Raw genomic sequence first — 448,786 nt, forward strand, 5'->3', positions numbered from 1 at the left:
CGGTCCCGACGGAACTCGGCTTCGAACCGCGCCTCGAGCGGGCGTTCCACCCGTATCCCTGACGCGGTCGCCGATCCCGTCCGGTATCGAAGCCGGCATCGTCACACTGCATCCCTGCTCGCAGAACGGCTGTGCGATGGTGTGTGAATCGGTTCAGTTAGTACTATCGCGATCGGACGGCGACTCGCGTTCGGTTGCCGGCGCGTCCCCGTTTCCCGTCTCGTCGTCGCCCGGCTCGGATTCGTTCATCGCGGGTCCGGCCGATCCGGAGCCGTTCGTCACGGACTCGTCCGGTTCGGGCTCGGCGGTCGGCCCCGGGCCGTCCGTTTCCCCGCTCCGTTGGACATCCAGAATGAGATTGTCGTCGGTGAGCCGCACGTTCACGAACTTCGTGTTCGGCGTGATCGTGGCCTCCCTGAACGCCAGTTCCTCGCCGTCCCGGCCGTACTTGACCACGCGGAGGGTCTGCTCGACAGCATCGAGATGCGGGGGCGACGCCGACTGGTTCGCCGTGACCGTGTAACTCTCGTCGTAGGTCTGCCGGTTCGTCCCGGATTCGTAGGCCTCGAGCGTGAGGTCGTAGTGGCGCTCGGCCTCGCTGTGAATCTCGATGGGCACCAGCCCCTGGAAACTGCCCTGATAGTGCTCCTCGAGCGCCTCGAGACAGCCCGAGAGCCCGACGATCGCGGCCATCCCGGCGGTCCGAAGTACCGTACGGCGGTTCACGTGTGCGTCTCCGGGGCGGACGACTGTATGCGTTACTCTTCTCGGAACGCGACCCACAGTGGACGCAGTCCCGTACACCGTCAGACATCACCACCCACGGGACTTTTGTCTCGGGAGACGAACGACCACGCATGGAGAAAGTCGCAATCGACGACGTCGACATCGAAACCAATCCCATGGACGTCCATTCGGTCAGACGGCCGGTCTCGGACGCGCTCGGCTTTTCGGACTTCGCGATGAACTACTTCGAACTCGATCCCGGTGAGTCGTTCTCGGGCGGGATGCACACCCACTACGACCAGGAAGAAGTCTTCTACATCCAGGCCGGGACCGCGACGTTCGACACGGACGATGGGACGGTCACCGTCGACGAGGGCGAGGTCATCCGGTTCGAGCCCGGCGACTTCCAGCACGGCTACAACGACGGCGACGAGCAGATCGTCGGCTTCGCCTTCGGCGCGCCCAAGTCCAAACACGACTGGGACCAACTCGAGTCACTGATCTACTGTCAGGACTGCGAGGCCGAGGTCGGCCACGGCCTCGAACTCACCGACGACGGGAACTTCCGGCTGACCTGTACCGAGTGTGGAAACGCGTTCGTGCCGCAGTAGCGGTCGCGAGGTCACGATCGAACGCGCCTGTGTGACGCGTTCGGCTCCCGATTCCGCGCGGCGACCCGAGCGGTCCGGTCCCGAAAGAGCGGAACGTTGTTGATGCGGGGCCGAGACCACCGAATATGGCTGCACAAGACAGTTCGAGTGCGGAGATCGACACGTCCCTCTTCATCACCGTCTCCGGGCCACCGGGCTGCGGTGCAACGACCCTCTGTGAGCGACTCGCCGATGCGATCGGCTGTCCGTACGTCTCGGGGGGTGACATCTTCCGCGAACTCGCCGACGACCGGGAGCTGAGCCTCAATCAACTGACCGCGAAGGCCGACGAGTCCGACGAGATCGACCGCGCGTTAGACCAGCGACTCCAACAGATCGCCGAGGAGTGGGGCATGGCAAACAAACCGTTCATCCTCGAGTCCCGGCTGGCGGGCTGGCTCGCCGGCGATCGGGCGGACCTGCGCATCTGGCTCGATGCCCCGGAGACCGTCCGCCTCGACCGGATCGACGACCGTACGGAGACCGAGGCCGAGATGCGAGTTCGGGAGGTCAGTGAAGCGGGCCGATACGAGTCGTACTACGAGATCGACATCGGCGACCGCTCGTTCTACGATCTGCACGTCAACACCGCCCGCTGGAGCAAGGCCGGCGTGTTTCGGCTGGTCCGCGCGGCGATCGAGGAGTACGATCCGGAACTCGACGAGGGCGCGTTCACCACCCCCGCGATGGATATCTAGCGACGGTCATCGCGGGCCATCGCGCTGTACACCTGAGGGCTCGAGTGCCGTGTCGGTCAGCGGTTACTCGCTGTCGGGCGAGTAGTTCGGCGCTTCGTCGGTGATCACGACGTCGTGGGCGTGGCTCTCGGCCTGTCCGGCCGAGGAGACGCGGACGAACTCGCTCCGTTGTTTGAATTCGGGGATCGTCGCCGCACCGACGTACCCCATCCCCGACTGCATGCCGCCGGCGAGCTGGTGGAGCTCGGATTTGAGCGTTCCCTTGTAGGGCGTTGCCGCTTCGACGCCTTCGGGGACGTACTCGTCTTCTTCTTCCGGTTCGTCCTTGAGATAGCGGTCGCCGTCGCCGGACTTCATCGCGCCGACCGACCCCATCCCGCGGTACTGTTTGTATTTCTTGCCGTTCATCGTGACGACGCGGCCCGGCGCTTCGTCGGTGCCGGCGAAGTACGAGCCGAGCATGACCGCGTCCGCACCGGCGGCGATCGCCTTGATCGCGTCGCCGGAGTAGCGGATACCGCCGTCCGCGATCACGGGCACGTCGTGTTCGGCGGCCACGTCGGCGACCTGCGCGACGGCCGTGATCTGGGGCATGCCCGAACCCGAGACGACGCGGGTGGTACAGATCGACCCCGGTCCGATGCCGACTTTCAGCCCATCGGCGAAGTCGACGAGAGCCTCGGCCGCCTCTCGCGTCCCGATGTTGCCCACGACGACGTCCGCGTCGACGGCGTCCGTAATCTCGCGGGCCCCTTCGATGACGTTCCGGTTGTGCGCGTGCGCGGTGTCGATAAAGATGACATCCGCGCCGGCCTCGTCGGCGGCCGCCGCACGGTTCTGTTCGAACGGGCTGACGGCGACGCCACAGCGGAGGCGGCCGTCCTCGTCGCGGACGGCCTCCTTGTACTCGCGGCGCTGGAGGATGCCCTGCATCGTGACCAGTCCCACGAGGAGGTTCTCGTCGTCGACGACCGGGACGCGCTCGATCTTGTGGTCGTACATCAACTCGAAGGCGTCGCGTGAGTCGACGTCTTCGGGAGCCGTGATGACCTCGTCGGTCATCGCTTCGGTGACCGGATCGTCCTCGTTGACCTCGAGGTGGGGCCGAATGTCCGTACTCGAGATGATCCCCAGGACTTCGCCGTTGGTGTTGACGACGGGTGCGCCGCCGACGCCGTGGCGGGCCATCAGTTCGTCGACCTCGCGGACGGACATCTCCGGAGCGGCGGTGACGACCGAATCCAGCGGAATGATGAGTTCGTCGGCGCTCTTGACGCGACCGATCTCCTCGACCATCTCGTCGACGTTCATGTTCCGATGGAGCACGCCGAGGCCGCCGTGGCGGGCCATCGCGATGGCCATGTCGCTCTCGGTGACGGTGTCCATCGCCGCCGAGAGGATCGGGACGGAGACCTCGACGTTTTTCGAGACGTTCGACGTGAGGTCAGCGTCGTCGGGTTCGACGCGGCTCTCCTTGGGGCGGAGAAGGACATCGTCGAACGTTAGCGCTTCCGGTACCTGCAGTTTCGAAGAATAGGGCTCGTGCTCGGGAACGTCGTTCGCCATGTAAACCGTCCGGCCCCCCGGGCAAAAAGCGTTGCGAGATATCCGCGGGTGTCAACGGTTGACGACCCCAGCAACGGGTCATGCGGCCCACTGGTGTCGGGACCCGTGGTCGCGGTCGAGACGGCCGTCGTCCTCGAGCGGTCGGCTTCCTTCCTGAACTTTCGTGTGCGAATGGGACACATTGTGTCTGCCTGGACGCGGGGCAATCTCGGTTACGAGTGCCCACATCCGAGTCAGACCTGTCCATTTCCGTTCGGATCTGGCCGCCACTGTCGGAACGCTACCGGATCGTGAAATGGAGTCCCACGCAACGTTTATTGACAATCCACCCATCTGTCGGAGTATGTTCGCTGTGAGTGCAGCCGACGCCCGAACCGCTGGCCGGATGAGTGCCGACTCCGCTGCCACTTTCGGGAATTTTACACAGAAACTCACAGCTCGAGGCCTTATTCCCACCCCGATCGACTGGCACCCGGACCGATCGGAAGGGGAGTGTCCATCATATCACCCGCAGGCCTCGGGTCACGGCCATCGACTCTGATCGATGAGTACGTCACAACACCCAGTTGCGCTCCAGATGGAGCGCATCATCGGGGGTAACGCCAGGCTCCTCGCGCTGGTCATGATGCTGCCGCTAGTCGATGGCGTCTTCCCCGCGTTGATCCTGGCCGGGGCGCTCGACCAACCGCTCGACGCGATTCAGGTCGGGCTGTTGATCTTCGGCGGGAGCGCCACCGTCGCCGTGATCCTCGCGGAGATGGACGGGACGCCCCGGGAGCAGTCGGCGGTCGTCTTGCTCGTCGGCATCCCACTGATACTGCTGTCGGCAGTGCAGGCCGCACTCGCGCCGGCGATCGCGAGCGTGATCGATATCGTCATCTTCGAGCGGTTCGCGGCCCTGGTGATCGCCGCCATCGCGGCCAAAACCGCCAGCGCGACGATCGGCGACTACCTCCCCAACCCCGCGGTCATCATCGGGCTGGGACTGGTCGCGAGTCTCGAGCCCTCCGGGGCGACGTTCTCGCTGATGACCGAGCCCGCGCTCGTGGCCAACGCGACGCTGTCCGCGGCCGTCGGCGTTGCCTTCGCACTGGCCATCGCGCTGACCGGGCCGTACCTGCGGGAGTACATGGACATCGACCGGTTCCGCTTCGGGAGCGCCGTCGCGCTCGGCCTGCTCCCGCCGTCCCTGCTCTGGATGGCCTTCGGGCAGGCCCCGCTGGTCGCCCTGCTCGTCGCTGCCCTGTTCGCCATCGAGTTCCCGTTCCGGGAGTCCGACGACGCCGACTCGAGCCCCGAGCCGGAGGCCGACGCGGACGAGACGGTCGCACGGATGGGCGCGGTGACCGACGGCGGCGGTGCAAGCGCCTCGAGCGAGCCGCCGGCTGCGGAGCGCGACGAGGAGCCGAACGCGTATCCGGGCGACGACGGGACGGACACCGCGGGGCGGGCCCCGTGGCTGTAGGGCGATTCTGAATCGAAACCACTTTAGGTTGGATACCCCAACGGTGACTCGAGGGGTCGTGGCCAAGCCAGGCATGGCGGCTGACTCCAGAGGCAACGCGCCCGGGACGACACTCCAGACTGATATACTGATCGGGCACCTGATCAGTGCTCGTGTGATGACCCTCTGGAGTTCCGAGGCGCACCGGAGATATCAGTAGATCGGGGGTTCAAATCCCTCCGACCCCATACTTCTCTCGCGAGCTAATCCGCGAGCGACAGGTATGCAAGAGACGGGTTCGAACGAAACTACGGTTCTGCACCGGAAAGCGGGTTCGCAGGCGTTGTTTAAATCCCGCCGACCCCAATCTGTTCACGCGTACTCCTCGAGTTCAACACCGATGGCGATTCTCGATGGACGTGGGCGGCTCCCGGCGGTGGGACTGAGACCGGAGTCGTCGGTTCACGCTTCGCGCGAACGCCCTCATTGGTAGGAATTGCCAAGGGGCCAGTGCAAAAATCACAGTGCACCACCCGCTCCGCACGTAGATATTCAGTTGGTGCACACGAAACGATGGTCGGGTAGTTCTGAACCATCGGTGAGCGAGTCACCGTTCAATATAGCAGAATGTCCGCCAGTAGGTTTATCATACTCTCTGCCCGTCTAAACTGATTATAGGTCGGGATACCGGACGAGTGGTTTCCCGCCGGACTCTCCTGATGGGCGTCGGGGCTGGCTTGATCGGCACTGGTCTCATGCCCACAGACGCGTTTGAGTCGGTAACGGGTGGCCGTAGTGTCGATATCACCGTCACGAATGATCCCGTCGCCCTTATCGGACTAACCATCACGGACCAAGTCGAGAAGAACACTCGTCAGACACTCGTCGAAGTCACGAACAATACCACGGCGTCTCTCACAGTTGACGTGGCACTCGACGATTCCACGCAGGGGACGCTGTACAACACGTCGTTTTCGCTGTCGCCGGGTGCGACTGGAACCGTCGACATCGAGGCCGCAGTCAAGAACCAAACGATCCCCTTTACCGTCTCTACCATCGGAGAAGTAGGGCTGACGGCCACGCGATCCACGCAGGCGGTGTCCAACTCGAAGGGACCGACGGCCGACACGGGTGGCCCGTACACTGTCGCTACCGGTGGGACGATCGGTCTCGATGGCTCCAACAGCAGCGGCAAGCAGCTTACGTACTCGTGGACGATCACGAGCGGTCCTGGGACCCTCCAGAACGCCTCGACGCAGACGCCGACCTTCGACGCGAGTGGCGTCACCAGTGACGACACCGCAACCATCGAGTTGACCGTCACCGGGAAAAAAGGCAACACTGACACCGACACAACGACGGTTGACATCACCGACAGCAGTAGCCCGCCGACCGCGGACTTCACGTACTCCCGAAAGAACAAGAAAGTCGATCTCGACGGCTCGGCGTCTTCGGACGAGGGGACGATCCAGAGCTACGAGTGGGATGTCGGGGCCGACGGTACGATCGATTATACTGGTCAGACAGTGTCGAAGAAGAAGATACCGAGCGGAACGCAGGTTAAACTGACCATCACGGACGACGACAACGAGACCGACTCGATCACGAAGACGGTGTGAAGGCTCCCACCGGTCTCGGTCATCGTGCGTACTATACGCTCGTACAGGGTCGCCAGTCCGTACCCGTTTGTTACAGCGGTAGCAATGTGGGTTGAACACTCCTCAGTAAGTGTCAACACCTATCGTAGCTGTCCGGGTAATCAGCATTACACTTACCGAGCCGTTCAAACGAGTCGTAGCCGAATAGAACCGCGCGAAATACCGTGTCGGTGTGACGTCCTGAAGTTGTACGCCGGCAGAATTCAATCTTCAAGTTGTACACGAGAGGTCACGGTTCGTGTGCATCTCTCGAGTCGAGCCAGCGTGTAAGAGGAGGTCCGTCTCGAGGGAGCGGACGAGTTCTCCCGTTCGAAAGCTAGAATAGTTCCGCCAGCGGTCGGGAAAGACGGGCTCTCGAGGGACATGTGTACGAGCATGCAACTCGGAACCGGTGATGCTGTGTATGCCGACGAGATGCCAGTGAGGTGCAGCCGAGATTTGTGACTGTAGCAAGACGATAGCTGTGGTGAGCGCCTGCGGCGTTCCCGACGTGATCCGCGAGTCAGTCAGTTCTTTTCTGCCTCGAGTCGCCTCGAGAACCGATAGTAGCCACTGAACGTCAGTGCACACCTAATCGATGGACGGCGTTGCGATTCGTGTGTAACTCGTTTCGGTGGTACTAGAGTGGGATGTCGTCACGCGTCTCCAGTGATGCAGAATAGTATTTCTAACAGAATTCCCCACCGGTAACTGAGTATACATGTCTTGTCTCGAGGCCAGCCATTGGTAATTGTGGTCCATGACCCGAGGATACTACGTCCGTACCCGTCTCGCACAGCACTTTGTTCTCCGAAAGTGATATGGTAATATTTATGAATGAATTCGATAGTTGTGTGCACGGATATGTCATCAGTTCACAGCAGTACACAGACTGAACAGCACGCCCCGACAGTCAACGTCTCGAAGGTCGCGGGGATCGCAACCGCGCTCGTCGCGGTGAACATCCTGTTGATGCTGGTCGGGAGTTACACGCCGCTTGCGGACCTCGGCCTCGTCCTCTTCTCGAACTACTTCGTCGGTATCGCCACCTTCGCCGCCACGATCGGTGGCGGCTTCTGGATTTCGAATACGGGGATCAAGAAGGGGACCATCCCGATCGCAGGCGCGGGCGTCACGCTGATTCAGTTCGGCTATACGCTTCTCGGCTCCGCGATCCTGACGATGGCACCGGCAGCGCTTCGAGTCCCGGCCCTCGCCATTACGACGGTCGTCACGGGGCTCCTCACGGCCGGCATCGTGGTAGTCGTCTTCCGCACTGAGCGGTCGTTCGCGCGCTGGCAGACCTACTCCAAGGGGCTGTTCATCGCCGGGTTCGCCGCTGGCGGTGTTGGGTTTTTCATCAATCCCATGCTCATGGTTTTCGCTTCCGTCCTGTTCTTCCTCGGGTTCGTCACGGACCTCACCTACGAAATCTGGGCCGTCAAGGAGAACAGATACGGAAGCCCGATCCGGAACGCCATCGGTATCTACGTCGCCGTAATGGGCGTCTTCATCCACATCCTGCGGCTGGTACTGTACGTCCTCTCGATGCTCGATAACTGACTCGCCGAGCCACCACCCCGAATCCGTGAGCCGACGGCTCGGCGGTATGCGTCTCTATCGCGGTCGAATTTCCCCGCCAGTTCCAGCGGTCGCGCTGGCAACTCGGTCGTCACGCTCGCTGCTAAACTCGAGGGGGAGACCGTGACCCAGCCGTGACATATCAGTTCGGACCGGCCGCAATTTATGCTCCTGCTCGAGGTACGGCAGGAGTATGTTCGGGCGTAGAACGCACGCCGGTCGAGAGAGCGGAGGAAGGCCGTAGATGTGTACGCGACTGGTGTATCTCGGACCCGAAAACATCGTGCTCACCGGCCGGTCGATGGACTGGCACAGCGAGATCGGAACCAACGTCTGGGTCTTCCCGCGCGGAATGGAGCGAACGGGCAACGTCGGCCTGACCTCGGTGGCGTGGACCGCCGAGTACGGCAGTGTCATCGCCTCCGCGTACGATCTCGCGACGACCGACGGGATGAACGAGGCGGGGCTGGTTGCGAACGTCCTGTGGCTCACCGAATCCGAGTATCCGGAGTGGGACGGCGACAGGCCCGGTCTCTCGATCTCGCTGTGGGCGCAGTACGTCCTCGACAACTTCGCGACGGTGGCCGAGGCAGTTGCGAACCACCGACAGGAGGACTTCGTCGTCGTGTCCGACGACATCCCGGACGAGGGTCGGCTCGCCACCCTGCATCTGTCCATGTCGGACGCCACGGGTGACAGCGCCGTCCTCGAGTACGTCGACGGCGAGTTAACGATCCATCACGGCCGGGAGTATCAGGTGATGACGAACTCCCCGCCGTTCGATCAGCAACTCGCACTCGACGAGTACTGGTCGGAGATCGGTGGCACCGTCATGTTGCCGGGAACGAACCGCCCGGCCGATCGGTTCGCCCGCGCGAGTTTCTACGTGGATGCGATGCCCCAGACCCGGGACCGTCGGACCGCAACGGCGAGCGTCTTCGGTGCAATCCGCAACGTCTCCGTGCCGTACGGGATCGGCACGCCGGACGAACCGCATATCTCCGCGACGCGCTGGCGGACGGTCGCTGATCACCGGGACCGACGCTACTACTTCGAGTCGGCGCTCTCGCCGAACGTCTTCTGGCTGGACCTCGACGGGATCGACTTCGCCGCCGCTGCCGGGAGCCGATCGCTGTCGCTCGGTGAGAATCAGACGAACGTCTTCGCTGGCGACGTCGCTGCCGAACTCGTCGAGACCGAGCCGTTCGAGTTTCTCGGCGTCCCCGCCCCATCGAGTTGAGCCGAACTGCTTTCGGCGGGCTCCGATACGACCACGACGGCGGTCACGAACGGACGACCCGTACTGCTCTCCCGTTCGGGACGGTATCGGCGTCGTCTCGGAACGACAGCCGCTCGAAAGATGACGTGGCGAGCGAACAACAGCGAGCAGCCGGTTCAGTGTCGGCTCCGGACCGATCCCGCATCTCTCGCGGCCAGTGAAGATACCAGCTAGCGGATACGATCGACGCTCTCAAATAGGTGGCGCTCACTACATCCGACGTATGAGTCGGACACGACCAGCGGACAGTTCGTCGGTGTTAGTCGAACGAACGGCCGGATTATCGGCGGCTCTTGGCGCGTTTGTCATGGTGTCGACGGCCGTCTTCACGGTCACGGGGACGATGGGGATTCACAACGTCCTCGTCGGTGGGTTGACCGCGTTCCTCGCGTCGGTACACGCGTATCGAACCGGTGAGCAGCGGTCACCGAGTATCGTGCTCGCGGCGATCCTCGCGGTGCTCGGCATCTGGATCGCGGTCGCGCCGACGGTCGCGTTCGGCGTCGAACGGGAACTGGTGCTCGGCATCAACGGCGTCGCGGGAGCCCTCATCGCGATTCTCTCACTCGCCGGCATCTACGGCAGCATCAAGACCTCGAGCGCGAACACGACCGCCGCGTAAGGGCGTCCGCTTTTTCGGTTCACCGCCCGATCGCCGCGTAGCGCTCGCGTCGGCTTCCGATGTGGTCATCCGGTTCGTCGCCGAACACGCCTACGCGAGGAAAACGCCGATCGCGACGAGAATGAAGGCGGCTTTCAGACAGACGTTGACGACGATTACTTTCGTCCCGAACTTCGCCCCCCAGATACCGAACTGGAACGGGATCGAGCGCTTGACCGTCCCGATTGTCAGCGAGACGAGGCTGCCGACCAGCAGCGTGATCACCGCCTCGTCCGGCGTCAACACGTCGCCGATCAGGGGCGCGACGGTGATCGCGCCGGTCGTCGGGTCCACCAGCGAGACGAGGATTACCGGCACCGCCGCACCCGGCAGCCCGAGCAGGCCGGCGACCGGTTCGAGGAGCATCCCCGGATCGTCGATCCCGACCGCCGCGATCCCGTCGAGAATCCGTTCCGAGCGCGCGAGCGCCACGAAGACAAGCGAGTAGACGATCGTCAGTCGCGGGACGATCGAACGCAGGCGCTCGAGCGTGCTCTCCCCGGCGGTTCGGATCTTCTCCCGATGCGTCCGTACGTCCGCGTCGGGCGTTTCGGGCTCGACGACGCCGCGGTCGTACTCGGAGCCGCGAAGGAGGACGGAGCCGGCGAGTAGGCCGACGAGCGAGATCGCAAGCGAGATCCCGGCTCGAGCGCCGACGTACCTGAGCCCGACCTGGAGCCCCAGGATCGGCACGAGGACCGGCCCGTAGTAGGTGAAGAGATGCTGGAGGAAGCCGAAGAACGTGTTGATGACCACGGCGATCAGCGTGGCGCGATCGTCGAGGAGGCCGTCCTCGCGGAACTCCGCGAGCATCCCGTACCCCGCCGTCACCGAGACGGTGTTCGTCAGGACGGCGGTCCCGACCTCCGGTGGCAGGTTCGCTGGCTCCGTGAGATAGCGGCCGACCCGGGCGATGACCGTAACGAGTCCGTACTCGACCGCGAGGGTGGCCAGTCCCACGCCCGCGCCGATCAGAAGGCTGATCATCAGCACGCGCGGGAGCGCTTCCTCGAGCAGCACGGAGAGGATCGACTGCACGGGGACCCGTTCGAATTCCTGAGCGAAATGGGCGTCGAATCAGGCGAGCGAGACGACCCACCGCGGCGGATCGTCATCGTCACAGCGACCGGTTTTTCGGGCGTCTTTTCCCGCTGCCAGTCGTCGGGACGGGTATGAGCGACAGCGATATTCACGTGGCTGCACTCTGTGGCAGCCTCCGCGCGGAGAGCCACACGCGGGCCGCACTCGAGGTCGTCCTCGACGCCGCCGCAGGGGCGGGTGCGACCACCGAACTGCTCGATCTTCGGGAGTACGAGTTACCGATCTTCGACGCGGACCGCGACCGCGAAGACGCGGGGGACGCCGAACGCCTGGCGGAGCGCGTCCGTGCGGCGGATACCATTATCCTGGGTTCGCCGATGTACCACGGCTCCTACGCCTCGCCGCTCAAGACGGCGCTCGACTACTGTGGCTTCGACGAGTTCGCGGATACGACCGTCGGCCTGCTCGCGGTCTCGGGCGGGGCCTTCCCCGTCACGGCCTTAGAGCACATGCGATCGGTCTGTCGAGCGCTGAACGCCTGGGTGATCCCCCACGAGGCGGCGGTGCCGAACGCGAGCGCGGCTCTCGATAACGGCGAGTTCGTCGATCCGTCCCTCGAGAAACGGGTCCGAACACTGGGTCTGCGCGCGGTCCAGTACGCGAGGATCGAACCGGACCCGGACTCCTTCGAGAGCGATCAGAACGTTGGCGCACAGGGCAAGTGAGCGCGTCGCCGTCAGGGGTCGAGAGCGCGCTGCAATCGGCGCTGGTGGGCGAGCACGCCCGAGAGCGCGAAGACGAGGAGTCCGATGTGCAGGGCGGCGAGTTCGACGACGACCGTCGTGAACCCCAGTGGGAGCGGCGGTGAGGAGAGCCCCCCATCGAAAAACCAGGCCGTCGCGAGCAGGACCGATGCACCGGCGGCCAGCACCACTCCGGGGACGACCGCCGCCCCGTCGCCCGCCCGCGGTCGAAACACGCGGCGTTCGAGAGCGAACTGTCCGGTGAGGATGCCCGCGAGAACGGGTGTTCCGACGGCGATACCGACGCTCCCTCCGATCAGTTCGGCGACGAGCAGCCAGACGATCCAGCCGGCCGTCAGCACGAGCGCCGCACCGAGCCGGGTGGGTTCCACGAGGGTCTCGAGGTCGGTGACCGTCGCACCGAAGACGCCCGTTCTGAGCAGCGCTCCACAGAAGAGAGCGCCCAGCCCCGCCAGCGCGGTCGCCGTCGTCCGCGAGCCGACCACGAGACCGAACCAGAGCCCGACGCCGACCGTCTCGACGGTGGCAGCCGAGAGTGCGGCGGTGATGCCGACAACGCGCCGCCGCGTCGTTCGGCCGAGCACCTCCGGCTGGCGGATGACGCTCATATCGCGACCGGTTTCAGCCCGCTCCCTTTCGTTATGGGAGGCGTTCTCCCGAGCGACGACGCGTCGCGCCGAGACGCTCTGCGACCGCTGGAAGCACTGCTTTATCTCTCGCGACGGCTGCTTGATCGGGGCGGACAGCCGCCACGAACCGCGCTCGTGATCGGCATTGGAGCCGCGGCGGCCGGCGGTAGAGTGGTGGTGGCCGCCGCGTCGCAGTGAGTAATGTTCGGATACGCCGCACCGAAGCCGGGCGGCGCACGGAAACGGGGAATAGAACTATGTACGGTGGTGTGGTCGTGGCGGATTAATGCCCGAGATGGAACAACAAGACGAAACGTTGTCGGAACTCCTCGTCAAGGAAGCGGTCACTAGGGGGATGGAATCGCCGATGCGCGAGTCGATTCTCGAGGCCGTCGAGGAGGCGGACGGGTCCCGCTCCGGCGGCCGCCTGCCGCTTGCGGGGGCGCTGTTCGGCCTCGGTGCGGCCGTCGGCTTTCTGGTGGGACGCCAGTCGCCCGAACTCGAGGAGTCGCCGGTCGAGGAGCTAGCGGAACCGAAACTCATCGAAGACGTAATGGAAACGCCCGACGAATCGACCGAGACGCCATCCAACATGACCAGTGAATCCGAGGAGACCGAAGGCGGATCCCGTTCGCGACTCCCGAAACTCCTCCTGGCGGTCGGTGCCGTCGTCGGGGCCGTGGTGCTCCGGCGTCGCCTCTCGTCCAGCGAGGAGGAGGAGTGGGAGCCGATCGAGGAGTTCGAACCGGCGACGACCGGGGAGACCGACGACGAAGACGAACCCGAATCGGAGAGCGGCGCGGCCGAGAGCGAGGCGGCCGACGAGGAAACGGAGGAGTAGCGATCACCGCCGGTGGGCGCACCGTGGCAGACCTGTTTTGGCGTGGGCTCGCCGCGTTTTCGGACCGGTGTCCCGGTGTCGCGTCACGTCCGTGCCGTCGTCTCGGGACGGCCGTGTCTCCCGCCGACGGCTCGAGTCGCCGCCTTGACGAAGGAGATAAGGGAGCCACGCCGACAGTGTGTGCCAATGGAGACGACCCATCGCGTGTTCGTCGGCGACTCCCGGGACCTCTCGGCAGTCGACGACGAGTCCGTCGAACTCGTCGTGACCTCCCCGCCGTATCCGATGATCGAAATGTGGGATGACCTGTTTACCGAACTCGATCCCGCGATCGGCGACGCGCTGGCAGCCGGGGACGGCTACGACGCCTTCGAGGCGATGCACGCCCAACTCGAGCGCGTCTGGGACGAACTCGAGCGCGTCCTGGTCGACGGCGGGATCGCCTGCATCAACGTCGGCGACGCGACCCGGTCGGTCGACGGCAGCTTCCGCGTCTATCCGAACCACGCGCGCGTACTCGAGGCCTTCGAGGAGCGAGGGTTCGAGCCGCTGCCGGACGTGCTCTGGCGCAAGCCGGCAAACAGCGCGGCAAAGTTCATGGGCAGCGGGATGATCCCGCCGAACGCCTACGTCACGCTGGAACACGAGTACATTCTGGTCTTCAGGAAGGGAGCCCGGAGCCGCGAGTTCGAACCGCGGGCCGACCGGCGCTACGAGGCCGCCTATTTCTGGGAGGAACGCAACCGCTGGTTTACCGACGTCTGGACCGACGTAACCGGCGAGCTACAGGCGATCGACCGGCCGGCCGACGACGACCTCCGCGAGCGGTCCGCGGCCTATCCGCTCGAAATCCCCTATCGGCTGATCTGTATGTACTCGGCCTACGGCGACACCGTCCTCGATCCGTTCTGGGGCACGGGGACGACGACGCTGGCGGCGATGTGTGCCGGTCGGAACTCCGTCGGCTCCGAACTCGAGGACGCCTTCCTCGCGGTGTTCGACGACGGCATCGACGAGGTCCCGGCGCTGTCGCGGTCGGTCGGTCGCGCGCGCCTCGAGCGCCATCGGGCGTTCGTCGACCGCCGACGAGGTGAGGGGAAGGGATTCGAGTACGAGGCCGACTACTACGATACGCCGGTCGTCACCAAGATGGAACGCGGGATTCGTCTGCGCGAAGTGCGCGCCGTCGACGGAATCGAGGACGGCTACCGAGTCGAACACGCGCCGCTGTCCCTCGAGTGAGCCGTCTCTGAACGGTAGTGTTCAGATAAGCTGATTCCATACGAAGCTGAACGATCTGAGCCAGTCATCGGCAGTTTCTGCTTCGGCATTGCTAAAGCAGTTTGAGAAACAGAGAGTTCGTCGTTTTATCTCTCGAAAGACACGTTCAACAGCATTCCGATTTCCATGTTTCTCGTATCTGAAATCGAAGCCGTGACGTTGACATGCATCTTGTAATGAGTGCGATCCATCGACGAGAAACACGGCGTCGGAGACGTCGTGTTTCTCGGAGAGTTCCGTAAGAAACGAATGAGCGAGAACCTTTGTTGTTGTCGGTTCAAGCTTCGTGTGGAGCAATTCGTTTGTCTCGGGATCAACTGCAGCGTACAGCCAATACTGCTCATTATTCAGTTGGATCACAGTCTCGTCAACCGCAACGTGATCCGGACACCGATCAGATTCGGGCTGTAGATCGGCCTTGTGAACCCAATTGTGAACGGTTGATCGAGCGCGTTCGACACCGAATACCTCAAGAATAGATACAGTATTTGAAAGCGAGAGTCCAGCAAGATGCAGCTGAATACTGAGTTTCATCAGCAATCGCGGTGTCGCTTCTCGTTCAACAAACTCTAAGTTGATCTCTTCTAAACAACCATTGAGGCGGTCGTTTTCGGGCATAGATCACTCAGAAAACGAACCGCCTCATCCTTCATCCTTATCTGAACACCGCCCTCTGAACCGACGCGGGCTTTTTATTCGTTCCCGTGTACGCAACACTATGACCTGCGGTCTCGAGGACGGTGAGACGACCCCGGTCCGAGTCCTCCCCGTCGGTTCTTCCGAGTGGATTCGGGGGGCGACGGCGGGGCTCGCCGACGAATCGGTAACCGTGATGGACTCGGTCCCGGCTCCAGCCGCGCTCGCCGCCGATCGGCTCGACGATGTCGATTGCGTCCTGACTGACGACCGGGACGTTCTCGGTATCGTTGACGAGGCGTCTCCCGTCGTCTATGCCGCTGAGCCGGCCCGCACCGAGTCGATCGACGACCTCCGCGGCGATCCCGAGGTGATCGCCAAGACGACGATTCAGGAGCCGGCGATCCTGGACCGACGGCTCCGGCGGGCGGTCGAGTTCGCCGCGATACAGCGGTCGGCGACGCGGCAGGCGGAGTGGTACCAGACGCTGATCGAACAGTCGTCGGATCTCCTGCTCGTCGTCAACACCGACGGCGAGATCACGTACACCAGTCCGTCGGTCGAGCGCGTCGGCGGGTTCGAGACGGACGAACTCTGTGGTAACGACATCCTCGAGCACGTCCACCCCGACGACAGCCAGTCGGTGGCCGACGAGTTCGAGGCCATCCGCGCGGCCGACTGCGGAACGACACGGACCATCGACTACACGTGCCAACATTCCGACGGGTATTGGTACGTCCACGAAGCCGTGCTGACGAATCGGCTCGATGACGGCATCGTCGACGGCATCGTCGCCTCGATTCGGGATATCACCGAGCACCACCGCATCGAACAGGAGCTAGACGAGTCGTTCAAACGGGTCACCGACGCGTTCTACGCCCTCGACGGGGACTGGCGGTTCACGTACGTCAACGATCGCGCCCTCGAGCACCTCGAGTTCACCAGGTCCGATCTGCTCGGCCGACGGATACTCGACGTGTTCCCGGAACTGGAAGGGACGGTATTCCAGCGCGAGGCGCTCGAGGCGATGGAACACCAGGAACGCCGGACGTTCGAGGGGTATCTCGAGCGCTGTGAGAGCTGGATCGAAGCCCGTCTCTATCCGTCGCCGGCGGGTCTCTCCGTCTACTGGCAGGACGTGACCGAGCGCGTCGAACGCGAGCGGGACTTGACCGAGCGGACGGAACGCCTGCAGACCCTCGTCGAGAACGCCCCGGTCGTGTTGTTCGTCCTCGACGACGAGGGAACGTTCACGCTCTCGGAGGGACGCGGGCTCACGAACCTCGGGTTCGATTCGACCGACATCGTTGGGCAGTCGTTCACCGACCTGCTTGCGGAGTATCCGGACGCCTGTGCCGACATTCGGGCGGCGCTCGAGGGGGAGGCAGTCCACTCGCAGCGACCGCTCGGGGATCGGGTCTTCGAGGCGTGGTATCGGCCGATCACGGACGACGACGGGGCCGTCGATCGGGTTCTCGGCGTCGCGAACGATGTTACCGAACGGGTGCAGTACCAGGAGACGCTCAACGCGTTACACGAGGCGACCAGCCATCTGCTGAGCGTCGATTCGAAGGCGGCTGCCTGCGAGTACATCGTCGACGTCGCGACCGACGTACTGGGCCTCGACAGCGTCGTTTACCGGTACGACGACCAGCACAACGAACTCGCCGCCGAGGCGCGTTCGCCGACCCTCGAGCCCGCGCTCGATCCGCCATCGCGGCTCCGGCCCGACGAAAGCGTCGCCTGGGAGGCGTTTGTCACCGGTGAACCGGCCGTCTACGACGATATCACCGACAAAAACAACGTCTACGACGAGACGACGGCCGCACGGAGCGGGCTCTACGTTCCGCTTGGCGAACACGGGGTACTGGTCGCCCTGTCGACTGCCGCCAGCGAGTATGACGAGGACACCGTCGAACTCGTGCAGTCGTTCGCGGCGACGGCGGAAGCCGCGCTCGATCGAATCGGTCGGACGCGCCGGCTCCACGACCGTGAGCACGAACTCAAGCAGCAAAACCGGCACCTCGAGCGACTCAACGCCGCCAACGAGGCACGCCAGGAGATCGAACAGCACCTCCTGCTGGCCGATTCCCGGGCCGAGATCGAACGCGGCGTTCCCGAGCGTCTCGCGGACCTCGAGTCGTGCTCGCTGGCCTGGATCGGCGAGCCGGACCCCAGCGGCAACGAACTCCGGTCGCGATCTTGTGCCGGGTCCGATCGGGGATATCTCGATGCCGTCGCGGTGACGACGGTCGCCGAGTCGGCCGCCGAACCGACGGGACGGGCGGCTCGGACGCGGGACCCGGTCTACGTCGACAACGTCGCCGAGTCGATCCATGACGGCGAGTGGCGGGGCAAGGCACTGTCGCGAAACTTCCAGTCCGCGTACGCAGTGCCGCTCGTTTACGACGGCTTCCTCTACGGCGTCCTGTCGATCTACGGCGAGGAACGGAACGCGTTCGACGAGACGCTGCGGTCGATGCTGGCCGAACTCGGCGAAACCGTCGCCTACGCGATCGATGCCGTCAAGCGAAAGAACGCGCTCGTGGGCGACGACCACACCGAAGTCGAACTCGAGATCGCGGCCGACGCGACCCTGTGTCGGCTCGCGGATGCACTCGACGATGCGCTCACGTACGAGGGTGCAACGAGGCGGGCGGACGGTTCGCAGATCGTTTTCGTCGCCGTCGAGGACCCGGCGGACGATCCCGCGGCGACCGTCGATCGGTCCGCGATCGACGGGGTCGCCGCGGTGTCGACGATTGCCGAGCACGAGGACGAGATGCTCCTCCAGGTGCGACTAACCGAGCCCTTCCTCGGCTCGATCGTCGATACCCACGGCGCTCGGCTGCGGGAACTCGGTGCGGCCCCCTCCGGCGGGCGCGCGATCATCGACGTTCCGGAGACGGCCGAGGTCCGCGACGTCCTCTCGGGAATCTCCCGGAGCGGTCCGGCGGTGTCACTGATCGCTCGGCGCGAGGAGTCGACCGCCAACCGGTCGACGCTCGGCGGCCCCGCGCGCAGTACCCTGCTCGAGCAACTCACCGATCGACAGCACGAGGTCGTCCAGACGGCCTACCACGGCGGGTTCTTCGAGTGGCCCCGACGGGCCAACGGCGAAGAGATCGCCTCGTCGCTCGACATCTCATCACCCGCCTTCCACAAACACGTTCGGTCCGCCGAACGGAAGCTGTTCGCGGCGCTGTTCGAGGGATCGACCACGACGGGGTTAACTGATTAACCACTTCAATCGGCAGTCATTACACAGTTAACGATCAGGCTCTTTGCGACAACTCGTGAACGGACGGGTAGCTTCCCACGGACGTGCTGGGGATACGTATTACCAATGACTGAGATGAGTTCACGATCACCATCGACGGCGATGGAGGATCACTATTCGGTGCAGTACGATCGACTCGACGACGAACCGCTAAGCGTTGCCGTAGCGGACGCCGTCGCAACGTTCCGCGACGAAGCCGTCACCGAACTCGAGCCGCTCCATTACTCGATCAACGCCGACGCGCTCGAGCGACTGTTCGAACCTCGAGCGGATGGACTTCGATCCGACGGATCGGTCACGTTCGAGTACAGCAACTGTCTGGTCACTGTTACTGCGGACGGCGAGATCAGCGTCGAATCCACGTAACGTTCTTCCGAGTCTCGTTGGAGCGTTCGCAGACGCGATGGCTTCCGCTCGGGACCGCGACGAAACCGACCGCCTACCACACGGTGGCGGAGTCCACGCGCCGTCTCGCTGAGTCGGACCCATCGTACTCCCACCGGTCCGAATCACGAGCACTCTTGCCGAGATAGTCCCAAGTTAACTTTCATTCAAAAACCTGGGTATATTTATATTTTGGGTGGTGCGTTCAGATCCGGAATGTCGCTGACCCTCTTTATTGGACTAGCGACGCCAGAGTGGGATGCAATGGTTCCCGACTCACTCCGTACTGCGCTGATCGTAGTCACCCTCGGCTCGCTGCTCGTCCTCTCGAGCGTTGCCACCGGGGCGGGCGCGATTTCCAGCCAGCCCACAACTGTCGAACGGCCCACGCAAGCGACGCAGTCGACGGCGACGGACGCCGCCGATTCACCGTCCGCCGACGGTGAGGTCGTCGAGACGTTCACGGATCGCATGTCCTCGTTGGACACGGTCGTGATGACCTACGAAATGAACATGACGTTCGATAGCGACCGGACGTCGTCCGCCGAAAATCGACTGTGGTTGGATGCCGAGAACAACCGCGTTCGGACGGAAACCAACTCCGAGCGGATGGAAACGATCACCGTCAGGAACGAAAGCGAGACGGTAACCTACGACGTCGAGAACAACCAGGTCAGCCGGTTCGATCACACCGACGAGATGGGTCAGCAGACGTTGATCGACCGACTCGTCACCGAAAACGAATTCACCTACGACGGGCAAGAGACGATCGACGGCGAGGAGACCTATCGCCTGGCCGTGACCCCGACGGAAACCGACACGATGGCTGACTCCACCGATACGACCCTCTGGCTCGATGCGGACACCTACTTCCCCACCAAACTGGCACACGACGCCAGCGGCGAGAACTACGAGTACGAGATGGTCATGGACATTCGGAACGTCAGCCTGAACGAGCCGATCGCCGACGAGCGGTTCACGATCGACATCCCAGCGGACGCGGAAACGCCGGACGACTCGCCGCTCGATCGGACGACCTACGATTCGCTCTCCGAACTCCGGACGGACACGACGCAGTCAGTGCCCTCGCCTGACGTCCCCGACGGATACCGCTTCGCGGAAGCGAGCATCATCGAGAACACCGACTTCTCGCTGCTCTCGCTCCAGTACGTGACCGACAGCGACGACGTGTTCCACGTCACGAAACGCCAGAACAGCTCGACCGGCTACGACTACGACGAGACCGACCGATACGAAGCGGTCGAGGTCGGCAATCACACCGGCTATTACGCGGAGTTCGAGCACGAAGGGACGACCACGTCCATCCTGAACGTGAACTGTGACTCCACCGACTACGGCATCTCCGGTGACCTTTCGAAGGAGGAGAGCATCGAGGTCGCCGAGTCGCTCACGTGCGAGTGACCGACACCTAACTCATCATCGCACCCAACATCCAGCGACGACGCTCGACCGTTTCACCCGCTGACCGCCGCTTGTTTTTCCACTAAACGTAAGCGGATCGACGTTGAATCCGAACCCGTGATTAGTCGAATACTCGTCCCGACGGACGGAAGCGACCCTGCGAGGGCGGCCCTCGAGCACGCGCTGGCTATCGCCGCCGATCGGGACGCGACGGTCGGGTTGCTCTACGTCGCGGACACGAACGAGCCGAGTTTGACCCGACTCGGCACCGACGTCGTCGATGCCCTCGAGCTAGAGGGAGAAGAAATCCTCGACGATGCCGCCGCGTTGGCGGCGGACCGCGGCGTGTCCGTCGCGACGAACGTCGTGCAGGGAGACCCGCGAACCGTGATCGCCGACTATGCCGCCACGAACGAGTTCGAGCTCGTCGTAATGGGGGCCCACGGGCGACGCGGCATCAGTGAATACGTCCTCGGGAGCACTACGGACGCCGTCGTCAACCAGTGCTCGGTCCCCGTCATGACCGTTCGCGCGGCCGAGGACGCGACGCGGACGTACCCCTACACCGACGTGCTCGTCCCGACGGACGGGAGCGACCACGCGGGGGCGGCACTGGAGTTAGGCTCGGCGCTCGCCGAACGCCACGGCGCGACGTTACACCTGTTGTCGGTCGTCGACGAACTGCCGGAAGTGATCGATGCGGGATCGACGGCGCTCCCCGAGCAACTCGAGGAGAACGTACAGGGGGTACTCGACGAGGCCGAAGCGACCGCTCGACGAGCGGGCGTCGACGAGATCAAGACCACCATTCAAGCCGGGTCGGTCCCGCGAGAAATCTCGTCGTACGCCGACGCGGAGGGGATCGACCTCGTGGTGATGGGGACCCACGGACACACCGGACTCGACCGCTACCTCCTCGGGAGTTTCACCGAGCGCGTGATCCGGACGTCACCGGTTCCAGTCCTCACCACGAGGAAGGCCGAAGTGGACGACTGACTGCGCCGGACGGGCCCGTCAACTGCGCTCGGTCGCCGGCCACGACTGTCAGGAACTGCAAACGACGAACAATGCTACCCCGGACGACGGGGGAGGAAGGAGTGAGATGTTTGCCCGATCGCACGCCGCGCTCGCTCGCGCCGGCTCGCACCTCTCGCGAAATCGGCTCCGAGTCGCGTTCGTCGTCGTGATCCTCCTCTCGGCTGCTGCGGTCGCCGTCGCGTCCACGAACAGTCTCTCGACGGCGTCGGCCGAGGACGTTCCGGACGCGCCGCCGACGGGGAACCACACGGTCGTAACCGAGTCGGGCCGAGCGGGAACGATCACCGCGTACGCGCCCGACGGCGAGGTCCGCTATTACAACAATACGCGGACGAAGTACTTCGACGTCGATCCGGTCGAGGGCGAGCCGCTGACGGTCGAGTACACCGCGACGGACACGATCCACACCGCGGGACCGACCTGTTCCGATCCGCCCTGTGCGCTGAACGTCATCGAGCGTGCGAACCTCTCGACCGGCGAAGTCGACGTGCTCTACGAGCGCTACGACCACAAGGAAACCGCCGGCGAGTGGCACGACGCGGATCGCATCAACGAGACCCACGTCGTCGTCGCCGACATCGTCGCGGACCAGGTGTTCGTCGTGAACACCGAGACGGAGATCGTCGAGTGGCTCTGGGACGCCCAAAGCGACTTCCCCGTCGAGGGCGGCGGCGGGTATCCCGGCGACTGGGCGCATATCAACGACGTCGAATACATCGAACGCGGCGAGATGGCGGGTCGGATCATGGCCAGTCTGCGCAATCAGGATCAGGTCGTCTTCCTCGACCGGGAGGCGGGGCTTCTCGAGGACTGGACGCTCGGTGCCGAAGACGAGTACGACATTCAGTACGAGCAGCACAATCCAGACTACATCCCCGAGAGTCGTGGCGGGCCGGCCGTCGTCGTCGCCGACTCCGAGAACGGCCGCGTACAGGAGTTCCAACGCGAAGACGGCGCGTGGACCCGCACTTGGGAGTGGGCAGACGACCGGATGCAGTGGCCGCGAGACGCCGACCGCTTACCGAACGGAAACACGCTCGTCACCGACACGCACGGCAACCGCGTCATGGAAATCGACGACGCAGGCGAGATCGTCTGGCAGGTCGAATCCACGCTCCCCTACGACGCCGAACGCCTCGAGACCGGTGCGGAGAGCGCGGGCGGGCACAGCGCCCGGGAACTCGGCCTCGAGTCGCGGACGGAAACGGAAGGCGGCGACGGCGGGGATGTCCTCGGGATCGATCCGCTCGGCGTTCTGGGGGAACTCATTCGGTCGATTCTCCCTCACCGGATCTACAACGCCCTCCTCTTTGCGACGCCGGTCTGGATGGGGCCCTCGGAGTTCGCGGCGGTCGCCATCGGACTCCTGACGGGACTGCTCTGGGCGGGGCTCGAGGTCAGGTGGCAACTCCGGGACGCTGGGATCGGGGTTCGGCGGCCGATTTATCGGAAGGGCGACTGAGGCCACAGCGGCGGCGAGTCGGGTTCGTTTCGCGGTCGGTCGAGATGCAACGGTACGGACGGCGAGCGAGTTCTCACCCGGTCAGTGACGTTGTAATACCGAACGGTGCAGGTCTATCGATCGATACGGGGGTGTGGGAACCGGAAGCCTTTCGTTCATCCTGGCTGTCAGGTGGGGCATGCACCGTCGTCAGCTCCTCGCAAGCGGGACGCTCTGTCTCGCAATCCCGATCGCCGGCTGCGGCCATCCCGCCGTCGTCCTCGATATGGACGAGGCGACGGCGGACGAAATCGCGGATGCGGTTTCGATAACGGCCGAACCCGGTTCGGAGGGGGACACGCTCGTGTCGGCCGCCATCGAGAACGGGTCGGCCGTGCGGAGGGGGCGATCCGAACTGTTCGACCGCGCCGACACGGTCCGGATCGACGACTCCTTTTACGACGTCTCGGAGACGCGACTCGGGAGCGAGCCGGTGACGGTCTACGAGGTTCGCATCGATTTCGACCCGGCCGATGCGGCGACGGAACTCGGTGCGATCGACTACGACGACCTGCCCGACGCGGATCGCCAGCGCCTTGCCCCGATCGTCTCGGCAGCCGATCCACCCACCCAGGACGGCGACGACATGGGCGTCGACTACGGAACGGCAGCGGACGTCGGGAACGAGTCGGTGTTCGTTCCGACCCAACGGTACGACATCGTCGTCCACGACGGGAGTCGGTATCGGGTTACGGTCGATTCACGAACCGCCTCCGAAACCGAGTACCGGTACGAGGTGACCGAGGTCGTGTCCGGCGTCGAACCGTTCGCCGATCGCGTTCGAGCACAGTATCTGTTCTCGCTCACGGGCCTCTCCGACGCCGAACGCGCGGTCGTCGAGGAGGCGATCAACGAGGGCTACTTCGAAGACGACGATGCCTTCCGGTCGGTAGTCGACCGGATTCGAGAGCACGAGAGCATTCGCGAGGATGAGTTCTACGGCACGTGGCTCCTCGAGTACGACGGCGTCGAGTACCTCACCTATGCCGAATGGTAGTCATCACCGGTGTTCGAATCCGCCGTCAGACGAGGAGATAGCCGCCGAGCAGGTAGAGGGCCGCGAGGATCGACTGGAACGACAACGAGCCGGCCGCCGACAGCACGAGAAACGAGCGCCGATCCATCTCGGAGAGGCCGGCAGGGATGGTGAGCAACCCCCGGACGAACAACAACGTATTGCTCACCGGCACGGCCAGCGGACCCCAGCGGTCGAACCAGCCGTCGAACCGCTCGAGTCGTGATTCGGTGATCGGGACCCAGCGCGTCCGGAGAGCGTACTCCCGGCCGGCCCGCCGGACGACCCCGAACAGGAGGAGTTGTCCGACCGTCGTCCCGACGACCGCGAGAACGACGATCGCGACGGCCTCGACGATCGACGATCCGATCAGCGCCAGCGCAGCCGGTACGACGAGTTCGCTCGGCATGAACCGCAACAACATCGCGCCCTCGAGGATGCAGATCCCGAACAACACCACGAACCCCAGCTTCGACGTGAACAGTGACTCGAGCCAGTCCGGCGTCTCGGTTAGTTGTAGCGGGACCATGCCAGTCGTCCGTCTCGGATCTGACTCCGCTCGACGACTGAAATCATCGGCTTGCGCTTGCTACCTGCGTAAGTATCGACGCGCTTCGATCGGAGCCGATGACACTGCTATCAACGACACAAACTATACTTGATGGATGGACGTAGGGGGAGACATCGATGGACCTCGGGCGGCTACTGTTTCTCTCCGTGGCGTTCGTTACGCATGCAGTCGTCGGCTACGCGCTCGTTCGCGGCTTCACCGGCGTCGACCAGCGAACGGGGGCGTGGCTGGGACTCGGGTTCGGGTTCGCACCGGACGCGGACTTCCTCTTTCCGGCGGACTGGGGGTGGCCGTTCGTTCACCGCGGCATCACACACGCCCCGCTGTTCGCGCTGGCGGTCGTCGGCGGAGCGTACGCCGTGTCCCGACGGCGATCGGTCGCGCTCGCCGTCGCCCTCGGACTCGGATCACACCTCGTAATCGATTCGCTCTCGACGCTGGGCGTCCCGTGGCTGTTCCCGCTGCGGCTGAGTTGGAACGCTGGTCTCGACGTACACGGTCCGATCGGGACGGTCCTGCTCTGGACGCTCTCGATCGGTATCCTCGCGTCCCGAACTGACGACGTCTCGTGGATCGCATAACCGCAACCGGCGCTCGAGTGGGGCGGTCGCTCAGCCCGCCGGAGCGCGGCCGATCGCCAGCAGCAGTGACGTGAGCAACGCGACCGTGCCGGCGAGCAGGAACGTCCGATTGACCCGCTCGTTTTTCGATTTGAACCAGTCGAGGGTCACGTGGACCCGCCAAACGGGCGCAAACGGGCTGATTCCCATCGGCGTCACGACATCGCCCGCGAGGTGAGCGAGGATACCGCAGGTCCCCACGACGAACCCGAACCCGAATCCGAACTCGCCACCGGAACCGAATCCCCAGCGAGCGACGAGTATCGTTCCGGCACCGGCACCCAGACCGACCAGGAGGGCGAACCAGACGGTGTGCGTCGGCCCGCGGTGGTCGATCCACGGCAGCCCCTGATCGAAGTCGGGAAGGGTCGCCGCGGCGAGCGCCAGCACCGCCCCCCAGAGCGCCACCTCGAGCGAGTAGCCGGCGCTGATCGCGGGGAGGACGGGCGCGTACAGGAGCGCGTTGAATCCGGCGTGGCCGTCCCGGTACATCGCAATCGGTCGTTCGCCCTCGGGGTTCCGGCGGGTTAACTGCTCGGGACCGACCCGTTCAGGTGACGGTCCGAATGCCGAACGCGGACACGGATGCGCCGCCGATGAGGATCGGCAGCCAGTAGAACGCGCCCCTGAAGAGCAGGACGGCCGCCGTGACGACCGACGCCGCGACACCCGTCGTCGGGACCAGCAGCGTGACGAATGCGGCTTCGATCCCACCGAGGCCGCCCGGGAGCGGGGCCGCACCGGCGATGTTCGCGAGCGGAATCGCGAACAGCAGGACGTACACCGGAACGCTGTGCCCCAGGGCGGCAAACGCCGCCAGCAGCGCCACGGCCTGGAAGAGCCACCCACACAGCGAGAGCCCGATGATCGCGCCGAGACGCCATCGGTTCGTCGCGATCCGCTCGATATTCTCGAAGAACCGCCCCATTCGGTCCGTCAGGTCGTCCTCGAGCGTCTCGGAATCGATCCGCTCGAGGCCGAGTCGTCCGATACGGGGCGCGACGATGGCCGGGAGTCGCTCGATGAGCGTCTCCCGGGACCGCCAGACGAGCACCATCACGATCGTGATGACACTGAGCAACACGACGGCCGACCCGACGGCCGTCTCGAGGCGGTCGCCGACGGCGGCGGTGGTCGCGTAGTAGCCGACGCCGACGAAGACCAGCGAGATCGACGGGATGACGTTGAGGACGTCGACGCTGGCGATTCCGACGAGCCCGGTTTCGTATCGCGAGTCGGAGACTCGGGAGATGAGCAGCGCCGCGACCGGTTCACCGCCGGCCTGGCCGAACGGGGTGACGTTGTTGGCGAAGACGGCCCCGGCGTAGACGAAAAACGACTTGCCGAGCGGTATCTCGACGCCGAGCGTGGCGAGGACGGTTCGAAGCATCAGGCTCCAGGCGGCGAGCCAACAGATCGCGAGGCCGAACGTCGCCGCGACGAGGACGGGGTCGGCCGAGAGCAGCGCGTCGAGAATCGGGCGCGCACCAACGACGAAAAACAGAACGGCGAGGATCGCGATCGCTCCGAAGACGCCGATGAGAAACGCGCGCCGGTTTCGCTCGTCCATAGCTGATATGGATCATCGTCCGACTTGAAACGTCTGATCAGTGTCAGCCGTTCGTCGATCGGCTGACGGGCTCTCGGTCGAACTCGCTCCGACGCCCGCGGTCGCTCGGCAAGCGCTGTAATCCGGGATTGTCACTCGAGCACGGGGATCGACGGCGACCGCCGCGGATCAATGTTCCACTACGACGGAGTACAAGCGGTTTGCACGCTGTACGTGCTCTATAACGAATTGCCGACCCGCCGAGTGCCCCAGTGGTCCGATGACTGATTTCGCGCACCCGGGAGCGTCGTCTCCGCTCGCCAGCGACGGAGCCGGCTCGCGGTCGACGGCTCGAGGACGCACAGCGGGCCGCGCGAGGCGAGGCGAGACGCCGCCGTCGAACGTCCTGTTCGTCGTCTTGGACACGGTCCGGAAGGACCACCTCGAGCCGTACGGATACGACCGGGAGACGACGCCGGTCCTTTCCCGGTTCGCCGCGGAGAGCACCGTCTTCGAGTCGGCGGTCGCGCCCGCCCCGTGGACGCTGCCGGTCCACGCCTCGCTGTTCACCGGGCGCTATCCGAGCCAGCACGGGGCCGATCAGGGAAGTCCGTACCTCGACGACGCGGCGACTCTCGCGTCGGTCCTGTCGGCCGCGGGGTACGAAACGGCGTGTTTCTCTTCGAACGCCTGGATCACGCCCTACACCGGTCTGACTGATGGGTTCGACGAACACGATTCGTTTTTCGAAGTCCTCCCTCGAGACGTGCTCTCCGGGCCGCTGGCCGGCGCATGGCGGGTCGTCAACGACACCGACTATCTGCGCGAGTTGGCGTCGACGCTCGTCAGGCTCGGGGCGATGGCCCACGAGCGACTGGCCAGCGGCGACGGGGCCGACACGAAGACGCCGTCGGTCATCGATCGGACGACAGCGTTCATCGACGGCAGCGAGAGCGACCGCGGCTGGTTCGCGTTCATCAACCTGATGGACGCGCATTTGCCCTACTATCCGCCCGCGACGTATCGCGAGACGTTCGCGCCCGGCGTCGATCCGGACGCCGTCTGTCAGCACTCGAAGGAATACAACGCCGGCGTCCGCGAGATCGACGACGAGGAGTGGGCGGCCATTCGCGGGCTGTACGACGCCGAGATCGCCCACATGGACGCCGAACTCGGACGCCTGTTCGACTGGCTGCGTGCGACCGACCGGTGGGCGGAGACGGCGGTCATCGTCTGTTCGGACCACGGCGAACTCCACGGCGAACACGGTCTCTACGGCCACGAGTTCGCCCTCTACGATGAGTTGATCAACGTCCCGCTGCTGGTGAAACACCCTGCCCTCGAGGCCGAGCGGCGCGACGATCTCGTCGAATTGCTCGATCTCTATCACACGACCCTCGATGCGCTGGCCGTCGAGCCCATCGGGGTCGTCGGGTCCGGGACGGAAAACGGCCCCGTCGCCCGCGATCCGACGCGGTCGCTGCTCTCGAGCGAGTACAGGGCCGTCGACGACGTCGCGGACCCGGACCCGGGCCAGCGAGCCGTCATCGACGGGCGCGACGGGGCCGAGTACGCGTTCGTGGAGTACGCCCGGCCGGTTATCGAACGCCACCACTTGGAGCAGAAGGCCAGCGAGGCCGGCATCACGCTCCCGGCGGATCACCGGGCCTACTCGCGATTCCGGGCCGCGCGTAGCACCGACGGCAAATACGTCCGCGCGGATCTCGTCGCGGACGAAGGGTATCGGCTCGAGGACGATCCACGCGAGCAATCGCCGGTCGATCCGGCCGACGACGACATCGTCGCCGCGGCCGAGCAGGCGCTCGCCAGGTTCGAGGACGCCGTCGGCGGCGCGTGGGACGATCCGAGCGACCCGGCCGCCGACGAGTCGGACGCCTTCGCCGAGGCCGACGAGGCGACTCGGGATCGGCTGCGCGAACTCGGCTATCTCGAATGACCCGCCGTATCGATCGTCGGCGAAATACGGTGATTTCCGATAAATCGGCCGATTAGGGCGGTAGCAGTGACTTTCAAGAACCAATAAGAATACAGGGGTCGACTCGAAAGGTAGCCGCAACGAATGGACGACCAGCACTTCCTCGAGTCGGAGTGGGATTACTGTCTGGTGCTGGATGCGTGTCGGTACGACGTGTTCAGCGAGGTGTACGACGAGTATCTCGACGGGGCCTTGGAGAAGCGCTGGAGTACGGGGTCCTCGACGCCGGAGTGGGCGTATCGGACCTTTACCGGCGAGCACGATATCGCGTACTTCTCGGGGAACCCCTTTATCAACGATCTCGGGATTCCGCTGAACGAACTCAAGTGGGGTGCGAGTTGTGACTACGAGTGGTCGGCGTCGGAGCACATCAGCGACGTCTTCGACGTCTGGAAGTCCGGGTGGGACGACGACCTCGGAACGGTCCCGCCCGAGAGCCTCGCGGAGGCGTTCCGAAACAACCGCGAGGCCGTCGCGGAGGCCGACCGGACGGTCTTGCACTACATGCAGCCACACGCCCCCTACCTCTCCCGTGGGAAAGGGCAGAAACTCAAACAGATTCAGAAGGGGATCCGCAAACAGGAGGAAGTAGAGAAGGGAACGGACGGCGGCGACGATAGTGGTGCGCTCTCATCGCTCGGCGACTCGATCCGGCCGAAAGTCGAGAACACGCTCGAGGGGAGCGAATTCGCGCAGAAGGCGGGCCTGTGGCTTGAACTCGATCCGACCGAACTCGTCAAGAACGGCACGCGAGAGGCGGCGCTGGAACTCTACGAGGAGAACCTCCGGATCGCGCTCGAGTCCGTCGCCGACCTGGTCGAGGAACTGGACGGTCGCGTCGTCGTGACCGCCGACCACGGCGAGGCGTTCGGCGAAGAGGGTGTCTGGGAACACCACATCGAAACACACATTCCGCCGCTGATGGAGGTACCGTGGCTCGAAGTCGAGTAAGTCCCGCTCGGTCGGCCGGCGCGGCCGACCGCCGGTTCGGACCGAAACGCTCGCGTATCGGACGGTAATCGCATTCAGACAGGGGATCCGGGATGAAGATCAGCCACTATTTCGAGTTCGAGGACCACGTCACCGGCGGCATTCACGAGTCCGTCGTCCACCAGCGGAAGATGCTGGATCGACTGGATCTCGAGTATACGGTCGAGCCGACGCTCGACGCCGACGTGTTCCACTGTAATCTCATGGGACCGCGCTCGGTCTGGTACGCAAAGCGGGCCCGGTCGCGGGGCGTGCCCGTCGTCGCGAACACACACGTGACCGCGGAGGACTTCGGGGACAGTTTTCGGTTTACCAACGCCCTCGCGAAACCGCTGTCACCCTACCTCCGGTGGGCCTACGGGCTGGCCGACGCACTGGTCTGCCCGTCGGAGTACAATCGGGACCTCATCGAAACCTACACCGACGTGCCGACGACGGTCATCTCGAACGGCGTCGACCGGGAGAAACTCGAGGGGTTCGAGTCGCTCGAGACCGAGTACCGCGAGCGGTACGATCTCAGCCCGCCGACCGTCTTCCTCGTCGGCCACGTCATCAAGCGCAAGGGTCTCGAGACGTTCGTCGAACTGGCGCGTCGGCTGCCGGCCCTCGACTTCGCGTGGTTCGGGCCGCTGGATCTCTCCCTGAAGGGACGCGAAACGACGAGCCTGATCGAGGACGCTCCGGATAACTGTACGTTCACCGGCTTCGTCGACGACATCCGCGGTGCGTACGCGGCGGGCGACATCTTCTGTTTTCCGACCCACGAGGAAAACGAGGGGATCGCGCTGCTGGAGGCGATGACCGCCGGCAAACCCCTTCTCGTCCGGGATATCGAGACGTTCTCGTGGCTCGAGGACGGCGAGGACTGTCTGAAAGTTGCCGACGCGGGAGCGGACGGGTTCGCGGATGCGCTCGAGCGACTCAAGGATCCGGCGCTCCGGAACCGGCTCGGAACGAACGCCGCCCGCCGCAGCGAGGCGTTTTCGCTGTCGACGGTCGCGAACCGATATCAGTCGCTGTACGACGAGGTGTGCTGAATGAAAATCGGCTTCTTTACTGACAGCTATTTTCCCGAGATAGACGGCGTAACGTATACGATCAAACTCTGGCGCGAGGAGTTAGAACGGAAGGGCCACGAGGTGTACGTCGTCTATCCGGACGGCGACTACGAGCCCGGCGATCGCGAGTTCCCCGTCAGATCGCTGCCGAACCCGTTCTACGCCGGCTACCGAATCCCGCTCGCCAGACGGACCTCGACGCTCCCCGACCTCGATGTCGTCCACTGTCACGGCCCCGCACCGATCGGCATTCTCGGCCGGTACTACGCCTGGAAACACGATCTGCCGACGATCTACACGCATCACACGCCCCTCGAGGAGTACTTCCACCAGAGCATCAAACTCGAGTCGGTCGCGGGGCTGCTCTCGAAGCTGTACGTCCCCGGTGAGAACGCCTTCCTCCGGAGTTTCGACGTCGTGACCGCGTCGACGGAGCGGATCGAGCGCGACGTCGAACACGTCCAGCTCCCGGTCGGGATCGATATGGATTTCTTCCAGCCCACCGCGGAGGATTGGTATCCCGACCGGACCGTCATCGGCTACAGCGGCCGGCTCAGCATGGAGAAAAACGTCAACGAGATCCTCCGGGCCGCCGAAAAGCTCCCGGCGTACGACTTCGTCATCGTCGGCGAGGGCCCGTACCGCGACTCCCTCGAGCGGGCAGCACCGGACAACGTCGAACTTCGGGACTTCCTCCCCCGCGAGGAGCTGCCGACGTTTTACTCCTCAATCGATACCTTCGTCACCGCCTCGACCGCCGATACGCTCGGCCTCTCGACGCTCGAGGCGAACGCCTGCGGGACGCCAGTCGCGGCCACCGACGCGCCGCCGTTCGACCGAACGATCGGCACCGACAACGGCGAGCGCTTCGCGTACGGCGATCTCGGTTCGATGGTCGAAGCCATCGAGACCTGTTTGGCGACCGACCGCGAGACCAGGGCGGCCGTCGAACGCTACTCCGTGGGGTACACCATGGACCACCTCGAGCAACTGTATCACAACGTACCGCTCTCGAGGGACGAGGCGGCGACGGACGTCGAGAGTCCGTGGCGGTTCTCCGAGGAAGAGCGGAGCTAAACCCCGTCTCCGACGGTATTCAGGCCCATCCCGACCCGGTCTGCAGTGGAGACCGACCGTCTGCACCGGAGAAGCGACGACGGTATCGCCAGCTCCGGAGGATCGGTCGTAACTGCCCCTCCATCGGAGCGGTCGTTCCCGGAGTCGAATCCGCTTTTTCGGTCGCCGGCCTTTCGGTGCCGACGATCCCTCGTCAGTGAACCTGTCCGCCGAGTCACATTCCCGTCCGAGAATCGAACCAGAACGACATAGATACCGAGGTTCGTCATCTCGCATACGATGAAACGGACGAGATACCTGCTTGCTATCGGAGTGACCGCGCTAGTGCTGCTCAGCGCCGTCGGGCCGGCCGTGGCTCACGAAACCCAAGACGTCGACGGGAACGACGTGACCTTCGGCGGGGCGGACGAGCCGTTGGTCACCGGCGAGCGAATGTGGCTCGAGTTCGAAATCGTCGACGCGGAGACGGGCGACCCGGTCGAGAACGTCTCCGAGAACCTGACCGTCTCGGTCCAGTTGGAGGGTCACGAGAAGACGGCCCTCGAGAGCAGCGAAAAGTACGGCGAGCCGGGCGTCTACGAAGCGCCGGTCGTCTTCACCGAGGCGGGCGACTACGTCGTCCACTTGGAAGGGACCATCGACGGGGAAGCGGTTCACACGCACTTCGAGAAAACGGTCGACGACCGCGCCGCCCTGGAGTATCCGGGTGCCGATGCTCAGTCCAGCGCCACCAGTGACGAATCACAGCCCGACGGGAACGGAACGCAGTCGGCCAGCTTCGCATCGGCGACCACCACTGCCGTCGCCGTCGGCGTCGTCGGGATCGCAGCGGCAGGCGTGGTGCTCCTCCGTCGCCGGCGATAACGCCGGGTCGGTCGGTTCGTCGCCGGGGTGGTGACCTGTTCCGGCTCCGATCGATGTCCCGTCAGTGCCCTGGCGCTGGCGGTGCGTTGCCAGTTAGCACTTATATGGATCGCTGGGCTCTAGTGTCGGTGTGACATCCTCGCCCGCCGTAAACGGCGGGGCTTCCTACAAGGGAAGCCTCGCGTCGAGGGAGGTTTCAGGACTGAAACGCCGCAAGCGTCGTTTGTCGGGATTGCCGACTCGGCGTGCGGTGTCCTGTGGCCGTGTCACAACGGCTCCCATTCCGTGGCGAGTCATCGCCCGCCGATTTCCAAGGCAGGCTCTCTCCCCACGGATCAAAGCGACCGGCGATGTTCGCGGCCGCGTTGATATCTGCTTGGTACTCCGTAACCCAACACTCGCTGTTCGTACACTTGAACTCGGCTTGCGACCCACGAGAACCGATGTGCCCGCACTCGTGGCACGTCTGACTCGTGTAGCGCGGATTCACGAACTCGACCGGGATGCCGGCGTCGAGGGCCTTGTCCTCAATGCGGTCGGTGAGTCGGGCGAACGCCCACGAGTGCAAGCGTCGGTTCATGTACGTGCCGTAATCAAGGTTCTCGCGGATGTACGAGAGGTCCTCGAGTACGATCACCGGATCTTCGAAGGACTCGGCGTACTTGACGGCTTCGCGAGACGCTTTCTCGACGATATCGGTCAAGGCGTTCTGGTAGTGTTCGAAACGTTCGTCCACACGCCACTGCTCGACGTCACGCTCCTGAAGGCGCTTCAGGGTCGTGTACATCTCTTTGCGGAGGTGTCGCGCACGGCCGCCGTCGTAGATGTACGGTTGGGTTGGAGTGTCGTTCTGACAGGCACAGCCCGTCAGAAGCTTGGACTCGCCGATATCGAAGCCGATTCGAGTCGGGTCGTCCGGCGTCTCTGGTTCGGCCACGTCGTACTCGACGGTGACGTGAAGCACCCAGTTCGTTCGGTGCTGTTGCAGTCGGAACTCGCCGACCGACACGTCGCCGTTGAGCAGATCGAACCACAGCGATTCCTGCTCGGGGTTAATTCGAAGTGGAATCCAGAACGCGTTGCCACGTCCAGCCTGTGGAACGCGCCAACAGAACTCGTACGCACGCTCGTCGGAGTGATCGATTCGGAAGCCACGGTTCGTGAATCGAACCGGGTGGTCGTCCCCGAGTTCCGACGCGTTGTACGTCCGGCGGAGTTGTGGGACGTAGCTCTTGAGCGCGTCCTTGGCGTAGGACGTGAGCGTGTACGGCGTGACGATATCGTTGACTGCGTTCTGCGTATCCGCGCCACTCTCGAAGGCATCCTCAAGGGCACGGCGGTAAGTCGCCACAGTGCGCTCGAGACGTTGCTCTTTGCCCGTAGTGGGTGGCGCGAGAGTAGCTTCGAGCGTTTTCGTGGCGGTAGTTTCAGCGACCATTCGACAGTACAGGCTACGATCGCAACCCACATAAACAACACGGATAGTACACGTATGTATGGGTACAGAAATCAGATTCGAGGTAGACGACGAACAGTACGAGCGACTGAAAGCGATCAAAGACAAGCGCGGCTACACTTGGAAGGGGCTGATGCTCGAAGGTGTCGAAGCGTTGAACACCGGGGAGCCATAACAGGGCGAATTGAGACACGAACGAACGCGATTCCTCCCCGCCCCAAGGGGCGGGGTTTCCTCGCTACAGCAAGATGAGCGACCCGTTCGTCGTCGTCGGCGGTGACGCAGCCGGAATGTCCGCGGCGAGCAAGGCGAGACGCGACGATCCCGACCGCGAAATCGTCGTTTTCGAAAAGGGAGAGTGGGTGTCCTACGGCGCGTGCGGGCTCCCCTACTACGTCAAAGGGGAGATCCAGTCGCTGGAGGCGCTCGTCTCGGTGACGCCCGAGGAGTTCCGCGAGGAACGCGACATCGATCTCCGGACCGGCCACGAGGTCGTCGCCATCGACACCGACGAGCGGACGGTCACCGCCGAGAGCGAGTCCGGAACGGTCGTCCAGCCGTACGGCCACCTGCTGCTCGCGACGGGTGCGGCGGCGGTCGTCCCGCCCATCGACGGCATCGACCGCGAGGGCGTGTACACGCTCGGCTCGATGAGCGACGGCAAGGAACTGCGCGACTACGTCGCTCGAGCGCGCGACGGGGAGGGCTTCCAGCAACCCGACCGGGGACCGGCCTGTCGATACCTCGAGGACTGCACCGGTCCGGTCGCGGTCGTCGGCGGCGGCTACATCGGGATCGAGATGGCAGAGGCGCTGGCGGCCAACGACTTCGAAGTGAACCTGTTCCAGCGCGGCGACCGAGTTCTGAAGGGGTTCAGCGACGAAACGAGCGAATACGTCGCCGAGCACCTCCGAGACGAAGACGTCGTGCTCCATCTCGATGCCGAGGTCCGGGCGTTGTCGGGCGATGACCGCGTCGAGGCGGTCGTCACGGCCGACGACCGGATCGAAGTCGAGATGGTGTTGCTCGGCACCGGCGTTCGTCCCCGGACCGACCTCGCCGAGGCCGCCGAGATCGAACTCGGCGAGACCGGGGCGATCGCCACCGATGCCTATCGCGAGACGAACGTCCCCGATGTCTACGCCGCGGGCGACTGCGCCGAGGCGACACACGTCGTTACCGGCGAGCCGGCGTACGTTCCCCTGGCGTTGACCGCGAACCGGCACGGCCGTGCGATCGGCCGGACCGTCACCGGGACGCCGACCGAAGGTGGCGACATCGCCGGCACGGCGGCGGTCAAGGCTTTCGACAGCGAGGCCGCTCGAACTGGCATTCTGGATCCCGAGGAGGCCCGTGCGGCGGGGTTCGATCCGGTAACCGAGACGGTGACGGCGAAATCACGTGCCGGCTATTACCCCGCTGACGGGACCGTTATCGTCACGCTGACCGCCGATCGCGATTCCGGTCGCGTCCTCGGTGCGAGCCTCGTCAGCGAGTACGGCGAGGGCGCGGTCCATCGGAGTCACGCCATCGTCGCGGCACTCGAGGCGAAGGCGACCGTCACCGATGTCGAGAACTACGACCTCGCGTACGCGCCGCCGTTCAATACCACGTGGGACCCGGTTCTAGTTGCCGCGAAGGTACTTGCCGGGACGCTGCGAGACACCGACTCGGAGCCGTGATCGCTACGCCACCGACCGCCGCTGGCGGGGCGGATCGGGAACTACCAAGTGGCTCACCCACGACAGATCGAAATCTCATGGCCGACGACAGCGACTCGCTCGAGGGGGGCGACCGACGATGACCGACGGCGCTCTCTCGCGTCTCCGCACCCGGATACGGGATCGTCTCGAGGGGCTTCGGTGGTGGATCGCCTTACGGGTCGGCGGAGCGCCACGATGTACGGAGTGCGGCGACGAGGCGGCGTGGATCGCCGAATCGGAGGGGGAACCGCGCTGTTTCAAACACATCCCGAGCGAGGGCATGGATGCCATACGGGACGTACGGCCCGCGGACTGCTTCGCTGACTGGGACGAGTCGTCCGCCGACACCTGATCGCCGACGGTGACCGGTCCAGCGGCGGTGGGTCCGACTCGCGGCCGAGGACTGTGCCGATGTCCTCGCAGTGCGTCGTGCTCGTCGACGAAAGCCGACGCCACCGTGATAGACGTTCCACCCATCCGAGCCGGGTGGCAGTTCGGACGGCGAGCCGCCCGAAACACGTATCAGCGCCCCATCCAATTAGGGTGATATGAACCGCCGAACACTGCTCCTGGGAAGCGGCGTCGCAGTATCGACCGTGCTTGCGGGGTGCTCGAGTGACGAAGCTGCCGACGAGGGCAACGGCGGGAACAGGACCGATACCGGTGACGAGCCGGCGGGATCGGACGTCGACACACTGCTTTCGATCGGCGAGACGATCGATCGCGACGAGCCGCTGTTCGATCCCGAGGCGGAGCGCTACGAGGGCAGCGGCCGGGAGAACCTGACCGACCTCTCGCTCGACGACGGACTCACGACCGTCGCCTTCGAGCACGACGGCACCGCGGATTTCGTCGTGATGCTCGGCGGCGACGAGGAGGCCGTCCTCGTCAACGAGACCGGGATGGTGGAGGGCGCGACCGCAATCGCGACATCGGCGGGCGACTACGTGCTCGACATCACTGCTGACGGCGACTGGACCCTCCACGTCGGGCAGCCGCGTGCACCCGACGCGGAGATACATACACCGCCCGTCGAGGCGAGTGGCACGGGTCCGGCCGTCGTCGGACCGGTGGGGATCGAGGACACGGCGACCGTCAGCGGCGGACACGATGGCGAGCGTAACTTCATCGTCATGGCCTATACCGAGGACGATAGCGGTCAGTTCGCCGGCGAGGAAGTGTTCAACGAGATCGGCGCAGTCGAGAGCGACGCGACGGTCGACCATCCGGGTACCGTCTGGATCGACGTCCAGGCCGACGGCGACTGGTCGCTCGAGGTCGAGTAACCGCGAGTCGACTGCGGTTCCGACTCGACGATCGCGGTCCGGAACGCACTGTCCGGCGCGGTTCACTGGCCCCGTCTCCTCGGTCACCGGCGATCGCAGGGCTCACGGTCGAGGTGTCCATCGTCCGGTCGTGTCTCGACGCGGAGCCACCGGACACCCTTTCGGGACAACTACGGGTCTGCTCGGACCGGCGCGTTTCGGAAAAGCGGCGGGTCCGGTGACGGATGGGATGCGCCCGCCGCCGAGTCCAGAAGTGATGCCAAGGGGCTGATTGGATCGACATCTGTCGCGCACAGCAGGTACGCGACAGTTGACACGTTCGGTGGCATCTATATCAACTTCCGGCCGATTCCAACGGATTCGGAATCGTCCTCCCCTTTCGAACGGTCAGTACATCGACCTGCCATCGAGAGCACTCACGGCTGTTCTCGAAATCGCTCCGGAGATCGGTCGAGGACGGCAGTAGCAGCCAGGCCGGCGGGGTCCAGCCGAACGGCCGACTCGAGACCGCCACACCGAAGACCAGCACGAGGACGAAGTGGCCGGAGACGAGTCGGAACAGACCGGTAACACCGCTGTTACCTGTCTATGTGGGCAATGAATTTAATGGGGCCTCGACGCGAGGTATCGATGGCGAGAGACGCGAGACTCCACCGTCGATCCGCTCCGAGACATCGGCATCCTCTCGCCGCATCTGCGGTCGGGTCGGCACACCTGACACCGCCCGATCCCAGGTTCACCCACCACTGGACACACCATGACGGTGCCGTCCCGCTGCCGGCCTCTGGCCGGCAGTTCCGATCGGTGCCCCGCTCGTTCATAGGTCCGCCGTCGTTCGTTCGGGTTCGGGTATGCTCGCCTGACGTAGCAGTTGGCCAACAAGTTTATGTCGCATAGCGACGAAGCCGTAACCGGCGAGGAACGATTCAGTCGTTGCCCTGACGGAATCAGCCAATCCGAGACGTACGGTCCTCGCCTCCCGAGATCGGTCCGGACGTCAATAGCCATGATGTATTCCGATCTCGGTTTCTCCCACCCCTGCCACCCACCTCGGCAGGGGCTGGGACCCTGACGACAACCTCCGCCAGACGTTTCTCGAGCATCTCTGCGAGTGAGTCGGATCGCACCGGATGGATGTCGTATGTCGGTCCCTGCGCTGCCCGTGCTCCTGACGAGTCGATACGAAGCGACGGGCAACGCCGGCGATGCCGACCGGCCGACCTCAAGCCTGAACGCGGATCGAACGCTGCCCCGATTCGGGCGGCGAATATCGCGAGAGGAGACGGAGGTACGACGACCGGCGATGGGACACACGCGATACCACTCATCTCACAGAAGGATCAAGTGAGGTGAACGTAACGGGAGAGTATGGAACGAAGATATTTACTGATGGGGATCGGCGGTGCGACGGCAGCGCTTGCGGGGTGTAACAGCAGCAGTGACGAGTCGGACGGACCGGAGGGGCCGTTCGCCGATCTGCAGGACCTCCCCGAACCCGAGGCGGTACTAACCCAGCATCGGCGCACGCTCGACGACCGATCCTTCGTCTCCGAGGAGGAACGCATCGAAAACGCCTCCACGATCGGGGCCTCTCAGTCGACCGCACAGACGATCCGCAGCGGTGAGGCCGGGACGCTCGTCAAAGCGGACGACATCGCCAGAAATCTCAGTAGCGACGGGAAGCAAGCGGTGTGGTTTACCGGCACTGCGCGTATCAGTCGGATCACTCACACGTACAATCCGGGCGGAATCACGCCGCCGTATATCGATGCAGAGACCGTGTCGCGAATCGTTTCGGTGGCCGAACTCGAGCGGGTCGACGTAACCGGTGACGACAATGAGGTGTACGTGTTCGAGGCAAGTAGCGCCGACGAGGAAACGGTACGGGAACTCGATCTCGATGTCAACGCGATCGACGTTCGGATGGAGATCGCCGCAGCAGGCTATATCCGCTCGATTGAGACGGAACTCACCGCTGCAGAGCCCGCTGACGCTGAGCAAGCGACTACGACCATGTATCAGTACGACGTGACCGAACTGGACGACGTATCCGTTTCCGAGCCCGAATTCGTCAGCGACGCGGTTCGGATCGAGGGTGACCTTTCCGAGGACGGTTCGACGCTCGTCCTCGACCACGCAGGGGGCCCCGCCGTGTCCGCTGATACCGAACTCATACTCCAGGATGCGAACGTCTCGCAGCCCCAGCGAGGGGCTTCCTTCCCGGCGGCATTCGAATCGGGAGACGAAGCGCACGTCTACTGGACCGCAGCCGAGGAACCCGCGATTAGCGTGGATGGACCTCCGTCGGACGTTGCCCGGGATTTCGCCGTCCCCTCCCAGTCCGATGAGCGGGTCGTTTTCCTGTCCGAACTGCCCGAGACGGGACCCGAACGGTTCGTCGTCCGAATCGGACAGGGGGAGTAGTCAGGCCTCGGTTCGCTTGCCGTCCGCCGCGTCCTCCGTTTCGGGGCCGGTCTCTTCACTGTCGATGTACTCCCGCCGGATGTACGCAGCCTGTTGCCCATCGAGACGGGACTCGATCCGGCGGAGTGCCGCTTGGCGCTGGGGCTCGGAGTAGCCCTGCAGATGGTACCGAGCCCACGTTCTCGCCGCGTACAGCTCCCGCTCGTAATGGACGTCACAGGGTATCGATTCGAGTCCCGCGACGTAGCTGGCCCAGACGCGCTTGTGACCGTTGAGGAGTTCGAAGCGGTCTCCACAATCCCGAACGATCGGGGGCGGATCGGGACGACCGCGGTCGCGGATCGCGGCGATGTAATCGCGGTTTTCATCCACGGTGAAGTTCCGCGAATGGTACGGATTCGGATCGATAGCGTCGAGCGTGAGTTGCGTCGGTTCCAATTGGTCGATCCGGCGGAGTCTCGACTTCGGAAACGAGTAGTGGCGGAGCCCGTCCCGGTTTATTTGGGCGAGTGAGAGCGGGAGCCCGCCGGTGTAGCGCGGATACGCGTCCTCGAGGTCGTCCCGAAAGACGACAACGACGACCGGATCGGTGGCTGGGTAGTCCGGATTCGTGTCCGCGACGGTGCCCCCGGGAACACGCCAGTCCGCCGCGATCGCGTTCGGGGTTTTGACCACGACCGCGGGACTGGGCGACGTATCATCGGCGTCGATAACGATGTCGCCGGGCCCGATCGACGGCCACTCCGAGCTCGTGTCAGTCATCGCTACACTCAGTTGAACGAATGTGTTAGGGCGGTATAATTGATGCGTTCTGTCCGATGGTCTCACACCCATCCGTCTCGCCGTGCTCGAGGACGTGTTCCCGGTTCAGGGACTGCTCGAAGACGCCCAGCGCAGCAACCCAGCGGCAGCAACGGCCGGCTATCAGGTCCCGTGGACCGGCTGAGAGCGACTGGCAGACGACGAACTATCGTCGCCATTGAACGTCACCGCGCACCTGCTCGCACGACGGCCGTGCGATCGGGGTGTAACTCGTCTCAGTCGTGACCGGCGGGACCTCTACGAGAACGCCGGTGGTGCGAAAAATGATGAGTGCGGGGACAGTATCTCGCGCCGATGCGTCGTGACGTGCCGCGCGGCGCAAAGCGGCCGGCGTCGAGGGGTCGCGTTTCTATGCCGACCGAATCGTGACTTCGAGACTGCCGGGCACGTCCCGTTCGACGACATCTGCAGGGTCGCCGTCGAAGAGGATGCGGTCCTGGCCGCTGCTCACGTACCCCTTCGCGACCGCAGTATCGTTGTAGTTGTCCCGCTCGAGATGATCCCGCTGGAGGAGTTCCTTGTCCCTGTACTCGGCGCTTGCGTCAGGGACTTCGATATCGAACTGCCCGCTTGCGGACCCGGGTGCCTCCACGACGACTTCGTTCTCGTAGGCTGCCGCCGCCGTTCCGGTGGCAGCCACACTTCCGACAGCCAGTACCGCTGCCGTCCTCTTTACGAACGATCTCCGACTTGGTGCACTTTCATCCGACATGCGAACTAACGTACTACACATCAGTAAATAAAAATCTAGCCTAATCGAATTTGGTCCGGACTACGGAATCAGGCTTCCCTGAACGCGGTTGGCGGCCGGCCGGAAGCCGCTACAGTCGCCACCGAACGTCACTACGAACCTGCTTCGCAGGACGGCTGTCTGATCGATCTGTGGGTCGTTTCAGTGACTCCGATACTCGAGTGCGATCGGTCGACCCTGCCCGGCGGTCGTCCGGCGTCGGTGAGGTACCGACCCGGCCGCGACATTCCTCGGGCAAGTGTCCGAGAACCACTGGTTTTCCGACACCGTCTTTCTCGTCGATGACTATGGCGATCCGACTGTCCTCTTTGGGGGTGACGCGGTTAGCTCGGTTTCGGTACCCGAATCTCTGGGGACATCTCCTCGAGCGTGAACGATATCGGCCGTTCCCTGGCCTGGATCCGTCACGACGACGCCGATCTCGCTGCCGATGACCCGCCCTGCAAGAGGATATCGCTTCGAGCGCCTGCATGTCGGTCCTCGAGAGGCCACCGCTCGACAGCGCCGAGATCGTCGTCCGGAACACCTCCCGTCGGCCCGATGTTATTCGAGAACTAGGTTGTTGCCGTATGCCCTCGGATAGATGCGAGACATCTACCGAGACGGTCTCTGGAGTCGAGTGCCCACTACTAGGGGTGCTTACGTGGGCATGTGATGAATTTGAGTAGTGCCCGGGGAGGGCTCCGAACCCTCGATCTCCGCATGTCCCAGGTTCGAGGCTCGGCAGTCCTCGAGGGACACGGAGGCTTCCAAGGCGAAACCGCACCGAATCTCTGAACCCTATGAGTGCGGCGCTATGTCCAGCTAAGCCACCCGGGCTCGATTACGAGTAGTGGGGTGTGTTTCTTTAAGCTTTGTATTCGGAGTCGCCGTGCAACGTGGACCCACGGATTTATCACATGGTATTACGAACTCCGCTGCATGAGCGTTCCCGGTATCGTCCAGTCTACTCTCGATGGCGAGGAGATCGCGGCGCGTGTCTCTCTTGGAAGCGATGACGAACTCTTCATTACCCCCACGAGGACGATCGTGTATCGCGCCGACGGACTTCTGAGCGACGAATCGGCAGACGAATTCCCCCACGACGCCGACCGACTGACCATCTCAGAGGGCCGGCGCAAGACGAAATTCGTGCTCGAGTATCCCCTCGACGGCGAGCGAACGTTTACCGTGCCCGGCGGGAAGACCGACGACGTGCTACACCCCGTCCTCGCCGGCGTCTTGAACGGGAACGGGATCACTGATCCGGGCGAAACGGTCGTCAAGACCTACCGCTTTAGCGAGTTGACGCTCATCATCACGAGCGATCGACTCGTCAAACACATCGGCAGTGCCGTCTGGGATGGCGATTACGAGGAGTATCACTTCGGCGACGTGACCAACCTCGACTTCGAGGACGGGAGCGTTGCCACCCAGATCGTTCTCACCGCGAACGGTCGGCCACAGCGGATCAAGGCTCCGAACGAACAGGCGAACGACCTCCGGGAGCGACTCAAGCGGGCGCTGTTCGACTACCACGACGTCGGCTCACTGGCGGAACTAAACGAGGCAGTTGGCGACGACGACGAGCCGCCGGCCAGTAGCGAGGGGGCGGTCGATTTCGGCGGTGGCGTGGACCCGCTCGATGCCGACCCGCCAGAACCGGACGACCGCGACGTGCCCGGCGAGCCAGCGGCCGGGACGAGAGGAGCAGGCTCGACCGAGTCGCTGGCCGGCGGTAGCAGAGATGAGACCGCGACCGCCGGTAGCGAGTCGGCGACGACCGGGTCCGATGGGACCGAGAGCCAACCGGCACCGTCGGCATCGCGGGCGGCGACGCCGGCTGCCGATCACGACCACGCGTCCAGCCGCGACGGCACGGCGGATATCGCGGAGGCGGAGACGGGATCGGTTTTCGAGGCCGCCGAAGCGAATCCATCGTCCGCTGACGACGCCGGTGCGGCGACTGCGGAACCCGACCGGGCGGTCGTGACCGAAACCGATCCCGAACTCCTCGAGCGACTCGAGGCGCTCGAGGAGGCAGTCGACCGGCAGGGCGAGATCATCGAGCGACAACAACAGACGATCGAGCAGTTGATCGCGGAACTCCGACAGGGACGTTAGCCGTCCCGGCCGGTCACTTTTCGAATACACGACGAGCCGAAGGGGCCGAGCTCACCGGCCTCGAGATCGATGAAGTAGCCGGTCGAGAGGCCGGAGCCACAGCGTCGACAGGAGAACTCCCCTTCTTTCGTGACGATGTCCTGTCCGAAGCGGACGTACTGGCGACTCTTCGGCCGGACGATCCCGTCGTCGCGGTCGATGATGCCTCGGAGTTCGGCCTCGTCGAGGATCGTCCGCGTTATCGTCGGGTCGCTCGTCACCGTCTCGATTCGGTCGACGGCATCGGCCAGCGAGAGCGAGTCGTGCTCGAGGCGGGCGAGCAACGCCAAGCCGAGGGCAACGCGGTCGTCGTCGGCCTCGAACGGGTCGCCGTCGGCGTCGCCATCGGTGCCGCTCCGGTCGCCGTCGTGATCCATCGATCTGTGCTGTTGGCTCGGTCGGAATAAACGTTGTCGCTCTCGAGTTCAATCGCTACGAGTCTGGGAGCGAAGAGCGCCGGCGGCCGTTCCCACGCTGTGGGAATCCACCGGTCGTTGATACCTCCGCTTCACGCCAGTCCAAGCGACGGCATCACACGGCCGGAGAACGGAGTCCGGCGGAGAGAAACCAATGAGTCAGACGACTGTCGATACGGCTGTCGAGGGATCGACCCGGAACGGAGAGCGCGAGCATCCCCCCGAGCGACAGGGGGCGGAGTGTCCGGAATGTACCGGCTCGATCCGTCACGATGCGGAACACGGCGAGCGGACGTGTGCGGAGTGCGGGCTCGTCCTCGACGCGGACGCGATCGATTACGGCCCGGAGTGGCTGTGTCTCGACGACGAGGAAGACCGACGCCGGGTCGGGCCGCCGGTCTCGTCGGTCAAACACGATAGGGGGCTGAGCACGACGATCGGCTGGCGAAACGAGGACGCGTACGGCAACCGGGTTTCGGAGCGCAAGCGCGATCGACTCCGGCGGTTGCGGACCTGGAACGAGCGGTTCTCCTCGAAGAACGCCCAGGAGCGGAACCTGAAACAGGCCTTCGGCGAGATCGAACGCATGGCGTCGGCGCTCGGCCTGCCGGAGCCGTGTCGCGAAACCGCCGGCGTCCTGTACCGGCGTGCCGTCGACGAGGAACTGCTCCCCGGGCGATCGATCGAGGCGATGGCGACCGCCTGCCTGTACGCGGCCGCGCGCCAACACGGGACCCCCCGGACGCTCGTCGCGTTCGAATCGGTCAGCCGCGTCGAGAAGCTCCCGGTTCAGCGCGCGTATCGGTACCTCTCGAGCGAACTCGGACTACGGATCGAACCCGCCGACCCGATCCACTATCTCCCACAGTACGCCTCGGCGCTCGAGGTCAGCGACGACGCCGAACGGCTGGCCCGCGAGATACTCGAGGCGGCCAAGGCCCGCGACCTCCACAGCGGGCGGAGTCCGGCTGGATTGGCCGCCGCAGCGGTCTACGGCGCGGCCCGGCTGACGAACGAACGGGTCACGCAGGCGACCATCGGCGAGGAAACCGGCGTCAGTTCGGTGACGGTCCGGAACCGATATCGCGAACTCCTCGACGCCTACGAGGAGAGGTGCGACCGCGGATGACCCGACGCGAGCTCGAGCGGGCGGTTCTGCCAGCGCTGGCAACACAGTCTCCCCTGCTACGTCGTCGACCTCGCTGCTGCGATCGACGAACATCCGGTCGCGGTCGAGACGGTCTGTGCCAGCCTCCGCGACCGGGGGACCGCCGGTCGATCGGCTACCGGCGGTACGACATCACCGCGGCGGGCCGGCGACAGCTCACCGATGGAACCGACGACGACCCCGTCTAAGCGGCGGCGACGCGGCTCGTAACCGCTCACCAAACGAATTCGGCGTCGCCGGACTCGGACTCGTCGGCCGCCTCCGCTGCCGTGCGACCGCGCTCCTGGAGGGCGTCGATTCTGGGGACATCCGTGACGGTCGAGAGCAACACCGTCGCCGTGAGCGTCGAGGCATCGGGACGGGGTTCGTCACCGGCGAGGACCTCGACGGTCCCCGTTTCTTGCTCGAGCCAGTAGCGGGCGCTCTCGAACCCCTTTCGGGAGACCGCTGTCGGCGGCCCGGAGAGGACGACCAGCACGCGGTACGTGCTGTCGACCGCACAGGGGAGTGTGAGCTGTGAATCGATCGCCCGGCGAACGAGTCGTTTGACCTCGGCGGCGTCGGCCGGGCCGTCGACGGCGTCCCCCTCGAGCCACGACGGGAGCGGGAGCCACGACGGGAGCCAGGAGCGGCCGTCGTCGGACCGGTCGAGTTCGAGGGTCGCCCGGCCGATCGAGGAGACGCCGCCGGTCTCGAGCGTTCGGGTGATGTCGCTGGCGTCGATCCGGTTCTCGGCGGCCGTCGTCATCGCCGCCGACTCGCTGGCTCCGAACGCCGTCAGGACGTGCGAGACCACGGTGCGGTCGAGTTCGTCGTAGGGCCGGTCCGCCTCGGACTCCGCCGTGTCGGTGTACGAAACCGTCGAGCGCCACGCATCGTTGTCGAAGCAGATCACGTTGTCGGCGATCCCGACGAACGACTGAAGCGCTCGGGACGCGGTGAGCGCGCAGCGATCGGGCTCGTCGGCTTCCGGCAACACGCCGAGCGCGTAGATGGGCTTGTCACAGATCGCCTGCAACTCCTCGAGCAGTACCGCCCCGGCACCGCCGCCGGTGCCGCCGCCGAGTCCCGCGACGAGCAACAGGCCGTCGACGTCGTTGAAGTCGACGGCATCGAACGCGCGGCGAAGTTCCTGTACGTCCTCGCGGGCAACCGTGACACCGAGGTCCGGATCGCCCCCGACGCCGTCGGCGTCGACATCCGGGTGGATGTCCCCGAAGCGTACCTGACAGTCCGACGGGACGTGGGTGATGTCGTCGAAGGCGTCCGCCGCAGTATCGAAGACGAGCACGTTCCCGTTACAGAGGTCCCGGCCGGTCTCTAACTCCCGCTCGAGCGCCCGGTCGACGATCCGTGAGCCGGCGTGACCAACGCCGATGAGAGCGAGCTTCATTGGTAAATGTTCCTTGACATGGTAGCCTCGCCGTGTTACACGACCGGATCGAGTTCGTCGTCCTCGTCGGTGATCAGTTCGTTAATCTCCTCTTCGCGGGCGGCCTCGAGTTCCGCGATCTTGTCCTGTGCGTCGACCGCCTGGCTCTGGATTTCGTCGACACGTGGGGTCTCGGTCACGTTCGAGAGCAAGACCACGGCCGAGAGTTCGGACGCGTTGGGCCGCGGATCGTCGCCGGCGAGGATATCGACGGTGTCGGCCTCGTTCTCGAGCCACTGCCGAGCGCTCTCGATCCCCTTTCGGGAGATCAGCTCCGAGGGCCCCGAGAGGATGATCAGCGCCCGGTCCGCGCTGGTGACTTCACAGGGGATCGTCAGCCGGGAGTTGACGGCGCGCCGAACGAGCCCTTTGATTTTCGCGGCGTCGGTGGCGTCCCCGACCGGCTTCTCGTCCTCGCGGAACCTGTTCAACAGCCCATCGTCGGCATCGCTACTGATGGTCGTCGAGGCGTAGCCGATCGAGGAGACGCCGTCGGTGTCGAGCGTCCGCATGATGTCGCTCGAGTCCATCGCGTTCTCCGCGACATCCGTCTCGTCGATCTCCCCGGCGGCGAGCAGCGTCACGATACGGACGGCGAGTTCCCGGTTCATCTGCTCGTAGCCTTCTTCGATGGTCTGCCCGCGGGAGCGCCAGGCGTCGTTGTCGAAGGCGATGAAGTTATCGACTTTCTGGACGAACGATTGCAGCGATCGCGCGGCGTTCAGCGCGGGGCGTCCACCCTCGTACTCGCCGGGGAGAATCCCGAGCCCGTAGACCGGCTCGTCGTACATCTTCTGAAGTTCCTCGATCACGACCGGGCCCGCACCGCTTCCGGTCCCGCCGCCCAGCCCCGCCGCGACGATGATGGCATCCACTTCGTGGATTTCCACGTCGTCGAACGCCCGTCGAATCTCGTCGATGTCGTGTTTGGCGACCTCCGCGCCGACCTCCACGTCGCCGCCGACGCCGTGTCCTTTCGCCTTCTTGTGGGTGTCGCCGATCAGTATCCGCCTGTCTTCGGGTACGTAGTCCGGTTTGGCGAGGTCGGTCCTGGCGGAGTTGATCACCAGAACGTGCCGACAGAGGGAGCGACCGGTTTTATCTTCGAACTCGAGCATCCGGTCGATAATCTTGCTGCCGGCGTTTCCAACGCCAATTGTCGCGAGCTTCATAAGCCACCTATCTCAACCCATGAATAACTCGTTTTTGATTATGTACTTGCTATCTATTCACAATGTGTCACGGTAGCGGTGCGAACGACCCCGCCCTCGAGCGTGGTCGCCGATACGGTGTCGCCTATCCCTCGTAGCCGGCGTACGACATGAGGTCGGCGAAGACGTCGGTGTCCATCGCGTCGCGGTAGACGATGCCGTTGACCATGCCGCCGGGATAGGACTCGCCGTTCATCGCGTGGTTGACCTTGTGGCAGTGCATGAGGTAGATGCCGGGGTCGGCGTCGGCCTCGAACTCGACGGTGTGACGTTCTGCAGGCGCGATGTTGGTGACGTCCTGTTCGTACTGGGCAGCAGCGGGAATCTGACCGCCGTCTTTCTCGATCAGACGGAAGCGGTGGTTGTGGGTGTGCATCGGGTGGGACATGTAGCCCGCGTTGACCATGTGGAGGCGGACGGTATCGCCGTGGTCGACGATGATCGGCGAGCCATCTTCCGGGTGGAGCGTCCGCGGGAGGCTCTTGCCGTTGATCGTGAACACGTCCGGGTTGCGGTTGCGGGGACTGTAGTCGATGTCCTCGCCGGCCATCCGGCGGTTGACCCGGGAGTCCCAGTCTTTCAGCGTGAAGAAGTACTCCTTGTCGGCGGGCTCGTACCCCTTCGGATCGACGCGGAAGATGCCGTACATCCCCATGTCGATGTGGCGATGGGTCTGGTAGTGGCAGTGATAGAGGTGTGTTCCCGGGACGTTCGCCGGGATCGTGTAGGTGTGTTTCTCACCGGGGTTGACCGTGATCCCCGTCGTCGTCGGCACGCCGTCGTTCTCCCAGGTCTTCCGTGCCCCGTGGAAGTGCAGCGTGTGAGGGTGATCGTTGCCGGTGTTGTCGAGCGTGACCTCGATATCGTTGCCCTCGGTCGTCCGGAGGATCGGGCCGGGAACGCTGGGCTGGCCGTCATCGGCTTTGAACGCCCAGACCCGCGGGAGTTCCACCGGCCCGCCCATCGAGTCCATCGGATGGACGGCGTGCTGGGCAGTCACCGACTGGAGCGTTACGCTCCCGCCCTGCTCGTCGACCTGTACGACCTCCGGTGAACTCGTCCACGGGAGCGTCGGTTCCGACGCGCCTGCCGCCCCCTCTGACGACTGCTCGGGCTGTGTGTCCTGTTGTGCCCCTTGACCCGTACAGCCCGCCAGCCCGGTCAATGCCGCCGCCCCGCCAGTCGCAGCAACGAATTCGCGTCGCGATAGCCCCAGTCCGGGTGCGCCGATTCGATCGCTCATAACAATCATACGTAAGAATAGCCGACGTATAACGGGGTGAACCGGTTCTTACGGACCGAGAAATACCGAGAACATGTTCTCCGATACTACTTAAACGACCTCGTGTATGACCATCGCTAGCGATGGTCATAGCAGTCCGATTTCGAACACCCGTCGACGCCGTCTATCGGTACGGCCCACGACGCAGCGGCCGCGTTCCGAGTTCGAGCGGGACGGTGAGTTCGGAGCCGGATCGGAGGATCGTCAGTTCGACCGTGTCGCCGGGTCGCGTCTCGAGCGCGAGATAGCTCCCCAACTCCTCCTTGGTCGTCAGTTCCGTCCCGTCAACCGCGAGGAGGACATCACCGCCGACCGGGACCCGCTCGCCGTCGCGGTATCGCGCGCGGGTACTCGGCTCGAGGACCTCCCCTGCGGGGGCTCCGTCGGCGACCTCGACCACGAGCAGGCCGCGCGATTCCCCGAGGCCGTTGGCCGCCGCGATGTCCGGCGTCGCGGCAGTGACGGAGACACCCGCGTAGGGGTGATCGTAGTCGCCGGTCTCGATGAGGTGGGGCACCACGCGCTCGGTCAGCGCCGCGGAGATGCCGAAGGCGATGTTGTCCCCGCCGCCGGAGTTGATGACCGCCGCGACGCGTCCCCCTAGTGTCACCAACGGACCGCCGCTGTTGCCCGGATTGACGGCGGCGTCGGTCTGGATCGCGTCGGGGATGCTGTAGCCGGTCGGTGCCGGAATCGATCGATCGGTACCGCTGACGATCCCCGTCGTCACCGTTCCCTCGAGATCGAACGGGTTCCCGATCGCGGCCACTTCCCGTCCGACGCTGGGCTGCTCGTCGACGAACGGGAGCGGCGTCGCGGCCGCCGGGAGGGCGTCGACCGCGACCGCGGCCAGGTCGCTGTGTGGGTCGGTTCCGACGACCGACCCCGCCCGCCACTGTCCGTCGGTGACCCGCATGTCGACCGCGGTCGATCGCCCGACGACGTGGGCGTTCGTGACGACGTATGTGTCGTCGAACACGAATCCGGTCCCCCGTCCCTTCCCCGTCCGAATCATGACGATCGAGTCGATCGCGTCCTCGTAGACCGCTGCGTACGTTTCGCCGGCCGCGGTCGACGGCGCGTCGGACGATGTGTCGTCCGGGGAGTCCGGGTCCGATGGAATCGCAGCACACCCGGCCAGTCCGGCGAGCAGTGCACTGGCGCTGCCCCTGAGCACTCGTCTCCGGGTTGCAGTCATCGCTCCGGTCGAATGTTTCGACTCGATTGACGTATACGTTAGCGACGGCGAGCGTCCCGATCGGGTCCGCGGTCCGATCCGGACGTCGTCGGAGAGTCGAACGTGTTCGTCCGCAGGTACAAGCCCACGACCCGTCTCCGTTTTCGTATGCCCGAGGTCACGTCCATCGACCGGCTCGAGGATGCACCGCACGCCGAGGTATTCGAGGACCACAGCCCGCGAACGGTCCGCTTGCGGCTCTCCGCGGACGAGCGCATCCCGGCACACCGCCATCCGGAGTCGAACGTCGTCCTGTACGTCCGCAGCGGCGCGATCGAACTCACGCTCGACGACGAGGTCTATGACCTCGAGTCTGGCGACGCCGTCCAGTTCGACGGCGATCAGGATATTTCGCCCTCCGCGGTCGACGACAGTACGGCGCTGGTCGTCTTCGCACCGAAAGAACAGTAGCGCAGCCGGGGTCAGCCGACCGTCGTCGCGACGCCTTTCGTCTGGCGGTAATCGCTTGCGAGCAACTCCTCGAGCGTCGAGACGATGGTCTCGCGGTCGCCGTCGGCCCACTCACCGGGTTCCCTGATCGGGACGACCATGAAGCCCCGACCGCGAATGTCCCGGGCGTGAAGCGACGCCATGTCGAGGTCGACCCGGCGACGTTGGGTCGTGTACGTCCGGAGGACGTGATCGGTCGCGCGAGCGCCGACCGGCAGCAGAACGTGAGCGTTGATCGCCCGGAGTTCGGCGTCGAAGAACCGCTCGAGGTCGGCGTACTCCGCGTCGGTCGGTGTCCGTCCCGCGGGGAGCGTACACATGTACATGTAACTCAAGACGCAGTTCTCGAGGTCGGGTGCGTCCCGCGGTCCGCTCGCAAAGTCGAGTTCGCGGACGACGCTCTGGACGGCGCGCCCGGCTTCGATTTCGGTGAAGGGAACGCCGGTGGTTTCGCCGCCGTGGATGCCGGGATAGTCGCCGATAACGTGGAAGTCGGCGTTGGCGTCACCGTAGCCGAAGACGGCCGCCCGGTCGCCGGGATCGGAGCGGTCGAACGGCGGTCGAAGTCCGAACGGATTGCTCGTTCTGTCGGTGACGTTTTGCACGCGCGACCGGAGGGGACCCGCGGTCAAAACCGCCACGGTAGCGGCCGACCGACGACAGGGTCCGCGCGCCCTTCGTTCGGCTGACCGGTCCGCCGGTCCGGCTGGTGACGGTGGATTTATATTTCATCCCTAAAAACGTGTTATGTATGTATCAGGAGGGGCACTACGGTGGTGCACTCCTGGCGTACGCCCCGGTCGGCACCGTCGTTGCACTCGCGAGCCACGCCGAGGTCGCGATCGTCTGCGGCCTCGTCTGTGTCGGCCTGTCGACGCTGCCCGACTGCGATCACCGACTGCCGCTGATCGACCATCGCGGTCCGACCCACACGGTTCCATTCGCGCTGCTCGTCGGTGCCGGCCTCGCCGCATTGGCCGCCGTTCTCATCGACGCCTCGTCCGCGTTTGCCGATCTCGGGTTCGTTTCCCTCGCGTTCCTCGTCGGCTTCGTCTCCATCGGGTCCCACCTCCTCGTCGACGCACTGACGCCGATGGGCGTTCGTCCGTTCTGGCCGCTCTCGCGCCGCCGCTACTCCTTCGAGATCACCACGGCGGCGAACCCGTTTGCTAACTACGGTCTGTTTGGTCTCGGACTCGGTGCCGTCCTCGCCGGGGCCGCTCTCGTCGTCGCTCTCGGTTGAGTTCGGCTGCGCGCCGAGCGGCTACAACGCCCGCGCTACCGCGAGCGCGCGTCCGTCATCCCGCTCGAGGTGTCGGCACCGCGAGTGAGCACGATGCCGGCGACGAACGTGACGAGAAGCGCAGCCGCGGTCGCGAGGTAGGGCCCCTCGAGCGCCGGGTTGACCGCCTGGCGGCCGAAAAAGAGCACGCCGACTACGAGCGGCGGTGCCGCGAGCAGCGGTGCGAGGGCGCGGCCGGTAAACCGTCGGCGACCGACCATGGCCGCGACGATGGCCGCACCCAACAACGTTAGCGTCACACCGTACTGTGTCATCTGCATCGTCGGGGAGTACGTCGATATCTCGGACCCGACGACAGGGCTGAGAACGACGTGTGTGGGTAGGGCCACGGTTCCGAGCGCGAGCGCGCCGACGACATGCGTTCCCGTCAGCCGCGGTGCCCAGACTAGGACGGTGGCGACGAGGAACAGCGTAAAGATCGTTACCGCCGTCCAGAAGTGCAGCGAGAGGATGTCTATCGTGTACTGCTGGACGGTTTCCCGGCCGAGTGCGACCTGCACCGGCGTCAGTACCATCCCGAGGGCGACCAGTCCAGCGATACGCCGGTCGACGTCGGGCAGTCGCCAGGCCGCGACCGCAGAGCCGATGATGGCGAACCCGGCGAACATCGCCACGAAGCGGTGGAACCACTCGTAGAAACTCGGCAGGCTCCCCGGCAACAGGTTGTACGGTCCGGCGTCGCACTGGGGCCAGTTGGCCTCGCAAGCCAACCCTGAACCCGTCGCCTTCGCCGCGATACCGAGCAGGATCGTCGCCGCGACGAGGACGAGCGTCGCGCTCAGCAGGTGTGGAAAACCGAACCGATCGATCAACGACCGAAACCTCGAGTTTGGCGCGTGATTATCGTACGACACGGGCGTTCTGTCGGAGGTTAGAACGGGCCGTACTTAGGTTGACCGAGTTATGCAGTGCCGTGGGAGTTGCGTCTCCGTCGCCGACGAGGGGCCGTGATCGGCGCTCGAGTGACGATGCAAAAAAGACCGCATACCGGGTCCGTCGGCTACTCGACGATGAAATCGCCCGCTAGTTCGAGTACCTCCGAGCGGGAACGGGGCTGGTCGAAAGCCATCGGAAACCCGACCTCGCCGTTCAACTCCCGCAGGTACGAGGCGTGTCGTGCCTCGACGCTGTGGATGCTGAGCGCCGGGGGAACGAGTTCGGCCATTTCGAGAAACGGCGCTGCACCCGCGTACGCCGAGACGCCGACATCCTCGAGCGTGGCCGCGGTGGCGATGAACTCCGCCGGCTCCTGGACGGCCGTGCCGAAGTCGAACGTCGGCTGCTCGATGGGGTCGCCACCCAGCGTCTCGATCGACTGCTCGAGGACGCCCACGTGGGTGATTTCGTGATCCCGAACGACGCGGAGTCGGTCCGCGACCCGCTCCTGAATCGGGCCCCAGCCCTCGAACTGCTGCTCGAGGGCCGCGTCGTCGATGTTCTGAATGCCACGCGTGTAGAACTCCGCTTCCAGGTACTCCAGGGTGAGCGCGTAATTGATGATCTCGAGGTCGCTCTCGAACTCGTTGGAAACTGCATCGGGCGGTCCGCCCCCCGAGTCGTCCTGTCCCGTGTTGTCGGTCGATCCGTCCTGCTGTTGGCTACTGGCCGCCGCGGTTCCGATCGCACCAGTCGCTACTGCTCCGGCGAGGCCACCGAGGACCGGTCGCCGACCGAGGTCGAAGCGGTTCGAATTGTGATCAGTCATCGGATGAGTACTACCCGCCCCGACCTTCCACGAATCGACGCTAAGTATCGGGGTATCGTTTCCGCGTCCAACGTTCACTTTTGCCTACAGCTGTCGTTCCACGGCAACGGGCGAATTTACCTGTTATATCGGCATCGAAACGGGTCGTCCAGGAGCCGCCGACCGTCCCCGTCTCGAGGAAGCCGCGGCCACCCGACCTCGAGAGCCACCCAGCCCACGGCGACAGTGCCGTGCGATCCCGCTAACGAACCGCTAGACGGCCGGTAGACGACCGAGAGCAGCCCCTCACGCTCGGAAACGACTGAAACGATGACGTGCGTGAGAGACGCTGATTCGGCCACCCGGCGGCGGACAGGGTCGAACCGAGCGCGAGTAGGGACAGCGTACGGTCGCGACTCGACCCCGAGCGACTGTCGATATTCGATAGTCACGCCGATCGCCTGCTCGGCGTTCGCCGCTTTCAAGGCCCACCCTCGCCAGCATCTGACATGGACAAACGCGCGCGACTCGAGGCCTACCTCGAGTCCCACGACCTCGATTCGGTCTGGTTCGCCCGGCCGAACTCGTTTGCGTGGCTCACCGGTGGAAACAGCGTTATCGACCGCGAGAGCGAGAGTGGAGTCGCGGCGGTCGGGTACGACGGCGACGGCCTGACCCTGGTGACGGACACCATCGAAGCCGACCGCATCGTCGCGGAGGAACTTCCCGACCTCGAAGCGGACGCGGTTTCCGTGGAGCGGTTCCCGTGGTACGCGTCATCGCTGGCCGACGCCGTCGCCGAGTTCGTCGGGACCGACGAACGAGCCGCGGCCGATATCGACATCCCCGGCTTCGAATCCGTCGATCCGATGCCGTTGCGCCAGCCGTTGACCGAACGCGACCGCGAGCGGTATCGCGAACTCGGCGCGCAGACGGCGGCCGCCGTCGAGTCCGTCTGTCGGGAACTGCAATCCGGCGATACCGAACACGAGGCCGCCTCGGCGCTGCGGATCGCGCTCTCCGCTCGAGGGATCGAGGCTCCGGTCGTGCTCGTCGGCGGGTCGGAACGGGTCCAGCAGTATCGCCACTATACGCCCACCGAGGCCGAACTCGGCGATTACGCGCTCGTCTCCGTGACCGCCGAGCGGGCCGGCCTTCACGCGAGTTGTACCCGGACCGTCGCCTTCGATCCGCCCGCATGGCTGGCATCGCGCCACGAGGCCGCGGCTCGCATCGAGACGACGGCACTGGCCGCGACGCAAGCGGCAGCCGCAAACGGGGGCAGCGGGGCCGAACGCGCCGGCACCGCCGGCGACGTTTTCGCCGCGATTCAGGACGCGTACGACGCGGTCGGCTACGAGGGCGAGTGGGAGCGCCACCATCAGGGCGGTGCCGCCGGGTTCGCGGGCCGGGAGTGGATCGCCACGCCAGGCCACGATGCGCCGGTCGACGCACCGATGGCCTACGCATGGAATCCGACGGTACAGGGCGCGAAAAGCGAGGATACGGCGCTCGTCACCGAGGAGGGCATCGAGGTGCTGACGTCGATGGACCGCTGGCCGACGACGACCGTCGACGCGGTCGGGCACGAACTGGAACTCGAGCGACACGACGTCCTCGAGCTCGAGGAGTGACGAGAGGGGACTGACGGCCGCGGCGTTACTGTTACTCGTCGTCCGTCTGCGCGTCCGAGCCGTCGCTTTCGGCCCTGTCGCCGTCCGCCTCGTCGGCGGACTCGAGCCGCGTGTCGTCATCGAACTCGATGACATCGGCGTCGTCGGCGTTCGAGTCGGCGTCGGTGTCCGCCGTCGGAGCCGTGTCGTCGACGGTGATCGTGACGGGTTCGATGTCGTTCTCGAGTCCGGTTCGTGGCTCGCGCTCGGCCTCGCGGTCGAGGACCCGGTCGAGCGTGAAAATGGTGTTCAGTTCCTGCTGGACCTGATCGACGACGCCGCCGACGAGGTCGCTTGGCTGGATCGCCGTGTACTCGTAGGGGTTGTTCCCGGCCCCCTCGTTGGCCCGCTTCTCTCGGGTGACCCGCTCTTCCTCGTGGAGTTCCGCGAGCGCCTCACGGACGGTGCTCGGATAGAGGCCGGTTCCCTTCGCGACCTCCTCGGAGGTGCTGCCGGGGGTGGCCAACAGGTACACGTAGATCTTCGCGCGGGTCTCCGTGTCCAGGATCCACGAAAGCAGGTCGACGATCCGCTGGTCGAGTTCCTCGACGGGCGGGCTGCGACCGCCAGCGTCCCCGTCGTGGTCGACGAACTCGTCCGGTGCCTCGAGCGATTCGTCTCGATCGTCCGCGCCGTCGATCGGGCCCTCGTCGGTGTCGTCGGAACTCATGTGTCTACTCGTACAGGACGAGGCCTCGAGCGGAGTTAAACCTTTGCGGGGCCAACGCGGCGGTGCTCGGAGACAGCCGAACGAGCCAGGCGTGGCGGTTTCAACGCGTTCTATGCCGGTGGCAGGCGACTCGATCGGGTGATCGATCGGCTCGGATTTTGTACGGCGGGACGTACCACCGCGGCTGTTGCTGATTCCTAACCCGGAAGAATTATCATCCGTTTCCAAAATTTTATATTGAAGGTCAGAATTGGACAACTCATGTCAATTTTGAAACAATACCGATCAGTTCCGATCGTTTACCGAATCGCAGTCGCGTTCGTTCTCGGTGCTCTCGTTGGGCTGGTAGTCGGTCAGCCGGCAACGTCGCTGCAGCCGGTCGGTGATCTATTCGTTCGCTTACTCGAGATGATCATCGTCCCCATCATCATCTTTACGTTGCTGATGGCGACGCGGGAACTCTCCCCGAAGAATCTGGGGAAGGTCGGCGGACAGGTCGTCGTCCTGTATCTCGCCACGACGGCCGTCGCTATCGCGATGGGGCTGGGCGTGAGCAATCTCATCGATCCCGGGACGGGAATAACCGTCAAGCAGACCGATGTCCAGACCGAACAGACGCCGTCGCTCGTGGACCAGATATTCAGTATCGTCCCCGAGAACCCGTTCGCCGCGATAGCCGAGGGGAACATCCTCGCGATCATCTTTTTCACCCTCATCTTCGGCCTCGGGATGACGATGGTACGAGCGGAAGCCGAACCGGATTCGGCGGTCCGGAACGGCATCGAAACCATCTTCGACATCGTCGACGCCGGCGCGGAGGTTATGTTCAAAATCGTCTGGGGGATTATGGAGTTCGGCGTCATCGGTGTGTTCGCACTAATGGCGGCGTTGTTCGGGGATGTCGGCGTGAAAGCGATCCGTGCGTACTTCACCCTCTCGCTGACTCTCGCGGTCGCGATCGCCCTCCAGATCACCCTCGTCTACCTCCTTTTGCTCATCCGCGGGGCGGTCGGCGCGTCGCCGGTGGCCTTCCTGCGCGGTATCAAGGAGGCGCTCATCACGGCGCTCAGCATCCGGTCCTCGACCGCGACGCTTCCCATCACGATGTCGGACGCCGACGAGAACCTCCGCATCGAAGAGCGCGTGTACGGCTTCTCACTGCCGCTGGGTGCGACCATCAATATGGACGGAACATCGATGTACCTCGGCATCGTCGCGGTTTTCGCCGCGAACATGGCCGGTGTCTCCCTTACGCTCGCCGAGCAGTTCGCCATCCTGCTTACCGCACTCCTCGCGAGTATCGGCACCGCGGGCGTTCCCAGCGCAAGCCTCGTCATGATGACCGCGGTGTTGACACAGGTCGGCCTCCCGCTCGAGGTCATCGGGATGATCGCGGGAATCGATCCGCTGCTCGACCGCCTTCGGACGATGAACAACATCGCCGGCGACCTGGCAGTGACGACGGTAGTCGCAAAGTGGAACGACGCGATCGATCTCACGGGCGGCGTCTGGACCGACGGATCGGTTGGCCTCACCCAAGAGTCCGTGAGTACGACGGACGACTAACCGAGACCGCGATAGACGACCCTCCGAAATCCGACTCGAGACGAGTCGATCCCCGATCGCGACCGCATCGTATCCGCGCGTCGCACCGAACGGCGCTGCGGGTATTCTCCGGATTTCTGCGCGACTGCCACGGACTCAGTGAGACTGCAACATGAGCGATTCACAGAGCGCGTCGGGACCGTCCTCCTCGAGCAGGCGGCGCTGTCTGTCCGCACCGCTCTCCCGCTCGTAGACGTCTTTGATGCCGTCGATCCCCAGTCGTTCACACTCCCGATCGACGAGTTCGCCGAGGTCGACGGTGCCGTCGAGATCACGATCGATGAAGGCGGCATCCTGGCCGTAGCGGATGGCTCGCCACTTGTTTTCGTCCAGTAGTTCCCGGCGGTGGCGATGGCCGCTCGTCCCGTCCTCGTACGCCTCGGCGAGGGCTTCGACGAGCGCATGGGTGTACTCGACGAACGCAAGCACGGTTTCGGGGTCGGCCTGCCCGTCCGGCGTGCGCACTTCGACGGTTCCGTGGGCGGTGTGTGGCCGCACGTCGTACCAGAGTTCGCCGCGATCGTTGATCGACTCGGTCTCGAGCATCCGTCGCTCGAACCGGTCGAACGTCTCGAAGTCCTCGAAGTGGGTCGGCATGCCGGTGTTGGGGAGCGCTTCGAAGATCTTGGCGCGGGCGGACTGGAGCCCGGTGTCGAACCCGTTCCAGTACGGCGAGTTCGCGGAAAGGGCGAGCATGATCGGGACGTACCACCGCAGTTCGTTGGCGATCCAGACCGCCTTGTCGGCGTCGTCGACGCCGACATGGACGTGGACGCCCGCGGTCGTGTTCCGGTGTTGTGGGTACTGAATCCGGTCGAGCTGCGATCGGTAGCGGGGTTTCTCCGCGTGCTCGAGTTCGCGCCACTTCGCGAGCGGGTGGAGGCCGGCGGCGGCGATGCGATAGCCGTGGGCCTCGGCGTGTTCGACCAGCGCCCGCCGGATCTCGAGCAGCGAGTCACGGGCGTCGTCCGGGGTTTCGATCAACGGCGTCTGGGTCTCGATGACGAACTTGAACAGTTCGTGATCCAGGCGGTCCGCGAGGATTTCGGGCGGGTCGTGTTCGTAGACGAGTTCGTCGGTCCCGCTGGTGGGGCGGCCGTCGTCGTCGACGACGAAACACTCCTCCTCGATCCCCAGCGTCCCCATGCGCGTAAACGATTCCCGCGACCCGCGTTCCATCGTGCCCTGCTTTCGTCGCCGACAGTAAATACGGTTTGGAGTCGGAGCGTCCGGCCGGGAACCGAACGACGCACCGCCGTCGATCGATCGGGACGCCGACTCGCGTCGCGACGAGCGCTCGAGTTGGGCCGGGCGTCAGCCCTCCTCGAGATGAGGGATCGCTACTCGGCGTCGACGGTGACCACGCCTTCGGTAGCGTTGAAATGGACGCGTCGCTCCGCGCCGACGGTGAGGCTCACGCGGGCGAGTTCGAACGACTCGGGGCGCTCGACGCGAACGACCGAATGCCGCGCGGTGAGGTCGCTCGTCTGCTTGAACGGCGTCGTCTGACAGCCGTGGAGGTGGACGCCGCGGTCGGTCGCCTCCGCGCGCTTCCAGTGATGGGTGACCGAGCCCGAACCGAAGCCGGATTCGACGACGAGCAGGACGGTTTCCTCGAAGTCGATCGCGTCGATGGGCTCTTCAGAGCCCTCATCACTGCCGTCGTCACCGAGTTCGAACACCTCGCGGACCTCCGCCGCGCTCGTGAGGGCGCGAACGGCGTACGCCTCGTCCTCGGTATCGGCCGTCCGGAGCAGCAGGTCGGCCCGGGGAGCCGATACCGTCTGGAACTCGAGGTCGGAGTCCCCCGGCATGTTCGCACAGAGGTACAGCTGGTTCCATTCCTCGGGCTCGGTCGGTTGCGACTCGATTTCGTACGGCGGCTCGTCAACGCGCGGGTCTTCCGGAACCGCGCTTGTCGGTTCCGAATCGGCGTCGCCGTCGTCGTTCCCGTTTCCGTCGCCGGTCTCAGTCTGGTCGTCGGCCTGTAGACAGCCGGCCGATGCGACCGTCGCGAGGGCGGTTCCGGCGAGGAATCGTCGTCTGTTACACGTCATCTCCTTTCCCCTACAGTCGAGGTTTGTAAAACTCTTCTACTGGGTGAAAGACGCACTTGAGCTATCGTCGCCAGTGAACGTCACTGCACACCCGCTCGCACGACGGCTGCGCGATCAGTGTGTCCCTCGATTCAGTCGTTCCTCTCGGATCGCGATTCCACGGGTTCCGTGTGTTCGACCGCCATCCCGCGTCCGGCGGGGCATCCCGACGCCGCGCCCTCGGCTGTCGCGAGGTCAGCCACCGCTCTCGAGGAGACAGGGACGTCACACCTCGGACCGTTTCCAACGCTACTGTGGGGGTGGCTCCCTCGAGACGCACCTCAGCAGAACGCTATTACACCACTGAGTGAGGTCGGAATAGATCTCTTACCCCAGTCGTCCGGTCCATCGAATTCGGATGTTTCTACTCCTGAAACGCTCGAACGAAACCACCGGTTTTTGCCGAACTGTGACGGTATCACCGATGGTCATGCTACCGCGTGCAAGAACCGTCGGCGTCGCAGTCATCGCGACGCTCGTCCTCCTCTCGGGGGCGAGCATCGCGTTTGCCGCGATCGACGCCAGCACGGCCCAGGACAACGAAACGGGGAACCAAACAGCGACAGTGACGTTCGAGAACCAGACGTCGAACGGGTCGGCAGTCGTGGTCAATAACACGACGCTCCCCGAGGGCGGCTTCGCCGTCATCCATGCGGCCGCGCCCGTGGACGAAAACGCGACGGACAACATGACGGCGGACGAGAACGAGACCGTGACGAACGTCTCCGAAGAGTACGAGCCAGGGGCGGTCCTGGGTAACTCCTCTTACTTACCGTCCGGCGACCACGAAAACGTGACCGTCGAACTCAACGACTCCCTCGAGGAGAGCCAGGTCCTGATCGCGATGGCCCATCAGGACACCAACGACAACCGGACGTACGAGTTCCCCGAGGCCGACGGCCCCTACACGAGTGACGGCGAGCCGGTGATCGACGACGCGCTGATCACGCTCGAGGATGGGATGAACGAGACGATGGCCGACGAGATGATGGACAACGAGACGATGGACGACGAGATGAGGGATGACGAGATGATGGACAACGAGATGAGGGATGACGAGATGATGGACAACGAGATGAGGGATGACGAGATGATGGACAACGAGATGAGGGATGACGAGATGATGGACAACGAGATGAGGGATGACGAGATGATGGACAACGAGATGAGGGATGACGAGATGATGGACAACGAGATGAGGGATGACGAGATGATGGACAACGAGATGAGGGATGACGAGATGATGGACAACGAGATGAGGGATGACGAGATGATGGACAACGAGATGAGGGATGACGAGATGATGGACAACGAGTCGGAGCCGTAGCGATCACCGTCCGTTTTTCCCACCGGTTCGTGCGTCTCGAGTGACCGTCTCAGATGATCCGCGTCCCGTCGTCGGCGACCGCGAGCTGGGTGATGCGTCGTGCCAGCAGCGCCCGCCCCGCGTCGGTGGCGGTCACTTGCCCTATCTTTAAACAGCGAGAGAATCACGCCGTTTACGGCGGGCGTGAATCGTATCACTCGACAACGTAAACCACCGTCACCGGTCGGTACGAAACCCCAATACTTAGTACACACCGTACCGTACGTATTTGCAAGGGTTACGTCGGCTTTCGGCACTTGCGCGGAAGTACGAGACGCGCTGAAACCAACGTCCTGGGTTTTCCAGGGCGAAGGTTCCCACGGTCGGATGGACCACGGTTCATCGGATGCGGGGTTCGCGTCGTTCGCGAGCACGGTAAACCGACCTGATAGGTACGGGCGGCTAAGTGTGACCGGACCGTCGATACCGTGAGGCATGACCGCTTGGGTGAGAGACGCTCTGAGAAACCGAGCGTCAATGACACGCTTGCGGATGGGAGCACACGTGGCGGTGCCACAGGACGCTCCCGAGCGAGGAACGAAACCCGTTCCATCGACCTCGGGAGAGAGGGTCCTGAAACCTGCTCGGCAACAGGCCGGGTTTCCTCGTGCTGGGGAAGCCTCGCCGTTTACGGCGAGGAGGACGTCACTCACCGCGGTCGCGCCACGATGCCGAGATGATCCGCGTGGTAGTTCTCGAGCAGTTCCGTCTCCAGAATCTCGTACCCCTCCGATAGCTCTTCGCGAACGTCCGCGAACACAGCAGCAGGCTCCCGCGTCACGTCCTCGCTCCGGGCCTTGACGGCCAACAGGAGCCGGCCGTCGTCGGCCAAGAACCGCCGGTTCTCGAGCGCTACGCGGGCCTGCCCCCGCGTTGCCACGTCCTGCACGATCACGTCCACGTCCGACTCGACGATGTGGGCGTAGGTCTCCGGCTTCCGGGCGTCCTTCAGGAGCGGAAAGAGTCGCTCGCGTGAGTCCGCGGTCTCGAGCAAATCCCGCACCGGCCGCGCGGCGAACTCGACTGCATAGGTCGGGCCCGCGAAATCGGCGACGTGGCTCACCGTCGTCCCGCTCGCGGCTCCCAGATAGAGGACCGTCTCGCCGCCTTCGAGGCCGGTGTCCATGCCCACCTCGAGCATCGCGCCGAGCTTCGACCGGTGTGGGTTCCATGCCCGCCACTCGCCGTCCGTCGGTTCGCCGTAGACCGGCTCCCCTCGCGTCGCGAGGCGGTCGGTCCCGTCGAACGCGTGGCGCTCGACCCCCGCCGGAAGCTGCTCACTCATCGGCGGCACCCCCGTCGCTGCCGGCGTCGTCTCCCGTCGTCCGCGCCTGGATCGTCTCGATTCGCTCGGCGAGTTCCGCCTCGAGTTCGGGCTTCAACTCGCCCGAGTAGTGATCGACACGAGCGGCGATGGAGAGTTTGCCGGCCACTGCGCGCGCCGCCGAGCCGCGATTCTCGGGGTGGGTACCCCGAACCGCGTCGTGCGTGTAGATGATCCCGTGTTTGGGCGAGGGCGCGTGCCCGCGCAGGTGGGCGAACAGGGCGTCCTCCGCACCCAATACCTGTACCGTGCCGCTGGGTTTCTTCGCGAGTTCCTCTAAGCCGCCGGCAAGCGCGATCAACCGAGCCGCGAGGACCGGCTCGGCCAGCGCCGAGAGGTTCGGCGCGACGGCCGGGGTCCGACGGTCGACGAACTCCCGGAGTTCGTCGGCCTCGTCGGCGAGGTTGGCGACGCGCTCGGCGAGCGACCTGATCGCGGGCTCCGCGAGGTCGTCGTCGGCCTCCCCGCGTGCGAGCGTTCTGGCGTACTCGATGCCGGTCCCCGCATCGGGGTCGACGGTTCCGGCCCACTCCGCCAGCCGCTCGGCGAGTTCGTTGGCCGTCCGACTGCAGTCGTCCATGGCCCGGATCGCGTGGACGAGCTGGCGGTCGTCGGCCCGCTCGCGTTCGGTCACCGCGGCCCGCGTCGCGGCCGTCGTCGCCTCGCGGAGGGCGTCGTAGTACTCCTCGGCCTCGCTTGCGAATCCGGCCTCGACCGCGAGGGCGGGCCAATCGCGGGGCTCGTCGGCGCTCCCCTGGCGAATCGCGGTCGTCATCGCGTCGGGATCGTCGCGGTCCCCGGCCGCGAACCAGCCGTTCGTCTCACTCATGCACGCTTGTTCCCGCCGCGGGCGATTAAACTCCCCGTTCGCGGTCGCGCCACTCGCGCGGTCGTCGGGAGCCCGGGCTCGAAAGCAACGTGAGCGACGAGCCGAATACGATGACGCGCAAACCGGAGCCGATCAGACGCCGAACGTCGCCCGCAGCATGTCGCGGGTCCCGGGACCCAGGCCGACGGCGACGACGGTGATCATGAGCAAGACGGCGTAGCGGGGGCTGTCCTCGAAGACCGTCTCGTCGAAGATCCAGATGACGAAGACGGCGGCCGCGATTTTGACGAGCAGGAACGGCCAGGCCGACCCGGTGGCGGCGACGATATTGGCGGGCAACACGTCGGCCGTCGTGTTCGCGATCGCCCGGTTGATCGGGTGTTTCGGGACGAGGTTGGCCGGCAGGCCGAGGGAGGTCGCCCAGTCGAGGCCGACGACGTTCGCGACCCCGTCGACCGCGTGGGCCCAGATGACGACGAGCCCCATAGACCGGGTGCCGCGGTTCAGTTCCGGGGCGACCCGCTCGAGTGCGATCCAGGTGAGCGCCGTCGTGAGCGTCGCGCCGACGAGCACGACGAGCGGAACGAGCGGGTGAAACTCCGCGTAGGGTTCCGTCGCGGCGACGAACGCCAGATACGCGATCGTGATCGTCAGCGCCGCGGTCCCGATTCCGGCCAGCGGGTACTCGTAGCCCGAGACGTAGCCGTTGCGGTCGAGCCACACCGATGTCACGACCGCGAAGAGGGCGATGAAGAAGACGGTAAAGTAGATCAGCGGGCTGATGATGAACCCGGACCACGGGAGCGGGATGGCCATCTCGCCGGTCGCCTCGAAGGCCGTCGCATTGACGTCCTCGACGACCCGCAGCGCGCCGCCGAAGAGCATGAACGGGAACAGGGCGAAAAAGCCCGCGCGGTACCGTTCGATCTCGAGGCGGCGAATGAGAAAGATGACCCCGGTCAGCAACAGGACCAGCGTCGGGATGTAGCCGCCGTAGGAGACGAAGGTGTAGCCCGGCTCGGCGGTCGGACCGGCACCGGCACCGGCCTCGCTGCAGGGGATTTCTTGGCCGCCGGCCCAGGCGACGCAGTTCCAGCTGTGCGCGTCGGCGACTACCGGCCCCCAGAAGTACTGCCAGATGAAATCGACGTACACTCGATCGGGGAACAGGACCGCGCCGAGGACCACGGCGGCGGCGAGACTCGCGACGGTCGCGGCCCAGACGCGCTCGGCCCCGAACCGGTCGATGAAGTCGTCCATACCGGAATCCGATAGTGGTGGCCGCTTACCGTTTCCGGTTTCAATGCGCGGCACTGTCCGATCGGCTGACCGGGATCGGCCCGCGGCTCACGCGACGATTTCGCGGGTCGCAGCGAGCAGTTCGTCGTGAACCGCGCCGTTCGAGGCGACCAGGCCCGTGCTGTCGTGTCGCCAGCGGTTCCCCTCGAGGTCGGTGACGACCCCGCCGGCCGCGCGGATCGACTGTACGCCGGCGACGGTATCCCACGGGTTCGTTTGCAGGTTCGTCATCGTTCCCTCGAGCGTGCCCGATGCGACCAACGCGAGTTCGAGTTGGGTACAGCCGTATCGGCGCATGTCGCCGAACCGATCGACGACCGCGCGGGCGGCCGTGGCGTACTGATCGCGCTGGTCGAAGTCCCACCAAAAGGTCGGGCAGACGGTGGCGGTTTCGGGGTCGGTGCAGTCGCTGACCGACAGCGGCTCGCCGTTGCGGAAGACGCCGTCCGGGCCGACGCGGTACGTGTCCGACAGCGCGGGACAGTCGAAGGCGGCGGCGACCGGCTCGCCGTCGACGACGGCCGCGACGGCGGTGCCGAAGGCGCGCGAGCCCCGCACGTAGTTGTTCGTGCCGTCGATGGGGTCGACGATCCAGGCCGGACCCGTTTCGGGGACCGTCTTCAGCGCGTCCTCCTCTTCGCCGACGACCGGATCGTCCGGGAACGCCGTCCGGATGGTCTCGATGACCGTCTCCTGTGCGTCCCGGTCGACCTGCGTCACGACATCGGTTTTCCCGTCTTTGTGTTCGATGTCGAGGTCGGTTCGAAACGAATTCGCCGCGACGGTGGCACCGTCGGCGGCGGCCTGCATCGCAACGGCCGCCCGTCTGGTGTCCGACTGGGGCTCGTTCATGCCCCATCATCGGGAGTCGTGGGTGAAAAGTGATCCTACCTGTCGTCCCGCGGCCCGACCGGTTCGCGCCGAGCGCGACGCCGCTGTCGGGCCGGTGAAACGGTCCCGGAGAGCGCGCTCGAGGCCCCGTTTACGAGCCGGCCGATCGACGGAGGATGTCGACAGTGGTGGTGGTTCCGATGGCTCCCGCCGCCCGGCCGGCTGGCCGCCGGGGCTCGAGTCGGAGCCCCGGATCAGTCCTCGCGGTGGACGAGCGCGGGCGGCACCGAACAGCCACAGGGGCTGACCGAGCCGGTCATGGGACCGGAGACGGTGAGGAACGCGATCGGGTCGCCACAGCGCGGACAGTCGGGGGGCGACGAGTCGTCGCGGTTGGCGGCGGTGTCGTCGCGGTCGGCGGTGCTGCTGTCGCAGGCGTCGGTGTCGTCACTCTCGTGGTCGTCGCGGCCGCTACGCATGCCGACCACTCCGCGACCGTCGATGCATAGCCGAAGCTGGTTCCGTCGGGCGATTCCGTGGTCGTGCGGGACGTTTATATCCCGGTAGAATGTATGCAAGCATGGCAACCAAAGCGGGGCGCTTTGGAAGCCACGTCTCGGGTGTCTTAGCACCCGGGGCATTTGCGTGCAGCCCCCTATATTCTGGAGCGTGGCTTCCACTTTACCAGTTGACGTATTGGGACTTATATCTACTGCTTACGGCGCGGAACGGATCGTTCTCGAGAGCGAAACGAGCACGAAACGCGCCAGTAACACGCCAAGCACACGCTTGGACCGGGAGCCTCGTCGCTCGAGCGGGCGACCCCGTCGCGGGGCCGAACGGCGACCGGGCCGACGAGCGAACCGCCGAGCCGGCGGCTGGTCGCGTTCGGATCGGCAGCAGAAGTTTGCGAGGGCAAGACGCTCCGTCTTGCCGCGCACTGTGGTCAGTGCGAGGGGAGGGGATCGAACCCACGAACTCCTACGAGAGCGGATCTTGAGTCCGCCGCCGTTGACCGCTTGGCTACCCTCGCACGCATCTCTCCGTAGACCCGTACATGGGTTAAATGGCCCGGTTTAGCTCTCGGTAACTCCCTCGGATGTATACTCTCATCAGCTATGGAGACACGATACATCTTGGATAGTGTTTCTTTATTCCACTAATTCATGTCTAAAAAACTATAACTAAGTATGTTGCGAAAGGTATAGATATAAATCTATTAGCTAGTGGTTGCAAATCTCCCTTGAGAATCTAGTCAGTAAATATCAATATTTATATCCCTGCCGTATCAGTTGGTTTACTATGAGTCGGATTCGACGAGTTGACGACCAACGCGAAATGGAGCGAGTTATTGACGACTACATCACGCAGGGTTACCAGGTGAAAAGCCAAGGGGAACGTAGCGCTCGTGTGAAGGATAAGGATTGGGGAACGGCCCTCGGCCATATCATCGTCGCTGCATTAACTCTTTGGTGGACTCTAGGTGTCGGTAACGTTGCCTATGCTGCGTACAAACGGTATACCGCCGACGAGGTAACGATCAAAGTGGATAATTCCGATAGCGCTTGAAGCGCCCTATCACGTGGTACAGACCGATGAAACGTTCTTCCATTGCAGTCATTTAGCACCCGCAATATCAACTATCTACCGGCCATGTATTTTACGACTTCCATCATAAAGTATCTGGCCGTAATCTTTCCTTCAGATAGCTTTTTGCCCGACTGGTGGTCCCTCGTTCTCCTCGTCCCAGCAGGAATCATACTTTTCATCGGACTGTTGAGGGATTCTGAAAGGCCAACGTATTCCATTCCGAGTGGACTCCACGAGCTGTCTGAATCACCGATTTATTTCGCTCTCACTTGTGCTGTGGTCGGTCTGTGGAGCGTACTTTTTGTTGGGTTGAATATGATCCAGCGGATCGTGATTATCGCCCCGATTTTCGAAGAATTGCTGAAGTTCGGGGTCGCGTTACTCATCGGGACGGCGGTCTTCGGGAAGTCAATTTATCCTCGTATCGCTCTTGCTCTCATAATCGGCTGTACATTCGGCTTAGTCGAACACTCGACCACGTACGCTGGTGAACCGGATATCCTCTACCTGTATCGCGTGTTTTTCCATTCCCTTTTGAGCATGATCTCCGTCGGCGTTTACGCCACGTTCGAGAGTCGAAACATCAACGGATTGCTATGGGTTGCACCGATATATCCGATCGTCCTCCATTATTTGAATAACTCGTTTTCCGTTCTTTCTAGCGTAGTATTGGCGACGGCATCGGAAGCAACACAACTCCTCGCGTCTATCCTTTTTGGCATCCTAATCCTCCTTCTCGGAGTCGCTTTGCTAGTCATCGTTCTCGTGCGTCACGATATCACCGAATCGCTCCACCGTGAGCCATCTCTATTCCTTCGCGGCATACTCTGATTTTGTCGACGCCTCGAGCCGCCGTCTTCGGTTCAGTCACGGTCGTCTCGCCGATGACGAACCACGGGTCCGGCCCCGCCGACACGACCAACCTACCAAGTGTGGTCGGCGAGGACCACTCGCTCCTCGGGTTCGACCACCGGTCTCGAGCGCGGGCGCGACGACGGCGGATCGGTCCCGACGCTCAGGCCGTCCGGGGCTCGAGGTCGGCCGCCGTGTACCGCCGCTCACAGTTCAGACACTGGTACCCGCCCTCGATGTGGGCGTAGAGGCGTTCGCCGCAGTGCTCACACCGACCGTAAGGCTGTGCCATCTAGTCCGTGCGATGGGTCGAACCGGCATAAATTCGGTGCCTACAAGCGATAGGGTGTGCGTAACCGACGGAATTACACGCATACCGACCCTCCAATCGACTATGGCCGAACACACCCGCGCCCCGGACCGCGACTCGCGCGAGTGGACGGCGACGGACCGCTCGAGCGGAGCCGAACCACACCAGCGGCTCAGTACGACCCATGGATGAGCACACCCGGGACTACACCGTCGGCCCGCCGACCGAGGGGAACCCGACCGGATGGCGTCGGGGGCGACCCGAATCGAACGGATGGGAACACGGCACGCTGCGTCGGGCCGTGGTCCACGGCGTGGCCCTCTTTAACGCCCGCGCGTTTCACGAATCGCACGACTGTTTCGAAGCGGAGTGGTACAACTACGGACGCGGAACGACGGAAAGCGCGTTTCTGCACGGACTGGTGCAGGTCGCGGCGGGAGCCTACAAACACTTCGACTTCGAGAACGACGACGGGATGCGGAGCCTCTTCGAGACGGCGGGGCAGTACCTCGATGACGTGCCGAACGACTACTACGGCGTCGATGTCCGCGACGTCCGGACGACGATCGCGAACGCGCTGGACGATCCGACGGCACTGCACGGCTGGCGGATCGAACTCGACGGCGGCCGGCCGGAAGCGACGGAGATCGATTTCGAGTACGCCCGGGGGCTCGACTAACCGCCGGTGGAACGATCCCGCCCGCCGGCCGACCGCCCGGCCCCTCGAGACGGACGGCACCGTCCGATTCGCGGACTCCGCAGCCACGTCGTGACTCCGTGGCCGTGACAGGTCCGCCCCGATCGGGTGGGCGGCGCTGCCCATAGCGGCTGGCAGTGTCGCGGTCCCGGCCGACCGGTCACGATCGCTGACTGGTCGGTCCTGCGAGAGACCGAATCGCCTTTCACGCCGCGGCCCAAGTATCGTACAATGAGAGTTGCACAGCTCGGGTCGGGAACGCCGGAGATCGCAGTCGTCGCGGGCATCCACGGGGATGAACCCTGTGGCGTCCGTGCCGTCGAGCGACTACTCGACGAACGCCCGACCGTCAACCGTCCCGTCAAGCTCGTCGTCGCCAACGAGGCGGCGCTGGAACGACGGGTTCGCTTCATCGACGAGGACCTCAACCGTACGTTCCCCGGCGATCCGGACGCCAAGACACACGAAGGGCGGCTCGCGGCCGCCCTCGTCTCGGAACTCGAGGGCTGTCTGACGTTCTCGATGCATTCCACGCAGAGCCACGCCGACCCCTTCGCGATCGTCAACGGGGTCAGCGAGACGGCGACGGAAATCGTCCCGCAACTGCCCGTGGCGGCGATGGTCGAAACGAGCAACTTCGCGGACGGACGGCTCTTTTCGGCCGTCGACACCGTCGAAGTCGAGTGTGGTCTTCAGGGCTCGGAGACGGCGGCCCAGAACGCCGATCGCCTGACTCGCGCCTTCCTCACCGCTGTCGGCGCGTTGCCCGGCGACACCGTCGACCGCGAACTCCCCGTCTACCGGCTCACCGACGTCATTCGGAAACAGCAGGCCGACACCTACGAGGTCTTCGTCGAGAACTTCACGCCGGTCGAGGCGGGCGCACCCTTCGCCGCCGCCGACGGCGACGAACAGGTCGCCGACGAACGCTTCTATCCCGTCCTCATGTCCTCGAACGGGTATCGGGACGTCTTCGGCTACGCCGCGGAGAAGCTCGACGTCCTCGAGACGACGACCGCGGCCGACTGACCGGTCGCCCCGACGACCTACCGTCCTCCCGACCCGCCCGGTATCCGACCCGGAGCCGACCGGCCGCGGTCGGGCTCGGGAGTATGGATGACACAAGGCATATCCCCGCCACCGCCGTACCGTAGATCATGGAGTTCCCACCGAACCAGGGTCTCGACCAGGACGAAGTCAACCAGCAGGTCGCCGACGCCATCGAGGAAAACGAGGTCGTCCTCTTCATGAAGGGGACCGAACTCATGCCCCAGTGTGGCTACTCCCGGAAGGCGCTCGGCCTCATCGACCAGTACCGCGACGACTACGAGACCGTCGACGTCCTCGAGTCGCTCGACGAGTTCCGGACGGCTCTCAACGAGGAGAGCGGCTGGGAGACCATCCCGCAGACGTTCGTCGACGGCGAGTTCGTCGGCGGCTCCGACATTCTCGAGGAACTCGACGAGCGCGGCGAACTCGAGGCGACGCTTACCGACGCGTGAGCGGCGATCGCCCGGGAGCAATGTCTCCCGACTGATAGTTCACGCATCTAATAGCAGGTCATATAAGTCACGCGCTCGTACTTACAGACCACGACTATCGCCGTACACACCTTCCCACAATGTCAACAGAGGAATCCAGACACGTTTATCGGCTGCATTCGACGCTCGAACTGCCCCTTGAGGACCTTCGTGACCACATCGACGACGCGACCTTCCCCGATGGAATCACCGATGTCGAGATCACGCGGCGAAACAACACGCTGATTCTCAAAGCCGTCGCTGAGGATCAGTCGGTGAGCAAGTACACCCCGACGGCACAGCTCAAAGCCAGCGTCACCGAAAATCGGGTCTACGAAGAGGACCCGGACGAGCGCCGCCAGAAGTCCTTCAGTTGGGACGAGGAAGAAGAGGAGGAGATCGAGTCCGAACTCGTCGAGTTTGCCGCGTTCAAGGGCGACCGCGAGACCGTTCTCCAGAACTCGCTGTTACAGTATCAGATGTTCCTCGTCCTCTGTGGTATCGCCGAAGCCGCCGAGAAAGGCACCCTGACTGCGATCTCGGAGCGGGACGGCGACCTCGAGGCGACCAGGATCGTCGACGGCGAACCCCGACCGGCGGACATCGAAGTCGTCGAAGGCCCGCGCGACCACGGCTCCGGACAGGGCGGCGTCAACTGGCGGGATAACAAGTTCATCACCGACTGAGAGCGGCCAACCCGTCGGCAACGGGCGTGTGACACGACAGCGCGGAACGCCGTCTCGCTGGCATCGAGTCAGCCGTTCGGCTCGCTCGTACGGAGTTCGAGTTCGACCGAATCACCGTCGGCGATCGTCCCGGGAATGCGGTCCGTTCCGTAGCCGGCGTCGAGCGCGAGCCCCAACTCCGTCGTCTCCCCCTGTGAGAGCGGAACGTAATTCTCGGGCTCGTCGAGTCGGGCGATCCGTTCGGGTCCGGAGAAGCCGCCCTCGGGAAAGAGCATGATGCCACCGGTCGGCGGCACCACCACGGATAACTCGAGCGTGTGAGACGATCGGTTTTCCGCTTCAATGAGGTTCGGAAACGCCGTGACCGAACCCTCGTTTACACCCTCTCCCGGGTCAGTCACACCGTTTTCGACAGCGGTCAAGTCGATGCTGATCGCCCCCTCGCTCCCCCCGGTCACGAAATCGGCGGCGTCGCCCGACCCGGACGCGAGCCCCAAGAGGGCAGCGTCGTCGACCGTGGTAGAAACGCTGACTCCGCGATCCGCTTCGGTTCGACTGAACGCGCCGGTACCGAACGCGGTCCCGCCGCCGACGACGATCGCACCGAACCCGATCAAAACCGTTCGACGTTTCATAACCCCCAGTCACCTCTGTCGCGCGTACATCAAAGTTTAAGGTTGTTACTATATAATAATTCGGTGTCAAGCGAATCGCCGTGTGGCCCCGAGCGTCACTCGACGATTTCAGCCCGCTCATGAATCGATCCCTGAAGGCGTTCGGCGTGCTGTTGATCGTGCTGGGTGCGGTTCTCGGTGTCGCACAGCTCGGCTCCGTCGAGCAACTCGTCGCACAACGGGACGCATCCACCTCCGTCGCCGCGGAGACCGATGCATACCTCTCGATACAGGACGAGTACGGATCCAGGGAAATCTCCAATTACGATTGTTTTTGGTTCTACTGTTATACGGATGAGCAACCACGGACGGTTGCCGCGCTCGAAAACAGATACGTCGCCGACTATGCGACCGTCAGTGCCGATGTTACCGCCATTGCGGGCGCGTCCGATGACACGCTCGAGGTCAGCAAATCGCCAGCGTCGCTGACCGAAGGGGAATCCGGCGAGGTCGTCCTGTCGTGTTCGGACACCGTCACGGACGACGGGACGGCCGACGTGACCCTCCGGTTCGCGGTGTCCGATCCGTTCTACATCTATGAGGACACGACGATTCGAGACGTGTCGTACGACTGCGACTCGAACCCTTAGCTTTCGGCGAGTCGGTCCTCCCACTCGTCGGCGGTCATCGACTCGCCGGTGACGCCGTCGGGCCCCTGTGCCGCGAGCAGCGCGGCGGCGTCGTCCATCACGTCCGGTTGTAGGATCTCCTGCCGTTCGGCGTCGGGGAGGTGTTCCCAGATCTGCGTGTTGACCCGGCCGCCGGGATCGATCGCGTTGACGTTGATCCCGTCGGCGTCGACCTCGAGCGCGACCGCCCGTGTAAACCCTTCGAGCCCCCATTTGGAGCTAACGTACGGCGCAGCGTTGGGAACCGCAGCCGTCCCGAGTCCCGAGGAGACGTTGACGACGTTGCCCGACGTCTCGTCGGCCTCGAGCATCGCCTCGAGGACGCGCTTCGTGAACAGGGCGACGCCGGTGAGGTTGTTCTCGATGATTCGGGTCCACTCCGCGTCGTCCGTATTGACGAGAGCACCGCGGTCGTCGCCGAAGTGTCGGCCCGGAACCCCGGCGTTGTTGAACAGCGTGTCGGGGGTTCCGAAGCGCTCGACCGTCGACCGGACGACGTCGTCGATGGCGTCGGGGTCGCGCACGTCCGCCGGGGCGACTAACGTCTCGCCGTCGGCCGCGTCCGCGACGGCCGCGAGCTCGTCCTCGCTTCGGGCCACAAGGACGACGTTCGCGCCGCGCTCCGTGAGGTGTAGCGCCATCGAGCGCCCCAGTCCTTTGCTCGCACCGGTCACGATGATCGTCTCGTCGTGTAGCGTTGGCATGCAAACGGGTGCTTTCGGGGCCATCGAGTAATACGTTCGCCAGGCCGTCACCTTCAGCCGCCCGAAGACGATCCGTGCCCACTGTGAGCACCGAATCGAAGAAAGAAGGCGTTCGACGGCCGACGTTCGCGGCCCGACCGCTGCTTGACGGGAGGATCGCGATCGTGCTCGGACGCTTTGCGGGGTCGTCCAACGACGGCGTTTTCGAACGGGTCACCGGGGCGTGGGCCCGGCGAGTGGGCCGAGGTGAGGAGGCCTACTGCCGACAGGTCTTTCCGCCGACCCAAAAGATTTACACCTCCTAATTATATCTAATTACGATATGGCCGAGACCGCTCCCGACTACGCGGATGTCGATTATACCGACGGCGAAGGTGAAGCCCCCGACGAGTATCCGCACATCCAGGACAAGATCGAGAAGGCGATCGAGGTCACCCGCGAGGGATTGGCGGAGTACGAGAACCCGGCGGTCATGTGGACCGGCGGCAAGGACTCGACGCTCACGCTGTATTTCATCAAAGAGGTCGCCGACCGCTTCGATCTCGAGGTCCCGCCCGCGGTCTTCATCGACCACTACCAGCACTTCGACGAGATCCACGACTTCGTCGACCACTGGGCCGACGAGTGGGATCTCGAGGTCATCTACGCGCGCAACGAGGACGTCGGCGAGTACGTCGACGAACACGGCTTAGAGCCCGGCGACGAGATCGACATCTCGGCGCTCTCGGAGCACAACCAGCACCACGTCGAGGACATCCTCGAGTACGAAGAGGACACGTTCCCGTTCCTGCTCGACACCTACGTCGGTAACCACCTGCTGAAGACGGTCGCGCTCAACGACGCGCTCGAGGAGCACGACATCGACGGCGTCATCTCCGGCGTCCGCTGGGACGAACAGGAGGCCCGCGCCGACGAGACGTTCTTCTCGCCGCGCCACGACCCCGACATCTACCCGCCCCACGACCGCATCCAGCCCATCCTGCAGTTCGACGAGGCCGCCGTCTGGGAGGCCTTCTGGAACTTCGTGGTGCCGGACACGGTCGAGAACTTCCCCGAGGAGGGCTACGTTCCCGAAGCCGACGACGACCTCCCCGAGGGCGTCGAACAGGACGATGTCCCGATCTCGCCGAAGTACTTCGCCGGCTTCCGCTCGCTGGGCAGCGAAGTTAGCACCGAGAAGTCCGACGAGGACCCCGCGTGGCTGCAGGACCTCGAGGGAACGACCGAACGCGCCGGCCGCGCTCAGGACAAGGAGGACCTGATGGAGCGCCTGCGCGACCTCGGATACATGTAACCTCGGCGTAGCTGTCAGTGGACGATTGGGTCGGCTCGGCGGGTCGCCATCGTCGAGCCGTCGAACGCGTTCCACGTTCGCGCGCCTTTATTGCTGCTTCGAGTGAACATGCGCCGTGATGACTATCTACCGAACGCGGGCCGGCCTCCGTCATCGGTTTCGGGACGTATTGAACTTCTACTATCCGGACTGTCTGGATACGGCCGTCGGCGGCTACGTCGCACAGCTCGACGAACGCGACGGCCACGTCTACGACGCCCGGACGAAACACCTCGTTGCGACGGCCCGCGGCGTCCACAACTTCAGCCTGGGCGTCCTCGCCGACGGGCCGAACTGGTGTGAGTACGCCGCCGAACACGGCCTTCGATTCCTCTCGACCGTCCACTGGGACGACGACCGAGCGGGATACGACTGGCTCCTCGACGGGCGGACGCCGACCGACCGGACGCGGTACTGTTACGGACACGCGTTCGTCCTGCTCGCCGCCGCCCGGGCGCTGCAGGCGGGGCTCCCCGGCGCTCGAGCCGAACTCGAGCGGGCGTTCGGCGTTCTCGAGGAGCGGTTCTGGGACCCGTCCCACGGACTCTACGCCGACCGCGCGTCGCCTGACTGGGACCTCGCCTCGTATCGTGGCCAGAACGCCAATATGCACGCCTGCGAGGCCCTGATCGCTGCGTACGAGGCCACGGGCGCGGACCGGTACCTCGAGCGGGCAGTCAGGGTCGCCGACCGGTTCACCCGCGGTGTCACTGCGGCGACCGACGGACTCCTCTGGGAGCACTTCACGGAGGCGTGGGAGCCGGACCGGTCGTACAACGCTGACAGTCCCCGCCACCGGTTCAGACCACCGGGGTACCAGCCCGGCCATCACGCCGAGTGGGCGAAGCTGTTGGCGCTGCTGGCCGCTCACCGGCCCGAGGACTGGCTGCTCGAGCGCGCCCACGACCTCTTCGAGACCGCCGTCGACCTGGGCTGGGACGACGAGTACGGCGGCCTCTACTACACCGTGACGGCCGACGGGGAGCCGATCGTCCCCGACAAGTACGGCTGGGTGCACGCCGAGGCGATCGGCGCGAGCGCGCTGTTGTGCCGGGCCGACCGCGAGACGGACCGGGCATCGCCGGCAGCCCTCGAGTGGTACGACCGGCTCTGGGCGTACGCGGGCGAGCACCTGATCAATCCGCGGTACGGCAACTGGTACGAGCGACTCACGCGCGACCACGACCGCGACGGGCCGAACCACGGACCGGCGGTCGAACCCGGCTACCATCCGCTGACGAACTGCTGGCTCGGGCTGCGAGCGCTCGAGGCCGACGGACGGTCGTCGTTCGGGCCTCGAGCGGACGAGCGGTGAGCAATACCCGGGGTTCGGTTCGACGGTTCGGACCGGCTTCCGTCGACCAGGTCAGCGAGTCGCCCGATACTCGCCGTGTTTGACGCCGAGCACGAGCATGAGCAACCCGAACACGATCATCGACGGTGCGACCATCATCAATACGGTGCTCATCGCCATCATCGGTGCGGCGAGTAATCCGCCAACACCGAGTGCGATTACAACGAGAAACGCCACTGCCGTCTTCGTTCCATCGAACTCCATGAACGGTCGTTAGCAGGGAAGCCCCTAATGGTACCGGGAATCGGCAGTCCGTTCACGGCGGCTGCGGGAAAATTGAGGCTACTCCGAGGGACGAACCAGGTTCGCCAACTCGACGACGCCGCCGAGGAACCAGCCAAGCGGGAACGAGAGGCCGACCCACATCCCGGCGTAGGCGGCTCCTTCGAGGGTGAAATTCCCGCGGAGGTAGTCGTTCAAGCCGCCGACGAACAACACGTTGTCGAGCACCCAGACGGCGAGGTCGTAGCTGGGCTCGAGGACGACCTCCTCGAGCGACGGCGTGACGAGCGCGGCGACGACCGGCGGCAGGAATAACGCGGTCATCGCGAACGGGTACGCGAGACCGACCGTCGTTCCGCGGCCCCCGAACTTCGAACACGTCGCCGCGAGGGCCGTCGAGACCGTCGCGACGATGCTGGCGAGGCCGACCGCGAGGACGGCGTTAATCGGGACGTCGACCTGCTCGAGATAGGACATCGCGCCCCAGATGAGCGTCAGCGCGCCCCAGCCGACCAGCGCCACCGTCGTCACGCCGATGATCCCGAGTCGCGTCTGCGTCGAGTCGAGTTTCGCCGCGTAGTAGCGAGTTGCGAGGCCGAGGACGGTAAGCGGATAGAGGACGAGCAAGCCGATGAGTCCCAGGGTGCTCCAGCCGTGATAGCTGATCTTCTGCGGGAGCGTCTCCGGTTCCCACTTGCCCATGACGGAGTGACCGCGACCGCGCTGCCGAGGAAATACGAGTTCCATCCAGGCTCCGTGCAACCGGCGAACGTCGGTTCTCACCGCGCCGACGAACCCACCACCGCCGCTTCGCGAGCGGGTAGACATACGCGAGCCAAAAAGCCGATGTACCGTAAACTTTCCTGCTTTTTCTTCGCTGTCGATCGGTCAGCCGGCCGTCAGTTCGGGCGGTTCTCGCAGGCCGGCTCGAAAACCGATGTCGTCGCTCAGTTCCAGGGCGCGAAGTCGGGATCGACCTCGCGACTCGTCTCGTCGATCGCGTCGATCGTGTCGATGTCGTCCTGGTCGAGTTCGACCGTCAGCGACGCCAAGTTGTCCTCGATGTGGTCCTCGCCGGTCGCCTTCGGGATCGCGGTAACGCCCTTCTCGCGGGCCCAGGCGAGACTGACCTGCGCCTCGGTGACGCCGTGTTTCTCCGCGACCGCCTGCATCTCGGGCTGGTCGAACACCTGTCCGCGGGCCAGCGGCGAGTAGCCGACGACCTCGATGTCGTGGTTCTCGCAGACTTCCCTGAGCTCGTCCTGGGGAAGCAGCGGGTGAAGTTCGACCTGATTCGCGAAGATCGGCGCGTCACAGATGTCGACGGCCTCCTCGAGGTGCTCGGGCTGGAAGTTACTGACGCCGACGTTCTCGATCAGACCCTCGTCGTAGAGTTCGGAAAATGCCGAGAGGGTCCCCTCGGCGTCGTACTCGCCCGCCGGCCAGTGGACGTACAGCAGGTCGACGTAGTCGACGCCGAGCCGGTCGAGACTGTCCCGAGCCGTCTCGAGGACATCGTCGTGCTCGAGGTTCGTGATCCAGATCTTGGTCGCAAGGAAGATATCCTCGCGGTCGACATCGGCCTGCGCGATGCCCTCGCCGACGGCGGCCTCGTTGTCGTAGGCCTGTGCGGTGTCGATGTGTCGATAGCCCGCGTCGAGAGCCGTGCGGACGCTTTCGACGCACTGTTCGGCGTCGTCGTTCTGCCAGGTGCCAAGTCCGAGCATCGGCATCCCATTTGCGGACGGATACGTTTCGGGGGCGGTCTGTTCGGCGTCGTTGGTTCCCATGTGCGATCGATGGAGCAGAGCGGGAAAATGGGTTTGGGTAGCGGATAGGGGTTCGCCTTGCGACAGCGCGATCCTCGGCTATCGGCGAATGCGGTCCGTGATCGTTGCGCACCGTTCGCCGTCCGTTACTCGGACAACTGCCCCCAGGCCCGTTCGCGCTCGAGTGTCGCACTCGCCGCGAGAGCGGCGTCGCGGATTCGATCGGCGAGTGCCACTGCTGACGGCCGGATGAGCGGTGTCTCACGTGACATGTGTCTAGCACTATGAGACGAGCTGCTCGCTGCTCTCCCGACGGTCACGTCCGACCGCCCTGACTCGACGATCGACCGCGGTCCGGCCTTACTGATACATCCGCAGCGGCTGGGCCTGCGAGCTCTCGTCCTGCCCGATCGCTTGCATCTGCTGGGCCAGTTGCTCTCGCTTCGCGCGGATCTCTTCGGCCCGGTCGACGAGTTCCTGGACGTCGATTTCGATGCCCGCGACCGGACCGATCCCGTCCTCGAGCAGGACGCTCGCGGCTTCGGGGTCGGGGAACTGATGGTTACACTCGACGACGAGGGCGAGGCTCCCGTAGTCCTCGTGTGCGGCGCGGTTGATGAGCGCCCCCGTCGGCCCCGTGATGACACCGTCCTCCGGCGGCATCGCGATGTCGGTCGACTCGAGCCGGTCGCCGGCGTCGCCGGTCGCGACGCCGTAGAGGGCGGGACGGGTTCCGTTCTCGCGCTCGGCGGGGAGGCCGCTGAGGTAGATCGGCGTCGCCGCCCGGTCGACGATCCAGCCGGTCAGACAGTCGGCGACGCTCTCGACGGCCTGGGACGCGATCGGCGCGTCGCTCTGGAGGGCGATGAGGTCGTGTTCCTCGCTGACGTAGAGGCGCACCGGCGGCCGCGCCGTCCGGTCGCCGCTGCGGTAGACGCCGATCCGGGGTAACCCCTCGCAGTTGACGCTCGCGTAGTAGCGCATGTCGAGTTGCTCGACGAGGTGGTCGGTCGCGATCTTTCCGACGAGGCCGACGCCTGGAAACCCCTCGACGAGCGTGGGGTTCTCGAGGTCCGGCTCCGGTCCCTGAACGCGGATACCTGCCATACTCCGACCGATGGCCGTCACCGGCATAAAATCGAGGGCCGGGACCGTCGGCGATCTCTCGGGCAATTCGTGTGAGCACCCTGTCTGTTATGTCGGTCGCGTCCGACGATTCGATACCGATGCCGACGCCGGAAACGGACCGCGACCCGGCCGACGACCGTGATTCCGACGCCCGGTACGCGCTCGTCCGTGCGGCGTACGCGGACGCGATTTTCGACGCGATCGGAACGGTCCTCTTGCTTGGGTTCGCACTGCTGTTCCTGGCCCTCGGGACGAGAGGGCTGCTCGTCGATGCGTCCACCGAACTCGCCGTCGGTCTCATCCTCGGGGCCGTTGTGCTGGCCGGTGTCGCGTTCGGTCTGGTGCCGCCCGTCCGGAAGTGAGCCCGGCGATCCGGCGTCGGCTTCGAAACCCACAAGCGCCAGTCGCTCGAACCCCGAGCCGATGGAGCCACTCGAGCGGTATCGACCGATTATCGACGATTTCGACGCGTTCCTCGCGGCCTGCGAGCGGCCGCTCGGCAACGCCGTCCGCGTCAACACGATCAAGGCCTCGGTCGAGCGGACGCTCGCGGCCCTCGACGAGGCGGGCGTCGACTACGACCAAGCCGACTGGAACCCGCGCGTCCTGACCCTCGAGACCGACTCGCCGGGATCGACGTGGACCTCCTTCCACGGCTTTACCCACGGCCAGGAGGAGGTCTCGGCGGTGCCGCCGGTCGTTCTCGATCCACAGCCCGGCGACCGGGTCTGGGACTGCTGTGCCGCGCCCGGCGGCAAGGCGACCCAGATCGCGGCGCTGATGGACGACCGCGGGACGGTCGTCGCAAACGACAACAACCTCGGCCGCATCTCGGCGCTGCGGTTCAACGCCGAGCGACTCGGCGCGACCAGCCTCGCCGTGACCAACGCCGACGCGCGCAACTACTCGCTCGAGCGGTTCGACTTCGACGCGTTCGATCGGACCCTCGTCGACGCCCCCTGTTCCTGCGAGGGGACGATCCGGAAGAACCCCGACGCGCTCGACAACTGGTCGGAGGGCCACATCTCCTCCGTCGCGGGCATCCAGAAGGGGATCATCCGACGAGCGATCCAGGCCACCCGCGAGGGCGGGACGGTCGTCTACTCGACGTGTACCTTCGCCCCCGAGGAGAACGAGGCCGTCGTTCAGCACGCCCTCGACAACGAGTCCTGTCGCGTCGTCGACTTCGACCTCGATCTAGCGCACGCGCCGGGACTGACGGCGTGGAACGGCGAGAGCTTCGACGAGCGCCTCGAGCGGGCGGCCCGGATCTATCCCCACCAGAACGACACCGGCGGGTTCTTCGTCGCGAAACTGGAGGTGACCGCCTGATGGCCGACGGCAACGACGGTCAGCGGTTCGACCGACTCCCCGCGACCGACGCCGAACGCACCGTCGACGGGCGAGCCACGCGCGAGGCGGTGGTCGACTACTTCGCGGATCGGTTCGGCATCCCACCGGAGACGTTCGACGACTACACCTTCTGGGAGAAGGGTGCGGGGAAGATCTGGATTTACCGCGGCGAGGCCCCGACGACGCTGGAGATCGAGGCGATCGGAATGACCTGCCTCCGCACGCGACAGGAACACTGGAAGCCGACGACGGATTTCGTCCAGCGCGTTGGCGGCCACGCCACCGAGTGCGTGATCGACCTCGACCGCGAGCAGGCGCGTCGCTTCGCCGCCGGCGAGGACCAGACGCTCGAGTGGTGGGACGGCGACTGGGGGTATCTGATCGCCGCCCACGAGATTGCGGGCGAGTCCGAAGCGATCGGCGTCGGCCTCTACGTTCACGGCGAACTCCGTTCGATGGTCCCGAAGGGACGACAACGGGACCTCGAGCCGTAGCGACGGGGAACGCGAGCGACCACTCGAGAGACGGTCTCGGCGAGACACGCTCCCCGACGGCTGTTTCTCTCAGGGGCGTCCGAGGCGGACGTGGCGACGGTACAGATAGGCGGAGAGCGCCGGCACCGAGAGGAGCAGGAGCTTCGGGACGATCACCCCGCCGAGATGGACGACGCCGGCGAGCCCCCACCAGCCGCTCGGCGACCACGTCTCGTTCCCGCTGAGCGCACGGCAGTCAGCGAGCAAACACCCGAGGACGAGCACGGCCACGAGGACCCCCGTCCAGAAGGAGAGCGTCTGCAGTGCGAACCACGCGACGCTCGCACCCAGCGGCGCGTCGGTCGACGGGTGAGCCGCAGCAGCGAACGCCCGGAACGCGACACGCGTTATCAACGCCGTCAATACCACGACGGGAAACGGAACGATGCCGTACCACCACGTCGACTCCGTCATGCGACACCGTTTCGTGGGGCTTGAATTAAACCTGCTGACCTAAATTCGTGGCCACAGGCTGCCGTATATATTTGTCCTCGGCCGAACGAAACGGACAGATAGCCGGAGCCGTCGCTGTTCGATCGTCGACGACGGAGGAAGGCGGGGCTTACGCGAGCGTCTCGCCGAGCGCCTCGAGCGCCGCCTCGCGGACCGCGTCGCGTTCGCCGGGCAGGAACTCGACGTGGCCGTCCTGGCCGCCGACGACGCTGACGCCGCCGTTGGGCACGGCCTCGGCAATCGAGTCGCCGAGATCACGGACGTTGACCGGGGCCGTCGCGCGGACGTGGAGTTCGTCATCGCCGACGCCGAGCGTGACGTACGGCGAGTCCGCTCGGTCCCGTTCGCTGCGGTGGAGCGCGTCCAGCAGCAGGATCGTCGTCGGGAAGTTGTAGCGGTGGGTGAAGGCGTCCGTGTCGAGCACGGAGACGGTGACGCCGTTGACGCCTTCCACCGTGAGGTTCTCGCGGGCCGTCTCGAGTTCGGTCTCGAGTTTGTCGCGGAACTGCTCGGAGACGTGGGCCGCGAGATCGCCGTCCCGGGGCCGTCCGGATTCGTCGCCGTCGCCGAACAGCAGGTCGATCACGAGTTCGCGCTTGTCCTTGTAGGACTGATAGTAGGCCTCGAGCGCGACGGCTTCGCGGCGCTCGGAGACGCCGGTCTCGTCGTAGCCGGCTTCGGTCGCGAGTTCGAGGTACGCCTCGGGCGTGTCCTCCCAGTAGCTGACCGCGGGGAGGTGCTCGAGATCGTCGCGCACGTCGTCGTTGACGTGGGCTGCGACGTTCGTTGCCAGCGCGGTCGAGGTGACATCACTGACGTCGACGCCGGCTAGCGACGGTGCGACATCGACGCCGACGGCGTCGGTAACCTCGTCGTCGGCTCGGCTGTCGTCGATGACGAGCGCCTCGGCGTCGTACAGCGAGAGTAGTTCGTAGCCGTCAGTGGACTCGACGGTCGATCCGGCGTCGATGAGGACGACGAGCGGGAGTTGCTCGCCGTGGCGCTCGCGTGCCTCGAGCATCGAGGTGACGTCGTTGGTGGCGGCGTCCATGTCGTAGACGCGGCCGTCGAGCGGACGTCGCTCGAAGTAGTGATACTCCGCGTCCTCGCGGGTGTGTTTCTCGCGAATCAGCGGGAGCACGGCGCGCTCGATGGCGGCACCGGCGACGTAGCCGTCGGCGGTCGCACCGTGGCGAACGACGATCGGCCGCGCTTCCATGACGGCCCGTCGGATCGCGGTCGCCGCGTCGGCGATATTCGACTCGACGGCCGCGACCGCGTCGTGATCGGCCAGCAACTCGACGTCGGCCGGCCGGGCCTCGCGTTCGAGCGCGCTCTCGAGGCGGTCGACGACGGTGTCTCGCTCGTCACCCTCGAGAATATCGAGGGACTCGGTCTCGACCTGTAGGTCGCCGTGGTGGTGTTCGACCTCGCCCTCCAGGGCGACGACGTCGTCGAGTTCGACATCGGGGTAGGCGCGAACGCCGGCCTCCTCGAAGGCCGCACACTCGACGGTGGCGGTCTCGTCGCGCAGTTCGAAGACGGTCGGACCGCTGGTCTGGCGAACGCCGGTGATCTCGCCCTCGAGATGAACGACGCTACCGACCTGGTTCTCGATGGAGCCGATGGTCGTGCGCTTGAGTGCGGGTTCGGATTCGCCGTCCGGTTCGGCGTCAGTGGCCGGCGTCGAGGCGGCGGCGGACTCGGTCGCGACCGAACCGCTGCTCGCGACGGAGCCAGCGGGTTCCGCGGCCGGGGATTGCTCGTCGACGGCGTCCGTCTCCGATTCGGGTTCGGTTTCGTCGGCGGCGGCCTGCAGTTCGCCGGCCGTCGCCGCTCGGTCGTCGGTGGGTTCGTCGCGTTCGGCGACTGACTCCTCGGACGAGGTGGGTTCGGTCGTCGTCTCGGCGTCCGACTCGTCGGCGTCGTCCTCGAACTCCTCGGGTCGATACTCGTCGTCGCCCGTCTCGATCAGTTTGCCGCGGAACTCGCGTTCGCGCTGGCGGATCGACCAACCGAGGTCGACGTTACCGTTGTCTCGAACGTCGAGCACCTGGACGAAGACGTCGTCCCCCGGTTCCCAGTCGAGACTTTCGAGTCGTTGGTCGAGTTCGCTTCGATGCAACAGGCCGGTGACGTGGTCTCCGATGTCGACGAAGACACCGAAGTCGGCGTAGCCGTCGACGGTTCCCCGGTAGTAGCGTCCGGGTGTGAGCTGCGAGGCAGACGTGCCGCGAAATTCGAAAACGGCATCCTCCTCGTGACTCTCACAGATCTCGCCGTCAACGGGTGTGCCGCAGATGATACAGTTACCCATCTACTCGAACCAAGCGGTTTCGCCCTAAAACGGTTGTCGAAATGCGTTCGCGATGCGGGTCACCGTTACAACTGCGGTATAGCCCCGCGGTCAGTCGAAAACCGCCGAATCATCCTCGAGCGCCTCGATATCGTCGGCGATCCGGCGAACGTCCTCCGGGAACAGCGAGACCTGTACTTCGTTGTCGTCCTCGTCCTCGAAGACGAGTTTGATGCGCTTGTCACCGAACTCCCTTGCCTCGGCGGTGTCGACATCGAACAGTTTGACCGTCGCTTCCTTGTTGTTCGGGCCGACGTTCTTGATCGCGCCGTCGTTGAGCTCCAGCATGAACTCCTCGAGCGTGAGTGCGAGCATAGTCGCCGTACGGCCCCCGGGTAAAAAACGCCACGGCATCGCCGCCCAGTGTGCTGATACCCCGTGAACGCCACGGGGGTTCGCAGTGGTTGGGTGCCGAATGGTGAGAGTGGATCCGCCTGGCGATCGCAACGGAGCGGGCGGTTGCGGTACACCGGAACCGACCGGAATACGATCCCAGACCGCACGCGTGGTGTGTCAGTTCGCTTGCGGCGTCCGCTCCTTCCGAGACCGAACGTATAAGAGTTGGTGATAGTACATGTCCGAGGCCGGTCGGAAACCAGTCGTTGCGGACAGTACGGAGCCACACGCGGTCCACGGGTCGACGCGATACGCGGCGGCATGGTCGGACCTCGCCCACCTTTATTGTGTTCTCGTACGAATCACTCGGTCGCTATGGAACTCACTTGGCACGGCCACTCGACGTGGCACGTCACCGTTGGGGAGACCGATCTGCTGATCGATCCGTTCTTCGACAATCCGAAGACCGACCTCGAGCCGTCCGATATCGACACGCCGGACTACGTCCTGTTGACACACGGCCACGCCGATCACATCGCCCACGCGGGCGAGTTTTCGGACGCGACGCTGGTCGCGACACCGGAACTCGTCTCCTACTGCGAGGCGGAGTTCGGCTTCGAGGATGCCGTCGGCGGCATGGGGATGAACCTCGGCGGAACCGTCGAGTGTGGCGACGCTTACGTCACCATGACCCGCGCCGACCACACGAACGGGATCATGACGGAAAACGAGACGAGCGGCGGGATGCCGGCCGGGTTCGTCGTTTCGGATACGAAACCGACGCAGGTCAGCGACGACGAGTCGACGACGTTCTACAACGCGGGCGATACGTCGCTCATGACCGAGATGCGTGAGGTCGTCGGCCCGTACCTCGAGCCCGACGCCGCCGCGGTCCCGATCGGCGACCACTTCACCATGGGCCCGATGCAGGCCGCGATCGCCGTCGACTGGCTCGATGTCGACCACGCATTCCCGCAGCACTACGACACCTTCCCGCCGATCGAGCAGGACCCCGCGGCGTTCGCCAGCGAGGTCCGCGGAACCGGCAGCGACACCGAGGTCCACGCGCTCGAGGCCGACGAACCGTTCACACTCGAGTAGACGGGGACCGAATGCGCCGACGGCATCGAACGTCGACGCTCTTTTTTGCCGTCGCGGTCGCCCCGGTTCGGTCATCCTTGCCCGAGCTATCGGAGCCGGCGAACGAGCCGGAGGAACAACGACACAGCCGTCCCGAGGCCGGGGACTCGAGACGAAAGCGCGGCTGCGGCGAGGAGCAGGAGGCCGCTCTTTCGACGGCCGCGCCGAAACGCCAGCGCGCTGTCTAGCAGGGTCGAGACGATGCTGAGTGTGTTCGCTGACCGTCTATTGATGGGGTCCATATACAACCGATATACCCGTATCGGGGAAACAAACGCCGCTGCAAACGCAGGGTATCTGAACTGGTGTGCCACGACTTCTTCCCATACGTACGGGACTGAAACAATCGGGCCAACAGTCTTATTAATACTACAAATAATGAGAATGTGTGGACAGACGTAAATTATTGGTAGCTGGTGGGACAGCAGTAACGACCGCGCTCGCAGGCTGTAGTGGAAGCGACGATACGGATCGTGAGAGTGGGGACACGACTAACGACGACTCAGGAAACGGTGACGAGAGTAGTAACGGGAGTGGTGGTGCAAGCGACGGCGGCGATCTCATTAAAATCCTCGATCACGAGTGGTACAACGAGGGTTCGTTCAGTTCCGGGGTTCGGGGACAAGTAGAAAACGTCTCCGATGAGACGCTCGGATACGTGGAGGTCTCGGTCTACTTCATTGATGCAGACGGCGTGCAATTCGAGGAAAGTCTGGATAATACCTCCGACCTCGCCGCGGGTCGCGTTTGGGAGTTTGAGGCGATGTTCCTCGGAGAGGATCCATCTCGAGTAGAGGAATACGAGGTTCAGGGAGACGTTACCAATATCTGAGCGTCGATTCGGTAGCCGCGGTATTCAGCCGATTCGTTCCAAGTAGACGCACGTTCGATAGGACTGACCCTGATCGAGACCGGTCTCTCCCGCGATCACCAAACGTTTACAGCACCGCCCGTTGAGGACTCGACTGCTATGGCGAAGCAGGTCACCACTGTCTCCGATGAGGGGTACAGCGCGACGAACGAGATTCGCGACTTCGAGACGACGGTCGACGCCAACGGCGAGGCGGCCCCCGATACGCTCGAGACACTGCTCGCCGCCTATGGTGCCTGTTACGTACCGGCGCTGCGCGTTGGTGGCCAGCAGCGTGGGGCCGACGACCTCGGACGGATCGAGATCGATATCGACGGCGACCTCAACGACGACGACAAACTCGAGTCGGTCCAGTTTGATATCCGCGTCGAGGCCGCCGTGGACGACGACACCGGCGACGAGATCATCGACCGCGCCTTCGAACTCTGCAAGGTCCACGACGCGCTGAAAGACGGCCTGCACGCGGACACGACCTTCGAGAGCGACGCGTTCTGAGGTCGGCGGCACACGGGCGGTCCAGGTGCGTGCGATACGAACCCGGCCGCGACGCGGCGTCGGTTCGATCGAAACGTGTTGGAAACTTCGACTGTTGAGCCCGCATGCGGGCCACAACCGACATAGCCACGGGACACGTCGGATCGGACTACGATGCGACGAGCCGCGCTGGTCGTAGCAGTCGCCGGACTCCTCGTCTTCGCGGGCTGTAGCGGGTTCGACGGTCTCGACGGTCCCGACGAACGGGCTCCGAGCGACGTCAGCGGCGACCTCGAAATCCATCACATCGACGCGGGACAGGCCGATTCGACGCTCCTCGTCACGCCGTCGAACGAGACGATTCTGATCGATACGGGCGACTACCGCGACGACGGCGCGGCCGTCATCGACTATCTGCGGGCTCACGATATCGACCGGGTCGATCATCTCGTGGCGACCCACGGCCACGCCGACCACATCGGCGGCCATCCCGAGGTGATCGACTATCTCGAGACGGACGGCGACGGGGTCGGCGCGGCCTACGATTCCGGCGTGCCCCACACCACCGCGACCTACGACGCCTATCTCGATGCGATCGAGGCACACGACGTGCCGCTGTTCGAGGTCGCAGCGGGCGACACGCTGCCGCTCGAGGACGGCGACCTCGAGGCCACCGTTCTGAACCCACCCGCGGACGGGATGGGCGACATCGACGCGAACGGCGTCGTGCTCGCGATCGCGTTCGGCGACGTCTCGTACCTGACGACCGGCGATATCGAGGCCGGCACCGAACGCCGACTGGTCGCGGAGCGGGGCGACGATCTCGCGGCCGACGCCTACCAGGCGGGCCACCACGGCTCGTCGACCTCCTCGAGCGAGCCCTTCCTCGAGCGGGTTGATCCGGCCGTGGCGATCGTCTCGAGCGCTCGCGACTCCCGGTACGGGCACCCACATGACGAGGTCCTGCAGGCTTTCGCCGACCGCGGGATCGAGACCTACTGGACCGGCGTCCACGGCGATATCGTGTTGACGACCGACGGAACCGACACCGCAATCGAGACGGAGCGCGACGGACCGACCGACCCGGGCGTGCTGCTCGAGCGGGACGGAGGCGCGCAGTCGGCCCGCGAGCGACCGCCGGTCATCGGCCGAGCGCGGACGCCGGCGTCCGGGTGACTTTTGGCGACGCCGCGCCGACACGAACCCGATGCTGACGAAGGACCTGCTCCGCGTCTCGCGGGCCGGCGGCGGCTACCAGCCCCAGTTCGCGGACCGGAGCCACCGCCCGCTCGCTGCTCGCGTCATCGGCACGTACCAGGGTCACGTCGGCGAACCGCGCGCCGCCCTCGAGTCCGCGCTGACCGACCTCGAGCGCGGGACGCCTGGCGGCTCGGGCGACGCCGCCGACTTCAAACTCGTACGCGGGCTCTCGGCGCTGCTCGAGCGCGAGGCGACGTTCGAGACCGATGCGGCGATCGAACCCGACCGCGCCCGCCGGGCCGCGTTCGAGGCCGCCGAGGCGGTCGGCGTCGTCACCGAGGACGAGCGCACGGCGGCACTGATTCGCGCGAGCGACTCGCTCGCTATTTCGGCGGACGATCTCGAGACGGCCCTCTACGCCGACCTCGAGGATCGCCAGGTCCTGACCGCAGTCGATCCGCGCTGGGACCCCGACGGACTGATCGCCCAGTACAACCTCTCGCTGGCGCAGACGGCGCTGTTCGACGCCACCGAGCTTCGCGTCCGCTCGAGCGACCCGAAAGCGCTGATCTCGGCGATCAAGCGCCTGCGATTGATGTACGAGATCCGGCAGACCGGTCGCGAGGAGCCGGACGGGGCGGCCGGGAGTTCGGACCGCGAGGTCGTCGTCACCGGCCCGACCCATCTCTTTCGAGCGACGCGCCGGTACGGGACCCGCTTCGCCCGACTCCTCCGGACGGTCGCCACGAGCGAGCAGTGGTCGCTCACAGCGACGATCGACGACCGCGGGACCGACCGGCCCCTCTCGCTTTCACACGAGGACCCGATCCGCGTCCCCGACGCCGATCCGGTGGCCGATGTCTCGTTCGACAGTAGCGTCGAAGCCGATTTCGCGGCTCGGTTCTCGAACCTCGACCTCGAGTGGGACCTCGTCCGCGAGCCCGAGCCGCTCGCGACGGGAACGCGAGTGATGATCCCGGACTTCGCCTTCGAGTACGCCCACGGCGAGTTCCGCCTCTTTTTCGAGATCATGGGGTTCTGGACGCCCGAGTACGTCGCGAAGAAACTCTCACAGCTGTCGGGGCTCGAGGACGTGGACATGCTGGTCGCCGTCGACGAGTCCCTCGGCGTGGGCGAGGACATCGCCGCCCGCGATCACCGAGCGATCCCGTACTCCGGGACGGTACGGGTAAAAGACATCGTCGACGTACTTCAGGAGTACGAGCGGCAGTTCGTCGCCGAGAGCGCGGCCGCGCTTCCCGACGAGCTGCGGCCGGACGAAGCCGTGATCACGCTGGAGACGCTGGCCGCTCGCCACGGCGTGAGTGCGGACGCGCTCGCGGACACGTCCGTCCCCGAGCACGACCGAGTCGGGCGAACGCTGATTCGGCCCGCCGTGCTCGGCGCGCTCGCCGAGGAGATCGAACCCGGCATGGAGCTCGCCGACGCCGAAACGGTCCTGGGGGAAGCCGGTATCGACGACTCGAGCGCGGTGCTCTCGCGGCTGGGGTATCGCGTCGAGTGGGACGGGTTGGCCGGCGGAACGCTCGTCGAACGGGAGTGACCGTTCCGCCGGTCGGGCGTCGACTCGACCGCGGGCGGCCCGTAGCCAATGTGCTTTGTACGCAGGCTTATATCCCCGTGTGGAGATGATCGGATAGTGCCACCGTCCCTCTCCACCGGTCCCGGCTCTCTCCTGCTCGTTGAGGATAATCCCGGCGACGTTCGGCTCATCGAGGAAGCGTTCAAATCGGCGGGGTTCGACACGACGTTCCACGCGGTCCCCGACGGCGACGCCGCCCTCGAGTTCCTGCGAGAGCGGGCGGCGACCACGTCCGGCCCGGGTATCGATCTCGTCTTGCTTGACCTGAATCTGCCCGGCATGGACGGGTTCGAAGTCCTCGAGACGATCAGGGACGATCCGGACCTGGTCTCGTTGCCGGTGCTCGTCCTCTCCAGTTCGGCGGCGACCGACGACATCGTCAGAAGCTACGAACTGGCTGCGAACGCGTATCTCACGAAGCCGACCGATCCCAGCGAGTTCGCCGATATCGGGCGTGCGGTCGAGGCGTTCTGGTTCAACGAAGCGATGCTGCCGCCGGTCCTGTCGTAATGACTCCCGTCGGAACCCGATGGGAACGGGACCGTCGCGTTCCGTTCGTCACCCATCTCCGTCGAGTTCGGTTCGGCCGCGTTCGAGGCGACCGTTTCGCGAGCCGTCTCGCCTGCAGGACGACGGGTCCGACCGAGGCAGGTGATGCCGGCCGACGAAACCGTGGCCCGATAACGTATTTGCGGTCCCGACACGAAGTCGCCGTATGGATGCGATCGAGGGGACTAGTTCCGATCGCACCGGGGAGCAGCTATTGACTCGCTTTCGTGAGCACGCGTCCGGCATCGCGTCGCTGCTCGTCACCGCGATCTGGCTCGGTGCGATGGTCACGGGTCAGGACTGGTGGCTCGCGGCGTTGCTCGTCGGTTACATCGCGGTCGTACCGATAGTCGGAATGCTGTTCGACGAAAAGCCCGAGGACGAGCCGGAACGGACCGCCCCGGAGACGGACGAGATGGAACGGAACCCCGAGCCGACACCGACCGATTCCGACACCGCTGCTCGCGACGCACTCGAGACCCTGCGCGAGCGCTATGCCGCGGGCGAATTGACCGACGCACAGTTCGAGCGCAAACTCGAGCGGCTGCTGGATACCGAAACGCTCGCGGACGCTCGGGCGCGGGCTCGAGACCAGCGTCGACCGGACCGACCCGTCGATCGGGAACGGGAGCGGAACCGGGAGCGCGAGTTCGACCGCTGACGCCTCTAGTCGTCGGTCGACTCGGCCTCGTCGGAGCGGTCGGAGCGGTCGACCGCCGACGGGTCGGGCCAGGTGACGCTGCCCAGGAAGGGAATGCCGATCCGCTCGGCGGCGCGGGCGATCATGTGCGAACCGGTGGGGACCGTCAGGAAGAGGAAGGCGATCCCGATGAGCGCGGTCAGCCCCTCGCTGCCCGGGCCGAACTCCGCGAAGCCGGCCAGGAAGATCGCGGCGGTGCCGAGCGTCGTCGGCTTGCTCGTGGCGTGCATCCGGTTGTAGACGTTCGGTAGCCGTAACAGCCCGATCGTCCCGACGGTCAGGAAGAAGACGCCGACGACGAGCAGCGCGATGACGATGGCCGTGTGAATCATTCGATCACCTCGCCGTCGGTGACGAACTTGGCGACGGCGACGGTCGCGATGAAACCGATGATCGCGAGCACGAGGCTCACGGTGATGAACAGCCCCCGGCCGGTCAGCAGGGCGAACAGGACCGCGATCGCGACGACGTTCGTCGCGATGGCGTCCAGGGCGACCACGCGATCCGGGTTCGTCGGCCCGCGGATCACGCGATAGCCACACAGGACACAGAGCCCGCTAACGAGGACTAACGCGGCGTGGATCGCCGTCTCGAGGACGGCGGGATCGCTCTCAGTCATCGCCGACACCCCCCGCTTGGCGATCCGGCCCCCTGTCTCTTTCCCCGCCGGAGACGACGATGTCCGGCGGCGGGTCCGACGGCGATGCGTCCTCATCGAACAACTCGAGGGCGTAGTCCTCCCAGGTGCGGATCGGGTCGGCGATCGCCTCGGGGTGGCGGCCGTTGACGCCGTGGACGTACAGTGCGTTGGTCTCCTCGTCGTAGTCCAACGTCACGGTGCCGGGCGTGATCGTGATACTGTTTGCGATGACCGTGATCGCGATGTCGGACTCGACCCGCAGCGGGACCAGGATCACTTCCGGCTCGATCGGCATGCCGGGCGAGAGCACCCGATAGGCGACGTCGAGGTTTGCCCGCAGGAGTTCCCAGGTGAACGCACCCAGGTAGAGCCCGGCGTAGGGGAGCGCCCGAACCCCGCGCCCGAGATCCACGTGCTTGCCGTACAGCCGCCGGAAGACGAACGCCACCGGCAGGCCGACGAGCAGTCCCGAGAGGAAACCGCGGACGAGCGAGATGGGTGTCAGCGGCTGTCCGACGACGAACACCCACAGAACGGCGAAGACGACGCCGACGACCGGCCAGGTCCGGACTCGCATCAGTGTCCACCTCCGTTCGAGCCAGCCAGTTCACTCGCCGTCTGCGGATCGACTGCGTCGACGTACCCTTCGGTATCGAGCGCGGCCTCGGCGGCCGTTTCCGCGAATTCGTAGACGGGTTCGAAGCCGACGCCGACCGCGATGATCGCGACCGCAAGGCCGACGAGGATCGCGATCTGAACGGGGTCGACGGTCGCGGCCTCGACGGCGTCCGTCCGTGCGCCCCAGAAACTCCGATTCCAGAGGCGGGTCGCGTAGGCGATCGTCAACAGCGAACCGACGAGCAGGAGGACGAGAACGGGGCCGGAGCCCGCTCGAGCGGCGGCGTCGAAGACGAGGAACTTCCCGAAGAAACCGGACAGCGGCGGGATGCCGACGAGTGCGAGCGAGCCGACGAACACGGCGAGTGCCAGCGGCGGCGACCGCTTGGCCAGCCCACCGAGGTCGGCAAAGCGACTCGTCCCCGTCGCGGACCGGACCGTCCCCACTGCGAGGAAGAGCAGCCCCTTCGCCAGGGTGTGGTTGAGCGCGTACACCAGTGCGGCGATGATCGCGAACGTGCGTAGCTCCGGGCCGGCCGCCGTCGCCGCGATCGCGACCGGGATCGCGATGAACCCGACCTGGCCGATGCTCGAGTACGCGAAGACCCCTTCCATGGAGTCGCGGCCGACGGCACCGATACCGCCCAGGAGGATGCTGCCGGCCGCCATGACGAACAGCGCCGCGCCGACAAACGGCAACGGCGAGTCGCCGGTGATCGCAACGCCGACGAGCGGAAGCGGGAGGTCGACGGCGACCTCCGCGCCCGCAAAGATCGTAAAGGAGAGTCGGATGATGGCGTAGATACCGACCTTTTTCGTCGCCCCCGCCAGGAGGGCGGTAATCTGGGGCGGCGCGGCCCGGTAGGCGGTCGGAATCCAGAACTGGAAGGGGACGAGGCCGGCCTTGATCGCGAACACCGACAGCAACAGGCCCAGCAGACCGACGACCGGTACGGGCTCGAGGCCGTAGGCCGCCGGCTCCGCGAGCCGTTGTGCGAGGTCGGCCATGTTGAGCGTCCCCGTCGTCGCGTAGATGCCGCCGACGCCGAGCAGGAAGACGGCGCTGGCGAGCAGGTTGAGCGTGACGTACCAGAACGCCGCGCGGGTGTGCTGGGGGCCGCCGCTGTAGGCGACGAAGACGTAACTGGCCATCAACATCACCTCGAACCAGACGAAGAGGTTGAACAGATCGCCGGTGAGGAAAGCACCGGTGACGCCCAGCGCGAGGAAGTGAAAGAGCGGGAAGTAGTAACTGCGTCCCTCGCCGCCGGGGAGGTGTCTGGTCGAGAAGACCAGCGACGCGATGCCGAGGATCGCGACCATCGTGAGCATGAACGCCGACAGGCCGTCGGCGACGAGCGTGATCCCGAAGGGGGCCGGCAAGTCGCCGACCTGATACGTCGCGATTCCGGGTGCGTCCGGCGCGAGGACGATATACCAGTCGATCGCCGCGACCGCGATCGCGTAGCCCGCTCCGCCGGCGAGACTGACGGCCGTCCGAGCGCGTGGATGCCGGCCGAGCAGCAGCGTTCCGGCGGCCGCGACGAGGACGACCAGCATCGGTGCGATCACGAGCGTCGATGCCGTGCCGACGGGCGTCGCCGTCATCGGCGCTCACCCGTCGTCGCCGTCGGCGTCCGGTTTCGGGTACTCAGCATTGTCATCGCTGTCGCCATTGTCGTCATTCGCTCTCACCGAGTTCAGTCACGTCGAGCGTGTCGTGTTCCTCGTAGACCCGATACGACAGCACGAGCGCGAACGCGGTCATGCCGAACCCGATCACGATCGCGGTCAACACGAGCGCCTGTACCAGCGGATCGGCTGTCTCCGGGACGTGCTCGCCGTGGCCCGCGAGGATCGGGACCGACTCGGCGGTGGCCGGTGCGATCCCGCCCATCGCCAGCAGATACACGTTCGCGGCCTGGCTGATGATCGCCAACCCCCAGACGACCCGGATCAGGTCCCGGCGCAAGAGCAGGAACGTCCCGAGGGCAAAGAGCGTGCCAACCGTGGCTGCGAGGACGACCCCGGTCATTCGGCTCCCACCACCGAGAGGATCGTCAGCAGTCCACCGACGACCACGCAGTAGACGCCGAAGTCGAACGCGAGCGCGCTCGCGACCTCGAGATGATCGTAGATCGGGATCCCCTCGAGCATCTCGAACGTCTGCGTGAGGAACGGCTTGCCGAACAGCAGCGGCGCGAGACCGCTGGCGACGGCGAGCGCGAAGCCGTAGGCGAAGAGGCGACGATACGCCAGTACGACGCGGTCCCGCGACGGCTCCTTGCCGGGGTCGACATCGCGGCCGAGGATTCCGCGCTCCAGGAAATCGAGCCCGAATCCCATGTAGACGATCGCGAACGCCGTCGTCGTGAGCACGCCGCCGATGAAACCGCCGCCTGGGAGGTTGTGTCCGTCGAAGAACAGCGAGATGGCGACGACCAGGATGATCGGGACGATCGCTCGAGCGGTCGTGCGCATGATAACCGTCGTCATTCGTCATCACCTCCGTCGGCGGGTGTCACCGCGGGCTCATCGCCGGTCAGCTCGTCGCCGTCGCGAATCGCGGTTCGATCGCCGTCGCGGTCGCGCATGACGATCAACGTCAGGATCGAAATCGCGGCGAGTGCGATCACGGCGAGTTCGCCGAGGGTATCGAAACCACGGAAGTCGACGAGGGTGACGTTAACGATATTGGCCCCGCCGCCCCGCGGAATGGCCTGCTCGGCGTAGGCACGAGCGATCTCGCTCGAGCCGTCGGGGCGGGCCCCGGTCGTGACGAGCACGGTGACGAACGCGGTCGCGCCGACGAGGACCGAGAGGACGGCGTCGCGGGCGACCGTCCCGATCTCGACCTCGTAGCGCTCGGGGATCTCCTCGATCACGAGCAGGAAGATCACGAGCACCAGCGTCTCGACGACGAGCTGGGTCAAGGCGAGGTCGGGCGCGCTCGCGAGGATGTAGAAGATAGCGACCATGAAGCCGAGGATCGAGAGGGTGAGCACGCCGGCGATGTGTGACTCGGCCGTCGCGACGGCGACGCCACCGATCACCGCGACGAGCAACACGAGCGCGATGGCAAGCGAGACCTCGACGCCCAGTTCGGTCGGCGCGATGGCACCGGCCGCGACGAAGCCGGCGAGCGCGAGCGTACAGGTCGCCGCCAGCGTCCACGTCGCGTACGTCCGGAGGGTGCCGTCGTGGACCGTTTCGGCGAACGCCCGCCCCTCGTCGCTGAGGCCGTCGACGGCGGTATCGTACCACCAGTTCGCTCCGATCGGCGGTACTGCCCGCGGGACCGATCGGATCGCGTCGTGGAGCCGGCCGTAGGACGGGTACGCGACGAGCCCGACGCCGATCGTGACGGCGCTCATCCCCAGCGCGGGCGAGTAGGACGTCGGGAGGCCGACGTGCATCTCGTGGGGATCGACCGCCGTCGCCTCGAGCCCGGACTGGACGATGGCGTCGACGGCGAGTTGGGGATCGACGCTGATGACTGCGGCGAGCAGCGCCAGTACGGCCGGTGGGACGAGCATGGTGACGGGCGGACGGTGGACGTGGCCGAGCGCCTCGGGTCGCTCGCCGAAGAACAGCGAGAGGAATCGCAGCGAGTAGAGGACGGTAAAGATGCTGCCGAAGACGGCGACGGCAGGGTAGAGCCAGCCCAGCAGGCCGATATCGTGGTGGTGACTCGCCTCGACGGCGGCCTCGAAGAGGAGCTCCTTCGAGTAGAACCCGTTGAACGGCGGAATGCCGGCCATGCTGAGCGCGACGACGGTCGTAATCACCGCTGTCACCGGCAGATCGTGGCGGAGCCCGTTGAGTTCGTCGATCTCTCGCGTCCCCGCCTCGTGGGCGATGATGCCGGCGACGAGGAACAGCGCGGCCTTGAACAGCGCGTGATTGAGCAGGTGGAAGACGCCGGTCTCCGCGCCGTAGACCGATGTAAAGCCGAAGCCGGCGACCATCAGCCCGAGATGACTCGCCGTCGAGTAGGCGAGCAGTTCCTTGATGTCCGTCGATGCGACGGCCAGGATCGCACAGACCGTCATCGTCGTCAGGCCGAGCGTCGCGAAGAGGAACAGCCACTCGGTGCTCACGAGCATCGGGCGGACCCGGCCGATGAAGTAGACGCCGACCTTGACCATCGTTGCGGAGTGGAGGAACGCCGAGACGGGCGTCGGGGCTGCCATCGCGTTGGGCAGCCAGAAGTGGAGCGGAACCTGCGCTGACTTGGTCCCCGCACCGATCGCGAGCAGTCCGAGCACCGGGAGGAACAACCCCCGCTCTCGCAGGGCCGATTGCATCGTTTCGGGGCTCTCGAGCATCGCTGCGAGGTTGAACGCAGCGCCGGGACCGAGGACATCGCTCGCAACGAGCGAGAGCAAGAGGAGGCCGACGAGCAGGAAGAGGCCGCCGCCGACGGTGATGAGCATGGCCATCCGGGCGGCGTACTGCGAGGAGTCGTCCGCGGTGTAATAGCCGATGAGAACGAACGATGCGAGGCTGGTGAGTTCCCAGAAGAGGAAAATCGCGATCAGGTCGGCGGCGAGCGCGACGCCGACGATCGAGCCCATGAAGGCGAGCAATGCGGCGTAGTACCTGACGAGTCCCGACTCGCCGTGCATGTATGCGGGCGAGTAGGCGAAGATCAGCGCGCCGATACCACACGCTAACATCGCGAACAGCAGCGCCCAGCCGTCCACGTAGAACCGGAGCGCGAGGTCGAGAGAGGGGACCCACTCGAGTCCGACGGTCCCGTTCGTCCCATACTGGGTCGCGAGGAGGCCGAACGAGGTGAGCGCCACGACGGTCCCGGCGAACCCGGTTCCCTCTCCGAGGACGCGAAAGACGACCGGCGTGAGTGCTGCAACGACGAACGGTAACGCGACCGCGGCGATGACCATCGCCAGGTCGGGAGACATTCAGTACGCCGAGGGTAGGGGGAGACCGCCCTTAAACGATTACCTTTCGGAAGCCGCGACTGTACGGGATCGACGCACGCGCGTCGGCGCGAATCGGCGATCGGTCCGGGAGTCCGACACGCTTATTCGCGAACGGCGACGAATCACGTGTAGTGAGTACCGAGACGCCAGAACCGACCGAAACCGAAGCGTTCGAGCGGGTCTGCGAAACGCTCGTCGAGCGGATCCTCGCCGGCGAGGTCGAGCGTGACGAGGTCGAGAAAGCCAAACTCGAGGCCTGTTCGGAACACTCGGCACCCAAGGTACCGAAGAACTCCGAGTTGCTGGACTACGCGCCCGAGGAGCACCGGGAGGAGTTGGAGACCGTGCTCCAGCGCAAGCCGGTCCGGACGGCCTCCGGCGTCTCGCCGGTCGCGATCATGACCTCGCCCGAGCGGTGTCCACACGGCAAGTGCCTCTACTGCCCCGGCGGCCCCGACTCCGAGTTCTCCTCGTCGCAGAGTTACACCGGCGAGGAGCCCGCCGCCGCCCGCGGTGTCCAGAACGAGTACGACCCCTACGGCCAGGTGACGCTGCGACTCGAGCAACTACGCCAGATCGGCCACCCCGTCGACAAGGTCGAACTCATCCTGATGGGCGGGACGATGACCGCCCGCAGCCACGACTATCAGGAGTGGTTCGTCAAGCGAGCCCTCGAGGCGATGAACGACTACGACGTCGACAAGGAACCCGAGCCGGCACAGGGAGTTAGCTTCGCCGAGGACCCTGAGGAGTACGAGTGGAAATACCTCGAGGATGTCATCGCGGAAAACGAGACCGCGGACATCCGTAACATCGGGACGACGTTCGAGACGAAGCCCGACTGGTGTGACCCCGAACAGATCGACCGGATGCTCGATCTCGGCGGCACCAAAGTCGAAGTGGGCGTCCAGACGACCTACGAGCGGATCAACCGCGACATGCATCGCGGCCACGGCGCGCAGGCCTCGATCGATGCCAACCAGCGACTGCGCGACTCGGCGTTCAAGGTCGGCTTCCACATGATGCCGGGCCAGCCCGGGATGAGCAAGGAGATGTGTCTCGAGGACTTCCGACGCCTCTTCGAGGAAGAGCAGTGGAAGCCCGACTACCTGAAGATCTATCCGACGCTCGTGGTGCGGGGCACTGCGACCTACGACTGGTGGCACAAAGACGAGTACGAGCCCCTTTCGAACGACGAAGCGGCGGACCTGATCGCGGAGATCAAGGACATGATCCCCCGGTACACGCGGCTCCAGCGCGTCCAGCGGGACATCCCGGCGGACTTCATCGACGCCGGCGTCTGGAAGTCGAACCTCCGACAACTCGCGCGCAAGCGCATGGACGAACACGGCTGGGAGTGTGAGTGCATCCGCTGTCGCGAGGCCGGGATGCACGACGAGGAACCCGAAACCGTCGATCTCGACGTGATGCGGTACGAGGCCTGCGGCGGCACCGAACACTTCATCTCCGTCGAGGACTTCGAGAAGGACCTCCTCGTCGGCTTCTGTCGGCTTCGCTTCCCGGACGATCCCGTTCGACCGGAACTCGAGAACGCGGCGCTCGTCCGCGAACTGCACGTGTACGGGTCGGAAGTCGCGATGGGTGACGAGGGCGAGACGGACCAACACCAGCACCAGGGCTACGGCCGCCAGCTGATGGAACGGGCCGAGGACCTCGCGGCCGACGCCGGCTACGACAAGGTCAGCGTGATTTCCGGCATCGGCGCGCGGGAGTACTACCGGAACAAGCTCGGCTATCATCAGGACGGACCGTACGTCAGCAAACGACTCTGACGCGGGGGAGTCGATCGTCCCGGCGTCGAGTCCGCACATCCGGCGTGGAACTCTCGCAGCTGTTCATCGCCGCCCCCTCATTTCATTCGCAACGGATGGCGGAAAATTTATGGTGGGGACGGATCAACTATCCGATGCCGACGATCGTCGGCACGCTGTCAACTCCCCCCCCCACTTCGACAGCGACACACCGCACTGTCCCGTTCGGGCGCGCCGATTCCGCCATCCGGTTGCTCAGTCCCCTGGGGCGACCGTTGCGGCGCGCTCGTCACCCGGATCCTTTTCGCCGTTCGGTCCCGATGGCCGTCTCGAGTAGCAATGCGGGAGACGTGACGACGGTAACACGGCGGTCCTGAGAGCCACGGGGAGACCGTCGGCTTGCCAGTCACTCCGTGTCACGCGATCCGCCATCGGAGACAGCGTGTGGGGCCGTCTCAGACCGCGAGTACGGTATCCCCGTGTCGGTGCGGGAGAACGGCGTTGACTACGAGCAGGAAGCGGCCGCCCGCGAGGAGGCCGGCGGGAACCTCGAGCGGCGAGCCCAACTCGAGGCCGGGACGGACGAGCGCGAAGACGGCAGCCCGATCATGATTCCCGCTGCGAGGCCGAGCGGGCCGTCGTAGACGCGGTGGCTGATTCGATCAGTACACCGGAGTGGGAGTGCGACTAGACGTCACGCGTCCTCCGGTAACCGCCGACGCCCTCGTACGCGAGATAGCCGATCAGCAGTCCGGCGACAAGCAGGCCGACGAGCGTCCGATCGGTCCCGTCGGTGACCCCGATAAACGACAGCAGCAAGAACAGACTGACCCCGACTGCGGTTCGAACGCGAGTTCGCGGCGCGAACTCGTCGTTGCCGTCGGTCGCCGCGAGATACAACTGCGGTCCGAGGATCGGGATCACGACCATCACGAGGACGCCGAAGAGGAGGTGTTCGATCTCGAGGACGAGTCCGACGCCCAGCCCGGCGAAAAAGAGGACAACGGCGACGGCGAGAACTCGGTTCTCTCGTGAGAGCATAGGAGTGGTTCGAGCGCTGATAGGATAGTCCTTCGGATCGGGTGGGTCGAAGCCGGCTCCGCCGCTCGCGTCCCGGCCGAGGGGCCCCGTCAGTCGATCGTGACCTCGAGTTCGAGCAGACCGAGATGGGCGGGCGCACCGCCACCGTTGGTGCGGAACTCCGTCGGCGTCGAGTTGACGACGTTGTAGAAATCGGACTGGCTGGTCGGCACGAGCGTGCTGCCGTCGTCGCGCTGGAGGAAGGCGGGCGTGTCGGTGCCCTCGATGAGTGCCAGTTGTTCCTGCCAGTCCTCGTCGGCGTAGATGAAGGTGCCAAAGGAGAACCGACCCGCGGCGAGGGCGTCGTGTTTCGACATGAACATCCCGGCCTCCTCGGCGTTGTACTCCTCGTCGCTCACCCAGGCGATCGCCGCGATGCCCGCCGACTCGAGCAGATAGAAGTCCCAGGAGAGCGTCGCGTCGAACACGGCCCAGACGCTGCGTGGACCGACGGTATGGAGTTCGACGCTGAACGCGGGTCGCAGTCGATCCCCTTCCGGCTCGGGGACGAAGGTGGCATCGTAGCCCGGCGATCGGATGCCGCGGTCGTGGTAGACGACCCCGTCCATGTCGATGTCCGCCTCGATCCGGTCGACGATCCCCCTGACCGTGGCACCGCCCTGCCCCTCGAGGTGCTCGAGGAAGTCCGGAAACCGGGAGACGTTCTCCCACGGGTGGTCGTCGCCCGCGCTCATACGGTCCGCCCCCCGTGGGGGTTGTGCGATCGGTACCCCTGTCCGTCACCCGAGATCGATCCGGCCGACTCGCGGGTGGCACCACCGGTAGCCTCGTGCATGGCTCCTTCTGGGTGCTGGTACGGATTAGGCTTTCCGACCTCGGCGGCGTCTCGAGGCCGTGCGAGTCGGCGGGCGCGCTCACTCGGGGGCGAGTCGTCGAGCGGGACTGTCGATCGTCGGGCGGACGTATGCGCGTCGGAGCGACACGTCTTTTTGACCGGACCGGGCAGTGTGTGGTATGGATCCAAAGCGGGAGCTCACCAGCGTCGATCTCGCCGCCCTCGTCGGGGAACTCGGTGCCTACGAGGGAGCGAAGGTCGACAAAGCGTACCTCTACGGCGACGACCTCGTCCGGCTCAAGATGCGGGACTTCGATCGAGGCCGCATGGAACTGCTCCTCGAGGTCGGCGAGGTCAAGCGGGCCCACACGGTCGCCCCCGAGCGAGTGCCCGACGCCCCCGGTCGGCCGCCGCAGTTCGCGATGATGCTCCGGAACCGACTGTCCGGAGCGGATTTCGCGGGCGTCGAGCAGTACGAGTTCGACCGCATCCTCGAGTTCGTCTTCGAGCGCGACGACGGGACGACCCGGATCATCGTCGAACTGTTCGGACAGGGTAACGTCGCCGTCACCGACGGCGAGTACGAGGTGATCGACTGCCTCGAGACGGTCCGCCTGAAGTCCCGAACTGTCGTTCCGGGCTCGCGCTACGAGTTCCCAGACACTCGAACGAACCCGCTGACGGTTTCTCGGGAGGCGTTCGACCACGAGATGGACGACTCCGATACGGACGTAGTTCGGACGCTTGCGACTCAACTGAACTTCGGCGGCCTCTACGCCGAGGAGGTGTGTACCCGCGCCGGCGTCGAGAAGGGGATGGACATCGACGACGCCGACGAGGCTGTCTACGATCGACTCTACGAGACCATCGAGCGCCTTGCGCTCGACATCCGGAACGGCAACTTCGATCCCCGTCTCTATCTCGAGACCGACGACGAGGACGACGGTGCGGACGGTGACGGGACACCCGAAGGCGGTGACGCCCACGTTGTCGACGTCACGCCGTTCCCGCTCGAGGAACACGAGGATCTCGACGGCGAGCCCTACGACTCGTTCCTCTCGGCGCTCGACGACTACTTCTTTCGACTGGAGCTCGCGGAGGAGGAAGAGCCCGATCCCACCGACCAGCGGCCCGACTTCGAGTCGGAGATCGCCAAACACGAGCGCATCATCGAGCAACAGCAGGGAGCGATCGAGGGGTTCGAGCAGGAGGCCGAGTCGTTGCGCGAGCAGGCCGAACTCCTCTATGCGGAGTACGGATTAGTCGACGACATCCTTTCGACGATCCTGGGGGCTCGCAAACGGGATCGCTCGTGGGATGACATCAGGGACCGATTCGAGGAGGGGGCCGAGCAGGGTATCGACGCCGCCGAGGCCGTCGTCGATGTCGACGGCAGCGATGGCACGGTCACCGTCGATATCGACGACGAGCGGATCAGCCTCGATGCCCAGCAGGGCGTCGAACAGAACGCCGATCGACTCTACACCGAGGCCAAGCGCGTCGAGGAGAAAAAAGAGGGTGCGCTCGCGGCCATCGAAAACACCCGTGACGACCTGGAGGATGCCAAGCGACGCCGCGACGAGTGGGAGGACGACGAGAGCGGTGGCGCGGACGAAGCGGAGGCCGACGAGGACGAGGAAGACAGCCAACGCGACTGGCTCTCGGAGCCATCCATTCCGATCCGTGAGAACGAGCCCTGGTTCGACCGCTTCCGCTGGTTCCACACCAGCGACGGCTACCTCGTGATCGGCGGCCGCAACGCCGACCAGAACGAGGAACTGGTAAAGAAATACCTCGAGCCCGGGGACAAAGTCCTTCACACGCAGGCCCACGGTGGTCCCGTCACCGTGTTGAAGGCGACCGATCCCAGCGAGGCCTCCTCGAGCGACATCGACCTCCCAGAGTCGAGCGTCGCGGAAGCGGCGCAGTTCGCCGTCTCCTACTCGTCGGTCTGGAAGGACGGCCGCTACGCGGGCGACGTCTACGCCGTCGACTCCGATCAGGTTTCGAAGACCCCCGAGAGCGGCGAGTACTTGGAGAAAGGCGGGTTCGCGATCCGGGGCGACCGGACCTACTACCGCGATACGGCGGTCGGCGCGGCGGTCGGGATTCAGTGCGAACCGTACACCCGCGTCATCGGCGGCCCGCCGTCGGCAATCGAGGGGCAGGCAGTGACGACGATCGAACTCGAGCCCGGGCGGTACGCCCAGGCGGACGCGGCCAAACGGCTCTATCGGCGCTTCCGCGATCGCTTCGAGGACGAGACGTTCGTCCGCAAGATCGCCAGTCCGGACCGGATTCAGCACTTTATGCCGCCGGGTGGCAGCCGGATCGCGGACGACTGAGGTCCGAAGTCTTCCTGTTCGACCGCGAGAGCGGACGGTTCACACCAGTCTGCAAACCGTAATATCCCAACCGGGATTCCTCCGCCTGAAGGCGGAGGAGGATGTCAATCGAGAGCGAAACGCGGACCGATTGTCGGAGTATCTCGTGTTCTGGTTCCGTGCGAGCAATCAGAACCGTCCGAACGAAGTCGGCGTCGGTCAGCCGTGTTTTTCCACCTGGTACCAGTTGACTTCCCGCCCGAGGGCATAGCTGACGATGACTTGCACGACAACGAGTCCGTAGAGCGTCAGTGTGACCGGGATGAGTAGCCACGCGAGATCGAACCCTTCGGTGCCGGCGGCGTAGTTGTCGATGGCGCGGATTGTGAGTACGATGCCGTAGATACCAGACAACCCCGCAGCGACGAAACCGGGATACGAGAGCGTCGCTACGATGAGTTTCGGGACTGTTACCGAGAGGACAACCCCCGCAACGAACGTCCCCACGAGTGACAGGAGCGAACTGAGGTACGCCGGGTCGGACAGATTGCGCCAGTCGTCGACGTGGCCATGACAAATAGAGAGATGGCCCGTAATCCAGCGAACCCGTTGTCCCCACCAGTCCCGCAACGTGTGCGCCGCCTCCTCGAAACAGGGATAGTACGATAGTTCCCGGATCGAGAGGTTGGCCTGGTGACACCGATGGGTGAAGTCCATATCCTCGGTCAGCGCTCCCTCGTCGAACCGTCCCACCTCATCGAAGACCGATCGCTCTACGAGGACGCTGCGGCTTCCAACGATGCGAAGCCCCAACAGAGAGCGAGCGAGTTTCTGTGGCAGGAAAAAGAGGAGCAGATACTCGTAGTACGCTATCGATTCTATGAGGCCAGTCGGTCGGGGGAGGCTTCGGACCCGCGCGATGTCGTGGTCTCGTAACGCGGCCATCCCGTGGGCGATTAGCTCCGGGTGGGGTTCTTGATCGGCATCAAACATCGCGATCACGTCGGCATCGCTCCGTTCGATGGCATCATTGAGCGCGCCTGCCTTCGATCCCGACCGACGATTCTGGATCGAGTGGACACACTCGTAGTCGGCCGCCAAATCGTCAGCCCGATCGATAGAGGTGTGATCGTCCGGTTCGCAGACGATTGTGATGGTGAGGTCCTCGTAGGTCGAGGCTGCCAGTCGTTCCACCGAGCGGTGTAGTACCTCGGGTTCGTCGTGGACGGGGACCAGCGCCTCGACGGATCGACCCGAATGGACCAGCGCGTCGGGATCCTCCCGAAACAGCGACGATAGATACAACAGTAACGAGATCGTGAGGGTCACGACAGCAACCGCGAGCCAAACACGCGTGTCGAAGACGGCACTGAGGAACGGAAGGGCGTGTCCGATGACAACGATGGCGAGAAAATCGGCCATCAGTGTGAGTGCTGTGAGAGCGAGAACGCAGGCAACGATACCAGTGGTTAGGAGGTATCGATGGAGGGCGACCATACTCCCGGCTTGTAACGATTGTAATATAAACCTTCATATGTTGTTTAACGTTCACAACTCTGCCATATAGATGGGTTCCGAGCAGTATTACATCTTTCAACAATTATAAATATTCCGTTAGTAAACACGGATCTCACAGTCCGACGGATGAAGCTCGCGGCTCTTTCGGGTATTAGTAGCGACGATGCAGGTTGTCGAGGATCACAGCAGTGATACCGCCACCGACTAGCATCGGAATCCAGTAAGTCGCTCCCCGATAGATGACGACGGCGGCCGTCGCGGCCGTCGTCGCGACTCCGGTTGTGGAGACGACGAGAACGATAAACGCCGTCTCGACGCCGCCGATACCGCCCGGAAGCGGGAATATTCCGGCGATGCTGGCGACAGGAAGTACGATGAGCATCGCCATGAAGGGGACAGTAACTCCGATCGACGCGAGCGAGATCCAGAGACAGACCGACAGCGTGAGCCACCCGATACACGAGAACAGGCCGGCCAGGACCAGGAGCCGCGGGTTGCTGGCGATCCGTGCGATCGACTCGAAGAACCCATTTACGCGGTGTTCGATGTCCGCTTGAGTCGGCGCGCTAACCCGTGGAACGGTCCGTCCAACCCGGTGAACGATCGGCGGAAGCACCGAGAGAACTATCGTCTCGATCCGATGGTGGAACCGCCACCCGAGCGTCAGTGCGAGAACAAACCCGACGAGGAGTCCCGTTACAGTGAGACTAGCCAGGAGTAGGTTCCGACCGAAGTCGAACCCACGCAGGACGAACAGTCCGATACCGACGAGCCCCATCCCAATCGAGGGGAAAAAATGCAGGGTATCGACGCTCGCGATGGCGGCTAACCCGTTCTCGTACTCCGTGTCGGCGGTCTCGGAAATCAGGAAGGCACTGATGGGTTCACCGCCGGCCTGCCCGAACGGGGTGACTTGATTCGCGAAGGTCGCAGCAGTAAACACGACGATTGACTGGACTCGAGAGGTTGGCGTTCCCAGCGCGCGCAAGACGGTGTGTAGACAGAGCCCCCAAGCGACGAGCCAGAGAGGGATGAGCCCAAGCAAGATGGCGATGACAGCAGGCTGGGTCTTCCGTAGTTGTGCAATGATTCCGTCGACACCGACAGTGATGAGCAGCACCGAGAGAACGAGTCCGGCACCGACGAACCCGATCAGAATGGATCGCCAATCGAACAATTCCTCAGATGACATTACGCGGACCCATTGAGAACATCAGCCGGTGGCAAAGGGTTGCACGTGCCGATAGGGGCGGTGTTAGTCGAGGAACACATGGCTCGAGATGGGGACAGGTCATTGACGAGAGGACGGTAAATAGATGCCCACGGATCGGATAGGGCTGAATTTCATGTTCGGCTGAACGGCCGGATCGCATTTAAACTTAGTTCATTCGCGAATCACTACACGGGAGTTCGCTCCGAGCGGGTTCGGTCACCTGAATGGGGTACACGGCTGTCCCCTGTCTGTCGCTGATGCAATGTCTTCTCGAGGGGAAACTGGAACCGACAGGCGAGTCCGCTCACTCGATCAGAGCGCGGTGAGACCGCTGATATCCACGTGACTCTCCCACCAATGCAGTGTCTCCGTCGAGTAAACGTGCTGAATCGAATCCGTAGTTCGAGTGGCGACCTCAGCGGCGGCGGGGGACTCGAGACTCGATCGGGCTGCCTGGCGGGCCGCGTGTTAGTCTCTGTTCTCCGCTTGTGCGGCGGTCCCGATGGTGTCGCCGAACCCGTTCTGAATCGGCTCGCCCCGGTCGGGGAACGGCCGCGTGCTGCCGTCCTCGAGCGCGTCGAGGCACTCTTCGACGGTGTAGGTTCGGTTGCCGTCCGAACAGGGTGCGACACATTGGAGGTCGTCGTCCTCGTAGACGGCGACGCAGACCGTCGGGACCTGGATTTCGGTGGCGGGACGGTGCTCGAGCATCGAATCGGTCTCGTGTCGGTCGAACGCCGGGCGGAGCGTGTATCCCTCGCGATCGGCCCAGGACTCGAACGCGTCGACGGTGAGCGATACCGACGGCTTGGCGTCGCTGAGTTCCTCGAGCGCAGTCCGAACCGATGTCCACGTTTTGACGCGTACGTCGGCCGCTATCGCTCGCTCCTCGAGGCACCGCGCTCGCGAAACGATCGATCTGAGCGGTTCCACGACGGCCGCGGAGGCGTTGTTTCGGAGAAACACCTCGATACGTACCGTCTCCGTGGCGGTTTGGTTTGCGTCTCTCATTATTGCTGTTCGGTGGCAACCACATCATCGGCACCATCAGTCAGGAGTATAAAGCTAACAACGTCCGGCCGATGCCGACTGTCGGCTCCCCCATCAGATCGGCCGTCGAATCGCGGTCTGGTGTCTCACCGACCCGAGACGGGCATCCGGTTTCACTCGTCGTTTCCCGACAGTCGACCGTGCGTCGTCGCGACACGTCGCTCGGATTGAAAAAGGGTGCGTTACCGACGCGGGGGTGACCGTCCTGGTCGGTGATCCGACGTGTTCGTGTCCCCGCTATCGTTCACGGACCCGGGTCGCCGTCGAAGGGCTGATGCGAAACAGGTTTGTAACGGGTTATTACCGTCGTTTCGTGGCCGAGTCGTCCATGTGCATCTCGTGAATCGAGACCCGGATATCCGAGGCGTCGTCGAACTCGGTCGTCGGGATGGACGGCTGTTCCGAGTCGGTGTTCTCGTCGTTGCGTTCGATGTTGCGGACCGCTCGGCGCTCGGCCGCGTCGTAGGACGATCCCATCGCGATCAGGAACCCGACCATCGCGGTCACGAGCGCGACGACGCCGATCGCGATGGCACCAATCGAGGCGACCGAACCGGAGAGGACCTGTCCGGAGACGAGCAGCGAAACCGCCGTCACGGCCGCGATCAACGTGAGAAGTCGCGCGAGCCGGCCGGTGTCGAGCCCGTGGTAGGTCTTCTCGCCGGTCGTATCGAACAACACCGACAGAATGCCGTCGTAGGAATCGTCGGTTCGGGCGTTGCCGAGCGAGTGCGTCGACTGTGCGACCCATACCCCGGCGGTGAAGTTGAGGAACGCGACGAACGAGACGAGGCCGACCTGGCCGTCGACGAACAGCCCCACGACGATCGCACTGGTAAACGTCACCGCCATGATCGCGTGGGTGACGAGCGACCGGGTGCCGAAGTCCTCGAGTTGGGAGAGGTGTCCGAGGTTCATACTCGATACTGGAGCGCAACGCGGATAGACGCAGCCCCTAACTATGAAGAATGTGGGCAAACCACATGGATGTCGACGGTCACGCCCCCTCCCGAGCGTGGAGGAGCGTACGCTCGCCGCGGCGATCGCGTCGTCGAGCGAGACGAACCGATCGCAGTCCACTTACCGCCACCCTGCGAACGAACCCCCATGCAGATCAAAGACCGGGAGCAGGTCGAGGGCGGCCGCGAACGGGTGACGGTCGTCCCCGAGAGCGTCGACGACCTCTGGCACTTGCAGTACGTCCTCGAGCCCGGCGACCGCGTCGCGGGCGATACGACCCGGCGCATCCAGCGCAACGACGACCAGATGCGCGACACCGGCGGCGAACGCGAACACATGTGGGTTGCACTCGCCGTCGAGACCGTCGAGTTCCACAAGTTCGCCAATCGGCTTCGGGTCGGCGGCGAGATCGTCGCCTGCTCGCGCGAGGACCAGCTGAACTTCCACCACACCCTCAACGTCGAACCGCGCGACGAACTCTCGATCGAGAAGCGGTTCAAGCCCGATCAGACGGCCCGTCTCGAAGAGGCCGAGGAAGCCACCGAGAACCCGGACGTAGCGATCGCGACCGTCGAGGAAGGACAGGCCCACGTCCACACCGTCGCCCAGTACGGCACCGAGGAACGGGCGACGATCACCGGTACGACCGGCAAGGGCGAGTACGCCCGCGGCCGTTCGGAACTGTTCGAAGAACTCGCGACGGTCCTCACGCGCCTCGAGGTCGACGCGATCATTCTCGCCGGACCCGGCTTTACGAAGCAAGACGCCTACAAGTACCTCGAAAACAACGAGCCCGCGGTCGCCGAGCAGATCACGATGGTCGACACGGCGGCCGTCGGCGACCGCGGGGTCCACGAGGTACTCAAACGCGGTGCGGTCGCGGACGTACAGGAGGAGACCCGCATCGAGAGCGAGGCCGAGTACATCGACGAACTCACGCGGCGTATCGCCGACGGCGCGAAGGCGGCGTACGGTCCCGAACAGGTGAAAAAGGCCGCCGAATTCGGGGCGATCGAACGCCTGCTCGTGCTCGACGATCGATTGCAACGGGAACGCGGGCCCGACGGCGAGTGGGCGATCAGCGTCGACGACATCGTCCGGACGACCGAGCAGAAAGGCGGCGAGGTGACGGTCTTCTCGAGCGAGTTCCCGCCCGGCCAGCAGCTCTCGAACCTCGGCGGGATCGCGGCACTGTTGCGATATCGTCTCGAGTGAGCGCGCGACGATGCTCGCAGCTTCGTGACGTTCACTCGGCGTGTATCTCGTCGCTGGCCTCGATCAGTTGGATGAGCACGGAGGCAAACAGCGAGCCCGAACTCCAGATCGCGGTTTCGCCGTCCTCGCCGCCCCGAACGCTCAACAGGACGCTGTCGTCGTCGACGAGGACGATCCGGCCCGACCGCTGATCGTCCGTTCGGTGGGCCGGGGGGCGTTCGATGGTGACGCCGTCGACGGCGGCGAACTGCTCCCGGACGGCGTCCCGGCCGCTGACGACGAAGACCGAGACGCCGGCCGCCGCGCGCTCGGCGAGCGTCCGCTCGATCGACGGCGTGATGAGTTCCGGGAGGCGGGTCCCGAAGACGATCCGATGCTCGGCCTGCGAGAGGATGTCGACCGTGCGATCGTCGACGCGGTCCCGTCCGCGAACCGTCCAGATGTCCTCCTGCGTCTCTTCCCCCTCGGGTTCGCTTTCGACGGCTTCGACGTATTCGAACGCCCGCTCCTGTTCTCGCTCGAACTGGCTTCGAAGCGTCTCTCGGGCCTCTTCGACGCTGACCGGCCGGTACCGGATCGGGTTCGACTGCTGGACCTCGAGCAGGCCGCGGTCCTCCAAGCTCTCGGCGACGCTGTAGACCTGCGAGCGCGGCACGTCCGTGATGTCGGCGATGTCCCTGGCCGTGCCCGCGCTCAGCCGGTGTAGCGCGATGAACACTTTTGCTTCGTAGCTGGTGAGACCCAACTGTTCGAAGGCGTCGATAGCCGCGGTTTCGTCGCTGCTCACTCGTCGTCACCTCGAGTCGGGTCGATACCGCCGTCGCTCGCGGTCGGCGTTCCCGACTGCCGCTCGGACGGATCGAACGAGACGTCCGGTCCGAAGTACCGCGTCCACAGGACCAACAACGCCGGGAGCACGACGACGCTCGCGAGGAACGCGTACGTGATCGTCAGCGCGGTGATGATCCCGAACTGCTGGAGCGCCGGGAGGATCGCGAGCGCGAGCGTGCCGAACCCGCCGACGGTCGTGGCCGCGCTGCCGAGCAACGCGCCCCCGGTTCCGGTAACGGTCGTCCGAAGCGCCGACCAGACGTTGCCCTGCCGCTCGAGTTCGAGCGCGTAGCGGTCGCTCACGTGGATGCTGTAGGCGACGCCGAGTCCGATCGTGAGACTCGTAATCATCCCCGTCAGGACGTTAAACGGCATGCCGATCCAGTACATCGTCCCCAGAATCCAACTCACCGAGAACGCGACCGGCAGCAACGTCACGACCCCCAGCGTCGCGCTGCTCCCGGTCAGCCGGTAGGCGACGGTCAGGAAGACGAAGACCGCCACGAGCGTGATCAGCAGGCTCTCGAGGACGGTATCGAGCAGGTCCTGCTCGACGACGTACCCGACGATCGGGTTGCCGGTTGCGGTGGCGCTCCAGCGGTCGTCGCTGCCGTCCCCGATAGTGTCGGCGATGTCGCGCATCTCGCTTGTCGTCTCACCGTTCGTAGCGTCGCCCTGTATGGCGATGATCAGCCGCGCAGACTGGTAGTCCCCGTCGTCGGTCCGATGGAGGACCTGCTTCGCAGCCTCCCCGTCGATCTCGAAGAGGTGGTCGTACAGCGCCGACACGTTCTCGTCGGGGATGCCGTCGTCGCCGGTGTCGGCCGCGGTGAACGACTCGTTAAACGACTCGTTCTGTCCCGCAACCCGTTCCATCGTCGAGAGCGGGTCCTGAACGTCCGCCTCGCCGGTCGCCAGGGTGTAGGCGACGCCGCCGTCCGCGGCGATCTCCTCTCGAGCGACGTCCATTCGCTCGAGCGCGTCGGGATCGGTCACGTTCCCCTCGACGAGGAGCTGTGCCTGACTGTCCTGGCGCTGAAAGTGCTGGTTGACGTACTCGAGGTCGTCTTTGGCCTGGTATTCGCCGGGTTGTGCCGGTCCGGGTAGTGATTCGGTCCAGTCCGGCGGGCTGTCGGCGATGAAGTCCTCCTGTTGGAAGCTGGTGTCGACCTGTGTCGCACCGTAAACGCCCCCCGCGGAGAGCAGGACGGCGACGAGGAGGACGGCAAGCGGCGCTTTCCGAGCGGCGGTCGCGCCGATGGCGAGCACGTCGCCGAAACGGCTATCGCCGGTCCCGAAGGCTCGCTTACGGCGATCGAGGCCGCGGCTTTCGAGGAACTCGTCGAGTTCGATCTTCGCGGCGGGGATCAACGCGCCGAAGACGATCAGCGCGGCGACGATCCCGACCGCGCTGACGATGCCGAACTCCCGAATGGGGCCGATCGGGCTGACGAGGTTCGAGAGAAAGCCGATAACGGTCGTGGCGGTCACCCAGACGAGGGCGACGCCGACGCCGGCGAGCGCGACCGTCATCGAGCCGCGGACCGTCCCGTCGGGACCGTCGGCCTCGCGCTGCTCCCGGTGGCGCATGAAGACGTGGATCGCGTAGTCGATCGAGAGCCCGATCAACAGCACCGGTACTGCCACGAACATCTGGTTGAACGCGATGCCGGCCCAACCCATGAAGCCGAACGTCCAGACGAGGACGGCGACGATGCCGGTGATTCCGAGAACGATGTCAAGCAGGTCGCGGTAGGCAACGACCAGCGCGACCACGACGAACAGGAGCGCGAGCGGACCGACGATGGCGAGACTGTCCCCCATCGACCGTTCGATCTCGTCGGTCATGATACCGGTACCGAAGACGAGCGGCTCCTGTTCCTGAGCCGCTGCGAGGTCGCGAATGGCGAGTTGGCTGTCGACGATCCGATCGCTGACCGCGCCGGCTTCCATGCCGCTCGCGCCGCCGCCAGCCATCGACTGGATCACGGAGGTCAGCCGCGCGTCGGCCTCAGTGGTTCCGGGCTCGTAGGAGGAGGGCAGTAACGCGGTCGCGACGCTGTCGTCGGAACCGTTCGACGGAAGCGTGCGCTCGAGGGTGCGCTCGTAGTCCTCGTCGCTCAGTTCCTCGAGCGCCGCGATCTGCTCGTCGAGCGGCGGCCGGTCCTCACGGTCGAGCGCCGCGTACTCGTCCTCGAGTACGCCGGCCGTCCCGGCCCGATACGCCTCCTCGAGTTGTGCGGAGAGTCGCTGGTAGTCGGGGTCATCCGCTGGGGTCGCCGTTTCCGACCGGAGCTCGGCGCGCTGTGATTCGATCTCCCGTACCTCCCGAACTGCGGACGCGTACTGGGCCGTCTGGGCCTCGGTAAGTCCCGTCGTCGCGTTTGCGACGACGACATCGAACTGCGCCTCGAGTTCGGCCGATCGAATCCGGTATTCGTCCTTGCTGATGGTGTCGGGTTCGGTCGACTCGTTACTCGAGGCGTTTCCGGCGGCCTCGGTGGGCGACGTGTCTGTAGTCGACTCGTTGGCCGAGGTGTTTTCGGCGGCCTCGATAGTCGACGCGGTTGCTGCCGGTGCTTCGGTCGAACTGCGCTCGACCGACTCGTTCAACGCCTCGTACTGCCGCTGAAGCTCGACCGTCTCGTTGAGGCCGTCCTCGAGACCCGCTCTCGTCTCGTTTAGCTCGGCGGCCTGCTCGTTTCTGATCGCCGTGATGGCGACGAGGTTCTCGATGCCGGTGATCGACTGGTTCTCGGCGAGCGTCGAGTTGATCGACTCGTTCGCGTGGAGTGCCTGCTGGAACTCGAGCGACGAGCGCAGCGACTCCCTCGTGAGAACGTCGTCGCCGCGCGTGATCACCTGGACGCTGGTCGTGTTCTCCTGTTGCTGGCTCGTGAAGTTCCCGTTGATGCGCTCGAGGGCGTTCGCTTCCTCCGAGTCGCTCTCGAACTGGTCGAGTGAGGAGTCGTCGTCGACCATCGGCATTCCGGCACCGATCAACGCCGTCGAGACGAGGAGGACCACGAGCACGAGCCGCGTGTGCGTGGTGATCGCGTCCGCGAGCCGGTCGGGGACGCTCATTCGGTTACCGCTCCGTCCGTGTCCGTCTCTTCGGTGAGGACCATACTGTTGTTACGATCCTACAAACGCGACAGTATATACGCGTTCCGTACATCAAGGACATTGATATTACAGATTAGAAGACAGAATAAATTCATTCGGTTATGACTGTCAGCGTTCCGTGACAGTTGCGCAACGAGAGACAGGGGCGGCGATTCGGACGACGACCGGTCAGCTATTCGATGGAAACCGTCATGAGGTCCTCGGCGAACCGGACGTCGCCGTCGTAGTGGGCCCCGATCGACTCGAGCATCTCGTCGTGGCGGCCGTCGGTGTGGGGATAGAGGTGGGTCAGATAGACGCGCCCGATGTCGCGGCCGTCCAGTTGCCGACCCAGCGTCTCGGGTGTCGGGTGGTTGGAGACGTCGACGTCGTCGGGAAACGAGCAGTCGTGGGCGAGGATCGCCGATCCTTCCGCGAAGTTCGCCAGCCCTGCGAACGCCTCGCTGTCGCCGCTGAACGTAAAGCGGTCGTCGAACCGGTAGGCCAAACACGGCAGCGAGTGACGCGTCTCGTAGGCGGCGACGTCGAACCCCGCGACCGAAAAGTCACCCGGAACGACCTCGCGAACCTGCAGATCGACTTTGTCCTGCATGTAGTCGTAGACTGAGAGCAGATCGTCGACCAATCCCTTGGTCCCCTGCGGGCCGACGATCTCGAGGTGGTCCTCGCCGGCGAGCCAGCGGGCCTTCAACAGCGGTAACAGATCGGCGACGTGGTCGAGATGGTGGTGAGTCAGGAGGACGGTCGAGACGTTCTCGTAGCCGATGCCGGACTGCTGGAGTCGCTGGAGCACGCCGGCACCGCAATCTAGCAGCAGCGTTCGGCCATCGTCCTGCACGAGAAGCCCCGCCTGAAAGCGTTCGCCGGTGGGCATCGCGCTGCCCGTGCCGAGAAAGGTGACACGCATACGCGGTTTTGGAACGGCCGTCCCGATAACAGTTGTTATGAAACCGATCCGTCCGCGGCGGCGGACCGGGGCCACGATCCGTGTCCATGGCCGCAGTATCGGAGTGGGGCCTGCTGTTCGAGGAACCCGACCACGACCCGTCTCGGGAGCGTGTCGAGCGGCTCGAGTCGGTTGCCGGAGAGCGAGACGGCTTGGCCGCCCGTGACAGCCGGTCGCGACGACGCCGCCGCGCGGGGTGCGGCGACCGATCGGCGGCTTTATCGCTCCGTCGGCCCGATGGACGGAGACGAATCCATGACTGTCGTTCTCGCCGGCGTCGGTGCCGACAGCACGAACGTCGGCGCGCTGGCCCCGCTCTACGACGACGGCCGCTTCGAATACGTCCCGATCCCGGAGAAAACGCGGGCGACCGACGAGTCCGAGACGCTCGGCTCGTGGGAACTCCGAGCGGGCGACGGCACCGCCGCGGACCTGACGAGTCGCATCACGCCCCAGCCAGTCCACGACGGGACCGACACGGTCACCGGCGAGGCCCTCGAGTCCTGGCCGCTCCACCGGGACCCGAACTTCGAGGCGCTGACGTACGGCGAACACCGGACCAGCGGCTACGTCTCGCGGCTGCGCGCGCTCGAGTCGGGCGACGTCGTTGGGTTCTACGCCGGTCTGCGACGACCCGGCGGGGACCGCGCCCACCGCTACCTGATCGGCTACATCACCGTCGACGACGTGGTCGTCGTCGGCCCGGATATGCCGCCGGCCGAACGCGCGGCCGTTCTCGAGGCGCATCCGGCAAACGCCCACGCGAAACGCGCCCGGGAGGGCGAGCTATATCTCGAGAAGCCGGTCGTAATCGTCGACGGCCGCGAGCCGGGCGGCCTCTTCGAGCGCGATCCGATCCGGCTCAGCGACTATTACGTCAGGGACGGCAACGAGCGGGCACAGTACTACCTGCGCGAGGAGATCGCCGACGAGTGGCACGTTCGGGCCGGCGGCGCGAATATGATGTTCAAACCCGCCTATCGGTGTGCACTCTCGGGCGCTGCGTTCCGGGAACTGGTCGGTTTGCCCGGTAATCGAACGGCCGTGCGGGACGGCCGCGACTGAGGAACGGGGGCGTTCGTTCGACTCGATCGCGCTCGTCGCGTCGAGAGCTGGTTCCGCATCGCTCGGTTTGATGTACCACTGCGTCAAACGTGACAGCCAGTGACAGCTTCAGACGAACCGACGCCGCGACACGACCGCGTCGAGCGTCACGCGACGCCCGGGCCGCGCAACTCGCTGGCCCACTGGACCGCCGCTCGCAACCCGCTCCGGGTCGCGATCAACTACGTCGTCGTCTGGCTCGTCCGGATCTCGCCCAGCCTCCGACTCAAGCGCTGGCTCCTCCGCCGGATCGGCGTCACGGTCGGCGCGGGCGTTTCGTGGGGGCTCGAGGCGACGCCGGACGTCTTCTGGCCGGATTTGATCACGGTCGAGGCGGGCGCGATCGTCGGCTACGACGCGACGATCCTCTGTCACGAGTTCCTCCAGGACGAGTACCGAACGGGCGAGGTCGTCGTCGGCGAGCGGGCGATGATCGGGGCCGGCGCGATCGTCCTCCCGGGCGTTGAGATCGGCGAGGGGGCAAGCGTCGCGGCGAACTCCCTGGTGACACGCGACGTACCGCCCGGAGCGACGGTTGCCGGCGTCCCGGCCCGACAGATGGGCGACGAGGGTGACGCTCCGGCCGCGACGTAACCGTCTCCGCTCGGTCCCCTTCCGATGTCGTGGTGTGCGTCTCTTGGGTGCCGTCCTCGTCTCGGTCGCGACGAGTGTCTTCGAGAACAGAATTACTATACCGAAGTGAACGAATTCCTGCCCATGTCGTACTGTCACAACTGTGACGAGGACTTCGAACCGGGGACCATTCTCTGCCCGGAGTGTGGAGGGAAATTAACCGAGGAGAACAATGATACGGAGACTGCGTCGGGCTGGTCGACCGACGATCCCGGACACGACGATACGTTCGGGTGGTCGAGTGACGACTCGGCAAGTACTGACACGTCCGGCTGGTCGACGGATGATTCTGCGAGCGATGACACGTCCGGCTGGTCGACCGATACTTCTGCGAGCGACGACTCCGGGTGGGGGAGCGACGATGCCGCGGGGACCAGTGGAGCGGCGACGGCCCAGCGGGAATCGGGGCTGACCGCCGCGTCGGAACCGCGGTACCACGACAGGGATATCTTCGACTTCTCGTTTGCGTTCCCGCTCGGGAAGGGCGGCAAGCCGTTGCTGATCGACTCCGTCCTCATTCTCTTGTCCTTTCTCCTCGTGCCGCTGCTGTTTTCCTACGGCTACTCCTATCGCGTCGGTCGCGCGGCGGCGCGGGGAGACGGCGATGTCCCCTCGTTCGACGACTGGGGCGGACTGGGAACGGACGGACTGATCCTCGTCGGCATCTATCTCGGCGTCGTCATCGCGCTCAGTGTGCTCGTGGCCGCGTTCATCGGCGCGATAGCTGTGGTCGGGGAGTCGTCGGAGCTCGTGCTCGTCCTCCTCGCGATCGGGACACTGCTCGTATTCGCGTGCGTCTACGTCGCCGGCGCGATCGTCCCCGTCCTGATCGGCACGGGCAGCCTCACCGAGACGTTTTCCAACGGCCGCCTCCTCGAGTTCGCGCTCTCGCGACACTATCTCAAGGGCGTCGTCCTCATGTTCGTGTTTTGGTTCATCCTGTCGACCGCGGCCAGTATCGTTGCGGTGGTCCTCGCGATTACCGTTCTCGGTATCGCCCTGCTGATTCCGCTGTACTTCGTGTTCACGGCGTACAGTGCGAACCTCGCCTTCGCCATGTGGGGCTACATCTACAACGAAGCGGCGGCGGCCGGCGACGTCGACCCCGTCGACCCCGACGCATCGCTCGGCCTGCGATAGCGGTCCGGTCGGACGGATCGCTCCGAATGTGAGCAAAAACGGGCCGCGATGGGATGGCCCACGAGACGCGACGCAGACCGTGCCGATTGGGGCGACCCACCGCTACTCCCCGGTTCAAATGCCGGGACTACAGCGACGACCAGGACTTCCGCGCTTCGTTCCAGGAGGTAACGTCGGCGATCCAGCGGGCCGCGATCATCTTTTTCAGGTTCTGGGCCGGGAGACCGCCGAAGGTGTCGACGGGCAGGGAAATCCCGAATGCCGGCTTCACGTCGTGGGCGACCGCCTTTTCGCCGACGGAGACGACCGTCCCCTTGTCCTCGTGTTCCCAGGTCCGGAGCGGTCGATTCTCGATCGCACGCGCGATGTTCTCGCCGGCGACCTCCGCGGCCTGCCAGGCGGCCTGTGCCGTCGGCGGTGCGGGCTGGTCGCCCTGATCGATGAGCGCCGAGTCGCCGATCGCGAACACGCGTTCGTCGGAGGTCTGGAAGTTCGCACCGGTGTTGACGCGGTTGTGTTCCTTCTCGAGGTCGGCGTTCTCCATCGCGTCCCGTCCCGTGATGCCGCCGGTCCAGACGAGCACGTCGTGGTCGAGGGGCTCGCCCTCGTCGAACTCGATGTGATCCGCAGTGGCCTCGGTGATCGGGTCGTCCGTATGGACCTGGACGCCCGCTTCCTCGAGCAGGTCGCGCAGCGCCTGTTGGATCTCCGGATCGTTGCCGGGGAAGATCTCCTCGAGCGCTTCGACGAGGTGGATCTCGATGGGTGCGCGGTGTTCGTCGCGGAACTCGGCGATCTCGCCGGCGGTCTGGATGCCGGAGAGGCCGGCACCGCCGATGACGACCTGTGCGGGCTCGCCACGAGTCGCATCACGGCTGGCCTCGCTGACGGCCTCGTGGATCTCGAGGGCGTCGTCCAGGCTCTTGAGGGTGAGGGAGTGTTCCTCGAGACCCGGAATGCCGTAGTAGGCGGTCTGGCTGCCGAGTCCGATGAGGACGTGGTCGTACTCGACGTCATCGCCGTCGGCGAGTTCGACGGTCCGTTCGTCGACATCGAGGCCGGTGACTTCGTCCTGGATGAACCGGGTCGACGGGTCGGCGATCTGCGTGGTCGGGAACGTAATGTCGGATCGGACGTCCGGGTCCCGAATAACGCGGTGTGCTTCGTGTAGCACGAGGTGATAGTCGACATCGGCGATCCAGGTTAGCCGCGCGTTGCCCCCGAGCTCCGACTGGAGCTTGTTGATTGCACCGGTACCGGCGTATCCAGCACCGAGCACGACGACGTTCTCAGTCATATCCCACACTGGGAATCACTATGATACAAAGCTGTTGAAACAGGAATCGGTATGTTTACTATTGACAGGCCGTCGGCTCGCCCGAACTCCGTCGTCAGTGCCCTCAGAGGATTCGTTTGCCGAACGTGCTGGCGGTTAGCTCCGCCGCCAGCGTCGCCGTTTCGTTCCCCTCGTCCAGGATCGGGTTTACCTCGACGACGTCCATTGATCGGAGGACTCCCTCCGCCTCGTCGCGTCGAGACAGCGTCTCAAGTGCGGCGTGGGCTTCCCGGTAGGTGACACCGCCGCGGACGGGAGTGCCGACTCCGGGTGCCGTCTTGGGATCGAGCCAGTCGAGATCGAGGCTCACGTGGACGCCGTCGGTGCCGTCGGTCGCGACCGCGAGGGCGTCGTCGACGACCGCGGAAATCCCTCGCTGGTCGATGTCGGCCATGGTGAAGGCGGTGATCTCGCTCTCGCGGATCAGTTCGCGCTCGCGGTCGTCGATGCTCCGGAGCCCGACGTAGGCGATCGACGACTCCCGTAGCCGAGGCGCAGGTGCCCACTCCGTTTCGCCGAACGCGCCGCGGCCGAGGGCGGCGGCCAGCGGCATTCCGTGGACGTTTCCGCTGGGAGACGTCTCGGGCGTATTGAGATCGGCGTGTGCGTCGAACCAGATCACCCCGAGGTCGGCGTCGCGCGCCGAACCGGTCAGCGACCCGATCGCGACCGAATGATCCCCGCCCAGCACGAGCGGGAACTCGCCGTTCGCGAGCGTTGTCGCGACCCGGTCGCGCACCCGTTTACAGACGTCCTCGATCTCCCGGAGGAACTTCGCATCCCCCCGACTGGGCTGGTCGGCGTTCGGATCGCGCTCTTCCGCCCGTGGCATCGTCAGGTCGCCGTCGTCGACGGGGTCGACGCCTGCTCGCTCGAGGCCGTCCGCGAGGTCCGCGTATCGAATCGCTGACGGTCCCATGTCGACGCCTCGGCGGTTCGCTCCGTAGTCCATCGGTGCCCCGATGATTCTGACGGTCCGTTCCATACGCCCGATAGATCACCGCCCGGCTTGGTCGTGGCGATTACGGTGCGGTCGCTCTGGCGACAGCTTTAGGGTTAGACCCGTCTAAACTCGGTACAGCATGATGCTGAGCGACGTGATGGAAGACTACCTCAAAGCGATCTACCAGCTTCAACGCGAGACCGACGATCGGATCAAGACCTCGGAGATCGCCGAGGAGTTGGACGTCACGTCGCCGACGGTCACCAGCATGCTCGACAAACTCGAGAACCGGGAACTCGTCGATCGCGAGAAGTATCGCGGCGTGACCCTGACGGACGAGGGCGAGACCGTCGCCCTGGAGATCGTCCGCCATCACCGCCTGCTCGAGGCCTACCTCACCGAGCACCTCGATTACGACTGGTCGGAGGTCCACGCGGAGGCCGATCGACTCGAACACCACATCAGCGAGGACTTCGAGGCGCGCGTCGCGGACGCCCTCGGCGAACCCGAGGTCGACCCCCACGGCTCGCCGATTCCGAGCGCCGATCTCGAGCCTCCGACACGGCCCGACGGGAAATCGATCGCCGAGTTCGAGGCGGGGACCGTCGTGACCGTCGCCGAGGTCGCCGACCGCGATCCGGACGTCCTCTCCTATCTCGCCGAGCACGGCGTCGAACCCGGCGTCGAACTCGAGATCATCGAGATCGCACCCTTCGGGATGGTGACGGCCCGCTCGAGCGAGGCCGACGACCCCGTTTCACTGCCCGAGTCCGTCGCGAGCCACGTCTGGGTCGCAGCGCCCGCAGAGCCCGAACCGTAGCCGTCCGGACTGCGACCCCGGCTTGGATGGCCCCGGCCCCGGCCGCCGTGATGCAGTCGAACCCCGCCGGGAGACCAGTCTGGCCCGGTCGCCTCGAGAGGGTCTCGACGGCGTCCGCCGTAGCGGCGCACTCTCTCCGAGACGATGGTGACGGAATAACATGTCTCGAATCTCTCCCCGGCGAACGAAGAGAAACACCTTCCCATACCCGATTCAAACGTCACAATCCTGGCGAAACGATTCCGCTGACCCGCCGGGTTTAAGGAATCCAAATACGAATAAATACCTATGTCATCAATCGAACTCACGCCGAGCCAGAAGAAAATCCTCCGCGCGCTCACGAACCTCCACAAGGAGACTGAAGACGCCATCAAAGGCGAGGATATCGCCGAACAAGTCGACCGCAACCCGGGGACCATCCGCAACCAGATGCAGAGCCTCAAGGCCCTCCAACTGGTCGAAGGCGTCCCCGGCCCGAAGGGCGGTTACAAACCGACGGCCGCCGCCTACGAGGCCCTCGAGATCCAGCAGATGGACGAACCCGCCGCCGTCCCGATGCAACACGAAGGCGAGCCCATCGACGATACCATCATCGAAGAGATCGACCTCTCGAGCGTTCATCATCCGGAACTCTGCCGCGCGGAGATCCACATTCAGGGCACACTCAGCGAGATTCACGAGGACGATTCCGTCACCGTCGGTCCGACGCCGCTCTCGAAACTCCTGATCAAGGGGACAGTCGACGGCAAAGACGACACGAACAACATTCTCATCCTGCGGATCGACGACATGGTCGCGCCCGCCGAGGAACCGGCTCACTGATCCGCCGGGCGGCCGCGTTCTCCCTCTCTTCGAGCGTCGCCACTGCCGTCTCTTGCTCTCCGATCGTATGACGGCCGCGCGATCAGCGTACAACTCGGTGTCGGTACGGACTCCGATGGCGGTCGGTCTCCTGCCGTCGACCGACCCCAACCGCCGGTCTCGAGCCGTTTCCGGCCGCCGAAAACGCGTTATTCGGCCGCGTCGGAGGCGTCGTCGGCGGTCGCCGACGCAGGGATGTCATCGACTGCGGCGACCGCGTCGCCGTCTTCGACCTCCATGACGATCACGCCCATCGTGTTGCGGCCGACAGTCGAAATCTCGTCGACGCGGGTCCGGACGATCTGGCCGCGCTCGCTCATCAACACGAGTTGGTCGTCGTCGTCGACCGCCTTGACGGCCGTCACGGGACCGTTTCGCTCACCGGTCTTGATGTCGATCAGCCCCTTGCCGTACCGGGATTGGGTACGATACGCGGAGAGCAGCGTTCGCTTGCCGTAGCCGTTCTCCGTGACGGTCAACAGTGCCTGCTCGTCGTCCTCGTCGGTCGCGACGAGGCCAGCCACGGCATCGCCCTCCTGCAGTTTGATCCCGTTGACGCCGCGTGCGTTCCGGCCCATCGCGCGGACTTCCGTCTCGTCGAAGCGGATCGTCATGCCGCCTTCGGTCGCGATGACGAGGTCCTGCGAACCGTCAGTGACCTCGACGTCGACGAGTTCGTCGCCGTCTTCCAAGTCCGCGGCGATGATTCCCGTCGAGAGAATGTTGTCGAACTCCTCGCCGGCTGTGCGCTTGACGTAGCCGTTCCGGGTCGCCATCGTCACGAACTCGTCGTCGCCGAAGGCATCCGTGTCGACGATGGCCGTGATGTCCTCACCGGGGTCGAGATCGAGGATGTTGACGGCGGATTTCCCGCGTGCGGTCCGTCCCATCTCGGGGATCTCGTAGGTCTTGAGCCGGTAGACTGCACCCTGATTCGTAAAGCACAGCAGGTAATCGTGGGTGTTCGCCCGGAAGACCGTCGAGACGTTGTCGTCCGTTTTGACGTCCGCGCCGATGATCCCTTTCCCGCCGCGACCCTGGGGGTCGAACTGCTCGATCGGCATCCGCTTGACGTAGTCGTCTTCCGTCATGACCACGAATACCTCCTCTTCCGGGATGAGGTCCTCGTGGGTGACCGTCCCCTCGTCCTCGACGATCGAGGTCCGACGGTCGTCGGCGTATTCGGCTTTGATCTCGCGGAGTTCGTCTTTGATGACCGAGAGCAGTTCGGACTCGCTCTCGAGGATCGCCGTCAGCCGTTCGATCTCGGCCTGGACGTCTTCGTACTCCTCGTTGATCTCGGCGGCCTCCATCGAGGTGAGACTGCCCAGTTGCATCCGGACGATGTGGTCGGCTTGGTCTGCGGAGAAATCGTATGCCTCCTGAAGGTTCGCCTTCGCGTCCGACCGCGTCTCGCTATCCCGGATCAACTCGACCACGTCCTCGGCGTTCTCGACGGCCGTTAGCCGCCCCTCGAGAATGTGTGCTCGATCTTCGGCTTCCGCGAGGTCGTACTCGCTGCGTCGGCGAACGACCTCGCGACGGTGGGAGATGTACTCCTCGAGCGTCTCCTTGAGCGAGAGCACGCGCGGTTGGCCGTCGACCAGCGCGAGGTTGATCACGCCGAACGTTCGCTCGAGGTGGTTCTCGAGCAGTTTGTTCTTGACGACCTCGGCGTTTGCTCCGCGGTTGAGTTCGATGACGATACGGACACCATCGCGGTCGGACTCGTCGCGCAGGTCGGTGATCCCTTCGATCTCGCCCTCGTTGACGTCATCGGCGATGCGCTCGACCAGGCGGGCCTTGTTGGCCTGGAAGGGGAGTTCGGTGACGACGATCCGCTCCCGGTTCGAGTTCCATTCCTCGACCTCGAACTCGGCGCGAACGCGGAGGCGGCCGCGACCGGTCTTGTACGCCGAGTAGATCGCATCCCGGCCGACGATGTTCGCGCCCGTCGGGAAGTCTGGACCTTTGACGTGTTCCATCAGGTCGTCGACGGTCGCGTCGGGATCGTCGATTAGTTCGATCGTCGCGTCGATGACTTCGCCCAAGTTGTGCGGCGGGATGTTCGTCGACATCCCGACCGCGATTCCCGAGGAACCGTTGACAAGCAGGTTCGGGAACGCCGCCGGAAGCACGTCGGGCTCTTGCAGGCGGTCGTCGTAGTTCGCCGAGAAGTCGACCGTATCCTTGTCGATGTCCTCGAGCAACTCCTCGGCGACGGGGGCCATCCGGGCCTCCGTGTATCGGGGTGCGGCGGCCGGATCGCCGTCCATCGAGCCGAAGTTCCCCTGGCCGTCGACCAGCGGATACCGCATCGAGAAGTCCTGGGCCATTCGGACCAAGGTGTCGTAAATCGCGCTGTCGCCATGTGGGTGGTAATCACCCATCGTCTCCCCGACGATCGAGGAGGACTTGCGGTGGCTCGAGCCGCTCGAGACGCCCATCTCGTGCATCGCATAGAGGATGCGCCGATGGACGGGTTTGAGCCCGTCACGGGCGTCGGGTAGTGCGCGACCGGCGATGACGCTCATCGCGTAGTCGATGTAACTCTGCTCCATCTCGTCTTCGATACGGACGTTTTCGACTGACCGTGCCTCTACGTCCGTCGGATCGGGTACGTCTGAACTCATTTATTCGCTGTTTTTGTGGGTTGTGTAGTGTGGGTCGTCTGGCAAGCACTGCATCCGTGAGCGAGTTCGCGTCGCGAACTCGCGACCGGGCCGACGACCGACCCGGAGAGCGCGGCTTCGCCGCGTCGGGGGGAGGGAGGAGTGCTTTTGATCGAACTGTTGCCGCGAGCGCGGCTACGCCGCGCCCGCAGAGCACCATTTCGTTAGATGTCGATCCACTCGGCTTCGGGCGCGTGGTCCTTGATGAACTGCTTGCGGGGTTCGACGGCGTCGCCCATCAGGACGGAGAACATCTTGTCCGCTGCGGCCGCATCCTCGATCGTGATCTGTTTGAGGATGCGGTTCTCGGGATTCATCGTCGTCTCCCAGAGCTGTTCGGGGTTCATCTCGCCGAGACCCTTGAACCGCTGGACCTGCGAGGGGGTGCCGTCGCACTTCTCTTCGACGATCCGATCGCGTTCGGCCTCCGTCATGGCGTCGTAGGTCTCCCCGCGGTATCGGATGCGGTACAGCGGCGGCTGGGTCGCGTAGACGTATCCGCCCTCGAGCAGCGGCCGCATGTGTCGGTAGAAGAACGTCAACAGGAGCGTTCGGATGTGCGCCCCGTCGACGTCGGCGTCAGTCGCCATGATGATCTTCTTGTAACGGACGTCGTCGATGTCGAACTCGTCGCCGATCCCGGCCCCGATGGCGGTGATCATGTTCCGGATCTCGTCGTTCTCGAGGATACGATCGAGGCGGTGTTTCTCGACGTTCAGGATCTTCCCTTTGATGGGCAGGATGGCCTGGAAATCAGGGTTGCGGGCCTGTTTCGCGCTGCCGCCCGCGGAGTCGCCCTCCGCGATGAACAGTTCGGCCTCGTCGGGATCTTTGGTCTGACAGTCCGCCAGTTTACCGGGCAGCGAAGTGGACTCCAGAGCGGACTTCCGGCGGGTGAGCTCCTCGGCCTTCTGGGCGGCCATCCGGGCCTTCGCGGCCTCGACGGCCTTTGCGACGATCGCCTCGGCGGTGTCGGGATGTTCCTCGAAGTAGGTGCCCAGCCCCTCGTGCATGGCGCTCTCGACGATGCCACGAACTTCCGAATTGCCGAGTTTCGTCTTCGTCTGTCCCTCGAACTGGGGGTCGGGGTGCTTGATCGAGATGACCGCCGTCAGCCCCTCGCGGATGTCCTCGCCTTTGAGGTTGTTATCGAGGTCCGAGAGGAGGTCGTTCTCGTTGGCGTAGTCGTTGACACACCGGGTCAGCGCGGTCTTGAAGCCGGTGAGATGGGTGCCACCCTCGCGGGTGTTGATGTTGTTCGCGAAGGCGTGGATCGAGCCCTGCAACTCCTCGGTGGCTTGCATCGCGACTTCGACCTGGATGTTCTGTGCCTCGTCCTCGAAGTAGATGATGTCGTCGTGCATCGCCGAGCGCGTCTCGTTCAGATAGTCGACGAACTCGCGGATGCCACCGTCGTACTCGTAGGTCTCGGCGACCGGCTCGCCCTCGTCGGTCTCCTCGCGCTCGTCCCGGAGCGTGATACGAACCCCCGAGTTGAGGAAGGCCAGCTCTCGAAGCCGGTTCGACAGCGTCGAAAACGAGATCTCGCCGGTCTCGAAGATGTCGGTATCCGGCCAGAACCGGATTTCCGTGCCCGTTTCCTCGTCGGGCTCCATGTCGCGAACGCGCTCCATGTCGCCGACGGGTTCCCCGGCCTCGAACGCGTGACGGAAGACGCCGTCGCGTTTGACCTCGGCCTCGAGGCGTTCGGAGAGGGCGTTGACGACGGAGACGCCGACGCCGTGAAGCCCGCCGGAGACCTGATAGGACTTGTTGTCGAACTTGCCGCCGGCATGGAGGACGGTCAGAATGACCTCGAGTGCAGGGCGGTCGTACTCCTCGTGTGTATCGACGGGGATACCACGGCCGTCGTCCGCGACGCTCACCGACCCGTCCTCGTGGATCGAGACGGTGATGTCGTCGCAGTGGCCGGCCAGTGCCTCGTCGATCGAGTTGTCCACCACTTCGTAGACCAGATGGTGGAGTCCTCGAGAATCGGTAGAGCCGATGTACATCGCCGGTCGCTTACGTACAGCCTCCAGGCCTTCCAAGACCTGAATCTGCCCGGCTCCGTACTCGCTTTCCTGGGACATGTAAAACCTGCTTTCGGATAGCAGTCCGGCCCTAATAAAAGTCACGTGTACGCGCGCGAGCGCGAACAGGACCTCGTCGAGCGAACGGTCCGGCGTGTGGCCTAGATAACCGCGTCGAAGTCGTCGTGACCCCGAATGTCGACGCCCTCGTCGGTGATCTCCGCGAGGAAGACGCCGTTGCCGGAGCCGGTATCGCGCTCGACGGCGCTTTTGATCGCACGAGCCGCCACTGACTGGGCGTCCTCAAGCGAGAGGTCGTCCTCGTACTCCTGCTCGAGGAGGCCGTAGGCGAGTTGCATCCCGCTGCCGGTGACGGTGTAGTCGTCGGCCATTACGCCGCCGGCGGGATCGATGCTGTAGACGTGGCTCCCCTCGGCGTCGACGCCGCCGAGGATGGGGTTGATCGCTCGGAACGGGCCGCCGCGGGCGAAGTTACCCGCGAGCGTTGCCAGCGCCTCGATGGGCATCGGCTCATCGCGACGCGACTCGTAGAGGTTGACCTCGGCCCGCAGCGTTCGGATGAACGACTGTGCGCCGCCGACCGAGCCGACCAGCGTCAGCGCGCCCGTGGGGTGAATCTGTTCGACTTTCTGGACGTCCTTGTTCGAGACGAACCGGCCGCCCAGACTGGCACGCATGTCCGTCGCGATGACGACCCCCTCGTCGGTCGTGATACCGATGGTCGTCGTCCCCGTGGAGTTGACGTTCTCGCCGTAGTCGTCGCTCGCCTGGCTGCCATCGGGAAGCGAGCCCAGTTCGGGCTCGTACGGCGACGGGTCGCCGTTCCCCTGGGGTGTCGACGGCTGGGTCCAGTTATTCATCGGTCTCCTCCGGTGTGTCGATCTCCGCGAGGATCGACTCGAGGCGGTCGGTCTCGACCGAACGGAACGATTCGTCGTCGGTCGTCACGGTCGCGACATCGACATCCATGGCGTCGACAAGGTCGTCCTCGGCGGCGCTGAGCGCGCTCAAGGCGAGTTCGATGCCGCCGTCGACGTCGAGGTCCTCGCGGTAGTGCTCCTCGAGGTAGCCCTGGATGGTGTCGCGGTCGCCGCCGATGGCGGCCGCCTTCCACTCGTAGTCCGTCCCCGAGGGGTCGGTCTCGAACAGTTTCGGCTCGCCGTCGTCGATGCCGCCGACGAGGAGGGCGACGCCGAACGGTCGGGCACCGCCGGTCTGGGTGTACTCTTGGATGTGGTCGGTGACCGCGCGGGTCAGCGTTTCGACGCCGATTCGCTGGCCGTAGCGGAGCTGTTCTCCCTGCGCGCGGCGGCGAGCGAGATCGACGAGCTGGCGGGCGTCGGCGACGTGGCCGGCGCTCGCGACACCGACGTGGTCGTCGGCCTTATGGATCTTCTCGACGCTCTCGCGTTCCATAAGCGGCGAACTGACCTGCCGGTTGGCGGCGAGAACGACGCCATCGGACGTTCGAAGACCGACGCTCGCGGTGCCGCGCTTGACGGCCTCGCGGGCGTACTCGACCTGGTAGAGGCGTCCGTCCGGGGAGAAAATGGTGATTCCCCGATCGTATGCCTGCTGATTGGATTGTCCTTGCATAGATTTCAGTCTTCACCTCTGGTAAGGGATAGAAATATATAGGCCTTCTTCTGAAGGCAACCTGGCCTACGGCAGCCCATTCGTCCCGGACACGCAAGAACGTACTGCCAGCAGACGCCGCGAGCCCGGGAATGCGACGTAATCGCGGGGAGCCGACAGCGAGCCGCCCGTTAAGCGCCGAAGCCGTTCGACCGACCCACGCGCCGCCTCGTGGAGCCTCTCAGCGGTCGCCATTACAGTCCGACGGCGTCGCTCTCGTTGCTGAGACACGTCTCTGTTTCCGGTACCGACGACCGGTCTCGAGTCGGTGAGCCAAAGAGCCATCTGCTATTTCAAGCGGTTCCCTCAACCGACTCCCAGCCGTTACGCTGGTACAGCATTCCGTACAGGTGTACACAGGTGCGTGCTTCCGGCCGACCCGCCTCGAGATCGGCGGCCGTCGGTAGCTCGAGGTGGCCGAGACACCTGCCGCGTTTCTGGACGCCACGACTCATGGAAAAACACAGTACTGCAGTGGACGTTTCCGTCGAAAAGGCCAAAGAAACCGTTCATCAATACGGGCTCGGGCTCCTCTTTGCGGCGAATATTTTCGGAGCCGGGTCCGTGTACATTCTGACGCAAGCGGGCGTCGGCTTCGGATTCGGTCTGTTGTGGGTCATGCCGCTGGCGCTCGGCGTCGGGCTAACGATGCACGAGATGTCGGCCCGACTGGCGGCGAGGAACGAACCGCTCATGGAGTACATCAGGGACGTGATCGGACCGACGGCGGCCAAACCGTTTGCCATCGGCATCGCATTCATCATGCAGTTCTGGAGCGTCGCCAACTACGCGCTCGCCGGGGCTGCACTGGTCTTTCTGACCCCGCTCTCGAGTTTGTACGTGGGCATTATCGTCACGGCTGCGCTCGGAATCTCGCTGGTCGAACTCCGCGTCTACAGCCGTATCGAGGGCGTAATCGCCACGCTCGTGCTCGGTATCTTCGCCTCGTATCTCGTTATCGTCGCGAACCTCCAGCCGTCGCTCGGGGGGGTCGCCCTCGGGTTCGTCCCGACGATTTCCGCCGACTTCGACTATCTGACGATGATCATCGCGCTGATGGGGACGACGGTCTACTATCCGAACTTCTTCATTCAGACGAGCATGCAACACGAAAAGGACTGGGAGGCCGTCTCCCGGTACCGGAAAGACCACACGTTCGGACTGGCCGCCGTCGTCGTCCTCAGCGCGACGGTGATCATCGCGGCGGCGATGGCCATTCCCGATGGGACGCTCACGCTGACCGCACCCGCACGGCCACTCATCGATATGGTCGGACCGTGGGTCCTCGGCGTGTTCGTCCTCGCCGTCGGCGCTGCATCCTTTACGAGCGCGACCGGCACGCTGTTCGCCGCCGGGTTCATGGTGCCCCAATCCTACGCGTTGCACACGCAGTTCGGCGACATGCACTTCCGCCGGACCGTTCACTTCCTGATCGGACTCTCCGTCGCCCTTGCGATTCCGATCCTGGCGTTTACCGAGTTCACACCCGTCAGGCTGGCGCTCCTGATGCCCGCGGTCAACGGTGTCGTCGGCCTGCCGATCACCTCGCTGGCGTTGTTCGCGGCGATCAAACGGTACGTCGATCCGAGTCGACTCGAGCAAGCGGTCTTCCTCGCCGCCGTGGTGCTGATGTTCCTGATCTCCCTCGTGACGGCCGAATCGCTGACTCGATCGATCGTCGAACTCCTCTGAGAGCGGCCCGTTGGCGAGCGACGGGGTCACCGATCCCGGTATGGATACGTCGGGAACAGTCGGTCTCACCGACGTCGAACTGCGTTTCGGCCTGCTCGCTGGACCGTTCGTGCGTCTCGACCGCCGCCTCCCGCTTGTCGGGAGTTGCCTGTCGAGATCCCCGCCAAACCGGTCCACCGGGGCGAAACGGGACGGCCGTCGCCGTCGTTCCGAATGTGGCATACTCCGGCACAATCGACTTATCCCCCGTTCTGGTAGGATGGGCCGATGCTTCCGCTCGTCGCCGGCGTGCTCGTTCTCGTCGGTTGTGCGGTGGTTCTCGAGGTCGTGTCGTACCGGGCGCTCGAACTGATTCCCTCGGTCGCTACCGAGGAGTTCCCCGAGATCGACCGGGAGTTACTGGGGAAGTTCAGCAGTTTCGACCCCGAACTGGGCTGGTGTCCCCAGCCGAATCGGGAAAAACAGAAAGACACCGGCGACCACCTTCCCGGCGAGGAGGTCCGGAGCGTCGTGACCTACGCCACCGACGAGTACGCGAGCCGAGTCTGTCCGGCGGCAGAGCGCGACCCCGACGCCGAACTCACCGTCTCGACGTACGGCGACTCCTACTGCTTCTGCCGGGAGGTCGACAACGACGAGACGTTCCAGCACTACCTCGCGGCGGAACTCGACACTCACGTCGCCAACTACGGCGGCGGGAACTACGGCCTCGACCAGGCGCTCATGCGGCTCAAGCGCCAGTATCCGGACGATCCGACCGACCACGTGTTCATGGTCGTCACCGCCTCCTCGATCGCGCGCATCCTCTCGGTCTGGAAACACTATCAGGAGTTCGGGAACGTCCTCGCGGTCAAGCCACGGTACGTCCTCGAGGACGGCGAGTTGGAGCGGATCGACAGCCCCGTCGACGAGAAGACGGACCTGCTCGACCTCGAGTCGAAAGCCGATGTCCTCCGGGAGTACGACTTCCATTACGACCACTGGTTCAAACCGCACTTCGCGACGCGGCCCTACACCGCGGCCTTCCTCGAGCGGAACGAACACGTCCGGTACGCAGCGTATACGGTCGGGAAGGAACTCGAGCGCCGGCTCGGCCGGTCGCTGCCGGGGATCGACTTCGACCTGGCCCAGACGCAGTCGGCGCTGCGGCTCGAACGGCCCCGCGTCCGGTATCACGAGCGGCTGTTCGAGACTCACGAGTTCCTCTTCGACGCGCTCATCGAGGAGTTCGTCGATTACGCGGCCGAACGGGGTTTCGAGCCGACGTTTGTGATGGTCCAGCAACTCCGGTACGCGACCTACGAGTCAGAACACGGGCCGATCCACGGCGACCTGATGGAGCGACTCGAGGAGCGATACGACGCGTTGACGACGATCGACATGGCCACGCATCTCATCCCCGACGACGGCGATGTCGAGTCGCTATACGTCGAACGCGGTGAGGGCGGCCACTACAGCCCCGAGACCAACGCGGAAATCGCGCAGGTGCTGGCCGAGAGCCTCGAGCGGCGAGCGGTCGTCGAATGAACCCGTTCTATCTCGCTATCGGGGTCGTCATCCTCGTCACCGGCATCGTCGACATCGTCTGGACGACGCTGTGGGTCGACGGCGGCTCCGGCCCCGTCTCGGGCCGGCTCACGACGGGGATCTGGAAGGGGCTGCGCGCCGCGACGGGGGACCGCAACCGCGCGCTCAGTCTCGCGGGTCCCCTCATTCTGATGCTCACGCTCGCGACGTGGATCGGGCTCATCTGGATCGGCTGGACGATCGTCTTCGCGAGCGAGCCCCTTGCCGTCGTCAACAGCCGGACCGGCGGTCCCGCCGACTGGTGGGGGCGGTTCTACTACGTCGCCTACACGATGTTCACGGACGGGAACGGCGACTACACCCCCGTCTACGGCGGTAACGTCTGGGAGGTCGCCAGCGCGTTCACGACGGCCTCCGGAATGGCCTTCGTCACGCTCGGCGTCTCCTACGTCCTGACCGTCCTCGGTGCCGTCGCCGACAAACGCTCCTTCGCCAGCACCGTGACGGGATTGGGCGACCGCAGCGAAGCGGTCCTCCGAACCGGCTGGAACGGCGAGGATTTCCGCGGGCTCGAACTGACCGTCGAGTCGCTCGCGGCGGACCTGAGTACCCTCGCCGAACAGCACAAGTCCTACCCGATCCTGCACTACTACCACAGCGAGCAGGCCTCTCGGGCCTCGGCCGTCGCCGTCCCGATCCTCGACGAGGCGCTCATGCTGTCCCGGTACGCGATGCCCGAGGGACAGGGGCTCGACCCCGCCATCGTCGAGAACGGCCGCTCGAGCGCACAGAGCTACCTCGAGACGTTGGACGACTCGTTCATCGAGCCCGCGCCGTCGGTTCCGCGAGCGCCGGACCTCGAGCGCCTGCGTGAGGACGACATACCGACCGTCTCCGACGGGGTCTTCGCCGAGGAACTCGCCGACCTGACCGAGCGGCGACGGCGACTCCTCGGCGTGGTCGAGGCGGACGCCTGGGAGTGGCCGCCGGTCGAGGAGTAGCGCGGGGTCGGTTTTCGGTAGTTTTCGGACACCACCGGAGTGGATTCCGCCCGAGTCCTGCAGAAGCGTGGCCCGCTATTCATTGCGTTGGGGGCCGTCCTCCGCCTATGGAGGAGTACGACTTCCTCGTCATCGGCTCCGGATCGGGGCTCGACGTGGCGAACGCGGCGGCGAATCAGGGCCAGTCGGTCGCGATCGTCGAGAAGGGGCGGCTGGGCGGGACCTGTCTGAACCGCGGCTGTATCCCCTCGAAGCAGTTGCTGTATCACGCCGACGTCCTGAAGACGATCGAGCGGGCCGACGAGTTCCACATCGACGCGACCGTCGAGGACGTCGACATCGCCGAGATCGTCCGCGAGGTCACCGAGGACGTTCACAGCAGTTCCGACGCGATCGAGCGCGGCCTCGCCTCGTCGGACCGCCACGATCTGTACAAGGCCGAGGCCCGGTTCGTCGACGAGCGGACGATCGAACTCGCCGACGGCGACCACGACGGCGAACGGCTCACTGCCGACACCGTCCTCGTGGCGGCCGGGACCCGCCCGGCAGTCCCGCCGATCGACGGGCTTGAAGCCGTCGACTACCTCACCAGCCGCGAGGCGCTGCAACTCGAGTCCCCGCCGGACCACCTGATCATCGTCGGCGGCGGCTACATCGCCGCGGAACTGGGCCACTTCTTCGGCACCTTCGGCAGCGACGTGTCGATCGTCGGCCGTCGGCCGCACCTGCTTCCCGACGCCGACGCGGCGGTCGCCGCCGAGTTCACCGAGCGCTACGCCGACCGGTTCGACATCTACACCGGTTACGAGGCCACCGCGGTCGTGGAGTCGGGGGACGCGATCACCCTTGAGGCCCGCCCGTTCCCGGAACCGGGAGGCGATGCGGCGAACGACGTCGAGACGGTCTCGGTCACCGGCGACGAACTGCTCGTCGCCGCCGGTCGCGTCCCCAATACCGACACGCTGAACGTCGAGGCCGCGGGGATCGAGACCGACGCGGCCGGCTTCGTCGAGACGGACGCGTACCTACGCACGACCGCCGACGGCGTCTGGGCGCTCGGCGACGTCGTCGGCGAGTACCTGCTGAAACACAACGCCAACCACGAGGCACGGACCGTCGCGCGGAACCTGTTCGGCGAGGACCTCGAGCCGGTCGACTACTCGGCGATGCCCTTTGCCGTCTTCGGCTCGCCGGCGGTCGCCGGCGTCGGACTGACCGAGCAGGAGTTGCGGGAGTCGGACCGGGAGTACGCCACGCGCACCTACCGCTACGAGGAGACCGCCCGCGGGTCGGCGATGAAAGCCGAGGGGTTCGTCAAGCCGATCATCGACCTCGAGGGCGAGATTCTGGGTTGTCACATCATCGGCCCCGGGGCCTCGGATCTGATTCAGGAGGTCGTCGTTGCGATGACGGCCGGCTCCGGAACGGTTCGGGACATCCGGGACTCGGTCCACATCCACCCCGCACTCTCGGAGGTCGTCCAGCGGGCCGTTTCGGGGCAGTTCACGCGGGATGACGGGCACGATCACTGACGCCGTCCAGCAGGCTGATACCGCCCATCGCATTCCGCCCCCGATATCGCACGCCTCGAGTCGACTGACAGTCGCCGCCGTTGACGGCTCTTCGACCGCGGCACACGACCGCCGGTCCCTTTTGTAGTTCACCGGCGTCCCTCCCTCCGTAATGACGAACGCAGCCATCGTAATCCTGGCAGGCACCGAATCGCACAGCGATACCGGGCGACTCGTCAACGGCTTCGAGGCGGCCAGGGAGTTCGCCGAGAACCCCGACGACGACCTCGAACTCATTTTCGACGGGGCCGGGACCCAGTGGATTCCGGAACTGGAAGCCGAGGACCACGACTATCACGACCGCTACCGGTCGGTCAGCGACAAAGCGGCGGCCTGTGACTACTGCGCGGGCGCGTTCGGCGTCGAGGATGCGATCGACGATGCCGGGGTCGTCACGATCGACGACAACGAGGGGCACCCAAGCATCCGCTCGCTGATCGACGACGATTACGAGATCATCACCTACTAACCGGGCGGAACCCGCAACCGTCCCGGTTTGTGGCACCGATGCAGTGAAAACGCCGCTTCGGATTCACTTTCACTCCGGTAGCACACACCTTTTAGCCTCCCCGTTAGTACAGGGAGACGATGACGTCGTTCCAGTCGACACTCGGTGACGAGCCGGGGATCGCCGAGGAGCTGGCCGAGAGCCAGCAGTCGATCTCCATCGCCGAGTTCTTCGAGAAGAACAAGCACATGCTCGGCTTCGACAGCGGTGCTCGAGGCCTCGTCACGGCCGTCAAGGAGGCCGTCGACAACGCCTTAGATGCCGCCGAGGAGTCGGGCATTCTCCCGGATATCTACGTCGAAATTCAGGAAGTCGGCGACTACTATCGCCTGATCGTCGAGGACAACGGTCCGGGGCTGACCAAGGAATCGCTCCCGAAGGTTTTCGGGAAACTACTCTACGGCTCTCGCTTTCACGCACGCGAACAATCCCGCGGCCAGCAGGGGATCGGGATCTCCGCCGCCGTTCTCTACGCCCAACTGACCAGCGGCAAACCCGCCAAGATCACCAGTCGCACGCAGGGGTCCGAGGAGGCCGAGTACTTCGAACTCATCGTCGACACCGACAGCAACGAGCCCGAGATCAGTGTCGAGGAGACGACCACCTGGGATCGCCCCCACGGGACGCGCATCGAACTCGAGATGGAGGCGAACATGCGCGCCCGCCAGCAACTTCACGACTACATCAAGCACACGGCGGTCGTCAACCCCCACGCCCGCCTCGAGTTGCGCGAACCCCAGGAACACTTCAAGTTCGAGCGCGCGACCGACCAACTCCCCGAGGAGACCGAGGAGATCCGGCCCCACCCCCACGGCGTCGAACTCGGGACAGTGATGAAGATGCTGACGGCGACGGACTCCCAGACGGTCTCGGGGTTCGTACAGGAGGAGTTCACCCGCGTCGGGAAGAAGACGGCCGGGTCGATCATCGACGCGTTCCGCGACCGCTACTACGGCCGCGAAATGCGCTGGCGGCCGCCGGCCACACATGAGGACGTCGACCTCCACGCCGCGGTCGAGGATGCGACGGCGAACAAGGGTGCCGAGGCGACGGCGGCGTTCGCAGAGGCCATCGCCGATGGAGTTGCCGACTGCGACCGCATCGCACACCACGAACTGCTCGAGACGGTCGAATCGGCGGCTGAAACGGTCGAGGACGAGCACGGAACGACGTTCGGCGACACCGTCCGCGAGAACGCGGTCGAAGCGGTCTGGCTCGAACTGATCGACGCCGCCGAGACGGAGGGCGACGGGGCCGAGGGAGACGGCGACTCCCGGCTGGTCACCGACCTCCACGACCTTGCGGACGAGGCGACGAGTACCCGCAAGGACGACGAGATTATCCACGCCTTCGCCGACCGACTCGCCGCCAAGTTCGACGCCGAACTCGAGAGCGACGAGGAGGACGGCGGGAACGTTCGCCATCGACTCACCCGCACGGACCTTCGGGAACACGTCGACCGGGTCGCCGACCTCACCGAGGAGTACGACGATGTCTCCTTCGGCGAGACGGCTCGCGAGAACGTCACCGACGCGATCTGGGGCGTGATGGCAACCGTCCCCGACGACCCGCCGCTCGTCCGGGAACTCGACGGCGACCGCGACGCCACCAGCGACCTCGTCGATGCGATGCGCGCGACCGACATCATGGCACCGCCGACGCGGTGTCTCGCACCCATCTCCGAGGACCTCATCACCGCCGGTCTCAAGAAGGAGTTCGATGCGGACTTCTACGCCTCCGCGACCCGCGATGCGGGCGTCTCCGGCGGCGATCCGTTCATCGTCGAGGCCGGGATCGCCTACGGCGGCGAGTTACCGGCGGAGGGCACCGGCGACGTCATGCGATTCGCCAACCGAGTGCCGCTGGTCTATCAGCGCGGTGCCTGTGCGACGACGGACGTGGTCAAGTCGATCGGCTGGCGTAACTACGGGCTCGACCAGCCCGGTGGCTCCGGTCTGCCGAACGGGCCGGTCGTCATCATGATCCACGTCGCCTCGACGAACGTTCCCTTCACGAGCGAGTCGAAAGACGCCGTCGCGAACGTCCCGGAGATCGAAGACGAGATCGAGCTTGCGATCCGGGAGGCGGCCCGCGACCTCAAGAGCTACCTCAACAAGCGCCGGTCGATGCAACAGCGCCGGAAGAAACAGAACGTCCTCGGGAAAATTCTCCCGGAGATGGCCACAAAAGTCGCCGAAGTCACCGGCCGCGACGAACCCGACATCGACGACGCGATCGCCCGCATCATGAACAACGTCCTCGTCGAGCGCGAGGTGAACGAAAACGGCGACGGAAAGGCCGTTTCCGTCGTCGTCGAGAACAACTCGAGCACGAACGAATCCCTCGAGATCACCGACATCGTCTCGGCGGAGCCGACCGCCCTCTCGGACGGCGCGACGACCGTCGAGATGGACGGCGAGTGGTTCGTCAAATGGGAACCCGAGGTACAAAGCGACGACGATGCGGCCCTCGAGTACGAGGTACCGGCCGACGCGACGTTCGATCTGGACGTCAAAGGCGTCGAGAGCGAGAAGCTGACTGTAAACCAATGAGCGCAGACGACAACCAGGAAGCCAGAGAGCAGTTGATCGATCTCGCGGCGCAGTTCTACGACCAGTTCGAACTGGGCGAGATCCCCCACATGTCCGTGCCGACGCGGACGAAGAACAACATCGAGTACGACGAGGAGATGGCTGTCTGGGTTTACGGCGACCGCGAGTCGACGCGGTCGGCCAACTCCGTCCGCGGCGCGCGAAAGCTCCTGAAAGCGGTCTACACGATCGAGTTCCTCGCCGACCAGCTCGAGGAGGACCGCTCGTCGACCCTGCGTGAGCTCTACTACCTCTCGGAGAGCTGGGACAACGACGAGGCCCAGTTCAACGATCAGGACGAGTCCAACAGCATGGTCGAGGACCTCGAAATCGTCTCCGGGGTTACCCGCGAGGACTTCCACATGCGCCCCGAAGAATCCGGGGCGACCCTCATGGGGCCGTTGCACCTCCGCGAGCAGACCCGGCGGGGCGAACGCGAGATCCACTGTCAGGAAGACGTCGGCGAGGGCGGGTACCAGATTCCGAACAACCCGGACACGATCGAGTTTCTCGACTGTGACGCCGACTTCATTCTCGCCGTCGAAACCGGTGGGATGCGAGACCGGCTCGTCGAGAACGGGTTCGACGAGCAGTACAACGCCCTAATCGTCCATCTCAAGGGCCAACCCGCGCGGGCGACCCGCCGGATCACAAAGCGACTCCACGACGAACTCGGGCTCCCGGTGACCGTGTTTACCGACGGCGACCCGTGGTCGTACCGCATCTACGGCTCCGTCGCTTACGGCTCGATCAAGTCCGCCCACCTCTCGGAGTACCTCGCGACCCCCGAAGCGGACTTCATCGGCATCCAGCCCGCAGACATCGTCGAGTACGAACTGCCGACAGACCCGCTCTCCGATTCGGACATCAACGCCCTGGAGAGCGAACTCGAGGACCCGCGGTTCCAGACCGACTACTGGGAGGAACAGATCGAACTGCAACTCGACCTCGGGAAGAAGTCCGAACAGCAGTCGCTGGCGTCTCACGGCCTCGACTTCGTGACCGAAACCTATCTGCCGGAGCGACTGGACGAGATGGGCGTTATCTGAGGCGACGCGGGTCGTCGAACCCCGACGGGTCGGTTCGGACGCGATCGAGTCCGCCTCGGGATCGCTGGCGTGTCCCGAGGGACGGTCGAATCCCACGAACGGCGATTTCAAACATGGTCCCGTTCCGCGTTCGGCTCCGCCGACGAATCGTTCGGTTCCGGTTCCACGGCCAGCGCATGCTCGCCCGCGGCGGTCGCGGCCGACTCCGCGTTCGCACACTGTCGACAGTAATAGTTGCGGCCGCCGGTTGCGGTCACCGGCACGCCCAGTACGCACACTTCCGCGCGGTAGCGCCGCTCGAGGCCGCGGTCGATAGGGCCGGCACACGCGGCACACGGGTCGTCGGGGGCGACGACGGTGCGGTCGTCGACCGTGTGTGTTCGCCCGTTCGTCAGCACCGAGTGGCGGTTCTCGAGGCGGCCACTGACCGACGGGAGCACGCTCGTCACCGCAATCGCGAGGCCGAGTGCGAGCGCGAACAGACCGAGGCCCACGGCAGAGACCCCCAGTTGGACGCCGATCGCGACGGTGAGCGCCGCCAGCAGCCACCCGAGGACTGCGAGCCCCCGCCGGAACAGGGTCGAGTCGGTCGTGGTGTCATCCGGTTGGTCGGTATCGACCGGCTCCGCTCGGACGACTGTTCGCTCGGTACCGTCGACGTATCGGTACGCGCCGTAGAGAACGTTGCCGATCCCCATCGTCCACCAGCCGGTGAGCAGCGCGACCGCCAGGTGGTCGGCCAGGCCACCGAACGTCCGCCGGAGTAACACGGCGTGGTCGCCAAAGTCGTGTTCCAGTCGCCAGCCGTCCCGCGAGGCGGCGGCGATTCGACGCTCGAGGCGGTCGCGGTCTGTCGCCGGGTTCGAATTACGGCCGCTCGTCCCCGCTGGCTCACGGCTCGTATCCGCTCGCGGGCGGTGTTCGGTCCCCGGCCGCGACAACGATGTCGCCGCCGACCGCGACCGTCGGCTCGAGCGGGCAATCATCGCGCCACAGTCCGGACAGTAGCGCATCGTGGGCTCGAGGGGTGCGCCGCAGTCGGTGCAGTACAGCGACCCAGTTCGGCCGTCGCGCCGGCGTCGCGGGCGGTCACTGCGCATAGTCGTGCGTCGGTGACTGCGACACTAACTCTTTGGAGCCGTCGGAATTCCAACTCGGACGGTCAGCCGATGATCCCGAGTCGAACCGCGGCACCCATCGCCCCGAAAAGCAACACCAAGAGCAGGCTGACGATGTAGTACGCGTGCCAGGCCCGCGAGGGACGGAACGGGTCTGGCAGGTTCTTCTCGACGACGTACCAGTTGGCCGGGTAGAAAAAGATCTCGGTGACCGCTAACACCGCGGCGACGTAGAGCAACAGCGTCACCGGGACTTCGCCCAGCGCGAGAACCATCGCGCTGCTGACGGCGACGACGCCGACGACGACGAGTTTCCGTACCCGCTCGCTGTTGATGTCGTCGTTCTCGAGGGCCATCGGCAGGATGTCACCGGTGGCCCGGGCAGCCCCATCGAGCAGCGTGATGACCGTCGAGTATAGCGCGGCGAACCCCCCGAGCAGCATGGCGTAGTACGACCAGTCGCCGAAGGAGTCGCTGAGAATCGCCCCGATCGCGACGGCGAGATTCGCGTCCGTCGGCGGCTCCGGGTAGAGCACGCTCGACGCCAGCAGTACCATGGCGACGATCAGCAGGAAGCTGAACGCGTAGCCGATGTTGAAATCGCGGCGGCCGGTCCTGATCCACGCCCGGATGTAGTCGTGGTGCTTCGGGTCGTCGGGATCGAGCCCGCGCTCCTCGAGTTCGCTTGCGCCCTCGCCTTTCGCCATGCTCCAACTGCCGATCAGGATACTCGTGCTGAAGCCGGTCGGCGCGAAACCAGCGGCGGCGGCGAACAGGCCGATAAAGACCGGCCCGGTCAGATCGGGCACTGCAAAGGCGGTCCCACGGACGATATCGCCCGATGGCGGTCCGACGATCACGCCCAGGAGGACGAGAAGGCCAAGTGCGATCGTAAAGGCGATCAGGGCCGTCTCGAGCAGGCTGTAGCGTGAGACGACGACGAGCAGCCCCGCCCCGCCGACGAAGACGACGTACGCGATGGTGGCGGTGAACCACGCGGGGGTGAGCGCGGCGACGAACGCGGCCGTGCTCATGCCGACGCTGGCCGTGATGAACGTATACATGCCGGTGAACACGAGGATCGTCACCCAGAGCGCCCAGTTCTTGGGACCGGGGAGTTGGTCGTAGGCTTCGATCGGGTTTGCGCCCGCACCGTAGTTGTACCGTATGCCGAGCTCCCAGGCCCCGTACTTCGCGGCGTAGATGAGCCCGAACATCCAGATCGCGACGATCCCGAAGGTCCCGCCGAGGGTAGGCGCGAGCACGATGTGGCTCCCACCGATACTGATGAGGGCCCACAGCATCGACGGGCCGAAGTGTTCCCTGAAAAACCCCCGCCAGTCCCGCTCGGGGTACTCGAGGTCCGGTTCGGGGACCGTCGTCTCCTCACCGCTCATCCGAATCACCGATCGCCCCGGATGTCCTCTCAGCGCCCGGGAACGCGGGGGCGAGTCGAATCGTCTCTCCGACAATGGTAACAAACATCATGGGTGTCGAAGGATTTCCCACGGGCCACTTATATCGTGCGACTTGCGGATCGGTACCACTGAGGTCGGCGAGATGGCTGGGTCTCCCGTCGGTGCCCTGTGACTGCAGGTGCAACCGGTTCCCGTCTGTGGCGGCTCTTCTCGGCTAGACTCGTGATATGGCCGACGACAACGACAGCGAACGGCCGTTGCACAGCGAGCCCGACGAGGAGGCGATCGACGAGCCGACGACCTCCCCCGCCCAGGAGGCCGACGAAACGGCGTGGATGGTAAAGGAGGGCGTCACGATCGGTCTCATCGCCATCGGGGCCATGGTGGTGCTCGGGCTGGGCCTCCTGCAAGGGACCGGTCTCGTCGATCCGTTCGCACCGATCGCGGACACCGAGTTCGGGCAGTGGGCGGCGTTCGCAGTGGTGGTACTCGTCGGTGTCGCGGTGTTCGTCTGGTCGCGACTGGGCGTCTAATCGCACCACGAGGATGTTTTCCGACCACCGCCAACCGTCCGTGTCGACCGCAGCAACCGCGTTCGTCGCTCGAGAGGTACGCGCTCTCGGCGCGGCCGTCCGCGCCGTTTATTCGTCGAGGGCGACCGGAATCCCGCGCCTCGCGACGTCGACGACGAACGCGTCGGCGTCGGCTTCGATCTCGGGAACGGTATCGTAGCGGATCGGGACCACGAGGTCGGGATCGATCCGTTCGGCCAACGACGCGGCTTCGTGGCGATCCATCGTGACCGTTCCGTCGATCGGCGGGAGGAAGCAATCGACGGTCACGGTGTCGTGAAAGCCGTGGACATCGGTATCGCCGGGCCAGAACGTGGTAACACCGTCGATCGTGATGCCGAAGCCACAGCCTCGACCGTCGGGATGATAGGGCACGCCCTCGTCGTCCGTGCGCGGTCCGTCGGGGTCGTTGTACGCCGGCGTCGTGAATAGGTCGAGCGGTCCGAGAACGAACGACTCGTCCGCGCGGACGCGTTCGACATCGAACGGCAGGTCCTCGGGTCGCTCGCTGCTGCCCTCGCTCGCGTCGATCGATTCGTGGACGACGACCAGCGCGTCATCGCGAGCGACCCGCCGAATCGATTCAGGATCGTAGTGGTGGCCGTGAGAAACGAGGATCAGATCCCCGTCTCGAGGCTCGGACCCGTCCAGAACGCCGGCTCGTTCCGGACCGGGGTCCGTGTAGACGACCGCACCGGTCTCTCCCTCGAGCCTGACGGTCGCGAGGCCGACCCACTCGAGCGTTACCGCGTCGAATCGTACCGTCATGTCTAGTGGTTCCTCGAGCGACCCGAAAAGGGTTCACCGATCGCGTCGATGGCTCGGTTCGCGGCTCGCAACTCAGGGAATCCGGACTGCGTGCTCGAGCGTACCGACGCCCTCGACTTCGATCTCGATCTCGTCGCCGTCGGACAGGGGTCCGACGCCCTCGGGTGTGCCGGTCGCGATCACGTCGCCGGGCTCCAAGGTGAGGTAGGTCGTGATCTCGGCGATCAGTTCCGGGATCGAGAAGATGAGTTGCTCGCGGGAGCCGTCCTGTTTCGTCTCGCCGTTGACTCGCGTCCGCACCGACGCGTCGGCGGGCACTTCGTCGGGCGTCGCGAGTACGGGACCCATGGGCGCAGCGCCGTCGAACGCCTTGCCGCGAATCCAGTTTTGCTCCTGGCGCTGGTCGTCGCGATTCGAAAGATCGTTGACGCAGGTGAACCCTTCCACGACCTCCATCGCGTCGTCCTCGGGGACGTGCCGGCACTGCTCACCGATGACGACGCCGAGTTCGGCCTCGTGGTCGATCCGGTCCTTTCCCGCGGGCAGGGACACGGTGTCGCCGTGGGCCGCGAGCGCGTTCGGTGGCTTCAGGAACAGCATCGGGCGGTCGGGAACCTCGGAGTCGAACTCCGCGGCGTGCTCGGCGTAGTTCTTCCCGATGCAAACGACCTTTGAGGGCTCCGACGGCGGGAGGATATCGATATCGTCGTCCTCGAGCGCGTAGCGCTCGGTGCCGAACCGAACCGTCCCGTTCTCGTACTCGCCGCGGCGGACCGCACCGGCCGGATCGCGAAAGCGGACGTATTTCATGTCGGTGGAATGGGCACAGGAGATGAAAAGGATTGAGGTGGTGTGGAGTCGCCCGGCCGATCAGGTGCTACCGTCTGTTGTCGGCGAAATAACGGGTTAGCGTGCGTGATCTCGTACCACTGCTGGATCGGAACGGAACGTTTTTCATTAGGCCTCGGCAACAACCAGTTGCGAAGCACGCTCCGTTGGTGTAGTCCGGCCAATCATTTCGGCCTTTCGAGCCGATGACCTGGGTTCAAATCCCAGACGGAGCACTCTCCTGTGGATCGACGTAACGAAACGGAAAGCGAACGCTCCGGTAGTTGAAATACATGGACATCCAAGCGGGACGATTTTCATTTTCAGGACGCCTCGAGTCCGCTCTCGAGATAGTTCACGGGTGCGATCCGTCCGCGTGGCCGGTAGGAAGCGACGAGGCGACCGTCTCCGTGAGCGGCGGTCGGCCGTCTCACTCGAGTGTGCGGCCACAGTTGCGACAGAACGACGCGATCGAGTCGTTTGCTGTGGCACACGCGGCACATTGCCCGTCACGAGTGGTCGTCGACTGCGGTTCGGACGGGGCCGCAAGGAGGTGGTGTCGTGGATCGGTGGACGCGTCGATGACGTCGCTCCACGTGACGGTCGGGTCGGAGTAGCCCGCACGGGAACTCGTTCGAGCGATCAGTGACCGCCGTTGCATGCGGACGAGTCCGTTCCAGAACCCGAGGAAGAGCAGCGACGGAAGGAGGCAGAGCACAAGGACTGCCCCGACGAGTAGGACGGTCATACGGGTCGTTTCGTCTCGGTCTCTATGACCGCACTCATTGAATTGTTCACGAGTTATAGACGCGTCCATCGGACACCGAGATGGAGTGGTGTTTTCGGCGAGCGACCGCGAAGGTTGGTCGGGTCTCGATCACTAATTCAGCCCTCCCACGACTCGTCCGCACACATCGCAACACCGTCTCAATAGTACCGGATAGAACTGGATATTCGTAAACCCCTAGTACGTGGGGGAATTTATATCGGACAATGACCTACGAACACTTGGATTCCGATCTGGTCAACGAACTGCTCGACGACGGCCGCGCGAGTCTGCGAAGCCTCGCCGAGGAACTCGACGTCTCCGTCACGACCGTCTCGAACCACCTCTCCGATCTCGAGGACGAGGGTGTGATCGAGGGCTACACGCCGAAAGTCGACTACGATGCCGTCGGCTACGATGTCACCGCCGTCATGCAATTCAAAGCCGAAGGGAACGCCCTCCCCGAGATCACGGAGACGCTGAAGGAGCACCGGCAGATGATCTCGGTGTACGAGGTTACCGGCGACTACGACGTGATCGCCATCGGGAAGTTCCAGGACACGGACGATATGAACGATCAGATCAAGACGCTGATCACCGATCCCGATATCAACCAGTCGAATACGAGCATCGTTCTCAACTCCGTCTCGGAGAACGAACAGTTCGAACTCGACACGGAGTAAGCCGCCGACTACCGCGGTCTCCGACCCGGACCGCGAACGGGACGTGACAATACTTGTTCGGCTCGGTAATAACCACAATAATCGATCGTTCCGCAAGTTATTAATAGCACGATGTGGCGGTAGGTATCGATGGGCCAATCCCTCGCAGTCGACACCGACGAGGTCCACGAGCGTATCGTCACTGGCGTCGCGACGCTCGAGGATATCGATCCGCTGTCGTTACCGCCGTTGTTCGAGGCGGTCGATCCCGATGCTCTCGCAGCGATCTTTGCGACGACCGAATCTGGCGAGCGCCGAGCCGGTCGGATCGGGTTTTCCTACGCCGACCACGAGATAACGGTCGAGTTCGATCAGCGCGACGACCCCATCGTGACGATCGACTGATCACGGGGGTCGTCTCCGAGCGATCGCTCGGTTACGCGTTCGATCGCCGATGGAGGGTCGCGAGCCGCGGCCGTGAGTTGCACGCCGACCCCGATCGAAAGAAGACTGATAGGGGTTCGTCCGGTACGTGGTGGCAATGGCGCGACTTGCTCGGCTCAGGGTGTATCCGGTGAAGGGGCTGGACGGCATCGATCTCGAGGCGGCCGACGTCCTCGACGGCGGGACGGTGGCCCACGACAGGGAGTTCGCACTGTTCGATACCGATGGCGACGTTCTCAACGGCACACGGACCGAGCGCGTCCACGCTCTGGATACCGAGTACGATCCGGCGACGGGTCTGCTCGCGGTCGAGACGCCCGACGGCGAGGAGCGGCAGTTCGATCTCGAGTCCGACCGTGGGACCGCCGCCTCCTGGTTCAGCGAGTTTTTCGACGTCGAACTGTCGCTCGAGCGGGACACGTCGCTGGGGTTCGTCGATCGGCGCGAAATGGGGCCGTCGGTGATCAGTACGGCGACGCTCGAGACGGTCGCGTCCTGGTTCGACGAGATGACCGTCGAGGGTGCGCGACGACGACTCCGAGCGAACATCGAGATCGCCGGCGTCGACCCGTTCTGGGAGGATCGGTTCGTCGGCGCGGACGCACCGGCGTTCGAGATCGGTGGGGTCCGATTCGACGGGGTGACACCCTGTGGCCGCTGTGTCGTCCCCCGGCGCGATCCCGATACGGGGGAGCCGATCGAGGAGTTCCGAACGCGGTTCGTTCGAAAGCGAGAGGCGACGTTTCCCGAGTGGGCCGACCTCGACGCGTTCGATCACTACTACTCGCTGATGATCATCACACGCGTCCCCGAGTCCGATCGCGGCCGGACGCTCAGCGTCGGCGATCCGGTCGAAACCCGCCGGAACTAGTGGTCGATGCCGGGCCGCTGAAACGTCGTCTCGGCCTCCTCCCGGTCGTCGCTCGAGGCAGCCAGTACGTCCTCGAGTTCCGGCGCGGCTAGCACATCGTTTCGCGCGGGACCGGCCTGCCGCCGGAAGTAATAGGTCTCGGCACAGCCGGCGACCAGTTCGGAGAGCCGTCGATCCTCGTCGTGGACGACCGAGACGAGATCACCCGTCACCGCGACCAGCACCGCGTCGTCGGGTTTGTAGAGCGCGTCCCGGAGCTCGTTGACGGTACTGTCGGCCGGTAGTTCGAGGGTGACACCGTCGACGGTCGCCCATCGCGTCTCCATACCCGGTCGTTCGGCCGTGATCGTCTATACGATTGTGCCCGCAGACACAGGCCGATCACAGTGTCCCGATCGGTGACAGCGTTCAGCCATAGCGATCGCTCGGATTGCAGTTACGGGGGCGAAACTCCCCGGCAGTGGCCAGTGCGATAAAGTGGGCTCGGTTGGAGAACCGAGACGTGATGGGTGATCGAACGGGGGCTGCGATCGAGACGCTCGAGTACGTGGCGCGTTCACCGACCCGAGTACGGATCCTCGAGACGCTGGCAGCGGAGGGTGCCGTCTCGAGGGATGCGCTACGGGCCGAGGTCGACGTCGTGCGAACGACGCTACAACGGAATCTGGATGGATTGGGAGAACGCGGCCTGCTCCGCGAACGGGGTCGACGGTACGAACTCACGTCGGCCGGGGCCCTCGCGACGGGCGCGGTGACGAAAACGCTGGACCGGGTCGACGCGATGGTTCGGCTGCGGCCGGTGCTCGAGCGGATTCCGGCGATCGAACTCGGCTTCGATCTCGAGGGGCTGGTCGACGCGACGGTCGTCGAGTCCACGACGGCGAACCCCTACGCGCCGACCGAGTACCGCGCGGCGAGTCTCGCCGACGCGGAGCACGTCAGGGCCGTGCTGCCGGCGACGGCGGCGAAACCGCTCGAGGCGTCGCGAGAGGCACTCGAATCGGGGGCCGTCTTCGAGTTGCTAGTCACGGAGTCGGTCGCGGAGACGCTGCGGACGGAGCCGTCGGTCGCGGAGACGTTCGCGGCGATGGCCGACGCCGAGTCGCTTGCCGTCGCGGTCGTCGCCGACGAGGTCCCGTTCTATCTGGGGATCGTCGACGACGCGGTTCAGATCGGCGTCCACGACGAGAACGGGCTCCCGACGGCGCTTCTCGAAGCGACCGATACGCGAGTCAGGGAGTGGGCGGTCGATCGATTCGAAGCCCTCGACCGGCGCGCGACGGCGATGGACGGTGCCGAGTAGCCGCCGACGATCGGCGGGTCACTACTGGCCGGTCCGCGACCGCGGTGCGTGCACGCCGTGCACAGACTGTGTGGGATACACTGATATCACTTCCACTCGGCACCTACGAGTGCGGTAGGTGGAGACTCTCGAGCGCGCTCTCGGACGCCGCTGACGGCTACTGGATGGGGGATGCCGGCGGGCGGACGATAGCGAGGGCCGCCGCGACGCCGGCCCAGGTTCCGACCCGTCGGAACCGTTTCGTTTCTCGATCGTGACTCACTCCGACCCTGCCCCAACCCCAACCGGTCTCGCTCGAGGCGACGACCGGATCAGGAAACGCTTAGGGCATCGCGTCCGGTAGCCCGAGTGTGAGCGAGAATCGCGTCGTTCAGGGACGAATGGTGACGGCCGAAAAACTCGCGGAACTCGTCGAGGGCGACGCCGTGATGGAGGTCGACTCGATCGAGGAGGCCGACGAGGAGTGTCCGGAGTGTGCCGGGAACGTCCTGCAGGTCGTCTACATGCCGTCGGTCACCGAACTCGTCACCGGCTGGAAGTGCCAGGACTGCGACTGGAGCGAAGCCGACCGCGACTGAGTCGCCCGAGCCGAGTGTCGACGGCCGACCGATAGCGATCGCTGTCCTCGTGGCACTCGCCGCCGGACGGAACGCGGTTCGTGCCCTTTCGAAACGTCGCGATGCTGCCAGTGCTGTCGCGTCGAGCGTCGCCGCTACCAGATCAGCCACTCGAGCGCGGCGACGACGGCCGCGAGGAAGACGTGTTCGCCGTCGACGACGAACCCGTAGTACAGCGGCCCGCGATCGGTGGTCGCGAAGGGGATGTACGCACAGACGTAGGCGTTCATCGCGAGCACGATGAGGAACTCGTGTGCAATCGCGCCGCCGGCGACGAGGGCGATCACCGCCGCGGCGACGGCGACGGTCGCCAGCAACGACAGGAGACGGGTCCAGCGCGGGCCGAACAGGTTGGGGACCGTCGGGATGCCCTCCGCGAGGTCCCCTTCGATATCTTTCACGTCGAAGATCACTGCGGCGATGGTGATCATGATCGTGATATACCCGAACAGAAACAGGATCGCCGGCGAGCGCAACTGACCGTAGTAGTAGCCGACGCCGAGCGGAATCGCGCCCCAGGCGAATCCGACCACGAGGTTCTTCACGAGAAAGAGTTGCTTGACCCCGCCGACGGAGTACAGGAGCACGACCACGAGCGGGAGGAACATGTACACCGCGCCGGGAACTCCGACCGCGACGGCGATTCCGACTGCGGCGACGTAGAGGCCGACCCCCGCGGCCAACCAGAGCGTTCCGTACCGCCTGGTAAACGCCGCGCGCTGTGGAACGTTCCGCTCGTCCTCCTCGAGATCGGTAAATCGATTGACGGTGTAGACGAACATCGTCGCCGCAAAGACGATGAACAGCGGCAGGGGCTCGAGTGGCAGGTCCGCGAGAAGAACAGTCGTCACGGCGACGCTAACCGTCGCAAGCGAGATGAAGAGGTTGCTATGGACCAGCAGGCGGAGCCCGGTCTTGACCGATGTTACCCAGCCCGGTGGTCGATGCGTCGCAGTGGAATTTCTCACGGCGGGTGCCCCTTGTCCGTGACCTTAGGAGAGGCGACGTTTGAATGCTGTGTCGGCTTCCGTCGACCGCTCGCGTTCGACCCCGGAACGGAACCCGTTCGAGCGATCGGACGCCCTCTCAGCGCGAGGTATCCGCCCGGAGTCCGGACGTGCGGGTACGTCACACCCGAGTTCAGTTGAGAACCTACACAAAGAGGGCGACTGGGAAAACGGTACGGCCGTGACGTGCCCGGTATCGTTGATGCGCGTCGATGGAACGCCCGCGGCGAGTGGAAACTGGCATGATTTAAGCAAGGTCGGCACGCCCGTTCGAATGGCATGAAATTACACGAGTATCAGGCGAAGACCGTCTTCGCCGATGCCGGGATTCCGACGCCGGACTCGCAACTCGCGTCCGACGTCGACGGTGTGGTATCCGCGGCCGAGGAGATCGGGTACCCAGTAGCGGTAAAAGCGCAGGTACAGGTCGGCGGCCGTGGGAAGGCCGGCGGAATTAAACTCGTCGAGGACGCGGACGAGGCCCGGGAAGCGGCCGACTCCATCCTCGGCATGGACCTGAAGGGATATCACGTCGATCGGGTCCTCGTCGAGGAAGCGGTCGACTTCGTCAACGAACTCTACGTCGGGATCACGATGGACCGCGGCGAGGGCAAGCCCGTCGCGATGGTCTCGACCAAAGGCGGCGTCAACATCGAGGAAGTCGCCGAGGAGGACCCCGACGCCATCGCTCGCGAGCACATCGACCCCTCCTTCGGAATGCATCCCTATCAGGCCCGCAAGGCCGTCTACGACGCCGGCGTCGACCAGTCGGTCGCGCGCGATGTCTCGAGCGTCCTCACCACGCTCTATCAGCTCTGGGACGACAAGGATGGGGCCGACGCCGAGATCAACCCGCTGATGGTCACGGCCGACGACGAGGTCATCGCGGCCGACGCCGTGATGAACATCGACGAGGACGCCCTGTTCCGCCAGCCCGAACTCGCCGAGATGGAAGAGGAAGCCGCCGGCGGCGACGAACTCGAGCAGAAGGCCGACGAGTACGGCTTCGACTACGTCCGGCTGGACGGCAACGTCGGCATCATCGGCAACGGTGCCGGGCTCGTGATGACGACGCTCGACTTGGTCGACCACTACGGCGGCCAGCCCGCCAACTTCCTCGACGTGGGTGGCGGCGCGAAGGCCGCCCGGATCGCGAACGCGCTCGACATGGTGTTCTCCGACGATAACGTCGATTCGGTCGTCTTCAACATCTTCGGCGGAATTACCCGGGGCGACGAGGTCGCCCGCGGGATCAACGAGGCGCTCGAGCAGTTCGACGAGATCCCCAAGCCGGTCGTCGTCCGACTGGCCGGCACGAACTGGGAGGAAGGCATGGAGATTCTCAACGAGGACCTCGTGACGGTCGAGCAGACCCTCGAGGACGCGGTTCAGCGTGCTGTCGAGTACGCTGGGGAGGTGAACGACCAATGAGCGTACTAGTCGACGACGACACGCGCGTCGTGGTACAGGGCATCACCGGCGGGGAAGGCAAGTTCCACGCCGAACAGATGATGGAGTACGGCACCAACGTCGTCGCCGGCGCGGTCCCCGGCAAGGGCGGCCAGGAGGTCAGCGGCGTGCCGGTCTACGACACGGTCCACGAGGCCGTCGACGAGGAGAACGCTGACACGTCCGTGATCTTCGTTCCGCCGGCCTTTGCCGGCGACGCGATTTTCGAATCGCTCGACTCGGAACTCGACCTCGCGGTCGCCATCACGGAGGGCATCCCGACCCAGGACATGGCGCGCGTCAACAAGCGCCTCTCCGAGACGGAGACCCGACTCATCGGCCCGAACTGTCCCGGTCTCATCACGCCCGGTGAGGCGAAGCTCGGTATTCTCCCCGGCAACATCTTCGCCGAGGGGAACGTCGGGCTCGTCTCCCGTTCCGGGACCCTCACGTACCAGGTCGTCGATAGCTTGACTAATCGCGGGATCGGCCAGACGACCGCCATCGGCATCGGCGGCGACCCGATCATCGGGACCGACTTCGTCGACGCCCTCGAGCTGTTCGAGGACGACCCCGACACCGACGCCATCGTCATGTGCGGGGAGATCGGCGGCGAAGACGAGGAGGAAGCAGCCGCGTTCATCGACGAGTACGTCGACACGCCGGTCGCTGGCTTCATCGCCGGCCGCACCGCACCGCCGGGCAAGCGGATGGGCCACGCCGGTGCGATCGTCTCCGGCTCCGGCACGGGAACCGCGGAGAGCAAGATTAGCGCCCTCAACGACGCCGGCGTCCCCGTCGGCGACACCCCCGAAGAAGTCGCCGATCACATCGAAGAGTTCCTCGCGTAACTAGCCCGTCTCGCGTACGCAACGACCCGACCGCAATCGCGGGCGACCGGTTGCGGTCTCGCGTCCTTTTTCGAGCCGACTCGAGCGGCGGCGGGTCCTGCGTCCAGTACTGTGACCGCCCGGTGCCGGCTCCTCGTCGCTTTCCGCAGCAGATCATGGTCGTCCAGCGCGTCACTGTGGTATGCCGGTCCGGCTCGAATGCGATCGCTGTGGCTCCGCGGACATCCCGGAGCGGACGACCCGGACGACCGGCGGGACGCAGTGTCCGGCGTGTGGTGCAAAAGCGTCTCCGGTTCGACGGAACGGGCTCGCGTGGCATCCCGAGGTCTGATCGGACTCGAGGCGGGGACGATCGGACCAACGGGTTGGTTCCAAGCTGTCGCGATACGGACGTCGTGAGTCTCACCGACCGGACGGCGGGTCGGCGGCGCGCGTTCGACGGGCTCGGACGATCAGCCGAACAGCGACCGCACTCGTCCGAGCAGTCCCGCCGAGCCGTCGTCGGCCGCGGACTCGGCCTCGGACGCATCGATATCGGTCTCGCCCCCTCCGGCGTCGGTGTCGCGGTCGGCCGTGTCGGGACCGTCGACCGCGGACGCGTCCACCCCGTCCTCGAGACGCGACTCCGATTCGTCGCTCTGGACCGACGAGTCGGCAGTCGCGTCCGACGGCGTCTCCGGAGCGGCGTCGCTATCGCGTGTGGTGTCGGCGTCGCTCTCCGCGTCCGTTTCGGTCACCGCAGCCGCGTCGGGCTCGACGGGGCTGTCCGTCCCGTTCTCGAGGGTGGGGTCGCCGTCGAATGGCTCGTCCGCGGTCTCGGGGGTCGTCGTCGCGGTCTGCGAGTCGGCCTGCGCCTCGACGGTCGGCGGCTCGGCGTCGCCGCTGTCGAGCCCCTCGTTCGTGGAGGTGGTGGAGTCGACGGGGTCGTCGTCCCGTCGGTCGTCGGAACCAGCGGTGTCGACCCAGAGGAACTCCCCGTCTTTCGTGCGGCCGGTGAGAAGCAGATCCGTGAGTTCGTCCTCGTCGGCTCGCAGCTCGTCGTCGACGGGTATCGCCGGGTCGGGTTCCGGCTCCGCCGCGCTCGCGATGATGTCGTCCGGCGTTTCGTCCGCGAGCACGTCGTCGGTATCGCCCTCGTCCGCGGCTTCAGCACGGAGCTGATCGAAGACTTCAGCGGCCGTCCTGTCTTCGACCCCGTCCGGTTCGTCCTCGTCCACCCGTTCTGTCCGCTGCCCGGCTCCCGTGTCGGTTTCCTCGAGGTCCCCGAACAGCTCGTCGGTGCTCGCACCCACGTCGAGCCTCCCGTCGCCCGGACTGTTTGTCGTACTATCTGTCATGAACCCGCTTGCTATTACTGGATTATCACACGACTTTAATTTTCGGAATTTTTCCCGGTGCGATAGATGCGCGAAGTGCAATATTAGTGTACTGGCCGCTAGCGGCCATCGATGGCGATTACAGTTGACGATCGTGCATAATATGGGGGAGAAAGAGGGCGATCGTGAGAATCGATGTACGGGGCGAGAGTCGGACTATATTGCCCGTTCGTAGCGACTCGCCGGATGCCGGCACAAGCACTATTACTCGACGCGTCGTATGTCGGACGGTATCATGACAGGGATCGAGTACGACGACTTTCTGGACCTCGGATACGAACCCGCCGCGACGGAACTGGTCTGTGAATTCACGATCGAACCGGCCGACGGGATGTCCATGGAGGCGGCGGCGAGTCGCGTCGCCTCGGAGTCATCGAACGGCACCTGGGCCGCCTTACACGTCGACGAGGACGAACTCACGGACCTCGGTGCAGTCGCCTGCGGTATTGACGGACCGACGGTTACGGTCGCGTACCCGGCCGCGCTGTTCGAGGCCGGCAGCATGCCCCAGATCCTCTCGTGTATCGCCGGCAACATCCTGGGGATGAAAGCCGTCGATTCGATCCGACTCGAGGACTGTGACTGGCCGGAATCGATCGCGGGCGGGTTTCCGGGCCCGCAGTTCGGGCCGAGCGTCGCGCGCGAGAAACTGGACGCGGGCGAGCGGCCGGTGTTGGCGACGGTGCCGAAACCCAAGGTGGGCCTCTCGACCGACGCCCACGCCCGCATCGGCGAGGAGGCCTGGCGCGGCGGCATCGACCTGCTGAAAGACGACGAAAATCTCACTGACCAGGCGTTTAACCCCTTCGCGGACCGACTCGCCGAGAGCCTCGCCGCCCGCGACCGCGCCCAGGAGGAGACCGGCGAGCGCAAGGACTACCTCGTGAACGTGACCGCCGAGACCACAGAGATGCTCGAGCGGGTCGATCTCGTCGCCGAACACGGCGGCGGGTTCGTCATGGTCGACGTGATTACCTGCGGCTGGGCGGCCGTCCAGTCGGTTCGGGAGCGTTGCGAAGACCACGGGTTGGCGATCCACGCCCACCGCGCGATGCACGCCGCCTTCGACCGACTGGACTACCACGGGGTGTCGATGCGCGTCATCGCCCAGATCGCTCGCCTCTGTGGCGTCGACCACATCCACACCGGGACCGCGGGGCTGGGAAAGCTCGCGAACGAGGACACGCCGGGGATCAACGCGTGGCTCACGAGCGACTGTCACGGCCTCAGGCCCGTCCTCCCGGTCGCCTCCGGTGGACTGCATCCCGGCGTGGTCGATCAACTCATCGACGCGCTGGGGACCGACATCATCGTGCAAGCCGGCGGCGGCGTCCACGGCCACCCGGACGGCACGCACGCGGGTGCGAAAGCGCTCCGACAGTCCGTCGAGGCCTCGATGGCGGGCACGGACCTCGAGACCTACGCCGACGACCACGCGGAACTGGCGACGGCCCTCGAGAAGTGGGGCGCGGAGACGCCGCGGTAACGGTTCGGATCGGACCGACGGGCAGCGATCGAATCAGGTTCGATCGACGAAGGCGACGATGCGCTCGGCGATTTCCTCGCCGGCGTCTTCCTGCAGGAAGTGTGCGGCCTCGTCGATCCAGACATCGGGCTGGTCGCTCGCGGTCGGGAGCAACTCGCGCAGCGGGTCACGGTTGCCGGCGGTGATCGGGTCCTCGCTGGCGAACAGGACGAACGCCGGCGTCTCCCACTCGGCGAGTCGGTCCTGGGCGTCGGCGAACAGGTCCGCCCCGGGGTCGTCGGGTGACTGCGGGACGAGTCCTGGGAACGTCCGCGCGCCGGCCATGTATCGCTCGTCGGGGAACGGCGCGCGGTAGGCGTCGAGCACGTCCTCGGAGCAGTCCCGATGACAACCGTTCGCCACGAGTTCGCCGATATCGAGGTCGTCGGCGGTGGCGACCAACTCGGCGAACGCGTGCCAGGTATCGGTCATCTCTTGGGTCCCGTCGGGAAGGCCGGTGTTCATCGGCACCAGGCGGGCGAACCGTTCGGGCTGATTCGCCGCCAGCGAGAGCCCGAGCAACCCGCCCCAGTCCTGACAGACGAGCGTGATATTCGTCAGGTCGAGTTCCTCGACGAACGTCCGGAGCGCGTCGTAGTGCATCTCGACGGTGTAGTTGTCGCGGTCCTCGTATCGATCCGACCGTCCGCAGCCGATCAGGTCTGGGACGACGACGCGGCCGCGCTCGGCCAGCGTCGGCATCATACAAGCGTTGGGAAATCGATACGAACGTCGCGCTCGGTGTTCCGTTCGGACACCGTCGGTGACCCGCCGCGGCATAGTGACAAAATACATACCAGTGCTGCGTGACAGAACGACCATGCACCGCCCGCGCCGGTCACTCCTCGCCACGATCGGTAGTCCCGCGCTCGCCGGTCGTCTCTCCAACGGATCGGGACGGTTCACCCACAGTGAGAATCCACAATCATTATAGTCTCGTTAACGATAGACCATATCGTGGTTTACGAGACTGGAAACGAGACGGTCGACGACGCGCTCGAGCGGGTGATGGCCGGCGAGCGACTCGATCGGACCGACGGAGTCGCGTTGATGGCCCAGCCGACCGACGCGCTTGCCGAGGCGGGTGCGGCCGTCCGCGATCACTTCGGCGACGGTACGGTCGACGCCTGCTCGATCGTCAACGCGAAGGCGGGCAACTGCGCCGAGGACTGCGGGTTCTGCGCGCAGTCGGTCCACTTCGACACCGGGATCGACACCTACGGCTTCCTCGGTCCCGAGAAGGTCCTCGAGGCCGCCAAACGGGCCGAACGCGACGGTGCCCAGCGCTTTGGCATCGTTGTCGCCGAGAAGGGCGTCTCGAAGGAACACCGCCCCGACGAGTGGGAAGAGGTTCTCGAGTCGATCCGCCGCGTCCGCGACGAGTGCGACCTCGAGGTCGACGCCTCGCTGGGCATTCTGACCGAGGAGGAGGCCGCGATCCTCGCCGAGGAGGGGATCAATCACTACAATCACAACATCGAGACCTCCCCGAACTACTTCCCCGAGATCGTCGATTCCCACAGCTTCGAGGACCGGGTGAAGACCCTCGAGGTCGCCAAGGAGGCCGGGATGGACCTCTGTGCGGGCGTGATCCTCGGAATGGGGGAGAGCCCGACCGACCGCGTCGAGGCAGCCATCGCCCTGCAGGACATCGGCATCTCCTCGCTGCCGGTCAACGTCCTGAACCCGGTCGCCGGGACGCCGCTGGCCGAGCAGGGCGTCGACATCAGCACCGAGGAGATCGTCAAGACGGTCGCGGTGTACAAACTGCTCCACCCCGAGTCCCGGGTCCGCTTGACCGGCGGCCGCGAGGTCAACTTAGCGCCGGACGAGCAGCACCTGCCGCTCGAGGCCGGCGCGGACGGCCTCCTCACCGGCGACTATCTGACCACCGGAGGCCAATCTCCCGGCAAGGACTTGGAGATCGTCGAGCGTGCGGGACTGGAGCCCAATACGGACACGAACGACTTCGATCCGGAGGCGGTGAAGGCCCGTCACAGCGAGACGGCGGAATCGTCGAGCGAGACGGCGAGTACGGGCGCGGAACCGAGCGACGACTGACGACACGACGAACACAGCACATCGACACCATGGACGAAATTACGTTTGCGGTACTCGGAACCGGAGGTATCGGCCGACGAGCGCTCGAAGTGAGCCAGCACAAGGACGCGCTGACCCCCGTCGCGGCGTGTGACCGCCACGGCGTCGCCGTCGACTTCGACGGCCTCGATGTGGACGAGTTGCTGGCTGCGACCGAGGGCAACATAGACAGCGAGCCGCGAAGCGGCTCGGAAGAGTCGAGCGGCGATGAGCCGCGAGACAGCGAGGTCGCGACGGACGGCGGTACGGGCGCGACGACCGCCGGGGGCGGCGTCAAACAACACGGCGAGGACAGGGGCGTCGTCGCCTCGAGTCAGGCCCGGCCCAGCGAGGACGCCATTCAGGAGATCATCGACCGCGGCGACCGGATCGACGCCGTGTTGTTGGCGCTGCCGAACTACGAACACGACTTCATCCCCCGAACCGCCGACCGCTTCGCCGAGGGCGGCTACTCCGGGGTCATGATCGACGTCCTCAAGCGCTCGCGCGTGATCGACATGCTCGACGACCGCAGCGACGAGTTCGAGGAGAACGGTATCACGTTCATCTGCGGGGCGGGCGCGACCCCCGGCCTGCTGACCGGCGCGGCCGCGCTGGCCGCCCAGTCGTTCGTCGAGGTCACCGACGTCGACATCCACTGGGGTGTCGGACTCAAGTCGGGCTACGAGGACAACCGCGGGACCGTCCGCGAGGACATCGCACACCTCCCCGAGTACGACATCGAGACCGCCCGCGACCTCTCCGAGGCGGAGATCGAGGCCATCATCGACGACCACGACGGCGTCATCGAGTTCGAGGACATGGAACACGCCGACGATGTCCTGCTCGAGCGCGCCGGTGTCTGTGACGCCGACGATGTCACCGTCGGCGGGGTCCTCGACGTTCGCAACGACGAGAAGCCGACGACGACGACGGTCCGCGTGACCGGCCGCACCTTCGACGGTGAGACGGCGACGAACACGTTCCAACTGGGCGACGAAACGAGCATGGAGGCCAACGTCAACGGGCCCGCGCTGGGCTATCTGAAAGCCGGCGTCCGCCGGAACCGAGCGGGCGAGTACGGCGTCTTCGGCCCAGCCGACCTGTTGCCCGGCTTCTAATCTCGTCGCAGTCCGTTTCATGAGGGAGCGACTACGATCCCCCAAACCGTCGCCTATCGGCCGCCTCGAGCCGCAGCGACGCCGAGCTTGCTGCTCGGTCCGAACCGTGAGAGTCAAACCGTGGCGTTGAGTCGGTTTAGCCGAATGGCCGACCGCGGGTTCGACCTCGAGACGCGACTCGAGACGCTCGAGGAAAACGATTTGAAACGTGCCCTCTCGCCCGTCGACCGGGTCGCCGAGCACGGCTACTTCGCCGAGCCATCGGGCGGCGAGTTGCCCGTCCTCGAGACGGCGGAGGCGCTCGTTTTCGCCTCGAACAACTACTTGGGATTGACCGACGACCAGCGGGTACAGGACGCGGCCCGGCAGGCCGCCGCGACCGTCGGAACGGGTGCCGGGGCGAGCCGACTCGTGACCGGGGATACGATGGTCCACCGAGACCTCGAGCGGCAACTCGCCGAGGTCAAAGGCACTGAGCGCGCGCTGGCCTTTTCGTCGGGGTACGCCGCGAACGTCGGTACGATCACGGCGCTCGAGCCCGATGTCGTCTTCTCCGACGAGTTGAATCACGCGAGCATCATCGACGGCTGTCGACTCACGGACACCGAGACGGTCGTCTACGACCACTGCGATGCGGCGAGCCTGCGATCGAAGCTCGCGGACCGAGCCGAACGGGCGGCCCGAGACGGCCGCCAGCCGGCCGACGAGTCCTGGCTGATCGTCACCGATTCGGTGTTCAGCATGGACGGCACCGTCGCACCCCTCGATGCGATCTGTGACGCCGCCGAGGAGTTCGGCGCGTGGGTGATGGTCGACGAGGCCCACGCGACCGGCCTCTACGCCAACGGCGGCGGCGTCGTCCAGGCGGAGGGGCTCGAGGACCGTGTCCACGTTCAGATGGGAACGCTCTCGAAAGCGCTGGCCAGTCAGGGCGGGTACGTCGCCGGTAGCGCGGAATTGATCGAATGCGTACTCAACGACGCGCGCTCGTTCGTCTTCTCGACCGGACTCGCGCCGCCGGCGGCCGCGGCGGCGAGCGAGGCGCTCCACGTCGCCCGTCACGGCGGTGCACGGGAGCGACTCTGGGAGAACGTCGCCCACCTCCGGGACGGCCTCGAATCGATGGGGTTCGACGTGTGGGGCGACTCCCAGATTCTCCCCGTCATCGTGGGCGACCGCGAGGACGCCATCACGCTCGCCGACGGGGTCCGCGAACGGGATGTCGTCGCGCCGGCGATCCGGCCGCCGACGGTTCCGGAGGGAACCAGTCGCATCCGCGTCGTTCCGATGGCCACCCACGATCGGAGCGACATCATCGCCTGTCTCGAGGCGTTTCGCGCCGCGGGCAAGGAGGTCGGACTGCTATGAGCGCCCGGCGACCGATCGCCGTCGTCGGCACCGGAACGGGTGTCGGGAAGACGGTCGTGACGGCCGGGCTCACGCGCCTGCTCCGCGAGGAGGGCCACGACGCCCGGGCGATCAAACCGGCCCAGACCGGGCATCCGCCGGACGACGACGCGGCGTTCGTCGCCGCCGCCTGTGGCACTTCGGAGGCCGCGACCTGTCCCCGCTATCTCGAGCCAGCGCTCGCACCGCGGGTCGCGGCCGAGGTCGCCGGGGAGGACCTCTTCTACGAGTCGATCCGCACGGCCTGCGAGCGGGAGATCGAAGCGGCCCCGGTCCCGATCGTCGAAGGGATCGGGGGCCTCCGCGTCCCGCTGGCCGGCGACCGGGAGGTGATCGATCTCGTTGCCGATCTCGAAGCCACGGCAGTCATTGTCACGCGGTCGGGACTGGGCACGCTCAATCACACCGCGCTCTCGGTCGACGCACTCGAGGCCCACGACATCGATATCTGTGGGATCGTCGTCAACGAGTACGCGGGCGAAACGACCGCGGAGCGGACGAATCCCGACGAACTCGAGCGGATGACCGACTATCCAGTTACGACGGTCCCGCCGCTGGACGGGACCGAACCCGACGGCGATCGCGAGCCGCCTGCCCTCGCTGCAGGCGTTAGCGAGGCACTGTCGTCGGCGTTTCGCGATCGACTCCCGGTAGAAGACCGCTGATCCGTGTTCGCACTCGTTCAGGCGGACGGTGCCCGTGGCTCTTCGTCGACGGTCGTCGACTCGTGATCGGACGGGATATCGGTCACCGCCGCGTCGAGTTCGACCAGAGAGGAGACGACTTCGGATTTCCGGTGGGTCACCTCGAGATGGACGCGGAGGTCGTTGCGATCGTCGTACGTCTCCGTACAGAGCGGGCAGCTATGTGTCTCAGTCATTCGGCGGGTCACCAAGAAGTACTCTCATCGTTCAGCGACGTAATAGTGCCGGTCAGTCAATATGTAGACAGATGTTGCCGAGGGTATCCGAACGCCGCTCCGATATCCCCCTGCGTCCGTACGCCGCCGACGGCACACTGCTCACATGAAGTCGCTTAGCCCGGCCTGATCGTCGTCGGGGTCGTCGACCGACGACGAGTCGTCCGACACGGAGCCGCCGTCACTATCGTCCGACTTCGCAGCCGTGAGCGCCTGCTGCCCGCTCGAGTCGTCGCCGTCGCCGCTTTCGTCGGTCGCAGCGGCGGCCGTCTCGTCGGCACCGCTCGAGCGCTCGGCCTCGAAGAAGGCGTTGCCCGAGTGCTCGACCGCTTTTTCGGCTTTCAGTTCGTCGGCGTCCGCGACGACCGATTCGACTTTGTTGGTGTCCTTTCCGCTGCCGGTAACGAAGGAGACCTCGGATTCGTCGAGATCGTAGGCCGCAGCCATGCGGACGGTCAGTGCTCGGTTCTTGCAGTGGTGGGTCATCGCCGACAGGAACGGAAGGATCTCCCGGCGGGCGGTTGCGACGCTTGCGCCTTCCCGCTCGGCGATGCGCTCGGCGATCGAATCGCGGGTGTTCCGGGTGCCTTTGGTGCGGCCGAGTTTCGACCAGTAGCTCGGCGGGCCGTAGCGGGTCCAGCCCCCCTTCTCGCCCCGTCGCGAAGCGGCGACGCCGGCAGTCATGTTGTCCGTCGCGTACCGCCAGTAGGAGTAGTCCTGTGTGGCCCGGACGCGACCCAGCCAGCGATCGGCGTTCGAGAGGAACTCGTAGGCGTCGGCGAGTTCGGCCCCCTCGTAGTCCTTCGGCACGTTGTCCTCGATCCAGTTGAGCAGATCGTCCGGCGTCTCGTCGACGTCGTAGGAGGCTCGCAGCGCACCCTCGGCGTCTTTCTCTTTGATCAGTTCGTCGAGGAAATCGAAGATGCCCTCGGTGGTATCGCGCTCGCTCGTCACCACGTCGTCGACGGTCAGGCGCTCGGCCTCCTCGGCGACCGCCTGCAGGTCGTTGACCGCCGAGCGCAGGTCGCCGCTGGTCGATTCGGCGATCTTCTCGAGGGCCCCCTCCTCGAATTCGACCCCTTCGCGCCGACAGATGTCCCGCAAGACGGGGACGATCGATCGCTTCGAGACGTCGCGAAACTCGATCGTCTCACAGGCGTTTCGCAGCGACTTGCTCATGTCGTAGAACTCGTTTGCGACGAGGACGATCGGCTGGTTCGCGTCCTTGACGACGCGCGTGACCTCTCGAGAACCGCCGTAGTCGGCGTTGCCGTGGAAATTGTCCGCCTCGTCGAGAACGACAAGCCGGCGGCCCGCCTCGCCGCCGGTGAGGGTCCCGCTCTTGGCGGCCTCGCCGGCGATCTTCTCGATGACGTCGGCTCCGCGGCTGTCGCTGGCGTTCAACTCCATTACCGGCCAACCCATGTCGGTGGCCAGCGCGTGGGCGGCGGAGGTCTTCCCGACGCCGGGGCTGCCGTGGACGATCACCGACTCCCGGTGGTCGTCCCAGCTTTCGGCCCACTCCTCGAGTTGGTCGCGGGCCTTGTTGTTGCCGCGTACCTCCGACAGCGTCGTCGGACGGTACTTCTCGGTCCAGTCGGTCATTGGACGTTCGTAGGGGTGAGCCGCGTTTAGTGGTTGCGGACGCTACTCTTCGGTGACGGTCTTCAAGTCGAGACGAGGCGTCACGTCCTCGTATGTGTCATCGCTCGAGACCATAGTATCCCCGTTGGATTCGACGAGGTGAAGGGCGTCGAACGGTGTGAACCCGTGGTCCTCCACGTACGTCGCCGCCGTAACGACCGTCTCCGCGTCACCGCGTACCTCGACGAGGTTGGCGGCGTTCGAAACGACCCGTTCGGTATCGCGGTCCTCGCGGTAGGCTACTAACAGGAGTTCGATAAGCGTGAATTCGACGTCCACAACTCGTCCTGTCGGTCTCGGTATACCGCTTCGGCGGCGTCTCCGAGCCAGTCTTCATCCTTGATGAGCGCGAGCAGAAAGTCGGTTTCCGCATACATTTACTGTCCGGCCTCGTCGAGCGCTGCTTCGCGTGCTTCTTCACGAAGTTCGTCGGCCGACTTCTCGACATCCGCAAACTCGTCTCTGAGTGCCTCGAGCGAGTCGTCAGCGACCGGAACCAATTTGACTCCGTCTGGAAGCTGAACAACGCGATATCGGTCCCCGTATCGCTCTCGGACCTCCTTGGGGAGCGTGAGACGACCGCGGTCGTCCAGCGCTACGTCTGACATATCTTGGCGTATGGTGGGCGAAAGTAAAAATGTTCCCCGATATACAGAGCTACCCATTCTATCTCTACTGGCCGGAATTCATCTCCGCATCGACGAGCGAACGACGAGAGGTATTCGACGTTCTCAGTACATCGAATCTATATCGTATTTTCCGGACTTCTCCGTCCAGTCGGTCATTGGACGTTCGTAGGGGTGAGCCGCGTTTAGTGGTTGCGGAGCGGTACGCCTCGCTCGAGGCGGGTCGGACGCTTCGAACGTGTCCTCGCTCGAGCCCTTGCGATCGTCGTTCGGGTTGGTGAGGCGGAACGCGCCGTCTCGAAGCGGAGGCCGGCGTGATCGCGCGGCGTCTCAGTCCGTCCCGTGGACGAGTACGGATCGTTCGGCCGCGTCGTCGCCCGCTTCGATGCGGACGGGAAACTCCTGATCGGCGTCGACGCGCGGCGTTTCGTATCCCGTCGTGATGGTCGTCCGCTCGCCGGCCGCGAGGCTCACCGTCCGCCGTTCGACCCGTTCGGCACTGTGGCCGACGATCAACGCGAGGTCGTGCGTGCCGTCGGTTCCCCCGGTGTTCTCGACCGTCGCGTTCACGTCGAGGAAATCGCCGGCATCGATCGGCGCGTTCGTCTCGAGACGGACGATCTCGAACGCCGCGGGGGTTTCGGCGGCGGCATCCCCGCCATCGTCGGCTTCGATTTCGCGCAGACACTCGCGGACGTGGGGGTTCCCGTGGGAGACACCGCCGGTGAGATACGCCTCCCGCTCGATCGTGACCGACGAGATGACGGTCCCATCACTGCCGTACGGCGGCAGCTCGACGACGATCTCGTCGGCCGCCTCGCGAACGGCCGCAGTCTCCCCGATCTCGAACGCGACCGTGCCGGAGAACGGTGCAGCCACGTCCTCGCCGAACACGATCCCGTCCTCGAGCACGGTGTTTCCGTACAGTCCGTCCTCGTAGAAGCCCGTGCTCGCGAAGGCGACATCGTCGGCCGCGAACGTCCCCGTAACCTCCGCTCGAGTGCACGAGGGAAACGTTACGGTCGGCTCCGAGTCCCCGCTCTCGCCATCGGAGTCGTCGCCGGTCCCCGCAGTCTCCGTCTCGGCCTCGGTCCCCGTCGACGGATCGGCGTTCCGATCCGCCTCTTCGGTGGCCCCGTCCGTCGCGTTCTCGGTAGCGAGGTCGGGGTCGCTACGCGACCCGTTCGAATCAGTGGGCGTCTCCGAATGCGTGTCGAGACAGCCCGCGAAACCGAGTCCGAGACCGGAGACGCCGATGAACGTCCGACGGTTCATACTCCGACGGAGGACATCTCACTTGATAAAAATATAGGCCGGATATCATGTTCGAATACAGTCATCGGCACGGACGTGTACGTTCGTCGTACTCGAGGTCTCCCAGAGTATTACGTCTGCCGCGGGCCGTCGCGTCCGACCGCGAACCGCTCTGCGGTTCGACACGGGTCTCCACCCCGGACCGGTGGTGGCCGGCTCGCTTGAGCGCTCAATCTATCGAGCACGCAGCGAAACCCCGTCGATGGCGTCAGTGGGACGACTCGTCGGCCTCCGGTACGGCCTCGCTGACGGTCACTCGCGAGATGCGCGTCCCTTCGACGGCGTCGACGGTGAGTTCGTAGCCGTCGACCCCGATCGCGTCCCCGACTTCGGGAGCGCGGCCGATGCGACTCAACACCAGGCCGCCGATGGTATCGAACGCGTCGCCTTCGAACGTCGTTCCGAGCGCTTCGTTGACATCAGCGAGCGGGACGCCGCCGTCCATGGCGTATCGGCCGTCGGCGAGGTCGTCGATCGAGGGCTCCATGTCGGCGACGTCGAACTCGTCTTGGATCTCGCCGACCACCTCCTCGATGACGTCCTCGATGGTCAGAATCCCTTCGAACGCACCCCACTCGTCGATGACGACGGCCAGTTGGACGTTCCGTTGGCGGAACTCGGCGAGGATTTCGTCGATTCGGCGCGTCTCGGGGACGATGAGGACCTCTCGAGCGAGGTCACGTGCGGTCGGTTCGTCGCCCGCTCGGCCGTCGTCGCCGTCTGCGGTCTCGATAGCCTTGAGGACGTCCTTCGCGTGAACGAATCCGACGACCGGTTCGTCGGCGTCTTCGTCGACGACGGGGAATCGCGTGTAGGTGCCGCTGGCGGCGACGCCGCGGAGGTCGGAGAGGGGCATGCCAGCACGGACGGTGACGACGTCGGGACGCGGAATCATGACTTCGCGGGCGACCGTCTCATCGAGGTCGAAGACGGATTCGATCATCTCGACTTCGTCCGCGTCGACGACACCCTGTTCGCCCGACTGGGCGACGATCCGTCGGATCTCCTCTTCGCTGTGGCCCTCGTCGCGCTCGGAGGCCGGCGCGACGCCGATGAGCCGCGTGAAGAAGTTCGCCGTGCCGTTGAAGACGATGATCCCAGGGACGAAAATGTAGTAGAAGAACTTCATCGGCGCGGCGACGAGCAGCGCGATCCGTTCGGCGTCCGCGATCGCGAGGGTCTTTGGCGCGAGTTCCCCGAAAACGACGTGCAGGAACGTGATGATACTGAACCCGATCGCGATGGAGACCAGATGAAGCGTTCCTGCGGGAAGCACCGGCCCCAGCACGGGCTCGAGCAGCGAGGCGATGGCCGGTTCGCCGACCCAGCCGAGCCCCAGCGAGGCGATCGTAATGCCGAGTTGGGTCGTCGCGAGGTAGTCGTCTAGGTTCTCCTCGGCCTCCTGGACGAGTTTCGCCGACGACCGCCCCTCCGCGACGAGTTCTTCGATCTGTGTCGGCCGAATGCGGACGTACGCGAACTCAGCGGCGACGAAAAAGCCGTTCAGGAAGACCAAGAAGAGGGCAAAGAGGAGCCGCCCGAACGAGAACGCGAGGTCGGCGGCTACCATCGGGCCCACCCCGGTCGTCGCGACGGCTCCCGCGTCGTCGGGCTCGCATCGAATCCGCATCGGGTTCGATCGCCGGTTCGCTCCGCCGCCGGGTCAGCACCGGGCCGGCGGCGGCTCTCGTTCGGCGACGGGGACACGGCGAAACGTTCGTCGCCGGTGAAAACTTCCATACGGTCACTTAACACAGGGCTTACAAAATCGTGGCGCTGGCGATCGACGAACGGCGACCGGGTCCGACGGCCGCGAGCGCGGTTCGATCGCGCGGTGACAGGTCCGGCAATCGTTCCTCGGTCCCGTCCCCCACCGACCGCCGGCCGGAACCCGAGCGGATAACTGGCCGGCTGCCGAACCCCGGCTATGAACGTCGCGATCGTCACCGTCGGCGACGAGATTCTCGCGGGATCGACGACCAACACGAACGCATCGTGGCTGGCCGAGCGGCTCACCGAGCGCGGCAGCACGGTCCAGCGAATCCTGACGATCCCGGACGACCGCGAACTCATCGCGGACTACGTCGACCGCTGGAGCGACGCGTTCGACGCGGTGATCGTTACCGGCGGCATCGGCGGCACACCCGACGACGTGACCGTCGAAGCCGTGGCCGACGGGTTGGAACGCGAGTTCGTCGTCCACGACGAGATCCGAGAGCGACTCCTCGAGAAGGCAGCCGCGTTCCGCGACGAGAACCCCGAGCTGGTCGAGGAGTACGATCTCCAGCTCGATATCGACGCCGCGGCCTCGATTCCGGAAGGTGCGACGCCGATCGTCGTCACCGACGGCTGGGCACCGGGCTGTCTCGTCGAGAACGTCTACGTCTTCGCCGGCATCCCCGACGAGATGCGGGCGATGTTCGACTCGGTCGGCGACGAGTTCCAGGGCGATTCGACCGCGGAGACGCTGTACACGCCGGCACCCGAGGGGTCGCTACACGAGGCGCTCGAGGGGGTTACCGAGCGCTTCGACGTCTCGGTCGGCAGCTATCCGCGCAGTGAGAACCGGCCCGGCCGGATTCGCGTCTCGAGTACCGACCCGGAAACGGTCGCGGCGGCGATGGCGTGGCTCCGCGATCGCGTCGAGACGACCGCGCCGCCGTCCACGAGCGAGGGGGGATCCAAGTGACCGGTCCGCTGTAACTCGCGACAACGGCCTTGTCGAGTCGCCGGCTGCGGTCGAGCCGTCACTCTCAGTCGGCCCGCCGTCCCTCGACGAGTCGAACGAGTACCGTTCCGAGTCCGGCGACGGTGAGCACGAATCGTTCACCGGTCGCCGCGATGGGGAAGATCCGCTCGACGGCAGTCGCCGGCTCGTCTCGAGTGGGATCGAACCCGGTTCTGTAGTGGGTGTTCTCGGTGGTCCCGCGAGCCGTCGACTCGGCCAGGCTTCCGGCGTCGAGTTCGACGAACGTCTGGACGAGGCCGCGTTGATCCGTGACGAGGAGTTCGCCCGAGAGGTCGTAGAACCGGTCGTGGAGCGGCCAGAAGAGGTTGACGCCGTTGAAGAACGCGTCGAACAGGACGTGTGCGACGAACACCCCGGCCAAACTGGCCCACGCGACGCGGTGGCCGTAGCTCCCCCACCGGTCCCGGAGCGTCGATTCCGCGCGGATCGTCCCGTCCCACAGCAACGCGGCGGCGGGGACGAGAACGATCCAGACGTTGTGCAACGCCGCGCGATGTGTCCCCGGGACGACGATGCCGATCAGCGTATCGAGATCGATGACGGCGGCACAGCCCATCACGAGCACGATCGCGCGGGTATCGAATTCGTCGCCGAGCAGCGCGACCCCGAGCAAGCCTGCGAACGCGACGTGGACGACGGTCGATGGCACGTTCCGCGGACTCGAACCGCGGGGGCTTGACTGTTGGGCCGCTCGAGTCGGAACCGATCGTCGACTCTCGGTCCTGACGAGCGGTCGGTCTCCGGTAGCTACTTGCATCGACCGGGAGACGGTCGAGTATGAGCGGACGCGGACCGAAACGGGAACTCGCGGAGAAAATCGCCGGGGAGATCACCCTGAGTGAGGATCCCGGTGCGACGCTTCGGAAGTGGCGGACCGACTTCGACGTCTCACAGACCGATCTCGCGGCCGAACTCGACGTCTCGTCGTCGGTCATCTCCGACTACGAGAGCGGCCGCCGGGAGAGCCCCGGTATCGGCGTCGTCGGGCGACTCGTCGAGGGAATGCTCGCGATCGACGAACGCCGCGGCGGTGAGCGCATCCGACAGTACGGCCGCGTCCTCTCGGCTGGCTTCGAGAGCGACGTCGTCTATGACCTCCGGGAGTACGCCACCTCGCTTCCCCTCACGCGACTGTACGACGATCTCGAGGCGACTGAAGTGGCCTCGAGCGGTACCGAGCAGGTCAGCGGCCACACCGTCATCGACAGCATCGAGGCGATCACCCGCCTCTCGAGCGAGGAGTTCTTTCGCCTCTACGGGCAGAGTACGAACCGCGTCCTCGTGTTCACCAACGTCACGCAGGGTGAGGGCGTCGGCATCGCGCTGCGGGTCGTCAACCCGACGCCGAACGCCGTGATCCTTCACGGACTCGAAGAGGAGGACCTCTGGGACCACGCGAGGGAACTCGCGCGCATCGACGGCTACTCGCTGGCGGTCACCTCGGCCCCGCTCGACGACGTACTCGAGCACCTCATGACGCTCGACTAACTCCCGAGCGGGTCGTTTTCCGGGATGCGATCGGTGACCGGTTCCGGTCGGACGGCTCGGCGGCCGGTTCGGCTGCCGCTCACGGCGAGTATTCCGACCGCCTGCTGCTCCGGTTTCAGTTGTTTCGACGAGTTCACGGGAAGCCGTGTCCGGCGAGCCACCACAGGAGAGCGGTCCCGCTGCCGATCAAGACGGCCGCGGCGAGGGCACAGCCACCGATCGTCTCCCGCAGGGCTCGAGCGACTTCGTGGGTGCCACCGGGCGCGACGATGAAGTCGGTGTGCCAGTCGTCGGTCGCTGCGATCGACTCCCTGCCGTCCGTGGCGTCGGCGACGCCCAGCACGGTTGCCGTCTCGCCGACCGCGAGGACCGCCTCGTGGTAGCACCGATCATGGCAACTGGTCTCGAAGTCGGCCGCCTCTCGGAGCCGACTCGCGAGCGGTTCCGGCGGGCACTCCTCGGCGGCGATCCGTTTCGACGCCCGCCGCTCGAGTCGGCACGCCGCCGCCGCGGGATCGACGACGACCCGACCGGCCTCGGTTTCGATGGCGAACGGGAGCCGCCGATCCGCGAGCAGACGGGGCGAATCGGTCGAGTAGGTCAGGACGCTCCGAAGCAGTGAGTCGGCAGCGCCGTCGGCCCGGTCCTCGGCATCCTCCGAGCGGAGCGTCGTCGCCGTGAGTTGATACCAGACCGCGTCACAGCCCGTGAGGGGTGCCTCGAGCGGCTCTCGGAGCGGAGTGACGCGCCCGGAGACGGCGACGAGTCCGCCCTCGACGGCACCGGCATCGGTGACAGTCGCCCGCCGAAGGGTGACATAGGAGCGAAGCGTCGTGAGCAGCCCGCCGACGAAGTACCACCCGCTGCCCACCAGCAGGCCACCGACGGCGATGGGGACGATGACGCGCCGCGATCCGCCGACGGGACCGGTTCCGAAGAACGGGTACGAGCCGACGGCAAACGGCAGCCAGACGACGACCGTCGCACCGAGCATGAGGAGTGCGTACAATCGCGTGCCGACGTGGAGTCGGTGTCTGGTCCAGTCGAGTCCCGACAGTACGTCGTCGTTGGCGGCGTCTATCCCGACAACGAGACCCCAGACGTGCAGGAGTCCCAGCAAGACGACCAGGTCGAGACCGGAGATCGCGGCTGCGGTGGCCGGGCCGGTCGACGACGCTGCGAGGGAATCCATTACCGTCTGCTGACGTGTGTACGTTCCTAACCGTTTCGGGCGAGTCCGCGAGCGGTTCGACGGGCGAGGGTCGCCGTCTCGGACGGCCGGCACTCCGGAAAACCGACGGTGCAGTCGCTCCCGAAACGACGGCTCACCGAAACCGAAGACGGGACTGCGGCTCAGGCGATCTGGTCTTCGTACTCCTCGGCGGTCAGCAACGCCTCGAGTTCGTCGGGATCGTCGGCCTCGATCTCGAGCATCCAGCCCTCGCCGAAGGGGTCCTCGTTGACGAGTTCGGGGGCGTCGAACAGGTCGTCGTTGATCGCGACGACTTCGCCGCCGACGGGTGCGTAGAGATCGGACACGGCTTTGATCGATTCCACGACGCCGAACTCCGTCTCTTGCTCGAGGTCGTCGCCCTCGTCGGGGAGTTCGACGAAGACCACGTCGCCGAGTTCGTCCTGTGCGAAGTCGGAGATGCCCACGCGGACGACGCCGTCGGTCTCGAGTGCCCACTCGTGCGATTCTAGGTACCGTCTCTCGTCGGGAACGTCGAAGCTCATTATACTGTATCGATGAAGGGTGTGGTTTCGACTCTTGCTTTCTTCGATTGCCCGCGGACGACGACCTGCAGCGTGGTCCCCGGCTCCGCGTACTCGACCGGCACGTAGCCGAGGCCGATCGGCTTCTCGAGGGTCGGACTCATCGTCCCGCTGGTGACGGTGCCGATCACCCGGCTCTCGGTCGTCGTAATGTCGTAGCCGTGTCTGGGAACGCCGCGGTCGATCAGCTGGAAGCCGACGAGTCGCTCGTCGACGCCCGCCGCGTCGACCGCCGCCAAGGCGTCCCGGCCCACGAATTCGGTCTCGAGCGCGACGGTGAAGCCGATGCCGGCTTCGTAGGGCGTCCGCGGGTTGTCCTCGGGATCGAAATCCTGTCCGGCGAGCAGCAGGCCGGCCTCGATGCGGAGCGTGTCCCGCGCGCCGAGGCCGCAGGGTTGGCAGTCGAGTGCCGTCCAGATCTCCGCGGCGTCCGCCCAGGGGACGATCAGTTCGAAACCGTCCTCGCCGGTGTAGCCCGTCCGGGCGGTCCAGCAGTCGACGCCGTCGATCGTCGCGTACCGGGCCTCGAACCGCTCGAGGTCGTCGACGGGGTCCGCGGTGACGCTCGCCACTAGATCGACCGCGTTCGGCCCCTGGACGGCGAACATCGCGTATTCGTCGGTCCGGTTGTCGACGGTCGCCTCCAGGTCCCACTCGTTGCGGTAGCTGAGCCACCGTTCGTGGGTCGCCTCGTCGGTGCCGGCGTTGGGGACGAACAGATAGGTCGGCTCCCCGTCGGCGTCGCCGTCTCCGTGGGACTCCTGTGGCGTCTCGCCCTCGTCGGGCAGCCGATAGACGACGGTATCGTCGATGACGATCCCGTCATCGTCGGTGATCGCGGCGTACTGGGAGTCGCCGACCTCGAGCCGGGAGACGTCGTTCGACGTCAGCCGTTGCATCAACTCGGTCGCGTCCGGGCCGGTCACGTGAATTTGACCCATATGCGAAACGTCGAAGATCCCGACGTCCTCCCGGACGGCCGCGTGTTCCGTCTGAATGGAATCGAACTCGACCGGCATGTCCCAGCCGCCAAACTCCGTAAACTTCGCTCCACGTTCGTCGTGAATCCCACGTAACGGCGGCGTCTGAAGCGGCATGGTCGAGACATCTCCCGCGGTGTAGTAATGTCTTTTCGTCGGCTGGCCGCGACGACGGCCCCTGCCCTCCCCGCCGAGTCGGCAGGTTCGACGGCTGACCCTCCTTCGTGGCCACTCGATAACCGATTCCGGTTACAACTGCTCGACCTATCGTCTCCGGTTGCCGAAAACATATGGCCGGAAGTGACCTACGAATCGATGCATGAGCACGCCAGCACTCGACCCACAGGCCGACTGGGATCAGATATACGTCGACGGCGACTGGCGGGACGCAGCGAGCGGCGAAACGATCCCCGTCGAAAACCCGGCGAAGCAGGACGTGTTTACCGAGGTCCCCGCGGGGACGGAAGCCGATGTCGACGCCGCCTACGAGGCGGCCGAGGCAGCCCAGTCCGACTGGGCGGCGACGCCGCGGGAGGAGCGCAACGAGATCGTTCAAAACCTGCTGGACGAACTGAACGCGCACGCCGAGGAGATCACCGGACTGCTCGCGACGGAGGCCGGCACCCCGGGCTACCGGGCCATGGGCGAATTCGCGACCACGACCGGCGACGTGGAGATGGCGCTCGAACTCGAGCCACCCGAAGAGGAGGTCCGGCCCTCCCCGTCGGTCGAGGGGAAGGACAACCACATCGTCCACGAACCGGTCGGCGTCGTGGGCGTCATCTCGCCGTGGAACTTCCCGCTCCATCTCACCATGCGTGCGGTCGCGCCCGCGATCGCACTGGGCAACACGGTCGTTCTGAAGCCGGCGACGGACACGCCGATCACGGGCGGGCTGCTCATCGCGAAGCTGTGCGAGGCGGCCGGCATCCCCGACGGCGTCCTCAACGTCGTTACCGGCCGCGGCTCCGATATCGGCGATCGAATCGCTGGCCACCCGACGCCGCGGGTCGTCTCGTTTACCGGTTCGACGGCCGTCGGCAAGGGCGTCGCCGAGCAGGCCGGCGGGAGTCTCGCCTTGCCCGCCCTCGAACTCGGCGGCAACGCCCCGTTTATCGTCACCGACGAGGCCGACCTCGAGAAGGCCGCCCGCGCCGGCGCGTTCGGCTCCTTCTTCCACCAGGGGCAGGTCTGTATCTCGATCAACCGCCATCTGGTCCACGAGGATCTCTACGACGAGTACGTCGACCTGCTGGTCGAGCACGCCGAATCGCTCACCATCGGCGACCCCTCCGAGAACGACGACGTCACGTTCGGCCCCGTCCAGAACGAAACCCAGCGCGACGACCTGGTCGACTTCATCGAGGGCTCGCTCGAGGCGGGTGCCACCCTCGAGACGGGTGGCGAGGCCGACGGCCTGTTCGTCGAGCCGACGGTCCTCTCGGACTGTACCAACGACATGCCGACGGCGTGTAACGAACACTTCGGCCCCGTCGCACCCGTGATCCCGTTCTCGGACGACGAGGAAGCGATCGAGTTGGCGAACGACACCGAGTACGGTCTCTCGGCGTCGGTCTTCTGCGAGGACGCCGAGCGCGCCCGCGACCTCGCCGATCGGGTCGAGGCGGGGATGGTCCATATCAACGACCAGCCGATCAACGAGGACCACAACGCGCCCTTCGGCGGCGTCAAGCAGTCCGGCCTCGGCCGCTACCACGGCGAGTGGATCACTCGCGAACTCACCGAGCCCAAGTGGATCTCCGTCCAGGACGAGGAACGCGATTACTTCGTCTTCGAATAGCGCTACCGAACCCAGGACGTCACGTTCCGTCCAAGTCGTCGGTTCGCCGCCGTCGCTGGCCCGATTTCACCGCTTTATCGACCGCGCTCCTCGAGTCGGAGCGTGTACTCGCCGCTCCCGTTGACCGCGTGTACCTGGAGTCGGATCTCCTCGTCGCCCTCGAGCGGGACCGTGATCGATTCGTTCGTGCCCGCGTCCGCGGACGACGCGTCGTGATCCCATCTGGTGGGTTTGCTGCCGTCCGTGGTCACGTAGAGATCGAAATCAGTGTCGGCAGGCCCCTCGAGCGTGACCGTCGCCGAACAGGGGGTGGCGGCGTTCAACGGGTAGCTGTAGCGGTCGCTCTCGCCCCACCAGCCGCTGCCATCGAGGGAGCCGCTCGCGCTCGCGGTGATCGTCTCGTCGCCACACTCCCCGAGTTCCTCCTCGTCGGGGTCGTCCCCGTCCGGGAACGGATCGGTCTCGACCGCTGCAGCCGCATCGACGCGGCCGTACCCCTGTTGGGTCTCATGGAGGCCGAGATCGGCTGCGGTCGCCCGAAGATGCTCGCGGAGTTCCGTCCGCGAGAGGTCCGGATAGGCGGAGAGTACGAGGCCGGCGACGCCGGCGACGACCGGCGCTGCCATCGACGTGCCCGACATTCGCGCGTACTCGTCGCCGGTCACGCTCGAGACGAGCCGACTGCCCGGGGCGGCGAGTTCGATCGCCGGTCCGGTGTTCGAAAACGAGGCGAGCGAATCGTCGCTGTCGACGGCCGAGACGGCGACGACGCTGTCCGCCGCGGCCGGCGAATAGACGCGATCGCTCCCGTCGTTGCCGGCCGCTGCGACCAACAGGACGCCGTGGTCGGCCGCGTACTCGCAGGCCGCAGTCAGCGTGTCGTAGGAGCCGTCGACCCCCAGTGAGAGGTTGACGATATCGGCACCCTGATCGGCGGACCACTGAATCGCGTCGGCGATATCGGAGAGCGATCCCACCCCGTTTTCGTCGAGCGCACGGACCGAGAGCAGCGAGCAGTCGCTGATACCGGCGTGGCCGATGCCGTCGTCCGATCTGCCAGCCGCGATCCCGCCGACGTGCGTGCCGTGGTTCGCCTCGTTGGCGGGATACGGATCATCGTCAGCGTCGAGGAGATCCGTCCCGATCCGGTCATCGATCGCCGCCTCGAGCGCGGGATGATCGTACTGAATCCCCTGATCGACGACGGCGATAACGACGTCCTCGCTGCCGCGGGTCGTCTCCCAGGCCGTCTCGCAGCCGATCTGTTGGGGGGCGTGCTGAAAGTCGTAGTAGGGATCGTTCGGTTCGAGCAGCGACGCGACCGTCACGTTCGGTTCCGCGTACTCGACCGCGGGGGAGCGAGTGACGGCGTCGATGACGTCCTCGCGAGCGCTCGCGGGCGCGTCCGATGGAAACGAAACGACGGCGAAGTGGATCGACTCGTTCGCGTGGACGACATCGGCACTGCCGGGGACGGCAGCACGGGCCTCACCGGCCACGTCCGTGGCTGACGGCGAAATCCCCAGAATGAGTTCGTCGCTCTTCGGCCCCGGTTCGCGGTTCGGGGTCGCGGTCGCGACGCCGCTCGAGCCGATTACGCCGCCGATAGCGATCGAACCGGCACCGGTCAGGATCGAGCGGCGATCGTACGCGTGAGCGGGGTCGTCCGGGGGATCGTTCTGTGTCATGGAACGACAGTCAGCAAGCCCTGAAATTAGTAAAGCGTTATCGAACCATCTGTAGATTTATTTTGGAAATAAAGCACTAAATGGTGTCGGATTTGGTGTTTATTGGATATAAAGTATGAACATGTGAACTCGGTCGTTCATCACCGAGCGTGTGGGCACGAGAACCGGGTCGGAGTTTCCGGGACTAACGCGACCACAGAGGGGACGGTTTGCCGTCGGTCGGCCGCGTGATCGGGCCTCCGATGCTCATCTAAGCCCGCCGCCGTGCTACGGGTTCGTCACGCGAGACCGGGTCGCGACGGTCCCTGCGGTCGCCGTCGCCGAACTCCGAGCGGCCGGCGGTCCTCTCGGAGAAGTCGGTGGCGGCCGTCGCCTGCTCTATCGACCGCGTTCGTCGATAGTCAGGGAGTAGGAGCCGCTCCCGCTGTACCGGGTGACGAGGATGCCGAACTCTTCGCTGCCCGTGAGGTCGAGTTCGATCGTTTCGTTTGCGTCCTGGTCCGCCGAGCGCTCGTCGTAGTCGTACGTCGACGGCGTCCGTCCGTCGAGCGTCATGTAGAGGTCGAAGTCAGCGCCGGCCGGTCCCTCGAGCGAGACGGTGGCACTGCAGGGATCGGCCGTCTGAAGCTGGTACGTGTAGGTGTCGCTCGGGTTGCCGCCCCAGCCACCGCTGAGTTCGCCGTCCTCGTTTGCGGTGTTGACCTCATCGCCGCACTCACCGGGCTCCGGGTCGGGATCGGGGTCCGGGTCCGGAGAGGTTCCCGGTTCAGTGGTGACGGCATTGCCGGCGTCAACGCGGCCGCTGCCCTGTTCGCTTGCCGAAAGGCCGACATCGACAGCGGTTTGCTTGAGATGCTCTCGCAGCTGATCGTTCGAGAGGCTCGGCCACGCCGAGAGGGTGAGCCCGGCGACGCCGGCGACGACCGGCGACGCCATCGAGGTTCCGGAGAAGGTATCGTAGTCGTCCCAGGGAATGCTCGAGAGGACATTGCCACCGGGTGCGGCCAGTTCGATCTCCGGGCCGACGTTGGAGAAGTCGGACAACGTTTCACCCTTGTCCAGCGAGGAGACGGCGATAACGTTGTCGTAGGCGGCCGGGTACGAGACGCTGCTGCCGTAGTCGTTACCGGCCGCTGCGATGACCAATGTCCCCTGTGAAGCGGCGTACTCGCAGGCCTCCCGCATCAGATCCGTGGCACCGCCGCCGCCGAGGGACATGTTGATGATATCGGCACCCTGGTCGGCAGACCACTGGACAGCATCGGCGATGTCTGAGAGGGAACCGCCGCCCTCGCCACCGAGCGCGCGGGCCGAGAGCAGCGAACAGTTCGAGATGCCGGCGTGCCCCGTCCCGTTGTCGGTGCCACCGGCTGCGATCCCAGCCACGTGCGTCCCGTGGTTCTCGCTCGCACTTGCCGGGTACGGATCGCCGTTATCATCGACGAAGTCGGACCCACCGTTCGAGACGCTGTTGTCCATGTTCTCCGCGAGATCGGGATGATCGTACTGGACCCCCTGGTCGACGATCGAAATCGTAACGTCCGAATCACCGAGGGTCGTGTCCCAGGCGTCCGGGGCGTTCACCTGCTGTGGCGCGTACTGACTCCCGAAGTCCGGGTCGTTCGGGGTATAGAGCGGCGTCGCCGTCTCGCCATCGCTTTCCAATTCCTGTGGTTCCGCCTCGATGGCCTCGTAGGTCACGTTGTCTTCGGAGTAGCTCACCTCGTCGGCGTCGAGGACGGTCCGCTTGACTGATTCCTTGGCCTGAATGGAAGCCTGGTCAGCGATCTCCACTGCGGCATAGCCCAGCGTCTCGTTCGTGTGGACGATATTCGCGTTGCTCGGAATCTTCGGCTCCACGGCCGCTTCGATGTCCGAGACGTCGGGGTCGACCCCGACGATTAGCTCGTCTTTCTTCGGCCCCGGCTCCCGTCCCGGCGTCGCGGACGTGATGCCACCCAGACCGACTAGCGCACCGACTGCGCCGACTGTTTGCAAAAGCGACCTTCGATCAATGTGTTGGTTATTGTCACCGGACATAACGCAATCGAAAGAATTCCAGCACGATATTAAATTCTTCCTAAACACCAAGGAATACAATAAAATTCGAACACTAATATTATAATCGGGCACGTGAGAGGCGAGCACCCATGCTGAGGGTTACCAAGTGTAACAGTAATAATAGTAGGTGGTTGAAATGAACCAAGGGTCAGTTTATTTTTGTCTCAGACGTGGTTGATTGTGGGTGAATCCGAGCCGCGAACGCCACGATTCGTGTTATTCCCCTAACTATTGCTCCGGTGGTCAGCGATGCTCACGTTTCGTCACACCTATTTCCGTGCGCGGGAAAATCCGGGCAACTGACCATGTTTGACCGCGTTCGCGCACGTCTCGTGCCTGACACCGCGACCGAACCGGCAGTAGGGTTGTTCGTTGACGGGCCGAACGTCTTCCGCGACGAATTCGACGTCGATCTCGATGACCTCCGCGATACCGCTCGCAGGCTCGGTCGCGTCGGCGTTATTCGACTCTATCTCGACGAACACGCCACGCCCGGCCTCATCCAGGCCGCGGAAGCGCGCGGCTTCGAAGTCATCATCACCAGCGGCGACGTCGACGTGAAACTCGCCGTCGATGCGACCGCGATCGTCGGCGACGGGACCATCGACCGGCTCGCCATCGTCTCCCGAGATACGGACTTCAAACCCGTCCTCGAGTACGCGGGCACCGCCGGCGTGGAAACGATCGCGATCGCACCGGGCTCGCACGGCCGTTCGGACGCGTTACAGAACGCAGCCGACGACGCGGTCACGCTCGACCGATGAGGCCAGCCGGCTTCCCGACGCTTTAGGTGGGTGCAAGAACGGCACGAATCCGGTTTTGAGCGGGCCGAACGAATGCTCGCGGCGCGCCCTCACTGAAGCCGGCTGCTCCGTTCGCGGCGACGAACGCATCGACCCGGACGGGTCGATTGCGCCGTTGCTGCGTTGTGTGGCCGCGTTGCGTCGCAAAAAAGACAGTCGGCTTCGCCCGGTCCGGGTCGTTATTCGGCGTAGGAACTCTCGCCGACGACTTCGACGAACTCGCCGCGACCGCTCGCGGTTGTCTCGTCGAATTCGGTCACCCGAACGCGGACCTGCTTTTCGATCGTTTCCGGACCGGCACCCTCGACGACGAGTTCGGTGTCGCCGACGTACGCGCGACCCGACGTGCCGTTCGACTCCGCGATGAAGATATCGATTTCGCTTCCCACTTCGAACGACGGCCGAGACGTCCGGAGACGCCAGCCTGCGAGGTATTTGTCGAAGAGGCTCATACGCGCGCCACCTCCTCGGTCTCGCGGTCGGTGATGTATTCACGGCCGAAGCCGGTCAGTGCGGCGATGACGAAGACCGCGACCAGCAGCCAGCCCTGAAAGACGAACGGAACGACGTCGATCGGCGTGACGAGCATCGACTGGTCGAGCCATTCGTACTGCTCGGGAAGGGTCTGCATCGCGCCGTACCCGGCAAGAACCCCGCCGGACCACGGGAAGATGTAGCCCATGGCGGCGGTCTGGCCGTCGAGGATGTTCGCCCGCCGGTAGCCGTTCAGATTGAAGCGTTCGCCGATCTTCGAGATGTAAGGGCCGATCGCGACTTCGGCGGCCGTATTGATCGTGATGATCGAGTTGATCAGCGCCGCGGTCGCGACCATCGTGAGTTCGGCGTTGCGGACGTTGGTCGCGAGGTTCTCGAGCGACCAGTCCAACAGCACCTCGAAGGCACCGCCGCGGATCATGATCTGGGCCGCACCGATGATCAGGAGCACGAGAATCGAGAGTTCGAAGAACCCGGCCACCCCGCTCATCAGACTCCCGGTGACGCCGACATCGGACGACTCGACGATCGTGAGGACCGGAAGGAACTCCAGCGGACCGGCAAACGGCGCGTCGCTGGGTGCGTTGAACATGACGATGTCACCGAGGGACGCCAGTCCGAAGATGAGGTTGAACGCGATCGCGATGACGATCCCCCACGAAATCGCTTCGACGATGTGACGGCCCGCGACCGCCGCACCGATCACCGCAAGCATCGGGATCACGTGAACGAGGCCGATCGCCTCGCTGCTCTCGAGGAAGACCGCTTGGGCTTCGCCGCTGATCTCGAGGCCGTCCATCGCGCTGCCAGCGACGATGTAGCCGGTGAAGGCGACGACGGCGGCGATGATGATGTACTTGAACCGCGAGGCGACGACGCCCCCGATATCGGCATCCTGCGTGACGGCGCTGACGATCGTCGTGTCACTGACCGGTGCGAGGTTGTCGCCGAAGATGGCCCCCGAAAGGATCGCCCCGAACAGGAGGACCGGGTTCGCACCGAGTAAGATGCCGGCCGGGAAGAACAGGCCGACGAAGGCGACGCTCGCGCCGTATCCCGTCCCGATACCCGTCGTGAAGACGGCAGCGAGGACGAACGTAATCGCCGGGAACAGCGTCGCGCCGACGCCGGCGGCGTCGGCCAGCCAGACGAGGCCACCGACGAAGCCGCCGTCCTGTAGCAACTGGGCGAACATGCCGGCCCAGATCCACGCCACGATGGCAGTCACCGCGACGGGTTGGGTCATCCCCTCGAAGATGGTGTTGGCGTAGGTTTTCCAGTTCCCCCGCACGAAGAACATCCCGAGGATCAGTCCCACGAGAATACCGACGATAAGTCCCCCCGTATCGCCGATCCGCCAGAGAGCGGTCTGGACGATCGCCCACACGATGAAAAACGCGATCGGGAACGCGCTCATCCCGCGGCCGCCGTAGAACTCGACCCGAGGACCTTCATCGTTGTCCCCCCCGATGAACTGGTCTGACGGGTCGTCGCCGGGAGATGCTGCTCCGTTTTCGCTCATAGTCGATCACTCATACTGAAACACACTTGTGCTGATTCGATTGGAACATAATAACTATTGTTGATAGACCCGGATCAGTGTGGTAGTTGTTCGGTATCGATCCGCTCGGTAATACGCCACACGACCACCATTTATCTATCGAATCGCTCTCGAGAGAGCGATCGGCTCGTGAGCGCCGCCCGCGCCGGATCGGAGCACTTTCGGATCTCACCGACCCACTGTCGAGTATGATCGACGATCGGCCGGTGGTGGACGACCACCTCCACCTCGATCCGGACGCCCATCGTGGCATCGACGCCGTCAGAGATTTCGCTCGCGTCGGCGGTACACATCTACTCGTGGTGAACAAACCCTCCTGGCACCTCGGCGTCGACGCCGAGACCGGTGCTGACTTCCGGACGGTCTTCGAGCGAACGATCGAGATCGTCGACGAGGCCGCGAGCGAACTCGAGGGGGACGCGTGGCCCGTCCTCGGCGTGCATCCGGGGTTGATAACGCGTCTGGTCGACGACCGCGGGTTCGATCCCGAGGAGGCGCGCGACCTCATGCAGGCCGGAATCGACGTGGCGGCCGAGTACGTCGACTCGGGCGCGGCGCTGGCGCTGAAATCCGGACGGCCCCACTACGAGGTCGACGACGATGTCTGGGCGGCTTCGAACGCGGTCATGCGCCGGGCGTTCGAGCACGGTGCTGAACTGGACTGTGCCGTCCAACTGCACGCCGAGGCCAGCGAGGACATGACCGAAGTCGCCGACTGGGCCGCCGACGCCGGCATGCCGTCCCATCGCGTCGTCAAACACTATGCGGGCGGCCGACTCGAGGGACCGACTCCGAGCGTCATGGCCGATAAAGATCGCCTGCGGACCGCCGCCGAGCGCGGCGAGCCGTTCCTGATGGAGACCGATTACATCGACGATCCCGATCGGCCGGGGGCGGTACTCGGCCCCAAGACGGTCCCCCGACGGGTGCGGTGGCTGCTCGAGAACGGCTTCGAGGTGGCCGTTCGGATGGCCCACGTCGAGACGCCAAAACGGGTCTACGGCATCGATACGGAAGCGACACTCGAACGCGACTGACAGGGACCGAGACGACCCGATTACGATCGCTCGATCGCGGCTGTCGACGGGTCACCGATCATGCTAACAGGCATCTAAACGGCTGTACGCTGCTATTGGTCGGTCGTCCGGTCGTCCCAAACGTTCGCTTTCGGCGGCTAGTGTAGAGAAAGGCATTTCAAGCGGCCGGTGTAGGTGTCTGTATGAGCAATCCCCCGACCGAGTTCTACTCGGAGGAACGCTGGCAGAACTGGATCGATCGCATCAAAGACGAAGACATCGATCCGGAAGACGAATCGTCGGCTCGGCTCCTGTTGAACCTGCAGGACGATACGGCGATCGCGATCGCCAAGATCGTCGCCGCGTACGATGACGGGGAACTCGACCAGGAAGAGACGCTCGAGGAGATCAACGACGTTCGCGAGATCGTCCTCAGCGAGATCGATATCGAAGACGAGGAGAAACTGATCCTCGTCGACGGCGTCCAGACGAGTCTGGTCTGTGTCTTCTTCGCGGCCGAGGAGTACGTCGCGAACGGGCCGGCCGACGAGGGGACCGTCGGCGACTACCTCAGCGCCGCGGCCGATGCCGAGGCCGAAGAGGATCTCGACGCCGCGCTCGGGTACGCGGCACAGGCCGGGACCCTCATCATCGACGAGCAGGAACTCGATATGAGCGTCGCGGAGGACCTCGAGTATGGACTCGTTACGGAGTGGATCAACGGCCTCGACAGCCTCCAGAGCGCGATGAGCGATCCGGAAGTCGTCGAGGAAGACGAGTAGTTCTGTCGACGGAGTCGATCACGTTTTCGGCACGCGGTAGCTACTGGCCGATTCCGCTCGGTGACTCGCTCCGCGGACTCCGACAGGAGACGACCGTATCGTGACTATGTCTAGTCCGAACTGAAACGAGTCACACACCCACATCCCGTCGCCGTTGGTGCCGTGCGATCGGGTGGGAATAACGTGTAGTCGCGACTGTCGTTCGGGTCTCCTCTAGGCCGGCAATCCTTACCTTCGTCTCCCGCCAGCGTCGTCCCGCCGAGAACGCAGCGAGTAGCGGCGACGACACCCCGTAGGCACGCGCGGCGCTGTCGCATATGATATGTCACAAAGCACCATCCCGCAATCAATTTCGTCCGACCACCGACGATACCTTTTCGACGGCTGTCGAAACAGCGAACGACAATATCATGTACCATCGCCCGTATTGACGAGGTATGACTGCAGTCGGCATCGACGCCGTCGAAATTTGGACCGGGAACCTCAAACTCGACCTTCCCGGCACGTTCGCCCCGGAGAAGGGCGAAGACCCGGAAAAGTATACGAAAGGGCTCGGCCTCAACGCCAGTTCCTTCCCCGACAGCTACGAGGACATCGTCACGATGGGGGCCAACGCTGCCCACCGGCTGATGGAGCGTAAAGGCCTCGAGCCCGACGATATCGGTCGTATCGACGTCGCGACCGAGAGCGCGTTCGATAACTCGAAGCCGGTTTCGACGTACGTCGCTGGCTGCCTCGAGCAAGTCTACGAGGGCGACTTCCACCACGCGAACAAGGGCGAACGGAAGTTCGCCTGCATCGCGGGGACCCAGAGCTTGGACGACGCGTACAACTGGATCCGTGCGGGCCGGAATCGCGGCCGCTCGGCGCTGGTCATCGCGACCGACACGGCGCTGTACGCCCGCGGCGACGACGGCGAGGCGACGCAAGGAGCCGGTGCCGTCGCGATGCTCATCAGCGAGGACCCGAACCTGGTCGAACTCTCCGCCGAGCAGGGCTACGGCTCGGCCGACGAGACCGACTTCCTCAAGCCCAACCAGCAGTTCCCGTCGGTCGACGGCAAACGCTCCGTGCAGGTCTACCTCGCGCGGATGCGCGAAGCCCTCGAGGACTTCGAGAGCGTCGCGGGCGAGGTCCACGAGGAGGACTTCGTCTACGCGCCGTTCCACACGCCGTTCCCGGGCATGGTCCGGAAAGCCGCACTGCTCGCGTTCCGCCACGTGACGCGGGACACCGAAGTCGAGGACGAACTGGCCGACGAAATCGGTCGTCAGCCCCGCCCCGAGGCGTTCGACTCCGACGACGACTACCGCGACGCCCTCCGGGAGTACATGGACCTCCTCAAGGACACCGACCGCTACGCCGAGTGGTACGACACGACGATCGATCCCACGCTGACGATCTCCCGCGAGGTCGGCAACTGGTACACCGGGTCCGTCCACGTCGCCCGCGCGAGCGCGCTCAAACACGCCCTCGAGAACGACCGCGACCTGGCCGGCACGAAACTCCTCGTCGGCTCCTACGGCAGCGGTGCGCAGGCGGAGATCCACGCCGAAACGATTCGGGAGGGCTGGGCCGAGGAGATCGATGCCCTGAACGTCGACGCCCAACTCGCCGAGCGCTACGAGATGGAGTGGGCCGACTACGAGGAGATCCACGACGCCCACAACCACGAGATGGACGTCGACATCGAGGAGTTCACGACGCCCAGCGAGGAGTTCGTCTTCGACGGCTGGGGCCGCATGGGCGAGCGGAAGTATCGGTACGTGGACTAGCTGCGGGTATCGGTCCGTCGCCGGCCGACGCGAGGACCGCCGGAATGCGGTTAGTTCTCTCCGGGATCGACCCAGCGGTCCTGGCCACAATCCGACGCCAACTGCAGATCCCAGCGCCGTTCGCCGGGGCGGTCGAAGCTTTCGTTACAGAAGTTCGTCGTCTTCTCCGGGCCGTTCATGCCAAGGGGAGTCACGAAATGGTACGATTGGGACCAGATTGAATCGTTCGTTTTCGTGACTTCGCCCGTCGTGTGCCCTCCGTGGGGGAAATCGTAGTCCCGTTCGCGTTTTTCGTCGGCCTCCGGATCGAACTCGAGCATCTGGTGTCCGATCTCGTGGATGATCGTCTGCATATCACCGTGTCCGCGTCCCGTATTGTACCGCTGATAGGTATCGGGAGCCTCGTCGACGTGTTTCGCCTCGGCGACGATGTAGGTCTTGCCGTTATCATCGGCAGTGACGCCACCGCCGCTTTCGTTCGTCAACAGGATGTGACAGTCGTCCGCTTGCATGTACGATGGGCTCTCACATTGGACCCAGTCTCGGAACCAGTCGTTCATCCAGGTGTACTCTCTCTGCTCTCCGCAGAGCGTATCATAGTGCTTTCGCCTTCTGACACAATCGTCGTCGGAGTCCGTTTCCAGACACTCGCTCACGTAGTTTTCGATCGGCGGATCGGGTAGATCGCTGGCAGCAGGTGCGTACACTTTCACGAACGCAGTGTGGGGCGACGAATCGAACGCATGTTCAATATATTCTTTGACTTTACCGAGGAAGTTCCCGGTCCCCTTCGCCTCGTAAAGCGACCGCGACATCGTGACGGTGAATTCGTACTCGCTCATCTAGATCACCCGTTTCGAGACCCTGAGCTCATCGTTTGGCGAAACGTCGACGTGGTACCCTGCTGCGGCCGAGAACCCCTCGCCGAATACGGTCAGTCGCCTCTCGACCTTCTGGTCGCCGTACGTTGCGACGATCTTGTAGTCTCCGGCGTCGTCGATACCGATATCCGCTATCGTCGCGAGTTGTTCGTTCTGCGTTTCGGTCGTGTAGGTGAACACCTCCGCCTCCGACTCTTCGTCGGTCACGGTGACGCTTACGTGCTCGTTCGGATCGGGACTATCTCGGACGTGGAGATCAGGCGTTCGCCGCTCCTCATCCGATCGGTTGGCATGGCTCTCATCGGTCACCGCTTCCGTTGCGCTTGCGACACCCGTCAACCCACTTGCCGCCGCCGTTCCAGCACTCGCTTTCAACACCCTTCTTCGAGTATGGTCCGACATGCACATAATACATTTCCGAACTTAATTATAAATTTTATTCAGGTTATATTATGATCTGAATAAATAGTGGTCTGTGACGTATAATCCACATCGGAACAGTACCTGTGTTACAGGTCACACACAGTCACTCGAGCGGAGCGAGCATTGAGTTACGCTCCCGTTCGTGACGGACCGGGATCGGAAGCGAGTGCAGCCAGGGACTGTCCGACCTCGATGACACGTGGGAGTCAGTAGTATCAGCAGACTAATGTCTACCGCGATCACATGCCTCCGTATGGTTGACCGTGCCAGTCCCCCGGACTGGATCGTCGAACAACCAGTCCTGACCGCGCTCGCGCTGCTCGGCGTCGCCCTCGGGCTCCTCGTCGTTCTCCCCTACTTGCAGTACGTCCTCTTCGGGATCGTCCTCGCGTACATCCTGCTTCCCCTTCAGCGGCGACTCGAGGAGTACCTGCGGCCGATGATCGCCGCGTCGGTCACAATACTCGTTGCGATCATCGTCATTTTGCTGCCGCTCGTCTACATCCTCAGCGTCGCACTCAGGCAGACGTCGCAGCTCGTGACCGCCGTCCGGAACGGGAACGTCGACCTCGAGACCATCGAGCGGACGCTCGCCGAGCGCGGGTATTCGGTGAATCTTACCGGGCTGTATGGATCGTATCAGGACGCAATTACGAGCGGGGTGGAAGGACTGGCGACCGGCCTTCTCGATATCGTCGGCGGGCTGCCCGGTATCGCTATCGGAGTGACGATCACGCTGTTCGTCTGCTTTGCGCTGTTACGGGACAGGGAGCAACTGATCGAGTGGCTGTACTGCGTCGTCCCGATCGACGACGCGATCCAGCGGGAACTGTTCGCGGAACTGGACCAACTCATGCAGGCGTCGGTTATCAGTAACGTCCTCGTCGCGGTGATTCAGGCCGTGCTGATCGGGGTCGGACTCGCGGTGCTGGGCATTCCCGCCGTCGTCCTGCTCACCGTTGTGGCCTTCGTGCTCACGCTCCTCCCGCTGGTCGGCTCGTTCGGTGTCTGGCTTCCCGTCTCGATTTATCTGGTCGCACTCAACCGGCCGATCGCCGCGGTCGGGCTCACGCTCTACGGTCTGCTCGTCATGGTCTCCGATACGTATCTCCGGCCCGCACTCATCGGCCGGACGAGCGCGTTCAACTCGACGATCGCCGTCGTCGGTATCTTCGGCGGACTCATCACGTTCGGTGCTGTGGGGCTGTTCATCGGTCCCGTCGTCCTCGGCGGCGTGAAGGTCGTCCTCGATATCTTCGCTCGAGAACGCGCCGATGGGGCGGCAGGAGCCGGAGCCGTCACCAACACCGAATCCGACAGCGACCCGGAGGAAGACCCCTGATCGGCCGACGGCCCGGCACAACTCACGGTAGAACGGCCGGCCTCGCGAGGAGGCGGACGAGCGGATCGAATGGGGAGAGCCTACTCGTTTTTCCAGGCACCCGTCTCGACCCCGTGGATCTCGCCTTTCGCCTCGCGTCCGCCCGGCCACAGTCCGACCGCGATCACGCTCGCGAAGAAGAGGCCGAGGACTCCCGCCACGACCGTACCCGGAATCCCCGGCAGTTCGGCGGCTTCGGTCCACCGCTGTTCCGGGGTAAACATCGTGATTTTGAACACCCAGCCGACCCCGGCCACCGCGAATAACAACCCGTACACGCGACGGATTCGCCGTGAGACGGCCTCTCGACTCGAGACTTTGAACGTCGGGTTTCTGAGATCGTCGCTCAGTTCCTCGCGCCACGCCGGATGTTCCACGCCGGTGGGCTCCAGCGCGTTCGCGAATACGTTCTCCTGTATGAAGCGGACGCGGGCGCGCCAATGGTCGTAGAACCGGTATCGACGCACCTCGTAGAACAGGAAGATCGACAGGACGAAGACCCCGATCAAGAGCAGGAACGCCGGCATAGTGCGACTCGAGAAGACGAGCGACAGGAGTGCGGCCAGCAGCGTGATCGCCCAGTCGGTCGTCCGATCGATCCGGTCCTGTGCGCTGTTGGCCTGATTGACCTCCCCACGGTAGAAGTGGGGGAGGACGCCGAGCAACGAGTCGGTGTCCGCCGCGGCCGCCGCGCCGATTTCCTGATCGTCGCGATCGAGCGGGCCGTCTCGATCCGCCTGATCGCCCCCCGCCACCCGTCCCCTCGGGTCCGCATCGCTGCTCGGTCCGGAATCGTCATCGAAATCGTCCACCATGCGGTCGTTTGACGCCGTCGCGGTGCATAGTCCTCCGTGTAGCGACTGCAGGGCCTGCGGCGGTCGGTCCGGCGGGCGACCACTGCGCGTCGGCACCGAAACGAGTGCGTTCATTACCCCGTGCCCGCTAAGGGCCAGTATCGTGTCTCGAATCGAACGCCGACACCGACGCCGGTGGGGAACGGACCGATCGCTCGCTCGAGACCACTGGTAAGCATGCACGGATCACACGCCACGGGGAGCCCCTACGCTCCCTACACGGAGGAGGACCGTACGGCAATGCTCGAGACGGTCGGTGCGGAGGCCGTCGACGAACTCTTCGACATTCCGGCCGATGTCCGGTTCAACGGCCGGTTCGACATCGACGCGCGAACGGAACGGGAAACGAGACGCCTGGTTCGCTCGATGCTGGACCGCAACGACGACGTGACGGAACTGCTCGGCCGCGGCCACTACGGCTACTACGTCCCGTCGCTGGTCGACCACCTCGCGGATCGTTCGGAGTTTCTCACGTCGTACACGCAGTACCAGCCGGAGGTCTCACAGGGATTCCTACAGGCCCTGTTCGAGTACCAGTCGCTGCTGGTCGAGTTGACCGGCCTCGAGGTCGCGAACTGCTCGATGTACGACGCCGCGACGGCCCTGGGCGAGGCTGCCACGCTGGCCGACCGCGTCCGCGACACCACGGGCCACCGCGTGCTCGTCCCCGAACTCCTGCGCGAGGAACGGCGAAGCACGCTCGAGAACTACGTCGCCGGCACCGACCTCGCGGTCGAGACGTACCCCGTAGCGGACGGGACCGTCGACCTCGCGGGCCTCACCGACCTCGCCGACGACGGCGTCGTCATGATCTACGCCGAGAGCCCGACCGTTCGCGGGACCATCGAGGAGGACCTCGAGGCCATCGGCGACCTCGCGGCCGACACCGAGGCCCTCTTCGTGCTCGGGTCCGACCCGGTCGCCCTCTCCCTGCTCGAGCGACCCGTCGATGTCGGTGCGGACGTGGTCGTCGGCGACGCGAGCGTACTCGGGTTGCCGACGAGCTACGGGATGGGGCTGGGACTGTTCGCGACGCGGGCGGACTACCTCCGCCAGGTCCCCGGCCGGCTGGTCGGGGCCAGTGAGGACGCGACCGACCGCCGGGCGTTCACCCTCACCCTGCAGACCCGCGAACAGCACATTCGCCGGGAACGCGCGACGAGTAACATCTGTACGAATCAGGCCTGGGTGGCGCTTCGAACCGCCATGCACGCCGCCGTGCTCGGGCCGAGCGGGCTGGTCGACCTCGCGGAACGGGACGTTCGGCGGGCGCGGGACCTCGCAGCGCGTCTCGACGACCTCGTCGGCGTCATCGCACCGGTCCACGATCGCCACCACCTCCGGGAGTTCGTCGCCCGCGTCGACCAGCCAGCTCGAGCCGTCGCGGATGACCTCGAGAAGCGGGGCTTCGCGGTCCACGTCGTCGGCGATCACGAGATTCAGATCTGTATCGCCGGTGTCTCCGACGAGCGGATCGATGGGTTCGTCGCGGCGGTCGAGGAGGTGACGCGATGAGCGGCGACCGACCCGACGGATCCGAGGATGGTGACGTCCCACAATCGCGGTACGACCAGGCCCGATACGTCGAGAACGGCGAGTACGAACCGCTGCTCTCGGAGAAAGATCTGACACGCGTCGAGATTAGCGGTGATAACGATACCGACGGCTCGCCGCTTCCCGACGACCTCACCCGCGACTCCCTCGAACTCCCCGAACTCTCCGAGCCGGAACTGGCCCGCCACTACACGCGCCTCTCCCAGATGATCTACGGGATCGACAGCGGCCCCTACCCGCTGGGCTCGTGTACGATGAAGTACAACCCCACATTCACCGAAGACGTGGCCGCGTTGCCGTCGGCTGCCGTCCATCCCGACCGCACCGAGGCGTCCGTACAGGGGACCCTCGAGGTGCTGTATCGGCTGCAGGACTACCTCGGCAGGATCGGCGGAATGGACGCCGTGACGCTCCAGCCACCCGCGGGCGCGGCGGGCGAGTTCGTCGGCATTCGCGTCGCCGCGGCCTACCACGAGCACAACGGCGAGGGCCATCGGGACGAAGTCATCGTCCCCGAGAGCGCCCACGGCACCAACTTCGCCAGCGCCGCCCTGGGCGGCTACGACGTCGTGTCGCTACCAAGCGACGACGATGGCCGGGTCGATCTCGAGGCGCTCGAGGCCGCCCTCTCCGAGGACACCGCGGCGCTCATGCTGACTAACCCGAACACGCTCGGGCTGTTCGAGCGTGAGATCACGACGATCGCCGACATGGTCCACGAGGCGGGGGGACTGCTCTACTACGACGGCGCGAACCTCAACGCCTTGCTCGGCCGCGCCCGACCGGGCGACATGGGGTTCGACGTGATGCACTACAACGTCCACAAGACGTTCGCGACACCTCACGGGGGCGGCGGGCCGGGTGCGGGTCCGGTCGGCGTCGTCTCCGACCTCGCGCCGTTCCTGCCCGCGCCCCGCGTCCGCGAGCGCGCCGCGGAATCACCGGCCGGGGAACCGGTCTACGAGCGCTTCGACCCCGAGCACACCATCGGCAAGGTCCACGGGTTCGACGGCAATTGGCTGGTGCTGCTCAAGGCCTTCGCCTACATCGCCCGCCTCGGTGACGAAGGGCTCGCGGACGCGAGCGCGTCGGCAGTGCTCAACGCGAACTACCTCGCCGAGCGGATCGAGTACGACGTTCCCTACGGCCCGTTCCACCACGAGTTCGTCGCCAGCGCCGGCGAGCAGGACGCCGCCGACGTGGCCAAACGGATGCTCGACTACGGCGTCCACCCGCCGACGACGAAGTGGCCCGAGATCGTCCCCGAGGCGCTGATGACCGAACCGACCGAAGTCGAGAGCAAGGACACGCTCGATCGCCTCGCCGCCGCGTTCAACGCCGTCGCCGGCGAGGACGACGACGCCCTCGAGACCGCGCCGGAACGGACCACCGCGCGCCGGATCGACCAGACGACCGCCGCACGGACCCCGCGGCTGTCGTGGCAGGCGCTCGAGGACGACGCCTGATCGCGGACGCGGCCAGCACTCACCGACATCCCCTGCCGTCGGACCGCTCGAGCGTGACGCCCCGGCAGGCAAGTAATCGGAACACGTTACGCGTGAGTGAGATGCGGCCCACCGGGCACTATCGTAGGGGTCCAATGTAAACTGGTATCGGTTTCAATCGTGTTACTCAGCACAAATCTTTTTACGCCGCCCCGATGTCTCCATCGACCATGTCTAGCCAATCAGACTCAGTCGATGACAGCCGAAGCGACGTCCTCCAGCGCCACCGGGATACAGCCGATGCCGTCGTCCCCGAACGGACATCCCTGTATATCGGCGGCGAGTTCACGGAGCCAGCCGGTGGCGAAACGTTCGCAACGACCGATCCGACGACGAATCAGGAACTCGCGTCGGTCGCCCGCGGCCGAACGGCGGACGTAGACCGTGCAGTCGCCGCCGCGTGGGACGGGTTCGAAACAGAGTGGTCGGGATACGACGCCGGGGACCGCCAGCGCGTACTGATGGCGATCGCCGATGCGATCGAGGCGCACGCCGACGAACTCGCCCAGTTAGAGACCCTCGATAACGGGAAACCGATCACGGAGGCGACGATCGACGTCCACTCCGCCGCGGAACAGTTCCGATACTTCGCGGGCATCGTCCGCGAGAACGGCGGCGAGACGATGACCGACGGCTCGAGGTACGGACAGGTCATCGCGGAACCGTACGGCGTCGTCGGACAGGTTATCCCGTGGAACTTTCCGCTATTGATGGCCTCGTGGAAGCTCGCACCGGCACTCGCTGCCGGTAACTGTTCGGTGTTGAAACCCGCCGAACAGACGCCGCTTTCCGCGCTGCGGCTCGCCGAATTGATCGACGACATCGTCCCAGATGGCGTCGTCAACGTCGTGACCGGGTTCGGTGAGGAAGCGGGCGAACCGCTGACCCGGCATTCCGACGTTCGGAAAGTCGCGTTCACCGGCTCGACGGCCGTCGGCAAACAGGTAATGAAAAACGCCGCCGAAACCGTTACCGATGTGACGCTCGAACTCGGCGGCAAAAGCCCCGTCGTCGTCTTCCCCGATGTCGATGTCTCGACGGCCGTCCAACTGGTCACCGCTGCGATCTTCTACAACACCGGCGAGTGTTGCGAGGCCGGATCACGGCTGTTCATTCACGAGGACGTTGCCGACGACGTCCTCGAGGGCCTCGTCCAGGCGATCGATGGGATGGAACTCGGGGACCCGTTACGCGACGAAACGGACCTCGGTCCGAAGGTGTCTCGCGAGCAAGTCGATCGAACCATCGACTACCTCGACGCGGCGCAGGACGCCGGCGGGGAGTTCCTCGCCGGCGGCGATCGACCCGACGACGATGTCCTTTCCGAGGGCTGTTACGTTGAACCGACCCTCATCGAGGGACTCGATCACGATCACGCCGCGGTCCAAGAGGAGATTTTCGGCCCGGTGCTCGAGGTGTTCCGCTGGGACGACTACGAGACGATGATCGAGTTGGCAAACGACGTCGACTACGGGCTCGCAGGCGGCGTTATCACGGACGATCTCGAGCGAGCGAACGATGCGGCACGGGATATCGAAGCGGGGTACATCTGGATCAACAGCTATCACGACCTTGCTCCCGGCCTCCCGTTCGGCGGCTACAAACAGTCCGGAATCGGCCGCGAACTCAGTGCCGACACGCTCGACCACTATCAGCAGACGAAAACCATCAATCTCTCGCTTACATAAGAGCGCGTCGTCTCCATGCCGTGATTCCGACCGCGTCGAATCGCCGCCCCCGACGAGTTACGCCGTACTCGAGTCGACGGCGGTGCCGTTGTCGCCGATACGGACGAACCCGTAGTCGCAGTCCGGACAGTGCCACTTGACCTTCTCGCCGAGGTGCAGCGTCGTACTGGCGGCGCGATAGAACGTCTTTTCGCCCCCGCAGTTCGGACACTCGTGCTCGAGTTCCAGAGCCATAGCCGACGGTAGCGAGCGAAGCGAGTTTAACGTACTGGTTCCGACGGCGACGAGCGGGATGTCGGGACGGCCGCCCGTTACAGCGCCACAGGTGACAGGGAAGTTAAGTGGAGTCCGGCCGTCGATCCAGCCATGTCGATTTACACCGGCCGCGGCGACGACGGGGAGACCGACCTCCGGGACATGACTCGCGTCTCGAAGGCGAGCGCCCGCATCGAAGCTTACGGGACCGTCGACGAACTCAACGCTCTGCTCGGGACGGTTCGTCCGACCGATCACGACGACATCAACGACCGACTGTCCGCCATCCAGAACCACCTCCACGTCGTGCAGGCGGATTTCGCGAACCCCAACCCTGACGAGGACGACCCCGCGATCCGCCCCGCCCACGTCGAGACCGTCGAGGACTGGATCGACGCGTACGACGAGGAACTCGAGCCCCTGACCTCCTTTATCCTGCCGACCGGCAGCGAACACGGCGCGGCGCTACACCACGCCCGTACCGTCTGCCGGCGCGCCGAACGCCGTGCGGTCGCGCTCGCAGCCGAGGAGCGGATCAACGAGGACGCGGTCCAGTACCTCAATCGGCTCTCTGACGGCCTGTTCACCTTCGCCCGCGTCGTCAACGCTCGCGACGGGGAACCGGAAGAGGCCCCCGAGTATTAGCAAACCAGGAGTGCGCGACTCGAGACGGCCCAGCGCGTGGCGAACACACGCTCCGCTGGTCGGCTATCGCGCGTCGGTGCCGGAGGCTCGACGGATGCGATCCCCGCTCGTTACAGCCCGATATTCAGCGCGTAGCCCCAGGGCTCGCCGGCGAGGACGAACACGAGCAGGGCGGTGCCCAGCAGTTCGACGTTCTTCATGAAGTGGATCAACTCGTCTTGTTGCTGCTCCTCGGGGACCGCCCAGAAGTCGTGCATGAACGGGGTCACGAGGACGAAAAACACCGCGAGCATCCCCGCAGCGATGACGGGGTAGACGCCGAGTACGATCCCGACGCCACCGAGAACGAGCATCACACCCGACGCGACGACGCCGAACCTGGCCGCGGGAACACCCTTTGCCTCCGCGTAGCCGGCCATGGTGTCCGTCGCCGCGAAGTGATTCAGGCCCTGGTAGACCAGCAGGCCACCGAAGAGCAGGCGGCCGACGAGCAGGACGACTGCACTGAGTCCGCTCTCGAACGCCATCAGTCGCTCACCTCCGCTCGCGAGGCAGCGGCGTTCCCTTCGGTCGGCTGGTGGCGTCGATTCCGATCCGCGAATCGCAGTTGTAGTTGCATTACGTTACCAGGTACGTACCAGAACCAGTTATACGCTCGCTAACGGGAGTGTTACCGGGTGAAAAGCGAGTTATCGGTGCCCTCGAGCAGCGGAGGCGACGCGAACGGGCGACGCGTTCGGCTCGATTCGACCCCGGGGAACCGCGGGTCGCTCGAGCGGGGCTACCGACGATCGGTGAAAGGAAGTCTTAAGTCGAACGCACGGGAAGCACCTCGTGCGGGTTGGTGATCTAGTCCGGTTATGATACCTCCTTCACACGGAGGAAGTCGGCAGTTCGAATCTGCCCCAACCCACTCGTCGCCTTGCTCCACGTGACGTAGTAAACCGCAAGAGGGCGGCATATTGCCGTTGCACCCCGTCAGCAATTCATACAGTCGCTTCCTAATTCTGTGTAAATCGCAGTCTGGCGTCCGAGATTCGGCTGCCGGCTCGGGTGTCAGAAGCCAGCAGCAGCGTTCCGGTTGCGGCAACCGGTATCAACCCTCGAAACCGAGCAGGCGTCCCAACGGTCCCCCGCTCCTCTGCCGGCAGTCGAACTGTCGAAGCCGACCCGACAGCACCGAAAGCGAACGCCGTCTCGCTGGACGCGACCGGCGATGAAACTTAAGCCGACTCGAGTGGTAACTCACAACATGGCATACCGGCTCCAGTGCGACAGCTGTGACCTCGAGAGCGAGTACACCGATTGGGCCGACGCGAACGGTGACGCCAGCGACCACGAGGCCGAGTACGCCGACCACTGGGTGAGTATCGTCGATCTACAGGAGGCCTGACCGTCGTCGTCGGTCGAAGGAGGTGCCGACGAGGCCGCTCGTCGGGACCGAGCGACGGTTCTCTCTCGGCCGCGATCATTCCTCCAACTCGCGGTCGGGGTCGTCCTCGAGAGCGGCCGCCAGGATCGCCGTGTGGACCGTTCGACTGTCGGTTTCCTGAATCGTGGCGGCGGCCTGAAAGCGCTCGCGAGCCCGCGTCACCGTCCGTGGCTCGGCGGCGAGCTGTGCGAGAATGAATGCGTCGGCGTCGACCGCCCGGGCGGCCGCGAAGTCCGCCGCGTCGTACAGGGCCGCGAACTCCGCGACCACGTCCGAGACGAGCCGATCGGTCGCATCAGCACCCGGATCGCCGACCGGAACGCCGGCGTCGGACGGATCGAAGTAGTCCTCGTAGTCGACGACGCCGGCCGACTCGTACAGGTACGCCTCGAGCGCGTCGAAGACCGGTTCCGAGACGTAGACGCCGAACAGTTTGTACCGATCGTCGCGAGTCATCACGTAGTGCCCCGTGTCGCTTGCCGTAAGCGATGCTCTCGAGAGTTATAAACCCGCGAGGTATCGGGCGCTATCGATCCGCGAACGGGGTGGGTGTCCTCGACCGCGGCTACGAAACGGACCGATGGGCCGCACAGTCCCCGCGTCTCAGGTGTCGGTCCGCTCGGTCGAGTCGCAACGCGGTGGTGTGCCCGACCCACGACGGCTGTCGGCCATCCCGCGGAATCGTCCATGACGTATTGCTGAGAGATAAAACGTTTTAGCGCTGAGCCGTGACCGATCTAGCGTGGCTTCTCGAGTGCCGAATCCGCTCCGATGGCTCCTGCTGTCGATCGGGTCCTTGCTTGCGTGGGGAGGGATCGTCGACGCCCGGCGCGTCGAGCGGACTACCGATCTCGCCTGGCCGCGGATCGTTACCGGCATCGCCCGGATGTCGAAGTCCGCGGCGGACGTGGCGATGGTCGGGATCGCCCTTGGTCCGGCGGCGATCGCCGGGGTCGGCTTCGCGACCCCGTTCTGGTCGATCGCGTTCGCCATCGGCGGCGGGGTCGCCGGGGCGACGATCAGCCTCGTCTCGCAGCGCTACGGCGCGCGGGCGACCGAGCAGTTGTCGCTTGCGGTGACGACCAGCGCGCTCGTCGTCGTCATCATCACCGTTCCGCTCGGGATCCTCTACTGGACCGTTCCCGAACGACTGATCGGACTCGTCGGGAACGACGCGGCGTCGATCGCCTACGGCGCTGCCTATCTCCGGGTCCTCGCCCTCGGCGTGCCTTTCGCCGCGGTGAACCTGATCGCCAGTCGGACGCTCGTCGGTGCCGACGACGCGTGGACGCCCATGATCATCCGCGCCGGCGGCGCGATCGCCAACATCGCCATCAACGCCGTCTTGCTGTTCGTCCTCGAGTGGGGCGTCGTCGGCGCGGCGATCGGGACGGTGCTGGCCAACGTCTTCGTACTGGCGGCGTTCGTCACCGGTTTCACCGTCGGCCGGCTCCCCGTGATCGGGGCGTTCCCCGTGACGATCGATCGTTCGGGGCCGTATACGACCCTCGCGGATCTCCGGAACGTGATCGACATCGGGGCCCCACTCGTGTTTACGAACGTCGCCAGGCGGGCCGCACAGTTCCCGATGCTCGCCATCGTCGCGCTGTTCGGGCCGAACGTGGTGGCCGCCTACGTTGTCGCGCGCCGCGTCCGCGATCTGATGGATACGCCGGGCTGGGGCTTCTCGCTGGCCTCGAGCAGTCTCGTCGGTCAGGAACTCGGCACCGGTGACGAGAGTAACGCCGACACGTACGGCCGAGCGGTGCTCCGGTTCGGAACCGCCGTCTACCTCTGCAGCGCGGCCGCCGTCCTCGTCGTCGCCGAACAGGTCGGCCGGCTGTTCGTCGACGATCCGTCGATCCTGCCGCTGGTGACGACCTTCATCGTCGTGGCCTGCGTCAGCGTCGTCTTCCGCGGCGTTAGCGGCGGCGCGACCGGGCCGCTCCGCGCGAGCGGGGATACCCGCTGGCCGTTCTACGGGCAGGTGCTCGGGCTCTACGTCTTCGCGCTTCCCGTCGCCACCCTCGGAGCCGTCTCCGTTCCCCTCGGTCCCGTCGGGGCCGTCACGCCGCTCGGGATCGGCGCGCTCTACGCGGCGCTGATCCTCGAGACGCTCGTTCCGGCGGTCGTCACCTACTACCGGTTCGCCGCCGGCCACTGGAAGGCCATCAGTCGCGGCTATCGGCCCGAATCCACGCCCGGCGACTGAGTCGTCGCCGTCGGGGCCGGAACGCGGGTGAAGCGGGCCGACGCTGCCGCCGTGGACGGGGTGGTCTCGAGGGCTGGAATCCCGCCGGTCTCGGCGGGACTCTTGCACCGGTGTAGCGCCGTTTCGGCGATGGTTTCGGGGCCGATCCCCAGCCGCCGGAGCAGTGCGGTCCGAGTGGTCCCCTTAGTGGGTCGACCCGCAATCGAACCGCCACGCACCGGCCCGTGATGCGGGGCTCGTTCATCGTCGTGCTCGACGGGAGTGAAGCGCGCTGTACGTCCGTCTCCCGGGACACGACTAGCAGTACGACCGAGCAGTCAACTATACAGCTATCATCCATAGCTGATATATCTTCGACGGCATCGGGACGAACCCCGCTCGCCGTGTCAGCTGCCGTTCGACCGTACTGGCCGGGTACTCGCTTTCTCTCCGGAATTTCGTCGATTTGACGAGCTCGCCAACCGGCCTCCAGCGAACGGCCGGCCGATCGTTCGGAACGGTCGCCGAAATCGCGGAGACGAGTATACACGCGGCGAATACGGCTGTCCACCCGAGAGCGATAGTTCCTGTGACGGATCGCCCGTTCAAAGATCCGGCTGACGACATATATGATAAAATATACTATTCATATACTTCTTGAATATGTGTCCTTTCGTTCCGATCGGCCCGATGAACGCACCCGATCGATAGACGACTGGATCACAGGACCGCCATCGATGGAAGCAAGTCACTCCGTCGACGGGAGCACAGCGAGACTGCGTCGGGGGACCACTGGCTGCGGGAGTTAAATCTCTTCGACGTACGTATACGTCTCCGACAGCGCCGCGGCGTCCTCGCGAAGCAAGGCGACGACCAGGCAGTCGACGTACTCCTCGAAGTACTCGACGAGGTCAGCGATCCGGTCCGAGTCGATCGCCTCGAGCGAGTCCAACAGCATGAACGGAACGATCTCGTGGACGTCGTGGACCAGATAGCCGGCGAGCGCGAAGACCAGTCCCGTGACCTCGCGCTCGCTCTCCGAGAGGTGGTCGACGGTGTCCTCGTAGGTCCGGCCGTCCTCGGTCGTTCGGACGATGTGGAGTTCGAACGCGGTTCGCGTGACCTTCCGCCGCCCCTCCCGGACCGTCTTCTCGCGTCGTTCGATCCAGATACGGTCGATGTTTCGGTACTCCAGAATCGAGAGGATCGACTCCATGTGCTCGTTGAACGCGTCGACCGCGTTCGCTTCGATCCGGTCGACGCGCGTTCTGAGGTCGGTCAACTCCGCTTCGACGGTCTCGCGGCGGTCCTCGAGATCGCTTCGTTCCTCGATTTTCCCCTCGATCTCCTCGATCCGTTCCTGTACGTCGTCGCGTTCGGCCTCGAGGTCCTCGAGTTCGAGTTCGAGTCGATTCAGTTCGCGGTGCGTCTCGATCACCTCGCCGTACTCGGTGTTCTCGAACGTTTCGGCGTCCGACTCGAGTTCGTCGAGCCGCGCCTGCTGTTCCTCGAGGTCGGCTTCGAGCTCCGCGATCCGTTGGGACCGGCGCTCGAGATCGTCCTCGATCGCCTCGAGCCGGGTTTCGATCTCCCCGCGCTTCCGGCGTCGGTCCCGGAGCTCCTTCTGTCGGTCGGAGAGGTCGTCGATCCGCGCTTGGAGGTCGCTGCGCTCGGAGAGCTTTCGCTGGCGCAGCGAGCGCAACCGATCGAGCGTCGATTCGATCCGGTCGCGGTCGACCTGGGAGCCACACGTCCAACAGACGACGTCGTCCGACGCCGCGAGCAGCTGGTCGGTAAGATCGTCGCCGTCCCCCTCGGCTGCCCCGTCGGACTCGTCGAGATCGAGGTCGATCCCGTCGTCGGCGAGTCGCTCCTCGTTGAACCGGATCACGCTCTGGAGTTCGCTGACGGTCGTGTCGAGCGACCGTTTCCGGCTGCGAAGCTCCTGGACTCGCCCCTCGAGTCGGTCCGGCGACTCCTCCCCGTCGTCGAACGCTTCGAGTTCGTCCTCGAGTTCGTCCCGTTCCCGTTCGAGTTCGGCGTAACTCTCCCGCTCGGTCTCGAGGTCGTACTCGATCGACTCGAGTTCGGTTCGCGCGTCCTGCAGATCGGCAAACGCCGACTCGATCTCGTCCTTTCGCTCCCGACTCGCCTCGATGTCGAGGTCGAACGCGTCGAGGGTAGCCTCGAGTTCGTCGATCCGCCCGGTCGTCGTCTCGATTTCGTCCTCGAGCGCGGCGCGGTCGGCTTCGAGGGCGGGGAGGTCGCTATCGAGTCGGGCGAGTTGCTCGAGGCGCTCGTCGAGGTCGCGCTTTTCGGCCTCGAGCGTGTTGATCTCCGCTTCGATCTCGTCGGTATCGATCGGTTGCATGATGAGATCACGGAGATCGTCGCCCCGCCTGACGGTGCGACGCGCCTCGTTGGACTCGAGCAGGAAGGCGAACAGATCGGCGAGTTCCGGATCGTCGAGGTACGGATCGCCGTCGAAGACGACATCGCCGTCACGCCGCTCGAGGGACCGCGTGTACTGTTCGTCGTCGAAGGCCAGTTCGACGCGGCCGGCGTCCGCGTCGCCTTTCAGTGACGATCGCCGACTGCCCAGCGCCGCCATGATCGTCTGGAGGAACGACGTTCGGTTCGTCGCGTTCCGGCCAGTCAGGACGTTCACGCCGGGTTGAAGCCGTACTTCGGTACTGTCGATGCCGCCGATGTTCTCGGCCGCGACGGTGATCGACGAGGTGACTGACTCTGGAGATGACACGACTGCTCCTTCTCGCCGCTGAACTAAATGTTATTTGGTTACGGCCGTTATTCCGTGACGTACTCACACGGCGTCGGCACCGTCACAGTCACAGCCACCCTGATCGAGCAAGTCCGCGATCGGGTAGTCGGCACCGCAGTTGCCACAGATCGTTCGCACATCGACGAACACCTCGTACTCCCGGTCCGTGATCTCGCCGGCGTTCCCGAGTTCCTCGAGCGTCGATTCCGTGATGACCTGCGTACGGCCGGCGAGACGCTGGACGGTCTCTTTCTTCCGTTCGATGCGATCCTCGGGGTCTTCCTCCGGAAGGGAGGCGTCGCGGACGTTCGTGAGATACGTATAGATCGTCTGGTGAGTCACGAAGTCGGACTGAACGTCGTCGATATCGACCCCCGTCCGCTCGAGTTCGCGTCGTTTCCGAACCGCGTCGGATCGCGACACGTCGTCGTTCGTCAGCGTTCGGTAGAGCGAATCGATATCCGTATCCAGGACGGACGTGCCCGCATCGCGTACGGCCGCCCGGAGCACGGCCTGATTGAACTCGGTCGCGAGGTCGCGCAGACTCGTCCGCTCGGTCCCGTCGCCGACCCACTCGGTCTCCAACCGCTCACCCCACTCCTCGAGATCGTACCGATCCATCACTCGCTCGACTTTCGTTCGGCGTCCGCCGCTCGAGTCGTCCGTCATACCCAATGTAACTGATGCCTGTCGTACAAATGTTGTGATTACCGTCAGGGGAGCCCGAAGTCCGTTCGGGGTTTTCGAACTGCCGGCAAACCGAACCGGTACTGTAACGATACGTATGGATAGTGGAACGGGGACCGTCATTGCGGAGTTATATATTCACGTGCTATACGCATACCACAGGCGGCCGAAAGGGCGTTCGGTGCTCCGTACGCGGTATCGATGCCGTTCGAACTATCGGATCGGAGTGACCGCCCGGTTGTGCTCTGCTCCGATTAGTTACAGAACCGTTCGGATGGCGTGGAGAGCGATCGCGGCCGACCGACGACGGGGTCAGTTACTGATCTATGGCTGTAAACGCAATGGATGGAGTGTCGAGTTTCATTTGATATGACTACACACAGGCACTTAGCCACACGGCCGTCTCGAGAGTCCAGTTGGAAGACGACCTCGCCGCCGGCGGCCGATCGTATCGGTGTCCCGACCGCGACGCGATCCATGCCACGGTACAGATCAGTCACGTTTCTGAAAGGGTCCGTTCCGGGTCGCACAGCCGACGAGCACAGCCGTACTCTTTTGTCGGTCCGCCGGAGACACACGATCACACATGGACGAAGACGCGCTCGAGTATCATCGGACCGATCCGCCGGGCAAAATCGAAATCGCGACGACGAAGCCGACGAACACGCAGCGGGACCTCTCGCTCGCGTACTCGCCCGGCGTCGCCGCGCCGTGTCAGGAGATCGACGCGGACGCGGGCGAGGCCTACCAGTACACGACGAAGGGGAATCTCGTCGGTGTAATCTCCGACGGCTCGGCGGTCCTCGGGCTGGGCGACATCGGCGCGCAGGCCTCCAAGCCAGTCATGGAGGGCAAAGGCGTGCTGTTCAAACGGTTCGCCGACATCGATGTCTTCGACATCGAACTCGATCTGGACGACACGGACGCGTTCGTCGAGTCGGTCGCCGCGATGGAGCCGACGTTCGGCGGCATCAATCTCGAGGATATCGCAGCGCCGGACTGCTTCGAAATCGAAGAGCGACTCCGCGAGCGCCTGTCGATTCCCGTCTTCCACGACGACCAACATGGCACCGCCATCATCAGCGGTGCTGCCCTGCTCAACGCCGTCGAGATCTCCGGGAAGGACCTCACGGACATCGAGGTCACCTTCGCCGGCGCGGGCGCGGCCGCGGTCGCGACGGCCGAGTTCTACGTCTCGCTGGGCGTCCGTCGGGAGCACATCACCATGTGTGATATCGACGGTCTGCTGACGACCGAGCGGGCCGAATCCGGGGACCTGGACGAGTACAGCCGGCAGTTCGCTCGAGATCTCCCCGAGGGCGATCTCGCGGACGCGATGCGGGGTGCCGACGTGTTCGTCGGCCTCTCGGCCGGCGGCATCGTCAGTCAGGAGATGGTTCGGTCGATGGCCGACGACCCGATCATCTTCGCGATGGCCAACCCCGACCCGGAGATCGGCTACGAGGAGGCCAAGGCCGCCCGCGACGATACCGTCATCATGGCTACCGGCCGCTCGGACTATCCGAACCAGGTGAACAACGTTCTGGGGTTCCCGTTTATCTTCCGCGGTGCGCTCGACGTCCGCGCCACCGAAATCAACGAGGAAATGAAAGTCGCTGCGGCGACGGCGCTGGCCGATCTGGCCACGCAGGACGTCCCGGACTCGGTGGTCAAAGCCTACGGCGACCAACCGCTCCAGTTCGGCCCCGACTACATCATTCCCAAACCCCTCGACGCCCGCGTGCTCTTCGAGGTCGCTCCCGCGGTCGCACGCGCGGCGATCGACTCCGGTGCGGCCCGTATCGAGTGCGATATCGACGAGTACGTCGAACGACTCGAGGCGCGCCTCGGCAAGTCCCGCGAGATGATGCGGGTCGTCCTCAACAAGGCGAAAGCCGACCCGAAGCGCATCGCGCTGGCCGAGGGAACTGACGAAACGATCGTGCGGGCGGCGTCCCAGATCGTCGAACGGGGCATCGCGGAGCCGGTCCTGATCGGCGACGCGGACGAGGTGCGGCGCACGGCCGCGAACCTCGGCCTCGAGTTCGAGCCGACCGTTGTCGATCCCGAGAGCGGCGATTACGAGGCGTACACCGATCACCTCTACGAGCGGCGGAAGCGAAACGGCATCACGCGCCGCGAGGCGGAGTCGATGATCCGCAACGACACCGACTACTTCGGGAGCGTCATGGTCGACCGCGGCGACGCCGACGCGATGCTCACGGGACTGACGAACCACTATCCCTCGGCGCTCCGGCCGCCGCTGCAGGTGATCGGCACGGCCGACGACGCCGAGTACGCCGCCGGCGTCTACATGCTGACGTTCAAGAACCGCGTGCTCTTCGTCGCCGACGCGACGGTCAATCAGGCACCCAACGAGGACGTCCTCGAGGAGGTCACCCGCCACACCGCCGATCTGGCCCGCCGGTTCGACGTCGAGCCCCGTGCCGCCCTGCTCTCGTACTCGGACTTCGGCAGCGTCGACAACCAGGGGACGCGCAAGCCCCGCGAAGCGGCCCGCCGGCTCCGTGAGGACCCAACCGTCGAGTTCCCCGTCGACGGGGAGATGCAGGCCGATACCGCCGTCGTCGAGGAGATGCTAACCGGCACGTACGAGTTCACCGACCTCGAGGAGCCCGCGAACGTGCTGGTCTTCCCGAACCTCGAAGCCGGGAACATCGGCTACAAACTGCTCCAGCGGCTGGGCGGGGCCGATGCGATCGGCCCGATGCTGGTCGGTATGGACGAACCGGTCCACGTGCTCCAGCGTGGTGACGAGGTCAAGGATATCGTGAACCTCGCGGCCGTGGCGACGGTCGACGCCCAAGACGACGGGCCCTGATCGAGCGTCGTCGAGTGCGATAGGAGTCCCGGCTCAGTTGGCACTCGCCAGGGCGACCGGTTCGCCCCACCGGGTGGACCCGTGGAGCGCCTCGATGATCCGTCTGTCCTGCGGGCTGTGTCGCCCGTCGGGGAAGTTTCGCCGTCGCCCAGCCCGTTCAGCGTTCCTGAACGCCCGCAACGCGGGGAAGTGTGGCGAATCGCGACTCCCCTTCCGGAAGGGATTACAAGCGTATAATTGTAATTAGCACCGCCCGGTATGGGACTCGGACGACGGGTTCGCTGTCGGGATTCGATCCAGACCTAACTCACACGTGATGTTTTCTCTCTACTGTCGAAAATAGATTACTTATCTCGTCGGCCGATTCGGCTCGAGCGGGTCGCCGACGTGGCGTCGGTGCCGATCGGTCGGCGTCCCGTTCCGGCGTCCCTCGGACCGGCTCGTTCCCCGCCAGCTGGCCGGTTATCAGTCGGTCCCTACACCGCTGTACTCCCTCGTTTCGCGCGTAACCGAAGGCCGAATCCGCAGTCGACGAGCGTTCGCACGTCTCGGGGTTCGATCGCCGAGGGCTCGGTTGCGGAACCCGACTCACACCTCCTCGGAGGTGGACCTCGACGGCTCGAGCGAGGCGCTTCGTCGATCGGCCTCGGTCGACAAACCTACCACTTCGAATTGTATTCTGTTAGTAAGACATATAGACAATCAGGTTGGAGCGCGGTCCAACAGGTAGATCGCCGCGGCCGCGCCCCATTCGGCTGCCGACTCGCGATATATGAGCCGACCGCCTATACTTTTGTACTTCCCATTTAATCATCAAACTATGCGAGCAGCCGTACTCGAGAAACATGGGGAACCGCTCTCGGTGGAAGACGTCGACTACCCGGACCCGCAACCGGACCAGGTCATCGTCGAGACCGAGGCGTGTGGGATTTGTCGCAGCGACTGGCACGCCTGGCAGGGTGACTGGAGCTGGATCGGTGCGGGGGTCCCGGAAGGCCAAATCCTCGGCCACGAGCCCGCTGGCGTCGTGTCGGCGGTCGGCGACGATGTCGAGACGCTCGAGGAGGGCGACCGCGTGGCGGTACCGTTCCACCTCGGCGACGGCAGCTGTTCCCACTGCCGCGAGGGGCGAGCGAACAACTGCGAGACGGTCATCCCCCTCGGCCTGTCGGAGTTCGCGCCGGGAGCGTTCGCGGAGGCCTTCCCGGTTCGGGAAGCCGACTTCAACTGCGTCAAACTCCCCGACGAAGTCGACTTCGCGGAGATGGCCGGCCTCGGCTGCCGGTTCATGACGGCCTATCACGCGCTGGCCGACCGCGCCGACCTCCGACCCGGCGACTGGGTCGCGGTCCACGGCTGTGGCGGCGTCGGGCTCTCGGCGATCCACATCGCCCAGGCGCTGGGCGCACACCCGATCGCGATCGACGTCCTCGACAGCAAACTCGAGCGCGCCGAGGAACTGGGTGCCGTCGAGACGATCAACAGCACCGAGGTCGACAGCGCGCCGGGCGCGGTTCAAGAGATCACCGGCGACGGTGCCGACGTTTCGATCGACGCGCTGGGGATCGCGGAAACCTGCCGGAACTCGGTCACCAGCCTCGGCACCCGCGGCAGCCACGTTCAGGTCGGGCTCACGACCGGCGAAGAGGAGGGCCAGATCGAACTCCCCGTCGACATTATGACGATGCAGGAGATCGACTTCCACGGCTCCTTCGGCATGCCGCTGGTCCGCTACGAGGAACTGTTCAACCTGATCGCACAGGGCACGCTCGAGCCGAGCAAGATCATCGGCGAAACGCTCTCGCTCGAGGAAGCACCGGAGACGCTAGCATCGATGGACGACTACGAGACGGTCGGCATTCCGGTCATCACGGAGTTCTGACCCGCTCTCGAACCCCGACCGATCGACAGGATCGGTCACCGACGCAGCATCGCGAGCGGCGACCTCCGGGAGCCGTCGCTGTTCGACACTGATATCGCGAAACCCGGGCGGGGCGGGAACCGCCCTAGGCGTGAGAGACATGAGCGTACTCGAAGCGGGGGCGAGTCCACGTCGAGCGATCCGGGCACGAACGCACGCAATCGGCCGGTCAGCGCGTCGGTCTGCGCGTGTACCCGGCGGGGCCTTTCCTCCCCGCACGTCGCCTAACGGACGGGTCAGGTATTGTTATGCGGCGGTTTGGACGCCGGTAGCGCGCCCGAACCGACGACAGGTTCCGTCTACGCCGTTTGTAGACCGCTGCTACGGTTCGAATTCGTCGATGTCGCCTCGTCGGGCGACATTCCGATGCGCTGGGCCGCCCCGATAGTGGTACGCGGCGGGTGCTTGCTTGCGACGCCACTAGAGGGATGGCGCTGGGAATGGTTCGAGCGCGTATGACTGACGGCGCTTCGCCACGCCCGGTTCGGCTCGGTATCGTCGGCCTCGGATACATCGGTACGACCGTCGGCGGGCAGTTCCACCGCCATCCGGACGCGACCGTCGAGGCGATCTGCGATCTCGACGCGGACCGTCTCGAGCGAGTGGGTCGGGAGTTCGACGTGCCGGGCGACCGCCGCTATGCCGAGTATCCGGCGATGCTCGCGGCCGCGCCGCTCGATGCGGTCCTGATCGGCACCCCCCACACCCTCCACCACGAGCAGGTCGTCGCCGCCCTCGAGCGTGACTGTCACGTCTACTGTGACAAGCCGCTGACGACCGATCTCGGACGGGCACGCGACCTCGTCGAGCGGGTCGAGCGGAGCGACCGGACCGTGATGGTCGGCTACCAGCGACACCTCCAGACGGCGTTCCGAACCGCCCACGAGCGGTTCGTCGATCGCGAACCGACGTGGCTGACAGCCTCGATCACGCAGGACTGGATCGACGACTCGCAGGGGACCTGGCGGCTCGAGCCCGACCTGTCGGGTGGCGGCTTCCTGTACGATACCGGGAGCCACGTCCTCGACGGCGCGCTCTGGACGACCGGCCTCGAACCGGTCTCCGTCGCCGCGAGTATGGACTTTCACGACGACGACCGCCGGGTCGATCGCCGCGCCCACCTCGACGTCGAGTTCGCGAACGGGGCGAGCGGCACGTTCTCCTTTCACGGCGACGCGCCGTCGGTTCGCGAGCACATCCACCTCTGGGACGCGGAGGGCGCGGTCTATCTCGAGGGGACGCAGTGGGGGTCGCGAACCGTCCGCGAGATCGATCCTGACGCCGGGGAGTACATCCCGTACGTCGATCCCCGTGGCGAGCGATCCCGCGCCGACGCCTTCCTCGAGAGCATCGAGGCGGGGAGCGAACCGCCGGCGACGGTCCGGGACGCGCTCCGGGTAACGGCGTTGACCGAGGCGGCGTACGAGGCGGCGAGGACGGGTGACCGCGTCGCTATCGGTCCCTCGGCGACTTCCCTCGATGGAGACGGGTGATCGCGGGCCCCGGAGTCCCCGTCGGCAGCGAGACACCACCGAAACCCGGACCACGGTAACCGGCTCGTTCCGTCGGGAAAGCGGTGTTTGCAGCGGCCGGATCGGTTCGCGGGATGTCGCCGCCGATCCCGGTCGTATCGGGCGATTATGCGAGTATTACTGGCGTTCGGCCCGGCTCGAGCGACGGCGGCTGGCGGTCAGGCCCGCCCGCGCCCGTGTTACCGACCGCAACCCGGGTAAAACCGTGATAGGCGGTCGTCGCTTTCGGTTACAAGCCGGATAACTACAACCGGTGATGGCTATCGAACGGGTATGATCACCTGCACTAACTGCGAGACCGCCCAGTTCCTGCAGATCACGCAGAGTCGCGTCTACTTCGAGGACGGCGAGATGATCAACGAGATTTCCGAGACCTACGAGTGTACCCTCTGTGGCGCGACCGGGAAGTACGTCTACGACGACGACAGCGACGAGGAGACCGTCTCCGGGGAGGTCGAACACACGACCGAGCGGCCGAAATACGCCTGACTGGCGGCCCCCGTTCGGGGGCACAATTGACCGACACCGGACCGCGATTCGATCCCAGTAGCGGGCCGGACGTTCGGATTTACCGTCTCGTTTCGAGCGCGACTCGTTCGGCTTCACTCGCACCCGAACAAGAGAGCGACCGGTCTCCTGACGCGTGACCAGTCCGGATGAGACAGTGCGTTGCGCCGCCGCTCGAGGCGACGGGTGCGATGGGAGCCTTTTTCAGTCCGTTTCGTCCCGGCCCGGTCGATCGTCGCGGGCGCTCCCGACGCCGAGTTCGGTCACCCCCTCGTGCTCCGAGTCGGGCGCGGAGTCGTAGTACAGCCGCCGACCAGCGGCCGCCTTGCGGCGGTGTGCGTCCCAGTCCTCGAAGAGGCCGTATTCGTTCATCGTCTCCATCCCGGCGATCGCCGCAGTGAGTTTGATCCCGACCAGCGGAACCTCCGCGACCGAGACGATCACGTCCGCGCGGAGGATCGCGCCGTCCCTGAGCAGTACGTCGAGCACGTCGACGAGGCTCTCGTCGTCCTTTCGCGGTCTCATGGTCGTGAGTTCGCGTGCTCGGTCGCGGTTCCGTCGCCGTCATCGCCGAACTCCGGCGCGAACGTGTACGGCGGCCACGGGCCGGTGAACCGGACCTCGAGCCCGTCGTTTGCCGCCACGTCGTCGAGGATCGAGCCGATCGCCCCCTCGTCGTCCTCGTGGGCCAGCAGGGTGAGCCGACAGAGGGTCTCCCCGTCGTCGCTCGCGGTCGAGCCGCTGCCGGCTACGTCGTCCGACAACTGCGCACTCGGCGACCGCTCGAGCGCGTGGACTTCCCGCGCCTCCGCTGCCAGTCGCTCCTGGAGGTCCGCGGTCACCGACTCCCGGCGGGCCGCCCGGCGTTCGGTCAGCCGCTGCTCGAACTGCTGCTCGAGCAGGAAGGCCGTCCCCTCGTCGGCGTCGGCGATCCGCTCGTCGAGTTCGCGCAACCGCTCGTCGCGCTCGAGCAGCGCCGCGTCGTCGATCGGGTCGATCTCGACGACCTCGACGCGGTATTCCCAGTGGTCGGCCAGGCCGTCGAGCGCCCGCTCGAGGGTATCCCGCTCCTTGCGGAGCCACTCGCGGACGCCGTCATCGTCGCCCCGAAGGATCGTATCGAACTGGAACGGGATCGGCGTCCCGAAGGCCTGACCCGCCTCGTCGACGACCGTCTGGTGGCGGACGAGCCAGCGCCTGATCTGGGCGAGGTCGCCCGAGTCGTAGATGCCGTCGCAGGCGTGGACGACCGCGCCGATGCCGTCCGCGGTGACGATCGAACCCGGCTCTCCGTCGACGCCGGTCGTCTCGAGCGTGGCGTCCTCGTCGGCCCGAACGAGACAGTAGAGGTACCGTCCCTCGTCGATCGCGGGAGCGTCGGCCGGCTCCGCAGCTCCCGCCCCCGCGGTCGTCTCGAGTCGATCGGCGGACCCGTCACGGTCGCTCATTCGGACTCACCTCCGAAGACGGAGTGGCCGGGGCTCGTCGTCGGCTCGCCGTGGAGTTGTTCGATCGCGTCGTTGACCAGCCCGTCCAGATCGCTTCGAAGATCGTCGACGCCGTCCTCGATCCCCTCGTCGGCTTTGAGCCGGTCGATCTCGGCCTCGATCCTGGCGAGTTGGCCGCCCAGCCGCTCGATCTCCTCGTCAGTGAGGGTCCCCGACTCCATGCGCCGGACCGCCTCGCGCTCGAGGGCGTCGATCAGGATCTCGACGACGGCGATAACCAGCGTCATCAGCCCGTCGCGCGCGTCCTCGCCGTCGCCGACGTCGATCGCCGTCACGACTCGTCACCCGCCGATTCGGTCTCGGCCTCCGCTTCGGGAGCGCCCTCGTCGCTCGAGTCGCCGTCGGCGTCGTCGCTGAGCAGGTCGAACCCGCCGCTGGTCGGCTGCCCGGGGTCGGGCCTGGAACCGAGCCGCTCGCTGACCATGGTCTCGTCTGCGACGGCCCGCTCGCTCTCGGTCGACTCGCCGCCCTCGTCGTCGCTCGAGGACCCCGCCTCGCCGTCGGCGTCGTCCGCGGCCGTGATGTTGACGCCGCGGGTCGGATCGATCACCGGGTTCGGACGGTCCTGCTCCGCGATCTCGGGGTCGTCGACCGCCTCGGCGACCCGACGCATGTCGGTTCCCTCGGGGAACTCGAGGCCGTACGTCGCCGCGGTCTCGAAGGACGCGATGGCTGCCCGGACCTGGACGCCGAGCAGTTGGGTATCGCCGATCGAGACGGCGATGTCGGCGTTGATGACGATCCCCTTGTCCAGCAACATCTCGACGACCTCGGCCAGATCAGCCTTCTGGCGGCTGGGCTGGAAGTCATCGACCATCGCGATCACCTCCGGAACGGGTCACCGCGGCGCAGTCGGTCGTCGCACTCACCTCGCTGTCGGTCGGTCGTCGGAGTGGTGGGTCAGTCATTGGGTTGCCTCCGCTGTCGTTCGCGCTTGAGTTCGAACCGCCGGCCGTAGATCCGCTTGCGGCTGGGGGCCGTCGAGAGCTTCACGTCCTGGGGCACCGTCGCGTACCGGGCCCCGCCGCCGAGGTCGCGCCGGTCGACGGGCATCGTCGAGGCCGCCGTCGGGTTCCGCGAGTTCGTCCCCCTGTCCTGGCGGCGCATCTTCTCGCGGTTGAACTCGTACAGGTGCTCGAATGCCTCGTGGGTCTCGAGCAGCGCCGTCCGGAAGGCGTCGATGCCCCGCATCGCCTGCTGCTGGATGGCGACCTGATAGGCCGCCGGATCGTCGGCGACATCGATATCGCCGAGGGCTTGCTTCGCCGCGGTACCGGCGTCCATTCCGGTGTCGAGCACGCCGTCTCCGTCGTCACCGAGCAGCCCGTCACCGTCGTCGCCGGTCGCGATATCCGACACCGCATCCTCGACCAGTCCGGCGTCGTCGCCGTCCGCGAGTTCGTCGAGAGCGTCGTCCAGTTCGCGTTTGTTCTCCCAGACGGCGGTCAGGTCGGCGGCGTTCCAGGCGTTCAACAGGTCGATCGCGCCGATCAACTCCGTGACGTCGACGAGGTCGGTGACGCCCTCGTCCTCGGTGGCCAGCACGTCCGGGGCCGCCCCGAATTCGATCGCGTTGAGGAAGGCGTCCCCGTCGACCGCGTCCGGTAACTCGCTCAGATCGAGCGCCTCGAGCAACTCGCCGACTTCCTCGGCGACCCGTTCGAGGGTATCGAGGTCGCCGACGAGCGTTTCGATGGTGTCGTCGTCGAGGTCGTCGATCGCCTCGCTGTTCGCGAGGGTCTCCTCGAGTCGACCGAGGCTCTCTGTCGCGTCCGCGATCAGCGCGTCGAACGCCGTCTCGGTGTCGTTGTCGCTCATTCGTCGTCCTCCTCGTCCGTCGATCCCTCACTCGCCGCCGCACCGGGCCGGATGCGAACGGTGAGGACCCCGTTCTTGATCGTCGCGCTCGAGTCCGGTTCCTGCCAGGGAACCTCGATGCGGTCGATTTCGATCCCCTCGACGGCGACGACGAGCATCGTCTCGTCGAAGCCGACCGTGATGTCGTCGGGATCGGCACCGGCGACGTCGGCGGTGACGAGCAGTTCGTCGTCGTCCGTTCGGGTCGCCACGTTGTGATCGCTCGAGGGACCCGTCGATCGGCAACGACGGTCGCCGCCGTCGCGGTCCCGGCGGGCATCGTCCCCGGTTCGATCGAGCGGCGACTCGGCAGCGAAATCGTCGGCCGATCGGATCGAGATGTCGTAATCGAAAATCGTGCGGTCGCTCCGTCGCCGCCCCGAGGTCGACGCCGAGCCGTCCTCGAGCGATTCCAGCGCGGACAGCAGGCTGGAGAGCCAGTGGTCGTCGTCGGCTCGGTAGTCGTCGGGCGATTCGTCGCGGTCGTCGTGCGGGGGCGTCTCACTCATTATCGTTTCACCTCCACGCGGCCGCTCGAGAGGCGTTCGTGGACCTCGCGGGCGGTCTCGAGTTCCGCCTCGAGTTCCTCCTTGCGACGCCGGTACTCTGCTTCGGGGCGCTCGCCGAGTTCGTACAACAGTTGGTTCTCCTTGAGGGCGTCCTCGAGTGCCGCCATATCGTACAGTTCGTCGAGCGCGATCGAGTGGAGCGCGTCGATGATGCCGACGAACGGCCGAAGCAGGAGGTCGTCGAGGATGAACATGGTTACTGTTGGGCTCCGATTGTCACGTCCACGAAGCTGTAGGGCGCGAACGGACCCGTGTACTGGACGATCACGTCGTCGTGGTCGGCCTCGAAATCGGCGACCGCTTCGTCGAACGCCTCGCGGTCGTCCTCGGCGACGAGATACGAGCGGTTCAGCACGAGTCGATCGCTGAACAGGCCGTTGGCGACGGACTGGTCGGCGATCGGTTCGAAGCGATCCGCGGCGTCCGCCTCGATGGCCTCGCGGTCGATATCGGCGTCGGCCTCACTGACGAGCTTGAGGCCGAGTTCGACCCTCCCTTCGATGTCGTTCATCGCGCGCCTGAACGCCGGTCGCGCCCCGCGGAGGACGTTCTTCAGTTCCCGGTCGCTCTCGAAGGCCATACCGAACTGCATCGGGACGACGGTCGTCCCGCCGTCGTAGGCCATGATTTCCCGGAGGACATCGTCGTGGCGCTGTGCATCCTCGTCCGTCTCCTCGGGGTCGGTGGTGTCGATATCCGAGACGACGGCACCGAGCCGGCGATGCGAGATCGTATAGACGCGATCGGCACCGGCGACGGCCTCGGTTTCGAACTCGACGGTGTCGCCTTCGACGACGCCGTAGACGTATCGGTTACTCATCGTTTCAGTGGGTGCGATAGCAGTACTCGTCCGAACGCTGCGGGCGAGCGTGCTCGAGTATCGTCGTCGAGACTACACCACCGCACCGGGTTACCGTGATGCTTGCAGACGCAGCCCACATCGCTCCCTCACCGGCGAGTCCGCTAACGTCGCATCGACGGAGACTCGGTCACACCGGCTTGCAGTCGCAGTCCAAGCCGTGTTACGAACTGCCGGACAAGCACGGGTGTATGGCACACCCACAACGACGGCCCGACTCTTCGAGCCTCGCGGAAGTACTGGACCGCGTCCTCGACAAAGGCGTCGTCATCGATGTCTGGGCGCGCATTTCGGTCGTCGGGATCGAACTGCTGACGATCGAGGCCCGCGTCGTGGTCGCCTCGGTCGACACCTTCCTGCACTACGCGGAGGAGATCGCGAAAATCGAGCAGGCCACGGCGGAGGGCGATCTCGAGGAACTCGAGAAACTCGAGGTCGAACCCCGCCCCGAATCGTCGCCGAAGTCGGCGGAGTAACTCTCCATGGTCGACGATACGTCGCGCAAGCGAACGGTCCGCGGCACGAAGATCAGGGCCAGTCGGGAGCAGAAGGAGGGCCGCAAGGCGAAGAAAACGCTCGCACGGGCATCGAATGCCGACGAACGCAACGGCGACACCCCCCTCTCCGACCCCGAGGAGGTCGTTCCCGAACCGTTCGTCGAGACCGACGCGGTCCGGTCGCTGCGCGGCAGGATCAGCGGCTGGCTCGAGGCGGACCAGCCGGTCCACCTGATCGGGCCGACGGGGAGTGGCAAGACGGCGCTCGCCCTGTCGGCCGCCGCCGAGCGCGACCGCCCGGTCGTCTGGCTCAACGGCGACGAGGCGGTCGACACGGAAGCGCTCGTCGGCTCCCACGCCGGCGGCGAGCGCTACGAGGAACACGACCGGTACGTGAGCGGTGTCGACAAGAAGACCCAGATCGTCCGCGAGCGCTGGGTCGACAACCCCCTCTCCGTGGCCGTCCGGGAGGGTGCGACGCTCGTCTACAACGAGTTCTCCCGCAGCGACCCCGCCGCCCACAACGTCTTGCTCTCGGTCTTCGAGGAGGGCGTTCTCGAGCGACCGGGCAAGCGCGGCGAGGACCGGACGATCGACGTCCACCCCGAGTTCCGGGCGATCCTCACCTCGAACGACGTGGAGTACGCCGGCGTCCACGAACAGCAAGACGCCCTGCTCGATCGGTTCATCGGCGTCCACGTCGACTACTACGACGCGGAGACCGAACGCGAAATCGTCGGCGCGCACGTCGACCTCTCCGCGGACGATATCGCGGCCATCGTCGAGACGACGCGGGCGCTCCGGGACGCCCTCGAGATCGTCGTCGGCACACGTGCGGCGATCACGGCCGCGACGGGATTGGCCGTCTTCGACGGGCACGACGGGGACGGCGAGTTCGACGACGAAACGCTGCGCCGCGTCTTCACGGACGTGCTCACGCCGAAGGTCGCCGGCGAAGGCGGCAGCGATATCGACGACCTGCGATCGCGGGTCGCCGAGACCATCTGACGCGACGCGGCGGCGATCGAACACAGAACGGACCGCAGACCACACCACGAAAATGGCCGAAGCCGACGCCCAATCACGAGAGCAGTGCAAGGCCCTCACCGAGGACGGCGAGCGCTGCTCGCGCCCCGCCCGGGACGACGGCTTTTGCTACCAACACGACGAGAGTGATCCCACAGTGAGCGACAGTCAGCCACCCCAATCGGAGGACCAGGCCGACGAACAGGCCGACCGCGGCGAGGTCGACGAACCGCGATCGCGCGGGACGACGCCCATGACCGCGGCCGAGAAGACGGACCCCGACGAGGTCGAGGCGGACATCGATGTCGACCAGGCGGAGATCGCGGGTATCCTCGCCGTTCGGCAGACCGTCCGGTCGACCGCCACCGACCTCATCGGCCACGAGTTCGACGGCGTCAGCGAGATCACGCCGACCGACGAGGGCTGGCGAGCCGTCGTCGAGGTCGTCGAGCGCCGGGCCGTGCCGGACACGCAGGACATCATCGGCCGCTACGAACTCGAGCTCGACCCCAGCGCGACCGTCCACGGCTACCGCCGGGTCGACCGCTATCGGCGCGGCGACACCGCCCAGTTCGAGTAACGCTCGAGCGCTCAGTCCGGGCGTCCGCCGTCGGCGGCGAGCGCCGGGCGATCGCCGGGATGCGACGACTCATCCGGGCGATAGTCACAGCATCGGCCGGGGTAGTAGCGTCGGGCGAGGACCTTCGCGGCGTTGCAATCCGCGGCCACGGTGTCGACGTGGCAGTTCGAATTCGTGCATCGAACGATCGTGTTCAGTTCTCGAGTCCCGAGGACGCCGCAGGCGTGACACTCCTGCGTGGAGTAGGCTTCGGGGACCGCGGCCACCGGGAGTCGGTACTCGGCGGCGACGGTCCGGAGCCGGAGGTGTGCCGCTGAGAGGAGCCATGTCGAACCGCGGTGGGCGTTGGGAGCGGTCAGCCACGCCCACAGGTCCGGACTGTAGTGGCTGTCCTCGGTGACCAACACCGGATCGTCGTAGGCGGTCGCGTACTCGCAGACCGTCCGCGCCGCGGCATCGAGGGCCGCGACGAGGGCGTCGCGACGCTGTTGGACGTAGGCGGCGATGGTCGGTCGATCGTACGAACTGGCGAGCACGGCGGCGGCCTCGCGGCGGAAGTCGTCGAGTCGCTGGCAGAGGTCGTCCCCACAGACCGCGTGCGCGCCCCGCCAGTCCGGGAGGTCGATCGGGCAGGCCGTATAGATGTTGTATTCGCCGATGTCGACACCGATCGGGGTTTCCTCGCGGTCAGTTCGGGTCCCGTCGATGGAGGCGGAGTGGAGCGATGCGTCTCTCGCGTCGGGGCTTTCAAGGCCCCGTGAAGTGTCGTTTGACATGGCTTGCGTCCCATGGCTACGCGAGCCGTGCGGACCCGGTGTTGGTGGCACCGGTCCGCATTTTCCGAGCGGACCAGGACAGGCAGATCCGCGTGTGGCTCGCGTTATCGGATAATACCCGTTCCACTGAAATAAATGTGTTGACGATACCGTAAATTGAGATTGATGGTATTGACTAAACATTCTAGGCTACCGACAAGTGTAAGGAGAACTCCGACAGTGTAGGGGTAATGAGGAAGCGGGCGGACTGGATGGTCAAAGCCGACGAGATCATCCTTGAGATCCTTGAGGGCGGTCTCATGCTCGGCCCCACAGCGATCGCGAAAAACGGCGATCTGTCTCGTCAGCACGTGACAAATAGATTGTCTATTTTGGTCGCGTACGAATTCGTGGAGCGAGTCGAGGACGGATACTACCGAATCACCGATCGTGGACGGCTATGGCTCGAGGGCGAGATTGACGCGAGCGAACTCGAACCGAAGTAATGGGAGCACGAACGACCTAGCCTGCGTTTCCCCGGTTTGTTTTTAATCACTCCTCCCTCAAAACAGATCGTCAGATAGACCTTCCAATTTATTCCATCATGTAGTATTTCCCATTGTGAGTATCAATTCGAGAATTGTAATAAAAACATACGCACATATAACTGTCACAATGATATGTAATATATTATTTGAGATCCCAATTGCTGGACTTACGATATCAGAGACTGTCACGGCAATTGTCATTCCCACAATATAGGCTATTGTTCTCTTTGACCAAAATTTTCTCCGCTCCGTGCCCATAATAGTTGACTTACTTATATGATTAAAAGACTGGTGCTTTAGGCTGTGTTTCTGGACCTGCCGTGAACACAGGCTATTCGATGACCTTTCAGATCATCCGAACGATGTGTGCTTATAAATTCGCTCACCAGACCCAAAATATGATGAATTTCCAGACAATAGTCTATTCAATATACACACGACAATCGGCAACTCGTGTGCATATTAGGGAATCGGATTCTGTCGACGTGCGACCCCAGGCAGTTGAATCAGGATAACACTTCAACATCTTCTATTTATAGAATGATTGGCCGAGCGTCAAGATAATTATAATATCACCCAACTTTTGCTGCGAGTTCTCGCTCACGAGTGCAACGCTTGTAACTTTCCCGCAGCGGTATGTTCTCCCAACGTATGGTTCAGTTGCAGCTATACTAGCCGATAAGGAGTGGAAAGGTAAAATCACATCCACAACATGTGAAAGACAGGTCAGCCACTTAGCCTGCGGTAGCGAAATTCGAGAGAACAGACACCGAATCAGTCCATGTCGAAGTCATCAAGGGAGTGCTCGCCTTCCTCGAAATCCTCCTTCGCACGCAAGAATGCAATCTCCCCGGTTTCCTCCGGAACCTTCGAATCGATAAACTTCTCTCGCACCATTGATTTGATAGCGCCCGCATCTTCCGAACCCCACATTATCTTATAATCACGCTCATCTACAACATCAGAATCCTCCTTCAAAATTCCATGCTTGAGCCCAAACTCAAGCAAGATGTCAACCTGATCCTCTGCTAGAGACGTCATCGCACCACGATCATTCCCAAAGTAAATATTATCTAAAAATGCCTCCTCAAACTCATTTTCATAGAATTCCTTTGGATTCTCCTTATCACCCAGCTTGTCCAAATAGAGATCCAAACACACCTCCCCGACCGGGAAGACAGGGTGTGACGTGAGAGAATACTTGATGTCATCGTTCTCAGCAGCTGTGGGATCAATTCCCCGCTCACAAAGTTGTTGGAAGTCGGGAACAGCCATTTTTCCATCGTGATACGTTATTGTTTTAGCATCTTCCATCTCTTCTTCCTCTTCATTATATTCTGCTGAACGAAGCAACTTCCAGACAGCGTAGTACTCAGGATCGGTACCAGCCTTTAGAATCCGGACATCGGCATCAGGAATATCGATATCGCGCGTGATAGTCACGTACTGCACCGTTCCCAATTCCAAGCCAGAACAATTGATATGCGTTTTCAGGGCCTCCATCATCTCATCATCACTGGCCAGTTCGTGTGTTTCGTTCACCCCAGACATCCACTCAGTGTAATTATGACCCCCAACACAGCAGGAAACAAAACACAGGTGAACGCTATTGGACTGGAATTTTGCCAGCAGTACCTCCGCATTCGAGTCCCCGAACTCATACAGTGGATCAACAACAGTAGCCTCAAACCCGGCTTGTCCAGAAGAAAACGCATTCACAATATCCCGAAATAGCCGATACTCAGCTTCAAAATTCGACTGGAAAGACCGCTCGTAACTCTCGCGTGCACCTTCCTCGTCGATCGAGTTTACCTTCTTGCGGAATAGTTTCTCAAAGTCCTTCTTGTCTTGTGGCCCGAGCTGCTGATAGTACTCGTTATCGTAATGTTCTGGCCCTCTCATTCATGCGACCTTCTTCGGCTTACAATCGGCATCGAAGTGATCACTGATAAAGTTATACAGTCTAAGTGACTGATCAACATCAGTGAACTCTCGCGGGTAGATCCGAATATCGTTCCCCTTTGTCTTCATCGTCGTACGCTCCTGCGTGGTATCGTCAATAACTTCTGCTTCAAAGGATCGGATTTCTGGCTGCAAATAGCAATCTGCAACGCTGAATTCCCAAAATGAACTGTTCAATTGGGTTGGCAGTGACTTGATGGGCTCTGCTGAAATACCCTCCTCAATTTCCACGGCCCACGGTCTACTTACCGTAAACTGCTCTTCTTCGGAAATGAAAGCACTTTCCGTTTGTTCGTAGGAGCCAGTATTTGCGTACCGCACGACCTCTTCCACTCTCTCAATCTCCTGCTTCAAGCACCCCCATAACGTCTCGAGACCACCCTTCGAGTGCACGAACGTCCCATCGCTCTTTATTTTGAATTTGAACTGGTTCGGGCACTCAAACGTCATAATGGACGGCAACACGCCGTAATTGTACCGCATCTCTCGATACGTTTCTAGCCCATCATTAGCCCGATACTGGATCGAGCGTTCTGTATCCGGTCTCCGTTGCGCTGTAATCGGTTCATCAGCAGATCGACGAGCGCTAAAGAAGGGAATCATCACGTTCTCGTGCTCCGAGACAATCGCCTTCCGTGTCTCATCGATCTCACGCTTCGACAGCATCAACCGTCCAACGTTCTGGGTTTCCTGCAAGAACCGGATGATGGTGGGTGGGATTTGATCGGTCTTATTCGCGTTCGTTAGGAAGATCGGTGCAGTGTTGTCAAGGAAGATATAGCTATAGACCGGCTCTTCATCAACCGTCGTGTGTATCCGTAGCAGATCGTCATTCTCCTCAAGGACGTTGAACCGCTGTTTGAGTAGTGGGGCGAACTTGGCTGGGTCGTCCAAGTTGTTCACAGCAGCAATAATGTTGAAACTCCCTGTCAACTTCTCCTGCCGGTACTGCTGATCAAGGTAGCTGATGAAGGACTCTCGACTCTCGAATTCCAGGCCACTCAGTCCTAGGAAGTCACCAGTCGTATCACTCACTGGTCTTGCACCTCCTACGAGATGCGGGAGAAAGCGAACTTTGGATCATATATAAGCGCATGTACACAATTCAGTTAGTTCTTGCGGGTAGTCTCTATCACAGTTCTTCCGGGTAATCAACGTCAAACGACTCTGTTCTGATGATCTTGTCTCGTACATCGTTTAGCATACCAATTTTGTTGTACAGATCCTCCTGATCACTGTCTGAGACTGGCATTGAATTTGCTCCAGTTCTACTGCCACCGTTGCTAACTGTTGCGACATGTTCTTGGCTGCCGATTTCGCGGATGATGGATTTGTATCGAAGAACCTTTGAATAAAACTTGACAGCTCCCTCCAGTTCGTTCCCACCGAGTATCCCACCAAGAAGACCGATTCGGGCTGCGGTGGTGCTGTACACGGTGGTAGGGATCGAGTCTTCGGCAGGTACATCGTCAGCAGACAGTTGGCGATTTGGAGGGGCTCTGATTCGATCCATATGTTCTGCACAAATCTTGATTCCGTCCATTTCCCCGACCTCTGTGATCAGTGCCCTGTGTAGTTTCTTCTTTTCCCATACTTGCCGTGCAGTGTACACAAGAATCGCAGAGAGGAAAGAAACACCAACGCCCACAAACAATGATAGCAATGTGCTTGACGACTGTGCTTCCTGTTGTAAGAGAGTGACTGCAAAGTGCTTGCCGAGTCCGGTCATGTGGTTTAGCTGATTATTCTCATGGTATATGAGATGATTGGTTCAGGAATCTATTAGTACTATAGTCGATTCCCTTAGCAGTAGTTGGTAGTACACCTTCTTTATTTAGAGTTGGTCGCGAAACTCGCGTTCAGTACAGGTGGAGTACTTAGTGTTCAGCCATAGTCTAATCTTTCCTCCTAAGCGGACTCGACAACACTCATTATCGAGGTCCTAACCTCTCCTACTGCTGGAGCAGCACGTTGTATCGTCTCAAATCGGCCAGTTCGACTTACTGCCAGCACGCCGCGCAGAGCGCGCCGCACAATTCCCCTGCCCTGTCGAGGCACGGATAGAGCAACCCGTCGGACTCCAGCGGAACTGTCTCTCGAGCCACGAACACCTCTCGACCACTCCCTGCCAACCACAACACCGAAGCACTCGCCGGCCCTCGAGCCACGCGTGCACTCGATCGGCGGTCACACGGTCCACGGCGTCGCAGTCGGTCCGGAAACCCGGTGTGCCCACTACGACACCGACCGCGACGTGGTCGCGTTCAAATTCGCCTGCTGCGAACGCTACTACCCGTGCTTTCGGTGCCATGAAGAAACGACCGACCACGAGGCCGTCCCGTGGCCTCGAGCCCGGTTCGACGAGCCCTCGGTCCTGTGTGGCTGCTGCGGGACTCCACTCACCGTCCCCGACTACCTCGCGGCCGAGTACGATTGCCCGGCCTGTGACGCCCCGTTCAATCCCGGCTGTGCGAACCACGCGGCCCTGTACTTCGAGACGACCGCGTCGGACGCGAGCGAGAGTCGCAACTGACAGTCATCGCACACCAGATCGCACGGCGGCGTTGCGATCAGTGTGTCAATCGTTTCAGGTGCTACTGTAACGTCGCCGCATCGAGCGACAGCGACGCCCTCGAGCGCCCCGGTCGTATCCGCCCCCGTCCCGTCGGTCGTGTCCAGCAAGGTATTTGAGCGTCGGGCGGCCGCTTTCGAGCATGGATTCGGCGCTTGGCCCTCCGGACGCGATGGCCGAGAAACGCGACGAGCTGACGCCCATGATGGCGCAGTATCACGATCTCTGTGCGCGCTACGACGACGCGATCGTACTCTTTCAGGTGGGCGACTTCTACGAGACGTTCTGCGGCGCGGCCGAGCGCACCGCACGCCTCCTCGAGATCGCGCTGACCAGCCGCGAGGACTCCACCGGCGAGTACCCGATGGCCGGCATTCCGATCGACAACGCCGAGTCGTACATCGAGGCGTTGCTCGAGGCCGGCTACCGCGTCGCCGTCGCGGACCAGGTCGAGGAGCCCGGCGAGACATCGGGCGTGGTCGAGCGCGCGGTCACGCGGGTGATCACGCCCGGGACGCTCACCGAGGACGAACTGCTAGCCGGCGACGACAACAACTTCGTCGCGGCGATCGCACGCGACGACGAGCGACTCGGTCTCGCCTTCCTCGACGTGTCGACGGGCGACTTCTACGCGACGAGCGCGACCGCGGCCGGGTCGATCGCCGACGAGGTGAGCCGATTCGCCCCTTCGGAGGCCGTCGTCGGCCCCGACGCAGCCGACGACCCCGTTCCCGACGACTGCATGGTGACGCCGTTCGACGCGCGCGCCTTCGATCGCGAGCGGGCCGGAGCAACGCTCTCCGCGTACTTCCGCAACCCCGACGCCCTGCTCGCCGGGGACGCCGAAATACGGGCCTGCGGCGCGCTGCTCGCGTACGCCGAGTACGTCCGCGGCGGCGAACACGAGGGCGAACGCGGTGACACCGACACGGAACGCATCGCGGCCGTCGTCGAGGGCGACGCGGACGCGCACCTCGAGTACATCACGCAACTCACCCGCTACGATCCTCGCGAGTACCTGCTGTTGGACGCCGTCGCCCTCCGCAGCCTCGAACTGTTCGAACCCCGGACCGTCCACGGACGGGACGACGCCACGCTCGTCGGCGTCCTCGACGAGACCGCGAGCGCGCTCGGCGGCCGTACGCTCAGGGACTGGCTCCGCCGGCCGCTGCTCGATCCCGCCCGGATCGAGGCGCGCCACGATGCGGTCGCCGAGTTGCAGTCCGCCGTCCAGCGGCGGGAACGACTCCACGACCGGCTGCGGGAGGTCTACGACCTCGAGCGGCTGATCGGCCGTATTTCGCGCGAGCGAGCCAACGCGCGGGACCTGTGCTCGCTGCGTGAGACGCTCGCGGTCGTGCCCGAGATCAGGGACCTCCTGGCCGACGCCGACTGTGAGCGCCTGCGGGACCTGCACGAGGCCCTCGACCCCCTCGTGGATGTCCGCGAGTTGATCGCGGACGCCATCGTCGACGAGCCACCGATCGAGATCACCGAGGGCGGGATCATCGCGACGGGGTACGACGACGACCTCGACGAGCTCCGCGGGACCGCTCGAGACGGTAAGCGGTGGATCGACGAGCTCGAGGAGCGCGAGCGCGAGCGGACGGGGATCGACTCGTTGAAGGTCGGCCACAATTCGGTCCACGGCTACTACATCGAGGTCACGAACCCGAACCTCGAGTCGGTGCCCGACAACTATCAGCGCCGGCAGACGCTGAAGAACTCCGAGCGATTCGTCACGCCGAAGCTGAAGGACCGCGAGGACGAGATCGTCGGTGCCCAGCAGCGCGCGGACGAACGCGAGTACGACCTGTTCTGTGAGGTTCGTCGCGAGGTCGCCGCCGAGGTCGAACGCGTCCAGGGGCTGGCCGACGCGATCGCGACGCTGGATGCGCTCGTCTCGCTTGCGACCGTCGCGGCCCGGTACGACTACTGTCGGCCCGAGATGCTCGAGCACGACGGGCGAGAGGGTCCCGTCATCGATATCGAAGGCGGCCGCCACCCGGTCGTCGAGCGCACGCAGGAGTCGTTCGTCCCCAACGACGCACACCTGACGAGCGACCGCAGGCTGGCCGTGATTACGGGTCCCAACATGTCGGGGAAGTCGACCTACATGCGCCAGGTCGCCCAGATCGTCCTGCTCGCGCAGGTCGGCAGTTTCGTCCCGGCTCACGCGGCCAGGCTGACGCCTGTTGAACGGATTTTCACGCGCGTGGGTGCCAGCGACGACATCGCAGGCGGGCGCTCGACGTTCATGGTCGAGATGGACGAACTCGCGACCATCCTGCGGGAGGCCGACGAGCGGTCGCTCGTCCTGTTGGACGAGGTGGGGCGGGGGACCTCCACCGCCGACGGGCTGGCCATCGCGCAGGCGATCACCGAACACCTCCACGACGAGGTCGGCGCGACGACGCTGTTTGCCACCCACCACCATCCGCTGACCGAACTCGCAGAGGCCCTCGCGGCCGCGTTCACGCTGCACTTCGAGGTCGATCAGGACGACGGCGAGGTCGTCTTCCATCACGAAATCGCGCCCGGCGCGGCGACGGGCTCCTACGGCGTCGAGGTCGCGACCGCGGCCGGCGTTCCCGACCCCGTCGTCGATCGCTCGCGGGAACTGGTCGCTGACGCGGCCGAGGAGGACTGCGAGACGGACGGTACCAGCGCTGTCGACTCGAGTGGCGATCCCGGCTCCGAACCGACGGAGAGCGCTACGGGAGCCACGACCGCGGACGGTGGGGACGTGCCGACCGCTGTCGCCGCCGAACTCCGGGCGCTCGATCTCGGCCATCTCACCCCCGTCGAAGCGCTCACCGAACTCGATCGGCTAAAGCGGTTGCTCGAGGAGTGACGACCGCTTACCCATCGTCGGCGATCGATTTCCGATAGAAGATCAGTTCGAAGGGGGCGTCGAAGTCGTCGAATCGCTCGCGATGCACCGCTTCGAAGCCGTCCGCGTCGTACAGACCCCGGGCCGCGGTTTGGGTCGGCCTCGTATCGAGGGCGATCGGGCGCGCTCCTCGAGGTCCCGATATATCTGCCGTCCGTAGCCGCGGCGCTGCACGTCGGGAGCAACGCGCAGTCGAGTCACCTCGACCGCCGCGTCGACGAGGTCGGGAACGAACGTCGCGATAGACGCCGATTCGTCGACCGGTCGAAACGCACCCATCGCGACGATCCGAGCAGCTAGCTCGCCGACCAGAAACTCACCGCCGGTCTCGAGAAACGTCTCCGTGACCGACTCGAGGTCGTCGTCCGGAACGCCCGGGACGTAGGCGTCGGCGTCGCGCATGGCCGTTTCGTGGAGTTCTCGAACGCGGGGGCCGTCGTCAGATCGATACCGACGGATCGTGAGTTCGGTCGTCACATCCAATCATCTGTCACTTCGGGTGAAAAAGCTTCGATTCCGTGGACTCGGTCGGGTTGCAGGGACGGTAGTGTTCAGATAAGCTGATTCCATACGAAGCTGAACGATCTGAGCCAGTCATCGGCAGTTTCTGCTTCGGCATTGCTAAAGCAGTTTGAGAAACAGAGAGTTCGTCGTTTTATCTCTCGAAAGACACGTTCAACAGCATTCCGATTTCCATGTTTCTCGTATCTGAAATCGAAGCCGTGACGTTGACATGCATCTTGTAATGAGTGCGATCCATCGACGAGAAACACGGCGTCGGAGACGTCGTGTTTCTCGGAGAGTTCCGTAAGAAACGAATGAGCGAGAACCTTTGTTGTTGTCGGTTCAAGCTTCGTATGGAGCAATTCGTTTGTCTCGGGATCAACTGCAGCGTACAGCCAATACTGCTCATTATTCAGTTGGATCACAGTCTCGTCAACCGCAACATGATCCGGACACCGATCAGATTCGGGCTGTAGATCGGCCTTGTGAACCCAATTGTGAACGGTTGATCGAGCGCGTTCGACACCGAATACCTCAAGAATAGATACAGTATTTGAAAGCGAGAGTCCAGCAAGATGCAGCTGAATACTGAGTTTCATCAGCAATCGCGGTGTCGCTTCTCGTTCAACAAACTCTAAGTTGATCTCTTCTAAACAACCATTGAGGCGGTCGTTTTCGGGCATAGATCACTCAGAAAACGAACCGCCTCATCCTTCATCCTTATCTGAACACCGCCTGCAGGGACCGGCACAACGCACAACCGCCTCGGCGAGAAGCTAGCGGTATGCCATACCGAACGACGATGGGGTGGTCCCTCATCACGTCGGGTCTCGTCACGCTGTTGCTCGCCTTCCTCCCGGGCGATTCGCTGTGGTGGGGCATCGGGCTGTTACTCCTCGGGATCGCGATATTCGTCGGTCGTCGGTAGCCGATCGAGAGCGCCACAGCAGCCAGTGACACCGCCGTTCCCGGCTCCGCGTGTAAGTTTCTTCTCTCTTGACGGTGACCGCTGAAACGGGCGCACACGGAGCGTGAGCAACATGGATGACTTCACACTCGAGAGCCCCGCATTCGACGACGGGGACCGAATCCCGGAGGCGTATGGCTACACGGAGACGAACGTCAACCCACCCCTCGAGATTCACGGCGTCCCCGACGACGCGGAGACCCTCGCGTTGATCGTGGACGATCCCGACGCGAAAGAGCCCGCCGGCACGGTGTGGGACCACTGGATCGTCTGGAACGTGCCGCCGGAGACGGGGACGATTCCGGAAGCGTGGGACCCCGACGACGCGACCGAGGGGACGAACGACTACGGCGATCACGGCTACGGTGGCCCGAATCCGCCGGACAGGGAACACACATACCGGTTCGAACTGCTCGCCCTGGATACGACGCTCGACCTCGACACGGACGCGAGCGCAGCCGACCTCGAGTCGGCGGCGGATGGGCACGTCCTCAAGCGGACGCGTCTCGAGGGGACGTACCCGGCAGCATAGTCAACGACTCCCGTCAGGGACAAACACGTACTACTAACGGAAATTCACCGATCGGACGAGACACGATGACCGAGGCCCTGACCCGTGCGCTCCTCGTCGGTGACAGTGCGCCCCTCGAGGTCGTCGGCCACGACTTCCCTGGGGACGAACCGCTCGCCGTCAGGACGGCCACGACGAGGGCCGCGGCGCTCGAGGTGCTCGCCTAGCGAACCCGCCGGGACGAGGACCGGACCGCCGCGGAGTTCCAGACGCGCGTCCTCGATTCGCTCACGGGGAAACACCGTCAGATACTCGAGACGGCCTACAGCGCCGGCTTTTTCGACTGCCCGCGGGAACAGAGCGGCGAAGACGTCGCCGAGACGGTGCGCATCTCGCCGGCCACGTTTTCCAAGCACCTCCGGACGGCCCAGCGAAAGGTCGCGGAGCCGTTGCTCGCCGAGGGGTCCGGCGCGGGCCGTTGATCCCCGCCGAAGCGAGGGCGGGCGGTCACTCGGTCGGCGGTTCGAGCGAGACGAACTCGAGGCCGTGTTCGGTCAGGAGCCGACTCGCACGGTCGGTTACCGAGGGAGCGACCAGTATCCCCCGAACGGCGGCGTCGGCGTGGAGATCGCGCTCGAGGGCGTCGACGTAGCGTCGGAGTTGGCTTACCGCGTCCGGCCCGACCCGTCGGCGCTTCAATTCGACCACGACCGCCCGGCCGGCCGCATCCTCGCCGTAGATGTCGACCGCACCCGCGGGCGTCTCGCGTTCGGTCGCCAGCGGCGTGAAACCGGCCTCGAGCACGGTTGGATCCTCGAGAATCCGCTGGCGGAGGTCCTCCTCGGTGCCGACGAGGGCGAGTTCGTTCTCGTCGGTGCCCGAGAACGCCGAAACCTGCAGCACCTCCCGAAACTGGACCCGGAGGCGCTCGTCCGGCGTCGATCGCACGCTCTCGAGGACGAGCGCGCCGTCCTCGCAGACGGCATCGTGTGTACAGCCCGGCGGCTGCCAGTTGACCGGCTGCTGCCCCTCGTCGGTGTGGACCAGCGCCGCCCCGTCGGGCTTGAGCATGACGTGCCGGTCGCCTGCCTCGAGGTGACTCGCGGCTCGACCCTCGTAGTCGACGGTGCAGCGCCCGTAGACGGTCACGATCGCCGCCCGGTCGATGCCGCGGGCGACGATGTCGCGAGCGGCCGCTGGCGTCGGCTCCTGAAGGGTTTCCGTTCGCGTGCCGTCCACTGAATCAGTCACTGGGCCGTGGTAGTTCGGGCGCGGATAAAAGGTGTCCGCTGTGGTGAGGAGTCCGTCCCGCGTCGGTTGCCGCCGACCGTGCGTGCGAGGTCCAACGCAGAAGGTATATCGGCCCTCGTCCCCGCATGTCAGAGACAATGTCGAATCTGCCGACCCGCCGGGGCTTCCTCGCGCTTACCGGTGCCGGTGCAACCGCATCGCTGGCCGGCTGTTCCCAGTTCGAATCGATCGGTCAGTCGGACGACGACGAGACCGCCGCGGTCACGCTCCAAGTCAGACCGGACGAGGAAACGATCTCGACGCTCGGCGACGAGATACAGTCCGACGTCGAGAGCGGCGATCTCGGTCGACAGGAGGCACAACTGGAGTACCAGAAGCGACAACGCGAGTTAGTCGAATCCGCTGCAACCGACTTTGAGGACTCGGCTCCGACAGCCATCACGATCGAAAACTCCGAGACCGCGTACGGGCTCTTCCTCGTCACCGGCTCCGACGAGGCGATCCTGCAGTCGCTGCGCGATGGGGCCGTCGGAGCGATCTATCCCGGCGAGCAGTACGATCCGCTCGTCCGACAGCAACAACAGCGAGCCCAACAACTCGAGCAACAGCAGGCACTGCTCGAGCAACAACGGCAAACGGGGGCGGACGGAGAGACGAACGAATCCGAGACCGCGACCGAGACGGCCGCCGGAAACGACTCGAGCGACGGGAACGAATCGACTGCGGGGAACGAGACGGACGGCTAGACGGAGACCGCCGTCTGTCGGCCCGCCCATCGGTGCCGCTCACCGCTCGATGGCGAAGGGACTCTCGCTGTCGGTCCAGTCCCAGCCGGGGAGTCGTTCCTGGAAGCCGGCCGCGAGGGCCGCCTCGCAGTCGTCGATGCCGGCGTTTTCGTCCGCACCGCCGTGGACCCGCACGTCGGCGTAATGGAAGGTCGCTTCGCCGAGCGTCCGCAGCGGCTGCGGGCCGGCGATCGTCGCGGCTAATTCGCGCCCGAGGAGTTCGTCGACGACGAATCCCGGATAATCCCCGTCGACATCGAGTTCCCTGAGGATCGCGATCAGCGCCGCGACGTTGACGGCCAGATCGCCGTCAGCGAAGACGGCGTCGACTGCCTCCCGATACTGTGACTCGGTGACCGCGTCGACATCGGCCCCGAAGGCGTCGCCGAGATCGGTTCGAACGTCGTTGATGAGGGCAACGACCGTCTCCGTTCGATTCACCACCCAGTCACGTTCCGCGCGGACTCGAGTCGGAGTAATGTACATACCGTACTGATACGTCCGACTCCCACGGCCCTGGTTTTTGCGAAGGCTTTTATACCACGCAAAGAATAGCCTCGAGTAAGCGGGTTCTCCCTGGAATTGTCCCGCACGGACCAGGATAACCGATCCGGGAGCGTGTTCGTCAGCTACGGAGTAGGATACGATGAATCGGGAGACGAGACGGAGTGTGAGCGACGTTGTCCCGCGCGGACGACGATGCTCGCGATCGGTTCCGGGACGGTGGCCGCTCCGCGGCGTTCGTCACGGAACCGGGAGTCGTTCTCCGGTCCCGATCCTCTCTCCCCGGCCCGATGCCGCGTTCGATCCCGGACGGCGAGTTCACGCAAGCCACATTCGGCGATTATGAGCACTGTAGAGCAGCAACTCGACGATCTCAAAGCACAGATCACGAGCGAGTTACCGAGCGATATCTCGGTCTCCTCGGTGAAATACGAAGGCCCCGAACTGGTGGTCTACACGCGCGACCCGAAGAAGTTCGCCCAGCAGGGCGACCTCATTCGGCAACTCGCGAGCAAACTTCGCAAGCGGATCACCGTCCGGCCCGACCCCAGCGTTCTCTCGCGGCCCGAACAGGCTCGCGAGGAGATCATGAACGTCATCCCCGAGGACGCGGGCGTCACCGACCTCGACTTCCACGCCGACACCGGCGAGGTCGTCATCGAGGCCGAAAAGCCCGGCATGGTCATCGGCCGCCACGGGTCGACGCTCCGCGAAATAACGAAGAACGTCGGCTGGACGCCCGAAGTCGTCCGCACGCCGCCGATCGAGTCCTCGACCGTCTCGAACGTTCGGAGCTTCCTCAAGCAGGAACGCGACGACCGTCGTGACATCCTCGAGAAAGTCGGCCGTCAGATCCACCGCGAGGAGATGTCCGACGACGAGTACGTTCGGATCACGACGCTCGGGTGCTGTCGCGAGGTCGGCCGCGCGTCGTTCATCCTCTCGACCCCCGAGACCCGGATCCTCATCGACTGCGGCGACAAACCCGGTGCCGAGGACGAGGTGCCCTACCTCCACGCACCCGAGGCGCTCGGCGCGGGCCCACAGACCATCGACGCGGTCGTGTTGACCCACGCCCACCTCGACCACTCCGCGCTGATCCCGCTCCTGTTCAAGTACGGCTACGACGGGCCGATTTACTGTACTGAGCCCACGCGAGACATGATGGGGCTGCTGACGCTCGACTACCTCGACGTCGCGGCCAAAGAGGGCCGGAGCCCACCCTACGAAAGCGAGCAGGTCCGCGAAGCGATCAAACACTGTATCCCGCTCGAGTACGGCGATGTCACCGACATCGCGCCCGACGTCAAACTCACGTTCCACAACGCCGGCCACATCCTCGGCTCGGCCGTTTCGCACTTCCACATCGGCGATGGGCTTTACAACGTCGCCTTCTCCGGCGACATCCACTACGAGGATACCCGGCTGTTCAACGGCGCGGTCAACGACTTCCCGCGGGTCGAGACGCTCGTCCTCGAGTCGACCTACGGCGGTCGCAACGACTACCAGACCGACCAGAAAGACTCCGAGCGGAACCTCAAGGAAGTCATCAAAGAGACCTACGAGCGGGACGGAAAAGTCGTCATCCCGGCGTTCGCGGTCGGTCGCTCGCAGGAGATCATGCTCGTTCTGGAGGAGGCGATGCGCAACGGCGATATCCCCTCGATGCCGGTCCACTTGGACGGCATGATCTGGGAGGCGACGGCGATCCACACGACTTACCCCGAGTACCTCCGGGACGACCTGCGGGATCGCATCTTCCACGAGGACGAGAACCCGTTCCTCGCCGACGAGTTCAATCACATCGACGGCGGCGAAGAGGAACGGCAGGACGTCGCCGACGGCGAATCCTGCATCATCCTCTCGACGTCGGGGATGGTCACCGGCGGGCCGATCATGTCCTGGCTCTCCCACATCGGTCCCGATCCGGACTCCTCGCTCGTCTTCGTCGGCTACCAGGCCCAGGGGACCCTCGGTCGCCGCATTCAGAACGGCTGGGACGAGATCCCCACCAGCGAGGTCGGTGCCATGGGCAACGGCGGCGGCCGCGGCACCCTCTCGCTGAACATGAACGTCGAAACCGTCGACGGCTTCTCCGGCCACGCCGACCGCGCCGGCCTCGAGAACTTCGTCAAGACGATGAACCCGCGCCCCGAGAAGGTGCTGTGCGTCCACGGCGACGAGCGCTCCACGCAGGACCTCTCGTCGGCGCTCTACCACGAGTACGACATGCGCACCTTCGCGCCGAAGAACCTCGAGACCTTCCGCTTCTTGTAAGGACGCGGGACGATCGCTGCCACACGATCGTCCGCGGCGTCGCTTCGGGTCCTGGCATCGATCGCCCGTTTCAGTGTCGCCAGGATTGCACTGGTGCGGCGCGCACACCTCAGACCGAGTAGAGCGGTGTAACCGAGCCGTGACGGCTATCGAGCGACAAAGAGCGGTTCGCGATGGCCGATCAGGAGAGCTGTTTCGAGAGCCACTCGATGTTCGTCGCGATCGTCGCGATCACGATGCCGACCACCGAGATGAGGATGAGAAACGTCGATACGACGCTGACCATCGGATCGAGCGACTGTCGCAGCGCTTTCCAGGCCACGACCGGGATCGTTTGCGTGCTGTGATTCGAGAGGAACAGGGCCATCACGAACTCCTGAAGGCTGACGATGAACGCGAGCAGTGCGCCGACGAAGATTCCGTGTTTGACGTTCGGGAGGACGGCGTAGACGAACGACTGAATGGGGCCCGCACCGAGGTCGCGCGCCGCATCGAGCAGTTGCCAGTCGAACCGACTGAACACCGACCGCATCACGAAGTAGACGAGCGGCGTCGCCCACAGCGTATGTGCGAGGATGAGGCTCAGATACGAGGCGTCCATCCCGACCCTGACGAAGTAGACGCGCATCGAGATGCCGAGGATGATCGGCGGGATCAACAGCGGTACGAGGACGAGCGGCGCGAGTAGCTGTCCGGCACGGCCGTCGTCGAGCTCGTGCCCGAAGGCGGCCGTGACGCCCAGCGTCGTCGCGACGACCGTCGTCCCGACCCCGACGAGGAGGCTGTTGTCGAACGCCGAGAGCCAGCGTGTCTCCGCGAAGAACGCGCGATAGTGACCCAGCGAGTAGGTCTCGGGCGGGAAGAGCAACTGTCCCGATTCTTCGAATGAGGTCACGACGACCACGACGAGCGGCAACAGCATGAACGCCAGCATCGCCAGGTACCCCGCGCGGAACAGGGCGTTCTCGATAGCCTCTCTATGCATACTCGACCTCACCCCCGAAGCGGCCGAGCACGACGGTCAGAACGGCGACGCTCGCGAGCATCAGCACCAGCATGACGACCGAGTACGCAGTCGCGATCTCCCAGTCGAGGTTCGATAGCAACCGCTGCTCGACTTCGATGGCGAACGCCAGGTCCCGACTGCCGAGAAGCCCCGGTGCAGCGTACGCGCCGACGCTCCAGGCGAACGAGATCACCGTCGCGACGAGAATGCCGGGCATCGCTTGCGGGACGACGACCTCGACGAACGATCGCGGACGGCTCGCGCCGAGGTCGCGGGCGGCTTCGACGAGCCCCCAATCCATCGTCGAGAGGACGCTGTAGATCGCCAGCACGGCGTAGGGGAGGACGATGTATATCTGGCCGACGAGTACGCCCACCGTCCCGGGCGCGAACTGGATCGGCTCCGAGACGAGATTCAACGTCAGGAGGACGTCATTGAGCGTTCCGTTCGGTGAGAGGAGCGGCCGGAACGCGTACGTCTTGATAACGAGCGTCGTCAGGAGCGGCAGGACCACCGAGAACAGCAGCGCCGATTTGAGCGCCCCCTCGGCTCGCCAGATCGCGTAGGCGTAGAACAACGCGATTACGACCGTGATCGCCGTGGCAGCCAGCCCCAGTTTGAACGAATAGATGATGGGGTCGAGCAACACGCTGTTAGTGAACACCTCAACGTACCCATCAAGCGACCACGTCCCGGCCGCGTACCGGAGATCAGGCGCTCCTTCCATGAGACTGATCCGAAGCAGGATCAGGAACGGGGCGACGAAGAGGAGCAACTCAAAGACCAACAACGGAGCCATCAACAACAGCGCCCGTTTCGAGCGCGACCGCTCAAGGAGCGGTTCCCAGAGCCGAGCGACCGGTGCCGGCAGCGACGATTGCGTTCCGGTCATCGTTACAGGTCGACCCTCGAGCCGTCGTCGCGGAACGCAAGGAGGTCCGCGCCGTCCCAGTCGATTCGAATCTCGTCACCGGCGTCGAACGCGCTGCCGTCGCCGACGGTGCGCTCGACGAAGACCGTGGTCCCGTTGACGACGACGGAGTAGCGAACCGTCGACCCCCGGTAGAGCACGTTCTCGATCGTCCCGACGACGGCGTTCGTCGTGCTCCCGTCGGCGCGAACGGCCCCGGACGACTCCGCGTCGTCGGACGCCGCCGACACCGGTTCGACGGAGAGGACCTCCGGACGGAGCGAGAGCGTCACCGCATCGCCCGCCTCGAGCGCGGTCGCATCGGCGGCCGCCGTCGGGAGGCCGACGGTCCGTCCCAGTTCGGTCTCGACGCGGACGGCGTCCGGTGTCGTCCGCTCGACGGTCCCCTCGACGAAGTTCGTATCGCCGAGGAACCCCTCGATAAATCTGTTTTTGGGGTTCTGGTAGACCTCGTTCGGCTCGCCGACCTGGACGAGGGTCCCGTCCGCCATGATGCCGATCCGGTCGGCGAGGGTAAAGGCCTCGTCCTGGTCGTGTGTCACGTGGACGAAGGTCTCCTCGAGTTCCGCGTGGATTTCGCGGAGTTCGATCTGCATGTCCTCGCTGAGTCGCTTGTCGAGGTTCGACAGCGGCTCGTCGAGTAACAACACGTCGGGGTTGACGGCGAGCGAGCGCGCGAGCGCGACACGCTGTTTCTGGCCGCCGCTCAGGTTCATCGGATCGTCGTCGGCGTACTCCGCCATTCGAACGCGCTCGAGCATCTCGCGGGCCCGGTCGTGGCGGTCCTCCTTCCCGACACCCTGCATCTTCAGCCCGAAGGCGACGTTCTCGAGGACGGTCTTGTTGGGAAAGAGGGCCCAGTCCTGAAACACCGTGGCGGTGGTGCGTTCGTAGGCCGGGCGATCGGTCACGTCCTCGTCGCCGATGCGTATGTCGCCGTCGGTCGGCGTCTCGAGGCCGGCGAGCATCCGCAGCGTCGTGGATTTGCCGCTGCCGCTGGGCCCGAGCAGACAGAGCAGTTCGCCATCATCGATCGTCACCGAGACGTCCTCGACGGCGAGTTCGTCCCCGTACCGCTTCTCGAGTCCGGAAAGCGTGATTTCAGACATAACTGTGGTTCGCGAGCTTAGGAACTCCGCTGTATCTCGGTGAACTCGTCGGAGAGGTCGTCGCTGTACTCCGCGAGGAACTCCCAGTCCGGGAAGGCGATGCGTTTCGCTTCCTCGCTGTTGCTCGGTAGATCCGCGGCCAGATCGCCAGCGTATTCGGTGTTCTCGTTGCAAAACAGCGTCGGCATCTCCGCCGACCAGGCGGTCTGGACCTCGGCGTCCATGAGGAAGTTGATGAACTCTTCAGCCTGGTCGCGCTTGTCGGTGCCCTTGACGACACACCAGTGGTTCAGGTAGCCGGTCGTCTCCTCCGGCATCGTGTGAGTCAGGCCGTCGTAGTCTTCGATGTCGTACGCCGTCTGCTCGTAATACCACTGCGCGACATCGATGACATCGTTTTGGAAGGCCTGCCAGATGTCCTCTCCGGAGCTCGCCCAGCTCTCGATCGGCCAGTTCCGAACCGTCTCGAGGACGTCGTCATGGCGAGCAGCATCGTGCATCTCCTCGCCGAGCGGCGCGTCGTCCATCCCGACGGCGGCGGCGTACATGGGATACCACCAGAAGCCGGTGTCGACGCCGACACCGTTGCTCTCCTGAACGGCAGCCGAGGAGAGGTCGGCCCAGGAGTCCGGCTCGAACCCCATGTCCTCGCGGTGAATAATGGTACAGGGAGCGCCATCGACCGGCAGCCCGTACTTCGTAGGCCGGAACTCCGCGTAGTAATCGATGAGTTCGTTCACGTTCGGGACGTTCTCCGTTCGAATCTCGTGGAAGAGATCGTCCTGACGGCCGAGATAGTAGAAGTTCCCTTCCGTGATCGTGACGTCGTACGGCGGATCGCCGTCCGGTGCCGTCTGAATGTTGGTGAGGATATCGTTCCAGCCGCGCTGGATTTCGACCGTCGCGTCGAACTCGTCTTCGTATCTCGAGACGACCGATTCCTCGAATCGATCGGCGTAGTTGCCGCTCCAGACGCTGACGCGGAGCGGATCGCCGCCGCTGGAGAGCAGTTCCGTACAGCCGGCGAGAGCGGTCGCCGATCCGGCCGCCGTCGCCGACAACACCCGTCGGCGCGAGGTCGCGGGCCGCGCCCGCTCGTTTTCCGACGGTGACTCCGACTCGCACTCGCTCGTCTCTGCAACCCGATCTGGGCCTGCAGGCATTGGTACCCCGGGTCTACCCCGATTCCGACATATAACCGTTGTGAAGTCACGAAGACGTGTTACGGACGCTCACAACGGCTCGAACCCACCGGCCGAAGCGGGAGCCGTCGATCCGAAGACCGGGGACCGATGTGGGACGAAACGACATGTCGCAGTCGTATCTGCGGGGTCGGCCCCGTCCGCAACTCGAGTGGACGACTCGGACGCCCACCCGCCGATTCGGCCGGGGTGGGCTACGAACGAGTGGTCGGCTCCCGGTGGGCCGCGTCCCACTGCTCTTCGTGGACGAGCTGCTCCACCTCGAGCCGGTCGCGCCACCCTTCCTGTTGGAGGACCGGCTCCTCCGGAAATCCGTCCTCCGGGTATCCGAGACAGAGGTACGCGATCGGCTTGACGTGCAGTGGGATGTCGAGGATTTCCTGAACCTCGGAGGGGTAGAGGACGCTCACCCACCCGACGCCGACGCCTTCCGCGCGGGCGGCCAGCCAGAGGTTCTGGACGGCGAGGCACGTCGAGTACACATCCGTGCGCTTCATCGAACTGCGGCCCAACACGTGGGGCGCGCCCCGCGTCGGATCACAGGTCACGCAGACGTTGACCGGCGACTCGCGGATGCCCTCGAGTTTCAGATCGGCGAACTCGGATCGGCGCGGTTCCTCGTACCCCTCGCGGGCAGCGGCGATCGCGCGCTCTGCGATCGCAGCGATGTCGTTTTTCGTCCCCTCGTCTTTGACGACGACGAGGTCCCAGGGCTGTGAGAAGCCAACGCTCGGCGCGTGATGTGCCGCCTCGATGAGCCGCTCGAGAACCTCGTCGGGAATCGGCTCGTCCCGAAACCGCCGGATGTCCCGACGGGCGTAGATCGCTTTGTAGACCGCCTCCCGTTCGGCGGGCGTGAATGCAACCATTATTGTAATCGCTAAAGCGCGCTTGTATGAAGGCGACGATCGTTCGCGGACCGGTCCCGCCCAGCCGGGGGCGTCACGACGGCGTCGCCGGTCTCGGGATGCGGACGGGCCGCGGTACCGGGTTTCGACCACTCAGACGGATCGTGGCCGCCGGCACCGACCGCCGCCCATCCGTCCCACGACGCTCGATCAGTCGTTCGCTTCGGTCGCCGCCGACGTTTCGGCCGGGTCGACGACCTCGCCGGTCGCCGGGAAGACGCCGACCTGCTCGCATACGTCGGCCATCGGGCAGGCGTCGGGGTCCTCGAGACAGGCCGGCTTGCGTGCCCGGCAGTACTCGCGGCCGAACTGGATCGTCGCGGTGTGTCCGAAGCCACACTTGGCTGCGGGAACGTCACGCTCGAGGACCTCGCGAACCGCTTCGTGGTCCGCGTCGGGTGGTGCGATCCCCATGCGCCGATAGATGCGATGGACGTGCGTGTCGACGGGGAAAACGCCGCCGCGACCGCCGGCGAACAGCAGGACGCAATCGGCGGTCTTCGGCCCGACGCCGCGGACCGAAAGGAGCGTCTCGCGAACGACCGACGGCTCCTCGTCTTTGACGAAGGTATCGAACGCCGACGCGGAGCCGAACTCCTCGAGCACCCACTCGGCGGTATCGATCAGCGTCTCGGACTTCTGGTTGTACAGCCCGGCCCCGCTGATCGTTTCCGCGAGTGTCGCTCGCTCGGCGCTCGCGAGCGATTCGGCGAGGTCCACGTCTGGCCCCCCATATCTGTCGAGCAGTGCGTCGTGGGCCGGCTGACTCGCCTTGTCGCTGGTGTTCTGGCTCAGGATCGTTCGGACGAGACAGGTGAAGGCGTCCCGGCCGCCGTACTCCTTCTGCCAGAACAACTCTCCCAGTCGATCGACGACCGCCTCCGCGCGGGTTGCCGCGGTCGCCGGATCGAACTCGACCGCCGAACCGCCGCCCGTCGCACCGCCGCTGATGTTGACTGCGGGCTCCGGATCGTCGCTCATATCGTCGCGTTGGGCCCACGACATCAAAACTGCGACGGACTGCCGACGGCCGCCGATTTTCCAGGGCTCGAGTCGGTCGGTCGGTCGGATCCGTGGCGGCAGCGTCTATTCGACGGTGATCGTCACCGTCGCCGCGGCACCGTCGGCCAGCGCGTCAACGAGGTCGCGATCGAACCCGTCGGCCGCGAACTCGGCACCGTTCACGATCGTCCGGTCGTCGACGTACTCGCTCGTCCGGCCGACCGCGCTTCGCTCGTTGGTGAACTCGAGGTCGGGATCGCCGCGGCCCGTCACGGACTCCGTGTGGCCACCGGCCTCGATCGTGACCGTAATCGTCGCATCGGCGTCCCGGCAGGCAGCGACGAAGTCGGGATCGAAGTCCGCCGGCGCACGATCGGCCTCGATCGCGAGGATGCAGTCGCCCGCGGGGGTGAGGTAGTCGTCGGTCGTCACTTCGAAGGTACTCGCATGCTCGGCGCTGACGTGCTCGTGGCCGCGAGCGTGGATGATCTCTTCCATGGCCGTCGGTTCGGTGCCGAGCGGAAAACGCCCTCGAATCCGGCTCGGCTCCTCGTGTGCTGCCAACTCGCAACCCGCGAGTCGATCGGTCGGGTAGGAATCGGCTCCGCCAGTGATCCGCGTCGGAGCGCTTACGGTGCGGGCGGGACCGCCTATCGCCGCAGCTGACAGTCATTTTATACCTGATCACACGACAGCGTTGCGATCAGTGTGTCAACCGTTTCAGTTGCGACTATCGCTCACGAGCCGGACCGATAGCCGGCCCGAAACGCCCGCACGCCGGCCCCGAGCAGGTTCCCGATCACGACGCACACCAGGAGTACGATGAACCCTGTTCCCCAGTCCGCGTGCAGCGAGTCGCGGACGAGACCGACGAGGACCGCGATCGCGGCACCGGCGACTGCGAGGATTGCCAGTCCGAGTTGGAGCGGAGAACGGCTCGTTCTGTAGAGTAGATACTGCGGGAGTCCGATACCGACTGCCAGATAGAGACCGATACCGGCCGGGGTAACGCCCAGGATCGCGGCGCTCTCGGTGATGGCGCTTACGAGCCCGGCCAGCAGAACCGCCACGCCCAGACAGCCGGCGACCACGACCCAGCGTTTCATACGAAACCGTTCACATCGAAACTGAAGCGTGTTGTGGTGGCCGTGGAATCGACCGCGATGTCTCGAGGGCTAGAGCAGGCTCGCGCCGTCGAAGTCGCCGCGGCTGTACTCGATGTCCATCAGATCGAGGATCGTCGGCGTGATGTCGAAGAGATCGGCGTTGTCGATCGTCGCGTCGGGGTGGTCGATGTACAGCGACGTATCGTCGAAGCTGTGCATCCCGTTTCGCGGCCCGGTATCGAAGACCTCCGCATCACCCTTGAAGCCGGATTTGAGGTCGAAGCCGTTGTTCGGAATCGCGACCAGGTCCGGTGCGATATCGTCGTGATCGCCGCGGAAGGCCGCTTCCTTCTCGACGACGCGATCGACGACCGGGTTGCCGTCGGGCCCCTCGAGCGCCTCGAGGGCGGCCTTGAGTTCGTCGCGGACCGCGTCGTACTCGTCTTCGGTGACGGTACCGCGCGGTTCACGCCCCTCGAGGTTGATATAGAAGCGGCCGGGGATGAACGAGTAGGCCGTCGTATCGTCGGCAATGTCGTTCAGTTCCTCGGGGTCGTCGGTTCGGAAAGAGAGCCACCCCTCCTCTCGGAGCCACTCGTTGAAATGAACCTCGTAGTCGAGGCTGGTAAAGCCGTGATCGGAGGCGACGATTATGGTGACGTCGTCCGGCAGCGACTCTCGAAGGCGGCCGATGTACTCGTCGACTTTCTTGTAGAACTCGATGAACGCCTCCTTGTTCTCGCCGTCGCGCTCGTAATCCTTGAACAGGAAGTGGTTGACCCGGTCGGTGGTCATGAAGACGCCGAAGAACAGGTCCCAGTCGTCCTCCTCGATGTAGTGTTTGAAGGCCTCGAACTGGGCGTCGATCGTGGCGTGAGCGTCCTCGATGAACTCCGCTTTGTCGTCCTGGTGGCCGAGTTTCGGGTTGACGTCGATCCGATAATCGAGCGTCTCGAGGTAGTCGCGGACATCGTCGGGATAGGCGGCCTTGTCGAGGCCGGGCGAGAGGAACCCGGAGACCATCCGCTGGACGTCGCGCTGGGGCGGGAACGTGACGGGGACGTTCATTACGGTCGCCTTGCGCCCGGTCTCCTGCACGCGGTCCCAGACGCGCTCGGCCTGGACATCACGGCCCATCGGAACGTAGGTGTCGTAGGTGCCGATCTCCCGGTCCTGGAAGCCGTAAACGCCCGTCTCGCCGGGGTTCATCCCGGTCGTCAGCGACGGCCAGCAGGCGCTGGATTCCGGCGGGACGATGCTCGAGATCTCCTCGGCGGTCCCGTCGGCAGCGAGCGCAGCAAAGTTCGGGAACAGTTCCTCGTTCTCCGAGAGGAGACTATACGGCACGCCGTCGACCCCGATAAATGCGACCCGGGGATCGCCGTCGCCCCGTAATCGGTCGAACAGACCCATGGGCGGACGTAGTTCGACCGCATACAAGAAGGTTCGTTTCGAGACAGTGTTTTGCGAACGGCCGAGACTCCGTCGGTTGATTTACCGCGCACTCGCCACGGATCACGGTGACGGGGTATCGACCGACGCGAACGGCGGACGAGTCCGTGATCGATCGCGGACCGCCGCACGAACTCGAGGCGGGCTACGAGTCGCGTTCGCTCGCGTCCTCGGGATCGAAGTTGGTCGGAACGACCGTGGGGTGGGCCATGCCGACGGCGGATTCGGCCCCGTTGTCGGCCGACGATGCCGTTCGCGGACCGGAATCGGATGCTGCCATACGGGAACGGCTACGGCGGGGACGGGGATAAAATTACCCATGCTCATAACGAATCGGCGGGCCGGCCGCGGATAACTCTCGGGTATCCGTTCGCGGCGGCGATAGCAGACGATTGCGGGCCGTGAATACGGCGGGTCCCGCTTAGAAGTGCTCGTCGTAGAGTTCCTGGGCGTGCTCGATCGCGTCGTAGGCGGCCTGTTTGTCCTCCCAGCCCTGGGTCTCGACTTCCTTGCCCTCCTCCAAGTTCTTGTAGGTCGCGAAGAACTCGTCGATCTCGTCGAGTTGCTGCTGGGGGATATCGTCGAGGTCCTCGATGTGATCGTAACGCGGGTCCTCGCTGGGAACTGCGATGACCTTGTCGTCTTGCTCGCCGTCGTCGTCCATCTTCATCAGCGCGACCGGGCGCGCTTCGATGACACAGCCGGGGAACGTCTGATCCTCGACGAGGACGAGCACATCGAAGGGGTCCTCGTCGTCGTAGTACGATTGCGGGATGAACCCGTAGTCGCTCGGATAGTGGACGTTGCTGTGGAGCACGCGGTCGAGGACGACGCCGGGGACGTCCTTGTCGTACTCGTACTTGTTGCGCTCGCCCTTGAGACACTCCACGACGGCGTAGATCTCTTCTGGCGGATTCGGTCCGGTCTCGAGGTCTTCCCAGAGGTTGACCATGTACCTGAGAGTCCACGGTCGATCAAAAAGTACTTTCGTAATCGAGTGTCACCATCTACGTGACGGTTGCCAGAAATCAAACAGACACGAATCGGGCACCAACACCAGTGTCCGGCGATGTTGCGTCGGTAGCGTGTTGTACTACCGACTGATACGAAGGATTAGTTGACAAGTCTTAAATAGTCTGGTGACATTTACACACGTATGTCAGAGGCACAATCAATCACCGGCGAGCAGAGTATTGCACGCGAACTCACGGCCTTCCAGAACAACATCCTCGTCATCCTGGCCAAAGAGCCGATGTACGGCCTGGCGATCAAGCGGGAACTCGAGGACTACTACGGGACGGAGGTCAACCACGGCCGACTCTACCCCAACCTCGACGAACTCGTCGATCTGGGGCTGGTCGAGAAAAGCGAACTCGACAAGCGAACCAACCAGTATTCCCTGACCGACGACGGCTACGACGCCGTCCTCGACGGCATCACGTGGTCCCTCTCGAAGGTCGTCACGGGCGACGACCGCGCCGACGAGATCCGCGAGATCGTCGACGAAAGCTACTAGAACTGGATCTCCGGGACCGGCTCGTCCGCCGTCTCGAAGACCAGTTTCGTCGACTCCGCCAACACTTCCCGTTGTTTTTCCGACGGCCACGCGTTTCGGACCACGTACTCCGTTCCGAACTCCGCGAGTTCCGCGCTCGTCAGCGAGTCCATGGGCTTCGCGTAGTGGTTGCCGGCAAAGTCGGCGAGCAACGCCGCGTTGTCGCCGTGAACGTCGCCGTGGGCTTCCCTGACCGCCGCGACGAGGTCGCGATTATAGTCGTCGACCGACTCCCAGTCGTCCGGGTCCGCGGTCCCCTCGAGCGGAATCTCGACCGCGCGGTCGATATCCTCGATGCGGTCGGTCCGGATGATGCCGTCCTCGTGCCACGCCTCGGGATGGCACACGAGCACGTCGTCGCCGTCGTCGTCGCGGATGCGGGCGGTGAAGTCGTGATCGTCGAGCAACTCGTCACGCCGTTCCTTGTAGGCCGTGATTTCGTTTTCGTCGACCGCGGTGCGCTCGAGTCGCGTCAGCCGTTCGACTTCGTCGACGACCCCGCGGGGAAGGTCCCCGGCGTTCGGATCGGTGGTGGCGTCTCGGTTCTGCTCGCCGGCCGCACCGTCGGCGTCGATCGCGTTCGGATCGGTCATAGGGGAGTGTATGGACGCGGGCGGGTTTCCGCTTGCCGGTCCGCGTTGTCGGTGGGCGCGTTCGAGTCGCCTGCTAAGGGGGTGAGAACGGAACGGGCCAACCGAGAGTGAACGCGTCGACAAAGCGTGTCCAGCTATCGTGGCACCACGGAGGAGCCACGCCCTCCCCAACCGATTCGCTCACTCACGCTGTTCGTTCGCTCATCCCTCGCACAGTGTCATCGGCCGACCTCACTATCGTTCGGCCGACCGACAGTGCGCGCCACTGCACGTCGGTCGCTCGAGCCGGACGATACGTCGGTCGGCTGTACTGCGCGAATTTAGGCCTGATCCAGCGCCTCGTTCACGAGGCCGTCCGCGCGATCGTTGACCTCGCGAGGGACGTACTCGAGGGTCCACTCGTCGAACCCGCGGAGCAGTTCGCGGACGGTCACGCGCTTCTCGCGGAGGTCGGGGTCGTTGGTGTCGTACTCGCCGCGGACCTGTTTGACGATGAGTTCGGAGTCGCCCCGGACGTGGACCTCGTCGTAGTCGTAGTCGCGGGCGGCCTCGAGACCGGTGATCAGGGCCTCGTACTCGGCCTGGTTGTTCGTCGCCGTCCCGATCGTCTCGCCGCCTTCGGCGACGATGCCGTCGCCGGTGACGATCACCCAGCCGATCGCGGCCGGACCGGGATTGCCCCGAGAGCCGCCGTCGAAGTAGACGTGGGCGCGACCGCCACCCTCGCGGAGCAGCGCCTCGATGTCACGCGGGTCCGATCCCTGGATGACGATCTTGTCATCGTACGCGACCGCGGTCGCGCCGCCGCGACTCGCTCGCCAGCGTTCGTGGTCAGTGTTGCCCGAGTCGACGGTCACGCCCGCCGCCTCGAGTCGGTCGCGAGCCGCCTCGACGTCGCACTCGATGACCGGCATTCGTCTCCGTGATCGGCCAGTCCCGGATAAAGTCGTTCCGGTTTCGGATCGTAAACCTCGCCTTTCAACCGTTCTCCTGGTCGTTTTCGGCGGATAAGCTGTAGTGTCCGAAATACCTTACCCAACATTTATATAGCGTGGTGATACTACTATAAAAGTGCGATGACACGGTCCACCCGCCAGCGGGAGCGAACGCGCGAGACGGACGAGACCGAGGATCAGGAGGGGGTACGTGCCTGCCCCGAGTGTGAATCGGATAATCTCGTTAAGGACTCCGACCGGGGTGAGCTCATCTGTGAAGATTGTGGGCTCGTCGTGGAGGAAGAACAGATCGATCCCGGCCCGGAGTGGCGGGCGTTCAACCACCAGGAACGACAGGAGAAGTCCCGCGTCGGCGCGCCGACGACCCAGACGATGCACGACAAGGGACTGACGACGACCATCGACTGGAAGGACAAGGACGCCTACGGCCGCTCTATTTCGTCGAAGAAGCGGAGTCAGATGCACCGGCTCCGCAAGTGGCAGGAACGCATTCGAACGAAAGACGCCGGCGAACGTAATCTCCAGTTCGCACTCAGTGAAATCGATCGGATGGCCTCCGCGCTCGGTGTTCCGCGATCCGTCCGCGAGGTCGCGTCGGTCATCTACCGGCGCGCGCTCAAGGAAGACCTCATCCGCGGGCGCTCGATCGAGGGCGTCGCGACCTCCGCGCTGTACGCCGCCTGTCGCAAGGAAGGGATCCCGCGAAGTCTCGAGGAAATCTCGGAAGTCTCCCGCGTCGAACGCAAAGAAATCGGTCGCACGTATCGATACATCTCGCAGGAACTCGGCCTCGAGATGCGACCCGTCGACCCGAAAAAGTACGTCCCGCGCTTCTGTTCTGAACTCGAACTGTCCGAGGAAGTCCAGACCAAGGCCAACGAGATCATCGAGAAAACGGCCGAGGAAGGATTGCTGTCGGGCAAGTCACCGACCGGCTACGCCGCCGCCGCGATCTACGCCGCGTCGCTGCTTTGCAACGAGAAGAAGACCCAACGCGAGGTCGCCGATGTCGCACAGGTGACCGAGGTGACGATCCGGAACCGGTATCAAGAGCAGATCGAAGCGATGGGCATTCACGGTTAGGGCCTCGCCGTTTCGGAGCGGTCATTTTTCCCGCGAGTGTCGGCCGGCCAGCCGCCGCACGCGGGGCGTTCTCGCTCGAGCGACAGATGGACGTGTCACTCGAGTCGGCCCGCCGCTGGCCGAGAGAAGGACGCCCGATCGCGTCGGGAGGAGCCACCGAACGCCACCGCACACCAGATCGCACGACGGCTGTGCGATCGGTGTGAGTCGTCCGCTCGTGGGATGTACCGACTACTCGTCCTTGCCGACGCTGATGACCTGCAATAGCGAGTAGACCGGGACGCCGTCGAGTTCCTCGAGTCCTTGCTTATCCGCGAGGACGACACAGGCCAGCGGTTTACCGCCCTCGGCGCGGATCGCCTCGATGGTCTCACGCATGGTGGTGCCGCTGGTGATGGTGTCGTCGACGATGTAACACTCGCGGTCGCGGATGCCGGCGAAGTTCCGGCTGAACGTCCCGCCGAGTTCCTCGATGTCGCCTTCCTCCCACTGGTGTTTGGCGGGGGTGTAGGTTCCGAGGTCGGTCTCGAGTTCACGCGCGACGAGAGTGGCGATGGGACCGCCGGCTTTCTCGATACCGATCGTCAGGTCGATGTCCTCGCCGTGTTTGGCGAGCATGTCGGCCATTGCCGAGGCGATGGCGTTCATTCGCTTGCTGTCCCGGCCGATCGCGGACCAGTCGACGTGGATGTCCTGTGGCCCGGTGCCACCGCTTGCCGGCGGGCTAGATGCCTGCTCGGTCGACTGAGCGGGCGTGCTGCTGCGCTCGACGAGCCAGCTGGCGGTCTCCCGGGAGACGTTCAGCTCGTCCGCGATTTCGCCCTTCGAGAGGCCGCGGGCCGCGAGCTCGGCCGCACTCTCGATGAGGTCGTCAACGTTTTTCATATGTCCTCGAATTCGATCGCCGTTTTTATAGTCGTATCGTCATCCGGACTCGCCGTCGAGCCGCCGCCGGCCGCCGCGACGGGTGCGGTCACCTCCGGAAACGCCCGCTCGAGGGCCGCGAGGTCGTAGACCCCGGAGACGATCTCCGTGAGCACCCAGTCGGGAAGCGCGGAAAGGGTATCGATGGCCGCCTCGAAGTGTCCGCGATTCGAGTTGACGCTGCCGACGAGCGCCTTGTTCGAGAGCACGAGTTCGCGGTGGAGGTGCCCGCCGTCGACCTCGAACGTCCAATCGCCGGGGACGCCCAGCAGGGCGGCGACGCCGTTGGGAGCCAGCGCTTCGATCGCCTCGAACGCGTGTTTCGCGTGGCCGGTCGCCTCGTAGACGAGATCCATCGGTTCGTAGGCGGCGGGGATCTCGGAGACCGGCGTCTCCCGGGAATCGATGTACGTCGCGCCGAGCCGATCGACGATATCGATCGTCGGATGCGGCCGGTCCTTTCGGCCGAGACAGTACACGCGGTCGTACTCGAGGGTCTCCGTGAGCATCGCGGCGGTCAACAGTCCCAGCGAACCGGTCCCGAGGACGAGCGCGGACGCGGGCCGCCAGTCGAACGCCGAGCGGGTCGCGCGGGCGTGTTCGATCGCCTTTTCGGTGATGCTGATCGGTTCGACGAGAAAGCCCATCGGAGCCAGGTCGGCCGGGATCGGAACGAGGCAGTCGGCCGGACTCGTCACGAACTCGGCCATGAACCCGTGGGCCCCGACGATCCCGCGTTCGACGTACTCGCCGTCCGGTGCCATATCGGGCTCACCGCGTTCGAAGTACGCGTTCGTCTCGACGCCCGGCGGCGGTCGTCGAACCGTCGGGACGACGTACTGGCCCTCCTCGAGGGCCGTTCCGTTCGCGTCCGCGACGATGCCGACGGCCTCGTGGCCGAGAATCAGGCGATCGTCGCCGTCGGGGACGCTGCCGTGGGTTCCGTCGATGACTTCGTAATCGGTCCCGTCGACGCCCACGCGGCAGATCCGAACGAGCGCCTCGCCGGGAGACGGAGCGGGAACGGGCCGCTCGACGACTTCCGGGACGCCCGCTCCGGGCGTAACTGCGATGGCTTTCATATGACCCCAGTAGGAACCATGATGATAAATATTTATTCCCTCCCGAGTAAATACCTCATAGGAGATGACAGGACTGTCACCAATGCACGAACGGATCGAACGCCCATCCCGACGCGACCATCACTGGAAACGGTTAACCGCCTGCCCATGCCTGTAGGCCACATGGAACGATACGACCTCGTCTATCAGCTCTACGATGAGTACGACACGAAGACGTTACGGGAGTTCCAGGAGTTCGTCGACGTCTTTCCCGCCGTCGACTCGCGGGTCGCTCTCGAGCACTGGCAGGAGGCGACCGAGCAACTCGAGGAGCGCAAGGACGAGATCCGCTCGTCGTTCGCGGCCGGGGAGACGTTCGCTGAGATCGCCGCGCGGGCGACCCGCGATCAGGCCTTTACGGCGCTCGATCTCGAGGCGAAGTACGGCCGGGCGGTTAACGTCCTCGTGTTAGACGTCGACGAAACGCTGCGGTCCGCAGGCGGGACGGACAACGAGATCCCGCGGGACACGCTGCACATGCTGACGGAGTTCTACGACGCCGGCATCCCGATCGTCATCTGTACGGGTCAGACCCTGGAAAACGTCAAGGGCTTTGCGATCCAGGGACTCGGCAGCGAAATCGTCCATTCGGGGTCCCTCTCGATCGTCTACGAAGCGGGGACGGGCGTGTTCACCCCCGGACACGGCGCACAGACGAAGCAGTTGCTCTACGAGGACCTCGAGGAGTCGATCCGGACGGTCTTCGACGACGTTCGCTCGCGGGTCCTGCCCGAAGCGCCCGAGGACCTCCGTCGCGGCTGTCACCTCCAGGGCAACGAGTTCAACGTCACGATGAAACCCAACTACGAAACCGGCTCGGCCGACGCCCGGGAGATCATCGACGAGGCGCTGGTCTATCTCATCGACCTGCTCGCCGATGCCGTCGGGACGACGCTCGAGGCGGACGGGAGCGACGCGGGCGATGCGGGCAGCGGGACGGCGGGTGACGGTGCGAACGGCGGGACGGAACTGGCGGGCGAGACGGTCGCGGACTGGACCCGCGCCTTCTACGCCGCGCAGGACCCCGAAATCAGGGCCGTGCTCGAGGGCGAAGGTGCGTATCCGGCCCTCGACGCCGCGGACGTTCCCGACTCCCTCGCGGCCGTCCTCGATCGCATCGACGTCGCCTACTACGAGGCCGACGCGGCCGAGATCGGCAGCCTCGAACTCAACAAGGTCGTCGGCGTCGAACGCGCGCTCGACGTCCTCGGCGTCGACGACCCGTTCGCGCTCGTGATGGGAGACTCCAAGAGCGATCTCCGGGTCATGGAGTGGGCCGCCGACAACGACGCCGGCATCGCCGCCGCCCCGGAACACGCCTCGCAGGATACCCTGGAACACGTCCTCGAGACGGACGAACTCGTCTTCGATCGCGGCAAGAGCGTCGACGTGCTCCAGACGGCGTACGCGCTCAACCGACTGGCTCGTCTCGGGTGACGTGGCCACTTAAACTGCCGGAATACAAAAGCCGTCTCATCAACCGTATTCGAGTCCTCCCTTCTATCAGCACGACCCGGACGACCACGATCGACGACGCGAGCGGATCGACTGGATACTGCTGAGACGAGTCCATGTCCCGCTCCGACAGCGGTCTCGGCGGCCGACTGGATTCGAGTACGCGTTCCGAGGTGACTCCCAATGACGACGATCGCAGAACTCTCGCTTTCGACGGACGAGTTCGCACTCGCAGAGACCGTCCAACAACTCCCGGCTCTCGAGGTCCGCGTCGAGAGCGTCGTCGCGGAGGGGCCGGTCCGAACGGTGCCGCTCGTCTGGTTCTCGAACGTCGACCGCGCCGATCTCGAGGCAACCCTCGAAACGGACCCGACCGTCGACGAGTATCGCCGACTACTCGCCGATACCGAGGCCGGCGACCTGTTCTACCGGCTTACGTACACCGAGGCGGTCGCGTCGGTCTGTCGGTGCGTCTACACCCACGGCGGCACAGTACTCGACGCGCAGGTATCGGACGGGCGGTGGACGCTTCGGCTGCTCTTTCCCCGTCGCGAGGAACTCTCGACTGCCGTCTCGGACATCGAGGAGCAGGGCGTCCGCATCGATGTCAGGCGCATGGTCGAGGCCGGCCAGGACGAGGCCCTCGAGACGACGGCCGCGCTGACCGAGCCCCAGCGGGAGGCCATCGCCGAGGCCTACCGACAGGGCTACTACGACGTTCCGCGAGAGATATCGCTCGAGGAACTCGCGAACGAACTCGACATCTCCCACCAGGCCCTTTCCGAGCGGCTCCGCCGGGCGAACCGCGTGCTCGCGGGCGAGCAGTTGGACGACCCGACGGGCGAAATGGCGACGCTGGACTGACGACGAACGGAGCCGACACGGAAGCGAGCTGAAACGAGGGACCGATTCGATCCGGACGGGCGCTACTCGTCGATCCGTTCGTGACTGATCGTCTGTCGTTCTCCAAACACGACCGCGACCATTTGCGGCTCCCGATCACTGTCGACATCGATCGTCGTGGTATCACCTTTCGAAACCGTCTCCTGCTCCTCCCAGCCGCGCGGCTCGAGACCGGAGGGCTCGACGACGACACCGAGGTCGGCGGCGTCGATCTCGTCACCGCCCGCGTGTTCGACGGTTACCGTTTCCTCCTCGGCGTCGTATTCGATGTCGAAATCGGCGTCGGGGAGGACGACGTGATCGGTGACCTCATATGGGTCATCGGGAGCGACCCATTCGACGGTGACTTCGGTTCCGGCATCGAAGCGCCCCAGTTCGATCTCGTCGTCGGTCGTCAGCGTATCGTACCGATCGGCCGGCTGGACGTCGCTCGGTTCTCCGTCGACTCGGAATTCGAAGGCACCGGCGTCGCGGTCGTCTTCCCCGCGGTAGACGGCGACGAGCCCGTTCGCCCGATTCTCGAGCGTAAACGTCCGTCGCGGAGCCGGCGTGAAATGGTAAATAGATTGACTGGATGTGAAGTTATATCCCTTCTGAACCAGCATAACGGTGATTCGGTCATCGGCCGCCACGTCGTCGATCACCACGCTGTCGCCCGTAGTCAGCGTGTCGTACTCTCCGGAGAAGGGGTTGAAGTCCTCCCGGTCGTCGGACCGAGGCCGATCACCGCTGGTGTAGTCGATCGACAGCACCGACGGGTCGGCCGGTTGCTCGCCCGTGTAGACGAGTTCGACCGTCTCGGCGTCGGGATCGTAGGTGGCATCGAGCGACTCCGGACCGACGAACGTCCGACCCAGAACGTCTTCGGTGTCTTCGGGACCCGTCCAGACGAGTTTGACCACCGCGAACGGAGTGACGGCCGTGCTGAGGTCATCACCGGGTGCGAACGTCTCGTATTCGTCGGCCGGCTGCCGGTCCGCGGGCTCGGTGTTGATCCGTAGCTCGAGGTCGTCGGCGGGGATTTCCTCTCCGTCCGTGTAGTCGGCAACGGCCGTCCCGTCCTCGTCGTCGTACGTGATATCGACGCGTGCGTGGGGGCGGAGGACCCGCTCTTCGATGACGGACGGGTCGTCGGGCTCGAGCCACTCGACGGCGACGGTAGTGCCGTGGGGGACCTCGCCGAACTCGAGTTCGGTATCCGACGAGAGGGTCTCGGCTCGATCGGCGAACTGTACGTCGGCGGGTTCGTCGTCGAACAGCAGGCGAAAGTCGTCGGCGTCGCGTTCCTGATCGCCGTGGTACCGCACGACGAGGGTCCCCTCGTGGCGACGGAGGGACAGCCGCGGCGGCCGAACGCGGACGTGAGCCAGCGACTGCTGTCCGCGGTTCGGGTTGGGCGGTGCCGTCAATTCGAGGGAGACCCGATCGCCGTAAGTAACGTCGTCGACTGTGATCGTATCGCCGCGAGTGAGCGATCCCGACACGTCCGTCACGGCCGACCGGTCCGTGTCAGGCCGTCGGTCATTCCGGTATTCGTCGCTTTGTCGGTGGACCACCTCGAGACGGTCCGGATCGGCCGCGAGGTCCCCGTCGTACGTGATCTCCGCGGTCTCCGTCGCGGCGTCGTAGCTCGACTCGAACGACTCCGATCCGACGAGCGTCCGATCGTAATAGTAGTAGACGTCCTCGCTCTCGTCGATCCATCGGAGTCCGACGTCGGCGATCGGCCCGGTTTCGAGTTCGACGGTATCGCCCTCGGAAAACGAGTCCCGCTCGTCCGCGAGTTGCACGTCCGCGAGTTCGCCGTCGACCCACACCTCGAGATCGGCGGTATCGACCGATTCGCCGCCGACGTGTTCGATGGTCGCGAGCCCGTCGTCCGCGTGCGAACGAACGCGAATGCGTGCGTCGGGTGCCGCATCGCGGTCGCGTTCGGGCGGCTGGTCGATGACCGCGTCGACGCGGACGAACGCGCCCTCCCGAGTGACCGTCGTTTCGACGACCTCGCCCTGTTCGAAGCGCTCGAGGCGCTCGGTGATCCAGTCGTCGTCGACAGCGGCGTCCGATGCGGGTTCGAAGACGTACTCCGACTCGACGGTTCCCGAACCCGTTTCCCGGGGCTGATCGAATCCGACGGCGAGTGACGCGACTCCGTCGGTGAACTCGAGGTGGCGTGCCTTATCGAGGTTGGGAAGAAAGACGATGTCGTTCGAATCCGCGAGCCGTTCGAAGACTGGTGCAGTCGCCTCGGGATCGACCAAGACGGTGTCCGTCTCGCCGGTGGCGGCGTCGACAACCGTCTCGGCGATGTCGGTCGGATCCCGCTCGGAGACCGAGACGACGACGAGACGCCCGTCGGCGGACGCGAACGCGGCATCGCTGTCGAGGGTTCCGATCCGCCACTCACCGCGTTCGACAGCGTCGCCGGATGTCAGCCGGCCGAACGAGCCGGACGCGGCGCTGATCCCGAAGTCATCGTCCCCCGCAACCACTGAAACCGCCGCGGAGACCGCGTCGGTATCGAACTCGCCATCGATCTCGTCGGCGTGTTCCGAGATGTGTCGAATCACATATTCTAATTCGGACCCGTCAGTCTCACCGACGCGGGCGTAATGAAGGCGGCGATAGGTCGTGTCGAGGGCCGATTCTGCGGGGAGCAGTTCAAGGAGGCTCTCGGGATCGGCCGACAGCCCCGACTGGCTGGCGTCGGCGGCGTCGTCTGCGACCGCGCCCGCGTATCCGGAGAGAGCAACGGTCGCGGCGGTTCCGCTTCCGACGAGCAGTTCGCGTCTTCGCATGCCCGATCGTTCAGTAGTTGCCTCCTTTAACCTTCTGAACTACTGAAACGTTCGCGCAATCATCGCATGTGAGTCGTTCGAGCGCCGGCGATCTGCCATCGAACCCTCGCTCGGCGGGGCCATGACCGACGTCCCTATTCTGCTGCCGCTCGTATCGGCGGCCATGACCGAGTACGACGCCATCGTCTACGATCTGGACGGCACGCTCGTGGACCTGGACGTCGACTGGAACGCCGTCGCCGTCGACGTCCGCACGGTGTACGACAACGCGAACGTCGAACCGCCGAGCGACGGCCTCTGGGACATGCTCGAGATCGCGGCCGAGGTCGGACTGGCCGCCGAGGTGGAGTCGGCCATCGCGGCCCACGAACACGACGGGGCGCGAACGTCGCGCCGCCTCGTCCGCGCCGACGAACTGCTCGAACGATCGCCGCCGGCCGGCGTCTGTTCGCTGAACTGCGAACGGGCGTGTCGGATCGCGCTCGAGGAACACGCGCTGACGATGGCGGTCGACGCCGTCGTCGGCCGCGATACGGTCGCGACGTGGAAGCCGGACCCGGAACCGCTGCTCGCGACCGTCCGCGAACTCGGAGCCGAACCCGAGCGGGCGCTGTTCGTCGGTGACTCCGCGCGGGACCGGCGGACCGCAGAACGGGCGGGGACCGACTTCGAGTACGTCGGCGATGGACCGTCCGGTGTCTGACGCCGATCCCGCTCGGGCGCTCGAGTCGACTACGTCTGGTTTCGTTTGGCGTACGCAAAGACGATGACCGACGTGACGAGCCAGACGGGAGCGCCGACCCGGATCGCGAACTCGACGCGGTCGGCCCACGTGGGGAGCGCTGTGGTCGCCGACAGGACGGCGACCAGCGGCGCTCCGACGAGGATGGTGGCGACGAACGTCGTTTGCATCACCCAGCCGTAATCGACCCCGTCGGGCGTGGTCGTTTCGACGCGTTCAGGCACGCGTGAGTATGACGACCGGTCCCTCTTAAGCGCGCCGGGTGTGCACGAAGGGAGGCACGAGGGCTATCGAGACGCTGGGTAGTCACCGAAGAACAACGACGTTTAATCGTGGGCATCCAATCTGTGAGTATGCCTAGCGTACGGGATCTCCGAGCGAAGGCTGGCGATGAACCGATCACGATGCTGACGGCCTACGACGCGCCAACGGCGGCGATCGTCGACGAGGCCGGCGTCGACGTTATTCTCGTCGGTGACAGCCTCGGGAACGCCAGTTTGGGCTACGAAACCACCCTTCCCGTGACCGTCGACGACATAGCTCGGCACACCGGCGCGGTCGCTCGCGCGACCGACGACGCCCTCGTCGTCGCCGACATGCCGTTCCTCTCGGTCGGCGTCGACGAAGCGGCGAGCCTCGAGAACGCGGGCCGGATGCTCAAAGAGGAAAACGCCCATGCGGTCAAACTCGAGTGCGGACCCCACACCGTCGATCTCACGGAGAAACTGGTCCAACTCGGAATTCCGGTGATGGCCCATCTGGGACTGACGCCCCAGCACGTCAACCAGTACGGCGGCTATCCCCGTCAGGGGACGGACCAGGAGGCCGCGGAACGCATCCTCGACCTGGCTGTGGCCCACGAGGACGCCGGCGCGTTCTCGCTGGTCCTGGAACACGTCCCGTCGAACCTCGCGGCGGACGTAACGGCGGCGCTGGACATCCCGACGATCGGCATCGGTGCCGGGCCGGACTGCGACGGGCAGGTGCTCGTGGTCGACGACGCGATCGGCCTCAGCGAGTGGTCTCCCTCGTTCTCGAAGCAGTTCGGCGACGTCCGCGGGGAGATGGAGTCCGCGATCGGAGCGTACGTCTCGGCGGTCGAGTCCGGCGAGTTCCCCGCCGACGAACACAGCCACGAGGAAAGCGACCTCGAGGACATCTATTGAGCGGCCGCCGGTCGAGTGCCGCCCGGTCCCCTCGAGACGATGGCGTAGAGCCCGCCTCGAGATCGGCGACGCGATAGCGGCGCGTAGATCACTGCGACCACGGACTCGTTCGCCTTCCGAGTATGGGTGATGGGAGCGCGCCGTCCGCTCGCGGACCGCCGCGGCGACCGTTTTCGCCGCGTCGCAGTCTCAGTCTCGGGTTCGATCGCCGGCGATCCCCGCGAAAAAGTCCTCGACGACGCCGTTGAACGCAGCGGGCTGCTCGGCCATCGCCAGATGGGCGGCGTCCTCGATCTCGCCGAGGCTGGCTCCCTCGATTTCGTCGGCGAGATACTCGTGGAACCACGGCGGCGTCAGCTGGTCGTACTCCCCGTACACCGCGAGCGTCGGGGTCTCGATCTCGGCGACGCGGTCGCGAACGTCGAACTCGTGGCAGGTCAGGAAGTCGCGGTTGGTGACCGCCTGTCCCGTCTCGTGCATTCGTTCCATCGATCGCTCCCGGAGCGCCGGCTCAGGGTCGTGAAAGAGCCGGTCCGGACCGTGCAGGAACTCGACCGCCCGTTGGAAGTCGGACTCGAGCCAGGTCAACAGGTCCTCGAGCACGCCGAGTCGCGCACCGGTACCCGTCAGCACGGCCGCTTCGGGGTCGTACTCGCGCTCGAGCAGGATCTGGAGGACGACGGCACCGCCAAGGGAGTTGCCGACGAGGTGTTCCGAACCCGTCGCTTCGACGACGGCCAGCACGTCATCGGCGTAGGCCGACAGCGCCGAGTAGCCGGCGCTCGCGTCGATGTCGTCCGAGTCGCCGTGGCCGCTGAGATCCATCGTAACGATCGGGTGGGCGGTCGCCAGCGACTGCTGGCCCGCCCAGATATCGCTCGCTCCCCCGCTCCCGTGGACGAAACAGATCGGCGATCCATCCCCGCCTCGGTCGACGACATCGTACGCCGTCTCTCGACCGTGGTGTGGTACTGTTTCCATACGCAACAGCACACCGGGGACTGGCATAAAGACTCGATTCGACGGCGACCGGCGACCGCCGGCAACGGGGCGTTGCGCGTCCGGCCCAGCGCCACACGTACCGGTCGGTGCAAGCACACGCATCGAGATTCGCTGTGAACTGCGAACAAGCACTTCAGCCATCCCCCTCTCGCCGTCATGCGATTATTCGGCGAAATGCTTAAATAGTAGCGGTGCTTACCTTGGGTTAGTTACAGCATGACTCTCGACCAATTCACCCCGGAGGAGGGGCAGGTAGCCCGCCGGTACGACTACAACGACAGCACGGTGATGGCTGTCGACTTCGGTACCGAGCAGGCCGACGCGTCGGTCGACATCGTCGACGGCACGGTCATCGTCGTCCTCGACGACGACCAGTACGAAATCGAACTCCCCCCAGGCGCCACGAACTCGCACACGTTTATGAAAAACGGCGTTCTCACTGTCGAACTGGAGGAGGACCTATGAAACTCACTGTCAAACCACTCAAACAGAAAGACGCCGGTCGCGGACTGGCCGCGATCGACCGCGTATCGATGACCGAACTCGACCTCGAGAACGGTGATTACATCGTTATCACGGGCTCGGGCGACGGCCAGGCCGTCGCACGCGTCTGGCCCGGCTACCCCGAAGACGAGGGACGTGGCATCGTCCGAATCGACGGCCGCCTGCGACAGGAGGCCGACGTCGGGATCGATGACAACGTCACGATCGAACCCGCGGACGTCAAACCCGCGAAATCGGTCACCGTCGCGCTCCCCCAGAACCTCCGCATTCGAGGGGACATCGGTCCGCTCGTCCGCGACAAGCTTTCGGGCCAGGCCGTCACCGAGGGCCAGACGGTGCCGTTCTCGCTCTCGTTCGGCCCCATGGCCAGCTCCGGCCAATCGGTGCCGCTGAAGATCGCGAGCACCTCGCCGTCGGGCACCGTCGTCATCACGGACTCGACGAGCATCGAGATCTCCGAGACCCCCGCCGAACAGGTCCAGTCCGGCGGCGGCGCGTCCGCGGAAGGCGTCCCGAACGTCGCCTACGAGGACATCGGTGGTCTGGACGACGAACTCGACCAGGTCCGCGAGATGATCGAGTTGCCGATGCGCCACCCCGAACTGTTCCAGCAGCTGGGGATCGAGCCGCCAAAGGGCGTCCTCCTGCACGGCCCGCCGGGCACGGGGAAGACCCTGATGGCCAAGGCGGTCGCCAACGAGATCGACGCCAACTTCGAGACGATCTCCGGCCCCGAGATCATGTCGAAGTACTACGGCGAATCCGAGGAACAGCTCCGCGAAGTCTTCGAAGAGGCCGAGGAGAACGCCCCCTCGATCATCTTCATCGACGAACTCGACTCCATCGCGGCCAAGCGCGAGGAGGCCGGCGGTGACGTCGAACGACGCGTCGTTGCCCAACTCCTCTCGCTGATGGACGGCCTCGAGGAACGTGGCCGAGTGACGGTCATCGCCGCGACCAACCGCGTCGACGCGATCGATCCCGCGCTCCGGCGCGGCGGTCGCTTCGACCGCGAGATCGAGATCGGCGTTCCCGACAAGGAGGGCCGCAAGGAGATCCTGCAGGTCCACACCCGCGGGATGCCCCTCGACGAGGAGATCGATCTGGATCAGTACGCCGAGAGCACGCACGGTTTCGTCGGAGCCGACCTCGAGTCGCTGGCTCGCGAAAGCGCCATGAACGCGCTCCGTCGCATCCGTCCCGAACTCGACCTCGAGTCCGAGGAGATCGACGCCGACGTACTCGATTCGCTGGAAGTGAGCGAACGGGACTTCAAAGAGGCGCTCAAGGGTATCCAGCCCTCCGCGATGCGCGAGGTCTTCGTCGAGGTTCCCGACGTCACGTGGAACGACGTCGGCGGACTGGGCGATACCAAAGAGCAGCTTCGCGAGACGATCCAGTGGCCGCTGGACTACCCCGAGGTGTTCGAGCAGATGGACATGCAGGCCGCCAAGGGCGTCCTCATGTACGGCCCGCCGGGCACGGGGAAGACCCTGCTCGCCAAGGCCGTCGCCAACGAGGCCCAGTCGAACTTCATCTCGATCAAGGGCCCCGAACTGCTGAACAAGTACGTCGGCGAGTCCGAGAAGGGCGTCCGCGAGGTCTTCGAGAAGGCGCGGTCGAACGCCCCGACCGTGATCTTCTTCGACGAGATCGACTCGATCGCGGGCGAACGCGGCCAGCGCCAGGGTGACTCCGGCGTCGGCGAACGCGTCGTCTCACAGCTCCTGACGGAACTCGACGGGCTCGAGGAACTCGAGGACGTCGTCGTGATCGCGACGACCAACCGGCCGGACCTGATCGACAGCGCTCTGCTCCGTCCCGGACGCCTCGATCGCCACGTCCACGTGCCGGTTCCCGACGAGGACGCGCGCAAAGCGATCTTCGACGTCCACACCCGCAACAAGCCGCTGGCCGAATCGGTCGACCTCGAGTGGCTCGCGGCCGAGACGGAGGGCTACGTCGGTGCCGACATCGAAGCGGTCTGCCGCGAGGCCTCGATGGCCGCCAGCCGCGAGTTCATCAACTCGGTCGATCCCGAGGAGATGGACGACACCATCGGCAACGTCCGCATCGGCAAGCAACACTTCGAGCACGCGCTCGAGGAGGTCAACCCGAGCGTCACCCCCGACACCCGCGAGCAGTACGAGGAACTCGAAGAGGAGTTCCAGCAGGCCGAGCCCGGACAGGACGAGCAGCTCGGACGCACCTTCCAGTAAGGCCGACAACCGCGGTCACGCGTCTCCGCCGTTGCCCGCATCAGTGGGTTACATCCGCCGGCTCGAGGGCGGCCAGCACCGCGTCGGCGTGACCGTCCGGCGAGACGCCCTCGTAGGCCGCCTCGATGCGTCCGTCCGGCCCGACGACATAGGTATTCCGGAAGACGCCGTCGAACGTATTGCCGAACATCTGTTTCTCGCCGTACGAATCGTACAGCGTCGCGACCTCACCGAACTCGTCCGATAGCAGGTCGAACTCGAGGTCGTAGTCGGCCGCGAAGTCGGCGATGTCGTCGACGAGATCGTCGCTGATACCGACGACCGCGATGTCGTGGGCCTCGAATTGCGGAAGCGCATCGTTGAATCCGCAGGCTTCGGTCGTACAGCCGTCCGTGTTGGCGCGGGGATAGAAGTAGACGACGAGCCGTTGCCCCGCGAACTCGGAGCGGGTGACCGTCTCGCCGCGTTGGTTTGGCAGTTCGAACTCCGGTGCTTCGTCGCCGACGTCGAGCATGCATGCGAGTTAGCGACTCGTCGTGTATACGTTACGATTTCACACGGTGGCGGCCGACGGCGAAACGGCAGACGCACCGACCCGCCGATTACTCGAGCCGTTCGGCTGCCTCCCGCTCGACGAGGGGTGCCGCGTTTTGCTCCGGGAGCGTGACGACGTCGTCGCTCGTCAGGGTATACTCCCGATCGTCGACGCCGAGAATGGAACCGATATCGCTGGTGATTCGGACGGTCGTGCGATCGATCCCGGCGGCCGCGTCCCGACCCTCGTCGGTCGCCGGCGCAGCATCGGCGTCCGCGGCCGGCGAGTCGACGGGACGGTCGGCACCGGAATCGGACGCCGCACTCGGTGGCTGGTTCGCCGGGCCGGTGCCATCGGTTCGATCCGCCCCCGTCCAATCAGTCGCTCCGACCGACGGCTCGGCCCCGCCCATGACGTCTGCGGCGGAGACGCCGCTCGAGTCGTCCGCGTCCGCGGCCGCGTCTGCCGCAGAGTCGACGGCCGGCGACGGTGCGTCGGGCGGTGCTGGCGGCGCGTCGTCCGCGGTCGCGTCGCCGGCTGGCTGAGTCTCGGTTCGCGCCTCGAGACCGCCGGCGTCGGCGGTCGGCGGTACATCGGACGTGGGCGGCGAGCCAGCGCCCGCGTCCGTCTCGGTGACCGACTCCTCGACGCCCTCGAGAACGTCGAGGACGCGGCTCTTGTTCGATCCGATCCGTTCGACGAGATCGTCGAACAGATCGCCCTCCTCGGCGGTCAGGCCCTCGTCGTCGGCCGGCATTCCGGCCGCCGCGAGACTGGCCTGTTTGACGAGTTTTCCCATCCGACGCTCGTAGATCGCTTCGACGACGTCTTTGGCGGTCTCGATCTCGTCGGTCAGGCGGCTGACGTCGGGCGACGAAAAGGGGTCGTCCGCCTGCTCGGCAACGCGGTCGCGTTCGTCCTCGAGATCGGCGATGTACTCGCCGACCTCCTGATAGAAGGCGGGGCGCAGGTTCTGGAGGCTGTCCTTCTGGCGCTCCTTGCTCTGGACCGAACGCAGTTCGTCTAAATTCATTCTTTCTCCTTCTCGGCGCGGCCGCGTGCCATCAGGAACACGGCGACGTATTCGGGTAGTGACTGGTCACCCTCCGCGACCGTAAAGCTATCTCCTCCGAGTTCGACCACGCCACCGTCACTGACATCGACGGTGATCTCGTGGCCCTCGAACGTCTCCGGGACGGCGTCAACCAGCGGATCGAAGTCGGCGATCTCGTCGCGCTCGAGTCGCACCGTTTGCAGTCCGCTTCCGCCGTGGAGGCTCCCGGGGAGGCGGATGAGTCGGTTCGTGTCGGTCGTGACCGGTTCGTCGATCGGCGCGTTGTCCCGCTCGACGGCCAGACTCGTGAACCGTTCGGCCAACTGCGCGACGGCGGTGTGGACGGTGACGTTACCCGCCTCGAGTTGCTCGCGATTGTTGCGGGCCGCGTTCAGCGTGGCCTCGGCCTTCCCCTCGCCGATGCCGTCGAACGACTGGAGTCGCTCGAGGGCGGCGTCTTCCTCGAGGTCGAGCAACTCGTCGACGAACGCCATGAAGTGATCGTGGGTCCGAGCGCCCCAACCACCTTCGGTCCGCAGCGTACGCCGCTCCGTCGGGGTCTTCCGCCCCAACCCGGCTACCGTCTCGGTTTCGATCAAGTCGTCGAACTCGAGGCCGATGCCGCGGACGTAGTCGACGATCTCACGGCGGTGCTCGCGCTCTAAGTGCAGGACGTTCTCGTCGCGGACGTGGACGTGATACCCGCGACCGCCCGAGAAGACGATCTCGAGGTCCTCGAAGGCAAAGTCGTTCTCGAGGAACTCGAGCAGGCGGCGCAGGGCGTCCTGACACTTCGCGAGCATCTCGCCATAGCTGTCTTCACCCAGCGTCACGCTGGGCAGGTGGTCGGCGTCGAGATCGAAGACGAGATCGGCGGACTGCCACTCTTTCTCGTGCATCGAACTCGCGCCGGGATCGCGAAAGCGTCCCGCGGAGAAGTAGACGTGTTGCGGGCGCTTTCGGACGAGGAATTCGGAGAGGTCGCCCAACTCAAGCAGCGAACGGTGGCGGACCATCGTCGTGTCCGGTCCCTCGGTCCAGGGGATGTACCCCCACTCGCGTTCGTTGGCCGCGGGCGGCGGTGTGATCTCCGTCCGTCGATAGTGGTCGCGGAATCGCCCCCGCAGATAGGCCCTCGTTCGCTCCTCCATACGACTCGAGTGGTCGTGGATGGGCGCGTATAATCTTGCCGAATGTTCGACCTCGTGGGGGGACGACACAGGGGTTCCGACCGAGAGCGGTGCGTGTCCCGTGTTGCTTCGCGCCGCGCTCGCTTAGCAGTTGTCGAGGGTGTCATAGAACGAGTAGCACACCAAAGAGCAGGGTGAACGCTGTGGTGGATGAGCCCAGCGACCCTGCAAGAGCATTCTTCGGTAGAGACGTTCTTCAATGTCGTGGAGACAGAGACGCTAGCGTTGCTTGAGCACCTTTCATTCGAGTTTCTCGAAGAGTTCGACGTGTTCGCCCCGGCGGAGACGGGGCGAACACGAGATCACGAGCCACCAGACCAGAGCTGATGCGTGGCTTCCTCGATTGCTACTACAAAGACAGCTACGGCATCTGCCCCGTTGAACGAGAGCTTCAGAATACAGTTGCCTGGCTCAGTTGTGGCTTCGATCGACCGCCGTCGAGAGACGCGGTCGATCGCTTTCTCACCGATCTCGAACACGTCGGTGACGAAATCTTTGACCACCTCGTCGAGCAGGCCGCCCGCCTCGGCTTGCTCGACTTGACCTACTGCATCGATTCGACTGACGTGAGAACGATGCCAGCCGATCAGGATGCGTCGAAATGCTACGATCCAACCGCCGAAGAATACTACTACGGCTACGGCTGTACGATCGTCTCGGCCGGACAAAAGATTGAACAGCCGATCTGGATGGTCGGTGATAATGGCTACGACACGCTTGACTGGCACGACCACCTGCTGACCGCAGGGGTCGTGCCAGTCGCTCCGTACAACGCACGAAACACTGACGACCCGAAAGACATCGAGTACAGGGTCGAAGACCGCGTCACCGAGCACAGCAAGGATGTTCGCTGAAGCAGTCGACGTTAGACGAGACGTACAACCGCCGTACAGGAGTCGAACGAACCAACGATGCAGTCAAGGACTGCGGCCTCGGGCACGTTCGAGCCCGAGGCCGCGTCCATGCACGAACGCGGGTGTTTCTTGCTCTTGTCTCCGTCTCGTTGTTTCGATCACCAATTATGAACGAGGAGACAATCAAGGAAGTACCGTGATCTCGGTGTGAGAAGGTCCCTGTAATATCCTTGTAGATGGGTTAATATTATATATTGGGGATATGTTATTAGATGTAGATGAATCGACGAACATTAATTCGAGCAACAACAGGAAGTATCGCTGCTGCAGGAGTTCCAACCGCCGTTTCAGCAAGAGGACACGATAGCTTTTCAACTGAAGATACGAGCCGATACAAGGGATTCGTAGTTGAAGTGGCGTCGAAAACATACTTGACAACTGTTGATATGGAAAATGGGGCGGTGAAGGTTGACGAAGTGGATGAGAATGAAGAAATCGCCGAATATAGGATCAGTAGCATAAAGAAAGACGAGAATGAAACCCAAATATCCAAAAAGTCGGCGCATTCTGAAGATATTAAGATCAGTCGTCAACTTGAAAACATCAATAAAAATAATATGGATGATGGTGGTAGTCAAATTAAGCAATTCAAATTAAAACATGAATCGCAAATCAGATCTGCTGTAGAGAAACAAGCGGATACTCCCGAAATTATTGAGAGAACAGAATCTTATGCTAGAAAAAAAGAAGGTGATGAGGACTGTAAAAACGATTGCAACCATCATTGGTTGATGGGAACTTCAATGAAATTCAATGGCATGGTTGCTGAAGTCTCAAAATCAGTTATTGTTGCGGCTATTCTAGGAGCGTTGGCTTCATCTGGATCTGGAGCGCTTGCAAGTATCTTTGGAAATAACATTGTTGAGGGGATCGTTGGAGCAGTAGCTAGCCAATTGGTCGACAATTCACTCTCACTTGCACGATACGATTATGACCTTAACTATAAAATTGGATCAAAGAAGATGACTTCGGCAGGCTACGGTATTGGTCCTTGGAAACCAGGTAAAAGTGAAATTATTGAAATGGCGACAATGCTTGGGCATAGCCCCAGATGTGACTGGTCATAGCATATATGATATTTAGTATATAAATATTAATTAAAATATCTATATAGATTGGTCTAGAAGCCAGTTCAAAACATTAAACGCCTAGTTAACTAAATAAGACAGATACTATGGGTTCAGACAGAAGAAAATTTTGGTCAAGAAGAACATTAGCTCATATTGTGGGGTTAACAATTGCCGTGCAAGTATCTGAGACCGTAAATCGATTAATAGGTGTGTCAAATATTATATTTTATATTATAACAACAGCAATATTTGCATATATTTTCATTGAAATTCTAGAATTGATACTAGCAACGGAAAATACTACATGATTCAATTAGCTGCGATGATATCGGCATGAATCCCTCAGGTTATTGGGCTTTACATGGTGACGCTGTCTCTCGCCCGTTATTTTCTGCTTGTTAGCCTCTGAAGTGCAATTCGTCCCGTTCGCCGCTGCCTCCACCACTTCTATTCAACCGCGCTGCCCGAGGACGCACGGGCGGCCGTCGGCTCGATGGCGCGGGACCTCGCACCCGACATCGCAGCGCTCGTCGCGGACCTCGAGACGAACCACGGCGACACGTTGGAGCGGATCGCCGACGGGATGGCTCCCTGTGAACACTGTCGAAGCCAGAAGTACGAGACGTACCTGCTGTTGACGATCCTTCGGCGGGCGTTCGTGGCGGGAACCCTTCGAGACGATCCCGGACAGTAGTTCCGACCGTCCGATCCGTCTCGGCAATCAGTAGCGTCCCGTTTCAGCGCCGTATCAGATCGGAAATCCGGTCAGCGATACCGACGTCGGCCCCGAGTTTCAGGTAGTAGGCGTCGCCGCCGTCCTCGTAGTAGTCGTCGATCCGGCGCTTGATCTCGAAGCCGAGGTGTTCGTAGAACTGGAGCGCGTTCTCGTTACTCGTCCGAGCGTGGCACGTGATCGTGTCGTGATCGCCCGCGACGTGGGCGACGAGTCGTTTGCCGATCCCTTCGCCGCGGACGTCCGGACTCACCGCCAGAAAGAGAATGTAGCCGTCGCGTCGAACGGCAGCGAACCCGATGAGCGCACCGTCTTGGACGTAACAGTGGACCTTCGACCGTCGATACGCGTCCGTAAAGAAGTCGTACCGTTGTTTGAGCACATCCTCCTGACGGTTGATCTCCTCCTTTAGCTGCCAGGCGTCGTCGACGAAATCGTCGCTCCCCGGCGCGACGACGCGACTGTCGATATTGACGCTCACTACGACAGTCTACCAGCGTCGTCAATATAATTCCACCGGCAGTCGACGTGCGGACCGTCGGAGCGGCCGACGCGTCCGGGGGCCATCGATTCGACCTGACAACCGTCCGGTGACAATGCGCTCGAACCGACGGGCATAGAACCCCAGCCGAACAAACCGGCCCCAATGGGGTACGAACTGCGCGACCACACGGCCGACGTCGCCGTGGCGGCGACCGGTGACTCGCTTGCGAACGTCTTCGCAGCGGTGGCAAACGGCCTCGCAGCCGCCTCGTGCGACGAGATCGCCGATGCCGGGGACCGATTTTCGCTCGCCGTGACGGCCGAAAACCGCGAGGCGCTGCTGTTCGACTACCTCGACGAACTGATCTATCTGCGAGACGTTCGGGCGGCACTCCCGGTCGACCACCGCGTCGACTCGATCGAGACGCCGTCGGCCGCGAGCGGCGGCGCGGACGAGTGGCAGCTCGCGGCCAGCGCCCGCGGCGTTCCGCTCTCCGAAATCGACGCTCGCGAGGTGAAGGCGGTGACGTACTCGGAGATGCGCCTCGAGCGCGTCGGTACGGACGGTGACGACGGGGGCTGGGAGGCGTACGTCGTCTTCGACGTTTGACCGGCTGTGGCCGCGGGCGGTCGGCGCACGTGTGATCAATCAGGTGGTCGTATTTTCCTCTCCCGGACCGTACCGCACGGTGATGGGGGACGGATGCCGACGCGTTCGAAAACGGCGACTCGTCGGGGCAGTGGTGGCTCTCCTCGCGGCTTCGGGTGTGGTAATGGGGACGGCCCGGGCTCACGAGGAGTACGTCGTCGACGAGGAGCGCGACATCGCCGTCGGCGAGTTCCTCGCCGAGTCGTTGCGCGATCCGTTCGTCGTCGGCCCGCTCTTGGCGGGTGCGTTCGCCGTCACCGTCGCGATCGCGATCTACCTCTTCGTTCGCCCGCTGCAGCGGGATCTCGCCGCGTTCCGGGCCGCCATGCGGGAGTACACCCTGTTCGTTCCCTGGCTGCTCCGGATCTCCTTCGGTATCCCGCTGATCGGTGCCGGGTTCGGCGGCTACTTCATCAGTCCCGCGCTCCATGTCGAACTGCGGCTTCTCCAGGTCGCGCTCGGCTTTCTCCTCCTGTTCGGCCTGGCGACGCGCGTCGTCGCGCTGGTCACGCTCGCTGCCTACCTCGTCGGTCTCACGCTCCGGCCGATCCTGCTGTTGCAACTCGAGTACGTCGGCGGCATGCTCGCCATCGTCCTGATCGGAAGCGGGCAACCGAGCGCGGATCACGTTCTCCAGCGGGTCGCCGGCACCTCGGGGACCGTCTACGGCCGGGTCGATCCGGTGTCCGATCGCGCTCGCACGTTTCAGGAGCGGGTTCGTGGGTACCGCCCCTTCGTGCCGACGATCGTTCGTATCGGTCTCGGCTATACGTTCGTCTCCCTCGGGCTGGGCCAGAAGCTACTGCGACCCGGCATCGCGCTTGCGGTCGTCGGCCGGTACGATCTGACCGCGGTCGTCCCCGCCAGTCCCGCGCTGTGGGTCCTCGGCGCGGGGGTGGCCGAGGTGGGGCTCGGTCTCGCGCTCCTGGTCGGGTTTGGCACGCGGGCGAGCGCAGCGACGGCGATCGGCGTGTTCGCGCTCACGCTCTTCGCGCTGCCCGACGATCCCGTCCTCGCCCACGTCGGCCTCTTCGGTCTGGCGTCGGTGTTGCTCATCACCGGCAGCGGCCCGTACGCCGTCGATCGATGGCTCGAGGCCCGCGTGACCGACGAACGCGCCGACGGGGTACTGGAGCCCGCGTAAACGGGGTGCGCCCGCGATTCGACAGTGCTAGTGACTGTCGAAGGCGTTGAAGAGACGAACACCTTTCATCGCTGCGGGCCGACTTCCATGTATGACCACCTTCGACGCCGACGGCATCACGCTCGAGCGGGTGCGCGAGTACGTCTGGGAGATCCCCCAGGACGGGGACATGCGTGTTCCCGCACGGGTACTGGCGAGCGAAGCGCTGCTCGAGGAGATCAAGGAGGACAAGACCCTCGAACAGATCAAAAATACGACTCACCTGCCGGGAATCACGAACTACGCGATTTGCATGCCCGACGGACATCAGGGCTACGGCTTCCCGGTCGGCGGGGTCGGCGCACTCGACGCCGAAAACGGCTGTATTTCGCCGGGCGCAGTCGGTTACGACATCAATTGTGGCGTCCGAATGATGCGGACGAACCTGACCTACGACGAGGTGCGGGGCCACGAGGAGGAACTCGTCGACTCCCTGTTCGCCAACGTTCCGTCGGGGCTCGGCGGCGGCGGCATCGTCGAGGCCGGCGTCGACACCGTCGACGAAATCCTCGCCCGCGGCGTCGACTGGGCGCTCGAGAACGGCCACGCCGTCGAGGACGACCTGCTGCACTGTGAGGACGAAGGGATGCGCGAGGGCGCAGAGCCCGAGAAAGTGAGCCAGAAAGCCAAAGACCGCGGAAAGAACCAGATCGGCTCGCTGGGATCGGGCAACCACTTCCTCGAGGTCCAGCGCGTGACCGATGTCTTCGATGCGGACGTAGGCGAGGCCTACGGGCTCGAGGAAGACCGGATCGTCGTGTTGATCCACTGTGGCTCCCGCGGTCTGGGGCATCAAACCTGCAACGACTACCTGCGGAAGATCGAACAGCAGCATCAGGGACTGCTGGACCAGTTGCCCGACAAGGAACTCGCGGCCGCGCCTGCGGGTTCACAGCTGGCTGAGGACTACTACGGCGCGATGAACGCGGCGATCAACTTCGCGTGGGTCAACCGGCAGCTGATCATGCACCGCACGCGGCAGGTCTTCGAGCGCGTGTTCGATCGGTCGTGGGAGGAGATGGAGATGGAACTGCTGTACGACGTGGCCCACAACATCGCGAAGAAGGAGACCCACACGGTCGGGGCGGACGGGGAAGAGCGCGAACTCTACGTCCACCGCAAGGGGGCGACGCGGGCGTTCCCCGCCGGCCATCCCGAAGTCCCGTCGGCCTACCGTGATGTCGGCCAACCGGTGATCATCCCCGGCAGCATGGGCGCTGGCAGCTACGTCCTCCGAGGCGGCGAGAATTCGATGGACCTGACGTTCGGCTCCACCGCCCACGGTGCCGGCCGGCTGATGAGCCGTACGCAGGCCAAAGACGAGTTCTGGGGCGGCGATGTCCAACAGGACCTCGCGGACCAGCAGGAGATCCACGTCAAGGCCCAGTCCGGAGCCACGATCGCCGAGGAAGCGCCGGGCGTCTACAAGGACGTCGACGAGGTCGTCCGCGTCTCCGACGAACTCGGGATCGGCGACAGGGTCGCGCGGACGTTCCCCGTGTGTAACATCAAGGGCTAGTTGGGAACGATCCGCTATTTTCCCATCGCACTCCTATCGACCCGCTCGAGGCCCTTCGCGAAGAAGCACGAAAGAGCGAGAAGACGGCCGACGAACTCGAAGAGCGAAACCGATCGTCGGGCTTGCGTTCACTTCAGCCGGTACGGACTGTCCTCGTCCTCATCGTCGCCCTCGTTCTCGTAGGGTTTCCGCGCGGTGATCGTCACCGTTGCCTCGGGGTCATCCTCGTCGGCCCACGGGCTATCGTAGGCCGAGATCTCGAGGTCGGTCACGTCCCATCCCTCCGCCTCGACGAGTTCGACCAGCCGTCGCTGGTCCGCGAGCATGTCCTCGTCCATGGCCCGCGGTTCGAGCGCGAGCGTGGTAGCTCTTCCGCCGATCAGTGCGCGAACCGACGCCACGATCGATCCGCCGTTCGACACTGGCGGCACGGCGACCGGCGACCGGTCGGCGTCGGCACTCATCATAGCGGGTTGACAGGGTCTGCAAACCGAAATCGGTTACGCGGCGTCGGAATTCCCGGCGTGTTTAAGCGGATCCGTCTGCAACTCGGACGCATGCTCACCGACGAGTTCGGACGGGAGGTCACCGGGGTGCGCGTCTCCCTCACCGATCGGTGTAATTTCGACTGCGTCTACTGTCACAACGAGGGGCTGGGGGACACTCGCGGACCGATGGACCCACAGGACGACGAGATGTCGACCGACGACGTCGTCCGGTTTCTCGAGGTCGCCGCCGAGTTCGGCGTCGACGCGGTCAAGTTCACCGGCGGGGAACCCATGCTCCGGCAGGATTTAGCGGAGATCATCGAGCGCACCCCGGATCGGATGGAGGTCTCGCTGACCACGAACGGGACGTTCCTCCCCGGCCGCGCCGAGGAGCTCGTCGACGCCGGCCTCGAGCGGGTCAACGTCTCCCAGGACGCGCTCGACCCGGCGGACTTCGCCGCCGTGACGAAAAGCGGGGCCTACGAGAAAGTGCTCGAGGGCGTCGAAGCGGCGCTGGACGCGGGACTCGACCCGGTCAAACTCAACATGGTCGTCTTCGAGCACACGGCAGGGTACGTACCGGAGATGGTCGATCACGTCGCGGACAACGACGGACTCCAGTTGCAGTTGATCGAGTACATGCCCGAACTGACGGGCAAGCCCGAGTGGAACATCGACATCCAGCGCGTCCACGACTGGCTGGCCGAGCGGGCCACCGAGATCGAACATCGCGAGATGCACGACCGGAAACGGTACTGGGTCGGCGGGAGCGCAGCCGACGACGGCGAGGCGAGCGACGCCTCGTCGAACTCGTCCGGAATGGTCGAAATCGTCGATCCCGTCGAGAACCCCACCTTCTGTGCGAACTGTCACCGCGTTCGGGTCACCCACGAGGGTTACCTCAAGGGCTGTCTCAACCGTAACGACGACCTCAAGTCGATGGGTGAGATGACGAAACCGGAGATCCGCGAGGCGTTCCGCGAGACCGTCGCCGATCGAGTCCCCTACTACGGGGAGTACATGGTCCAAAACGACGACGGCCAGTGGGAGATCAACGAGAAGTACATCGAAGAGTACGCCGGCGCGTAGCACCGCCGCGGCCGCAGCCGTCGTCCAGTCGTTCGTCGACGCGAGCGGAGTGACGCGGGTGAGAGGGGCACACGAGCCGTCGCGCCCTTTCGTTGCCCTTAAGTAGTAGACGGGGGTACGTTCGGGTGCAATACGTGCAGGGGAGCGATCCCCGAGTCCGGGAGGGCGATGATAGACGAACGGTGTTGTGGTAGCCAAGCGGCCCAAGGCGCATGGTTGCTAACCATGTGGCGTCAAGCCTCCGGGGTTCGAATCCCCGCCACAACGTCGGACACTTCGCTGGCGTTTTCCCGCCAGTCATTTGCAACGCAGGCAGACCAGACACAGATACACGACACATGAGCGCCGAAGAACCTCAAGAACAAGAAGACGACGAAGATCTTCGATACTTCGTCCGCATCGGGCAAACCGACCTCGATGGGACGAAGTCCGTCGAGCGCTCGCTCTCGGAGATGAACGGGATCGGTCGCCGAACCGCCCGACTCATCGCCGAGGAAGCGGGTGTCGACCGAACGGCGACGTTCGGCCGGCTCGACGACGACGTCATCGATGGCGTCATCGAAGTCGTCGAGAACTACGCCGACGAAGTCCCGGACTGGCTCAACAACCGTCAGGACGACTTCTACAGCGGCGAAACGACCCACGAGATCGGCAACGATCTCCAGTTGACTCGACAGCACGACATCAACCGGATGAAGATGATCGACTCCTACAAGGGCACGCGCCACAAGCGCGGCCAGAAGGTTCGCGGTCAGCGAACCAAGTCCACCGGTCGTACGGAGGGCACCATCGGAGTCAATGTCGAAGAGATCCGCGAAGAACAGGCCGAAGAGGCCGCCGAAGAAGAGGGCGAGGGTGAATAATGCCACTCGGCACTGACACCAAGCAATACGAGACGCCGAACCACCCCTACCAGGGTGAACGCATTGCCTCCGAACACTCCCTCGTCGACCGCTACGGGCTCTCCAACAAGGAAGAGCTCTGGCGTGCCCAGTCCGAGCTTCGCTCCTACCGGCGCGAGGCCCGCGAACTGCTCGGCCAGGCCCAGGACGACGACACCGTCGTCCGCCGCTCCGAGGAGTTCCTCGGTCGGCTCAAACGTGTCGGCATCCTCGACGAAACCGACGAACTCGGCGACATCCTGTCGCTCGAGATCGAAGACATCCTCGAGCGCCGACTGCAGACGGTCGTCTACCGCAACGGGCTGGCAAACACGGCCCAGCAGGCTCGGCAGTTCATCACGCACGGCCACATCGTGGTCGACGGGCAGCGCCACCTCGTTCCCTCCTACGTCGTCGACATCGACGAGGAGGACCTGGTGGCCTTCGACGAGAACAGCCCGCTCGCGGACGACCTCCACCCCGAACGCGCGGAGGGTCAGTAACATGAGTCAGGACGACGAAAAATGGGGCATTGCCCACGTACACGCATCGTTCAACAACACCGTCATGACCGTGACCGACCTCACGGGCGCGGAGACGATCGCCAAGTCCTCCGGTGGGACGGCGGTCAAGCAGAACCGCGACGAGGCGTCGCCGTACGCGGCCATGCAGATGGCCGAGTCCGTCGCCGAAGAGGTCAAAGCGGCCGGCATCACGGGCCTGCACGTTCACGTGCGCGGCCCCGGTGGCAACCTTCAGAAGTCCCCCGGTCCGGGCGCACAGGCGACGATTCGTGCGCTCGCCCGCTCGGGCATCGAGATCGGGCGCATCGAGGACGTCACGCCGATCCCACACGACGGATCGCGCGCTCCCAAAGGGAAGGGCGGCTACTAGATCATGAGTGCAGAGTACGACGTCGAGTTCGTCGAACGCGAGGATCGTGAGGCACGGTTCCTCGTTCGCGGCGTGACACCCGGGTTCGCCAACGGTATTCGTCGAGCGATGGTCGCCGACGTACCGACGATGGCGATCGATACCGTCCGGTTCGTCGAGAACTCGTCGGTCATGTTCGACGAGCAACTCGCCTTGCGACTCGGCCTCGTCCCGCTGACGACGCCGCCGGTCGGCGAGTTCGGCGAGGACGAGACCGTCACGCTCTCGATCGACGTCGAAGGGCCGGCCACCGCGTACTCCGGCGACCTCGTTTCCAGCGACGATCTCGTCCAACCCGCCGACGAGAACGTCCCGATCATCGAACTCAAGGACGGCCAGCGTCTCGAGGCCGAGGCCGACGCCGTCATCGACCGCGGGAAAGACCACGCCAAACATCAGGGCGGGGTCGCGGTCGGCTACCGACACCTCCAGCGCGTGGAGGTTGAGGGTGACCTGCCGGAGTTCGAGGACGAGGAGCGTCGGATCATCCGCGGCGTCATCGAAGACGACGGCGAACTCGTGTCCACGAGCGAGTTCGATCACGACCTCTCGAACCGGTATCCGGGCAAGGAGGTCCGGATCGAGGACGTGCCGAACGCCTTCGTCTTCCACGTCGAAACCGACGGCTCGTTCCCCATTGAGGAACTCGTCACGCGGGCCGCGGACACGATCGCGGAACGCGCGACCGAACTCGAAGACGCAGTACAGCTGTAGATATGAACCGACGCCCCAAACCCACGCAGGACGCGCCGCTCGCCGACGCCGTGAACGACGAGACCGGCGATCGCGCGTCCGACGGAATCGAAAGGGGTTTGAAGGGGCGACGGGTAGACGGAAGTGCGAGCAGGGATAGCCAAGTCAGGCCAACGGCGCAGCGTTCAGGGCGCTGTCTCGTAGGAGTCCGCAGGTTCAAATCCTGCTCCCTGCATCACTTCTCTACGACCGAACGACAGTCAGGAAGCGGTCGGGCAGTATCCGACCGGTTCACGACACGGCCCGTTCGGCAGTACAACAATTTCGATTCCACAGTCGACGGCGCGGTTCCTCGCGTCGCCGATCAGTTAGCAGTTGGAGGATACCAATGAGTAGCAAGACTAATCCGAGGCTCAACGATCTTATCGCCGAGCTGAAGTCGACGTCCCGCGAAGCGGACGCCGACGTCTGGCGAGACGTTGCGGATCGACTCGAGAAGCCCCGGCGCACCCACGCTGAGGTAAACCTGGGCCGCATCGAGCGATACGCACGCGAAGAAGAGACTGTCGTCGTTCCCGGCAAAGTGCTGGGCTCCGGCGCACTACAGAAGAACGTTACCGTCGCCGCCGTCAACTTCTCTTCGTCCGCGGAGACGAAGATCGATCAGGTCGGCGAACCGGTACCGCTCGAGCAAGCGCTCGAAGAGAACCCCGAAGGGGCAAACGTCCGGGTGATCCGATGAGTCTCGCAGAGTTCGACGCAGATCTCGTCGTCGATGCCGGTGACTGTATCCTCGGTCGCGTCGCAAGCGAGGTCGCCCAGCGCGCGCTGGACGGCGACCGCGTCGCGATCGTCAACGCAGAGGACGCAGTCATCACCGGCGACAAAGAAGACATCTTCGAGACGTACCGCACGCGGCTGGAACTGGGTTCGGACCGCGGACCGTACTACCCCAAGCGACCGGACACGATCTTCAAGCGCTCCGTTCGCGGGATGCTGCCGTACAAGAAACCCCGTGGCCGCGAGGCACTCGACAACGTCCGCGTCTACGTCGGCAACCCCTACGAGGGCGACGACGACCACGAGTCGGACGTACTCGAGGGAACGTCGCTGGATCGCCTGTCGAACATCCGCTTCGTCCACCTACACGAAGTGTCCGAACAGTTAGGTGCTAACGTCACATGGTAACCAATACGAGTGGCAAGAAAAAGACAGCCGTCGCTCGCGCCACGGTGCGCGAAGGCGAGGGTCGCGTTCGAATCAATTCCCAACCCGTCGAGCTGGTCGAACCGGAGATGTCCCGGCTCAAGATGCTTGAGCCGTTCCGCATCGTCGGCGATGACCTGCGCGGCGAGATGGACATCGATGTCCGTGTCGAGGGTGGCGGCATCAGCGGCCAGGCAGACGCCGTTCGGACCGCGATCGCACGCGGGATCGTCCAGCACTCGAACGACGCCGAACTCCGCGACGCGTTCATGGAGTTCGACCGCTCGCTGCTGGTCAACGACGTTCGCCAGTCCGAACCGAAGAAATGGGGTGGCCCGGGCGCTCGGGCACGCTACCAGAAGTCCTACCGCTGAGGTGATCCACGCATGATGGTACCGGTCCGGTGTTTCACCTGTGGTAACGTCGTCGCCGAACACTGGGAGGAGTTCGACGAGCGAGCGAACGAAGGCGACGAGGACCCCGAGGAGGTGCTCGACGAACTCGGCGTCGACCGCTACTGCTGTCGGCGCATGCTCGTCAGTCACAAGGACCTGGTCGACGTCGTCTCCCCGTACCAGTAACAATGCAACAACAACAGCACAACCGCTACGAGAAGGCACGCATCCTCGGCGCGCGAGCGCTGCAGGTATCCTACGGCGCGCCGGTGTTGATCGAGACGGAGCAGACCCAACCGATCCTCATCGCCGCCGAGGAGTACGACGCCGGCGTGCTGCCGTTTACCGTCAAGCGGGGGTACGACCGGAAATGACGCTCATCACCGACATCCGGCTCCGTCGAATCCTCGACTCGCGAGGGAATCCGACGGTCGAGGCCGATGTCGTGACCGAAAGCGGCGGCTTCGGTCGCGCCGCGGCACCCAGCGGTGCCAGCACCGGCGAGTACGAGGCCGTCGAGCGGCCGCCGAGCGAGGCTATCGCCGCGGCTCGGGAACACGCCGTTCCCCGACTCGTCGGCGAGGTCTACGCCGGCAATCAGCGCGACGTCGACGCCGCGCTCCACGCCGCCGACGGAACCGACGACTTCTCGGAGATCGGTGCCAACAGCGCAGTCGCGATCTCGATGGCCGCCGCGAAGGCCGGTGCCGACGTGCTTGGTGCCCCGCTGTTCCAGCACCTCGGCGGGACGTTCCGCGGCGACGGCTTCCCGATTCCCCTCGGCAACGTCGTCGGCGGCGGCGAACACGCCGCCGACGCGACCGACATTCAGGAGTTCCTGGCCGCACCCGTCGGCGCACCCAGCGTCGCTGACGCCGTCTTCGCAAACGCAGCCGTCCACGCCGCCGTCGCCGACCTGCTCGAGGAACGCGACGTTCCCTGTGGCAAGGGCGACGAGGGCGCGTGGGCACCGTCGATCGACGACGGCGAGGCCTTCGAAATCGTCGCCGAGGCGGTCTCGATGGTTCAGGACGAGGTCGGTTTCAACATCGGCTTCGGGCTGGACGTCGCCGGTGCCGAGTTGTACGATTCCGACTCGGAAACGTACGAGTACAGCGACCGGAGCCGCGACACCGACGAGCAGATCGCGTACATCGCGGATCTGGTCGAGGAGTACGACCTCGTCTACGTCGAGGACCCGCTCGACGAGGACGACTACGACGCCTTCGCCGACCTCACCGACGAGGTCGGTGACCAGACGCTGATCTGTGGCGACGACCTGTTCGTCACCAACACCGATCGGCTCATCGAGGGTATCGATCGCGGCGCGGCCAACAGCATCCTGATCAAGCCAAACCAGATCGGGACGCTGTCGGACGCCTTCGACGCGATCGAACTCGCGACGGAGAACGGCTACGACTCGGTCGTCTCCCACCGGTCGGGCGAGACCGAAGACGCGACGATCGCACACCTCGCCGTTGCGACCGACGCCCCCTTCATCAAGACGGGTGCCGTCGGCGGCGAGCGAACCGCAAAGCTCAACGAGCTTATTCGAATCGCAGACGACGCGACATGACAGAGAACGACGCAACCCAGGAAGAGCTCGACGCCGCCGAGGAGGCGATCGACGAGGAGCCAGCCGAAGGGGCTGGCCCCGCCGCCGACGCCGACGACGTCGAGCCAGTAGACGAACAGTCCGCCGACGCCGAGGGAGCACCCGCGGCCGACGCCGAACAAGCCGACGACGCCGACGAGGAGGACGCCGGTCCGACCCTCGACGACGACGTCATGCCCGACGAGGAGGCGGACCTCCTCATCCCCGTCGAGGACTACCTCGGTGCTGGTGTCCACATCGGGACCCAGCAGAAGACCTCGGACATGGACCGGTTTATCCACCGCGTCCGAACCGACGGGCTCTACGTGCTCGACATCTCGAAGACCGACGGCCGTATCCGCACGGCCGCGGACTTCCTCGCCAACTACGACCCCGAGCAGATCCTGGTCACCTCGAGCCGCCAGTACGGTCGGTTCCCGGCGGAGAAGTTCGCCGAGGCAGTCGGCGCTCGCGCCCGCACCGGTCGTTTCATCCCGGGCACGCTGACCAATCCCAAGTACGACGGCTACATCGAACCGGACGTCCTCGTCGTCACCGACCCGATCGGCGACGCCCAGGCCGTCAAGGAGGCCATCACGGTCGGGATTCCGGTCATCGCAATGTGTGACTCGAACAACCAAGTCAGTAACGTCGACCTGGTCGTCCCGACGAACAACAAGGGTCGCAAGGCCCTCTCGGTCGTCTACTGGCTACTCGCCAACGAGGTTCTCGATCGACGCGGTGCCGAGCCGTCCTACTCGCTCGAGGACTTCGAGAGCGGCGTCTAATTCGGTCGCGGTCGACACTGTTCGTTTTCTCGTACCCCTGCACCGCGTAGCGACGCGACAACAACGGGTGATCACATCCGTACCCCAGTATAAGCGGCAGCGACGGAATCGCTAGCGACCCCTGCTCTCACACGGGAGTCGGGGCGCGACCCGCCGCGGTCGGGTCGGGACTCAGTTCACTCTCGCGTGAGCGAGCGGTCGTAACCGGTGGGAGCGGGTTGACGCGCGTTCGATCGAACCGCGAGCAGGTGAAGTGCGGGAGACCGGTGACACGGCGTCGTCACGGTGACGACGCTTCCTCGAGCAAGTCCCCGACCAGTTCGGCGGCGTCGACGGCCGTCGCACCGAAGACGTACGTCGCGGGTTCGATACCGAACGCCCCGCGGTGGTAGGCGACGGCCGGTACCGCTCCCCGATCCGCGAACCGGCGTCGGAGGTGCGCGCCGCGGTCCTCGTAGTCGGCGTCGAACTCGAGGGGATCGATGTCCAGCGTCCGCGCGGCCGCGAGCAGGTCGTCGTCGGTGGCGATATTGATCGCGGCACGGCGGTCGGAGCCGACCGAATTCGAAGCGAGGACCGCCGTTGCGACGTGTTTCGACGCGCCGAACTCCGGATTCGCGGGGATTTCGATCCGCCCACCCATGGCGTAGATCCGGCCGGGAACCGCGGCGACATCGGTCTCGTCGCGGGGATCGGGGAGACACATCCCGACGTTCGTGCCGACGTTCGGGATGAAGTCGGCCATCCCGGGGGTCGAGGCGAGGGTTCGTGCAGCCGTCCGTACGTTCGCGAGGACATCCCGTTCGGCGCGTACGTCGGAATCGAGGCCGCGAACGCACAGGTCGCAGCCGAGTCCGCGCAGTTCGGGCATCTCCTCCTCGTGGAGTTCGCAGATCGGACCCCGATCCTCGAGGGTGCGGACGAGCGAGAGGAGTTCGGCGAGGGCGTCGTAGCCGTCCATCTCGCCGGCCGCCAGTCCGTTCGCGATGCGGTCGACGGTAGCGACGGTCTCTGGATCGTCGCGAAAGCGAGCGTCGCCGCCGCTGTCGCCGCCGACGTACTTGCTGACCGCGGCCTGGGTGACGCCGAGTTCGGTGGCGATCTCCCGTTGGGTTAGCCCGAGATCGGCGAGGCGTACGGCCAGCATCGCCCGGACGGTCGGTAGGAACCGATCGACGACGAGTTCGCTCGGCAAGACCAGCGACATACGACCGACGTTCGACTGCAGGAATATAAGTCCGCCTCCGATTCGACCGCGGTGGCCCGACGACCATCGGACGGCGACAAAGATAGCTATTAACCATCGTCGGACGAACGGCCGGGCATGACACTTTCGAGCGCTCCCGGCAAGGTGTATCTACTCGGGGAGCACGCGGTGGTCTACGGCGAGCCGACGGTCCTGTGTGCGATCGAACAGCGGGCGCGGGTCGGCGTACAGCGACGCGACGACGGGAAACTCCGAGTCAACGCCGAAGATCTCAGTCTGGACGGGTTCACGGTCGAGTACGACGGGACGGCCGACGAGGGGCCGGACATCGATGTCTCGGAATCGCTGCTCGACGCCGCGATGGGGTACGTCGACGGCGCGATCGAGCAGGTTCGGGATGTCACCGGAAACGACGAAGTCGGGTTCGACGTGACCATCGAGAGCGACATCCCCCTGGGTGCGGGACTCGGGTCGTCGGCCGCGGTCGTCGTGGCGGCTATCGACGCCGCCACCCGCGAACTCGGCGTCACCCTCGAGACCGACGAACTCGCCGAGCGAGCCTATCGAACGGAGTACCAGGTCCAGAACGGGCAGGCCTCGCGTGCGGACACGTTCTGTTCGGCGACCGGCGGCGCGGTCCGCGTCGAGGGCGACGACTGTCGCTCGCTCGCGGCACCGGACCTGCCGATCGTGATCGGGTTCGACGGCGGTGCGGGCGATACCGGGCAACTGGTGGCGGGGGTCCGATCCCTGCGCGACGAGTACGAGTTCGCTGCCGACACGATCGCTGCGATCGGCGATGTCGTGCGTAACGGCGAGGCGGCGCTTGCCGACGGCGATCTCGAGGAACTCGGCCGGCTGATGAACTTCAATCACGGGCTGCTATCGGCGCTGGGCGTCTCCTCGCGCTCCCTGGACACGATGGTCTGGGCGGCCCGCGACGCGGGCGCGTACGGCGCGAAGCTCATCGGGGCCGGCGGGGGCGGCTGTATCGCCGCGTTGGACCCGACGCCGGAGACCGAGACGGCTCTCTCCTTTACCCCGGGCTGTGAAGACGCCTTCCGCGCGGAACTCGCCGACAGCGGGGTGAAACGGCTCGAATGATCGTGCTGAAACTCGGCGGCAGCGTCATCACGGAAAAGGATCGTGCGGAGACCCTCGACGGGGAAGCCCTCGAGCGCGCGGCCGACGCTATCGCGGCGGCACGAGCGGACGGCGGCGCGGACCTCGTCGTCGTCCACGGCGGCGGGAGCTTCGGCCATCACAACGCCAGCGAACACGGCGTCACCACGACTGAGGGGACCCGCGACGCGAACGCGGCGCTCGACATCCACGGTGCGATGACGACGTTGAACCGGTTCGTTTTGGGGCGACTGCTCGAGCGCGACGTGCAGGCGGTGCCGGTCCACCCCTTTTCGACGGCCCACCGCGACGGCGACGGAACCCTCGACCTGCCGACCGGACAGGTCGAAACGATGCTCGCGGAGGGGTTCGTCCCCGTCCTCCACGGCGACGTGATCGCCCACGCCGGCGCGGGCGCGACCGTCGTCAGCGGCGACGAACTCGTCGCGGCGCTCGCCCGCACCCTCGACGCCGATCGGGTCGGGCTCTGCTCGACGGTGCCCGGCGTACTGGACGACGAGGACGCGGTTATCGACCGGATCGACGACTTCGAGACGGTCGCCGACGTGCTCGGAGCCAGCGAGGCGACCGACGTAACCGGCGGAATGGCCGGCAAGGTGCGGACGCTGCTCGATCTCGAGGCCGCGGCGTCGGTCTTCGATCTCGCGTCACTCGCGTCGTTCCTCGACGGCGAGAACCCGGGGACGACGATCGACTGAGCGCGGGAGCGGAGCATCGGGCGAAGAAACGGCGAGGCGTTTTCAGCGGGTCCAGAAGCCGCCGGTGAACATGACGAGGACGGGAATGATCTCGAGGCGGCCGATCCACATCAGGAAGACCATCAGGAGTTTCGACGGGATCGGGAAATCGTTGTAATTGCCGAAGGGACCGAGGAACCCGAATCCGGGGCCGATGTTCCCGATGGTCGCGAGACTGGCACTGAAGGCCTCGAGTGCGGTGAACTCCTCGATGGCGGCGACGCGGCTGACATCCAGTGCGATAACCAGCGTCGCGAGGGCAAAGATAACCAGGTACATGAACGAGAACCCGAGAACGCCACGAATGGCGTCTTCGTCGACGATGTTTCCACCGAGTCGAATCGGCCGGACGACCTCGGGATGGGAGGCCGTAAACAGCTCCCGGCGCAACACTTTGAACACGATCAGCCATCGGACGACCTTGACACCACCACCGGTCGAGCCGGCACAGCCGCCGACGAGCATCGCAAAGAGGAGCACGATTTGGCCCGTCGAGCTCCAGTCGGCGAAATCGCTGGTCGCGTAGCCGGTCGAGGTCAACAGCGACACGATCTGGAAGGCGCTCTGTCGTAACGAGTTCTCGAACACACCCGCCGTCACGCCGCCGAGGTCCCCGAGTGGCGGTGCGGCACCAGTATAGAGGATGCCTGCGAGCAAGACGGTTAAACCGGCAATCGCGCCGATATAAGCCCGAAACTCGGAGTTGCGAACGAAGCGATGGCCATCGCCGCTGAAGACGTGCCAGAACAGAGCGAAGTTGGTCCCGGCGATGATCATGAACGGGATGGCAGTCCACTGGACGATCGCGGAGAATTTCGCGACGCTGTCGGCCTCCGGCGAAAACCCGCCCGTCGGAAGGGTGGTGAATCCATGAGCGATGGAATTGTAGAGCGTCATGTTGTCAGCCATCCCCGCCTGATGGAGTCCGTAGAGAATGGCGATGTAGAGAACAGTGAACGCGAAGTAGACGAGCCAGAGGATACGTGCCGTCTCGGCGATTCGCGGCGTGAGTTTCTGTAACTGCGGCCCCGGCGCTTCCGACTCGACGAGTTGTGCACCGCTGACCGCCAGCTCGGGGAGGATCGCGACCATCAACACGATGATCCCCATCCCACCGAGCCACTGGGTGAGCTGTCGCCACATCATGATCGCGTGTGAGTGATCCTCAACTGAGATCTTGCCGAGGACCGTCGCCCCGGTCGTGGTGAACCCGGACATCGACTCGAACACGGCGTTGACGGGATGTGCGAGCGTCGATTCGGTTCCCCAACCCGCGATCACGTAGGGGACTGCACCGACCATCGCGACGGCTAACCACGATATGGCGACGAAGAGCATGGCCTCCCGGACCTGCAAGTCCGGGTCCGGGCACAGCTGCTCGAGGCCGTGACCGACGGCGACCGTGATCGCGATCGTCGCGAGGAACGGAAACACGGGTTCGGTATAGATGAGCGCCACGACGAGAGGGATCACGAGCGGGACGGAGAGGTACTTGAGTACGGTTCCGACGAGCGCGAAACTGGCGCGCCAGTCGGCGCGGATCCTCATAGAAACACCCCGCTGAAAGGGCTGCGTCTAGACACGGTATTAACGGCATTTGGAGTAAGTCGTATTAATCCATCGTAAGCGAGCCCCCATCGTCGGCATCTCGGTCATAGAGCGACTGGAAACGTGTCACGGGTCCGACCGAGGTCGCGTCGCACCCGTCGCTCCCCGTCCCCGAGACGAGGATCTATATACGAACCGTGCGTAGCATACGCTATGAGCGTTCGATTACCAAGCGTTCGCCACCCGCACTCGTTTTACGACGTCTTCGGCGTCGTTGCCGCCGCAGTGGCGATCATGGCCCTCGTCCTCGCCGTCCGGTACGGGTCGATCGTCCGGCTCGAGACGGCCGTCTTCATGACGGTCGTTTTCCTGTGGGCCGGCTGGGCGATCGAACGAATCCTCGGCGAGTCCAAAGAACGAGCGAGACGGCAACAGCAACGGAACCGACCCTGGAAGTGAGTCCGTCGCAATAGCGCGGATCGTCGTCCGTCACGGTCGCTCGAGGGCGGTCTCGCCGGTGACTGCTCGAGTCGGGACGGCGTAGTTGGGATCACTAAAACGATATATTTTCAACGATCACGCAGCAACACCGACGCAATGTATATCGTCATCGTCGGTGCGGGCGATATCGGAATGCCGCTCATCGATATCGCAACCCGGTCGGGAAACGAAGTCGTCGTCATCGAGAACGACCCCGAGCGGGCGGACCGAGTTGCCGGTGAATACGACTGTCTGGTACTCAACGACGATGCGACGGCTCACGATGCGCTGCTGGACGCCGGAATCGAGACCGCCGATGCGATGATCAGCACGACCGACCGTGACGCGACCAACATCATGGTCTGTCTGCTCGCCCAGGAACACGAGGTCCCCAACATCGTCTCGGTTGTTCACGACCCGGAACACATGAACGTGTTTCGCCAGATCGGCGTCAACACGATGGAAAACCCGCAGGAACTCATCGCCGAATACCTCTATCGAGCGGTCGCCCGCCCCGCGATCGTCGACTACATGCGAATCGGGGAGACGGCGGAGGTGTTCGAAATCGTGGTCACTGAAGGCGCACCGATCGACGGGAAATCGCTCACGGAGGCCGCCGAGGAAGGACTCCTCCCCGAGGACGTCCTCATCGTCGCGATCGAGCGCGAAGGGGAGGACCCACCGATCACGCCGCGCGGGAACACGACGATCGAGGCCGACGATCTTCTCACCGTCTATTCGGCGTTCGGAGCGGAACCCAAGCTCACGGACGTGTTCGGCCACTCGGAAGACCGGGTTCAATGATGATCGGACGACGTGGAGCGCGGCTCCGAGGGTCGCCGTCGGGTATTCCGTCTCGAGTACGGGATCGGTCCGTCGAAATGTCCCTGGACGCGTCTCGGACGGAGGGTGACGAATGAACGAGGCGACGAAAACGATCGGGCGGGACCTGGGGCGCATGTTTCAGGCGCTGGCCGGGCTCCTGTTCGTCTCCGTCCTCATCCCGCTTATCTGGGGGGAGTACTACGCGATTCCGGCCCTGGTCGTCTCCGGAGTGCTCCCGTTTGCGATCGGTCGTCTCCTGACCTCGCGGTTTCGGGAGGCGGCCAAACCCGGCAAACTCCACGGGATGATCATCGCCGCGCTGGGATGGTTCTGCGTCGCGATTTTCGGCTCGCTGCCGTTCTTTCTCATCGCGTGGACGGTCGAACTCGCGCCGCCGATCCTCGGCGATCCGTCGCAGACGTCGACGCTCGCAGCGTTTACACAGCCGATCAACGCGCTGTTCGAGAGCATGAGCGGCTTTACCGGCACCGGGCTGACGATGACGGACAACGAGGAAGTCCTGCCGCGGACCCTCCAGTGGTGGCGCTCGTTCATCGAGTGGACCGGCGGCGTGGGCGTGATCGTCCTCACGACGGCGATTCTGGCACGCCCCGGGAGTGGCTCGCTGACCCTCTACAAGAGCGAGGCCCGCTCGGAGCGCATCCATCCGAGTATCGTCTCGACGGTCCAGACCATCTGGTGGATCTTCATCCTCTTTACGTTCGTCTCGATCCTCCTCCTCTGGATCGTCGGCATGCCGCTCTGGGGGGCGATCAATCACGCCATGACGGGGCTCTCGACCGGCGGGTTCTCGATTACGGATAACTCGATCGCGACCTACGACAGCGCCGCCATCGACTTCGCGCTCCTCCCGATCATGCTGTTGGGTAGCATCGCGTTCCCGGTCCACTATCTCATCCTACAGGGCGACCTGCGGAACCTCTATGCGGACTTGCAGACTCGGTGGGTGTTCATCTACATGAGCCTCGGAACGTTCGTGCTGACCACGCTCGTCTACGTCGGCGACACGTACGACTCGCTGTTTACCGCGTTCCGATACGGTTCGTTCCAGTTCGTCTCGGCGGCGACCTGTGCCGGCTTCCAGACCGCTGTCGACACGACCAACGTCGCGCTGGGACGGTGGTCGGCCCAGGCCCAACTCACCGTTACCTTCGGCATGGTCATCGGTGGCGCGGCCGGGTCGACGGTCGGCGGAATTAAACTGATTCGGGCGCTTACGCTCTTGAAAGGCGTTCGGCATCGCATCTCGGACGTCTTCTACCCCGAGACGGCCGTCCGGCGGCTGAACATCAACGGTCGCCGTCTCAACGAACGGGAGATCCGTCAGGAGTTCGAGGAAGCGGCGATCATCACGATGCTGTGGGGGGCCTTCCTCGCGATCGGGATCTTCGTCCTCCTCATGATCCTCCCGCAGGGCGAATACACGCTCGAGAACGTCATCTTCGAGGTCGCGAGCGCACAGGGCAACGTCGGCCTCTCCGCAGGGATCACCGGCCCCGAGTCGCTGCCGACGCTGGGCAAACTCATGTTCCTGTTCAACATGTGGATCGGCCGCCTCGAGATCATTCCGGTGTTGGTTACGTTACGTGCGGTCTTCCGCCGCGGAGGGATCTATCAATGAAGCTCAGCGAACTCCCGATCGTCGAAGAAGTGTTCGAATCGGGTGCCAACGACCGGGTCTTCGATTCGCTCTTGCTCATCGGGCCGGTTCTCATCGCGGGTATCGCCATCGTCGGCCGGTCAACCGTCACGACCGGTATCGCGATCGCGTACGTCCTGTTTTTCGTCGCGTACGTCGGCTATCGCGGCATCAGTAACTGACGGGGCGGTTCCACTCGGCCCAACGCGACAGCAGCGACCGGCCGTCTCGGCCTAAATGAGGTCGACGACATCGTCGAGGACGGCCGCATCGACGAAGACGATCACGTGGTCCTCGGGCTGGACGACCGTCGAGCCACGGGGCGTGATGTGGTCGCCCGCTCGCGAGATCGCACCGATGACGACGCCCGGCGGCAAGTCGTCGGTCGCGTCGGCGATTTCCCGCCCGACGAGGACGCTCTCGGGACCGACTTCGATTTCGATGACCTCCGCGCGGTCGTGCTCGAGCATCGCCACTTTCTCGGTGTGGTCGGTCCGAGTAAAGCGGATGATCTCCTCGGCGGTCTCCTCGCGAGGGTTGACGGCGACATCGACGCCGACGGTCTCGAAGAGGTCGGCGTACTCGGGCGTTTCGATGATCGCAACGGTGCGGTCGACGCCGATCCGGTCGGCAAGCAGGGAAACGAGCAGGTTCTTCTCGTCGCTGTCGAGGGCGGCGATCACGACGTCGGCCTCGCCGACGTGTTCGCGGGCGAGGAACTCGGCGTTGGTCGCGTCGCTCTCCATGACCATCGTGTTCGGCAGCGCTTCGGCAACCTCGCGGGCCCGGTCGGGGTCCCGCTCGATCAAACGCGGGCGGAAGCCGTGATCCTCGAACTCGCGGGCGGTCTGGAACCCGATCTCGCTGGCACCGACGATGACGACCTCTTCGGCCTCCTCGGGCATCGTCGCGACCTCGTCGGCGAAGTCGTTGATCGAGTCCGGGCTCCCGATGACGACGACCCGATCGCCACCCCGGATGACAGTGTCGCCCCGGGTGACGACCATTTCGTCGTCCCGGAAGATCGCAGCGAAGGTGAGCGAATCGTAACAGTCAGCCTCCCTGACGGTTCGGTCCGCGAGCGGGCTGGCCGCCGGAATATCGAACTCGGCCATGCGGATGAGCCCGCTCGCGAACGTATCGACGTCGTGTGCGCTCGGCAGTCCGGAGATCCGGAAGATCGTTCGCGCGGTCAGCAGATCGGTACAGACCATGAAGTCGACGCCGAACGCTCCCTGTGATTCCTGCCACGTCTCGAGCAGCGTCCGTCGGCGGACCCGTGCGACGGTGAACGCGTTCGTGGCGGCCTTTGCCGCGCCACAGACGACCGCGTTGGTCTCGTCGTTGTCCGTACAGGCGATCACCAGGTCCGCCTGCTCGAGGGCGGCTTCCCGCAGGGTGTCGAGATCGGTTCCGTCGCCGTGAATCGTAAGCACATCGAGCGAGTAGGTGAGTTCCTCGACTACGTCGGCGTCGCGGTCGACCACGACCACGTCGTGGGCTCCCTCGAGGTTCGCGGCGATCGAACGGCCGACCTCGCCAGCACCGACGATAATTACGTACACGACGGTCCCTCCGAAAGCATCGTTATTGACACCCGTTTCGAGGCGACCGGCAAATGAATTGCGGTGTCAGAGAGCGGTCGCCGATCGGCGTCCAAACGGCCGGAAACCGCCGAGACGGCCGGTGTCTCGGCCGACGATCCAACCCACTGCGTTTTTAACACCCGGGCGTGTACAGGGCACTAGCGAAACCCGCGGGCAAGTGCGGTCGGGGCTTGCGATGTCGCAAGCTATCGAAGACGGGACCGCCGTCGTACCGAACGCATAGCGGGATGGCCGACGCGCTGCAAGACGCCGGGGCCGTACGACTAGGCGTCCGCGGACCGTTTCGATGAGAGTCCACGCAGCGGCTTTCAGTGCTACGAATCATGGAAATCGAAATCGCAACCATTGGCGGCTACGAAGAAGTCGGACGGCAGATGACTGCCGTTCGTGCCGGCGACGACGTCGTCATCTTCGACATGGGTCTGAACCTCTCGCAGGTCCTGATCCACGACAACGTCGAAACCGAGCGGATGCACAGCCTCGACCTGATCGACATGGGAGCCATCCCGGACGACCGGGTCATGAGCGACCTCGAGGGCGACGTCAAGGCCATCGTGCCGACCCACGGTCACCTGGACCACATCGGTGCCATCTCGAAGTTGGCGCACCGCTACGACGCGCCGGTCGTCGCGACGCCGTTTACGATCGAACTCGTCAAACAGCAGATCGAGGGCGAGCAGAAGTTCGGCGTCGAGAACGACCTCGTCAAGATGGAGGCCGGCGAGACGATGTCGATCGGCGACTCCGGCGCAGTCGACCTCGAGTTCGTCAACGTCACGCACTCGATCATCGACGCGATCAACCCCGTTCTCCACACCCCCGAAGGCGCGGTCGTCTACGGGCTCGACAAACGGATGGACCACACGCCCGTCATCGGCGATCCGATCGACATGGAGCGGTTCCGCGAGATCGGTCGCGAGGGCAACGGCGTCCTCTGTTACATCGAGGACTGTACGAACGCGAACAAGAAAGGGCGTACGCCCTCCGAGAAGGTCGCCCGTGAACACCTCCGCGACGTCCTCTACAGCATCGAGGACTACGACGGCGGTATCGTCGCCACGACCTTCTCGAGTCACATCGCCCGCGTCAAGTCGCTCGTCGAGTTCGCCGACGATATCGGCCGGCAGCCGGTCCTGCTGGGGCGGTCGATGGAGAAATACTCCGGCACTGCGGAGCGACTGGACTTCGTCGACTTCCCCTCGGACCTGGGGATGTTCGGCCACCGCAAGTCCGTCGATCGGACGTTCAAGCGGATCATGAACGAGGGCAAGGAGAACTACCTGCCGATCGTCACCGGCCACCAGGGCGAGCCCCGCGCGATGCTCACCCGGATGGCCCGCGGCGAGACGCCGTACGAACTGGACGACGGCGACAAGGTCGTCTTCTCCGCGCGAGTCATTCCGGAGCCGACCAACGAGGGCCAGCGCTACCAGGCCGAGAAGTTGCTCGGCATGCAGGGCGCGCGCGTCTACGACGACATCCACGTCTCCGGCCACCTCAACCAGGAGGGCCACTACGAGATGCTCGATGCGCTGCAACCCCAGCACATCATTCCGGCCCACCAGGACATGAGCGGGTACTCGAGCTACGTCAACCTCTGTGAGAGCGAGGGGTACAAGATGGGCCGAGACCTTCACGTCACGCGCAACGGGAACCTCATCCAGCTAGTCGACTGATATGACGAGCCCCGAGGCACGCGAAGAGGCGGTGCTCGAGGCGGTCCGGAAGCGCCGCGAGCTGGTCAACGACGCGATTCCGGAGGAGTTGCCGATCAAGCGACCCGAACGGCTCTACGAGGCGTCCCGATACCTGCTGGACGCGGGCGGCAAGCGACTGCGGCCGGCGGTCCTCCTGACGACGGCGGAAGCGCTGGCAGATGTCGAGCCGCTGTCGGCGGGCTACCGTTCGTTCCCCGCGCTCGACGACAGCGGGCCGATCGACGTGATGGCGGCCGCCGTCAGCGTCGAGGTCATCCAGTCGTTTACCCTGATTCACGACGACATCATGGACGACGACGACCTCCGGCGCGGGGTCCCCGCCGTCCACGAGGAGTACGACCTCGAGACGGCGATTCTGGCCGGCGACACGCTCTACTCGAAGGCCTTCGAGATCATGCTCGAGACGGGCGCCGAACCGGATCGCATCGTCGAGGCGCTGGACGTTCTCGCGACGACCTGTACGAAGATCTGCGAGGGACAGTCGCTTGACGTCACCTTCGAGGAACGCATCGACGTCTCGCCCGACGAGTACCTGGAGATGGTCGAGCAGAAAACGGCCGTCCTCTACGCCGCATCGGCGTGTCTCCCCGCGATCCTGCTGGGAGCCGACGACGAGACGATCGACGCGCTCTACGGCTACGGGCTCGACATCGGCCGCGCGTTCCAGATCCAGGACGACGTCCTCGATCTGACGGTCCCAAGCGAGCAACTCGGCAAACAGCGCGGCAGCGACCTGGTCGAGAACAAGCAGACGCTGATCACGGTGCACGCCCGCGAGCAGGGTGTCGACGTCGACGGCCTGGTCGATACCGACGACGTCGACGCGGTCACCGAGGCCGAAATCGACGACGCGGTCGCCGAACTCGAGGCGGCGGGCTCGATTTCTTACGCCAACGAGACGGCCCGAGACCTGGTTGAGCAGGGGAAGAATCGCCTCGAGGTGGTGCCGGACAACGAGGCCCGCGAACTGCTCTGTGAACTCGCGGATTACCTGATCCAGCGCGGCTACTGAGTCGCTTGGTTTCCGGCGCTCGATCGGCGATCCGCTTGGTACACCATCGATGACGTGGGGTCGCCGCTATCGTCGCCTCCGTACTGAGAGCGTACGTAAGTCAGTTCGCCGTCAGATATGCGTATGGAAATTCGCCCGCTCTCGGCCGACGAGGACGCGGTCCGTCGCTACGTCGAAGAGTTGTGGCTGCCGTACCACCACGAGCTCGAGGCGAGCGTCGACACCCATACACTCGCCGACGATGTCGATCTCGTTGCCGAGGAGGTCCAATTCCGTCTCGCGCAACTCGAGGAGCCGGCGTATCGTGCATGGATCGCCGTCAATGCAGATTCCGAGTGACGGTTATCGGGTGACAACCCTCTCGTCGAGCCAAACGCCGACCTCGCCGGTTTCGTTACGACCGAGATCGACAGGTCGCCGTCCGTCTTCGACCGACCGGACCGGTTGCGAATCGGTGATCTCTACGTCCGCGACCCGCATCGAGGCACGAGTCTGGCACGCGAGTTGGTCGGGCGAGCCGCGGAGCGAGCGCGGGTGGCTGGCTGCACCGAACTCGTGCTCGATGTCGATGTCGATAACGACCGCGCCGTCGCCTTCTACGAGAAGCTCGGTTTCGAGACCGCCCGCCACCGACTCACTCTGTCCGTGACCGATCTGTGACCGATCGCGTCGAGGATCGGAGTGGCATCGGTGGCGGAGACGGCATTGGTCAGCGGCCACAGTGACCCGCTGACGGACCAATCAGAGCCGATCCACCAACAGAGCGACATCGCGGAGGTTTTGGTCCGGGCACGAATACCGCAACGTAATGAACGACGAGTTACGCGAGCGCGTCGAGCGCGAGGCAGAAAAGCACGCGCTGTTGAACGCCGTCAAACACGAGAGCGACGCCGCGGTCGGTGCCGTCATGGGGCCGCTGATGGGCGATAACCCGGACTTTCGAGAGCACTCTGACGCCGTCCCCGGCGTCGTCGGCGGTGTCGTGAGTCGCGTCAACGACCTCGACTACGAGGAGAAACGAGCCCGCCTCGAGGACCTCGCACCCGAGGAACTCGCCGAGATCGAGGCCGAGGAAGAAGAGGACGAACACGATCTGCCGGACCTGCCGAACGCCGACGAGTACGACGAGATTCGAATGCGGTGTGCCCCGAATCCCAACGGCCCATGGCACGTCGGCCACGCCCGGATGCCCGCCGTCATCGGCACCTACCGCGAACGCTACGACGGCTGGTTCTGCGTCCGGTTCGACGACACCGACCCCGAGACCAAGCGCCCCGATCTCGAGGCCTACGACGCGATCCTCGACGATCTCGACTACCTCGGCTTCGAGCCCGACGCGACCTACAAGGCAAGTGACCGGCTCGAGACCTACTACGACCACGCCCGCGATCTGATCGAGATGGGCGGAGCCTACACCTGCTCGTGTTCGGGTGAGGCGTTCTCGGACCTGAAGAATTCGGGCGAGCCCTGCCCGCACCGTGACAAAGACGTAGAGACCGTTACGGAGGAGTTCGAGGCCATGATCGCTGGGGAGTACAGTAGCGGCGAGATGGTGCTGCGGGTCAAGACCGACATCGAACACAAGAACCCGGCGCTGCGCGACTGGGTCGCCTTCCGGATGATCGACACGCCACACCCCCGCGAAGAGGCCAGCGAGTACCGCTGCTGGCCGATGCTCGACTTCCAGTCGGGGGTCGACGACCACCTGATCGGGATTACGCACATCATCCGCGGCATCGACCTGCAGGACTCCGCGAAGCGCCAGCAGTTCGTCTACGATTACTTCGACTGGGACTACCCCGAAGTCATTCACTGGGGCCACGTTCAGCTCGACGACTACGACGTAAAGATGAGCACGTCGACCATCTCGGAACTGATCGACGAGGGGCAACTCGACGGCTGGGACGATCCGCGAGCCCCGACGCTCGGGAGTCTGCGCCGACGCGGCATCCGTGGCGAGGCGATCGTCGAAGCGATGACCGGCCTCGGGACCTCGACCACCGACGTCGACCTCGCGATGAGTTCGATCTACGCGAACAACCGGGATCTGATCGACGAGGAGACCGACCGCCGCTTTTTCGTCCGCGACGGCAATCAGGTTCCCCTCGCCGGGGACCCGCCCGCCGAAGCGAGCCCGCCGCTGCACCCCAACCACGAGGACCGTGGGGTTCGCGAGATCCCCGTCGGCGATGCCGTCATGCTCGAGGTCGGGGACATTCCCGATGCGGACGAGAACGGGGAGCAGCGCATCTGGCTGAAAGGGTTCGGCTGTTTCCGGTTCGACGACGGCGTCCTCCGATACACTGCCGACGACATCGACGTGGTCCGGGAGGGCGGCGTCGACGTCGTCCACTGGGTGCCCGCCGACGGGAGCGTTCCGGTCCGAATGCGAACGATGGACGGCGACGTGACGGGGTACGCCGAACCCGGCGTCGGCGATCTCGCGGCCGACGACATGGTCCAGTTCGAGCGGGTCGGGTTCGCACGGATCGACCGACACGGGGATGGCGAGGACGCGGAGACGGTCGCGTACTACGCACACCCCTGACGCCCCGTCCGCGCCGCCGCCGGACGTGCACCGAAAGAACCGTACTGCCACCCTCAGTCTCGAGTAGTAGAACATGTCACGGCCGCAGATAGTCGGCTGCGAGAGATCGACCAGCGACGGCATCGCCGCCGGATACACGGGGCGTTCGCTCGCATCAACACGGCGCGGTCTCGAGGTCGCCCGGCCCCGCCGATCGAACCGATCCCAGGACGCGACCACCCGCGACCCGTGACGGCGACCGAGGAGACCCCGAGCGGCGTGTCCCGGTCGCAGGTGGGACGGATCGCCGCCGGATTCGCCGTCGCGGGCGTGCTGCTGGCAGTCATCGCCGCCGGCGTCGGCGTCGACGAAGTGCGAGGGGCGCTCGCGACGGCCAGCCCCGGCTGGCTCCTCGCGGCCTGTTGCTCGATGTGTCTGTGTCTCTGTCTCTGGACGCGCAGTTGGCAGGTCATTCTCGGCGTTACCGGCGTCGACGAGTCGTATCGGACGCTGCTCGTGACCTACGCGGCGGCGACGTTCGCCAACTACGTCACGCCGATGGGACAGGCGGGCGGCGAGCCGTTCATCGCGTACGTGCTCTCCCGGGAGACGGAGGCGAGCTACGAGGAAAGTCTCGCGAGCGTCGTCACCGCGGATCTGCTGAACCTGATCGCGTCGATCGGGATGGCGCTTCTCAGCCTGGGCGTCCTCGTCTGGCGGTCCGAACTCCCGACCGCGCTCGCCCCGATCGCTGGCGGGCTGGTCGTCGCGGCCGCGAGCGTACTGGCGGTCGCGACGGTCGCGATTCGGTTCCGGACGACCGTCGAGCGGTCGCTGACGAAACTGGTGGCACCGATCGGCCGACTGGTCCCCAAGCTGACGGTCGACGGGGTTCGAGAGCGGCTGGGCGAACTACGGGCGGCGTTCGATCGGCTCGCCGCCGACCCTCGAGCGCTCGGGCGGGCGTTCGCGTTCTCCGTGCTCGGCTGGACGCTGTTCGTCCTGCCGCTGTTCCTCGCCGGGCGCGCGCTCGGGCTGGCCGTTGACCCCGTCGTCGTCTCGTTTGCCGTCTCGGCGAGCATGCTCGCCGGATACGTCCCCTCGCCGGGCGGGCTCGGGAGCATCGAGGTCGCGCTGACTGCGCTCCTCGTCGCACTCGTCGGCCTGTCCTCGGCGAACGCCTACGCGGTCGCGCTCCTCTATCGGCTGACCACCTACTGGTTCGCGGTCGTCGTCGGCGGGCTCGCGGCGCTGGCTGTCGTCCGCCGCCAGTAGCCGCGCCCGGCGACGCGACCTCACTCGAGTAAGTCCTCGCTCCGGTCGGGAAGCGGGTCCGCGACGATACCGTCCCGTTGACCCAGCACGCGGGCGTGGGCAGCACAGACGAACCGGTTCTCGGCCCAGGGCACGTGTAACTCGACCGCGGCGGGACGCTCGCAGTCGGATTCGGAACACTCCATTCGGTCGTATAAACGCCGCCCACGGATTCAGTCGTTCCGGTGTTCAGAGCAGGAAAACAGCGACGACGAATCCGAGCAGGATCGACGCCGTCAACAGGACCTGGATCGCCGTCGACGCGAGGACCCCGACGGTCGTGTAACCCGCCGAGCGCGCACTGCCCTCGAGTTCTCCGTTTCGAATGAACTCGAGGGCGAACACGGTCCCGAAGAGGCCAGCAAGCAGTCCCAACGGGCCGGTGGCGAGCATGAGGATGATTCCGACGACGGCGGCGACGGCGGTGGTCAGCCAGGACGCGCCGCCGGCCCGGGCGGCGATCGAGCCGCCGAAAAACTCGACGAGTGCGGTGACGATGGCGATGAAGACGAGGACGGCGAAGGTGAGCGCGCTCAGGTCCGCGAGTCCGGCCCCCCACCAGTAGACGCCGAGACCGGCCAGCGAGAGCAGGCCGCTTGGCACCATCGGGACGGCCGCGCCGACGATTGCACCCACGAGCAACGCGATGGCGACGACGAGAACGGCATCGACCATATCGGGGGGACGACTGACCGCGGCAAAGGCGTACCGCCTTCAGTAGCATTAGGTGGCTTCCCCCAAACATGTAGCAATGACAACTGGTCGCGGAGCGATCATCATCGGCGCGTCGTCGGGCATCGGGGAAGCGCTGGCCCGGCGACTCGCGGCGGACGGCTACGAGATCGGCCTGGCGGCGCGGCGAGTGGAGCGACTACGGGAGATCAGCGCGGACCTGCCGACCAAATCATACGTCGCGGCGATGGACGTCACCGACTCCGCGGAGGCTCGAGACCGCTTTGTCGAACTGGCCGAGGCGATGCCGTCGGTCGCAGCCCACGTCGGTAACGGCGACGCGCCGGCGTACAACGCCTCCAAGGCCTACGTCTCGAGGTATCTCGAAGGGCTTCGCTATCGAGGGGCCGATCGGGACGCCGACGTGACGATCACGACCATCGAGCCGGGGTTCGTCGACACCAAGCTCTCGCTGGGCGGATTCTGGGAGTGTTCGCCCGAGACGGCGGCCGAGCAGATCGCTCGAGCGATTCGTACTGCACAGCAACACGCCTACGTGACGCGACGATGGCGGGCCATCGCGTGGCTCGTGGACTTCGCTCCGGAGTGGCTGCTTCGACGACTGTTCTGAGTCGCCGCTCGATATGGGGCCAGCGGCTCACCACAGCCCAGCGTGTGCCACCGCGTGCCGTGTTCCAGTCGGGACGGCCGTGGCTGCTTACTCGTCGACGAAGCGCGCTCGCACCTCGAGCGCTGCGTCCGATCCGTAGCGGTCGACCAGCGGGCAGAACGCGTCGCCCAGCGCTCGCATACACTGGCCCGGCGAGTGGTACTCGAGGCGATCCGCGACCGTCTCCCAGCCGTGGCCCTGGAGGGCACGCAGGACGAGCAACCGCTCCTCGCGGTCGGTCAGATCGACGGTGTCGGGATCGTCGACGAGGTAGCGGACGACGAGGTCCCTGAACGGCCCGGGATCGACGTCGAACAGTCCCGGGCCGTAGGCGGCACCCGCGATGACCCGCCACTCGTGGGCCGTCATCGAGAGCGACGGGCCGGCGTCGGCATCGGCGCTTCGGAGGAGCGCTCGAGCGACGTCCGGCGCGAGATCGTCGAGCGCGTCCGAACTGAGTGCAGCGAACCGGCGGACGAACCAGTCGGCGTGCCGGTCGTGGAGTGCCCCGCCCTCGTCGCTGGTCGGCGCGAGCATGAGCGCGGAGTACTCGCCGCTGGCGTCGTTACGCGTCGTCGAGACGTGGACCGTCCGATAGTCGTTCTCGCGCCAGAACTCGAGGAGGCCGGGCGTCGTGCCGAAGCCGGTCCCTAGCCAGTCGACGCCGGCAGGGCCGTCGCCGTCATCGCTCCCGGCGGCGAACTCCGCGCGGATGCGCTCGAGCAGGTGCGAGCCGAGCCCACGCGAGCGAGCCGCGTGGTGGGTTGCGATCCGGACGACGCGACGGCCGACGGGTTCGCTCGCCGCCTCGTCGCGCAACTGGCTCGTCAGCACGTCCGGGAGCATATTGCCGCGGACGCGGCCGCCCTCGTACATCATCGCGCGAGTGTCCGGGGACAGGCCCCCCTCACGAGCGAGCAGGGCGACGCTGACGACGTGGCCGTCGTGGAGTAACGCGCGCGCAGCGAGGTTGGGGGCGTCGAGCAGGCGCGCGAGGTCGTTCGGCTCGGTCCGGTAGTGGGCGAGGACGAGCAGGCCGAAGGCCTCCCGGAGCAGCCGCTCATCCGCGAGCAGCGCGTCCGGCTCGAGCCGTCGGTACTCGACCGTCTCGGGCGTCGCGTCGGTCACGAGCTGGTCGACCGGCGGCCGGGCGTCGAGCAACAGTGCGCGGAAGGCCCACGCTTCGACGGGATCGCCCGCCGCGTACCGGATCGGCTCGACCAGCGTACGGTCGGTCACCGCGTGCTCGCTCTCGGCGAGTCGATCCCGGAACCGGACGGAGAAGCCCCGTCCCGCGCCCTCGTAGCCGTGGATCGTCGTCGCGAAGGCGATCCGGTCGGCCGCGAGCAGCGACTCGAGCGTCGCGACCGGCAGTGCCGCGGCCTCGTCGACGATGACGATGTCGGCCGACTCGAGGATGTCGACGGCTGCGGTCGGCTCGCGGAATTCGATCGAACCGCCGGCGGCCGTCTCGATCCGACGGGAATCGACGGTCGCGGCGTCACCCTCGAGTCGCTCACAGAGCGCTCCCGCGCGATCGAACAGTTCCGCGGCGTTCCGGACGGCGGGAGCGGTTACCAGCACGTCCTCGCCGTCGAGGGCGAGCGCTCCCGCGGCCAGTCCCGCGGCGCTCGACTTCCCGCGGCCGCGATCGGCCTCGAGCACGACGGCCCGCTCGGTCCCGTGAAGCGACTCGAAGGCGGCGACGGCGGCGACCTGATCGGCCGTGAGACACGCCTCGTAGGCGGCGGTCGGAAACCGGTGGTCCGAGGGCGGAGTCGGGGGCTCCGTCGCCAGCCGCGGGGCCGGATCGGTGAGTCCGTCGGCCTCGCATCGGTCCCGTTCGAGGTCGACGATCGCGATGCCACGGTGGGCCCGCAGCGTCCGGACGAGACGGCGTTTGAATCGACCCGTAACGTCGTCCAGTTCGAACGGGGGGACGGCAAGCGAGTCGGCGAACGCACCGCGGCGCTCCGGCCACGCCTCGAGCGGCGGCGTCAGCAGGACGAGGAGGCCGCCGCCGTCGACCGCGCCGGTGACTTTGCCGAGCGCGTTCGGCTGGAGTTCGTCGTGACTGTCGACGGCGATGACGTCCCGCGTAGTCCCGAGAAGGTCGCTCGCGTCGACCTGTCGGCACTGTTCACACCGGAGTCGGTCCTCGGGACCGACGAGCGTCGTGCCGGTGATCGGAACCGGGAGGGCGTCGAGGATCGACTCGAGACGGTCGTAGCCGCGGTGCCGGCTCCCTGCAAGAACCAGCACCCGTCGCTCGTTGGCACGATCGGCTTCGGCCTGGAGCGCTCGCGCGAGTGAAACGGCGTCCGCATCCGCGTTCATAGGGTCGCTTTGTGTGCTCGCATATAATTACTCTCGTCTGTGGGACTCCCGCCGTCGGGGCCATCGGCGGCCGACGTGTCGACCACCGAGCCGGTGAAACGTTACGTGAGCCGCCTCGGGACTTGACCTCGAGGCACTCGCCTTGCTTATCGATAGAGACGCCGCCGGCTAGGACGGTCGAGTCCGAAAACATATAATTGATTTATGATTTCCGGAACGTGAGAATCACTGTCCGTGTTCAATACCGTTCGTATCAACTTGTTGAATGTGATTCGCAATGGACACCAATACGGAAGCGTACTGGCCACACAGACACACCGAGCCGACGGTCGAGAGCACGGAGGGCAAGTCGCATGAGTAACGACGGGACCCGACGGCAGGCCGGCTCCGACCGGGAGGCGTACTTCGTCGGCGGCGGGATTGCGTCCCTCGCCGGGGCCGCGTTCCTCGTTCGCGACAGCGAACTGCCGGGCGAGAACGTCCACGTACTGGAGAAACTGGACGTGATGGGCGGGGCACTCGACGGAGCCGGCTCGCCGGAGGACGGGTACGTCGTTCGCGGCGGCCGAATGTTCAACTATCCGACCTACGAATGTACGTGGGATCTGCTGGAGTCGATCCCGTCGCTCGAGGACCGGGAACGGTCGGTCAAAGACGTGATGGACGAGTTTAACGAAGCGAACCAGACGTACGCGGTCGCGCGATTGCTGGGCGACGACCAGGAGGTGCTCGACGTCTCGTCGTACGGGTTCGAAATGGACCATCGACTCTCGCTACTCCAGCTGGCGTTGACACCCGAGGCGCAACTGGGTGACACGCGGATCGAAGAGTGGTTTTCGGACTCGTTCTTCGAGACGCCGTTCTGGTACATCTGGGCCACGACGTTCGCCTTCCAGCCCTGGCACAGCGTCGCGGAGATGCGCCGGTACATGCACCGGTTCCTGCACGAGTTCCCCCGGCTGAACACCATGGGGGGTATCCATCGGACCAAGTACAACCAGTACGACTCGATGGTCCGACCCATTCGGCGGTGGCTGGAAGACCACGGCGTCGAATTCCGGGGCGGCTGTGAAGTGACTGACATGGATATCGTGCCCGGCCGCAAGGGCAAGACCGTCGAAACGATCCACTACGAGACGGATGGGGCCACCGAGACGATCGACGTCGACCCGACCGATCTCGTCTTCGTGACTAACGGCTCGATGACCGACGGCTCGGATCTCGGATCGATGACCGAAGCGCCCGAACTGAACACGACGGGGGCGTCGTTCGAACTGTGGAAGACCATCGTCGAGGACAACCCCGAGTTCGGGACACCGTCGGCGTTTGCCGACAACGTTCCGGAGACGAAGTGGCCGTCGTATACCGTCACGCTCCACGAGCCGGACCTGCTCGAGCACATCGTCGAGGTCACCGGCGAAGCGCCCGGAAACGGATTGATCACCTTCACCGAGTCGAACTGGTTGATGTCCATCGTCGTCGCGGCCCAGCCCCACTTCGCGGACCAGCCCGACGACGTGAAGGTCTTCTGGGGCTACGGACTGTTCCCCGAGGAGAAAGGGAATCACGTCGAGAAAAAGATGGAGCACTGTACCGGCGAGGAGATACTCGAGGAACTCTGTTATCACCTCGGCTACCTCGACGAACTCCCGTCCGTTCTCGAGGACGCGAACTGTATCCCCTGCAATATGCCGTTTATTACGAGCCAGTTCATGCCGCGGACCGCCGGCGACCGGCCGGACGTCGTCCCGCCGGGATCGAACAACCTGGCGTTTATCGGCCAGTTCGCCGAGCAGCCCCGGGACGTGGTGTTCACCGTCGAGTATTCGGTGCGGTCCGCGATGACTGCCGTCTACGACCTGCTGGACGTCGACCGGAAGGTCCCGCCGGTGAGCACGCATCAGTACGAACCCGACGTCCTCGTCGAAGCCGCGAAAGCCGCGTTCAGATAGTCACTGCAGGCCGATCGCTCGCCGGCAACGTCGTCGTCGCGGAACCGTTTCGGCTGGATCGATCGAACACGACCGACCGAATCCTGTCAGTTCCCGGAACAGTACGCCGATCCGAACGGGTCCTGTCCGTGCGGATGTCTCTCACTTCGCCAGCCGTTTGAACACGCTTTTAAGGGGGGCAGCGCTATTCGAGTGTACACCCTACGCGGGGTTGATGATGCTCCTAGCTTCACAGGACTTCCGCCGGGATCGGCCCGGCACGGGTACCCAGTGCCCGGACGGCAGGGGAGCGCGAGCCCACGTGTAGGAGAGGTGAACAACCAATGTCAGTTTACGTAACCACCGACATCCCAGCCGACCTCGCCGACGACGCGCTTGAGGCGCTCGAGGTCGCACGAGACACCGGACGAGTAAAGAAAGGAACGAACGAAACCACGAAGGCGATCGAGCGCGGCAACGCCGAGCTCGTCTACGTCGCCGAGGACGTCTCCCCCGAGGAGATCGTCATGCATCTCCCCGAACTCGCCGAGGAGAAAGGCATTCCCGTCGTTTTCATCGAGACCCAGGACGACGTCGGCCACGCCGCCGGCCTCGAGGTCGGCTCGGCCGCCGCGGCGGTCGTCGACGCCGGTGAGGCAGCAGACGACGTCGAGGACATCGCCGACAAGGTCGAGGATCTCGACTGAGGTGATCAGAGATGAGTGCTGAAGAGGAAGAAAGCGGCTCTACGCCCGCCGAGGTCATCGAGGTCGTCGGCAAGACCGGCATGCACGGCGAAGCCATGCAGGTCAAATGCCGAATCAAGGAGGGCGAGAACCAGGGACGCATCATTACCCGTAACTGCCTCGGGCCGGTCCGCGAAGGGGACGTACTCCAACTTCGCGAGACCGCCCGCGAGGCCGACTCCATCGGAGGACAATAATGGTCGAGAAACGAACCTGCGACTACACGGGCGAAGAGATCGAACCCGGCACGGGCATCATGTACGTCAAAAACGACGGCACCGTGCTCCACTTCGTCGACTCCAAAGCGGAGAAAAACTACAAGCTCGGGCGCGAACCGCGCGATCTCGAGTGGACCGAAGAGGGTCGTCGCGGCAAGGGTCCCGCACAGGCGGACACGCCTGCCGACGAGGACGAGGACCTCGAGACGGAGGCCGACGCGGCCGACGACGAGGAAGAGACGCCCGCCGGTGACGAGACGGTCGACGAGACCGACGAAACCGAAGACGCCGAAACCGAGGCTGAAGAGGCATGAGCGATCACGAACGCACCTTCGTGATGGTCAAGCCCGACGCCTTCGCGCGCGGACTCGTGGGCGAAGTCGTCTCTCGACTCGAGGACCGCGGGCTCAAGCTCGTCGGCATCAAAGTCGAGAACATGCCCCGGGAACGGGCGGAAGAACACTACGGCGAACACGAGGACAAGCCGTTTTACGACGACCTCGTGGACTTCATCACCTCGGGACCAGTCGTCCCGATGGTCTGGGAGGGTCAGGACGCGACCCGCCAGGTCCGCCAGATGATCGGCGAGACCGACCCGCTCGAGGCTGCCCCCGGAACGATCCGGGGCGATTACGCGCTCGATCTCGGCCGGAACGTCGTGCACGCGGCCGACCACGAGGACGAGGGCGCGAACGAACGCGAAATCGCGATCCACTTCGACGACGACGAGCTGATCGACTACGAGCAGCACGACGCCGAGTGGCTCTACGAGTAACGCCGCCGCAGTAGCGGCCTCCCCGCTCGAGCGGCAACCCGCCCGCGGGACGACGAGGCCGAGTCGGTTTATCGGTCCGTCTTTATCGACTCACTTCGAGAGTGCCAACAGAACGTACAGTCGCCTCTCTCGGTCGGGTGTCTGCGCTCGTCTCGCGTTCGGAGCCGCAGCGCCATCTGCGAACGGCCGGTCGGATGCCGGCGTTCCGGGCCGCGTCAGTGCGGCGGTCGGATGAAACAACGGCTCGACAACCCCAATCGAACGGGGCATTACCGCCGCAACGGCCTTCAGCGCCGGTCGTTCGAAGACGAGAGCGGAGCGACCTGGGAGTTATAATCTAAACTATTGCGCACGAATAGAACACAGGTATTTTTCTAGGGAGACGTAAGGCCTAATGTGTCGGCTATTGAAACCACTCATGGTGGTTTCGAATGGTAACACACGGTAGGTGGTTCGTGGATGCGTGAACAGGAGGGAGCGACCGCGTTGACGGCGGCCGTACCGCCGTCGCTGGACCTCGTTTTCGACTTGCTTTCGAACAGTCGGCGGCGATACGTCCTCTACGACCTCAACGACCGGCCGGACGGCGTCGCAACGATCGAAAACCTCACCGAAAACGTCATCGCCCTCGAGGAGGCGACGGCATGTGACACCGCCGATGGGGAGTCGACCACGGGTTCGACGGCCGACTCGGATGCGACGGATCAGCGAACGGGAGTGCAACTGGAACTCCAGCACGTCCACCTGCCGAAACTCGAGGACGCGGGGGTCCTCGAACACGACCGACGGAGCGAGACGGTTCGGTACTGGACCCAACCGTCGCTGGAAGAGTGGCTCGAGCACGCCCACCACAAGGAGTTCGAGTGAGTCGGGGACGGAACTGTTACGCACGCTTGCGCGACGGAAGCACAGTATGAGGTCGTTGCTGAAAGGTTTAATACGCAGTTCGTAGTGGGTTCACTGAAGTGTCGGGAACCCACGAGACAGGACGGCCATGCATTTATGGGGTGTGATATCGTCTCACTCCTCAAAACTTAACAGGCGAGATACCGATACGGAACGTGAGGTGCATACTATGACTGATCACGAACTTCCACCACTCCCGTACGATTACGATGCGCTCGAACCGGCACTGTCCGAACAGGTACTGACCTGGCATCACGATACGCACCACCAGGGCTACGTCAACGGCCTCAACGCCGCCGAGGAGACGCTCGCGGAGAACCGCGAGGAGAATGACTTCGGCTCGACGCCCGGAGCCCTCAAAAACGTCACTCACAACGGCTGTGGTCACTATCTCCACACGCTGTTCTGGGAGAACATGTCCCCCAACGGCGGCGGCGAGCCGGACGGCGACCTCGCCGACCGCATCGAAGAGGACTTCGGGTCCTACGAGGGCTGGAAGGGCGAGTTCGAGGCCGCTGCCGGTGCCGCCGGTGGCTGGGCACTGCTGGTGTACGATCCGGTTTCGAAGCAACTTCGCAACGTCGCGGTCGACAAGCACGACCAGGGCGCGCTCTGGGGCGCACATCCAGTGCTCGCGCTGGACGTCTGGGAGCACTCCTACTACTACGATTACGGTCCGGACCGCGGGGACTTCATCGACGCCTTCTTCGACGTCGTCAACTGGGAGAAGGCCGAAGAGGAGTACCAGACCTGCCTCGACCACTTCGAGTAGCTCGCCGGCAACAGCGACGAGCCAGTTGATCGCGCCTTTTTATCGCCGGGTCTCACGAAGACTGTCGGTTGCTCCGCTGAGTTACCCGTAGAGGGAACGACCCCCTACCCAATATTGTCGCTGCGGACGGCAGCGTCGGCGACGGCCGGGAATCGGGACAGCAGCGACCCTCGAGCGTCAAGACGGAGAGGGGACAGCGAGGCGTTCCGGCCGACCACGACGGCCCGCACCCGCCACGTGGCGCGGGGTCGTCGCTCGTGGAAATATAACTCACGCCTCGTCCTCGACGCCGGCCGCGCGCAGGTACTCCTCGAGCAGCGTCGGGAACTGCCCGCCCCGGACGTAGCGCAGGCCGAACTCGTCGGCCCAGGAGATGATCCCCCGATCCTCAGTGACGACGCCGGCGTCGAGTTCGCGAGCGAGGATCAGGAGGTCGAAGTCCTCACGGGAGTCGAGGACGCCCTGGCGGAGCGCGCTGCGGTACTTGTCGCGCATATCCGAGAGGATGCGGTCGGCGTCGGTCATGTACTCCTCGCGGCCGTCGTCGTTCGACCCGCCGGCGAGCGCCTCGGGATCGAGTTGTTCGACCTCGCGGATCGCCTTCTCCGAGACGCGGAGACCGCGGTCGACCCGATCACTCATCTCGTCGATGAAGTCGTAGACGATGTCCGCCGGGATCGTGACGCCGTACCGGTCCGGGCTCTTGCGGACGACCCACGTGTCGAGCCGCGAGAACACCGCCTCGTCGACGGCGCGTTCGCGTAACATCGTCGCGAGTTCGTCGTGAATCGACGGCGGCACGTAACAGGAGATGTTGAGTTCGAGCCGCGCGGTCGCGATACGTTCGAGTAACCGGACGACGGCGTCCTCGAGCGAGTCGTCGTCCCGCCGGATCTCCTCGGTGATGAACAGCGACGTGTCGAGGACGAACTGTTGGCGCGGCAGTTCCCCGGGCATGGTCGGACGTTGCACGGGGCGCTACATAGGTCTCGTCCCGGCGGCCGGCTCTCGGCCGGTGTGACCGATCGTCTCCGCAACCGATCGACACCCGGCCCGGTGTTTTTTACCGGGAACGTGGTCGAACGACGCATGGACCGCGAGGACTACCTCGAGCGGCTCGGGGCCACCACCGACGAGCCCGCTGACCTCTTCGAACACTTCGAGCAGCGGTCGGTGGGCGGTCGGACCCACCACGTGCTGACCGCCGCCCGCCACGGCGTCGAGCGCGGAACGGTCATCGTCGAGGAGAGCGACGCCGTCGTCCGCGGCTATCCAAGCATTCCGCGGGTCCTCGTGCTCGAGCCCGGTATCCCCTCGTTCTTCCAGGGGACCGATAGCGTCGCCATCGAGGAGAAATTGGACGGGTTCAACGTCCGCATCGCGGTCGCCGGAGACGACGGTGATGCTCCCCTTGCGTTCACTAGGGGCGGCTACGTCTGTCCGTATACGACGGCACGAGCGCGCGACCGGCTTCCGTTGGCTGCTTTCTTCGCGGAGCATCCGACGAAAGTACTCTGTACCGAGCTGATCGGGCCGGAGACGCCCTACACGAGCCACGACTACGAGGACATCGACTCCCACGAGTTTCGGGTGTTCGACGTTCGGGACCGGGAGTCCGGCGATCCCGTTCCCGTGGCCGACCGACGGACCCTCTGTGCGGAGTACGGCGTCGGCCAGCCGCGGTGGTTCGGGCGCTCGGAGCCGTCCGCCGCCGTGGAGACGGTGCGAGACGCCATCGACGAACTCGATGCGGCGGGACGGGAGGGCGTCGTCGTCAAATCGGCGGACGGCGAGTCGATGATCAAGTACACAACGGAGTCCCACCATCACGCGGAACTCGCCTACGCATTCTCGCTCCCCTTCGAACACGGCCGGGACTTCGTCTTCTCCCGGATCGTTCGTGACGCGTTTCAGGCCGTTGAATCGGGCGACTCCGACGACCGACTCCGTGAGCGAGCGCGAGACCTCGGCGAATCGATCCTCCACCCGATGGTCTCGACCATTCGCGACGTTCGAGACGGCGATCAGGTCGGGGAACGCCATACCGTCAGGGGCGACCCCGACGCGATCGACGCGCTGTTCGAGCACCTAGACGACCAGTCGCTGACGATCGACCGTCGGTTCGACCGCCGCGAGGACGACGAGCGCGTCGTCGCGTTCGTGAAAGTGGCTGAATCGAGCCGAGACCGGATTCAGTACTATCTGGACGGTGGCACCCGAGACGAGTGACGGGACCGACTCCGCTTCGTGAGCACTCCAGCGAGTCCGCGACCGGTTAGGGCTCTACCGAGTCGGACTCGAGGTCGGGTTCCGAACCGCCGTTCGAGGCCGGCGCGTCCGCGGTCGTCTCGACGCTACGGAACTCGAATCGGGCACCGCCGGTCTCGCTTTCGGTGACGGATGCGGTCCACTCGTGGGCCGTCGCGATCTCGGAGACGATCGAGAGCCCGAGCCCCGTTCCGTCCTCGTCGGTCGTGTAGCCCCCCTCGAAGACGTGCTCGCGCTTGGCTGGTGGAATCCCGACGCCGTCGTCCGCGACGTAAAACCCCGTGACCGAGCCGCCGGGCGCGTCTGCGAGCGTTCCCACCGTGATTTCGAGGTCGGCACTGTCTCCACGCTCGCTTCCGTGCTCGATCGCATTGCGAAACAAGTTCTCGAGCAGTCGCGTGGTCCGCTCGGGATCGGCAAGAACCGTGACGTCGGCGTCGATCACGATCGACGCCGCGCCGGTATCGACGCCGCTCCACGCCCGGCCGGCGATGGCAGCCAGCGCGACCGGCTCCGGATCGGTCACGTCTGCCCCCTCGCGAGCGAGCGTGAGGACGTCCTCGATGATGGTTTCCATCCGGTCGTGGGACTGCTCGATTTCCGCCAGATACGCCGCGTCGTCGTCGGCTTCCCGAGCGAGGTCGAGGTAGCCGTTCGCGACGTTCAAGGGATTGCGAAGATCGTGGGAGACCAGGTCGGCGAACTGCTCGAGGCGCTCGTTCTGTCGCTCGAGTTGTGCTTCCCGACGCTTGCGGTCCGTAATGTCTCGGATCATAACGAGCCAGCCGACCTGACGGTCGCGGCCGTCCTCGATCGGCGTCGTCCGGACGTGATAGTGCCCGTCACTGAGTTCGAACTCGCGGTCGCCCCGCGTCGGCGTGGCGGTCAGGTCCCGGTAGCCCTCCCTGAGTTCGGGACGATCGGCCAGCAGCGCGTCGATGTCCGCCCCGATCGGGGACGAGTCGATGTCCTCGAGCAGGTCCCGGCCGACGGGGTTCAGATCGATCAGCCGTTCCTGCTCGTCGACGACGAAGACGGCGTCCGAAACGGTCGCCAACACGCGGTCGCGAGCGATCGGGACGATATCGGTCAGCCGGTAGCGCGTGATCGCGACCGCGTACAGGGCCCCGGTCACGAGGAACCCGACCGGCGAGACCTCGACATCGACGGGGCCGAAGACGTAGAGGGCGTTCGCGGCCCAGGCCGCGACCGTCCCGACGACCAGCGTGGCGGTCTGGCCCCGGTAGAGAGACTGCGAACGATAGAGGAGGCCGACGATCAACACCGTGGCGACGGTCAGAATCGCGTAGGCGTAGACCACGTGTGCCCAGAACACGATCCCCCACTCGACGGTGCCGTCGACCACGGTGAAGAACCGCTGTCCGGGATTCACAGCGATGAAGGCGAGTACCAGTAGCGGCTCGATCGAGAGTATCGCGATCGTCGACGGCCTGACAAACTGTTCCCGTCCGGTATACTCGAGCGTGAACACGAGCAGTGTCAGCAGATACAGTCCGACGCCGAGAAAGAGGCTCACCAACAGTGCGTGGGCGAGGGCGCTCTCCGGGTCGACGGCCGTTCTGGCCAACAGCGATGCGGCCCACAGCCCCGTCGCCAGGACGTTCACGAGTAACGGGATCGCGCCGATCCGCTCGCGGTGTCGGTAGAGGACGGCGGCGAGCACGAGGCTATTGACGGCGACGATCGCGTAGATTGCCTGAATGAGGTCGATTCCCGTCCCGAGGACCATGGATAAACTCGAAGGCCTACCATGTAAAGTTCACTGGCCGTTTGGACGGGCACGCGGCTGGATTTCGGCCGTCGGGACCCCGGAGATGGCCGGCGTCGGTCGCTCGGTTACGCCAGAACGGCGTCGATCGCGCTTTCGAGGTCGGCGATCAGGTCGTCGACGTGCTCGATGCCGACGCTCGCCCGGATCAGGCTGTCCGTGAGTCCGGCCTCGATGCGCTCCTCGCGGGGAATCGCGGCGTGGGTCATCGGTGCGGGCTGTTCGATCAGGCTCTCGACCCCGCCGAGGCTCTCCGCGAGCGTGAACACCTCGGTGTTCGAGACGACCTCGCTCGCTTCCTCAAGGGTCGCGTCGAGTTCGAAACTCAACATGCCGCCGAAGTCGTCCATCTGTTCGGCGGCGATCTCGTGGCCGGGGTGGGACTCGAGGCCCGGGTAGTAGACCCGCTCGACATCGGGATGATCGTCGAGCCACTCGGCGATCGCGCGGGCGTTCTCGCAGTGGCGGTCCATGCGGACGGGCAGGGTCTTGGTGCCTCGGAGGACGAGGAAGGATTCGAATGGGCCGGGCGTCGCGCCGACGGAATTCTGGTAGAAGCCGAACCGTTCGTCTAACTCCTCGTCGTTCGTCAGGAGCGCGCCGCCGACCACGTCCGAGTGGCCCCCGAGGTACTTGGTCAGCGAGTGGGAGACGATGTCCGCCCCGAGGTCGAGCGGCCGCTGGAGATACGGCGTCGCGAAGGTGTTGTCGATCGCACAGAGCGCGTCGTTGTCGTGGGCGATCTCGGCCGCGCCCGCGATATCGACGATCGACATGAGCGGGTTCGTCGGCGTCTCGAGCCAGAGCAGTGCCGTCTCCTCGCGAAACGCCGCGTCGATCTCGTCGAGGTCGGTCATATCGACGAACGAGAACTCGATATCGTAGTCCTCGTAGACCTGTGTGAAGATGCGGTGGGTGCCGCCGTAGACGTCGTTGCCGGTGATGACGTGGTCGCCGGCCTCGAGCAGATTGAGGACGGTGTTGATCGCGGCCATCCCGCTGGCGAACGCCCGGCCGTACTCGGCGTGTTCCAGGCTCGCGAGGTTCGCCTCGAGGTCCGTTCGGGTCGGGTTGCCGGTCCGGGAGTACTCGTAGCCACGATGTGCGCCAGGGGCGTCCTGTTTATAGGTCGAGTTGGCGTGGATCGGGGTCATCAGCGCGCCGGTTTCCTCGTCCGGGTTCTGGCCGGCGTGGATCGATCTGGTCTCGATTCGTCGGTCGGAGTCGTCGTCCATACCGACCCCAACGAAATCGAGCGGGGTTACTCTTGCTCTCTCGGCCGAGGCATCGACGGTCCCGCCGGCGGCTCGACTCCGTCCGTTCTCGACGGCGGATTCGTTCTCAGACTGTGTAGCTCCTGCGAGCGTATATCCCTCCGATTGTCATTTCAGGCCATATGCGCGTTCGGCACATCAAGTCGTCAACCGTTCTCGTCGAATCGGAAGACACGGCAGTCCTCTGTGACCCCTGGATCGTCGACGGCGCGTTCTACGGTGCCTGGGCACACTATCCGCCAGTCGAACTCGACCCCGAAGATCTCAACCACGTCGATTACATCTACATCTCGCACATTCATCCGGATCACTGTCATCGGGCGACGCTCGAGCGTCTCGACTCCGACATTCCGGTTCTGATACACGACTACAACTGGGATTTCCTCAAACACAACGTCGAAGCGGCCGGGTTCGGCGTCCGCGAACTCCCACACGATGAGCGGGTTCACCTCGGCGGGGACCTGTACGTGAACGTGCTCGCGTCGGACGACTGCGACCCCGAGGTTTGTGGGAACCACTTTGCCTGTCCGTGGATGGCCGAGGACGCGAGCACGCAGGGGATCGACGGCTCGACGCAGATCGACTCCATGGCGGTCTTCGACGACGGCGAGCACACCGTCCTCAATCTGAATGATTGTCGCTGGCCGATGTCCCGACACGCCGCCGGCCGCGTGAAACAGCAGTACGGCGAGATCGATCTCGCGATGCTGCAGTACACCTTCGCCGGCGGCTATCCGCAGGGCCGGATCGACTACTCCCACGAGAAACTGCTCGCCGAACGCGAGGAGCGCCGGCTCCAGTCGCTGGAGAACGCCGTCGGCTTCCTCGAACTGCTCGAGCCCGACTACTACATGCCCTTCGCGGGGAGTTACACGCTCGCGGGCGACCTCGCGGACCTGAACGAGTACGTCGCGCGGTCGACGCGAACGCAGGCGCGGGACTACTTCGCGGAGGAGGACCGGGTCGACGACGACGCCGAGTGCGTGCTCCTCAACAGCGGCGACTGGTTCGATGTCGCCGCCGGCGAGCAATCCGACCCCTACGAGCCCGTCGATCCCGACGCGCGCCGGGAGTACATCGACACCGAACTGGCGGACCGGGAGTTCACCTACGAGTCGGATCCGATGCCGACGCCGGCGGAGTTCCGGGAGTACGTGCCCGCGGCCTACGAGAACTTCGACGCGAAGCGCCGCGAGATCGGGTTCGAGTCGGAGACCGAGGTCGTCCTCTCGCTGGTCGACGACCGCTACCTGCGGTTTACGGCCGACGGCGGCGAGCACGAAATCACCGACGGGCTCCCGGAGCGAACCGATCGGCGACGAGTCCGGATGGAGATGGACCCCCGGCTGACGCTGCGAATCCTGAAGGGACCGCGGTACGCCCACTTCAACAACGCCTACATCGGCTCGCATCTGGGGTTCTCGATCGAACCGGATGTCTACGAGCGGTCGCTGTTCTACGCGATGAGTTTCCTCCACGCGTGAGCGTCCCGGACCCGGACGTTCAGGAGGCGATACTCCGACCGCCCCTCCCGAGATCGTGCGAGCGGCGTACGCCCAGCCCCCGAGGGAACCCGGTGGGTGGAATACGTGTGTTTTATAACCGTCACCGGACAAAGCGGTCGTACGACTATGCCGAAATCTAATGGCCCTCGTCAGGGAACCCGGAGAAAGCTCGCGAACGATCCTCGAGACCGCGGTACCTCGCCGCCACAGCGTGCGATTCAGGAGTACGAGGAAGGGGAGAAAGTCCACCTGAAGATCGACCCGAGCACCCCGGACGGTCGCTTCCACCCGCGATTCGACGGTCGCACCGGTGAGGTCGTCGGGAAACAGGGCGATGCCTTCAAAGTCGAGATCGTCGACGGCGGGAAGGAGAAAACGCTGCTCGTGACCGCCGCCCACATGCGCGCACAGAACCAGGAAAAGAGCCGGATCTAACCGCAGGATGACGATCTTCAAAGAGATCGTCGACGAGGAGTTCCTGACGGTCTCGGAAACGAAGGAGCTGCTCGCCGACATCGAAGCCGAACGCGCGATGGACGAGGATCGCGAGCTGCGCTACGAGCTCGCGCGAGCGATCGAACACGCGAACCGATTCGCCGTCCTCGAGCCCGAGGAGGCCCAGGCGCTCGTCGACGACCTGCAGGACATCGAAAAGGTCGACGAACCGACGGCCTACAAGATCGCCAACCTGCTGCCGCGGGATCGGGACGAGCTCCGATCGGTGTACGCACAGCAGCGGTACTCGCTGTCGGGGGAGGAACTCGACGAGATTCTCAACGTCGTCGCCAAATACGCCTGAGACGACCGCCAGTCGAAATCGATCGACGGTCGAGGGCGGACGCGACGGAACCCTTCGATGTTCGGTCGTCTGAAAGCGAGCCGACTCTTTAAGTACGCCGTCGCCGTAGCGTAAACCAATGAGCGAAGCCGATGGCGATGAGACGGACGTTCGGCGCGCGGTCGTGTTGGACTATCTGGCACACGGGCTGTCGGACGATGGCCGACCGCAGTACGCGAAGTCACCGGCGGGCTACGCTGTCGGGATCGAGGACTTCCAGCTCTATCAGGTCGCGTTCGACGAGGACGAGCGGCTCACGATCGGTAGCGAAGTCGTCGTCGAACCGCCCGCCGAGCGGGGGGTGGTCACCGAGTGCCACCGCGTCGAGTACGACGACCTCTCGTCGGGGGCCCAATCGGAACTCGAGTACGTCGTCGCCGACCTCGTCGAGGAGAACGAGGAGCGGTTCGTCGACTTCTACAACGACGCCCAACCGATCACGCTGCGACTCCACCAGCTGAACCTGCTGCCAGGGATCGGGAAGAAGCTCCGCAACGGCATCCTCGACGAACGAAAGCGCAAGCCCTTCGAGAGTTTCGACGAGTTGTCCGAGCGCGTCTCGGGACTGCACGATCCCGACGAGATCCTCGTCGATCGCATTCTCGAGGAGCTTCGCGACGACGATCTGAAGTACCAGACGTTCGTGGGGCGACGCGAGCAGGAGCAGAATCAGTAACGCGATCCCAAGCCCGCGGAACGGCAGCGGGACGAGCCCGGAACCGACGGCAACCGTTAGCGTGGCTTTCGCAGGCGACTCGAACAGCCGCCGGGCACGGGTGCCCTGACGGACCGAGACGTCTGAGACGGTGCGTTTACACCGGGCCCGGCCGAAGCGTCGGCAATGAGAGATCCAGACGGACTGATCGCCCGGGCCGGCGTCCGCGGCGATCCGGACCGCGATCAACACTTCCTCGTCGACGACCGGGTGCTGGACCGCCTGCCGACCTATCTCGACGAAACCGACGCCGATACGAGCCACCTGCTCGAGATCGGCGGCGGAACGGGCGCGCTGACGGATCGACTGCTCGCGATCGGCGACGAGGTCACCGTCGTCGAGCGGGACCGCGACCTCGCCGCCTTTCTGCGCGAGGAGTTCGCCGGGGAGATCGACGCCGGGGAACTGACCGTCATCGCGGGTGACGCCCTCGAGGTCGACCTGCCCGACTTTACCGCATCGGTGTCGAACCTTCCCTACGGCGTCTCGAGCGAGATCGCGTTTCGACTCTTCCCCGAGAAGCAGCCGCTCGTCATGATGTTCCAACAGGAATTCGCCGAGCGGATGGTGGCCGACCCGGGCACCTCGGAGTACGGCCGGCTCTCGGTCTCGAGTCAGCACTACGCGGATGTCGAACTCGTCGAGTCGATCCCGAAGGAGGCGTTCTCGCCGCCGCCGGCGGTTCAGAGCGCGGTGGTTCGGGCAGTTCCGCGCGACCCCGACTACGCGGTCGAAAACGAGGCGTTCTTCCTGCGGTTCGTCAAGGCGCTGTTCACCCAGCGACGGAAGACGATCCGCAACGCCATCCGGAACACGGCACACATTTCCGGGCTCGCGGAGCCGGAGGCGGTCGTCGATGCGGCCGACGAGGACGTGTTGGGAAAGCGAGCCGGGGCGATGGCTCCCGCCGAGTTCGCCGCGCTGGCCCAACTCGCGAGAGACGTCGGCGAGCCCGCTGACGAGTAAGTCTCCCGCGGCTCCGAGAGGGACCGCTCGTTGGGGCCGTGAACGGAACGAACCAACCAACGGATACACAAAGCTGCGCTGCCGACGAACTCGAGAGACGAACGCATGCTCGGATTAGTGACGGGGTTCGACTGGTTGTCGGACCTGTTTCCGACGACGACCCTCAAAATCGCGGTGTCGGTCGGAGCGGTCGGCCTCGTCGTCGCCATGTTGCTCGCCTATCAGCGGATTCACGCGTGGGTGGCCGAGCGAGCGCGGCCGCTGTACGCCGACATCGTCGCGATGGCGCTGCTCATCAGCGCGTGTGCGGTCAGCACCGCCGTCGTCACGGGTGTGTGGGGTCGCGCCGACGAAATCCAACGGCTCTATACGGAACTCGATCCGGGCGGAGACGCCGTTCCGCGTGCCGTCTTTTCGTTCATTTTGCTCGTATTGACGGTCATCGTGACGCGGTTCGTCCGCCGGGTGATCGAGGAGGTAATGGACTCGACGGCGGCCGTCACCGAGCACCAGCGACAGGTCACCCACCGCCTCTCGCAGGTGATCATCTGGTCGGTCTCGCTCGTCGTGATCCTGGGCATCTGGATCGAAGACCTCGGGAGCCTGCTCGTCGGGGCCGGCTTCCTCGGGATCGTCCTCGGGATGGCCGCCAGACAGACGCTCGGCACCGTGCTCGCGGGGTTCGTGTTGATGTTCGCTCGCCCCTTCGAGATCGGTGACTGGATCGAGATCGAAGACGACGAGGGGATCGTCACCGACATCTCGATCGTCAACACCCGCGTCCGGTCGTTCGACGGCGAGTACATCATGATCCCCAACGACGTGATCGCCTCGAGTATGGTGACGAATCGCTCGAAGCGGGGCCGTCTGCGACTCGAGGTCGAGGTCGGCGTCGACTACGGGACGGACGTGGAACGGGCCGCCGACCTCGCCGAGGACGCGCTCGCCGACATAGACGAGGTGCTGTCCGCGCCGTCGCCGCAGGTCGTGGGGAAGTCCTTCGGTGACTCCGCGGTGGTGCTCGGCGTGCGGTTCTGGATCGACAAGCCGAGCGCCAGACGCTACTGGATGGCTCGAACCGCCGCGATCGATGCGATCAAGCGGACCTTCGAAGGCGAAGACATCAAGATCCCGTTCCCGCAGCGCGAACTCTCCGGGCGAGCCGAGAGCGGTGGGTTCCGGATCGCAGACGAGAGATCGGCATCCGACGGACGCGACGAGACAGGACGAGAACACCGTATGACGACACTGGAGGAGAACGAATGACGCTCGAGGAACGACGCGACGACCAACCGGACGTCTACCAGCCCGCCGAGGACTCCCAGCTGCTGGCCGAGGCAGCCTGCGAGCGCCTCGCGGGGAGCGAGACGGTGCTCGAGGTGGGCACCGGTTCGGGCTATATCGCCGCACGGATCGCCGACGAGACGGCCGCTCGGGTCGTCGCGTCGGACCTGAACCCACACGCCGTCCGCCAGGCTCGCACCGAGGGCGTCGAGACGGTCCGGGCGGATCTCGTCTCGCCGTTTCGAGACGGGGCGTTCGACGCGGTCGCATTCAATCCGCCGTATCTGCCGACCGATCCCGAAAACGAGTGGGACGACTGGATGGAGCACGCGCTCTCGGGGGGCGAGGACGGTCGGGCCGTCATCGATCCCTTCCTCGAGTCGGTCGGTCGCGTGCTCGCACCTGACGGCGTCGTCTACCTGCTCGTCAGTAGCCTGACGGGGGTCGACGGGGTGGTCGAAGAGGCCGGCGACCACGGGTTCAGTGCCGTGGCCGTCGCCGACGAGTCGTTCCCCTTCGAGACGCTGACGGTACTCGAGTTGCTTCGGTAAGCGATCACGAATTTTCGAGCGGTTCAGCCCGTTTTTCGCCACCGATGTCCGGGAGGACGATCTCTGGAACCCGTCGCAACTAAAATAACTTCGGGTTATTAGATTGGATGAAAAATATTAAGCATCGGTATATCCTATCCGAGTCTACGATGACTGAGTACGTTTCGACCACGCCGGGGCTGTATCCGCTTCCGGACTGGGCGAAAGACGACCTCTCCGATCTCAAGGGCCACCAGAAACACGACCTCGTCAGCGGCGACGAAGGCGAGGAAATCACCGCCGCCTACGAGGAAGCCCGCGAAGAAGTGATCGGCGTCCAGCAAGACGCCGGCCTCGACCGCATCGTGGAGGGCCAACTGCGCTGGGACGACATGCTCGCTCACCCGCTGGCCGTCGCCGACGCCGTCGAAACCCGCGGCATCGTCCGCTACTACGACAACAACAACTTCTATCGGGAGCCGGTCGTCACCGACGACCTTGAGCCGACCGGTGACATCGCATCGGAACTCGAGGCGACGGTGGAGCGGGTTGGTAGCGACGATCTCCAGGCCGTCCTCCCCGGCCCGTACTCGCTTTACGATCTCGCGACTGACGAGTACTACGGCGACGACGGCGACTTCCTCGCGGCGATCGCGGCGTTTCTCGAAGCCGAGGTCGACGCCTTCCCGGCCCACGAGACGCTGTTCCTGCTCGAGCCGTCGCTGGTCGAGAACCCACCCGCGGACGGGGAAGACGCGCGTGCAAGCGAGGCGATCGATCGGGTCGCGAGCGCGACCGACGCCGATGTCGTGGTCCAGCCCTACTGGGGCGCACTCGAGGAGAAGGTCTACGCACACCTGCTCGATGCCGACATCGACGCGGTCGGCTTCGACTTCGTCGCGAACCAGGACGACAACCTCTACAACATCCAGGAGTACGGCACGACGGACGACGTCGCGCTCGGCCTCGCGGACGGCCAGAACACCCTCGTCGAGGACCCCGAGGCGATCCGCGACCGAACCGAGTGGGTCGAAGGCCAACTCGGCGTCACCGAGTTCGAGACGGTGTATTTGACGACGAACACCGAGACGTTCTACCTGCCCTACGGCAAGTACGTGGCGAAACTCGAGGTCCTTGCCGAAGCCGCGGACCTCGCGGAGGTGAAAGCAGCATGAGCACGAACGAGAACAAGGATCAGTTCCGACAGCCCGACCACGAGCACGACCACTTCCTGCTGACGACCGTCGTCGGCTCCTACCCCAAGCCCAAGTGGCTCAATCGGGCGAAGGATCTGTACGAGGACGAGGACAGCGACTTCGACGAGGACAACTGGCAGGAAGCGAAAGACGACGCGGCCCGCCTGATTACGGACGAACACGAGCGCGCCGGCCTCGACGTCGTCGTCGACGGCGAGATGCGGCGCAACGAGATGGTCGAGTTCTTCGCCCACCGCATCGAGGGCTACGAGTTCAACGGCCCCGTCAAGGTCTGGGGCCACAACTACTTCGACAAACCAAGCGTCGTCAGCGAGGTCGAGTACGACGAGTCGTGGCTGGTCGACGAGTACGAGTTCACCGCCGACGCGAGCGACCGCCCGGTCAAAGTCCCGATCACGGGGCCGTACACCCTCGCGAACTGGTCGTTCAACGAGGCCTACGAGGACGACGACGAACTCACCTTGGAGCTGGCCGACCTCGTCAACGAGGAAATCGAGAAACTCGTCGACGCCGGCGCGCGATACATCCAGATCGACGAGCCTGCGCTCGCGACCACGCCCGACGACCACGCCATCGTCGGCGAAGCGCTCGAGCACATCGTCGCGGACATTCCCGACGACGTCCGCATCGGGCTCCACGTCTGTTACGGCGACTACTCCCGGATTTACCCCGAGATTCTGGAGTTCCCGGTCGACGAGTTCGACCTCGAGCTCGCCAACGGCGACTACGATCAGCTGGACGTCTTCAAAGACCCCGCGTTCTCCAAGGACCTCGCCCTCGGCGTCTGCGACGCTCACGTCGCCGAGGTCGAGTCCGTCGAGCGGATCGAGGAAAACATCAAGAAGGGGCTGGAGGTCGTCCCCCCCGAGCAGCTGGTCATCTCGCCGGACTGCGGCGTGAAACTACTGCCCCGCGACGTCGCCTACGGCAAGATGGCGAACATGGTGCAGGCGGCCCGCAACGTCGAAGCCGATCTCGATGCAGGCGAGATCGACATCGAGCGCGGTGCGCCGACGCCGGCCGACGACTGACCGATCGTCCCCTCACTACGTTCGGCCGGCGGGTGCTCGCCTGCCGAGATTGTCGCCGGGGCTGCTACTTTCTCGAGTTACCACACACCGTGTCGGCGACGGAACTGGTAAACCTAACATCATGAACTGGACACGAGTGTTACCTGGTAACCTGTTTGTCCGATAATATATACATAGGTGGGACACAAATAAACGGTCGATGCAAGACTCTTTCGAGACTGGACGCGAACTCAGTGACGAAGTCGCCGAGCACCGCGAACCCGACCACGATATCGATCCGCTGTTCGTCAACCGCTGGTCGCCGCGCGCGATGACCGGCGACTCGCTCGACGCGGCGGAGTACCTCCCGCTGTTCGAGGCGGCCCGCTGGGCCCCCTCCGCGTTCAACAACCAGCACTGGCGGTTCATCTACGCGAGCCGCGAAGACGACGAGTGGGAGACGTTCCTCGATCTCCTTTCGGAAAACAACCGAACGTGGGCGAGCGACGCCGCCGTCCTCGCGGTCATCGTCTCGAAGACGACCTTCGACCACAACGGCGAACCGGCCCCCGTCCACTCCTTCGACACCGGTGCAGCCTGGGAGAACCTCGCGCTCGAGGGCGCACGCCGCGGGCTGGCAGTCCACGGGATGGCCGGGTTCGATTACGAGCAGGCGGCCGACGTGCTCGACATCCCCGACGAGTACGCGGTCGAGGCGATGGTCGCGATCGGCGATCGCGCACCCCCCGAAACGCTCCCGGAGGAGTTACAGGAACGCGAGCAGCCGAGCGATCGCAAGCCGCTCGCCGAAACGCTCCACCGCGGCGGCTTCGAGTAAGCCACGCCCGCTCGCGCTCGGTCCCGTCACTCCGAACGTACGGTTGCGGCGGCCGTCGATGGGTCCCGTCGGGGCGCACGTCATCGACTCGACCGACGGCTCGGTGCCGTCGATACACGGCAAAGCGCTAACTACGGGGCCGATGAACGACCGCCCATGACACTCGAGGTCGGCGTGCTCGGCTATCGGTTCATGGGCAAGGCACACGCGAACGCGATGGCGCGACTGCCGATGTTCTTCCCGGACGCGCCCGAGATCGAACGCAGCGTGCTCGTCGGTCGCGACGAGGACGCGCTTACCGAGGCCGCCGCCCGTCTCGGGTTCGTATCGATCTCGACGGACTGGGTCGAGGTCGTCGACGACGTGGACGTCTTCTACAATCTCGGCCCCAATCACGTCCACCGCGAGCCGTCGGTCGCCGCGCTCGAGGCTGGAACGCCGGTCTTCTGCGAGAAGCCGCTCGCGCCGACGCTCGAGGAGGCCGGCGTGATGGCCGAGGCGGCGCGCGCGGCGGGCGACGACGTGCCCGCCGGCTGTGCGTTCAATTACCGGTTCGTGCCCGCGATCAGGTACGCAAAGCGGCTGCTCGAGGACGGCGACCTCGGCGAACTCCGTCACGTCCGCGGCCGCTACCTGCAGGACTGGCTGGTCGACCCCGACGCCCCGTGGTCGTGGCGCAACGACGCGGAACTCGCGGGATCGGGTGCGCTGGGTGATCTCGGCGCGCATACGGTCGATCTGCTCCGCTTTCTCGTCGGCTCGGACGATCTCGCCGGCGGGATCGAACGGGTCAGCGGTCACCTGCAGACGTTCGTCGACGAGCGGCCGGTCGAGGACGACGACGGTGAAACGAGACCGGTGACGGTCGATGACGCCTACTCCGCGCACCTCGAGTTCGAAAACGGTGCGATGGGGACGATCGAAGCCTCGCGGTTCGCGACGGGCCACAAGAACGACCACACGATCGAGATCCACGGCTCGAACGGAAGCCTGCGGTTCTCCCTCGAGCGCCTGAACGAACTCGAGGTGCTCCGCGAGGGCGACCGCGGCTACGAGACGATCCTGGTCACTGACGAGAACGACCCCTACGTCGACCACTGGTGGCCGCCGGGCCACGTGCTGGGCTGGGAACACACCTTCGTCCACGAGAACTACGAGTTCCTCAGCGCGGTCGCAAACGGACACGCGTTCGAACCGAACTTCGACGACGGTCTCGCCGCGCAGCAAGTACTCGACGCGATCGAGCGCAGCGACGACCGCGGGGGGTGGGTGTCGCCGTAATCGGTCCGTCGGACACGACGGCAACGCAGCCGACGCGATCGACACTAGGAGACGACAGTTTTTGTACGAACGGGCCCAACTGCAACCAATGAAAATCATCAAGGATAGCGTCCACGACCACATCCAGGTCGACGGCGTCGCCCGCGATCTACTGGATACGCCGGCGGTACAGCGACTGCGACACATCAGCCAACTCGGCACCGTCTCCCTGGTCTACCCCTCGGCCAACCACACTCGCTTCGAACACAGCCTCGGCGTCTATCATCTCGCCTGCGAAGCCCTCGAGCGACTCGGGATCGAGGGTCGACAAGCCCGCCGAGTTCACGCCGCCGCCCTGCTCCACGACGTCGGTCATGGCCCGTTCAGTCACAACCTCGAGTCGCTGACCTACCGCCGAACGGGGCGCTACCACGACGATGTCGACGACCTGCTCGCCGACGGGGCCGTCGGGGACGTGCTTCGGGAGCACGACCTCGACCCCGAGGCGGTCGCGGGACTGGTCGCCGGCGAGGGCCGGTTCGGCCAGCTCGTCTCGGGCGAACTCGACGTGGATCGGATGGACTACCTGGTGCGCGACGCGCATCACACCGGCGTTCCCTACGGGACGATCGATCACGGCCGACTGGTCCGGGAGCTAACCTTCGTCGACGGCGAACTCGTCCTCGACGAGGGCAACGTCCAGACCGCCGAGAGCCTGCTGGTCGCGCGGGCGCTGATGAACCCGACCGTCTACAGCCACAGCGTCGCCCGAATCAGCAAGGCGATGCTCCGCCGGGCGACGGAACGGCTGCTCGAGGCGTCCGGGCCGGACATCGACGCCGAGAGCCTCCAGCGGATGGACGATCACGATCTGATCGCGGCCCTGCGCTCGTGTGCGGCGACGAGCGAGTTCTCCCGGCGATTGGACCAGCGGGATCTGTTCAAGCGGGCGGTGTGGGCCGAGATGAACGACGTCCCCGGAGGGATTATCGAGTCGGATCACGGAACGATCCGCGAGTTCGAGCGCGAGATCAGCGATCGGGCGGGGGTCGATCCGGCACGCGTCATCCTCGACGTGCCGAGTCGCCCATCGATGACCGAATCGACGACCCGCGTGATGGTCAACGGCGAGATCAGACAACTCGGCCAGCAGTCGCCGCTCGTGGAGGCGCTCCGGGCGGCCCAGTTCTCCCAGTGGCGACTCGGGGTCTACTCGCCGAGCGATCTGCGCGACCGAGTCGGTCGGGCAGCGGTGGACGTACTCGGACTGGATATCGACGGGGCGCTGGTCAGCGAGGTCCGGGACGGGATGGACGCGACCCTGGACCAGTTCGTCGAGTAGCGGGACCAGACGGCTGTGACGGCCGCCGTCCCTGACGGGGCGGCAGGGGAGCCGATTCAGGCTCGCGTCTCCCCCTTCGGGGCCGGTCGAATCGCCCGCCACCCCGTCCGCATCGATCGAGACCGAGAGACAAGTCCGCGCGTCGATCCCACCCCGAACCGTTGAAGGCGCTGACCGAGAACTGACGCGTATGGAACGAACGGGAACGATCCTCCGCGGCCGCGAGTTCGAACCCGTCGAGGGACGGGTCGTCATCGACGACGACGGCCGCATCGAGGCTATCGAGGAGGAGTCCGTCGAGAGCGACGATATCATCCTGCCAGCGTTCGTCAACGCCCACACCCACATCGGCGACTCGATCGCCAAGGAGGCCGGCAGCGGGCTCTCGCTCGAGGAACTGGTCGCGCCGCCCGACGGCCTGAAACACCGGCTGCTCCGGGACGCCGACCGGGACGAACTCGTGACCGCGATGGAACGATCGCTGCGGTGCATGCGGGATGCTGGGACGGCCGCCTGTCTGGACTTCCGGGAGGGGGGCGTCGACGGCGTCCGCATGATCGAGGACGCCGCGAGCGACCTCGCGATCGACGCGCTGTCGTTCGCGCGTGGGTCGATCGACGCGATGCACGCGGGCGACGGGTTCGGCGCGAGCGGGGCCAACGACGACAGCTTCGATCGGGAACGGACGGCGACGCGCGAGGCGGGCAAGCCGTTCGGCATCCACGCCGGGGAAGTCGACGAGAGCGACATCAACCCGGCGCTGGACCTCGATCCTGACTTCCTGGTACACATGGTTCACCCCGAACGGGTGCATCTGGAGCGGATCGCGGACAGCGAGATACCGATCGTCGTCTGCCCGCGCTCGAACCTCGTGACCGACGTGGGGCTGTCGCCCTACGCGGAGCTACACGAGCGGACGACGCTCGCGCTGGGGACGGACAACGTGATGCTCAACTCGCCGTCGATGTTCCGCGAGATGGAGTTCCTGGCGAAGCTTTCCGCACTGCCGGCCGCCGAAATCCTCCGGATGGCGACGATCAACGGGGCCGAGATCGCCGGTCTCGAGTACGGGCTGGTCGAACCCGGACGGGAGGCCCGCTTGCTGGTCCTCGACGGCGACTCGGACAACCTCGCCGGCGCGCGCGATCCGGTCCGGGCCGTGGTTCGCCGGGCGGGCGTCGACGACGTTCGCGAGGTCATCTTCGGTGGGGACGACGAGGCCACACGCTAACGCCGGCTTCAGCCGCTGTCAGTCGAGTCGTTCGGATGTCTCCGCGTGCTCCGTCGAGAGGTCGACGTACCGGTCGGCCGTCGCCTGCAGGTGGGCGTCCTCGATCTCCGTTTTCGGTTCCGCAGGCGACCCGGCGACGAGCGTCGATGCCGGGATCTCGGTGCCTTCGGTGACGACGCTGCCGGCGGCGACGACGGCTCCCTCGCCGACGTATGCACCGTCGAGGACGACCGCGTTCATGCCGACCAGCGCGCGCTCGGCGACGGTTGCGTCGTGGACGATCGCACTGTGGCCGACCGTCGAGTAGGGTGCGAGTTCGGCCGTCTCGTGGAGGACGGCGTTGTCCTGAACGTTGGCCCCCTCGCCGACGACGATCGTCCCGTGATCGCCGCGCAGCGTCGTGTTCGGCCAGACGCTGGCGTCCGCCTCGATGACGACATCGCCGATGACGACTGCGGCGTCATCGACGTATGCGGAGTCGGCTACCTGCGGTTCCGTCCCGTCGAACGATCGTAACATAGCCGTTCCTGTCTCGAGAACCGTCTTGAAGCTACCCATCGGATCCGTTCCGATCGCATCCGGCGGATCCGTATCTCGGTCGAGCGAAGGAGGGCGCGCACCGAACGGAGACGAACGAGTCTCCCCACCGATACAGTTTGGCACCATTGCTAATGCACCCCCGTGAAAGATGGCGCTGGCGGCACACTGCGGTCCACACGGACGGCAGTCGCCGTCTGTCATCCCCCCGAACCATCCCGGTTCGGCCTCCTCCCGTTCGATTCCGCGTCCGGCCGAGTGGTGCTACTCCTCGCCGCGATCGGCGTCCGACAGCCGTTCCGATAGCCGATCGAACCGCTCCCGCGTCGATTCCCGGCGCTCGCGTTCGATATCCGCCCGGTACGTGGCCTCGAGCAGCGCGTCCTCCGCGACGGTCACCTCGAAGACGGCACCCTCGTGTCGGCCGGTTTCGGGCAGCGTCTCGACGGCGACGGTTCGCTCGTCGACCATGTCCCCCTCGGCCTCGAGCAGCAGGACGGCCGTCTCGCCGTCGACGAGACGGTCGAGAACCGCGATATGGGACTTACGCATCGGTCATCGGGGGACAGTACGTGCGGGAACGCCATCAATGGACGTAACGAGCGAACCGGTGCGGTGCTGCTGCAGGGACGAAAGCGCACCACCACCGGTGAACCGAACGCCGGGACACTACACCGCCTCGAGAGCGGTCTCGAGATCCGATTCGACGGCGTCGACCTTGCTGCGATCGTACAGCGCCGCGGCCGGGTGAAACGCCGGGACAACGGTCCGCCCCCCGCGCTCGAACGCTCGCCCGTGCAGGTCGGTGATCGTCGCATCGGTCCCGAGGAGTTCGGCCGTCGCGAAACTCCCCAGCGGGACGAGCACGGCCGGATCGACGCGCTCGAGTTCGGCTTCGAGCACCGGCCGCCAGGCCTCGATCTCGTCGACGTGGGGGTCGCGGTTCGCCGGCGGCCGCACCTTCACTAGGTTGGTCACGTACAGGTCCCGCCGGTCGGAGCCGATCGCCTCGAGCGCGCAGTCCAGTTGCTGCCCCGCCTGCCCGACGAAGGGTTCGCCCTGCGTGACCTCCTGCTTCCCCGGTGCCTCACCGACAAGCGCGACGGCCGCCGACAGCGGCCCGACACCCGGAACGAATCGGTCGCGGTCGAACTGCTCGTCCGGAACCGCCTCGAGCGCGTCTGCAAACACCGTCTCGAACTGCCAGTCGGTCGGCGGGTCTTCGGTCATCCCGTCTGAATACGACCCGCTCGAGGAAACGCCTTTTCGCTGCGTCTCCTCCCGTCCTGGCCGAAACACCGCCGTCCCGGTGGTCGGCGTTTCGCGCCGTCTCAGTGCTGTGCATCTGCCCGTCCAGCGGACACTAGTGATTGACGTTTCGGCAGCAGGACGCCCGCGACGCGTCGACCGCGGGGATGCTCGAGTCCGTCCCGGCCGACCCCGATTACGGATCCGCGGGCATATGCATGCTGTATCGATTTCCCTCGACCGGGCGGAGAGTGACGAACAGATGGTATTCAAACCGCCGGTCGAGTGTCCGATCTGCCGCGACGTACTCGAACTCGACCGGACGCTCGAGGATCACCTCGTCGAAACCCATACCCACATCGAGGTCGCCCGCTACGTCACCTCCCGCTCCGATCAAGTCGAGGTGCAGCCGATCCCGGACTGAGACGCCGAACGGACGACCGCGGATACCCGTTCGCGTGTCGTTCCCACCGCCGTCAGCGACGCCGTCTCGAGTGCGGTCGGTGTCCAGCGATGCGAGCAGCGCCGCGTCGGTCGCGGGACGACCGCCCGCGTCGACGGAGATCGATGCCGACCGAACCGTCAACCGAACGGCTACCGGAAGCCCGGGAGGGGAATCGTTACCGACGTCTATCGGCGACGCGCTCCTCCCCGGTCTCCTCGCTGACGACCTCGTAGAGCAGCGCGCGTCCGCCGTCGGCGGTCGGTCGCAGGATTCGCCCGAGTCGCTGCGTGAACTCGCGCTCGCTGCCGCTGCCGGAGAGCACGACAGCGACGGTTGCATCGGGCACGTCGACGCCCTCGTCGAGCACGTTCGAGGTCGCGATCCGGGTATAGGTCCCCTCGCGAAAGCGCTCCAAGATCTCCCGGCGCTCCGCGGCACCGGTCTGGTGGGTGATCGTCGGGATCAGAAAGCGCTCGCTGACGTCGTATGCGAGGTCGTTGTGGGCGGTAAAGACGATCGTCCGCTCGCCGCGGTGGTCGTCGAGAATCCCCGCCAGCGCCTCGAGTTTGTTCTCGCTCCCGAGCATGAGTTCCCGCGCGCGCTGGCGAGCGAGCAGCGCCTCGCGAGCCTCGGGATCGGTGCCGGAGCGCTTGACGAGTTCCTGATAGTCCGATCCGCTCCGCATGTCGATACCCGACTTCGCGAGGTACTCCGTGAAAATCCCCTGCATCCGGTCGTACTCCGCGCGCTCTGCAGGGGTGAGCGAGACCGCGAGTCGCTTGACGTCGTAGTTCGCGAGGTGGTCCCCCGCGAGTTCGTCCACGTCGACCCGATGGACCAGCGGGCCGACGATCTCTTCGATCACCTCGTGGGCACCGTCGGGCCGCTCGAACGTCGCGGTCAGCCCGAGCCGTGCCGGCGCGGCGAGCAGCCGGGGGATTTCGCGATACCCCTCGCCGCCGAGGTGGTGGACCTCGTCGAAGACGACGCAACCGAACCGGTCGCCGACCGAATCCGCCTTGAGATACGCCGAATCGTACGTCGAGACGGTGATCGGCTCGAGGCGCTGTTCCCCGCCGCCGAAGCGACCGATCGGAACGTCGAACTCGCGGTCGAGTTCGCGTTCCCACTGCTCGAGGAGGTCGATCGTCGGGACGACGACGAGCGTCGGGACCGAGAGCCGTTCGATCGCCTGCAGCGCGATGACCGTCTTCCCGCTGCCGGTCGGGAGTTCGAGGACGCCGGCGGGCGCTCGCCCGACGGACTCGAGAGCGGGGCCGTCGGCCCAGCGGTCGGTCGCAAGCCAGGTCTCGAGCGCCGTCGTCTGATAGTCGCGGAGTTCGTACGCCGACCGGAGCGCCGGAACGGACGCGAGGTCGAGGACGCGATCGTCGACCGCGAGGGCCGTCTCCGCTATGGCGGCCCGTAAATCGGCGTAGCTGCCGGCGGGAACCCGCCAGCCGTCCGTTCGTGAGTCCGCCTCGAGGGCGGGGACCGACGGTCGGAGCGTCGACGGCGAGACCGACGACTCCTCGAGGCCGTCGATGCGGATCGTCCCGTCCTCGTACCGGAGTTCGATCACGGTCTCGGTGCCGCTCGCTGCCCTCGTCACGGGCCACAGTCGGGGCAGGGCGTACAAATACTGTCCGGTGTCGGTGATATCGAGAGCAGCGAACTGCCTCCACGCTCGACCTTACGAAAGATGGGCGGTGACGTCGGTCGAGGAGACCATCCCGACGTAGTCGTCGTCGACGACCGGGAGGTGTTTGATACCGTAGGTGGTCATCATCGCGGCGACCTCTTCCATGTAGAGGTCCGGGGTGGCGGTCTCGACGTCGGTCGTCATCACGTCGGACACGGTCAGCTCCGAAACGTCTCGGCCGGCAGCGACGGCGTCGAGGACATCCGTACTGCTGATGATCGCCCGCGGCGAGGTTCGAACGACCAACGCGTTGATCTCCGTCTCGCGCATCCGTTTCGTCGCCTCCATTACCGTCTCATCTCCCGAAATCGTCTCCAGCGGCGTTGACATTACGTCTGCGACGATTTCCCTGTCATCTTGACTCATACTCCTAGAACGGACACAATGGTTATGATGTTTTCCGTCGACGCAGCGACCCATCAGTATCGACCGTCGAACCGGTGATCTCGGTTACCATCCCTGCACGGCAACGCCGTGTTCTCGCTCGGCCACCGTGATCCGGGTACCTCAACCCTTTTATTACCGCTGTTCGTTGACTGGCATATGAGCGAAGACGAGGGCACGGACACGTCAGCCCAGGGTGTCCCGTCCGCGACGGACTCCGACGACGGCGAGCCGACCGACGTGGGTCCCGCGGCGTCGACGGATGGGGAATCGGAACCGACTCCCGAGGCGGCCGACTCGGAATCGGCAGCCACGAGCGCGGACGCCGATACGCCCGACGGAACGGTCGACGCGGAACAGGATACCGAGACGACTGGAGAGGTCGACGACGCGCCCGAAACGAGCGATGACATCCAGCACGTGCTCGATCGGGTCACGGAGTACGACGACGAACTCGCCCGCAAGGTCGGCTCCATCGTCGAGGAGGCCCGTAATCTCAACGGGACCGTCAACGACCAGCGCGAGGAACTCGAGGACCTCACGGAGCGCATCGAGTCACAGGCCGAAACCATCGGCGACCTTCAGGACGAACTGGACGAGTACGAGCAGGCCGTCAACGAGCGCGACGAGCGACTCGAGGAGTACAGCGAGGAGATCGAGGACCTCGAAAGTCGGCTCAAGCGCAAGCAGGCGGATTTCCAGAATTACAAGAAACGCGCGAAAAAGCGCCAACAACAGATCAAAGACCGCGCCGCCGAGGACCTCGTCGAGCGACTCATCGGCGTCCGCGACAACCTCAAACGCGCTCTCGAGGAGGACAGCGGCGACGCCGAGAGCCTCCGGGACGGCGTCGAGATGACGCTACGCGAGTTCGACCGGATTCTCGAGGACGAGAACGTCTCCGAGATCGATCCCGACCCCGGGACCGAGACCGATCCGCAGCGCCACGAGGTCATGATGCAGGTCGACAGCGACCAGCCAGAGGGAACCGTCGCCGACGTCTACACGCCCGGCTACGAGATGGGCGGCAAGGTCATTCAGAACGCCCAGGTGACCGTCTCGAATGGCGACCTCGCCGACGGAGACGGGGACGAAGCCGCCGAGAACGCCACCGAGTCGGCCGACGGAAACGGCGAGGACGCGGCGACCGAGACCGACTCGGCGGACGCCGAGGACGACGCGATCGAACTCGGCGGCGAAGTCACCGCCGACGGGACGGACGCTTCCGCCGACGAAGCGGACGAGTAACACCCGGGCTCGTCGAGTGCCGACTGCTCGAGCGAGCGCCGGATTGACGCTGATTTTTACTGCGATCCAACTGTCGCGAGCGAGGCTGTACGCCGGCATACTCGTATTTTATTCGACTTCGTCGTTCAGCTAGTAACCTTTAAAACAAAGTGCGCACAATACCCGTCCACGATGGCGAGCAACAAAATTCTCGGAATCGACCTGGGGACGACGAACAGCGCGTTCGCGGTGATGGAAGGCGGCGATCCGGAGATTATCGTCAACGCCGAAGGCGAACGGACGACGCCCTCCGTCGTCGCCTTTACCGACGACGAGCGGCTCGTCGGGAAACCGGCGAAGAACCAGGCGATCCAGAACCCCGAAAAGACGATCGCGTCGATCAAGCGCCATATCGGCGAGGAGGACTACACCGTCGAGATCGAGGGTGAGGAGTATACGCCCGAGGAGATCTCGGCGATGATCCTCCAGAAGATCAAACGCGACGCCGAGGACTATCTCGGCGACGAGGTCGAAAAGGCCGTCATCACGGTCCCGGCGTACTTCTCCGACCGACAGCGCCAGGCAACCAAAGACGCCGGCGAGATCGCCGGTTTCGAGGTCGAGCGCATCATCAACGAGCCGACCGCCGCGTCGATGGCCTACGGCCTCGACGACGATTCCGACCAGACCGTGCTCGTCTACGACCTCGGCGGCGGCACCTTCGACGTCTCGATTCTCGATCTCGGCGGCGGCGTCTACGAGGTCGTCGCGACCAACGGTGACAACGATCTCGGCGGCGACGACTGGGACGAGGCCATCATCGACTACCTCGCCGACCAGTTCGAGGCCGAACACGGGATCGACCTCCACGAGGACCGGCAGGCCCTCCAGCGGCTGAAAGACGCCGCCGAAGAGGCCAAGATCGAACTCTCCTCGCGCAAGGAGACCGAGATCAACCTGCCGTTCATCACGGCGACCGACGACGGTCCGATCCACCTCGAGGAGTCGCTGACCCGCGCGAAGTTCGAATCGCTCACCAGCGACCTCATCGACCGTACGGTCGAGCCAACCGAGCAGGCACTCGAGGACGCCGACTACAGCAAGGACGACATCGACGAGGTCCTCCTGGTCGGTGGGTCGACCCGGATGCCGCAGGTCTCCGAGAAGGTCGAGGAACTCATCGGCGAGGAGCCCCAGAAGAACGTCAACCCCGACGAGGCCGTCGCGCTGGGCGCGGCGATTCAGGGCGGCGTTCTGGGCGGCGAGGTCGACGACATCGTCCTGCTCGACGTCACGCCGCTGTCGCTCGGTATCGAGGTCAAAGGGGGACTCTTCGAACGACTCATCGAGAAGAACACGACGATTCCGACCGAGGAGTCGAAGGTGTTCACCACCGCAGCGGACAACCAGACCACGGTACAGGTCCGGGTCTTCCAGGGCGAGCGCGAACTGGCCGAAGAGAACGAACTGCTCGGCGAGTTCCACCTGACTGGAATCCCGCCAGCCCCCGCTGGCACGCCACAGATCGAGGTGTCCTTCTCGATCGACGAGAACGGCATCGTCAACGTCTCGGCGGAGGACAAAGGCAGCGGCACCACCGAGGAGATCACCATCGAGGGCGGTGCCGGTCTCTCCGACGAACAGATCGAGAAGATGCAAGAAGAGGCCGAGAAACACGCCGAGGAAGACCAGCAAAAGCGCGAGCGCATCGAAGCGCGTAACGCCGCCGAGGCGACGATCCAGCGCGCGGAAACGCTGCTCGAGGAGAACGACGAGCAGGTCGACGACGATCTCCGTGCCGATATCGAGGCCGCGATCGAGGACTTGGAGGAGACCATCGACGACGACGATGCCGACGCCGACGATATCGAGTCCGCGACCGAGGCCCTGAGCGAGGAACTGCAGGAGATCGGCAAACAGATCTACCAGCAGGAGGCCGGTGCCGGCGCTGCCGGCGGTGCTGCGGGTGCTGGCGGTGCGGCCGGTGCCGGTGCCGGTGCCGGTGCAGGCCCCGGCGGCATGGGCGGCGGTCCGAACCCCGGTCCCGACGCCGGCGCTGCCGGCGGCGAGGACGAGGAGTTCGTCGACGCCGACTTCGAGGACGTCGACTTCGAGGAAGACGACGAGGAGTGACGAACCACGTCTCTAGTAGCCACTGAAAGGCAATGTACACCTGACCGCATGACTGCGTTGCGGTCAGCGTGGAACTCGTTGCAGCGGCTACGATAGTGTCGGAAAATCCCGTCACGAAGGAACGGTCTGCTAATCACACCTCGTTTTCGACCAGCAGAGCCAGTACCATGCGACGTGTAGAACACCACCGAATCCGCCGATGAGTCCACTACCGTTGTCCGAGCAGCACTCGATCGACGGGTTCTATTCGAGCCGAACGAAAAAAGCGATAGTATACTTTTCCGTCACCTTTCTCGTCTCATTCATAACTGGAATGTATACAGGACGATCCGTAGCGGACGCGATCGGGACCTCGTTCGTCTTCGCCGCCGTTTTCGCAGCAGTCATCTGGTGTGTCTGGATCGAAGGCTAATGCTACGAGCCTCGTGTTCCCAGTTCGACGAGTGAGGTCTTCTCACGGAGACCGTGTTTACACCACTGCTGGACCCGGACGGTCGTGAACTGCAGCAGTGGTTGGGCCCGCCCGTGATGGGACACGAGCGCACTGGACCGCATGCTCTATGGAACGTTCGTTTCAAGTGGCTCAACCGAGTATCGGTTGCACAACGAATGAGCGAGGACTTCTACGACGTTCTCGGCGTGAGCCCCGACGCGTCTGCCGAGGAGATCAAACAGGCGTATCGGTCGAAGGCCACCGAGTATCACCCCGACGTCAGCGACGATCCCGATGCCGAGGAGAAATTCAAGAAGATCCAGAAGGCAAAGCAGGTTCTAACAGACGAGGAGAAACGTGAGGCCTACGACCGGATGGGTCACGACCGCTACGAACAGGCCGAGAAACACGGTTTCGACGCCAGCGAGGCCGGCGGTGCCGGCGGCATGGGCGGCGGCCCGTTCGGCGGGATGGGCGGTGGCGGCATGGGCGGCGGTGGTGGTCTCGGCGACCTCTTCGAACAGGTCTTCGGCGGCGGTGGCGGCGGCGGACGCGGCCGCCGGCAGCCACGCAAGGGCCGGGACCTGCGGACCGAACTCGAGATCGATCTCGAGGAGGCCTACGAGGGGGCTGAAAAGCAGTTCTCCGTCGAGCGACCCGAAGAGTGCGATATCTGCGAGGGGGAGGGCCATCCGCCGGAGGCCGACGCCGAGACCTGTCCACAGTGTCAGGGCCGCGGACAGGTGACGCAGGTCCAGCAGACGCCGCTGGGTCGGGTCCAACAGACGACGGCCTGTCCCCGCTGTGAGGGCGAAGGGACGCTGTACTCCGAGACCTGCGGCGAGTGTCGTGGCGAGGGCTATGTCCGCACCGAGGCGACGCTGACCGTCGAAGTCCCGGCGGGCATTCAGGAAGGCCAGACCCTTCGAATGGAAGGCGAGGGCGCGCCCAGCCCCGAGACCGGTCCGCACGGCGACCTGCTGATCGATGTCTCGATCCGCGACCACGACGAGTTCGAACGCGAGGACGACGACCTTCAGTACCGGCTGCCGATCTCCTTCCCGCAGGCGACCTTCGGCGACACCGTCGAAGTCCCGACGCTCGAGGGTGCTGCCGAGTTCGAAATCCCGGCGGGAACCCAGAGCGGCGAGACCTTCCGTCTCGAAGGAAAGGGAATGCCGCGTCTCCGCGGTCGCGGGCAGGGTGACCTCTACGTGCAGGTCCAAGTCGTCACGCCGGAGAGTTTGAACGAGGAGCAGCGCGAGGCGCTCGAGGCCTTCGCGGAGGCCGGCGGCGACGAGATCGAAGTGACGGAAGGCTTCTTCGAGAAGATCAAGCGGGCGTTCTGAGTCGCGTTTCGTCCGCGCCGCCGAATCGAACGGCTTTCCTCCGCCAGCCTGAGTGTCACGGTACCGTTCACCACACATTATGGGCGTTGCGCTCGAATCGCCGCATGGATTCGCATGCCAGCACAACAGCTCCTGCTCCTCGCCGGCGACTACGTCGAGGACTACGAGATCATGGTTCCGTATCAGGCCCTCGAGATGGTGGGGCACGACGTACACGCCGTGTGTCCGGAGAAGGAAGCCGGTGAGACCTGTCCGACCGCGATCCACGACTTCGAGGGCGACCAGACATACACCGAAAAGCCCGGGCACCGGTTCGAACTGACCCACGACTTCGACGCCGTCGATCCGGCCGAGTACGACGCGCTGGTCGTTCCGGGCGGCCGTGCACCCGAGTACCTCCGTACCTACGACGCAGTTCTCGAGCACGTTCGACACTTCTTCGCGGAGGACAAACCCGTCGCGTGCCTGTGTCATGGCGTCCAACTCCTCGCCGCCGCGGACGTTCTGGACGGCCGAACCTGTACCGGCTATCCGGCACTCGAGACGGACGTCCGAACGGCCGGCGGTGACTGGGCGGAGGGCGTGACGCGCGACGGAAACCTCGTGACCGGACAGGCGTGGCCCGACCATCCCGAGTGGCTCGCCACGTTCCTCGAGTGTCTCGGGACCGATATCGATCACGCCGAGCCGGCGGCCGCGGACGACTGACGATTGGGGCCGTCGTATGAGGGGCTCGTAAGCACGGGCCGCCACAGCGAGTCGGCGTGCTTTTTCGGCCCCGGAACGGAGTGGACAGTATGAACGCTGGGACGGTCGACGGGTTGCTGACCCGCGAACTCCGCGACGATCGGATCGCGCTCGTCGACGCGACGGGGCGGGAGTACGATTACCACTGGCTGTGTACGACCTCGTGGAAGGCCGGCAACTTCCTGCGGCACGCGGGCGTTCGCAACGGCGTCACCGTCGGCGTCGTCGGCGACGGCCCCCTCGCACTGCTGGCCTTTTTCGGGACGACGCTGCTCGAGGGAACGACCCGGTTCGACCCGCCGACGGACCTCACTGACGAGGACGACTTCCGGACTCTCGTCGCGCCCGTCGAACGAGTCGCGGACTACGAGTTACCCCGCGGCGCGCAACGAGTCGGCTACGGTGACAAGCCCGACGCGCCGGACATCCATCACTTCGATGCGGGCCTCTGGAGCGAGAACCCGTCGTTCCCGCCGCTATCGATCGATCCCGAGACGGTCATTCTGACCGACGGCGAGCGGCCCGTCACGCACGAGGGACTGCTCAAGGCCGCACGCGAGGTCGTTACGGAAACCGGTCTCGAAGCCGACGACCGCGTCGTCGTTCGTACGCCCCTGTCCGATCCCCGGACGATCGCGGCGGGCGTGATCGCGCCGCTGTTGGCCAAGGCCGTAATCGTCCGTCCGGGCGACGAGACCGCGGGCGAACAGGCGAGCTACGCCGTCTCGGGTACCTCCGCCGAGTCGGTCCCCGAGCCGAACCGGATCGATCTCGACGCGGTGGCGCTCCCCTGACGGCGGCCGATTCCCGCCGATTGTCGGCCCCGGTCAGCGCTCTCGGTACAGCAGCCCGTCCGGATCGCGTCCTCGAGCACGACTGTCCGGCGCTCGAGACGCTCGCGTTCGCTGTCGGAATTTTTTATCCCGTCGTCCGTGGTCACACCGCCTATGCCAGACGTCGCGATCGTCGGCGGCGGCCCCGCCGGACTGAGCGCAGCGCTGTTCACCGCCAAGAACGGCCTCGAGACGACGGTGTTCGACACCGACGAGACGTGGATGCACAAGGCCCATCTGTTCAACTATCCCGGCATTCGGAGCATCAGCGGCAGCGAGTACATGGAACTCACGCGCGATCAGGTCAGCGACCGCGGAGCCGACGTGCGCGTCGGCGAGGAAGTGATCGACATCGAATCGGACGACGGCGGCTTCCGACTCGAGACCAGCGTTGCGTCGGAGACGCAACGAGCAGACGGTGACGCCGTCGACGCCGACGGCGAGTACGAGGCCGACTACGTCGTGCTGGCGACCGGTGCCGACCGCTCGATGGCGGCGGACCTCGCGATCGACTTCGCCGATGACGGGACCGTCGACGTCGATCTGGACACGGAGACGAGCATCGACGACCTGTACGCGACGGGCGCGATGGTCCGAGACGAGGAGTGGCAGGCGGTCATCGCCGCCGGTGACGGCGCGTCGGCGGCGCTCGACATCCTCAGCAAGGAGAAGGGCGAACACTTCCACGATTTCGACGTTCCGGACGACGCGCAGTAACCGGACGGAGAAAGGCGGGACCTGCGTTCGGGTTTCGGCGACGGGCGGCGGTGAAACCAGCCGTCGCGCCGCGCCTGCGTGTTCGGGGCACACGACTAAGCGACTTCTCGGCGGGAGTTTGTCGTATGGCAATGAAGGATCTCCACGAACTGTTCGTCCACAAGCTCGCACAACAGTACTACGTCGAACAGGAACTCGTCGAGACGCTAGACGAGATGGCCCGCAACACCACCAACGACCGGATGAGCCAGGGTTTTGCCGACCATCGCGACGAGACGCGGACGCAGATTCAGCGCATCGAGGAGGTCTTCGCTGCGCTCGATCGGCCCGCGGAAGCGCGGGAGTGTGCCATCCTCGATGGGCTCGAGGAGGACCGGCGCGAACTCGAGGCCGAGATCGAGGACGACGAACTGCTCAATATGGTCTACCTGAACGCGGGCATGATGACCGAACGCGTCGAGATGACGGCCTATGAGGGGCTGACGACGATCGCGGAGCAACTCGAACTCGGCGACGATGTCCAGCGCCCCCTCGAGTCGAACTACGACGAGGAGCAGTCCGCCTTCCGCGAACTCGAGACGCTGGCGACGGCGAAGGACATGAAGTCGCTGTGGGATCGACTGACTCCGTCGTAACCCGTGAGACGGCGATGCCGGGCCGCGTCCCGGTCCCCTCGCTTCGCGAGTGGCTGCACCGACCGTTCGGTTCTCGGTCGCTCTCGTGGGACCCGTTCTCGAGCGATCGCTCTCGGATAGCGCGCCCGTACCGTTTCTGCGACGCGTTCCAGCGCTCGTCCGTGTTCTCGCTACCGGTCGAGACGCAATAGCATTATGCTCCTCGAGTGAATATTCTCGCGCAGTATGGCATACGATGCGGTCCTGTTCGACTTCGACGGCGTCGTCGTCGAAACACCGTCGTCCAAGCGCCTTTCCGACGCCCTCGGCCGGACGTACGAGAAACTCGGGCGGTCCGGTCCGGCGGCGGAGACGTTTCAGGAACTCATGGGCGGCGACTTCGAGTCGATCGCAGACCGCTGTCAGGGCCTCGGCATCGAGGCGGACGTGTTCTGTGCCCAGGCCGCCCGCGAGATGGTCCGAACCCAACTCGAGGAAGTGGAACGCGGGTTGCGATCCGCGTACGACGACATCGCCGCGGTGCGGTCGCTCGAGCACCCCCTCGGCATCGTCAGCGACAACCACCCGACCGTCGTCTCGACGCTGCTCGACCGATTCGGGCTTCGGTCGCTGTTCGAGACCGTCTACGGCTGTCCCCTGACTCCCGACGGGCTGGCCCGACGGAAGCCCGACCCGACGAACATCGAAGCCGCGATGGACGCGCTCGAGGCGGACGCCGCGTTGTACGTGGGCGATCAAGCCGTCGACGTCCGGGCGGCCGACAACGCGGGCATCGATTCGGTGTTGCTCTCCCGATCCGGAACGGAGCCACCCCAAGCGGACGTGGACCCGACCTACCGCCTCCCGTCGCTGTCGGGGCTCCCGTCGGTCCTCGAGTGAGCGCGCCGACGGCGGTTCGGGCGTCGCTCCTGTCGACGCGGCTCGACCCGCTATAGTGGCTGTCCAGATACAGGGGAACACATAGGACGGCTCCGCGGGAGAGAGCCGAACGCATGGCGACCGTCGAAACCGTCCTGTCGTCGATTTTCAGCACCATCCCCGAACTCCATTCCGGGCAACTCGGACTGCTCTCGGGCGTCCTCGTGGGGGTGCTCTACTGGCACGGTTATCGCCGGCCTGCGCTCGCGCTCCTCACCGCGTTCTATCTACTGGCGCTCGGTATCGTGCCCGGGGCCACGAGGGGACTGCTCGTCGTTCAGTCGAACCCGTGGTACTTCTGCTCGTTTCTGCTCATCGTCTCGCTCAGTGCGATCGGCGCAACCGCCGTCCGGGCGCGAGTGACACGCTCGAGTCGACGTCGAACTCGGCGAGCGGACGGCAAGCCGTCGGACTGGTAGTCGCGGGGAGCCGGTCCCAACGGTGACTCGCGTTCGATAGTCGTTTCAGTCGCCCGGCCGTAGCTGACCCGAGACATGCCTCCTCGTCGACGCGGTACCGGGACGCGCCTGCTGATGGCGCTGGTCGGCTGTCTGCTCCTGCTGTGGTCTCTCGCGCTGGCGGCGATCAGTTACTGGGCACTGTCCGTGCTCCGGGCCTCCGCACCCGACCCCGGGACGACGCTTCTCGTCGTCGTTGGCGTCGGTCTCGTGGGCGGTTATCTGAGCTATCGGTTCGGGACGACCCAGTTGCTCTCGCGGCTCGAGGCGGTCGCACTCCCGCGGTCGCACGCGCCCGACTTCTACCGGCGGCTCGACGATCTCGAGTCGCGAATGGGCGTCGACTCGCCGACTATCGCGATCGCGCGGCTGCCGATGCCAAACGCCTTCGCGCTGGGCAGTCGACGCGGCGGCGTCGTCGTCCTCGATCGGTCGCTTTTCGGGCTGCTTTCGCTCGACGAGCTCGAGGCGCTCGTGGCACACGAATTCGCCCACCTCGAACGATACGACGCCTTCGTCCAGACGCTCGCCTACAGCGTCTTCCGGACGATCGCCGGGCTCGCCGTCCTGCTACTGTCACCGCTGCTGGTGGCGGTCATGGGGGTCGCTCGAGCCGTCGCGTGGCTCCGGGGCGAGCCGCAGTCGTGGTCGCGGACGGCCGTCGGCCGGCTGCTGGGCCTCATCGACGGCGGCGTCGTGATCTGCTTGCTCCTCGTGACGCTGGTCGTTCGGGCCCACTCGCGACGGCGGGAGTACGCCGCCGACGAGCGGGCCGCAACCGTCACCGGCCGGCCGGTCGCGCTCGCTCGCGCGCTCCGGACGATCCAACGCACTGCGGACCCGTCCGCGGGGTTGCTCGCTCCCCTGTACGTTCACACCGGCGACGACGAGACGTGGCGGCGGTTGCTCTCGACGCATCCCCCGACGGACGACCGGATCGAACGGTTGCTCGAACGGGCGCGACACGACCGCGATCGCGCGCAGGCTCGAGCGCCGTAACAGTCGTCCGTGACGCGCGGTCCGTCCGAGGTGGGGCCTACCCCAGTGCCGGCGAGAGCGTCGCCAGCGTACTGGCAACCCACAAACGCTTTTGCCTGCACACCTCCTACGTCGGCTCATGTACGTTCGGGACGCGAAAAACAGGGAAGAGGTCTGGCTCCTGGATCACATCGAGTCGATGGGGCTCGACGAGACGGCGTTTCGCTCCCGTGACTACGTCATCGCGATCGACGAGGAGTCCGGCGAGAAGGCCGGCTTCGGTCGCATCCGCATCCACAAGACCGACGCCGACTCGGGAGCCGTCTGCGAACTGACCAGCATCGGTGTCCTCGAGAGCTGGCGCGGGCAGGGTGTCGGGGCCCACATCATCGAACGACTCGTGGAGTACGCCAGCGACGAGGGGTTCGACACCGTCTACGTCCTGACCGGCGACGGGTCCTACCTCGCTCAGTTCGGTTTCCAGCGGATCGAGGAGTCCGACCTGCCGGCGGTCCTCCGGGACCGACTCGCGGACAAGCGCGAGGGTATCGATCCCGACGCAGTGCCCCTGGCGATCGACGTCGCGGAGTTCCGAATGCCGGACCGGCTTCGGGAGGCGTTCAAGCACGCCCCCGAGGGGCGCGACGACGTCGACGACACGGAGGCCCCCGAGGACTTCGGTATCGATCCGGACTCGGCGACGTACAAGTACGATACGGGGCAGTAGATGACCGTGATGGGACCGCCGGACCGTTCGTCCCCACCGGTTCGCTCACGATCAGGTGGGGCGCTCGTCGAAGCCGTAGCGGAACGCGACCCAGGCGATCCCGGAGAGGAACAGCATCGGCGGAAGGACGGCGAACCCCCACAGCGGGTCCAGCCCCCAGCGGAGCAAGAGTCCGAGGGTCACCACCCCGACTGCGAGCAACGGCGCGACGTAACGGGCCGCTCGACGCCGATCACCCGTCCCATCGGCCGACAGCGGCGATCGCGGCGGCGGCTCGCTGGGCATGTTCGAGCCGTCGACGCCGTGCGGCATAAGCGATTGTGGCGATTCCGAAAACACTCATGACCGCGAACCGATCCGATTCGACGGCCGGCCGCAGCGATTCCGACGATGGGGCAAACGACAGCGATTCCCCCGGGGACGAAGCCGTCCCCGTCTGGCTCGTCGAGCGAACGTACGGCGACGACGAACTCAATCTCGTCATCCTCGTCTACGCAACCGAGGATGGCCGGCGATACCACCGCCGGGAGCGCGCGCTGACCAGCTTTACCGGACCCGCTCGAGAGACGAAGGCCGGACTCCTCGTCTCGCCCGACGCGCTCGGAAGCGTCGACGATCCGACGACGCGGGAGCGCTACGCCGAGGAAGCGTCGCGAATGGCACAGCGACACGATCCGGCCGATAACGTGTGAGTCGATGGGATTCGTGAGTCGCCGACGCGACCGCGAAGCTTGACGTGTTCATCAAAGTTGAAGCCCCGCCCGACCCACGATAATCATAATGTTCGACCCCGACGAACTCGAGGAGATCCGTGCCAACAAGGCGGAATGGCACGAGGCGGAAGTCGAACCGGTCCTCGATCGGTTCGGCGAGCGCAAGGAAACGTTCACGACCGATACGGGCGGGCAGGAGGTCGATCGGCTCTACACGCCCGACGATGTCGGCGATCTCGACTACGAGTCGGATCTGGGGAATCCGGGCGAACCGCCGTACACGCGTGGCGTCTACTCGACGGGCTACCGTGGTCGGCTCTGGACGATGCGTCAGTACGCCGGGTTCTCGACGCCGGAAGACACCAACGAACGCTACCACTATCTGCTCGACGAGGGGCAGACCGGGCTCTCGATGGCGTTCGACCTGCCCACCCAGATGGGGTACGACTCGGACGCCTCCATGGCCGCCGGCGAGGTCGGGAAAGCCGGCGTGGCGATCGACTCGCTTGCCGACATGGAGACCGTCTTCGACGGCATTCCGTTAGACGAGGTCTCGACGTCGATGACCATCAACGCACCCGCGTCGGTGCTGCTGGCGATGTACATCGCGGTGGGGGACCAGCAGGGCGTCGACCGCTCGGAGCTTCGCGGGACGATTCAGAACGATATCCTGAAGGAGTATATCGCGCGCAACACGTACATCTACCCGCCGGAACCGTCGATGCGGATCATCACTGATATCTTCGACTTTTGTGCCTCCGAGACGCCGAAGTTCAACACCATTTCGATCTCGGGCTATCACATCCGCGAGGCCGGTTCGACGGCCGCCCAGGAACTGGCGTTCACGCTCGGCAACGGGATCGAGTACGTCGAGACGGCGATCGAGGCTGGCCTCGACGTCGACGAGTTCGCGCCCCAACTCTCCTTCTTCTTCAACGGCCACAACAATATCTTCGAGGAGGTCGCCAAGTTTCGCGCGGCCCGCCGGATGTGGCACGACATCATCGAGGAGCGCTTCGATCCGGACGACCCCAAGTCCAAACAGCTCAAGTTCCACACCCAGACCGCGGGCTCGATGCTGACCGCCCAGCAGATCGAGAACAACGTCGTCCGCGTCGCCTACCAGGCGCTGGCGGCAGTGCTCGGCGGCACGCAGAGTCTCCACACCAACGGCAAGGACGAGGCGCTTGCCCTGCCGACCGAGGAATCCGTCCGGACGGCGCTGCGCACCCAGCAGATCCTCGCCCACGAGTCCGGCGCGGCCGACACCATCGACCCGCTGGCGGGCAGCTACTACGTCGAATCGCTGACCGACGACGTCGAGGAAGAGGCCTACGAGATCATGGACGAAGTCGACGACCGCGGCGGCATGCTCGAGGCCGTCGAGCAACAGTGGGTCCAGCGCCAGATCCAGGATACGGCCTTCGACCGCCAGCGGGAGATCGAGGAGAAAGAGCGGATCATCGTCGGCGTCAACGAGTTCGAAGTCGACGAGGACCCCGAGATGGATGTCGAGGAGGTCACCGAAGCGGACCAACAGCGCAAGATCGACGGTCTCGAGGAAACCCGCGAGGAGCGCGACGACGACGCGGTCGACGCGGCCCTCGAAGCGCTTCGCGACGCGGCACGGAGCGACCGGAACCTGATGCCGTACATCATCGACGCGGTCAAAGCGTACGCGACAGTCGGCGAGATCTGTAACGTCATGCGCGACGAGTTCGGCGAGTATCAACCGGGCGGCGCGATGTAGGCGCTCGGGGTCCGAACTCGAGCCGAACAGTCGGGGACCTGGCGAATAACACGATGCTAACCGGGTCAAGGACCGCTCTTGGTGGCGTCTCCGTGGCCGGGCATTGTAACCCACACCGCCGGTCGCGCGAGTAATTCCGCCTTGGCACCGCCGTACTCGGCTGGGGCAGTGACAACCCGCTGTTGGGCGAGGAATTCGGATGAACGGTCGGCTCCGTTTATTCTCGTCTCGCTCGACGGTGCTGGCATGAGCGACGATTCGACCGAGCGATCGACACCCGTACCGAAGTCGACCGAGCGCGAACGAGCGCCGTCGCGGCGGCACGTCCTCCAGGCGGCGGTCGCGGCCGGCAGCGTTACCGCCCTGAGCGATCTCGCGCTCGCTCAGGAGCGCGAGACGATCGAACTGGGTGGACAGACCAGCGGTTGGGAGGGTGTCGCGCCCGAGGACATCGCGGACGAGACGAATCCGACTCTGGAGCTAGAGGCGGGGACCACGTACGAACTCACGTGGGAGAACCTCGACGGGGCCGCACACAACATCGTCATCGTCGACAGCGAGGGCGAGGATCTCGAGCGGACGGAACTGATGAGCGCGCAGGGTGAGACCCAGACGCTCGAGTTCGAGGCGACGAGCGAGATGGCCGAATACTACTGTGAGCCCCATCGGGCGACAATGCGGGGGGACATCTCCGTCGGCGACGGCGGCGAGCCCGGGGGAGACGAGGCCGACGAGACGGCGGCGGAGCCGTTCTTCCAGCCGGGGACCGAAATCGGGCTCCGGACGGTCGCGGAGGGACTGACCGCGCCGACGGACATGGCGGCGACCGAGGCGGGGGACCGCTACTTCGTTGCCGACCAGACCGGCGAGTTGTGGACCGTCACCGACGACGGGGTCCAAGAGGAGCCGTTCCTCGACGTGAGCGATCGGCTCGTCGAACTCGGGACGTTCGAGGGCGACTACGCGGACCCGAACCAGGACTACGACGAGCGGGGGTTGCTCGGTGTCGAACTGCATCCCGACTTCGCCGAGAACGACCGCTTCGTTGTCCACTACAGCGCGCCGCCGAACGACGAAACCCCCGACGGGTGGAGCCACGTCGAGGTCGTCTCGGAGTTTCAGGCCGACGATGAGGGGGCAGCCGATCCCGATTCCGAACGGCTCCTCATGGAGTTCCAGAAGCCCCAGTACAACCACGACGCCGGGCCGATGGCGTTCGGTCCCGACGGCTACCTCTATGTCCCCATGGGTGACGGCGGCGGGGCGAACGACGACATGGAGGGCCACGTCGACGACTGGTACGACGGCAACGCCGGCGGAAACGGGCAGGACGTCAGCGAGAACCTGCTGGGGAGCGTTCTTCGCGTTAATGTGGACGGCAACGCCGCCGACGGGGAGGGCGACGACCGACCGTACGCGATCCCCGAGGACAACCCGCTGGTCGATTCCGACGAGGGCCTCGATGAACACTACGCGTGGGGGCTCCGGAACCCGTTCGGGATCTCGTTCGACAGCGAGGGGCGACTGTTCGTCTCCGACGCCGGGCAGGACCTCTTCGAGGAGGTCAACCTCGTCGAGGCCGGCGGCAACTACGGCTGGAACATCAAGGAGGGGACCCACTGCTTCAGCACGGACAGCCCGAGCCAGCCGCCCGAGGAGTGTCCCGACTCGGCCACCGACGAACCGCCCTACGACGGGCAGGAACTCCAGGATCCGATCGTCGAGTACCCGCACGTCTATCGGGAACAGACGGTCGGGATCACGGTGATCGGTGGCCACGTCTACGAGGCCGACGGAATCGAGGCGCTGAACGGGAAGTACGTCTTCGGCGACTGGACGGCTGATCCGGCCCGGCAGAGCCCGCAAGGACGGCTGCTGGCCGCGTCGGAGCCGAGCGACGGCGGCGAGGAGGCGGCGACGCCCGACGACGGGGACGCGCCGGCGAACGCGACCGAAGACACGCAGGACGAGCCGATCGGTGACGAGAACGAAACCGATGACGGTGGTAACGAAACGGCCGCTGACGACGGGACCGAGGACGATGGCTTCGGGAACGAAAGCGACGGAGCGACGGGAACCGAACCGGAAAATGCCGGCGAGGGCGAGCAAACGGAAGCGGTCGTGCCGCGGGACGACCTCTGGGACATGGAGGCCCTCCAGGTCGCCGGAACCGAGGACGGCTCGTTCCCCTACTTCGTCCGGCAGTTCGGACAGGACGCCGACGGCAACGTCTACGTCCTCGCGAACCAGGTCGGCGTTCCGGAGGGCGACACCGGCGCGGTCATGGAGATCGTGCCGCCGGGCGAGGGCGACTCCCTCTCGGGCCGCGACACGGACGATGGCGGTGCTGCCACGGCGGACGACCAAGCCGACGGGAACGCGACGACCGACGCGTAACGACGGTTCCCGATCGCGTCAACCGAACCGCGGACATGCGTGCTCCCGCGCCGACGGCCGTTTTCCATCCCGGCGGACGGCCCGCCGGGAGTCCGGTTTCGCCGCTCGTGCCGCTCGCGGCGGGGACCTCACGAAAAATCACAACAGTAACACGGCCACCGACCGGAGTACAGGCCGATGCACTTCGATCACGCCGGCATCGCGACCGACGATGCACGGGCACTCGCAGCACTGTACGGCGACCTCTTCGGCCTCGAGATCGCCCACGAGGAGGAGTTCGACGGCATGCGTGTCGTCTTCCTCGACTGCGCCGACGGCTACTTCGAACTGCTCGAACCCCTCGAGGAGGGGACGATTGCGCGATACCTCGAGGAGACCGGGGCGGGCATCCACCACCTCGCGCTTGCGACCGACGACATCGACGGTGCCCTCGAGACGGTCCGCGACCACGACGTGGCGCTGATCGACGAGGAGCCGCGACCGGGTGCGTGGGGGCACTCGGTGGCGTTCCTCCATCCGACGGACACGGGCGGCATCCTGATCGAACTCGTCGAACACTGACGGCGGTGTCTACTCGCTGGCCGGCGACTCGGCCGTCGTGAGCCGTCGCGTCTCGTCGCGGCGCTCGTGGCGGACCGCGACGGTGTCGGGATACCGCCCCTCGAGCTCGATCCGTGCGTCGTAGCCGACGATCCCGAGACAATCGATGCAGTTGGCGGCCGCCTGGGGACCGACGGCGACGGTGACCACGAGGAGATCGCGGTCCGCGTCGACGGTCGACTCGGCGAGCGCGAGGTCGTGACAGGGCGTCGGCGTTTCGATCGCGCCCGCGATGACGACGCTTTCGTCGATGAATTCGACGGTGGCTCGATCGCGGTCCGTTCGGCCCGCGCACTGCCCCTCGCCGACCGCGAGCGATGCGTCGACGACATCGGGGTCCGGACAGGGAATCGTCGTCGAACTCGACGCCGTCTCGATATCGGTCCCGCGGAGCGTGATTATCGTTCGGGTCCGGAGACAGTCGAACGGCCGCCGGCTGACGCCGTCGGTGACGGTCGACTCGGTCGTGTCGTCGCCGGTCGTGACGGTAATCGCGTACGACCGCGGCTCGGCGAGGCTGATCACGAACTCCTCTCCCGCTGGGAGGTCGACATCACGCTCGAGCAGTGCGCCGTCGCCGCTGTCGGCTCCGTCGTTCCCGCTGCGCTGGTCGGTCGTGATCGTCACGGAGACCGTTCGGCCCGAGTCGCCGTCGTTGCGGAGTGTGAGTGTGTGCGGTGGATGCGCGCCGAGAAACGGGATCTCGTCGGGATCGCCGACCGTGATCGCGTCGTCCGAGTCCGATTCGGCGGCGTCCCGATCGGTATCGTCGCTCGAGTCGGTCCCAGCGTCGGTATCGTCGGTCTCGGGATGGGTCGTCCGGAGATGGTCGAACATCGAACCCGTACAGCCGGCCAGTCCACAGACCGCGCCGGTGGTGCCGGCGAGGAGGTCTCGTCGCCGCATACGCGATGCCACCACGATGTGGCATAAACACCTTTGTCAGGGGTGCGAACCTGTCCGCCGGCGGGACTGTCAGTGGGTGCGGAACGTGGCTGTTACGACGCTGGTGACCCCAGTTTCATAGGCCTCGTGGCACGCCCGGAACGGTGGCGGGCAGTGTCCGCACTCGGGGACGCGTTCGGCGACTACTGTGTTGCCGGGGCAGGCTCGCGGCCCCAGTGGGCCAGGCCAAGGATTCCGGACGGTACGGCGCGTCAGCCGAAGTTCTCGATCAACGCCGCGTCGGAATCGCCGCCGGCGTCGTCGATCGCCTCGGCGACGAACGTGACGAAGCCGTCGAAGCCGAAGGCGTAGAGCTGTCCGTCCTCATGGTGCGTCGCGATCGCATCGGCCAGGTCGTCGTCGGCGTTCTCCCCGACGATGACGACCGTCGCGCCCGCATCCGCGAGCGCCTCGAGACGCTCGGTGTGGGCCGGCTCGTCGGCCTGATAGATCACCACGGCGTCGTGGCCCGCGTCCCGGGCCGCTTCGGCGACGGCGATCGAGGGGCCGATTCCCGGGCCGCCGGCGGCCGCGACGATATCGGCCTCGCCCTCATAGGTGATCCGCCCGAACGGTCCCTCGACGTGAACGGTCTCACCGCCCTCGAGACCGGCGAGCCACGGCGAGAGATCGCCGTCGGGATCGACGCCCACGGTGAGTTCGAACGTCTCGCCCACGGACGGTGACGAGAGCGTATAGTGACGCGAGATCGGCTCGGCGTCGGGTGCCGCTCGGAGCAAGACGAACTGTCCCGGCAAGGCGTCGAACCCGTCGGGCGTCTCGAGCTCGAGCGTGACCGTATCGGGACCGACTTCACTGACCGATTCGACGGAGACTGGCGTCCCTTCCATGTCGAAGCCGTTCGGCGGCCGATTGAAAAGGCGTTCCGTTCCGTCGACGGCAGTGATTCGGCTTCGTTTACCGCCGACATCCGTGAAAACGACGGTGAGAAACTGTCACGTTCGCACCCAGGTGTCGGTCACCGTCCCTCGGTACGCCTCTTGCCAAAACCACTACCGATTAATAGATACTGACCCGTTCTATCGAACAGATCACGCGCTGTTACACTCATCCGGGTGGGGTTTCAGAAGCCTTTTCATTTATGGGGGGCAAGGCCCATCATAACATGGCTGAGGACCTCAACTGGGCGGTTGGAGGCGAGGCCGGGGACGGAATCGACTCCACGGGCAAGATTTTCGCTCAGGCACTCGCCCGAGCCGGACGGCACGTATTCACCTCGAAAGACTTCGCATCACGGATCCGCGGGGGATACACGGCCTACAAGATTCGGACCTCCGTCGACAAGGTCCAGAGCGTCGTCGACCGACTCGACATTCTGGTCGCGCTCACCCAGCGGACGATCGACGAGAACCTGGACGAACTCCACGAGGGCAGCGCCATCATCTACGACGGCGAGCGTTCCTGGGAAGCCGAGATTCCCGACGAGATGACCGCCGTTGACGTCCCCCTGAAGTCGCTGGCCGAGGAGGCCGGCGGCGCGATCATGCGCAACATCGTCGCGCTCGGTGCCGCGTGTGAGATTACCGGCTTCGACGTCGAGTACCTCGACGAAGCCCTCGAGAAGCGCTTCGGCGGCAAGGGCTCGAAGATCGTCGAGAACAACAAGGCGGCCGCCCGCGCCGGTCAGGAGTACGTTCGGGAGAATTACGATCTGGACCACCTCGGCTACAACATCGAGACGACCGACAACGATTACGTCCTGCTCAACGGCAACGAGGCGGTCGGGATGGGTGCGCTCGCGGCCGGTTGTCGGTTCTACGCCGGCTATCCGATCACGCCAGCGACGTCGATCATGGAGTATCTGACGGAGCGTATCGAGGACTACGGCGGACACGTCGTGCAGGCGGAAGACGAACTCTCGGCCATCAACATGTCGCTCGGAGCCGCACGCGCCGGTGCCCGATCGATGACCGCGACATCCGGTGCCGGCGTCGACCTCATGACCGAGACCTTCGGTCTGGTCGCGACCAGCGAGACGCCGCTGGTCATCGCCGACGTGCAGCGATCCGGCCCCTCCACGGGGATGCCGACGAAACAGGAACAGGGCGACCTGAATATGGCACTGTACGGCGGTCACGGCGAGGTCCCGCGGTTCGTCGTCGCCCCCACGTCGATCACCGAGTGCTTCTGGAAGACCGTCGAGGCGTTCAACCTCGCGGAGAAGTACCAGACGCCGGTCTTCCTGATTTCGGATCTGGCGATGTCGGTCACCGAACAGACGTTCCCGCCCGAAGCCTTCGACATGGACGAGGTCGAGATCGATCGCGGTAAACTCGTCGACGAGGACGAAGTCGACGAGTGGCTCGACTCGCAGGGCCGGTTCCGCGCCCACGCCGTCACCGACGACGGCGTCAGTCCCCGCGCCATCCCCGGCACGACCGACGCCGCACACATGTCCACCGGGCTCGAGCACGACGAACTCGGCCGCCGGACGGAAGAAGAGGACGAGCGCGTCCATCAGGTCGACAAGCGAAACCGCAAGGTCGAGACCGCACGGGACGAGGAGGACTGGGATTACCGCGAGTTCGGCGACGCCGACGCCGACAATCTCATCATCTCGTGGGGGTCGAACGAGGGCGCGCTCGTCGAAGCGCTCGACTACCTCGAGGAGGACGGCATCGACGTTCGCGTCATTTCGGTGCCCTACATCTTCCCACGGCCGGATCTGACCGAGGAAATCGAGGCCGCCGACGACACGATTGTCGTGGAGTGTAACGCGACGGGACAGTTCGCCGACGTGATCGAACACGACGTGCTTACCCGCGTGAAGCGCATCAACAAGTACACCGGCGTCCGCTTCAAGGCGGACGAACTCGCGGACGACATCACCGAGAAACTCTCCGAGGAGGTACCAGCATAATGAGCTCCGACGTACGATTCACCGACTTCAAATCCGACAAGCAGCCGACGTGGTGTCCCGGATGCGGCGACTTCGGGACGATGAACGGCATGATGAAAGCCCTCGCGAACACCGGCAACGATCCCGACAACACCTTCGTGGTGGCCGGGATCGGCTGTTCCGGCAAGATCGGGACCTACATGCACAGCTACGCCCTCCACGGGGTTCACGGCCGTGCGCTCCCGGTCGGCACTGGCGTCAAGATGGCCCGCCCCGATATCGAGGTCATGGTCGCCGGCGGCGACGGTGACGGCTACTCGATCGGTGCCGGTCACTTCGTCCACGCCGTCCGCCGGAACGTCGACATGACCTACTGCGTCATGGACAACCGCATCTACGGGCTGACCAAAGGGCAGGCCTCGCCGACCTCGCGGTCGGACTTCGAGACCTCGACGACCCCCGAAGGACCCAAACAACCGCCGGTCAACCCGCTCGCGCTCGCGCTCGCGTCGGGTGCGTCGTTCATCGCCCAGTCGTTCAGTTCCGACGCGATGCGACACGCCGAGATCGTCCAGAAGGCCATCGAACACGACGGCTTCGGCTTCGTCAACGTCTTCAGTCCGTGCGTCACGTTCAACGACGTCGACACCTACGACTACTTCCGCGACAGCTTGGTCGACCTGCAGGAGGACGAGGACCACGACCCGACCGACTACGAGGCAGCCAAGGAAGTCATCCTCGACGCCGACAAGGAGTATCAGGGTGTGATGTACCAGGACGAGAACTCCGTGCCGTACCACGAACAACACGGCGTCACCGAGGACATGTCCGAGATTCCGGACGGCGCACCCGAGGACGCGATGGACCTCGTTCGCGAGTTCTACTAACGCCGCTTCGTCGATTCTCGCCGGCCGTCGTCGGACGGGCCCGAATTCAGGTATCTACCGGGTGCTCGACCGATTCCATCAGTAGTTCGACGTTCGCCGACTCTTCGGTGAGACGCTCCGGGAGAACGCCGAGCAACACGAGCAGATCGTCCTCGTGATCGAACGACGCGAGTGTCAGTTCCACGTCGAGCGGTTCGCCATCGAGTTCGGACTCCCCGACGAAGCTGTCGACGTTCCGGCTCTCACCGAGGATCTCGAGCGCGAACGACTCCTGATGCCGGATGTTGTCGACAGTGCCACGGTTGCTATCGACTCGGCCGAGGAACTCCTCGAGTAGTTCTTGGTTCGACATCTCGTCGAGCGGGTTGACCGACTGTCCGGCGACTTCCATTCCGGGGATCGAGACGGCGGTGAAGACGCTCCCCTCCCGCGTTTGGCCCATGTAATCGACCGACTTCGAATAGCTCGAGGTCCAGAGCGACGCTTCGAAGTCGCGCTCGATGCCGCCGATGCCCTCGGAGCGCTCCATCGTCCGCTGTTCGACCGCGCGTTCCTTATACCCGGTCTCCGCGACCCGCTCGTCGGTCGGAGCGACGCGGTCGGCGGCGAACTCGAGCGGTTCGTTCCCGAGGACGAATCCGAGACAGCCGGCGGTCAGCGCGAGCGTCCCGGTCGCACCCGCGGCGAGCAACGATCGTCGAGAGTGAATCATTATCCCATTAATTCGAGAAGAGTGGCATATTCCTTACGGCACTTTCAAATTTATAGACACTATTAGTGGACATTCGTGACAATACAATCATGTGAACCGAGACCAGCAAACACATCAAGAGTTATCGGGGTCGGCACCTCCCGTTTAGCCATGACCGAATTCGCAACTCGAGTCGAACAGGTGTCGATCAGCGGTATCCGCGAAGTGTTCGAGGCCGCGGACGAGGACGCGATCAACCTCGGGCTGGGCCAGCCGGACTTCCCGACGCCCGCCCACGCCCGCCGCGGGGCCATCGAGGCGATCGAGTCCGGGCGGTCCGACGCCTACACCTCGAACAAGGGTACGCCCCAGCTTCGGGAGGCGATCGCGGCCAAGTACGACCGCGACTACGGCCTCGAGATCGACTCCGAAGACGTGATCGCAACCGCCGGCGGCAGCGAAGCGCTGCACCTCGCGCTCGAGGCCCACGTCGATCCGGGCGAGGAGGTCATCTTCCCCGATCCCGGCTTCGTCTCCTACGACGCGTTGACCCACATCGCCAGCGGAACGCCGAAGCCGGTCGGGTTGCGAGACGATCTGACGCTCGACCCCGCGGCGGTCGAGGACGCCATTACGGAGGAGACGGCGGCGTTTATCGTCAACAGCCCCGCGAACCCGACCGGAGCCGTCCAAAGCAAAGCGGACATGCAGGAGTTCGCCCGCATCGCCGACGAACACGACGTACTCTGCCTCTCCGACGAAGTCTACGAACACATCGTCTTCGATGCCGAACACCACTCGCCGCTCGAGTTCGCCGAAACGGACAACGTCGTCGTCGTCAGCGCCTGCTCGAAGACCTACTCGATGACCGGCTGGCGGCTCGGCTGGGTCGTCGGCTCCAACCGCCGCATCGAACGCATGCTCCGGGTCCACCAGTACGGACAGGCCTGTGCCTCCGCACCCGCGCAGTACGCCGCCGAGGCCGCGCTGACAGGTCCTCAAGAGCCGGTCCGAGAGATGGTCGAAACGTTCGAGCAGCGCCGTGATCTCGTCCTCGACGGACTGACTGACGCCGGCCTCGAGGTGCCCACGCCCGAGGGAGCCTTCTACGCGATGCCGAAAGTACCCGAGGGCTGGTGTGACGAAGTACTCGAGCGCGGTGTTGTCGTCGTCCCCGGCGAGGCCTTCGGGTCGAACGGCGAGGGCTACGCCCGACTCTCGTACGCGACGGGGACGGAGGAACTGAAGGAGGCGCTCGAGATTATGGACGCCGCGACGACGGCGGTTCGATAGCGGTCCGGCGGATTCGTCGCCGGTCGTCTCGCGAAGGCGTCGGGTGTACCGTTTTATCGTCCCGCTTCGTGGATACGAACGAGATGCGAGCTGTACGCCTTCACGAGCACGGTGATGCGGACGTACTGCAGGTCGAGGAGGTCGACCGACCCGAGCCCGCCGCGGACGAACTCCTGATCGAGGTCGCGGCCGCGGGTGTCAATCCCGTCGATACCTACTTTCGGGACGGATCGTACGCGCCGGTCGACGTGCCGTTCACGCCCGGCGTCGACTTCGCGGGCACCGTCGTGGAGACGGGTTCAACGGTCGAGAACTTCGAGGACGGTGACCGCGTCTACGGGACCGGGATCGGAAACGGTGGGTTTCAGGGGGCCTACGCCGAGTACGCGACGGTTCCGATCGATCGCGTCGTTCACCTCCCCGAGGGTGTCGACGTGACCGAAGCGGGTGCCGCGGGCGTCGCTGCCGTCACCGCCTGGCGCGCGTTGATCGACCACGCCGACGTGAGTCCCGCGGAATACTGTCTGGTCCACGGCGGGTCCGGCGGCGTCGGCCACGCGGCCGTCCAGATCGCGGCCGCCGTAAGCGCACGGGTTATCACGACCGCAGCAGACGAGTACCACGACGCGCTCGCCGCGTACGGGGCCGAGACGGTCCTCGATTACGGCCGCGACGACCTGGCCGACGCCGTCCGGGCGGCCGCCGACGGCGGCGTCGATGCGATCCTCGACCATCGGCTGGACGACTACCTGCAGTTCGACGCGGACGTCGCCACAACGGGCGCTCGCGTCGTCGGCATCGGCGAGAACAGTCCCGATCCGGGCTTTTCGAACGATGGCGCGGCCCGATCGAAGGACGTCTCCTACCAGTTCATGAGCATGTTCAACACGCCGGACCTCCGCGTGCCGCTCCGGGGCGTCGCTTACCTCATGGAGACCGGCGCGCTCTCGATCGAGGTGGCGCGAACCTACGATCTCGAGGCGGCAGCCGACGCACAGCGGGCGGTCGTGAACGATAGCGTCCTCGGCAAGCTCGTCATCGAACCGTAGGACCATCGCAGGTGCGCCGCGAGCGTGGGAGTGGAGCCGAATCCCGGACGAGGTCAGGACAGGTCGGCGACCGCTTCCATCGTCGTTTCCTTGTCCTCCTCGGACATCCCGTTGACGAACCCGACACGAACGGCGTCGACGCCGTCGATCTCGCCGTAGTCCGCGACCCACTCGCGGACTTCGTCGGGCGTGCCCGCGGGGGCCAGTTCGTCGAGGACGTCCGCCGGCAGGGCTCGAGCCATCGCGTCGGTATCCCGTTCCTCCCAGGCGGCCCGGATATCGTCGACGACATCGGGATACCCCTGCTCGGCGACCGAGTTCCCGTAGTAGGGACCGTAGGCCCCGAGCAGGAATGCGACAGTGCTGCGGGCCTTCGACCGTGCTTCCTCGCGGTCCGCCGAGGCGATGCCGCGGACGATCGGGGCCACTCGCAGGTCCGAGAGGTCTTTGCCGCCGAGTTCGGCCCCGCGTTCCAGGTCCTCGAGCCGATTCCGAAGGCCGTCTTTCGTGAACAGTTGCGGGGCCCACCCGTCGCCGAAGCGGCCGGCCATCTCGGTGGCCTTGGGGCCGAGGGTCCCGACGTCGATCGGCGGCGGATTCTCGCTCGGCCCGCGCTCGTAGTCCAGACCGGGGATCTCGAAGATCTCGCCGTCGTAGGAGGGAGTGCCGTCCTCGAAGACCCCTCGCATGATCTCGATCACTTCCCGGGTCCGACGGAGCGGTCGATCGAACTCCTGGCCGTGCCAGCGCTCGGTGATCGCCGGCGAGCTCGGGCCGATCCCGAACCGGAAGCGGCCGTCGGCGGCCGCCTGCATCGTGAGCGCCGTCTGGGCGAGCATCGACGGCGTTCGCCCGTACGGCGAGATGACGTCGTTGGAGATGCCCAGTTCCTCGGTCCGGTCGGCGGCCAACGTCAGCGGCGGCACGATGTTCCAGCCGGTCGTCTCGCCGACCGTGATCCGGTCGAATCCGAGCGCTTCCGCCTGGACGGCGCGATCGGCGACACCCTGTGGCTCGTCGTAGTCGCCGAGTCGGACCAGGAGATCCAGTTCGGCGTTCATCGGCTCTTCCTCCGTCTCGGCACGCGAGTCGTGGATCGCGCTCTCATCACCATCCACCGCGTCACGCACTCACATAAAACTGTAGCGTTTCCGTCCAGTCGCACGCGCGACCGATCACAGACTGGCTCGTCGCCGGTCGTCGCAGCGCCGGCGAACCGCTCGAGGCGACCCACCGACCGTGTGCCTATCGTTCCGTGAGGACGGGGTCGCCGTCCGGGGTACGATATCGGGCGAGGGTCGACCGCTCGGCATCCCGCGGGTCCGCGTCCTTGTCGACGCCGTAAACGGTGTACGTACAGTGATCGCGCGTGAACTCGACGACGGCGTAGCCGTGCTGATGCCAGTCGACGTACTCGAGGTGGTCGTTTTGCCCCTTGGTCAACTCCGCGAGCGCGTCGTCGTCCCAGTCACTCGGGAAATCGACTACGTCGGCGGCGTTAACGCTTGTGATGGCGGGGGTCATCAGTTCGACGCCGATGCGGTCGTACGTCTGGAGCGGTTCGATCTCGCCGTAGCCTGCTTTGACGTAGCCGGCAAGCGATGCGTGGAGGTCGCCGGTCAGGACGACGAAGTTGCGCGGATCGACGTCCGCGACGTGTTGCATGAGTTCCCAGCGTTCGTACTGGAACCCATCCCACGAGTCGTGGAGCAGTTCGATCTGTGACCAGTTGTCGCCGACGGTCAGGGGCATCGTCAGCACCTCGTTGGCCCAGACCGACCAGACAGCGTCGGACTCACTGAGCCAGTCCTTGAAGTACTGTTTCTGTTCGCGGCCGAGCATCGTCCGCCCCTGTGCTTCCTCTTCCGTGCAGGTGATCCGGGCGTCGCCGCAAGGCGGCCCATCGCGGTACAGGCGTTCGTCGGTGACAGTCAGATCGACGAGGTCACCGAACTGGAGGTCCCGCCACAATCGGAGCTGGTCCTGCAGTGCCGACTCGCTCGGATCGAACTCGACGCGGGCGGGTACGTACTCGACCCACGCCTGAATGCCGTCGGCCGTGATCTCCATCGCCCGCTCGGGCCGCTCGCCGCCGTCCATGTCCGGCAACACCGGCGCATCCGCTTCGTCGTCCCAGTATCGATTGTTGCCGATCTCGTGATCGTCCCAGCCGTGGATAACCGTGTGTTGCTCGAGTCCCTCCTGGAGGAATTCGTTCCCCTTGTAGGTCCGATAGAGCGTCCGGAAGTCGGCCAGGGACTCCGCCAGATCGCCGCCGCTGGGGAGGTCGATGTCGCGCCCGTCCTTGATGTCCGTCGTCGGCGAGGTGTAGGCACCGTCGGCGGACTCGTAGATGAAATCGCCGAGGTGGACGACGAAGTCGACGTCTTCGGCCGCGATGTGGCGGTAGGCTCCGTAGTATCCGTTCTGGTAGTCCTGACACGTCAGGACCGCGAACGACAGCGAGTCGGGGCTCGCGCCGGCCGCCGGCAGCGTCCGACAGCGACCGGTCCGGGTCGCGACGCCGTCGTAGACGAACCGATAGTAGTAGCGGCGATCCGACTCGAGAACGCCGTCGAGATCGACTTTGACCGTGTAATCGTGTGTACTCGAGAGTCGATCGGCAGGGACCGTTCCCTCGTAGACCGGATCCTCGAAACCGTCGTCGGTCGCGACCTGTACACCGACCGGCTCCCCGGAGACAACTGCGCCGGGGGCGATCCGTGTCCAGAGAAGAACGCCGCTCGAGGTCGGTCCGCCGCTGGCGACCGACTGCGGAAACGTCGCGTCGGAATCGGCTGTCTCGTCGATGTCGAAGACGCTCCGATCGGTCGCCGACGCCGCGGCGACCGGCTGGACGATATCACGCTGGGCGAGAATCGCCGCGAGGCCGCCAGCCACCGAGGTGGTGCCGATACTCTCGAGGAAGCCGCGTCGGTCCGTCCGGTGCCGTGTGCCATTTTGCTCTGGCATACGATTGAGCTGGCATGATTCAGTTAAATTCTATTATAATTTATCTATGTTAGAGACCGTGATTATAGCGTTAGCTACGGGGAATATATAGCCCTGGATTCACGAGAGCGCCTCGAGCGGGACCGCGTGCGAATCAGTGGGAAACGTTGATACGATCCGTATCCAATGCTATCATATGACATTCGATTGCTCGTTTCTCGAGGGCCTCCCCCTCGCGGCTGACCGGATTTCCGTCGCGGACGAGCGACGGGAATCCCACGCGACCGACTACGGGACGGAGCGACTCGACGACGAGGGCGTGCTCCCGGACGCCGTCGTCTGGCCGGCGTCTACGGCCGACGTGTCCGCGGTGTTGGCCGCCGCGACCGACCACGGCGTCCCGGTGACGCCCTACGCCGCGGGGACCGGGCTCGAGGGCAACGCCGTCCCCGCCCACGGCGGCATCAGCCTCGATCTCACGCGGATGGACGCGGTCGTCGACTACCGGCCCGCGGACCGCCAGATCGACGTCGAGCCGGGGATCATCGGGTCGGACGTCGACGAGTACGTCGCCGGGGACGGCCTCGTTTTCCCGCCGTTGCCCTCCTCGGGCGATATCTCGACGATCGGCGGGATGATCGCGACGGACGCCAGCGGAATGGGGACGGTCCGGTACGGCGAAGTCGCCGACTGGGTGCTCGGTCTCGAGGCGGTACTGGCCGACGGCACCGTCATCGAGACGGGCTCGCGGGCGATCAAGACCTCGAGCGGCTACAACCTGACCGACCTCATCGTCGGCAGCGAGGGCACGCTGGCGGTCGTCACCGAAGCGACGCTTGAACTCGCCGGCCGACCCGAACAGGTTCGCGGCGGACGAGCCATCTTCGAAACCCTCGACGACGCCGTGGAGGCCGTCTTCGACGCGGTCCGGACCGATGTCGGCGTCGCCAAAATCGAACTCGTGGACGGACTGAGCGCGACGATGGCCACCGAGTATCTCGGGAGCGAGCTACCCGACGCGCCGATGGTTTTCCTCGAGTTCCACGCGAATCACGGCGTCGAGACGGAGATCGACCTCTGCCGGACGATCTTCGAGGATCATAATGTCGCTCGCTTCGAGATGAGCGACGACGACGCCGAGATGGCCGCCCTCTGGCAGGCCCGCCGGGAGATGGCCTACGCCGTCTCGGCGTACGACCCCGATCTCGAGCCGCTCCATCCCGGCGACGTAACGGTGCCGATCAGTTCCTACCCCGAAATCGTCCGCGAGACGAAGCGCCTCGCCGACGAGTACGACCTCCTCGTCCCCTGCTTCGGGCACGCGGGCGACGGCAACCTCCACTACAGCGTCCTCGTCGATCCGGACGATCCCGAGCAACGCACCCGTGGCGAGGACCTCTATCGGGAGATCGTCTCCCTCGCGATCGAACTCGGCGGGACTGCGACGGGTGAACACGGCATCGGCGAAGGAAAACAGCGCTACCTCGAGCCGGAGCACGGGGCCGGGGCCGTCGAGGCCATGCGGACGGTTAAACGCGCACTGGACCCGACCGACACGCTCAATCCGGGGAAGATCTTCCCCGAAACGGCCGACGGCGAGCGGCTCACCGAGGCGGAGCGATGAGCGTGGCTGGCACGCTCGAGTCGTGCTCGAGCGGCGAACGGCTCGCTATCCACCCGTTCGGCCACCGATTTTTATACGTCTCGCACCGAATTACGGTCGATAATGAAACGCCGGGAGTTCCTATCGAGTGCCAGTCTAGCCGCCGGCATCGCCGTCGTCCCCGCGACCGGGTCGGCCGACGCGGGCGAGAGTGCCCTCACGGTCGAACTCATTCGTCACGAGTCGGTCCCCTCGACCGACGGTGCGATGAGTGCTATCGTCGACGGAGCGACCCTGTTCGCCGACACGTGGACGGACGCGACCGAGGGGACGGCGACGGTAACGACCGACGAGGTGTCGGTCGCGGACTTCGAGATTTCGGCGTCACACACCGCGACCCTCGATGCGATCGAAGACGCCGGGCTTCGACCCGACCGGACGCCCGAAACGATCACGCTGTTCGTCATCGGGAACGGGAGGACATCCGCAGGTGCGATGCGATCCTATGCGGGACACGACGGGGGACGTGACGACGACCCCGGTGCGTACGGCTACGTCAACACCGAAATCGCGTCCGGGCTCGGATTCGGCATCGGGACACCCGAGGACTTGCGGCGGAACTTCGCCGCACACGAGTGTGGCCACGCGGTCATCGGCTGGGCCGACGTCCCACACTACCCGGCTGACGCAACCGCAGACGATCCCTCGCCGGTGGTGCGGGCACACAGCTGTGGTGCACAGGACCATCCCGATGCGAGCGGCTGGCTCACCCACCACGGGATCACCGTGATGGCGACGGGCTATTCGGCACGGGAAAGCCGAAACACACCGCGGAACCACCAGTTTGCGACCCAGCAGGGAGCGATCGGCGACACCGCCGACCCGGTCGACGACTCGTGGTCCGTCCTCAACATGGATTACGTCGCCGCGTTCTCGGACACGTCTCGAGCCGTAATGAGCGAGCACTACCGCCAGTTCCTCGCGTAACCTGCGCGACCGGGACTCAGTCGTGGACGAGCACGTCGAGTACGTCCGGCCCCTCGCGAGCGAGTGCCGCCTCGAGCGTGTCCTCGATCTCGTCGGGCGTCTCGACCAGTTCGGCACGCGCACCGTGGCTCTCGGCGTTTTTCACCAGGTCGACCGCGGGATCGAAGTCCATCCCGACGAACTCGTAATCCGACTCCTCGCCGCCCATGATGTCCAGCGTGTTGTCCTTCAGGATCCGGTAGTTGCGATTGTCCGAGATGACGACCGTCAGGTCCAGCCCGTAGCGAGCGGCGCTATAGATCGAGTGAGGATAGTACTGGTAGGACCCGTCACCGATGAAGCCAACCACGTCGCGGGGCTCGTCGCGTTGTTCCTCGGCGACGGCGGCACCGACCGCCGCCGGTAACCCGTACCCCAGCCCGCCGCCCTTGTTCGAGATGTACTGCTCCGGCTCGAGCTCCCACCGCGTCAGCATGGCGTACTTCGAGGTGACACCCTCGTCGACGATCGCGGCGTCGCCCGCGACCCGCTCCATCGCGTCGACCAACTGGGCTTTCGAGGCCCGCGGGTCGTCCCCCTCGGCGTCGCCGGAACCGGCCATTCGGGACTCGACCAGCTCCGCCATCTCGGCGACGGCCTCGAGACGATCGGCAACGACATCCTCGGAGAGGATCGCTTGGACGCGCTCGGTAAGCCCCCGCATGACCAGCCCCGGATCGCCGATCACGGCCGCGTCGGCGGGCTGGTTCTTCCCGACCTGCCAGCTATCGTCGCTCAGATGGATGCAAGTCGTGTCGGCATCGACCAGCGCCTCCTCGTGGCGGGTCAGCGTCGTGTTCGTCGAGACGCCGGCAAAGCAGATCGTATCGGTGTCCAGCAGCGCGGACGCGGCCCCCTCGCTGGTCGGCAGATACGAGACCCACTGCTCGTGGTCCGTCGGGAAGTCGACCTCACACGAGAGGATTTCGCCGTGGACGCGAGCCCCCGTCGCCTCCGCCAACTCGACCGCCGCGGCGACGGCGTCCGCCCCGGAGCGGGCGACGTGATCGCCGACGACCAGTACCGGCTCGTCGGCCTCGGCCAGCAGGTCGGCCGCGCGCTCGAGTTGGACGGGATCACCGCTGCCCGCGTTCGGAACCGGGCCCAGCCGGTCCGGCTTGGCGTCGGTTTCGGCGAGCATCACGTCCAGCGGGAGGCCGAGGAAGACCGGCCCGGTCGGCGGGGTCATCGCGACCCGGAACGCCCGCCGGAGCATCGTCGGCAGCGCCGACACGTCGAGTACCTCGTCGGACCACTTGCAGTACTCGCGGGCCATGTCCGCGAGCCGACCCGAGAGGATCGGCTCCTCGTGGCGGAAGTCGGTGCTGTGGTTACCCGCGGTCACGACCAGCGGTGCGCCGGTGATCTTGGCCGCATAGAGGTTGCCCAGCCCGTGGGCCAGCCCCGGCGCGATATGGAGGTTCGCCACGCCGACGGGGGTGATCGAGTCGTCGTGATGGGCGTGGTAGCGCCGGCGCTGGGCGTAACCGCCGGCCATGCCGACCGCGATGTCCTCGTGGAGTCCGAGGCGATACTCGAGGTCGCTGTCCCCGATCGCGTCCATGATCGGGAGTTCGGTCGTCCCCGGGTTGCCGAAGACGTAGTCGACGCCGTAGGCCGCCAGAGCGTCAGTGAAGAGGTCCGCACCGGTGTAACCATCCGTCATGCACCCTCGTGGCACGGCACACCACATCAAATTGTGTGTTTCGGAACCGTAGCGCCCGCCCCGGGTATTATCCGTCAGTTCGTTGTCGTCCCGGTATGACCCTCGCGAGAGACGGGACGGGGTCGGGCGCGGTCGCTCGAGCGTACTGGTCGCAGGTCCATCCCGTCTTCATGACGCCGCCGATCGCCGCGTCGCTGTTCGGCGCGATCCTCGGGGGGGGCGTCGATCCGATTCTCGCGGCGATCCACGTCCTCGCGATGTTCGCGGCGGTCTACACGGCCCACGTCAAGGACGGCTACGTCGACTTCCACGTCCGCGGCGAGGACGACGACCACCCGCTGACCGAACGGGGCTGCCGGCTCGGGCTCGCGGCGTCGACGGCGACGTTCGCGGGCTGTTGTCTCCTGCTCGCGGCGCTGGTCGATGTCCTCGTGCTGGCGGTCGTCGTCCCGACGTGGCTGATCGCCTACCACCATGCACCCCAACTCGACACCAACCCCGTCACGGCGACGACCGGCTACCCGCTGGGCATCGCCCTCTCGGTACTCGGTGGATTTTACGTGCAGGCGGGAACGATCACCGTCGTCCCGCTCGGGTTCGCCGTCGTCTTCCTCGCGCTGCTCTCCGGGGTCAAGGTGATCGACGACGCACAGGACTACGCCTACGACCGGTCGATCGAGAAGCGAACCGTTGCGGTGGCGGTCGGTCCCCGTCGTGCTTACGATATCGCGTACGGGTTGATGGTCGTCGCGTTGGCGGCCGTCGTCGTCTTCGCCGTCGCTCGCGTCTTCCCGCTGACGGCGCTGCTCGCTGCGCTGGCCTTCGCTGCAGTCGCCGCCGTCGCGCGGCGGGCCGACCCCGAACTCGCGACCATGCTACTCATTCGGGGGTCCTACGTCTTCCTCGCCGTCCTCGTGGCCGCCGTCCGGTTCGATCCGATCGGCCGTTTCGTCTGAGCGCTCGAGGGCGGAGAGCCCCGCACGGATCGACCGCCTTACAGGGGTTCCCGGTCCCCACAGCGAGGACAGTACATGCTCCCATCCTTGACGAACGTGTAGCTCCCCTCACAACGGCTGCACTGGCAGCCCAGCGAGCAGCCGACCTCGCGTGCAAGCCCGGCGACCGTGGTCCGAAGCAGGCGCTGCTGGTACTCGGCCCCCTCGAGTCGGTTCTCGAGGGCGGCCACCTGTGCCGCCATCGTTCGGTCGCGTCGGGACGCGGAAGCGTCCGTCTGACGAGGAGTCATGCGAGATGTAGGTCGCCACCGGACAAAAGCACGTCTCTACTCGTCAGCGGCCGCGATAGTCCGTGCCGTCCCGGATGTCGCTCGTCCGGGGAACCGTCCCATCGGGGTCGCTATTCCGCGTCGCCGCTTCGCGCGTGACGTCGTCGGCGGAGAGCATCTCATCCACCAGACCCCCATCATGAATCCGGGCATAAATCGTCCGCCTGACGACGGAACCGAGCGGGCATCGACGCCGAAGAACCTGTGACGGATGGTGAGTGGAGGGTCACCCGGATCTTCACGGAAACTAACGCACGCCCAGTCGTCACGACGCCGTCGAAACGATCTTGATCACGTCGCCCTCCTCGAGTTCGTACTCCTCGCCGATCTCACGGTTGGACTTCGCGTTGACCGCGTGCAGGTAGCCGTCGCCGATATCGGAGTGGACGCTGTATGCGAGATCGACCGGTGTCGAGCCCTCGGGTAGGAGGAAGGCGTCGGGCAAGACGTTGCCGCTGCCGTCGGACCACTTCGAGGCGTCCTCGACCGGGTAGGCGGTGAGATGCTCGAGGAGGTCGTACACAGCGTGATCGAGGGCCGCCTGTACGCCGGTGCCACCCCACTCGGCCATGGTGTCCGCGAGGTCCGTCAGTGCCTCCCGCTGGGCGTCGCTGACATCGTCGCCGATCTCGAGGGTCTCGTCGCCGGGATCGTATTCGACGAGGCCGTTGTCGGCGGCCCGGCGCAAGGCGAGTTCGCCCTCCGCGGTGGTCGGGAGTACGGGCTTGTCCAGTTCGAGCAAGCGCTCGACGTTCTCCTCGGGGGCGACGTCGATCTTGTTCGCCGCGACGACGATCGGTTTAGTCCGCCGGCGAACGTCGCGTGCGAGCGCCTCGCGGTGTTCGTCCTCCCACTGGATTGGGTCGTCGGGATAGTCGAGATCCCGAAGGGTCATCGCGATCTGTTTCGGCGACGCGCCAAAGCCCGAGAGCATATCCGCCAGCGCGTCGTCGATGTCGAAATCGGGCGAGCGGGACTTGCGCTCGACCGACTCCCAGTTACGATCGACGATGCCGGCCAGCCAGAGGTCCATCTCCTCCTCGATGAAGTCGATGTCCGCGAGCGGGTCGTGGTCGCCGATGTCGACGGGTTCGCCCTTCTCGTTGGTGCCACCGGAGGCGTCGACGACGTTGACGATCACGTCCGCGTTGGTGAGTTCGTCGAGGAACTGGTTGCCCAGGCCCTTCCCCTCGTGAGCGCCGGGTACCAGCCCCGCCACGTCCAGCAGTTCGATCGGGACGTAGCGCTTGCCGTCCTCGCAGTTCTCGGCGTTACAGCGCTCCTCGCGCTCGAGACAGGGACAGTCGGTCCGAACGTAGCTCACCCCGCGGTTGGCGTCGATCGTCGTGAAGGGGTAGTTGGCGACGTCTACCTCCGCCATCGTCGCCGCCGTGTAGAACGTGGACTTGCCGGCGTTCGGTTTCCCGGCAAGTGCGATCGAAAGCATGCTCTGGCGTAGCGCCGTCGACAGGAATTGTCTTTCGATTCGACCGGTGCCAGCCGTCGCGAGCGAGGGGGAAGACCTGAGACTGGCGAGAGCGTCCCCTGAACTCCGACGAGTTGAACCGAGGGAAGCTACAGTTCGACGGCCATCATCACCTCGTCGACGTAATGGCCGTTGAGTTTGTAGTGATCTTCCCGAACCGCCTCGGTCTCCCAGTCGTGTTCCTCGAGAAATGCGATCGCTTCCTCGTTGATCGACGGGACGCTCTGGTAGACCTTCTCGTAGCCGTTGGAGCCGGCCCACTCGAGGCCCCGCGAGAGGAGGTGCGAGCCGACGCCGTGGCCGCGGTAGTCCTCCAGAACCCCGACGGTGAGTTCGGCGGTGTGGCTCAGCTTCTCTATCTCCGGGGCGTGGAGGTGCACCCAGCCGACGACATCGTCCTCGACCGTGGCGACGAAGAACATCCGCGACTGGAGTTCGTTGTGTCGGAGCAGCGCCTCCTCGTGGTCGATCTCGTCGGCGACGGTCTCGGCTTCGATGTAGGTCTTCTCCTCGGCGACCCGTCTGATCGCCCCGACGATCCCCGTCAGGTCCTCCTGTCGGGCCGGCCGAATGTGGAACTCGAGATCCGCGGAGACGTACTCCTCTTCGGCACCCGCGTCGATGGTTACCCTGAGCGTCCCGTCTTCCGCCTCGATTCGGCCGTCCCGCTTGAGGATCGCGACGTGATGGCGGAATCCGCTCGGGTCGAGCCCGAGTCGCGCTCGTGTTTCCTCGGGGTCGACCGCGCCGTGTCGTTCGACGTACTCGTAAATCGCTTTGCGGTCCGCATGACCGAACTCGAGTGTACTGTTCGATGCCATGTCACGCGCTACCACTCGTCAATACTTAATGCTTGGCCGAGCGACACCGCGGGCCGTGCTCCGCGAAGCGGATGGGAGTCAGAACCGACGGAACGCAGTCCCGATCGAAAGCGGCGCTTTTGATGGCCCTGGCTTAAGACGACAACTGGTACAGGCGGGGCGACTTCTCCCAGCAGGGCATCCACTCGATGCGTGAGATGAGCGGTGTCCCGGTCGCCGTGTGGTCCGGCCATCTCGCGTCTCCAATGATCGGATCGAACGTGGTGGTCGCTGGCTGTGCGCTCGTCCTGGCGGTAGCAGTCGGACTGGTGGCCCACGAGTGGACACACGCAGTGGGTCTGCGACTCGCGCGCGTCGAGTACTCCGTCTCCTATTTCCCCGGGCGGGCCGACGGGCTCGTCGCGCTCCTGACGACCACCCCTGGGCTGCCGTCACTCCTCGTCCGACCGGCAGCGAACCCCCGTGGACGCTTCGGCTCGCGGCGCTGGCCCCGTTCTTCCTCGCGATCCCCGTCTTCGGACTGGCCGCTGCGGGGTACGTGACGACTGAGACACCGGTCCCCGCTGCGGCGGCGATCGGTTGGCTCGCCTGTGCGCTCCCGAGCCCGCAGGACTTTTCGGTCGCCGTGTACGCCCATCGGCTCCTCGAGCAGTCTCCCGATCCGACCACGGGAGTCACGTCCCGCGCCGACTGACGGTCGTCGTCCGGCTCCCGTGTTCGAGCGTTACGATCGACCGTCTCGCAGCGGTCGTGGGGAGACTACCGGGGAAAGACACCGGTCGACCACGCGTGGGCGACCGTGACGGCGGTCACTGCAGCGAGTACGATCCCCGCGCCGGCGAGGCCGGCGACCGGAACGATCCCCGCCCAGATTCCACAGACCAGCAGCGCACAGAGGCCGACCGTCGCCGCGTATCGCTGTGGCCACCGGCCGGGCGAACCCGTCTTTTGAGGGGGCTCGAGATACGACTCCAACTGTGAGAGACGCGGGGTCGCTTCGACCCGTCCCCGATCCTTGTCGTAGTCGACGATTCCGTGGTTGTCGAGTTTCGGCAAATGCGACTGGTACAATGAGATGTACACCCGCTGGCGTTCGTCGGAACTCAGGTTCTCGACCGCCGTATCCTGCTCCCAGGCGGCGACCTGTTCGGCGAGTTCGCGCAACCGAACCGGCCCGTCCACCCCGCGGAGGTATCGGAGGACGTCCCGACGGCGTTTCGTCTGGAGGAGGTGGTAGACGTCGTCCAACGATAAGTCCGACGGGGACCCCTGCTCGACCGCTCGAGCGGCCTCGTCGATGGCTCCCGTTGGGCTTCGTCCGATCACTTCTTTCTCGAGAGCGTGTATTTCAGCTTAACAGATAAAGCTACGGACCTGTATTCGAGTTGAAGGGATGTCGCTCGAGTCGAAGGGAACCGGGTCGCGGGACGACCCAGTAGCAGTCCGGTAGTGTCGCAGTCACACAGCCACGAGTGACTGCGAATCCGGACGTGAGAACGGGTGCTCCACCGGCGTTTACGGCACGCTCGGTGCGCCGATCGGTCAGCATCACGCCGACATGTATCTGTACCTATGTTCAGTGATAAGGCCATCTATTGGCCCAAATACGGCCACTTTGGCGGATTGGTGTTGAATACACATCTAAAATAGCGGGAGAATGGGTCGAACGTTCATTAACGGAAGTGGGTTCCTGGCGGGTCCCAAGACACCGCGAGTCTGCTACCCCATCTCAGAGGTCGATTTCCATCGGTGCGCTTCGATCGGACAGTTCCGCACTGACGAGGGCAGCGTGACTCCGGCGCAGTCGCTCCGACAGCGCCTGATGAGAGATGTCTAGTTCCGCCGCCAACTCCTTGAGGGTCACTCCCCGCGGCACGTCGAAATATCCGAGTTCGTGGGCTTTGCAAATCGTCTCGTACTGCGTTTCCGTCAGGGGCGTCTGTGCACTCGCGAGGTCGTCGATACCACTGATCCGGGTGACATCGGCTCCGAACTCGTACTGCTCAAGGAGGTCGTGACACGCCGATACCGATTCCCGGTCGTGAAAGAGCAGTTTCACCATCCATCGCCCCTCCCGACCCTGGGCCGTCAGGATCGCGCCGTCGTTTTCCGTGACGATTTGCTCGAACAGTTTCACGCCGTCCCCGAACTCGAGTCGGAACAGCCACCGATCGTTCGGGCCGGCATCGGTCGTGGCCGTCCCGCCGTCGTCGGCAACGCTTGCGATCACGTCGACCGACGGGTCCGCCTCGAGCGCTCGCCGAACGGTCTCGCGATCCCCGCCGTTCGCCCAGACGAGCGGTGGGGAGCCACCGATCATGCCGCCGATCTGGAATTCGAACGCCGACACGCGATCGAACGTGCGGGCGAGTCCGAGTCGATCAGCCGAAATCCCGAGTTCGACGACTGTGGTCATCACCGGACTCAACCACAGAGACGTATAGACGGATTTGGTTACCGGTAGCCTTTCCCGCAACCCAATTCCAGTGACTGTCACTTCTTCCCAATGGTCGGGACTGATAATCTATCGCCAGATATGTGGCTTTCAGACACTCTACTGAGAAAATCACAAAACCGTCTCTTCTCATCCTATCAAAAACTGTCGGACAGAGATAATTTCCCGGACGGGCAAGCAAACGGCGATAGTGAACGGCAATCGCCGCACGTCGGCGTTCTCACCCCTTGCAACGTTTGGACACGTACAAGTGAGACCGGATACTTTTTCCGATAGGCCACACATCGGAAACTGGCCGCTAGGGAATGCACGGCGCTCGCCACCGCTTGCCGTTTTGCCGCTGGGTATCAGCCGCCCGATAGCGTCAGTACCGACGCGTCTGACTCGATATCACCGTCACACGAAACACTTGTCGACCGTCAGTCGAAGCGGTCGCCCGCGTCGTCGACCGGGAACGGCGAACCGCTCGGAGTGCCCAACGCCGATGCGGTAGACACGAAAGGGTTCGGTTGGACCGTGCTCGACGGCCGCTCGGCCGCGTTAGGGCCGGAGTCGGGCGACGTGTTCACCGTCCGCGTCGCGCTCGAGGTCGACCAGTCCGTCCGACTCGAGGTCGGTCAGAAGCTCCGTAAGCCAGTCACGGCCGTACTCGCCGCCGGGAACGTAGTCGACGCGGATACGGTGACCGAGCGCGTCGAGTTCGAGTTCGTTGTACTCCCGAAGGGTGCCGATCACGCGGCCGCGGAACTGCCGGCGACTCCCCTCGAAACTCGGCTGTGTGGGTACGTCGGGGGCGGTAAAGTCGCCGGTCTGGTAGGCGTGACACCACTCGCGCCAGGGGCAACCGGCCTCGTCACAACGGGGCGTCTGCTCGCAGGCAACGCCGCCCAGTTCCATGATCGCGTTGTTCCAGACCCGCGACCGGCCCTCGGGCATGAGGTCGTTCGCGGCGTCCTCGAAGGTCGCATCGTCGTCGGGAACATCGAACGTCCGGTAGAGCACTCGTTTGACGTTCGTATCCACGACGGCATCGCCGTCGTTGAACGCGAAGCTCGCCACCGCGTTGGCCGTGTACGGGCCGACCCCCATCAGTTCCTGTAGTTCCGCAGGAGTCTCGGGGAAGTCGCCGCCGTACTCGTCTTCGACCTGTTGGGCGGCCTCGTGGAGGTACTTCGCTCGATTGTTGTACCCCAGGCTGTGATCCGTCCAGAACCCCACGACGGCGGCGCGGTCGGCGTCGGCGAGGTCGGCGGTGGTCGGCCAGTGCTCGAGGAACGCTTCCCAGGCCGGAACGACGCGGCCCAGTTGGGTCTGCTGGCTCATCACCTCGCTGACGAGGATCTCGTAGGGATCGTCGGTCCGTCGCCACGGGAAATCGCGGTGGTCGGCCTCGTACCACTCTATCAGGGCCTCGCGAACGGCCCCCGGGTCGTCGGGCAGGGTCCACTCGTCGGCCGGTGCCTCGGCATCACTCATCGGTCCCGCTAGCGACTGGGACGCCTTACTGGTAGCGGTCCCGCGCCGGTCGGCATCCCCGACGCGACGACCACGAAAAGCCTATCCGATCCGCTCGAGTCCCCTCCCGTATGAGCCTCGACGATCTCACGGCAGACGTCTCGGACTCGTATACCGACATCGGTGCCGACCTCACCGTCTCGCTCGACCGCGAAACGCGCAACGAACTCGCCCTGCTCGAGACCGCCCTCGAGCCCGAGGAGACGGACGAACTCGTCCGGCGGGCCATCCACATGCTCTTTCAGTCGACCGTCGACACCGGGAAACTCGACTTTCAGCTCCGGTCGGCCTACGACGTGACCTACGACGAGTACCTCTCGGGGATGACCTTCGAGGAGATGACCGGCGTGGACCAGTATCCCTCGATGGACGACGAGCGACGCTACCAGTTTTAATTCGGTCGCGGTGACCGCATCCCCCGTGCTACCGCCCGGCCACTTGTCGACGGACACTCGCGAGTGCTGCCGTTTTGAGAAGAGACACTGCCACACGTTCCGGGACGACTATAGGAGCAACTGAAACGATTGACACACCGATCGCAACGCCGTCGTGTCATCAGGTGTGCAGTGACGTTCAGTTGCTACTATAGCTGATTTCACCGGAATAACCGGTGAGCGTATTAGCGCTCGGTCCCTCGTTTCATACATGGCAATCAATCAAAACTCACTCGAGTCCGAATACCATTGTCCCGAATGCTCGGGCTCGCTGTCGACTCGATACGAGTCGCTCGTCTGCGACGGCCGCGGATACACGCCGCGCCACGGTGCCGACTAACAGTTGTCGATTTCTTCGATAGTGAGCGGGCGGTGTCGAACGTCGGTTCGGTCAGTGCGTAACTCGTTTCAGTGGCCACGGTAGCTCGTCACGCAGGTTGTTCCGCGTCTACCAGGGCTGTGAATACAGAAACACACGACAACCGCTACCGCGACCGCCGACCGGTTTCAGCGGCTGTGGCCTACCGGCCCGGCGGACTATGCTCGCCTCAGTCGTCGATCGGGGCCGCACTCGAGAGCGCTTCGTCGATGTCGGCCTCGGCCATCTTCTCGACCAAGGCGTCGATGACTTCCTCGCGTTTGCCGGTCACGAACTTGATCGAGCCGACGACGAGGTGGCCGCCGCCGGAGACGCCGCCGCCCGCGATTTCGGCCTCGAGTTCGGAGACCATGTTCGGGATGTCCAACCGAACGCCGTCACTGCGGAGCACGGCGAAGTCCGGGCCGTAGCCGACCGTGATGACCGGATCGCCGGTCTCCTCGATCTTCCGGTCGTGGATCTCGCCGGTGGTCTTCCCCGGCGCGGGGTAGGTAAAGCGGTGGGCGTAGTTCTCGACGTCGATCCGGTAGAGGTGGGCCCCGTTCTCGAGCGTCTCGTGTTCGAGGTGGGGCATCGCGGCGTCGAGTTGCTCGTCGACTTCCTCGCGGCCGCGGTCGGCGAAGAACTCGACGAGTTCGCGGTGGCGCTGTTCGTCGTCGCTGTCGACCTGGAGCAGGTCCTGAATGAGTTGGTCGCCGGAGTTGTAGCGCAGCCAGAAGGCGGCGTAGTCCAGCGCCTCGCTGACGTCCTGCAGGCGGTCCTCGTCGTAGCCTTCCGCGGCGGCCAACTCGAGGTAGTCGTCCATCGCGTCGGCCTTCGAGCGGTCCGAGAGGCCCGCGACGGCGGGGACGTGACGGAGTTCCTCGCCGAGGTCGGGGTAGATCATCCGCGCGAGTTCGACGCAGAGCATCCCCGTGGTGATCCGGTAATCCTCGTCGTGGAGGTACGGGTTGACGTGGGCGTCGAGCAGGTCGCCGACCGCGTCCGGATCGGGGTGATGGTGGTCGACGGCGACGATCGGGATGTCGTAGTGAGCCAACGTCTCGTAGGCCGGCACGTCCTCGGCCGTCGAGCCGTTGTCGAGCATCAGCAACAGCGGCAGTTGCTGGCCGTGCTTCTCGCGGTCCTCGAGCGCGAAGTTCAGGTCCCGCGTGGCGTCTTCCATCTCGTAGAAGGGCGCTTTCGCCGGCAGCCGCTTGATGAGGTGACGCGGCGCGTCCTCGTCTTCGTGGACGTCGGCGATGAATCGCTGGAGCGCGATCTGAACGGGGACGGCGGCGCACATCCCGTCACCGTCGGCGTGATGGCGGACGCGGATCGGACGGCCCTCGAGCACCGTCCGCCGGAGCAGTTGCGCGACTTCCTCGAGGTTCGGTCGAAGCTTTTCGAACGCCGGCCAGTCGATCAGCGGCTCGACGTCGTGCGGGGCGGCGCGCTCCTCAAGGGCGTCCTCGAGTCGCTCGCGGGCCGCGTCGGCGTCCGCACCCTCGAGTTTCGAGAGGCCGTCGACCTCGATCTGGACCGAGCCCTCGCGGTGTTCCGGCGTCCCGGTGACGCGAACGATGTCACCGACTTCGATCGAGGGGTAGGCCCGGACGCCGGCCTCCTCGAAGGCGGCACAGGGGACGACGCCCTGCTCGTCGGCGACGTGAAAGATCGTCGGTCCGCCGGTCTGTTTGACCTGCGTGACCGTCCCTTCGAGGTGGATCTGGTCGCCGATGGTGCTCTCGAGGCGGTGGGTGCCGGTCAGCGAGTAGTCGTGACCGATATCGTCGACCGTATAGTCGTCGATATCGACCGGCTCGAAGGCCATGTCGCCGTTCTCACGGATACTCTCGAGTTCGACGACGAGTTCGTCGCCGACGGCGAACGTGCCCTCGAGGACGGATTCGTGGACGAGACCGGAAACGGAGTCGGAGAGATCGACGAAGACGCCGTAGTCGACGATACCGTTGATCTCGGCGAGATAGGGGCGGCCGTGCTCGACATCGTCGGCGGTACAATCGGAAGCGAGATCGTAGACGACGGAATCCCCGTCGTCTGCGCCGGGTTCCCCGGCGGAGTCACGCGTCATCTTGATTCGCCCTTTGAGGTGGTCGCGTATAACCCTTGTCAAGAAGCGATGGGGCTCGAGGGAGTCGATCACCGGCTCTACGGTCTGGCTCCGCTGATCGATGCTCGCGGAGTGACGGGATCTCACTCAGGGGGAGAGAGGGCCCAAAGCGTTCCCTCGCTGGTCTGGGCGAACGCCTGTTCGCCGGCGGCACCGAGTCCGAAGCCGCCGGTCGGAAGTGCTGTCTCGGGCCGAGCGAAGAACGACGCGCCGTCGGTCCACGTCACGGTTCCGTCGGCCGTCCCGACGACGAACGTCGCCGTCGTCGATACTGCTCGAGTGACGGGTGCGTCGAATCGCATTTCGTACCGTTCGCTGCCGTCTTCAGCCGAGAGTTCGTACACCGTTCCGAACGTATCCGACGGGGCGGCGTCCGTCGACTCTGCGACGAGCAGCGACGAATCGGTTGCGTGGAACCCCATGATCTCGGCACCGCGACCGAACGGCGTCCGCCACCGATCGGACCCGTCCGCCGCGTCGAGTGCGACGACATCACCGCCACCGCCGACAAAGATCGTGTCGTCGATCGGAACCGGGGCGACGGCGGTTGCGGTTGTCTCCCACTGCGCCGGTCGCCAGCTCCACGAGGTGGTCCCGTCGGTGGGTGAGATCGCAACCACTCCATCCGCGTCACCGAAATAGACCGCGTGATCGTCGGCCGCCAACTGATCGCCCGGGGCGGCGATGACGGTAAAATCCGTTTCGGGGACGTGGGGCTGTTCCCATCGAACCGATCCGTCGGCCGTCTCGAGCGCGGCGAGACCACCGTTTGCAGCATACAGCGTTCCGTTCGCCACGGCCATCGCCGACGAGTGATTGGAGACCGTCTGCTGCCACCGCTGTGTCCCCGTCCGGGCATCGAAAGCGGCGATCCGTGACCGCCCTGAATCCCGTTTTTCGCCGACGTACACGGTGCCGTCGGCGGCGACGAGACCGGTCGGTCGTCCGAACTCGTGTTCCCATTGCTGTTGTCCCGTTTCCGTATCGAACGCGACCAGCTGCCCGGTTTCGAGGCCACCGTCGCGGCTGCCACCCGCGGCGACGACTCCGTCGGTAGTAACTGGTGACGCGAAGGCACCCGGCTCGGGGACTGAGGCCGACCAGTCAGCTCCGTCCGGTTCACGAAACCAGGGTACCGATACGCAGCCGGCGATCCCGGACGAGAAGATGCCGACGCCAGTAGCGAGCACCGAGCGGCGGGAGGACATCGCTCGATAGTAGCCGGGGGAGGAGAATATATCTTTTGAATAACCATATGACGGGTGAAACTGTCTCGGCTCATTGGCGGCCATGGGCGGAGTTGAACACGTTCGAATCATGCACCCAGCCCGCTGTCGCCGTCCGGTCGACTGCACAGCGCTCGAGACAACCGGTGCATCGGAACGTTTAGCAACCGCAAGGCCGCACGTGGGGATATGGGGCTGTTCGACGCGCTGTTTCGCTCGAGCGAGATCCTCGGTATCGCCGAGGAGACTCTCGAGTTCGCCCTCGAGTCCTCCGAGGAGACCCACCCGAACGAGTACATGGGGTTTCTCCGGGGGACCGAGGCCGATCGCCTGGGACTGGACCGGGATGGCCTGGTTATCACGGACGTGCTCGTGGTCCCCGGGACCGAGACCAACAGCGTCAGCGCGACCGTCAAGACGAACCAGATTCCGAACGACGTGAAGGCGCTGGGGAGTATCCACTCCCACCCCAACGGGGTGATCAGGCCCAGTAACGCGGACCTGGATACGTTCGGCCGCGGGAGCGTCCACGTCATCATCGGCGCGCCCTACCGCCGGACCGACTGGAAGGCGTTCGATTCGAAGGGCCAGCCGACCACGTTGAACGTGATCGACGTCGACCTGCCCGATACGGAGGACTTCTTCGATTTCACGCAGGCGGATATCGACGAGGAACTGCGACGATGAGACTCGCTATGCTCGAGACGATGCCATCAGTGACTACCGGACCGACGACGGGATCGACGCGGAAACCGCCGGCGACAGCAGGGGGGGCCGACGGATGACACGGACCGTCATCGCCCAGGGCACCTTCGACATCCTCCACCCCGGCCACGTCCACTATCTGGAGGAGGCCGCGGCGATGGGCGACGAACTGTCGGTCATCGTCGCCCGCAAGGCCAACGTCGATCACAAGGAGACGCCGATCTGTCCGGCGACCCAGCGCCGCGACGTCGTCGGCGCGCTCGCGGCCGTCGACGAGGCCCTGCTCGGCCACGAGGAGGACATCTTCGTTCCCATCGAGGAGATCGACCCCGACGTGATCGCGCTCGGTCACGACCAGCACCACGACGACGAGGCCATCGCGGCCGAACTCGAGCGACGGGGGATCGACTGCGAGGTTCGCCGGGCGAGCGGCCGCGAGACCGACGACGAGCAACTGCTCTCGACGCGACTGATTATCGACCGGGTCCTCGAGCGGCGAGGGGACTGACACGCGGCGCGGCGGCCCGGCTCGCGGTGCTCGCTTCGACTCGCCGACGCCGCGGCGATGGACACGCGATTAGTTCTCGAGGACGGCCGTCGGCGGCGGCAGCCGAAGCGAATCGACCGTATGCCCCGTCTCGACGAAGTGCTCGATCGCCTTCTCCGAGACTTCCTTTTCGGTGTAACCGTCGGCAGTACTGATCTGCCAGTCACACTCGAGGCAGTACTTACACATCCGTCTCTCTATCCGGGAGTCGGTCACAAAGGCGGGAAAGACTCGTGCAGGAAATCGAAGGGGGTCTCTGCGGGTGGGAAAGCGAACGTGGCCGATCCGTCGCCGTCGACCGCGCTACTCGTCTTTGACGCCGGGGTTGGTCACGGCACCGTTGGCCGCCGACCCGAAGTCACGGCCGTACTTCGCCAGTACCCCGGTAGTGTACTGGGGCTCCGGCAGGTCGTGGTCCGCGAGGCGCTGTTCGATCTCCGCGTCGGAGAGGTCCACGGAGAGTTCGAGGTCGTCGATGTCGATGGTGATCGTATCGCCGTCCTCGAGTGCGGCGATGGGGCCGCCGGCCGCGGCCTCGGGGGCGACGTGGCCGATGGAGAACCCACGAGTCGCGCCCGAGAAGCGGCCGTCCGTGAACAGGGCGACGTCCTCGGCGTGGCCCTGGCCCGCCACGGCGGAGGTAACGCCGAGCATCTCGCGCATGCCGGGGCCGCCGCGTGGCCCCTCGTTGCGAATGCCGATGACGTCGCCGGATTCGACGTTCCCCTCCTGGACGTAGGCCATCGCGTCTTCTTCCTGTTCGAAGATCCGAACCGGTCCCTCGTGGTGGAGGTGGTCCTCGCCGGTGATCTTGATGACCGCGCCCTCGGGCGCGAGGTTGCCGGTGAGGATGCGGATGGCACCGCGCTCGTGGATCGGGTCGTCGACGGTATGCAGGAAGTCGGCGTCGAGGTCTTCGATCGCGGGCGGGTCGGCCCGCTCGATGGCCTCGGCCATCGTCTCGCCGGTAACGGTCAGCGCGTCGCCGTGGAGCAGGTCGGCCTCGAGCAGTTCGCGCAGGACGACGGGGACGCCGCCGACCTCGTGGAGGTCGTTCATCACGCGCTCGCCGCCGGGCTGGAGGTTGGCGATCTTCGGCGTGCGGGCGCTGATCTCGTTGAACGTCTCGATGTCCAGGTCGACGCCGGCCTCGGCGGCCATCGCCAGCAGGTGGAGGACGGCGTTGGTCGAGCCGCCGACGGCGACCTGCAGGGCGATGGCGTTCTCGAAGGAGGCCTCGCTGAGGAAGTCGGAGGGTTTCCGCCCTTCCTCGACGGCCTCGACGGCGATCTCGCCGGCCTCGCGGGCGACATCGTACCGGGACTCGTCCTCGGCGGGCGGGCTGGCACTGCCCAGCGGCGCGAAGCCGATCGCCTCGGAGATCGACGCCATCGTGTTGGCGGTGAACATGCCGCCACACGAGCCCGCGCCGGGGCAGGCGTTGCGCTCCATCTCGTCGAGTTCGTCCGGGCTCATCTCGCCGTCGGCGACGGCACCGACGCCCTCGAAGAGGTTCTGGACGGTGACCTCCCGGCCCTCGTGTTCGCCGGGCATGATCGAGCCGCCGTAGAGGAAGACGGAGGGGAGATCGGTCCGGATCGCAGCCATCATCATCCCGGGCATGTTCTTGTCGCAGCCGCCGATCGTGACCAGTCCGTCCATGCGCTCGCCGAACGACACCAGTTCGACGGAGTCGGCGATCAACTCCCGGGAGATCAGCGAGGCCTTCATCCCTTCCGTGCCCATCGAAATGGCGTCGGAAATGGTGATCGTCCCGAACTCGATGGGCATGCCGCCGGTCTCATCGACCCCCTCGAGCGCGGCGTCGGCGACGTCGTCGAGGTGGACGTTACACGGCGTGATGTCGGCCGCCGGATTCGGAACGCCGATCATCGGCGACCCGAAGTCGTCGTCGTCGAACCCCATCGCACGGAACATCGCTCGGTGCGGAGCCTTGTCCGGCCCCTCCGTCACTTCGCGACTCCGCAACTGCTCGTCTTTCCCGTAGTCGAACTCGTCGTCGCTGCTCATGGGTTGAGCTTGATTCGCACAGGCATAAGTTACCCTTTCTCGGCCAACTGTTCGGTCGCGATCGGGTCTGCCTCACCGGTTCGGGACGGCCCCGGGGAATACCGTCCGGGCGGCCCGAGCTCGGAGCCGAGCCGTCGGCCGGTCGGATGTGAATCGCTGCCGGTACCACGACGAGCAACAGCGCCGCGCGCGGATGGATGGCGGCCAGGACTGAGCACAGCCGCGACCGACCGTCGGGATTGCTCGCCGTCGTCGACTCGAAGCAGCTCGGTTTCGACAGTCTCAGTCGTTGCCACCGTCGAAACCCCCTTCCCGAGGGGCTCCGTAGCCGGCGGTGTATCATGACGACCGCGACCGTTAGCGCGGGGGCGCGGCTCCACGTCGGCTTCCAGAACCTTTCGCTCGCTCGCGAGCGACTCTACGGCGGGATCGGTATCGGGCTCGCGGAACCGCGGGTTACCGTCACTGCCGAGCCCGCCACCTCGGTCGTCGCCGCCGATCCGCTGCTCCGGAACTACGCGAACCGCGCCGTCGACGTGCTGGCGGTCTCCGGTGTCACGATCACGCTCGAGGGGTCCCTGCCCCGCCACGTCGGCCTCGGAAGCGGGACCCAGCTCGCGCTCGCCGTGCTGACGGCGACGGCGCGAGCGCACGGCCTCGAGCCGCGGAGCCGCAACCGCGCGCCGGCGATGGGACGGGGCGGCCGCAGCGGCGTCGGGGTCGCGACGTTCGAGGCCGGCGGCTTCGTCGTCGACGCCGGGCATCCGACTACCCGGTTTACCACCGAGCCGCCGGCGGAGGGCGACTGGACGGTGCCACCCGTCGTCGCCCGTCACGACCTGCCGCCCGAGTGGCGGTTTCTGGTCGTCGTTCCGGACGCGGACCCCGGCCGCAGCGGCGACGACGAGGACGCGAGCATGCGTGCCGTCGTCGAACGCGCCGATCCCGCCATCGCGGACGAGATCGCCGGCGTCGTTACCCGCAAACTGCTGCCGGCGGCCGCCGCGGGCCGCCTCGAGCCTTTCGGCGAGGCCATCGCGGAAATCGGCCGCAAGAACGGTGCCTGGTACGCCGACGCCCAAGGTGGCGTCTTCCGGCCGCCCGCGGGCGAACTCGTCGAATCGCTCGAGGGCTGTCCGGTCCTCTCGGGCGTCGGCCAGTCGTCGTGGGGGCCGGTCGTCTACGGCGTGACCGACGCCGCCCACGCCGACGAGGCCGCTGCCGCCGCCCGGGACGCGCTCGCGGATCGCGGACTCGAGGGAGAAGTCGTCCTCGCTGCGCCGGCGGGGACCGGGGCTCGAATCCGGACGACCGGCGACCAGTAGAACGGGGTGGAGACGGATCGCAGCGCACGGCGTCGGGATGGGCGGGCACGACTTGCTCGGACCGCCGACCTCGAGACGGCGAGCGAACCCGGCGCGAACCGTCCGTTCGCGGTCGACGAACCCACGAAAGCGCACACTGGAGCCGGAGACCGGCGTCGGACGGGCGACTGGAGTGTTTTTGCGTACCGAGTCCGTACGTGATGATATGCAATTCTGTGACGACTGCGGTTCGATGATGAAAGCGCGGGGCGATCGCATGGTCTGTACGAACGACGACTGCGGGGCCTCGAACGAGCGGGACCGCGAGCAGGAAGACGCGTTCGTCACGACGGAGTCACAGACCGACGGCGACGTGATCGAGTCCAGCGAGGAGGCGAACTTCGAGGGCAAACCGAAGGCGACGGACGTCATCTGTGACGAGTGCGGTGCCGAGGAAGCGTGGTACACGCTCAAACAGACCGCCTCGGCCGACGAGCCGCCGACGCGGTTTTTTAAATGCACCGACTGCAAAAACAAATGGCGAGAGTATAATTGAGGTGGGGGTCGGTCCCCAGTACGACGCTATTCTTGTTTCGTACTCCCGAGCAGCCGTTCACGCAGGGTCCGCTGGCGAGCCGTCTGAGCGAGTAACACTGCACACTCGACATCGTCGAGGATATCCAAGACCGGCGATCCTCGGACCAATCGGGACAACAGTCCGCGCTCGGTCGCACCGATCACTACGAGGGTTGCATCCGTGACCGCATCGCTGATGGCGGTCTCGACATCTCGGTCGTCGACAACCAGGTCGGCGTCAGCCAGCCCGTTTTCGGCGGCCCACTCCTCGAGGAACTGTTCGCCCGCCTCGGTGGTCTCGTCATCGGAAAGCGCGTGCAGAACCGTCACGTCGGAGTCGAACTCGTTGCGAAGCAACCGGGCAACCTCTGCACCGAGCACCGAGTCGGGGCCGCCAGCAGTTGGCAAGAGGATCTGCGATGGATCGAACCCGCGCTCTTTCAGTACCAAGAAATCACAGGGAAGGTCGTGGGTTAGTTCATCGAGACGCGATTCGGCCCGGTCACGAGAGGCGGACCCCCAGCCCATGACGACCTGGTCAGCGTCGAAGGTACGGGCAGCGTCGAAGACCTCCTCGAACGATCGGTGTGACAACACTGTATGCGTCTCGATGGGAACGCCAAACGTCTCGGCGTCGGTACGTGCCTGCTCGAGCAATTTCTTCGATTCGGCGTTGCGCTGTTCGTTCTGCTCGGCACGTTCAAGCGGCGTCTGGTCGGGTACCTGAACGATGTGGACTGCATGAACCGTGCCGTTACGTTGCTTTGCGATGGCACCGCCGAGCGTGATCAGCTCTGTTTCGGTTCGGGGGTTGGCCAATGGAACCATTACGCGGAAATCGCCCCCGTCCGGAACACTGGAAGTCGGTCGGATCGAGTCGGCCGCCGCCACTGCAGCGTCGGGCATCTTCTCGGAGCGGTCGAGGACCCAATCGGCGAAGATGCCGGCGTTCTCGACGCGCTGTCGCGCGTACAACAGATACCACACGCCTGCGAAGACGACGAGTCCCGACGAGAGCAGAATAACGTATGGTTCAATGTACGCGATCAGTGCGAACGACGAAACCGCCCCGATAATCGGAACGAAGGGGTAGAGCGGAACCTCGAAGTCGGGATCGTAATCGGCGGGTTCGGCCTCTCGCATGACGATCAGCGCGACGTTCAACAAGCCGTAGACGATCAGATGCAGCACCGAGCCGGCTGTCGACAGGAACTCGAGGTTGCCGAAGAAGAGGAAGCCGATAATAAGTGTGCCGGTGATCAGAATCGACTTGTACGGCGTCCCGAACCGGTGGTGAATATCGTTGACTGACGGCGAGATGATCTTCTCGCGTCCCATCGCGAAGTTGATCCGCGAGGAAGAGAGGATCGATGCGTTCGCACTCGAGGCCGTCGCAAGCAGGCCGCCGAGCAACAGCAGCCCCCAGCCGAGCGTCCCCAAACTGAAGCCGAAGACGCTGTACTGGCCGAAGAGCAATTCGGCAGCATCAACGACGGCCTTGTCGTTGTTCGCCACCAGTTCGTTCGGAACCGCTGCAAGCAAGACAACGAGAAACAGGGCGTAGACGACGGTGACGATGACGACCGACCCGATAACCGCCAGCGGGAGGTTCCGGCCGGGGTTCTTGATCTCTTCGGCGACCGATGTGATCTGGACGAAGCCGAGGTAGGAGACGAAGACGATGGCAGTCACCGGGAGTACGTTACTGGTCGTCCCCGGCGGCGCGAACGGTCGCAACGAATCGAGGTTCGCGTTCAGGAGGCCGACGACGGTGAAGACGCCGAGAATTCCGAGTAGCGTGAGGACGATACCGATCTGGAGGCCGCCGGTCTCCTTGGCTCCGATGTAGTTGATGGTGATAAACAGCACCGCCCCGATGAGTCCGATCGTCTGGGCCGCGGATATCGTCATCGGGCCGAGCGCGAGCGCCGGGGCACCGACGAGTTCGTTGACGTACTTGCCGAAGCCGTACATGTAGAACGCGGACGCGAACGCCAACCCAAGCCAGTTCGCCCAGCCGCTTATCGACCCGAAAAGCGGTCCGAGCGCACGGTTAATATAAAAGTAGGCACCGCCGGACTTGGGCATCGCCGTCCCCAGTTCCGAGGCCGATAGCGCCGTGAACAGTGCGGTGACGCCGCCAATGACGAACGTCAGTGCCGCGAGTGGACCCGCTTGAGCGACGGCGGTGCCCGGCAGCACGAAGATTCCAGCCCCGATCATCGTGCCGATACCGATCGCGATCGCAGAGAGGAGTCCGAGGTCTTTCGCGAGTTCCTCGTCGGCGCTCATACGGGAACACCACCGCATAGCACACGCTCGTTCGCCGATCCCGACACTCCATTCGATAGCAGCCACCCCGGTGGATCGCACGTTCGAGTTCGGATATTCATTGGATCGAAGTTCACGAGGTGACGATGATAAACCCCAGGATTGCGTTATTGAATCCGTAGTGTCATACTCCGCCATTGCTGTTTCTGAGAACGTCTTCGAAAGCGCACGTCTCTTCCCCACTCCTCGAGCGACCAGGTATCGTACACGGCGGGCTCGCCGCCGTTCATGTGTGTTACACACCGAACAGTTCGGTTTTGTGGGAGTACTCCAGGTCGTCCTGGTCATAGCCCGGTTCGTCAGTAATCGCCCGGTCGGCAGTGACCGGTCGCCATCGGGGCGTGTCGGACCCCTCGAAGCGAAATCACTTGTGGAGGACGCGGTCCTCGGTCGGAGCGAACTCGAGAATAACTGCACCACGAATGAAGACGGATTCGGTCAGACGACGATGCTGTCGGACGGAGGCGACGAACGTTCGCATGGGGCAATCTGGAATGGGACGTATTGGCTGACTCCCAGCGGATGCGACCCGCCGGAGGCGCAACCGAAGCGGGTCTCGGCTCGTGAAGGGGTGCTGACGGACAACAGTTGTACGATACCACGGAACAAGGAATAAGCGGACGGCGTGCGTACCGAACGTATGGACGCGATTGAACGGCCGACGTTTGCGTCCGAAGCCAGCAGACGTATTTACGAATACGTCGAACGGCACGGGACCGTCGAACGGCAGAAAGTACCCGATATCATGTCCCTCCCGGCCGAGGAGTTCCGGACGTGCCTCGCGGAACTGAAATCGGACGGCTATCTCGAAGAGGAGGATGGCACCCTTCGAATCGCCCTCGAGTTCGGTGCCGTCGAGAAACACGAACTCGACGAGTTCACCGTGACGGTTCGACCCGCTCGGCAGGCCGATTTCGACGGTCTCGTCGATACCATTCGGGACGTTACGGCCGAGGAGTCGTACGTCGTCGCCGAAACGATCGCCGAACAGTTGTTGTACGAAAATACCGTTACCAGGCACAACACGGTGCGGTCTCGGCGATTCTTCGTTGCAACCGTCGACGGCGACGTCGTCGGCTGGACCCACCTCGATCTTCAGCAGGTCGACCCGGTCCGGGAGGTTGCCCAACAGACCGTCGGCGTCCGCGCGGCCTATCGGGGCCACGGGATCGGGAGCAAACTCCTGCAGCGAGGGATCGAGTGGGCCGAAGCGAACGGGTATCGGAAGGTCTACAACAGTATTCCCGTCGTCAACGAGACCGCTCTCGAGTTCCTGACCGTCCACGGCTGGGACACCGAGGCGATCCGCAAGGACCATTACACGATCGACGGCGAGTACGTCGACGAGGTGATGATGGCGTACGAGTTGTAGCCGTTGCCGGCGAGTGAGCCGCGTCGCCCCGACTCGGGGCACAACGTTCACGTCCATTCGGACGAATCGGTCGGTAGACGAATGTCCGACGGGCCCCGACTCCCGGGCGTCGAGGGTGAGGACGACGAGGACCGCATCGTCTGCCACGTCGACGCCGATTGCTTCTACGCCGCCTGCGAGCGACTGCGCGACCCCGAACTCCGCGGCGAGCCCCTCGTCGTCGGGATGGGTTACGAGGCGGGGGAGACGAACGGTGCGGTCGCCACCGCCAGCTACGAGGCCCGCGAGTTCGGCGTCGAAAGCGCGCAGGCGATTTCGACGGCCCTCGAGCGACTCCCGAGACGCGCGGCCTTCGATACCGGCGAGATCGATGATCCCGACCTCGAGGGCGGCGGGCAGCGTGCGCCTGCTGACTCGAGCGAGCGTCAGCGGGCGCGCGAGGAAACCGGCTACTACCGGCCCGTCGATATGGAGTACTACGAGTCGGTCGCGGCCGACGTCCGGGAAATCCTTCACGACTGCGCCGACGTCGTCCGCGAGGTGAGCATCGACGAGGCCTACCTCGACGTAACCGAGCGGACCGCCTGGGAAGTCGCGGACGGCTTCGCCCGGCACGTCAAGGACCGCATCCGACGGGCGGTCGGCGTCACCGTCAGCGTCGGCGTCGCACCGACGATGAGCACGGCCAAGATCGCCAGCGATTTCGACAAGCCCGACGGACTCACCGTCGTCGAGCCCGGCGATGTTCGAGCGTTTCTCGCGCCGCTCGCCGTCGACCAGCTTCACGGCGTCGGCCCCGTGACCGCCCGCGCGCTTCGCGAAATGGGCCTCGAGACGGCGGGCGACGTGGCCGCCGCCGATCCGGGGCCGCTGGTCGACCGCTTCGGGGAACGCGGCCGGGAACTGTACGACCGCGCCCGCGGCGAGGACGAGCGCCGCGTCGAGCCGAAAGGCGACCCCAAGAGCTTCTCCCGCGAGTCGGCGTTCGCCGATCCCGTCGAAGCGCCGACCCCGAAGTACGACCTGCTCGAGACGCTCGCGGCGGCCGTCGCCGACCGTGCTCGACGGGAAGGCGCGCTGTACCGAACCATCGGCGTCAAGGCCGTCACGCCGCCCTACGACGTCAACACGCGCGAGCGGTCGCTACCGGGTCCGGTCGACGACCCGGCGCTCGTCGATCGCATCGCGCGGGACCTGTTCACCGAGTTCGAGGACGCACCCGTCCGCAAACTCGGCGTCCGGGTCGCCAACCTCGAGTTCGCGACCGCCGATCAGGCGAGCCTCGAGAGTTGGGAGCGGGACGCGGACGGGACCGGAACCGAGTCCGACGCGGTCGCCGCCGACGACGGTTCGGGGTCGGATGGAAATCCCGACGACGATCGCGGGAATCGGCCGCCCGGACAGTCGGCGCTCGCGGATTTCCGGTGAGCGATGGCCGGCCATCGTCGCCGGCCGAACGGCCACCGTCTTCGAGCCGCGAGACGGCGTCCCGAATCGGAAAGAACGCTGAAATTATAACCCCACCCCGACAATCACTACAGCAGACCACATCGTCCGTCTGATTACATGACAGAGGATTTTTACGACCTTCTCGAGATCCCGCCCGACGCCTCCCAGGACGAGATCAAAGACGCCTATCGCGATCAGGTTCGCGTCTACCATCCGGATCTGAACGACGACGATCGCGCACAGGCGCAGTTTACTGCGGTACAAACGGCCTACGATATTCTCGGCGATCCGGTCGAACGACAGGCCTACGACCGACTCGGCCACGAGGACTACGTCGCGAAGCGAACCAGCGGCCTCCCCTCCCCCGACGTCTGGAAGAGCGACGACGACGGTGACGACGACTCGAGCGGCACGGAACTGAGCTATTCGGAATCGGAAACGGCCTCCGCGTCGGCGTCGACCGCATCGGCGACGGCCGGCTCGGCGGCGTCCGGATCGAGAACCGGCGGTCGGTCGTCGGCGACGAACGGCTCGAGCGGATCGGGGACCGCGACGGCCTCGGCCGGTACTGCGAGCAGCGCCTCGAACGCGACCGCTTCCGGAACCGGAGCGGGGTCCGGGGGTGCCGGTGCGGGCGCGAACCGTCGAACCCGCGAGCCGAACGCTGGGACAGCCGGTGACACCGGGCGGTCCAGCCGGTCCACGGCTGGCTCCGGATCGGAGGCCGACGCCGGCGTCGGGAACCCGCTCGCGCGCTGGTGGCGGCGACAGAACTTCTCGCTGCCGCTGCTCTGGCTTTCCGTCCTCGTTTATGCGGCCGGCCTCGGTCACTTCGGTCTCGAGAACGCGGCCGCGCTCGGATCGCTCTGGACCGAACTGCTCGCGACCGGTGCCGATCCGGCCGGGATCGGCACTGTGCTGACGGAGGGTCGCCACGGGCTCGAGACGACGGTCGCGTTCGTTCGAGGCGTCGAGTTCGTGACGCCGCCGCTCGAGCAACCGCTGTGGTACGGCGCGCTGGCGGGCCTCGTCGCGCTCACGCTCTTTTCGCTGCTCGCCGTCCGGGTCGGCCGTCGAGAGACCACCTGGGGTCCGCTGACGATCGACGAGACGATCGTCGTCGCCCTCGCCCTCACGGTGGCAGCGACGCTCGTCGGCGGCCCGTTGCTGGCCGGTGCGGTGCTTATGCCGTTGCTGTTCGGCGTCGTCGTCCGCCACACCAGACGCGGACGGGGCTGGACGCCGTCCTATCTCTACGTGCTCCCCGTCTTCGCGCCGCTCGCCGGCTTCGGTGCCGTCACGGCCGGCTATACGTCGCTTCCGGTCGATCTGGTCGCGTTCGTGGGCCTCCCGCTGGTCGGCGGCCTGTGGCTCCCGCTGCGGGTGACGATCATGAAACGGCTCGGTCGGTGACTCCGAACCGCTTCCGTCGAGGGGTCTCGGGCCCGTGTTCCGAGTCGACGCCCCGCGAACACACACGGTACCGAACAGTTGAAATGCGACAGATGCCAAACGCTCGCATGGCCAAATACTCGACCGGTTCGTCCGGTAGCGGCGGCGGGACGAACTGCGAACTCTGCGGTGCCGAGAGCGATTCGCTGACGCTCGCATCGGTCGCGGGAGCCGAGCTCGAGGTCTGTCCGGACTGCGCGCCACACGACGATTCCGAGACACGTGGCGAGGATCGAACCCGGGATCGAAGCGACCGCGCGTCGCCTTCCGACGACGAACCGAGCCGCAAGCAGAAGGCGGCCCAGAACGTCGCGAAAGCGAACCCGGTCTGGGACGGCGACTCCGAACACTGGGAAAGCGAAGGGACCAACTACGACGACGACCCGCTGCCGTATCTCGTCTCGGATTACGGCGAGGCGCTCGTCGAGGCACGCCGGGACGCGGGCCTCCAGCGGGAGGAACTCGCCGACGAACTCGACGCGCCGACGAAAGACGTCCTCGCGATCGAACAGGGACGCGCGACGCAGGCCGGGGTCGGCGGTGGCCTGATCGACGCCCTCGAAGATCGACTGGACGTGACCCTCGCGGAGTAACCGACCGCGCTCCGTCGGTGCCGGTCTCGGCGAGCAGACTTTTATTCACTGCCGACGGAATCAACGGCAATGACCGGCCAACGGGCGGCGACGGAGCCGTACGCGACGCGATTCGAGACCGAAGTGACGTCGATCGACGGTCGACGGGTCCGACTCGAGCGCAGTCACTTCTACGGCGCGAGCGGGGGACAGCCGGCGGATCGGGGGACGATCGGCGGGATCACGGTCGCGGACGTCCGGTTCGTCGACGGGGAGCAGGTGCACGTACTGGCCGAGGAGCCGTCAGTTCGACCGGGCCACCGCGTGCTCTGTTCGGTCGACTGGTCCTTTCGGATGTACTGTATGCGAGCCCACACCGCCAGTCACGTTCTCGTCGGGGCGGCGCGGCGACTGTTCGAGGACGCGACCGATGCCGGCCTCGAGATCGGCACGGAGACGGTTCACGTCGACCTCGAGACGACGGCGACAGTCGACGACGAGCGATTGGTCGAACTCGACGAGGCGGTCAACCGCGTGGTCTGGGAGTCCCGGCCGGTGTCGTGGGACGACGTGCCGCTCTCGCGGGCGCGAGATCGTGAGGAGGTGGCGCTCGACGCCGGGGCGGACGCCGCGGTCGAGGGCAAGCGGGTCCGACTCGTCACGATCGAGGGCGAGAACGACCGGCGAAGCGGGTCCCGTCTCGCCGGTGCGAACGGCGCGGCGACCCCGTGGGACGTGTCGGCCTGTGGCGGCACTCACGTCCGAAATACCCGCGAGATCGGTCCCGTCACGGTATTCGGCAGTTCGACACCCACCGAAGACGTGACCCGGATCGAACTCGCCGTCGGTCCGCAGGCGATCGCGCGACGAACGGCGGAGAAACGGGCCGCGTTCGCCGCGACGGCAGCGCTGGATGTCGCTCTCGAGGACGTCGCTGCCGAACTCGAGCGGCCGTAACGGCGGCCGCAGTCGGTGGCTGTCGCTCGGGAGAGCGACGAACCCGTCGCAAGCAGTGGATTCATTGCTCTCGACCCCCCTATTGTAAGCAACCGGGATCGGTCCGGAGAAGGTATAAACTATTACTACCTTCGGAGTGAATTTCCATCCATGGGAGTCGATTACTCACAGCTACACGACCCGAACGCCGAGTACACGATGCGGGACCTCTCGAGCGAGACGATGGGGGTCTCGCGCGAGCGCGGCGGCGGTCGGGACGTCGAGATCACCGATATCCAGACGACGATGGTCGACGGCAACTTCCCGTGGACGCTCGTGCGGGTCTACACCGACGCGGGACCCGTCGGCACCGGCGAAGCCTACTGGGGTGCCGGCGTCCCGGAACTGATCGAGCGCATGACGCCGTTTCTCGTCGGCGAAAACCCGCTGGACATCGACCGGCTGACCGAGCATCTCGTCCAGAAGATGTCCGGCGAAGGCTCGATCGGCGGCGTCACTGTCACCGCGATCTCGGGCATCGAGGTCGCCTTACACGATCTGGCCGGCAAGATCCTTGGAGTGCCGGCCTATCAGCTCCTGGGCGGCAAGTACCGCGACGAGATGCGGGTGTACTGTGACTGCCACACCGAGGCGGAAGCCGATCCCGAGGCCTGCGCCGACGAGGCGGAGCGCGTGGTCGAAGAACTGGGCTACGACGCCCTGAAGTTCGATCTCGACGTGCCGAGCGGTCACGAGAAGGACCGTGCGAACCGTCACCTCCGGAACCCCGAGATCGAACACAAGGCCGAGATCGTCGAGAAAGTCACCGAGCGCGTCGGCGACCGCGCGGACGTCGCCTTCGACTGTCACTGGACGTTCTCCGGCGGCAGCGCGAAGCGTCTCGCGAAGCGACTCGAGGAGTACGACGTCTGGTGGCTCGAGGACCCCGTGCCGCCGGAGAACCACGACGTACAGCGCGAAGTCACGCAGTCGACATCGACGCCGATCACCGTCGGCGAGAACGTCTACCGGAAACACGGCCAGCGCCGCCTGCTCGAGGAACAGGCGGTCGACATGATCGCGCCGGACATGCCCAAGGTCGGCGGCATGCGCGAGACACGCAAGATCGCCGATCTGGCGGACATGTACTACGTCCCGGTCGCGATGCATAACGTCGCCTCGCCGGTCGCGACGGTCGCCAGCGCCCACGTCGGCGCGGCGATTTCGAACTCGCTGGCCGTGGAGTACCACTCCTACGAACTCGGCTGGTGGGCGGATCTCGTCGAGGAGGACGTCATCGAGGGCGGGTACATCGAGATCCCCGAGGAGCCCGGAGTAGGCGTCACGCTCGACATGGATGTCGTCGAGGAGCACATGGTCGACGGCGAGGAGTTGTTCGACGAAGCGTGAGCGTCGGCGGGCCCACCGAGCCGAGTTCGGCGCTGTTCGGCGGCGTATGCTGTGTCGAACCGCTTCCCGGCCGAAGAGCGAACGCCATCGGCGGGCGCTTACTTCGGCTATGAGTAAATCTCTTGTCGACGGGACGCGCATGTCGTGACACGATGAACCATCTCACTGGGATGCGGCCGGCGATCGAGCACCGGACAGCGGCCACCATGGGAGGGGCAGACGAATGACCGAGACCGAGACGGTTAGGGACCGAATCGTTGATGGCGGCGTCATCGCGGTCCTCCGCGGTATCGACGAGGAACAAATCGTTCCGGTCGCCCGGGCGATCCACGACGCCGGGGTCGATGTGCTCGAGATCACGGCCGACGGGACGCGTGCCGTCGAGCGGATCGCGGCCGTCGACCGGGAACTCGCGGATACCGACGCAGTCGTCGGCGCGGGGACCGTCCTCGACGCGGCGACCGCACAGTCCGTGATCGACGCGGGCGCGTCATTCGTCGTCTCGCCACACGTCGAACCGGCGGTGGTGCGGACGTGTAACCGACACGGCGTCCTCGTCGCGCCCGGCGTCATGACGCCGACGGAGGCCGTGACCGCGATGGAGGCCGGCGCGGACCTCCTCAAGCTGTTCCCCGCATCGACGGTCGGGCCGGATCACATCGGCGCACTCTCCGGGCCGCTGGGTGACATCGACATCGTTCCGACGGGCGGCGTCTCACGGGACAACGTCGCTGACTTCTTCGACGCCGGCGCGGCGGCCGTCGGTGCCGGCGGTGCCATCATCGACGACGCGGCCGTCGATGACGGCGACATGGATCGCGTTCGAGAGACCGCAGCGTCGTTCGTCGACGCGGTCGAGGCGGCGCGTAGCGAGTAATCGAACGCCGACGCGGCGGACCCGTTCGCCTCCCGCGAGTCCGTGAGACGACCAACTGCTGGTGCTGGCGGCCGTTTTATACCCCTCGTTGGGGTGGAGATGGGCGTGACGCCAGACCCAGATCAGCGTACTCGCAGACGGATACTCGGCGCGGTCGGAGCGAGCGGAGCCGTGGCGGCGTTCGGTTTCGGCGGCACCGGGGCCGGCACCGTTCAGAACGAAACCGCCGACTCGAACGCCACGGCGGGCGACGGGAACGATATCGACAGCCCATACACGGAAACGTATCGCAACAGCATCGACTCCGTCGTCCTCGTCACCGTCTCCGGGACGGGCAGTGCTCCGGGCGGCGGTAGTGGCGGACTCGGTTCCGGATTCGTCATCGACGATCAGCATCTCGTGACGAACAACCACGTCGTCGCGAGTGCGAGCGACGACGGGATCGAAGTCCAGTTCAGCAACGAGGAGTGGCGCGCCGCGTCGATCGTCGGCACCGACATTTACAGCGACCTCGCCGTCCTCCGCGTCGAGGACATGCCCGACATCGCGACCGGGCTCTCGTTCCTCGAGTCCAAACCCGTCATCGGACAGGAAGCGCTCGCAATCGGTAATCCGCTCGGACTCGACGCATCGGTTTCACAGGGGATCGTCAGCGGAATCGACAGATCGCTCCCCAGCCCCACCGGCTTCTCGATTCCGGCCGCGATTCAGACCGACGCACCGATCAATCCCGGTAACAGCGGCGGCCCGCTGGTGAGCCTCGAGGGGGAGGTGCTCGGCGTCGTCTTCGCCGGGGCCGGCCAGACGATCGGTTTCGCGATCGCCGCGGTGCTGGCGAACCGGGTCGTTCCCACGCTCATCGAGGACGGCACGTATGAGCACCCGTACATGGGGATCGGGGTCCAACCGGTCGGCCCGGCGATCGCCGACGAGATCGGGCTCGAGGAAGCCACCGGCGTACTCGTCATGGAGGTCGTGCCGAACTCGCCCGCGGATGGCGTCCTCGAGCCGGGTCGGACCGGTCAGCCGGGCAGCGGCGACGTAATCGTCGCCATCGACGGCACGGAGATACCGACGCAGGAGCAGCTCTCGTCGTATCTCGCCCTCGAGACCTCGCCGGGCGACACGATCAAACTCGAGGTCGTCCGCGACGGCGACCGGCAATCGGTCGAACTGACGCTCGCCGAGCGGCCGGCGGCGGAACTGCCGCGGACGCCGATTCCGGGCCGCCCGGGCGAGCGGCCGCCGCTGGAGCCGTGACGGGGGCATCGAGAGGCAAGCCGCGGGTGGGGGCCGGTCTATCTGTACTCGGCCCGAACACGGGAGCGTCGGCGTCTACGCGCCGTCGTGATCGGTCGCGTAACGGCCGTGCTCTGCACGGACACGAAAGACAGATAAAAGACGCCGCGCTGTGAATAGACATATATGGACGTTCCGTACGACCTCACCTCGTACGTTCGAGTGCTGAAGATGGCGACGACACCCTCTACTGAGGAGTTCCTCCAGGTATCGAAAATCGCCGGGGCGGGTATCCTGCTGGTCGGCCTTATGGGATTCCTCATCGGCGCGATCATGCTGCTCCTGCCCGGTGGTGGCGTCTAATGGGTATCTTCGCTGTCAAAACGACGGCGAGCCAGGAGCGGACCGTCGCGGACATGATCATCAACCGCGAGGAGTCGGAGATCCACGCCGCACTCGCGCCCGACTCGCTGACCTCCTACGTCATGGTCGAGGCCGAAGGCGACGCGGTCCTCAATCGCGTTCTCGAGGACATTCCGCACGCGCGGAGTATCGTCCCCGGCGAGTCGGACATTTCCGAGGTCGAACACTTCCTCTCGCCGAAGCCGGACGTCGAAGGGATCGCCGAGGGCGACATCGTCGAACTCATCGCCGGTCCGTTCAAAGGTGAGAAAGCGCAGGTCCAACGGATCGACGAGGGCAAAGACCAGGTGACGGTCGAACTGTACGAGGCGACGGTTCCGATTCCCGTGACGGTGCGGGGCGACCAGATTCGCGTGCTCGATTCCGACGAACGGTAGTTCGCCAGCCACCAACCCGATCCGTTCCATCGCGGATCGGCCCCGACGACTCAGTGGGTGTCTCTTCTCGACTCGTTTGCCGCAACCACCGCTCCGTGGCAGCGCGTTTCGCAGCGCTCTCGAGTCCGCACGAATCGAAAGTCCGGTTCGACCGTTCGCATACGTCTGTCAATATAGCACAATACAGGTAAAAATTATTACAATAAGTGTCGAAAGATAGTTCGTTCGCAGCAGATACGCGAACGGTATCCAATGCCAGCGAACGAACATACGAATTCGACCGCAGCGAACAGTGATTCGACGGCTCGCGTCTCGAGACGGCGGCTTCTCGGATCGGCGGCGGCGACGATCGTCGCGAGCGCCGGCGTGAGCATCGCGTCGGGATCGGTTGCCGCCGACACCGACGGGATCGCGGAACTCGACTTTCGGGACGGCGTCCCCGATGTCACCGATGCGCCCCAGGACGTAGCCGAGGTCGTGTTCAAGATCCACGGGTATACGAGTTCGTCGGACAGCGTCGAGCGGGCCGCGACGTTTCGGGAGACGGCGAGAGCAGTCGGCTACGACGAAGCCGTCACAGCAGTTACCTGGGACGACAGCGGGCTGCCGACATCGGCGATACAAAGCGCCAGGGACACCGGCGACCTGTTCGCTACGTGGCTGGGGGACTACACCGACGCGAACCCGTCGACGACGATCCGTATTCTCGGACACTCGATGGGCGGCATCCTCCAGTTGGAAACGCTTGCGGCCATCGACGGGGCGTTCACGGTCGCGACGGCGGACAGCATCGGCTCGTTCGAGGCGTCCGATGCGCCCTGCGAAAACGGCCCCTTCGCCGATGCCATCCGGACGTCGGCCGGCGCGGTTCACAACTACTACTCGACGAACGACGGCCTCGCCAAACTGGGGAGCGGCCCGGCGGACTGCGACGGCGGGTCCAGCGACGACGCTACGCCAGCTAATTACGACGATATCGACGTGAGCGATGCGGTCTCCGATCACTCCGCCTACCGCAAAGAGACCGGCTGCGTGTCGGCGATCGTCAACAACTACTGAGGCGGCGGTCACTCGGTCGTCCGTTCCCGGCGACGACAGTGCCGACCCGCTCTCGCCGTCCCGAAAGCGGACCCGACGACCGAGCGAACCGCTACCGCTTCAGTTCCGTCGCGATCGCTTGCATGTCCGCTTCCGACTCGATCTCCTCGAGCAGTTCTTCGCGCTCCCTGACAGCCTCGGAACTGGCACCGTAGGCGCGAACGTACTCGGCGCGGCTGTGTTCGGTGAAGGCGTGTCGAATCGCGAGGTAGCCATCGGGGACGACGGTCCCACAGACCTTACACTCACGACGCTGGTGTTTCGTCGCCTGATGGACGACGGCCGACTCGACGTCCTCGAAGACTGCACCACAGCCGTCGATCCCACATTCCCAGGCCATTCGTTACGGACACTCGAACGGCCCCCCTAATGATCCTTTCGCAGCGACGCCCCCGACCAGAAACCACCCCTCAGAAACCGCTCGGAGGGCGCGTTCACGCGGGCGTGATGTAGCGCGGACGCGTTCGGAATACGGCGTTCTCGGTGCAAGCGCGAACCGGTTGGTCGGTCCGCTCGATCACGGTCCCGTCGGCCGGATCGACGACGCGAGCGGGGACGCCCTCGGGCGGTCCTCGAATCAGAATTCATAACCCGGCTGTCCCGGAAGTAGTGATCGTGACCGATGGAGTGACGTTCCGAATCGACTGTCACGTGAAGGTGCTGGACGAGACGGTCGTCGAACGGGCCAAACGGGCCGGTCTCGACGCCATCGTCTACGCACCCCACTTCACCCGCCTCCCGGAAATTCGTGACCGAGCGGCCGCCTACTCCGACGACGACCTGCTGGTACTCCCCGGCCGCGAGGTGTTTACCGGCCCGTGGTGGGACCGCAAACACGTCCTCGCGATCGGGCTCGAAGCGCCCGTTCCGGATTTCATTCCGCTCGAGACGGCGATGGCCGAGTTCGACCGGCAGGACGCGACGGTGCTCGTTCCGCATCCCGAGTTCGCGAACGTGAGCCTTAGCGAAGCGGATCTACGGGCGTACGCGGACACGATCGACGCCGTCGAGATTTTCAACCCGCGGCACTTTCCGCCGGACAACCGACGTGCACGCGAACTCGCCGACGCGCTCTCTGTGCCGCCGTTTACCTCCTCCTATGCTCACCTTCCGCGCTCCGTCGGCGTCGCCCACACCGCCTTCGACGCGGCCATCGAGAGCGAGGCCGAGTTCTGCGCCGCACTCGAGGACGGGATCGCCCGCCGCGTCGTCTACGACAACGGCCTCGATCGGTGGGCGACGACGGCCGCGGAACTCGGCCACCTCGTCTACGAGAACACCTGGAAGAAGATCGATCGCCTTTTCCTTTCGGGGACGGAGCCGACCCATCCCCACCATATCGCCTACGACGGCCGGTTCGACGACGTCGCCGTCTACTAACTGCGGACCCTCGAGAGCGTCTCCGCGACCCGGTCCCAGTGGCTCCCGCGCCAGAAGTGCTGGCCGCAGTCGCGACAGCGCCACACGTCGACTGCCGACGGCTCGGGCGCGTACTCCGGCGTCGACGCAGCCCGCTCGACGGGTTCGAGCGGACCGTTACATCGACCACAGATACCGGGATCGGCCGCCAGCGCGAGGTCGAGTCCCGCGGCGTCGAGTTCGGCGAGTTGCTCGTCGACGGCTCGGGATTCGAGCAGGATCGACTCGTCGGCGCGGTTCGCGAGGGCGACGTTTCGAGTGACGAGCGTCCGGTCCTCGTTTCGAGCGACGGCGAGGAGATCGTCGTCGGCCTCGAGCCCGCGATCACCAGCGTACGCGGTGTCGTAGTTACACATCCGCAGGTATGAGACGAGGCCGCCACACATGACATCGAGGAGGATGCGCGCCGGACCGGGACGAGATGCGGGCATCCCGGCTCGGTTAGTGGAGGAACTCACGGAGGTCGGCGAGTTCCCAGGCGTTGATCACGTCGTCCGGTTCGGCCCAGCCGCGGCGTGCCGTGTGGACGCCCCAGCGCATGTATTCGAGCGTCGCAGGTCGGTGAGAGTCGGTGTTGATCGCGATCGGCGCGCCTTCCTCGAGAGCGGCCTGGACGGCACTGCCCCAGAGGTCGAGTCGGTGGGGGTCGCTGTTGACCTCGAGCGCGGTGTCGTGTTCGGCGGCGGCCGTCCCGAGCGCGGCCGCGTCGAACTCGAGGCCGGAGCGCTCGTTGAGCAGGCGGCCGCTGGGATGGCCCAGCACGTCGACCGCCGGGGTCTCGATCGCGCTGACGAGTCGGTCGGTCGCGGTCTCGGCGTCCTGTCCGAGCGCGCTGTGGGTCGACGCGACGACCACGTCCAGCGCCTCGATCACCGCCTCGGAGAGGCCGATCTCACCCGCGGCGTCGACGTTGGCTTCGATCCCGGCGAACACCTCGATCTCGGCCTCGGCACCCACGGCACGGATCGCGTCGACCTGCTCTAAGATTTCGGTCTCGGACAGACCCATCCCGCCGACGATGCCGGGGCCCTCCGCGTGGTCGGCGATGCCGAAATAGTCGTACCCCTGTTCCGCGGCGGCCTCGACCATCGCCTCGATCGTCGTGTTCCCGTCGGACCACTCGGTGTGGCTGTGGAGGTCCCCGCGGATGTCACCGCGCGTGAGCAGGTCGGGCAGGGTCCCGGCCTCGGCGGCGGCGATTTCCCCGCGGTCCGTCCGAAGTTCCGGCGGAATCCACGGCAGTCCGAGCGCCTCGTACATCCCCTCCTCGGTCTCGCCGGCGACGCGGTCGCCGATCCGCTGATCCGCCTCGTGGTCCGCGATAGCGCTCACGTCGAAGGCCCCGTACTCGTTTAGCTTCATGCCGCGATCGATCGCGTAGTTGCGCAGGCTGACGTTGTGGTCCTTGCTCCCGGTGAAATACTGCAGCGCAGAACCGAACTCCGCGGGGACGACCACCCGTAAGTCGACGCGGCTCTCGCCGACGCGAACGCTGGCCTTCTCGGGTCCCGACTCGATCTCGTCGTCGACGGAGTCCCACGCGACGAACCGCTCGACGACCGCCTCGCCGTCTTCGGTCGCCGCGAGGACGTCCACGTCGCCGATCGTCTCGCGCCACCGGCGGATCGAGCCGGCCACCTCACACCGGTCGACCTCCGGGACCGACTCGAGGAAGGCGAGCACGTCGTCCGCGAGCGGCCGCGCCTCGCCGAGCAACTGGCGCTGGCCGACCGTCCGGGCGAACTCGAGGTTCTCGAGGATGTTCCGTTCCGTTTTCGGCCCGAACCCTTTGACTTCTTGGACCTCGCCGGCTTCGGCTGCCGCCTCGAGATCGTCCAACGTCTCGATCCCGAGTTCGCGGTAGAGTTTGCCCGCGGTCTTGGGGCCGACACCCTCGATGCGGGTGATTTCGGTAATGTCGATCGGTAACTCGGCGCGGAGTGCCTCGAGTTCGTCGATCTCGCCGGTTTCGACGTACTCGACGATCTTCGACGAAATGGCGTCGCCGACGCCGTCGATGGTCTCGACGGCCTCGCGATCGCCGGCCTCGATCCGATCGGCGATCGGGGACGGATGCGCACGAATGTTCTCCGCCGCACGGCGGTACGCGCGGGGCTTGTACTCGACGCCGTCGGCCTCGAGCAGGTCCGCGAACTCCTCGAATCGGGCGGCTAGTTCCGCGTTGGTTGCCATCAGCGCCCCCTCCGTGCGCTGGCGTCGTCTTCCCGTCCCAGCGCCTTCTTGAGGAAGGACAGCCAGCGCTTGCGGTCCTGTGCCTGCTGGACCTGCTGTTCGCGCTCCAGGTTCGTCGGCCCGAGATTCTCGAGGGCGTTCAGCGCCCGATCGATCCCGATGATGCTCCCGGCGAGTGCCTCGCCTTGCTCGCGGCTGATCGCGCCCTCCTCGATCCGCTCGAGTCGCTCGCGTCGCTCGCGCCGCAGGTTCCGCTTTGCCTGCTCGACGCGGTCGCGTTCGCCGGACGGCACCGTCTCGCGACGCTTGATCTCGAAGACGAACGTCCGGAGGTCGATCTCCTCCCCCTGGACGGTGATCGTCTCCGGGATGTCCGCGCCGACGGTCGCGCCCTCGCGCTCGACGCGCTCGAGCAGTTGCTTGCGCTCGTACTCTTGCACACGCCGATATGGGCGGCGGGGATGCAAAAATGTACAGTCCCGGCTCGGAGCGAGCGGCGACGGTGAACCGCTCCCGCTCGGGGCACGCTCGCGGAACCACACGGCGTTCCACGGCCGGCTCTCGTCCCCCTCCTGAGTGGCCGGGATCGGCCGAAAAAATCCCGGCAGAAACCCCAAATCCCTTAGCGGCTCCCCACATACCCCCGATCAATGGCCAAGTGCGACGTGTGTGGGAAAGACGAAAACATGCCGTACAACTGTCGGCATTGCGGCGGCACCTACTGTGCCGACCATCGGCTCCCCGAGAACCACGACTGCTCGGGGCTGCAAAACTGGAACGATCCCCAGGGCGTCTTCGACAGCGGGTTCGACGACAACGTCAATTCGGGCGGGAGCACGTCCCGGGCCTCGAGTCTCATGAATAAACTCCCGATCGATACCGGCCCGGGCGGCCCGCTGGCGTACTTCCGCGGGAACGCGACCTACACGTTCCTCGCGCTGATGTGGGTCACGTACGCGCTTCAAGCCGCTGCCCTGATCGTTGGTGGTATCTCACTCCACCAATCCCTGTTCGTCCTCTCGTCGCAGCATCCGGAGTACGTCTGGACGTGGGTCACGTCCGTCTTCGCCCACTCACCGTTTCTCCTCCCAGGCGGTAGCTTCTTCCATATCGTGGGGAACAGCATCGTGCTGTTCTTCTTCGGGCCGCTGGTCGAGCGCTACGTCGGCTCGAGGAACTTCTCGATCCTGTTTATCGTCAGCGGCGTCCTCGCCGGGCTCAGTCAGGTCGGGATCTCGGTCGTCCAAGGAAACCCAACTGCCGTTCTCGGAGCCAGCGGTGCCGCACTCGCGATTATGGGCGTCTTGACGATCCTGAACCCCGGGCTCAAGGTCTACCTCTACTTCATCCTCCCGGTCCCGATCTGGCTGCTGACTGCCGGCTACGCCGTCATCAGCATCACGTTCCTCTCGGGTGCTATCGGCGGTGGCGGCGGCATCGCTCACGGGGCCCACCTCGTCGGCCTCGTCATCGGCCTCGCGTACGGCCAGTACGTCAAACAGAACCGGAACGTCAGCGCGCCGAATCAGCTTCAGTTCGGCGGTGGCGGTCCCGGTGGCCCGGGCGGTCCGGGCGGCCCCGGCGGCCCCGGACGCGGCCGCTTCTGATCCGAACTCAGGGGGGTACCCGCACAACCCCGCAACTGATTTTCTCGCGGCGTCTATCACCGTCAAACAGATGCACGACCCCCGCCCCGACCTCGCACCCGACGCCGGCCTTTCGCGCGAGGAGATGGAGGCCCTCCAGCGCGAGATCGCGACCGCCGCCGTCTTCGAGGACGACTTCTCGTTCGACCCCGACGTCCTCTCGAGCCCGCTCGCGACGACCGCCAGCGGTGGCGATCCGCCAACCGTCGTCGGCATCGATCAGTCCTTTCTCACGAACGACGATGGCGATCAGGACCGCGCGCTTTCCGCCGTCGTCGCCACCCGCGGCGGCGAGGTGATCGAGCGCGTCCACGCGGTGACGCCCCTCGAGATTCCCTACATTCCCGGCCTCCTGTCGTTCCGCGAGGGCGCACCGATCCTCGCGGCGCTCGAGACCCTGTCCGTCGACCCCGATCTGTGCCTGTTCGACGGGAGCGGCCGCATCCACTTTCGACAGGCCGGCATCGCGACCCACATGGGCGTCGTTCGTGACGTGCCCAGCATCGGCGTCGCCAAGAGCCTGCTCTGTGGCACGCCCCGGGCGGACACCGACGACCGCTCGACGGGGACGACGGTCGGGATCGAAGCCAACTCGAGAGTCGACGCGCCGGACGGCACCCTGCTCGGCTACGCGGTCCAGACGCGCCAGTACGACTCCCCGAACCGGCACATCAATCCGCTCTACGTCAGTCCCGGCCACCGCGTGGGTCCCGAGACGGCAGCCGATATCGCGCTCGCGCTTTCCTCGTCGTACAAACTCCCAGAGCCGGTTCGATTGGCAGACAAATACGCAGACGAAGCGAAGCAAAACCTCGGCGAGTAGACTCCGCCACTGTCCACCGGCCACAGCTGGCCGTGAACCGCCTGCGGTGGGTGGGACTTTCGGCCGTTTGCTATCCTGAACCGAACGGTCGAGTCAGTCGAAACTCATCCCAATCCGAACAGTACGGGTAGCGCGACAAACCGTCGATACTTAGGTATCGTCTCACGAACCGGTCACGCATGGCCACCGCTGAGGACGTCGAAGGGACAGACGATGACGAGCCGCGTGGCACCGTCGTCGAGGACGACCGCGGTCGCGAGACCACCGGAACCGGCGACGAAGTCACTACCGAGACAAGCGCGGACGATCGCTACACGCGCAAGCAATCGGTTCTCATCACCGGGTGTTCGTCCGGCATCGGTCGCGCGACCGCACGCGCCTTCCTCGCGGACGACTGGCAAGTCTTCGCGACGGCGCGCACCGTCGATGACATCGCGGCCCTCGAAGAGGCCGGCTGCGAGACCCTCGAGCTCGACGTCACCGATCCCGAGCAGGTCGCATCGGTCGTCGAGAGGACCGTCGACATCGCCGGTTCGATCGATTGCGTCGTCAACAACGCCGGCTACGCCCAGATGGGACCGCTCGAGGACGTCGCGACGGTCGATCTCCACCGGCAGTTCGACGTCAACGTCTACGGCCCCCACCGGCTGACCCGCGCCGCCGTGCCGCACATGCGCGCGCAAGGCGAGGGTCGGATCATCAACGTCTCGAGCGTCGCGGGGCGGATCTCGTTCCCCGGCTCGGGCGCGTACTCGGGGTCGAAGCACGCTCTCGAGGCGATGAGCGATTCGCTGCGCGCCGAGGTCGACGAGTTCGACATCGACGTCGTCGTGATCGAACCCGGCCCGGTCGAGACGGACTTCACGAACCGGGTCGACGAGGAACTGCCCGATGACGAGCGAACGCCGGCGTACGAGTCGCTGTACGAACTCTACGACGAGGCCCAACTGATCGGCGGCGGCAGCGGCGGCCCGTTCGCCTCCGACGCCGAGGACGTCGCCGAGGCGATCCTCGAGTCGGCGACCAGTCCGGACCCGCCGGCGCGGTATCCCGTCGGCCCGCTCGCCCAGTACGGGCTATACGCCCGCTTCCTGCCCGATCGGCTGCGCGATACCGTGTACGGACTCCTGCGAAAACTGGTCTGATCACCGGTCCGTTCCCTCGAGACCCTCATCGCTCGCCGTCGTATCGCTCCGCGGCCGACTCGAACCCCAGTTCCGACTGCTCGCGGCCGCGCCGCTCCTCGAGCGCCGCGATCGCGTCGGGATCGGGCGCGGCGTCGTCGGTGAGTCGCGCCCACGAGTCGTGGACTTTCGAATGGCACCACCGACAGAGGAAAACCGTGATCTCGTGGGAGAGGGACTCCTCGTCGCGGTCGTCGGCAGCCCGCGTCGCGGTCCGATCGCTCGATGGACGTCGTCCATCGGCGTAGGAAAGGTGGTGTTCCTCGAGCAGCGGGCGCTCGTCGTCGTGAGCCATCCGCTTTTCGGCGAGCCCGCAGCGAACGCACTCGCGGTCGCGGTTGCGCGAGCGGAAGTGCGGACAGTCGGCCCACGACCAGTCCGTCCCGGGGTCGACCACGGGACACTCGTAGTCGTCCGCGGCGCGCTCGCGGGCGAATTCGGGGTCGTGACCGGCGTACTCGAGAGCGTATCGACACTGGCCCTCACCGGTGAGATAGTCACAGACGCCCGCAAAGTCGTAGGGATCGTCGACGCCGACCGAGGTACCCTGCGGCGTTTTCTCCATCGTCGGTCGACCGCTCTTCGGGGACCGACCAGTTGAAGATGGCGTCCAGTTACTGCGCTCCGATGAATGAAAAATAGAATATGTTACGCCAGTGTCCATCAGCTATGGACCGACCGTCTCCGACACGACTCGCTGCCGTCGTCGTCACCGGCTGGATCGTCCTCGAAGTCACGCTGCGATGGGGGGTCGTCCTGGCTGCCGCGAGGGTCGGCATCGATCCGGGGCTGGCCGATGCCCTCGTCTTGCTCCTCGGCTTTCCGCTCATCGCCGCGGTGCTGAGCCGATACGTCCTCGAGCGAGGCCGGGAGCCGGACCGGTGGGGATGGGAGTGGACGCCCCGCTCCCTGGGCATGGGGGTCCTCGCTGCGATCGTCGGGTTCGGACTGGTCGCCGGCGCGTCTCGGCTCGATACAGTGCTGTTCGGCCTCGACTCGGCCGCCGGTGCTCGAGACGGACTGGCGACGACGACGGCGGTCCTGCTGCTCGTCGGCAACGGGCTCGTGGTTCCCGTCGCGGAGGAACAGGTCTGGCGGGGGATCGTGCAGACGGAACTCGTCGAGGAGCGGGGAGCCGTCGTCGGAATCGGGGTGACGGCCGTCCTGTTCGCGCTCAAACACGTGATCGTCGATCTCTCGATACTCCGGCTCACGACGCTGTTAACCCTCGCCGTTCTCTTCGGGGTCGTGCGCCACCGGTGGGGGACCGCCAGCAGCACCGTGACCCACGCCCTCATCAACACCGTCTCGACGGCCGGACTCGTCATCATGGCCGTCGGCTGATCGCACGCGAACTCGATGGCGCTGTCGTCCCGCGGATGTCCCGTCAGCGGGAAGGTTTTTGCCGTCCCCGCTCACACTCGAGGGCGTGCGACTCGTCCACGATCCGGCTTCCGCGGACCCGTCCCGCGACGGGGCCGCCCGTTCCGTCCTTGCGACGACGGTCGATCTCGCGGATTCGATCGCGAGCCAGACACGCGGACTCATGTTTCGGCGGCACGTTCCGGACGACTACGCGCTGGCGTTCCGGTTCGAGTCGGCGCAACGCCGCACCCTTCACATGCTGTTCGTCTTCGTTCCCATCGACGCCGTGTGGGTCGTCGACGACGTCGTCCAGCGCGTCGAGACCCTCCACCCGTGGCGGAGCGTGGCTCGCGAATCGGCCGACCTGATCGTCGAACTCCCCGCCGGCGCTGCGGCCGATGTCGAACCCGGCGACCGGCTCCGTCTCGAGGCCGAGTGAGCCCTCGGTTCGCTCCACCCGTCGGCCGCCGTCGACGGCGGTCCGGCGAAACCGGCCGCGATAGTTCCGAACCGGCGGTTTTAAGACACCGTGATACAATGTGACGAGATACAATGGCACATCATACGCCATCTGACGAGGATAGAGGAAGTCGGGGCGACCCGGCTGGGCGTGAAATTCTCCGCCGAACGTAATCGCAGTCCCAGTACTGGACCACTCTTGCCTGTAACTCACTCCCCCGAACAGACGATCGCATCGGATCGAACAGTGCGCCTTCTCGACACGACGCTTCGCGACGGCGAACAAGCGCCGGGCGTCTCGCTCTCACCCGACGAGAAAGTCGACATCGCCCGATCGCTCGAGCGCGCCGGCGTCGCCGTCATCGAGGCCGGCAGCGCCTGTACGGGCGCAGGTGAGCGACAGGCGATCTCACGGGTGACCGATCTCGATCTCGACGCCCGCGTCACGAGTTTCTGTCGCGGGATGAAAGGCGACATCGACCTCGCGCTCGACTGTGACGTCGACGGGGTCCACATCGTCGTTCCCGCCAGCGACCGCCACGTCGAGGGCAAAGTCGGCACGTCCCGCGCTAACAACCTCGAGACGACCGCGGAGCTGGTCGCCTACGCCACCGATCACGACCTCTGGGTCGAGGTCATCGGCGAGGACGGCTCTCGCGCGGACCTCGACTATCTCGAGGGACTGGCCGAAACCGCCCTCGAAGCGGGTGCGAACCGCTTTTGTTTCGCCGACACCGTCGGTCACACCGGGCCGGAACATACCCACGAAGCGGTCTCCCGCCTCGCGGATCTCGGCCCGGTCAGCGCCCACACTCACGACGACCTCGGACTGGGCGTCACGAACGCGCTCGCGGCCGTCTCTGCGGGTGCGGATCTCGTTCACTGTACGGTCAACGGGCTCGGGGAGCGCGCCGGCAACGTCGCCCTCGAGGAGGTTGCCATCGCGCTCTCACACGTCTACGACCTCGAGACGCTCGCACTCGAGGAACTGTACGATCTCGCACAGACAGTCTCGCGGGCGACGGGGGTTCAACTCGCGCCGAACAAGGCCGTCATCGGCGAGAACGCCTTCACTCACGAGAGCGGCATCCACACCGACGGCACGCTCAAAGACGACAAGATGTACGAGCCCTACGCGCCCGAGACCGTCGGGCGCGAGCGCCGACTCGCGCTGGGGAAACACACCGGCCGCGCGGGCGTCGCGGCGACGCTCGAGGAACACGGCGTCGACGCCGCCGACGATGAGATCGCCGAAATCGCGACTCGCGTGACCGAACTCGGCGACCGGGGTCGCCGGGTGACCGATGCCGATCTGCTCGCCATCGCCGAGGACGTCACCGGCGAGGATCGCGAGCGCGTCGTTGAACTGCTCGATCTCGCGGCCACCAGCGGCGGGGCCGTCCCGACCGCCAGCGTCCGACTCGACGTCGACGGCGAGGAGCGGGTCGCCAGCGGCACCGGGTCCGGGCCCGTCGACGCCGCCGTCTCCGCCGTCCGCGAGGCACTCGGCTCGATGGCCGATGCCGAGCTCGAGTCCTACCACGTCGACGCGGTGACCGGCGGGACGGACGCCGTCGTCACCGTCGAAGTAACGATGGTTCGGGACGGCCGCTCGGTGACGGTCGCCCGCAGCGAGGCCGACATCACTCGCGCGAGCGTGACGGCGATGGTCGACGCGCTCGATCGGCTGCTCGCTGCCGATCAGCAGCCGCTCACGCCCGCCGACGACTGATCGGCTCCGACCGCCGCTCGCTCGAGGCTCCGCCGTCGGCCGGCGTCGGAGTCCCGGCCGGTGGCGACCTCACGAGAAATCGAGGCCGACGGTCTGCTCGTCGAGGGCCTCCTGTCGCCTGTCGAGCATCCCGACATCCGCGTACGAGACCGGCCCGGGGACCTGATGCGCTTCGGGTCCGGGTTGGTGTCCGAGATAGGTGACGTTCGGGTTCGTTCCGATGTCCGCCAGAAGCTCGAACTGCGATTCCGGTGCGTCGACGTAGTCCCCGAAGAGCGTATCGGCGACCTCCTCCCGACTGGTAACCTCGATGTCCTGAGTCGGTCCCTCGAACCCCTCGACTGTCAGCCCGAGTTGCGTGAGCGCATCGTCGCTCTCGAGGTCGAGCCCGGTCGCTTCGATCGCGCTCACGACGTCCAGCACCGTCTGCTCCTTCTCTGGCAGGGTATCGCCCGGCGGCGCTTCCTCATCGTATTCCGTGTGGGTCAGCTCGATCCCCTTCGCGAGGGCGATCGTCTCGATGGTCAGGCCGTCGACGGCCTCGACAACGGCGTCGAGAGTCGGGTCGACTCCCGCAAGCGCCGATTCGATCGAATTCGGCGATGGCAACTCCGCGAACAGGTTGATGATCGTTCTGGCCCGGGCCGGATTCGCCTCGTATCGCTGTGGGTCACTCGCGGGATTGTTCTTGTCCCCGAACTGAATGACGTTCGGCGGACAGGCCTGCTCACAGGCGCTCGTGCCGATCAGTGCCTCGCCGGCATTGCCGTCCTGGCGAGCCGGATCGAAGACGCACTTCGACATGACACCGCGGGGAGCGCGACGACTGACCGGCCGGCCGCGCTTATCGTAAATGCCCTCCGAGTCGAGTTCCGACCGGTCGACGTTGGGGTCGTCCCACTGGAAGTAGTTGACGCCGTAAGGACAGGCCACCTGACAGTAGCGACAGCCGATACAGACCTCGTAATCGGTCAACACCAGCCCACCGTCGTCGCGCGTGTGGCGAGCCGTCGTCGGACACACCTTTTCACACGGTGCGTCGGTACAGTGCTGACAGGGTCGGACGAGATAATTGAACTCCTGAACGGCCGGATTGTCCGAGCACTCCCCGGGCTCGACATCGACGGTACCAGGGTCCGGAGACTCGACCTCGCCGTCCTCGTAGGCGAGCACGTACATCCAGTTCGCGCCTTCGTCCCAGTTGTGTTCCTGATTGCAGGCAGTCACGCAGGCGAGACACCCGTCACAGTGCTCGAGGTCGATCGTCATGCCCCACTGTGTCCCCTCGTCCGCGCCCTCGACTTCGCCCGCCGTTTCCTCGACGGACTGGGCCGGCTCTTGCTGCTCGACCGCACCCCACCCGAGACTCGCGAACCCCATCCCTGCCCCCGCCTTTTTGAGCATCTCCCGACGGGACTCGTCGCCACCGGCGAGGTCCACGAGCGTCGATCCGATCCCGCCGTCCTCGCCGTCCCCATCGTCCGGACCGGCGATCGGTCGTTCGTCCTCGCCGAACTCCGCCATCACGTCGTCGTGATACCGTTCATAGAACTCCGCCTCCGAGAGGTCCCCGCTCGTGACCCGCATGGCGTCCCGTCCCATTTCCATCCCGAGTTCCGCATCGTACTCCGTCTCCTCGAGCAGATCCTCGAGATCGTCCTGCCACGACTCGCCGAGCGGATGAAACACGTCCTCGTCCGGCGGTTCGTCGTCGGCGCTCATCGTCCCCACCGCGTTCGAGTTGCTGTCTCCGGAGTGGCGATCATTGTGGCTCCTGTCACCACACAATTCGAAGTATTCGCATAGAGACCCTGCTTGCGAGTGATGGGGTCCCGGACGCCGTCTCGATGGTCTCGCTGGCTCGCCGGACTGGGGACGAACGGACAGTACTGAACTGCTCCGTGCTACTCGATGGAGCGGCCGTGCACTCGAGGCTCGGCCGCCGCCGGGACGGCACCGCGCGTTGTCGGCCCGTTGTGACATGCACCCCTCGAGAGAACCCGTGTCGGATCGGACCACCGGCACTCGAGACGTACCGTCACGCGCCGCTCATCGGTTTGGTGTTGCAAAAGCGCCGAGAGGGAGATTTGAACTCCCGAGTCCGTGAGGACAGTAGATTTCGAATCTACCGCCTTGGCCGGGCTAGGCTATCTCGGCTCACTCTCACGTACCCGGGTGACCTTTTTACCGGTTTCGATTTTCTGTCCCCCTGTCATCGATTCGCTCACGATCGAAGCGGGGTCCGAGCCGCCCGAGTCGCGACGCCCGCCCCGCCGCGGCGAGTCGATTACCCCGTGTTCTTCATGCCGGCCGCGATTCCCTTGACCGTCAGTCGCAGGGTCCGCTCCTCGATGTCCGTCCGATGGGTGCGGTTGAGCAGGTAGACCTGCAGCATGTTCAGCGGGTCGACGTAGGGGTTCCGCCGCTCGAGGTTTTCGCCCAGCCAGTCGCGGGTATGGAGGGTATCGCGCTGGCCGATCTCGGTGATCAGATCGGTCGTTCGCTCGTACTCGCCGGCAACGCGGGGGAAGAACCGATCGCGAAGGTCGTCGGCCGCCATATCGGCGTACCGCTCGGCGATCTCGAGTTCGGTTCGCGACAGCGAGAGGGCGGCGTTGTCCAGCGTCGTCTGGAAGAACGGCCACTCGTCGTACATTTCCTGCAAGGTTTCCATCGAGCCACCGTCCTCGAGGTAGGCCTCGACGCCGGTCGCGATGGCGTACCAGCCGGGCAGGATACACCGCGATTGGGTCCAGGAGAACACCCACGGGATCGCCCGCAGGTCCTCGACGGTGCGCTCGCCCGATCTAGAGGCCGGCCGCGACCCCAGATCGAGGTCTTCGATGACCGTAATGGGGGTCGCCTGTTCGAAGTACTGGACGAACCCGTCGCTCTCGAGGAGGTCGCGATACTCCCGGCGGGCGGCGTCGGCCATGGTCTCCATGGCATCGATCCACTCCTCGTGGACCACCTCTTCGGGCTGGTCGATCGCCTGTTTGCGCGCCCGTAGCTGAGCGTTGAGCATCTGTTCGATGTTGCGCTCGGCGATGCGGGGGTTGGCGTACTTCTCGGCGATCGCTTCGCCCTGTTCGGTGAACTTGACCTGCCCCGTAACCGTCGAGTTCGGCAAGGCGAGGAGCGCCTCGTTCATCGGGCCGCCGCCCCGCGAGATCGAGCCGCCCCGGCCGTGGAACAGCCGCATGGTCACGTCGTGGTCGTCGCAGATCTCGCCCAGCCGGCGCTGGTTTTTGTATAACGACCAGTTGGCCGCGAGGAAGCCGTTTTCCTTGTTCGAGTCCGAGTAGCCGAGCATGATCTCCTGGGTCCGGCCGCGAGCCTCGAGGGCCTGCGCGTAGGCCTCGTTCTCGAACAGCGACCCCATAATCCGCCGCGCCCCCGAGAGCGCGTACTCGGTCTCCAAAAGCGGGACGATGTCGATGCCGGCGTGCTCGGGGAGGGAGACGACGCCGGCCTGATCGGCCAGGAACAGCACTTCGAGGACGTGGCTCGGCTCCTCGGTCATCGAGATGCAGTAGGTGTCGATGGCGTTGACACCGTATTCGGTCTGCCAGTCCGCGAGACTATCGAACAGCCGGAGGACCCGTGCCGAGTCGTCCGAGAGTTCGTCAGTGTCGCCCAGATCGATCACCGGCTCGTCCTGTAACACGGCGTCGGTCAGGAACTCGACGCGGTCGTCCTCCGACAGGCCGTGATAGTCGATCCCTTCGGCTTCGAGGGCGTCCGCGATGGCGTCGGTGTGTTTCGCCTGATGCTCGCGCAGATCGAGACTGGCAAGCGAGAAGCCGAACGTGGCGACCTGCCGGCGGATGGGGTCGACATGGGCGTCCACGACGCTCTCGGCCCCGTTGTTGCGCAAACTCGTCGCGATGACCTCGAGGTCCGCGAGGAGATCGTCGACGTCGTCGTAACCGCCCGGGCGGACATCGCCCACACGGCGGAGTCGCTCCCGCATGAGTTTGAGCTTCTGGCGGTACGGCTCACCGGGGTAGCGCTCTTCGGCCGTGCGAGCGCTACCGGGGAGCCGATCCCGATCGCGCTCGAGGGAGGCCTGGAACTCGGAGCCGGCGTCGATCCGACTCCCGTCCTGGCTCAGCACTCCGGAGAGACGCTTGAGCTGGGTGCGGTACTGCGCCAAGATGACCGAGCGCTGGCGCTCGAGGGTGTTGGCGGTCACCTCGGGGGTCACGTAGGGGTTGCCGTCGCGGTCGCTGCCCGCCCACGAACGGAACTCGAAGAGCTTCGGGATTTCGATGTCGCCGGGGATTTCCGCGTCGATCGCGTCGTCGAGTTCGTCGTAGACCTCGCCGACAACCTCGAACAACGTGTTTTCGAGATACCACTGGACGTTTCGGGCCTCGTCTTCGGGCTCGGGCTGGCGATTGCGGACCTGCGGCGTCTGCCAGAGGCTCGTGACCTCCGCGTCGATGTCCCGCCAGAGTTGGCGCTCCTCCTTGTCGGTCAGTAGCCGCTCGTCTAAGGTCTCGAGAGACGTCGAAATATCCCTGAGTTTGGATTTGACGGTCTTCCGACGAGCCTCGGTCGGGTGGGCGGTGAACGTCGGTTCGATGAGGACGTCCGCCAGCACTTGCTGGACGGTCTCGATGTCGGCATCGCCGAGTTCCTCGGCCGCGGTCTCAAGGCTGTCGTCGAGGGTTCCTTCGTGGGATTCAGTACGGATCGTGCGAACCCGTTCGCGCTCCTCGGCGAGGTTGATCAGCTCGAAATAGGTCGTGAACGCACGAGCGACGATCCGCTGTTGATGCGGCGAGAGCCCCTCCAGTTCCGTGACGAGGGAGTCCCGCGACTCGCGGTCCCCCGATCGGTACTCGATCGCGGCCTGGCGACTGGATTCGACGGTCTCGAACGATCTGCGGGACGTCTGCTCCTCGAGGACGGTCCCGAGCAACGCACCGAGCTCGCGAACGTCTTGTCGGACGTCCCTGTTGTGAAGTCGCATATGGTGTGGATGTGCGTGACGTGGTAAAAACCCCTAGCAGGAGCAGGACCCCACTCATACATCGTTTTCCGTGATAGTTACTGGTGGCGATACTCGGTTTGCGGGTGGCCGTCGCTATCCGTCCGGTCGTCGCCTCGGGCGCTATCGGTTCCGTAACTAGACCGCGGAAATTTACTACGAATATAAATTATTTCTGCAGCCAGTGGCGTTCGGGTGGACCACACGAACGGTACCGGTATTCAATTTCGAACGGCGGCCAGTCAGCGGTGCCGGATTATCTCACCGGTCAAACGCTCGGACGGAAGTCGGCCGTGTCGGATCGTCGACGGCGACCCCGATCGGTCCCGGTCGACCGTCCGGGCAACCAGCGCGGTGGCTCACCCGTCCGTATACTGTGAACAGACTCGCCGGATTCCTTCCTCGAAGTCGATCCGTGGTTCCCAGCCCACTTCGTCGCGAATCTTCGAGGCGTCGGCACAGGTGTCGTGGACGTAGACCGAATCGGGAATCGGGTTCTCGACGTATTCGGGTTGGATATCGGTTCCGAGTTCGTCGTTTATCATCTCGACGACCGTGTTGAAGTCGTACGCCTCCCCCGTCCCGAGGTTATAGATGCCGTCGAGTTCGTTCGCCGCAGCCCGCTCGAGTCCCCGAACGATGTCGGAGACGTGCGTGAAGTCCCGCGTCTGGGTGCCGTCGCCGTAGAGGACGGGCGACTCGCCGGCGGCGATGTCGTCGGCGAACTGCGCGATCACGTTGGCGTACTCGCCCTTGTGTTCCTCGGCACCGCCGTATCCCTGATAGACCGAAAAGAAGCGCAACCCGGCCATCGACATGTCGTAGTGATTCGAGAAGTACTCGCCGTATCGTTCTCGGGCCAGTTTCGAGGCCTCGTAGCCCGTGTTCACGTGCACGTCCATGTCCTCCGGCGACGGCTCGGTCCGGCTGCCGTAGATCGACGACGTCGAGGCGTAGACGACCGTCTCACAACCGTCCTGACGAGCCTGTTCGACCACGTTGACGAACCCCTCGACGTTCACCCTGGCACCGGTCGTCGGGTCCTCCTCGTGCATCGCATAGGACGACAGCGCAGCCAGGTGGAACACCACGTCGACGGCCGTCGGCAGGTCGTCGTCGAGGACGGTCGCATCCACGAATTCGACCTCGTCGGACAGGTTCTCCGGAGTTCCCAGATAACAGTCGTCGACGACGGTCACGTCGTTGTCCTCGGCGAGATGGTTTGCCAGATTCGATCCGATAAATCCCGCGCCTCCGGTGACGAGGACGGATTGTGCCTCGAGAGCCATATCGGAGAAGTCATTCGACGGGCAATAGATGTTGGGAAAGGCCGAGGGGACGACGGTCGATCGCGCCACGACCGGATACTGGCGGATTCTCGAGCGTCTCCGGGATCCCACGGCCGATCCGGTCCCACCGTCCGGGCTGCCTCGTCCCACAGCCTCTTGCCACCGCATGACACACATCCCAGTCATGCGCTACTACGAGGATATCGACATCGGGGACACACACGAATTCGGTTCGTATCACGTCACGAAAGCGGAGATCATCGAGTTCGCGGAGCAGTACGACCCGCAGCCGTTCCACACGGACGAGGCGGCCGCCGAGGACTCCGCGTTCGGCGAACTGGTCGCGTCGGGCTGGCATACCGCCGCCATGTGCATGCGGCTGCTCGTCGACGGGCCGCTCCAAAACCGGGCCAGCATGGGTGCCCGCGGTGTCGACGAACTTCGGTGGAAACGGCCAGTCAGACCGGGCGATACGCTCTCGATCCGCAGCGAAGTGGTCGACAAGCGCGTCTCCGAAAGCGATCCCGAGCGCGGCTACGTCGACAGTCTTCTCGAGGGGATCACCCAGGACGGCGACGTCGTCATCTCGTGGATCGGGCTCGGCATGATCGCGCGTCGAAACTCGACCGAAGGGTGAACTGTCATGGCGCGCGTCGCGGCTCGAAGCGAGACCGGGTCCGGCGAGGGGTGCGATCCGTTCGCGGACACCGACGCGGGTGATACCCACGTCTTCCGGGGGATGGACACCGCCCTAAGCGGCTTTCGAGTGGCGCGAGACAGCCACAGTCACTGCACACCTGCTCACGCCGCGACCATACGAGCGGTATCGAACCGGGACGGTCGAGACGTGCGCTTCCGACAGGGGACCAAGTGGCCGTCGGCATCCGGTCACGGCTCGGTCGCCCGATCGCCGAGAAAGGTTCCGGTCGGCGTTTCCACGCCATCGATTGCGGCGGTCAACGCTCCCGTCGAGCTATCGAAGACGAGTAGCGTCCCCGCGTCCCAGCAACTCACGTAGACGTGATCCCCGTCTCGGGTGAACTCCGGGTGAAGTGACCGCCCGTCAGCCCACTCGGTCGTGTCGATGACCGTCGAGACGACGAGTTCGTCCGGATCGATCTGGTAGATGACCCCGTCGTTGTCCCTGTCGGTGTCGTCGAAGATGACATCGCCCCAGACGTACTCGCTGTCGGGATGTGCCGTACAGAACATGCCGTGGCCCGGAATCCGGATGTCGGCGATCGGCTCCCCGGTCTCGAGGTCCCACGCCGTTACGGCGTCGGTCATCACCGTGCCCGTAATCCCGAGCCCGCGCCGCTCGTCGAGCGCGCCGGGGCTGGGATGGGGTGGTCCGGCGGTCGGGACTCGACCGACGACCTCCCGCTGCCGAACGTCGAGAACGTAGAGGCAGTCCTCGGCCTGCGAGGCGAGATAGAAGTAGCGGTCGTCCGGCGAGAACACGCCATCGTGGAGGACCCGACCGACATCGATCTCGTCGACGATCGGGAACTCGGGATCATCGTACTCGACGAACCAGACCGTCCCCGCATCCTTCAACACGAGCAGAAAACAGCGTTCCCCCGGTACGTCACGGACGGTACAGATCCGCGAGGCGATCGACTGCCCGTCGGGATCGACCGCGTGGGCCGGGATTCGATGCAGCGGCTCGAGCGTGTCCGCATCGAGGATGACGGCGTGGTTGGGGTTGTAGTAGCCTGCGATGAGGAATGCCGAATCCGACGAGATCGTGATCGCCCGCCCCGACGTGCCGGCACGGATCCGCCCGACCAGTTCGCCGCCGAAGAGATCGAGCTTGCTCACCCACCCCTGCCGCGACTGGACGTACGCGTACGCGCCCTCGCGAGCGTTCTCGGGCAGCTGACGGTGGAAGACGATCGAGTGGGGCGCTCGGCCCACCCCGTCGACGCGGCCGACGCGCTCGTGGCGGGTGGTATCGACCAGCGAAACCGATCCCGGCCGTCGCTCCGCGACGACCAGGAGGTCTCGCAGATCGGTGACGCCGTGGCGGGGCGCGGCCGGCAGCGTACGCTCCTCCAATCGCATCTCGCGGGAATCGGCGATTTCCTCGAGTCCCATCTCGCGAAACGACGGCGGTCTGACCGTACTGGCGGCGAGTTGATCGCTCATCGGTCTCTGCGTACCGTTTTGGCTTCGTTCGAAAATACACGGCCGCGAATACGTTCGGGCGGTCACTACCGGGCCGGGGAACCGGCCGGCGAGAGCGAGCCGGTTACCGATCTATTCCTCCCCGATTTCGAGGTACGTCGTGTACTCCGTCCGAAGCAGCCCGCTCCGATCCGTTTCGATCGCGAGCAGATCGTGGTCGGTCTGGGCCGCCAACTGCGTGTACTCGCCTTTCGCCCGCCGATCCGTGCTCCGAACGCACAGTATCGCGCCGTCCTCCAAGTCCTCGAGCGCGCGCTGGACGCGAGCGATCCCGCTCGCACAACCCGTGCCACGGTTGTCGACCGTCATATCGGGGTCGACATCGGGTGCCGTCTCGGGGACCGCCCCCTCAGTCATCGGCGTTCCCCTCCGCCGGCGCGGCCGGCGGCTCGCCCTCCCTGATCCCCTCGAGATCACAGACGCCGTCGATGGGCGAGCAGGCCCGCCACATCGGACAGAGCGTGAAGATGACGGCCAGCAGTCCGATGATGCCGACCTTGGCGAGGACGGCGATCCCGATCGGCGCGGCGACGTAGGTCTCGAGCCGAACGCCGAAGCCCGTGACGGCCTGAACGAGTCCCGTCAGGAACAACAGCGGGATGATGAACCGCACCGCCCAGCGGAACCGCTCGAGTTGCTCGCCGGCGGCTCGCGCGACGGCGGCCGTCGGCTGCTGGTGGCCCGTGGGGACGGCGACGAAGATGTTCCAGACGGCCCCGCCGATCCACGCGACGAACGCGAGGAGGTGGATCGTTCGGACGGCCGCCGCGGTCGGGCCCAACCCGCGGAGGCTCACCTCTGCGAGGCCCGTTCCCACCACGGCCGCAAGCGCCAGCGCCAGCGCGAGGAGGCCGGCCGGTCGCCGGAACTGTTCGTCGACGGGGTCGGTCCCTCGCGTCGTCACGACGAGGGTGCCGAACCACGCCGCGAGCAGAACGCCGAGGCCGACGACGAGCGGGCCGCGTCCGAGTCTCGCAGCGTACGCCGCGAGAACGACCGGACCGGTCACCGCGAGGACCGCGACGGCTCCGGTCGCGATCTCGTCGAAGCGCGCGTACATCTCCGCACAGTAGTCGCCGGCATCCGTCCCGAGGTCCCGTGGCCGAACGAAGCAGTGTTTCCAGACGAGTCCGCCGGTGAGGACCCCCAGTGCGACGAAGTAAAGCCACTTGGAGAGCGTGACGGCCGCCGACTGGCCCCCGAGCCGTCCGCTCACCCACGTCCCGGCCAGCGAGCCCGCCAGGATCACGACGAGCGCGACCTTCGGCAGCACGTACTTATCGAAGAGATCCGTCGCGGCGGTCGTCCGCATCGTTGCCGGTGAGTCGGCCATCGAGTAGTCACCTACCCAGCCCTCGTGGCTCACCGACGCTAAGTTCGGTCACGGACATATTCGCATCCCGGTTCACGGCGGCCGCTTGAGAGCGGTCGGTGCGGGCTCCCGAACATCTCCGGAGACAGCGTTTGGGACGTGTCCGCGGAAGTCTCACCCAACGTCCGATGAGCGAGACACCGACGGCGGCGGACCGACCGACGACAGTCCGGTGGGAGCGGTCACCGCACGGCGAGTTCCCCGCGCCGATCATCGCCCGACTCCCCTACGCCGAACTCAAACTCGAGCACCCCGATCTCGAGCCGACCGGCTACGGCGAGTCGTTCTTCCCGGACGCCGTGCCGTACGCGTCCGGCGACACGCATCGGATCTTTTACTGGCGGTCGGCGCTGCGGGATGGAACCGGTGACCGCGGGCCGCCGGCGACCTGGGAGGGGATCTGTGCGACGCCGGCGACGCTCGGGGTCGTCCCGACGGCCGAGTCGAACGTGTTCGACCTCGTTTCCTCTCGGGACGATGCGACGGTAGTCACAGTCGATGCAACGATCGCCGGCGAGTCGACGACCGCACTCCTCGAGTCGTACGCCGCTCCGACCGTTCGCGTCCTCGAGCGAAGCGAATCGCGCCTTCGACTGGTCGCCGAGGGGACCGAATACGCCGTTCGAACGGGAACACGACGCCGGATTTCGCTCGCCGAGCGGACGGTCGAACGGGCCGACGGTGGCGACGGAGCGACGACGACCACGCCCGAACTCGTCGTGCGAGTTCCCGGCGAGCGGGAACTACATCACCCGGCCCTCGGAGCCGACTATCGGCTGTTCCCGTCTTTCGGGGTGGACCTCGAGACCGTGCCGAATCCCCTTCCCGTACCGACGACGAACGGCGAACTCGACCACGAGGCGCTCGCGGAGTCGCTTTCGCTCGACCTGTCGGCACGTCCCTATCCCGAACGCGTCCTCTGGCAGGCGATCGCCACCACCGCGTTCGACCCCCACGCCCGCTCCGAGACCGTCCCCCGTCTCTGCCAGTTCCCGACGGGACACGTCGGGCTCTCGGTCGATCGGGATGGCGGCGAGTAACCGGCCGGCGAGCGGCCACCGTCTCGAGGGGGGTGCCGGCGGGTGGTCAGAGGTCTGCCGAGAGCAGTCGCTCTCTGACCGTCTCGGCGACGCCGGTCAGGTGAGCCTGTCCGAACATCGCGACGAGAAGCGCGCCGAGCGTATTGAACATGAGATCGCGGACGGTGTCGTCGAGACCATGCTGGGCCAGCGGCATCGTGAGCCCGGTTTCCGCGGCGACGCGGTCGAGCCCGAACTCGAACAGTTCCCAGCCGACGCCGAAGGCCATTACGACCACGAAGATGTAGACGAACGCGATCCGACGCGGGACGTGGATGTCCGCGACGTGCAGGTCGATCGCTCGAGCGGTCGTATAGCCGATGCCGGCGATCAGCGAAGCCGACAGCGCGTGCGTGAGATGGTCCCACCAGCCGATACGGCCGTACAGGCCCGCCGACCCGAGCGTATGGAGAAACACGGCGGACGTAACCCACAGGGCGAGCCACGGATCGAGCGGCAGGTCGTAGTTCCGTTCCAGCAACGCCGGCAGGAACGTGATCAGGAGTCCGATACCGCCGTTGAAGACCGCTTTCGGCTGGCCCGCGAGGATGCCATAGGCGACGAGTCCGACGAGAACGAGTTGCAGCACTCGCGTGAGCCGTCGCTGGGCTCGCATCGAGGGCCGCGGGAGACGACTCATCGACGCACCACCCGTCTGAGCACACGCCGGAGTTGTCGATCGCGCCGTCTGAAGTACGCGTCGAACAACACGCCGGCGGCCAATCCGGCGACGGTCACCGAGAGCCACTCAGTCATTAGCGCCTCGTTCGTCGAGAGATAGGACGTACCGAACACGCGATCCAGGTTCCATCGCAGCATGGTCCACGCCGCGACCGACGCCAACGTCGTCAACACGACGAACGTGATAGCGAACCAGTGGGTCACCTGCAGCGACGTGAACATGTGGAGTTCAACCGTGATGAGCAACGCCAGCCCCGCGACCGCGAGATAGGCCGCAAACGTGCCGACGCTGCCCCCGAACAGTCCCCGAACGAGGATGGGCAACGTCGCGAGGACGAGGAGTTCCCAGGGCAACATGACGCGCCATGCTCCGGCGGCGATGGGCGGAATCAGGACGACCGTGCCGACGCCGGCGACGAAGATGAGCCACTGGCGGTCGAAATCGAGCGCGCTTTCGACGAACACCATCGCGAGGACCCCGACCACCAGCCACGCGAGGATGGCGTTTGCCCGACCGCTTCGAAACAGCCGTTCGAACGCGTCCTTCGCCGCGTCCACAGTCGGGTCCGAAGGAGCACCGCTGCCGTTCCTCGGCATGTGCAGGGCCGACACACTATCGGTCCATAAACCCGCCGGTGGGCTTATCTCGCTGACTCCCCTTCGAACTGATACATGATGCTCCCGACACACGCGCTGCTGGGACTGGCTATCGCAGCGCCGCTCGTCGTCGTCGCCCCGGAGCTCGCACCGGCGGCGCTCGTCGGCGGGTTCCTCGGCAGCGTGTTGCCGGACCTGGACCTCTACGCGGGCCACCGGCGGACGCTCCACTATCCGACGCTGTACGTCGTCGCTGCCGTCCCGGTCGTGATCGCGGCACTCCTCGTCGCGACCCCGTGGCTTGTCGCCGCCGCCTTCCTGTTTGCCGGTGCCGCACTCCACTCTCGAATGGACCGGTACGGTGGCGGCCTCGAGCTTCGGCCGTGGGAAGGGACCTCCGACCGGGCGGTGTACGACCACGTCAGGGACCGCTGGCGGGCACCGAAACGCTGGATTCGCTACGACGGCGCACCGGAAGACGTGGTCCTTTCGCTGGCCGTTAGTGCCCCGCTCTGGATCGTCCTCGAGGGGCCATTCCGCTGGCTCGTCGGTCTCGGCGTGCTGGTCGGCGGGGTGTACGGCCTCCTTCGGCGACAGCTGGCGACTCTCGCCCCGGTCGTGTTCGGGTCCGTCCCCGAGCCGGTCGTGGAGTACGTGCCGAGTCGATACAAACACGACTGACGCCGCGGCCGGACAGACGAGTCGGGTATCGGCGAGACGAGCGACCGGCGTTCGGTTCGCTACGGAATAGGCGACCGATCCGAACCCGTACTCGTGACTGGGCGAACAGCGTAGAGCGTGCTTCACTCACCGCCCTGCTCGTCGCTGCTCTCGAATTTAGTGGGGACGATACCGCCGGAACCAGGGCCACGTCCGTGTCCGGGAAGTCACCGTTCGAACCGACAGCGGAGACGAGGGGAGTCCGGATGCTCGTCACTCGCTGGGACACGGATTACCGACGCTGTGTCGGATTCGACTCGACGAAAGAAGTGGAAGTGCTCCGACTGGGATTCGAACCCAGGTCATTGCCGTGAGAGGGCAATATGATTGGCCGGACTACACCATCGGAGCGGGCTTCGTCTTCACTCCATCGTAGCGCAGTACGATGTTTAAGCATTCCGTTTCGATCCAGGGGTGTCGAACGGTCCCACGCGATCACGTGCCGGCGACTCATCGCCAACGGTCGCCGCTATTCCTCGAAGGGCGATTTCGTCGCTTCGGGCTCGAAGCCCTCGAGGCTGATGATGTTTTCACGGCCGACGCGGAGTTTACTGATCGTTCCCTCGTCCTCCATGTCCGAGAGGAGCATGCTGACCTTGGATTTCGACCAGCCGGTCTCTTCGACGATGTTGACCTGCTTCATTCGGCCGCCGTTCTCCCGAATGAGCGCGACGACGCGATCCTCGTCGGTCATGAGTTCTTCTTCGGAGAGAGCGGCCCCGTCGCCCGTGCTCGAGTCGCCGGCAATATTGGGTTCCGGCGTCCGCTCGGCCGAGCGGTCGGTCACAGTGTCGGCAGGGGTATCGCCGGTTCCGGGCCCGTAGCGGCGGTACCAGACGGCGGCCGCGATGCCGACGCCGACGACGAGGAGGGCGGCGAGATACCAGCCGCGGTCACCGCTCATCGCACCGACCGGTCCCTGTTCGTCGCTCCCGACGGCACCGCTGGTCGAACTGGTCAACTCCGCACGCGGGCGGCCATCGTCGAACTGCTGTTCGCCGCTCCACTCGACCGAGGTCGCGGTCTCGAGCGAACCGCCGTCGTACTGGCCGTCGGGGTCGGGGCTGACGGACCGGAACCGGAGATCACCGCCCGCCTCGAGTTCAATCGACTGATCGGGGGCCAGATAGAGACCCCGAAAGACATCGCCGACGATGATCGTCTCGCCGTCGACGGCGGCGAAGTTCGTCCACGTGAACGACATTTCGACGACGCCGCGCGGATTGATCCGTCCTTCGTCGACCCGGATGGACCGATCGAAGTTCGTCGCAGCCATCTCCCGACCGGTCTTCTGCGAGCCGGCCGCGGCCAACTCACGCGATTGATTGATAAACGCCTCGTACCGTCCGGTCTCGTTGGCCTCGAACGACTCGGCGAACGCCCTGAAGTTCCGTTCGGCCTCGGTCGCGTTCTCCTCGTTGGCGAACAGCCGTTCGTGACGGAACGTCCACGTCGCGCTGCCGTTCTCGTACACCGTGATATCAAAGGTCGTGTCGTCCCAGTCTCGTTCCTGTGAGACGAACGGGGCCGGGTCCGCGGGAGCGGGCTCCGAGGGTGACTGGGGAGCGATCCCGGCGGCCGTTAGTACAACCGACCCGCTGGCGCCGGCAACGGACGCGAGGATGATGAGAGCGACGAGTCCGACGGAAACCGGCCGATTCATTCGTCTCCCACTACGTGCCGCAGCTAAAAATCCTTGTGAATACACGGATCAGATCGTTTGACTTCCAAACCGCGCCATAACTCCCTCCTTAGCCACTCTAAGGCCTATTTCGACGCACCCGGGCCGCGTTCGGCGATCGACGCGCCGTGTCGATACCCACAAACCCGACGACCGCGTACCGGGTCACGTGATCTCAAACATCGCGCAGGGCGTGCAGGCGTTTACCAGCAACGTCTTTCTGGTGAGCGGGGACCGACCCGTGCTCGTCGATGCGGGCGCGAACTTCGACGTCGTCGATGCCGTCCGCGCCCGCGTCGACGACCTCGAGGCAGTGCTCCTTACGCACACGCACCGCGACCACGTCGGCAACCTCGCCGCGGTGAAAGACGCCTTCGACGTCGATGCGTGGGGGTACGATACCTCGATCGAGGGCGTCAACCACCCCATCGCGGACGAGGACACGGTCCGGTTGGGTGACGACGAGTACGTCGCGCTCCACACCCCCGGACACAAGAACGACCACCTCTGTTTCTACTCGGAGCCGGCGAGCGTGCTGTTCGCGGGTGATCTCGTCTTCCAGAACGGCAGTTTCGGACGCACCGATCTCGAGGAAGGCGATCGCGAGACCCTGATCGAGAGTATCGACCGCGTCCTCGAGCGAATCGACCCCGATCTCGCGGCACTACACACCGGTCACGGCCCGAGCGTGACGACGGAGCCCTACGAGCACGTCGAACTGTCGGCCCGGATGGCACGGCAGGCCTGAGTCCGGGTCCAGAGCCACGCGCCGGTTCGTCGCGATCGACGGCGGCCGACTCCTCACTCCCGTCCGGCGGCCTCGAGCAACGCCTCGTAGGCGTCGGCGTACGCGCGTGCGACCAGTTCGGGATCGGCCCGTCGATCGCTGCCGAGTGCCGGAAGCGACACGTGCTCGAGCGGGTCGAGATAGTCGAGGACGTTCGGAACGCGCTTTTCGATGGCCCCGTCCCTGGGACTCGAACTGGTGATCTCGCAGGCGCGACAGTAGCGATCGCCCGGATAGATCCGCGCGCGGCCGGGTTCGACGGCCGCGACGGCGGCGATCGAGGAAGGGGCAAGCCCCTCGAGCGGCCGCGCGATGTCGCCGTAGGATTCGACGACGGCGACATCGGTCGCCTCGATGTCGGCAGCCAGTCGCTCGAACGCGGGGACGTACCGCGATTCGGCGAGTTCGTTGAACTCGGCGACGCTCTCGATGGGGATCGCGTCCTCGAGCGGGAGCGCGTCGGCGACCTGCGCCGGCAGATCGGCGGTCGCGTTGCGGACGAACAACGGGTCGTCGCCGTCGCGACCGATCCGGTCGACGAGGAACTCCCTGTCCGCTCGGCCGAGCAGACCGGTCCCGCCGTCGGGAGCGGGCCGCCACAGCCGGTGGACGGGGTTGAGTCGTTCCGGCGGTCGATCGCGGCCGTCCGCCGCCGAGAGGCGTGTCGCGTCCTTGCCGTAGAGGCGGCCCTCGGCGAGCGCTCGCCGGCAGTCGTCGTGGTCGAACCAGAAGTCGTTGCCGGCGCGCGGCTTATACCCTACCGCACCGGTTCGCTCGAGCAGGCCGGCCGAGAACGTGGTCTTGCCGGCGTCGACGCGATCGGCACCGACCACGAGGAGGATCATTCTTTCAGGCCGTAGTAGCCGGGCTCGTCTTCGTCCCGGGGTTCGGCGACCACGAGGTCGTCGGCGTTGGTCATGACCCACGGAATCGCCCAGTCGAGCAGGACGTCCTCGGTTTCGGGGTCGAGTTCGGCGTCGGGATCGGCTCCCTGTAGCATCCGGGCGATCTCGTAGACGGTGTACATCTGGTCGTCCTCGAGCAACTCCGCGGGCGTGTAGAAGTCACACGGCGGAAGCTGCTCGAATTCGGACTTCGGAACCGGCATGCCCGGCCGTACGCGGGCGGGCCACAAGACCGCACCGATCCCATGTCCCGGTTGCGGTCCGCGATTCGGGTTTCGGGACGTCACGTCGGTCCGGCGGGCAATCAGTCAGGCCGACGTCCGTCTCGCGAGCTGTGACCGGAAGATCGGCTCGAACCCCTCGAGATAGGCTCGAACGTCGAGCGAGTCGATCTCGCCGCAGTAGTCGGTGGCCAACTCGTACTCGTGACACCACCGGTCGATGAACTCGTCCTCGATCCCGGACTCGCGGATTCGATCGACGATCGGATCGACGGTCGCATCGGTCGGGGCTGTCCGGATCGCTTGAAGATCCGCGCGTGAAACGACCCCCGACTCGAGGGCGCGAACCACGACGGCCGAACTGTAATCGCCCTCGGCGAGTTCCCGTTCCCAGGTGGCGATCCAGTTGCCGATCCGTGCCATCCGCTGCCCGTGAGCGACGACGTTCCGAACGGCCGATAGCTCCCGGGATTCGAACGCGAGGGCGTTGGCGAGATCGATATCGGCGAACGGAAAGAGCATCATGTTGTAGACGTCGTACGTGCGGAGTTCGCGTTCGCCGACGAGGCCCGGGTACTGAGCCAACAGCGCCGAGTAATCGACCGACTGCAGTGCCTGTCGGACGTCGAACCGGAACAGATCGGCGAACTCCGCCGCGCGCGGACCCGCCGCGTACTGCTCTACGAGCGCGTCCCAGAGGTCCTGCTGAAACCGGACGTACTCGCCGTCGACGCCCGCTCGGGTCGGATCGGCGGGCCGGGAATCGAACGGGACCAGGAGCAACTCCTCCAGGGTCGTCCGATCGCTGTGGCACTCGGCGACATCGTCGATGACGGTGATGAACATGGTTGCCAGTACTTTCGCGTCGCGAACTCGCTGGCCGTACTCGTCGCTCACGCACGACAGTCTGAACTCGGGTTCGATCGCGTCGAACCACCGCCACGCCGAGCGGTCCCGGTCGGCGATCAGTTCGTCGTACGCGTCGGCGAGCGGCCGCACCGTTTCCGAGAGCGTCCGCCGCTGTGCGTCCGAGAACGGATCCGATTCGATCTCGAGCGGAGGACGTTTTGCCTCTATTTCCATTACTTATCACTAGAGCCGGCGGCTATAAATTATTTGTTGACAACTAGTACGGGATTAGTTCAATGAGCCGGGGATCGGTGTCGAGGACGAGTCGCGCGGACGGAGCCGAATGATGCTTTCATGGCGAGCACGAACGACTCGAGTATGTCGGCAACTGACGACGAACACGACACAGGCGTCCACGTGCTGCCGATCACGGTCGAGTACGGCGGGCAGGAACTCACGATCACGCCGACGCTCGTCGAAACCGACCGCGGCCCGATCCTGATCGACGCCGGTCCGCAGGGTGCCCTCGACGGGGTTCGGACCCACCTGCGATCGCTGGGGTACGACCTCGCCGACGTGTGGCTCGTCCTCGTGACTCACCGCGACGGCGACCACGCGGGCGGGCTTGCGGCCTTCCTCGAGCGAGTCGATGCGGTCGTCGCGACCCACCGCGCGGCAGCGCCGTACGTCTCCGGCGAGTCGGAACCGGCCGCGGGCGACGGCGATCGCTATCCGCCCGTCGATGTCGATATCGAACTGGCCGACGGGGTCCGGTTCCCGACGCTCGCGGGGCCGATGGAGGTCGTCGCGACGCCCGGTCACGCACCTGGACACGTCTCGCTGTACTTCCCGGACGCGAACCTGCTCGTCGCCGGCGATGCGCTCGTCGCTGACGGGGACGCTCCCCTCGCCGGTCCGAAGCCTCGCTTCACGCCGGCAATGGAACAGGCGATCGACTCCGTCAGGACGCTGGCGGACCTCGAGATCGATCACACCGTTTGCTACCACGGAGGGTACGTGGACCAGGGGACCGAACGCATTCGAGAGATCGCCCGCCAGTCGCGCGAGTAACGCCGTGGCCGGACCGCCATCCAGCGGGGGTCCCGCTCCGAAACGGTGCGCTCCCACTCGAGTGTGCGGGCGAACGGAAACGGACGGAAGCGGAATTCTCATCGGTGTCCGGCACTAACCGACGCACAATGCGACTCGAACTCCGCGTCTGTCAGCACTGTCTCGACGGCGACCACGGCAACGAGAAACGGACCGCCGTCCTCAACGACATGGTCGACTGCGCCGAACAGATTCAGGAGTACAAGGAAGTCATCGACCTCGACGCGGTTCACATCCGCAAGGTCAGGGACGACGAACCGGGGAAGCCGGCGGCGCTGCCGGTCGTCTCGGCGACGATCCAGAACGATCAGGTCGTCCTGAACGATACCCAACTCGTCGCCGAGGGACAGGACGGAAACATGCTGGTCTACACCAACCCCGACGACGTACTGACGGTGCTCGCGGGCAACCTGGACGAGGTCAGTAAGGCCGTGACCGAAGACGTGACCGTCGACCTCTCCGCGGTCGGCGCGGAAATCGTTTCGCAGGCCGACCTAGGCGCGAACCGGGAGCAAGAACAGTAACACCCACCGCGCGGTAGCCGACGGTGCTTCCGCGTCCGGGGACGATAGCTGGTCGTCTCTCGAGCCAGAGGCGAAGAGAACTGTACGGGACCGCCGATTTCGTGAGCGCTGGCGGAGGAGCCGACCGGCCGGGCCGACACCACACCACGACACGCATTGGCGACGGTCCGGTGGCTGCGGTTCGCGACGGACGCCGCTCGCAACGCCGCGACTGGACGCCTCTATCGGCGTTCTGGAACGACTAAAATCCGCGAAAACGGCCTTAGATACGGCCGACGTTTTCGACGCCGACGCTTTCGACGCCCTCGACGTCCGCGAAACTCTCCTCGACGGTCTCCGTTCCGCCGGAGCCGTCAGGGACGATCACGGTCGGGTAGAGCGCGACGAGACCGAACGCGACTTCGTCGCGTTCGACGCCATTGATCTTCGCGCCCTCGGGGAGGGCACTCTCGAGGCGCTCCTGAAGCGCGTCGAGGTCGATATCGGGGCTGTCCGGCATGACCTTGATTTTGGCAGCGACTTTTCCCATGGTAGTTACGGTCCGGTGAATCCGCAGTCGGGGCACTCGTAGAGGTTGCTCTGTTTGCGACACTTGGCACAGCGGTAGATCTGCTGGCCGCAGTCGGGACACTTGAACGCTGCGGCGTTCGTGCCCGCGATGTTGAGCCCGCAGGAGACGCAGGAACGCGTCTCTCGGTCGTCGGTCGTACTCATACCCCTCCTTTCCCGCCCGCCGTTTTTAACTCTTTTCAAGGCACGCCCACCCTCGAGAAAGACTAACACGAGACATGCAGGACGCCGTTCCGGGCGGAGTTTCTGAGCCTGAAAACGCCCTTGCGGGTACTTTACGGATCGGCGAGAACGCTCGAATGAGGTTCGGGGGTCCGACGACCGACCGAACCTCTGCCTCTGACATCTTCCACGGTCGCTGGCAGTCACGAACCCGCACAGCGACCGGCTTCCGGAACTCAACATTCAACACCGTGCCGTCCCTACGTCGGGTGAATGCGCCTCGACGACTACATCGAGGACTTGGAGCCCGACGAGGAGGCCGAGCGTCGCCGCCTCGCCAAGGAGAAGTCCTACGCGATCACGGACCACTTAGAGGAGTTCGAACGGAAGTTCGACGACGCGCTGAGCGGTGATACCCTCGTCGGGTCGACTTCGCCGTCGATCTTCGTCGGTCGATCGAACTACCCGGACATTCCCGTCGGGTTGCTCTCCCCGGTCGGCGACGAGGGTGCCGCCGAGGAGTACGTCACCGATGGCGACTGGTACCGACAGGGGTACGCGATCGACGACGTCCTCCAGCGCCGGACCGGGCTGCTGAACTCGAGCAAGCGGGCGAACGTCGAGTCCCCGTCGATCGCCAGCCGGCTGACCCCGTCGGTCCACGACACGTGGGACGGCTTCGTCGGCGTCCAGCGGGAGGTCGCCATCGCCGACCGTCCGGTCGACCTCGAGATCGGATTGGACGACAAACCCGATCTCGGACTCGATGCCGGAACGGACGTGGCGACGCCGCGTGGCCCGCAGGCGAACGCCCGCAACGCGGACCTCACAGAGAACCCCCACGTCCCGCGGCCGGTCAAGAAGACCCTCGAAGACGACGACTGGCAGGCCGAGGGCGCGATGACCTACCTCTATCGCCGGGGGTTCGACGTCTACGAGATCAACTCGATCCTCTCGGCGGGCGCGCTCGGGCAGACGAAACAGCGCCGGCTGGTTCCGACGCGGTGGTCGATCACGGCCGTCGACGACACCGTCGGGCAGTACCTCCGCGGGCGCATCCGGAACGCGCCCAGTATCGACGAGGTCCAGGTCTGGGCCAACGAGTACGTCGGTAACCGGTACTGGATCGTCCTCGCGCCGGGCACCTGGGAGTTCGAACTGGTCGAGATGAAAGCCCCCGGCAGCATCTGGAACCCGAACCCCGAGGACGACCTCTGGATGGCCAGCGCCTCGGAGGGGTACGAGGGTCGCTCGAGCTACGTCGAGGAGACCGCGGGGGCCTACTACGCCGCTCGACTGGGCGTCCTCGAGCACCTCGAGTCGATCGGCAGGCAGGCGAAGTGTCTCGTTCTCCGTGAAGTATCGGACGACTACTGGGCCCCGGTCGGCGTCTGGCAGGTCCGCGAAAGCGTTCGCAACGCCTTCGAGGGCGAGTACGGCGAGGCCGAAACGTTCCACGGGGCGGTGTCGGAGGTCGCGACCCGATTGCCGGTTTCCGGCGCGCGATTGCGGCGCAAATCCGAACTCGCGGCCGGATTGCAATCGAATCTGAACGCCTTCTCGAACGCGAAGTAACGGGCGACGGGGGCGTCGACCGACGACCGAGAGACCGCCGACAGCGGTGCTTCGGTCCAGCCACCGCTGGAACCCGTCGTGATTCGCTTCGTGAGTTCTCTCGCGGGACCGACCGTCTCGAGCCTGGGGCGAGCCGAAATATAGTTGGAGATGACTGTTCGTTCGACAATAATGTGTCCACTGCTACCAGCCCGCATACACTGGGGTAATAAATCGCTCAATTTTTATGCCCGAAATGCATACCACCGATGATGACATTCGACTTTACGCCGACTACAGTCGACGACCTCGACCCCGAACGACGGCCGTCGTTCGTTCTCGCACTCGTTCCGGTGCTCGCAGTCGTCACGTTTCTCGGGATCGGGTCGGCCCTGCTCGGGCTGGCCCCCCACGTACCGCTGCTCTGGAGTATCGTCTTCGTCGGCGCGTTCGGTCGCTATCTCGGCTATCAGTGGACCGACCTCTCCGATGGGATCACCAACGGCCTCCTGATGGGGAGCCAGGCGCTGTTGATCCTCTTTACTATCTACGCGCTGATCGCAACCTGGGTCGACGCCGGGACGATTCCGGCGATGATGTACTACGGCCTCGAGTTGCTCACGCCGACGGTGTTCCTGCCGGTCACGGTGGTCCTGGCCGCGGTCGTGGCGTTTTCGATCGGGTCCTCGTGGACGACGGTTGGGACGCTCGGGGTCGCGTTCGTCGGAATCGGGGCGGGGCTGGGCGTTCCCGCGCCGATGACCGTCGGCGCGGTCATTTCGGGTGCCTACGCGGGCGACAAGCAGTCGCCCCTCTCGGACACGACGAACCTCGCGGCCGGCGTGACGAACACGTCGCTGTACGACCACATCCACCGCATGCGAACGGGGACGGCCATCGCGTTCGGGCTCTCGATACTCGGCTTCGCCGCGCTCGGGCTCCGGGCCGGTGGCGAGATTCCGGTCAATCGCGTCGCCGAAATCCAGACCGCGCTCTCGGGGACGTACGACCTCTCCGTGCTCGTCTTCCTGCCGCTGATCGTGACCTTCGGGCTCGCCCTCTACGGCTATCCCGCGCTTCCGACGCTCGTAGTCGGCGTCGTCGCCGGAGTCTGCACCTCGATCCTGGTCCAGGGCGCGGGTTTCGTCGCCGCCTGGGAAGTCTTCATGAACGGGACCGCGCCCGAAACCGGGACCGACCTCGTGAACGAACTCCTCGCGACCGGCGGCCTCACCGGCTCGGCCTGGACGATTACCGTCGTCGTCGCCGCGCTCTCGCTGGGTGGCCTCCTCGAGCACACCGGCGTGCTGGCGGTGCTCGCCGACCGGCTCTCGCAGGCCGTCTGGAGTTCCGGCAGCCTGATCGCCGGTACCGGTCTCTCCGCGATCCTTATCAACGCGCTCACCGCCCAGCAGTACATGAGTATCGTCCTTCCCGGGCTGACGCTCAGAAACCTCTACGAGGAGTTCGGCCTCGATAGCGACGAACTCTCGCGGGCCGTCGAAGCGGCCGGGACGCCCACCGGCGCACTCATTCCGTGGCACGCCGGCGGCGTCTTCATGGCCTCGGCGACCGGCGTTCCCACCCTCGAGTACGCGCCGTTCTACCTGTTCGGGCTGCTGTCGCCGCTCGTGCTGTTCGCGATGACGCTGACCGGTCGCGGCGTGCCGACGACCGACCGTGCCGAACGAGTCCAGACGGCCGACTGAGACGACCCGCTCGCGGCCAGCTCGTCGGTCACTCGGTTTCGACGATGGTACGCTCGCGGCCGAGATCGGACTCCGGAGTATCCGAAGCGGTCCCCTCGAGTCGATCGACGACCGTCAGACAGGCCTTGAACGCCGCGAGGACGACGGGCCCGACGAACAGACCGACCACGCCGAAGAGGGAGACGCCGCCGATGACCCCCAGGAGGGCCGTCGCGGGATGTAACCCCGAGCGCCGGTCGACGAGGTACGCGCGCAGATAATTGTCCGCCACGGTGAGCACGGCGAGCCCGTATCCCAGCAGGACGACGGCGCGGACGGGGTCGCTCGAGGCCGCGTGGGCGAGCGTGACCGGGCCCCAGACGAGCCAGACGCCGACCGTCGGGAGAAACGCCGCGAACACGAGGACGATCGCCAGCGTAGTCGCGTACGGGACGCCGAGCAGTGCGAGCCCCAGGCCACCGAGTATCCCCTGGACGATCGCGACGAACACGTGTGCCCGAAGGGCCGCCCGGGTGACGGCGTGGACTTCTGCGAACAGTTCGTCGAGCACGTCCCCCTCGAGCGGCGCGGTCTCGCGGAGCCAGGCCACGAACGCGGGCCCATCGACCAACAGATAGTACAGCAGAAAGACGACGACGAGCACCCCGACCGCGACGTCCATGCCTGTCGTCACGAGATCGACGCTGCGGGCCAGCGTCAGTTCCGCGACATCGGAGATCGATCCTTCGAGTTCCGACCGGAATGCGGATTCGAGCGCGGAGACCGTCTCGTCGCCCATTCCCAACTCGTTCCGAGCCATCTCGCGGGCGGAGACAACGAGTTGGGCGCTCTCGATCGACTCGAGGGTCGAGACGCCGGTACGGAGCACCACCAGCGACACGAGCATCAGCGGAACGATGCCGGCGGCGACGGCGCTGCCGGTACACGCGAGTCCGGCGAGCCGCGGGCCGACTCGCGGCTCGAGTCGGTCGTAGGCCGGTCGAAGGACGACGGCGAGCAGACAGGCCGCCAGCACGTACTCGACGAGCGGCAGAACCAACAGGGCGGCGAGCCCGCAAAGGACGGCGACGAGGAGGGCGAGAAACGTCGTTCGGGCGTCCATATTTCAACGTCTTGAACAGAACCCATAAGTATTGGTGTTTCTGACTGTGTGTCGCGGTTACAGGAGGCGGCGGCGACCGTCGCCGAATCGAGCGCGGTCGCGGCCGGCCGCACGATCGACCGCACCGGTCGTCGTCGGGTCGAGAGGGAACGCCATCGTCGGCGGCTAGTCGCCGACGACCCGTAACGAGCCTCGTGATCGGGCCGGAGCCGCCGGGCGGCTCACCGCTACACCGGGACCGGCAGCCACTCGAGGAACCGGAGCACCAGCGTCGGTTCGAACACCGGCTCGTGGAGTACGAGCCAGTCGAGTAAGACGAGGCCGCCGCCGTGGGCGACGACCGAAGGGAGGATGGAGTCGGACTTGTAGTCGACGGCACCGAACAGGACGTCCGTCGGCCCCGACAGCACGAACTCGATCGGCGGTTTCGAGGCGTGGTGGAGCATGTAGATCACGGGGCTGATGAACACCGCGCCGAAGCCGAGTTTCTTGACGCCGACGCAGAGCAAGCCTCGATAGTAGGTCTCGGCGGCCAACGCGAGGACGAGGAGTTTGACCGCGTGGGGGACGAACGCCGCCGGCGCGGCCGAGGTCTCCCAGATCGGATAGAACGCGCGGATGGTCGGTAGCGTCGAGCCGACGATGTAGAACGGCAGCACGAACGCGGCCAGCAGAACCGTATTTCGGAGCGCGAGCCGATCGATCCGCCAGCCGATTCGCTTTCCCTGCGAGAGCGCAAGCGCGAGCGGTCCCCCGATCAGAAGAACGCCGTCGACGACGGTTCGGTGGGTCAACGCACTGGGAACGACGCGCATCCACAGGACGGTTAGGACGGCACCGAACAGCAACGACTGCTTGACCCAGGTGAGCCTCAGGCGATCGGGGAGCCACTGGCCGTCGCGCCGCCCGGACTCGGAGGCCACGGTGTCACTCGTCGGCGGTCGGGACGGGACCGGTCCCGATCACGTCCCGGACGTGCCCCTCGAACTCCTGGCGGCGCTGGAAATACGTCTCGTCGATCGACTCGAGGACGGTCGACAGTTCCCGTGGGCCATCGGGCGTTCGAATGACGGCGTCGCCCTCGAGCCGACGGACTTCGCTCTTCTCCTTGGGCCAGGTCAGCCGCGAACTCACGCGGGCAAGCGGTGCGCCCTCGACTGGAGTGTGCTCTCCGAGCGAGACTGCCGGCTCCGCGTCCTCGTCCTCGTCGCTCATAGCGGGTCGTTTGCGAGGGCGGCGATTCAAGCTTTCGTTTCAGCGGGTGCCATCGAAGCGGGTGTCGACCACGGCCGGACCTCTCCGACAGCCGAGGTGTGTCTGACGTATCGTTTTGTGATGGGACGCCAAACGGGCGGGTATGACAAGCCTGACGGAGGCCTACGATGGGACCGCACCGGGGGTGACGAGTCGCCGCCTGTATTCGGGGATGGCGCTCGTGGTCCTCGGTGCACTCATGGCCGTCGTGGCCGTGCTCGTGGCGACGACCGACCTCCTCGGCGGATACGCGGTTGCGCTCTCGGGGGACATGTCCGCCCGGTTCGCGACCGTCCGCGCCGCGAGCATGCTGGCCGGCCTCAGCGTCCCGACCGTCCTCGTCGGCGTCTTCGTCGTGTTGCCGGCCGGCCGTCGCGTCCAGGCCACGGCCGCAATCAGCGCGAGCCTCTGCCTGCTCGGGGTCGTCCTCTTCTGGTACGCCTACCCCGAACACTGGCGCTACGGCAGCGAACAACTCACGCTCGAGGTCTCCGCGATCTACCTGCTCGGACTCCTGCCCGCGATCTGGTGTCTGTTCAGCGCCGTCGCCACGTTCAAGCAGCGCAACGACCCCGGCGGGAACCTCGAGATGAACGTCACCCGCCACAACAAGACCGTCCTCGAAGTCGACGACTCGAGCGATGCGGGCGGGCTGGGCGGCATCGGCTTCCTCGGCGGGACGCCGAACGGCGATGTCGAAACGCAGACCAACGGGACCGACGAGGATAGCGCGACCGAGTCAGGCGGCACGTCGCTTTCGTACGACGAAAGCGAGGGCGAGAGCCGGTCCACCCGACGGTCGGCCGCTTCCTCGCGGCGAACCCGCACCACCGAACCCGGCCGCCCCGCCGGCGCTGCGACCAGTGACGGCGGGTCCGCTGCGAGCGATATTACCTCGCCGCTCGAGTCCGGCGACGGCCGCGACGCGGAGATCGTCGAACCGTCGCCCGAGACGCCCGACGAACCGACGGACCGCTACTGTGGGAACTGCGAACACTTCGAATACGTCCGCTCATCCGAGGGGATGGTTCCCTACTGCGCTCGCCACGACAGGGCCATGGACGACATGGACGCCTGCGACGAGTGGTCGCCGAACCGGCGATAGATGTGCCGCCGTTTCGTCCCGTGTTCCGCCGCCCGACCCTCGATAGCGACGGGCGGCGATGACTAGTCGCCCGCGTCGGGGGCTAGAGCCCGAGTCCCCGCCGTCCCATCTCGAGCCCCCACTGGGGAATCTCGAAGACGACAAGCGCGACGAGGAGGAGCTCGGCGACGGTCACGGCGACCATCATCAGGTCGGCGCGCTCGCTGCTGACCGCGACGCCGATCGGGAGGCCGAACTCCTTCTTCCAGACGGGATAGAACAGCGCGATGCCGCGCTTGCTCCCCGCGACATCGAGGACGTAATGGGTCAACACGCCCATCCAGACGTACTCGAGGTTTCCGAACACGTGCGGAAACGCCACGAAACCGGCCAGAACCGGCAGGTTGTGGAGCGTCTTGCGGTGCTTGCCGAAAGCAGTGTCGACATCCGGAAACAGTGCGCCGAGCGAAACCGGGACGCCGATCATGACGATCGTTTTGAACGTCTCCAGGTCGCCCGTCGGCTCGAGGAGATACCCGAGCCCGATACTCAAGAGGACGGCATTCAGTACGTGCCCTTTCTTGTTCATCTAGCCGCATCTGGGGAGTCGACGAGGGAATAGTTTTCTCTCGAGAGAGTCAGTCGTCCGGACTCGTTTCGACCGGCCTCACCGCGAGTCGATTTCGGCGAGCAGGTCCGTGAGGGCCTGCTCGACCGTCTGTGCTCGCACGGCCGCCCGGTCGCCGTCGAAGACGTAGCGGGAGACGGTCGCGTAGGACTCCTCGCTGCCCCACGGCCCCCCGTAGGAAACGCCGATGTAGACGGTCCCGACCGGGTTCGCCGCCGTTCCGCCGGCGGGACCGGCGATTCCGGTCGTCGAGACGCCCCAGGTGACGTCCGTGACGTCCCTGATCCCCCGTGCCATCTGGCGGGCGACGGGTTCGGAGACCGCCCCGTGCTCGTCGAGCGCCTCGCGACTGACGCCGAGATGGCGGCGCTTGGCATCGTAGGCGTAGGTCGTCAGGCCCGAATCGAAGTAGTCGCTCGCCCCCGGGACGGCGGTGATCGCCGCGCCGATCAGGCCCCCGGTACAGGATTCGGCGACGGCCAGGGTCTCCTCGGCGTCGCACAGCGCGTTGGCAACGTCCCGCGACAGGTCGCGGTCGATGGCGTCGTTCATGCCCGATTCCATGGGCGGCGGCGTTGTGAATGCGGGGGGTACCGGCCGAACGCAACCCAGATCCGAGCGCGTCGGCTCCCCTCGAGTCACCGACACCAATTCCGCTCGATCGGGAAACGGAAAGAAAGACGGGACGCGACCGCCAAGTATCCGACATGAACTACGAGACGCCGCTGTTCTTCCGCGTGATGAAGTACGCGGACGCGGCGGGCCACGATGTCATCGACATGGTCAGCGGGAACCCCGACTGGGAGCCCCCCGAGGCGCTCCGCGAGGGCCTTCACGAGTACGCCGACTTCGAACCCGACCGGTTCCAGTACGCGCCAAGCGAGGGCCTGCTCGAGTTACGCGAGGAGATCGCCGCGCGGCGCGGCGTCGATGTCGACCAGGTCGTCGTCACGAACGGGACCGGCGAGGCGAACTACCTCGCGATGGCGCGGGCGCTCGAGCGCGAGCGCGGCGACGAGATCCTGCTGACCGATCCGGTTTACCCCTACTACCCGGGCAAGACGACGATGCTCGGGGGCACCCAGCGGTACGTCGCGACCGACGACGAGGGCGGACTCGATCCCGCGGACGTCCGTGCGGCCGCAAGCGAAGAAACGGCTGCGATCGTCGTGACCACGCCGAACAATCCGACCGGGGCGGTCTACTCCGCCGAGACGATGCGGGACCTCGTCGGCGTCGCCGAGGAGTACGACGCGATCCTCATCAGCGACGAGGTGTACGACCATTACGACCTCTCGGGACGGTTTTCGAGCGCGCTCGAGACCGACTCCGCCAACCGGATCGTCACCAACGGCTTCTCGAAGTCGATGGCGATCACCGGTGCTCGCGTGGGTTATGCGATTTTCCCGCCGGCGCTCGTCGCCGACGCCAAGAGCCGCCACATGCTGGTCAACGTCGCCACCACGCGCCCCGGTCAGTACGCGGTTCTAAACGCCCTTCGGGAGACGGGACCCGACTATTACGAGCGCAATCGTGACCTGCTCCGCGAGCGCGTCGACACCTTCACCGACGCGCTCGATGCGGCGGGTGCGGAGTACACCAGACCGAGCGGGTCGTTCTACGTGATGGCCCGCTTCGACGGCTATCCGGGCACGATCGCAAACGTCGAGCGACTGATCGACGAGGCCGGCGTCGCGGGGATGCCCGGCGACGCCTTCGGCGACTCCCGAACCGAGTGGCTGCGGTTTGCGCTCGTGACGCCGCGCGTCGCGGAGGCGGCCGAGCGGTTGGCTGCGTACTTCGACTGACGGCCCTGACCGTTCGGCGGCGACGACAGTCCGGCCGAAATACCGATACGTCGGGCGGCCGACTACCCGCGTAATGCTTCTCGAGGCCGTCGTCGCGGTGTTCGTCCTGACCCAGTTGGCTTACTGCGTCGGCAACGGCGCGCTGGTGTCGCTGCTCGTTCGTCGGCCCGACGCCCTGGTCGATGACGGGACCCTCGAGCGAATCGTCGCGGGAGCCGATCTCGACCGTACTCGGGTACCGGCACGGTCTGATGGGGGAGTGAGTGGTGGAGCCGATCCCCCATCGACGGACGTGAGCCGGCCGGCGAGCGAGCCGCGACCGACGGCCCGATCGGGTTGCCGGCTTCCACAGTCGGCGGTCCGTCGGGTCCGCGTTCTCGTGCCGATCTACCGCGAGACGCCGGCGGTTCTCGCGGAGACCCTCGACAACATCGCCGCCCAGCGGTATCCCACGGCGGCCGTTTCCGTCTCCGTGATCCACGAACCCGACGATCCGACCGTGTCGGCGGTCCGCGAGTCCGCCGCCGCTCGCGAGGACGACCTCGACGTCGAGTTCGTCGCGGTCGATCGGGCGGCGCTCGCGGCCGATCGCTCGCCCGGGGACTGGACGTTCAGTGGGACGGGTGTCCCGCGGACGAAGGCCGCTGCCCTGACCTACGCGTTCACGACGCTCTCGCTCGCGCCCGACGACGTCGTAACGGTCTTCGACTCGGACACGCAGGTCCCCCTCGACACGTTCGAACTCGCCGTCGCCGGCCTCACGGAGTACGACATCGTCCAGGCGAAACAGACGGCGCGAAACGTCGACGACGGACTCCTCCCGCTGCTCGAGTCGATGGGGATCGCGGCGTGGTCCGACCTCATTTATGCGAACTCGGCCGACGGCCCCTACCAACTGCTCGGGAAGGCGTACTTCACGTCGGCCACCGTTCTGTACGAACTCGACCGGTGGCAACTCGACGCGGTGACCGAGGATATGGCGTTAGGCGTTGCGGCCCACGAACGGGGCTGTACCCTCGGCATCATCGACCGCTACGTACAGGACCTCTGTCCGGCCGGCCTCGAGGCCTGGGTCCGGCAGAAACGCCGCTGGGTTCGCGGCCCGTACCGGCACCTGCTGACGCCGGGCTGGTCGGGGCGCGAGCGCGGTCGGTTCTGGGCGGGAACCGTGTTGACCCAACTCCTGTCGGTGACGAACGTCCTTGGCCTGCCGGCCGGACTCGCCGTCCTGTGGCTGACCGTCACCGACTCGACAGGAGTCGTCCCCGCGTCGCTGACCCCGGTCATCGCGTTCAACGGCATCGTCTGGTGGTACTATAGCTGGCGGTCGTACCGTGCGGCCTGGGAGGCGGTCACGTTCGACAGCCGGTGGGATCGGTTCCGGTACTCGCTGGTCTCGAACCCGCTTACGCAGGCCCTGTACGCGACGCTGTGGACGGTTCCGATCTGTCTGGCGCTCGCTGATGCCATCCGCGGTGCCACGCCGACGTTCGACGTGACGCCGAAGAACTAACGTCGCGGGCGGCGTGCCCCGCCGCCGGAGACCGACGAATACTCGTGTCGGGACCGGGAAAAGCGGCGTATGAGCGGCATCGACGTCGAACCGGTCGACGAGGAGGAGGCGACGAGCGAGCGCGACGACGGCGACCACACCATCGAGGTGACGCCGACCGACTCCGTCGACGACGGGGACCCGGCCGAGCGCGAGACCATCGACGTCGAGCCGTCCGACGAGCCGATGGACGGCCCCGACTACGTCCTCTACGGCGGGAAAGGCGGCGTCGGCAAGACGACGATGGCAGCGGCGACGGCGCTGGACAGCGCCCGCGGCGGGACACCGACACTGGTCGTCTCGACCGATCCGGCCCACTCGCTGTCCGACACCTTCGAGACCGACATCCCGGCGGAACCCGGCCGAATCCGGGACGACGTGCCGCTGTACGCGGCCGAGATCGATCCCGAAACCGCGCTCGAGGAGGGAGACACGCCCTTCAGCGGGGCGGGTGGGGGAGCGGACGAGACGGACCCCTTCGCGGGCAGTGAGGCGGGCGGCTCCCCGTTCCCCGGCGAGGGGGACGAGGGCGGGCCGCTCGGCGGCCTCGGCGACATGCTCGGCGGCGACTCGCCGATGGACGCCCTCTTGGGCGGCGCGATGCCCGGTGCCGACGAGGCCGCCGCCATGCAACTCCTGCTCGAGTACATGGACGACGCGCGCTTCGAGCGGGTCGTCATCGACACGGCCCCGACCGGACACACGCTCCGCCTGCTGCAACTCCCCGAAATCATGGACACGATGATGGGTCGGTTGATGAAACTCCGCCAGCGCCTCGGCGGAATGCTCGATGGCGTCAAGGGGATGTTCGGCGGCGAGACGCCGGACGACGGCGACGACCTCGAGGACCTGGAGGTCCTTCGCGAGCGCATCGAGCGCCTGCGGGCGGCCCTGCGCGACCCCGCGCGGACGGACTTTCGGATCGTCATGGTGCCCGAGGAGATGAGCGTCTTCGAATCCAAGCGCCTGCGCCAGCAACTCGAGGAGTTCGGGATTCCGGTCGGCACCGTCGTCGTCAATCGGGTGATGGAACCGCTGTCGAACGTGACCGACGACATCGACGGCGAGTTCCTGCAGCCGAACCTCGACGACTGCGAGTTCTGTCAGCGCCGCTGGGACGTCCAGCAGGGCGCGTTAGCCGAGGCACAGGACCTCTTCCGGGGGACCGACGTTCGCCGCGTCCCCCTGTTCGCCGAGGAGGTCCGCGGCGAGGGCATGCTCGAGGTCGTGGCGGCCTGTCTGCGGTAGGTCACTCCGCGGGGAGTCACCGGTCGTAACCTGACTTGGCCTCGGACTCGTCCGGAGCGAGCGAAGCGAGTGGAGGGGAAGGAAGATGCGTTCGGTGTTCTAGTCGTCCGCGGGGAGTTGCTGGCCGCCCACGTCGGGCCGGCTCACGTCACGATCGGTCTCCTCGCCGTCGATGTCGTAGGGGTACTCGCCGGTGACACAGCCCAGACAGAGATCGATGCGGTCCTTGCCGAGCACGTCGGCGACGGCGTCGGTCGAGAGGTAGGCGAGGCTGTCGGCGGCGATCTCGTCGCGGATTTCGGCGGTCGATTTGTCCGCGGCGATCAGTTCGTCGCGGGTGGCCATGTCGATACCCATGTAGCAGGGGGCGACGATCGCGGGAGCGCCGATACGGACGTGGACCGCCTCGGCTCCGCAGTCCTTCAGGAGTTGGACGAGTTGGGTCGACGTGGTGCCGCGGACGATCGAATCGTCGATGACGGTGACGGTCTTGCCTTCGATCGTCGATTTGATCGGGTTGAGTTTGAGCCGGACCGCGCGTTCGCGTTCGTCTTGCGTCGGCATGATGAACGTCCGGCCGACGTAGCGGTTCTTCATCAGCCCCTCGGCGAACTCGACGCCGTCATCGTCCGCATCCCGCGGTTCGCCGTCGGCGGTCGTCTCGCTTGCGGCGTCGGCGTACCCCGAGGCAAAGGCACGCCCCGAGTCGGGAACCGGCATCACGACGTCGGTCTCGACGCCGCTTTCCTCCCAGAGTTCGCGTCCCAGGTTGCGCCGCGCCTCGTAGACGAGCGTCTCGTCGATGACGCTGTCGGGTCGCGCGAAGTAGACGTGCTCGAAGAAACAATGGGCGGTGTTCTCGGTATCGACGAGCTGGTAGGAATCGAACCCCGCGCCGTCCGCCTGGAGGACGACGAGTTCGCCCGGCCGAACGTCCCGGACCAGGTCCCCGTCCAGGGTGTCGATCGCCGCCGACTCCGAGGCGAGCATGTAGCCGTCCTCGAGTTCGCCGATACACAGCGGCCGGTTCCCCTGTGGATCGCGCACGCCGAGAACCGTGTCGTCGTGGGTGATCGTCAGCGAGTACGAGCCGTGAATGCGGCCCATCGTGTGTTTGACCGCTCGTACGAGGTCCTCCTCGAGGAGGTTCCGGGCGAGGTCGTGGGCGATGACCTCGGTGTCGCCGTCGCTGGTAAAGGCGTGGCCCGCGGCGGCGAGTTCGTCGCGAATCTCGTCGGCGTTGACGAGGTTCCCGTTGTGCGAGAGCCCGAGCGATCCGCTCTTAAACGAGACGGAGAACGGCTGTGCACAGGAGGAGTCAACCGAGCCGGCCGTCGGATACCGCACGTGGCCGATCCCCGCTGCGCCGGAGAGCGCGTCGAGGTCGTCCTCCCCGAACGCGTCCCCCACGAGCCCCATTTCGACGTGGCTGTGCTGTTGAAACCCGTCGTGCGTAACGATCCCGGCCGACTCCTGGCCGCGATGCTGGAGTGCATAGAGCGCGTAGTACAACGGACGTGCCGCGTCTCGACCGTCGAGTGAGACGCCGACGACGCCGCACTTTTCGGTCATTCCTGTTCGCCGGGGAGTTTCGCCCCGCCCATCAGTCATGGAAGTCAGTAGGGCACCGAGCCGATAAAAACCCCCGTGTTTGTGCTTGTTCAGCTCTCCGAAGACCAGCCTAGTACGCATACCCGTGTATATGTTGTGTGTGCACACGCGGTGGTATTCGAGAACCCGCCGCTGCGTCTCGCTGCCGCTGTAGGCGAACACCGGCCCGGGCAGTCGTTGTGCGGAGACCACGGCGACCAATGACACAGTGTTCAAGACACTCGCCGCGAGTGCCCCACGTATGCGACTCGAGGAGTACTGGGGAGTCGGCCCGAAGACGCGGGCGACACTGGTCGACGAGTTGGGAAGAACGGCGGCGATCCGGGCGATCGAAAGCGGCGATGTGGGGGCGCTGTCCGACGCCGGACTCGCCCGCGGCCGAGCGACGCGGATCCTCCGTCGCGCGACCGACGGGTCGGGGATGGACGTGTTGGCGACCAGTGACTCCCGCGCGGCGTACAAGGACCTGCTGGATCTGGCGGTCGACCACGCCGTCACCCAGCGTGCAGCCGACCGAATCCGAGTGCTAACGCCGCTCCACAGCCGTGAGGCGATGAACGAGCGTCTCGACGACGTGCTCGCGGCACGAGACGCTTGGGCCGCGCTCTCCGAAGACGATCGGACCGCCGTGCTCGAGGCCTACGAACGCTACGACGAGCGCGACGGCAGCGAACACGCCGCCGTCGAGGCCGCGCTCGCGCTGCTCGCGGCCGGCGTCGATTCCGGCCCGTTTGCCGTAATCGCTGACCTCGAGCGCGAGCAACTCGCGACGGCCGCCGAGGCGCTGGGGGCACTCGACAACGGCCGCGTGCGAAAGGGTGCCGACCGGGACCTCGATCGCCTCCGGGACGCACTCGGGGCCGTCGAGGATATGGACGCGAACGCGCTCGCGCTGATCGAGGACCTGCGCGCCGACGGCGTCCACGACGCCGAGGGGTTCCGCCAGTCGTTCGAGGACCGCCTGTTGACCGAGACGGACGTGACGATCGACCGGGTGCGGGACGCGATGCCCACCGACGCGACGGACGCGACCGACTTCGTCGGCGACACGCTGCGGACGCTTCGGCGTGACCTCACCGAAGCGGTCGACGAGCGCGAGCGGACCGTCGCGACCGATTTCGAGGACGCGCTGGCCGATGCACGCGACGCGGTCGACCGGGCCGTCGAAGCGGTCGACGACATCGCCTTGCACCTTTCGCTGGCACGGTTCGCGCTCGAGTACGGCTGTACTCGCCCCATATTCGTCGCGGAGGACGACGCCGCGGTCTCCGTCGTCAATGCGCGCAACCTGCGCCTCGCAGCCCGCGACGACGAGTCGGTCCAGCCGGTCACCTACGCGCTCGGGGAGCACGGTATCCCGAGCGTGCCCGACGGCGTCACCGCGGTTCCCGGCGAGGAACGTGTCGCCATCCTGACGGGGGCCAACAGCGGCGGGAAGACGACCGTCCTCGAGACGCTGTGTCAGGTCGTCTTGCTCGCGATGATGGGACTGCCGGTTCCCGCCGACCGGGCCGAGGTGACGCCCGTCGACTCGCTGGTCTTTCACCGCCGGCACGCGAGTTTCAACGCCGGCGTCCTCGAATCGACGCTGCGCTCGATCGTCCCGCCGCTCTCGGCGGCGGGTCGTACCCTGCTGTTGGTCGACGAATTCGAGGCGATCACGGAACCCGGCAGCGCGGCGGACCTGCTCCACGGGCTCGTCACGCTCTCGGTCGACCGCGAGGCGCTGGGTGTGTTCGTCACCCACCTCGCGGACGACTTAGAGCCCCTGCCGCCCGAAGCGCGGGTCGACGGTATCTTCGCCGAGGGGCTCGACCCCGACCTCGAGTTGCGCGTCGATTATCAGCCCCGGTTCGACACCGTGGGCCGGTCGACGCCGGAGTTCATCGTCTCGCGATTGGTTGCCAACGCCGGCACCCGGACCGAGCGGGCCGGGTTCGAGACGCTGGCAGAGGCGGTCGGCAACGAGGCCGTCCAGCGGACGCTCGCGGACGCTCGCTGGACGGAGTGAGTCCGAGCCCGCTTCGGGCTCACTCCTCGAACTCGACACTCTCGTCCGTCGGTTCGTCGCGGTCGCGGTGCGCGGCCGCGAACCAGCGGTCCGGTGTGGGTGTATCCGTCGACTCGCCGCCGGTCGACTCGCCGTACGTGTACGGGATTCCGTCTCGCTCCTCACAGACGCGGGCCTCGAGATACGCCCGTGCCGCCCGTCGCGGGAGCGCCCCCATCTCGATGACATCGCCCAGAGCCGTCTTGGTCGCGCGAAACCAGACCGTGACTACCCCTTCATCGGCGGGCCGCGTTGGGACGATCGCACCGCGGTCGCCGCCGCGACCATCGCCCCACTCGAGCCAGCAGACGCGATACGCCTCGACGCCGTAGTCGTCCGCCGGGGCGACGAGAAAGAACGCCTCGTGCACGCAGGGCTCGAGGTGGTCCCGGAGGATTCGCTCGAGCGTGATCGAGGCCGCCAACAGGGGCCCCTCGACCGCGCCGTCCGCGAGGGGCGTCGTCGCCGTGATCTCGTCCGCGAGCGATAGCGTCTCACCGCCCCAGTGACTGTATCGCAGGTCGTAGAGGCGATCCGGCCGCCGGTAGGCGACGAGGGCTCTATGTCCCATCGGCCACCCGATCGAAACGGTGCGAATCGAGCCACTCGAGGCGCAAGCGGGAATGCAGTTCGGTGCTCACGGCGAGTCTGGCCGCGTGTCCGTACTTGAACCTGCGGACGGGAGCGGCGGCCGGCAGCGATCGCACCGCTCGGTGTGTCGCTCGGAAGACGGCCGCCCGCGGTCGTATACCGTCGCCCCATCGAAGGCCGTCAACACCGACTGACGATCAGTTCGTGGGGCGTCGGCTCGCCGACCGGGCCGTTCGCATCGACCGACTGATCGACGCGATAGATCGTTACCGACTCGACGCCATCGGGGGCCTGCGCACAGAAGTACGATCCCGCGGCCTCGCGCGCGGGTTCGCCTGCACCCTGTCCTTTCCGTCCGTACCGCTCCCAGAGCGTCGACGAATACCGCGCGGCGACGTCGGGCGGGCCGTCGAACGTCGCCGGTCCGCCGCGAAGGAGATCGGTCGACTCCCCGGCCGCGTCGGTCGCTTCGACGACGTACCAACTGTACGTATCGGGCGGGTTCGGCGCGAAAAAGGCCCAACTCGAGTGTTCGAGAACGCTGTCGCCGCCCGCACTCGGGTTGTCGACCAGACCCGCCGCCGTGACCTGCCAACTCGCCGCAGCGAGGAACACACAGACGAGAAGCGCCGCCGCGGCGAGTCGCGTGCCGCGTCGGACGCGCGGTGAGAGCACGGACCGGGACATCGATCCCGCCTCGGTTCGCTCGCCGCGTGGCCGAAGCGCGCCGAGTCGGCGTGCGAGCCCGGTTGCCGAACCGAGGTGCTCGAGCCGGTCCCAGACCGGCGGCGGGAGAAAGACCACCAGGACGGCGATCATGATCAGCGGAAACATACCCAGACGCATCGTCGCTGCCATGCTGAGATGCGCGCCGACGTAGGCGGCGACGGTCGCGGTTCGGAGCCGGCCGGTCGCGAGCACGAGCAGGACCGACGCCGAGAGAACGGCAACCCAGAGCCAGTTGATCGCGGTCAGGAGGGCGGGATAGTCCGCGATCGTCGGCCCCAGATACCCGGTGAAGCTCTCGAGTCGAAAGATACGCTGGACCGCGATGCCGGAGAGCCACTCCTCGCTCCGGAACTTGAGAACCGCGTTGATCGCGTAGATAACGACGACGTGCAAGAGGAGGAGGGCGGTCGCCGTCGAAACCACGCGCTGTCCGTCGCGGGAGTCGCGCTGGCGAGGACGGATCGCCCACCGAGCGTCGAGGGGGAGCACCGCCGCGAAAAGCAGCAACGAGATGAGTATCGTGTCACCGCCGTTGACCAGGTACGGGTTGCGAGCGTGCAGCGATGTGAGGAGAAGCGCCGATCCGATGGCCGCGAGTCGATGTCTGTAGCCGAGCAGCACACACACCGCGAGAGCACCGGTGACAGCGAGCAAGAGGGCTTGCACCCATACCGAGCCCGACAGGGCGTACAGCGACCAGCGTGCGAGCGTCGGCGACAGTTCGTCGAGGGTGGACCGCGGGAGGATTCCCGCGTCCGTATAGAACGTGACCAGTCCCGGGGCTCGGAGGACGATCAGATCGAGCACGACGACCAGCCCCAGCCCGATCCGGAACGCGGCCAGCGCCCGCGGATCGATTCCGAGACGCGATCGGACGAGCGCCCGAACAGCAGCGCGCGTCGTCGGCGCGCCGCCGGTCGCAGTCGCGGATTCGGACGAGGCTCCTGTCATGCCAACTACCGAGTCGGTCCCGAGTTGTAAACCGATATATAAGTACTTTCTCCTGACCGTCGCCGACGGTGGACAGTGACTCACCGCGAACGCTCGACCACCGCCCGACGATGACGGATACGACGCCGGCACTCCTGCACGTCGGACGGAGGGGCGCGGTCACGGAGTCGCGCTCGCCCGTCGCTCGGCGCGGGTCGCGATCGCCTCGTTCATCGCGACGAACGCCCGTTCGACGCGGGCCGCGTCGAAGACCAGCGGGACGAACGCGCCGCGAACGGTTTCGCGCTGGAGCAGCCGCGTGCGCCGCCCATCGTCGATCGGCTCGAGGTGAAACTCGTGGTAGCGGTCGAACGCGAACGGGACCACGAGCCGGTCGAGCCAAGCGAGTCGGCGGGTGGGTTCGACGGTGACTGCCATCGGGCCGTCGAGGAACCGCCCGAGGTCTGCCGACGCGTCCCCGGTCCGTTGCATCGAGGGATCGACTGCAACCCCTTCGATCGTCCGGCTGATCGGGTCCCATTCGGGATACGTGTCGAAGGCGAGAAGCGCTTCCCAGACGACCGCGGGCGGGGCATCGATCTCGACGAAGACCTCGACCTGGTTCATGCAACCTACTACCACGCTCAGCGGGATGGCTGTACCGGTCGAAACGCCACCGTCTCTCCCGCGGAGGGTGCCTGTCGCCTATGCGCTGTCGTTGAACCGCCGGTTCGTCGAGAGCGGCGCATCGCCCGGCTCACCCCGGACGAAGTGGCCGGCCGGATTGATCTCGCCGTCGCGCTCCATCGAGAGGAGTTCGACGAACCACGCCTCGTGTTCGATCTCCTCCTGTAGGATGCGCTGGGCCATGTCGTAGGTGCGCGGATCGACGCCGTGGGTCATGTCACAGATCTCCGACCACGTTCGAATGGCACAGCGTTCGGCCTCGAGCAGTACCTCGAGGATGCCCTCGGCGCTGAGCGAATCGGTATCGAAGCCCCCGTCGCCGGCCATCGGGACCGGGACCGCGGCGTCGGGACAGGACGCCCGATCCGCGAACTCGCGAATGTCGTTGGGGAGCGCACCGCCGAGTTCGTACACCCGCGGTGCGACCAACTCGAAGTGCGCCCGGTCCTCGAGGCGGGCATCCTCGGTGATCTCCTTGTAATCCTCGTGACCGGCGAGGTGCATTCGCAGGTTCGTGTAGTAGTAGTACGTCGTGAATTCGGCACCGATGGCGTCGATCAGTTTCTCGCGCAGGACCTCGGGCTCGAGTCCCCGTTCGCGAAGGACGGCCATGCCGACGCGCTCGCTCGTCTCCCCTGCATCGACGGTGCCCGCCGCGTGTGGTTTGTCGTTTGACATCCATCGACCCACTCCCAGCACTCGCTGCATGAATCTTTGCTTGCAACTGCAGCCCGCGAACGTCGGGATTTCGTCGGACGTGCACCCGGCAGGGTGACCGCAATATCCTTACTCGTCAGCCCCCGAAGGTCGCGTATGAACGGTTCGGATCACGGCCTCTCGCGTCGCGCGTTCGTCCGCAGTGCCGTCGCCATCGGTGGTGCGAGCGCACTGTCCGCCTGTCTCCAGCGCGAGGAGCCCGAAGACGTCCCGCAGGCCGCTCTCGCGATGGACGAACTCCCCGACCGCCAACACGCCTGGAACGAGTTCCTCGCCACGGACGACCACGGGAACGTCGTCCCACCCGAACACCACCTCCTGCTCGGCCTCGAGTACGTCGGCGACGGCCCGGCCGAGGTCGAACGCGAACGCGAGCGACTCGAGGCCGCGCTTCGAACCCTCGAACGGGCCTACAAGCGCGGAAACGAGGGGCTGGCGTTTACGATCGGCTACGGGCCGAACTACTTCGATCGGTTCGATACCGCCCTCCCCGACGGCGTCGATCTGCCCGCGCCCGAAGCGCTCGCGCCGATCGAGGACCCGCAACTCGACGCGTACGACGCGCTCGTCCATCTGGCCAGCGACTACGGCCACGTCACGCTCAGCGCCGAGGAAGCCCTGAAAGGCGACCTCGACGAACTGAACGGCCTCGCGGTCGAGGGCTCGCTCGCGGGCGTCTTCGACGTGGCCGAGCGCCGGACGGGATTCATCGGCCGCGGCCTCCCGGCGGACAACCAGGCCGGCGTCAGCGGCATTCCCGACGGCGAACCCGTTCCGGCGGACGCGCCGCTGTTTATGGGATTCAAATCGGGGTTCAGGAAGACCCAGGCCAGCGAGGACCGCGTGACGATCGACGAGGGCCCGTTCGCCGGCGGCACGACGATTCACCTCTCGAAGATCCAGCTGCACCTCCACCAGTGGTACGAACAGGACAGCCGCGACCAGCGCGTCGCCAAGATGTTCTCCCCGGCCCACGCCGAAGACGGGCTCGTCGAGGGGGCCGGCCACAATCTCGGCGACTCGAGCCGGATCGCCGAGGTCGGCGGGAGCGCGGCCGACGACGCGCGAAACGAGGGAACGGTCGGTCACGCGCAAAAAGCGGCTCGCGCCCGCGAGGACGGCGAACCGATCATTCTCCGACGGGATTTCGACTCGACCGACGACGACCGGGCTGCCCTCCACTTCCTCTCCCTGCAGCGTTCGATCGAGGACTTCGTGACGACGCGGCGGGCGATGACCGGCAGCGACCTCACCGAGGGATCGGTCAACTCGCGGACGAACAACGGCATCCTCCAGTATATCAGCGTCCGCAACCGGGCGAACTACCTCGTGCCGCCGCGGGATCGCCGTGCCTTGCCCGTGCCGAATCCGGCGTAGCGGATCGGGTCGGCACCGCCGTACTTGAGACGCGGTTCGATCGAGGTGCAGTAATCGAGCGGTCGCTCGAACGAACCGCTTGCCCACGAGGCTCGTGGCCGGGCCGCCGAAACCAATCTCAGGCGTCCGGACTATGGGTCCGCGTCCCGGCAGTCGCGAGAGTATCGAACAGCGCCGCGGCGTCGTCGGACAGCGGATAGGCGTCGTGATAGGGATCGATCTCTCGATCGGTTCCCGAGACGAACTGCACGGCGTCCGCGACCCGTTCGTAGCTCTCGTCGACGATGTCCCGGACGAGCACGGGAAGTCCGGCCCGCTTGCACAGTTCGGTGGCGGCAGCCCGCCCCGCCCAGACCGTGTCGGCCTCGATATCGACGAAAAAGAGCGCGAAGGGAGTGTCGCCGAACTGGGCCGCGAGGAACTCCTGTGCGGCCGGGTCGTCCCACGGAACGACGCCGACGGACTCGAGGCGTCGCACCGCGGTCGAAGCCGCCGAACAGAAGGGGCAGTCGCCGTCGTAGAGCAGGAGACCCGTAAACTGTGGGTCGGCCATACTCACCGGTACGCCGCGGGGGCGGAAAACGTTCCGTGGGGCAAGTGCCGGGTCCGGTTGCGTCGAACCGCGTTCGCCCCTAATCGAGTTTCGACCGCCCCGGCGGCTTGTCGTGGTCGGCGCGATGCCGGAGCAGTGCCTCGGACTGTTCGACCTCGATGACGCAGTCGGAGCGGGGCCGAGCGACGCAGGTGAGAACGAAGTTCGCCGCCTCGTCCGACGGGTAGTATCGTTTGGCCTGACTGTGATCGACTTCGCCGGAGCGGAGTTTCGCACCGCAAGTGATACACCACCCTTGCTGGCAGTCCGCCGACAGCCAGAGGCCCGCCGATCGGGCCGCCGCGAGGATCGACTGGTCCTCGCGGACCTCGATGGTCCGGGACTCGCCCGCGGCGTCGAGAGCCGCGTCCTCGGGGACGCGGAGTTCGACCTCCCAAGTCGTGGGGGCAGTCACGGGACCGGGTACGATCGGGTCGGACAAAGGTCTGCGGCCGACCGTTGACAGCGTTGCGTCACCATCTCGAGTCGCCGGCGCGAGGCCGGAAGACGCTGGCCCGATCTATTTCCGCGCCGTGACCGTCCGGTCCGTATGACGGCCATCGCAATCACCGGCGCATCGGGGACCGTCGGGAGGGAAGCCATCGCGGCGTTTCCGGACGACGACCACGAACTCACGTGCTTCTCACACAGCGAGACCGACGACCTCGACACCCAGCCCCTCGAGATCAAGGATCGCGAAGCGTTCGCGAGCGCGCTCGAGGGCCAGGACGTGTTGCTCCACCTCGCGGCGAATCCGTCGCCGCGGGCCGAGTGGGACGAGGTGCGAGGGCCGAACATCGGCGGCGTCTACAACGCGTTCGAAGCGGCGATCGAGCACGACCTCCAGCGGGTGGTCTTCGCGAGTTCGAACCACGCGGTCAACATGCGAAACACCGTCTCGGGAATCCGGCCGGAGTCGACCGTGGGCCGTCCGGCCATCGTCCGACCCGACGATCCGGCGGACCCCGACACCTACTACGGCGTCACCAAGGTCTTCGGCGAAGCCATGGGATCGTACTACGCGAAGCGCCACGGCCTCGAGGTGGTGAACCTGCGGATCGGCTGGCTGCTCACCCGTGACGATCTCAGACGGGAGTGTCAGGAGCGGGACGGTGCGGGCGAGCGCTACGCCCGCGCGATGTGGCTGAGTCCCGACGACTGCCGGCGGCTGCTCAACGCGGCCGTGACGGCAACCCTTGGCGGGTCGCCCCTGACCGCACACGGAATCTCCGCCAACGCCGAACGCTTCCTCTCGCTGTCCGAGACGATGCGCGACCTCGGCTATCGGCCACGAGACGACGCCGAGACGGTTCTGAACGACGAATGAGGCGATCCGACAGCGGACGAACGGCCGCGACTCCACTCCGTCCGCAATCCGCCCCCTGACAACAGAATATCAACGCGACAGAACGAATTATGGTATCGCGGCCGCATACGGGAAACATGGCCCGTGACTCTCCATCGGACGACGCGATCACCGCTGCGGCGGACGTCGTCGATGTCCTTCGCCAGTTCGGTCTCTCCGACGAGGAGATCGGCGGCGGCGCGATCGAGGCTCCCGATTCGATACGCGACGCGACGAAAGCGGTCGCCGTCGACGGGGCCGTTGTACGGGGGCTCGGTACCGGCAGCGATCCCGAACGCGCGAAAACCGGGACGGTACAGGGCATCCTGAGCGAGAGCGGCCGCGGCGTGACCGCGGACAACACCTACCACCACAAACGCACTCTCGAGGTGCCGCTCGACAGAGCGCTGGCCGAGTTCGGATACGGGTTCGAATTTCGGAGCATCGGGAGCGACGAGTGGATCGAACCCAAGCATCCGGATCATCCCAGAGCGTTCCGGCTGGTCGTGGTCGACGATGCGAACGAACCCATTGCGACGGCCGCGTTTCGATACCCGCCGACCGACGGCGCGCACTCGAGTCGTCTGTGTCGAGCCCTCGGGACGGCACTGAACGACACCGTTCTCGCCGCGATCGACGTCCGCATGCTCCTCCTTGACGACGGCAGCGGGTCGTTCAACTGGGTCGTCGTCGCTCGGGAAACGCTCGAGACGCTGGCGTCGGCGTACGGGCCGACGCTCGCGGTGTTCGGGGAGCCACTCGTGCGGCGCGGGCCGGAGTACAAATACGGTTTCCGGGAACTCGACCGGTCCGCCGCGGTCGATCACCAGTCCGAATTCGGGGTCCCGGAGCCCGAGGAGACGTTCGCGATCGAAACGGCCTACGACCTGTAGGGAGCGTCGCGTCGTCACTCAACCAACCCACCATCGAAATGACAGGTAGGATGACTGCCGGCATCGGTATCGCGGTCGCTCGAGGGGATCGAAAGACGGAATACCGACACGTTCGTAGCCGAGCACATGTCAGTCAAGGTGTCCGAGTCGACGGGCTACGGGCCGAACACCCAGATGTCACTGTTCGGCTATATCATGGCCGCAGTGCTCGTGGTCGTTCTCATCCCGTTGATCCCCGTTCTCGTTCCCGTCTGGATTCTCTGGAAAGTATTCGTCGCGGACGAGGAGTTCGAGCACAGCTTCGAAACCTGGCGTCGCGAGTCCGGGCGCACCGGCTCCGGCCGCCACGACTCCGCCGAACCGGAAACCGAAGCCGACGAATCGGACGCCGAAGACGCCGATGTTGCAGACGCCGAGGCCGACCGAACGGCCGCGGAGTCCTAACGCCGCCGGCCCGTTCGGTTTCCGCTCGAGTGTCCCGTCCGGCTAGTCGTCGGTACTCGCCGCCGCGACGAGATCGGACGGCGGTCCGCCCGGACGGTCGTCGCGGTCGTGGGGGGCCTCGAAGTGCAGATCGGGGCCGCGAGCGACGATCCGGTGTGGATTCACGTCGGGGTGGGTCGTGTAGTAGTGTTCTTTGATGTGGGCCATGTTCACCGTCCCGGCGACGCCGGGCGTCTGATACAGATCACGGAGGTACGGCCAGAGGTTGTCGTACTCGCGGATGTACTGGACGTTACACATGAAGTGCGTGTGATAGACGTTATCGAACCGAACGAGCGTCGTGAACATCGCGATATCGGCCTCGGTCAGTCGGTCGCCGGCGAGGTAGCGCTGATCGGCCAGCACCTCGTCCCAGTGATCGAGCGCCGAAAAGAGGTCGTCGACCGCCTCGTCGTAGGGCCCCTGCTCCGTGGCGAATCCGGCCCGATAGACGCCGTTGTTGATCGGCTCGTAAATCTCGTCGATGATCCGGTCGACCTCGTCGCGGTATCCCTCGGGATAGAGATCAACGTCTCGAGACGCGACATCGTCGAACTCGGTGTCGAGCATCCGCATGATCTCCGCGGACTCGTTGTTGACGATGGTCTCCTCCTCCTTGTCCCAGAGGACCGGGACCGTTACGCGACAGGTCGCGTCCGGGTCCGCGCGCACGTACAACTCGCGGAGGAAATCGGCGTCGTGGCGGTGGTCACGCGTACAGCCCTCCTTGTCCGGCGTGAACTGCCAGCCGTCCGCGTCGCGGTACGGGTCGACGATCGAGACGGAGATCGCGTCCTCGAGTCCCAACAGTGCCCGCGTTATCAGTGTCCGGTGAGCCCACGGACAGGCGTAGGCGGCGTACAGGTGGTATCGGCCGGCCTCGGGCTGGAACCGAGCGTCGGGTTCGTCCCGAACCTCGTCCCGGAAGGGGGTCGTCTGGCGTTCGTACGAGCCGTCGTCGCCAGTCGACTCGTAGGCGTCGGTCCGCCACTCGCCGTCGACGAGCATATTCATACACGAACGGAGGGTGGCTGGATACAAATGGTCTCGCTAACACTCGTGTCACCAGGCTTTCGGGGCGGCACGCGTTCGATCCGGTCGGTGTCCAGCGGCTCACGGAATCAGACTCACGACCGAGTAGCCCACCCCGAGAACGACGAGCGAGACTCCCTCGAGGCGGGTGAGCCGCCGTCCGGTCGCGAGCACGGCCGTGGCGAACGCGGTCAGTACGCCCAGCCACGCCAACGCAACGAAGACGGCCGGATCGGCGGTGAGCGGCCGGAACACCGCGGCGATCCCCAGCACGCCGACGACGTTGAAAATATTCGATCCGATGACGTTCCCCGCGGCGATACTGACGCCGTCCCCGCGAGCGGCCACGACGGAGGTCACGAGTTCCGGGATCGAGGTGCCGGCCGCGACGACCGTCGCACCGATCGCCCACTCCGAAACACCGGCGGCGAGGGCGAGTCCGACTGCCGAATCGACCAGGACGCGCCCCCCGACGATGACGAGGACGAGACCGACGAGAATGCGTCCCCCCTCGATACCGACACGAACGTCGTGTCGGTCGCGCTCAACGAGAGCGGTCGTACCGCCGTCGATCGGTTTCGCTCGCCCGCCGTCTCCGTCGGTTGCCGCTCGAATCGCGACCCAGAGCACACCGAGATAGCAGGTCAGGAGAACGAGGAGTATCGCCCCCTCGAGTCGCGAAACGACGCCGTCGGCGAGGACGGCAGCTGCGACGATCGTCGACCCCGCCATCGCGATCGCGTCGCGGCGGAGTAACGATTCCATCACGCGAAACGGCGTGATGACGGCGACGAGACCGAGGATGACGCCAGTGTTGAACACGTTCGAACCGATGACGTTTCCCACCGCGACGTCACCCCGACCCTCGACTGCGGCCCCGGTCGAGACCACGATTTCCGGCGCTGACGTCCCGAACGCGACGACAGTGAGGCCGACGACGAGCGCGGACACGCCCGCCGCACTGGCGAGTCTAGATGCGCCGGTCACGAGCGACCGTGCGCCGAGCCACAGAGCGAGGGCGGCGATGCCGAACAGAACGACATCCTCGAGGAGCACCATCGATAGCAGTCGCCTTTCGGACGAACGGCCAAAAATGGCGGGCACGCAGCGGTCCGATCTCCCGCGCAGGTCGACCCGAGGCACAAGCGTTTAAGCGGCCCGAGTGAGCACTCGAGGTATGGCAGACGACGGGGATCGACACCGCCAGAGCCGCCTGTTCACGGACGACGACGGCGCGTTCGACGCCGACCGTGCACGGGAGGAATCCCTGCCGGTCGAAGACGGCGAGGTGATCGATACCGACGACCTGGCCGACCACCAGCGCTACGTCGAGGGACGCGGAATCTACGACGAGCGCAATCGAGTGAACGACCTCACGGGCAAGGAGTGGAAATACGCCACGAAGTCCGTGATCGCCGAGGGCTACCCGCCTGCCGTCCAGCACGACCGGCGCAACGAACACGGCGGCCAGAAACCGCCGCGACTCTGTGCGGACCTGATCGGCCGGTTCAGCAAGGCCGGCGACACCGTCCTCGATCCCTTTGCGGGCGTCGGCGGCACCCTGCTCGGTGCGAGTTTCTGCGAACACGAGGGGACCGGCCTGCGGCACGCAATCGGATTCGAACGGACCGAGCGCTGGGTCGATCTCTACCGGGAAGTTCTCGAGGCGGAAAACGACGAGCGCCGCGCTCGCGGCGACCCGCCCCTCGCCGAGCAAGACATGCGCCACGGGGACTGCGTCGAATTACTCGCCGACGTCCCCGACGACTCCGTGGACCTCCTGCTGACCGACGTTCCGTACTGGCACATGGACGAGCTCGAGCAGACGCGCAACGAGCGCGAAACGCGCGAGAGCAAGTTGGGATCGTTCGGCGGTGCCGAAGCCAGTGACGCGACCGTCGACACCGATGCGGACGATGGAGGCGGCAGCGAACGAACGAAAGCCGAGTGGCTCGCCGACATGGCCGACAAGTTCGACCGGTTCACCGACGCCGTCACGCCGGACGGTCACGTCGTCGTCTTCATCGGCGACATGTACCGCGAGCAGTCCTACGAGTTCCTCTCGGCGGACCTCGCGCGGGCGATCGAGTCGACCGCCCCGCTCACGCTCGCGGCGAACCTGATCTGGTACGATCCGACGAAGGACCTCCACGTCTACGGCTACCCCTTCTCGTTCGTCCCCTCGATGGTCCACCAGAACGTCCTCGTGTTCCGTCTCGAGGCCGGGAACTGAACCGCGGCCGAGTCGTTGCTGCCGGCCGCCGGGCGGCAAGTGATGCCTGACGGTGGGTCGGATGCCCACCGCGGACGGGGTAAAACCGACCGAGTCTGACTCCCGTCTGTCGGTCGTCTGACGCGGTTTTATTGGGCCCCAGCGTGACGAAAGGAATAGGCGCGCGACGGTCTCCCCACCCCTCCCCCATCCAGCCGTCTGCGCGCCTACTCCCGTTCCTCTCCCCCCTTTTGAGAGTAGCAGATGAACGATACCGCCCGAGCGGAAATCGAATCGGGTACAGCGATCCGCTCGATCAGGCGTTCGCGGGCAACAGGGTCGACCGAACGTCGTCCGTGCGATCGCTTTCGATGATGAGCGCGACCTCGTCGCCGACCTCGAGTTCGGTCCCCGGGAGCGGAATCGTCAGCGACTCGCGGGCGCGACCGTGGGCGTAGATCCGCGCGGACTCGGGCAAGTCGAGTTCGCTCATTCGCTTGCCGACCGCCGGCGACCCCTCGCGAATCTCGAGGACCGTCAACTGGAGGGTCGCGGCGAGGTCGGCCACGACGTTGAAGTCGCCGCCGAGCAGGGCCGTCTTCGCGCCGGCAGCCCCGAGCCGTTCGGGGTAGATGATCTCGTCGACCTCCTCGGCATACTTCTCGTAGATATCCTCGCGGTAGTCCTCGTCGATCCGCAGAACGGTCCGACAGCCGTGGTGCGTGCCGACCATGCAGGCCGCGAAATTGGCGTTGAGATCGGGCGTGAACGTGCCGATCGCGTCGGCGCTCTCGATCCCGGCGTCGACGAGAACGTCCTCGTCGGCACCGTCCCCCCGGATCGTCTCGAGCGCGTCGTCGCTGGCGCGCTCGAGGCGGTCCATGTCGTTGTCGACGATGACGACCTCGTGGCCCTCTTCGGCGAGGATCGTTGCCGTCCGCGAGCCCACTCGGCCATAACCCACGATGACAAACCTCATGATATCATGGTACGCGCTCCGAGGTCAAATACGTTGGTCCGACTGCCACTCGTCGAACCCCAGGCGATCGGAACGCGCTCGAGCGGACTCGAGTTCGGTTCGTCTCCCACACATATACACGATTGTGGTTATATATGGCCCCGATGCGGACAAGAACGCTTAACTAATCGGTGTGGTTATGCTCGGACATCCAATATGGGGGCACTCGCAGCGTTCTTCGGTTTCGACGAACACGATACCGACCTCGAGACGGAATCGATCGCGGGGTTGACGACGTTCCTGGCGATGTCGTACATCATCGTCGTCAATCCGGCCATTCTCGGCGAGGCGATCACACTGGAGGGCTACAATTCGGGCGAGATCACACAGATGATCACCGTCGCGACCATCCTCTCCTCCGCGGTCGCCATCTTCGTGATGGCGTTCTGGGCGAACAGGCCGTTCGGCCTCGCGCCCGGGATGGGGCTGAACGCCTTTTTCGCGTACACGGTCGTCGTCGAGCTCGGCGTCCCATGGCAGGTCGCGCTCGCGGCCGTCTTCGTCGAGGGAGTCGTCTTCATCTTCCTGACCGCCATCGGCGCGCGACGGTACATCATCGAACTGTTCCCCGAACCGGTCAAGTTCGCCGTGGGGGCCGGGATCGGCGTCTATCTGCTCTTTTTGGGCCTTCAGGAGATGCAGATCGTCGTCGACAACCCCGACACGCTCGTGTCGTTAGGTAACGTCGCGACCAGCGCCGTCGCGGCGCTGTCGGTCGCCGGGCTTGCGCTGATGCTCGTCCTCCACGCACGGGGTATCCGCGGGTCGATCGTCATCGGGATCGTCGCGACTGCCGTCACCGGCTGGGTGTTGACGGCTGCCGACGTCGTCGCCCCGGGGACGCTCACGCCGCCCGGGAGCTACGAACAGGTCACCGAAGAAGGCCTCCTGAGTCTGATCGCGAGCGTACAGTACGACTTCACGCCCCTGATGGCCGGCTTCATCGACGGGCTCGGCATGATCACTGACGATCCGCTCGTCTTCGTGTTGGTCGTGTTCACGTTCTTCTTCGTCGACTTCTTCGACACGGCTGGGACGCTCATCGGCGTCTCCCAGATCGGCGGCTTCCTCGACGAGAACGGCGACCTCCCCGAAATCGAGCGGCCGCTGATGGCCGACGCGATCGGCACCACGGTCGGGGCGATGATCGGCACCTCGACGGTGACCACGTTCATCGAATCCTCGGCCGGCGTCGAAGAGGGTGGGCGAACCGGGTTCACCGCCCTCGTCGTCGGTCTCCTCTTCTTGCTGTCCCTGCTCATCGTGCCGCTGATCAGTGCCATTCCGCAGTACGCCTCCTATCTCGCGCTGGTCGTCGTCGGCATCATCATGCTTCAGGGCGTCACTGATATCGACTGGCAGCATCCCGCCTGGGCGATCGCCGGCGGACTGACGATCACGGTCATGCCGATGACCGCGTCGATCTCGAACGGCCTCGCGGCCGGCATCATGAGCTACCCGCTCGTCAAAGGTGCTATGGGCGAAGCCGACGACGTATCGACCGGCCAGTGGGCGCTCGCACTCGCGTTCGTCCTCTACTTCGTGGTCTACTTCGCCGTCGACGCCGGCATGGTCTCGTTCTGACGGCCGCCGTCGCGTACCGGCTTCGGCGATCCCGCCGATCCACCGACTCCCGTTCCCCGCGATCCCGGCAACCACCCGGTCGACCGATGATCTGATACGTCTTCCGCGGCAATGCCCCTGTATGGCAGACATCACGATGTACGAACTCCCCGGCTGTCCGTACTGCGCGAAGGTCCGATCGAAACTCGACGAGCTCGAGCTCGAGTACGACGTCATCGAGGTCCCCCGTTCACACGACGAGCGAACGGCTGTCGAGACGGTCAGCGGTCAGACCGGCGTTCCGGTCATCACCGACGAAGCCACCGGCGTCGAGGGTATGAACGAGAGCGACGATATCGTCGACTACCTCGAGGAGACCTACGGCAGCGGCGCGGCTTGAATCCTCACCGCGCTAAAGTGCGAGGATTCCTCCGTTGGGGGTTCGGCTACCGACTCACGGAGGCAACTTGCGGGTTTGTGCGCACTTCGTTGGGACGTTCATGAGGGTATGGTTTCCCCGACCAGCCGTGGTCGTCCCACTCGAATCGCACGAGCCGTGCCATCGGCCTGATTCCGCAATCGCTGGTCTCTCGAAGGAACGTCTCTGACGCCGTGAGGTCGGCGTGCCCCTCGAAACCACATGGACACGTCAGCGTCTCCCCGTGGCGAACCGTCTCTACGTGATCGCCACGTTCGGGGCACGTCTGACTCAGCCACGCTTCCGACTCGGCGACCCACTAAAACCAACCAGTACACAGGCGACACAGCGTGAGAACGGGATAGCCGAGCGCGACGGCAACGGCGACAAACAGCGCTCCATCGGCCGCGGTGGTGATGGGCGTCCCGTAGTTGAACACGAGTCCGAGTCCAGTCAGGAACCCGACGAGGAGTCCGCGATGTGCGCTGACGATGTCGACGTCGGAATTCGGCTTCATTGGGACTCGCTGAGTTGCCGGTCAGTCCATGCGGCCGGCGCGGACCTCTGTCAGGCCGCCTCTTCGTGCTCGGAGCGCTCCCGGATGACGTCCCGGAGGTCGTCGGCGTTCCGGAACGTCTCGAGTTCGTCGCGCTCGACCAGTGCGGTGCCGTCGACGGACTCCTGTTTCGCCCGGTCAACGACGTAGACGGATCGGGTGCGGGTGACCTGCCCGATCGAACTCATGATCCGGGCGCGTTTCTCCGCGGCCTTCGTGAACTTCGAGTGACCGGTCAGAACGATCTCGCTGTCGTCTTCGTCCTCGCTGACCGCCGTAAACGGCGAGCGGGCCGTCGGGTGGACGCTGTAGCCGGCCCGCGTGAGGACGGCGACGACCTGTTCGTCGTCCGGGTCCGCTTCGGGATCGGCCGGCGTTGCTTCGCTCTCGTGGACGTCGTCCGCTCCCTCGAGGACGTCGACCGGGCTCGTCAGTGGCGCGTCGAACATCTCTTCGAGGGCCATCGCGATCTCGACGGACGCGTTCATCCCGTCTTCGTACTTCGAGACGGTCCGTCGGGAGACGCCGAGTTCGCTGGCGAGCTGGCCGAGGCTCCAGTCGCGGTCCTCGCGCTCGTCGGCCAACAGATCGCCGTCGATGTTGACGTAGAGGCCGCCGGGAGCGGCGTAGATCAGCGGCGGGACCTCCTCGATGAAGAGGTTGTACGCCGTATCGGGGCTGAAAACCGGGACGCCATGTCGGAAGTAGACCACGTCGGGTTTCAGGTCCTCGTCGCGGCTGCGCAGGCCGATGACCAGCGGCGTCGCATTGAGGTAAGTCCCCAGGCGTCGCATCTCGTGGCCGGTCGCCTCGTTGAACGCGTCGATGTTCGCGAGGATCTTGACGAGGATCAGATCCTCGCCGCGCCGGGCGGCGATATCGAAGCTCTTCGGCCGGATCGCACACCGATCGCTCACCATGAATCCCGCGTCCTCTAACATCGCGGTCACGTTACCGACTAGTGCGGAGCGGGACATACGGGGTTGTAAGCGATTCCTCCTATAAGACGTTTTTCCCCGGGATATCCGGGTGCCGTGTCGCGATTCCACGAGTTTCACGGCAGTATACTTATATATTTGCCGCCGCCGGCCGGCGGCGAAACGAGATCCCGAAAGGGATTCCCCGGTCCCCCGCCAAGAGACGCCGATGACCGTCGTCGGGATCGACGATACCGACTCGCGCGAGCGCGGGATGTGTACGACCTACGTCGCCGCGACGATCGCGGATCGGCTCCGCCAGGAGCGCGACGCTTCCGTATCCCGAATCCTCCTCGTTCGGCTCAACCCCGCCGTCGAGTACAAGACGCGTGGCAACGCCGCGCTGGCGATCCACACGGACTGCGATCCCGCCCGCGCGTTCGAACTCGCTCGCGACCGCCTCGAGTCGCTCGCCGAAACCGACGACGACCGGACGAACCCCGGACTGGTCGTGGCCGACCGCACACCCGAGGCGGGCGCGATTCCCGCCGACGTGCGTCGGTTCACACGCACGGCGATCCGCGACCACCTCGAGCCGGCCGCCGCCGCGGCCCTGATCGAGCGCCACGGGTATCGGTCGTGGCACGCCGGCGACGGCCGCGGCCGGATCGGGGCGTTGGCCGCGATCGGCTCCTGGGCGGCGCTCGAGGAGTGGACCTACGAATATATCTCGTATCGCGAGCCGGACCGCTGGGGAACACCCCGTGACGTGAACCACGAGAGCGTCTTCGCTGCGGCCGATCGGGGCTATCCCTCGGTGTGGGACACCGTCGACCGCGGCGAGGACGAGACCGTCTGTGTCCCCCACACGCCCGGTCCCATCCTGCACGGCATCCGCGGCGACGATCCCGACGCGGTCCGTGCGGTCGCCGATCGCATCGAGAGCGAGCCCGTTGCCGGGGGGCGGCTGTTCGTGACTAACCAGGGGACGGACGTCCACCTTCGGGACGGTTCGATCGGGACCGTCGAGAACGGGCGGGCTTACCGCGTCGAGGGGCGAGTCGCGAGCGAGCCCGAAACACGTCGCGGCGGCCACGTGTTCGTCGATATCGAATCACCGGCCGCCGACGGCGACCGGTCGGCCGAGCGGCTCACCTGTGCGGCGTTCGAGCCGACGAAGCGGTTCCGCGATCGCGTGCGGGCGCTGCGCGTCGGCGATCGGATCACCGCCTGCGGCGAGGTCGCCGACGGCACGCTCAAACTCGAGAAGATCGCCGTCCGCGACCTCGTTCGGACCGAGCGGGTAACGCCGATCTGTCCCGACTGCGAGCGAACGATGGAGAGCGCCGGTCGAAAGCAGGGATATCGTTGCCGAGACTGCAAAACCAGCGCGGCGGAGCGAGCCGAGCAACCGCTTGAGCGCGACCTCGAAGACGGCTGGTACGAGGTCCCGCCGTGTGCGCGACGCCACATCGCGAAGCCCCTCGTCCGGGGCGGGTTCGATGCGCCGACGCATCCGGAGCGGTGACGCCGAACCGCACGGCTGGTTGCGTTTGGTAAGCGACACCGTCGGATCGATCGGACCCGTCGGACCACGGCGGGCGGCGATCAGCGGACGGTGACGCCACGTCGAGCGAGGAACTCGCTTACCGCCTTGATTTCGACGGGACTGCCGATGATGCGGCAGTAGTCTTCTCCCTCCCGGACGACGGTGACGGTGAACTCGTCGTCGAGCTGCGACTCGAGCCCCTCGAGTGCCTCCCGTGGCAGGACGATCTGGGTACTGTCACGCAGCCGCGACGCGTTCGGCATAGGTACCGTATCCCCGGCCGGTCGTTTATCTGTGTCGAAGTCCCGTCTCTATCGGTAATGGAGCCGAGTCGTCGCGCCCCAAACCGACGAGTCACCCGCTCTGCCACCCACTGTGGCGTGGCCTCGGGTGCTGCCGTCATCGCTGCCGGGTGGTCCATACTGGCGCTAGCATGCACCCCATCTATGTACCACGATAGCATACGTCAATATGGTCTCCCCTCGAGCGCCCGGGGAACCTAACGCAGCGGACGGAATCCAGAACCACCGAGGGGGGACTCGGCGTCGGATCGTGCCGGCGGTCACGACTCCGTTCGGGAGGAGCTGACCGACAATACCTTTTCCCGCCGCCTCGACAATGAGAGGAGAAACGGCGCGTAAGTGTAGTCCCTGGAACGGTGCGTTCGGTTCGATCGCACCCCCGTCCGACCGTCGACCACCCAATCGGTCGCCGTCGGATCGACGCCCGGCGTCGCCGCCACTTCGAATCCGATTCGGTCCTCGGATCGCACGGCCGTCTCGCTCTCCGCCGGGTGAACGCGCTCGAGGGCGACCGGCTGGGCTTTCCCGACCCCCGTCGTCGCGAGGGCACCCACGTTACTCCCCACTGCCGTAACGTATTCGCGCTGTCGCATGTCGTATCATGAGCTCTACAGGATAGGATACCTAACACAACGGTGGCGATACGAACACGGCCGAGGAAACGAGTGTCCGGTTCGGGAGGAGAACTGTGGCGGCGTCCCAGCGTGTGTCTCGAAAGGGTTTTTCGGCGCGGCCGGTTGCATACTGACAAATGGGGCTCGAGGATGAAATCGAGGCAATCGAAGACGAAATAGCCAATACGCCCTACAACAAGTCGACTGAGGCCCACATCGGCCGGCTGAAGTCCAAGCTCGCGGAGAAAAAGGAGAAACTCGAGAAACAGCAGTCCGGGTCGGGCGGCGGTGGCGGCTATTCCGTCGAGAAACACGGCGACGCGACCGTCGCGCTGGTCGGGTTCCCGAGCGTCGGCAAGTCGTCGCTGCTGAACTCGCTGACGAACGCGGAGAGCGAGACGGGGTCCTACGAGTTCACGACGCTCGACGTCAACCCGGGGATGTTGAACCACCGTGGCGCGAACATCCAACTGCTCGACGTCCCGGGACTGATCGAAGGCGCGGCGGCGGGCAAAGGCGGCGGCCAGCAGGTACTGGCGGTCGTCCGCAACGCCGACCTCATCATCTTCATGCTCTCGGTGTTCGAGATCGAGCAGTACGATCGGCTGCGTGAGGAGCTGTACGACATCAACATCCGCGTCGATCAGGAGCCCCCGCAGGTCACGGTCCGCCCGAAGATCAAAGACGGCATCAAGATCACCTCGAGCACCGACCAGGACTTAAACGAGAAGACCATCAAGGACGTCCTCCGCGAGCACGGCTACGTCAACGCCGACCTGAATCTCCAGGAGAACGTCTCCATCGATCGGCTGGTCGACGGCCTGATGGAGAACCGAGAGTATATCCCCTCGATCACCTGCGTCAACAAGGTCGACTTGATCGATCCCGACTACAAGGAAACGGTCGACGAGCAGTTGCGCCAACGCGATTTGGATCCCGAGGCGGTCACCTTCATCAGCGCCGAAGAGGAGAAGGGGCTCGACGTGCTCAAAGACCGCATCTGGGAGCGACTCGGACTGATCCGGGTCTACATGGACAAACCCGGCCGCGGTATCGACTGGGAGGAACCGCTCGTCGTCGAGCAGGGGACCACCGTCGGCGAGGCCGTCGAAAAACTCGGCGGCGAGATGGAAGAGCGGTTCCGCTTCGCCCGCGTGACCGGTCCCAGCGCGGCCCACGACCAACAGCAGGTCGGAAAGGACCACGTGCTCGAGGACGAGGACGTGCTGAAACTGATTCTGCGACGCTAGTCCCGGAAGGTCGACCCGTTCTCGTCACGTCACCCGACGGCTCGGCTGCCGCTCGGATCGGTCCGCATGCGGTACTGTCGAGAGGATCACACGAGTCGGATCGGAACGGTCAATAATATCCGGCGAGCCGAAGACTAGACAGCTATGGCTACGTACGGGGCACTCTCCGTGTTGCCGCCGCTGCTCGCGATCGTCCTCGCGATCGTGACCCGCCGGCCGATGCTGGCGCTGTTTCTCGGCATCTGGTCGGGGGCGGTCATCCACACCGAGAGTCTCGGCATCGCACAGACCTTCGACTGGATCGTCAGCGCGGTCATCGTCGACGACGGCTTCCACGTCCAGATCCTCGTCTTTACGCTCCTGTTGGGGTCGGGCGTCGCGCTCATCTGGCGGCTCGGCGGTGCGATCGCGGTCCGCCACTGGGCGACCGAACACCTCGAGACCCAGCGGACCGTCGGGCTGACCACGTGGATACTGGGACTCGTGTTGTTCTTCGACGACTACGCCAACACGGCCATCGTCGGGAGTACGATGCGGGAACTCTCCGATCAGCTCCACATCTCCCGGGAGAAGCTCGCGTACATCGTCGACTCGACGGCCGCGCCCGTCGCGACGCTGGGCATCTCGAGTTGGGTCGCGTTTCAGCTGTCGCTGATCAGGAGCGCGTACGACGACATGGGCGTCGCGGACGAGGCACCGACGGCGTTCGAGACGTTCGTGGGCTCGATCCCCTACAACACCTACGCGCTGCTGGCGATCGTCATGGTCGGCATCATCGTCTACACCGGGCGGGACTACGGCGAGATGCTCGACGCCGAACACCGCTCGCGGACGACGGGCGCGGTCAACCGCGAGGGTGCACAGCCGCTCCAGAAGGTCGAGGAGGACCTGGGCGCGCCGATCGACGAGCGCCCGATGCTGCGGACCTTCTTCGCGCCCGTCGTCGTCCTGATCACGGTGACGCTCGCGAGCGCCTTCTGGACGGGGTATCAGTCGTGGCTCTCGGCGCAGGCCGAGGCGGGAGCGCCGACGGCGTTCGGTGCCGCCGTCGACGACACGGGGCTCACGCGGGTGCTGATCGACATCGTCGGCGCGGGTGACTTCGCGGCGGCGCTGATCTGGGGGTCGTTCGCGATGGTCGCGACCGCGATCGCGATCGGGCTGGCCTACGACCTCTTCGATATCGGCGACGGCGTCGATACCGTCATCGACGGCTTCGGCATCATGCTGACGGCGGTCACGATCCTCGTGCTCGCGTGGACGATCAGCAGCGTCGCGGAGACGCTCGGCACGGGCGACTACGTCGCCACTATCGCCGAACCGTACCTCACGGCCGAGTTGCTCCCCGTTCTCATCCTGTTCATCGCCGCCTTCGTCGCGTTCACCATGGGTTCGTCCTGGGCGACGATGGGACTCGTCACTCCGATCGCCATTCAGGTCGCGTACGAATTCGGGAGCGGATTCGAACTCGTCCCGGTCGCCGTCGGTGCCGTCTTCTCCGGCGCGATCTTCGGCGATCACGCCTCGCCGATCTCCGATACGACGGTGCTCTCGGCGACGTTCTCCGGTGCGGACCTGATCGACCACGTGCGCACGCAACTTCCCTACGCTCTGACCGTCTTCCTCGTGGTCATCGGCTGTTACCTGCTCAACGGCTACCTCGGCGTCCCGCCGCTCGTCTTCCTGCCGCTTGGTACCGTCGCCCTCGTCGGCCTCGTCGTCGGCCTTTCGAGAGTCGACGCCGGTCGAAAGGGGCTCGAGCCGACCGCGACGATCACGGCCACCGAGATCGCCAGTTCCGAATCCGAACGCGGCTCGGAGTCGCCGGAGACCCGCGAGTAGGCCCCGCAGTCGCCAATTTTTTGGAGGGCGCAGCTGTCCGTTCGCGTATGGACGGAACGCTCGATCACACGATGATCCGCGTCGCTGATCTCGAGGACTCGCTCGACTGGTACCGATCCCACCTCGAGTACGAGGAGAAGGATCGCTACGAGGGCGACGGCTTCACTATCGTCTATCTCGGGCCCGAGGGGATGCACGAGGACGGCGCAATGCTCGAGCTCACCCACAACGAGGGTGAGGAGCCCGAACTGGGTGACGCCTGGGGCCACATCGCGGTCCGCGTTCCCGAAGGCGAACTCGAGGACTACTACCAGCAGCTCATGGACGAGGGCGTCGAGGACTACCGCGACCCCGAGTCCTGTGGCGGCCGCTACGCGTTCGTGAAAGACCCCGACGGCCACGAGATCGAGATCGTCCAGCGTGAGGCCGGGGCACTCTGGTCGCTCGACCACACCATGATCCGCGTCGAGGACGCCGACGAGGCGCTGGGCTTTTGGACGCGCAAGTTCGGCTACGACGAGGTCGGCCGGTGGGAGGCCGACACCTTCGCGAACTACTTCGTCGAACCCACGGATGCCGCTGACGAGGCGATGTCCGTCGAACTGACGTACAACTACGACGGCCGGAGCTACGAGATGGGCGACGCGTGGGGCCACCTCTGCGTCCGCCTCGACGACCTCCACGACGACTGGGACCGACTCATGACTCGGGACGCAGCGGACTACCGCGACCCCGAGAGCTGCGACGACATGTACGCCTTCACTAAAGACCAGGACGGCCACGAGATCGAACTCATCGAGCGCGATCTCGAGGCCGATTCGCTGTTCCCGTTTTAGGATCGCCGCGGCCACGGTCGACGCGAACGTCCCCGACGAACGCGGGTGGTTCGAAACCGTCGGGCCACCTACGGGTCGGGAATCGGAACGACGACGACCGGCTGCGTCGCGTCAGCCAGGACCCGCCGCGCGGTCGACCCGACAGCTCGCGTCGCGTCGGGATCGCCACCGTGCGCGCCGATGACGAGTTCGTCGACGTCGACCGCCGCCGCCGTCTCGAGAAGCACCGTTGCCGGGGACCCCGACCGGCGCTCGGTCTCGACGCTACCGGCAGCCCCGAGTCGGACGGCTGCGACGTTCAACGCCTCGTCGGCGTCACGGCGCGCGGTCGGATCGTCGTCCGGGAGGACGGCGACGGCAGTCACGGTGTCGGCCGGGGTCACCCGGTCGTCGAGGTAGTCACAGATCGCCGCTGTCGTGTGGACGGAATCAGTACCGACGAGGTAATCCATAGCGACGCTACGGCGGCCTTCTCGAAGAACCCTGTGACGGGGGCGGGTGAGCCCGACCGAAACGCACGGATTTTCCGACCCAGAAAACGCGCTCGTATCACTAATACGATGGGGCGGGTAGGGACGTATGGGGGACGAGAGAGGCCGCCACCACACGCCTTCGTGGTCCCCCGTGCCTCCCCGCATCCGATCATCCCACTATGGGTCGCGACGCCAGCCTTGCCCCCTCCGCCCCCGCGACTCCCCCTCGCGCGGGGGCGTCCTGCGTCGTTCGACCCCCTCCTCACTGTCAGCGGAACCGGTGATCCCGGGATGGCTTCGGCCCTACACGTTTGCTCGCGACGACGAATCGATCAGTGCCGTCCGTACAGCGAGTAGGTGATCGCGCCCAGTCCGAGCAGTCGACTCACGTTCTCGAGCAGCGCGATGACGATCTGATCCGCCCTGACGAACGTCGTCATCACCACGTTAATCAGGAAGGGACACAGCGTCAGCAAGAGGAGTCCAATGGCGAGATAGAGCATCGACGATGCATCGTTGCGCCGGTAGCCACGGTAGGCCTGATAGGCGATAATCGTCCCGACAAGCGCGACAAGGAAGAGACTCGCGATCGTCAACAGTTCGAACAGCGTCACCTCGTTGATCCGGACGACCTCTCGACTCATCGCATTCCCTCCCACATGCGAGTGAACTTGTCGGCGACGTCTTCCTCGCGATACGTCAACTCGAGAGTGAACGAGCCGTCCTCCAGCGACAGCTCCAGTCGGTCGAGGTTCGCACTATAGACGCTGTAGTGGTTGCCGTCGGAGGCGAGTTCCGTCTCTTCGGTGACGAGATCACACTCCTCGAGCCGCTCGAGCCGCCGATAGATCGTCGGGAGAGACGCGTCACATCGTTCGCTCAATGTGCTGGCAGACATGGGTTCGACGCTCGTGTGGGTGAGGATATCCCGTGCGTACTCGTCGTCGAGAACCGAAAGCAATGTCGACAGGTCAGTTTCCTCACTCACTGGTATAGCTGTTCCTACCGGCATGGATATCAAAAGCGGTCCGGTTTTTCTGGATCAGAAAACACGTTTGCTCGCGGGCGCGGACGGGAAGTTTGCCGACGGAGACGTGACTCGTCTGTGGCACGCGAGCCCCCTCGCCGGAGACGTGGCAGTCCGTGCGAACGGAATCGATCACACCACGAAGTCCGTATATCGATATCTGGTTTATCAGAAGGGGGCAGCGTGATAAACCGAGACGGCGGTCGATTGCGACCGAAACAGCTACTGGCGAGCGTCCGCCCACGCGAGCCAGTCGAACAGCCGATCACGCAGTCGCTGCTCGCCGGTCGCCGAAAACCGGTGGCCTTCGCCTGCGAACCGCTCGACGAGGACGTCGGTCTCGAGGCGCGCAGCGGCGGCGAAGCTATCGGCCGGATCGACGACCGCGTCGTCGCCGCCGTGGAAGATCGCGACCGGAACGTCGAGTTCGCCGACCACGTCGTCGAACGGGTAGCGCTCGAGCGCGTCGAAAAACTGCCGTTCGATTCGGTCGCCGGTATCGAACGTCCACGCCCCCTCGCGCTCGACGACGGTCCGGTACTCGTCGAACTGCTCGCTGGTCGTCACGGGTGCACGCGCCGCGACCGCCTCGACCCGCTCGTCCTCGGCGGCGGCGTGGACGGCGACTTTGCCGCCGAAACTCGAGCCGAACAGCGCGTAGGATCGGGGATCGAAATAGTCGACGACGTGGCGGAGGTCGGTGAGTCGCGTCTCGAGCGTCGAATCGA

443 protein-coding genes, 9 tRNA genes and 9 pseudogenes (2 of these 461 running past the window's edge) are annotated in these 448,786 nt (G+C 65.2%); 249 read left to right on the forward strand and 212 right to left on the reverse strand.

The genetic code is table 11. The annotated features are described in order from the left end of the window. A protein-coding gene (locus FGF80_RS01865; RefSeq protein WP_138651908.1) for a YcaO-like family protein crosses the window boundary here: on the forward strand, positions 1-62 show its 3' portion. The gene continues 1,699 nt to the left of window position 1, outside the view; only the last 62 of its 1,761 coding nucleotides appear in the window; the start codon falls outside the window, past its left edge; it ends in the stop codon at positions 60-62. Positions 63-153: 91 nt separating this feature from the next. Here FGF80_RS01865 and FGF80_RS01870 read toward each other — a convergent pair whose 3' ends face one another. After that, positions 154-693 carry a hypothetical protein gene (locus FGF80_RS01870; protein ID WP_138655434.1) on the reverse strand — a complete coding sequence of 180 codons (540 nt, stop codon included), beginning with the start codon at positions 691-693 and terminating at the stop codon, positions 154-156. Positions 694-857: 164 nt separating this feature from the next. On the opposite strand from FGF80_RS01870, the gene FGF80_RS01875 reads away from it, so the two are divergent. Together FGF80_RS01875 and cmk are read left to right on the forward strand one after the other, a co-directional pair. Then, complete coding sequence (locus FGF80_RS01875) at positions 858-1,337, forward strand: cupin domain-containing protein (RefSeq protein WP_138651910.1); 480 nt, start codon at positions 858-860, stop codon at positions 1,335-1,337. 125 nt (positions 1,338-1,462) lie between these two features. Further along, on the forward strand, positions 1,463-2,074 hold the full coding sequence (gene cmk / locus FGF80_RS01880; RefSeq protein WP_006184212.1) for a (d)CMP kinase: 612 nt from the start codon (positions 1,463-1,465) through the stop codon (positions 2,072-2,074). A gap of 63 nt (positions 2,075-2,137) precedes the next feature. Here cmk and guaB read toward each other — a convergent pair whose 3' ends face one another. Next, on the reverse strand, positions 2,138-3,640 hold the full coding sequence (gene guaB / locus FGF80_RS01885; protein ID WP_006184213.1) for an IMP dehydrogenase: 1,503 nt from the start codon (positions 3,638-3,640) through the stop codon (positions 2,138-2,140). A 544-nt stretch (positions 3,641-4,184) separates the two neighbouring features. Here guaB and FGF80_RS01890 point away from each other — a divergent pair. The 6 genes from FGF80_RS01890 to FGF80_RS01910 all read left to right on the forward strand — a co-directional run bounded on the left by FGF80_RS01890 (position 4,185) and on the right by FGF80_RS01910 (position 10,203). Continuing rightward, complete coding sequence (locus FGF80_RS01890; protein ID WP_049907849.1) at positions 4,185-5,105, forward strand: DUF5794 domain-containing protein; 921 nt, start codon at positions 4,185-4,187, stop codon at positions 5,103-5,105. 52 nt (positions 5,106-5,157) lie between these two features. Further along, positions 5,158-5,332: transfer RNA gene (locus FGF80_RS18965), tRNA-Trp, on the forward strand. A 678-nt stretch (positions 5,333-6,010) separates the two neighbouring features. Then, positions 6,011-6,703, forward strand: a complete 693-nt coding sequence (locus FGF80_RS01895) for a PKD domain-containing protein (RefSeq protein WP_138651912.1) — start codon at positions 6,011-6,013, stop codon at positions 6,701-6,703. 882 nt (positions 6,704-7,585) lie between these two features. Next, on the forward strand, positions 7,586-8,284 hold the full coding sequence (locus FGF80_RS01900) for a hypothetical protein (RefSeq protein WP_138651914.1): 699 nt from the start codon (positions 7,586-7,588) through the stop codon (positions 8,282-8,284). A gap of 262 nt (positions 8,285-8,546) precedes the next feature. Then, positions 8,547-9,542 carry a linear amide C-N hydrolase gene (locus FGF80_RS01905; protein ID WP_138651916.1) on the forward strand — a complete coding sequence of 332 codons (996 nt, stop codon included), beginning with the start codon at positions 8,547-8,549 and terminating at the stop codon, positions 9,540-9,542. 262 nt (positions 9,543-9,804) lie between these two features. Further along, a complete protein-coding gene (locus FGF80_RS01910; RefSeq protein ID WP_175416965.1) occupies positions 9,805-10,203 on the forward strand; it encodes a hypothetical protein in 399 nt (132 codons plus the stop codon). Positions 10,204-10,293: 90 nt separating this feature from the next. On the opposite strand, the gene FGF80_RS01915 is transcribed toward FGF80_RS01910, so the two are convergent. After that, entirely contained in the window at positions 10,294-11,280 is a 987-nt protein-coding gene (locus FGF80_RS01915) for a nucleoside recognition protein (RefSeq protein WP_138651918.1), read from the reverse strand. 134 nt (positions 11,281-11,414) lie between these two features. Here FGF80_RS01915 and FGF80_RS01920 point away from each other — a divergent pair, with 134 nt between their 5' ends. Further along, positions 11,415-12,008, forward strand: a complete 594-nt coding sequence (locus tag FGF80_RS01920) for an NADPH-dependent FMN reductase (RefSeq protein WP_138651920.1) — start codon at positions 11,415-11,417, stop codon at positions 12,006-12,008. An 11-nt stretch (positions 12,009-12,019) separates the two neighbouring features. Here the strand turns inward: FGF80_RS01920 and FGF80_RS01925 are convergent, their stop codons facing one another. Further along, positions 12,020-12,655, reverse strand: a complete 636-nt coding sequence (locus FGF80_RS01925) for a hypothetical protein (protein WP_138651922.1) — start codon at positions 12,653-12,655, stop codon at positions 12,020-12,022. A gap of 307 nt (positions 12,656-12,962) precedes the next feature. Between FGF80_RS01925 and FGF80_RS01930 the strand changes: the two genes are divergently transcribed. Together FGF80_RS01930 and FGF80_RS01935 are read left to right on the forward strand one after the other, a co-directional pair. After that, a complete protein-coding gene (locus FGF80_RS01930) occupies positions 12,963-13,517 on the forward strand; it encodes a hypothetical protein (RefSeq protein WP_138651924.1) in 555 nt (184 codons plus the stop codon). Between the two features lie 186 nt (positions 13,518-13,703). Then, complete coding sequence (locus tag FGF80_RS01935) at positions 13,704-14,759, forward strand: DNA-methyltransferase (RefSeq protein WP_006184224.1); 1,056 nt, start codon at positions 13,704-13,706, stop codon at positions 14,757-14,759. 21 nt (positions 14,760-14,780) lie between these two features. Here FGF80_RS01935 and FGF80_RS01940 read toward each other — a convergent pair whose 3' ends face one another. Further along, positions 14,781-15,416 (reverse strand): IS6 family transposase, encoded by a 636-nt coding sequence (locus FGF80_RS01940; RefSeq protein WP_138651856.1) that lies wholly within the window; start codon positions 15,414-15,416, stop codon positions 14,781-14,783. A gap of 100 nt (positions 15,417-15,516) precedes the next feature. Between FGF80_RS01940 and FGF80_RS01945 the strand changes: the two genes are divergently transcribed. The 6 genes from FGF80_RS01945 to FGF80_RS01970 all read left to right on the forward strand — a co-directional run bounded on the left by FGF80_RS01945 (position 15,517) and on the right by FGF80_RS01970 (position 24,056). Continuing rightward, entirely contained in the window at positions 15,517-18,675 is a 3,159-nt protein-coding gene (locus FGF80_RS01945; protein ID WP_138651926.1) for a PAS domain S-box protein, read from the forward strand. A gap of 105 nt (positions 18,676-18,780) precedes the next feature. Continuing rightward, positions 18,781-19,080, forward strand: a complete 300-nt coding sequence (locus FGF80_RS01950) for a HalOD1 output domain-containing protein (RefSeq protein ID WP_049907852.1) — start codon at positions 18,781-18,783, stop codon at positions 19,078-19,080. 282 nt (positions 19,081-19,362) lie between these two features. Then, on the forward strand, positions 19,363-20,520 hold the full coding sequence (locus FGF80_RS01955; protein WP_138651928.1) for a DUF4367 domain-containing protein: 1,158 nt from the start codon (positions 19,363-19,365) through the stop codon (positions 20,518-20,520). Positions 20,521-20,637: 117 nt separating this feature from the next. After that, a complete protein-coding gene (locus FGF80_RS01960) occupies positions 20,638-21,516 on the forward strand; it encodes a universal stress protein (RefSeq protein WP_138651930.1) in 879 nt (292 codons plus the stop codon). A 106-nt stretch (positions 21,517-21,622) separates the two neighbouring features. Continuing rightward, entirely contained in the window at positions 21,623-23,020 is a 1,398-nt protein-coding gene (locus FGF80_RS01965; RefSeq protein WP_138651932.1) for an aryl-sulfate sulfotransferase, read from the forward strand. A gap of 178 nt (positions 23,021-23,198) precedes the next feature. Further along, a complete protein-coding gene (locus tag FGF80_RS01970) occupies positions 23,199-24,056 on the forward strand; it encodes a hypothetical protein (protein ID WP_138651934.1) in 858 nt (285 codons plus the stop codon). Between the two features lie 25 nt (positions 24,057-24,081). Here the strand turns inward: FGF80_RS01970 and FGF80_RS01975 are convergent, their stop codons facing one another. Next, positions 24,082-24,603 carry a DedA family protein gene (locus FGF80_RS01975; protein ID WP_006184231.1) on the reverse strand — a complete coding sequence of 174 codons (522 nt, stop codon included), beginning with the start codon at positions 24,601-24,603 and terminating at the stop codon, positions 24,082-24,084. Positions 24,604-24,761: 158 nt separating this feature from the next. Between FGF80_RS01975 and FGF80_RS01980 the strand changes: the two genes are divergently transcribed. Further along, positions 24,762-25,226 carry a metal-dependent hydrolase gene (locus FGF80_RS01980; RefSeq protein ID WP_138651936.1) on the forward strand — a complete coding sequence of 155 codons (465 nt, stop codon included), beginning with the start codon at positions 24,762-24,764 and terminating at the stop codon, positions 25,224-25,226. Between the two features lie 30 nt (positions 25,227-25,256). Here FGF80_RS01980 and FGF80_RS01985 read toward each other — a convergent pair whose 3' ends face one another. Both FGF80_RS01985 and FGF80_RS01990 read right to left on the reverse strand, forming a co-directional pair. Next, the gene (locus tag FGF80_RS01985) at positions 25,257-25,757 is read right to left on the reverse strand and encodes a metal-dependent hydrolase (RefSeq protein ID WP_006184233.1); all 501 of its coding nucleotides are present in this window, start codon (positions 25,755-25,757) and stop codon (positions 25,257-25,259) included. A 58-nt stretch (positions 25,758-25,815) separates the two neighbouring features. Next, the gene (locus tag FGF80_RS01990; RefSeq protein WP_138651938.1) at positions 25,816-26,835 is read right to left on the reverse strand and encodes a lysylphosphatidylglycerol synthase transmembrane domain-containing protein; all 1,020 of its coding nucleotides are present in this window, start codon (positions 26,833-26,835) and stop codon (positions 25,816-25,818) included. Positions 26,836-27,094: 259 nt separating this feature from the next. Between FGF80_RS01990 and FGF80_RS01995 the strand changes: the two genes are divergently transcribed. From FGF80_RS01995 to FGF80_RS02015, 5 genes are all read left to right on the forward strand, one after another. After that, complete coding sequence (locus FGF80_RS01995) at positions 27,095-28,771, forward strand: sulfatase (protein ID WP_238705332.1); 1,677 nt, start codon at positions 27,095-27,097, stop codon at positions 28,769-28,771. A gap of 123 nt (positions 28,772-28,894) precedes the next feature. After that, a complete protein-coding gene (locus FGF80_RS02000) occupies positions 28,895-29,761 on the forward strand; it encodes a hypothetical protein (RefSeq protein ID WP_006184236.1) in 867 nt (288 codons plus the stop codon). A 92-nt stretch (positions 29,762-29,853) separates the two neighbouring features. Continuing rightward, the gene (locus FGF80_RS02005) at positions 29,854-30,837 is read left to right on the forward strand and encodes a glycosyltransferase family 4 protein (protein ID WP_138651940.1); all 984 of its coding nucleotides are present in this window, start codon (positions 29,854-29,856) and stop codon (positions 30,835-30,837) included. After that, positions 30,838-31,935, forward strand: coding sequence for a glycosyltransferase (locus FGF80_RS02010; protein WP_006184238.1), 1,098 nt, complete (start codon positions 30,838-30,840; stop codon positions 31,933-31,935). Positions 31,936-32,259: 324 nt separating this feature from the next. Further along, positions 32,260-32,799, forward strand: coding sequence for a FixH family protein (locus FGF80_RS02015; RefSeq protein WP_138655440.1), 540 nt, complete (start codon positions 32,260-32,262; stop codon positions 32,797-32,799). A 196-nt stretch (positions 32,800-32,995) separates the two neighbouring features. Here the strand turns inward: FGF80_RS02015 and FGF80_RS02020 are convergent, their stop codons facing one another. Next, positions 32,996-34,237, reverse strand: coding sequence for an RNA-guided endonuclease TnpB family protein (locus tag FGF80_RS02020; protein WP_083864472.1), 1,242 nt, complete (start codon positions 34,235-34,237; stop codon positions 32,996-32,998). A gap of 58 nt (positions 34,238-34,295) precedes the next feature. Between FGF80_RS02020 and FGF80_RS19720 the strand changes: the two genes are divergently transcribed. The 5 genes from FGF80_RS19720 to FGF80_RS02040 all read left to right on the forward strand — a co-directional run bounded on the left by FGF80_RS19720 (position 34,296) and on the right by FGF80_RS02040 (position 39,668). After that, the gene (locus tag FGF80_RS19720; RefSeq protein WP_269150337.1) at positions 34,296-34,430 is read left to right on the forward strand and encodes a hypothetical protein; all 135 of its coding nucleotides are present in this window, start codon (positions 34,296-34,298) and stop codon (positions 34,428-34,430) included. A gap of 73 nt (positions 34,431-34,503) precedes the next feature. Then, positions 34,504-35,937, forward strand: a complete 1,434-nt coding sequence (locus tag FGF80_RS02025) for an FAD-dependent oxidoreductase (protein WP_138651942.1) — start codon at positions 34,504-34,506, stop codon at positions 35,935-35,937. 118 nt (positions 35,938-36,055) lie between these two features. Beyond that, complete coding sequence (locus FGF80_RS02030; RefSeq protein ID WP_006184242.1) at positions 36,056-36,310, forward strand: hypothetical protein; 255 nt, start codon at positions 36,056-36,058, stop codon at positions 36,308-36,310. Between the two features lie 196 nt (positions 36,311-36,506). Next, a complete protein-coding gene (locus FGF80_RS02035) occupies positions 36,507-37,244 on the forward strand; it encodes a cell surface glycoprotein (RefSeq protein WP_138651944.1) in 738 nt (245 codons plus the stop codon). A gap of 1,368 nt (positions 37,245-38,612) precedes the next feature. Continuing rightward, a complete protein-coding gene (locus tag FGF80_RS02040) occupies positions 38,613-39,668 on the forward strand; it encodes a hypothetical protein (protein WP_238705334.1) in 1,056 nt (351 codons plus the stop codon). On the opposite strand, the gene FGF80_RS02045 is transcribed toward FGF80_RS02040, so the two are convergent. The 3 genes from FGF80_RS02045 to FGF80_RS02060 all read right to left on the reverse strand — a co-directional run bounded on the left by FGF80_RS02045 (position 39,669) and on the right by FGF80_RS02060 (position 42,060). Next, a complete protein-coding gene (locus FGF80_RS02045) occupies positions 39,669-40,430 on the reverse strand; it encodes a ParB N-terminal domain-containing protein (protein ID WP_138651946.1) in 762 nt (253 codons plus the stop codon). Positions 40,431-40,839: 409 nt separating this feature from the next. After that, a complete protein-coding gene (locus FGF80_RS02050) occupies positions 40,840-41,130 on the reverse strand; it encodes a hypothetical protein (protein ID WP_006184247.1) in 291 nt (96 codons plus the stop codon). 779 nt (positions 41,131-41,909) lie between these two features. Then, a tRNA-Met gene (locus FGF80_RS02060) sits at positions 41,910-42,060 on the reverse strand. 102 nt (positions 42,061-42,162) lie between these two features. On the opposite strand from FGF80_RS02060, the gene FGF80_RS02065 reads away from it, so the two are divergent. Next, positions 42,163-43,344, forward strand: a complete 1,182-nt coding sequence (locus FGF80_RS02065) for a DUF7115 domain-containing protein (RefSeq protein WP_006184248.1) — start codon at positions 42,163-42,165, stop codon at positions 43,342-43,344. Here FGF80_RS02065 and FGF80_RS02070 read toward each other — a convergent pair. Continuing rightward, positions 43,341-43,760 carry a DUF5830 family protein gene (locus FGF80_RS02070; protein ID WP_006184249.1) on the reverse strand — a complete coding sequence of 140 codons (420 nt, stop codon included), beginning with the start codon at positions 43,758-43,760 and terminating at the stop codon, positions 43,341-43,343. The two genes, FGF80_RS02065 and FGF80_RS02070, sit on opposite strands and share 4 nt — an antisense overlap. Positions 43,761-43,953: 193 nt before the next feature. On the opposite strand from FGF80_RS02070, the gene FGF80_RS02075 reads away from it, so the two are divergent. Further along, positions 43,954-44,928, forward strand: a complete 975-nt coding sequence (locus tag FGF80_RS02075) for a transcription initiation factor IIB (protein WP_138651948.1) — start codon at positions 43,954-43,956, stop codon at positions 44,926-44,928. Positions 44,929-45,181: 253 nt separating this feature from the next. Here the strand turns inward: FGF80_RS02075 and FGF80_RS02085 are convergent, their stop codons facing one another. From FGF80_RS02085 to FGF80_RS02100, 4 genes are all read right to left on the reverse strand, one after another. After that, positions 45,182-46,360: a tubulin/FtsZ family protein gene (locus tag FGF80_RS02085; RefSeq protein ID WP_138651950.1), complete on the reverse strand. Its 1,179-nt coding sequence runs from the start codon at positions 46,358-46,360 to the stop codon at positions 45,182-45,184. A 35-nt stretch (positions 46,361-46,395) separates the two neighbouring features. Further along, positions 46,396-47,571, reverse strand: coding sequence for a tubulin/FtsZ family protein (locus FGF80_RS02090; RefSeq protein WP_138651952.1), 1,176 nt, complete (start codon positions 47,569-47,571; stop codon positions 46,396-46,398). 124 nt (positions 47,572-47,695) lie between these two features. Beyond that, positions 47,696-48,853: a multicopper oxidase domain-containing protein gene (locus FGF80_RS02095; protein ID WP_138651954.1), complete on the reverse strand. Its 1,158-nt coding sequence runs from the start codon at positions 48,851-48,853 to the stop codon at positions 47,696-47,698. A 163-nt stretch (positions 48,854-49,016) separates the two neighbouring features. Further along, positions 49,017-50,090, reverse strand: a complete 1,074-nt coding sequence (locus FGF80_RS02100; RefSeq protein WP_138651956.1) for a S1C family serine protease — start codon at positions 50,088-50,090, stop codon at positions 49,017-49,019. 147 nt (positions 50,091-50,237) lie between these two features. On the opposite strand from FGF80_RS02100, the gene FGF80_RS02105 reads away from it, so the two are divergent. Beyond that, positions 50,238-50,540: a cupin domain-containing protein gene (locus FGF80_RS02105; protein ID WP_006184255.1), complete on the forward strand. Its 303-nt coding sequence runs from the start codon at positions 50,238-50,240 to the stop codon at positions 50,538-50,540. Positions 50,541-50,551: 11 nt separating this feature from the next. Here FGF80_RS02105 and FGF80_RS02110 read toward each other — a convergent pair whose 3' ends face one another. After that, positions 50,552-51,184, reverse strand: a complete 633-nt coding sequence (locus FGF80_RS02110; protein WP_175416966.1) for a uracil-DNA glycosylase family protein — start codon at positions 51,182-51,184, stop codon at positions 50,552-50,554. A 146-nt stretch (positions 51,185-51,330) separates the two neighbouring features. Here FGF80_RS02110 and FGF80_RS02115 point away from each other — a divergent pair, with 146 nt between their 5' ends. Beyond that, positions 51,331-51,822: a metal-dependent hydrolase gene (locus FGF80_RS02115; RefSeq protein WP_006184257.1), complete on the forward strand. Its 492-nt coding sequence runs from the start codon at positions 51,331-51,333 to the stop codon at positions 51,820-51,822. Between the two features lie 35 nt (positions 51,823-51,857). Here the strand turns inward: FGF80_RS02115 and FGF80_RS02120 are convergent, their stop codons facing one another. Next, a complete protein-coding gene (locus FGF80_RS02120; RefSeq protein ID WP_049907855.1) occupies positions 51,858-52,736 on the reverse strand; it encodes a COX15/CtaA family protein in 879 nt (292 codons plus the stop codon). Between the two features lie 146 nt (positions 52,737-52,882). Then, a complete protein-coding gene (locus FGF80_RS02125) occupies positions 52,883-53,587 on the reverse strand; it encodes a ferritin-like domain-containing protein (RefSeq protein ID WP_138651958.1) in 705 nt (234 codons plus the stop codon). Between the two features lie 488 nt (positions 53,588-54,075). On the opposite strand from FGF80_RS02125, the gene FGF80_RS02130 reads away from it, so the two are divergent. Next, positions 54,076-55,200, forward strand: coding sequence for a M24 family metallopeptidase (locus FGF80_RS02130; RefSeq protein WP_138651960.1), 1,125 nt, complete (start codon positions 54,076-54,078; stop codon positions 55,198-55,200). 31 nt (positions 55,201-55,231) lie between these two features. On the opposite strand, the gene FGF80_RS02135 is transcribed toward FGF80_RS02130, so the two are convergent. Next, complete coding sequence (locus FGF80_RS02135) at positions 55,232-55,909, reverse strand: helix-turn-helix domain-containing protein (protein ID WP_006184261.1); 678 nt, start codon at positions 55,907-55,909, stop codon at positions 55,232-55,234. Between the two features lie 261 nt (positions 55,910-56,170). Here FGF80_RS02135 and FGF80_RS02140 point away from each other — a divergent pair, with 261 nt between their 5' ends. After that, positions 56,171-57,475: a dicarboxylate/amino acid:cation symporter gene (locus FGF80_RS02140; RefSeq protein ID WP_006184188.1), complete on the forward strand. Its 1,305-nt coding sequence runs from the start codon at positions 56,171-56,173 to the stop codon at positions 57,473-57,475. Between the two features lie 135 nt (positions 57,476-57,610). Here FGF80_RS02140 and FGF80_RS02145 read toward each other — a convergent pair whose 3' ends face one another. Both FGF80_RS02145 and FGF80_RS02150 read right to left on the reverse strand, forming a co-directional pair. Next, complete coding sequence (locus tag FGF80_RS02145; RefSeq protein WP_006184187.1) at positions 57,611-58,693, reverse strand: glutamate--cysteine ligase; 1,083 nt, start codon at positions 58,691-58,693, stop codon at positions 57,611-57,613. A 161-nt stretch (positions 58,694-58,854) separates the two neighbouring features. After that, complete coding sequence (locus FGF80_RS02150; protein WP_138651962.1) at positions 58,855-59,571, reverse strand: hypothetical protein; 717 nt, start codon at positions 59,569-59,571, stop codon at positions 58,855-58,857. A 463-nt stretch (positions 59,572-60,034) separates the two neighbouring features. On the opposite strand from FGF80_RS02150, the pseudogene FGF80_RS02155 reads away from it, so the two are divergent. Further along, a pseudogene (locus FGF80_RS02155) lies at positions 60,035-60,652 on the forward strand (DUF7282 domain-containing protein); the annotation flags it as partial. 973 nt (positions 60,653-61,625) lie between these two features. Here FGF80_RS02155 and FGF80_RS02160 read toward each other — a convergent pair. From FGF80_RS02160 to FGF80_RS02185, 6 genes are all read right to left on the reverse strand, one after another. Then, positions 61,626-62,261, reverse strand: coding sequence for a fibrillarin-like rRNA/tRNA 2'-O-methyltransferase (locus tag FGF80_RS02160; RefSeq protein WP_138651964.1), 636 nt, complete (start codon positions 62,259-62,261; stop codon positions 61,626-61,628). Then, complete coding sequence (locus tag FGF80_RS02165) at positions 62,254-63,129, reverse strand: NOP5/NOP56 family protein (protein WP_138651966.1); 876 nt, start codon at positions 63,127-63,129, stop codon at positions 62,254-62,256. Before FGF80_RS02165 ends, FGF80_RS02160 begins: the two co-directional genes overlap by 8 nt. Before the next feature lie 132 nt (positions 63,130-63,261). Next, a complete protein-coding gene (locus tag FGF80_RS02170; RefSeq protein WP_138651968.1) occupies positions 63,262-64,389 on the reverse strand; it encodes a DUF63 family protein in 1,128 nt (375 codons plus the stop codon). A gap of 87 nt (positions 64,390-64,476) precedes the next feature. Next, positions 64,477-65,280: an inositol monophosphatase family protein gene (locus FGF80_RS02175; protein WP_006186921.1), complete on the reverse strand. Its 804-nt coding sequence runs from the start codon at positions 65,278-65,280 to the stop codon at positions 64,477-64,479. A gap of 233 nt (positions 65,281-65,513) precedes the next feature. Beyond that, positions 65,514-65,738, reverse strand: coding sequence for a hypothetical protein (locus tag FGF80_RS02180; RefSeq protein ID WP_138651970.1), 225 nt, complete (start codon positions 65,736-65,738; stop codon positions 65,514-65,516). 471 nt (positions 65,739-66,209) lie between these two features. Beyond that, positions 66,210-66,292 (reverse strand) — tRNA-Leu (locus FGF80_RS02185). A gap of 269 nt (positions 66,293-66,561) precedes the next feature. On the opposite strand from FGF80_RS02185, the gene FGF80_RS02190 reads away from it, so the two are divergent. Beyond that, positions 66,562-66,828: a hypothetical protein gene (locus tag FGF80_RS02190; protein WP_238705335.1), complete on the forward strand. Its 267-nt coding sequence runs from the start codon at positions 66,562-66,564 to the stop codon at positions 66,826-66,828. An 84-nt stretch (positions 66,829-66,912) separates the two neighbouring features. Further along, entirely contained in the window at positions 66,913-67,680 is a 768-nt protein-coding gene (locus FGF80_RS02195; protein ID WP_138651972.1) for a hypothetical protein, read from the forward strand. A 184-nt stretch (positions 67,681-67,864) separates the two neighbouring features. Here FGF80_RS02195 and FGF80_RS19725 read toward each other — a convergent pair whose 3' ends face one another. Then, positions 67,865-67,993: a hypothetical protein gene (locus tag FGF80_RS19725; RefSeq protein ID WP_006186918.1), complete on the reverse strand. Its 129-nt coding sequence runs from the start codon at positions 67,991-67,993 to the stop codon at positions 67,865-67,867. Between the two features lie 202 nt (positions 67,994-68,195). Between FGF80_RS19725 and FGF80_RS02200 the strand changes: the two genes are divergently transcribed. The 4 genes from FGF80_RS02200 to FGF80_RS02215 all read left to right on the forward strand — a co-directional run bounded on the left by FGF80_RS02200 (position 68,196) and on the right by FGF80_RS02215 (position 70,914). Beyond that, on the forward strand, positions 68,196-68,690 hold the full coding sequence (locus tag FGF80_RS02200) for a DUF309 domain-containing protein (RefSeq protein ID WP_138651974.1): 495 nt from the start codon (positions 68,196-68,198) through the stop codon (positions 68,688-68,690). Positions 68,691-68,939: 249 nt separating this feature from the next. Continuing rightward, positions 68,940-69,737 carry a M14 family metallopeptidase gene (locus FGF80_RS02205; RefSeq protein ID WP_006186916.1) on the forward strand — a complete coding sequence of 266 codons (798 nt, stop codon included), beginning with the start codon at positions 68,940-68,942 and terminating at the stop codon, positions 69,735-69,737. 128 nt (positions 69,738-69,865) lie between these two features. Further along, complete coding sequence (locus tag FGF80_RS02210; protein WP_006186915.1) at positions 69,866-70,210, forward strand: glutaredoxin family protein; 345 nt, start codon at positions 69,866-69,868, stop codon at positions 70,208-70,210. A 119-nt stretch (positions 70,211-70,329) separates the two neighbouring features. Next, positions 70,330-70,914, forward strand: a complete 585-nt coding sequence (locus tag FGF80_RS02215; RefSeq protein ID WP_006186914.1) for a DUF7110 family protein — start codon at positions 70,330-70,332, stop codon at positions 70,912-70,914. Between the two features lie 68 nt (positions 70,915-70,982). Here the strand turns inward: FGF80_RS02215 and FGF80_RS02220 are convergent, their stop codons facing one another. Beyond that, complete coding sequence (locus tag FGF80_RS02220; protein ID WP_138651976.1) at positions 70,983-71,549, reverse strand: hypothetical protein; 567 nt, start codon at positions 71,547-71,549, stop codon at positions 70,983-70,985. A 119-nt stretch (positions 71,550-71,668) separates the two neighbouring features. Between FGF80_RS02220 and FGF80_RS02225 the strand changes: the two genes are divergently transcribed. Continuing rightward, the gene (locus tag FGF80_RS02225; protein WP_138651978.1) at positions 71,669-72,178 is read left to right on the forward strand and encodes a hypothetical protein; all 510 of its coding nucleotides are present in this window, start codon (positions 71,669-71,671) and stop codon (positions 72,176-72,178) included. Here FGF80_RS02225 and FGF80_RS02230 read toward each other — a convergent pair. Further along, positions 72,175-72,921 carry an SDR family oxidoreductase gene (locus tag FGF80_RS02230; protein WP_138651980.1) on the reverse strand — a complete coding sequence of 249 codons (747 nt, stop codon included), beginning with the start codon at positions 72,919-72,921 and terminating at the stop codon, positions 72,175-72,177. The two genes, FGF80_RS02225 and FGF80_RS02230, sit on opposite strands and share 4 nt — an antisense overlap. Before the next feature lie 83 nt (positions 72,922-73,004). On the opposite strand from FGF80_RS02230, the gene FGF80_RS02235 reads away from it, so the two are divergent. From FGF80_RS02235 to FGF80_RS02245, 3 genes are all read left to right on the forward strand, one after another. After that, entirely contained in the window at positions 73,005-73,226 is a 222-nt protein-coding gene (locus tag FGF80_RS02235; protein ID WP_006186910.1) for a hypothetical protein, read from the forward strand. A gap of 17 nt (positions 73,227-73,243) precedes the next feature. After that, positions 73,244-74,215 carry a phosphoadenosine phosphosulfate reductase family protein gene (locus tag FGF80_RS02240; protein WP_138651982.1) on the forward strand — a complete coding sequence of 324 codons (972 nt, stop codon included), beginning with the start codon at positions 73,244-73,246 and terminating at the stop codon, positions 74,213-74,215. A gap of 118 nt (positions 74,216-74,333) precedes the next feature. Then, positions 74,334-75,569 carry an AGE family epimerase/isomerase gene (locus FGF80_RS02245; RefSeq protein ID WP_006186908.1) on the forward strand — a complete coding sequence of 412 codons (1,236 nt, stop codon included), beginning with the start codon at positions 74,334-74,336 and terminating at the stop codon, positions 75,567-75,569. A 51-nt stretch (positions 75,570-75,620) separates the two neighbouring features. Here FGF80_RS02245 and FGF80_RS02250 read toward each other — a convergent pair whose 3' ends face one another. The 5 genes from FGF80_RS02250 to FGF80_RS02265 form a co-directional block, all read right to left on the reverse strand. Further along, the gene (locus FGF80_RS02250; RefSeq protein ID WP_006186907.1) at positions 75,621-75,812 is read right to left on the reverse strand and encodes a DUF7333 family protein; all 192 of its coding nucleotides are present in this window, start codon (positions 75,810-75,812) and stop codon (positions 75,621-75,623) included. Positions 75,813-75,890: 78 nt separating this feature from the next. Further along, positions 75,891-76,658 carry a hypothetical protein gene (locus tag FGF80_RS02255; protein WP_138651983.1) on the reverse strand — a complete coding sequence of 256 codons (768 nt, stop codon included), beginning with the start codon at positions 76,656-76,658 and terminating at the stop codon, positions 75,891-75,893. A gap of 119 nt (positions 76,659-76,777) precedes the next feature. Continuing rightward, a complete protein-coding gene (locus FGF80_RS02260) occupies positions 76,778-77,620 on the reverse strand; it encodes an aldo/keto reductase (protein ID WP_138651985.1) in 843 nt (280 codons plus the stop codon). A 125-nt stretch (positions 77,621-77,745) separates the two neighbouring features. Further along, the gene (locus FGF80_RS19730; protein ID WP_269150338.1) at positions 77,746-77,871 is read right to left on the reverse strand and encodes a hypothetical protein; all 126 of its coding nucleotides are present in this window, start codon (positions 77,869-77,871) and stop codon (positions 77,746-77,748) included. Between the two features lie 88 nt (positions 77,872-77,959). After that, positions 77,960-78,706, reverse strand: coding sequence for a proteasome assembly chaperone family protein (locus tag FGF80_RS02265; RefSeq protein ID WP_138651987.1), 747 nt, complete (start codon positions 78,704-78,706; stop codon positions 77,960-77,962). A gap of 119 nt (positions 78,707-78,825) precedes the next feature. On the opposite strand from FGF80_RS02265, the gene FGF80_RS02270 reads away from it, so the two are divergent. The 3 genes from FGF80_RS02270 (at position 78,826) to FGF80_RS02280 (ending at position 80,574) form a co-directional block, all read left to right on the forward strand. Beyond that, positions 78,826-79,089 carry a hypothetical protein gene (locus tag FGF80_RS02270; RefSeq protein ID WP_138651989.1) on the forward strand — a complete coding sequence of 88 codons (264 nt, stop codon included), beginning with the start codon at positions 78,826-78,828 and terminating at the stop codon, positions 79,087-79,089. A 61-nt stretch (positions 79,090-79,150) separates the two neighbouring features. Further along, positions 79,151-80,059: an RsmB/NOP family class I SAM-dependent RNA methyltransferase gene (locus tag FGF80_RS02275; RefSeq protein WP_006186903.1), complete on the forward strand. Its 909-nt coding sequence runs from the start codon at positions 79,151-79,153 to the stop codon at positions 80,057-80,059. Then, complete coding sequence (locus FGF80_RS02280) at positions 80,059-80,574, forward strand: DUF7122 family protein (protein ID WP_138651991.1); 516 nt, start codon at positions 80,059-80,061, stop codon at positions 80,572-80,574. Before FGF80_RS02275 ends, FGF80_RS02280 begins: the two co-directional genes overlap by 1 nt. 69 nt (positions 80,575-80,643) lie before the next feature. Here the strand turns inward: FGF80_RS02280 and FGF80_RS02285 are convergent, their stop codons facing one another. The 3 genes from FGF80_RS02285 to FGF80_RS02295 form a co-directional block, all read right to left on the reverse strand. After that, positions 80,644-81,027 carry a hypothetical protein gene (locus FGF80_RS02285; RefSeq protein WP_138651993.1) on the reverse strand — a complete coding sequence of 128 codons (384 nt, stop codon included), beginning with the start codon at positions 81,025-81,027 and terminating at the stop codon, positions 80,644-80,646. 148 nt (positions 81,028-81,175) lie between these two features. Continuing rightward, positions 81,176-83,383 carry an OB-fold nucleic acid binding domain-containing protein gene (locus FGF80_RS02290; RefSeq protein ID WP_138651995.1) on the reverse strand — a complete coding sequence of 736 codons (2,208 nt, stop codon included), beginning with the start codon at positions 83,381-83,383 and terminating at the stop codon, positions 81,176-81,178. A 90-nt stretch (positions 83,384-83,473) separates the two neighbouring features. Next, positions 83,474-83,737: a hypothetical protein gene (locus tag FGF80_RS02295; RefSeq protein WP_138651997.1), complete on the reverse strand. Its 264-nt coding sequence runs from the start codon at positions 83,735-83,737 to the stop codon at positions 83,474-83,476. A gap of 396 nt (positions 83,738-84,133) precedes the next feature. On the opposite strand from FGF80_RS02295, the gene FGF80_RS02300 reads away from it, so the two are divergent. Next, entirely contained in the window at positions 84,134-84,859 is a 726-nt protein-coding gene (locus FGF80_RS02300; RefSeq protein ID WP_006186898.1) for a metal-dependent hydrolase, read from the forward strand. Positions 84,860-84,945: 86 nt separating this feature from the next. On the opposite strand, the gene FGF80_RS19495 is transcribed toward FGF80_RS02300, so the two are convergent. After that, positions 84,946-85,140 (reverse strand): hypothetical protein, encoded by a 195-nt coding sequence (locus tag FGF80_RS19495; RefSeq protein WP_083864639.1) that lies wholly within the window; start codon positions 85,138-85,140, stop codon positions 84,946-84,948. Positions 85,141-85,286: 146 nt separating this feature from the next. Here FGF80_RS19495 and FGF80_RS02310 point away from each other — a divergent pair, with 146 nt between their 5' ends. The 6 genes from FGF80_RS02310 (at position 85,287) to FGF80_RS02335 (ending at position 90,256) form a co-directional block, all read left to right on the forward strand. Beyond that, entirely contained in the window at positions 85,287-85,730 is a 444-nt protein-coding gene (locus tag FGF80_RS02310; RefSeq protein ID WP_138651999.1) for an FxLYD domain-containing protein, read from the forward strand. Between the two features lie 138 nt (positions 85,731-85,868). Beyond that, a complete protein-coding gene (locus FGF80_RS02315) occupies positions 85,869-86,264 on the forward strand; it encodes an OsmC family protein (protein WP_006186896.1) in 396 nt (131 codons plus the stop codon). 153 nt (positions 86,265-86,417) lie between these two features. Then, positions 86,418-87,419, forward strand: coding sequence for a ComEC/Rec2 family competence protein (locus tag FGF80_RS02320; protein WP_138652001.1), 1,002 nt, complete (start codon positions 86,418-86,420; stop codon positions 87,417-87,419). 31 nt (positions 87,420-87,450) lie between these two features. Beyond that, positions 87,451-89,007: a DUF790 family protein gene (locus FGF80_RS02325; RefSeq protein WP_138652003.1), complete on the forward strand. Its 1,557-nt coding sequence runs from the start codon at positions 87,451-87,453 to the stop codon at positions 89,005-89,007. A 96-nt stretch (positions 89,008-89,103) separates the two neighbouring features. After that, positions 89,104-89,556 carry a response regulator gene (locus tag FGF80_RS02330; RefSeq protein WP_138652005.1) on the forward strand — a complete coding sequence of 151 codons (453 nt, stop codon included), beginning with the start codon at positions 89,104-89,106 and terminating at the stop codon, positions 89,554-89,556. A 205-nt stretch (positions 89,557-89,761) separates the two neighbouring features. Next, positions 89,762-90,256 carry an SHOCT domain-containing protein gene (locus tag FGF80_RS02335; RefSeq protein ID WP_138652007.1) on the forward strand — a complete coding sequence of 165 codons (495 nt, stop codon included), beginning with the start codon at positions 89,762-89,764 and terminating at the stop codon, positions 90,254-90,256. Between the two features lie 5 nt (positions 90,257-90,261). On the opposite strand, the gene mnhG is transcribed toward FGF80_RS02335, so the two are convergent. From mnhG to mbhE, 7 genes are all read right to left on the reverse strand, one after another. Then, the gene (gene mnhG / locus FGF80_RS02340; protein WP_006186891.1) at positions 90,262-90,627 is read right to left on the reverse strand and encodes a monovalent cation/H(+) antiporter subunit G; all 366 of its coding nucleotides are present in this window, start codon (positions 90,625-90,627) and stop codon (positions 90,262-90,264) included. Then, on the reverse strand, positions 90,624-90,914 hold the full coding sequence (locus FGF80_RS02345; protein ID WP_006186890.1) for a monovalent cation/H+ antiporter complex subunit F: 291 nt from the start codon (positions 90,912-90,914) through the stop codon (positions 90,624-90,626). The genes mnhG and FGF80_RS02345 overlap by 4 nt, the downstream gene beginning before the upstream one ends. Beyond that, positions 90,907-91,512 (reverse strand): Na+/H+ antiporter subunit E, encoded by a 606-nt coding sequence (locus tag FGF80_RS02350; RefSeq protein ID WP_138652009.1) that lies wholly within the window; start codon positions 91,510-91,512, stop codon positions 90,907-90,909. Before FGF80_RS02350 ends, FGF80_RS02345 begins: the two co-directional genes overlap by 8 nt. After that, the gene (locus tag FGF80_RS02355) at positions 91,512-93,161 is read right to left on the reverse strand and encodes a complex I subunit 5 family protein (RefSeq protein WP_138652011.1); all 1,650 of its coding nucleotides are present in this window, start codon (positions 93,159-93,161) and stop codon (positions 91,512-91,514) included. The genes FGF80_RS02350 and FGF80_RS02355 overlap by 1 nt, the downstream gene beginning before the upstream one ends. Before the next feature lie 73 nt (positions 93,162-93,234). Further along, a complete protein-coding gene (locus tag FGF80_RS02360; RefSeq protein WP_138652013.1) occupies positions 93,235-93,588 on the reverse strand; it encodes a sodium:proton antiporter in 354 nt (117 codons plus the stop codon). Continuing rightward, on the reverse strand, positions 93,585-94,049 hold the full coding sequence (locus FGF80_RS02365; RefSeq protein WP_138652015.1) for an MnhB domain-containing protein: 465 nt from the start codon (positions 94,047-94,049) through the stop codon (positions 93,585-93,587). Before FGF80_RS02365 ends, FGF80_RS02360 begins: the two co-directional genes overlap by 4 nt. Continuing rightward, positions 94,046-96,478 carry a hydrogen gas-evolving membrane-bound hydrogenase subunit E gene (gene mbhE, locus FGF80_RS02370; protein ID WP_049908209.1) on the reverse strand — a complete coding sequence of 811 codons (2,433 nt, stop codon included), beginning with the start codon at positions 96,476-96,478 and terminating at the stop codon, positions 94,046-94,048. Before mbhE ends, FGF80_RS02365 begins: the two co-directional genes overlap by 4 nt. A gap of 152 nt (positions 96,479-96,630) precedes the next feature. On the opposite strand from mbhE, the gene FGF80_RS02375 reads away from it, so the two are divergent. Further along, complete coding sequence (locus tag FGF80_RS02375; protein WP_138652017.1) at positions 96,631-98,292, forward strand: tRNA uridine(34) 5-carboxymethylaminomethyl modification radical SAM/GNAT enzyme Elp3; 1,662 nt, start codon at positions 96,631-96,633, stop codon at positions 98,290-98,292. A 392-nt stretch (positions 98,293-98,684) separates the two neighbouring features. Continuing rightward, on the forward strand, positions 98,685-98,915 hold the full coding sequence (locus FGF80_RS19880; protein WP_175416967.1) for a hypothetical protein: 231 nt from the start codon (positions 98,685-98,687) through the stop codon (positions 98,913-98,915). Between the two features lie 43 nt (positions 98,916-98,958). Here FGF80_RS19880 and FGF80_RS02385 read toward each other — a convergent pair whose 3' ends face one another. Together FGF80_RS02385 and FGF80_RS02390 are read right to left on the reverse strand one after the other, a co-directional pair. Then, positions 98,959-99,312, reverse strand: coding sequence for a hypothetical protein (locus FGF80_RS02385; protein ID WP_006186883.1), 354 nt, complete (start codon positions 99,310-99,312; stop codon positions 98,959-98,961). An 89-nt stretch (positions 99,313-99,401) separates the two neighbouring features. Next, the gene (locus FGF80_RS02390; RefSeq protein ID WP_138652019.1) at positions 99,402-100,046 is read right to left on the reverse strand and encodes a hypothetical protein; all 645 of its coding nucleotides are present in this window, start codon (positions 100,044-100,046) and stop codon (positions 99,402-99,404) included. A 280-nt stretch (positions 100,047-100,326) separates the two neighbouring features. Here FGF80_RS02390 and rqcH point away from each other — a divergent pair, with 280 nt between their 5' ends. Continuing rightward, positions 100,327-102,492 carry a ribosome rescue protein RqcH gene (gene rqcH, locus FGF80_RS02395; protein WP_138652021.1) on the forward strand — a complete coding sequence of 722 codons (2,166 nt, stop codon included), beginning with the start codon at positions 100,327-100,329 and terminating at the stop codon, positions 102,490-102,492. Between the two features lie 198 nt (positions 102,493-102,690). Here rqcH and FGF80_RS02400 read toward each other — a convergent pair whose 3' ends face one another. The 4 genes from FGF80_RS02400 to FGF80_RS02415 form a co-directional block, all read right to left on the reverse strand. After that, positions 102,691-103,968 (reverse strand): glycosyltransferase, encoded by a 1,278-nt coding sequence (locus tag FGF80_RS02400; RefSeq protein ID WP_238705336.1) that lies wholly within the window; start codon positions 103,966-103,968, stop codon positions 102,691-102,693. 172 nt (positions 103,969-104,140) lie between these two features. Next, positions 104,141-105,181 (reverse strand): lysylphosphatidylglycerol synthase transmembrane domain-containing protein, encoded by a 1,041-nt coding sequence (locus FGF80_RS02405; protein ID WP_138652023.1) that lies wholly within the window; start codon positions 105,179-105,181, stop codon positions 104,141-104,143. A 489-nt stretch (positions 105,182-105,670) separates the two neighbouring features. After that, positions 105,671-106,213 (reverse strand): HTH domain-containing protein, encoded by a 543-nt coding sequence (locus FGF80_RS02410; RefSeq protein WP_006186878.1) that lies wholly within the window; start codon positions 106,211-106,213, stop codon positions 105,671-105,673. Positions 106,214-106,552: 339 nt separating this feature from the next. Further along, on the reverse strand, positions 106,553-107,170 hold the full coding sequence (locus tag FGF80_RS02415) for a hypothetical protein (RefSeq protein ID WP_006186877.1): 618 nt from the start codon (positions 107,168-107,170) through the stop codon (positions 106,553-106,555). Between the two features lie 189 nt (positions 107,171-107,359). On the opposite strand from FGF80_RS02415, the gene FGF80_RS02420 reads away from it, so the two are divergent. Beyond that, positions 107,360-108,427, forward strand: coding sequence for an mRNA surveillance protein pelota (locus FGF80_RS02420; RefSeq protein ID WP_006186876.1), 1,068 nt, complete (start codon positions 107,360-107,362; stop codon positions 108,425-108,427). Positions 108,428-108,458: 31 nt separating this feature from the next. Here the strand turns inward: FGF80_RS02420 and FGF80_RS02425 are convergent, their stop codons facing one another. The 3 genes from FGF80_RS02425 to FGF80_RS02435 form a co-directional block, all read right to left on the reverse strand. Beyond that, positions 108,459-109,214, reverse strand: coding sequence for a TrmB family transcriptional regulator (locus tag FGF80_RS02425; RefSeq protein WP_138652025.1), 756 nt, complete (start codon positions 109,212-109,214; stop codon positions 108,459-108,461). After that, on the reverse strand, positions 109,211-112,342 hold the full coding sequence (locus FGF80_RS02430; RefSeq protein ID WP_138652027.1) for an MMPL family transporter: 3,132 nt from the start codon (positions 112,340-112,342) through the stop codon (positions 109,211-109,213). Before FGF80_RS02430 ends, FGF80_RS02425 begins: the two co-directional genes overlap by 4 nt. A gap of 214 nt (positions 112,343-112,556) precedes the next feature. Next, entirely contained in the window at positions 112,557-113,291 is a 735-nt protein-coding gene (locus tag FGF80_RS02435; RefSeq protein WP_006186873.1) for an MBL fold metallo-hydrolase, read from the reverse strand. A gap of 294 nt (positions 113,292-113,585) precedes the next feature. On the opposite strand from FGF80_RS02435, the gene FGF80_RS02440 reads away from it, so the two are divergent. From FGF80_RS02440 to FGF80_RS02450, 3 genes are all read left to right on the forward strand, one after another. After that, positions 113,586-114,395 (forward strand): Nmad3 family putative nucleotide modification protein, encoded by an 810-nt coding sequence (locus FGF80_RS02440; protein ID WP_138652029.1) that lies wholly within the window; start codon positions 113,586-113,588, stop codon positions 114,393-114,395. A gap of 99 nt (positions 114,396-114,494) precedes the next feature. Next, positions 114,495-115,028, forward strand: a complete 534-nt coding sequence (locus tag FGF80_RS02445) for an acyltransferase (protein ID WP_006186871.1) — start codon at positions 114,495-114,497, stop codon at positions 115,026-115,028. Between the two features lie 123 nt (positions 115,029-115,151). Next, positions 115,152-116,207 (forward strand): DUF4013 domain-containing protein, encoded by a 1,056-nt coding sequence (locus FGF80_RS02450; protein WP_138652031.1) that lies wholly within the window; start codon positions 115,152-115,154, stop codon positions 116,205-116,207. Between the two features lie 127 nt (positions 116,208-116,334). Here FGF80_RS02450 and FGF80_RS02455 read toward each other — a convergent pair whose 3' ends face one another. Beyond that, on the reverse strand, positions 116,335-117,504 hold the full coding sequence (locus tag FGF80_RS02455) for an NAD(P)/FAD-dependent oxidoreductase (RefSeq protein ID WP_138652033.1): 1,170 nt from the start codon (positions 117,502-117,504) through the stop codon (positions 116,335-116,337). A 103-nt stretch (positions 117,505-117,607) separates the two neighbouring features. Beyond that, on the reverse strand, positions 117,608-118,528 hold the full coding sequence (gene rocF, locus FGF80_RS02460) for an arginase (protein ID WP_006186868.1): 921 nt from the start codon (positions 118,526-118,528) through the stop codon (positions 117,608-117,610). Positions 118,529-118,625: 97 nt separating this feature from the next. Between rocF and FGF80_RS02465 the strand changes: the two genes are divergently transcribed. Together FGF80_RS02465 and FGF80_RS02470 are read left to right on the forward strand one after the other, a co-directional pair. After that, positions 118,626-119,306, forward strand: a complete 681-nt coding sequence (locus FGF80_RS02465) for a metal-dependent transcriptional regulator (RefSeq protein WP_138652035.1) — start codon at positions 118,626-118,628, stop codon at positions 119,304-119,306. Between the two features lie 288 nt (positions 119,307-119,594). Continuing rightward, a complete protein-coding gene (locus FGF80_RS02470) occupies positions 119,595-120,128 on the forward strand; it encodes an Rrf2 family transcriptional regulator (RefSeq protein WP_006186866.1) in 534 nt (177 codons plus the stop codon). Positions 120,129-120,316: 188 nt separating this feature from the next. Here the strand turns inward: FGF80_RS02470 and gyrA are convergent, their stop codons facing one another. From gyrA to FGF80_RS18975, 5 genes are all read right to left on the reverse strand, one after another. Next, positions 120,317-122,800 carry a DNA gyrase subunit A gene (gene gyrA / locus FGF80_RS02475; RefSeq protein ID WP_138652037.1) on the reverse strand — a complete coding sequence of 828 codons (2,484 nt, stop codon included), beginning with the start codon at positions 122,798-122,800 and terminating at the stop codon, positions 120,317-120,319. Positions 122,801-123,003: 203 nt separating this feature from the next. After that, positions 123,004-124,932: a DNA topoisomerase (ATP-hydrolyzing) subunit B gene (gyrB, locus tag FGF80_RS02480; protein ID WP_138652039.1), complete on the reverse strand. Its 1,929-nt coding sequence runs from the start codon at positions 124,930-124,932 to the stop codon at positions 123,004-123,006. A gap of 101 nt (positions 124,933-125,033) precedes the next feature. Continuing rightward, positions 125,034-125,753, reverse strand: coding sequence for an archaeal proteasome endopeptidase complex subunit beta (psmB, locus tag FGF80_RS02485; RefSeq protein ID WP_006186863.1), 720 nt, complete (start codon positions 125,751-125,753; stop codon positions 125,034-125,036). Then, positions 125,746-126,489, reverse strand: a complete 744-nt coding sequence (gene psmA / locus FGF80_RS02490; RefSeq protein ID WP_006186862.1) for an archaeal proteasome endopeptidase complex subunit alpha — start codon at positions 126,487-126,489, stop codon at positions 125,746-125,748. The genes psmB and psmA overlap by 8 nt, the downstream gene beginning before the upstream one ends. Positions 126,490-126,821: 332 nt before the next feature. After that, complete coding sequence (locus FGF80_RS18975; RefSeq protein WP_175416968.1) at positions 126,822-126,983, reverse strand: hypothetical protein; 162 nt, start codon at positions 126,981-126,983, stop codon at positions 126,822-126,824. Here FGF80_RS18975 and FGF80_RS02495 point away from each other — a divergent pair. From FGF80_RS02495 to FGF80_RS02525, 7 genes are all read left to right on the forward strand, one after another. Further along, positions 126,982-128,220 (forward strand): NRAMP family divalent metal transporter, encoded by a 1,239-nt coding sequence (locus FGF80_RS02495; RefSeq protein ID WP_006186861.1) that lies wholly within the window; start codon positions 126,982-126,984, stop codon positions 128,218-128,220. The two genes, FGF80_RS18975 and FGF80_RS02495, sit on opposite strands and share 2 nt — an antisense overlap. A 267-nt stretch (positions 128,221-128,487) precedes the next feature. Next, positions 128,488-129,747, forward strand: a complete 1,260-nt coding sequence (locus tag FGF80_RS02500) for a hypothetical protein (protein ID WP_138652041.1) — start codon at positions 128,488-128,490, stop codon at positions 129,745-129,747. Then, positions 129,744-130,748: a hypothetical protein gene (locus FGF80_RS02505; RefSeq protein WP_006186859.1), complete on the forward strand. Its 1,005-nt coding sequence runs from the start codon at positions 129,744-129,746 to the stop codon at positions 130,746-130,748. Before FGF80_RS02500 ends, FGF80_RS02505 begins: the two co-directional genes overlap by 4 nt. Positions 130,749-130,855: 107 nt before the next feature. Further along, the gene (locus FGF80_RS02510; RefSeq protein ID WP_138652043.1) at positions 130,856-132,280 is read left to right on the forward strand and encodes a dihydrolipoyl dehydrogenase; all 1,425 of its coding nucleotides are present in this window, start codon (positions 130,856-130,858) and stop codon (positions 132,278-132,280) included. A 151-nt stretch (positions 132,281-132,431) separates the two neighbouring features. Continuing rightward, positions 132,432-132,788: a DsrE family protein gene (locus FGF80_RS02515; RefSeq protein ID WP_138652045.1), complete on the forward strand. Its 357-nt coding sequence runs from the start codon at positions 132,432-132,434 to the stop codon at positions 132,786-132,788. Positions 132,789-132,907: 119 nt separating this feature from the next. Beyond that, on the forward strand, positions 132,908-135,379 hold the full coding sequence (locus FGF80_RS02520) for a DNA topoisomerase VI subunit B (RefSeq protein ID WP_138652047.1): 2,472 nt from the start codon (positions 132,908-132,910) through the stop codon (positions 135,377-135,379). Further along, complete coding sequence (locus FGF80_RS02525; protein WP_006186851.1) at positions 135,376-136,467, forward strand: DNA topoisomerase IV subunit A; 1,092 nt, start codon at positions 135,376-135,378, stop codon at positions 136,465-136,467. The genes FGF80_RS02520 and FGF80_RS02525 overlap by 4 nt, the downstream gene beginning before the upstream one ends. Positions 136,468-136,574: 107 nt before the next feature. Here the strand turns inward: FGF80_RS02525 and FGF80_RS02530 are convergent, their stop codons facing one another. Together FGF80_RS02530 and FGF80_RS02535 are read right to left on the reverse strand one after the other, a co-directional pair. Then, a complete protein-coding gene (locus FGF80_RS02530; RefSeq protein WP_138652049.1) occupies positions 136,575-137,567 on the reverse strand; it encodes a zinc ribbon domain-containing protein in 993 nt (330 codons plus the stop codon). A 62-nt stretch (positions 137,568-137,629) separates the two neighbouring features. Then, complete coding sequence (locus tag FGF80_RS02535) at positions 137,630-138,982, reverse strand: Nramp family divalent metal transporter (protein WP_138652051.1); 1,353 nt, start codon at positions 138,980-138,982, stop codon at positions 137,630-137,632. A 248-nt stretch (positions 138,983-139,230) separates the two neighbouring features. On the opposite strand from FGF80_RS02535, the gene FGF80_RS02540 reads away from it, so the two are divergent. Then, a complete protein-coding gene (locus FGF80_RS02540) occupies positions 139,231-139,536 on the forward strand; it encodes a hypothetical protein (RefSeq protein WP_006186848.1) in 306 nt (101 codons plus the stop codon). A 108-nt stretch (positions 139,537-139,644) separates the two neighbouring features. Here FGF80_RS02540 and FGF80_RS02545 read toward each other — a convergent pair whose 3' ends face one another. Beyond that, positions 139,645-140,343: an MBL fold metallo-hydrolase gene (locus tag FGF80_RS02545; protein WP_138652053.1), complete on the reverse strand. Its 699-nt coding sequence runs from the start codon at positions 140,341-140,343 to the stop codon at positions 139,645-139,647. Between the two features lie 72 nt (positions 140,344-140,415). Further along, positions 140,416-141,153 (reverse strand): fumarylacetoacetate hydrolase family protein, encoded by a 738-nt coding sequence (locus FGF80_RS02550; protein WP_138652055.1) that lies wholly within the window; start codon positions 141,151-141,153, stop codon positions 140,416-140,418. Positions 141,154-141,332: 179 nt separating this feature from the next. Here FGF80_RS02550 and FGF80_RS02555 point away from each other — a divergent pair. Continuing rightward, positions 141,333-141,407 (forward strand) — tRNA-Glu (locus FGF80_RS02555). Positions 141,408-141,601: 194 nt separating this feature from the next. On the opposite strand, the gene FGF80_RS02560 is transcribed toward FGF80_RS02555, so the two are convergent. After that, the gene (locus tag FGF80_RS02560; RefSeq protein WP_006186845.1) at positions 141,602-141,919 is read right to left on the reverse strand and encodes a hypothetical protein; all 318 of its coding nucleotides are present in this window, start codon (positions 141,917-141,919) and stop codon (positions 141,602-141,604) included. Positions 141,920-142,164: 245 nt separating this feature from the next. On the opposite strand from FGF80_RS02560, the gene lrp reads away from it, so the two are divergent. The 3 genes from lrp (at position 142,165) to FGF80_RS02575 (ending at position 143,914) form a co-directional block, all read left to right on the forward strand. Then, positions 142,165-142,620 (forward strand): HTH-type transcriptional regulator Lrp, encoded by a 456-nt coding sequence (gene lrp, locus FGF80_RS02565; RefSeq protein WP_006186844.1) that lies wholly within the window; start codon positions 142,165-142,167, stop codon positions 142,618-142,620. Positions 142,621-142,749: 129 nt separating this feature from the next. Then, positions 142,750-143,004, forward strand: coding sequence for a HalOD1 output domain-containing protein (locus FGF80_RS02570; protein ID WP_006186843.1), 255 nt, complete (start codon positions 142,750-142,752; stop codon positions 143,002-143,004). 136 nt (positions 143,005-143,140) lie between these two features. Then, entirely contained in the window at positions 143,141-143,914 is a 774-nt protein-coding gene (locus FGF80_RS02575; protein ID WP_138652057.1) for an MOSC domain-containing protein, read from the forward strand. Here the strand turns inward: FGF80_RS02575 and FGF80_RS02580 are convergent. Then, positions 143,911-144,240, reverse strand: a complete 330-nt coding sequence (locus tag FGF80_RS02580; RefSeq protein ID WP_006186841.1) for a hypothetical protein — start codon at positions 144,238-144,240, stop codon at positions 143,911-143,913. The two genes, FGF80_RS02575 and FGF80_RS02580, sit on opposite strands and share 4 nt — an antisense overlap. Before the next feature lie 179 nt (positions 144,241-144,419). Between FGF80_RS02580 and FGF80_RS02585 the strand changes: the two genes are divergently transcribed. Together FGF80_RS02585 and FGF80_RS02590 are read left to right on the forward strand one after the other, a co-directional pair. Next, positions 144,420-145,217: a helix-turn-helix transcriptional regulator gene (locus FGF80_RS02585; RefSeq protein ID WP_138652059.1), complete on the forward strand. Its 798-nt coding sequence runs from the start codon at positions 144,420-144,422 to the stop codon at positions 145,215-145,217. Between the two features lie 350 nt (positions 145,218-145,567). Further along, a complete protein-coding gene (locus tag FGF80_RS02590; protein WP_006186839.1) occupies positions 145,568-145,795 on the forward strand; it encodes a DUF5795 family protein in 228 nt (75 codons plus the stop codon). A 134-nt stretch (positions 145,796-145,929) separates the two neighbouring features. On the opposite strand, the gene FGF80_RS02595 is transcribed toward FGF80_RS02590, so the two are convergent. Next, positions 145,930-146,802 carry a UbiA family prenyltransferase gene (locus FGF80_RS02595; protein WP_138652061.1) on the reverse strand — a complete coding sequence of 291 codons (873 nt, stop codon included), beginning with the start codon at positions 146,800-146,802 and terminating at the stop codon, positions 145,930-145,932. 318 nt (positions 146,803-147,120) lie between these two features. Between FGF80_RS02595 and sucC the strand changes: the two genes are divergently transcribed. Together sucC and sucD are read left to right on the forward strand one after the other, a co-directional pair. Continuing rightward, complete coding sequence (gene sucC / locus FGF80_RS02600) at positions 147,121-148,272, forward strand: ADP-forming succinate--CoA ligase subunit beta (protein ID WP_006186837.1); 1,152 nt, start codon at positions 147,121-147,123, stop codon at positions 148,270-148,272. Beyond that, positions 148,269-149,141 carry a succinate--CoA ligase subunit alpha gene (sucD, locus tag FGF80_RS02605; protein ID WP_138652063.1) on the forward strand — a complete coding sequence of 291 codons (873 nt, stop codon included), beginning with the start codon at positions 148,269-148,271 and terminating at the stop codon, positions 149,139-149,141. The genes sucC and sucD overlap by 4 nt, the downstream gene beginning before the upstream one ends. A 452-nt stretch (positions 149,142-149,593) precedes the next feature. Here sucD and FGF80_RS02610 read toward each other — a convergent pair whose 3' ends face one another. Beyond that, complete coding sequence (locus FGF80_RS02610) at positions 149,594-150,478, reverse strand: midas domain-containing protein (RefSeq protein WP_049908205.1); 885 nt, start codon at positions 150,476-150,478, stop codon at positions 149,594-149,596. A 274-nt stretch (positions 150,479-150,752) separates the two neighbouring features. Between FGF80_RS02610 and rbcL the strand changes: the two genes are divergently transcribed. After that, positions 150,753-152,003: a type III ribulose-bisphosphate carboxylase gene (rbcL, locus tag FGF80_RS02615; RefSeq protein WP_049908212.1), complete on the forward strand. Its 1,251-nt coding sequence runs from the start codon at positions 150,753-150,755 to the stop codon at positions 152,001-152,003. 33 nt (positions 152,004-152,036) lie between these two features. On the opposite strand, the pseudogene FGF80_RS02620 reads toward rbcL, so the two are convergent. After that, positions 152,037-152,747 (reverse strand): annotated as a pseudogene (locus FGF80_RS02620) (haloalkane dehalogenase); the annotation flags it as partial. 252 nt (positions 152,748-152,999) lie between these two features. On the opposite strand from FGF80_RS02620, the gene bioB reads away from it, so the two are divergent. From bioB to bioD, 4 genes are all read left to right on the forward strand, one after another. After that, entirely contained in the window at positions 153,000-154,103 is a 1,104-nt protein-coding gene (gene bioB, locus FGF80_RS02625) for a biotin synthase BioB (RefSeq protein ID WP_138652065.1), read from the forward strand. Positions 154,104-154,132: 29 nt separating this feature from the next. After that, entirely contained in the window at positions 154,133-155,242 is a 1,110-nt protein-coding gene (locus tag FGF80_RS02630) for a transcriptional regulator (protein ID WP_138652067.1), read from the forward strand. Between the two features lie 144 nt (positions 155,243-155,386). After that, complete coding sequence (locus tag FGF80_RS02635) at positions 155,387-156,610, forward strand: aminotransferase class I/II-fold pyridoxal phosphate-dependent enzyme (RefSeq protein ID WP_006186829.1); 1,224 nt, start codon at positions 155,387-155,389, stop codon at positions 156,608-156,610. Further along, complete coding sequence (gene bioD / locus FGF80_RS02640) at positions 156,607-157,314, forward strand: dethiobiotin synthase (protein WP_138652069.1); 708 nt, start codon at positions 156,607-156,609, stop codon at positions 157,312-157,314. Before FGF80_RS02635 ends, bioD begins: the two co-directional genes overlap by 4 nt. 17 nt (positions 157,315-157,331) lie before the next feature. Here the strand turns inward: bioD and FGF80_RS02645 are convergent, their stop codons facing one another. The 6 genes and pseudogenes from FGF80_RS02645 to FGF80_RS02670 all read right to left on the reverse strand — a co-directional run bounded on the left by FGF80_RS02645 (position 157,332) and on the right by FGF80_RS02670 (position 162,722). After that, complete coding sequence (locus tag FGF80_RS02645; protein ID WP_049908204.1) at positions 157,332-157,529, reverse strand: hypothetical protein; 198 nt, start codon at positions 157,527-157,529, stop codon at positions 157,332-157,334. A gap of 141 nt (positions 157,530-157,670) precedes the next feature. Then, positions 157,671-159,173 carry a replication factor C large subunit gene (locus FGF80_RS02650; protein ID WP_138652071.1) on the reverse strand — a complete coding sequence of 501 codons (1,503 nt, stop codon included), beginning with the start codon at positions 159,171-159,173 and terminating at the stop codon, positions 157,671-157,673. Positions 159,174-159,215: 42 nt separating this feature from the next. Continuing rightward, positions 159,216-159,589, reverse strand: a pseudogene (locus tag FGF80_RS02655) (type II toxin-antitoxin system VapC family toxin). After that, positions 159,590-159,820, reverse strand: coding sequence for an AbrB/MazE/SpoVT family DNA-binding domain-containing protein (locus FGF80_RS02660; protein ID WP_138652073.1), 231 nt, complete (start codon positions 159,818-159,820; stop codon positions 159,590-159,592). A 348-nt stretch (positions 159,821-160,168) separates the two neighbouring features. Further along, positions 160,169-161,113: a hypothetical protein gene (locus FGF80_RS02665; RefSeq protein WP_138652075.1), complete on the reverse strand. Its 945-nt coding sequence runs from the start codon at positions 161,111-161,113 to the stop codon at positions 160,169-160,171. Between the two features lie 247 nt (positions 161,114-161,360). Then, complete coding sequence (locus tag FGF80_RS02670; RefSeq protein WP_138652077.1) at positions 161,361-162,722, reverse strand: hemolysin family protein; 1,362 nt, start codon at positions 162,720-162,722, stop codon at positions 161,361-161,363. 357 nt (positions 162,723-163,079) lie between these two features. On the opposite strand from FGF80_RS02670, the gene FGF80_RS02675 reads away from it, so the two are divergent. Further along, complete coding sequence (locus tag FGF80_RS02675) at positions 163,080-163,841, forward strand: competence/damage-inducible protein A (RefSeq protein ID WP_006186821.1); 762 nt, start codon at positions 163,080-163,082, stop codon at positions 163,839-163,841. A 64-nt stretch (positions 163,842-163,905) separates the two neighbouring features. Here the strand turns inward: FGF80_RS02675 and FGF80_RS02680 are convergent, their stop codons facing one another. Beyond that, positions 163,906-164,550, reverse strand: coding sequence for a metal-dependent hydrolase (locus FGF80_RS02680; protein WP_006186820.1), 645 nt, complete (start codon positions 164,548-164,550; stop codon positions 163,906-163,908). A gap of 128 nt (positions 164,551-164,678) precedes the next feature. Here FGF80_RS02680 and FGF80_RS02685 point away from each other — a divergent pair, with 128 nt between their 5' ends. After that, a complete protein-coding gene (locus FGF80_RS02685) occupies positions 164,679-165,389 on the forward strand; it encodes a helix-turn-helix domain-containing protein (RefSeq protein WP_006186819.1) in 711 nt (236 codons plus the stop codon). A 133-nt stretch (positions 165,390-165,522) separates the two neighbouring features. Here FGF80_RS02685 and FGF80_RS02690 read toward each other — a convergent pair whose 3' ends face one another. The 3 genes from FGF80_RS02690 to gcvT all read right to left on the reverse strand — a co-directional run bounded on the left by FGF80_RS02690 (position 165,523) and on the right by gcvT (position 168,262). After that, complete coding sequence (locus tag FGF80_RS02690; protein ID WP_138652079.1) at positions 165,523-166,581, reverse strand: GIDE domain-containing protein; 1,059 nt, start codon at positions 166,579-166,581, stop codon at positions 165,523-165,525. Between the two features lie 161 nt (positions 166,582-166,742). Next, positions 166,743-167,126: a glycine cleavage system protein GcvH gene (gcvH, locus tag FGF80_RS02695; RefSeq protein ID WP_006186817.1), complete on the reverse strand. Its 384-nt coding sequence runs from the start codon at positions 167,124-167,126 to the stop codon at positions 166,743-166,745. Further along, a complete protein-coding gene (gcvT, locus tag FGF80_RS02700) occupies positions 167,126-168,262 on the reverse strand; it encodes a glycine cleavage system aminomethyltransferase GcvT (protein ID WP_006186816.1) in 1,137 nt (378 codons plus the stop codon). Before gcvT ends, gcvH begins: the two co-directional genes overlap by 1 nt. Positions 168,263-168,464: 202 nt before the next feature. Between gcvT and FGF80_RS02705 the strand changes: the two genes are divergently transcribed. Further along, a complete protein-coding gene (locus FGF80_RS02705) occupies positions 168,465-169,946 on the forward strand; it encodes an aldehyde dehydrogenase family protein (protein WP_138652082.1) in 1,482 nt (493 codons plus the stop codon). A gap of 74 nt (positions 169,947-170,020) precedes the next feature. Here FGF80_RS02705 and FGF80_RS02710 read toward each other — a convergent pair whose 3' ends face one another. After that, entirely contained in the window at positions 170,021-171,634 is a 1,614-nt protein-coding gene (locus FGF80_RS02710; protein ID WP_138652086.1) for a S8 family serine peptidase, read from the reverse strand. Positions 171,635-172,012: 378 nt separating this feature from the next. Beyond that, positions 172,013-173,674, reverse strand: coding sequence for a S8 family peptidase (locus tag FGF80_RS02715; protein ID WP_138652089.1), 1,662 nt, complete (start codon positions 173,672-173,674; stop codon positions 172,013-172,015). 326 nt (positions 173,675-174,000) lie between these two features. Here FGF80_RS02715 and FGF80_RS02720 point away from each other — a divergent pair, with 326 nt between their 5' ends. After that, positions 174,001-174,459 carry an NYN domain-containing protein gene (locus FGF80_RS02720; protein ID WP_008452785.1) on the forward strand — a complete coding sequence of 153 codons (459 nt, stop codon included), beginning with the start codon at positions 174,001-174,003 and terminating at the stop codon, positions 174,457-174,459. Positions 174,460-174,677: 218 nt separating this feature from the next. Here the strand turns inward: FGF80_RS02720 and FGF80_RS02725 are convergent, their stop codons facing one another. Together FGF80_RS02725 and FGF80_RS02730 are read right to left on the reverse strand one after the other, a co-directional pair. Next, complete coding sequence (locus tag FGF80_RS02725; RefSeq protein ID WP_006186811.1) at positions 174,678-174,950, reverse strand: DUF7513 family protein; 273 nt, start codon at positions 174,948-174,950, stop codon at positions 174,678-174,680. Then, entirely contained in the window at positions 174,947-176,515 is a 1,569-nt protein-coding gene (locus FGF80_RS02730) for a Na+/H+ antiporter NhaC family protein (protein WP_006186808.1), read from the reverse strand. Before FGF80_RS02730 ends, FGF80_RS02725 begins: the two co-directional genes overlap by 4 nt. A gap of 227 nt (positions 176,516-176,742) precedes the next feature. Between FGF80_RS02730 and FGF80_RS02735 the strand changes: the two genes are divergently transcribed. The 3 genes from FGF80_RS02735 (at position 176,743) to hmgB (ending at position 180,127) form a co-directional block, all read left to right on the forward strand. Then, on the forward strand, positions 176,743-177,591 hold the full coding sequence (locus FGF80_RS02735; protein ID WP_138652091.1) for a TatD family hydrolase: 849 nt from the start codon (positions 176,743-176,745) through the stop codon (positions 177,589-177,591). Positions 177,592-177,773: 182 nt separating this feature from the next. Then, a complete protein-coding gene (locus FGF80_RS02740) occupies positions 177,774-178,352 on the forward strand; it encodes a DUF2150 family protein (RefSeq protein WP_006186805.1) in 579 nt (192 codons plus the stop codon). A gap of 437 nt (positions 178,353-178,789) precedes the next feature. After that, the gene (hmgB, locus tag FGF80_RS02745) at positions 178,790-180,127 is read left to right on the forward strand and encodes a hydroxymethylglutaryl-CoA synthase (RefSeq protein ID WP_006186804.1); all 1,338 of its coding nucleotides are present in this window, start codon (positions 178,790-178,792) and stop codon (positions 180,125-180,127) included. Between the two features lie 50 nt (positions 180,128-180,177). Here hmgB and FGF80_RS02750 read toward each other — a convergent pair whose 3' ends face one another. Both FGF80_RS02750 and FGF80_RS02755 read right to left on the reverse strand, forming a co-directional pair. Continuing rightward, positions 180,178-180,969 carry a hypothetical protein gene (locus FGF80_RS02750; RefSeq protein WP_138652093.1) on the reverse strand — a complete coding sequence of 264 codons (792 nt, stop codon included), beginning with the start codon at positions 180,967-180,969 and terminating at the stop codon, positions 180,178-180,180. Further along, complete coding sequence (locus tag FGF80_RS02755; RefSeq protein WP_238705338.1) at positions 180,970-181,410, reverse strand: twin-arginine translocation signal domain-containing protein; 441 nt, start codon at positions 181,408-181,410, stop codon at positions 180,970-180,972. Positions 181,411-181,684: 274 nt separating this feature from the next. Between FGF80_RS02755 and FGF80_RS02760 the strand changes: the two genes are divergently transcribed. Then, positions 181,685-182,773, forward strand: coding sequence for an AI-2E family transporter (locus FGF80_RS02760; protein WP_138652095.1), 1,089 nt, complete (start codon positions 181,685-181,687; stop codon positions 182,771-182,773). An 80-nt stretch (positions 182,774-182,853) separates the two neighbouring features. On the opposite strand, the gene FGF80_RS02765 is transcribed toward FGF80_RS02760, so the two are convergent. Continuing rightward, positions 182,854-183,627, reverse strand: coding sequence for a DUF2270 domain-containing protein (locus FGF80_RS02765; RefSeq protein ID WP_138652097.1), 774 nt, complete (start codon positions 183,625-183,627; stop codon positions 182,854-182,856). Positions 183,628-183,843: 216 nt separating this feature from the next. Here FGF80_RS02765 and gcvPA point away from each other — a divergent pair, with 216 nt between their 5' ends. From gcvPA to FGF80_RS02780, 3 genes are all read left to right on the forward strand, one after another. After that, a complete protein-coding gene (gene gcvPA / locus FGF80_RS02770; RefSeq protein WP_138652099.1) occupies positions 183,844-185,181 on the forward strand; it encodes an aminomethyl-transferring glycine dehydrogenase subunit GcvPA in 1,338 nt (445 codons plus the stop codon). After that, positions 185,178-186,686: an aminomethyl-transferring glycine dehydrogenase subunit GcvPB gene (gene gcvPB / locus FGF80_RS02775; protein WP_138652101.1), complete on the forward strand. Its 1,509-nt coding sequence runs from the start codon at positions 185,178-185,180 to the stop codon at positions 186,684-186,686. Before gcvPA ends, gcvPB begins: the two co-directional genes overlap by 4 nt. 209 nt (positions 186,687-186,895) lie before the next feature. Further along, positions 186,896-188,413, forward strand: a complete 1,518-nt coding sequence (locus FGF80_RS02780) for an aldehyde dehydrogenase family protein (RefSeq protein ID WP_138652103.1) — start codon at positions 186,896-186,898, stop codon at positions 188,411-188,413. 57 nt (positions 188,414-188,470) lie between these two features. Here the strand turns inward: FGF80_RS02780 and FGF80_RS18980 are convergent, their stop codons facing one another. Then, on the reverse strand, positions 188,471-188,647 hold the full coding sequence (locus tag FGF80_RS18980; protein WP_006186796.1) for a DUF7838 family putative zinc beta-ribbon protein: 177 nt from the start codon (positions 188,645-188,647) through the stop codon (positions 188,471-188,473). 132 nt (positions 188,648-188,779) lie between these two features. On the opposite strand from FGF80_RS18980, the gene FGF80_RS02785 reads away from it, so the two are divergent. Beyond that, positions 188,780-189,313 carry a cob(I)yrinic acid a,c-diamide adenosyltransferase gene (locus FGF80_RS02785; RefSeq protein WP_006186795.1) on the forward strand — a complete coding sequence of 178 codons (534 nt, stop codon included), beginning with the start codon at positions 188,780-188,782 and terminating at the stop codon, positions 189,311-189,313. A gap of 110 nt (positions 189,314-189,423) precedes the next feature. On the opposite strand, the gene FGF80_RS02790 is transcribed toward FGF80_RS02785, so the two are convergent. Then, positions 189,424-189,840 carry a DoxX family protein gene (locus tag FGF80_RS02790; protein WP_138652105.1) on the reverse strand — a complete coding sequence of 139 codons (417 nt, stop codon included), beginning with the start codon at positions 189,838-189,840 and terminating at the stop codon, positions 189,424-189,426. 311 nt (positions 189,841-190,151) lie between these two features. Between FGF80_RS02790 and FGF80_RS02795 the strand changes: the two genes are divergently transcribed. Then, positions 190,152-190,226: transfer RNA gene (locus tag FGF80_RS02795), tRNA-Val, on the forward strand. Positions 190,227-190,565: 339 nt separating this feature from the next. Continuing rightward, positions 190,566-190,706, forward strand: coding sequence for a hypothetical protein (locus FGF80_RS18985; RefSeq protein ID WP_006184759.1), 141 nt, complete (start codon positions 190,566-190,568; stop codon positions 190,704-190,706). A gap of 75 nt (positions 190,707-190,781) precedes the next feature. On the opposite strand, the gene FGF80_RS02800 is transcribed toward FGF80_RS18985, so the two are convergent. Then, complete coding sequence (locus FGF80_RS02800) at positions 190,782-191,201, reverse strand: hypothetical protein (protein ID WP_006184758.1); 420 nt, start codon at positions 191,199-191,201, stop codon at positions 190,782-190,784. A gap of 298 nt (positions 191,202-191,499) precedes the next feature. Between FGF80_RS02800 and FGF80_RS02805 the strand changes: the two genes are divergently transcribed. Next, the gene (locus FGF80_RS02805; RefSeq protein ID WP_138655448.1) at positions 191,500-192,957 is read left to right on the forward strand and encodes an MATE family efflux transporter; all 1,458 of its coding nucleotides are present in this window, start codon (positions 191,500-191,502) and stop codon (positions 192,955-192,957) included. Between the two features lie 784 nt (positions 192,958-193,741). Here FGF80_RS02805 and FGF80_RS02815 read toward each other — a convergent pair. Next, a complete protein-coding gene (locus FGF80_RS02815; RefSeq protein WP_006184756.1) occupies positions 193,742-195,697 on the reverse strand; it encodes an archaea-specific SMC-related protein in 1,956 nt (651 codons plus the stop codon). A 63-nt stretch (positions 195,698-195,760) separates the two neighbouring features. Continuing rightward, positions 195,761-196,387: a rod-determining factor RdfA gene (gene rdfA / locus FGF80_RS02820; RefSeq protein WP_138652109.1), complete on the reverse strand. Its 627-nt coding sequence runs from the start codon at positions 196,385-196,387 to the stop codon at positions 195,761-195,763. Positions 196,388-196,991: 604 nt separating this feature from the next. Here rdfA and FGF80_RS02830 point away from each other — a divergent pair. From FGF80_RS02830 to FGF80_RS02850, 4 genes are all read left to right on the forward strand, one after another. After that, complete coding sequence (locus tag FGF80_RS02830; protein WP_138652111.1) at positions 196,992-199,247, forward strand: NADP-dependent malic enzyme; 2,256 nt, start codon at positions 196,992-196,994, stop codon at positions 199,245-199,247. Between the two features lie 820 nt (positions 199,248-200,067). Continuing rightward, the gene (locus FGF80_RS02840; RefSeq protein WP_138652113.1) at positions 200,068-201,129 is read left to right on the forward strand and encodes a zinc-dependent alcohol dehydrogenase family protein; all 1,062 of its coding nucleotides are present in this window, start codon (positions 200,068-200,070) and stop codon (positions 201,127-201,129) included. Positions 201,130-201,623: 494 nt separating this feature from the next. Beyond that, the gene (locus FGF80_RS02845; RefSeq protein ID WP_138652115.1) at positions 201,624-202,661 is read left to right on the forward strand and encodes a Gfo/Idh/MocA family protein; all 1,038 of its coding nucleotides are present in this window, start codon (positions 201,624-201,626) and stop codon (positions 202,659-202,661) included. Positions 202,662-202,973: 312 nt separating this feature from the next. Then, positions 202,974-203,189, forward strand: a complete 216-nt coding sequence (locus FGF80_RS02850; protein ID WP_006184751.1) for a hypothetical protein — start codon at positions 202,974-202,976, stop codon at positions 203,187-203,189. A 222-nt stretch (positions 203,190-203,411) separates the two neighbouring features. Here the strand turns inward: FGF80_RS02850 and gvpM are convergent, their stop codons facing one another. From gvpM to FGF80_RS02890, 8 genes are all read right to left on the reverse strand, one after another. Next, positions 203,412-203,732 (reverse strand): gas vesicle protein GvpM, encoded by a 321-nt coding sequence (gene gvpM, locus FGF80_RS02855; RefSeq protein WP_006184750.1) that lies wholly within the window; start codon positions 203,730-203,732, stop codon positions 203,412-203,414. Next, a complete protein-coding gene (gene gvpL / locus FGF80_RS02860; protein WP_138652117.1) occupies positions 203,729-204,655 on the reverse strand; it encodes a gas vesicle protein GvpL in 927 nt (308 codons plus the stop codon). Before gvpL ends, gvpM begins: the two co-directional genes overlap by 4 nt. Beyond that, entirely contained in the window at positions 204,652-204,990 is a 339-nt protein-coding gene (locus FGF80_RS02865) for a gas vesicle protein K (RefSeq protein ID WP_006184748.1), read from the reverse strand. The genes gvpL and FGF80_RS02865 overlap by 4 nt, the downstream gene beginning before the upstream one ends. Further along, positions 204,987-205,532: a gas vesicle protein GvpJ gene (gene gvpJ, locus FGF80_RS02870; protein ID WP_138652119.1), complete on the reverse strand. Its 546-nt coding sequence runs from the start codon at positions 205,530-205,532 to the stop codon at positions 204,987-204,989. The genes FGF80_RS02865 and gvpJ overlap by 4 nt, the downstream gene beginning before the upstream one ends. 83 nt (positions 205,533-205,615) lie before the next feature. Next, positions 205,616-206,533 (reverse strand): hypothetical protein, encoded by a 918-nt coding sequence (locus FGF80_RS02875; protein ID WP_138652121.1) that lies wholly within the window; start codon positions 206,531-206,533, stop codon positions 205,616-205,618. Beyond that, a complete protein-coding gene (locus FGF80_RS02880; protein ID WP_138652123.1) occupies positions 206,530-207,081 on the reverse strand; it encodes an Hsp20/alpha crystallin family protein in 552 nt (183 codons plus the stop codon). Before FGF80_RS02880 ends, FGF80_RS02875 begins: the two co-directional genes overlap by 4 nt. Next, complete coding sequence (gvpF, locus tag FGF80_RS02885; RefSeq protein WP_006184744.1) at positions 207,081-207,335, reverse strand: gas vesicle protein GvpF; 255 nt, start codon at positions 207,333-207,335, stop codon at positions 207,081-207,083. The genes FGF80_RS02880 and gvpF overlap by 1 nt, the downstream gene beginning before the upstream one ends. A 2-nt stretch (positions 207,336-207,337) precedes the next feature. After that, entirely contained in the window at positions 207,338-207,961 is a 624-nt protein-coding gene (locus FGF80_RS02890; protein ID WP_138652125.1) for a GvpL/GvpF family gas vesicle protein, read from the reverse strand. 230 nt (positions 207,962-208,191) lie between these two features. Between FGF80_RS02890 and gvpA the strand changes: the two genes are divergently transcribed. From gvpA to gvpO, 3 genes are read left to right on the forward strand one after another with little or no spacing between them, the layout of a single operon-like run. Beyond that, positions 208,192-208,476, forward strand: a complete 285-nt coding sequence (gene gvpA / locus FGF80_RS02895; protein WP_006184742.1) for a gas vesicle protein GvpA — start codon at positions 208,192-208,194, stop codon at positions 208,474-208,476. 6 nt (positions 208,477-208,482) lie between these two features. Next, entirely contained in the window at positions 208,483-209,505 is a 1,023-nt protein-coding gene (gene gvpN / locus FGF80_RS02900) for a gas vesicle protein GvpN (protein WP_138652127.1), read from the forward strand. Positions 209,506-209,557: 52 nt separating this feature from the next. After that, positions 209,558-210,103: a gas vesicle protein GvpO, halophile-type gene (gene gvpO / locus FGF80_RS02905; RefSeq protein WP_006184740.1), complete on the forward strand. Its 546-nt coding sequence runs from the start codon at positions 209,558-209,560 to the stop codon at positions 210,101-210,103. 11 nt (positions 210,104-210,114) lie between these two features. On the opposite strand, the gene FGF80_RS02910 is transcribed toward gvpO, so the two are convergent. Continuing rightward, entirely contained in the window at positions 210,115-210,879 is a 765-nt protein-coding gene (locus tag FGF80_RS02910) for a zinc ribbon domain-containing protein (protein ID WP_238705339.1), read from the reverse strand. Between the two features lie 230 nt (positions 210,880-211,109). Between FGF80_RS02910 and FGF80_RS02915 the strand changes: the two genes are divergently transcribed. Continuing rightward, positions 211,110-211,364 carry a winged helix-turn-helix domain-containing protein gene (locus FGF80_RS02915; RefSeq protein WP_006184738.1) on the forward strand — a complete coding sequence of 85 codons (255 nt, stop codon included), beginning with the start codon at positions 211,110-211,112 and terminating at the stop codon, positions 211,362-211,364. 816 nt (positions 211,365-212,180) lie between these two features. Here FGF80_RS02915 and FGF80_RS02920 read toward each other — a convergent pair. From FGF80_RS02920 to FGF80_RS02930, 3 genes are all read right to left on the reverse strand, one after another. Continuing rightward, positions 212,181-213,308: a hypothetical protein gene (locus FGF80_RS02920; RefSeq protein WP_138652129.1), complete on the reverse strand. Its 1,128-nt coding sequence runs from the start codon at positions 213,306-213,308 to the stop codon at positions 212,181-212,183. Continuing rightward, positions 213,309-214,403 carry a hypothetical protein gene (locus tag FGF80_RS02925; RefSeq protein WP_006184736.1) on the reverse strand — a complete coding sequence of 365 codons (1,095 nt, stop codon included), beginning with the start codon at positions 214,401-214,403 and terminating at the stop codon, positions 213,309-213,311. It abuts the gene before it with no gap. Between the two features lie 97 nt (positions 214,404-214,500). Continuing rightward, on the reverse strand, positions 214,501-215,097 hold the full coding sequence (locus FGF80_RS02930) for a hypothetical protein (protein WP_138652131.1): 597 nt from the start codon (positions 215,095-215,097) through the stop codon (positions 214,501-214,503). 441 nt (positions 215,098-215,538) lie between these two features. On the opposite strand from FGF80_RS02930, the gene FGF80_RS02935 reads away from it, so the two are divergent. Beyond that, positions 215,539-215,901, forward strand: a complete 363-nt coding sequence (locus FGF80_RS02935; RefSeq protein WP_006184735.1) for a CHY zinc finger protein — start codon at positions 215,539-215,541, stop codon at positions 215,899-215,901. Between the two features lie 181 nt (positions 215,902-216,082). Beyond that, a complete protein-coding gene (gene mutS / locus FGF80_RS02940; RefSeq protein WP_138652133.1) occupies positions 216,083-218,794 on the forward strand; it encodes a DNA mismatch repair protein MutS in 2,712 nt (903 codons plus the stop codon). A gap of 42 nt (positions 218,795-218,836) precedes the next feature. Here mutS and FGF80_RS02945 read toward each other — a convergent pair whose 3' ends face one another. Continuing rightward, positions 218,837-219,310: a GNAT family N-acetyltransferase gene (locus FGF80_RS02945; protein ID WP_331250843.1), complete on the reverse strand. Its 474-nt coding sequence runs from the start codon at positions 219,308-219,310 to the stop codon at positions 218,837-218,839. Between the two features lie 74 nt (positions 219,311-219,384). Beyond that, positions 219,385-220,020 (reverse strand): IS6 family transposase, encoded by a 636-nt coding sequence (locus tag FGF80_RS02950; RefSeq protein ID WP_138651856.1) that lies wholly within the window; start codon positions 220,018-220,020, stop codon positions 219,385-219,387. Between the two features lie 101 nt (positions 220,021-220,121). On the opposite strand from FGF80_RS02950, the gene FGF80_RS18990 reads away from it, so the two are divergent. From FGF80_RS18990 to FGF80_RS02960, 4 genes and pseudogenes are all read left to right on the forward strand, one after another. Beyond that, positions 220,122-220,265, forward strand: coding sequence for a hypothetical protein (locus FGF80_RS18990; RefSeq protein WP_175416969.1), 144 nt, complete (start codon positions 220,122-220,124; stop codon positions 220,263-220,265). A 112-nt stretch (positions 220,266-220,377) separates the two neighbouring features. Further along, the gene (locus FGF80_RS02955) at positions 220,378-220,836 is read left to right on the forward strand and encodes a YbhB/YbcL family Raf kinase inhibitor-like protein (RefSeq protein ID WP_138652135.1); all 459 of its coding nucleotides are present in this window, start codon (positions 220,378-220,380) and stop codon (positions 220,834-220,836) included. Between the two features lie 65 nt (positions 220,837-220,901). Then, on the forward strand, positions 220,902-221,042 hold the full coding sequence (locus tag FGF80_RS18995) for a hypothetical protein (protein ID WP_175416970.1): 141 nt from the start codon (positions 220,902-220,904) through the stop codon (positions 221,040-221,042). 72 nt (positions 221,043-221,114) lie between these two features. Next, positions 221,115-221,297 (forward strand): annotated as a pseudogene (locus tag FGF80_RS02960) (helix-turn-helix domain-containing protein); the annotation flags it as partial. 25 nt (positions 221,298-221,322) lie between these two features. Here the strand turns inward: FGF80_RS02960 and nucS are convergent. Next, positions 221,323-222,066 (reverse strand): endonuclease NucS, encoded by a 744-nt coding sequence (gene nucS / locus FGF80_RS02965; protein ID WP_138652137.1) that lies wholly within the window; start codon positions 222,064-222,066, stop codon positions 221,323-221,325. A gap of 137 nt (positions 222,067-222,203) precedes the next feature. Here nucS and FGF80_RS02970 point away from each other — a divergent pair, with 137 nt between their 5' ends. Continuing rightward, positions 222,204-222,812, forward strand: coding sequence for a hypothetical protein (locus FGF80_RS02970; protein ID WP_138652139.1), 609 nt, complete (start codon positions 222,204-222,206; stop codon positions 222,810-222,812). Positions 222,813-222,851: 39 nt separating this feature from the next. Here the strand turns inward: FGF80_RS02970 and FGF80_RS02975 are convergent, their stop codons facing one another. Further along, on the reverse strand, positions 222,852-223,337 hold the full coding sequence (locus tag FGF80_RS02975; protein ID WP_006184727.1) for a hypothetical protein: 486 nt from the start codon (positions 223,335-223,337) through the stop codon (positions 222,852-222,854). A gap of 360 nt (positions 223,338-223,697) precedes the next feature. On the opposite strand from FGF80_RS02975, the gene FGF80_RS02980 reads away from it, so the two are divergent. Beyond that, entirely contained in the window at positions 223,698-225,632 is a 1,935-nt protein-coding gene (locus tag FGF80_RS02980; RefSeq protein WP_006184726.1) for a beta-CASP ribonuclease aCPSF1, read from the forward strand. 181 nt (positions 225,633-225,813) lie between these two features. On the opposite strand, the gene FGF80_RS02985 is transcribed toward FGF80_RS02980, so the two are convergent. The 11 genes from FGF80_RS02985 to FGF80_RS03030 form a co-directional block, all read right to left on the reverse strand. After that, on the reverse strand, positions 225,814-226,617 hold the full coding sequence (locus FGF80_RS02985; RefSeq protein WP_138652141.1) for an ABC transporter permease: 804 nt from the start codon (positions 226,615-226,617) through the stop codon (positions 225,814-225,816). Further along, entirely contained in the window at positions 226,610-227,530 is a 921-nt protein-coding gene (locus FGF80_RS02990; RefSeq protein WP_138652143.1) for an ABC transporter permease, read from the reverse strand. The genes FGF80_RS02985 and FGF80_RS02990 overlap by 8 nt, the downstream gene beginning before the upstream one ends. A gap of 2 nt (positions 227,531-227,532) precedes the next feature. Then, positions 227,533-228,678, reverse strand: a complete 1,146-nt coding sequence (locus FGF80_RS02995) for an ABC transporter ATP-binding protein (RefSeq protein WP_138652145.1) — start codon at positions 228,676-228,678, stop codon at positions 227,533-227,535. 17 nt (positions 228,679-228,695) lie between these two features. Continuing rightward, positions 228,696-229,841, reverse strand: coding sequence for an ABC transporter substrate-binding protein (locus FGF80_RS03000; protein ID WP_138652147.1), 1,146 nt, complete (start codon positions 229,839-229,841; stop codon positions 228,696-228,698). A gap of 233 nt (positions 229,842-230,074) precedes the next feature. Next, on the reverse strand, positions 230,075-230,749 hold the full coding sequence (gene bluB / locus FGF80_RS03005; RefSeq protein WP_006184721.1) for a 5,6-dimethylbenzimidazole synthase: 675 nt from the start codon (positions 230,747-230,749) through the stop codon (positions 230,075-230,077). A gap of 189 nt (positions 230,750-230,938) precedes the next feature. Then, positions 230,939-231,769, reverse strand: coding sequence for an endonuclease III domain-containing protein (locus FGF80_RS03010; protein WP_138652149.1), 831 nt, complete (start codon positions 231,767-231,769; stop codon positions 230,939-230,941). A gap of 105 nt (positions 231,770-231,874) precedes the next feature. Then, on the reverse strand, positions 231,875-232,288 hold the full coding sequence (locus FGF80_RS03015; protein WP_006184719.1) for a DUF371 domain-containing protein: 414 nt from the start codon (positions 232,286-232,288) through the stop codon (positions 231,875-231,877). Between the two features lie 239 nt (positions 232,289-232,527). After that, on the reverse strand, positions 232,528-232,896 hold the full coding sequence (locus FGF80_RS03020; RefSeq protein ID WP_006184718.1) for a hypothetical protein: 369 nt from the start codon (positions 232,894-232,896) through the stop codon (positions 232,528-232,530). A gap of 69 nt (positions 232,897-232,965) precedes the next feature. Further along, on the reverse strand, positions 232,966-234,309 hold the full coding sequence (locus FGF80_RS03025) for an alkaline phosphatase family protein (protein ID WP_138652151.1): 1,344 nt from the start codon (positions 234,307-234,309) through the stop codon (positions 232,966-232,968). 184 nt (positions 234,310-234,493) lie between these two features. Then, positions 234,494-234,628, reverse strand: a complete 135-nt coding sequence (locus tag FGF80_RS19735; protein WP_269150340.1) for a hypothetical protein — start codon at positions 234,626-234,628, stop codon at positions 234,494-234,496. Positions 234,629-234,769: 141 nt separating this feature from the next. Beyond that, on the reverse strand, positions 234,770-235,300 hold the full coding sequence (locus FGF80_RS03030; protein WP_006184715.1) for an inorganic diphosphatase: 531 nt from the start codon (positions 235,298-235,300) through the stop codon (positions 234,770-234,772). Positions 235,301-235,504: 204 nt separating this feature from the next. Between FGF80_RS03030 and FGF80_RS03035 the strand changes: the two genes are divergently transcribed. Next, entirely contained in the window at positions 235,505-235,864 is a 360-nt protein-coding gene (locus FGF80_RS03035; RefSeq protein WP_006184714.1) for a PadR family transcriptional regulator, read from the forward strand. Here the strand turns inward: FGF80_RS03035 and FGF80_RS03040 are convergent. Continuing rightward, positions 235,861-236,496 carry a DUF7108 domain-containing protein gene (locus FGF80_RS03040; protein WP_138652153.1) on the reverse strand — a complete coding sequence of 212 codons (636 nt, stop codon included), beginning with the start codon at positions 236,494-236,496 and terminating at the stop codon, positions 235,861-235,863. The two genes, FGF80_RS03035 and FGF80_RS03040, sit on opposite strands and share 4 nt — an antisense overlap. A 320-nt stretch (positions 236,497-236,816) precedes the next feature. After that, positions 236,817-237,410, reverse strand: a complete 594-nt coding sequence (gene rnhA / locus FGF80_RS03045; protein WP_138652155.1) for a ribonuclease HI — start codon at positions 237,408-237,410, stop codon at positions 236,817-236,819. Positions 237,411-237,572: 162 nt separating this feature from the next. On the opposite strand from rnhA, the gene FGF80_RS03050 reads away from it, so the two are divergent. Further along, positions 237,573-238,535, forward strand: coding sequence for a transcription initiation factor IIB (locus FGF80_RS03050; protein WP_006184711.1), 963 nt, complete (start codon positions 237,573-237,575; stop codon positions 238,533-238,535). Between the two features lie 231 nt (positions 238,536-238,766). Here the strand turns inward: FGF80_RS03050 and gfcR are convergent, their stop codons facing one another. Both gfcR and FGF80_RS03060 read right to left on the reverse strand, forming a co-directional pair. Then, positions 238,767-239,420 carry a transcriptional regulator GfcR gene (gfcR, locus tag FGF80_RS03055; protein ID WP_006184710.1) on the reverse strand — a complete coding sequence of 218 codons (654 nt, stop codon included), beginning with the start codon at positions 239,418-239,420 and terminating at the stop codon, positions 238,767-238,769. Further along, positions 239,417-240,541, reverse strand: a complete 1,125-nt coding sequence (locus tag FGF80_RS03060) for a glucose 1-dehydrogenase (protein WP_006184709.1) — start codon at positions 240,539-240,541, stop codon at positions 239,417-239,419. Before FGF80_RS03060 ends, gfcR begins: the two co-directional genes overlap by 4 nt. 162 nt (positions 240,542-240,703) lie before the next feature. Here FGF80_RS03060 and FGF80_RS03065 point away from each other — a divergent pair, with 162 nt between their 5' ends. Together FGF80_RS03065 and FGF80_RS03070 are read left to right on the forward strand one after the other, a co-directional pair. Next, positions 240,704-242,017 carry an HAD family hydrolase gene (locus tag FGF80_RS03065; RefSeq protein ID WP_006184708.1) on the forward strand — a complete coding sequence of 438 codons (1,314 nt, stop codon included), beginning with the start codon at positions 240,704-240,706 and terminating at the stop codon, positions 242,015-242,017. Between the two features lie 201 nt (positions 242,018-242,218). Continuing rightward, on the forward strand, positions 242,219-242,899 hold the full coding sequence (locus FGF80_RS03070; RefSeq protein ID WP_006184707.1) for a helix-turn-helix domain-containing protein: 681 nt from the start codon (positions 242,219-242,221) through the stop codon (positions 242,897-242,899). A gap of 62 nt (positions 242,900-242,961) precedes the next feature. On the opposite strand, the gene FGF80_RS03075 is transcribed toward FGF80_RS03070, so the two are convergent. Beyond that, positions 242,962-245,736 carry a type IV pilin N-terminal domain-containing protein gene (locus tag FGF80_RS03075; RefSeq protein WP_138652157.1) on the reverse strand — a complete coding sequence of 925 codons (2,775 nt, stop codon included), beginning with the start codon at positions 245,734-245,736 and terminating at the stop codon, positions 242,962-242,964. A 163-nt stretch (positions 245,737-245,899) separates the two neighbouring features. Here FGF80_RS03075 and FGF80_RS03080 point away from each other — a divergent pair, with 163 nt between their 5' ends. Further along, positions 245,900-246,439 (forward strand): HAD family hydrolase, encoded by a 540-nt coding sequence (locus tag FGF80_RS03080; protein WP_138655454.1) that lies wholly within the window; start codon positions 245,900-245,902, stop codon positions 246,437-246,439. Positions 246,440-246,468: 29 nt separating this feature from the next. Here the strand turns inward: FGF80_RS03080 and FGF80_RS03085 are convergent, their stop codons facing one another. Next, the gene (locus FGF80_RS03085) at positions 246,469-246,702 is read right to left on the reverse strand and encodes a DUF5822 domain-containing protein (RefSeq protein WP_006184704.1); all 234 of its coding nucleotides are present in this window, start codon (positions 246,700-246,702) and stop codon (positions 246,469-246,471) included. 129 nt (positions 246,703-246,831) lie between these two features. Between FGF80_RS03085 and panB the strand changes: the two genes are divergently transcribed. Beyond that, the gene (gene panB, locus FGF80_RS03090; protein ID WP_006184703.1) at positions 246,832-247,644 is read left to right on the forward strand and encodes a 3-methyl-2-oxobutanoate hydroxymethyltransferase; all 813 of its coding nucleotides are present in this window, start codon (positions 246,832-246,834) and stop codon (positions 247,642-247,644) included. 189 nt (positions 247,645-247,833) lie between these two features. Here panB and FGF80_RS03095 read toward each other — a convergent pair whose 3' ends face one another. Then, positions 247,834-248,625 carry an alpha/beta fold hydrolase gene (locus FGF80_RS03095; protein WP_175416972.1) on the reverse strand — a complete coding sequence of 264 codons (792 nt, stop codon included), beginning with the start codon at positions 248,623-248,625 and terminating at the stop codon, positions 247,834-247,836. 237 nt (positions 248,626-248,862) lie between these two features. Here FGF80_RS03095 and FGF80_RS03100 point away from each other — a divergent pair, with 237 nt between their 5' ends. Together FGF80_RS03100 and FGF80_RS03105 are read left to right on the forward strand one after the other, a co-directional pair. Next, the gene (locus FGF80_RS03100; RefSeq protein ID WP_006184701.1) at positions 248,863-249,111 is read left to right on the forward strand and encodes a DUF7127 family protein; all 249 of its coding nucleotides are present in this window, start codon (positions 248,863-248,865) and stop codon (positions 249,109-249,111) included. Next, positions 249,108-251,369, forward strand: coding sequence for a CDC48 family AAA ATPase (locus FGF80_RS03105; protein ID WP_006184700.1), 2,262 nt, complete (start codon positions 249,108-249,110; stop codon positions 251,367-251,369). The genes FGF80_RS03100 and FGF80_RS03105 overlap by 4 nt, the downstream gene beginning before the upstream one ends. A gap of 40 nt (positions 251,370-251,409) precedes the next feature. Here the strand turns inward: FGF80_RS03105 and bcp are convergent, their stop codons facing one another. The 3 genes from bcp to priS form a co-directional block, all read right to left on the reverse strand. Further along, complete coding sequence (bcp, locus tag FGF80_RS03110; RefSeq protein ID WP_138652161.1) at positions 251,410-251,883, reverse strand: thioredoxin-dependent thiol peroxidase; 474 nt, start codon at positions 251,881-251,883, stop codon at positions 251,410-251,412. Positions 251,884-251,971: 88 nt separating this feature from the next. Continuing rightward, complete coding sequence (locus tag FGF80_RS03115; RefSeq protein ID WP_138652163.1) at positions 251,972-252,937, reverse strand: DNA replication complex subunit Gins51; 966 nt, start codon at positions 252,935-252,937, stop codon at positions 251,972-251,974. Then, complete coding sequence (gene priS / locus FGF80_RS03120) at positions 252,934-254,109, reverse strand: DNA primase small subunit PriS (RefSeq protein WP_006184697.1); 1,176 nt, start codon at positions 254,107-254,109, stop codon at positions 252,934-252,936. Before priS ends, FGF80_RS03115 begins: the two co-directional genes overlap by 4 nt. A gap of 189 nt (positions 254,110-254,298) precedes the next feature. Between priS and FGF80_RS03125 the strand changes: the two are divergent. The 3 genes and pseudogenes from FGF80_RS03125 to FGF80_RS03135 all read left to right on the forward strand — a co-directional run. Next, positions 254,299-255,213 (forward strand): annotated as a pseudogene (locus tag FGF80_RS03125) (transposase). Between the two features lie 67 nt (positions 255,214-255,280). Then, on the forward strand, positions 255,281-256,129 hold the full coding sequence (locus FGF80_RS03130; protein ID WP_138652165.1) for a hypothetical protein: 849 nt from the start codon (positions 255,281-255,283) through the stop codon (positions 256,127-256,129). Positions 256,130-256,583: 454 nt separating this feature from the next. Then, positions 256,584-256,826: pseudogene (locus tag FGF80_RS03135) on the forward strand (ArsR family transcriptional regulator); the annotation flags it as partial. A 43-nt stretch (positions 256,827-256,869) separates the two neighbouring features. Here FGF80_RS03135 and FGF80_RS03140 read toward each other — a convergent pair. After that, positions 256,870-257,346, reverse strand: coding sequence for a GNAT family N-acetyltransferase (locus FGF80_RS03140; RefSeq protein WP_006184694.1), 477 nt, complete (start codon positions 257,344-257,346; stop codon positions 256,870-256,872). A gap of 165 nt (positions 257,347-257,511) precedes the next feature. Between FGF80_RS03140 and FGF80_RS03145 the strand changes: the two genes are divergently transcribed. From FGF80_RS03145 to FGF80_RS03155, 3 genes are all read left to right on the forward strand, one after another. Next, positions 257,512-257,958 (forward strand): archease, encoded by a 447-nt coding sequence (locus FGF80_RS03145; protein WP_006184693.1) that lies wholly within the window; start codon positions 257,512-257,514, stop codon positions 257,956-257,958. A gap of 163 nt (positions 257,959-258,121) precedes the next feature. Next, a complete protein-coding gene (locus FGF80_RS03150) occupies positions 258,122-259,141 on the forward strand; it encodes a DoxX family protein (protein WP_138652167.1) in 1,020 nt (339 codons plus the stop codon). Between the two features lie 91 nt (positions 259,142-259,232). Next, the gene (locus tag FGF80_RS03155; protein ID WP_006184691.1) at positions 259,233-260,699 is read left to right on the forward strand and encodes an RtcB family protein; all 1,467 of its coding nucleotides are present in this window, start codon (positions 259,233-259,235) and stop codon (positions 260,697-260,699) included. A 128-nt stretch (positions 260,700-260,827) separates the two neighbouring features. Here the strand turns inward: FGF80_RS03155 and FGF80_RS03160 are convergent, their stop codons facing one another. After that, positions 260,828-261,037, reverse strand: a complete 210-nt coding sequence (locus tag FGF80_RS03160) for a hypothetical protein (RefSeq protein ID WP_049907956.1) — start codon at positions 261,035-261,037, stop codon at positions 260,828-260,830. A gap of 219 nt (positions 261,038-261,256) precedes the next feature. On the opposite strand from FGF80_RS03160, the gene moaA reads away from it, so the two are divergent. The 14 genes from moaA (at position 261,257) to rpsB (ending at position 268,766) form a co-directional block, all read left to right on the forward strand. Next, the gene (gene moaA, locus FGF80_RS03165; RefSeq protein WP_006184689.1) at positions 261,257-262,276 is read left to right on the forward strand and encodes a GTP 3',8-cyclase MoaA; all 1,020 of its coding nucleotides are present in this window, start codon (positions 261,257-261,259) and stop codon (positions 262,274-262,276) included. 184 nt (positions 262,277-262,460) lie between these two features. Next, positions 262,461-262,543 (forward strand) — tRNA-Ser (locus tag FGF80_RS03170). Between the two features lie 71 nt (positions 262,544-262,614). Beyond that, on the forward strand, positions 262,615-263,139 hold the full coding sequence (locus tag FGF80_RS03175; protein WP_006184688.1) for a 30S ribosomal protein S13: 525 nt from the start codon (positions 262,615-262,617) through the stop codon (positions 263,137-263,139). Continuing rightward, positions 263,139-263,660 (forward strand): 30S ribosomal protein S4, encoded by a 522-nt coding sequence (locus tag FGF80_RS03180; RefSeq protein WP_006184687.1) that lies wholly within the window; start codon positions 263,139-263,141, stop codon positions 263,658-263,660. Before FGF80_RS03175 ends, FGF80_RS03180 begins: the two co-directional genes overlap by 1 nt. Before the next feature lies 1 nt (position 263,661). Further along, positions 263,662-264,051: a 30S ribosomal protein S11 gene (locus tag FGF80_RS03185; RefSeq protein ID WP_006184686.1), complete on the forward strand. Its 390-nt coding sequence runs from the start codon at positions 263,662-263,664 to the stop codon at positions 264,049-264,051. 3 nt (positions 264,052-264,054) lie between these two features. Then, positions 264,055-264,804 (forward strand): DNA-directed RNA polymerase subunit D, encoded by a 750-nt coding sequence (locus tag FGF80_RS03190; protein WP_138652169.1) that lies wholly within the window; start codon positions 264,055-264,057, stop codon positions 264,802-264,804. Positions 264,805-264,933: 129 nt separating this feature from the next. Next, positions 264,934-265,018, forward strand: a tRNA-Leu gene (locus FGF80_RS03195). A 153-nt stretch (positions 265,019-265,171) separates the two neighbouring features. Next, the gene (locus FGF80_RS03200; RefSeq protein WP_006184684.1) at positions 265,172-265,525 is read left to right on the forward strand and encodes a 50S ribosomal protein L18e; all 354 of its coding nucleotides are present in this window, start codon (positions 265,172-265,174) and stop codon (positions 265,523-265,525) included. Next, on the forward strand, positions 265,522-265,971 hold the full coding sequence (locus FGF80_RS03205; RefSeq protein ID WP_006184683.1) for a 50S ribosomal protein L13: 450 nt from the start codon (positions 265,522-265,524) through the stop codon (positions 265,969-265,971). Before FGF80_RS03200 ends, FGF80_RS03205 begins: the two co-directional genes overlap by 4 nt. After that, on the forward strand, positions 265,965-266,363 hold the full coding sequence (locus FGF80_RS03210) for a 30S ribosomal protein S9 (protein ID WP_006184682.1): 399 nt from the start codon (positions 265,965-265,967) through the stop codon (positions 266,361-266,363). Before FGF80_RS03205 ends, FGF80_RS03210 begins: the two co-directional genes overlap by 7 nt. A gap of 12 nt (positions 266,364-266,375) precedes the next feature. Continuing rightward, on the forward strand, positions 266,376-266,570 hold the full coding sequence (locus FGF80_RS03215) for a DNA-directed RNA polymerase subunit N (protein ID WP_006184681.1): 195 nt from the start codon (positions 266,376-266,378) through the stop codon (positions 266,568-266,570). A gap of 2 nt (positions 266,571-266,572) precedes the next feature. Further along, positions 266,573-266,758, forward strand: coding sequence for a DNA-directed RNA polymerase subunit K (locus tag FGF80_RS03220; protein WP_006184680.1), 186 nt, complete (start codon positions 266,573-266,575; stop codon positions 266,756-266,758). Next, positions 266,755-267,960 (forward strand): phosphopyruvate hydratase, encoded by a 1,206-nt coding sequence (eno, locus tag FGF80_RS03225; RefSeq protein WP_138652170.1) that lies wholly within the window; start codon positions 266,755-266,757, stop codon positions 267,958-267,960. The genes FGF80_RS03220 and eno overlap by 4 nt, the downstream gene beginning before the upstream one ends. Next, positions 267,957-268,766, forward strand: coding sequence for a 30S ribosomal protein S2 (rpsB, locus tag FGF80_RS03230; protein WP_006184678.1), 810 nt, complete (start codon positions 267,957-267,959; stop codon positions 268,764-268,766). The genes eno and rpsB overlap by 4 nt, the downstream gene beginning before the upstream one ends. 280 nt (positions 268,767-269,046) lie before the next feature. Here rpsB and FGF80_RS03235 read toward each other — a convergent pair whose 3' ends face one another. After that, positions 269,047-269,973, reverse strand: a complete 927-nt coding sequence (locus FGF80_RS03235; RefSeq protein ID WP_138652172.1) for a thiamine-phosphate synthase family protein — start codon at positions 269,971-269,973, stop codon at positions 269,047-269,049. Positions 269,974-270,090: 117 nt separating this feature from the next. Here FGF80_RS03235 and mvk point away from each other — a divergent pair, with 117 nt between their 5' ends. Both mvk and FGF80_RS03245 read left to right on the forward strand, forming a co-directional pair. Beyond that, entirely contained in the window at positions 270,091-271,077 is a 987-nt protein-coding gene (gene mvk, locus FGF80_RS03240; protein ID WP_138652174.1) for a mevalonate kinase, read from the forward strand. Then, positions 271,074-271,814 carry an isopentenyl phosphate kinase gene (locus FGF80_RS03245; protein ID WP_006184675.1) on the forward strand — a complete coding sequence of 247 codons (741 nt, stop codon included), beginning with the start codon at positions 271,074-271,076 and terminating at the stop codon, positions 271,812-271,814. The genes mvk and FGF80_RS03245 overlap by 4 nt, the downstream gene beginning before the upstream one ends. Positions 271,815-271,856: 42 nt before the next feature. Here the strand turns inward: FGF80_RS03245 and FGF80_RS03250 are convergent, their stop codons facing one another. Beyond that, on the reverse strand, positions 271,857-273,401 hold the full coding sequence (locus FGF80_RS03250) for a TrkH family potassium uptake protein (RefSeq protein WP_138652176.1): 1,545 nt from the start codon (positions 273,399-273,401) through the stop codon (positions 271,857-271,859). A gap of 213 nt (positions 273,402-273,614) precedes the next feature. On the opposite strand from FGF80_RS03250, the gene FGF80_RS03255 reads away from it, so the two are divergent. The 4 genes from FGF80_RS03255 (at position 273,615) to FGF80_RS03270 (ending at position 276,548) form a co-directional block, all read left to right on the forward strand. Then, positions 273,615-273,860 (forward strand): hypothetical protein, encoded by a 246-nt coding sequence (locus FGF80_RS03255; protein WP_006184673.1) that lies wholly within the window; start codon positions 273,615-273,617, stop codon positions 273,858-273,860. 138 nt (positions 273,861-273,998) lie between these two features. Then, positions 273,999-274,685, forward strand: coding sequence for a potassium channel family protein (locus tag FGF80_RS03260; RefSeq protein WP_006184672.1), 687 nt, complete (start codon positions 273,999-274,001; stop codon positions 274,683-274,685). Between the two features lie 112 nt (positions 274,686-274,797). Continuing rightward, complete coding sequence (locus FGF80_RS03265; protein WP_006184671.1) at positions 274,798-276,348, forward strand: TrkH family potassium uptake protein; 1,551 nt, start codon at positions 274,798-274,800, stop codon at positions 276,346-276,348. Further along, positions 276,345-276,548, forward strand: a complete 204-nt coding sequence (locus FGF80_RS03270) for a hypothetical protein (protein ID WP_006184670.1) — start codon at positions 276,345-276,347, stop codon at positions 276,546-276,548. Before FGF80_RS03265 ends, FGF80_RS03270 begins: the two co-directional genes overlap by 4 nt. A 51-nt stretch (positions 276,549-276,599) precedes the next feature. Here the strand turns inward: FGF80_RS03270 and trkA are convergent, their stop codons facing one another. Continuing rightward, positions 276,600-277,931: a Trk system potassium transporter TrkA gene (gene trkA, locus FGF80_RS03275; protein WP_138652178.1), complete on the reverse strand. Its 1,332-nt coding sequence runs from the start codon at positions 277,929-277,931 to the stop codon at positions 276,600-276,602. A gap of 365 nt (positions 277,932-278,296) precedes the next feature. Between trkA and FGF80_RS03280 the strand changes: the two genes are divergently transcribed. From FGF80_RS03280 to FGF80_RS03300, 5 genes and pseudogenes are all read left to right on the forward strand, one after another. Further along, positions 278,297-279,649 carry a ribonuclease J gene (locus tag FGF80_RS03280; protein WP_006184668.1) on the forward strand — a complete coding sequence of 451 codons (1,353 nt, stop codon included), beginning with the start codon at positions 278,297-278,299 and terminating at the stop codon, positions 279,647-279,649. Between the two features lies 1 nt (position 279,650). Beyond that, complete coding sequence (gene idsA3 / locus FGF80_RS03285; RefSeq protein ID WP_006184667.1) at positions 279,651-280,703, forward strand: geranylfarnesyl diphosphate synthase; 1,053 nt, start codon at positions 279,651-279,653, stop codon at positions 280,701-280,703. A gap of 123 nt (positions 280,704-280,826) precedes the next feature. Then, positions 280,827-281,363 (forward strand): annotated as a pseudogene (locus FGF80_RS19885) (GNAT family N-acetyltransferase). Positions 281,364-281,511: 148 nt separating this feature from the next. Then, a complete protein-coding gene (locus tag FGF80_RS03295; RefSeq protein ID WP_138652180.1) occupies positions 281,512-283,251 on the forward strand; it encodes a glutamate--tRNA ligase in 1,740 nt (579 codons plus the stop codon). Between the two features lie 228 nt (positions 283,252-283,479). Then, positions 283,480-284,505 carry a lysylphosphatidylglycerol synthase transmembrane domain-containing protein gene (locus FGF80_RS03300; RefSeq protein ID WP_006184665.1) on the forward strand — a complete coding sequence of 342 codons (1,026 nt, stop codon included), beginning with the start codon at positions 283,480-283,482 and terminating at the stop codon, positions 284,503-284,505. A gap of 20 nt (positions 284,506-284,525) precedes the next feature. On the opposite strand, the gene FGF80_RS19000 is transcribed toward FGF80_RS03300, so the two are convergent. Next, on the reverse strand, positions 284,526-284,690 hold the full coding sequence (locus FGF80_RS19000; protein WP_006184664.1) for a hypothetical protein: 165 nt from the start codon (positions 284,688-284,690) through the stop codon (positions 284,526-284,528). 43 nt (positions 284,691-284,733) lie between these two features. Further along, positions 284,734-285,219 carry a DUF456 domain-containing protein gene (locus tag FGF80_RS03305; protein WP_138652184.1) on the reverse strand — a complete coding sequence of 162 codons (486 nt, stop codon included), beginning with the start codon at positions 285,217-285,219 and terminating at the stop codon, positions 284,734-284,736. Between the two features lie 76 nt (positions 285,220-285,295). On the opposite strand from FGF80_RS03305, the gene FGF80_RS03310 reads away from it, so the two are divergent. Further along, the gene (locus FGF80_RS03310; RefSeq protein ID WP_138652186.1) at positions 285,296-285,847 is read left to right on the forward strand and encodes an SDR family NAD(P)-dependent oxidoreductase; all 552 of its coding nucleotides are present in this window, start codon (positions 285,296-285,298) and stop codon (positions 285,845-285,847) included. 87 nt (positions 285,848-285,934) lie between these two features. On the opposite strand, the gene tmcA is transcribed toward FGF80_RS03310, so the two are convergent. Continuing rightward, on the reverse strand, positions 285,935-288,223 hold the full coding sequence (gene tmcA / locus FGF80_RS03315; RefSeq protein WP_006184661.1) for a tRNA(Met) cytidine acetyltransferase TmcA: 2,289 nt from the start codon (positions 288,221-288,223) through the stop codon (positions 285,935-285,937). Positions 288,224-288,576: 353 nt separating this feature from the next. Here tmcA and FGF80_RS03320 point away from each other — a divergent pair, with 353 nt between their 5' ends. The 7 genes from FGF80_RS03320 (at position 288,577) to sod (ending at position 293,571) form a co-directional block, all read left to right on the forward strand. Then, the gene (locus tag FGF80_RS03320) at positions 288,577-290,175 is read left to right on the forward strand and encodes an oleate hydratase (protein ID WP_138652188.1); all 1,599 of its coding nucleotides are present in this window, start codon (positions 288,577-288,579) and stop codon (positions 290,173-290,175) included. Between the two features lie 323 nt (positions 290,176-290,498). Continuing rightward, a complete protein-coding gene (gene rpl7ae, locus FGF80_RS03330) occupies positions 290,499-290,861 on the forward strand; it encodes a 50S ribosomal protein L7Ae (RefSeq protein WP_006184659.1) in 363 nt (120 codons plus the stop codon). An 11-nt stretch (positions 290,862-290,872) separates the two neighbouring features. Next, positions 290,873-291,097: a 30S ribosomal protein S28e gene (locus FGF80_RS03335; protein WP_006184658.1), complete on the forward strand. Its 225-nt coding sequence runs from the start codon at positions 290,873-290,875 to the stop codon at positions 291,095-291,097. Beyond that, positions 291,097-291,432, forward strand: a complete 336-nt coding sequence (locus tag FGF80_RS03340; protein WP_006184657.1) for a 50S ribosomal protein L24e — start codon at positions 291,097-291,099, stop codon at positions 291,430-291,432. The genes FGF80_RS03335 and FGF80_RS03340 overlap by 1 nt, the downstream gene beginning before the upstream one ends. Then, entirely contained in the window at positions 291,429-291,893 is a 465-nt protein-coding gene (gene ndk, locus FGF80_RS03345) for a nucleoside-diphosphate kinase (RefSeq protein ID WP_006184656.1), read from the forward strand. The genes FGF80_RS03340 and ndk overlap by 4 nt, the downstream gene beginning before the upstream one ends. A 459-nt stretch (positions 291,894-292,352) precedes the next feature. Next, positions 292,353-292,760, forward strand: a complete 408-nt coding sequence (locus FGF80_RS03350; protein WP_006184655.1) for a DUF7344 domain-containing protein — start codon at positions 292,353-292,355, stop codon at positions 292,758-292,760. Between the two features lie 208 nt (positions 292,761-292,968). Further along, on the forward strand, positions 292,969-293,571 hold the full coding sequence (gene sod / locus FGF80_RS03355; protein ID WP_006184654.1) for a superoxide dismutase: 603 nt from the start codon (positions 292,969-292,971) through the stop codon (positions 293,569-293,571). Between the two features lie 270 nt (positions 293,572-293,841). Here sod and FGF80_RS03360 read toward each other — a convergent pair whose 3' ends face one another. Further along, a complete protein-coding gene (locus tag FGF80_RS03360; protein WP_006184653.1) occupies positions 293,842-294,528 on the reverse strand; it encodes an RNA ligase partner protein in 687 nt (228 codons plus the stop codon). A gap of 132 nt (positions 294,529-294,660) precedes the next feature. On the opposite strand from FGF80_RS03360, the gene FGF80_RS03365 reads away from it, so the two are divergent. Continuing rightward, positions 294,661-295,800, forward strand: coding sequence for an RNA ligase (locus FGF80_RS03365; RefSeq protein ID WP_138652190.1), 1,140 nt, complete (start codon positions 294,661-294,663; stop codon positions 295,798-295,800). Positions 295,801-295,846: 46 nt separating this feature from the next. On the opposite strand, the gene FGF80_RS03370 is transcribed toward FGF80_RS03365, so the two are convergent. Then, positions 295,847-297,589 carry a histidine kinase N-terminal 7TM domain-containing protein gene (locus FGF80_RS03370; protein ID WP_138652192.1) on the reverse strand — a complete coding sequence of 581 codons (1,743 nt, stop codon included), beginning with the start codon at positions 297,587-297,589 and terminating at the stop codon, positions 295,847-295,849. Between the two features lie 107 nt (positions 297,590-297,696). Then, positions 297,697-298,863 carry a cystathionine gamma-synthase gene (locus FGF80_RS03375; protein ID WP_006184650.1) on the reverse strand — a complete coding sequence of 389 codons (1,167 nt, stop codon included), beginning with the start codon at positions 298,861-298,863 and terminating at the stop codon, positions 297,697-297,699. Positions 298,864-299,024: 161 nt separating this feature from the next. On the opposite strand from FGF80_RS03375, the gene FGF80_RS03380 reads away from it, so the two are divergent. The 13 genes from FGF80_RS03380 to FGF80_RS03440 all read left to right on the forward strand — a co-directional run bounded on the left by FGF80_RS03380 (position 299,025) and on the right by FGF80_RS03440 (position 311,638). Further along, positions 299,025-300,386 (forward strand): MBL fold metallo-hydrolase, encoded by a 1,362-nt coding sequence (locus FGF80_RS03380; RefSeq protein WP_138652194.1) that lies wholly within the window; start codon positions 299,025-299,027, stop codon positions 300,384-300,386. Between the two features lie 147 nt (positions 300,387-300,533). Continuing rightward, a complete protein-coding gene (locus tag FGF80_RS03385) occupies positions 300,534-300,842 on the forward strand; it encodes a 50S ribosomal protein L21e (protein ID WP_006184648.1) in 309 nt (102 codons plus the stop codon). 7 nt (positions 300,843-300,849) lie between these two features. Continuing rightward, positions 300,850-301,206: an RNA polymerase Rpb4 family protein gene (locus FGF80_RS03390; RefSeq protein ID WP_006184647.1), complete on the forward strand. Its 357-nt coding sequence runs from the start codon at positions 300,850-300,852 to the stop codon at positions 301,204-301,206. A 118-nt stretch (positions 301,207-301,324) separates the two neighbouring features. Next, positions 301,325-301,921 (forward strand): DUF655 domain-containing protein, encoded by a 597-nt coding sequence (locus FGF80_RS03395; protein ID WP_006184646.1) that lies wholly within the window; start codon positions 301,325-301,327, stop codon positions 301,919-301,921. A gap of 165 nt (positions 301,922-302,086) precedes the next feature. Further along, positions 302,087-302,926, forward strand: coding sequence for a 16S ribosomal RNA methyltransferase A (locus FGF80_RS03400; protein ID WP_138652196.1), 840 nt, complete (start codon positions 302,087-302,089; stop codon positions 302,924-302,926). Between the two features lie 105 nt (positions 302,927-303,031). Further along, complete coding sequence (locus FGF80_RS03405; protein WP_138652198.1) at positions 303,032-304,192, forward strand: mechanosensitive ion channel family protein; 1,161 nt, start codon at positions 303,032-303,034, stop codon at positions 304,190-304,192. Beyond that, positions 304,189-304,761, forward strand: a complete 573-nt coding sequence (locus FGF80_RS03410; RefSeq protein ID WP_138652200.1) for a HemK2/MTQ2 family protein methyltransferase — start codon at positions 304,189-304,191, stop codon at positions 304,759-304,761. The genes FGF80_RS03405 and FGF80_RS03410 overlap by 4 nt, the downstream gene beginning before the upstream one ends. Before the next feature lie 149 nt (positions 304,762-304,910). Next, a complete protein-coding gene (locus tag FGF80_RS03415; RefSeq protein WP_138652202.1) occupies positions 304,911-305,915 on the forward strand; it encodes a 5-methyltetrahydropteroyltriglutamate--homocysteine methyltransferase in 1,005 nt (334 codons plus the stop codon). Next, positions 305,912-306,988, forward strand: a complete 1,077-nt coding sequence (locus FGF80_RS03420) for a methionine synthase (protein WP_006184641.1) — start codon at positions 305,912-305,914, stop codon at positions 306,986-306,988. The genes FGF80_RS03415 and FGF80_RS03420 overlap by 4 nt, the downstream gene beginning before the upstream one ends. Before the next feature lie 199 nt (positions 306,989-307,187). Continuing rightward, positions 307,188-307,805 (forward strand): nitroreductase family protein, encoded by a 618-nt coding sequence (locus FGF80_RS03425; RefSeq protein WP_138652204.1) that lies wholly within the window; start codon positions 307,188-307,190, stop codon positions 307,803-307,805. A gap of 156 nt (positions 307,806-307,961) precedes the next feature. Further along, positions 307,962-309,086 (forward strand): Gfo/Idh/MocA family protein, encoded by a 1,125-nt coding sequence (locus FGF80_RS03430; protein WP_138652206.1) that lies wholly within the window; start codon positions 307,962-307,964, stop codon positions 309,084-309,086. A gap of 88 nt (positions 309,087-309,174) precedes the next feature. After that, positions 309,175-310,407, forward strand: coding sequence for an HD domain-containing protein (locus FGF80_RS03435; protein ID WP_006184638.1), 1,233 nt, complete (start codon positions 309,175-309,177; stop codon positions 310,405-310,407). A gap of 190 nt (positions 310,408-310,597) precedes the next feature. Further along, positions 310,598-311,638, forward strand: a complete 1,041-nt coding sequence (locus FGF80_RS03440; protein ID WP_138652208.1) for an amidohydrolase family protein — start codon at positions 310,598-310,600, stop codon at positions 311,636-311,638. Between the two features lie 18 nt (positions 311,639-311,656). On the opposite strand, the gene FGF80_RS03445 is transcribed toward FGF80_RS03440, so the two are convergent. The 3 genes from FGF80_RS03445 to FGF80_RS03455 form a co-directional block, all read right to left on the reverse strand. Continuing rightward, positions 311,657-312,196 (reverse strand): gamma carbonic anhydrase family protein, encoded by a 540-nt coding sequence (locus tag FGF80_RS03445; protein ID WP_175416973.1) that lies wholly within the window; start codon positions 312,194-312,196, stop codon positions 311,657-311,659. A 243-nt stretch (positions 312,197-312,439) separates the two neighbouring features. Then, on the reverse strand, positions 312,440-312,727 hold the full coding sequence (locus tag FGF80_RS03450) for a DUF3006 family protein (protein ID WP_138652212.1): 288 nt from the start codon (positions 312,725-312,727) through the stop codon (positions 312,440-312,442). Positions 312,728-312,844: 117 nt separating this feature from the next. After that, entirely contained in the window at positions 312,845-313,405 is a 561-nt protein-coding gene (locus tag FGF80_RS03455) for a uracil-DNA glycosylase (protein ID WP_138652214.1), read from the reverse strand. 280 nt (positions 313,406-313,685) lie between these two features. Between FGF80_RS03455 and FGF80_RS19005 the strand changes: the two genes are divergently transcribed. Beyond that, positions 313,686-313,847 carry a hypothetical protein gene (locus FGF80_RS19005; protein ID WP_175416974.1) on the forward strand — a complete coding sequence of 54 codons (162 nt, stop codon included), beginning with the start codon at positions 313,686-313,688 and terminating at the stop codon, positions 313,845-313,847. 196 nt (positions 313,848-314,043) lie between these two features. Here FGF80_RS19005 and FGF80_RS03460 read toward each other — a convergent pair whose 3' ends face one another. Both FGF80_RS03460 and FGF80_RS03465 read right to left on the reverse strand, forming a co-directional pair. Then, positions 314,044-315,480, reverse strand: a complete 1,437-nt coding sequence (locus tag FGF80_RS03460) for a DEAD/DEAH box helicase family protein (protein ID WP_138652216.1) — start codon at positions 315,478-315,480, stop codon at positions 314,044-314,046. An 81-nt stretch (positions 315,481-315,561) separates the two neighbouring features. After that, on the reverse strand, positions 315,562-315,936 hold the full coding sequence (locus FGF80_RS03465; RefSeq protein WP_083864505.1) for a CBS domain-containing protein: 375 nt from the start codon (positions 315,934-315,936) through the stop codon (positions 315,562-315,564). 177 nt (positions 315,937-316,113) lie between these two features. On the opposite strand from FGF80_RS03465, the gene grpE reads away from it, so the two are divergent. The 11 genes from grpE to FGF80_RS03525 all read left to right on the forward strand — a co-directional run bounded on the left by grpE (position 316,114) and on the right by FGF80_RS03525 (position 327,109). Next, entirely contained in the window at positions 316,114-317,202 is a 1,089-nt protein-coding gene (grpE, locus tag FGF80_RS03470) for a nucleotide exchange factor GrpE (protein WP_138652218.1), read from the forward strand. Between the two features lie 171 nt (positions 317,203-317,373). Beyond that, positions 317,374-319,314, forward strand: coding sequence for a molecular chaperone DnaK (dnaK, locus tag FGF80_RS03475; protein ID WP_138652220.1), 1,941 nt, complete (start codon positions 317,374-317,376; stop codon positions 319,312-319,314). Positions 319,315-319,923: 609 nt separating this feature from the next. Beyond that, entirely contained in the window at positions 319,924-321,096 is a 1,173-nt protein-coding gene (dnaJ, locus tag FGF80_RS03485; protein WP_138652224.1) for a molecular chaperone DnaJ, read from the forward strand. 114 nt (positions 321,097-321,210) lie between these two features. Next, complete coding sequence (locus tag FGF80_RS03490) at positions 321,211-321,804, forward strand: DJ-1/PfpI family protein (RefSeq protein ID WP_138652226.1); 594 nt, start codon at positions 321,211-321,213, stop codon at positions 321,802-321,804. An 89-nt stretch (positions 321,805-321,893) separates the two neighbouring features. Continuing rightward, positions 321,894-322,637 carry a hypothetical protein gene (locus FGF80_RS03495; RefSeq protein WP_006184624.1) on the forward strand — a complete coding sequence of 248 codons (744 nt, stop codon included), beginning with the start codon at positions 321,894-321,896 and terminating at the stop codon, positions 322,635-322,637. Between the two features lie 153 nt (positions 322,638-322,790). After that, the gene (locus FGF80_RS03500; protein WP_138652228.1) at positions 322,791-323,393 is read left to right on the forward strand and encodes an NAD(P)/FAD-dependent oxidoreductase; all 603 of its coding nucleotides are present in this window, start codon (positions 322,791-322,793) and stop codon (positions 323,391-323,393) included. A gap of 131 nt (positions 323,394-323,524) precedes the next feature. After that, a complete protein-coding gene (locus FGF80_RS03505; RefSeq protein ID WP_006184622.1) occupies positions 323,525-324,028 on the forward strand; it encodes a YciE/YciF ferroxidase family protein in 504 nt (167 codons plus the stop codon). A 225-nt stretch (positions 324,029-324,253) separates the two neighbouring features. Further along, complete coding sequence (locus FGF80_RS03510; RefSeq protein ID WP_138652230.1) at positions 324,254-324,907, forward strand: HAD family hydrolase; 654 nt, start codon at positions 324,254-324,256, stop codon at positions 324,905-324,907. Positions 324,908-325,020: 113 nt separating this feature from the next. Beyond that, positions 325,021-325,365 carry a hypothetical protein gene (locus tag FGF80_RS03515; protein ID WP_006184620.1) on the forward strand — a complete coding sequence of 115 codons (345 nt, stop codon included), beginning with the start codon at positions 325,021-325,023 and terminating at the stop codon, positions 325,363-325,365. Positions 325,366-325,479: 114 nt separating this feature from the next. Continuing rightward, complete coding sequence (locus FGF80_RS03520) at positions 325,480-326,403, forward strand: M48 family metallopeptidase (RefSeq protein ID WP_006184619.1); 924 nt, start codon at positions 325,480-325,482, stop codon at positions 326,401-326,403. A gap of 118 nt (positions 326,404-326,521) precedes the next feature. Beyond that, positions 326,522-327,109, forward strand: coding sequence for a GNAT family N-acetyltransferase (locus tag FGF80_RS03525; RefSeq protein WP_138652232.1), 588 nt, complete (start codon positions 326,522-326,524; stop codon positions 327,107-327,109). A gap of 51 nt (positions 327,110-327,160) precedes the next feature. Here FGF80_RS03525 and FGF80_RS03530 read toward each other — a convergent pair whose 3' ends face one another. Then, the gene (locus tag FGF80_RS03530; protein WP_049907952.1) at positions 327,161-327,394 is read right to left on the reverse strand and encodes a DUF4118 domain-containing protein; all 234 of its coding nucleotides are present in this window, start codon (positions 327,392-327,394) and stop codon (positions 327,161-327,163) included. A gap of 56 nt (positions 327,395-327,450) precedes the next feature. Here FGF80_RS03530 and FGF80_RS03535 point away from each other — a divergent pair, with 56 nt between their 5' ends. From FGF80_RS03535 to mce, 4 genes are all read left to right on the forward strand, one after another. After that, positions 327,451-327,801, forward strand: a complete 351-nt coding sequence (locus FGF80_RS03535) for a hypothetical protein (protein ID WP_049907951.1) — start codon at positions 327,451-327,453, stop codon at positions 327,799-327,801. Positions 327,802-327,889: 88 nt separating this feature from the next. Then, positions 327,890-329,572, forward strand: a complete 1,683-nt coding sequence (locus tag FGF80_RS03540) for an acyl-CoA mutase large subunit family protein (protein WP_006184615.1) — start codon at positions 327,890-327,892, stop codon at positions 329,570-329,572. A gap of 246 nt (positions 329,573-329,818) precedes the next feature. After that, complete coding sequence (locus FGF80_RS03545) at positions 329,819-331,969, forward strand: PQQ-dependent sugar dehydrogenase (RefSeq protein ID WP_138652234.1); 2,151 nt, start codon at positions 329,819-329,821, stop codon at positions 331,967-331,969. Between the two features lie 177 nt (positions 331,970-332,146). Next, entirely contained in the window at positions 332,147-332,530 is a 384-nt protein-coding gene (mce, locus tag FGF80_RS03550) for a methylmalonyl-CoA epimerase (RefSeq protein ID WP_006184614.1), read from the forward strand. Between the two features lie 9 nt (positions 332,531-332,539). Here the strand turns inward: mce and FGF80_RS03555 are convergent, their stop codons facing one another. Continuing rightward, the gene (locus FGF80_RS03555; protein ID WP_138652236.1) at positions 332,540-333,475 is read right to left on the reverse strand and encodes a hypothetical protein; all 936 of its coding nucleotides are present in this window, start codon (positions 333,473-333,475) and stop codon (positions 332,540-332,542) included. 251 nt (positions 333,476-333,726) lie between these two features. Then, positions 333,727-334,365 carry an FAD-dependent oxidoreductase gene (locus FGF80_RS03560; RefSeq protein ID WP_138652238.1) on the reverse strand — a complete coding sequence of 213 codons (639 nt, stop codon included), beginning with the start codon at positions 334,363-334,365 and terminating at the stop codon, positions 333,727-333,729. A gap of 275 nt (positions 334,366-334,640) precedes the next feature. On the opposite strand from FGF80_RS03560, the gene FGF80_RS03565 reads away from it, so the two are divergent. Further along, positions 334,641-336,395 (forward strand): 2-oxoacid:acceptor oxidoreductase subunit alpha, encoded by a 1,755-nt coding sequence (locus FGF80_RS03565; protein WP_006184611.1) that lies wholly within the window; start codon positions 334,641-334,643, stop codon positions 336,393-336,395. Next, positions 336,395-337,261, forward strand: coding sequence for a 2-oxoacid:ferredoxin oxidoreductase subunit beta (locus FGF80_RS03570; protein WP_006184610.1), 867 nt, complete (start codon positions 336,395-336,397; stop codon positions 337,259-337,261). Before FGF80_RS03565 ends, FGF80_RS03570 begins: the two co-directional genes overlap by 1 nt. Positions 337,262-337,307: 46 nt before the next feature. On the opposite strand, the gene FGF80_RS03575 is transcribed toward FGF80_RS03570, so the two are convergent. Beyond that, the gene (locus FGF80_RS03575) at positions 337,308-337,973 is read right to left on the reverse strand and encodes a DUF6517 family protein (protein ID WP_138652240.1); all 666 of its coding nucleotides are present in this window, start codon (positions 337,971-337,973) and stop codon (positions 337,308-337,310) included. Positions 337,974-338,123: 150 nt separating this feature from the next. Between FGF80_RS03575 and FGF80_RS03580 the strand changes: the two genes are divergently transcribed. After that, on the forward strand, positions 338,124-339,245 hold the full coding sequence (locus FGF80_RS03580) for a pyridoxal phosphate-dependent aminotransferase (RefSeq protein ID WP_006184608.1): 1,122 nt from the start codon (positions 338,124-338,126) through the stop codon (positions 339,243-339,245). Positions 339,246-339,328: 83 nt separating this feature from the next. After that, positions 339,329-340,294 carry an NADPH:quinone reductase gene (locus FGF80_RS03585; RefSeq protein WP_138652242.1) on the forward strand — a complete coding sequence of 322 codons (966 nt, stop codon included), beginning with the start codon at positions 339,329-339,331 and terminating at the stop codon, positions 340,292-340,294. Positions 340,295-340,347: 53 nt separating this feature from the next. Here FGF80_RS03585 and FGF80_RS03590 read toward each other — a convergent pair whose 3' ends face one another. Further along, positions 340,348-341,355: a TIGR04024 family LLM class F420-dependent oxidoreductase gene (locus FGF80_RS03590; protein ID WP_049907949.1), complete on the reverse strand. Its 1,008-nt coding sequence runs from the start codon at positions 341,353-341,355 to the stop codon at positions 340,348-340,350. A gap of 184 nt (positions 341,356-341,539) precedes the next feature. After that, positions 341,540-343,267, reverse strand: a complete 1,728-nt coding sequence (locus FGF80_RS03595) for an alkaline phosphatase D family protein (protein ID WP_138652244.1) — start codon at positions 343,265-343,267, stop codon at positions 341,540-341,542. Between the two features lie 175 nt (positions 343,268-343,442). Between FGF80_RS03595 and FGF80_RS03600 the strand changes: the two genes are divergently transcribed. After that, on the forward strand, positions 343,443-344,870 hold the full coding sequence (locus tag FGF80_RS03600) for an FAD-binding oxidoreductase (RefSeq protein WP_138652246.1): 1,428 nt from the start codon (positions 343,443-343,445) through the stop codon (positions 344,868-344,870). Positions 344,871-344,972: 102 nt separating this feature from the next. Continuing rightward, complete coding sequence (locus tag FGF80_RS03605) at positions 344,973-345,836, forward strand: hypothetical protein (RefSeq protein WP_138652248.1); 864 nt, start codon at positions 344,973-344,975, stop codon at positions 345,834-345,836. A gap of 16 nt (positions 345,837-345,852) precedes the next feature. Here the strand turns inward: FGF80_RS03605 and FGF80_RS03610 are convergent, their stop codons facing one another. Then, entirely contained in the window at positions 345,853-347,541 is a 1,689-nt protein-coding gene (locus FGF80_RS03610) for a thiamine pyrophosphate-binding protein (protein WP_006184602.1), read from the reverse strand. Positions 347,542-347,636: 95 nt separating this feature from the next. Between FGF80_RS03610 and FGF80_RS03615 the strand changes: the two genes are divergently transcribed. After that, the gene (locus FGF80_RS03615; RefSeq protein WP_138652250.1) at positions 347,637-348,497 is read left to right on the forward strand and encodes a UbiA family prenyltransferase; all 861 of its coding nucleotides are present in this window, start codon (positions 347,637-347,639) and stop codon (positions 348,495-348,497) included. A gap of 38 nt (positions 348,498-348,535) precedes the next feature. On the opposite strand, the gene FGF80_RS03620 is transcribed toward FGF80_RS03615, so the two are convergent. From FGF80_RS03620 to FGF80_RS03630, 4 genes are all read right to left on the reverse strand, one after another. Next, entirely contained in the window at positions 348,536-348,739 is a 204-nt protein-coding gene (locus FGF80_RS03620) for a hypothetical protein (protein ID WP_006184600.1), read from the reverse strand. A gap of 91 nt (positions 348,740-348,830) precedes the next feature. Further along, positions 348,831-348,953: a hypothetical protein gene (locus tag FGF80_RS19740; RefSeq protein ID WP_269150341.1), complete on the reverse strand. Its 123-nt coding sequence runs from the start codon at positions 348,951-348,953 to the stop codon at positions 348,831-348,833. Positions 348,954-349,091: 138 nt separating this feature from the next. Then, positions 349,092-350,273, reverse strand: coding sequence for a redox-regulated ATPase YchF (locus FGF80_RS03625; protein WP_138652252.1), 1,182 nt, complete (start codon positions 350,271-350,273; stop codon positions 349,092-349,094). 128 nt (positions 350,274-350,401) lie between these two features. Further along, entirely contained in the window at positions 350,402-351,133 is a 732-nt protein-coding gene (locus FGF80_RS03630; protein WP_138652254.1) for a GNAT family N-acetyltransferase, read from the reverse strand. Positions 351,134-351,378: 245 nt separating this feature from the next. On the opposite strand from FGF80_RS03630, the pseudogene FGF80_RS03635 reads away from it, so the two are divergent. Continuing rightward, positions 351,379-351,827, forward strand: a pseudogene (locus FGF80_RS03635) (hypothetical protein). Positions 351,828-351,892: 65 nt separating this feature from the next. Here FGF80_RS03635 and FGF80_RS03640 read toward each other — a convergent pair. The 3 genes from FGF80_RS03640 to FGF80_RS03650 all read right to left on the reverse strand — a co-directional run bounded on the left by FGF80_RS03640 (position 351,893) and on the right by FGF80_RS03650 (position 355,064). Then, complete coding sequence (locus tag FGF80_RS03640; RefSeq protein ID WP_138652256.1) at positions 351,893-352,459, reverse strand: DUF7344 domain-containing protein; 567 nt, start codon at positions 352,457-352,459, stop codon at positions 351,893-351,895. A gap of 403 nt (positions 352,460-352,862) precedes the next feature. Further along, the gene (locus tag FGF80_RS03645) at positions 352,863-353,549 is read right to left on the reverse strand and encodes a helix-turn-helix domain-containing protein (protein WP_006184595.1); all 687 of its coding nucleotides are present in this window, start codon (positions 353,547-353,549) and stop codon (positions 352,863-352,865) included. A 579-nt stretch (positions 353,550-354,128) separates the two neighbouring features. Further along, positions 354,129-355,064: an HhH-GPD family protein gene (locus FGF80_RS03650; RefSeq protein ID WP_138652258.1), complete on the reverse strand. Its 936-nt coding sequence runs from the start codon at positions 355,062-355,064 to the stop codon at positions 354,129-354,131. A gap of 110 nt (positions 355,065-355,174) precedes the next feature. On the opposite strand from FGF80_RS03650, the gene FGF80_RS03655 reads away from it, so the two are divergent. Beyond that, the gene (locus tag FGF80_RS03655) at positions 355,175-355,498 is read left to right on the forward strand and encodes a hypothetical protein (RefSeq protein WP_138652260.1); all 324 of its coding nucleotides are present in this window, start codon (positions 355,175-355,177) and stop codon (positions 355,496-355,498) included. 587 nt (positions 355,499-356,085) lie between these two features. Here FGF80_RS03655 and FGF80_RS03660 read toward each other — a convergent pair. Continuing rightward, on the reverse strand, positions 356,086-357,990 hold the full coding sequence (locus FGF80_RS03660) for a DHH family phosphoesterase (protein WP_138652262.1): 1,905 nt from the start codon (positions 357,988-357,990) through the stop codon (positions 356,086-356,088). Positions 357,991-358,112: 122 nt separating this feature from the next. Next, positions 358,113-359,237, reverse strand: a complete 1,125-nt coding sequence (locus FGF80_RS03665; protein ID WP_175416975.1) for an outer membrane protein assembly factor BamB family protein — start codon at positions 359,235-359,237, stop codon at positions 358,113-358,115. A gap of 207 nt (positions 359,238-359,444) precedes the next feature. Between FGF80_RS03665 and FGF80_RS03670 the strand changes: the two genes are divergently transcribed. Both FGF80_RS03670 and FGF80_RS03675 read left to right on the forward strand, forming a co-directional pair. Beyond that, positions 359,445-359,942: a Mov34/MPN/PAD-1 family protein gene (locus FGF80_RS03670; RefSeq protein WP_006184590.1), complete on the forward strand. Its 498-nt coding sequence runs from the start codon at positions 359,445-359,447 to the stop codon at positions 359,940-359,942. Between the two features lie 94 nt (positions 359,943-360,036). Next, a complete protein-coding gene (locus FGF80_RS03675) occupies positions 360,037-360,468 on the forward strand; it encodes an adenylyltransferase/cytidyltransferase family protein (RefSeq protein WP_006184589.1) in 432 nt (143 codons plus the stop codon). 69 nt (positions 360,469-360,537) lie between these two features. Here FGF80_RS03675 and FGF80_RS19010 read toward each other — a convergent pair whose 3' ends face one another. Continuing rightward, positions 360,538-360,696, reverse strand: a complete 159-nt coding sequence (locus FGF80_RS19010; RefSeq protein WP_006184588.1) for a hypothetical protein — start codon at positions 360,694-360,696, stop codon at positions 360,538-360,540. A gap of 114 nt (positions 360,697-360,810) precedes the next feature. Next, complete coding sequence (gene ilvD, locus FGF80_RS03680) at positions 360,811-362,538, reverse strand: dihydroxy-acid dehydratase (RefSeq protein WP_006184587.1); 1,728 nt, start codon at positions 362,536-362,538, stop codon at positions 360,811-360,813. Between the two features lie 341 nt (positions 362,539-362,879). Between ilvD and FGF80_RS03685 the strand changes: the two genes are divergently transcribed. Beyond that, positions 362,880-363,863 carry a beta-ribofuranosylaminobenzene 5'-phosphate synthase family protein gene (locus FGF80_RS03685; RefSeq protein WP_138652266.1) on the forward strand — a complete coding sequence of 328 codons (984 nt, stop codon included), beginning with the start codon at positions 362,880-362,882 and terminating at the stop codon, positions 363,861-363,863. A gap of 205 nt (positions 363,864-364,068) precedes the next feature. Beyond that, the gene (locus tag FGF80_RS03690; protein ID WP_006184584.1) at positions 364,069-364,398 is read left to right on the forward strand and encodes a transcription factor S; all 330 of its coding nucleotides are present in this window, start codon (positions 364,069-364,071) and stop codon (positions 364,396-364,398) included. Between the two features lie 26 nt (positions 364,399-364,424). On the opposite strand, the gene FGF80_RS03695 is transcribed toward FGF80_RS03690, so the two are convergent. After that, a complete protein-coding gene (locus tag FGF80_RS03695; protein ID WP_138652268.1) occupies positions 364,425-366,710 on the reverse strand; it encodes an amino acid permease in 2,286 nt (761 codons plus the stop codon). A gap of 679 nt (positions 366,711-367,389) precedes the next feature. On the opposite strand from FGF80_RS03695, the gene FGF80_RS03700 reads away from it, so the two are divergent. The 11 genes from FGF80_RS03700 to FGF80_RS03750 all read left to right on the forward strand — a co-directional run bounded on the left by FGF80_RS03700 (position 367,390) and on the right by FGF80_RS03750 (position 377,915). After that, a complete protein-coding gene (locus FGF80_RS03700) occupies positions 367,390-368,121 on the forward strand; it encodes a GNAT family N-acetyltransferase (RefSeq protein WP_006184582.1) in 732 nt (243 codons plus the stop codon). A gap of 81 nt (positions 368,122-368,202) precedes the next feature. Next, entirely contained in the window at positions 368,203-369,549 is a 1,347-nt protein-coding gene (locus tag FGF80_RS03705; RefSeq protein WP_138652270.1) for a DNA polymerase Y family protein, read from the forward strand. A gap of 138 nt (positions 369,550-369,687) precedes the next feature. Beyond that, positions 369,688-370,983, forward strand: a complete 1,296-nt coding sequence (locus tag FGF80_RS03710) for a J domain-containing protein (RefSeq protein WP_006184571.1) — start codon at positions 369,688-369,690, stop codon at positions 370,981-370,983. A gap of 107 nt (positions 370,984-371,090) precedes the next feature. After that, complete coding sequence (locus FGF80_RS03715; RefSeq protein WP_006184570.1) at positions 371,091-371,615, forward strand: helix-turn-helix domain-containing protein; 525 nt, start codon at positions 371,091-371,093, stop codon at positions 371,613-371,615. A gap of 69 nt (positions 371,616-371,684) precedes the next feature. Then, on the forward strand, positions 371,685-372,551 hold the full coding sequence (locus tag FGF80_RS03720; RefSeq protein ID WP_138652272.1) for an alanyl-tRNA editing protein: 867 nt from the start codon (positions 371,685-371,687) through the stop codon (positions 372,549-372,551). Positions 372,552-372,701: 150 nt separating this feature from the next. Beyond that, positions 372,702-373,940 (forward strand): mandelate racemase/muconate lactonizing enzyme family protein, encoded by a 1,239-nt coding sequence (locus tag FGF80_RS03725; protein ID WP_138652274.1) that lies wholly within the window; start codon positions 372,702-372,704, stop codon positions 373,938-373,940. Between the two features lie 223 nt (positions 373,941-374,163). Next, positions 374,164-374,817: a bifunctional 4-hydroxy-2-oxoglutarate aldolase/2-dehydro-3-deoxy-phosphogluconate aldolase gene (locus FGF80_RS03730; RefSeq protein ID WP_138652276.1), complete on the forward strand. Its 654-nt coding sequence runs from the start codon at positions 374,164-374,166 to the stop codon at positions 374,815-374,817. A gap of 171 nt (positions 374,818-374,988) precedes the next feature. Continuing rightward, entirely contained in the window at positions 374,989-376,077 is a 1,089-nt protein-coding gene (locus tag FGF80_RS03735) for a S1C family serine protease (RefSeq protein ID WP_138655456.1), read from the forward strand. Between the two features lie 165 nt (positions 376,078-376,242). After that, complete coding sequence (locus FGF80_RS03740; RefSeq protein ID WP_006184565.1) at positions 376,243-376,419, forward strand: protein translocase SEC61 complex subunit gamma; 177 nt, start codon at positions 376,243-376,245, stop codon at positions 376,417-376,419. After that, positions 376,419-376,856 carry a transcription elongation factor Spt5 gene (locus FGF80_RS03745; protein ID WP_006184564.1) on the forward strand — a complete coding sequence of 146 codons (438 nt, stop codon included), beginning with the start codon at positions 376,419-376,421 and terminating at the stop codon, positions 376,854-376,856. Before FGF80_RS03740 ends, FGF80_RS03745 begins: the two co-directional genes overlap by 1 nt. 252 nt (positions 376,857-377,108) lie before the next feature. Then, positions 377,109-377,915, forward strand: a complete 807-nt coding sequence (locus FGF80_RS03750) for an alpha/beta hydrolase (RefSeq protein WP_138652278.1) — start codon at positions 377,109-377,111, stop codon at positions 377,913-377,915. A 91-nt stretch (positions 377,916-378,006) separates the two neighbouring features. On the opposite strand, the gene FGF80_RS03755 is transcribed toward FGF80_RS03750, so the two are convergent. Beyond that, complete coding sequence (locus FGF80_RS03755; RefSeq protein ID WP_006184562.1) at positions 378,007-378,294, reverse strand: DUF7565 family protein; 288 nt, start codon at positions 378,292-378,294, stop codon at positions 378,007-378,009. A gap of 287 nt (positions 378,295-378,581) precedes the next feature. On the opposite strand from FGF80_RS03755, the gene FGF80_RS03760 reads away from it, so the two are divergent. Then, complete coding sequence (locus FGF80_RS03760) at positions 378,582-379,334, forward strand: PHP domain-containing protein (protein WP_006184561.1); 753 nt, start codon at positions 378,582-378,584, stop codon at positions 379,332-379,334. Here the strand turns inward: FGF80_RS03760 and FGF80_RS03765 are convergent. The 3 genes from FGF80_RS03765 to FGF80_RS03775 are packed head-to-tail and all read right to left on the reverse strand — an operon-like array spanning position 379,331 to position 382,006. Next, positions 379,331-379,804, reverse strand: a complete 474-nt coding sequence (locus FGF80_RS03765) for a Mut7-C RNAse domain-containing protein (protein ID WP_138652280.1) — start codon at positions 379,802-379,804, stop codon at positions 379,331-379,333. The two genes, FGF80_RS03760 and FGF80_RS03765, sit on opposite strands and share 4 nt — an antisense overlap. Before the next feature lie 10 nt (positions 379,805-379,814). Then, positions 379,815-381,566 (reverse strand): DNA polymerase/3'-5' exonuclease PolX, encoded by a 1,752-nt coding sequence (polX, locus tag FGF80_RS03770; RefSeq protein ID WP_138652282.1) that lies wholly within the window; start codon positions 381,564-381,566, stop codon positions 379,815-379,817. Continuing rightward, positions 381,566-382,006 carry a DUF5788 family protein gene (locus FGF80_RS03775; RefSeq protein ID WP_006184558.1) on the reverse strand — a complete coding sequence of 147 codons (441 nt, stop codon included), beginning with the start codon at positions 382,004-382,006 and terminating at the stop codon, positions 381,566-381,568. Before FGF80_RS03775 ends, polX begins: the two co-directional genes overlap by 1 nt. Positions 382,007-382,216: 210 nt before the next feature. Between FGF80_RS03775 and FGF80_RS03780 the strand changes: the two genes are divergently transcribed. From FGF80_RS03780 to FGF80_RS03790, 3 genes are all read left to right on the forward strand, one after another. Next, positions 382,217-383,173, forward strand: a complete 957-nt coding sequence (locus FGF80_RS03780) for a rhomboid family intramembrane serine protease (RefSeq protein ID WP_138652284.1) — start codon at positions 382,217-382,219, stop codon at positions 383,171-383,173. A 70-nt stretch (positions 383,174-383,243) separates the two neighbouring features. Further along, complete coding sequence (locus FGF80_RS03785) at positions 383,244-384,035, forward strand: endonuclease V (protein WP_138652286.1); 792 nt, start codon at positions 383,244-383,246, stop codon at positions 384,033-384,035. A gap of 179 nt (positions 384,036-384,214) precedes the next feature. Next, positions 384,215-385,180: an SDR family oxidoreductase gene (locus FGF80_RS03790; protein ID WP_006184555.1), complete on the forward strand. Its 966-nt coding sequence runs from the start codon at positions 384,215-384,217 to the stop codon at positions 385,178-385,180. A 25-nt stretch (positions 385,181-385,205) separates the two neighbouring features. On the opposite strand, the gene FGF80_RS03795 is transcribed toward FGF80_RS03790, so the two are convergent. Next, a complete protein-coding gene (locus tag FGF80_RS03795; protein WP_006184554.1) occupies positions 385,206-385,784 on the reverse strand; it encodes a DUF7097 family protein in 579 nt (192 codons plus the stop codon). 104 nt (positions 385,785-385,888) lie between these two features. Between FGF80_RS03795 and FGF80_RS03800 the strand changes: the two genes are divergently transcribed. From FGF80_RS03800 to FGF80_RS03810, 3 genes are all read left to right on the forward strand, one after another. Further along, entirely contained in the window at positions 385,889-386,563 is a 675-nt protein-coding gene (locus tag FGF80_RS03800) for a CPBP family intramembrane glutamic endopeptidase (protein ID WP_138652288.1), read from the forward strand. Between the two features lie 85 nt (positions 386,564-386,648). Further along, entirely contained in the window at positions 386,649-387,023 is a 375-nt protein-coding gene (locus tag FGF80_RS03805) for a DUF192 domain-containing protein (protein WP_138652290.1), read from the forward strand. 219 nt (positions 387,024-387,242) lie between these two features. After that, positions 387,243-388,775 (forward strand): (R)-citramalate synthase, encoded by a 1,533-nt coding sequence (locus FGF80_RS03810; RefSeq protein ID WP_083864493.1) that lies wholly within the window; start codon positions 387,243-387,245, stop codon positions 388,773-388,775. 69 nt (positions 388,776-388,844) lie between these two features. On the opposite strand, the gene FGF80_RS03815 is transcribed toward FGF80_RS03810, so the two are convergent. From FGF80_RS03815 to FGF80_RS03830, 4 genes are all read right to left on the reverse strand, one after another. Next, positions 388,845-390,497 carry a 4Fe-4S ferredoxin N-terminal domain-containing protein gene (locus FGF80_RS03815; protein WP_006184550.1) on the reverse strand — a complete coding sequence of 551 codons (1,653 nt, stop codon included), beginning with the start codon at positions 390,495-390,497 and terminating at the stop codon, positions 388,845-388,847. Positions 390,498-390,847: 350 nt separating this feature from the next. Further along, positions 390,848-390,932, reverse strand: a tRNA-Ser gene (locus tag FGF80_RS03820). A gap of 130 nt (positions 390,933-391,062) precedes the next feature. Further along, positions 391,063-393,753 (reverse strand): phosphoenolpyruvate carboxylase, encoded by a 2,691-nt coding sequence (gene ppc / locus FGF80_RS03825; RefSeq protein ID WP_006184549.1) that lies wholly within the window; start codon positions 393,751-393,753, stop codon positions 391,063-391,065. Between the two features lie 377 nt (positions 393,754-394,130). Then, entirely contained in the window at positions 394,131-395,060 is a 930-nt protein-coding gene (locus tag FGF80_RS03830) for an NAD-dependent epimerase/dehydratase family protein (protein ID WP_006184548.1), read from the reverse strand. Positions 395,061-395,244: 184 nt separating this feature from the next. On the opposite strand from FGF80_RS03830, the gene FGF80_RS03835 reads away from it, so the two are divergent. Further along, complete coding sequence (locus FGF80_RS03835; protein WP_049907943.1) at positions 395,245-395,697, forward strand: MaoC family dehydratase; 453 nt, start codon at positions 395,245-395,247, stop codon at positions 395,695-395,697. 251 nt (positions 395,698-395,948) lie between these two features. Here FGF80_RS03835 and FGF80_RS03840 read toward each other — a convergent pair whose 3' ends face one another. From FGF80_RS03840 to FGF80_RS03850, 3 genes are all read right to left on the reverse strand, one after another. After that, a complete protein-coding gene (locus FGF80_RS03840) occupies positions 395,949-397,208 on the reverse strand; it encodes a cytochrome D1 domain-containing protein (protein WP_138652292.1) in 1,260 nt (419 codons plus the stop codon). A gap of 111 nt (positions 397,209-397,319) precedes the next feature. Beyond that, on the reverse strand, positions 397,320-397,604 hold the full coding sequence (locus FGF80_RS03845; protein ID WP_138652294.1) for a sulfurtransferase TusA family protein: 285 nt from the start codon (positions 397,602-397,604) through the stop codon (positions 397,320-397,322). Beyond that, positions 397,597-398,580 carry a hypothetical protein gene (locus FGF80_RS03850; RefSeq protein WP_138652296.1) on the reverse strand — a complete coding sequence of 328 codons (984 nt, stop codon included), beginning with the start codon at positions 398,578-398,580 and terminating at the stop codon, positions 397,597-397,599. The genes FGF80_RS03845 and FGF80_RS03850 overlap by 8 nt, the downstream gene beginning before the upstream one ends. A 167-nt stretch (positions 398,581-398,747) precedes the next feature. Here FGF80_RS03850 and FGF80_RS03855 point away from each other — a divergent pair, with 167 nt between their 5' ends. Continuing rightward, complete coding sequence (locus FGF80_RS03855; RefSeq protein ID WP_138652298.1) at positions 398,748-399,659, forward strand: hypothetical protein; 912 nt, start codon at positions 398,748-398,750, stop codon at positions 399,657-399,659. A gap of 46 nt (positions 399,660-399,705) precedes the next feature. Here FGF80_RS03855 and FGF80_RS03860 read toward each other — a convergent pair whose 3' ends face one another. Both FGF80_RS03860 and FGF80_RS03865 read right to left on the reverse strand, forming a co-directional pair. Then, positions 399,706-400,314 (reverse strand): hypothetical protein, encoded by a 609-nt coding sequence (locus FGF80_RS03860; protein ID WP_006184541.1) that lies wholly within the window; start codon positions 400,312-400,314, stop codon positions 399,706-399,708. Between the two features lie 20 nt (positions 400,315-400,334). Next, positions 400,335-400,937, reverse strand: coding sequence for a hypothetical protein (locus FGF80_RS03865; RefSeq protein ID WP_138655458.1), 603 nt, complete (start codon positions 400,935-400,937; stop codon positions 400,335-400,337). A gap of 114 nt (positions 400,938-401,051) precedes the next feature. On the opposite strand from FGF80_RS03865, the gene FGF80_RS03870 reads away from it, so the two are divergent. Then, positions 401,052-401,657: a metal-dependent hydrolase gene (locus tag FGF80_RS03870; RefSeq protein WP_138652300.1), complete on the forward strand. Its 606-nt coding sequence runs from the start codon at positions 401,052-401,054 to the stop codon at positions 401,655-401,657. A 315-nt stretch (positions 401,658-401,972) separates the two neighbouring features. Here FGF80_RS03870 and FGF80_RS03875 read toward each other — a convergent pair. Both FGF80_RS03875 and FGF80_RS03880 read right to left on the reverse strand, forming a co-directional pair. After that, positions 401,973-402,047, reverse strand: a tRNA-Glu gene (locus tag FGF80_RS03875). A 118-nt stretch (positions 402,048-402,165) separates the two neighbouring features. Next, the gene (locus tag FGF80_RS03880; RefSeq protein WP_138652302.1) at positions 402,166-403,359 is read right to left on the reverse strand and encodes a helix-turn-helix transcriptional regulator; all 1,194 of its coding nucleotides are present in this window, start codon (positions 403,357-403,359) and stop codon (positions 402,166-402,168) included. A 187-nt stretch (positions 403,360-403,546) separates the two neighbouring features. Here FGF80_RS03880 and FGF80_RS03885 point away from each other — a divergent pair, with 187 nt between their 5' ends. Continuing rightward, positions 403,547-404,125: an MBL fold metallo-hydrolase gene (locus FGF80_RS03885; RefSeq protein WP_138652304.1), complete on the forward strand. Its 579-nt coding sequence runs from the start codon at positions 403,547-403,549 to the stop codon at positions 404,123-404,125. 53 nt (positions 404,126-404,178) lie between these two features. Here FGF80_RS03885 and FGF80_RS03890 read toward each other — a convergent pair whose 3' ends face one another. The 3 genes from FGF80_RS03890 to FGF80_RS03900 all read right to left on the reverse strand — a co-directional run bounded on the left by FGF80_RS03890 (position 404,179) and on the right by FGF80_RS03900 (position 406,373). After that, entirely contained in the window at positions 404,179-405,009 is an 831-nt protein-coding gene (locus tag FGF80_RS03890; protein ID WP_138652306.1) for an ATPase, read from the reverse strand. After that, positions 405,006-405,272, reverse strand: a complete 267-nt coding sequence (locus FGF80_RS03895; RefSeq protein WP_006184535.1) for a DUF5827 family protein — start codon at positions 405,270-405,272, stop codon at positions 405,006-405,008. The genes FGF80_RS03890 and FGF80_RS03895 overlap by 4 nt, the downstream gene beginning before the upstream one ends. Before the next feature lie 105 nt (positions 405,273-405,377). Further along, positions 405,378-406,373: a terpene synthase family protein gene (locus FGF80_RS03900; RefSeq protein WP_138652308.1), complete on the reverse strand. Its 996-nt coding sequence runs from the start codon at positions 406,371-406,373 to the stop codon at positions 405,378-405,380. Between the two features lie 120 nt (positions 406,374-406,493). Between FGF80_RS03900 and FGF80_RS03905 the strand changes: the two genes are divergently transcribed. Beyond that, positions 406,494-407,210 carry an MBL fold metallo-hydrolase gene (locus tag FGF80_RS03905; RefSeq protein ID WP_138652310.1) on the forward strand — a complete coding sequence of 239 codons (717 nt, stop codon included), beginning with the start codon at positions 406,494-406,496 and terminating at the stop codon, positions 407,208-407,210. A gap of 128 nt (positions 407,211-407,338) precedes the next feature. Beyond that, positions 407,339-407,773 (forward strand): hypothetical protein, encoded by a 435-nt coding sequence (locus tag FGF80_RS03910; protein WP_006184532.1) that lies wholly within the window; start codon positions 407,339-407,341, stop codon positions 407,771-407,773. Between the two features lie 262 nt (positions 407,774-408,035). Here the strand turns inward: FGF80_RS03910 and FGF80_RS03915 are convergent, their stop codons facing one another. Together FGF80_RS03915 and FGF80_RS03920 are read right to left on the reverse strand one after the other, a co-directional pair. Next, complete coding sequence (locus tag FGF80_RS03915) at positions 408,036-408,302, reverse strand: elongation factor 1-beta (protein WP_006184531.1); 267 nt, start codon at positions 408,300-408,302, stop codon at positions 408,036-408,038. 5 nt (positions 408,303-408,307) lie between these two features. Continuing rightward, positions 408,308-408,487 carry an HVO_2753 family zinc finger protein gene (locus tag FGF80_RS03920; protein WP_006184530.1) on the reverse strand — a complete coding sequence of 60 codons (180 nt, stop codon included), beginning with the start codon at positions 408,485-408,487 and terminating at the stop codon, positions 408,308-408,310. 291 nt (positions 408,488-408,778) lie between these two features. Between FGF80_RS03920 and nreA the strand changes: the two genes are divergently transcribed. Together nreA and arcD are read left to right on the forward strand one after the other, a co-directional pair. Continuing rightward, a complete protein-coding gene (gene nreA / locus FGF80_RS03925) occupies positions 408,779-410,080 on the forward strand; it encodes a DNA repair protein NreA (protein ID WP_006184529.1) in 1,302 nt (433 codons plus the stop codon). A gap of 251 nt (positions 410,081-410,331) precedes the next feature. Next, positions 410,332-411,768, forward strand: a complete 1,437-nt coding sequence (arcD, locus tag FGF80_RS03930) for an arginine/ornithine antiporter ArcD (RefSeq protein ID WP_138652312.1) — start codon at positions 410,332-410,334, stop codon at positions 411,766-411,768. Positions 411,769-411,796: 28 nt separating this feature from the next. Here the strand turns inward: arcD and FGF80_RS03935 are convergent, their stop codons facing one another. The 3 genes from FGF80_RS03935 to FGF80_RS03945 form a co-directional block, all read right to left on the reverse strand. After that, positions 411,797-412,870: an AI-2E family transporter gene (locus tag FGF80_RS03935; RefSeq protein ID WP_138652314.1), complete on the reverse strand. Its 1,074-nt coding sequence runs from the start codon at positions 412,868-412,870 to the stop codon at positions 411,797-411,799. 227 nt (positions 412,871-413,097) lie between these two features. Further along, complete coding sequence (locus FGF80_RS03940; RefSeq protein WP_006184526.1) at positions 413,098-413,793, reverse strand: CPBP family glutamic-type intramembrane protease; 696 nt, start codon at positions 413,791-413,793, stop codon at positions 413,098-413,100. A gap of 4 nt (positions 413,794-413,797) precedes the next feature. Next, positions 413,798-414,085 (reverse strand): DUF5789 family protein, encoded by a 288-nt coding sequence (locus FGF80_RS03945; RefSeq protein WP_006184525.1) that lies wholly within the window; start codon positions 414,083-414,085, stop codon positions 413,798-413,800. Between the two features lie 142 nt (positions 414,086-414,227). Here FGF80_RS03945 and FGF80_RS03950 point away from each other — a divergent pair, with 142 nt between their 5' ends. Continuing rightward, positions 414,228-415,229 carry a DUF7139 domain-containing protein gene (locus FGF80_RS03950; protein ID WP_049907932.1) on the forward strand — a complete coding sequence of 334 codons (1,002 nt, stop codon included), beginning with the start codon at positions 414,228-414,230 and terminating at the stop codon, positions 415,227-415,229. Positions 415,230-415,311: 82 nt separating this feature from the next. On the opposite strand, the gene FGF80_RS03955 is transcribed toward FGF80_RS03950, so the two are convergent. Then, positions 415,312-415,797 (reverse strand): metal-dependent hydrolase, encoded by a 486-nt coding sequence (locus tag FGF80_RS03955; protein ID WP_138652316.1) that lies wholly within the window; start codon positions 415,795-415,797, stop codon positions 415,312-415,314. Positions 415,798-415,875: 78 nt separating this feature from the next. Beyond that, entirely contained in the window at positions 415,876-416,388 is a 513-nt protein-coding gene (locus tag FGF80_RS03960) for a CinA family protein (RefSeq protein ID WP_138652318.1), read from the reverse strand. A gap of 155 nt (positions 416,389-416,543) precedes the next feature. On the opposite strand from FGF80_RS03960, the gene FGF80_RS03965 reads away from it, so the two are divergent. The 3 genes from FGF80_RS03965 (at position 416,544) to FGF80_RS03975 (ending at position 420,444) form a co-directional block, all read left to right on the forward strand. Next, positions 416,544-417,644 (forward strand): pyridoxal phosphate-dependent aminotransferase, encoded by a 1,101-nt coding sequence (locus FGF80_RS03965; protein ID WP_138652320.1) that lies wholly within the window; start codon positions 416,544-416,546, stop codon positions 417,642-417,644. Positions 417,645-417,717: 73 nt separating this feature from the next. Then, on the forward strand, positions 417,718-419,157 hold the full coding sequence (locus FGF80_RS03970) for a glycosyltransferase (RefSeq protein ID WP_138652322.1): 1,440 nt from the start codon (positions 417,718-417,720) through the stop codon (positions 419,155-419,157). Positions 419,158-419,226: 69 nt separating this feature from the next. Beyond that, positions 419,227-420,444: an ArsA family ATPase gene (locus tag FGF80_RS03975; RefSeq protein WP_138652324.1), complete on the forward strand. Its 1,218-nt coding sequence runs from the start codon at positions 419,227-419,229 to the stop codon at positions 420,442-420,444. A 99-nt stretch (positions 420,445-420,543) separates the two neighbouring features. Here the strand turns inward: FGF80_RS03975 and purF are convergent, their stop codons facing one another. Beyond that, positions 420,544-422,016: an amidophosphoribosyltransferase gene (gene purF / locus FGF80_RS03980; RefSeq protein ID WP_006184518.1), complete on the reverse strand. Its 1,473-nt coding sequence runs from the start codon at positions 422,014-422,016 to the stop codon at positions 420,544-420,546. A 280-nt stretch (positions 422,017-422,296) separates the two neighbouring features. Here purF and FGF80_RS03985 point away from each other — a divergent pair, with 280 nt between their 5' ends. After that, positions 422,297-424,066 carry a MutS-related protein gene (locus FGF80_RS03985; RefSeq protein WP_138652326.1) on the forward strand — a complete coding sequence of 590 codons (1,770 nt, stop codon included), beginning with the start codon at positions 422,297-422,299 and terminating at the stop codon, positions 424,064-424,066. A gap of 19 nt (positions 424,067-424,085) precedes the next feature. Here the strand turns inward: FGF80_RS03985 and FGF80_RS03990 are convergent, their stop codons facing one another. From FGF80_RS03990 to dps, 4 genes are all read right to left on the reverse strand, one after another. Then, complete coding sequence (locus FGF80_RS03990) at positions 424,086-424,676, reverse strand: DUF6735 family protein (protein WP_138652328.1); 591 nt, start codon at positions 424,674-424,676, stop codon at positions 424,086-424,088. A gap of 200 nt (positions 424,677-424,876) precedes the next feature. Next, positions 424,877-426,376, reverse strand: a complete 1,500-nt coding sequence (locus tag FGF80_RS03995; protein WP_138652330.1) for an HTTM domain-containing protein — start codon at positions 426,374-426,376, stop codon at positions 424,877-424,879. A 159-nt stretch (positions 426,377-426,535) separates the two neighbouring features. Beyond that, positions 426,536-426,982 (reverse strand): SRPBCC domain-containing protein, encoded by a 447-nt coding sequence (locus tag FGF80_RS04000; RefSeq protein ID WP_138652332.1) that lies wholly within the window; start codon positions 426,980-426,982, stop codon positions 426,536-426,538. 78 nt (positions 426,983-427,060) lie between these two features. Next, positions 427,061-427,720 carry a DNA protection during starvation protein gene (gene dps, locus FGF80_RS04005; protein ID WP_138652334.1) on the reverse strand — a complete coding sequence of 220 codons (660 nt, stop codon included), beginning with the start codon at positions 427,718-427,720 and terminating at the stop codon, positions 427,061-427,063. 135 nt (positions 427,721-427,855) lie between these two features. On the opposite strand from dps, the gene FGF80_RS04010 reads away from it, so the two are divergent. After that, positions 427,856-429,136, forward strand: a complete 1,281-nt coding sequence (locus FGF80_RS04010) for a DUF7405 family protein (RefSeq protein WP_138652336.1) — start codon at positions 427,856-427,858, stop codon at positions 429,134-429,136. A gap of 118 nt (positions 429,137-429,254) precedes the next feature. Here FGF80_RS04010 and FGF80_RS04015 read toward each other — a convergent pair whose 3' ends face one another. Both FGF80_RS04015 and FGF80_RS04020 read right to left on the reverse strand, forming a co-directional pair. After that, positions 429,255-429,689 (reverse strand): thiol-disulfide oxidoreductase DCC family protein, encoded by a 435-nt coding sequence (locus tag FGF80_RS04015; RefSeq protein ID WP_138652338.1) that lies wholly within the window; start codon positions 429,687-429,689, stop codon positions 429,255-429,257. 79 nt (positions 429,690-429,768) lie between these two features. Beyond that, positions 429,769-430,143, reverse strand: a complete 375-nt coding sequence (locus FGF80_RS04020) for a 2Fe-2S iron-sulfur cluster-binding protein (protein ID WP_138652340.1) — start codon at positions 430,141-430,143, stop codon at positions 429,769-429,771. A gap of 135 nt (positions 430,144-430,278) precedes the next feature. Between FGF80_RS04020 and FGF80_RS04025 the strand changes: the two genes are divergently transcribed. The 3 genes from FGF80_RS04025 (at position 430,279) to FGF80_RS04035 (ending at position 432,410) form a co-directional block, all read left to right on the forward strand. Then, complete coding sequence (locus FGF80_RS04025) at positions 430,279-431,055, forward strand: NAD-dependent epimerase/dehydratase family protein (protein ID WP_138652342.1); 777 nt, start codon at positions 430,279-430,281, stop codon at positions 431,053-431,055. A gap of 116 nt (positions 431,056-431,171) precedes the next feature. Then, on the forward strand, positions 431,172-431,966 hold the full coding sequence (locus FGF80_RS04030) for a hypothetical protein (RefSeq protein ID WP_138652344.1): 795 nt from the start codon (positions 431,172-431,174) through the stop codon (positions 431,964-431,966). A gap of 126 nt (positions 431,967-432,092) precedes the next feature. Then, entirely contained in the window at positions 432,093-432,410 is a 318-nt protein-coding gene (locus tag FGF80_RS04035) for a DUF7535 family protein (protein WP_138652346.1), read from the forward strand. 42 nt (positions 432,411-432,452) lie between these two features. On the opposite strand, the gene FGF80_RS04040 is transcribed toward FGF80_RS04035, so the two are convergent. Next, positions 432,453-433,463: a glutathione S-transferase family protein gene (locus tag FGF80_RS04040; protein WP_138652348.1), complete on the reverse strand. Its 1,011-nt coding sequence runs from the start codon at positions 433,461-433,463 to the stop codon at positions 432,453-432,455. 99 nt (positions 433,464-433,562) lie between these two features. After that, positions 433,563-434,540 carry a calcium/sodium antiporter gene (locus FGF80_RS04045; protein ID WP_138652350.1) on the reverse strand — a complete coding sequence of 326 codons (978 nt, stop codon included), beginning with the start codon at positions 434,538-434,540 and terminating at the stop codon, positions 433,563-433,565. A gap of 118 nt (positions 434,541-434,658) precedes the next feature. On the opposite strand from FGF80_RS04045, the gene FGF80_RS04050 reads away from it, so the two are divergent. Continuing rightward, on the forward strand, positions 434,659-435,714 hold the full coding sequence (locus FGF80_RS04050; protein WP_006184503.1) for a DNA methyltransferase: 1,056 nt from the start codon (positions 434,659-434,661) through the stop codon (positions 435,712-435,714). A 295-nt stretch (positions 435,715-436,009) separates the two neighbouring features. Here the strand turns inward: FGF80_RS04050 and FGF80_RS04055 are convergent, their stop codons facing one another. After that, complete coding sequence (locus tag FGF80_RS04055) at positions 436,010-436,672, reverse strand: potassium channel family protein (RefSeq protein ID WP_049907926.1); 663 nt, start codon at positions 436,670-436,672, stop codon at positions 436,010-436,012. Between the two features lie 195 nt (positions 436,673-436,867). Here FGF80_RS04055 and FGF80_RS04060 point away from each other — a divergent pair, with 195 nt between their 5' ends. Together FGF80_RS04060 and FGF80_RS04065 are read left to right on the forward strand one after the other, a co-directional pair. After that, positions 436,868-438,295 carry an NCS2 family permease gene (locus tag FGF80_RS04060; protein WP_138652352.1) on the forward strand — a complete coding sequence of 476 codons (1,428 nt, stop codon included), beginning with the start codon at positions 436,868-436,870 and terminating at the stop codon, positions 438,293-438,295. Positions 438,296-438,416: 121 nt separating this feature from the next. Then, on the forward strand, positions 438,417-438,674 hold the full coding sequence (locus tag FGF80_RS04065) for a glutathione S-transferase N-terminal domain-containing protein (protein WP_006184499.1): 258 nt from the start codon (positions 438,417-438,419) through the stop codon (positions 438,672-438,674). Positions 438,675-438,720: 46 nt separating this feature from the next. Here the strand turns inward: FGF80_RS04065 and FGF80_RS04070 are convergent. The 3 genes and pseudogenes from FGF80_RS04070 to FGF80_RS04080 form a co-directional block, all read right to left on the reverse strand. Further along, positions 438,721-439,005 (reverse strand): annotated as a pseudogene (locus tag FGF80_RS04070) (IS200/IS605 family transposon protein TnpB); the annotation flags it as partial. 6 nt (positions 439,006-439,011) lie between these two features. Then, complete coding sequence (locus tag FGF80_RS04075; protein ID WP_006184498.1) at positions 439,012-439,209, reverse strand: hypothetical protein; 198 nt, start codon at positions 439,207-439,209, stop codon at positions 439,012-439,014. Positions 439,210-439,259: 50 nt separating this feature from the next. Further along, positions 439,260-440,225, reverse strand: coding sequence for a transcriptional regulator (locus FGF80_RS04080; protein ID WP_006184497.1), 966 nt, complete (start codon positions 440,223-440,225; stop codon positions 439,260-439,262). A gap of 169 nt (positions 440,226-440,394) precedes the next feature. Between FGF80_RS04080 and FGF80_RS04085 the strand changes: the two genes are divergently transcribed. Then, positions 440,395-441,693 carry a tRNA(Ile)(2)-agmatinylcytidine synthase gene (locus tag FGF80_RS04085; protein ID WP_006184496.1) on the forward strand — a complete coding sequence of 433 codons (1,299 nt, stop codon included), beginning with the start codon at positions 440,395-440,397 and terminating at the stop codon, positions 441,691-441,693. An 80-nt stretch (positions 441,694-441,773) separates the two neighbouring features. On the opposite strand, the gene FGF80_RS04090 is transcribed toward FGF80_RS04085, so the two are convergent. Both FGF80_RS04090 and FGF80_RS04095 read right to left on the reverse strand, forming a co-directional pair. After that, positions 441,774-441,977 (reverse strand): VNG_1110C family protein, encoded by a 204-nt coding sequence (locus FGF80_RS04090; RefSeq protein ID WP_006184495.1) that lies wholly within the window; start codon positions 441,975-441,977, stop codon positions 441,774-441,776. 299 nt (positions 441,978-442,276) lie between these two features. Next, complete coding sequence (locus FGF80_RS04095; protein WP_175416976.1) at positions 442,277-442,609, reverse strand: hypothetical protein; 333 nt, start codon at positions 442,607-442,609, stop codon at positions 442,277-442,279. Between the two features lie 158 nt (positions 442,610-442,767). Between FGF80_RS04095 and FGF80_RS04100 the strand changes: the two genes are divergently transcribed. The 3 genes from FGF80_RS04100 to FGF80_RS04110 all read left to right on the forward strand — a co-directional run bounded on the left by FGF80_RS04100 (position 442,768) and on the right by FGF80_RS04110 (position 446,558). Then, on the forward strand, positions 442,768-443,880 hold the full coding sequence (locus FGF80_RS04100; protein ID WP_006184493.1) for an OBG GTPase family GTP-binding protein: 1,113 nt from the start codon (positions 442,768-442,770) through the stop codon (positions 443,878-443,880). Positions 443,881-444,024: 144 nt separating this feature from the next. Continuing rightward, positions 444,025-445,722: a Na+/H+ antiporter NhaC family protein gene (locus FGF80_RS04105; protein WP_138652354.1), complete on the forward strand. Its 1,698-nt coding sequence runs from the start codon at positions 444,025-444,027 to the stop codon at positions 445,720-445,722. Between the two features lie 47 nt (positions 445,723-445,769). Continuing rightward, positions 445,770-446,558, forward strand: a complete 789-nt coding sequence (locus tag FGF80_RS04110; protein WP_138652356.1) for a VOC family protein — start codon at positions 445,770-445,772, stop codon at positions 446,556-446,558. Between the two features lie 68 nt (positions 446,559-446,626). Here the strand turns inward: FGF80_RS04110 and FGF80_RS04115 are convergent, their stop codons facing one another. The 4 genes from FGF80_RS04115 to FGF80_RS04130 form a co-directional block, all read right to left on the reverse strand. After that, positions 446,627-447,010: a universal stress protein gene (locus FGF80_RS04115; RefSeq protein WP_138652358.1), complete on the reverse strand. Its 384-nt coding sequence runs from the start codon at positions 447,008-447,010 to the stop codon at positions 446,627-446,629. A gap of 353 nt (positions 447,011-447,363) precedes the next feature. Next, entirely contained in the window at positions 447,364-447,675 is a 312-nt protein-coding gene (locus tag FGF80_RS04120; RefSeq protein WP_006184490.1) for a DUF7521 family protein, read from the reverse strand. Beyond that, positions 447,672-448,019, reverse strand: a complete 348-nt coding sequence (locus FGF80_RS04125) for an ArsR/SmtB family transcription factor (protein ID WP_006184489.1) — start codon at positions 448,017-448,019, stop codon at positions 447,672-447,674. Before FGF80_RS04125 ends, FGF80_RS04120 begins: the two co-directional genes overlap by 4 nt. Positions 448,020-448,280: 261 nt before the next feature. Then, positions 448,281-448,786, reverse strand: the 3' portion of a protein-coding gene (locus FGF80_RS04130; protein ID WP_138652360.1) for an alpha/beta hydrolase family protein. The gene runs 229 nt beyond the window's last position; the window shows 506 of its 735 coding nt (coding positions 230-735); the start codon falls outside the window, past its right edge — the gene reads right to left on this strand; the stop codon is at positions 448,281-448,283.

Source organism: Natrinema pallidum (genome assembly GCF_005890195.1).
Lineage (GTDB): Archaea > Halobacteriota > Halobacteria > Halobacteriales > Natrialbaceae > Natrinema > Natrinema pallidum.

What these genes read in the sequence shown, in the direction of transcription:
- FGF80_RS02990 (WP_138652143.1), bottom strand. Translation starts at nt 227,530, where the DNA reads ATGACCGGAACGCAATCGTCGCTGCCGGCACCGGTCGCTCGGCTCTGG.
- FGF80_RS02545 (WP_138652053.1), bottom strand. Translation starts at nt 140,343, where the DNA reads ATGACGGTACGATTCGACGCGGTAACGCTCGAGTGGGTCGGCCTCGCG.
- rbcL (WP_049908212.1), top strand. Translation starts at nt 150,753, where the DNA reads ATGACAGGGATCGAGTACGACGACTTTCTGGACCTCGGATACGAACCC.
- FGF80_RS03465 (WP_083864505.1), bottom strand. Translation starts at nt 315,936, where the DNA reads ATGAGTCAAGATGACAGGGAAATCGTCGCAGACGTAATGTCAACGCCG.
- FGF80_RS03445 (WP_175416973.1), bottom strand. Translation starts at nt 312,196, where the DNA reads ATGGGTAGCTTCAAGACGGTTCTCGAGACAGGAACGGCTATGTTACGA.
- FGF80_RS03515 (WP_006184620.1), top strand. Translation starts at nt 325,021, where the DNA reads ATGGCGACCGTCGAAACCGTCCTGTCGTCGATTTTCAGCACCATCCCC.
- FGF80_RS04060 (WP_138652352.1), top strand. Translation starts at nt 436,868, where the DNA reads ATGGGGGCACTCGCAGCGTTCTTCGGTTTCGACGAACACGATACCGAC.
- FGF80_RS03790 (WP_006184555.1), top strand. Translation starts at nt 384,215, where the DNA reads ATGGCCACCGCTGAGGACGTCGAAGGGACAGACGATGACGAGCCGCGT.
- FGF80_RS03180 (WP_006184687.1), top strand. Translation starts at nt 263,139, where the DNA reads ATGCCACTCGGCACTGACACCAAGCAATACGAGACGCCGAACCACCCC.
- FGF80_RS02030 (WP_006184242.1), top strand. Translation starts at nt 36,056, where the DNA reads ATGACCGACGGCGCTCTCTCGCGTCTCCGCACCCGGATACGGGATCGT.
- FGF80_RS02520 (WP_138652047.1), top strand. Translation starts at nt 132,908, where the DNA reads ATGACGTCGTTCCAGTCGACACTCGGTGACGAGCCGGGGATCGCCGAG.
- FGF80_RS02660 (WP_138652073.1), bottom strand. Translation starts at nt 159,820, where the DNA reads ATGTCAGACGTAGCGCTGGACGACCGCGGTCGTCTCACGCTCCCCAAG.
- FGF80_RS03605 (WP_138652248.1), top strand. Translation starts at nt 344,973, where the DNA reads ATGAAACGCCGGGAGTTCCTATCGAGTGCCAGTCTAGCCGCCGGCATC.
- FGF80_RS02095 (WP_138651954.1), bottom strand. Translation starts at nt 48,853, where the DNA reads ATGAGCGATCGAATCGGCGCACCCGGACTGGGGCTATCGCGACGCGAA.
- FGF80_RS19720 (WP_269150337.1), top strand. Translation starts at nt 34,296, where the DNA reads ATGGGTACAGAAATCAGATTCGAGGTAGACGACGAACAGTACGAGCGA.
- FGF80_RS02970 (WP_138652139.1), top strand. Translation starts at nt 222,204, where the DNA reads ATGTCGAATCTGCCGACCCGCCGGGGCTTCCTCGCGCTTACCGGTGCC.
- FGF80_RS04010 (WP_138652336.1), top strand. Translation starts at nt 427,856, where the DNA reads ATGAACGGTTCGGATCACGGCCTCTCGCGTCGCGCGTTCGTCCGCAGT.
- FGF80_RS02075 (WP_138651948.1), top strand. Translation starts at nt 43,954, where the DNA reads ATGAGTCAGACGACTGTCGATACGGCTGTCGAGGGATCGACCCGGAAC.
- FGF80_RS02875 (WP_138652121.1), bottom strand. Translation starts at nt 206,533, where the DNA reads ATGAGCGACAACGACACCGAGACGGCGTTCGACGCGCTGATCGCGGAC.
- FGF80_RS02560 (WP_006186845.1), bottom strand. Translation starts at nt 141,919, where the DNA reads ATGACCGTCCTACTCGTCGGGGCAGTCCTTGTGCTCTGCCTCCTTCCG.
- FGF80_RS03585 (WP_138652242.1), top strand. Translation starts at nt 339,329, where the DNA reads ATGCGAGCTGTACGCCTTCACGAGCACGGTGATGCGGACGTACTGCAG.
- FGF80_RS04035 (WP_138652346.1), top strand. Translation starts at nt 432,093, where the DNA reads ATGTCAGTCAAGGTGTCCGAGTCGACGGGCTACGGGCCGAACACCCAG.
- FGF80_RS03590 (WP_049907949.1), bottom strand. Translation starts at nt 341,355, where the DNA reads ATGAACGCCGAACTGGATCTCCTGGTCCGACTCGGCGACTACGACGAG.
- FGF80_RS04095 (WP_175416976.1), bottom strand. Translation starts at nt 442,609, where the DNA reads ATGCGACAGCGCGAATACGTTACGGCAGTGGGGAGTAACGTGGGTGCC.
- gvpJ (WP_138652119.1), bottom strand. Translation starts at nt 205,532, where the DNA reads ATGGTCGATGACTTCCAGCCCAGCCGCCAGAAGGCTGATCTGGCCGAG.
- FGF80_RS02245 (WP_006186908.1), top strand. Translation starts at nt 74,334, where the DNA reads ATGACTATCTACCGAACGCGGGCCGGCCTCCGTCATCGGTTTCGGGAC.
- FGF80_RS02670 (WP_138652077.1), bottom strand. Translation starts at nt 162,722, where the DNA reads ATGGTAGCCGCCGACCTCGCGTTCTCGTTCGGGCGGCTCCTCTTTGCC.
- FGF80_RS02505 (WP_006186859.1), top strand. Translation starts at nt 129,744, where the DNA reads ATGAACCCGTTCTATCTCGCTATCGGGGTCGTCATCCTCGTCACCGGC.
- FGF80_RS03600 (WP_138652246.1), top strand. Translation starts at nt 343,443, where the DNA reads ATGACATTCGATTGCTCGTTTCTCGAGGGCCTCCCCCTCGCGGCTGAC.
- FGF80_RS02215 (WP_006186914.1), top strand. Translation starts at nt 70,330, where the DNA reads ATGTCAACAGAGGAATCCAGACACGTTTATCGGCTGCATTCGACGCTC.
- FGF80_RS03765 (WP_138652280.1), bottom strand. Translation starts at nt 379,804, where the DNA reads ATGCCCGCATCTCGTCCCGGTCCGGCGCGCATCCTCCTCGATGTCATG.
- FGF80_RS02345 (WP_006186890.1), bottom strand. Translation starts at nt 90,914, where the DNA reads ATGACTGAGAGCGATCCCGCCGTCCTCGAGACGGCGATCCACGCCGCG.
- FGF80_RS03900 (WP_138652308.1), bottom strand. Translation starts at nt 406,373, where the DNA reads ATGGAAATAGAGGCAAAACGTCCTCCGCTCGAGATCGAATCGGATCCG.
- FGF80_RS03690 (WP_006184584.1), top strand. Translation starts at nt 364,069, where the DNA reads ATGCAATTCTGTGACGACTGCGGTTCGATGATGAAAGCGCGGGGCGAT.
- FGF80_RS02890 (WP_138652125.1), bottom strand. Translation starts at nt 207,961, where the DNA reads ATGAGTAACCGATACGTCTACGGCGTCGTCGAAGGCGACACCGTCGAG.
- FGF80_RS02315 (WP_006186896.1), top strand. Translation starts at nt 85,869, where the DNA reads ATGGCGAAGCAGGTCACCACTGTCTCCGATGAGGGGTACAGCGCGACG.
- FGF80_RS02260 (WP_138651985.1), bottom strand. Translation starts at nt 77,620, where the DNA reads ATGGGAACCAACGACGCCGAACAGACCGCCCCCGAAACGTATCCGTCC.
- FGF80_RS18985 (WP_006184759.1), top strand. Translation starts at nt 190,566, where the DNA reads ATGGCATACCGGCTCCAGTGCGACAGCTGTGACCTCGAGAGCGAGTAC.
- polX (WP_138652282.1), bottom strand. Translation starts at nt 381,566, where the DNA reads ATGGCAACCAACGCGGAACTAGCCGCCCGATTCGAGGAGTTCGCGGAC.
- FGF80_RS02325 (WP_138652003.1), top strand. Translation starts at nt 87,451, where the DNA reads ATGCTGACGAAGGACCTGCTCCGCGTCTCGCGGGCCGGCGGCGGCTAC.
- FGF80_RS03095 (WP_175416972.1), bottom strand. Translation starts at nt 248,625, where the DNA reads ATGGAAACAGTACCACACCACGGTCGAGAGACGGCGTACGATGTCGTC.
- FGF80_RS02515 (WP_138652045.1), top strand. Translation starts at nt 132,432, where the DNA reads ATGACGAACGCAGCCATCGTAATCCTGGCAGGCACCGAATCGCACAGC.
- bioD (WP_138652069.1), top strand. Translation starts at nt 156,607, where the DNA reads ATGAGCGCCCGGCGACCGATCGCCGTCGTCGGCACCGGAACGGGTGTC.
- FGF80_RS03105 (WP_006184700.1), top strand. Translation starts at nt 249,108, where the DNA reads ATGAAACTCACTGTCAAACCACTCAAACAGAAAGACGCCGGTCGCGGA.
- FGF80_RS04055 (WP_049907926.1), bottom strand. Translation starts at nt 436,672, where the DNA reads ATGAGGTTTGTCATCGTGGGTTATGGCCGAGTGGGCTCGCGGACGGCA.
- FGF80_RS03855 (WP_138652298.1), top strand. Translation starts at nt 398,748, where the DNA reads ATGAGCGAGACACCGACGGCGGCGGACCGACCGACGACAGTCCGGTGG.
- FGF80_RS03205 (WP_006184683.1), top strand. Translation starts at nt 265,522, where the DNA reads ATGAGTCTCGCAGAGTTCGACGCAGATCTCGTCGTCGATGCCGGTGAC.
- FGF80_RS03645 (WP_006184595.1), bottom strand. Translation starts at nt 353,549, where the DNA reads ATGACCACAGTCGTCGAACTCGGGATTTCGGCTGATCGACTCGGACTC.
- FGF80_RS03650 (WP_138652258.1), bottom strand. Translation starts at nt 355,064, where the DNA reads ATGAGTGATGCCGAGGCACCGGCCGACGAGTGGACCCTGCCCGACGAC.
- FGF80_RS02470 (WP_006186866.1), top strand. Translation starts at nt 119,595, where the DNA reads ATGTCATCAATCGAACTCACGCCGAGCCAGAAGAAAATCCTCCGCGCG.
- FGF80_RS02985 (WP_138652141.1), bottom strand. Translation starts at nt 226,617, where the DNA reads ATGCATAGAGAGGCTATCGAGAACGCCCTGTTCCGCGCGGGGTACCTG.
- FGF80_RS02690 (WP_138652079.1), bottom strand. Translation starts at nt 166,581, where the DNA reads ATGGATTCCCTCGCAGCGTCGTCGACCGGCCCGGCCACCGCAGCCGCG.
- FGF80_RS04115 (WP_138652358.1), bottom strand. Translation starts at nt 447,010, where the DNA reads ATGGATTACCTCGTCGGTACTGATTCCGTCCACACGACAGCGGCGATC.
- FGF80_RS03570 (WP_006184610.1), top strand. Translation starts at nt 336,395, where the DNA reads ATGAGCTCCGACGTACGATTCACCGACTTCAAATCCGACAAGCAGCCG.
- FGF80_RS02005 (WP_138651940.1), top strand. Translation starts at nt 29,854, where the DNA reads ATGAAGATCAGCCACTATTTCGAGTTCGAGGACCACGTCACCGGCGGC.
- FGF80_RS04105 (WP_138652354.1), top strand. Translation starts at nt 444,025, where the DNA reads ATGGCTACGTACGGGGCACTCTCCGTGTTGCCGCCGCTGCTCGCGATC.
- FGF80_RS03425 (WP_138652204.1), top strand. Translation starts at nt 307,188, where the DNA reads ATGCAAGACTCTTTCGAGACTGGACGCGAACTCAGTGACGAAGTCGCC.
- FGF80_RS03575 (WP_138652240.1), bottom strand. Translation starts at nt 337,973, where the DNA reads ATGATTCACTCTCGACGATCGTTGCTCGCCGCGGGTGCGACCGGGACG.
- dnaJ (WP_138652224.1), top strand. Translation starts at nt 319,924, where the DNA reads ATGAGCGAGGACTTCTACGACGTTCTCGGCGTGAGCCCCGACGCGTCT.
- FGF80_RS02285 (WP_138651993.1), bottom strand. Translation starts at nt 81,027, where the DNA reads ATGACGGAGTCGACGTGGTGGTACGGCATCGTTCCGTTTCCCGTCGTG.
- FGF80_RS03210 (WP_006184682.1), top strand. Translation starts at nt 265,965, where the DNA reads ATGGTAACCAATACGAGTGGCAAGAAAAAGACAGCCGTCGCTCGCGCC.
- FGF80_RS03150 (WP_138652167.1), top strand. Translation starts at nt 258,122, where the DNA reads ATGGGGACGGCCCGGGCTCACGAGGAGTACGTCGTCGACGAGGAGCGC.
- FGF80_RS02130 (WP_138651960.1), top strand. Translation starts at nt 54,076, where the DNA reads ATGGACAAACGCGCGCGACTCGAGGCCTACCTCGAGTCCCACGACCTC.
- FGF80_RS02045 (WP_138651946.1), bottom strand. Translation starts at nt 40,430, where the DNA reads ATGACTGACACGAGCTCGGAGTGGCCGTCGATCGGGCCCGGCGACATC.
- FGF80_RS02335 (WP_138652007.1), top strand. Translation starts at nt 89,762, where the DNA reads ATGGATGCGATCGAGGGGACTAGTTCCGATCGCACCGGGGAGCAGCTA.
- FGF80_RS02880 (WP_138652123.1), bottom strand. Translation starts at nt 207,081, where the DNA reads ATGAGTGAGACGCCCCCGCACGACGACCGCGACGAATCGCCCGACGAC.
- FGF80_RS03115 (WP_138652163.1), bottom strand. Translation starts at nt 252,937, where the DNA reads ATGAATTTAGACGAACTGCGTTCGGTCCAGAGCAAGGAGCGCCAGAAG.
- FGF80_RS02790 (WP_138652105.1), bottom strand. Translation starts at nt 189,840, where the DNA reads ATGGCGTTCGAGAGCGGACTCAGTGCAGTCGTCCTGCTCGTCGGCCGC.
- FGF80_RS03670 (WP_006184590.1), top strand. Translation starts at nt 359,445, where the DNA reads ATGGGGCTGTTCGACGCGCTGTTTCGCTCGAGCGAGATCCTCGGTATC.
- FGF80_RS01920 (WP_138651920.1), top strand. Translation starts at nt 11,415, where the DNA reads ATGAGCGACAGCGATATTCACGTGGCTGCACTCTGTGGCAGCCTCCGC.
- FGF80_RS02575 (WP_138652057.1), top strand. Translation starts at nt 143,141, where the DNA reads ATGGCGCGACTTGCTCGGCTCAGGGTGTATCCGGTGAAGGGGCTGGAC.
- FGF80_RS01950 (WP_049907852.1), top strand. Translation starts at nt 18,781, where the DNA reads ATGACTGAGATGAGTTCACGATCACCATCGACGGCGATGGAGGATCAC.
- FGF80_RS01980 (WP_138651936.1), top strand. Translation starts at nt 24,762, where the DNA reads ATGGACCTCGGGCGGCTACTGTTTCTCTCCGTGGCGTTCGTTACGCAT.
- FGF80_RS01985 (WP_006184233.1), bottom strand. Translation starts at nt 25,757, where the DNA reads ATGTACCGGGACGGCCACGCCGGATTCAACGCGCTCCTGTACGCGCCC.
- gcvPA (WP_138652099.1), top strand. Translation starts at nt 183,844, where the DNA reads ATGCACGGATCACACGCCACGGGGAGCCCCTACGCTCCCTACACGGAG.
- FGF80_RS03920 (WP_006184530.1), bottom strand. Translation starts at nt 408,487, where the DNA reads ATGAGTACGACCGACGACCGAGAGACGCGTTCCTGCGTCTCCTGCGGG.
- FGF80_RS03200 (WP_006184684.1), top strand. Translation starts at nt 265,172, where the DNA reads ATGAGTAGCAAGACTAATCCGAGGCTCAACGATCTTATCGCCGAGCTG.
- FGF80_RS02250 (WP_006186907.1), bottom strand. Translation starts at nt 75,812, where the DNA reads ATGGAGTTCGATGGAACGAAGACGGCAGTGGCGTTTCTCGTTGTAATC.
- FGF80_RS03720 (WP_138652272.1), top strand. Translation starts at nt 371,685, where the DNA reads ATGACCGGCCAACGGGCGGCGACGGAGCCGTACGCGACGCGATTCGAG.
- FGF80_RS01905 (WP_138651916.1), top strand. Translation starts at nt 8,547, where the DNA reads ATGTGTACGCGACTGGTGTATCTCGGACCCGAAAACATCGTGCTCACC.
- FGF80_RS04000 (WP_138652332.1), bottom strand. Translation starts at nt 426,982, where the DNA reads ATGAACCAGGTCGAGGTCTTCGTCGAGATCGATGCCCCGCCCGCGGTC.
- FGF80_RS03800 (WP_138652288.1), top strand. Translation starts at nt 385,889, where the DNA reads ATGGACCGACCGTCTCCGACACGACTCGCTGCCGTCGTCGTCACCGGC.
- FGF80_RS02020 (WP_083864472.1), bottom strand. Translation starts at nt 34,237, where the DNA reads ATGGTCGCTGAAACTACCGCCACGAAAACGCTCGAAGCTACTCTCGCG.
- FGF80_RS01995 (WP_238705332.1), top strand. Translation starts at nt 27,095, where the DNA reads ATGACTGATTTCGCGCACCCGGGAGCGTCGTCTCCGCTCGCCAGCGAC.
- FGF80_RS02955 (WP_138652135.1), top strand. Translation starts at nt 220,378, where the DNA reads ATGGATGACTTCACACTCGAGAGCCCCGCATTCGACGACGGGGACCGA.
- FGF80_RS01930 (WP_138651924.1), top strand. Translation starts at nt 12,963, where the DNA reads ATGCCCGAGATGGAACAACAAGACGAAACGTTGTCGGAACTCCTCGTC.
- FGF80_RS03215 (WP_006184681.1), top strand. Translation starts at nt 266,376, where the DNA reads ATGATGGTACCGGTCCGGTGTTTCACCTGTGGTAACGTCGTCGCCGAA.
- FGF80_RS02230 (WP_138651980.1), bottom strand. Translation starts at nt 72,921, where the DNA reads ATGCCAACGCTACACGACGAGACGATCATCGTGACCGGTGCGAGCAAA.
- FGF80_RS03075 (WP_138652157.1), bottom strand. Translation starts at nt 245,736, where the DNA reads ATGCGAAGACGCGAACTGCTCGTCGGAAGCGGAACCGCCGCGACCGTT.
- FGF80_RS02430 (WP_138652027.1), bottom strand. Translation starts at nt 112,342, where the DNA reads ATGAGCGTCCCCGACCGGCTCGCGGACGCGATCACCACGCACACGCGG.
- FGF80_RS03350 (WP_006184655.1), top strand. Translation starts at nt 292,353, where the DNA reads ATGCGTGAACAGGAGGGAGCGACCGCGTTGACGGCGGCCGTACCGCCG.
- FGF80_RS03985 (WP_138652326.1), top strand. Translation starts at nt 422,297, where the DNA reads ATGCGACTCGAGGAGTACTGGGGAGTCGGCCCGAAGACGCGGGCGACA.
- FGF80_RS03340 (WP_006184657.1), top strand. Translation starts at nt 291,097, where the DNA reads ATGGTCGAGAAACGAACCTGCGACTACACGGGCGAAGAGATCGAACCC.
- FGF80_RS04110 (WP_138652356.1), top strand. Translation starts at nt 445,770, where the DNA reads ATGGACGGAACGCTCGATCACACGATGATCCGCGTCGCTGATCTCGAG.
- FGF80_RS19010 (WP_006184588.1), bottom strand. Translation starts at nt 360,696, where the DNA reads ATGTGTAAGTACTGCCTCGAGTGTGACTGGCAGATCAGTACTGCCGAC.
- FGF80_RS02415 (WP_006186877.1), bottom strand. Translation starts at nt 107,170, where the DNA reads ATGAACCTCGGACACCTCTCCCAACTCGAGGACTTCGGCACCCGGTCG.
- FGF80_RS03530 (WP_049907952.1), bottom strand. Translation starts at nt 327,394, where the DNA reads ATGCCCAGCGAGCCGCCGCCGCGATCGCCGCTGTCGGCCGATGGGACG.
- FGF80_RS02540 (WP_006186848.1), top strand. Translation starts at nt 139,231, where the DNA reads ATGGCCGACGACAACGACAGCGAACGGCCGTTGCACAGCGAGCCCGAC.
- FGF80_RS02125 (WP_138651958.1), bottom strand. Translation starts at nt 53,587, where the DNA reads ATGACTGATCACAATTCGAACCGCTTCGACCTCGGTCGGCGACCGGTC.
- FGF80_RS02365 (WP_138652015.1), bottom strand. Translation starts at nt 94,049, where the DNA reads ATGACGACGGTTATCATGCGCACGACCGCTCGAGCGATCGTCCCGATC.
- FGF80_RS02630 (WP_138652067.1), top strand. Translation starts at nt 154,133, where the DNA reads ATGGACGAAATTACGTTTGCGGTACTCGGAACCGGAGGTATCGGCCGA.
- eno (WP_138652170.1), top strand. Translation starts at nt 266,755, where the DNA reads ATGACGCTCATCACCGACATCCGGCTCCGTCGAATCCTCGACTCGCGA.
- FGF80_RS02645 (WP_049908204.1), bottom strand. Translation starts at nt 157,529, where the DNA reads ATGACTGAGACACATAGCTGCCCGCTCTGTACGGAGACGTACGACGAT.
- FGF80_RS02950 (WP_138651856.1), bottom strand. Translation starts at nt 220,020, where the DNA reads ATGCCCGAAAACGACCGCCTCAATGGTTGTTTAGAAGAGATCAACTTA.
- FGF80_RS03995 (WP_138652330.1), bottom strand. Translation starts at nt 426,376, where the DNA reads ATGACAGGAGCCTCGTCCGAATCCGCGACTGCGACCGGCGGCGCGCCG.
- FGF80_RS03560 (WP_138652238.1), bottom strand. Translation starts at nt 334,365, where the DNA reads ATGGAAGGGACGCCAGTCTCCGTCGAATCGGTCAGTGAAGTCGGTCCC.
- FGF80_RS02140 (WP_006184188.1), top strand. Translation starts at nt 56,171, where the DNA reads ATGTCAATTTTGAAACAATACCGATCAGTTCCGATCGTTTACCGAATC.
- FGF80_RS04040 (WP_138652348.1), bottom strand. Translation starts at nt 433,463, where the DNA reads ATGAATATGCTCGTCGACGGCGAGTGGCGGACCGACGCCTACGAGTCG.
- FGF80_RS02280 (WP_138651991.1), top strand. Translation starts at nt 80,059, where the DNA reads ATGGCCGACGGCAACGACGGTCAGCGGTTCGACCGACTCCCCGCGACC.
- gyrA (WP_138652037.1), bottom strand. Translation starts at nt 122,800, where the DNA reads ATGAGTTCAGACGTACCCGATCCGACGGACGTAGAGGCACGGTCAGTC.
- FGF80_RS03100 (WP_006184701.1), top strand. Translation starts at nt 248,863, where the DNA reads ATGACTCTCGACCAATTCACCCCGGAGGAGGGGCAGGTAGCCCGCCGG.
- FGF80_RS03540 (WP_006184615.1), top strand. Translation starts at nt 327,890, where the DNA reads ATGTTCGACCCCGACGAACTCGAGGAGATCCGTGCCAACAAGGCGGAA.
- FGF80_RS03750 (WP_138652278.1), top strand. Translation starts at nt 377,109, where the DNA reads ATGCCAGCGAACGAACATACGAATTCGACCGCAGCGAACAGTGATTCG.
- FGF80_RS02275 (WP_006186903.1), top strand. Translation starts at nt 79,151, where the DNA reads ATGGAGCCACTCGAGCGGTATCGACCGATTATCGACGATTTCGACGCG.
- FGF80_RS03520 (WP_006184619.1), top strand. Translation starts at nt 325,480, where the DNA reads ATGGCGCTGGTCGGCTGTCTGCTCCTGCTGTGGTCTCTCGCGCTGGCG.
- FGF80_RS02735 (WP_138652091.1), top strand. Translation starts at nt 176,743, where the DNA reads ATGATCGACGATCGGCCGGTGGTGGACGACCACCTCCACCTCGATCCG.
- mbhE (WP_049908209.1), bottom strand. Translation starts at nt 96,478, where the DNA reads ATGTCTCCCGACCTGGCGATGGTCATCGCCGCGGTCGCGTTACCGTTC.
- FGF80_RS02780 (WP_138652103.1), top strand. Translation starts at nt 186,896, where the DNA reads ATGTCTAGCCAATCAGACTCAGTCGATGACAGCCGAAGCGACGTCCTC.
- FGF80_RS04080 (WP_006184497.1), bottom strand. Translation starts at nt 440,225, where the DNA reads ATGTCCCGCTCCGCACTAGTCGGTAACGTGACCGCGATGTTAGAGGAC.
- FGF80_RS02300 (WP_006186898.1), top strand. Translation starts at nt 84,134, where the DNA reads ATGGAACTCACTTGGCACGGCCACTCGACGTGGCACGTCACCGTTGGG.
- FGF80_RS04065 (WP_006184499.1), top strand. Translation starts at nt 438,417, where the DNA reads ATGGCAGACATCACGATGTACGAACTCCCCGGCTGTCCGTACTGCGCG.
- FGF80_RS02265 (WP_138651987.1), bottom strand. Translation starts at nt 78,706, where the DNA reads ATGGCAGGTATCCGCGTTCAGGGACCGGAGCCGGACCTCGAGAACCCC.
- FGF80_RS03405 (WP_138652198.1), top strand. Translation starts at nt 303,032, where the DNA reads ATGCTCGGATTAGTGACGGGGTTCGACTGGTTGTCGGACCTGTTTCCG.
- FGF80_RS02535 (WP_138652051.1), bottom strand. Translation starts at nt 138,982, where the DNA reads ATGAGCGGTGAGGAGACGACGGTCCCCGAACCGGACCTCGAGTACCCC.
- FGF80_RS03565 (WP_006184611.1), top strand. Translation starts at nt 334,641, where the DNA reads ATGGCTGAGGACCTCAACTGGGCGGTTGGAGGCGAGGCCGGGGACGGA.
- FGF80_RS03685 (WP_138652266.1), top strand. Translation starts at nt 362,880, where the DNA reads ATGACGACCGCGACCGTTAGCGCGGGGGCGCGGCTCCACGTCGGCTTC.
- FGF80_RS02355 (WP_138652011.1), bottom strand. Translation starts at nt 93,161, where the DNA reads ATGACGGCGACGCCCGTCGGCACGGCATCGACGCTCGTGATCGCACCG.
- FGF80_RS03185 (WP_006184686.1), top strand. Translation starts at nt 263,662, where the DNA reads ATGAGTCAGGACGACGAAAAATGGGGCATTGCCCACGTACACGCATCG.
- FGF80_RS02290 (WP_138651995.1), bottom strand. Translation starts at nt 83,383, where the DNA reads ATGGGTAACTGTATCATCTGCGGCACACCCGTTGACGGCGAGATCTGT.
- FGF80_RS03785 (WP_138652286.1), top strand. Translation starts at nt 383,244, where the DNA reads ATGCACGACCCCCGCCCCGACCTCGCACCCGACGCCGGCCTTTCGCGC.
- FGF80_RS03430 (WP_138652206.1), top strand. Translation starts at nt 307,962, where the DNA reads ATGACACTCGAGGTCGGCGTGCTCGGCTATCGGTTCATGGGCAAGGCA.
- FGF80_RS03990 (WP_138652328.1), bottom strand. Translation starts at nt 424,676, where the DNA reads ATGGGACATAGAGCCCTCGTCGCCTACCGGCGGCCGGATCGCCTCTAC.
- rpsB (WP_006184678.1), top strand. Translation starts at nt 267,957, where the DNA reads ATGACAGAGAACGACGCAACCCAGGAAGAGCTCGACGCCGCCGAGGAG.
- FGF80_RS03815 (WP_006184550.1), bottom strand. Translation starts at nt 390,497, where the DNA reads ATGAGCGCCGACGACGAACCGCCGGACGAGGACGTGTTTCATCCGCTC.
- tmcA (WP_006184661.1), bottom strand. Translation starts at nt 288,223, where the DNA reads ATGAACGCGGATGCGGACGCCGTTTCACTCGCGCGAGCGCTCCAGGCC.
- FGF80_RS02530 (WP_138652049.1), bottom strand. Translation starts at nt 137,567, where the DNA reads ATGCGCAGTGACCGCCCGCGACGCCGGCGCGACGGCCGAACTGGGTCG.
- FGF80_RS03280 (WP_006184668.1), top strand. Translation starts at nt 278,297, where the DNA reads ATGGAAATCGAAATCGCAACCATTGGCGGCTACGAAGAAGTCGGACGG.
- FGF80_RS04015 (WP_138652338.1), bottom strand. Translation starts at nt 429,689, where the DNA reads ATGGCCGACCCACAGTTTACGGGTCTCCTGCTCTACGACGGCGACTGC.
- FGF80_RS03960 (WP_138652318.1), bottom strand. Translation starts at nt 416,388, where the DNA reads ATGAACGACGCCATCGACCGCGACCTGTCGCGGGACGTTGCCAACGCG.
- FGF80_RS03450 (WP_138652212.1), bottom strand. Translation starts at nt 312,727, where the DNA reads ATGCGTAAGTCCCATATCGCGGTTCTCGACCGTCTCGTCGACGGCGAG.
- idsA3 (WP_006184667.1), top strand. Translation starts at nt 279,651, where the DNA reads ATGACGAGCCCCGAGGCACGCGAAGAGGCGGTGCTCGAGGCGGTCCGG.
- FGF80_RS03880 (WP_138652302.1), bottom strand. Translation starts at nt 403,359, where the DNA reads ATGAATCGGCCGGTTTCCGTCGGACTCGTCGCTCTCATCATCCTCGCG.
- FGF80_RS02090 (WP_138651952.1), bottom strand. Translation starts at nt 47,571, where the DNA reads ATGAAGCTCGCGACAATTGGCGTTGGAAACGCCGGCAGCAAGATTATC.
- FGF80_RS03595 (WP_138652244.1), bottom strand. Translation starts at nt 343,267, where the DNA reads ATGCCAGAGCAAAATGGCACACGGCACCGGACGGACCGACGCGGCTTC.
- FGF80_RS03490 (WP_138652226.1), top strand. Translation starts at nt 321,211, where the DNA reads ATGCCAGCACAACAGCTCCTGCTCCTCGCCGGCGACTACGTCGAGGAC.
- FGF80_RS02040 (WP_238705334.1), top strand. Translation starts at nt 38,613, where the DNA reads ATGGAACGAAGATATTTACTGATGGGGATCGGCGGTGCGACGGCAGCG.
- FGF80_RS02070 (WP_006184249.1), bottom strand. Translation starts at nt 43,760, where the DNA reads ATGGATCACGACGGCGACCGGAGCGGCACCGATGGCGACGCCGACGGC.
- rocF (WP_006186868.1), bottom strand. Translation starts at nt 118,528, where the DNA reads ATGGAACGGACCGTCAGAATCATCGGGGCACCGATGGACTACGGAGCG.
- FGF80_RS02720 (WP_008452785.1), top strand. Translation starts at nt 174,001, where the DNA reads ATGTTTGACCGCGTTCGCGCACGTCTCGTGCCTGACACCGCGACCGAA.
- FGF80_RS01870 (WP_138655434.1), bottom strand. Translation starts at nt 693, where the DNA reads ATGGCCGCGATCGTCGGGCTCTCGGGCTGTCTCGAGGCGCTCGAGGAG.
- ndk (WP_006184656.1), top strand. Translation starts at nt 291,429, where the DNA reads ATGAGCGATCACGAACGCACCTTCGTGATGGTCAAGCCCGACGCCTTC.
- FGF80_RS02915 (WP_006184738.1), top strand. Translation starts at nt 211,110, where the DNA reads ATGAGGAAGCGGGCGGACTGGATGGTCAAAGCCGACGAGATCATCCTT.
- FGF80_RS02225 (WP_138651978.1), top strand. Translation starts at nt 71,669, where the DNA reads ATGAATCGATCCCTGAAGGCGTTCGGCGTGCTGTTGATCGTGCTGGGT.
- FGF80_RS02035 (WP_138651944.1), top strand. Translation starts at nt 36,507, where the DNA reads ATGAACCGCCGAACACTGCTCCTGGGAAGCGGCGTCGCAGTATCGACC.
- FGF80_RS03220 (WP_006184680.1), top strand. Translation starts at nt 266,573, where the DNA reads ATGCAACAACAACAGCACAACCGCTACGAGAAGGCACGCATCCTCGGC.
- FGF80_RS02270 (WP_138651989.1), top strand. Translation starts at nt 78,826, where the DNA reads ATGCCGACGCCGGAAACGGACCGCGACCCGGCCGACGACCGTGATTCC.
- rpl7ae (WP_006184659.1), top strand. Translation starts at nt 290,499, where the DNA reads ATGTCAGTTTACGTAACCACCGACATCCCAGCCGACCTCGCCGACGAC.
- FGF80_RS04075 (WP_006184498.1), bottom strand. Translation starts at nt 439,209, where the DNA reads ATGAAGCCGAATTCCGACGTCGACATCGTCAGCGCACATCGCGGACTC.
- FGF80_RS02205 (WP_006186916.1), top strand. Translation starts at nt 68,940, where the DNA reads ATGAGAGTTGCACAGCTCGGGTCGGGAACGCCGGAGATCGCAGTCGTC.
- FGF80_RS03385 (WP_006184648.1), top strand. Translation starts at nt 300,534, where the DNA reads ATGCCGAAATCTAATGGCCCTCGTCAGGGAACCCGGAGAAAGCTCGCG.
- FGF80_RS02740 (WP_006186805.1), top strand. Translation starts at nt 177,774, where the DNA reads ATGAGCAATCCCCCGACCGAGTTCTACTCGGAGGAACGCTGGCAGAAC.
- FGF80_RS03625 (WP_138652252.1), bottom strand. Translation starts at nt 350,273, where the DNA reads ATGCTTTCGATCGCACTTGCCGGGAAACCGAACGCCGGCAAGTCCACG.
- FGF80_RS03905 (WP_138652310.1), top strand. Translation starts at nt 406,494, where the DNA reads ATGGCGAGCACGAACGACTCGAGTATGTCGGCAACTGACGACGAACAC.
- FGF80_RS03390 (WP_006184647.1), top strand. Translation starts at nt 300,850, where the DNA reads ATGACGATCTTCAAAGAGATCGTCGACGAGGAGTTCCTGACGGTCTCG.
- FGF80_RS02350 (WP_138652009.1), bottom strand. Translation starts at nt 91,512, where the DNA reads ATGCGAGTCCGGACCTGGCCGGTCGTCGGCGTCGTCTTCGCCGTTCTG.
- FGF80_RS01890 (WP_049907849.1), top strand. Translation starts at nt 4,185, where the DNA reads ATGAGTACGTCACAACACCCAGTTGCGCTCCAGATGGAGCGCATCATC.
- FGF80_RS03370 (WP_138652192.1), bottom strand. Translation starts at nt 297,589, where the DNA reads ATGGTCCTCGGGACGGGAATCGACCTCATTCAGGCAATCTACGCGATC.
- mce (WP_006184614.1), top strand. Translation starts at nt 332,147, where the DNA reads ATGCACTTCGATCACGCCGGCATCGCGACCGACGATGCACGGGCACTC.
- FGF80_RS03145 (WP_006184693.1), top strand. Translation starts at nt 257,512, where the DNA reads ATGGGGTACGAACTGCGCGACCACACGGCCGACGTCGCCGTGGCGGCG.
- FGF80_RS01925 (WP_138651922.1), bottom strand. Translation starts at nt 12,655, where the DNA reads ATGAGCGTCATCCGCCAGCCGGAGGTGCTCGGCCGAACGACGCGGCGG.
- gvpM (WP_006184750.1), bottom strand. Translation starts at nt 203,732, where the DNA reads ATGAGACCGCGAAAGGACGACGAGAGCCTCGTCGACGTGCTCGACGTA.
- FGF80_RS02435 (WP_006186873.1), bottom strand. Translation starts at nt 113,291, where the DNA reads ATGCGTGTCACCTTTCTCGGCACGGGCAGCGCGATGCCCACCGGCGAA.
- FGF80_RS03500 (WP_138652228.1), top strand. Translation starts at nt 322,791, where the DNA reads ATGCCAGACGTCGCGATCGTCGGCGGCGGCCCCGCCGGACTGAGCGCA.
- FGF80_RS03890 (WP_138652306.1), bottom strand. Translation starts at nt 405,009, where the DNA reads ATGATCCTCCTCGTGGTCGGTGCCGATCGCGTCGACGCCGGCAAGACC.
- FGF80_RS03525 (WP_138652232.1), top strand. Translation starts at nt 326,522, where the DNA reads ATGTACGTTCGGGACGCGAAAAACAGGGAAGAGGTCTGGCTCCTGGAT.
- FGF80_RS03015 (WP_006184719.1), bottom strand. Translation starts at nt 232,288, where the DNA reads ATGGAAGAGATCATCCACGCTCGCGGCCACGAGCACGTCAGCGCCGAG.
- FGF80_RS04100 (WP_006184493.1), top strand. Translation starts at nt 442,768, where the DNA reads ATGGGGCTCGAGGATGAAATCGAGGCAATCGAAGACGAAATAGCCAAT.
- FGF80_RS02295 (WP_138651997.1), bottom strand. Translation starts at nt 83,737, where the DNA reads ATGCTCGCACTCACGCTCGAGGAGTTCATGCTGGAGCTCAACGACGGC.
- FGF80_RS02175 (WP_006186921.1), bottom strand. Translation starts at nt 65,280, where the DNA reads ATGAACGAGCCCCAGTCGGACACCAGACGGGCGGCCGTTGCGATGCAG.
- FGF80_RS04120 (WP_006184490.1), bottom strand. Translation starts at nt 447,675, where the DNA reads ATGAGTCGAGAGGTCGTCCGGATCAACGAGGTGACGCTGTTCGAACTG.
- FGF80_RS03400 (WP_138652196.1), top strand. Translation starts at nt 302,087, where the DNA reads ATGAGAGATCCAGACGGACTGATCGCCCGGGCCGGCGTCCGCGGCGAT.
- FGF80_RS02400 (WP_238705336.1), bottom strand. Translation starts at nt 103,968, where the DNA reads ATGGTCGCCCTCCATCGATACCTCCTAACCACTGGTATCGTTGCCTGC.
- FGF80_RS03715 (WP_006184570.1), top strand. Translation starts at nt 371,091, where the DNA reads ATGGCCAAATACTCGACCGGTTCGTCCGGTAGCGGCGGCGGGACGAAC.
- FGF80_RS01955 (WP_138651928.1), top strand. Translation starts at nt 19,363, where the DNA reads ATGGTTCCCGACTCACTCCGTACTGCGCTGATCGTAGTCACCCTCGGC.
- FGF80_RS02025 (WP_138651942.1), top strand. Translation starts at nt 34,504, where the DNA reads ATGAGCGACCCGTTCGTCGTCGTCGGCGGTGACGCAGCCGGAATGTCC.
- FGF80_RS03630 (WP_138652254.1), bottom strand. Translation starts at nt 351,133, where the DNA reads ATGGCATCGAACAGTACACTCGAGTTCGGTCATGCGGACCGCAAAGCG.
- FGF80_RS02850 (WP_006184751.1), top strand. Translation starts at nt 202,974, where the DNA reads ATGATCACCTGCACTAACTGCGAGACCGCCCAGTTCCTGCAGATCACG.
- FGF80_RS03555 (WP_138652236.1), bottom strand. Translation starts at nt 333,475, where the DNA reads ATGCGGCGACGAGACCTCCTCGCCGGCACCACCGGCGCGGTCTGTGGA.
- gfcR (WP_006184710.1), bottom strand. Translation starts at nt 239,420, where the DNA reads ATGAAAAACGTTGACGACCTCATCGAGAGTGCGGCCGAGCTCGCGGCC.
- mnhG (WP_006186891.1), bottom strand. Translation starts at nt 90,627, where the DNA reads ATGATTCACACGGCCATCGTCATCGCGCTGCTCGTCGTCGGCGTCTTC.
- FGF80_RS03305 (WP_138652184.1), bottom strand. Translation starts at nt 285,219, where the DNA reads ATGGTCGATGCCGTTCTCGTCGTCGCCATCGCGTTGCTCGTGGGTGCA.
- FGF80_RS03245 (WP_006184675.1), top strand. Translation starts at nt 271,074, where the DNA reads ATGATCGTGCTGAAACTCGGCGGCAGCGTCATCACGGAAAAGGATCGT.
- ppc (WP_006184549.1), bottom strand. Translation starts at nt 393,753, where the DNA reads ATGCGACTTCACAACAGGGACGTCCGACAAGACGTTCGCGAGCTCGGT.
- FGF80_RS03740 (WP_006184565.1), top strand. Translation starts at nt 376,243, where the DNA reads ATGGACGTTCCGTACGACCTCACCTCGTACGTTCGAGTGCTGAAGATG.
- FGF80_RS03190 (WP_138652169.1), top strand. Translation starts at nt 264,055, where the DNA reads ATGAGTGCAGAGTACGACGTCGAGTTCGTCGAACGCGAGGATCGTGAG.
- FGF80_RS02580 (WP_006186841.1), bottom strand. Translation starts at nt 144,240, where the DNA reads ATGGAGACGCGATGGGCGACCGTCGACGGTGTCACCCTCGAACTACCG.
- FGF80_RS03440 (WP_138652208.1), top strand. Translation starts at nt 310,598, where the DNA reads ATGGAACGAACGGGAACGATCCTCCGCGGCCGCGAGTTCGAACCCGTC.
- sucD (WP_138652063.1), top strand. Translation starts at nt 148,269, where the DNA reads ATGAGCGTACTAGTCGACGACGACACGCGCGTCGTGGTACAGGGCATC.
- FGF80_RS02995 (WP_138652145.1), bottom strand. Translation starts at nt 228,678, where the DNA reads ATGTCTGAAATCACGCTTTCCGGACTCGAGAAGCGGTACGGGGACGAA.
- FGF80_RS02160 (WP_138651964.1), bottom strand. Translation starts at nt 62,261, where the DNA reads ATGAGTGAGCAGCTTCCGGCGGGGGTCGAGCGCCACGCGTTCGACGGG.
- FGF80_RS03830 (WP_006184548.1), bottom strand. Translation starts at nt 395,060, where the DNA reads ATGGCTCTCGAGGCACAATCCGTCCTCGTCACCGGAGGCGCGGGATTT.
- FGF80_RS02725 (WP_006186811.1), bottom strand. Translation starts at nt 174,950, where the DNA reads ATGAGCCTCTTCGACAAATACCTCGCAGGCTGGCGTCTCCGGACGTCT.
- FGF80_RS01910 (WP_175416965.1), top strand. Translation starts at nt 9,805, where the DNA reads ATGAGTCGGACACGACCAGCGGACAGTTCGTCGGTGTTAGTCGAACGA.
- psmB (WP_006186863.1), bottom strand. Translation starts at nt 125,753, where the DNA reads ATGAATAACTGGACCCAGCCGTCGACACCCCAGGGGAACGGCGACCCG.
- FGF80_RS02845 (WP_138652115.1), top strand. Translation starts at nt 201,624, where the DNA reads ATGACTGACGGCGCTTCGCCACGCCCGGTTCGGCTCGGTATCGTCGGC.
- FGF80_RS01935 (WP_006184224.1), top strand. Translation starts at nt 13,704, where the DNA reads ATGGAGACGACCCATCGCGTGTTCGTCGGCGACTCCCGGGACCTCTCG.
- FGF80_RS03615 (WP_138652250.1), top strand. Translation starts at nt 347,637, where the DNA reads ATGACCCTCGCGAGAGACGGGACGGGGTCGGGCGCGGTCGCTCGAGCG.
- FGF80_RS02100 (WP_138651956.1), bottom strand. Translation starts at nt 50,090, where the DNA reads ATGACTGCAACCCGGAGACGAGTGCTCAGGGGCAGCGCCAGTGCACTG.
- FGF80_RS03955 (WP_138652316.1), bottom strand. Translation starts at nt 415,797, where the DNA reads ATGAACAAGAAAGGGCACGTACTGAATGCCGTCCTCTTGAGTATCGGG.
- FGF80_RS02240 (WP_138651982.1), top strand. Translation starts at nt 73,244, where the DNA reads ATGGCCGAGACCGCTCCCGACTACGCGGATGTCGATTATACCGACGGC.
- FGF80_RS02980 (WP_006184726.1), top strand. Translation starts at nt 223,698, where the DNA reads ATGAGCACTGTAGAGCAGCAACTCGACGATCTCAAAGCACAGATCACG.
- FGF80_RS04090 (WP_006184495.1), bottom strand. Translation starts at nt 441,977, where the DNA reads ATGCCGAACGCGTCGCGGCTGCGTGACAGTACCCAGATCGTCCTGCCA.
- FGF80_RS03495 (WP_006184624.1), top strand. Translation starts at nt 321,894, where the DNA reads ATGAACGCTGGGACGGTCGACGGGTTGCTGACCCGCGAACTCCGCGAC.
- FGF80_RS02785 (WP_006186795.1), top strand. Translation starts at nt 188,780, where the DNA reads ATGTCGATTTACACCGGCCGCGGCGACGACGGGGAGACCGACCTCCGG.
- FGF80_RS02170 (WP_138651968.1), bottom strand. Translation starts at nt 64,389, where the DNA reads ATGGACGACTTCATCGACCGGTTCGGGGCCGAGCGCGTCTGGGCCGCG.
- bcp (WP_138652161.1), bottom strand. Translation starts at nt 251,883, where the DNA reads ATGCTCGACGTCGGCGACGAAGCACCGGAGTTCGAACTGCCAAACCAA.
- FGF80_RS01940 (WP_138651856.1), bottom strand. Translation starts at nt 15,416, where the DNA reads ATGCCCGAAAACGACCGCCTCAATGGTTGTTTAGAAGAGATCAACTTA.
- FGF80_RS02065 (WP_006184248.1), top strand. Translation starts at nt 42,163, where the DNA reads ATGAGCGTTCCCGGTATCGTCCAGTCTACTCTCGATGGCGAGGAGATC.
- FGF80_RS03255 (WP_006184673.1), top strand. Translation starts at nt 273,615, where the DNA reads ATGAGCGTTCGATTACCAAGCGTTCGCCACCCGCACTCGTTTTACGAC.
- FGF80_RS03850 (WP_138652296.1), bottom strand. Translation starts at nt 398,580, where the DNA reads ATGGCCGACTCACCGGCAACGATGCGGACGACCGCCGCGACGGATCTC.
- FGF80_RS03375 (WP_006184650.1), bottom strand. Translation starts at nt 298,863, where the DNA reads ATGGACGACGACTCCGACCGACGAATCGAGACCAGATCGATCCACGCC.
- guaB (WP_006184213.1), bottom strand. Translation starts at nt 3,640, where the DNA reads ATGGCGAACGACGTTCCCGAGCACGAGCCCTATTCTTCGAAACTGCAG.
- FGF80_RS03725 (WP_138652274.1), top strand. Translation starts at nt 372,702, where the DNA reads ATGGGAGTCGATTACTCACAGCTACACGACCCGAACGCCGAGTACACG.
- FGF80_RS03295 (WP_138652180.1), top strand. Translation starts at nt 281,512, where the DNA reads ATGAACGACGAGTTACGCGAGCGCGTCGAGCGCGAGGCAGAAAAGCAC.
- FGF80_RS03155 (WP_006184691.1), top strand. Translation starts at nt 259,233, where the DNA reads ATGACCACCTTCGACGCCGACGGCATCACGCTCGAGCGGGTGCGCGAG.
- moaA (WP_006184689.1), top strand. Translation starts at nt 261,257, where the DNA reads ATGCTCACCGACGAGTTCGGACGGGAGGTCACCGGGGTGCGCGTCTCC.
- FGF80_RS03270 (WP_006184670.1), top strand. Translation starts at nt 276,345, where the DNA reads ATGAAGCTCAGCGAACTCCCGATCGTCGAAGAAGTGTTCGAATCGGGT.
- FGF80_RS03895 (WP_006184535.1), bottom strand. Translation starts at nt 405,272, where the DNA reads ATGCCGGTTCCGAAGTCCGAATTCGAGCAGCTTCCGCCGTGTGACTTC.
- FGF80_RS02190 (WP_238705335.1), top strand. Translation starts at nt 66,562, where the DNA reads ATGAGTCGGATTCGACGAGTTGACGACCAACGCGAAATGGAGCGAGTT.
- FGF80_RS19000 (WP_006184664.1), bottom strand. Translation starts at nt 284,690, where the DNA reads ATGGAGTGTTCCGAATCCGACTGCGAGCGTCCCGCCGCGGTCGAGTTA.
- FGF80_RS03080 (WP_138655454.1), top strand. Translation starts at nt 245,900, where the DNA reads ATGACCGAGTACGACGCCATCGTCTACGATCTGGACGGCACGCTCGTG.
- FGF80_RS03435 (WP_006184638.1), top strand. Translation starts at nt 309,175, where the DNA reads ATGAAAATCATCAAGGATAGCGTCCACGACCACATCCAGGTCGACGGC.
- FGF80_RS03970 (WP_138652322.1), top strand. Translation starts at nt 417,718, where the DNA reads ATGCTTCTCGAGGCCGTCGTCGCGGTGTTCGTCCTGACCCAGTTGGCT.
- FGF80_RS03845 (WP_138652294.1), bottom strand. Translation starts at nt 397,604, where the DNA reads ATGACTGAGGGGGCGGTCCCCGAGACGGCACCCGATGTCGACCCCGAT.
- priS (WP_006184697.1), bottom strand. Translation starts at nt 254,109, where the DNA reads ATGGAGGAGCGAACGAGGGCCTATCTGCGGGGGCGATTCCGCGACCAC.
- FGF80_RS03505 (WP_006184622.1), top strand. Translation starts at nt 323,525, where the DNA reads ATGAAGGATCTCCACGAACTGTTCGTCCACAAGCTCGCACAACAGTAC.
- FGF80_RS03380 (WP_138652194.1), top strand. Translation starts at nt 299,025, where the DNA reads ATGCGCGTTCGGCACATCAAGTCGTCAACCGTTCTCGTCGAATCGGAA.
- gvpA (WP_006184742.1), top strand. Translation starts at nt 208,192, where the DNA reads ATGGCACACCCACAACGACGGCCCGACTCTTCGAGCCTCGCGGAAGTA.
- FGF80_RS02085 (WP_138651950.1), bottom strand. Translation starts at nt 46,360, where the DNA reads ATGAAGCTCGCTCTCATCGGCGTTGGTCACGCCGGCTCACGGATCGTC.
- FGF80_RS02840 (WP_138652113.1), top strand. Translation starts at nt 200,068, where the DNA reads ATGCGAGCAGCCGTACTCGAGAAACATGGGGAACCGCTCTCGGTGGAA.
- FGF80_RS03730 (WP_138652276.1), top strand. Translation starts at nt 374,164, where the DNA reads ATGACCGAGACCGAGACGGTTAGGGACCGAATCGTTGATGGCGGCGTC.
- FGF80_RS18990 (WP_175416969.1), top strand. Translation starts at nt 220,122, where the DNA reads ATGCCATACCGAACGACGATGGGGTGGTCCCTCATCACGTCGGGTCTC.
- FGF80_RS02675 (WP_006186821.1), top strand. Translation starts at nt 163,080, where the DNA reads ATGAACGTCGCGATCGTCACCGTCGGCGACGAGATTCTCGCGGGATCG.
- FGF80_RS01945 (WP_138651926.1), top strand. Translation starts at nt 15,517, where the DNA reads ATGACCTGCGGTCTCGAGGACGGTGAGACGACCCCGGTCCGAGTCCTC.
- rqcH (WP_138652021.1), top strand. Translation starts at nt 100,327, where the DNA reads ATGGATCCAAAGCGGGAGCTCACCAGCGTCGATCTCGCCGCCCTCGTC.
- FGF80_RS02115 (WP_006184257.1), top strand. Translation starts at nt 51,331, where the DNA reads ATGTATCAGGAGGGGCACTACGGTGGTGCACTCCTGGCGTACGCCCCG.
- rnhA (WP_138652155.1), bottom strand. Translation starts at nt 237,410, where the DNA reads ATGCCGGTCATCGAGTGCGACGTCGAGGCGGCTCGCGACCGACTCGAG.
- FGF80_RS03175 (WP_006184688.1), top strand. Translation starts at nt 262,615, where the DNA reads ATGAGCGCCGAAGAACCTCAAGAACAAGAAGACGACGAAGATCTTCGA.
- FGF80_RS04025 (WP_138652342.1), top strand. Translation starts at nt 430,279, where the DNA reads ATGACGGCCATCGCAATCACCGGCGCATCGGGGACCGTCGGGAGGGAA.
- FGF80_RS02135 (WP_006184261.1), bottom strand. Translation starts at nt 55,909, where the DNA reads ATGAGTTCCGACGACACCGACGAGGGCCCGATCGACGGCGCGGACGAT.
- FGF80_RS02010 (WP_006184238.1), top strand. Translation starts at nt 30,838, where the DNA reads ATGAAAATCGGCTTCTTTACTGACAGCTATTTTCCCGAGATAGACGGC.
- FGF80_RS03065 (WP_006184708.1), top strand. Translation starts at nt 240,704, where the DNA reads ATGGAACGATACGACCTCGTCTATCAGCTCTACGATGAGTACGACACG.
- FGF80_RS03710 (WP_006184571.1), top strand. Translation starts at nt 369,688, where the DNA reads ATGACAGAGGATTTTTACGACCTTCTCGAGATCCCGCCCGACGCCTCC.
- FGF80_RS02405 (WP_138652023.1), bottom strand. Translation starts at nt 105,181, where the DNA reads ATGTCATCTGAGGAATTGTTCGATTGGCGATCCATTCTGATCGGGTTC.
- FGF80_RS02550 (WP_138652055.1), bottom strand. Translation starts at nt 141,153, where the DNA reads ATGAAATACGTCCGCTTTCGCGATCCGGCCGGTGCGGTCCGCCGCGGC.
- arcD (WP_138652312.1), top strand. Translation starts at nt 410,332, where the DNA reads ATGACATTCGACTTTACGCCGACTACAGTCGACGACCTCGACCCCGAA.
- FGF80_RS02200 (WP_138651974.1), top strand. Translation starts at nt 68,196, where the DNA reads ATGGATGAGCACACCCGGGACTACACCGTCGGCCCGCCGACCGAGGGG.
- FGF80_RS03610 (WP_006184602.1), bottom strand. Translation starts at nt 347,541, where the DNA reads ATGACGGATGGTTACACCGGTGCGGACCTCTTCACTGACGCTCTGGCG.
- FGF80_RS02710 (WP_138652086.1), bottom strand. Translation starts at nt 171,634, where the DNA reads ATGACACAGAACGATCCCCCGGACGACCCCGCTCACGCGTACGATCGC.
- FGF80_RS03260 (WP_006184672.1), top strand. Translation starts at nt 273,999, where the DNA reads ATGTATATCGTCATCGTCGGTGCGGGCGATATCGGAATGCCGCTCATC.
- FGF80_RS02610 (WP_049908205.1), bottom strand. Translation starts at nt 150,478, where the DNA reads ATGACAGATAGTACGACAAACAGTCCGGGCGACGGGAGGCTCGACGTG.
- FGF80_RS03870 (WP_138652300.1), top strand. Translation starts at nt 401,052, where the DNA reads ATGATGCTCCCGACACACGCGCTGCTGGGACTGGCTATCGCAGCGCCG.
- FGF80_RS02320 (WP_138652001.1), top strand. Translation starts at nt 86,418, where the DNA reads ATGCGACGAGCCGCGCTGGTCGTAGCAGTCGCCGGACTCCTCGTCTTC.
- FGF80_RS19495 (WP_083864639.1), bottom strand. Translation starts at nt 85,140, where the DNA reads ATGGACCCCATCAATAGACGGTCAGCGAACACACTCAGCATCGTCTCG.
- FGF80_RS03755 (WP_006184562.1), bottom strand. Translation starts at nt 378,294, where the DNA reads ATGGCCTGGGAATGTGGGATCGACGGCTGTGGTGCAGTCTTCGAGGAC.
- FGF80_RS03395 (WP_006184646.1), top strand. Translation starts at nt 301,325, where the DNA reads ATGAGCGAAGCCGATGGCGATGAGACGGACGTTCGGCGCGCGGTCGTG.
- FGF80_RS19730 (WP_269150338.1), bottom strand. Translation starts at nt 77,871, where the DNA reads ATGTCACGTGAGACACCGCTCATCCGGCCGTCAGCAGTGGCACTCGCC.
- FGF80_RS02195 (WP_138651972.1), top strand. Translation starts at nt 66,913, where the DNA reads ATGTATTTTACGACTTCCATCATAAAGTATCTGGCCGTAATCTTTCCT.
- FGF80_RS03965 (WP_138652320.1), top strand. Translation starts at nt 416,544, where the DNA reads ATGAACTACGAGACGCCGCTGTTCTTCCGCGTGATGAAGTACGCGGAC.
- FGF80_RS02830 (WP_138652111.1), top strand. Translation starts at nt 196,992, where the DNA reads ATGGACGAAGACGCGCTCGAGTATCATCGGACCGATCCGCCGGGCAAA.
- FGF80_RS03945 (WP_006184525.1), bottom strand. Translation starts at nt 414,085, where the DNA reads ATGAGCGACGAGGACGAGGACGCGGAGCCGGCAGTCTCGCTCGGAGAG.
- FGF80_RS02210 (WP_006186915.1), top strand. Translation starts at nt 69,866, where the DNA reads ATGGAGTTCCCACCGAACCAGGGTCTCGACCAGGACGAAGTCAACCAG.
- FGF80_RS03545 (WP_138652234.1), top strand. Translation starts at nt 329,819, where the DNA reads ATGAGCGACGATTCGACCGAGCGATCGACACCCGTACCGAAGTCGACC.
- FGF80_RS02635 (WP_006186829.1), top strand. Translation starts at nt 155,387, where the DNA reads ATGGCCGACCGCGGGTTCGACCTCGAGACGCGACTCGAGACGCTCGAG.
- FGF80_RS01900 (WP_138651914.1), top strand. Translation starts at nt 7,586, where the DNA reads ATGTCATCAGTTCACAGCAGTACACAGACTGAACAGCACGCCCCGACA.
- FGF80_RS03335 (WP_006184658.1), top strand. Translation starts at nt 290,873, where the DNA reads ATGAGTGCTGAAGAGGAAGAAAGCGGCTCTACGCCCGCCGAGGTCATC.
- FGF80_RS03660 (WP_138652262.1), bottom strand. Translation starts at nt 357,990, where the DNA reads ATGACGCGTGACTCCGCCGGGGAACCCGGCGCAGACGACGGGGATTCC.
- FGF80_RS03030 (WP_006184715.1), bottom strand. Translation starts at nt 235,300, where the DNA reads ATGGTCAACCTCTGGGAAGACCTCGAGACCGGACCGAATCCGCCAGAA.
- FGF80_RS02255 (WP_138651983.1), bottom strand. Translation starts at nt 76,658, where the DNA reads ATGTCTACCCGCTCGCGAAGCGGCGGTGGTGGGTTCGTCGGCGCGGTG.
- FGF80_RS02510 (WP_138652043.1), top strand. Translation starts at nt 130,856, where the DNA reads ATGGAGGAGTACGACTTCCTCGTCATCGGCTCCGGATCGGGGCTCGAC.
- FGF80_RS02665 (WP_138652075.1), bottom strand. Translation starts at nt 161,113, where the DNA reads ATGAACCGTCGGACGTTCATCGGCGTCTCCGGTCTCGGACTCGGTTTC.
- FGF80_RS03310 (WP_138652186.1), top strand. Translation starts at nt 285,296, where the DNA reads ATGACAACTGGTCGCGGAGCGATCATCATCGGCGCGTCGTCGGGCATC.
- FGF80_RS02525 (WP_006186851.1), top strand. Translation starts at nt 135,376, where the DNA reads ATGAGCGCAGACGACAACCAGGAAGCCAGAGAGCAGTTGATCGATCTC.
- FGF80_RS18975 (WP_175416968.1), bottom strand. Translation starts at nt 126,983, where the DNA reads ATGAGTCGTGGCGTCCAGAAACGCGGCAGGTGTCTCGGCCACCTCGAG.
- FGF80_RS02165 (WP_138651966.1), bottom strand. Translation starts at nt 63,129, where the DNA reads ATGAGTGAGACGAACGGCTGGTTCGCGGCCGGGGACCGCGACGATCCC.
- FGF80_RS19725 (WP_006186918.1), bottom strand. Translation starts at nt 67,993, where the DNA reads ATGGCACAGCCTTACGGTCGGTGTGAGCACTGCGGCGAACGCCTCTAC.
- FGF80_RS02360 (WP_138652013.1), bottom strand. Translation starts at nt 93,588, where the DNA reads ATGACCGGGGTCGTCCTCGCAGCCACGGTTGGCACGCTCTTTGCCCTC.
- FGF80_RS03975 (WP_138652324.1), top strand. Translation starts at nt 419,227, where the DNA reads ATGAGCGGCATCGACGTCGAACCGGTCGACGAGGAGGAGGCGACGAGC.
- rdfA (WP_138652109.1), bottom strand. Translation starts at nt 196,387, where the DNA reads ATGACGGACGACTCGAGCGGCGGACGCCGAACGAAAGTCGAGCGAGTG.
- gvpN (WP_138652127.1), top strand. Translation starts at nt 208,483, where the DNA reads ATGGTCGACGATACGTCGCGCAAGCGAACGGTCCGCGGCACGAAGATC.
- gcvH (WP_006186817.1), bottom strand. Translation starts at nt 167,126, where the DNA reads ATGAGCTTCGACGTTCCCGACGAGAGACGGTACCTAGAATCGCACGAG.
- FGF80_RS02975 (WP_006184727.1), bottom strand. Translation starts at nt 223,337, where the DNA reads ATGTACATTACTCCGACTCGAGTCCGCGCGGAACGTGACTGGGTGGTG.
- FGF80_RS01965 (WP_138651932.1), top strand. Translation starts at nt 21,623, where the DNA reads ATGTTTGCCCGATCGCACGCCGCGCTCGCTCGCGCCGGCTCGCACCTC.
- FGF80_RS02410 (WP_006186878.1), bottom strand. Translation starts at nt 106,213, where the DNA reads ATGAGAGACGCAAACCAAACCGCCACGGAGACGGTACGTATCGAGGTG.
- FGF80_RS02420 (WP_006186876.1), top strand. Translation starts at nt 107,360, where the DNA reads ATGCAGATCAAAGACCGGGAGCAGGTCGAGGGCGGCCGCGAACGGGTG.
- FGF80_RS03360 (WP_006184653.1), bottom strand. Translation starts at nt 294,528, where the DNA reads ATGCCCGGGGAACTGCCGCGCCAACAGTTCGTCCTCGACACGTCGCTG.
- FGF80_RS03265 (WP_006184671.1), top strand. Translation starts at nt 274,798, where the DNA reads ATGAACGAGGCGACGAAAACGATCGGGCGGGACCTGGGGCGCATGTTT.
- FGF80_RS02920 (WP_138652129.1), bottom strand. Translation starts at nt 213,308, where the DNA reads ATGAGAGGGCCAGAACATTACGATAACGAGTACTATCAGCAGCTCGGG.
- FGF80_RS03510 (WP_138652230.1), top strand. Translation starts at nt 324,254, where the DNA reads ATGGCATACGATGCGGTCCTGTTCGACTTCGACGGCGTCGTCGTCGAA.
- FGF80_RS03780 (WP_138652284.1), top strand. Translation starts at nt 382,217, where the DNA reads ATGGCCAAGTGCGACGTGTGTGGGAAAGACGAAAACATGCCGTACAAC.
- FGF80_RS03040 (WP_138652153.1), bottom strand. Translation starts at nt 236,496, where the DNA reads ATGACCGATCCGAACGCGATCGACGCCGACGGTGCGGCCGGCGAGCAG.
- FGF80_RS03235 (WP_138652172.1), bottom strand. Translation starts at nt 269,973, where the DNA reads ATGTCGCTGGTCTTGCCGAGCGAACTCGTCGTCGATCGGTTCCTACCG.
- FGF80_RS03130 (WP_138652165.1), top strand. Translation starts at nt 255,281, where the DNA reads ATGAATCGACGAACATTAATTCGAGCAACAACAGGAAGTATCGCTGCT.
- FGF80_RS03860 (WP_006184541.1), bottom strand. Translation starts at nt 400,314, where the DNA reads ATGCGAGCCCAGCGACGGCTCACGCGAGTGCTGCAACTCGTTCTCGTC.
- FGF80_RS02455 (WP_138652033.1), bottom strand. Translation starts at nt 117,504, where the DNA reads ATGACTGAGAACGTCGTCGTGCTCGGTGCTGGATACGCCGGTACCGGT.
- FGF80_RS03665 (WP_175416975.1), bottom strand. Translation starts at nt 359,237, where the DNA reads ATGTCCTCCCGCCGCTCGGTGCTCGCTACTGGCGTCGGCATCTTCTCG.
- mutS (WP_138652133.1), top strand. Translation starts at nt 216,083, where the DNA reads ATGGATTCGGCGCTTGGCCCTCCGGACGCGATGGCCGAGAAACGCGAC.
- dnaK (WP_138652220.1), top strand. Translation starts at nt 317,374, where the DNA reads ATGGCGAGCAACAAAATTCTCGGAATCGACCTGGGGACGACGAACAGC.
- FGF80_RS02000 (WP_006184236.1), top strand. Translation starts at nt 28,895, where the DNA reads ATGGACGACCAGCACTTCCTCGAGTCGGAGTGGGATTACTGTCTGGTG.
- FGF80_RS03935 (WP_138652314.1), bottom strand. Translation starts at nt 412,870, where the DNA reads ATGGACGCCCGAACGACGTTTCTCGCCCTCCTCGTCGCCGTCCTTTGC.
- psmA (WP_006186862.1), bottom strand. Translation starts at nt 126,489, where the DNA reads ATGCAAGGACAATCCAATCAGCAGGCATACGATCGGGGAATCACCATT.
- gcvPB (WP_138652101.1), top strand. Translation starts at nt 185,178, where the DNA reads ATGAGCGGCGACCGACCCGACGGATCCGAGGATGGTGACGTCCCACAA.
- FGF80_RS03415 (WP_138652202.1), top strand. Translation starts at nt 304,911, where the DNA reads ATGACTGAGTACGTTTCGACCACGCCGGGGCTGTATCCGCTTCCGGAC.
- FGF80_RS03070 (WP_006184707.1), top strand. Translation starts at nt 242,219, where the DNA reads ATGACGACGATCGCAGAACTCTCGCTTTCGACGGACGAGTTCGCACTC.
- FGF80_RS02585 (WP_138652059.1), top strand. Translation starts at nt 144,420, where the DNA reads ATGGGTGATCGAACGGGGGCTGCGATCGAGACGCTCGAGTACGTGGCG.
- FGF80_RS03675 (WP_006184589.1), top strand. Translation starts at nt 360,037, where the DNA reads ATGACACGGACCGTCATCGCCCAGGGCACCTTCGACATCCTCCACCCC.
- FGF80_RS02650 (WP_138652071.1), bottom strand. Translation starts at nt 159,173, where the DNA reads ATGACCGACTGGACCGAGAAGTACCGTCCGACGACGCTGTCGGAGGTA.
- hmgB (WP_006186804.1), top strand. Translation starts at nt 178,790, where the DNA reads ATGACTGCAGTCGGCATCGACGCCGTCGAAATTTGGACCGGGAACCTC.
- FGF80_RS03795 (WP_006184554.1), bottom strand. Translation starts at nt 385,784, where the DNA reads ATGGAGAAAACGCCGCAGGGTACCTCGGTCGGCGTCGACGATCCCTAC.
- FGF80_RS02750 (WP_138652093.1), bottom strand. Translation starts at nt 180,969, where the DNA reads ATGAGCGAGTACGAATTCACCGTCACGATGTCGCGGTCGCTTTACGAG.
- FGF80_RS02220 (WP_138651976.1), bottom strand. Translation starts at nt 71,549, where the DNA reads ATGAAACGTCGAACGGTTTTGATCGGGTTCGGTGCGATCGTCGTCGGC.
- FGF80_RS02930 (WP_138652131.1), bottom strand. Translation starts at nt 215,097, where the DNA reads ATGACCGGACTCGGCAAGCACTTTGCAGTCACTCTCTTACAACAGGAA.
- FGF80_RS02440 (WP_138652029.1), top strand. Translation starts at nt 113,586, where the DNA reads ATGACTGTCGTTCTCGCCGGCGTCGGTGCCGACAGCACGAACGTCGGC.
- gyrB (WP_138652039.1), bottom strand. Translation starts at nt 124,932, where the DNA reads ATGTCCCAGGAAAGCGAGTACGGAGCCGGGCAGATTCAGGTCTTGGAA.
- FGF80_RS03025 (WP_138652151.1), bottom strand. Translation starts at nt 234,309, where the DNA reads ATGGGTCTGTTCGACCGATTACGGGGCGACGGCGATCCCCGGGTCGCA.
- FGF80_RS03950 (WP_049907932.1), top strand. Translation starts at nt 414,228, where the DNA reads ATGACAAGCCTGACGGAGGCCTACGATGGGACCGCACCGGGGGTGACG.
- FGF80_RS03010 (WP_138652149.1), bottom strand. Translation starts at nt 231,769, where the DNA reads ATGAGCGACGATCCGGAGCCCGCAGTCAACATCAGCGGCGGTGCGACG.
- sucC (WP_006186837.1), top strand. Translation starts at nt 147,121, where the DNA reads ATGAAATTACACGAGTATCAGGCGAAGACCGTCTTCGCCGATGCCGGG.
- FGF80_RS18980 (WP_006186796.1), bottom strand. Translation starts at nt 188,647, where the DNA reads ATGGCTCTGGAACTCGAGCACGAGTGTCCGAACTGCGGGGGCGAAAAG.
- FGF80_RS03705 (WP_138652270.1), top strand. Translation starts at nt 368,203, where the DNA reads ATGTCCGACGGGCCCCGACTCCCGGGCGTCGAGGGTGAGGACGACGAG.
- FGF80_RS02465 (WP_138652035.1), top strand. Translation starts at nt 118,626, where the DNA reads ATGATGCTGAGCGACGTGATGGAAGACTACCTCAAAGCGATCTACCAG.
- FGF80_RS01875 (WP_138651910.1), top strand. Translation starts at nt 858, where the DNA reads ATGGAGAAAGTCGCAATCGACGACGTCGACATCGAAACCAATCCCATG.
- FGF80_RS02705 (WP_138652082.1), top strand. Translation starts at nt 168,465, where the DNA reads ATGAGCACGCCAGCACTCGACCCACAGGCCGACTGGGATCAGATATAC.
- FGF80_RS03000 (WP_138652147.1), bottom strand. Translation starts at nt 229,841, where the DNA reads ATGCCTGCAGGCCCAGATCGGGTTGCAGAGACGAGCGAGTGCGAGTCG.
- FGF80_RS02450 (WP_138652031.1), top strand. Translation starts at nt 115,152, where the DNA reads ATGTCGTACTGTCACAACTGTGACGAGGACTTCGAACCGGGGACCATT.
- mvk (WP_138652174.1), top strand. Translation starts at nt 270,091, where the DNA reads ATGACACTTTCGAGCGCTCCCGGCAAGGTGTATCTACTCGGGGAGCAC.
- FGF80_RS03700 (WP_006184582.1), top strand. Translation starts at nt 367,390, where the DNA reads ATGGACGCGATTGAACGGCCGACGTTTGCGTCCGAAGCCAGCAGACGT.
- FGF80_RS03835 (WP_049907943.1), top strand. Translation starts at nt 395,245, where the DNA reads ATGCGCTACTACGAGGATATCGACATCGGGGACACACACGAATTCGGT.
- FGF80_RS03250 (WP_138652176.1), bottom strand. Translation starts at nt 273,401, where the DNA reads ATGAGGATCCGCGCCGACTGGCGCGCCAGTTTCGCGCTCGTCGGAACC.
- FGF80_RS03620 (WP_006184600.1), bottom strand. Translation starts at nt 348,739, where the DNA reads ATGGCGGCACAGGTGGCCGCCCTCGAGAACCGACTCGAGGGGGCCGAG.
- FGF80_RS03410 (WP_138652200.1), top strand. Translation starts at nt 304,189, where the DNA reads ATGACGCTCGAGGAACGACGCGACGACCAACCGGACGTCTACCAGCCC.
- FGF80_RS04030 (WP_138652344.1), top strand. Translation starts at nt 431,172, where the DNA reads ATGGCCCGTGACTCTCCATCGGACGACGCGATCACCGCTGCGGCGGAC.
- FGF80_RS03455 (WP_138652214.1), bottom strand. Translation starts at nt 313,405, where the DNA reads ATGACCGAAGACCCGCCGACCGACTGGCAGTTCGAGACGGTGTTTGCA.
- FGF80_RS19735 (WP_269150340.1), bottom strand. Translation starts at nt 234,628, where the DNA reads ATGGCAGCATCCGATTCCGGTCCGCGAACGGCATCGTCGGCCGACAAC.
- FGF80_RS03320 (WP_138652188.1), top strand. Translation starts at nt 288,577, where the DNA reads ATGAGTAACGACGGGACCCGACGGCAGGCCGGCTCCGACCGGGAGGCG.
- FGF80_RS03745 (WP_006184564.1), top strand. Translation starts at nt 376,419, where the DNA reads ATGGGTATCTTCGCTGTCAAAACGACGGCGAGCCAGGAGCGGACCGTC.
- sod (WP_006184654.1), top strand. Translation starts at nt 292,969, where the DNA reads ATGACTGATCACGAACTTCCACCACTCCCGTACGATTACGATGCGCTC.
- cmk (WP_006184212.1), top strand. Translation starts at nt 1,463, where the DNA reads ATGGCTGCACAAGACAGTTCGAGTGCGGAGATCGACACGTCCCTCTTC.
- FGF80_RS03915 (WP_006184531.1), bottom strand. Translation starts at nt 408,302, where the DNA reads ATGGGAAAAGTCGCTGCCAAAATCAAGGTCATGCCGGACAGCCCCGAT.
- FGF80_RS02105 (WP_006184255.1), top strand. Translation starts at nt 50,238, where the DNA reads ATGCCCGAGGTCACGTCCATCGACCGGCTCGAGGATGCACCGCACGCC.
- gvpL (WP_138652117.1), bottom strand. Translation starts at nt 204,655, where the DNA reads ATGAGCGACCGTGACGGGTCCGCCGATCGACTCGAGACGACCGCGGGG.
- FGF80_RS02390 (WP_138652019.1), bottom strand. Translation starts at nt 100,046, where the DNA reads ATGAGCGCGGGCGACGACCACCCGTGGGAGAACGTCTCCCGGTTTCCG.
- FGF80_RS03035 (WP_006184714.1), top strand. Translation starts at nt 235,505, where the DNA reads ATGTCAGAGGCACAATCAATCACCGGCGAGCAGAGTATTGCACGCGAA.
- FGF80_RS03655 (WP_138652260.1), top strand. Translation starts at nt 355,175, where the DNA reads ATGAGCCTCGACGATCTCACGGCAGACGTCTCGGACTCGTATACCGAC.
- FGF80_RS01970 (WP_138651934.1), top strand. Translation starts at nt 23,199, where the DNA reads ATGCACCGTCGTCAGCTCCTCGCAAGCGGGACGCTCTGTCTCGCAATC.
- FGF80_RS03535 (WP_049907951.1), top strand. Translation starts at nt 327,451, where the DNA reads ATGACCGCGAACCGATCCGATTCGACGGCCGGCCGCAGCGATTCCGAC.
- FGF80_RS02715 (WP_138652089.1), bottom strand. Translation starts at nt 173,674, where the DNA reads ATGTCCGGTGACAATAACCAACACATTGATCGAAGGTCGCTTTTGCAA.
- FGF80_RS02500 (WP_138652041.1), top strand. Translation starts at nt 128,488, where the DNA reads ATGCTTCCGCTCGTCGCCGGCGTGCTCGTTCTCGTCGGTTGTGCGGTG.
- FGF80_RS02385 (WP_006186883.1), bottom strand. Translation starts at nt 99,312, where the DNA reads ATGCTCTCACGAGAGAACCGAGTTCTCGCCGTCGCCGTTGTCCTCTTT.
- nreA (WP_006184529.1), top strand. Translation starts at nt 408,779, where the DNA reads ATGCGCCTCGACGACTACATCGAGGACTTGGAGCCCGACGAGGAGGCC.
- FGF80_RS03420 (WP_006184641.1), top strand. Translation starts at nt 305,912, where the DNA reads ATGAGCACGAACGAGAACAAGGATCAGTTCCGACAGCCCGACCACGAG.
- dps (WP_138652334.1), bottom strand. Translation starts at nt 427,720, where the DNA reads ATGTCAAACGACAAACCACACGCGGCGGGCACCGTCGATGCAGGGGAG.
- FGF80_RS02495 (WP_006186861.1), top strand. Translation starts at nt 126,982, where the DNA reads ATGGAAAAACACAGTACTGCAGTGGACGTTTCCGTCGAAAAGGCCAAA.
- FGF80_RS01990 (WP_138651938.1), bottom strand. Translation starts at nt 26,835, where the DNA reads ATGGACGAGCGAAACCGGCGCGCGTTTCTCATCGGCGTCTTCGGAGCG.
- FGF80_RS02730 (WP_006186808.1), bottom strand. Translation starts at nt 176,515, where the DNA reads ATGAGCGAAAACGGAGCAGCATCTCCCGGCGACGACCCGTCAGACCAG.
- lrp (WP_006186844.1), top strand. Translation starts at nt 142,165, where the DNA reads ATGACCTACGAACACTTGGATTCCGATCTGGTCAACGAACTGCTCGAC.
- FGF80_RS04050 (WP_006184503.1), top strand. Translation starts at nt 434,659, where the DNA reads ATGGCAGACGACGGGGATCGACACCGCCAGAGCCGCCTGTTCACGGAC.
- FGF80_RS02685 (WP_006186819.1), top strand. Translation starts at nt 164,679, where the DNA reads ATGAGCGGACGCGGACCGAAACGGGAACTCGCGGAGAAAATCGCCGGG.
- FGF80_RS18995 (WP_175416970.1), top strand. Translation starts at nt 220,902, where the DNA reads ATGACCGAGGCCCTGACCCGTGCGCTCCTCGTCGGTGACAGTGCGCCC.
- gcvT (WP_006186816.1), bottom strand. Translation starts at nt 168,262, where the DNA reads ATGCCGCTTCAGACGCCGCCGTTACGTGGGATTCACGACGAACGTGGA.
- FGF80_RS04045 (WP_138652350.1), bottom strand. Translation starts at nt 434,540, where the DNA reads ATGGTGCTCCTCGAGGATGTCGTTCTGTTCGGCATCGCCGCCCTCGCT.
- FGF80_RS19005 (WP_175416974.1), top strand. Translation starts at nt 313,686, where the DNA reads ATGGTATTCAAACCGCCGGTCGAGTGTCCGATCTGCCGCGACGTACTC.
- FGF80_RS02180 (WP_138651970.1), bottom strand. Translation starts at nt 65,738, where the DNA reads ATGCGTAGCGGCCGCGACGACCACGAGAGTGACGACACCGACGCCTGC.
- FGF80_RS03060 (WP_006184709.1), bottom strand. Translation starts at nt 240,541, where the DNA reads ATGAAAGCCATCGCAGTTACGCCCGGAGCGGGCGTCCCGGAAGTCGTC.
- gvpO (WP_006184740.1), top strand. Translation starts at nt 209,558, where the DNA reads ATGGCCGAAGCCGACGCCCAATCACGAGAGCAGTGCAAGGCCCTCACC.
- FGF80_RS02570 (WP_006186843.1), top strand. Translation starts at nt 142,750, where the DNA reads ATGGGCCAATCCCTCGCAGTCGACACCGACGAGGTCCACGAGCGTATC.
- FGF80_RS02765 (WP_138652097.1), bottom strand. Translation starts at nt 183,627, where the DNA reads ATGGTGGACGATTTCGATGACGATTCCGGACCGAGCAGCGATGCGGAC.
- FGF80_RS02800 (WP_006184758.1), bottom strand. Translation starts at nt 191,201, where the DNA reads ATGACTCGCGACGATCGGTACAAACTGTTCGGCGTCTACGTCTCGGAA.
- FGF80_RS03020 (WP_006184718.1), bottom strand. Translation starts at nt 232,896, where the DNA reads ATGAAACGCTGGGTCGTGGTCGCCGGCTGTCTGGGCGTGGCGGTTCTG.
- FGF80_RS03365 (WP_138652190.1), top strand. Translation starts at nt 294,661, where the DNA reads ATGGACCGCGAGGACTACCTCGAGCGGCTCGGGGCCACCACCGACGAG.
- FGF80_RS03160 (WP_049907956.1), bottom strand. Translation starts at nt 261,037, where the DNA reads ATGGACGAGGACATGCTCGCGGACCAGCGACGGCTGGTCGAACTCGTC.
- FGF80_RS03840 (WP_138652292.1), bottom strand. Translation starts at nt 397,208, where the DNA reads ATGAGCGATCAACTCGCCGCCAGTACGGTCAGACCGCCGTCGTTTCGC.
- FGF80_RS03910 (WP_006184532.1), top strand. Translation starts at nt 407,339, where the DNA reads ATGCGACTCGAACTCCGCGTCTGTCAGCACTGTCTCGACGGCGACCAC.
- FGF80_RS03050 (WP_006184711.1), top strand. Translation starts at nt 237,573, where the DNA reads ATGACACGGTCCACCCGCCAGCGGGAGCGAACGCGCGAGACGGACGAG.
- FGF80_RS03695 (WP_138652268.1), bottom strand. Translation starts at nt 366,710, where the DNA reads ATGAGCGCCGACGAGGAACTCGCGAAAGACCTCGGACTCCTCTCTGCG.
- FGF80_RS03580 (WP_006184608.1), top strand. Translation starts at nt 338,124, where the DNA reads ATGACCGAATTCGCAACTCGAGTCGAACAGGTGTCGATCAGCGGTATC.
- FGF80_RS04085 (WP_006184496.1), top strand. Translation starts at nt 440,395, where the DNA reads ATGACCGTCGTCGGGATCGACGATACCGACTCGCGCGAGCGCGGGATG.
- FGF80_RS02145 (WP_006184187.1), bottom strand. Translation starts at nt 58,693, where the DNA reads ATGGAACGCGGGTCGCGGGAATCGTTTACGCGCATGGGGACGCTGGGG.
- panB (WP_006184703.1), top strand. Translation starts at nt 246,832, where the DNA reads ATGCCTAGCGTACGGGATCTCCGAGCGAAGGCTGGCGATGAACCGATC.
- purF (WP_006184518.1), bottom strand. Translation starts at nt 422,016, where the DNA reads ATGACCGAAAAGTGCGGCGTCGTCGGCGTCTCACTCGACGGTCGAGAC.
- FGF80_RS01975 (WP_006184231.1), bottom strand. Translation starts at nt 24,603, where the DNA reads ATGGTCCCGCTACAACTAACCGAGACGCCGGACTGGCTCGAGTCACTG.
- gvpF (WP_006184744.1), bottom strand. Translation starts at nt 207,335, where the DNA reads ATGTTCATCCTCGACGACCTCCTGCTTCGGCCGTTCGTCGGCATCATC.
- FGF80_RS02755 (WP_238705338.1), bottom strand. Translation starts at nt 181,410, where the DNA reads ATGTCGGACCATACTCGAAGAAGGGTGTTGAAAGCGAGTGCTGGAACG.
- bluB (WP_006184721.1), bottom strand. Translation starts at nt 230,749, where the DNA reads ATGGTTGCATTCACGCCCGCCGAACGGGAGGCGGTCTACAAAGCGATC.
- FGF80_RS02910 (WP_238705339.1), bottom strand. Translation starts at nt 210,879, where the DNA reads ATGTCAAACGACACTTCACGGGGCCTTGAAAGCCCCGACGCGAGAGAC.
- FGF80_RS02150 (WP_138651962.1), bottom strand. Translation starts at nt 59,571, where the DNA reads ATGACGTGTAACAGACGACGATTCCTCGCCGGAACCGCCCTCGCGACG.
- FGF80_RS02760 (WP_138652095.1), top strand. Translation starts at nt 181,685, where the DNA reads ATGGTTGACCGTGCCAGTCCCCCGGACTGGATCGTCGAACAACCAGTC.
- grpE (WP_138652218.1), top strand. Translation starts at nt 316,114, where the DNA reads ATGAGCGAAGACGAGGGCACGGACACGTCAGCCCAGGGTGTCCCGTCC.
- ilvD (WP_006184587.1), bottom strand. Translation starts at nt 362,538, where the DNA reads ATGAGCAGCGACGACGAGTTCGACTACGGGAAAGACGAGCAGTTGCGG.